A 389,195-nucleotide genomic window follows, 5' to 3' on the forward strand; every position below is an offset into this window, starting at 1 on the left:
TTGAATAGTTCGGTGGCATAGCACCAGGTCAGTTCCAATCCTCGCTCCGAGGGCTTGGCGTACAGCGTCAGGTCATAGTTAACATTGAACGGCGGACTGGCCTCGCCTTCCCTTCCCCCATCTTGGAGGCCGACGATATCACTGTCCGAATACACTAGGTTCAGCACCAACTGGAACAAAGGACTATAACTGCTGTTGCGTTCCGGGTTGAGCGTATGTACCAACACCTCGAACGGCATGTCGAAATGCGCCTGGTCTTCGAGGGTCTTCTTGCGTACCGCGACGAGATGCTCGAGGAAGGAGTGCTCACCACGAACCTCACTGCGTACCACGCCGGTGTCCACGAATGCGCCAATCAGATGGCGCGTATCGGGATGCTCGCGATTGGCAGTGGCTGTCCCCAGCACGATATCGCACTGCCCGGACCAGCGTGCAAGAAACGCCGAGAAGAGTGCTTGCAGACCGGCAAACAGTGTCGCCTTGTGATTGAGGAACAGCATAGACAACGGCTTGTGCTGTGCCGGGGCGATAAGTTGCCAGTGATAAGCGCCCGCTGAACTCGGGTTCGCCGGGCGTGGATAGTCCAGCGGCAACCCATGCACTAGCGGCAGCTCGTCGAGGCGCTGCATCCAGTATGCTTCCAGTGTCGGAAGCCTTTCCTGCAGGACCTGGCGTTGCCAGGCCGAATAATCGCGGTACTGGATCGGCAAAGAAGGCAACTCAATAGGCTGCCCTTGTGACAATGCCCGGCAGGCCGCCCGAACCTCCTCCGCCAACTGTTCGTTGGACCAGGCATCTGACACGATGTGATGCAGATTGACCAGCAGTTGACCGGAATCCGGCAGCTTGATCAGCGTAGCCCTGATGAGCGGGCCGTTGCCCAAGTCATGCTCCAGTTCATCCTCCGCCTCCAGCAGTGCATCCAGTCGTCGCGCTCGCTCTCTGCTGTCGTTGTCTCGCAGGTCTACCGTCTGCAATGGGCAGTGACCCTGCGCATGGACCAGCTGCCACAGGCCGTCGGCATATTCGAAGCTTGTCCGCAGTGCCTCGTGCCGCGCTACTACGTTGTCCAGCGCCTGCCTAACGACATCTTGGCTGTAATCAACGGGTAGCTCAATGCGCATCACGATATTGAATCGCTTTCCGCTCTCGCTCAGATTGTCAACCAGCCAGAATTTACTCTGGCTATAGGACGCGGGAAAGCGGGTCACGCCGTTCGATGCACGAGCATCCGCTGCCGGGACAGGCACGGATGTGATGCGAGAAACACTGTCGGGCACAAGGGGCGAACGGATCTGCTCGGCAATATCTCTGAAGCGCGAGTAATCAAGGATATCTCGCACCTGCAACATGCAACCGAACAACTCGTACAGCCGGCTGCGCAGCTGCATCGCGATCAGCGAATGACCGCCGAGTTCGAAAAAGCAGCTGTCTGCACCAATGGAATGCGCCGGCACGCCCAACAGCGATGACCAGACCTCGGCCAGCCTGAGTTCCACTTCGCCAACGGGGGCCCGATCTGCATCCGCGTCGGCGGCGGTCGCGTGTACAGGCAGATTCAGTAAGGATTTCCGGTCGAGTTTGCCATGGCGTGTCATCGGCCAGTTTCGGAGACTGTTGTAACGTGCCGGATGCATATAGGGCGGCAGCTGGTCCCGCAGTGCCTGCCTCACACTTTCTGCCAACGCCTCGGGCTCACCGCCGGAAGCATCCGCAGGCGGAATCAGATAGGCCAACAGTTGCTGGGTCTGGTGGCTGAATATCACCCGGACGTCATCGACCAGGCTGGTCGCCAGAATCGCCTGCTCTACTTCACCTGCCTCTACCCGATAGCCGCGCACCTTCACCTGACTGTCCCGGCGCCCCACGAATTGCAAACGCCCGTCGTCCAACCATCGCACGAAGTCGCCGGTACGATAGAGACGATTGCCCGTATGTGGTGGGAAGGGACTGTCGACGAAGGCTGCGCGAGTCTGGGCCTCTGCGCCAAGATAGCCGCGCGCAACGCAGTCGCCTCCTATGTAAAGTTCGCCCACGCTACCGTGCGGAAGCAGCGAACGCCTCTTCCCCAACACGTAGGCGGAACAGCCCGGCATTGGCTGGCCAATAGTGACCTGTCGTCCGTCAAGCAAGTCAAAAGCGCAGTTGACTGTTGTCTCGGTCGGCCCGTATGCATTGAGTACCTTACGGTTAAAGCGCGTGCAGTACTCGGTCAGTCGCTCCAGCGCTCGCGGGGAGGTATCGTCGCCGCCTATGATCAGATGTGGCGCATACTCGCCCTGCGATATACCTTCAATCAATGCTACAGCAAGCGGTGGCGTGGTCTTGAATATGCGCACCCGATGCTGCTCGATAAGGCGTTGGATTTCAGCCGGTTCCATCATCTGCTTCGCCGACAGAACCACAACTCGGGTACCGGAGCACAGCAACGCCAGGCCAATCAATACGGGGTCGAATGTGAACGCGTGGTTGATTAACCAGCTCTCCGGCATCTCTACTCCCAAGGCCTCGCACTGCCGCGCAAAGCCTGGCACGAAACCGGCGAACTGGCGATGCTCCACCATGACGCCCTTCGGGCAGCCCGTGGAGCCAGAGGTATAGACCACGTACATCAACTGGTCGGCGTGTGCGTCGCAGCCGATGTCCTCTTCTTCCGGCTCAAAGGCAAGAGCCTGCGCCAAGCCTAGCACCGTCAACTGGCCAGATTGCACGTGACCCCATACAGAGGGATCGGCACAAAGCAGCAACGCCGGCCTGGAATCTTCAAGAATCATGCGATTGCGCGCTAGCGATGCCTCGCCCTCCAGGCAGACGAAAGCGCTGGCGGTCTTCAGCACGCCCAGCATTGAGGCGATCGTCGAGATACTGCGCGGTCCGTGCAGGGCGACCAGAAACTCACCGTCGCCACGCATCCCAGGGCAGACCGCGTGGATTGCCGCCGCGATCCGCCGTACCCGCGCAGCCAACTCCGCGAAAGTTACCGACTCATACTCGTCCACTGCGGCAACCCGGTCCGGCGTGCGCCGGGCCTGTACATCAAACCGGGCAATCAACGACTGGAACTGCGTCGGCTCGGCAGCCTCGCCTTGCCCAAGTGCCAACAGCTTTGCCCCCTCAGCTGCACCGAGCATTGGCAATGCATAGATGTTCTGGTCCGGGTCGACAATAGCGGACTCAGCGAGCTGGAAAAGATGTCGCTGCAGGGTGGCGATCCAGGCGGCCTCGAACAGGTCGGCGTTGTAGTTGAAATGAAATTCGATGCTGTCGTCGCCGGTCTCGACCACGTATAGCGTCAAGTCGTATTTGGCCTGCTCGGACACCACCACCTCGAACCCGCCGCGGCCAGCGCCGCCATGTGTCGTACCGTCAATCATGTTGAGCATGATCTGGAAAAGTGGCGGGGCATGGCTGGCCCGCTCCTTGTGCAACTCGTTCACCAGCGAGATGAATGGGACATCGCCATTGATCATGGCTGCAATACTCGCTTCGCGGACTGCGGCTACGAGTTCGGTGAAACTCAAGTCTTCGTGGCAATCTATGCGCAATACCACAGGGTCTGCGAACTGCCCGACCAGACTTTCCAGTGCAGCACCACTGCCATCAGCGCTGGTACGTTTACCGAATGGTACGCCGATAACCACATCCGTGCTGTTGGCATGGCGGGCAATCAACACAGAAAACAGGGCATGGACGACATTGAACAGCGAAGTGCCAAACGATGCAGACAACGCCCTGAGTCGACACGACAGATCCCGGCGAAACACCGCGGAATGCATGCCGCCACGATGTCCCAGTCCTTTGCGTCGGGTGGCATTCACGGGGAGGCCGTGTACCGCGGGCAAGTCGTCTAGATGGTCACGCCAGTAATTCAACTGACACTGGAACTCCTGTCCCTTGATCTGCGATTCCTGTGCACGACAATAGTCAAAATAACTCATTGACAGTGGAGGAAGGCCGCAGGGGCGCTGCGCTGCAAACGCCTCGTAAAGCGCGTCGAACTCACGTTCAAACACTGTCATCGACTGTGCATCGAAACAGATATGGTGAACCGACAACACGAGCACGCTGCGTTGCTCACCCACCATGAGGTGTTCGATTCTGAGCATCGGTCCAGTGGCGAGATCGAAAGGATCCGTTTGCGCAAGGGACAGGCGTTCCGCGAGATGCAACTGCTGTTGTTCCGGATCCAGCTCGTCCAGCTTCAGTCGAACCCAGGGGACCACGACATCGGTGAGCAGATCCTGCTTCAGCACGCCTTCGACGATACGGAATCGTACCCTCAATGCGGTATGGCGGCGGACAATCTCGTCGACAGCTCTGCGTGCGGCTTCATCGTCGAGAGAATGCTCGAAATGGCGCGAATAGACCAGATTGTAGAGATCCTGCTCACCGTCCAACTGGCTGTGGATCCATATGCCATGCTGCTGAGCAGATGCGGTAATACCTGCGTCATCTTCGGTGGTGTCGGACGATTCTGATTTATGAAAAAGCGCAAACGGGTTTTCAAGCATATAGCTAAACATCCCTGTTATCCTGACGCATACGCGAACGCCGCCATTCCATTAAGACGAACTATTCCGTTGTCTCCCAGCGGCACTGGCCCACTGGACTATTTCAACAATAATGAAGAGGCATTACTGTCGAGGTCAGAAGCTTCGGCATTGAGACTGCTTGTCCGAACCTTCCCAATCGCATGGCAAATGTGTTCTGCAAATAAAGAGGATCGATAGCTTCGAGTTAACTTGAAGCCACAGGGAAGAGCTGTCCACTACTACCTATCACTGCAGTCACAGAAGTAACGGTTCAGTACATTGCAGAATATTCAACAGGTATTAAGCCCTGACCCATGACATGCTGAACACGAAACTCTCTTCCAAGGAATAGGGTTGGCTGTGTGCAGGCAGGTGGCGCCCAGCAATCGAAAGCTGGTTCGCGGTGTTAGAGGTGAGAATCGAGAGAAACCAACAAGCACAAAAAAAGAGACTGTGCGTGAAAAAAAATGCTGCGAATGCATGAATTCCCCAAACTTCAATATTATCAAAATTATTCGAGTAGACGAAATACCAAAACTCGCGCCTTCCTATCTGAGACATTAATGGATAATCAAACCACAAATCAAATGATATTTTTACTGTGACAAGATATAACGAGAAGAAATTCGCGCCAATTTTAGGCCATGAAGGAAACCACCCAAAGGTCCTTACCATTTTTCCTGTCATATATGGCGATGGCTCTATAAGCTGGCTGTAATCCCAGCGATACCTGCGACGGCAGCATCAAGAAAATACTACCAATTAATCCCGGCCATTTACCAACCCTCCTTGAGCTATGAAGTAAACATCCGCATTCTAAGAATGCGGATGTTTACTTAATTTTCAAGATAGTTTGACAATGCGACCGTTCTTGTCTGAGTATTTCGAATACTAATGCAGTATCAACAGATACGTGGCAGTTGCTCACCAGGAAGACGGTGGAGTATACGTTCCAATCCCAGGGTGGTTCGAAGCGTTACTTCTGGTATATTTGCGCTGCTAACAACACCAATGACCTGACTTGATTCACAACACTTGCTCCTCTTAAGCACAGCGACTGCGAGTTCAGCCTGCTGGGGTGCTACCAGAGCAATAAAACGCCCTTCACTGGCTACATACAGCGGATCAAGTCCCAGCAACTCACAGGCACCCCGCACCGGTTCGCAGACTGGAATTTTTGACTCCGATACCATGAATTTCATCTGTGCGTTTTCAGCCAGCTTTACCAGTGCGGTGGCTGAGCGGCATCCTCTCCTCCCCTTCCGGGAGGACCGCGATCATCGCCGCGGTGGTAATCATCAGCCCCGCGATCGAGGAGGCGTTCTGTAGTGCGGAGTGCGCCACCTTGGCAGGATCGATTATGCCCATTTCGATCAGGTTGCCGTATTGCTCTGTCTGTGCGTTATAGCCATAGTTTCCCTTGCGCTTTCGCCGAATCCCGGTGTCTTCACCGCCGCGGTATGCATGGTGCCGCGCATGGCATTGACCACCAATGTTGCCAGCGCTTCGCCCTCGATATCTTCGGCGATAAACAGCAGAGGCTACAGCGAGATCTATCCATAGGATTCATTCCCGAAACCACTGCCTTGAACCCCTCCTGCATGATGGCCTGGGCCAGCACCGTGGCGGTGGTGGTGCCATCACCGGCCACTTCGGAGGTCTTGGCAGCGACCTCCTTCAGCATCTGTGCGCCCATGCTCTGGAACTTGTCTTCCAGTTCGACCTCCCGGGCAATGGACACGCCGCCCTTGGTGATCACGGGAGCGCCGTAGCTCTTTTCGATGATGACATTGCGGCCCTTGGGGCCGAGGGTGGCCTTGACTGCGCCGGTGATAATCTTCGTGTGGGCGTCGGTTCCGAATCTGATTTCCCTGGCTGGCATGATCGCACTCTATGGATTTTGGCTGGCCATTGATCCGCAGGGTGCACCGGTAAGCATGCGCCGTGACGGTACCCCCTGTCCGGGCCGGGTAGTTGCCTGTGTCTTTACTGAATGGAAATCCGCTTGGGCTTGGAAACTTCGCGCTTGCCGATTGTCAGGGTCAGGACGCCATTCTCGCCTTTGGCGGAGATGTTTTCCGGGTCGGCGGTCTCTGGCAAATTAAAGCGACGATAGAACATGCCATGGGAGCATTCGCTACGCATATAGCCCTCTTTTTTCTCTTCCTTTTCCCACCTGCGTTCGCCTCGGATAACCAGGTTACCGTTATCCAAAGTGATATCGATGTCCTTTGGATCCACACCCGGAATGTCGGCCTTGACCAGGAACTGGTTATCTTCTTCGATCACATCGACAGATGGAGCCCACTCACGGCTCGCCATTTCGCCTTCCTCATCAAAAAGGGACGGCCATCGCTCGCCCATGCTGCGGGTCAACTGGTCGAAATCTTCCTGGAAACGGTGCCATAGGTCGGTAGGTCTTCTGGCTGGAACTTTCATACTTTCCTCTCATGATCGGTGACAGAATGCGCCGCAGATCGGCGCAAATGGACAGGAAAATTATAGCGGGATAATTGGAAATCTGACGATCCGACCTACGCCAGAATGGGCCTGTATTGTCTGAACTCTCACGCACTTTTGAATATCCATTGCACGCGATGGCATTTGCCGTCGTCGACCAGTGTAACGCGATCGCCTTCAATCGATTGACCATCTACCGTCAGTGTCTCGATTTCGCGGCAGCCCCCGCCGGAGTTGTACACCTCAATATCGTAGCGGCTGCTCCGGAAGCGCAGCGATAAACGGAACTCGCTCCAGGATTCCGGCAGACAGGGTTTTATCTCCAGGGCGTTACCATCGAGGATTCTCGCCCCCAGCAAGGCTTCGAGTGCCCCGCGATATAGCCATCCGGAAGCACCGGAATACCAGGTCCAACCGCCGCGGCCAACGTGAGGTGGCACGCCGTACACATCGCCGGCTAACACATAGGGTTCGGTGCGGTAGCGCTGTACACCGGCACCGGTCTCGGTGTGCGTGATCGGGTTCAACAGGTTGAACAGGTGCCATGCGCGTTCGTTGTGGCCCAAGCCGGCGGCCGCCCAGACTGCCCAGGTGGCGGCGTGGGTGTACTGGCCGCCGTTTTCGCGGATGCCCGGCGGGTAACCCTTGATGTAGCCGGGATCCTTCTTGGTCCGGTCGAAGGCTGGCTTCAACAGCAGTATCTGCCGGGCGTCTTCATTCACCAGATGTTCGTAGGCCGAGTGGATTGCCTCACGTGCCCTTTCGGTCGGCACCTGCTGGGACAAGACCGACCAGGTCTGTGCGATCAGATCAATCTGGCACTCATCGCTCTCCCGGGAACCGATCGGGGTACCGTCATCGTAGTAGGCGCGCCGATACCAGGCGCCGTCCCAACCATTTTTTTCCACCTGCTGGCGAAAGTTGTCCCCCAGTTCCCGATAGTAGTCGGCCAGCGCCCGATCACCGATGTAATCGCACAGCGGCGCCATGTCGCGGCATACGCGCAGCAGAAACCAGCCCATCCATACGCTTTCGCCGCGCCCGGTGGTACTGATGCGGTTGAAGCCATCGTTCCAGTCGCCGTTGCCGATCACCGGCAATCCGTGCGGCCCCACGGCGCTGGCGCGCTCGATCGCGCGGCAGCAGTGTTCGTAGAGAGAGCCGGATTCATCGGCGGTATCAAATTCCGCGTAGCGCTCGTGCTCATCCCGCGCCAGTGGCGCGCCCTGCAGGTAGCTAACCGGTTCGTTCAGGATGCCGTAGTCACCGGTGGTGCGGATATACTGTGCTGTGACCAAAGGCAGCCACAGCAAGTCATCGGAACATCGGGTGCGCACACCGCGCAGCGGTTCCTCGTGCCACCAGTGCAATACATCACCATCCTGAAACTGGCGCGAGGCCGCCCGCAGTATATGGTCGCGGGTCCATTCGGGATGAGTCCACAACAGTGCCTGTACGTCCTGCAACTGGTCGCGAAAGCCGAAGGCGCCGCTGGATTGGTAAAATCCGCTGCGGCCCCACAGGCGACAGGCCAACGTCTGGTATGGCAGCCAGCGGTTAACCAGGATTTCCGTCGCCTTGTCCGGTACCGCAATCTGCACGCTGCCGAGATAGTCTTCCCAGAACTGCTCGAAGATCTCGCGGGCCTGTTCGGCTTTTTCAGGGGCACGGAACTGCTTCGCCAGCTCCAGCGCCTGTGTGCGGTCACTGCCCTCGCCCATCACAAAATAGACCTGCTGGGTTTCACCGACACCCAGGTCGATATGAACCTGGTAAGCGGCACAGGGGTCGCCACCGCACTGCACCCGCCCGGACAGCCCGATGCGGAACAGGGCCTCGGGCGCGGCCAGACCGCCCGCCCTGCCGAGGAATTCGTGACGGTCGGTGGTCAGTCCGTGTGGCGGCAGACTGGCGGTCAGGAAGGCGACGCCGGGGTTGGCGTCGGGCACAAACGCGTTGCGAGCCAGCAAGGCATTGCTATCGGATTCGAATTCACACACCAGGTAGGGCCAACTGGCCGCGCGCACCAGCCCCTGGACCCACTCCACGTAGTAAGTGGCGGTGAGGCGCCGCGGTCTGTCCCAGCAGTTTTTCAGCGTCAGGCGCGCGATTTTTACCGGTGCCTCCCGGTCCGCATAAAAGCGCAACGCTTGCTCCAGACCATGGCTGTTGTGGCGAAATTCACTGTAGCCGGCGCCATGGCGTACCTGGCAGGCGGCCGCGGCCGGGCGCGGCGCCGGTGTCGGCGTCCAGACTTCGGCCGTCTCTTCGTCGCGCAGGTAAAGCACTTCGCCGCTGGGATCGCGCACCGGGTCGTTGTTCCAGGCCGTCAGCCGGTGCTCGCCGCTGTTGCCGCTCCAGGTACAGCAGGAACCGCCTTCGGAAACCAGGCAGCCGAAGCCCGGGTTGGCAATCACATTGACCCACGGGGCCGGCGGGCGCTGCCCCGGCTCCAGGTGCAGGATGTATTCGCGGCCATCCGCGGAGAAACCGCCGAGACCATTGTCGAACAGCAGATCCGCCGGGCGCTGCAGTTCCGGTGTCGACTGTGAGACGCCCTCGTCCGGGCGCACCGGTACAAACGGCGGCAGCGGCTGTAGCTGTGACTGCAGGCTGGCAGCGCCGCGCTCGAGCTGGGTCGCAACCGAGCCGGCATCGGAATCCAGTACCACCCGGGCCGCAGCCAGCAAGCGGATACGCTCGACCCCGGGCAGTTCCTGCCCCGGTACCATGATGACCGAGCCGGCCAGCTTGCGCAGCGTGCGGCCGCGGATATCGTCGATCATTTCCTGCAGGCGGTCGCGGGTCTGCTGGGCATAGCCGGCGGATTCCTCGTCGATGATTACCAGGTCCACCGGCAGACCGCGGCCGCACCAGAGTGTATGCGCCTGCAGGATCGGCTCGGCAAAGCCGATATCCTGCTCCTCGCGGATCTGCACCAGCAGTATCGGGTTGTCGCCGGAGATGCCGCGGCTCCAGAGACCGGGCTGGATATGACGGCTACGGGCGAGGACGCGGGAAGGCGCCCGCAGGCCGCTGACCGGTGCCAGCACTGCCGAAAGCAGGTCTGTCATCCAGCGCATGTCGCCGGCGGCAATATGCAGATTGCGCAACTCCTGCTCCGATTGCATCCGCGCCAGGTCAAACACCCAGTGGGCCTTGGGCCGCGAGTGGTAGTAGCGCAGCGTCGACAACAGTTCGCGCCGGGATTTACTCACACCGGTCAGGTAGAGGATTTCGATTTCCGATTGCGGCGCTACTGTCACCTCCAGGGCCGAGGCGATCACCGGGTCGAGCACCGGGCCGGTAGTACCGGTGAATCCGGCCAGGCCGTCCTGCAGCGCCTGCGGCCTCGCCGGGGATCCGCCGCGGCCCAGGAAGCGGCTGCGGTCGGTTTCCCAGGCCAGCTTATGCCAGATTCCCGGCTGTCCAACCACGCAGTGGGCAAGGTAAATGGGCTTTTCATTGCTGCCGCGGGGCCTGCGCCGATACAGCATCACCTGTTCTTCGGCCAGGTACTGGCTTTCCACAAACAGTTTGGCGAAAGCCGGGTGTCGCTGGTCTTCGCGCTCCGGTGCCAATACCACCTCGGCAAAATCGGCCAGCAGCAGATGGCGCTTCCGATCGCTCTCGTTCTTGATGACCAGGCGCCGTACCTGGACATCGTGTTGCGAACTGACCGCCGTGTGCAAACGGCAGAACAGGTCCGATTCGCGGCGCTGCAATTCCACCCCCTGGGGGGAAAAGTTCGCCTTGCAACGGCGGGCATCGCCGCCGCAAGGTGCCAGACCGACGGAGAAAAGTTCGCCACTCTCCAGGTCGCGCACATAACTCCAGTGGCCCCACTGGTGGCGGGTGGGATCCGGCTGCCAGCGGGTGACAGCAATATTGTCCCAATGGCAGCCACCGGCGCCATCGGCCGCCTGCACCAGGGTCAGATGACCGTTGGACAGCAGGTTGTATTGCGGGAAGGGACGCTGCAATTCGGCCCACCAACTCTCCAGTGCCACTTCCGCATGGAAGCTACGCATCACACCGGGGCGCTTCCACGGCCTGAGTGCGGGCGGTGCCGCGGGCAGGCGCTCATACAGCAGCGGTGACAGGCCCGCCACACGCACGTCGCTGTGAAAACGCCGCAACATGATATCGCCGTGCAGGAAATTGTTCAGGGCCAGCAGGATCATGCCCTGGTGGTGGCTCATATAGGAGCGCACCGTGCGCGCCCGGCGCGGGGCCGGTTTGGCAGTGCGACCGAAATCGATCGCCTCGTAGAGACCGAAACGGCCATAACCGCCGTGGGCACGCAACTGACGCAAATTTTCCATCACCGCGGAAGCCGCGAAAGGCAGTGCCATCATCGATGCGTAAGGGGCAACCACGATGCGATCACCCAGGTCGCGACGAAAACCGATTCCCGGAACCCCGAAGGCGCGGTATTGGTAGTGCAGGTGGCTGTCCAGTTCATAGTAGCCGGACTCGGCAATCCCCCAGGGCAGACCGAAACCGCCGGTAAATTCCCGGTGTACATCGATGGCATTGCGGCAGGCGCGGCCGATCAGGCTGTTGTGCGGCGTTTCCATCAGCAGCCGCGGCATCAGGTATTCGAACAGTGTTGCGCTCCAGGACATCAGCATTACCCGGTGATGCAACCGCCTGAAAGGGCGCTCCAGGTGGCGCCAATGGCGCGCGGGTATATCGCCCTTGGCAATGGCCAGGAAACCGGTCAGGCGGGATTCGGAGGCCAGCAGGTCGTAATAATTGGGATCCAGCGCCGCGTCGGTAACGTTGTAGCCGATATGGAACAGGTGGCGATCCGGGTCATAGAGAAAGGCGAAATCCATTTCCTCCACCCACTGGCGTGCGCGGGTCGCAAGCCGCATCAGCTCGCCACTATAGTCATCCGCCTTCCGGCGCGCCGTTTCGAGTGCATCGCCGAGTTTGTCATTCCAGGCCCGGGTGTCATCACGTTGGTCTTCCGGCACGGTATCGAGGGCACCCCGCAATTCTGAAAGCCTGCGCTCCGCCTGGGCGCAGGTCTCTTTCAGGGTCGCCAGTGTGACAGGTGCCCGCAGCAGTGCCACCAGGGACTGGAAGGCCTGCGCCAGCGGGGCCCGCTCCTGCAGATAAGCCGCGGGTGGGGATTGGATCAATCTCTGCCACGGTTCCAGGCTTTCCTGATAGCGGCGCGCTGCAACCGACTGCCGGTGCAGTTCATCGAGCCAGTGCCGCAGGCGCGCGAGTGCCTCGGCACTGAAATTCCTGTCATCCTGTTCAATCAGTTCCAGCACCTGCGCCTGAAGTGCCGGCACTTCCCGCTCAAAGAGCGCATCGATGAGCTCCCACCAGAGCCCCTGCTCCGCTTCCTGTTCGAGCCGCTGGCGCAGCTGTCGGATCGCGCCGATGACCGCAGCGGTTTCCGCCGGGGTTTCCGTCGGTTCCGGCGTGCCCAGGGTTGCCGCCACCACATCGAGGGTGTCAAAAATTCCCTGTACCAGTTGTCGGCCACTGAACGGCGTGACGCGCAGTGCTTCCAGTGCCTGCGCCAGCGTCAGCAGGCTGCCGGCCAGGTTACCGCTGTCAACGGTGGAGACATAGCGTGGATTGAGCGGATGCAGCTCACGGGTTTCGTACCAGTTGAGAAAGTGGCCACGATAGCGCTCCAGACCGCGCATGCGCTCGAGCGTATTATCCAGTCGAGCCAATAGCAGCGACAAGTCCAGATAACCAAAGTCGTAGGCGCTGACAATGGCCAGCAGGCCCAGGCCGATGTTGGTGGGAGAAGTGCGCCGCGCTAGTACTGCCAGGGGTTCCTCCTGGTAGTTGTCCGGCGGCAACCAGTGGTCATCCGGCCCCATGAAATGCTCAAAGAAGAACCAGGTTCGCCGAGCCAGCATCCTCAGTTCCCGGCGGTCCTCCTCGGTGAGCACGGGTTCCTCGACTGGCTTGGGGCGATTGATGTGGTGAATCAGTTGCGGTGCGAAAAGCCAGGCCAGCAACAAGGGAGCAGCGGCCAGCAGGTTCCCGGGGGCTGTGGCAAGCAATATCAGGGTCGCCAGCGCTGCCACCGCCGGCGAGACCCACAATTGTCGCCAGCTTCCGTAGGCGCTCAGGCCAGCGCCCACGGTGCGGTTTACATGGGCGGCCGAAGTCCACTCCAGCAGTCGTCGGTGTGAGATGGTCAGCCGGTAAAGGGTGCGCGCAACCGCGTCCAGTGCGTTGATTGCCTGACTCGGCAGTAGCGCCAATGTCAAAAGCCAGTGCAGGGAACGCTGTTTCAGCGCTGCCGGGCTGCCACGCAAGTGCCGGTGAGCGCGTCGCAGGTCGGCGATACTGCGCCACAGTAATGACAGCAGGTCCACCCACACCGGTGCTGCGGACAACAGCAGCAGCCCCAGTGTCCAGGCCCAGGCGCTGCCGGGCAGCCAACCGCTCCAGGCAAGCAGGAACAGCAACAACAGGCTGGGTGCTTCAAGACTGCGACGGAGATTATCGGCAATCTTCCAGCGGTGGATCGGCGGGAGCGGATTCAGTACCTTGCTACCCGCGGCTACTGGCACTCGCTTGCGCAACCAGGGGAGCAGTTGCCAGTCGCCGCGGATCCAGCGGTGATTGCGCCGCAAAAGGGCGAAAACATTGGGCGGGTACTGCTCGTAGAATATCGTATCCGATACCAGTGCCGCGCCGCCGATTGCGCCCTCCAGCAGGTCGTGGCTCAGGATGGCATTGTCCGGCAGTTGACCGGCCAACGTGCGGGAGAAGACCTCGGGATCGTAGATCCCCTTACCGGCAAAAATTGCCTCGCCGAACAGATCCTGATACGCGTCAGAGACCGCATGGGTATAGAGGTCCACGCTGCGGTCACCGGCGAAGATCTCGCTGAAGACAGTCTCTTCGGAAGACGACGGATCGGTTTCCAGGCGCGGTTGCAGAAAGCCGTAGCCGGAAACCACCCGTTCCCGATCTTCCCCGGATTCCGCGCGATTGAGCGGATGCGCAATGGTGCCGATCAAGCACCGAGCCGTCCCGGGGGGCATCTGGCTATCGGCATCCAGGGTAATGACGTAGCGGATATCATTCAGTAGTGTCCGATCACCGAAAGTGTGTACAAAGCCGGTCTCTTCGTCGCCTTCGAGCAGCCGGTTAAATTCGATCAACTTGCCACGCTTCCGCTCCCAACCCATCCAACAGTTTTCCGCCGGATTCCACAGGCGTTCCCGGTGCAGGAGCAGGAAAGGTGCCCTGCCCTCGCTGTCGGCATAGCGTCTGTTCAATGCCTCAATCGCGCCGCGCGTGTGGTGCAGCAGGCCTTTATCTACGGATAGACTGCGGGAATCGGCATCGGAAAAGTCACTCAACACTGCATAGATCAGGTTATCCTCATCGTTGTTGAGGAAGTTCATCTCCAGGGTTTCGAGAACCTTCTGTACGTCTTCCAGGTCGGCGAACAACACCGGCATAACGACTGCGGTGCGATACTCGCCCGGAATTCCCTGCTCCAAATCGAGTTTGGGAAGCTTGCGCGGTGGCAGACTGTGGGTGATCAGGCCGTTGACCAACGCCAATGCCATTCCCACGAGCGGCACAGCAGCAACAGCCACCACCAGCAGTGCGAGAGCGGGATTGGTGCCGCCTGCCAGCAGACACACAAGAAATGCAATCGCCAGTGGGACAGAAAATGCCGTCAACGCGGAAAAATAGACGCGCGATGCCCGTTGCAGTATCCATTTGTGGAGTCGTTCGGTGTTGCCCGGCCGATAGTGCAGCACCCCTTCAAGCGCCTGTTGTCCCTCGCCCACCAGGTAGTAGCCGACATGTCGCGCACGGTCGCCCCTCCCTTGTTGTTCGCTTAAGTCAATCGCATGCTGGGCCACCTGGTGTTCGCTGCAGTTGCTGCCACGTGCCAGCCTTTCGACAACCCCCCGGTACCAGTCCCGGGTTTCAAAGTCCATATTGCGGTAAGCACCCGCAGGATCCGTTTCCAGTATTGCCTGCACGTGGCTCAGGGACTCCACGAATCCTGGCCAGTCGTACGTACGCAGCTCGCGCAGGCTGATTATGATACTGGCAATGCCGACTCCGGCAGCTTCGTCGCTATCTTCCTCGCCCTCATGCTCTTCCCTTATCCGGGCAGCAAGCGCTTCTTCGGCCAGGTCTACCAGCCTCTCCAGCAAGCCCAGTCGCATCAGTGCGGGCAGAGCCCAGAGCTCGCCGGTGGTCAATGTGGTTTCGCTCTGGTATATGCCTACCAGATTCTGTACCGATTCCATATCCAGCGGCTGCATGACCCGACCGACAAGCACGTCCGCCAGACATCGGGATCGCAGATCCGTAGTGCCATTCTCGTCCACCACTTTGGGCAATTGCCGGAGATAACTCGGCGGCAGGGATTCCCGCACGAGCTCCAGCGCCTCCTGGACAACGTGGCGGTTGTCCAGAAGCCACTCTTCGCTACGATTGCCCTTTTCACCGGCCTCGACCCGCTCCGAGAGTCGTTGATAGACACCTTCGAAATAGTGTTCCAGCTGTCCAAGCTGTGAGCGGAGCGGGTATCGGGGCCGAGTGTTGAGGAAATGCCGGTGGCGTTGTGCGAGCGTGGCAATATCCCGCTGACGTTGTAGCTCGTCCCGGGTTGCGTCCGGATTGTCCGCTTCCAGCGTCACGCCCTGTGAGTGTTTTTTGCGACGCAAAAAACCGTGCCCGCGAATGCCCGGGAGCATTTTCCAACGTCGTAGTTTCATCGATGGGTAGAGTTATCTTCCGGCAGTGTGGGATGGCGTATCTGGCAGAATTCGGCCCCGGAGCGCAGAGCCTGTAACTGGCTTTCCGGCAGGTCCTGAAAGACCAGAACCGGCCTTTCGCTGTGACAGGTCACTGTGTGGCACAAGGTCCCGGTAAACTGTTCGGCGCCCGTCTGCCAATCGTGGGCACTCATTGCGATAAGGTCTACCTGTTCCCGATCCGCCGTCGCGTAGATTCGTTCAGCGACATTCTGGTCCACCATCAGAAGCGGCCGTATCTCAATTCCATTTCTCAGCTGGCGGGCCATCTCTTCCAGGTATGCCTCCGCGGCTCGCCGATTGCATTCGACAAACTTTTCCCGCGTGGCGTGCTCCTCTCGGGTAATGGGCATACGGCGCGGCATTTCAGGCACGGCAATTACCTGCAGTAGGATCAGTTCTGCGGCCTGCCCCCGCAACATGGAGGCGACTTGGCATGCCACCCACTCGGAGCGTGGCGAACCGTCCATTGACACCAGCACCCGCCGGTAGGCGGCCCCATTCGTAGCTGCCGATGCCTGACCGGGACGCACGACCATAAAGGAGCACCCAGCACCGCTGAAAACCTTGTGTGCAGTGCTGCCGAAGTCAAAGCGACTGGGCCCGCCCCGTCCGAAAGCGGTAAAAACAATCAGGTCAATATTGTGGTCTTCGCAGAATTCGACGATCTGTTCGGCCGGGCGCCCCTCGACGATTGACAGCGTTACCGGAATGTTCCGTTCGGAAATGCCTTCGGCCAGATGATTCAAGTAACTGCGCAACTCCGCGCGGCGCAACCGCCAATCCACAGGATCAATGCTGTGCCCGGCGGCATGGGCTTGCGACTTCTGTACATGTAGAAGATGAATTTCCGCGCCGCCCGCATGGGCAATTGCCTCCGCATGGGCAATGGCTTCCTCCGCGACGGTGGAGCCATCGAGAGGCAACAGGATATGTTTGAACGACATGCGTTAATCCCTGGCTGATCGGGTTGGCGCAAATCTGCAATTCTTGGCCGACAAGGACAGTGGTGCCTTATTTTATCGAACGCAGTCTCGCGTTTTCCTAATATTTCGAGACATTCAGTAACACGCGCATAGATTAGCTCAGCTATGGTCAAGAATACTAACGCGCGCTCCAGCTCAGGTTGAATGCAGAGTCAATTTTAGCGAGATCATACGCAATGGGTGACCGTCCCTATATTCACTGGCTCGAGGAAATAAGCCTGGATGATATCGCCGACGTCGGTGGAAAATCTGCATCTTTGGGTGAAATGTACCAGTCTCTGGTGCCCCGGGGAATCCGTATTCCCAAGGGATTTGCGGTTTCGGTCGAGGCCTACCGCGATCTTCTCGACCAGGCCAATGCGTGGAAGCCTCTGCGTGAATTACTGCGGTATTATGCCGGGTCAAGTGACGGCCAGGAGATCAGGGCTGCTGAAAAAGCGTGCACCCTCATCTACGAGGCGGAGCTACCGGACGAACTGGATAGAGAAATCGTCAGTTCCTACGTCGCGCTTTGTGAGCAGTATGGTCCACTGCTTCGCGTTGCGGTTCGAAGATCCGCCACAGCAGAGGACCTGCCCGATGCCATCTTTTCCGGTCAGTACGACAGGTTCCTCAATATCGGCGACAAGGAAGGTCTGCTCGATGCCTGTCGAAGTTGCTTCGCCTCCCTGTTCACGGAGCGGGCTATCAGCTACCGGGAACATCACGGACTCGATCATTTCAAGGTCTATCTGGCCATCGTGGTAATGAAGATGGTGCGCGCGGATCTGGCCGCCAGTGGTGTTATGTTTACGCTGGCATGGAAAACGGCTATCGCGACGTGATATTCATCAATTCTGCCTTCGGTCTGGGAGACAGCATTGTCCAGGGCGCGGGAATTCGGTATTCCCGCCGTAGTGGGTATTGGCGATCAGAGTCAACTGAAAGACGGCGAGACGGTGACCCTTCCAGCGAACTGACACAGCTTGTACTCGGTGTCGATCGGGATTCCGATATTGTCGCCTCTGATTTCGATGAACGGGACCCGGGCGTGCCCGAGATGTTGCGCCTGGCGGTCGAGGTCGTGCACAACCAGGGGATACCGGCGGGGATCTGTGGTGAGGCCCCATCGAATTATCCCGAGGCGGCCGAGTACCTGGTACAGCTCGGGATCGACTCCATCAACCTGAGCTCGGATGCGCTATTGCGAACGACTGAAAAGGTTTCCGCTATCGCGCGCGGCCGGCATCCGGGCATGAGAAACGGAACCATTGAGTATGACTATACAGCGGCCTGCTCCAGCGGCAGGCCGGCTGTATTGAGGGACATTATATGCATCCAACCACCTGGTATTCAAAACTGGCGAAATCCGCTGCACGCTTCTGCGGGCGCCCGCGGATATTTGTCGCAGCACTGGGAATCATCCTGCTATGGGCGGTTTCTGGCCCACTATTCTCCTTCAGCAATACCTGGCAGCTGATTATCAATACGGTTACCACCACAGTGACTTTCCTGATGGTATTTCTGATCCAAAACACTCAGAACCGGGATACCGAGGCGATCCAGATCAAACTGGACGAGCTGATTCGTGCCACGCGGGGGGCGCACAATGCGTTGCTCGATCTGGAGGAACTCGATGAAAACAATCTTCAGGAATTCCTGCTTCGCTACGAACGCCTGGCGACCGTGGCCAGGGACGAGCTCGCGCGCGGTCAGCAGGATACCGGAACACCAGAGCCCTGAGTCACTGGAGCAGGTTCGGGAAGAGCTCGGCACGGACTCCGCGGCAAGGCGGACGGACATCAGGTAAATGTAAATGGCGCTTCCTGTCGTTTTTGCTCGTGTCTGCGTCTGTGGCATCCGTTTACGCAACTTTTGGGTAACTGGCCCGGCAACACTAGGTGAAAACACCATGATTCGACCAGCAGAGCGTATTCCGGCATGCCCCCAGAGACGATTTCAAAGCCGACAGCGCGCGCCAGCCGCCATTGGCCCATACTTTAGCAAGAAATTCCGGAAACAGTGATTATTTTATGGGAAGGCTGCTGTGCGACAGCTAGATGGTGATTTTTTACTGGACGAAGTTGGTATCGAGCATTTCAAGGATGCTGCAGCATTCGGCGCCTTGACCGACGAGGCGATCACTTATCTTATAAAGAAAGGACGTATTCACGCCTTGCACAAAGGCGAAACATTGGTCAGGGCCGGAGAGCCCTCGGGTTCTTTTTTTATTGTTCTCAGAGGTTCACTGGGCTACTACCAGGCACTGAACAATCACGTCGAGCATATATACGACTTCCATTTCGGAGAGGCCATAGGTTTCGTCAGCATGATCGCGTTGACGCCCTGGCCCGGAACGACGATAGCAGCCAGCGAGAGCCATATACTGGAGGTGGATACCAACCTGTTTTATACCATGCATTGCGAGATGCCATTGGACTTTGGCGTACTGCTGATCAACTTGTCCCGGGAGCTGGCGCGAAGGATCCTGGATCTTATCCAGACGGTGGCGGAACAGAGAAGGAACAACCGCTGAGAGTGTCGGCCACAAAGATAGGTTTGGCCGTCGCTATTGGTCTTCAGCGCGCGACGCAGTGGTGGTAACCGGGCACAGCGAATCATGGCTACCGGGCCGTGCACTTCGGCGATGACTCCGATCGGTTCCACTGTGCCTTCGATGTTCGGGTTGCTTTGAGCCACGGATTTTTCCCGCAGGACCGGTAACTACAGCAATAGCCGCTCTAGCAGGTCCAGGCAGCGGCAGGCGTATCCGTACTCGTTGTCGTACCACACCTGAACCTTGGCCAGGTTTCCCTGACTGCGGGTAGAGAGACCGTGCACGATGCCTGAATGGGGATCGCCGATAATATCGGAAGAAACCAGCTCCTCCTCGCTATAGGCGAGGATACCGCGCATCTTGCCGTCGGCGGCGGCCTTGAGCACGGCATTGATCTGTGCCGCATCGGCACTGTTTTTCAGCTGCACGCAAATATCTGTCAGCGAGCCGTCCGCCACCGGTACCCGGACTGCCAGTGCACTGAGGCGATCCTTGAGTTGCGGCATCACGGTGATGGTGGCGGCATCGGCACCTGTGCCGGTGGGAATCATATTGATGGCCGCTGCGCGGCCGCGAATGTTCTTGCTCGCGGGCAGGTCCACCACGCTCTGGCTGGCCGTGTAGGCGTGAATGGTGGTGACATTGGCCTGCTCTATACCGAAATTGTCGTCCAGTACTTTCAGCGGCGGTGCCAGGGAGTTGGTGGTACAGGAGGCGTTGGAAATGACATGGTGCAGGTCCGGTTGAAAATCTGTCTCATTGACGCCCATTACCAGGGTGATGTCCGCGTCGGCGGCCGGCGCACTGATCAGTACACGACTGGCACCGGCTTGCAGATGTTTTGCTGCTTCGGCGCGTCTGGTGAAGCGTCCGCTGCAATCAACTACGAGATCAATACGCTCTTCATCCCAGGGCAGTTTCTCCGGGTTCATCTCGGAAAACAGTGAGAGTTCCAGGTTTTCGATGTAGAGACGACTCTGCTCGATAGAGATGTCACGATTTAACCTGCCATGTATCGAGTCGTATTTCAGTAGATAGAGCAGGTTTTCCGTCGACATCGGCTCGTTGGCCGCTACCAAAGTGAAGTGCTTGTACCCACCTTGTAGATAGCGGCGTAATAATAATCGGCCAATACGACCGAGCCCATTGATGGCTACGCGTTTCATGACTCTCGGTACCGTTAGTTTGCCTCTTTCAAGGATAGAAATTATGTAGCTATTTGCTGGGAACACCGGATCCAGATCGCGCCTTGAAAATTTTTCTCCAGTTTGTAGTCCAGCGTATACAAAAAGGGCGCCGTAGCGCCCTTGCGTCGATCCTCTCGACCAGGCTCACAAATTGAATTTGTAGCCTACACCGATATTGAAAGTCCAGGGATCGTAGCGGTAGTCACCGGAGTAATCCAGGATCCGGGTATCGCCGGTGCCATCCGGATCGGCAGTGACATTGAAGCCGATCTCGGTCTCGGAGTCGGTGTAAATGGCGGCGGCATTGACCAGCCAGTTACTGTCGCGCCCAAAGACCCAGTCCGCGCCTATCTGCCAGGTGTGGCCCCAGGAATAGCCGACGTTGAACCTCCCATCCAGTCCCAGCTCGTCCACAATGGCCTGGTCCTCCGGGCTCAGGTGGTTGAACAGGGTAAAGCGCTGTTTGCGATAGTCGGAGTAATTGATACCGACACCGATATACGGCTGGAACTGGCAAGTGGGATCCAGCGGATACCAGTTGACAGTGGCCGCGGAGATTTCCGGCTCGAAACGGCCGATGCGGACACCGGATACATCGAAGGGCGCAATCCGCTCGCGATGGCCGTGGCGAAGGCCGCGATGCTCGCTGCCGCGGGTATAGCTCAGTTCGAGGCCCCAGTGATCAATCGGCATCCACATGCCGGTGATATTCCAACCCCACTCGCTCTTCGGGTTGACCGTCGCACGGAAAGCATCCCCGTAGATGGGATCCACTGTCGAATTGGCGAGATCGGTAAAGCCGTTGGCCAGGGTAATCCGATCCGACATCGGATCGATGTAGGAGCCACCGATCCGGACGACGGCGGTGCCTGCACCATAGATCTTGTCGGGTGCTGCCGGCATCGGAGCGGGATATCCCGAGCCGCCGGCAAGAACGGCCATTGAACAACTGGACATGATGAGTCCGACGATAGTCCTAGATAATTTCACAACAAAAAACTCCCTTTCTGGACATCTTGACGGGATACCGGGCCGGGCCTTCCACTGGCAACTGGAGAGGTAGCCGTTGGATCAACTCCGACGATCGGCCAAACCGGGACACCTATACGACCGTGGCTTTCCAAGACAGATGTCGCCGAAATCAATGGAGAGTCATTTAGGTCTAAAAATCTGCGCTTCGGCAAGCCATCGACCTGTACAAAAAATGCACCGGTAACCAACAGTCTAGTAATGAATTGGTTTTTGTAAAAAAATACCGGCACGCTTCAAACACAAAAACCTCCCAATACCGGAACAGTGGGAACTGTTGCGCCAATGGAGGGAGGAGGAGGTAAGGCGACAGAGAAAGTGCCACCGGGAGATTGCCCCCCGGAGAATGGCGTCTGTTTTCAATGATCGTTCGCGGCCTGCAGGAAGTCCGGGATGCGTTTTTCAAGCCAGTATTCCGGGCGCCACAGGCTGCCGCTGATAAACCCCACGTGTCCACCGTGTTTGCTGACGGCCAGTTCCACGGCGGGACTGACTTCCGAGGGCGCGGGAATTGCCGAGGGGCAGATGAAAGGATCGTCCTCTGCGTGAATGATTAATGTCGGGCGCGCGATTTTCCCCAGAAGTGGCTTGCTGGATGCGCGCGTGTAGTAGTCATCCACATCGCGAAAGCCGTGCAGAGGGGCGGTGAAAGCGTTATCGAAATGCCGGAAACTGCTGAAGTTGCGCGGCTCGTTGAGGTTGGGCATTGCGTCGGCCAAAGCTACGTCGCGCGCCTTCTGCTGCAGGCTGGCCTTCAGGCTCTTCAGCAGGTGGCGCTGGTAGAAGCGCGACAGGCCGGTATTGATCCGGCGACTGCACGCGTGCAGGTCCATGGGAGCGGAAACCGCAACGGCAGCAGCGAGTGGACTGCTCTCACCGTCCTCGCCCAACCATTTGAGCAGTACATTACCGCCGAGGGAGTAGCCAACTGCCATCATCGGCGTGTTCGGCAACTGCCTCGCAAGTTCGCCCGCCAACCAGCGCGGATCGTCGCTGTCGCCGCTGTGGTAGGCGCGCAGCAGTTTATTCGGAATACCGCCACAGCCGCGGAAGTGCATTACCGCGACCTGGAAATGGCGTTGCATCAATATATCCATCAATCCCTGGGCATAGGGCGAGGTGACTGAACCCTCCAGCCCGTGCAGAATCAGTACCAGCGGGCGCTCGGGGTCGTCCTCCAGTGGCGCCGGCAGGTGCAGCCCCAGGCGGTCGCCATCGAGGGTGTAATACCACTGGCATTCCGTGGCAATCCAGGGCCTGGGGCGGTCGAAACGGGAGAAAATGGTCTGAAGGTGGCAGTTGCCCAGACCTATGGCGGGCGCGAACTTCTCGGTCATGCGTCGGATCCAGCTGGTTGAGCAGGCACCATACTGGCTTTGGCAGGAAAACTGAAGAGGCGCCCCTCCCACCCAGCCCCGAGCTTAGCCAACTATATCAATTGCGCCATCAGTCGTGCCGCTGCAGCAGCTACAGCGGCGCAACCAACCAGCAACATGATATCACTAAAGCGTATACAGATAGGCCACCAGGTCCTTTTTCTCCTGCTCGGTCAGCTGTGTACCCAGTACGATATTGAAGAATTCCACGGTATCGTCGAGGGTCATCAGGCGTCCGTCGTGCAGGTAGGGTGGCGAATCCTTGATGCCGCGCAGGGGAAAGGTCTTGATCGGTCCATCGGCACTGGCGAGGCGACCATTGATCATCTTCGGCTTGAAAAAGCGCTCGGCGCGCAGGTTGTGCATCAGGTTGTCGGTAAAATACGGCGGCGCGTGACATTCCGCGCACTGACCCTTACCAAAGAATACCTCCTCGCCACGCAGCTCCTGCTCGCTGGCCTTGCTCTTGTCGAGACGCCCGAGCAGGTTCAGCTTTGGTGCCGGGGGGAAATCGAACAGGGCCTGGACTTCACCCATAAAATGGACCTGGCTCCCCCGCTCCAGGATATTGACGCCCTTCTTGGTGGCAATCACCGGATCGCCGTCGAAATAGGCCGCGCGCTGTTCAAACTCGGTAAAGTCCTCGACACTTTTCAGGGCGCGCTGGGATCCGAACAGGCGCTGGATATTGACGCCGCGCAGCGTGGGCGTATCGATCCGGTGCCGGTGTTTCTGCGGGCGGATATCTCCCACCAGGTGGGTGGCCGCATTGGTATGGCCGTTGACGTGGCAGTCCAGGCAGGACACGCCCATGCTCGGTTTGAGCGAGCGCCGGTCCCAGGTGGCATTGAACTGCTGTTGGGGAAAAGGCGTCAGCAGCAGGCGCATTCCCTCCAGTTGTTTGGGGTTCAGTATGCCGTTGAACAGGTCGAAGAAATTCGTCAGCGTAACCACCTTGCCCTGGGAAACGTCCCCCAGGTCGGGTCGCGTGGTCAGGTAGATCGGGGGCGGGAACTCCGGCAGGAATGTGTCCGGCAGTACGAAATCCAGATCAAAGCGGGTCAGGTCGCGGTTTTCCTGTTCCTTGATGGCGTCGATATGAAACTGTGGGAACAGCATACCGCCTTCATTGTGGTTCGGGTGCGGCAGTGGATAGAAACCCTCCGGCCAGAGGCCCTTGCTCTTTATCTCGGCCGGGGACATGGCCGCCAGTGACTCCCAGCTGGCGTCGTCGGGCAATCTGACCCGAACACCTCCCTGCACCGCCTTGCCGCCACTCATGGTGACGCCTTTTATCGGCTTGTTGGACAGGTCGTAGCGCTCGTTCAACAGCGCTTCGTGGCGTTTCAGGATATCCGGCTTCTCGTTGCGCATCCTTTTCAGGGTGGTGTCGAAGCTCTCCCTATCCACCACCGGCATGTAACTGCTGGGTGGGGCGTTATCCTGTGCGAATACCGGTCCCGACAATATGAGAGATATACAAAGGGTGCGGGCCCAGGTTACAAATGTGGTATCTGCTGACATAGACTCCTCCACATGGCTGTTGTTGTTGAATCGGGCATCACAAGCGCAAGGAAAGGCGCTACAGCTGCGAGCGACTAGAACTTAATAGAACAGGCCGGTGGAGTTCGCCAATACAATCAGTCTCTGGCGGTAATAGATTCTGGCTAAGAGGAATACGGTGATAACCGCATTTTAAATAGTGATTCTGATGCTATTGCGATTCGGGTTTTTCGACTCGTGCGTAGAAGCGGTAATCGCCGCCACGCATCAACAGGTAGATATTGTAGGGTTTGAAATCCTTACCCTCGTACATACCGGGGCTTCCCTTCGGCATACCGGGAACCGTCAGGCCGTAGCTGCCCTCCGGCGGATTGCCGAGGTACTTGCGGATAAAGCGCGCGGGGACATGGCCCTCGAATACATATTTGCCATCGAGCACCGCGGTATGGCAGCTGTGCATTCCCTCGGGAATAGCCCACTGGCCCTTGATTTCACTCATGTTGGTGGCATTGTCGACTTCGGTCTCAATACCTTCGCGATTCAGGTGGGCGATCCATTTCTTGCAGCAGAAGCAGAAAGGCCCCTTGTGTACCAACAGAGGTTCAGCCAAGCCCGCTTCGCGACTCCCGCCGCTCCTGGCATTGGCGGGCTGCACCTCTTCCGCCCGGGAATGCAGGGAGCCCAGGGAGAGGATCAACGACAGCAGTAGCAGTAGATCAGTCGGCCTGCGCATAGTGAATCGCATAGTGCTGTTTTGCATCGCTCCAGTGGGTCAGCGGGGAAAACCCGGCGTCCCGGAGCAGGTCGGAGAAGCCGGCGAGGGAGTACTTGTGGCTGTTTTCCGTGTGTATGGTTTCCCCCTCGCGGAAGGCAATCCGCTGGCCAGCAATGTTCACCGCCTGTGCCCTGAGGCTGACCAGGTGCATTTCGACTCGCTGGCGCAGGGTATGGTAGAAGCTGCGGTGGGCGAAGAGCGCCAGATCGAAATTCGCATCCAGCTCCCGGTTGATCCGGACCAGCAGATTCTTGTTGAACCTCTCCGTGACATGGGCGCTGTCGTGGTACGCCCGCTCCAGTATCACGGAGTCCTTGACCAGGTCGGTACCAATCAACAGGCCGTCGCCGGGTTCCAATCGGGACCGGAAGCTGCACAACAGTGCCCGGGCCTGCTGTGGGTCGAAATTGCCAATGGTGGAGCCGGGGAAAAAGATCACCCGCCTGGCGCAGGGGAAGGCAGCGGTGGTCGGCCAGCAGTCCCCGCGGGTAAAATCGCCAATGGCGGCTTCGACCGACAGGCCTGGCAGCTGCTGCTCAATTTCGGCTTTGGCCGCGAGCAGTATCTCGGGTGAAATATCGATGGGAATATAGGCCGCCGGCTCTTGCAGCTGTGCCAAAAGGGGCCGGACTTTCTCGCAGTTTCCCGCCCCCGGTTCGATAATTGCCGCCCCCGGGCCGATATACCGGGCCATTTCCACCAGGTATTGCCCGAAAATGCCCGCCTCGGTCCGGGTCACATAGTAGTCATCCAGCTCGCAGATCTGCTCGAACAGTCGCGACCCGGTTTCGTCGTAGAGGTATTTACACGGCAGGCATTTCTGTTCCCGACGCAGGCCTTCCAATACGTCGTCGCGGAATGGCGTATCCGCAAATTTTTCCTCGCCAACCGGCGAAAGTGCCATATTCACACTGCGTCTCCTGCCAAACGGATTCCGGTAAACTGCCACGCCTGGTGCGGGTAGAAGAAATTGCGGTAGCTCATACGGATATGATCCGCCGGCGTCACACAGGAGCCACCGCGCAGAACCTTCTGGTTGCACATGAACTTGCCATTGTACTCACCCACTGCGTCGTCGCTGGCACGGAAGCCCGGATAGGGCTCGTAGGCGCTGGAAGTCCACTCCCAGAGATCGCCGAGAAACTGGGTTTCACCCGCCGCCGCGGCGGCGGGCCGAAAGAGGCGTTTTTCCAACAGGTTGGCACCGGCCAATTGATCGGGCCGGCGCAGCAGGCAGGCGGCCACTTCCCACTCGAATTCAGTGGCCAGCCGACGGCCGGCCCAGGTGGCAAAGGCATCGGCCTCATAGAAATTCAGGTGGCAGGCGGGTTCCGCTCCCCGCAGCGGCTGCAATCCGGCGAGCGTAAACTGGTACCAGTACCCTTCCCTTTCCCGCCAGTAGAGAGGATGCCGGGCTCCCGCTTTCTGCAGCCACGACCAGCCGTCGGAAAGCCAGAGCCGCGGTTCGCGGTAACCGCCGTCCTGGATAAACTCCAGGTATTCACTGTTGCTCACCAGGCGCGAGGCAATACGGAAATCCCCCAGCAACTGGCGATGAGCAGGACTTTCGTTGTCGAAATAAAAGTGCTCGCCTTCGCTGCCGATACTGTAGATACCGCCGGCGATATCCAGCCAGCGCATTTCTCCGGGGAAGGAATCCCCGTCGTCGGTATCGTCTTCGCTGTTGCAGTAAGCCGGTGCAATAGGGTTGATGGAGAAGGCGTGCTTGATGTCCGTCAGCAGCAATTCCTGGTGTTGCTGCTCGTGGTTGAGGCCCAGCGTCAGCAGGTATTCCAGCTCCGGCCTCCAGTGAGGTGCGGACAGGAGCTCCGCCATATGGCGATCGATACTGTCCCGGTAGGCGAATACGGTGTCCAGGTCCGGCCGGGACAGAAGCCCCCGCTGCGGCCTGCTGAAGGGCGTGCCGAGACTGTTGTAATAGGAGTTGAAGAGTTGCTGGAACGCCGGATCAAACTGCCGATAGCCGGTCAGGTGGGGGCGCAGCAGGAAGGTTTCAAAAAACCAGCTGGTGTGGGCCAGGTGCCACTTGCCGGGGCTGGCATCCGGCATCGACTGCAGCTGCAGGTCTTCCGCGGAAAGCGGGTCCACCAACTGCTCGGTCTCTCCCCGGATTCGCCTGTAGCGCGCGAGGAGTTCTGCACGGACTTCGGTGTCTACCTCTCCCGCCAGTAATACCATGGCACTTGCCGACTGCGTTGCATTTCAACTGATGATACGCAGTTTTGGTGGGATTCCCATGAAATTGCCAGTGGCCCGGGACTAATTGGCGGCAATTTTTCCTTCTTGGCAAGGCGGCCGGGTCTCTGTCCGGGGCCAGCCGAAGGATTCCGTCGGGAGCCGCGACCTGCATCACAAAAAGGGCCGACGGTGCCGACCCTTTTGTTGCCTGCTGTCGTAAACGACCTAGAAACGCACGGTAAAATCGGCACCGTACATGCGAGGCATGAAACGCCACGCGGGGCTGGCGCCGATGGCGGCACCGGTGCCGCCGTAACCACCGGCGATCTCCTCGTCGCTGGCATTCTGTACCCACAGGGCCGCGGAGTAGCGGTCGGAGGCACTGTTCCAGCCGGCGCGCAGGTTCAGCAACTGGTAGTCGTCGATGACGCGGGTCGGGTCGCTGATGGAGCCGATACGCTCGTCGGTCCAGTTGTAGTCCGCACGCAGTACAAAGTCCGAGCCGGAGTTCATCGGGATGGTGTACTCGGCCAGGATATTGAACTTGTTCTCCGGGGTGGAGACGCGCGGCTGGCCTACACGGGAGTCTTCCTCTTCCGTTTCACCGATCGCCTCGATGATCTGGTAGCGGGTGTACTCGGTATCCAGGTAGGAGTAGTTACCGGCGATAAACAGGTTGTCGGTGGCGGCCCACTGCAACTCGATTTCGGCACCCTGGCCTTCGGCATCGGCATTGCGCAGGTAGTAGTTGGGGATGGGCGCACCCACCAGGTCCAGCTGCTGCAGGTTGTCGTACTCGTAGCTGAAGACAGATGCGTTGAACTTCACGCGGTTGTCGAACAGGCTGCTTTTCAGGCCCAGCTCCAGGTTGACCACGTCTTCCTGGTCAAAGGACGGGTCGATGCCCGGCGCGGCGCTGAAACTGTTGAAGCCGCCGGCCTTGAAGCCGTCCGCCAGCGAGATGAAGGTCATTACGTCATCGTTCCAGCGGTAATCCAGCACGATACGGCCGGACACGTCACTCCAGGAGTCGTCGAGTTCCTGGTACAGATCGGCAATACCGTTATTGTTGAACGCCATGCCGAAACGCTGTGCTGGAATACAGACCGGGCTTTCGGTGCTCTCACAGGAGGCGACCGACGGCAGCGGCAATTGCGCAATAACGCTGCCATCTTCTCCGTAGACGTCGACCATTCCACCGGCCAGTGCGACGGGCAATGTATTCTGGTAGGAACTCTCGATGGTGAAGTCCTTCTCGTCGGCGGTGTAGCGTGCGCCGACGGTCAGGTCCATCTTATCGGTCAGGCTCCAGGTAACGTCGCCGTAAATGGCTGCGGAGCGGTAGTCACCGGTATTGGTTACCGTCTCGTTCCAGGGCGTATCGGCCATCACCCAAGGGGCGATGCCCGCCATCAGTTGCTGGATCATCTGGTCGCGATCCAGCATGCTGGCGTTGATAAAGTCCGGGGCCCCGAACATCGCCAGCAGTTGATCGGCCTGGCCGGACTGTACCATCAGGTCGTAAACAAATGACGCTACCGCGGAGCCTTCCGGCATGGTCGGGATGGCCCCGGCCGCCATGGCGGCCCGCAATTGGGCGGCCTGGTCTTCCTGCTCGGTGGTGGAGAGGTCGGCAAAGGCGGGGTTGGCTTTCACACCTTCGTAAACGGCAAACGACTCCAGCGAACCGGATGTGAAGTAGGCGTCGGTGTCATGCTCCAGTTCCTCGCGGGAATAGGAAGCGCCGACAGTCCACTTCAGGGTGTCACTGGCACCGTTCAGGCGGAATTCCTGCGAGAACTGGGTCTGGTCGTCGAAGTTCGCGGAACCGAACATATAGTTCGGGTTGGCGGTACCGTCCTCATCCTGCTGCAGGTGCGCATCGAAACCGCGGTAAGCGGTGATGGAGGTGAAAGTGAAGTCCTCGAAATCGCTGGTAACCGTCAGCGAGGATCCCCAGGAATCGCGGTCCTCAATGGTAGGCGTATCCAGGGCGTAGTCGCCGAAGACATCGGTGCCGCCGTCCATTTGCTGCAGGGTCGGGACGATCGAGGTGCGCAGCGCGCTGCCCTGGTCCATAACGCCGTAGTCGGCGCGCCAGAGAACCTCAGTATCGGCGCTGGGTTCCCACAGCAGCGAGGCGCGGTAGGTCTGGGTATCCTGGTTGCCGGCCTCGAAACCGCCGGCCAGGTTGTCCGCATAGGAGTCGCGGCGGTTGGTGGACGCGGTAAAACGGCCGTACAAATTTTCGGACAGCTGGCGGTTCAGTATCAGGTCTGACGACTGGCGGCCGTAATTGCCGGCGGTCAGGCTCAGTTCCGTGGTGTCGTCCGCCTGGGGTTTCCTGGAAATGATATGGATGGCGCCGCCGGTGGCATTGCGGCCAAACAGGGTGCCCTGCGGGCCTTTCAGCACCTCCACCCGCTCGATATCTGCCAGCGGCACCTCGGCGCCGGCGCCGCGGCCGGTGTAGACGCCGTCCACATAGACGGCCACTGCCGGGTCGGAGCCGACGGTGAAATCGCCGGTCTGGATACCGCGAATGCTGTAGGTCGGCTGCAGTGGCGTATCGTTGTTCATCTCGACGCCGGGGGTAAATTTACCCAGGTCGGTAAGGTTCTTTACGCCCATGGCCTTCATGTTGTCGCCGGTAAAGGCGGAGATGGCAATGGGGACATCCTGGAGGTTTTCCGAGCGTTTCTGCGCGGTTACCACCACCTCCTCGATTTCAGCCGCCGTGGTAGTCGTGGCACTGAGCGCTGTGGCAAAGGCAATGGCACCGGAGAGAATGGACAGGGTGAAATGCCGGGTTTTCCCGGTCTGATCGGCGTCGTGAATCATCGCGTCCTCGCGTTTGTTGTTATAGAAAAGCGTGATGTTCAATGGATTTATTTTTTGTTATTGGGCGCCATCTTACGATTCAACCGGCAGATTGGAAACCCTGTTATGACTTTTTTCCGATGACTGGTCAGTTCTAAGGGGCGTCTAATTCATTTTCGAGACTGTAATGGCATTCTGTTCCACTTAAAATCCAAATTTGTGACCAGAGCTTGTCCTCGGGTAACTATTTTGGTGCAAATCGACGCTGTTAAACTCACGATCTGTACCAATGACAATAATGACAAAGCGAAAATGACCATGTCCCGACAATCGTCCATTCCCCGCCTGATTTTACGCCTGTTGCCGGGGGCCGCGGCACTCGTGTTGATTGCGCTGGTGGCCGCCTGGATCTGGCTGCGCCAGAGTCTGCCGATTCTGGAAGGCGACCTGGAGACGGGCGTGTTACAGGTGCCGGCGACCATCCGCCGCGATACCCGGGGCGTGGCACTGATCGAATCGGAAAGCCGCGACAGCAGCGCCTTTGCGCTGGGCTTCCTGCACGCCCAGGAGCGCTTCTTCCAGATGGACCTGCTGCGGCGCAATTCCGCCGGGGAGCTTTCGGCGTTGGTGGGCAATGCGGCGTTGAAACACGATCGCCGCGTGCGGGTGCACCAGTTCCGGCAGCGGGCGGAGCGCAATGTGGCCGCCCTGCCCCGCGCCCAGCGGCAACTGCTGAGCCGGTATGTCGAGGGGGTGAACTACGGCCTAGAACAGCTCGGCGCAAAACCCTGGGAGTATGCCCTGCTCGGCACCGAACCACAGCCCTGGACCGCCGCGGACAGCATGCTGACCATCTTCAGTATGTACCTGACCCTGCAGAGTCCCAACGGCAAATATGAATTTCGGGACACCGCGCTGGCGGACCTGTTGCCGGAGGACCTCTACCATTTCTTCTTTCCCGCTGGCGGCAGCTGGGATGCACCGCTAATCGGGAAAGCCCGCGGTCCGGTGACCCTGCCACAGACGAATATCGCCTCACTGCTGGAGGCGGACCAGTCGCTCGCCTACCAACCCATGGCCAGTGAAGATCATATCGTCGGTAGCAATAACTGGGTTGTCGGCGGCGCCCTGACCGAACACGGTGCGGCCATAGTCGCCGATGATATGCACCTGGGCCTGAACGTACCCAACATCTGGTACCGGGCCGCCTGGAAAATCCCCGGAACCGAACGCTACCTGCGTGGCGCCACCCTGCCGGGCGGCCCCATCGCCGTGGTGGGCAGCAACGGCAAGGTAGCCTGGGGCTTCACCAACACCGGCGGCGACTGGAGCGACCTGATCCCGCTGGAATTGAACGAAGACGGTAGCCAGTACCGCACGCCCGACGGCTGGCGTGCATTTGAGAGCGCCGAGGAGACCATTGCGGTCAAGGGCGCCGCCCCGGAAACACTGGCGGTGCGCAAAACCATCTGGGGGCCGGTGGTCGCCGAAGATCACAACGGCAGGCCCCTGGCCTACCGCTGGGTCGCGCACGATGTCGAGGGCGGCAACCTGAATCTGCTGCGTATGGAAACAGTGGAGACCGCCAGGGAAGCGCTGGATCTCGGCCCGACACTGGGCATTCCGCACCAGAACCTGGTGGTGGGCGACAGCCGGGGCCATATCGGCTGGACCGTCGGCGGCGCCATTCCGCGACGGGTAGGGTTTGACGGCAGTCGTTCCGTTTCCTGGGCCGATGGCGACAACTACTGGGACGGCTATCTGTCGGTGGATGAGCAGCCCCGGGTATACGACCCGCCTTCCCACCGTATCTGGACGGCGAACGCCCGCACCATGGATGGGGAATTCCTGCGCATCATGGGCAACCAGGGCTACGCCCTGGGCGCACGCCAGCAGCAGATTCGCGACGACCTGTTCAGGCGCGACCAATTCAGCGAACAGGATCTGCTGGATATCCAGCTCGACGACCGCGCCGTCTTCCTGCAGCGTTGGCAGCAGCACCTGCTGGCATTACTTGCGGGCAGGGATTCCTATCGCGATATACGCGCTCAGGTCGAAAACTGGGGCGCGCGCGCCAACGCGGATTCTGTCGGCTACCGCATCGTGCGGAACTACCGCCTGAAATTCATGGAATACGCCACCGCGCCACTGCTGACCTATATGCGGGGCTTTGATAAGGACTTTTCGCTGGGCTCGGTGAACCGCCAGATCGAATACGCCATCTGGGAGATGGCCAGCCGCGAGCCCGAAAACCTGCGCAACCCGGAGTTCGAATCCTGGCAGTCCCTGAAATTGTCGGCGCTGGATGAAGTGCTGGCGAAGATGGCTGAGGGCGGCCTGCCACTGGCGGAGCAGACCTGGGGCGAACAGAATACCGCAGAGATTCGCCACCCCCTGGGCCGCGCGCTATCCGCGGTCAACTGGTTTACCGCAATGCCGGCAGAACCGCTTTCCGGCGATACCCATATGCCGCGTGTCCAGTCGCCGGACAGCGGCGCTTCCGAGCGCATGGTGGTGGCACCGGGTCGCGAGGAGAACGCCATCTTCCATATGGCCACCGGACAGAGCGCACACCCGCTGTCGCCCTTTTTCGGCAACGGCCATGAGGATTGGGTAAAGGGTAATCCCTCGCCGATGGCGGAGGGGGAGACCCGTTACGAAATCCAGCTCCGATAGCCCGGATATTGCATCAGGGGGCGCGATCATCGTGGCCCCTGGTGAAATATCCGGGCTAGAGGAAGAAGCCACCCGAGACTTCGATCCGTTGCCCGTTGAGCCAGCGACTATCTTCGGACAAGAGCGAGGTAATGAAAAGCCCGATGTCATCGGCCACGCCAGCTCTTCCCAGAGAGGTATTGGCGGTGACAAATTCCTGAACCTCCGGGACATCGCGCACCGCCCCGCCAAAGAAATCTGTGGCAACCGGACCTGGAGCGATCGTATTCACCGAAATACCACGCGGCCCAAGTTCCACTGCCATATAGCGCGTTAGCACTTCAAGGGCTCCCTTCATCGAGGCATAGGCGGCACTTCCAGCATTGGCGTGGCGTGTCATGCTGGTGGATACATTGACGATGCGGCCACCATCCTTGAGCAGCGGCAAGAGTTTTTGCGTAAGGAACAGGACGCTCTTGAAGTGAATATTCGAGAGGCGATCGAAGTCGGCTTCGGTGATTTCCCCGAACGGGGCCGGCGCATGGACCCCGGCATTGTTGACGAGAAAGTCGAACCGATCGGTATTCCAAGTCGTTGCGAGAGCCTGCTGCACGGCAGCGACGAATTCGTCTATCCCGGCAATGTGGTTGGCATCGTAGGGCAGTGCGACGGCGCGGCGATCAATTGAGTGGCACTCTTCGACGAGGGCCTGCGCCGCCGCTTCGCTCGTCTGGTAGGTCACGATGACATCGACGCCACGACGCGCCAGATGCAGTGCAGTGTTCCGGCCAAGCCCGCGGCTTCCGCCGGTGATGAGCGCAATTTTGGGATTGTTAGGCATGATTGCTGATCCGCTCAGTTGTTGGAGGAATGGGGATAATCCTACGAACCGGTGTCTGTCGCTTGTCGGTGAGTGCGATTTTTTTGCCAAATACTGCCAATTGCAAGAAGATGCGTTAAAGGAGGCGGAATGCTCACCGATCTGAAAAATGCCCTGAAGCGCTATCTGTCTCACCGGGATCAAGGTTTTGGCATCTTCCAAACGCCGGTTCCAGGCATGGTGATTGGCCGCGCAGCAGCGCAGAAATTGCCTGACTACGCCATCTATCGCCCCGCACTGGGTGTTGTCGTCGAGGGAGCCAAGCAGGTTTGGCTCGGCGAACAAGTGCTTGATTATGCCGAGGGCGAGGCGCTGCTGGTCAGCGTGTCTCTCCTCGCCAAGGGCGTGATTACGCGTGCCAGTGTCAAGCGGCCGTTCCTTGGTATTTCCGTCGAGCTGGACGTGGCGGTATTGCGCGAAGTGGCGGCCATGCTCGATCCCGTCGAGGAAAAGACCGCCTCTGCCAACACGGGATTATCTGTCCACGTGTTGGGACCGGAGATTATCGATTGCCTGACGCGGCTGGCGCGTTTGCTCGAGACGCCGGATTCGCTATCGGTCCTCTATCCGGGTCTGCTGCGGGAACTGAGCTTTTGGCTACTCAAGGGGGATACCGGGGCGGAACTTCGTGCTCTTGTCAGGCCAGACGGCGCTTCCAGCCGTATAGAGCGGGCTTTGGCAATTCTGCGCAGGGACTTTGCGACAGCCATGCGGGTGGAGGATCTGGCTGCGGCAGCCGGAATGAGCCTTACCTCGTTCCATCGTCACTTCAAGGCGCTGACGCGGGTCACGCCCATCCAGTACCAGAAGCAGTTGCGCCTCGTGGAGGCCAGACGAATTCTTGATGCCGGGGCCGACAATGTCACCGGCACAGCCTTTGCAGTGGGTTATGAAAGTGCGGCCCAGTTTTCCCGTGACTATGCGCGTTTCTATGGCCTACCCCCGAAACGGGACACTCTATCGAGGCGCCTTGGACTAACCTCGAAAAGGTCACACTAGTAGTCCATACGGAAAGTTGTGTAGCTGTTCGCTTCGCCAAAGCGTCCAGCTCTGCGTTGAGAAAGCCTAAAATAGAACCACTATTCCTACGCTTTCTCGCCTTGATCTGAACACTTTGGCTGTGTTCCTTAGTGACCGAACTTTCCGCATGGACCACTAGCCCGGATATTTCACCAGGCCGCTTAGTATTCAGCGTACGCCTGGTGAAATACCCGGATCAACCGGGTACCCATTGCTCGCGATCTCCTGTCGGCCCCGCGCTTCCCCCTCCACCACACCCGCCCTCCCGGCCGCTGCCCATTCCCGGCTCAAGGGTCGGCACGATTGTTTACAGATAGGCCAATGTAAATGATAATGCTTCGCCTTACGCTTAATTAAAAGGAAGTAATCCCGATGCAATGCCTGCTGAAACCCGCTACCTACCTCAGCCCCCTGGCCCTGACCACCGCTCTCGCTCCCGGCGGCGCCCTGGCCGAAACCGCTGAAAGGAAAGAAAACGAAGAACTGACGGAAGAAGTGGTCGTCATCGGTCAGCCGGTAGACAGCCTGCTCGACGCCGGGGACCTGAACCGCAGGCAGGCCAATGACCTGGACGATATTTTCTCTGGCGTGACATCGGTGCTAGTCGGCGGCTCTGTCGGCGCCGCGCAGAAAATCTACGTACGCAACCTGGGTGAGGACACATTGAATATCAGTGTGGACGGAGCCACCCAATCCGGTGTCACCTATCACCACACCGGCCGCATCACCATTGAGCCGGAGTTGCTGAAACAGGTACATGTCCAGGTCGGCGCCGGCGATGCCACCAGCGGCCCGGGCGCACTGGGCGGCGCAATCAAGTTCGAAACCAAGGACCCGGACGATCTGCTGGGCGATGAGAATCTGGGCGCACTGCTGAAAACCGGTTACTTCTCCAACAGCGAAGGGACCAAGAACAGTGCAACGGTGTACGGCCGCTTCAATGACACCTTTGGTGCCATGGGCAGCTTCGTGAATTCCGACCAGGACAATATGGAAGACGGCAACGGCGATGAGCTCACCGGCAGCAACTCGAAGCAGGAACTGTCATTCCTCAAGCTGGTGGGAGATTTCGAGAGTGGCCACAAGGCCAGCCTGAGCCACGAGAAGCTGGCCGAGGAAGGCCTGAAACTGCAACGCCCGGAATGGAGCGAAGGACCGCGCAACCCGCTGCGCCGTCTCGAATTCGATCGCGCGACCAGCACACTGAAATACGAGTGGGACAAACCGGACAGCGGCTTGGTCTCTGTCAGCACCAGCCTGTACCGGACCGATTTCGAAATCTACCGCCCCTCGGACAACTACATGAGCTCGGTGGAAACCACCGGCTTCACCATCGGCAATACCAGTGAAGTGGCGAGCCACACTGTCCAATACGGTATCGACTACCGCGATGACGAGGTCCTCGCCGGCGAGGCGGGCGCTGCCGACCCTTTCCTGGAAACCAGTGAAGTCCTGGGTTTCTTCGTGCAGGACGACTATCGGCCCACCGACAGGCTGCTGCTGACCTTCGGCACACGTTTCGATGACTTCGAGGCCGAGGACAAGGAGGGCAATCGCTTTGCCGAAGACGGTTTCAGCCCCAACCTGGGCTTTTCCTACAGCGCCACCAACAGCCTGACATTCAGCGGCGGCTATGCAGAATCGCTGCGCGGTGTGGAAACCAATGACGGGTTCAAGCTGTTCGGCACCACCAATGACCCGGATCTCGAAGCCGAGCGCGCAAAGAACTTCGAGCTGGGTGTGGATTACGAAATCGGTCGTTTCCTGCTTTCCGCCGGTCTGCACGATACCACCATCGAAGATGCCATCGGCAATGCGGTGCCCTGGTCCAGGCACTACGAAAACCTCGGCGACCTGGAATCCGAAGGTTACACACTCGGCTTCGCTTACCGGGGCGAGCGCCTTTTCTCCAAGTGGAGTTTTCTCGATACCAGCGCCGAGATCGACGGCGAGGAGCTGACCCGCTACTCCTATGGATATCTGGGTACTTCGACCGGGGATACGTTGAACATCGATACCTCCTATCGGCTGACGTCCACGCTGGATATCGGCTGGATCGCCACTGTCGTGCAGGACAGGAACGATATCTACGTGGAATCTGCCGGGGCGGCAATCGATAAGCCGGGCTACGATGTGCACGACATCTACGCGCACTGGCAACCGGGTGCGGTGGATGGGCTGAGCCTGACGCTGACGGTAAAGAACCTGCTGGACGACCAGTACCTGGATCACGGCAGTGTGGAGGATTTCCGCAGTGTCTACCCCGGCTCCGGCATCATCGGCTACCCGGCGCCCGGTCGGGATCTTCGCCTGAGTATCGGCATGCGCCTCTGAGCACCGGCGGTACCCGAAATCGATAGCGCGGTGGTCCCTGCCCCGCGCTTTTCCATTGCTTCCCGGGAGATACGCATGCCGGCCCGATTGCCGCATACGCCTTTACCGCTGGATATCATATCCCGCTGCCTGGCCGCGCTGGCGGGCGGCTACGCCCTCAGTATCGCCCTGCCCCTGTTGCTCGCCCTGCTGCTGGCAGTCGATCGCGCGCAGACTACCCTGGTGGCCCTGCTGTTCAGCTTCACTGTCTATACGGCTGCGTTCTTGTGGACCTTCTGCGCCCGGACGCACTGGCGGGCCTGGATTGGCCTGCTGCTCCCTGCCCTCGGCTGCGGCGCCATCGACGCGCTGATACTGTCGCTGCGAGCGGGAGGGCAGGTATGAAGACGAGGTTTCGCGCTGCCATGGCGCAGCTGCATCGCTGGGCCGGGATCCTGTTCAGCGCGATGATGTTCTTTATTTTCCTCACCGGAACCGTCGGCTACTTCCACTACGAAATCGACCGCTGGATGGAACCAGAGCGGCCACTGGCAATGGACCGCCAGGCCAGTGCGAGCGATCCGACACAAACGATTTTCAGCGCACCCTCTGCCGGCGGCCGTATCACCGTCACCCAGGCGGAGCTGGTGGAGCTGGGGTTCAGGCGCCTGCACGCACTGGCAATCCAGGATGCCATCTGGTGGGGCGTGATCCTGCCCACCGGGCGAAACGGCAATACCTGGATCGAATGGCAACCACCCCGGCGGCCCGATGGGCATCGACCGGAGCGGCGCGCGGAATACCTGTCGTTCGCGGACGGCGAGCCGCAATGGATCCGGCCCCGTCACACAGGCGGGGGCGAGGCACTCTATCGCCTTCACTGGAAACTGCACTACCTGCCGGAAACCGCGGCCTACTGGATTGTGGGGCTGTGCACCCTGCTGATGCTGGTGGGCCTGGTTAGCGGTGTCATCATTCACCGGAAAATCTTCCGCGATTTTTTCACACTGCGGCTGTTCAGGAGCTCCCGCTCCTGGCTCGACCTGCACAATATCACCAGCGTGATGTCACTGCCGTTTCAGCTGATGATCGTCTACAGCGGACTGATCTTTTTCGCTGTCACTTTTATGACCCCGATCGTAACCGCCCAGTATGGTGAAGACGGGGCCCGTACCTTTTACAGGGAAGCGTTTCCCGAGGCAGAAGCGGAGCCGAAAACCGGCACGCCGGCGCACATGGTCCCGGTGGTTCCGCTGCTGCATGCGGCACAGGCCGAGACCAAAACCAGTATCGGACAACTGTATCTGCTCTACCCCGGCGACAAAAATGCGCGCCTGTCTTTCTACCTGCCGGAGACCACGCCGGGTCACTATCGGGGCAAACCGCACAAGATCCTGTACCGAGCCAGCACCGGCGAACGGCTCGAGGGTGGCAACCAGCTCTACGGTGGCGCCGCGTCCGTGGAGAAAACGCTGATCGCCCTGCACGAGGGGCTGTTCGCCGATTGGCGACTGCGCTGGCTCTACATCTTCAGCGGTCTGCTCGGTGTCGGTATGATCGGCACCGGTGCCATCTACTGGCTCAGGAAGCGGCAGGCAAGAGACCGACAATCCTTCGCTGCCGTGGAGCGTTTCTACGCAGCGGTCCTTGTCGGGCTTCCCATCGGTATCGCGGCCTATTTCTGTGCAAATCGCCTGATTCCCGCCCACTGGTCCGAACGGGCCGACTGGGAGATGCACTGCCTGTTCCTGGCCTGGATGCTGACCTTTGCCTACACCTGGCTGCGCCCGCTGGAGAGAATCTGGCGGGGACTGCTCCTACTGGCGGCGACGGCCTGGAGTCTTGTGCCGTTGGTCAATGCCGTGACCAGCAACCGGCACCTGGGAATCAGCCTGGCCAATGGCGACCGGGTGCTGGCGGGTTTCGATCTGTCGGCAATCGCCGTCGCGATCGCCTTCGGCCTTTTGGCAATCTATGGCTACCGGCGAGCCTACCGCTCGAACGGAATCGGTAGTCGCGCCGTCGCGGCGGAGGGATAGGATGCTTTCGGTTTTTGTTTCCCTGTTGTTCGCCCAGTTGCTGCTGGCGCTCTCGATGGCGCGACACGCACCGCTGACCCAGCGGCTGGTGCAACCGGCGGCCCCTTACGAAAGGTTGAAAAGGGGGACGCGCTTGTCGGGATTCGGGCTGCTGCTGCTTTCCCTGGTAGTGGCGGTCCTCGATTCGGGCCCCGGCCTCGGCATTACCTGGTGGCTGGGGTTGTTTCCATTGAGCGGGATGATCGTTGTGATTCTTCTTGAGCACGGGCAGCCACGATCACGGGTCGTCGTTCCCGGCCGGGACAGCGAACCGGTATCAGGCCGTCTCGTCGAGGATTGCGAATGACAGGAAGGAAGTCAGCAGCCCCAGGGCGAGCACGACTGGTAGCAGCGGGAAACACAACATCAGTAGCGATGCGCCGATCCACAGGTTTTTGACCCAGCTTTTCTTTAGCCGGTAGTCCCGGGTGTAGCGACGCGTGTGGTCGTCTTGCGGATCCGGGATACAGATTTCATGTTCCTGCGGCTGAAATGCCCGCACCAACAAAGTGCAATAGAACCGGATCAACGCCAAAAACATGTCGTGCACCACTCGCAAACGTCTTTTGCAGTATAGATGCTTGCATGGGAGAGACCCGGGTGCAGGGTGGACAGCGGCGCCGGGAGTGCCGTTGACTGTGGAGTGGATCTCTACTGGCTGTCGCGATACCAGCTCAGCTTTGTGTGCAGGCTCACAACGCCGCCGATAATCGTCAATGCCGGCGCTTCGACTTTCTCGTCCACCGCCAGTTGCGGCAGGCTGGTCAGGTCGCCGACCACGACGCGCTGTTCGCGGGTGGTGCCCTTTTCCACCAGCGCCGCGGGTGTCCCGGGTGACAAGCCGTGCATCATCAATTGCGCGCAGATGGTCGACAGGCCGGTCAGGCCCATATAAAACACCAGCGTCTCACCCGGTACCGCCAGCTCTTTCCACGGCAACCGCAGTTCGCCCTCTTTCAGGTGGCCGGTAATGAAGCGCACCGACTGGGCGTAGTCGCGGTGGGTCAGTGGAATGCCGGCGTAGGTGGAGCAGCCGGAAGCGGCGGTGATGCCGGGCACCACCTGGAACGGGATGCCGGCCTCGGCGATGCGGTCTATCTCCTCGCCGCCGCGGCCGAAAATGAATGGATCGCCGCCCTTCAGGCGCAGCACCTTCTTGCCCTCCCGCGCCAGGTCCACCAGTAGCTGGTTGATATCGTCCTGGGGCACCGAGTGGAATTCCTTCTTCTTGCCCACGTAGATACGATCCGCGTCGCGACGGACCAGGTCCAGCACCTCGGTTGAAACCAGGCGGTCGTAGAGCACCACGTCTGCCTGCTGCATCAACCGCAAGGCGCGGAAGGTGAGCAGGTCCGGATCGCCGGGGCCGCCGCCGACCAGGTAGACCTCGCCTCCCGGTGCCGGGCTGCCCTGCCACTGCTCCAGTGCCTGCAGCAGCGCCTTTTCCCCCTCCCCGATTTTGCCGGCTTCCACCTTGCCGGCCACCGGGCCGTCGAATACCCACTGCCAGAAGTCCTTGCGCCGCGCTTCCGGCAACGCCTTCTTCACCCTGTCGCGCATCCGCGCGGCCAGTTCCGCCAGCGAGGCGATCCCGGGCGACAGCAGCACTTCGAGCTGCGCGCGGATCCGGCGCGCCAGCACCGGTGCCGCGCCGCCGCTGCTGATGCCGATGGAAATCGGCCCGCGCTCGACAATCGCCGGGAAGGTAAAGGTGCACAGCGCCGGGGAATCCACCACATTGACCGGCAGGCGCCGGGCCTTCGCATCGCGGGAAACCGCGGCGTTTACCTGCTCGTCCCCGGTGGCGGCTATTACCAGTTCGGCGCCATCGAGGAAGTCCTCGTGGTAGCGGGAACGGAAATACTCGCCGCTGCTGTCTTCCACCAGCTGGCGGAGTTCATCGGTAATTTCCGGGGAGATCACCAGCAGGCGCGCGCCGGCCCTGTGCAACAGGCGCGCCTTGCGGGTGGCGATGGCACCGCCGCCTATCAGCAGGCAGGGGCGGTCTTTGAGATCAAAGGCGAGTGGTAGGTAGCGCAAGGTTGGGGCTTATTGTTTCAGTAGTTTTTGTTTAAGGGGCAACTTCTCGCTCCTGCTGCCAGTAAGCGAGTTCCGAGACAACTATGCAGATTCGGGCGAGATCACTTCCTGACCGCGCATATAGGAACGCAATACTTCGGGCACTTCTATACTGCCGTCCTCGCGCTGGTAGTTTTCCAGAACCGCGATCAGGGTGCGGCCCACCGCCAGGCCGGAGCCGTTCAGGGTGTGCAACAGTTCCGGCTTGCCGGTTGCACGGTTGCGCCAGCGGGCCTTCATGCGGCGCGCCTGGAAGTCGCCCACCAGGGAGCAGGAAGAGATCTCCCGGTATTTGTCCTGGGACGGGATCCAGACCTCGATATCGTAGGTCTTGCGCGCGGCGAAACCGATATCGCCGCCGCACAGGGTGACGGTACGGTACGGCAGCTCCAGCTTCTGCAGGATGGTTTCGGCATTCTGTGTCAGGGTCTCCAGTGCCTCTTCGGATTGATCCGGGCGCGTCGCCCAGACCAGCTCCACTTTTTCAAACTGGTGCTGGCGAATCATACCGCGGGTGTCGCGGCCGTGGGAACCGGCCTCGGAACGGAAGCAGGTGGTGTGGGCGACGAATTTGTGAGGCAGTGAGTCCGCGTCCTCGACGATTTCGTCGCGATAGAAATTGGTCAGCGGCACTTCCGCGGTCGGGATCAGGTAGAAGCCGCGTTCGTCGGTGAGTTTGAACAGGTCTTCCTCGAACTTGGGCAGCTGCGAGGTGCCATAGAGGGAATCCACGTTGACGATCACCGGCACATTGGCCTCGCGATAGCCGTGCTCCTCGATATGGGTATCGAGCATAAACTGCGCCAGCGCGCGGTGCAGCTTCGCCAGCTGTCCGGTCATCACCGCAAAGCGCGAGCCGGTGAGCTTGGTGGCCATCTCGAAATCCAGGCCGCCGAGTTTCGCGCCCAGGTCCACATGGTCCTGGATGTCAAAATCGAACTGGCGCGGCTGGCCCCAGCGGCGCACTTCGACATTGTCGTCTTCGCTCTCGCCCTCGGGCACGGATTCGTCCGGCAGGTTGGGGAGCGCGTACAGGACCTCGTCCAGCTCCGCCTGCAGCTCGCCCAGTGCGTTTTTGGCCTTGTCCAGCTCGCCGCCCAGGGATTCGACTTCCTTCAACAGCGGCGCTATGTCTTCGCCCGCGGCCTTGGCGCGGCCGATATTCTTCGACTTGCTGTTGCGCTCGCTCTGCAGCGCCTCGGTGCGCACCTGCAGTTCCTTGCGGCGCTCCTCGAGTTTTTCGAGTTTCGCTGTGTCCAGTTCCACACCGCGCTTTTTCAGGGCCGCGGCTACCTGGTCCATTTGCGTACGAATCAGTTTGGGGTCGAGCATCTCGTTGTTCTTACTGCTGGGTCCTCCGCCTGGCGGAGTCCGGGTCGGTTAAAAAAACTTCATTAACAGCGCCACGGTGGTGGCGGTGGCGCCGAGGCACAGTACCAGGCTGAGAGCCACATAGGTCAGCGCCGTCAGGGGCTGGCCATTGTGCCACAAGATCAGGGTATCCAGCGAGAAGGTGGAAAAGGTGGTCAGCGCACCGCAGAGCCCGGTCATCAGCATCAGGCGGATTTCCTCACCCAGCATGGCGCGCTGGGCGATCAGCACATAGGCGATACCGATCAGGCAGGAGCCGACGACATTGACGATCAGGGTGCCCAGCGGGAACTTGCCGTTGAACACCGGGTGTGCCCAGAGGGTGACCAGGTGCCGAAGGATTGCCCCGACGGCGCCACCGAGCGCTATTGCCAACCATTGCATGCTGTTTCAATTACCAATGACTTATCAAAGACGGACCAATTGTGCCCGACTGAGACTCATTGTTCATCGAAAATTGCCTATCGATCATCGGATTCATAGCGCTGCCGGTCGCTCTCGCGATTGAGCTGGCGCAGCCGTTCCAGCTTTTCGCCGATCTTCAGTTCCAGGCCCCGGGGGACCGGCTGGTAGTAGCGACGCCCGGCGATTTCCTGCGGAAAGTAGTTCTCACCGGCGGCGAAGGCGTCCGGCTCGTCGTGGGCGTAGCGGTACTCGGCGCCGTGGGCCATGCTTTTCGCCAGCTTGGTGGGCGCGTTGCGCAGGTGGATGGGAACGTCGTAACTGGGGTCGCGGCGTACGTCCGCCAGTACCCGGTTGTAGGCGCTGTAGACAGCGTTGCTCTTGGCCGCCACCGCCAGGTAGGCGATCGCCTGGGCGATGGCGAGTTCACCCTCGGGGCTGCCCAGGCGCTCCTGCACGTCCCAGGCCTGCAGCGCCAGTTGCAGTGCGCGCGGATCGGCGTTGCCGATGTCCTCGCTGGCCATGCGCACCGCGCGGCGGGCGATATACAGCGGGTCGCAACCGCCGTCGAGCATGCGTGCGAACCAGTAGAGGGCCGCATCCGGATCCGAGCCGCGCACCGATTTGTGCATGGCGGAAATCTGGTCGTAGAAGTAGTCGCCGCCCTTGTCGAAGCGGCGCACGTCGGCGCTCAGCACCTCGGCCAGTACATCGTCGTCGATTACCAGCCGGTCGCCCTCTTCCCGGGACAGGTCACAGGCGATTTCCAGCAGGTTCAGCGCACCGCGGGCATCGCCGTCCGCGGCGCGGGCGATCTTGGCCAGCACACCGTCGGCGATATCGAACTGCCGCTGCCGGAGTTCGTCGTCGGTCTCCAGCGCACGCTCCAGCAGGCCCAGCAACTCTTCCTCGGACAGGCTGCGCAACAGGTAGACGCGGCAACGGGACAGCAGCGCGTTGTTGAGCTCGAAGGCCGGGTTTTCGGTGGTGGCGCCGACGAAGGTCACGGTGCCCTCTTCCACATACGGCAGGAAGGCATCCTGCTGCGCCTTGTTGAAACGGTGCACCTCATCCACGAACAGGATGGTGCCGCGGCCGGACTGGACGTTGTGCTGTTCCGCTTCCGCCACCGCCTGGCGAATTTCCTTTACCCCGGCGAGCACTGCAGACAGGGTTGCGAAGCGCGCATCGCACTCCTGCGCCAGCAGCCGCGCGAAGGTGGTCTTGCCCACGCCGGGCGGGCCCCAGAGCACCATCGAGTGCAACTGGCCGCGCTCCACCGCCTCGCGCAGCGGTTTTCCCGGGCCCAATAAATGCGTCTGGCCCATATACTGGGCCAGGGATTCGGGCCGCATGCGTGCGGCCAGCGGCTGGTGTGTCGGCGTGGACTGAAACAGGTCACTCATCTTTGATAACGTCGGTCCCGGCGGGCGGATCGAATTTGAACAGGGCGGCGGAGAGTTCCGGATTGGCCTTCATGCCACTGAACTCGATCTCGGTGGTCTGGCCCATGCTGTCGCGCACGGTCATCGTCGACGGCATACCGTCCTTGCCGAAGCGAATCTCCATGCGCTTGAACGGCGCCTTGGCGCGTTTCGGTGTCAGGTGAAAGGCGCCCTTCTCGCTGCTGACGTTGAACGAGCTGCGGATTTCCTCGACCTTGCCCCCCAACAGCAGCGCCGGGGTTTCCTTCATGCGGTCGTCCACCGGGCGGATGGTGACCTGCTCCAGGTCCGGGTCGTAGAGCCACAGTTGCCTGTTGTCGGTGACCAGCAGTTGCGGAAAAGGCTCGCCGGTCTTCCAGCGCAGTTTGCCCGGGCGCTGCACGGAAAAGTTGCCGCTGCTTTTCTGTAGCACTTCACCGCGCTCATCGGTGAGGGTCTGCTGGAAATCTCCGGACAGGGATTCCAGCGGTTGCAGCAGTTTGCTCAATTCATCGGTGGCATCGGCCCAGGTGGTGCCGGCCAGCACGCCCAGGGCCAGCAGTGCGGTGCGCAGGAGGTTTTTCATAACGGGATCCAGTCTGGGGGATTTCCTATAAGGCTAGCTGCGGCGCGGTGAACAGTCGCTGAACCGGGGCTGTTCCCGCTGCCTTCGCCCGCCCGCCTTGGTCAATGATCACGCGGGCGGCGGCGCCAGTACCTCGCGGTTGCCGTTGTGGCCGGCCGGGGACACGACGCCGGCGGCTTCCATGGCGTCGATAATACGCGCGGCGCGATTGTAGCCGATGCGCAACTGGCGCTGTACCGACGAGATGGAGGCCTTGCGGGACTTGGTGACAAAGGCCACCGCCTCGTCGTAGAGCGCGTCGGTTTCCGGATCGTCGCCGTCCTCGCCCTCGGTCTGCATGCCCGGTACCGGAATGCTGTTGTTGCTGTCGTCGACGATGCCATCGATATAGTCGGGCTCGCCGCGGCGGCTCCAGTCGGCCACCACCTTGTGCACCTCGTGGTCGTCGACAAAGGCGCCGTGCACCCGCACCGGCACGCCGCTGCCCGGCGGCAGGTAGAGCATGTCGCCGTGGCCCAGCAACTGCTCGGCACCGCCCTGGTCGAGAATCGTGCGCGAATCCACCTTGGAGGACACCTGGAAGGCGATCCGCGTCGGCACATTGGCCTTGATCAGGCCGGTGATCACATCCACGGACGGCCGCTGGGTGGCCAACAGCAGGTGGATGCCGGCGGCGCGGGCCTTCTGCGCGATTCGCGCGATCAATTGCTCGACCTTCTTGCCGACGATCATCATCATGTCGGCGAACTCGTCGATGACCACTACGATGGCCGGCAGCGGCTCCAGCTCCGACGCCGTCTGCTCCTCCTCCGGCACGCTGGACATCGGGTCCGGCTGCCACAGCGGGTCTTTCAATGGCTCGCCGGCGTCGCGGGCCTCGCGCACCTTGCGGTTGAAACCGGCCAGGTTGCGCACGCCCATGGCCGCCATCAACTTGTAGCGACGCTCCATTTCGCCCACGCACCAGCGCAGGCCGTTGGCGGCGTCGTTCATGTCCGTGATCACCGGCGTCAGCAGGTGCGGAATGCCCTCGTAGACCGACAGCTCCAGCATTTTCGGGTCCACCAGGATCAGGCGCACCTCTTCCGGCGTCGACTTGTACAGCAGCGACAGCAACATGACGTTGATGCCCACGGATTTACCCGAGCCGGTGGTGCCGGCCACCAGCAGGTGCGGCATCTTGGCCAGGTCGGCCACCATCGGCTGGCCGGAGATATCGTGGCCCAAGGCCAGGGTCAGGCGGGACTTGGCGTTGTCGTAGACGTCTGCATTGAGCACCTCGGTCAGGCGCACCATCTGCCGGTTTTCGTTGGGAATCTCGATACCCACCACGGACTTGCCCGGGATCACCTCCACCACACGCACGCTGATCACGGCCAGCGAGCGGGCCAGGTCCTTCGCCAGGTTGGTGATCTTGCTGACTTTCACCCCCGCTGCCGGCTGGATCTCGAAGCGGGTGACCACCGGGCCCGGCAGCACCGAAACCACTTCCGCGACCACACCGAAGTCCTTGAGCTTCAGCTCCAGCAGGCGGGACAGCGCCTCGAGCGACTCCCGCGAGAAGCCGTCCTTCTTGTTCTTGTCCGGCGGGTCCAGCAACTCCAACGGCGGCAGTGTGCCGGTCACCGGCCCCTTGAACAATTCGCCCTGCTTCTCCTTGGCGGCGCGCGGGCTCTGCTTGGGCTTGGGCGGCGCCGGCTCTATTTTGGGTGGCAGGCGCTTTGCGCTGCGCTGCTTTTCCTCTTCCACCGCGGCCTTGCGCACCACCACGGCTTCCCGCGCGGCGCGATTTTCCACACGCTGGTGGCGGGCCCGTTCCAGGCGGTTCCCCAGCCAGCCGAAGAAGCCGAGGATGTTGCGGCCAATGGCATCGGCCAGCTTGAGCCAGGAGAGGCCGGTAAACACGGTGATACCGATCGCAAACAGCGCCAGCAGCAGGATAGTGGCGCCGACATAACCGAGGCTGCCCTCGGTCGCCGAGGAGACCGCCGCGCCGATAATGCCGCCGTTGGAGAAAGGCAGCGGATCCGCGGCCTGGGCAAAACAGAGAGTGGCGATGGCGGCGCCGGTCACCAGCAGCAACGCCAGGCCGAATACGCGCAGTGCAAACAGCGGACCGTGAAAACGGGCGTTGCGGTCGCGCAGGATGCGGACGGCGCGCCAGCCGATCAGCAGCGGGAACACATAGGCCATCCAACCCAGCAGGGACAGGCAGACATCCGCCAGCCAGGCGCCGGTGGGGCCGATGGCATTGTGCACATCGCCACCCCGCCCGGTATGGGACCAGCCCGGATCGAGGGCGTCGTAGCTCATCAGGCTGATGGCGAGCAGCAGCGCACCCGCCAGCAGCGCGATCAGCATCCCCTCCCGCAACAGGCGCGCGATCAGGGATTCGGGCAGGCCGCCGGTTTCGTCGTCGGCATTGTCGGTTGCGCTATCGGCCTTCAATGGCTTACCTCGGTGTTCGTATTGCTGCTTATGTTGTTGCGGCGGGCCGCGGCAGCCGTCTGTGTACTACAGACCGGATGGAAATGCTACCAGCGGCGCCTTTCAGAGATCACTTTAACTGCTTATTAGTTCAATTAAATCAACAATATAGAACATTATTTTAATGCGGAATGAGAACTGGCTCGAAGTTTGTCGAACCCCGGCGGGAGATAGTGTCAAAAGACAAAATAGCAGGCCCCAATGGGAGAAATAGGCTCAGGCTATTTCGTAGCCCCCCTGCCATCGCCTATGATATCGGCCGACCTGATAGCCTCGACTGATCAAAAAATCGTCGAACGAGGCAACGGCCCCAGCGCTGGATACACTGTTTTCAATCATCTGTTTTAAGAGCGTTTCATGAGCAATAACCATCATCGACTGATTATCCTCGGCTCCGGCCCGGCCGGTTACACTGCAGCGATCTACGCCGCCCGCGCCAACCTCAACCCGGTGGTCATCACCGGTATGCAACAGGGCGGCCAGCTGACCACCACCACCGAAGTGGAAAACTGGCCCGGCGGCGTCTCGGACCTGCAGGGCCCGGACCTGATGGTGCAAATGCAGCAGCACGCCGAGCGCTTCGAAACACAGATCCTTTTCGACCACATCGACTCCGTGGACCTGAAGAACCGCCCCTTCACCCTGAAAGGCAACGAGACCTATACCTGCGACTCGCTGATCATCGCCACCGGCGCCTCCGCCCAGTACCTGGGCCTGCCCTCCGAGGAGGCCTTCCAGGGCCGCGGCGTCAGCGCCTGCGCGACTTGCGACGGCTTCTTCTACCGCGACCAGAAGGTGGCGGTTGTCGGCGGCGGCAACACGGCAGTGGAGGAAGCCCTGTACCTGTCCAATATCGCCAGCGAAGTCACCCTGATTCACCGTCGCGACACACTGCGCGCGGAGAAGATCCTGCAGGACCGGCTGATGGACAAGGTGGAAAACGGCAACATCAATGTCTGTTGGCATCACACCCTCGACGAGGTATTGGGCGATGACAACGGCGTCACCGGTGCGCGCCTGCGCAGCGTGCAGGACGACTCCACCCGGGAGCTGGATGTGTCCGGCGTATTCATCGCCATCGGCCACAAGCCCAACACCGATATCTTCCAGGGACAACTGGAGATGAACGGCGGCTACATCATCGTACAGAGCGGCCTGCACGGAAACGCCACCCAGACCTCTATTCCCGGCGTCTTTGCCGCCGGCGACGTGTCCGACCATATTTACCGCCAGGCGGTGACCTCCGCCGGAACCGGCTGTATGGCGGCGCTGGATGCGGAGCGTTTCCTGGACGCGCAGTGATTTCGGGACTCGGGACTCGGGACTCGGGACTCGGGACTCGGGACTCTAAGCAGGGTGCGCCGGTGCACATCGGTCCAGCCAGCGGTGCGCACGGCGCACCCTACGTCGCTGCTCGCAGATGGATAGAGAACGGGGCCCGATCCGTTCGCCTGCAAGCAGGCTCCTACGGCCCCGGCTCGGAAGAACACTGAAGCTCAATGTGAAGGTCCCGCTACCGATGGCATTCTGCGGGACCGTATGAGACAGGGATGTCGATTACGAGCGTACAAGGATGTATTCACAGCGTGTCCCGCAGAATGCCATCGATAGCGGGGCCGCCCCACAACCCGCTTATCAGCACGCCAACCCATGACCGGAACCAACGACGGCCACCTGACCCTCCTCGATCCGGAAACGGTCGAATTTCCGCCCACCCGGCTCGCCCTGAAGGAGCCCGACGGACTGCTGGCCATCGGCGGCGACCTGACGCCCGACTGGCTGCTGGCGGCCTACCGCCGCGGTATTTTCCCCTGGTACGCCGACGACCAGCCGATCCTCTGGTGGAGCCCCTCCCCCCGCTGCGTGGTACTGCCGGACCGGTTCCGTATCGGCCGCACCATGCGCAAGGTCCTGCGCAGGGGGGACTTCCGGGTCACTTTTGATCGCGCATTCGACCGTGTGATCGAAGCCTGCCGGGCGCCGAGGGACGAGCAGGAAGGCACCTGGATCACCGACGAGATGACCGACGCCTACCGGGAGATGCACCGCCTGGGCCACGCCCACTCGGTGGAGGTGTGGCAGCGGGAACAACTGGTCGGCGGCCTCTACGGCATCGCCATCGGGCGCGTCTTCTTCGGCGAATCCATGTTCCACCGCGTCACAGATGCGTCCAAAGTCGCTTTTGTGCATCTGGTCCGGCAGTTAGAATTGTGGGGCTGCCCGATGATCGACTGCCAGGTGACCAACCCCCACCTGAGCAGCCTGGGGGCGGTGGAGGTATCTCGCGAGGATTTCGAGCGCGAGCTCAGGGCCGGCGTGCGGATGCCGGCTTTTGCGAAGCCGTGGGAACTGACCTGGAGCTATGGGTAAATACTCTCAACTGGATTCGGTGCGCCTGCTGGCCACCCTGCCCCACCCCTGCGGCTACCTGCCGGACCGGGAGGCGACCACCGTATTCGTCGACCCGCAGACCCCCATAGACCAGCGCCTCTACAGCCGCCTGTCGGAGCTGGGCTTCCGCCGCAGCGGCAGCTACCTCTACCGGCCCCAGTGCGCCACCTGCAACGCCTGCGTGCCGGCGCGCATCCCGGTCGGCCTGTTCGTACCCGACCGGAATCAGCGCCGCTGCTGGCGGCGCAACCGGGACCTGGATATCTTCCACGTGGAAGACATCGATACCGACGAGCACTACGAGCTGTACGCCCGTTACATCGAGCGGCGCCATGCCGACGGCGAAATGTACCCGCCCAGCCGCGACCAGTACCGCAACTTCCTGAATGCCGCCTGGGGCAGCACCCGCTATATCGAATTCCGCGCGCGCGGCCGCCTGGTGGCCGTGGCGGTGACCGACCTGCTCACCGCCGGGCTGTCCGCGATCTATACTTTTTTCGATCCGGACGAGGACAGGCGGAGCCTCGGAAGCTACTGCATCCTCTACCAGATCGAATGGGCGCGCCGCCTGGGCCTGCCCAGCCTGTACCTGGGATACTGGATCGAGGCATGCCAGAAGATGGCCTACAAAACCCAGTTCAAGCCCACGGAGCTGTTGCAGGACAGCCGCTGGGCCCTGAAACGCCCCTGACCCGGGCCGCAACCGGCCCAAACTTTGCTCTCCTGTGGCTTTTCGTGCAAAATGCTCGCCCGTCGCGCCGCGGCCCCCACTTATTCGGGACGAGTGCCGGGCACTGAAGATCAGAACAAGTCACAAGTTATTTGAAGGTTACTGCCGCATGGCAAAAGACGATTACATTGAAATGGAAGGTGAGGTGATCGACACCCTGCCAAATACCACTTTCCGCGTAAAGCTGGAAAACGGACACGTGGTGATCGCGCATATCTCCGGAAAAATGCGCAAGAACTACATTCGCATCCTCACCGGCGACAAGGTCAAGGTAGAGCTGACTCCCTACGACCTGACCAAGGGCCGCATCACCTATCGCGCCCGCTAGCCAGGCCGGCGCCGGATGCCCGGCGCGCCGACGACCGCAGAACGAAAAAGGCCACCGCTGGGGTGGCCTTTTTCGTTTCCTTGTCCCGCGGCACTAAGCTGGCACGGCGGTTTTTATCGCCAGCTCGTCGTTCTCGATCGTGACCGCTACGCGGCCGCCCTCCTCCGCCAGGTCGCCGAACAGTACCGCCTCTGCCAGCGGCTTGCGCAGCTTGTCGCGGATCAGGCGCGCCATCGGGCGGGCTCCCATTTTCTCGTCGTAGCCGTGCACCGCCAGCCATTCGCGGGCCTCGCCGTCCACCTCCAGGGTTACGTGGGATTCGTCCAGCTGCGCCTGCAGCTCGACCACGAACTTGTCCACCACCGTTTTGACCACTTCCAGGTCCAGCGAGCCGAACTGGATGATACTGTCGAGACGGTTGCGGAACTCCGGGGTAAACATCTTCTTGATCTCCTCCATGCCGTCGCTGGAGTGATCCTGGGTCGTAAAGCCAATCGAGCGGCGGCTCATCAGCTCGGCGCCGGCATTGGTGGTCATGATCATGATCACGTTGCGGAAATCCGCCTTGCGGCCGTTGTTGTCGGTCAGGGTACCGTGATCCATGACCTGCAACAGCAGGTTGAAGACCTCCGGGTGCGCCTTCTCGATCTCATCGAGCAGCACCACGCTGTGGGGGTGCTTGGTGACCGAATCGGTCAGCAGGCCGCCCTGGTCGAAGCCCACGTAGCCCGGGGGCGCCCCGATCAGGCGCGATACCGTGTGGCGTTCCATGTACTCGGACATATCGAAGCGGATCAGCTCGATACCCATGACTTTCGCCAGCTGGCGACACAGCTCGGTCTTGCCGACGCCGGTGGGCCCGGCGAACAGGAAGGAGCCGATGGGCTTCTCCTCGGCGCCGAGACCGGCGCGGCTCAGCTTGATGGCCGTGCTCAGGGCGCCGATGGCGTCGTCCTGGCCAAAGACCACCATCTTCAGGTTGTCGTCGAGCCTCGCAAGCTGCTGCTTGTCGGAAGCGGACACACTCTTGGCCGGGATGCGGGCCATCTTGGCGATGACCGTCTCTATCTCGGTCACGCCGACAGTCTCCACGCGCTCCTCTTCCGGCAACAGTGCCTGGAAGGCGCCGGCCTCATCGATGACGTCGATGGCCTTGTCCGGCAGGAAGCGTTCGGTGATATGGCGACTGGCGAGCTGCGCTGCGGCCTCCAGGGCGGCATCGGTATAGCGGACCTTGTGGTGATCCTCGAAACAGCTCTTCAGCCCCTGCAGGATCTGCACCGTTTCCTCCACCGATGGCTCGTTGACGTCGATCTTCTGGAAACGACGCGACAAGGCCCGATCCTTCTCGAAAATACCGCGATATTCGGTAAATGTGGTGGAACCGATACAACGCAGCTGGCCGCTGGACAGCAGCGGCTTCAGCAGGTTGGAGGCGTCCATGACTCCGCCGGATGCGGCGCCGGCGCCGATGATGGTGTGGATCTCATCGATAAACAGCACCGCCTGTTCACGCTTCCGAAGCTCCGCCAGCAACGCCTTGAAGCGTTTCTCGAAATCGCCGCGGTACTTGGTGCCCGCCAGCAGCGAACCCAGGTCCAGCGAGTAGATGGTGCTGTTGCGCAGCGGCTCGGGCACCTCCTCGTCGACGATGCGCCGCGCCAGGCCCTCGGCGATGGCGGTTTTGCCCACACCGGACTCGCCCACCAGCAGCGGGTTGTTCTTGCGCCGGCGCGCCAGCACCTGGGTGACCCGCTCCACTTCCGGGGCGCGCCCCACCAATGGGTCGATGCGGCCCAGTATGGCCTCCTGGTTCAGGTTGGTCGCGTAGCTCTCGAGCGGATCCGAGCCGCCCGGTTCGGCGCCGGTACCGATATCCTCGTCCGTCTGTTCCGGCGCCGGCTCCGGATTGTGGTGGTGGTTGTTGCCGCTGGAGCCGACGCGGGAAATACCGTGGGTGATATAGTTGACTACGTCGATCCGGGCGACACTCTGCTGTTTCAGGTAGTAGACCGCCTGGCTCTCCTGCTCGCAGAAGATCGCTACCAGTACGTTGGCTCCGGTCACCTCTTTCTTGCCGGAGGACTGGACGTGGAATACGGCCCGTTGCAGCACACGCTGGAAACCCAGGGTCGGCTGGGTCTCCCGATCGGTGTCTGCCTCGGGAATCAGGGGGGTTGTGGAATCGACAAATTCCAGCAGTTCGCGGCGCAGCGCACTGAGATCCGCGCCACAGGCGTGCAGAACGTCCGCGGCGGACTCATTGTCCAGAAGCGCCAGCAACAGGTGCTCCACTGTCATGAATTCGTGACGTTTCGCGCGGGCACCCTTGAACGCCAGATTGAGCGTTACCTCTAAATCCTTGCTGAGCATCTAAACCTCAAAGCCTAAATCGCCAATTTCACCCGCCAATGCCACTGGTCGGCGCGCGCCGGAAGACGGCGTCTTTGACGTGCCTGAATCCTTTCAGACGACGGGACCCTTTTTACATGCAGCATCAATCATCTTCGCTTTCATCCGCTTCTATCTCACACAGCAAGGGGTGCTGGTGGTCCCTGGCGAACTGATTGACCTGAGCGGCCTTTGTCTCCGCTATATCTCGAGTATAGACACCGCAGATCGCTTTTCCCTGCGTGTGTACCTGTAACATCAGTTGGGTGGCGCGCTCTCGATTGACACCGAAAAACATCTCCAGCGTCTCCACGACAAAATCCATGGGCGTGTAGTCGTCATTGAGCATCACCACCTTGTACATCGGTGGGCGCTTCAGTTTCGGGCGGGCCTCCTCCAGGGCCAGGTCCCCATCCGCATCGTCCGGGTACAGCTGGTCATCCTCGATGCCGTTTGAGTGTAGTTTAATGGCCAATGAAATACCCATAGCGTTTATCAATGAGCTTATAGATTGTCAGGCGACACGGAAGCCGTGCCGCTCGTCGAGCGTTTTCACAAGCCGGCTATTGTAACCTTATTTGCCCGGCGGCACAGCGTGCGCCAGGGCCCCTTGACATCCGCGGGGCAGTTAGCTACAAGAGGAGGTGCCCGGCTCATCAAAAGCCAAATCGCATGCAGGAAAGCAGTCGATTAATTTGCACTAAAGCGCATATAACAATAAATATTCTGTAAGGCGGCCAGCAGTCGCCCCGGCAATTTTAGAGGGAGTTCGCCATGCCTACCGGTACCGTCAAGTGGTTTAATAACGCCAAGGGATATGGATTTATTCTTGCGGATGAAGGGGGTGAAGATCTGTTCGCGCACTATTCCGCGATTCAGATGGAAGGTTATCGGACATTGAAGGCCGGCCAGCAGGTCACCTTCGATATCATCAAGGGCGAGAAAGGCTATCACGCAGCCAACATCGTCGCCGGCAGCACGGTATCCGGATCTTCCGGCGCATCCAAACCTGCCCCGGAGCCCGGCAAGACCCAGTCGCAACGCGAGAAAGAAGCCGAAGCGCTGGATTAGTCGCCGCGACCGGCCGAGCACAGACTGGCGGGCCCAGGCAGCCGCCACCGCTGCCCTGCACCCGTTTCCATAAAACCCGGCTTCCACAAAAAAGCCCCGCATCGGGAAGATGCGGGGCTTTTTTGTGATGCCGGCATTCCGGCGGGCGGGCCGCCGGAACGCAAAACCGGGATCAGGCCATGTGCTTGATCACTTCGTCGCCGAACTCGGAGCAGGATTTCAGCTCCGCACCGTCCATCAGGCGCTCGAAATCATAGGTCACGGTCTTGGCTGCAATGGCACCTTCCATGCCCTTGATGACCAGATCCGCGGCATCGTTCCAGCCCAGGTGGCGCAGCATCATCTCGGCGGACAGGATCAGGGAACCCGGGTTGACCTTGTCCTGGCCGGCGTATTTCGGCGCGGTACCGTGGGTCGCCTCAAACAGGGCCACCTCGTCGGAGATGTTGGCGCCCGGGGCGATGCCGATACCACCCACCTGCGCCGCCAGGGCGTCGGACAGGTAGTCGCCGTTCAGGTTCAGGGTGGCAATCACGTCGTACTCCGCCGGGCGCAACAGCACCTGCTGCAGCATGGCGTCGGCAATCACGTCCTTGACGACAATTTCCTTGCCGGTGTTCGGGTTCTTGAATTTGTGCCAGGGGCCACCGTCCAGCGGCTCGGCGCCGAACTCATCGCGAGCCAGCTCGTAGCCCCAGTCGGCGAAAGCGCCTTCGGTGAACTTCATGATGTTGCCCTTGTGCACCAGGGTCACCGAGTCGCGATCCTGGTCAATGGCGTACTGGAACGCCTTGCGCACCAGGCGCTTGGTGCCCTCGGCGGAAACCGGCTTGACGCCGATGCCGCAGTGCTCCGGGAAGCGGATGTTCTTCACATCCATCTCTTCGCGCAGGAACTTGATCACCTTCTTGGCCTCGTCGGTGTCGGCCTTCCACTCGATACCCGCGTAGATATCCTCGGAGTTCTCGCGGAAGATCACCATGTCCACTTCATTGGGCTTCTTGACCGGGGTGGGTACACCGGTGAACCAGCGAACCGGGCGCTGGCAGACGTACAGGTCCAGCTGCTGGCGCAGGGCCACGTTCAGGGAGCGGAAACCGCCGCCTACCGGAGTGGTCAGCGGGCCCTTGATGCCCACCGCGTACTCTTTCAGGGCTTCCAGGGTCTCGGCCGGGAACCAGTCACCGGCGTAGGTTTCCGCAGCCTTCTCACCGCAGTAGATTTCCATCCAGGAGATGGCCTTCTCGCCGCCGGAGGCTTTCTCGACCGCGGCGTCGATAACCTTGCGCATGACCGGGGTGATATCCACGCCGATGCCATCACCCTCGATAAAGGGTACGATCGGGCGATTCGGAACATTCAGCGAACCGTCGGAGTTGACTGTAACTTTTTCGCCGTCTGCCGGCACTTGGATATGACCCATATTGCTTAAACTCCCAAAACTTTGTGACTATTTCGGTCGGGTGGTGAAAAATCGGCGGGATTATATCAGCATCGATCGACTTTTGTAGTTGGATTACACGTATCCATTTCAGTTATGCCCAGCATCATTCTCCTCAATAAACCTTACGGCGTCCTGAGCCAGTTTACCGACGACCGCGGCCGCCCCACCCTGGCGGACCATATTCGCTGCAAGGGTTTCTACGCCGCCGGGCGCCTGGATTCCGACTCCGAGGGCCTGTTACTGCTGACCGACGACGGCGCCCTGCAACACCAGATCAGCCATCCACGGCAGAAACTGCCAAAAACCTACTGGGTACAGGTGGAGGGCGAGATCGGCCCCGGGGCGCTGGCGAAACTGCGCCGGGGCGTATCATTGAAGGATGGCGTGACGGCGCCGGCCAGGGCCCGCTCCCTGCCCGCCCCCGACATCTGGCCGCGTGTGCCGCCGGTGCGCGAGCGCAAGTCGGTCGCCACCTCCTGGCTGGAGCTGACCATCCGCGAGGGACGCAATCGCCAGGTACGGCGCATGACGGCAGCGGTGGGCTTCCCCACACTGCGGCTGATTCGCACGGCGATCGGCAACTGGCGCCTCGGAGACCTGGCACCTGGAGAACAGCGGATCGAGGAGGTATTCGCGGCCCCGACCCGGACTGCTCGCAACCGCCGACGCCGTTGAGTGGTTGCCGGACGTTATCCAAACCCCTGCCCTGTTCGGCTCGGTGCGCACGGCGCACCCTACCGGCATGAAGGATGTAGGGGGCGCCGTGCGCACCGGCCAGGCGTCGCGACGACCCCCGCAGTACCATTCCGGGCCCCAAGCTCACTTAAGCTATAACGGAAGTCCGAACCGGTCTTGGTCCCCGGGGCCATTCGCGGGTAAAATTCGCCCCCATTTTATAACCTCGCAGTATCCGATTGCCTTCATCTATGTCCGAAACCAACAACAAACAGCCCCAGCGTGTCATCGTCGGCATGTCCGGCGGTGTCGACTCCTCCGTGGCCGCCCTGCTGCTGATGCAGCAGGGATACCGTGTAGAGGGCCTGTTCATGAAGAACTGGGACGAGGACGACGGTACCGAGTACTGTACGGCCAGGGCCGATCTGGCCGATGCCGAGGCGGTCTGCCGGAAGCTGGGCATCGAACTGCACACAGCCAACTTCGCCGCCGAATACTGGGATCACGTATTCGAGTATTTCCTGGCCGAGTACAGGGCCGGCCGCACACCCAACCCGGACATCCTCTGTAACCGCGAGATCAAGTTCAAAGTCTTTCTCGAGTATGCGGAGATCCTGGGCGCCGACGCCATCGCCACCGGTCACTACGCCCGCCGCGGGGATATCGACGGCCACACCCGCCTGCTGAAAGGGCTGGATGAGAACAAGGACCAGAGCTACTTCCTGCACGCCGTGGGCGAGGCGGAATTCGCCAAATCCCTGTTCCCGCTCGGGGAGCTGGAAAAACCGGAAGTGCGCCGCATCGCCGAAGAAAACGGGTTCATCACCCACGACAAGAAGGACAGCACCGGTATCTGCTTTATCGGCGAGCGCCGTTTCAAGGACTTCCTCGAGCAGTACCTGCCGGCCCAGCCCGGTGATATGGAGACGCCGGAAGGCAAAGTCATGGGCCGTCACGCGGGGCTGATGTACCACACTATCGGCCAGCGCCAGGGGCTGGGTATCGGCGGCGTCAAGGGCGCCGGCGACGACCCCTGGTATGTGGTGGGCAAGGACCTGGAACGCAATGTGCTGATCGTCGCCCAGGGCAAGCACCACCCGCTGCTGTATGCGACCGGGCTCGAAGCCTCGCAGACACACTGGATCAACGGCGCCGCGCCGGCCGACGCCCCGACAGAGCGCGGGCTGCGCTGCCGGGCCAAGACGCGCTATCGCCAGCCGGACCAGGATTGCACCCTGTGGCAGTCCCGAGACGGTGACCTGGTGGTGGAATTCGACCAGCCGCAGCGGGCCATTACACCGGGGCAATCCCTGGTGCTGTACGATGGCGACATCTGCCTGGGCGGCGCCGTGATCGAGCGCGCCACCGGCATCGGCACCGCAGTGCCGGAAAAACACCGTAAAAACTGATACCAGATTATCTAGGGAGTGACTTTGAGCAACTGGCGGGATCAGGCACTGGCGCTGGCGGGGATTTTCCAATCCGCGGTGGCGGTCGAACGCCTGGCCAAAACCGGCAACGCACCGGCGGAGCAGCTCGAGACCGGCGTCTACAGCCTGTTCCAGACGGACCCGGGGTCGGCCGACGATGTATTCGGTGGCGCTGACAAGCTGCTGCCCGGCCTCAAGGTTTCGCGCCAACTGCTGCAGAGCCGGCAGCACCCGGAGTACACCGACTGCCTGCGCTACGCGCTGTCGATTCTCTACCTGCAGCGCCAGCTCAGCAAGAAGAACGACCTGCTGTCGATTATCGGCAGCCGCCTGGAAAAGGCGAAAACCCAGGCCGAGCACTTCAGCTTTGGCCACGAGAATGTATTTTCCAACCTCGCCAGCATCTACAGCGATACCCTGAGCACCTTCCGCTTCCGCATCCAGGTGCTGGGGGATTTCAATTTCCTGCAGCAGCAGCGCATCGCCAACCAGATCCGCACCATGCTGTTCGCCGGCGTGCGCGCCGCCACCCTGTGGCGCCAGTTGGGCGGCCGGCGGTTGCACCTGCTGTTCCAGCGCAAGAAATTACTGGCTGCGACCGACCAACTGATCGCGCAAATCGAATCATCCAATATCTGAGTCCGGAGTATTGAACATGACAGTCGAGTTATCCGCACTGACCGCGGTTTCCCCCATCGATGGCCGCTACGAGAGCAAGACCGCACCGCTGCGGGATATTTTCAGCGAGTACGGCCTGATCCGAGCGCGGGTCGAGGTGGAAGTGCGCTGGCTGCAACAACTCTCCCGCCACCCGGAGATCACCGAGGTGCAGCTGTTCGACAACGATGCCAACCAGCTGCTCGACGATATCGTGGCCCGCTTCTCGGTGGAGGATGCGCAACGCATCAAGGAAATCGAGAGCACCACCAATCACGACGTGAAAGCAGTGGAGTATTTCCTCAAGGAGAAAATCTCCGGCAACCAGGCCCTGGCCAGCGTCAGCGAGTTCGTCCACTTCGCCTGCACCTCCGAGGACATCAACAACCTGTCCCACGCGCTGATGCTGCGCGCCGGGCGCGACCAGGTGCTGCTGCCGGCGATGAACCGGATCGTCAACGAAATTGCCGAGCTGGCGCAGAGTTTTTCCCAAGTGCCGATGCTGTCACGCACCCACGGCCAGACCGCCAGCCCCACCACCGTGGGCAAGGAATTCGCCAACGTGGTGGCACGCCTGCGCCGGCAGATCCGGCAGATTCACGACGTGGAGCTGCTGGGCAAGATCAACGGCGCCGTGGGCAACTACAATGCGCACCTGTCGGCCTACCCGGAGGTGGACTGGCAAAAAAACGCCGAGGAGTTCGTCGTCTCCCTGGGGCTGAGCTGGAATCCCTACACCACCCAGATCGAACCCCACGACTATATCGCCGAGCTGTTCGACGCCATCGCACGCTTCAACACCATACTGATCGATTTCGACCGCGATATCTGGGGCTATATCTCCCTGGGCTACTTCAAGCAGAAAGTCGTCGCCGGAGAGGTGGGTTCCTCCACCATGCCGCACAAGGTCAACCCGATCGACTTCGAAAACTCCGAGGGCAACCTGGGCATCGCCAACGCCATTTTCCAGCACCTGGCGGCCAAGCTGCCGATCTCCCGCTGGCAGCGCGACCTGACCGACTCCACCGTGCTGCGCAATATGGGCGTCGGCGCCGGCTACGCCACCATTGCCTACGCCGCCACCATGAAAGGCCTGGGCAAGCTGGAAATCAACGAGGCGCGCCTGGCGGAGGACCTGGACAACGCCTGGGAAGTGCTGGCGGAGCCGATCCAGACGGTGATGCGCCGCTACAACATCGAGGAGCCCTACGAGAAGCTGAAGGCGCTGACCCGCGGCCAGGGCATCAACCGGGAGACGCTGAAAATCTTCGTCGAGAAGCTGGAGATTCCCGAGGAGGCGAAGAAGTCCCTACTCGAGCTGACACCGGCGCGCTATATCGGCAATGCCGCGGAGCAGGCAAAGAAGATATAGTCCGTTTGTCGAGCCGGGCGCTTGCGCCCGGTTCCTCTGAAGGCGGTTGGGGCCCTGTGCCCGGCCGGGAGGGGCGCCATTTTTCGACTGTCTGCGAGAGGGACCTCGCGGACAAGCCTACAGGGATGTATTTACGGCGTGTCCCGAAAAGTGGCGCCCCTCCCGGTCAACACGTCTGTGACCCAGCATACATACTCCCATTCCAGTTCAGGTACTGCACTGTGGCACTCCCTCTGACACACCTCGGCGCCATGCCGGTGACCGAATTCCTGCGCGACTACTGGCAGCAGAAGCCCCTGCTGATCCGCAACGCTTTTCCCGATTTCGAATCGCCCATCTCCGGCGAGGAACTGGCTGGCATGGCCCTGGAGGAATCGGTGGAGTCGCGCCTGGTACTGGAAAACGGTGACGACGGCCCCTGGCAGCTGCGCAACGGCCCCTTTACCGAGGAGGATTTCCTGTCCCTGCCGCGCAGCCACTGGACGCTGCTGGTGCAGGCCGTGGACCAGTGGCTGTCGGAGGTGGCGGAGCTGAAGCAGTATTTCCGCTTCCTGCCCGACTGGCGGCTCGACGACGTCATGCTCAGCTACGCCGCCGACAAAGGCAGTGTGGGTCCGCATTTCGACTATTACGATGTGTTCCTGCTGCAGGCGGAAGGCAAACGCCGGTGGCACCAGGGTCCCAAAGTCGATGAAAGCAGCCCGCGGGTCGAAGGCACCCCGCTCAATATCCTGAAGGACTTCGAGACCGAAAACAGCTGGCTGCTGGAGCCGGGCGATATACTCTACCTGCCGCCGCAGTACAGCCACTGGGGCATTGCCGAGGGTGGCTGTACCACTATCTCGATCGGCTTCCGCGCGCCTTCGGCCCGCACCATCCTGGAGGACCTGGCGGCCGAGCTGGCCATGGGATTGCCGGAGCACCTCCGCTACAGCGACCCGGGCCTCCAGCCCGCCCAGTCGCCTGCGGAGATTGACGCCACCTCGGTGGAGCGACTGCGAACACAGATCGGCAGCTGGCTCCAGCAGCCACAGAATATCGCCCAGTGGTTTGGTGCCGTCATGACCGAAGCCAAGTACCCGGATACGGTGGCGCTGGATGCCGGCAGCGCGTCGGACTGGCGGCAGCAATTGGCGGAAGGCGGTCGGCTGGTGCTGAACCCGGCATCGCGCTGCGCCTTCTGTCGCGAGCCACAGACCCTGTTTGCCGACGGCGAATCCTTCCCGGCGCCCCTGCCCTTCGCGGAAAAATTCTGCGACACTCACGCCATCGCACAGTGCGATATCGAGCGGTTCCCCGAACTGGCGGGGCGCGACGGCCCCATCGAGCAACTCGTCGCCCAGGGAACCCTGATCTATCCACCGGAGGATTTCTGAGCGTGGCCCTGGAGATTCGAACGGCCGACTGGCATCGCGATCGGGAGGCCATTCGTCGCGTGCGGGATACCGTCTTCATCGGCGAACAGGGTGTCGACCCGGCGATAGAATGGGATGAGTCAGACGATACGGCACAGCACTTCCTGATTCTGCGCGACGGCGAGGCCGTGGCCACCGGCCGGCTGGCCACAAGTGGCAAGATCGGCCGCATGGCGGTACTGCAGGGCGAGCGCGGAAGCGGTCTCGGGCTGCGCCTGCTGGAGCGGATCTGCAGCCACGCGCGCGAGCGGGGTTTTGCCCGGGTCACCCTGCATGCCCAGCGCCATGCGGAGGGTTTCTACCGGCAGGCCGGCTTTGTCGCCGGGGGAGAACCGTTTGTGGAAGCCGGTATCGCGCATATCCGGATGGTGCGCGATTTTGACTGAGAACAGCCGCCAATCGACTGTGTTGAACAGTCTGCAAGACTTCCGTACCGCTTTAATCGAACTGGCATTCGAAAGTCACCGCGAACTCTGCGTTTTTTCCGAACAGCTGGCGCACCCCCTGTATCACGATCGGGACGTCGCCGAGGCTCTGTCCGCATTTGCGCGCAGCGGCCGCCAGGCGCAGATGCGCATCCTGGTGCGCGATACCGAACCCATGCTGCGCCGCTTTCACCGGCTGCGCGAGCTGGTGCAGAGACTCAGTTCCCGCATCGAACTGCGCCGTGTCCAGGCCACGGTGGACACACCAGACTGGGAGTTTGTCGTCTCCGACGGTCGCCGCGCCCTCTTCTGCGACGACCGGGACCAGTGGTTGGGCAGCTACGATGCGGACAACCCGGTCAGGGCCGCCAGGCTGGAGGAAGCCTTCCGGCAGGACTGGTCCCTGGGCGCGACCGATCCCAACCTGCGCCGCCTGCAGCTCTGACGTCTCATCGCGGCCGCCCGGGCTCAGGCGGCGGCCCTGAACCGATCATCCGGGAACACGCGGACGCCCTCGCTGCGCTCGATCACCTCGACCTCGATACCCCGCGTGTCTGCGGTGGCGATAAAATCCGCAATGAGCTCGCCCACATCGTGATTGATATAGACGCAGTTCCGCTTGTCCAGGATCACGTGGGCATTGTGCGGTATCTCGCTGAGCTCCTTGCGGATGGCACCCTTGTTGAGGAATGTCACTTCTTCCGCCAATTGCAGATTGATACGCGCGCGGTTGTCCGGCTCGGTATCCTGCTTTTTGTGCAGGAAGTGGGAATTGAGATAATTGCGGCGCAGCAGTGCAAAAATGGCCGCCGCCATGCCCAGCCCCACCCCGGTCAGCAGGTCGGCCAGCACCACACCGAGCACGGTGACAATAAACGGCAGGAACTGCTCCGGGCCGCTATCCCACATCTTCCGGAACAGCACCGGCTTGGCGAGCTTGTATCCGGTCAGTATCAGCACCGCGGCCAGCACACCCAGCGGGATCATATTCAACCAGCCGGGAAGCGTGGCGACACACACCAGCAGCAACACACCGTGGAAGATGGTGGACGCCTTCGAGCGCGCGCCGGTCTGCAGGTTGACCGAGCTGCGCACAATCACCTGGGTAACCGGCAGCCCGCCCACCAGCCCGGAAAAGGAGTTGCCGACGCCCTGCGCCACCAGTTCGCGGTTGGTGGGCGTGGTGCGTTTCAGCGGATCCATCTTGTCGATCGCCTCGACGCTGAGCAGCGTCTCCAGGCTCGCGACCACCGCGATGGTGACCGCGGTGGTCCACACGGCCGGGTTATCGATCTGGGAAAAATCCGGCAAAGTGAACAGGCCGATAAATTCGTCCAAACCGGATGCCACCGGCACGCTCACCAGCTGGCTTTCGAGCAGTCGCAGGTTATCAAACTGATTGAACAGGAACGCCAGCGCCACTGCCGAACCGACCGCGAGCACCGGCCCGGGGATGGCGGCAGCCCACTTCAAGCGCCTGACCAGCGGCGTCTCCCAGGCGATCAGCAGCCCCAGAGACAGCAGGAAAATCACCAGCACACCGGGGTGAATGTTCGACAGTATTTCCCCCGCACCCGCGGTATCGCCCAACCCGAGCGCATAGGGAATCTGCTTCAACACAATAATCAGGCCGATACCGGTCAGCATGCCGGTAATGACGGAGGAGGGAAAGAAATAGCCCAGGATGCCCGCCCTCAGCAATCCGAGCACAATCTGCAGCAGACCGCCGATCAGCACCGCCAGCAGGAACACGTCAAAGGCGCCGAGCCCCTCGATGGCGCTCAGGACGATCACCGTCAGGCCGGCGGCGGGGCCCGAAACCCCCAGCGCGGAACGGCTGACGGCCCCAACAACGACGCCACCGACAATACCCGCAATCAGGCCGGAAAACAGTGGCGCACCCGAGGCCAGTGCCACCCCGAGGCACAGTGGCAGGGCCACAAAAAACACCACGATACTCGCGGGTATATCTTTCTTGAGATCGTTCATGCTTATCAAGGACCAACTCCTGCAATACCGATTAGTCACGACAGTCCAGTCGACAGCTGTGGCCGGGGGCCACTCGCGCAGGCGGCGAGGTTACACAAGCAAACTTTCAGCAACCTTTCAGGCAGAAAATAAATGAATGCTTAAATTGTCAGGTATGTGTCAGCACGATGGTGTAGTCTTGCCCACCGAATTTCGCCGGTAAGTCATTCGCGGAGTCACATGAACCTACTGCTGGTTGAAGACGACCCACTGATCGCACAGGGCCTGGTTCAGGCATTGCAACAGTCCGGTTATACGGTCACGCACGCGACGTCGGGCCAATGTGCAGATGGCCTGCTTCGCGCCTACGATATGGACCTGGTGATTCTCGACCTGGGATTGCCGGATATCGACGGGCTGGAAGTGCTCCGCCGGCTGCGTTCGCGACGGCATCGCATTCCGGTACTGGTTCTGACGGCCCGGGACGGTATCGAACAGCAGGTCGCTGCCCTGGATCTCGGCGCCGATGACTATATGGAAAAGCCGTTCGATCTACGGGAACTCGAGGCGAGACTGCGGGCGCTGCTGCGGCGCAGCCACAACCTCAATTCCGACGAGATCGTGCTGGGGCCCCTGCGCCTGAGCCCGTTCCACCACACCGCATCGCTGGCAAGCAGCCGCATCGACCTGCCGGCGCGCGAATACGAGATGCTGGAGGCACTGGCGCTCAACGCCCCGCGGGTGGTGACCAAGGCGCGCCTCGCCCAGCGCCTGATCCGGCAGGGGGACGAGGTAGGCGACAACGCGGTGGAAGTCTACATTCACCGGCTGCGCCGCCGGCTGAAAGATTCCGGGCTCGCCATCCGCACGCTGCGCGGCGTCGGCTACCTGCTCGAGGAGACAGATTGAACGAGCGATACGGGCTCCGCACCCAACTGCTGTTGCTGGTTGGCGGCCCACTGTTTTTCCTGCTGCTGATCGAAATGCTGGTGTCCTACGGCATCGGCCTGCATGTCACCAACCAGGTTTTCGACCGCTGGCTGCTGGACTCCGCCTACTCGCTGGCCCAGGAGGTCAGGCGCGACGGCGATCGCCTGGTTTTCTACGCCGACGAAGCGGCCATCGAGGTGTTCGAATGGGATGAACTGGACGAAATCTATTTCCGCGTGGCCACACCGGATGGCGGGCTGCTGGGCGGCCGGACCGAGGCCTGGACCCAAAGCGACCTGGCGACCCTCCGGCAGGGCCCGGTTTTCAGCGATGTGAACCTGGGCGGCGAACGCGCGCGAAGTGTCACCGTGCTCGCCAATGCGGACTCGCCGCAGGATATCGCCATCGTCAGCGTCGCCGAGACGCTGCACAAGCGCATGCCCTATGCGCGAACACTGATGGTGGAAGTGCTGTTCTCCAAGATCGCCTTCTTTATCGTCGCGCTGCTGGTGATGGGAATGGCCCTGTCCAGGGGAATCCGCCCCCTGCTGCAACTGAGTCGCGAACTAAGCAACCGTCACTCCCGCGACCTGGCACCGATCGACACCCCGCCAGCGCCCAAGGAAGTCCGGACCCTGGTCGACAACACAAACCGGCTTCTGCGGCGCCTCGATACCGCCTTCAGCTCGCGGGAGCAGTTTATCGGCAACATCTCCCACCAGCTCAAGACGCCTCTGGCGGGAATCAAGCTGCAGGCGCAACTGGCGCTGCGCGAGCGGGATCTGGACGCGGTGCATGCGGCACTCGAGCGCATCTGCCACACCACCGATGCCATGTCTCACATGAACAGCCAGCTTCTGAAGCTGGCGCGGGCCGAAGCGGCCTCCGGCCGCGGCCTGAGGAAGGAGCCGGTGGCCCTGGATGCCATTGTGATCGAGGTGGTCGAGGACCTCGACAGTCTGTCCGCGGAGCGCGGCGTCAGTGTACGGCAACGGCTGGAGGGCGGCCCTTTCCAGGTCTCCGGCGAACCGGCGCTGCTGCGGGAGCTGGTGTGGAACCTGCTGGAGAACGCGGTACTGTACGTGGAATCGGGCGGTACCGTGTGGGTAGACGTCTCCCGGGATACCGGCGGGGCAACCCTGCTGACGGTCAGGGACAATGGCCCGGGCATTCCCCGGGAGCACTGGCCGCAGATTTTCGAGCGCTTTTTCCGCCCCCGACCGGGCGGCGACGGCTCCGGCCTGGGGCTCGCCATCGTGCGCGAAATCGCCCTGGCCCACGGCGCCAGTGTCGCACTGCACGAGTCACCCGATAGCAGCGGGGCCTGCTTTGTCACCCGCTTTCCCCCGCTGGAAAAGCACCCGGCCGGGGGCCGGTGACCGGCGGCCCAATCGGCACCGCACCGCTCTCCAGCACCTTCGAATCACAAGTCGGCGGATTGATACCCGCAAGTCATTCGGCATTTATTTGCTTGGCTAAGCAAATTACCCTAAAATACTTAGCATGCGAAACAAATCCATTTCCCGCACCGAGGGTCTCGGCCTGCGCCTGCGGCATGTGCACAGCCTGTGGCGCTCGGTGGTCGACCAGACGGTCCAGCCCCTGGGCCTGACCCAGTCCCGCTGGACGGTACTGATTACCCTGCGCTACCTCGGCGACGGCAGTACCCAGAAAATCCTCGCGGAAACCCTCGAGATCGAACTGCCCTCCCTCTCCCGCACCCTGGACCAACTGGCGCAGCAGGGCCTGGTGGAGCGGCGCACCTGCGCCACCGACCGCCGCGCGCGGGAAGTGTTTTTCACGCCGCGGGGCCGCGAGGTGCTGGCCGCACTCGAAACCCGTGCCAGCGAGGCCCGCGAGCAGATGGTGGCCGGTATTTCCGACGGCGATTTCGACGCCTTCGAACGGGTGCTGGCCGCCATTGAGAAAAACGCCGCCCGCGAACTGGGCGGTACCTGAGCCCCGCCCCAGGCCGCCGTATTTGGATGTACTGAGAGACAACTATGACTCCCGAACAACGTTTCGCCCGCTGGATACGCGTGGCGGCAGTGGGTTTCGCCCTGCTGTTTGCGTATTTTGTCGTGGCCGACCTGATGATACCGCTGACTCCCCAGGCGCGCGCCATGCGCGAAATCACCCAGGTGGCGCCGGAACTGGGCGGCCGGGTGGTGGAAGTGACGGTGGAAAACCACAGCCAGGTGAAAAAAGGCGACCTGCTGTTCCGCCTGGACCCGGAACCCTACCGCATCGCCGTGGAAAAGGCGCAACTGGCGCTGGAACAGGTGCAGCGCGATAACGCGCGCCTGGACGCCTCCCTGGCGGCGGCCCGCGCCGAGCTGCGCGCGGCCGGGGCCGACGCCCGCGAGCTGGCGCGGGAACGCGAGCGCCTGCAGGCCCTGATCGCCGGCCACACCGTGTCCCAGCAACTGCTCGACCAGACGGTAGCCGACTATGAAACCGCCACCGCGAAGGTGGAAGCGGCCCGCGCCAGCGTCGATGAACTGCGCGTGCAGCGGGGCGAGACAGGCCCGGACAACCTGCAGTTGCGCCGCGCGCGCAACAATCTGGCCGATGCCGAGCTGGACCTGGCGCGCACCGAGGTGCGCGCCGGGCGCGACGCCGTGGTATCCAACCTGCAGCTGGAGGCCGGCGACTACGCCGCCGCCGGCGGCCCGGTACTGGTACTGGTGGGCAACGAGCTGGATATCACTGCCGACTTTCGCGAGAAGAGCCTGCGCGACCTGCAGCCGGGCGACCTGGCCCTGGTCAGCTTCGACGCCAGTCCGGGCCGTATCTTCGCCGCGCGCGCCACCGGTATCGACGCCGGCGTGCGCGACGGCCAGTTGCCGGCGGATGGCCAGCTGGTGGACATTCCCACCAGTTCCCGCTGGGTGCGGGATGCCCAGCGGCTGCGCCTGCACCTGGCGCTGGAGACCACGCCCTTACGGATGCCGGCCAGTGGCGCCCGCGCCACGGTGCAGCTGATTCCTTCCGACCACCCGATCGCGGCCTTTTTCGCCCGCCTGCAGATACAGCTGATCAGCCTGCTGCACTATGTCTACTGAGTACTCCTGGGGCGAAATCCGTCAGCCGCTGCTGGCACTGCCCCCGCCGGGCTGGCTGGCTGAGCCGACGCCTGCCGCCGAACCGGCGGCCCGGCGGCGCTCCCTGCTCCACTGGTTCGGCGGCCGCCGGCGCCCGCTAGCTTCGCCGGGCCTGGATCACAACGGCCTGCGGCAATGCCTGCGTATTTCCGGCGGCGCCGCACTGGGGTTTGTCATCAGCCAGTTGCTGGACTCCAGCTACGGCGTCTTTTTCGTGGTCTTCCCGATGTTCCTGCTGGGCGTGATTCCGGCGGTGAACGCCCATGTGGCGCGGCAGTTTATCGGCACCACCGCCATCAACTGTGTCGAGCTCACGCTGGTGGTGGGATTCCTGAGCCACTGGCCCCCGGTCATGACGGCCGCCGTGTTTACACTGTTTGCCGGCCGTTTCGCACTGATGGCGCGCGGGCCCATGTTCCTGTTCGGCGCCCACGGCGTGGTCAGCCTCAGCATCATGCTGCACTACAGCAGCTACCCGGATACGGACCTGATGAACCTGATGGGGCAGAACCTGCTGGCATCGTTCGTGGCCGTGGCCGTGGCGCTGCTGATGCTGCAGTTGTTCCCGGATGTGGAACCGCGCAAGCCGCGGGCGCGACCGCAGAAATCCGCGGCGCGTATCCGGCACGAAACCCTGCTCGGCGCCACTGTGGCCACGCTGTCGTTCGCCGTTTTCCAGGTGGTCGAGCTGCGGGATTCCATGTCCGCACAGATCTCCACGGTGGTGATACTGTTTGCGCTGCACTACCCGGACACCATCCACACCGCGCACAAGCGCACATTCGGTACCCTGCTGGGCAGTGCGCTGGCGGTTGCGATGCAGCTGGTGCTCTACTCCCACGTGGACAACCTGCTGCTGGTGATGATCCCACTCTGGTGCGGCCTGATGTTGTTCGCCCGCGCCCACATACTTGAGGGTGGCGCCTCCGGTATCGGTTTCAGTGGCCTCACCACCATGGGAATCCTGTTCGGCCAGTATGTGGCGCCGGACCAGGACCTGCTATACAGCGCCTTCTACCGTATCTCCTCTGTGATGGTGGCGCTGGTCTGCGGCCTGGCGGTGACCGCGCTGGTGCACCGGCTGCTGAACCGCTTCGAACTGACCCGCACCGACGCCCCCTCCTGATCCGTCGCCAACAGTGAAGCGGTCGGCGACAGCTTTGCGCCGGAAGCCACAGTTTTGCAATCCCCTCCCCGCCAGCCGCCAATATGGCGGCAGAGTTCCTTTGTCTTCCGGGGCATTTCGTTAGCATGAAACATGAAAGGCAGCGCTGTCATCGGTGATCTGTTGCCGCCTTTCTGTAATAAATTCGATCATCGACGCCGGAGAACTCTCAGGGCCCGCGTCGACATCGGCATAAAAATCACAAGAAAAGAAGGAGAACGCATCATGCTGCGCAAAACCCTGCCGCTGATGACAGCGCTGTCTGCGCTGGTTTGGATGAACCAAGCTCTCGCCCACGGCACCATGTCGGTGCCGGAAAGCCGCGTCTACAACTGCTTCCTGAACAATCCGGAAAACCCCAGTGACCCGGCCTGTGCCGCCGCCAGGGAGGTGGCCGGTTCCCAGGCTTTCTACGACTGGAACGGCATCAACCAGGCCAGCGCCGCCGGTGACCACCGCGCCGTGGTCCCCGATGGCCAGCTGTGTGCCGGCGGCAATGCCAAGTTCGCCGGGCTCGACCTGGCCCGCAGTGACTGGCAGTCAACCCCGATCGCGCCCGGGCCGGACGGCACCTTCGATTTCGAGTTCTACGCCACCGCGCCGCACGCCACCCAGGACTGGGTTTTCTATGTCACCCGCCAGGGCTACACGCCGGACCAGCCACTGCAGTGGAGCGACCTGTTCGAATTCTGCCGACTGGGCGACGTCCCCCTCAGCGCCGACAACCGCTATATCCTGAATTGCCCGCTGCCCGCCGTGACCGGCAAGCACGTGATCTACACCACCTGGCAGCGCTCGGACAGCACCGAGGCGTTCTACACCTGCACCGACGTCATCCTCGGCGAGGGCGGCGGCAGCCCCTGGGCGGACGAGGGGCCGATGAATGCCCAGACAGATCTCGTTGCCGGCAGCACCGTGACCCTGCGCCTGTTCAACGGCAGCGGCAACGATATGGAGAGTGTCGAGTATGCGGTGACGGCCGATATGTCGGCCGCCGAGTGGGCCTATGGTTTCGCGCAGGTGGTCAACGGCCAGTCCCAGTACGCGCGTATCGGCCTGCTTGATCCGGACAGTGGGGATATCACCGCCCAGCAGAGCGCCAGCGGTAACCGCGTTTATACCCGGGCGGACCTGAACCTGAACCACGAAGTCGACATCCAGATTCCGGGTGGCAATAGCGCCCCGGTGGCCGCGGTCAGTGCCGACCCGGGCTCGGTGACCGGCGCCGGCACCGTCAACCTTTCCGCCGCTGGTTCCAGCGATGCGGACGGCGATCCGTTGACCTACAGCTGGAGCCTGCTCGCCGGCAGCGGTGCCAGCCTGGATGGCGCCACCGGCCAGGCGACCACACTGACACTGGCCGACCCGGCCCAGGACCAGACGATCACAGTGCAGGTCACCGTCAGCGATGGGGAACTCACCGACAGCGCGAGCGTGAATATCAACCACAGTGCCGACAGTGGCAGCGGCGGCGGTGACTACGACTACCTCTACCCGGACGGGGTCGGCAGCTACCTGCCCGGGGAAACCGTGGTACTCGGCAGCGATGGCAACCGCTACCAGTGCAAGCCCTTTCCCTACGGCGACTGGTGCAATGTGGACAGCCCCTTCCACTACGCGCCGGGCACCGGCGCCAACTGGCAGGATGCCTGGATAGCGCTGTAATCCCGGCAAGCGGATCCGGTAGCGCCGGCCGGCGCTGTCGGATCCGTACAGGCAAAAGTTGGCTGCCCCGGGATATCTGGCGATTTCCACACCATACCTGCGCCATGCCATTGAGGCACTGTCACGCTGTCACGACATTGGCTTCACTCCGCGAAAAGTCTTGCGAAAGCGGATTCGACCTGTGCGGACTCGGGCAGTTCGATGCCAAAGGTATCCAGCAACGTCCGTCGCAGTGCACCCGGCCCGGCCAGAACGGATTCCCGCTTTTCCCCGCCGGGCGGATAAAAGGTGAGCCTGTTGTTACTCAGCGTGTGCCGACCGCCCTCACCTCCCCGTGTGGCAATCAGCTCGCGAGTGAAATGCGAATCGGGATGGGTGGAGCAGTACCAGTTGAAAACCTTGTAATCACCGGCGGACTGCTGCTGCAGATCGAACCGGTAGATCGGCTTCCATTCGCCGCGCACGTCCGCCTGCACCAGGTATTCCTGCCCCGATCGCAAAATGCAGTAGTTTCCCTGGGGACTCGCCTGTGCCTCCGCGGTATCCAGCCGCAGTGGCGCGGTTGGAGTCTGGCTGCCGAAGCCCACATCCACCAGGTACGGAACTTCCCCGACCTGCGCGCGCAACATCATATGGGACTGGGGCGGCATCGCATCCTCCGGCGCCTGCCAGAGCACCCTTGCGGCCAGCGGTGTGACCTCGATACCGATCGACTCCAGCACCGCCCGCATCAGTGTATTCTGTTCGTAGCAATAACCACCGCGACGGCTGCGCACCAGCTTCTGCTCCACGGCGGGCAGGTCGATTTCCACCGGCCAGCCGAGAAACGGGTTCAGGTTTTCAAACGGAATGGCCCGCGTATGTCGCGCCACGAGTTTTCCGATGCTATCCAGGTCCGCTGCGGGCCTGCCGGAAAAATCGATGCGTTGCAGGTACGCATCGAGGTCGATCATTTCTCCCATGAGTTTCCCTCGCTCTGTAAAGGACGGAGCGCAGTTTGCAACCTCAAGTCAGGTTCAGGTCAAGGGCACGGCCAATAAAAAAGGCCCCGCAGGGCCTTTTGGATGACTACCGCTTCGAATCAGGCGCGCTTCGCCTTCAGTTGTTTTTCCTTGAACTGGCGGCGCCGGCGGTGCAACACCGGTTCGGTGTAGCCGTTGGGCTGCGCGCAGCCGTCGAACACCAGTTCACAGGCGGCCTGGAAGGCGATGCTGTCGTCGAAGTCCGGAGACATATCACGGTAACCGGAGTCGCCGGCGTTCTGGCGATCCACCACCGCAGCCATGCGCCGCATGGTTTCCTCCACCTGCTGGCGGGTCGCCACGCCCTGCTTCAGCCAGTTGGCGATATGCTGCGATGAAATCCGCAGCGTGGCGCGGTCTTCCATCAGGCCCACATCGTGGATATCCGGCACCTTGGAGCAGCCGACGCCCTGGTCGATCCAGCGCACCACATAGCCGAGGATGCCCTGGGCATTGTTGTCCAGTTCGCGCTGGATTTCTTCGGCACTCCAGTTGGCCTCTTCCGCCACCGGCACCGTGAGGATATCGTCCAGCCTTGCGTGCTCGCGCTCAGCCAGCTCCTGCTGGCGCTTGGCCACATCGACCTTGTGATAGTGGAGCGCATGCAGGGTCGCCGCGGTGGGCGACGGCACCCAGGCGGTACTGGCGCCGGCCATCGGGTGCGACAACTTGGCTTTCATCATGTCGGCCATCAGGTCGGGCATGGCCCACATTCCCTTGCCGATCTGCGCCCTGCCCCTGAGGCCGGTTTCCAGGCCGGTGTCCACATTCCAGTCCTCGTAGGCACTGATCCACTTGGACTGTTTCATGTCGCCCTTGCGGATCATGGCGCCGGCCAGCATCGACGTATGGATTTCGTCGCCGGTGCGGTCCAGGAAACCGGTATTGATAAAGGCCACCCGCTCTTTCGCCGCGGCGATACAGGCTTTCAGGTTGACGGTGGTGCGGCGCTCCTCGTCCATGATGCCCATCTTGAGGGTGTTGCGCGCGAGCCCCAGCGCGTCCTCGATGCGGCTGAACAAAGTATCGGCAAAGGCCACTTCCTCCGGGCCGTGCATTTTCGGCTTGACGATATAGACGCTGCCGGTGCGGGAGTTCTTCAGCTCGCCGGTGCCGCGCAGGTCGTGCAGTGCAATCAGGCTGGTGATCATGCCGTCGAGAATACCCTCGGGTATCTCGTTGCCGTCTTTATCCAGAATCGCGTCGTTGGTCATCAGGTGGCCGACATTGCGCACAAACATCAGGCTGCGCCCCGGCAGTGTCCGCGGGTTGCCGTTGGGGGAAATATACTCCCGGTCGGGATTGAGCCTACGCTGGAAAGTCTGGCCGCCCTTTTCGATGGTCTCTGCCAGGTCCCCTTTCATCAGACCGAGCCAGTTGCGGTAGACGACCACCTTGTCCTCCGCGTCCACGGCCGCGACCGAGTCCTCGCAGTCCATGATGGTGGTAATCGCGGATTCCACCAGCACGTCCTTGACGCCGGCGGCATCGGTCTTGCCGATCGGATGTTCGCGGTCGATCTGGATTTCGAAATGCAGGCCGTGCTGCCGGAGCAGTATGGCCTCGGGTTCGCCGGCGCTGCCGCGATAGCCGGCGAACTGCTTGCTGTTCTGCAGTGTCGCGACATCGCCATTGCCCAACACCGCCTCCAGCAGCGAGCCGTTGATACGGTACTCGGCAACGTCCCGGTGGCTGCCCCCGGTCAGCGGCGCGGACTGGTCCAGTACCTCGCGCGCATACTCGATGACCCTGGCACCGCGCACCGGGTTGTAGCCGCTGCCCTTTTCCGCGCCGTCGTCTTCCGGGATCACGTCGGTGCCGTAGAGGGCGTCGTAGAGGCTGCCCCAGCGGGCGTTGGCCGCGTTCAGCGAATAGCGGGCATTCATCACCGGCACGACCAACTGCGGCCCGGCCATGGTGGCGATTTCCGCATCGACGTTTTCCGTGGTCGCGGTGAAATCCGCGGGCTCTTCCACCAGGTAGCCGATCTCCCGCAGGAATTCCCTGTAGCGGTCGAGATCGCGATAGGCACCGGGATTGTCGGTGTACCACTGGTCGATCTGTGCCTGGATCCGGTCCCGCTTCTCGAGCAGCGAACGGTTCACCGGCGCCAGGTCGTCGAGGATATTTTTCAGCTCGGCCCAGAACACATCGGCATCCACGCCGGTCCCGGGAATTACTTCTTCGGTGACCAGTTTGTACAGTTCAGATGCGATTTGCAGTTCGCCGACTTGGACTCGTTCCGTCATATCCGGGCCTCTCGCTGATTGTTGGAGCTCAATTGTTAGAGTTGGGGCATTCTAAACAGCCGCTCGAGCATATAACTAATTTATAGGTGCAATTTTCACTATTCACAGATTCGATTTAACAGATCCTGAAAAGAATACGAAGGCCGATGCGAAGGTCCCGGTTACCGGGGTCGCCCCGAAGCAAGCTTACAGGCACCCTAGAGCTGCCGCCCGATATCCAGAATCAAGCGGCGCAGCCACCGGTGCGGCGCACTCTGCTGCAGCAGCGGGCTCCAGGCCATTTTCAGTTCCAGCGGCGGTATCTCCAGCGGCGGGTCGCGGCGCACCACGCGGGGATTGTCGGCCGCCAGTTGTGCCAGCCGCGTGGGCACCGTGACGATCAGGTCGCTCTGTTCCGCCAGCAGCATCGCCACCTGGTAGTGGCGGGTGAATACCGCGATCTCCCGCTTCTCGCCCTGGCGCCCGATGGCCTCGTCCACCCAGCCCAGCCGCTGCACGTCTTCCGGGTTGACCCCCACGCCGACGCCCATCCCCGTCTTGCTGACCCAGATATGCTGCGCCTGCAGGTAGCTCTGGAGATTGTAGTCCCCGAGGATCGGGTTATCGGCCCGCATGACGCAGGAGAAGCTGTCGCGCCACACCGTCGCCTGGTGGAAGCTCTGCGGCATGCTGTCGAAGCGGTTGATGACCATATCCACCTTGCCCTGCTCCACGTCCACGAAGCTCACGTCGCTCGGCGTCATGATATCGAGACTGATGCCCGGGGCCCGGTCGCGGAGCTGGATCAGGAGCGGCGGAATCAGCGTGGATTCGGCGTAGTCGCTCGCCATAATGCGGAAGGTACGGCGCGCATCGGCCGGTGCGAAATCCCGGTTGGGCTGTATCACCCGGTCGATCGAGGCCAGCGCCTCGCGGACCATCGGCTGCAGCTCCAGGGCGCGCTCGGTGGGCATCATGCCCTCGCGGGTGCGCACCAGCAGCGGGTCGTCAAACAGCTCCCGCAGGCGTTTGAGGCCATTGCTCATGGCGGGCTGGGACAGGCCCAGATAATTGGCGGCGCGGGTCACATTGCGCTCGCGCAGCAGTACATCCAGGTACACAAGCAGGTTGAGGTCGGCTCTTTCCAGATTCATATATTTGTCTGACTGATAGCGGAAATTAAGATAATAAATTAGGCAAATTATGCCAGAGCCACTAGGATTCTCAACACCCAATCGCAGTCACCTTTTGAGGATTCAAAGCCATGTCCACCTACGAGAAAGACATAGAAGCGGCAAGCAAGCTCTGTGACGCCCACGGCAGTTCCTGGGACGCCATCAACCCGGAATACGTGGCGCGCATGCGCGCCCAGAACCGGTTCAAGACCGGCCTGGACATCGCCAGGTACACCGCCGACATCATGCGTAAGGACATGGAGAACTACGACAACGACAGCTCCAAGTACACCCAGTCACTGGGCTGCTGGCACGGTTTTATCGGCCAGCAGAAAATGATTTCGATCAAGAAGCACTTCGAGGGCAATACCGATCGCCGCTACCTGTATCTGTCCGGCTGGATGGTCGCGGCGCTGCGCAGCGAGTTCGGCCCCCTGCCCGACCAGTCGATGCACGAGAAGACCGCGGTCGCCGGCCTGATCGAGGAGCTCTACACCTTCCTGCGCCAGGCGGATGCGCGCGAGCTGGGCGGCCTGTTCCGCGAGCTGGATGCGGCGCGGGACGCCGGTGACAAGGCTGCAGAGAAAGCGATCCAGGACAAGATCGACAACCACGTGACCCACGTCGTGCCGATCATCGCCGATATCGACGCCGGTTTCGGCAATGCCGAGGCCACCTACCTGCTGGCCAGGAAGATGATCGAGGCAGGCGCCTGCTGCATCCAGATCGAAAACCAGGTGTCCGACGAGAAGCAGTGCGGCCACCAGGACGGCAAGGTGACCGTTCCCCACGAGGAGTTCCTGGCCAAGATCCGCGCGGTTCGCTACGCCTTCCTCGAGCTGGGTGTCGACAACGGTGTAATCGTCGCCCGCACCGACTCCCTGGGTGCCGGCCTGACCAAGCAGATCGCCGTCACCCACGAACCGGGCGACCTGGGCGACCAGTACAACGCCTTCCTGGACTGCGAGGAAGTGAGCGATGCCGAGCTGGCCAACGGCGACGTGGTGATCAAGCGCGACGGCAAACTGCTGCGCCCGAAACGCCTGGCTTCCAACCTGTTCCAGTTCCGCAAGGGCACCGGCGAGGCGCGCTGCATCCTCGACAGCGTGACCTCACTGCAGAACGGCGCCGACCTGATCTGGATCGAAACCGAAAAACCCCATGTCCGCCAGATCGGCGCCATGATGGACGAGATCCGCAAGCAGGTGCCCGACGCGAAACTGGTGTACAACAACAGCCCGTCGTTCAACTGGACCCTGAATTTCCGCCAGCAGGTATTCGACGCCTGGAAAGAGGAAGGCAAAGACGTATCCGCGTACGACCGCGACAAGCTGATGAGCGCCGAGTACGACGATACCGAGCTGTCCGCTGCGGCGGACGCCAAGATCCGCACCTTCCAGGAGGACGCCTCCCGCGAGGCCGGTATCTTCCACCACCTGATCACCCTGCCGACCTATCACACCGCGGCCCTGTCCACCGACAACCTGGCCAAGGCGTACTTCGGTGACGAAGCCATGCTGGGTTACGTGAAGGGCGTACAGCGGAAAGAGATCCGGGAGGGTATCGCCTGCGTCAAACACCAGAATATGGCCGGTTCCGACATGGGCGACGACCACAAGGAATACTTTGCCGGTGAAGCGGCGCTGAAAGCGGCCGGTAAAGACAACACCATGAACCAGTTCGGTTGATCGGTTTTCCGGACTCGTCACCAGACTCTGTAGCCAGAGTAATATCCTTCACTCATTGCGGGCCGCTTTTGCGGCCCTTTTTTATTTCACGCTACTTATCGACTTTTATTGAATAACCCGGCAGGTTTTCCATTTCGGGCCCGATCATCGCGCAGTGACCCCGCCATTTCGTGACGCCATTCGAATTTTCGCCCTTCCCCGCTTTTCGGCGGTATCGCTACCACTGTCAAAAGTCATATATTTCCGACAAAACAATAATGACGAAGCATGCCTCGCACTGAATAACCAGCAACAGAGAGAAAAAGGGAGATCCTAACCATGCGATTATCGCATCAGTGTTTGTTGTTCAGTATGTGCCTTGTGGCGCCATCGGCCTTTGCCGCACAGGCAACCATGAATATCACCAACGACTGGGGGCAAGGTGCCCAGGCGGAAATCGTCGTACTCAATGACGATCCGGTACCGCTGTCCGACTGGACCGTGGAGTTCGACCTGGATGCCGAAATCACCCAGATCTGGAACGGCAATATCGTTTCCCATACGGGCAGCCACTACGTTGTCGGACCGGCCGGCTACAACGGCACCGTGGGTGTGGACGGCCAGGTCAGCATCGGCTTCCTGACCACACCGGGCGGTCTCTCCGCGGTGCCGGTCACCGTGCAGGGCGACGGCGGTGGCTCCTCCAGTTCGTCGTCGAGCAGCTCGTCTTCCAGCAGCTCGAGTTCCTCCAGCAGTTCTTCGAGCAGCAGTTCCAGTTCGTCCTCCAGCAGCTCCTCGTCTTCATCCAGTTCTTCCTCTTCCAGTAGCTCCAGCGGTGGCGACTACCTGGGCTACGAGACCAGCGGCTTTATCACCGTGGACCAGTTCGGCTACCTGCCGGACAGCGAGAAGGTGGCCGTGCTGCGCGATCCGCAACTGGGTTACGACAGCGCCGGCGAATACGTGCCCGACAGCGATATCAGGGTGGTGGACCTGGACTCCGGCGAAGTCGTCTACACGGCCCAGGCCAGCGCCTGGAACGGCGGCGCCACCGGGGACAACTCCGGCGACCGCGTCTGGCACCTGGATTTCTCCGCGGTGACCGCGCCCGGCGAATATATTCTTGCGGACGCACAGAGTGAACTGCGCTCCCCCGCCTTCCGTATCGGTGCCGATATCTACCGGCCGGTACTGGAACAGGCCGTGCGCACCTTCTACTACCAGCGCGCCGGCTTTGCCAAACAGTCTCCCTACGCCGACGCGCGCTGGGCGGACGGCGCCAGCCACCTGGGCACCAGCCAGGACCCCGAGGCGACCCTGTACAGCGACGCCGACAATGCGAATACCCAGCGCGACCTGCGCGGCGGCTGGTTCGATGCCGGCGACTACAACAAGTACACCAACTGGCACGCCGACTACCTGATCGCGCTGCTGCACAGCTACCGGGAAAATCCCGCCGTGTGGAGCGACGACTTCAATATCCCGGAATCCGGCAACGGTATCCCCGACCTGCTGGACGAGGTGATATGGGGCATGGACTGGCTGGTACGCATGCAGGAGGACAATGGTTCCGTGCTGTCGGTAATGGACCTGTCCCACGCCAGCCCGCCGTCTTCCGCCAGCGGCCCCAGCACCTATGGCCCCGCCACCACCGCCGCCAGCTACACCAGCGCCGCCGCATTCGCGCTGGGCAGCCATATTTTCGGGCAGATTGCCGGCCTCGAGAGCTATGCCGCAGACCTGCGGGACCGCGCAGAAGCCGCCTGGCAGTGGGCGCAGGCCAATCCCGCGGTGACCTTCTACAACGCCGATAACGGCGTCGCCGCCGGCGAGCAGGAGGTGGACGACTACGGTCGCTTTGCCAAGAGCCTGATCGCCGCCGTCCAGTTGTACGGAGCCACAGGTGCAGCCGAATATCGCGACTATGTCGAGGCCAACTACCAGGATGCCCACCTGATGCTGTGGAGCTGGGCCTCCATCTGGGAGGCGGAAATCCAGCACGCGCTGCTCTACTACAGCTCGCTCGACGGCGTTTCAGGCGAGGTGGCCTCGGCCATCCGCAGCACCTATGAAACCGCCATGAACGGCGACGCCAACTGGCCGGCGGTGACCGGCGATATCGACGCCTACCGGGCCAGCATCCCGGAGTACACCTGGGGCAGCAATCGCAGCCACTCCCACCAGGGCAACCTCTACCTGGACCAGCAGTTGTTCAATGCCGGCGGACCCGGCACCGCTGAGGCCCGCGACGCGGCACTGCGCCACCTGAACTACCTCCACGGCGTCAATCCGCGGGGTCAGGTCTACCTGTCCAATATGGGAGAATTCGGCGCGGAGCATTCTGTCGACAGCTTCTATCACACCTGGTTTGCCGACGGCAGCCCGCTGTGGGATTCGGTCGGGGAATCCTCCTACGGCCCGGCCCCGGGCTTCCTCGTCGGCGGTCCCAACCCCTCCTACGACTGGGACGCCTGCTGCCCGGGTAGTTGCGGCAGCCCGGAGAACAACGCTCTCTGCGGCGTGGCGCCACCGGAGCCGCCCTACGGCCAGCCGGCCCAGAAGTCCTTCCTGGACTTCAACACCAGCTGGCCGCTGAACTCCTGGGCGGTTACCGAAAACCACAACGCCTACCAGGTGGCCTATATCCGCCTGCTGTCCAAGTTTGTACCGGCCGACAGCGAGTAAATCCTCCTACTGACAGGGCCGCGTCGGCGGCCCTTTTTGTTCCCCCAGCCCGCTCTGCCGCCGAAAACCATACCGGATTCGACTAGCCTTAAGGGATAGGTCTGGCAACCGGCGGACACCATGAGCAGTTCCGGTCTTGTACTGATTTTCAATGCCGGCAGTTCCTCGCTGAAGTTTTCGGTCATCGACCCGGACTCCGGGCGCGAATCGCTCGATGGTATCGGCGATGCGCTGGGCAGTGAGCAGCCGGTACTCAAGTGGCAATACGACGGCCACAAGCACGCGCGGAAGCTGGACGCCGGCGCCGGTCACGGCGAAGTGATCGATTTCCTGGTGGGCGACCTGCTCGGAGAACTGCCGGCGCTGAAAAAACGCCTGATCGCCATCGGCCACCGAATCGTGCACGGCGGTGAACACTTTTCCCGATCGGTGCTGATCGACCGGAAGGTCATCGAGGCGATCGGGGAATGCGCGTCGCTGGCGCCGCTGCACAATCCCCCCGGCCTACTCGGTATCCGCGCTGCGCTCGAGGCATTCCCGCAGCTGCCGCAGGCGGCCGTGTTCGATACAGCCTTTCACCAGACACTGCCGGAACACGCCTACCTGTACGCGCTGCCCTATTCTCTCTACCGCGAGCACCGGCTGCGCCGCTACGGCATGCACGGCAGCAGCCACCGCTTTGTCAGCGAGCGCGCCGCCGATCTGCTGCAGAAGCCGTTGCGGGAGACGAATATCATTTCCGCCCACCTTGGCAACGGCGCCTCGGTGGCCGCAATCAAGGGCGGTACCAGTGTCGATACCAGTATGGGGCTGACGCCGCTGGAAGGGCTGGTCATGGGAACCCGCTGCGGCGATGTGGACGCGGGCCTGCTGATGCACCTGCAGGAATCCCTGGGCTATTCCCCCGAGCGTCTCAACCAATTGCTGAATCGCGAGAGCGGCCTGCTGGGTATTTCCGGGCTCAGCAACGACTGCCGCGAGCTGGAGCAGGCGGCCGCCGAAGGCCACCGCGGTGCCCGGCTGGCACTGGAGATATTCTGCTACCGGCTGGCCAAATATATCGCCGCCTATACAGTGCCGCTGCGGCGTGTCAACGCGGTGATTTTCACCGGCGGGATCGGCGAGAACTCAAGCTGGGTGCGGGAGCGGGTACTGCACTGGCTCGCCGCGCTGGACTACCGACTCGATACGGAAATGAATGAGCGCATGCGCTTTGGCGCGGAAGGCGCAATTACACCGGCGGGCAGCCCCACTGCAATGGTGATCCCCACCAACGAGGAGTGGGTGATTGCACGGGACGCCGCGGGACTCGTCGACGGGGAGAATGGCTGATGTCGCGTACCATCATGCTGGTGCCCCTCAGTGTCCGGGTTGGCATCACGTCCATCAGCCTGGGCATTGTGCGCGCACTGGAACGCAACGGTGTCGGGGTCAGTTTCTTCAAGCCGGTCACCGAACCGCCGGCGCGCGACGGCAGCAGCGAACGCTCCACTGAGATCCTGCGCAGGGCATCCAGCCTGGAAATCCTGGATTCCTTCAGCGCCCAGCACGCGGAATCCATGATCTCCAATGGCAAGCTGTCGGAGCTGCTGGAGGAGATCCTGGCGCGCTACCGGGAGGGCGGCAAAGAGGCCGACGTGATCCTCGTCGAGGGTGTACTGCCCGATGCCGACAGCCAGTTCGCCAACCAGCTCAATTACCAGATTGCCAAGACCCTGGACGCGGAAATCGTGCTGGTGGTGTGCCCGCACCGGGATTCCACCCAGCAGCTCAAGGAGCGGCTCGAATTCGCCACCGCAATTTTCGGCGGCCGCGAGTCCCACCAGGTGGTCGGCTGCATCATCAACAAAGTGGGCGCGCCCACGCAGGTGCCGGATGCACCGGGTGCGGATATTACCGGTGTATTCGATGAGTCGGGTGTGCGCCGCAGCGAACTGGATATTCTGTCGCTCTACGGCAAGAGTCCATTGCGTATTGTCGGCTGTGTTCCCTGGAACGCAGAACTGCTGGCACCCAGGGCGGTGGACCTGGCGCGGCATTTCAATGCGGAAATCATCAACCGCGGCGACCTGGATCACCGGCGCTTGCGCAGTATCACTTTCTGCTCGCGCTCCCTCGGCAATATGATCTACCGCTTTGTGCCCGGCGCCATGCTGGTGACCTCCGGTGACCGCCCGGATGTGATCGTCGCCGCCTGCCTGGCGGCCATGAACGGGGTCAAGATCGGTTGCCTGCTGCTGACTGGCGGATACCAGCTGGAACCGATGGTGCGCAAACTGTGCACTCCGGCACTGGAGACGGGCCTGCCGGTGCTGCTGGTCCAGAACAACACCTGGCAGACGGCGCTGCAACTGCAGCATTTCAATACCCGCACACCGACCGACGACCTCGAGCGGATCGACCGGGTCCAGGATTTTATTGCCGGCCACCTGGACCACCAGTGGATCCAGTCGTTGAGCGGCGAGTCGTCGCGCCCCAAGCGACTGTCTCCGCCCGCCTTCCGCTATCACCTGACAGAGCTGGCGCGCAAGGCCAACAGGCGCATCGTGCTGCCGGAGGGGGAAGAACCGCGCACGGTGCGCGCGGCAGTTATCTGCGCCGAGCGGGGCATCGCCCGACCGGTCCTGCTGGGCAATGCCAGGGATATCCACCGAACGGCGGAACAGCAGGGCGTCACGCTGGGCGACAAGGTCGAAATCATCGAACCGGAAAGTGTGCGGGACCAATACGTGGAGCCGATGGTCGCGCTGCGCAAGAACAAGGGGCTGACGGAAGTCGTTGCGCGGGAGCAACTGCAGGACAACGTGGTGCTGGGCACCATGATGCTGGCCGAGGGAGAAGTCGACGGACTGGTGTCCGGAGCTCTACACACGACCGCCAACACCATCCGCCCCGCCCTGCAACTGATCAAGACAGCCCCCGGGGCCAAGCTGGTTTCCTCCATATTTTTCATGCTGCTGCCGGAGCAGGTACTGGTCTACGGCGACTGCGCCATCAACCCGGACCCCAACGCCGAGGAACTGGCGGATATCGCCATACAGTCGGCGGACTCGGCGGAGGCGTTCGGCATAGAACCGCGAGTGGCGATGATCAGCTATTCCACGGGCAGTTCCGGTTCCGGTTCCGATGTGGAGAAAGTGCGCGAGGCGACAAAACTCGCCCAGGAGAAACGCCCGGACCTGGTGATCGACGGCCCGCTGCAGTACGACGCGGCAGTGATGGAAAACGTCGCCGAGACAAAAGCCCCCGACAGCCCGGTGGCCGGCCGCGCAACGGTGTTCATCTTCCCGGACCTGAACACCGGCAACACCACCTACAAGGCCGTGCAGCGCAGCGCCGAACTGGTGAGCATCGGCCCCATGCTGCAGGGCATGCGTAAACCCGTCAACGACCTGTCGCGCGGGGCACTGGTGGACGACATCATCTATACGATTGCGCTGACGGCGATTCAGGCGGATCAGTCCTAGTGGGCCGTACGGGAAGTTTGCGAACTTCCTGCACAGAAAAATAGTTACAGGCGAGTCTGGCGTTCCCTTGCATCAGGTCCCGGCATTCTGTCCCATGAGCGGTCGCTCTTCCGTCAATCCCAGCGCAGCGGCCGCTTCAGATCGATAAACCGCTTCAGCGCACCGGCCACCGCGTAACCCTCCAGCCGGTGCTCGTAGGTATCGGTGCCCTCGAATGCCATTCGTTCGAGGCAGCGGTGGATCCAGGCATTCTCTTCCGAGTGGTCTTTCCACATGCGGCGGCCGGTCAACACCAGCGGAACCATCTTCCACCATTTTTTGCTCTGCCGCTTGAGCTCTTTCAGGGCCACCGCCAGCAGCGCCTCCTCGTCGGTGAAGTCGGTGCCCAGCGGGAAGTGCGGCAACAGCCGCAGCGACTTTTCGTCGGCGAATACGGCGGCAATGCGCTCCGGGGTGTTCTCGGTGAATTCCAGCGGAATCGCGTAGTCCTTTTCCACCTTGACCGCACTCTTGGCTTTTTCCAGCAGCTCGCCCTGGAAGCGCGAGTCGCAGATGCAAAGCATGGCGGTGATGACATCCCGGTCGGTCTTGCCGCGCAGGTCCGCCACGCCGTACTCGGTGACGACGATATCGCGCAGGTGCCGCGGTATGGTGCAGTGGGGGTATTCCCAGACGATATTGCTTTTGATCTCGCCGTTGCTGCGGCGGGTGGCGGGGACGGCGATGATCGAGCGGCCACCCGGCAGTTCGTGGGCCTGGGCGACGAAGTTGTACTGTCCCCCTACCCCGCTCACCACCTGGCCGTTTTCCAGGCCGTCGGAAATCACGGCGCCGTTCAGGGTCACCATCATGGCCGAATTGACAAAGCGTGCGCTGCGGCGCTGTGCCACCTTCAGTTCGCGGTTTTCCTGCAGGTCGTTGATAAAATCGATCGCGGTCATATTGATGCCGGCGCGTTCATCGTCCGGCATTTCCCGCAGTTCCTCGTACATGGACGCGGGCCCCAGGTAGAAACCGCCGTGCAGCCAGGTGGCTCCCTTCAATGGTTCGTTCAGGCAGCGGCCCAGCAGGCGCCGGCGGCCGTGTTCGCTGTGCAGGTCGCACTCTTCCTCTTCGCCATCCGGGGTCATCAGCCGGTGGCCCCGCCAGCTGTAGCTGGGGTCCACGATACCCATCTTCTGCAGGAAAACCGTATCGCTCTCTGTCAGTGGGCAGCGGATGCGGCCGCTGTCCCGCAGTGCCAGCAATGTCTCCTCGTTGACGGTGGTGGTGATGACATCGTCGTCGAGCAGCCGCTGGATATCCGCATCGGGATAGACTTCGCGTTTCAGCACACCGGCGCGGCGCAGGTGCAGAAAGCCGGGCGGCACCATCTCGCTGGCGCCGTACAGGCCGTGGCTGAAAGGCTCCAGCATGGGCGGCAACTTCTGGCGCAGTTGCAGTGAATCGTCACAGGTCAGGTCCCGCACCACACAGCGGAACTGTTCGTTGTCGGTCTGGCGCAGACGCAATGCGTGGCAGACCGCATCGCCGAGCGCGCCGATCCCCACCTGCAGGGTACCGCCGTCGACCACCAGGCTGGCGATATGGAAAGCGAGGCCGTATTCGGTAAAGCTGACCGGCGGCGAGGGCGCCGGGAACAGCGGTACATCGAATGTATCGCCCTCGAGCAGAAAGTCGAACTCCGCCATATCCAGCAATGCATCGTTACCGAGAAATGGCAACTGTGGGTTGCTCTCGCCGAGCAGGAACAGCGGATAGTTTTCCAGTTCCCGGGCCATGCGCAGTACCGGCAGTGTCAGGTCGGTATTGCTGCTCAGGCTGAGTTGCTCGCCGTCCGCTGCGGGCGAGACCATCTGTGCGATCACGTTGACACCGCGGTCGATCAGGTCCCGCGCTACATGCGTGTAGTTGGAACTGACGTAGTCCTGTTGCACTGTTGGATTGCCGAGGAAGCTGCCCGGCTGCAGGAAGAATTCGCACACCTCGATATTGTCCGGCAGCATCCTCTTGCGCCGCGCTGGGGTATAGGCGAGATCCTGGTAGCGGTTGTAGAGACGGTCCAGCAGCGGCTGGATAAAACGCCGCTCTATCTCGCTGTGACCGAGCGGCCGCTCCAGCGTCAGTGCCGTAAAAATGGTCAGGGAGATCGACGGGTCGGCGGCGGCGCGGGCGTAGAGCGCATTGGCGAAATGATTGGCCTTGCCGATACCCAGCGGCAGGCCGAGCACGATACGCTTGCCGACCTTTTCCAGCACCGCATCCACACAGGTCTCGGCGCAGGAAAAGCGCTGCGGGTCTCGCTGGGGCATTTTTGCCATCGACGGCCCTTCCCGGATCCGCGGCTAGGATTTCTTCCCGGCCAGTTCGTCAAACTCGAAATGGTCGACCTGGATCGCCATGTCCACCGCATCGGCGGCATCGCGCAACCTGTCGGCCTCCTCGTCGCTGATCAGTTTTTTCTCCAGCGCCTCGTCGACCGTCTTGCGGCTGAACATGCGGATGCCGCCGCGCTTCATCTTGTCGCGGGCGTCTTCGGTCTCACAGACCTTGTTGAAGGCCTGCTCCACCAGGTCGACACCGTCGCCGGGGTTGCCGAGGAAGACCCCCTTTGTCAGGCGGTCGCGGGTGTCCGACGGTGTCATCAGCAGGTCGGCGCAGGCTTTCGCCTGGCGATCGGACGCGGTGTGCACGCTGTGGCCCCAGGGCATGGTCAGGAAATGCAGCAGCTGGCCCACGAAGCGATGGGGGAAGTTCTGGAACACCTCCAGCAGGCTCACCTCGATATTGTGCAGCCCGGCGCGCATGGCGAATTCGAGCAACGGCCGGTCCTCCCTGGGACTGCCGTCGTCCTTGAAGCGCTTCAGGGTACAGCTGAGCAGGTAGAGTTCGCTGAGTACATCACCGAGGCGGGCGGAGATCATCTCCTTGCGCTTCAGTTCGCCGCCCAGTGTCATCAGGGACACCTCGGTGGTCAGCGTCAGGATGGCCGAGTAGCGGTTCAATTGCCGGTAGTACTTGGCCGCCTTGCCCACGCCGCGGGGGCTGCTGGCAAAGAGCCCCACGGTCCAGCCGTGGAAGACGCCGCGCAGGAAGGTCTTGACCGAGAACCAGACATGTTTCGGCAGCAGCTTGTCGAGCTCTTCGACACCGGCTTCATCATCGTCGTTTTCCGCCGCCAGCATTTCGTCGAGCAGGTAGGGGTGGCAGCGGATGGCCCCCTGGCCGAAGATCATCAGGCTGCGGGTCAGGATATTGGCGCCCTCGACGGTAATCGCCACCGGCACGGCGCGGTAGACGTTGCCCAGGTAGTTCATGGGGCCGTCGATCACCGCCTTGCCGGCATGGATGTCCATGGCATCGTTGACCGACTGGCGCAGGCCGGTGGTGGCGTGGGCCTTCATGATCGCGGAGATCACCGCCGGCTTGAGCCCCTTGTCCAGGGCCCGGGTGGTGGTCTTGTGGGCGCTGTCGAGTACATAGGCGATACCGGCGATCTCCGCCAGCCGCCGCTGCACGCCCTCGAATTTGCCGATGGGAATACTGAACTGCTCGCGGATGCGGGCGTAGGCGCCGGTGGTGCGCGCCGCCATCTTGGCGCCGCCGGTGGACAGCGAGGGCAGCGAAATGCCGCGGCCGGCTGCCAGCGCGCTCATCAGCATATGCCAGCCCCTGCCGACATTCTCCCGCCCGCCGATGATCCAGTCCATGGGCACGAAGACGTCCTTGCCCCAATTGGGACCGTTCATGAACGCCTGAAGCGCCGGCAGGTGCCGCTGGCCGATGGTCACGCCCTCGGTATCCGTAGGCACCAGCGCCACGGTAATCCCCAGTTCCTCCTGGTCGCCGAGGATATGGTCCGGGTCGTAGAGTTTGAAGGCCAGCCCGAGGATGGTGGCCACCGGGCCCAGGGTGATATAGCGCTTGTGCCAGTTGACGCGCATACCCAGGGTCTTTTCCCCCTTGTACTCGCCGTAACAGACGACGCCCCTGTCGACCATCGAGGCGGCGTCGGAGCCGGCCTCGGGGCTGGTGAGGCCGAAACACGGAATCTCGCGGCCGTCCGCCAGCCGCGGCAGGTAGTAATCCTTCTGTTCGTCGGTGCCGTGGGCCATCAGCAGTTCGCCCGGACCCAGTGAGTTGGGCACCATGACCGTCACACCGACACTGGTACTGCGAGTCGAGATCTTGGTGACGATCTGTGCGTGTGCGGTCGGGGAAAACCCGAGGCCGCCGTATTCCTTGGGGATGATGATGCCGAAGAAGCGCTCCCTCTTGATGAACTCCCAGACCTCCTGCGGCAGGTCGTGGTCCTCGTAGCTGATCTGCCAGTCATCGACCATGCGGCACAGCTCTTCCACCGGGCCGTCCAGGAAGGCGCGCTCCTCTTCGGAGAGTTCCGGCGGGCCCATATTCAGCAGCTGTTCCCAGTCGGGTTTGCCCGACAACAGCTCCGCATCCCACCAGACCTCACCGGCCTCCATCGCCTCGCGCTCGGTATCCGAGATGGGCGGCAGTACTTTCCTGATCAAGTTCAATAGCGGGCGGGTAATCCACTTCTTGCGCAGGTCGCTCATTTTTGTACCTTCCAGATGGCTGTGCGTCGCGGGCCGCAAAACGGGGCGCCACATGCAGGGGACTGTGTCAGCTGACAATGATAGGCAAGGATCTCAAGCGAGTGCCAGCGCGCCGATACCGGCAAAGATAATCAGCGCCGCAATCATCCTTCGCGGGGAAAAACGCTCGTCCAGTGCATAGACCGAGATGACCGATGCAAACAGGATGCTGGTTTCACGCGTCGCTGCAACCGCCGCTACCGGCATGATCGACGTGGCCCAGAGTGCCACAGCAAAGCCGCCGCTGGCCAGCAGGCCGGAAGCGGAGCCGCGCAGCAGGTTGGCGCGGGCAAAGGTAAAGCCGCGCACCGGCTGCGTGCACAGCACGGCCAGCAGGATGCCCGATCCGGACAGTATCTCCAGCCAGGCAACAAAGCTCAGCGGATTGGCCACCGCCCGCACACCGGCGGCGCCCAGGGTGGTATAGCCGGTTATGGCAACGCCGGTGCCCAGCGACAGCAGGATGCCGCTGCGCGATACCCGCAGTTCCTTCATGATCAGCGCAAAGATGCCGCAGGTTACCAGCAGCACGCCGGTCAGCTGCAAGGGGCGCAGCGATTCATCCAGGAACAGCAATGCCGCGGTGGCCACCAGCAACGGGGTCACACCGCGGGCAACCGGGTAAGCGGTACCGTAATCCAGTACGCGGTAGCTCCGCGTCAGCAGGAAAAAGTAGAGATACTGGAAAAGCGCTCCGCCCGCGAGGTAGCCGAGTGCCGCGGGGTCCGGCGGTGGCAGGTGCAGCGCCAGGAAGGCGCCCAACAGCAGGCCCACACTGCGAATCATCGCCAGCTGCAGGAATGCTTCAGCGCTGTGTTTGACTACTGCGTTCCAGGTGGCGTGGGCCAGGGCGGAGAGCAGGACCAGTCCGTAGACAAGTGATTCCGGTACTACCAATTTGAACTCATTAACCTGTTCCGGCGCGGCCCGCGAGCCGCCGAAATCAGATCAGGGACCGGGGCGAGACGATGACGCCGTTGTTGTCTGCATAGAGGTATTCGCCAGGCGTGAAAGTGACACCACCAAAAGCGACCGGCAGATCGCGTTCGCCGATCCCTTTCTTTTCGGTTTTCATCGGGTGAGTGCCGAGAGCCTGTACTCCTAACTGTAGCCCAGAAATCTCGTCCACATCGCGGATGCAACCGTACATGACGATCCCCTCCCAGCCATTGGCGCAGGCTTTCTCGGCCAACTGGTCTCCCAGGCAGGCTCGCCGCATGGAGCCGCCGGCGTCCACCACCAGCACCCTGCCCTGGCCCTGTTCCGCCACCAGCTCGCGCACCAGGGAGTTATCCTCAAAGCACTTGATGGTGACTATCTGCCCACCAAACTGCTGGCGCCCGCCGTAGTTCACGAACATCGGCTCGACCACTTGCACGAGATCGGCGTACTCATCGCAGAGATCCGGTGTGGAAATCGACATAAAACCCCCAAAGTTATCCGTGGATTGTCACGCGCGATAATAGCGGCTCCCGGCGTTACCTGCAGATCAATAAAAAAATACCGGGTATTACCGCAATGGATAATACCCGGCAGGTCTCGAGCGATTCCGACTGGCGCTCTACCAGGTTACGCGTACCGGAGTCCCGACCCGCACGTGGCGGAAGAACTTCTGTGCCATCTGCGGGGGCATACGCACACAGCCGTGGGAAGCCGGGTAGTTGGGTACATGGCCGGACGCGTGCATGCCGATACCGCCGTTGAAACGGATATAGTTATTCATCTTGGCGCCGCGATAGTAGGTTCCCGCTGGACGGCGATCCTTGCGTGTATTGACGTTGGCCTTGACCACACGACCGGTGCGACGGTCCACGTAGCTGCCATAGATCGACGAGCGGTGACGGGGATGCTTGGACAGCACGCGGAAGTGTCCGGGGCTGGTGCCATACCCCTTTTTGCCAGACGAAACCTTGGATACGCCGACAAGCTTGCCACCTTTGTAGAGATAGGCCCGCTGTTCACTCAGGGAAATCCTTATCTTTGATGGCCCAGAGGCACTGGCTGCCGCGTGCTCGTCAAACCAGTTGCCACCGCGGGGATTTGCCCAGCCCGATGGCGCCACCAGCAATGCGCCCAGGAAGAGTATCAGACTGGCATAGAGTATCGGACTCCAGTTTCGTCTGCTTGAATGCATGGCTCACCTCACTCACTTGGTCTATTGGTACCGAATACACAGTTCGGCGCTCCGTGCCCCGTAACCCCGCGCCGGGAGATTGATCCGCTGTTTCCGGCTTCTCCGGCCAGCAGTGCGAAACAGCTTTCTCCTTTCGCGCGCAGATGTGGACTATTCGGATTTTATTGAGGAGGGTGCAATTGCTTAGATTGAATGCTTCTCTTCGGATAGCGCGTTATCGGGATGGGGATTGAACATAAGGTGCAGACAGCGGAGAGACCACGAAAATGGCAGGAAAAAATCGGTCAATAACCGCTCTTGAGTAAAACAAAAGACCAGTAAACCCGCATTATCCAACTGCAGTGAAGGGCATTAAAAAAGCGGCCTATCGGGCCGCTTTCAGGGAGGAAATCAGGCTTCTTCGTTGGCCAGGAATAGCCAGGTATCGACTGCCGTATCCGGGTTCAGTGAAACACTGTCTATGCCTTCATCCATCAACCAGCGGGCGAAATCCTTGTGATCCGAGGGTCCCTGGCCGCAGATACCCACATATTTTCCGGCTTGCTTACAGGCCTGGATGGCGCGGGACAGCAGCGCCTTCACCGCCGGGTTACGCTCGTCGAACAGATCGGCCACGAGCCCCGAATCCCGGTCCAGTCCCAGGGTCAACTGGGTCAGGTCGTTGGAGCCGATGGAGAAACCGTCGAAATGCTGCAGGAATTCCTCCGCCAGCAATGCATTCGACGGCAGCTCGCACATCATGATGACCTTCAGCCCGCCCTCGCCGCGCTTGAGGCCGTTGTCGGCCAGCAGCCCGACCACTTCCGCGGCCTCTTCCGGTGTGCGCACGAAGGGCACCATGATCTCGACATTGTCGAGGCCCATTTCGTCGCGCACTTTTTTCAGCGCGCGGCACTCCAGCGCAAAACACTGGCGGAAATCGGCGGAGCGGTAGCGGGACGCGCCGCGGAAACCGAGCATCGGGTTCTCTTCGCTGGGCTCGTACAACTGGCCACCCACCAGGTGCGCGTATTCGTTCGACTTGAAGTCCGACAGGCGCACGATTACCCGGTTGGGCGCAAAGGCCGCGGCCAGGGTGGAAATCCCCTCCACCAGCTTTTCGACGATAAAGTCCTCCGGCGATTCGTAGCCGCCGATGCGCTCGCGGATATTCTGCTGCAGTTCCTCCGGCAACTTGTCCAGCTCCAGCAGCGCCTTGGGGTGAATGCCGATCATCCGGTTGAGGATGAATTCCAGCCGCGCCAGGCCCACACCCTGGTTGGGGATATGGCTGAAGGCGAAGGCGCGGTCCGGGTTGCCGACGTTCAGCATGATCTTGAACGGCAACTCCGGCATATCGCTGACTTCGGTCTCCTCGCGCTCGAAGTTCAGTTCCCCGGCCATCACGGAACCGGTATCGCCCTCGGCGCAGGACACGGTCACCGGCGTACCGCTGTGCAGCAGCTCGGTGGCATTGCCACAACCCACCACCGCCGGGATGCCCAGCTCGCGGGCGATGATCGCCGCGTGGCAGGTGCGGCCGCCGCGGTTGGTGACGATGGCGCTGGCCTTCTTCAGAACCGGCTCCCAGTCCGGGTCGGTCATGTCGGTGACCAGCACCTCGCCATCCTGCATGGCTGCCATATCGTCGACGGATTCCAGTACGCGCACCTTGCCGGCGCCGATGCGCTGGCCGATGGCGCGCCCCTCACACAGCACCTCGCCCCTCTCGCGCAGGTGGAAGCGCTCGATGCTGGTACCGGCATCGCGGGAGCGCACGGTTTCCGGGCGCGCCTGGACGATAAACAGCTCGCCGGTATCTCCGTCCTTGGCCCACTCGATATCCATCGGGCGGCCGTAGTGTTCCTCGATCTTGCGCGCCTGGATCGCCAGGTTGGTCAGCTCGTCGTCATCCAGCGCGAAGCCCAGGCGATCCTCGTCCGGCACCGGCACCGTCTTGACCGAGCGGCCACAGTCTCCGCTCTGGTCGTAGACCATCTTGATCGCCTTGCTGCCGCGGTTGCGGCGCAGTATCGCCGGGCGGCCGGCATCCAGGGCCGGCTTGTAGAGATAGAACTCGTCCGGGTTGACCGCACCCTGCACGACGGTTTCCCCCAGGCCGAAGGCGGCGGTGATAAAGATGACATCGCGGAAACCGCTCTCGGTGTCCAGGGTGAACATAACCCCGGCGGCGCCGGTCTCGCTGCGCACCATGTGCTGGATACCGGCGGACAGGGCCACACCGGCGTGGGCGTAACCGGTGTGCACGCGGTAGGCGATGGCGCGGTCGTTGTACAGGGAGGCGAAGACTTCCTTCACCGCCTGCAGTGCGGCATCGATACCGCGGATATTCAGGAAGGTCTCCTGCTGGCCGGCAAAGGAAGCATCCGGCAGGTCCTCTGCGGTTGCGGAAGAGCGCACCGCCACGGCGGTCTCGCCGCCGCCCAGGGCCTCGTAGCCGTCGCGGATCTCCTGTTCCAGCCGCGGCGGGAAGGGTGTGTCCATGATCCAGCCGCGGATCTGCTTGCCGGCCTCGGCCAGCGCGATCACGTCGTCGATATCCAGCTCCAGCAGGCGATCGGCGATGCGCTGTTCCAGCTGCTCGTGGGCCAGGAAAGCGCGGAAGGCCTCGGCAGTGGTGGCAAATCCGCCGGGTACGCTGACGCCGGCACCGGCCAGGGACGAGATCATCTCGCCCAGCGATGCATTCTTACCGCCGACCTTGTCGACATCCCCCATGCCCAGTTGCGCGAATTCGATGGTGAAGTTCGTCAAGAGTAGGCCCTCAGCTAGCAGGTGTATGTTGGCGGTGGATTATAACGATGGGTTTTGTAAAAAATACCCCGAAAAACCCGCCGAAAATGTTGTAAATTTTCTACAAGATCCAGGGGCAGACCCGCGCGTCAAAACCGCTTAGCATAGAGCCCCCGAACGCTGTATGGATCAATCATGGCAAAAGACAAGCGCACCGCCTTCTTTATTTCCGACGGTACCGGCCTCACGGTGGAGGCCATCGGCCACAGCCTGCTGGCGCAGTTTCGCAGCGAGCATGTGGAACAGGTGACATTGCCCTACGTGGATTCCCCGGACAAGGTGGAGCGGGTGCTGCAGCGCATCGAAAAGGCGGCGCGAGAATCCGGCATGCAGCCGATCATCATCACCAGTATCGTATCGGATGAGATTCGCCGGCAATTGCACCAGAGTTCCGCGTTGATGCTGGACGTCTTCGAAAGCTACCTGACACCGCTGGCCAACCTGTTCGGCACGGACCCGGCCCAGTCCGTCAATATTTCCCACGGTATTGCCGACGACCGGCGCTACAGCGAACGTATCGACGCAGTGCACTTTGCGATGGACAACGACGACGGCCGCCGGGTGCGGGAGTTCGAGCGCGCCGACGTGATCCTGGTGGGTGTCTCCCGGTCCGGCAAGACCCCCACCTGCCTCTACCTGGCGCTACAGTTCGGCCTGCGCGCGGCCAATTACCCGATTACCGAGGAGGATATGGACAGCACTGCCCTGCCCAGGATACTGCGCCCTTTCCGCGACAAGCTGTTCGGCCTCACCATCGATCCCAAGCGCCTGATGAACATCCGCCAGGAGCGTCGCGCCAATAGCCGCTACGCTTCCATGGAGCAGTGCGAATTCGAGGTGCGCCAGGTGGAACAGATGCTGCGGCGGGCCCAGATTCCCTGTCTGGACGCCACCGAACTCTCGGTCGAGGAGCTGGCCACGCGGCTGATGTCGCAGGCCGGCATCGAGCGACGCGTCGATTGAGGGCCGGGGAATGTACGGCGAAAGGCGGCTGGCAGGCGCCGTGCGGAAATCTTTTCTTGTGCCGTGGATGGGTGTAGGGTGCGCCATCCTCTGTCACCTGGCCCGGTATTCAGCTCACTGAAATGCAAATCGTCTCCCTGCCCTATTCGATCAACACACCGGTGGCCTTCCAGGCGATCGCCGACCTGCCCGCCCCCGTATGGCTCGACAGCGGCCGACCGCTGGCACCCGGCGGGCGCTTCGATATCCTCAGCGCCGATCCCATCGAGACACTGCGCCTGGAGGCGGACAGCGCGGAACCTTTCGCCCAGCTGGACGACCTGGTGTGCGAACTCTGCCCCCAGGACAGCGATGCGCAACTGCCCTTCTGCGGCGGCGCAATCGGCTACGCCGGCTATGAACTGGGCGCAGCGGGCAATTTCCTGCAACCGGATACCCGGCCCACCGGGCTGCCGGCCGGCTTTTTCGGCCTCTACAGCTGGGCGCTGATCGTCGACCACCAGCTGCGCGCCAGCCACCTGGTGCTCCACCCGGCCTGTACCCGGGCACAGAAGAGCGACCTGGTTGCCCGCTTTACTGCCGTGCGCTGGCAGACGGAAGCCCGCCGCGGGGATTTTGCGTTGCGGGACACCTTTGCGCACGAGTTCGACGGCGCCGGTTACCGGGCGGCGGTCGACAGGGTGCTGGAATATATCCGCGCCGGCGATATCTACCAGGCCAATTTCACCCAGCGCTTCAGCGCCTCTTTTGAGGGCGATACGCTGGCGGCCTACCTGGCCTTGCGCGATCGCGCTGCAGGCCCCTTTTCCGCCTATATGCGCCTGCCGGAGGGGGATCTGTTGAGCCTGTCGCCGGAGCGGTTTGTGCGCGCCGATGGCGGCAGCCTGCAGGCGGAACCGATCAAGGGCACGGCGCCACGTTCGGGAGATCCGGTCAAAGATGCCCGCGCCGCGGCGGCGCTGCAGCGCAGCGACAAGGACCGCGCCGAGAACCTGATGATCGTAGACCTGCTGCGCAACGACCTTGGCAAGCTGTGCCGGCGCGGCAGCGTGCGGGTGCCAAAGCTGTTCGAACTGGCAAGTTTCGCCAATGTGCACCACCTGGTCAGCACCGTCACCGGCGAACTGCCGGCGGACTATGCGTTCACAGACCTGCTCGCCGCCTGCTTTCCCGGCGGTTCCATTACCGGCGCCCCCAAGCGGCGCGCGATGGAGATCATCCGCGAGCTGGAGCGCAGCCCGCGCGGTGTCTACTGCGGCAGTATCGGCTATATCAGCAGCTGCGGCCGCGCCGATACCAATATCGCCATCCGCACGCTGACCGCGGCAGGCGGCCGCATGACCTGCGCCGCCGGCGGCGGCATAGTGGCGGATTCGGTGCCGACCGCGGAACACGAGGAATGCCTGGGTAAGGTGCGGCTGTTGCTGGAGACTGTGGAAGCGTTTCTGGCCTGACCCAAGCACGTTGGACTTCGCAAAGCTCAGTCCAGCCTACACACTGATCGGGTCCCGAGTCCCGAGTCCCGAGTCCCGAGTCCCGAGTCCCGAGTCCCGAAGTTATAAGCCTATCCCCCATTGATATTTCAAAGTTATTAGCCGCTCTGCTAACTTCTGCGCCATTCACCCGTATTCCGGGTGTCGCAACTTTTCTGTGAAGGATGTCAGAGTGAAAATTACGCTGGTAAAGAAAGTGCTCGAGGACGGCTCCCCCTGCGCCAAATGTGGCGATGTGCAGGAAAAGCTGGAGCAGAAGGATCAGCTGCGCTTTATCGACGAGACGGTGATCGCCGACGTGCGCGATGACAACAGCCGCGGCATGCAGCTGGCGCGCCAATACAATGTCGACCGCGCGCCCTTCTTTATCGTTGAAGAGGAAGGCAGGGAACCGCAGGTCTATACGGTGTACTTCAAGTTTGCCAGGGAAGTACTCGGTCCAATGGCCGGGTAGCAGAAACCCACGGCTTGCGGGCCGTTATCAACGGCACAATTGCCCGGTACCTGTTTATCCCCGGGCCCGAATCAATAAACCGGCAGCTCCATCCCCGCGAACAGTTCGTCCACCTCCGCCCGCGATGCCGCATGGGCCGCCTGGTCCACCAGTTCCCGCGTCAGGTGCGGCGCGAACTGCTGGATGAATTCGTACATGAAACCGCGCAGGAAAATTCCCTTGCGGAAACCGATCTTGGTGACACTGGGCTCAAACAGTTCGCTCGCGTCCAGCGCCACCAGGTCATCGTCCTCTTCGTCCACCGCCATATCGGCGACGATCCCGATCCCCAGCCCCAGCCGCACATAGGTCTTGATCACATCCGCATCCGCCGCGGTGAATACGACCTTGGGTGACAGGCCCCTCTCCAGGAAAGCCTCGTCCAGCTTGGAGCGACCGGTAAAGCCGAACACGTAGGTCACGATCGGGTGCTTGGCTACCTCCTCCAGGCTCAGCTTGTCGAGCTCGCACAGGGGGTGGCTCTTCGGCACCAGGATACAGCGGTTCCAGCGGTATACCGGCATCATCACCAGGTCGCTGAACAACTCCAGCGCCTCGGTGGCGATGGCGAAATCGGCGGTGCCGTCGGCGGCCATTTCGGAGATCTGCATCGGCGTGCCCTGGTGCATATGCAGGGATACGTCGGGGTAGCGGCCGATAAACGACTTGATCACCGGCGGCAGTGCATAGCGCGCCTGGGTGTGGGTGGTGGCGAGGGACAGGCTGCCCTTTTTGTCGTTACTGAACTCCTGGGCGACCTGCTTGATATTCTCCACCTTGCGCATGATCTCGCCGGCGGTTTTCAGGATCGCCTCACCGGCCGGTGTCACACGGGTCAGGTGCTTGCCACTGCGCGCAAAGATCTCAACTCCCAGTTCATCCTCCAACAGGCGGATCTGCTTGCTGATGCCGGGCTGAGATGTATAGAGGCTCTGTGCTGTCGCAGAAACATTGAGGTCGTGATGAGCCACTTCCCAGATATAACGCAACTGCTGCAGCTTCATAGAATCTCCCTGACGTTGGGTGCCGCACAGTGACAGTGCCGACTGTGTCGTCCCTAGTTATAAAAACCGTCTAAGTTTATGCGAGAAAAGAATAGCAGTCATTGATCGGGGGAGCCAACTGCCGGTTCCCATTTTTTTGTCTACTGACGTCAACTGACAGTAGCGGCGCCTATGCTGGCGGCGTTGACACAAAACCAGAGACCCGGAAGCGATACAAGATGGAAAATGTCACCCCTTCGATAATGAGCCACGTGTCCATCGGCACCAACCGCTTCGCCGAGGCCGTGGCTTTCTACGATCGTGCCCTTGAGGTTCCGGGTGCCCGCCCGCGGTCCCAACACGACTGAATCACTGTCCCGATCGCCACCGCTCGGTTAAAGTCCGCTCCGGGAGGGAGTCTGTATTGATGAACAAATCCGAACGACTGCTGCAGCTTCTGAATCTGCTGCGCGTTCGCCGTACCGCGGTGACCGCCCGCGCGCTGGCGGAGCGGCTCGGCGTGTCCGAGCGTACCCTCTACCGCGATATCCAGTCGCTGGTGCTGTCGGGAATTCCGATCGAGGGCGAGGCGGGGGTCGGTTACCGGTTGCGCAAGGGCTCGTTTATTCCGCCGCTGATGTTCAGCGAAAACGAAATCGAGGCCCTGTTGCTGGGCGTGCGCATGGTGCAGGGCTGGGGCGACGAGGACATGGGCACCGCCGCTGACTCGGCGCTGCAGAAGATCCGCTCGGTGCTGCCCGAGCGCATGCTGCAGCAGCAGGATCTGCAGCGCTCGACCTTCCTGGTCCCGGATGTGCAGCGCCGGGAAAAGTCGCGTTTCGGCGGCAGTATCCGCCAGGCGATCAAGAGCCGTGAGACCGTCTGGCTCGACTACCGCGACGAACAGGGGAATCCCACCCAGCGCCGCGGCAATCCGCTCGCACTGATCTACTGGGGCGGCGCCTGGACACTGCTGGCCTGGTGTCAGTTGCGGGACGACCACCGCCTGTTCCGCCTCGACCGGATCCGGGACCTGCAACTCACCGGCGAGGTGTTCCGGATCGAGCCGCACCAGACACTGGAGACCTATATCCGCCAGTACGATCCGGAGTTTGTCGATCGGGCGTTTCCCTAGGGGCGACGGACACAAGGGGCAACGAACACAGGTTTGCCCCTACTCCTCCAGGTTCGCAACCCCGTGCGGCACATGGCCGGTGGCCACGTGCTCGGCCGCCGAGGCGCAGTGGTTGGGCTGGTCGTCGAAGAATACATCGGCACCGAAGGCCCGCAGGAATTCACCCTTCGGGAGGCCGCCGAGAAATACCGACTCGTCGATACGCACATGCCAGGCCCGCAGGGTACGGATGACCCGTTCGTGGGCCGGGGCGGAACGGGCGGTGACCAGGGCCGTGCGGATCGGGCAGCTGTCCGGGCCGAATTCCGCCTGCAGGCGCTGCAGGGCCTCCAGGAACCCCTTGAAGGGGCCGCCGCCCAGCGGCTTCTGTGCGGAGGCCCGCTCGGCGGCGGCGAAAGCGGCCAGTCCGTCGCGCTTGAAGATCTGCTCCGCTTCGTCGGAAAAGATCACCGCATCGCCGTCGAACGCGAAGCGCAGCGTGTCGTCGCGGCGCTCGCGCGCTCCGCCGGCGACCAGGGTCGCCGCCGCCACCCCCTGCTCCAGCGCGTGGCGCACATCCTGCCCGTCGGAGGACAGGAACAGGTGGCAGCCGAACGGCGCGATATAGCGGTAGGGGCTCTCGCCGTTGCAGAAGGCGGCGCGGGTGATGTCCAGGCCGTAGTGCTCGATGGAGTTGAATACCCGCAGGCCCGTATCGGCACTGTTGCGGGACAGCAGGATGACCTCGACCCGCGATTCGCCGCCCAGGCGCTCGTTGATCTGCAGGAATTTCTCCACCAGCGGGAAGGCGTCACCCTTTCGCAGCACGTCGTTTTCATGCTCCACCTGGTACTGGGAAAAGGCATCCAGGCCCTGCTCCTCGAATACCCGGTGGCTGTCCTGCAGGTCGAACAGGGCGCGCGACGAGATCGCGATCACCAGTTTGTCGGTGAGCTGTGGCATCAGGGCGCCTCCACATCGTCGAGACCGGCGGGGTGGCCCTCATCGCGATGGGCCTCGAGCATCGTCAGCAGCATCCGTTTCAGGTCCTCCCGTGTGCGGTCGGAGCGCACGCCCACCTGGTTGACGATGACCAGGAAAATAGCGTGACAGGTTTCCAGCGTCGTCCGCGCCAGGCGGTTGAGCTCGTTGGGTGGGCAGCGGAAACCCAGCCGCCGGAACATGTCCGTCAGGTGGCGGATGATCAGTTCGTCGTGACGGTCGTCCAGTTCGTGCAGCTCCGGAATACCCCACATCGCCTGTACCAGCGGCAGCAAACCGTGCTGTTCGCGGTAGACCGCCAGCAGGCGTTCGATCAACTCGCCGAGAAAGGCCTCCAGGGACATCTGCTCCAGCCCGGCGCCCTCCAGCTCTTCCAGCGCCGCCGTCATGCTGGCAAGCCACTGCTCCCCCATCGCGTAGAGAATGGCGTGCTTGTTGGGAAAATAGTGGTACAGGGAGCCCACGGAAACGCCCAGTTCCTTGGCGATCAGGATGGTGGTGAGGTCGTTGAGGCCCACTTCCTCCAGCAGGCGACCGGTGGTATCCAGGATCTGGCGGGTGCGCGCGCGGGCGCGCTCCTGCACGGGTTCCCGCCGGGGGCTCAGCTGGCTGCGGCGTTTCTTCTGCTCTGCGTTGGACAAGATCGTCTCCCCTCCCTCCATTCCGGGCAGTTTACCATCAATCCGGCGCCCGATTTCGAATGGAGAGCGTGGATCCCCACGTCCGGAAACAGAAAACCGGCGTCGGGGCGCCGGTTTTCTGTCCATCCTGTGAGAGATGAGGAAAGCGCAATCAGAAGCGGTAGTCCAGGTTGGCCCCCACCACGCGACCGCGCGACGGGTCCGTCCTGGTGGCCGGTAGGTTGTACAGGGCCTCGGCGTAACCCCAGTGGTAGTACTCCTCACCGGTCAGGTTCTCCGCGTAGAGACCCGCAGTCCAGCTGTCTTCCGGGGACGTCAGCGCGATGCGCAGGTTGAAGACATTGCGGCTGTCGAGTTTCACCGCATCGGTATTCTCCAGGTCGGACCACTGCTCGCCGGTAAAGGTGTACTCGCCGGAGAGCGAGATTTCGCCCAGGCCGGTCATATGGCGGTAGGTCAGCACCGTGGCGGAGGAAAACGCCGGGGAAAAGGCCATTTCGTTGCCGTTGCAGGCATCGCAGAATGCCTCCGGCGCGTCGGTGAATTCGGTATCCAGCCACGCCAGGCCGGTGTACAGGTCCAGGTTGTCGGTGATCAGCCAGCGGGCGTCCAACTCCAGGCCGCGGCCGGTGGTTTCGCCCACGTTGCGGGTAATCGCCGCCGCGCCCACCCAGAAGGCCTGCTGCAGGTCGTCGTAGGTGTACTGGAAGGCCGCCGCGTTCAGGGCCAGCCGGTTGTCCAGCAGGCGCGCCTTGACGCCCAGCTCGTAGGACAGCACCTTTTCCTCGTCGAAGCGGTAGGGTTCGGCGTTGTTCGCATTGACTTCGTAGCCCTGCTCGTCCAGCCAGGCGTACTGGCTGTCGGCATCAGTGCCGTAGGCCGGGTCGGTGATGCGGTAGGACAGGTAGTCGAAACCGCCGGACTTGTAGCCGGTGGCAACGCTGGCGTAGGCCGTCAGCTCGTCGCTGAATACCCGGGTCAGGGTCGCGCGGCCGGACAGGTTGTCCCAGGTGTGGTCGCCGGTGATCGGCCCGTCGGTGTACATCGGCTGGTAGTTCCAGGTACCGGTCCAGGTATCCGGCCAGGGAGAGTCCACTCGGTAGTTTTTCGAGTCCTCGGTGTAGCGCACACCGAGCCCCAGTGTGGTGGCCTCACCCAGGTCGTAGGTGGTGTTGGCGAACAGACCCCAGCCGCTGTAGTCGCCCAGGGTGTCGGCGGCCTCGATCGACAACTGGCCCGGGGCGTACTCCCAGGGCTCGCCCTCAAAGCCGAAGGCCTCGTCCAGTACGCCCTGCGGCAGAGCGTCGCAGCGCACGAAGCTGTCCAGCCCCTCTTCCCATTCGTCGGCATAGATGCCGTCGCAGATAAAGTCCTCGCTGTCGACACCGGCAAAGTAGGCGTCGATTTCTTCCTCATAGTAAGAGGCTCCCAGCACATAGTTGAAGGGGCCGCTGTTGTTGGAAGTCAGGCGGAACTCCTGGCTGAAGAAGTCACCGCCCTGGTCGCGCACGTAGGTGTCGATGGCTTCGGCGGTACCGTCGAAGTCCTCGACATAGGTGTAGTTGTGGGTCTTGTAGCCGGTGATGGAGGTAAAAGTGCTGCCACCGGCCAGCTCGTGTTCGACCGTCAGGATCACGTCGCCGATTTCGGCTTCATCCTTGCCCTGCACATCGTTGTAGACCTGGTCGTAATCCCCTTCCGGGATCGGGTAGTTGTAGCCGGTGTCGTTGTCGAAAGCGCGGTAGATGGTGCCGTCGCTGATGCGGTCTTCATACTGCGCCGTCAGGGTCACGGTGGTGTCCTGCAGGCCGTCGTAGACGGCGGTCATGCGCATGGCATTCAGCTCGCTGGCGCCCAGGTCGCGGCCGCCGGCCAGGTTTTCGACATGGCCGTCTTCCTGGAAGTGCTTGCCGGCAAAGCGCACGGAGAGGTCTTCGCCCAGCGGCATATCGAGGCCGCCCTCGACCTCGGTGCGCCCGTACTGGCCGGCGCCGATGGAAATATCGCCGGCGACGGTGTCACCGGGCTTGCGGGAGACCATGGAGATGGCACCGGAGGCAGTGTTGCGCCCGAACAGCGTGCCCTGGGGGCCCTTCACCACTTCCACACGCTGCATGTCGTACATGCTGGGGGTGGCACCGGCACGGCTCTGGTAGACGCCGTCGAGGAAAATCCCCAGCGCCGGGTCGCTGCCGCTGCCGAAGCTGTTGTTGTTGACGCCGCGCACCGATACCGAATCGAAGAAGGAATCGGTGGTTTCGCCGGAGACACCGGGCGTCAGGGAAAACAGGTCCTTGAAATCGCTCAGGTTACTGTTTTTGACGGTATCGCCGGTAAAGGCGCTGACCGCCATGGGTACATCCTTGAGGGATTCGGCACGCATCTGCGCGGTGACCGTCACCTCTTCAATTTCCGCCGCCGCGGCCCCGCTGCTGGCAGTCAGGACTGCCGCACCGATGGCCGACGCCAGGGTGTATTTGCTGGTTTTGAATGGTCTGTCCGAAACAGGCATGGTCGCCCCCGTCATTTTTTTTATATCAGGGTTGCACATCCGATACCGCCGATGGCTGTTACCCAACGAGTGAATGTTTGAATCTTGTTATCCCACAAACCGAATCATTATTCAAATTCGAAATACCCCTCCTATTTTGGTGCGCGGAGTGCACACTGCTGGGGCAAAATCAGCCGCCAAGCTTGTCCTTGAGGCTGTAGTAGAGCATACCCATCACCAGCCCCGGCCAGCGCAACAGGGTCCCACCCGGGAAAGTGGGAGTCGGAATGCGCGCCAGTACGTCAAAGCGCTCCTCGGTGCCCGCCACGACTTCTGCAATCAGCTTGCCGGCCAGTGTCGCCGTGGGCACGCCGTGGCCGGAGTAGCCCTGGCTGTAGAAGACGTTCGGTTCCAGCCGGCCCAGGTGCGGCATCCGGTTCATGGTGATTGCCAGGGTGCCGCCCCAGCCGAACTCGATCGGCGTATCCGCCAGTTGAGGATAGACCCGCAGCATGTATTTGCGCACGAACTGGCGGATGTCCTGCGGGAAGCGTGAGGAGTAGTTCTCACCGCCGCCGAAGATCAGGCGGTTGTCGCCGGAGAGTTTCCAGTAGTCGATCACGAACAGGGTGTCCTGCAGCGCGTGGTCGTTGGCGATCAGCTCCCGGGCGAGCGACTCCGGCAGGGGTTCCGTGGCCAGCACGAAATTGTTGATGGGCATGATCTTGCCGGCCATGCGCGGCTCCAGACCACCCAGGTAGCCGTTGCAGGCCAATACCACATTGCCGGCCTTCACCCGCCCCCGCTCGGTGTTCACGGTGCAGGGCGAGCCGCCGGTGTAGCGGGTCACACGGCTGTGCTCGAAGAAACGGACCCCGGCGGCCGCGGCGGCATCGGCCAGGCCCAGGGCATAGTTCAGCGGGTGCAGGTGCAGGGAGCCGCTGTCGACCTGGGCACCGAAGTAGCGCTCGGAACCGACCAGGGAGCGCGCCTCCGCCTCGTCGATATAGCGCATCTGCCCGTAGCCATAGCGCTCCCGCAACAGCTCCACTTCCTCTTTCAAGCCCTCGTTGTGGCTGCGCTTGGCCGCCAGGTGCATAATGCCGCGCTTCAGGTCGCAGCGGATGCCGTGCCGGGTGACCAGCTCCTCGACCAGTTGCACAGCCTCGACGCTCATATCCCACAGTTGCCTGGCAGTCTCTGCGCCGAGCATTTTCTCCAGGTCCTGCTGGCCGCGGCGCTGCCCCACGCCGACATGGCCACCGTTGCGCCCCGAGGCGCCCCAGCCAATGCGCTCCGCCTCCAGCACCACCACCCGATAGCCGCGCTCCGCCAGGTGCAGTGCGGAGGACAGGCCGGTGTAGCCGGCACCGATGACGCAGACGTCGGCATCCACCTCGCCCTCCAGTTGCGGATAAACCGGCGCCGGATTGGCGCTGGCGGCATAGTAGGAATCTGTGTGTCCCAGCAACTTGTTTACGGTGCCAGCGGCCGTCATAGAACGTCTCCCATCGGCGGAAATGGCCCGACGCCATAACCGAACAATAATTCAATTTATAATTGAATAATAATTCGGTTTGTTGTCATAATCAAAGCCTGTGATCGATACTCCCTTGCGATCACTTTCTGACCCGACCGGTCCGGCTGCAGGCTAGGCTGCCATTAACGCGCAAGTCTCAGTCGGTGACCCGGGCATATAATAATGCAGCCCAGTCCGGCGACTGGGATCGATCATTCCGATCAAGGTGCAACATGGACAAGATCAAGAAGTGGCTCGCAGAACACAACATTTCCGAAGTGGAGTGTCTGGTGCCCGACATGTCCGGCAACGCGCGGGGCAAATTTACCCCCACGGACAAATTCCTCACCCAGGACAGCCGCCTGCCGGAGAGTATTCTGGTGCAGACGGTCACCGGCGACTATGTCGACGAACACAACGAACTGGTGGACCCGGCGGATACCGATATGCTGCTGGTCCCGGATCCGGATTCCATCCGCCTGAACCCCTGGGCCAACGAGCCCACGGCGCAGATCATCCACGACTGCTACACCCGGGACGGCCAGCCGCATCCGATCAGCACACGCAACATCCTCAAGTTTGTGCTGGATAAATTTGCCGCGCGCGGCTGGAAACCGATCGTGGCGCCCGAGGTGGAATTCTACCTGATCAAGCGCAACCTGGATCCGGATGAAAAACTCTCCGCGCCGGTCGGGCGTTCGGGTCGCACCGAGAAAACCCGGCAGTCCTACAGCATCGATGCAGCCAACGAGTACGAGGCCATCATCGAGGACATGTACGATTTCTGCGAAGCCCAGGGGCTGGATGTGGACACGCTGATCCACGAATCGGGCACGGCGCAGATGGAAATCAACTTCCTGCACGGCGATCCGCTGAAGCTGGCCGACCAGGTCTTCACCTTCAAGCGCACGGTGCGCGAGACGGCGCTGCGTCACGGCATCTATGCCACCTTCATGGCCAAGCCGATGGAACACGAACCCGGCAGTGCACTGCACATTCACCAGAGCATCGTCGATGCGGACACCGGTAAAAATATCTTTGTCGACGACGAGGGGCGGGAAAACGAAACCTTCCACCACTTTATCGGTGGCATGCAGAAATACACCCCGGGCTTCATCAGTTTTTTTGCCCCCAACGTAAACTCCTACCGGCGCTTCACCCCGGAAATTGCCGCACCCACCAGCCTGCACTGGGGCTACGACAACCGCACCACCGGCCTGCGTGTACCGGACAGCTCGGCGCAGGCCAAACGCCTGGAAAACCGCTTCCCCGGGGCGGACTGCAACCCCTACCTGGCCATTGCCACCTCCCTCGCCTGCGGTTACCTGGGCATGGTCAACGGGATCAAACCGAGCGAACCCTACCAGGGCGACTGCTCGGAAGAGCCGATCTCCCTGCCCCGCACCCAGGAGCACGCGCTCAGCTTACTGCTGGAGTGCAAGGAGGCCGAGGAGATGTTCGGGGAAAAATTCGTGCGCGCCTGGAGTGCGATCAAGCGCGACGAATACGAGGAATTCAATCGCGTGATCAGTTCCTGGGAGAGAGAGTACCTGCTACTGAACGTCTGATGCATAAAAACAGTGCAGCGACCATTCAGGAAAGCCCCAGACCGGGGCTTTTTTTTGTGTACGGACACGGCTGTTCAAAATGATTCGCCCAGCACCGAGTGGTCATTCAGCTAAATTAGGATAGTCAGTTTGCCATTGTGATCAGTAACGCAAAGATAATCAAAAGAAGCAAAACAGAAAGTATCTCCATCATCACTTCATTGTCATATTGAGTACAGCGTGTACTCTGAAAGCCGTTCGGTGACACCGAACATTTCGGTCTGAGAAAGCGGAGCAGCGCCCCACCCTGGTGGGCCCACCTCTCCGGCCAGTCTTCTAGCAGTCTGACCTTCCACGTATCCGAACCCGACCGGCACAGCGCGCTCTTACAAGTTTCCCAGAGCGCTGCGCTGAGGCGATCCCTCGCGGTCGGAGCCCGGATTCAAAACCGCAAATAAGAAACAAGGAAAAGCAAGCAATGAAGCGTTTTGTAGGATTCAGTTGCACTCTTGCACTGGCAGTCGGCGCCCAGGCGGCGGACAGGATTCCGGCAACCCCGGACATGCTCTCCCCGCAGGCACTGGCGGCCACCAGTGGTACCGACATCGCCCTGGAAGAGGTGCGCTCCCGCACCCTGCCCAACGGCAAGACAGTTACCCGCTATCGCCAGACCCACAAGGGAATTCCGGTTTGGGGGCAGGCGGTGACCAGTTCCGGCCAGGGAGCCGCGGCACAGGTCGCCGGCGATGTGCTCGGCGGCCTGACACTGGAGGTTCCCGCGGTAACCCCCTCCATCAAAGCTGCCAATGCGCTCCAGCGGGCCATGGACCACACCATCAACCTGCGCGCCCAGCAGGGGCAGATCAGTGGCGCCCTGTCGGTGCCGGCGCTGCAGCTGGCCGCCAAGAACCGGCGCCAGCAGCTCTACATCCATATCGACGACCAGGACCGCGCGCGGCTGGCCTACCTGGTCAGTTGGGTGGAGTATGGCGATGAGCCCACGCGGCCCTTCTACTTCATCGACGCGCTCACCGGCGAAGTGCTCGAGCACTGGGATGGCCTCGCCCACGCCCAAGACGCCACCGGCCCGGGCGGCAACCAGAAAACCGGGATGTACGAATACGGTACCGACTACCCGGCGATGACGGTCGACGACAACTGTCGCATGGATACCACCAACGTCGAAACCGTCGACATGAATCACGGTACCAGCGGCGGCAGCGTGTTTTCGTTTACCTGCCCGTACAACGACTACAAGACCATCAATGGCGCCTATTCGCCGCTGAACGACGCCCACTTTTTCGGCGGAGTGGTCTTCGACCTGTACAGCGACTGGTACAACACCGCACCGCTGACCCAGAAATTGCGCATGCGGGTGCACTACAGCAACGGCTATGAAAACGCTTTCTGGGATGGCAGCCAGATGACCTTTGGCGATGGCGGCAGCACTTTCCACCCGCTGGTCAGCCTGGACGTCTCCGCCCACGAAGTCAGCCACGGCTTTACCGAGCAGAACTCCGGCCTGCAGTATTCGGCCCAGTCGGGCGGTATCAACGAGGCCTTCTCCGACATGGCCGGTGAAGCGGCCGAGTATTTCATGCGCGGCAGCAACGACTGGCTGGTGGGTGCGGATATCTTCAAGGCGAGCGGCGCCCTGCGCTATATGGAGGATCCCACCCTCGACGGCAGTTCCATCGGGCACGCGTCCGACTACTACTCCGGCATGGACGTGCACTATAGCTCCGGCGTTTACAACCGCGCTTTCTACCTGATCGCCAATACCAGCGGCTGGGATACGCGCCAGGCCTTCGATATCTTCGTGCTGGCCAACCAGATGTACTGGAGCCCGACCAGTGACTATATCGACGCCGCCTGCGGCGTGGTGTCGGCAACCGAAGATCTCGGTTACGACCTGGCCGCAGTGACTGCCGCCTTCGATACCGTGGGCGTATCCACCTCCAACTGCGGCGGCGGTGGCAATCCCGGTGGCGGCGAACTGGAGAACGGTGTGGCGGAAAGCAATCTCTCCGGTAGCACCGGTGAGGAGATCCACTACACACTCGAGGTGCCGGCCGGTGCCAGCAACCTGAGTTTCCAGACCTCCGGCGGCAGCGGTGACGCTGACCTGTATGTGCGCTTCGGTTCCGCCCCGACCACCTCCAGCTACGATTGCCGGCCCTACATCGGCGGCAACGCCGAGAGCTGCAATATCTCCAATGTCCAGGCCGGTACCTACTATGTCATGGTGCGCGCCTACAGCAGCTTCTCCGGCGTCAGCCTGGTCGGAAGTTTCGATGAAGACGGCAGTGGTGGCAGCGGCGACGGCTGGGTGGAAACCAACCTGTCCGGCAACCAGGGCTCCTGGCAGCACTTTACCCTGGACGTCTCCTCCGGCATGTCGTCACTGGATGTACAGATGTCCGGAGGCAGCGGCGACGGGGATCTCTATGTCCGTTACGGTGCACAACCCACCACCGGCAACTACGACTGCCGGCCCTACAGTGCGGGCAACAGCGAGAACTGTAATTTCAACAACCCACAATCGGGTACCTGGTATATCAGTATCCGCGGCTACAACGCCTATTCCGGGGTAACCCTCGAGGCCCAGGCCAGCCCCTGACATCCGATGGGGCAATAAAAAAGGGGCAGCCAGTTGGCTGCCCCTTTTTTTTACCGAATCACATTTATTTGTGGCTGGGATCTTTCCAGTAATCCTTCACGGTATCTTTCATTTCCCGGGCGAGGATACTGATACCAAACAGGTTCGGCAGTGTCATGATCACAATGGCCACCGCGGACAGGTTCCAGATCACGGTGGTGTCCTCGATCGCCGCCCAGAAGAACGCCACCACATAGACGAGGCGGTAGGGCATGACCGCCCTGGGCCCGAACAGGTAGATCATCGAGCGGTCGCCGTAATAGGACCAGGCGATGGCGGTGGAGAAGGCAAACAGCAGGATCCCCAGCGTGACAATCAGGCTGCCGTATTCACCGAAGAAGCCTTTCTGGAAGGCCACGTTGGTCAGCGCCACCGAGTGCAGCAGTGAGTTGCCCCAGACATCCACATTCGGGTTGACGAACTCTCCGTCGACCACGGTCAGCACACCGCTGAAGTTGTCCTCTCCCACACGGAACTCGACATCCTCCGCCACCGAGCGTGCATTGATGATGGTGAACTCATCACTGTTCAGCGCGCGACCATCGGCCACCACCACGGAGCCGCTGTAGGCCTGTACGTCGCTGTCGCCGTCGGTCAGGAAACCGAATAACTGCTGCACATTTTCCGGCTGGTCGTCGGTGTAGGTGCCGGCGACCACGGCCATATCGGCGCGCTCGAACCGGTTCATGTGTTTTTCCGTCCAGACGCCGGACGACAGGATCACCAACCCGGTCAGGGTACAGATGATGATGGTGTCGATAAACGGCTCCAGCAGCGAAACCATGCCCTCGGACACCGGCTCGTCGGCTCTTGCCGAGGCGTGCGCAATGGGTGCGGAGCCCTGCCCCGCCTCGTTGGAGAAGAGACCGCGGTTGACGCCGCGGTTGAAGGCGTAGGCAAAGGTTGCACCGAGGAAGCCGCCCGCTGCCGCAGTGCCGTTGAACGCATCCTTGAAGACTGCCACGAAGGACGGAATGATATTCTGGTAGTTGTAGGTGATTACCGCCAGGGCACCGATGATATACAGCACCGCCATGATCGGCACGATGGTGGAGGTCACCTTGGCGATGCGGGTAATACCGCCGATGATTACCATCCCCAGCAGGATGGCGAGAATGCCGCCGGTCAGCGCCTTGTTCAGGCCAAAGGTATCGTACATGGCCTGGGCGATATTGTTTACCTGCGGCAGGCTGCCGGTACCGAAGGAGCAGATCACCGTGGCGATGGCGAACAGCACCGCCAGCCACTTCATGTTCAGGCGTCGCTCCATGTAAAACATCGGCCCGCCGGCAAAGTAACCGTCCGCCGCCTTGATGCGGTATTTGTGCGAGAGGGTTACCTCGACAAATTTGGTGGTCATGCCGAGGAAGGCCGTGACCCACATCCAGAAAAGCGCGGCCGGGCCACCGAGGAAAATCGCCAGGCCCACACCGCCGATATTACCGGTACCTACCGTACCGGAGAGAGCCGTGGAGAGTGCCTGGAAGTGAGAGGTATCACCCGGGTCACCGGGCTTGTCATACTTGCCCTGGACAATCTTCACCGCATGGCGGAAATAGCGAATCTGCGGAAAGCCCAGGTACAGGGTAAAAAACAGACCGACCCCCAAAAGCACCCAGGGGAACCAGGGTGCGGAGCCGAGCAGGCCGTCCAGGGACAACAGCACATGATTGAAGGATTCCAAATCAGCCCCCACTACTCTTATTTAATTCTGATTGTTTTGTGTACAGCCGAAGCTGCCGATTGCAGCGCAGGTTAGCAGCTTCCGTCAAAGTAGAACAGTAAGCGGCCATTTTACAGAAGGAAGGAAAACTTTTCCCGGTGGGGAAACAGCCCGAACTGACCGCCGGTATGCACGAAAACCAGGTTTTCGCAATCCCGGTAGCGTCCCTTGCGCAGCTCCTGCAGCAGGCCGTGGAAGGCCTTGCCCGTATATACCGGGTCCAGTAACAGCCCCTCTTGCGCCGCCGCATCGGCAATCGTACGGTAAACCGGTTCGTCGGCCTCGGCATACCCCGGGCCGATATAATCCGCATTGACCGAGATATCCAGCTGCTCTTCGTCGATGTGGTTGCCGCTCAACTCGCTCCAGTGGCGCACATCCTCACGCACCTTGCGCCGGAAGTACTCGGCGTTGTCGCAGACGGCATAGCCGGTCACCAGCGCGCGGGCCCCATTCAGCTGGCAGCCCAGCGTCAGGCCCGCCTGGGTGCCGCCGCTGCCGGTGGCACAGACAATATGCTCCGGCTCAAAACCCGCCTCCCGGCAATCCTCCAGCAGCTCCGCAGCGCCGGCGATATAGCCCCAGATGCCGAGCCCGTCGCTGGCGCCGGTGGGAATACAGAATGCCCTGTGCCCGCGCTGTGCGTAGAAGTTTTTCCAGTGTTCGAACAACTGTGGCAGCTCCTCAAAGTACTGGCGGGCCGGGTAGCAGGCGGTCGACGCTCCCGCCAGCTCATCCAGGAGCAGGTTCCCGTCCACCGGCCCGCTGACTTCGCCGCGCAGGATAAGCTGCACACGAAACCCCAGCCTGGCCCCCACCAGTGCGGTGGTGCGGCAGTGGTTCGACTGTATCCCGCCGCAGGTGATCAGCGTATCGCAACCCCGCTCCCGCGCCGCACCGGCGATGAATTCCAGTTTGCGCAGTTTGTTACCGGACATGGCTGACTCGGTGAGATCGTCACGTTTCACCCACAGGCGCGGTCCGCCGAACGGCGTGGAGAACTTTTCAGTGATGCGGTCCAGTGGCTGCAGGGGGGTGGGCAGGTTGGCGAGGCGAACCCGCGCCGGAAAAGTAAGTTCCATGGTCTTTTCCCGCTTGTCCAGGAAGGGCACTGTCGGCCCGAATCAAAAAACCCGGCGAATGCCGGGTTCTTGTGCAGTGGATCAGAGACGCGGCTCAGATCTTCTTGATGGTGCCCTTGGGCAGAATCGCGTGAACGGCGACCTTCTGGAACTTGAGCGACATGTTGTCGGCCACTTCCAGTACGATGTAATCGTCGTCCACTTTTTCCACACGACCGAGCATACCGCTGGTCATTACCACCTCGTCACCCTTCTTCAGTGACGAAACCAGTTCCTGGTGTTCCTTCTGGCGTTTGCGCTGCGGGCGGATGATAAAAAACCACATAAACGCAAACAGGCCCGCGAACATCAACAGCGTGATCAGCGGATTACCCTGCGGCGACGGTGCCGCTTCCTGTGCCACAGCAGCGGGAATAAAAAAGCTCATGCAAATCCTCTAAGAGTCAGCTTGTCCAATTGCCGCCAACTCTAACGGGTTTGCACTGCAGAGGCAATCTGGTCGGGCCGGAATACAGGCCGGCCCTTATCGATGTTTTCAGAACCGCTGACGCACCTGGCGGCGATACCCGGTGGGTGACATACCCGTCCAGCGCTTGAAGGCACTGGTAAAGCTGGTTCTGTCGGAGAAATCCAGGATCCGGGAAATACCGTCTACGCTGAGCGCCGTATCCTTCAGGAAGTGGACCGCGTGGCGAAAACGCACGTGATCGCGAAGGGAGGCGAAGCTCAAACTGTGTTCCTGCAAACGGCGCTGGAGCGTGCGGGTAGACATACTGAGATCCGACGCCACCGGGCGAATGGCCAGGGAGGCCTTGCCGATGCGCTGTTCCAATACGTCGATCACACGCGCGGCGATACCGAAACTGGTGGCTTCCGGCGGTGCCAGAAGCTGGTCCAGAATATTGGGATCACCGGAGATCCTGGCCTGCTGCAGTGGTTTGTCTTCCGAAAGCGAGGTTTGATCTGGCTGAATATGGTTCATCGAGCTGCTCCTTTAAGTTCCGTGAGCCGCAGTTATTGTTCTATGCCCGCTTCCTGCGGAACCCCCTTTGCCTCAACCTGCCCCAAGATACTGATAGAGAGAGCGGGCTACTACCCGGGTGCGGGGATGCACCTGAAACAGGCACCGAATCTGTCACAGAGCTGTACAAAAATTAAACTTACTGCTCCGGTAACTTCCCTATTGGTTCAACTCCGGTACCGGCGCACCTTTCCTTCACACAACGCAGTATAGACCATGAAATCAGAATGCAAGGGGCGACAGCCATATTTTTTTGGTGCTGTCACAAATGACAGCTGAACACCAATAGGCACCACTGTACAAATTGGATCGATATCCCGTTGACTGGGATGCAGAAGTGGTACAGAGGAGCGAAAGGGAGCGGTTCCGGGGCCCGGAACCGCAGGCGTTCACACCAGATTGTCGTCGATCCACTCCAGCACGTCATCGTGGTGGGTCTTGGTTTTCACCTTGTCGATGATGTGCCGCAGGCGGCCGTTCTTGTCGATGATAAAGGTGGTGCGCAGCAGGCCCATATACTCCCTGCCCATAAACTTCTTGAGGCCCCAGCAACCGTACTTGTCGGCGATCTTGTGCTCATCGTCTGCCAACAGGTCGAAATTCAGCTCGTGTTTGTCGATGAACTTCTTCAGCTTCGCCTCCGGATCCGGGCTCACACCCAGTACCACCGTGTCACGCCTGGCAAACTCGCCGGCGCTGTCGCGGATACCGCAGGCCTGGGTGGTGCAGCCCGGTGTCAGGGCCTTGGGGTAGAAGTAGAGCACCACGTTGCTCCGGTCGCGAAAGTCCTTCAGTGCAACCTTTTCCCCATCCTGGTTGCGCAGGGTGAAGGCCGGAGCCAGGTTGCCGATCTTGGGAAATGCCATAAATACCCCCGTTTGAGAAGTGCTGGTAAAAACTGGCCGGGGATTATAACGAAAAGTGCGACCACCCTGCCCCCACTGATCCCGACGCTCAGAACTCCTGCACCTGGTAGCCCTTCTCTTTGCGGGCACAGATACCGCACTGCCCCAGCTTGCGGATCAGTTCCGCCCGCTCCGCGTCGGTGAGGAAGCCCCCCACCTCGAGGCAGCCCTCGGGCCCACTGAAACTGACGGATGCGGGCTCGGTAGCGCTGCCGCCCATGCGCACCAGCACGTCGAGACTGTCGCGGACGAATTCCCGATGGTAGACGCTCTGCTGGCGGTGGCCGCGGCAGCAGTCGAGCACCACCCGTTCGCCGTTGATGCGGATCACTTCCCGCTTGGTGCTCTCCGTATAGACATAGGCGAAGAGCGCCCCCAGCAGCAGCAACTCCAGGCCGGCGAACGGCAGTATCATCCAGGCGCCGGCGAGCGCGAATGCCAGGCTGATTCCCAGCGACACCGCGACCAGGGAGATAAACACCCAGAGATTGCCCGAGAGCGACAGGGACTGGTTGGGCTGTAGCAGGATACAGGCGCTGCGGGAGGAGGCGCGGCCGACTTCAGTGACCATGATATCGAGTCCGGATACTGCTTTTTTCCAGTGTAGCAGCCGGCGCCTTTTTCAACCTTGCCCGATCCCATCCGAAAAAAACCCGCACCTGGGTGCGGGTTTCTCGCTCGTCGAACCGCGGGGCGGCCGGCGATATCTTACGGCAGCAGGTGCGCTACGGCATCGCGCTCTTCCGCCAGTTCCTGCTCGGTGGCAGTCATCTTCTCGCGGGAGAAATCGTTGATGTCGACACCCTGGACAATTTCCCAGTCGCCGTTCTTGCAGGTACACGGGAAGGAGTAGATCAGTCCTTCCTGGATACCGTAGGAGCCGTCGCTGTAGATGCCCATGCTGGTCCAGTCGCCCTCGGCGGTGCCCAGGGCCCAGTCACGCATATGGTCGATGGCCGCGTTGGCAGCAGAGGCGGCGGAGGAGGCTCCGCGGGCCTTGATGATGGCGGCACCGCGCTGCTGCACGGTGGGGATGAAGTCGTCCTCGTACCAGCCCTGGTCCACCTTATCCATCGCGGACTCACCGGCCACTTTCACCTGGTGCAGGTCCGGGTACTGGGTGGAGGAGTGGTTGCCCCAGATGGTCATATGGGTGATGTCATTGACGCTGGAGTCGGTCTTGTTGGCCAGCTGCGACAGCGCGCGGTTGTGATCCAGGCGGGTCATGGCGGTGAAGTTGCGCGGATCCAGGTCCGGCGCATTGCGCTGTGCGATCAGCGCGTTGGTGTTGGCCGGGTTGCCGACTACCAGTACTTTCACATCGCGCGCCGCGACATCGTTCAGGGCCTTGCCCTGGGCGGAGAAGATGGCGGCGTTGGCTTCCAGCAGATCCTTGCGCTCCATACCCGGGCCGCGCGGGCGGGCGCCGACCAGCAGTGCGTACTGGGCGTCCTTGAAGGCGACATTGGCGTCGTCGGACTGGACAATACCGGCCAGCAGCGGGAAGGCACAGTCCTCGAGCTCCATGGCCACGCCCTTCAGCGCTTCCAGGGCCGGGGTGATTTCCAGCAGTTGCAGGATAACCGGTTGATCTTTACCCAGCATTTCGCCGGAGGCGATACGGAACAGCAGCGAATAGCTGATCTGACCGGCGGCGCCGGTAACAGCAACACGAACAGGTGCTTTCACGATAGTTCTCCCTCGTTTGTAAGCGGGCCGCATTATAGAGAATTGCGAATAAATTTCACCTCGGGGCACCGGTCCCCAACCCGGTATGCGGGTCGCAAACCCGCCAATTCGCCCGTAAACAGGCTCCTGTGGCCGGATTCAGCCGACCGCGGCAGTCTCTCGGTAGCGGGCCTGCAGGGCACTGTACAGCTGTTCACTGTAGTCGTCGGCACCGGTATCCAGGCCCGCGGCAATTTCGGCCAGGTGTTCGTTGTCCTCCCGGCCCCGCCAGTTTTTCACGTAACTGCCGTCCTTGTAGCCGTTGTCCTGGCGGAAGCGGTTGAGCACGTTTTTGCCCACATAGCGCTGGTAGAGTTCCTCAAAGTCCATATCGACATCCGCCAGCAACTGCGCGAAGCCAACCAGGTCGAACTGCCTGCTGGCCAGGGTATTGAGTGTGAATTTTTCCAGGTTTTCGCGGAAATCGCCGGCCGTGCGCTGCGCCGCGCCCAGTTCCGCCTGCATCCGCGCAGCCACCTGCTCCGGCGCTCCCTGCTGCAGTTCCAGGCTGAGCCCGAAATGCCAGATATCCACCAGCTCGAGCTTGACCTGGTCCAGTTCCGGCTGCTGTTTCTTCCACCATTTCCAGCCGTAGTGGTCGAGCAATTCGGCACTCTCGACCCAGATGGCGCGATACCAGGGAAAATTTTGCGCGCGCCAGTCGCTGTTGACCAGCGTATTGATCTCGTCCTGCAGCGCCAGCATGGCCTGCAGCTGTCTTTGCATCGCTTGGGACATCGGGGGAATTCCGTTATTGAAAGGGAAACCCGGACTCAGGCGGCCCGGGGAAACAGTCGGTAAAAGTTTTCGCTGGTGATTTCGGCCAGTTCTTCATAGGGGATGCCGCGCAACTCGGCGATGAACTCCGCAACCTCGCGCACATAGGCCGGGATATTCGGTTTGCCGCGGTAAGGTACCGGCGCCAGGTAGGGTGAATCGGTCTCCACCAGCAACCGTTCCAGCGGTATCCTGCGCGCGACATCGCGCAGTTCTTCGGCATTCTTGAAGGTCACGATGCCGGACAGCGAAATGTAGTAGTTCAGGTCCATGGCCGCCTTCGCCATTTCCCAACTCTCGGTAAAGCAGTGCAGGACACCGGCGTGCTCGGCGTCGCCGTGTTCGCGGATCAGGTCGATGGTGTCCTCGCGGGCGTCGCGGGTGTGGACGATGACCGGCAGCTGCGCGCGACCCGCGGCCTGCAGGTGCGCGGCGAAACTCTGTCGCTGGACCTCCTTCGTTTCCGTGCTGTAGTAGTAATCCAGGCCGGTTTCACCGAGGGCGACCACATTGGGCTTCTTCGACAGCTCGAGCAGCCTGTCGACATCGGCGAGTCCGGATTCCACATCGAGTGGATGCACACCCACGGAACAGACGATATCGTCGTTCTGTTGCGCGATATCGACAACGCTGTCGACATTGTCCAGGCTGATACCAACACACAGGAATTTGCTCACACCGCGGCTGCGGGCCAGGTCGAGGACCGCGTTCAGGTCGCCGCCGAACTTGTCCAGCTTCAGGCGATCGAGATGGCAGTGGCTGTCTACAAGCATGGTTCAACTATAGCGTGTGCGTGGGCCGGCTGGATTCCAGCGAACCGGCCAGGAACGTTTCGATTTTGTTCTGGGCGACATTGTCCTTGTCGCTGAACTGGACACCGATACCCGGTGTGCGGTTGCCCTGGGCACCGGCCGGTGTGATCCAGATGACCTTACCGGCCACGGGCACTTTCTCGGGTTCGTCCATCAGGCTCAGCAACAGGAACACCTCGTCGCCCAGGTCGTAGGACTTATCCGTACTGATAAACAGGCCGCCGTTTTTCACAAACGGCATATAGGCCGCGTAGAGTACGGATTTGTCCTGGATCTTCAATGAAAGGATGCCGTTGCGGGCACCGCCCCCCATGGCTTTCATAGCCGGACCTCGTTGTTATCGAATGGCTGTAACTTATCTGAGCGTACCGGTTGTGTCCAGAATTGCGGGACTCCAGCAGGAAGCACCGTGCACACTGGCCGGCTACTTGAACAACTTTGCCCAGCGGATCAGCAACTCCTCGATCAGCAGGCGTTTGTTCGGATTCGATCCGCCCACCAGCGACTGGCGGGCGCGCAGCAATTGATCGTTGAAACCGAACAGCGGGCGCAGGCTCTCGCTGCCGCTGCCCGGCAGGCGCTGCAGCAGGCCCATGATCTGCTCGTCGGCGGTCAGGTCGCAACTGCGCGCACGCAGCATCTGCGACACCCAGTGCTGCCAGAATTGCAGTAACTGGCCCAGGTCCGCCGCGTCTCCCGGCGCCTCCCAGCGGCCGGCCAGGGTCACGCTGCTGGCGCCCCCCTGTGCCAGGGCGGTCAGGTCCGCCATAAACTGCTCGCGCAGCTCCCGCGACTCCGGCTCCGCCAGCCGCGCCGCCAACAGCGGTGCGCCTCCCGCCAGCACCAGGGCCCGCCGCGCCGCGCGGTCGTCCAGTCCACCCTCGTGCAGCCAGCGCAGCGCCGGCTCCCCGGCCGGTGCCGGGAAAGCCACCGACTGGCAGCGGCTGCGGATCGTGGGCAGCAGCCCCGACGGCGAATCGGTCACCAGCAGGAAGATCACCGACGCCGAGGGCTCCTCCAGATTCTTCAGCAGCGCGTTGGCCGCATTGACGTTCATCGCCTCCGCCGGTGCCAGCCACACCACCCGGGCCCCTTCCCTGCCGCTTGTACGGCCGACAAAACCGCCCAACTGGCGGATCTGCTCGACTTTCAGCGGGCCGCCGGGTTTTTCCGGCTCGACCCGCAGAAAGTCCGGGTGCGAACCCGCCTGCCACAACCGGCAGCCACGGCAAGCGCCGCAGGCCAGGCCGTCGCGCGGCTGCTCGCACAGGGTGAGCGCGGCGAAAGCCTCGGCAAAGCGGCGCTTGCCGAGCCCCGGCTGGCCGCTGAACAGCAGCGCGTGTGGACAGCGGCCGGCGCGCCATTGGGCGCCGAGGCGCTGCCACTGCTCTGCCTGCCACGGCAGCGGGGACGGAATGGTTGGGGAGTCGGTCGCTTCGGATTGCACAGATTCAGTCATCAAACAGTTTTTCGAGTTCGTCGCCCAGCCGCTGCTGGACCTGCTCCAACGGCCGCGCCGCATCGATTACCGCGTAGCGCTCTGGCGCACTTTCGGCGCGCTCCAGATAGGCCGCGCGCACGCGCTGGAAGAACGCCAGTTGCTCGCTTTCGAAACGGTCGGCGGCGCCGGTGCTGGCGGCTCGCTGCAGACCGGTGCGGGGATCCAGGTCCAGCAGCAGCACCCGGTCGGGCCTGAGGCTGCCCTGCACCGTCTGCTCCAGCTGTGCGATCAGGGCCCTGTCCAGTTGCCGCCCCCCACCCTGGTAGGCGTAGGTGGCATCGGTGAAGCGGTCGCAGATGACCCACTCGCCGCGGGCCAGCGCCGGCTCGATGACCCGCGCCAGGTGCTGGGCCCGGGCCGCGAAAACCATCAACAGCTCGGCTGTCGGGTCCACCGCTTCCTCGCGATTGCTCAGCAGCAACTCCCGCAGCTCCTCGGCCAGCGGCGTTCCGCCCGGCTCGCGGGTCTGTAAATAGGCGACGCCGCGACTGTCCAGCCAGTCGGTGACAAACTGCAGGTTGGTGGATTTTCCGACGCCTTCGCCGCCCTCGAGTGTAATGAACCGGCCGCGCTTCAGCGTCATTCGGCCCCCTTCTCGGCCGGGCTGGAGCGGTAGTCGGCGCGCCGCTTCAACTGGTATTCGCGCACCGCGCGATTGTGCTCGGCCAGCGTGGACGAGAAGTGGTGGGAACCGTCGCCCTTGCCGACAAAATAGAGACTGTCGCCGGGTTCGGGGTTGAGCGCCGCGCGGATGGCCTCGCGGCCGGGCAGCGCGATCGGTGTCGGCGGCAGGCCGTCGATCACATAGGTGTTGTAGGGGGTCGACTGGCGCAGGTTGGCGCGGGTCAGGTTGCCATCGTAATCGTCACCCAGGCCGTAGATGACGGTCGGGTCCGTCTGCAGGCGCATTCCACGATCCAGGCGGCGCACGAAAACGCCGGCGATTTCGCTGCGCTCGGACGGCAGGCCGGTCTCTTTCTCGATCAGCGAGGCCATGATCAGCGCCTCGTAGGGCGAGCTGTAGGGGAGATCCCGCTCCCGCTGCTGCCACTCCTCATCGAGCACCTGCTCCATGCGCCGGCGCGCCTGGCGCAGGAGATCGACATCGCTGGTACCGGAGCGGTAGACATAGGTATCGGGGAATATCCAACCCTCGGGGCTGTCGCCCTCGAAGCCCAGCGCCCGCGCGGCACTCTCCGGGCTGGCGCCGGCCTCGGACTGGACGATATTGCGCCCCGCCCGCACCTGGGCCAGCGCCTGGCGAAAGGTCCAGCCCTCCACCAGGGTCACGCGATAGCGGGTCACATCGCCGCGGTTCAGGCGCGATACCAGGTCCATGGCGTTGCTGCCCTGGGGCAGCAGGTACTCGCCGGCGTGGATGCCGGTTTCGCCCTGCCAGTAGGCATAGGCAAGCACCAGGCGCGGCCACTTGAGAACGCCGCGCTGTTCCAGGTCCCGCAGTGCGCTGGACAGGTTGCCACCGCTCGCCACCTCGAAGCGCAGCCCCTCGTCCTCTACCGCCAGGGGCTGTACCAGAGCCTTCTGTACGGCCCACAGGGTGAAGACCGCGCCGACCAGCAGCACCAGGATGCCCCCGAGCAGATAGCGCCCCAGGGAGCGTCCGGTCTTGGGCTGTTTCTTGCTCTGTCGTTTTTTCACTACCACAACTCTTTCGCTATGAGCCGCTGCAGGCGGCGGATCTCGCCTCCCGGCAACCACTGCCGGTGTCCGATCAGTTCGCGCACCGGTAGAACGCCGCGCACACTGTTACACAGGGCGAGCTCTTGCGCATCCTCCAGGCGGCTCAGCCCGATATCGACTTCCTCCAGCGGAATACGCCGGCCCAGCCAGTCCCGCATCACGCCGCGCACGCCACAGCGCCCCAGATACGGGGTGACCCAGCGGCCATCGAGCAGTACCAGCAGGTTGCAGCGCAGGCTCTCGATCACCCTGCCCTCGACATCCAGTATCAGGCCATCGTCGGCCCCGGGGGGCAACTCCTCCCCGGCGCGATTATATCCCGCCCGCAGCAGGGATTTGCAGCCCGGGTTGGCAGATTCGACCAGTGGCAACCGCTCGCGACAGGGAAAGAGCCTGACGCCCCGCTGCGAGCCGGGGCCCTGCCCCAGCGCCCCCAGGGCGACATCCCAGTAGCGCTGGCCCTGCTGTCGGCCGATGCGGAGCCGGACCCTGGCAGCCGCCGGGGAAGCACTGGCGACGAAACGCTGCAAATGCAGGCCTATGACCTCCAGCTCGCCCTCGCCGACCGAGCCGCTGCGCATCAGGCGCTCGCGGTGCAGGGGCCAGAGTGGCAGGGCACCGCCCTGGCAGCGCATGGTTTCCAGCAGGCCGTCGCGGATCGCGTCGTCCGGCGGCAGCGCGGCAACGGGAATACCATTTTGCAGGAAGAGTGGAAGCTTTGGCATGAGAGCTGGCACCCGCCACAATGGCGGGCGCCGGACGGGTGATCAGGCGCGCCTGAAAATCAGCGAGCCGTTGGTGCCGCCGAAGCCGAAGGAGTTGGACAGCACTGCATCGATGTCCATTTTCTGGGCCTCGAACGGTACCAGGTTGATCCCCCTGCAATCCTCGTCGGGGTTGTCGAGGTTGATGGTGGGCGGCGCCACCTGCTCGCGGATCGCCTGCACCGAGAAGATCGCCTCGATGGCACCGGCGGCACCCAACAGGTGGCCGGTCATCGATTTTGTGGAACTGACCGCGAGACTGTCCGCAGCGTTGCCGAAGACCGAGTGCACGGCCTTGATCTCCGCCTTGTCTCCCAGCGGCGTCGAAGTGCCGTGGGCATTGATGTACTGCACATCCCCGGCGGAGAGGCCGGCGTCACCGAGGGCATTCTGCATCGACAGGGCCGCACCTGCGCCGTCTTCAGGCGGCGAGGTAATGTGGTGGGCGTCGCCGCTCATGCCGAAGCCGCTCAGTTCCGCATAGATCTTGGCACCCCGGGCCCTGGCCCGCTCGTACTCCTCCAGCACCAGCACACCGGCACCCTCACCCAGCACAAAACCGTCCCGGTCACTGTCCCAGGGGCGGCTGGCCCCCTGCGGATCGTCGTTGCGTGTGGACAGCGCACGGGCCGCGCAGAAGCCACCCAAACCCACCGGCGTGGTCACCATCTCGGCGCCGCCGCACACCATGACATCGGCATCGCCATACTGGATGGTACGCATACCCAGGCCGATGGCGTGGGTGCCCGTGGTACAGGCGGTGGTGGTGGAGAGATTGGGGCCTTTCATACCGTATTTGATCGACAGGTTGCCGGCCACCATATTGATGATGGCACCCGGCACAAAGAAAGGAGAGACGCGGCGCGGGCCCTTTTCGGCAATCAACATGGCATTGTTTTCGATCGCCTGGATACCGCCCATACCGGAACCGATACAGGCGCCGACCCTCGGTGCGTCGCTCTCGCTCATCTCCAGGCCGCTGTCTTCAATGGCCTGTATACCGGCCACCATGCCGTACTGCAGAAACATGTCCATTTTCCGCGCTTCTTTCGCCGGCATATAGGGCGTCGGATCAAAATCCTTCACCGTGGCGGCAAAGCGCGTGGAAAACGCCGAAACATCAAAAGTCTCGATCGGCGCGACACCACTGGTGCCGGCCAGTACGGCGGTCCAGTTTTCATCCAGGGTGTTGCCCAGCGGGCCCACCATGCCCATTCCGGTTACGACAACTCTTCTACGCGACACTCGTATTCCCCCGACATTCGATTCTGCACCAGCGACTGCCCCATCCGATGTCACACAATGTTTCGACGAAGTGACAGGCAGCGGTCACACTTGCTGGATGCCAATAAAAGGAGAGCCGTACTATGCGACATAGAACGGCTCTCGCGATGCTTTCATACTCGCTCGCGGCTACGGGTGCAGACGGCTACCCGCAGCCTGAACTACTCAGCGCAGATCAACCAAGGTTTTCCTTGATGTAATCGATGGCCAGCTGAACAGTTGTAATTTTTTCGGCTTCCTCGTCGGGAATCTCGGTTTCGAACTCCTCTTCCAGAGCCATCACCAACTCAACTGTGTCGAGGGAGTCAGCGCCCAGATCTTCAACAAATGAGGCTTCAGGCTTTACGTCTTCTTCCTTTACGCCCAGCTGTTCAGCAACGATCTTTTTAACGCGCTCTTCAATGCTGCTCATGATTCAATTTAACTCCTAGTGGATAAAAATCTGTTGTAGTCGTTGTTGTTCTTCACCGCATTGAGTTGCGGAGATAACGACCGGCTCACACAGCTTCTGGTTAATGCGAGGCGGCATTGTACCCCAACTTTTTCGGGATGTAATGCGCAGCCTTTCACAGCCATCAGCTACTATAAAAAATCTTTAGCAATCAGCAGGTTATGGCCATTTTTTGAGGAAAATCCTCAGGCCATATACATGCCGCCATTCACGTGAATTGTTTCCCCGGTGACGTAACCACCGGCATCACTGGCCAAAAATGCAACAACCGAAGCAATCTCTTCCGGCGCCCCCAGGCGGCCCAGCGGGATCTTGCTCTGCAGCGCCTCACGCTGCGCTTCCGGCAGCACCTTGGTCATGTCCGTATCGATAAAACCGGGGGCCACGGTATTGACGGTAATACCCCGGGAACCGACTTCGGCGGCCAGCGAGCGCGCAAAACCGGCGACGCCCGCCTTGGTCGCAGCGTAGTTGCTCTGGCCCGCGTTGCCCATACTTCCGACCACGGAACTGATATTGACGATACGCCCCCAGCGCGCCTTGGTCATGTCGCGCAGGCAGGCCTTCGTCACACGGTAGACGGCCGACAGATTGGTCTCGATGACCGACGCCCACTCTTCGTCCTTCATCCGCATCAGCAGGTTGTCCTTGGTGATGCCGGCATTGTTGACCAGAATGGTCGGCGCGCCAAATTCGCTTTTCACGGACTCCAGCAGTGCCGCCAGGCTGTCGGCACTGGTGACATCCAGCACCTTGCCGGCACCGGTAACACCTTTCTCGGCGAAACGCGCGTTGATTTTTTCCGCTCCCGCCTCACTGGTGGCGGTACCGATAACGGTCGCCCCCATGGCGCCGAGGGTATCCGCAATGGCCGCGCCAATACCGCGGCTGGCGCCGGTGACCAGGGCCACCTTGTCCTGCAGGGATGTTGTCAGTGTCATTATTACTCCTGAATCGATTCGCCCCGAAGTGCGATGATTTTTGTTCTAGTCGGCCGTCGCCAGTAACGCTTCGCTGAACTTCGCCGGCGCGTCGATGTTGTGGCTGCCGAGGCCGCGATCGATACGCTTGGCCAGGCCCGCCAGGACCTTGCCCGGACCGCACTCCAGCAGTTGCTCGATGCCGTCTGCGGCCATCGCCTGTACACAGGCGGTCCAGCGCACCGGGCTGTAGATCTGCTCGATCATCAGCTTCTTGATCGCCTCCGGCTCGGATTCCGGCCTGGCGTGTACATTGTGAATCACCTGAATTTCCGGTGCATGGAACACCGTGGACTCAACCTGCGGGGCCAGCTTTTCCGCAGCCGGGCGCATCAATTCGGTATGGAAAGGCGCACTCACCGGCAGCGGCATGGCGCGCTTGGCACCCGCGGCCTTGCAGGCCTCTATGGCGCGATCGACCGCCCCCTTGCTGCCGGCAATGACCACCTGGCCGGGGGAGTTGTAATTGACCGCAGCGACGACCTCTCCTTGCGCGGCATCGGCACAGGCCTTCTCAACCTCGGAGTCATCCAGGCCGATCACTGCGGCCATGGCGCCCTCGCCCGCCGGCACCGCCTCCTGCATCAGCCGGCCGCGCTCGCGCACCAGGCGCACCGCATCGGTAAACGCCAGGGAGCCGGCGCAGACCAGCGCCGACCACTCGCCCAGGCTGTGCCCGGCCATGCGCGCCGGGCGGACACCACCTTTCGCACACCAGGCGCGGTAGAGCGCCACACTGGCGGCCAGCAACAGTGGCTGGGTTCGCTCGGTAAGGTTGATATCGGCCTGCTCGCCGTTCTGGCACAGGTCCCAGAGGTCGTAGCCGAGAACGTCGGACGCCTCGCTGAAAGTAGAGTGAATTTCGGGGAGTTCAGCCGCGGCGTCCGCCAGCATGCCTATCTGCTGGGAACCCTGGCCGGGAAAGACGAATGCGAGCCTTGCATTGGTCATGGAACATCCTTAAACCTGGTTGGCGGTTATGGGTCAGGACTCGACCTGTACGCGCGCCATCGCGCGAGCCAGGCGGGCGGCCAGATCGGCCTCGGCACACTCCTTGGCGGTGATCATCGCCCGGTAGAATGCCTCACTGCTGGCACCGCCGTGACTTTTGATCACGTTGCCCTGCACCCCTAAAAAGCTGGCGCCATTATAGCGGGCAGGCTCTACCTGTGTACGCCATTTTCGCAACAGCTTTATGGCCATTTGGCCAAAAAGACGCTTAAACGGCCCCTTCTGCTCGATGGTAAACGCTTTTTGACCCATCAGTCGAATAACGCCTTCGGCGGACTTCATGGCCACGTTCCCCATCAGGCCATCGCAGACCACCACATCCACCACGCCGGTAAAAATATCGTGCCCCTCGACAAAGCCGGCGTAGTCTATATCGGGGGCCGCCTCAAACAGCTCCGCCGCCCGGCGGATCTCCTCGGTGCCTTTGTGCGCCTCGGCGCCGATATTGAGCAGCGCCACCCGCAGGTCCCGCCTGCCGATATGCACGCGCTGCGCCTCGAGCCCCATGCGCGCAAACTGCAGCAGGTCCTCGGCGCTGCAGCCGATATTGGCCCCCAGGTCGAGCAGGAAGCAGGAGCCGGACTCCGTGGGCAGGGATTTACCCAGCGCCGGCCGCCGCACACCTTCGAGGGTGCCGAGAATACTGCGGCTCAACGCAAACAGGGCCCCGGTGTTGCCGGAGGTCACCATCGCATCGGCGCCCCCCGCAGCAACCGCCTTCAGGGCCATGGCCATGGAGGAATCGCGCTTGTGCCGCAGCGCCTGCACGGGATTGCAGCTCTGGGTGACAACCTGCTCACAGGACGCGATCTGCAGGCGCTCACCGATATGCCGGTGTCGCCGTTCGCGGTCAATCAGGTCCTGGAGTTGGGTGCGGGGGCCGAAGAGCATCAGCTCCGCATGGGGAAAGCGCTGGAGGAATCTGGTACAGGCCGGAACGACAGAGCGGGGACCTAAGTCCCCGCCCATCGCATCCACGGCCAATCGCAATTGGCTGGACAAAGTTTACTCTTCTTCAGAGCCGCCGACTTCGATCACCTTGCGACCGCGGTAGAAACCGTCTTTGGTCACGTGGTGACGACGGTGCTTCTCACCGGTAGTCGGATCGACGGACAGGCTCGCTCCGGCGCCCAGGGCGTCGTGAGAGCGACGCATACCGCGACGGGACCGAGTCTTCTTGTTTTGCTGAACAGCCATGGCTTGCTCCTAAAATCAACAGATTACACTGGAACCGGGGCGCCTACCGGCGAGCCCAAACTCATCGAACAAACCCTCGATCAGGGCTTGTTCGACGAACCCTTCAACTGTTCCAGCACTTTAAAGGGGTTTTCCCGTTGCTCTTCCTCCCCCTCGGGCTCACCACCGGAATGGAATCTGTCGCGGGGGACACACTCCGCCTCGTGGTAGGCCACCATGGGCAGGTTGAGCAAAATCTCGTCTTCCAACACCTGGTACAGGTCCAGCTCGTCGCCGTCCTGTATCACCGGATCCAAATCCCGGGGCAACGCTCTGCCCTGCTCTTCGGACCACACGACACCCCAGTGGAATTCCGCCTCGACCGCCTCCGGCACCGGCTGCAGGCAACGCTGGCACTGCAGGTGCACATTGCAACTCAACTTGCCGCTGGCGGCCAGGTGGCCATTGAGATCCCGCGCAAACTCGACGTCGGCGCGAATATCCCCGTTGATCGACTCCACCGCCGCACTCAGGCGCTGCAGCTCTGCAGCCGGCAGTATGCCTGTCAGGCGCTGCTCGCGCTGTACCAGTTTGCGTGCATCCACGCTCCTGGGAAGCGCTGCTGTAGAGGGGGGTATCGACATAAGCGCGCAATTCTATGGACAAGCCCTACCCTTGTCAAAACAAATCAACCGCCCCAATATCGCGCCTCTCCGCCGAACCGAGACAGCGACAAAACGGACCCGCAAACCATGGACCGCCACCTGATTCTAGCCTCCGGATCACCCTACCGGCGCAAGCAGCTCGAACAGCTGCAACTGCCCTTCGAATGTATCCCGCCCCATATAGATGAAACAGCATTGGCGGGAGAAAGGCCCGCAGACCTGGCCCGGCGCCTGGCGGAAGAGAAAGCCCGCGCACTGGCCGACACCTGTCCCGATGCGCTGATCATAGGATCCGACCAGGTGGCCGAGTGCGGCGGCAGGGCACTCGGCAAGCCCGGCAACAGCGAGAGCGCCCTCGAGCAGCTCAAGCGCTGCAGCGGCCGACAGGTGCACTTCCATACCGGTATCAGCCTGCTGGACAGCCGCTCCGGGAGGCAGCGCACCGAGGTGGAAATATTCACGGTGCACTTCCGCCGACTGGGCGATGCGCAAATAAGGCACTACATCGCACTGGAAGAACCCTATGACTGTGCCGGTTCGTTCAAAGTGGAAGGCCTGGGCATCACTCTTTTCGAAAAAATGGAAGGATCAGATATAAATTCCCTGATCGGACTCCCATTAATTCGACTGATCGATTTGCTACAGGCCTTCGGGGTCGACCCGCTCACACATGCAGAAGCCCCCTTTCAGGGCACCAGCGGCGGCCAGCGGAGTAGTTCGGAGAAGTGATCGATGATGGCGCGGGGCCCACAGGTGGACAACCGCTCGGGGTGATGGACACCGTAGCTGACGCCAATGGATGCCATGCCGGCAGCCGCCGCCATCTCCAGGTCGTAGACCGTGTCCCCGACCATTACCGCCTCCCCGACTGGCACGCCGGTCTCCGACAGCAGCTCCCGCAACATCAGCGGATCCGGCTTGGAGGCGGTCTCGTCGGCACAGCGACTGGCCGCAAACAGGTGTCCGAGCCGATGCTCCTCGAACTCCCGACTGAGGCCGCGCCGGCTCTTGCCGGTAGCCACCGCCAGGCTGTGATTGGCGCCGAGCAGCCGATCCAGCGTTTCCAGCACCCCGTCGAACAGCGGCAGCGGCTCGCTGCGGGCCGCCAGCCACTCCTCGGCATAGCACTCGCGCAACCGCTGCCGCTGCTCACTGGGCGCCTCGGGGAACAGCTCGGCGATCGCCTCGGGCAGGCCGAGGCCGATGATATTGCCCACCGCTTCCGGCGCCAGCACCGGCAATCCCACACGCTCCGACGCACTCTGCATACAGGCAACGATACGGGCTTCGGAATTGCACACAGTGCCGTCCCAGTCGAGAATCACCAACATCGCCTACCGCCCTCCTCTTACTTCTTACGCAGTGCAGACAGCACCGATTCCAGCTCCGCCGACAGCGGCGCCTTCACGTCGACCTTCTCGCCACCGGGCAGCGTGCAGCGCACCCGTTGCGAATGCAGGAACAGCCGCTTCAGGCCCGACTGCCGGAACTCCCGGTTCAAATCATCCCCGGTGTACTTGACGTCACCCGCCAGCGGGCAGCCGACAAACTGCGCGTGCACCCGGATCTGGTGCGTGCGGCCCGTTACCGGCTCCGCCGCCACCAGCGTCGCATCGCGGAACCGCTCCAGCACCTGGAAGCGGGTTTCCGACGCCTTGCCGGACGGATCCACGGACACCATGCGCTCGCCACTCTTCAGCGTATTCTTGCGCAGCGGCGCCTCGACCAGTTTGCGACCGCGCGGCCACTTGCCGGTCGCCAGCGCCAGGTAGGACTTCCCCACCCGGCCGGCGCGCAGCTCCGCCTGCACGTGCTGCAGCACTGAGCGCTTGCGGGCCACCATGATGGCACCGCTGGTATCGCGGTCCAGCCGGTGCACCAGCTCGATAAAGCGACTCTGCGGATACATCTGCCGCAGCACCTCGATCAGGCCCAGACGCACGCCGCTGCCACCGTGCACCGCCAGGCCCGCCGGCTTGTCGATCACCAGCAGGCCGTTCGCATCATAAAGTATGGAAGCTTCTATCAACTGGCGCAGGGATTCTCCGGCCACCGGCGCCGGCGCCTGCTCCGCCGCCCGGATCGGCGGCACCCGCACCCGGTCGCCGGAACACAGCTTGTACTCGGCCTTCACCCGCCCTTTATTGACCCGCACCTCGCCCTTGCGCAGGATGCGATAGATGCGCGAGCGCGGCACGCCTTTCAGGCGCGCCTGCAGGAAATTGTCGATGCGCTGGCCCGCCAGCTCTTCGGGTACAGTCAGGAACTGCACACCGCCATTGGGGTTCCAGGAATCGGTGGGTGCCGACGCATCGGTCGGGCCGGAGGGGGGTGAACTTCGCATGGCGCGCATGATAGCGCCGCGACAGCCCCAATTGAAGCGCCCCGCGGCCCGTGCTATATTCGGCGGGCCTGAATTGGGCAGGTTTTCGGCCACGGGCGGCTCCCGACAAAGGGGTGACAGCCGTGGTTCCAGAGAAAATACCGCCAATCGGCCAGTGCGGGCCTCTTCAATTCAATAGAGATGGCCGCGTCATTGAAAAAACTTCGCCGACCAGGTCTGCCCCAAAGAAGATTCCCGGGCGCCTCGCCGGCTCCAAGGTCCCGCCCCCGGCGGGTATTTATCGCGAAGGTAAGACGGGCTGAAGCCCGCAGCGCTTGAATGGAAGACTCAGACACTTGCGTCCCGCTCTGTAGCAAGGCCAGCGACCGCACTGGCCCCCGGGCCGCTGAGCAGCAGCGAATCCGGCAACAACACATACAGAACCGAGGGGGATTGGCCAAAAGCCATCCAGACAGAGCCAGACAAAAGACGTAGACCTCGCCGCCCACCCAGTGAATGGCGGCGCCCCGGAACGGCCGCGGTATCCGCGCCAACGACACCGGGCAGTACTGAACATACCGTACTGAGGTAACAACGGGTGTTGTACCAGACTGTACACATCCGGAGTTTCAGCAGTGTAACAACCGGGTAGAAATCCGCCCCGGAGCGCCGCAGACAGCGGCAATCGCCGGCGTTACCCCACCCCGTTCCTGCTCGGCCGCGCGGCTGTTTCCGCACGGCGCCACAAAAAGCCTGCAGACTTCAGTGTCCTGCCTTTGCGCAACGCAAGGATAAAAGACACGCATGAAGAGAATGCTAATCAATGCAACTCAACCCGAAGAGTTGCGCGTAGCCCTGGTAGACGGCCAGTGGCTCTACGATCTCGATATTGAAAACCGTACCCGTCAGCAGAAAAAAGCCAATATCTACAAGGGCAAAATCACCCGTGTAGAACCCTCCCTCGAAGCCGCTTTCGTCGACTACGGCGAGGAGCGCCACGGCTTCCTGCCCCTGAAGGAAATCTCCCGCGAGTACTTCCTCAAACAGCCGAAGGAAATCGAGGGCCGCATCAAGATCAAGGATGTGGTCAAGGAGGGCATGGAAGTCATCGTGCAGGTGGACAAGGAAGAGCGCGGCAACAAAGGCGCTGCCCTGACCACCTTCATCAGCCTGGCCGGCCGCTACCTGGTACTGATGCCGAACAACCCCCGCGCCGGCGGCATCTCGCGCCGCATCGAGGGTGACGAACGCTCCGACCTGCGCGACGCCCTGTCCGCGGTGGAAGTCCCCTCCGGCATGGGGATCATCGTGCGCACCGCCGGCGTCGGCCGCAGCGGCGAAGAGCTGCAGTGGGACCTGAACTACCTGCTGCAACTGTGGGACGCGATCAAGACCGAAGCCGACGATTCCAAGGCACCGCACTTCCTGTTCCAGGAAAGCAACGTCATCATCCGCGCCATCCGCGATTACATGCGCGACGATATCGGCGAAGTCATCGTCGACGACAAGGGCGCCTACCAGTTGGCCGCAGAGTTCGCGCGCCAGGTGATGCCGCACCACACCAATAAGGTGAAATACTACGAAGACGCCATTCCGCTCTTCAACCGCTACCAGATTGAAAGCCAGATCGAGACCGCCTTCGAGCGCGAAGTGAAACTGCCCTCCGGCGGCTCCATCGTCATCGACGTCACCGAGGCCCTGATCTCCATCGACATCAACTCCTCCCGCGCCACCAAGGGCGGCGATATCGAGGAGACGGCCCGCTCCATCAACCTGGAAGCGGCCGACGAGATCGCACGCCAGCTGCGCCTGCGCGATATGGGCGGCCTGGTGGTGATCGACTTTATCGACATGCAGAGCAAGTCCAACCAGCGCGAAGTGGAAAAGCGCATGGAGAAGGCCCTCGGCATGGACCGCGCCCGCGTGCAGATCGGCCGCATCTCCCGCTTCGGCCTGCTGGAGATGTCCCGCCAGCGCCTGCGCCCGTCCCTGGGTGAAACCACTTTCCGCGTCTGCCCACGCTGCAGCGGCCAGGGCACCATCCGCGGCACCAAGTCCCTGGCGCTGTCCATCCTGCGCCTGGTGGAAGAGGAAGCGAAGAAGGAGCGCAGCGCCGAGATCCGCGCCATCTGCCCGGTCAACGTCGCCACCTACCTGCTGAACGAGAAGCGCAAGGCCATCTCCCAGATCGAGTCCCGCAACGACACCCGTGTGGTCGTGGTGCCGAACGCCGACATGGAGACCCCGCACTTCGAAGTACAGCGACTGCGCGACGACGACTCCGCCAACCTGGAGACGTCCTACAAGATCTCGGGCACCGTCGAGGAAATCGCAGACAAGGACGAAGAGCCGGTTCGCGCGCCTGCGCAGCCCGCCGTGCAGCAGATCCAGCACACCGCGCCGGCGCCGACTCCGGTGGAGAAGCCCGAACCGGGCCTGTTCAGCCGCCTGGTCAGCGCCATCAGCGCCCTCTTCTCCAGCGAAGAAGACACCACCAAGAAGCACAAGAAGGGCAAAGGACAAGGCAAGAGCTACCAGAAGCGCAACCGCAACCAGCGCAACAACCGCGGTGGCCGCAATCGCCCGCAACGCCGCCGCGACGACAGCGACAAGCGCGACGGCAAACGTGAGGACAAGCGGGAAGAGAGCCGCGAGGACAAACGCGTAGCCAAACGTGACGAAACCCGCGATGGCGACAGCGAGCGCCCGCAGCGCCGCAGGCGCCGTCGCCGGGGTGGCGAGGGCCGCCGTCGTCGCGAAGAGGGCCAGCCCCAGGTCGCCGCCAAGGAGAGCAAAGCCGAGCAGAAGACCGAGAGCCCCGAGCAACAGCCTTCTGCCGAGTCCGACCAGCAGCGTCCGGCCCGCCGCCCGAGCAATGTTCGCGGCCGCCCGCAGCCGCGCCGCCGCGGTCGCCGCGGGGAAAACGCCGCAGCTGCCGCCGTCGCCCAGAGCCAGGAAGAGCTGAATCGCGAGGTCAATGAAGCCATCGACGAGGCGGAAAGCGAGTCCCGCCAACCCGCTGCCAAGGCACAGGAAACCCGGCAGCCGCGAGGCGAAGCCAAGGCTAAGAAGGAAAAAGCACAGGGCCGCCGCAGCGACCAGCAACCGACAGCAACGGAGCGCCCTGAAACCGAGCGCCTTGAGAAGGAGCCGACTGAAGACAAGCGTCCCGTCCCGGCTGAAAGGGAAAAGGCCGGCACTGAAAAGGCACCGACGGCGGCCTCTGCCCCGCAGGAACAGAAGCCCGCAGCACAACTGCAGCCCTCTGCCACAGCAATCGAGCCGGCGCCGCAACAACCGGAGCGCCAGGCGGAGCAACCCGCAACAGCAACCGAAAAGCCGGCAACCAAACCGGAGGCTGCCGAAGCCCCCGCTGCACAGGTAGAAGACACGACAGCCGCCGCCCCCAGGAAAGTGGCTGAACCGGAGCAGGAGCAACAGCCCCGGGAAGTGACCCCGACCGAGGCTGCGCCCTCCAGCGAGAGCGCCGCAGTGGAAACACAAACCGCGCCCACCGCAGAGCGCAAACAGGAGATCGCACCGGAAGAAGTCGCCGTCGCAGAGGCCGAAGAAGCACCGGAAACTGAAGCGGCCGCAGAGGCCGCCCGGAAACCGGTAGCGGAAGCGAAACCGGCCGGCGGTCGCGCCGGCAACGATCCGCGGGTAAACCCGAGACCGCTGCAGGAACTCGCCATTGTCACGGAACACCGCGACACCGGTGAGCTGCGCCCGCTGAACACGGCACAGCCAGCGGCTATCGAGCACAAGCCGCGCGCCCTGACCCGCCCGGCCAACGACCCCCGCGTCGCCCGCCGCGTGGACGAGGCAAACGATGCTGCCGACGACTCCGCCGAGGCGAGCTGATCGACGTCCGGGGGCGGTGGCAACACCGCTCCCGGCTGTCGTCCGGCACTGTTCAATAAACCGGCTAAGCTATTGAATCAACTATAAAAAATTCGCGCGCACCCTTGTACCTGCCGAACTGGCCGGTATAATGCGCCGGACAATCTGGTGGGGTGGCTGAGTGGTCGAAAGCGGCGGTCTTGAAAACCGTTGACTGTAACAGGTCCCAGGGTTCGAATCCCTGCCCCACCGCCATATAGGAAGCCCGGCCTTTGCGCCGGGCTTTTTTGTTTGGCAGCGCCGCAGAACCGGATCGGAAACCCACTTCAGCAACTTATCCAGAATATCCAGATCCCCCGAACAGTGGGCGCCGGGCATCTCGCTCACCAACTCCTACTTCCTCTCCCCTCCTGCTCCAAAAGCAAGCTTCGCCCCCGTTGCTAGTAGCCAAAAATCAGCAACGTTTTATTCGTCCACGAACTCCCAGCTTATCCATCACCCGCCCGCGTTTGACCTACTCTTGAAAGCGGGCATATCGCCGCTGTCCATCTGCCCAAAAAAATCTCCGCTTTCAAACCCATCAACCTCGAGGAAGAATGCTGTGAGTCAACCCTACGTACGTCTCGACAAAAACGATGCCGCCGTGCTGATGGTGGACCACCAGGCCGGCCTGCTGTCACTGGTCAGGGATATCGCCCCGGACAAATTCAAGAACAATGTATTGGCACTGGCCGATTCCGCCGAGTACTTCAAGCTGCCGACCATACTGACCACAAGTTTCGAAGACGGCCCGAATGGCCCGCTGATCCCGGAGCTGAAAGAGACGTTTCCCGACGCCCCCTATATTGCGCGACCCGGGCAGATCAACGCCTGGGACAACGAGGACTTTGTAGCCGCTGTCAAGGCTACCGGCAGGAAACAGCTGATCATCGCGGGGGTGGTCACCGAGGTTTGTGTCGCTTTCCCCGCCCTGTCCGCGATCGAGGCGGGTTTCGAGGTGTTCGTGGTCACCGATGCCTCCGGCACTTTCGACGAACTGACCCGCCACTCCGCCTGGGGCCGCATGGCGGAAGCCGGCGCCCAGCTGATGACCTGGTTCGGCGTGGCCTGTGAGCTGCATCGCGACTGGCGCAACGATATCGAGGGGCTCGGCACACTGTTCAGCAACCATATCCCCGACTACCGGAACCTGATGACCAGTTACGCCGCGCTGACCGGGTCCAGGTAATCGAGGCACTCCGACTCCGGGTTACAGATGCTTTTGCAACTCCTCCAGACTCAACGCGGGAGTGATCCGTATCTCGGCATTCAACGCGGCAAACAGCGCCTCGTTGTACTCCATCAACTTGTCCTGCTGCGCTTCGTCAATCACGAACAGTGCCGCCCTTTTCCCTTCATTGAGGTAGAAGTAGGCGGCGGATGGCTCGGCCGACTCGACAAAACGATTGAATGCCGCGTCCATGGAGCCATCCAGCGCACTGGCATTGCCTTTTTCCACCGGTATCAGTACCTGCATCAACAGTCTCACAACCTTTCCCTCCGCCGGGTGCAATCGATGCAAAAACCATAGATGGATACACGGCCCGGGTGCGGAATCCGGAGACAATATCGACCCGATCGCAACGATGATTGGGACCTGGGCGGTGGTCGAGACTCAGAAACTGCGGGTGATACCGAAAACCAGTTCGCCGTCGCCCAATTTGGGGTTTGCGAGGAATGGATCTATGCCGTCCGTATCGTACCAGCGCAGATCGAAGTGGAAGTCGTTCCAGGTTTTACCGATTCCGATATCCCAGTAGGTGTAATTGAGGTAGTCGAAAGCCGATTCGAATGTCTGCTCGCCAACCCGGGCAGACACGGAAATATCCCGCTGGAAGTCGGCACTGACGGTGACCTCGTAAGCCAGTGACGAGACGCCGTCGAGAAAGTCGTCACCGAAATAGTTGTCGGCATACCAGAAGCTCGGTGAGATGGTAATGTTGTCGGCGCTGTAGCTCGGGGTGATATAGATCTCAGCATAATCGAGATCCGATGGGGATCCCGGGTAGAAATAGGACCAGTAGCCGATATCGTAGCTGAAACCGCTATCACCGATATCCCCGGCAATGCCGATATAGGGGTCCAGCTCCATGCTGTTGCCGGTTCCGCCGAAGTCGGTATTCGATGCCCAGAGACCGAGGTAGATACCTGTGTCGTGGGACCAGTTGAAATCGACGTTGACCTGCGGGCGGTTGTTGGAATTGGAGATGCTGCGGAACATATAATCGGAGGCAATCAGCGCACTGCCGGCAAATGTGCCGAAGGTATCGTCGTCCTCCTCTTCTGCGCCGTAACCAACGGTGCCGGACAATGCCAGGCAGAAGGCGGCACCGATGGCGGTCAAATCCGTTTTTTTCATTGGGCTTCCCTGTCCCGAAATTGAAACGTCTCTCCTGCTATAGACGCTGGCCATTTTTTTTCAAGCCGGGGCGCGGCAATTATCGATCGCGGAAAATAGCACGCCTCCGTTAATTACGGTGTCCGTGAAGCACTTCCCTGTGCCACCGATCGGGCCCGGATATCCGGGAGGGCCCGTCTCTCACAGTGCGCTACTACTGCCCGGTGAGGGCCTCGGCCACGCCGTCGAGGGCCGCCTTCTCTTCATAGGGGCCATTGGCGGGGCCGCTGAACAGCAGCGGCCAGTCGTCGGCGCCCTGGCGCTCGTCGAAGTCCAGCAACCAGCTGTCGCCATCCCACAAGCCCCAGACAGTAATGCCGCCGCGCAGGTGGGCCGGCACCACATCCAGGTAGGCTTCCACGATGGACTTGTAGCGGGCCTTCTGCAGCGCCGCCACCTCCGGGGTGTAGCTGGTGTGCTGCGGGAAGGGCGTGGATGCATAGGGATTGTTCACCGGTACATCGAGTTCAGTGAGCTTGACCTTCAGGCCGCGATCCACGATCGCCTGGAAGGCAGTCCGCATCTGCGAGGTCGACGGCCAGTCGATCTGCACGTGCATCTGGAAACCGACGCCATCGATGGGGGCATTGTTTGCCTGCAGGTCGTCGACGATCTGCAGCAGGCAGTCCAGCTTGTTGCTGTTGCCACCCTCGGTGTCGTAGTCGTTGTAGTACAGATCCGCATTGGGATCGGCCGCATCCGCCGCATTGAAGGCCTCGGCGATATAACTGCTGCCGAGACGCTGGTAGAACAGCGAATTGCGATAGCAGTTGGACTGGTTTTCATCGATGGCCTCGTTGACCACATCCCAGCTTTCCACGCGGCCGGCAAAGTGGTCGGCAATGGTGCTGACATGGTCGTTCATCATCGCCTGGAAATCGCCGCTGTAGCTGTTCATCCACGAGGGCACCTGATAGTCCGAGTGCCAGATGAAAGTGTGGCCGTGCACACCGATCCCGTTGGCGCTGGCCCAGTTGACCATCTCGTCCGCGTTGGCGAAATCATAGGTGTTCTCCGACGGGTGCAGATAACTCATCTTCATGATGTTGCCCGCGGTCAGCTGGCTGAAATGCCGGGCAATCGAATCCTGTTTCTCCGGGATGATCAGGAAACTGCGGCTCTCGTTGCCGGCGGAGACCGCAACCCCCACTGGGAAGGCCGCGAGGCTGTAGAGGTGCTCGGTGGAACCACCCGACGAGGAGCTGCTGCTGGAAGAGGAACTGGAAGACGAGCTGCTGGATGAGGAACTGCTCGACGAAGAGCTGCTGGAGCTGGAGGAAGAGCTGCTCGAATTACCGGAATCGCACAGCGCACCGCTGACTTCGGGCACTTCGGCGGTGCCGCTGGATGTGCCCTGGAACCCGAACACCACACTCTGCCCCGGCTGCAGGGTACCGTTCCACGGCGCATTGCCGGCCGTGTAGGGGTTGTTGCCGGAGATCTGCGAGCTCCAGTGATTGGTAATGCGGTTGTCGCCGCTGTACTGCCATTGGACCTGCCACCCATCGACCGTCGACGCGCTGTCGTTGGTCACCCGCACGGCGGCTACAAAGCCCGAGTTCCAGCTGTTGTCGATGCTGTATTCGCACTCCGCCAGCGCGCCCTGGGAAGCGCTGCCCAGCAGCGCGACGGCCAGCGCCCCCATATATCGGCGAAGACGCCGCGGTTCTGCCAGTGATGACAAGACTGTGAAGGTATCCATATTTTCTCTCTTATCGCTTTATCGGTTGTGGACTTCTCGGCAAAGGAAGCTCTTCCGCCAGCGACTTCGCCATCAGACTTCCCTGGCTGGGCCGAGACTGCATGCGGGCAAGAGCGATCGCGCAGCCAATGTGACTGCAAGGTCATGCTATCGGGGAGGCCAGAATATGGCCAAGCTGGATTTGGCGCGGATGTTGGAAAGTGTGAACCTGGTAGCGCTACCAGGCGGATGTTTCCGCAGATCGGATCCCCTCGCGGGCAGCTTCAAGGCACCGCTGCCGCCCCCGGCCGATCACGCGGTTCAGGCATCCGGGATGCAGCTGCCGCCGCCCGCGCTGGCGGTCCACACCACAGGGGCATCCGGTCTAGGCTATAAATTGGCAACGATCAATTCCACGCTTCACGGGGTGCTTACCAGCTCAATGACGGCCAAGTATTACCCTGTCTGGATCCTTCTGATCTGCATCCTCGGCGTCGGTGCGGGTATCGGCCTGCTGTTCTATTTCGACCTGGACGACCGCATCCTCCAGGTACTGCAGTGGCTGGACGCCCAGGGTTGGCAGGCGAGCCTGCTGTTTGTGCTGATCATGGCCGCCGCGATCGTACTGCTGCTGCCGGGCGTGGTTTTCACCATGGGGGCGGGTTTTGTGTTCGGTGTTATCGAGGGCACTCTGCTGGTGGTGGCCGGCACCGCCCTGGGATCGACACTGGCGTTCCTGATTGCGCGCTACCTGTTGCCCGAACGCCCGTCGCGCTGGCTGATGTCACACGTGCGCCCGGCACACCTCGGGGAAGTGATACGGGAGGAAGGCTGGCGCATGATCATGCTGACGAGGCTGGTGCCGCTGTTTCCGTTCAAACTGTCGAACTATTTTTTCGGCCTCACGCCGGTGCGCCTGTGGGACTTTGTACTCGGCAACCTGATTGGCATCATTCCACTGACGGTCAATAACGTCTACCTGGGCTCCATCGCCGCGGACCTGACGACCCTGGGGCAGATGGAATCCGGGCGCACACCGCTACAGTGGACTCTGTACGGCATCGGTTTTCTGCTGGCGGTGGTCGGCGTGGTGGGGCTTACCCGCATCGCGCGGCGTGCGCTGATCAGGAAAATTGAGAAAGAGGATCTCTGATGCCCTGGATGAAATGGCTTCCGTGGCGCTTCTTCGTGCGCCGATTCGCCACGGCACACGGCTTTCTCGACCCGCTGTCGGTCATGGCGCGCCTGCAGCGTTTTGCCGAGCCCTCGGAAGTGGCGGAGCCCATCGAGCTGCTGCGCGCCGGCGCCGTATTCCACGCGCGCGCGCTGATCAACAGCAAGGTCATCCAGCACAACCTGGACTGGGTCTGGCCCTACTGGATCGAGCGGCAGTTCGATCCGCTCGACGAATCCTTTATCCCGCGCGCCTTTTCCATCACCCACTGCAACCTGAGCCACCGCAACTGGACCGCCGTGGGCCTGCCGGATTGCGAGGAGATGCCGATCGTGGATCCCCGCGGCCTGCTGACTCCCCACTACGACGGCTGGTCCATCGATGCCTGGGTGCTCGGCGACGACGGGCAGCGGCTGCTGCCATCCAAGGCAAAAGATTGCAGCCAGCGGTTTGTGATGGACGAGAGTATCGCCGTGCGCACGGAGTCCGCCGGCGACGGCCTGCGCCTGAGCAATACCGCCAGGGTCGAGCGCGACAGCAATGACAGCCACTGCCTGCAGCAACTGCACGCCACCAGCGAAACCGGCGGCTGGCTGGTGGTGTCGCTGCGCCCCTGCAATCCCGAGGGGGTCAGCTTCGTGCACAAGGTCAGCCTCGACGAGGCCCGTCGCCACTGGCTGATCGAGGAAAAAGCGGCGGTGGAATTCGATCGGAAAGTCGATCGCCACCTGGCGTCGGACTACCGCAACGGGGACAGCTACCTGCACCTGGGTGACCGGGGTGGCCGCCTTCACGGCGAGTGCGAAGTGGGCATGGCCAGCGCCGCCGCCCTGTTCCGCCTGGAAGCCGGCCAGCCGCTCAATATCGATGTCAGGATCCCGCTGCACAGCGGCAGGCACAAGAGCCGCCTGTCACCGAGCTGGAAGGACAACCTCGACGGCCACTGTGCACTGTCGGTGCCGGATGAAAAATTCCAGTTTCTCTACGATGCGGCGGTGCGCACGCTGATCCTGCACTCGCCCGGGGATGTCTATCCGGGCCCCTATACCTACAAGCGCTTCTGGTTCCGGGACGCCGCCTTCATGATCCAGTCGCTGCTGTACGCCGGGCTGCTGGATCGCGCCGAACGGGCGCTGGACCAGTTTCCGCAGCGGCAGAAACGCGATGGATTCTTCCATTCCCAGGACGGCGAGTGGGACTCCAACGGCGAGGCGCTGTGGATCTTCAACCTGTTCTGTGAGATTGCCGACCGCAAGCTGAAACCCGCGTGGCGCGAGCCGGTACTACGCGGCACGCGCTGGATCGACGCCAAGCGGCAGCCGCCGGAGCGCGGCCGCTGCGGTGGCCTGCTGCCGGCCGGTTTCAGCGCCGAGCACCTGGGGCCCAACGACTGCTACTACTGGGACGATTTCTGGGGCGTCGCCGGCCAGCGCGCCGCCGTGGCCATCAGCGAGCGCGAGGATTTCGCCGAGCGCGATACCTTCGCCGCCCAGGCGGACGACTTCCAGCGCGCCATCGACGACAGCCTGGCCCAGTGTGCGGAGCGGCTCGGGCGCCCCGCCATGCCCGCGTCGCCCAACCGGCGCCTGGACGCCGGCGCCATCGGCTCCGTCGCCGCCGGCTATCCGCTGCAGCTGTACCCCGAGGACGACGAGCGGCTGACGGACCTGGCGGAATTCCTGATGGAAAACTGTTTTGTCAACGGCGGCTTTTTCCAGGACATGATCCACTCCGGCATCAACGCCTACCTGACACTGCATATCGCCCAGGTACTGCTGCGCGCCGGCGATGCACGCTGCCTGGAACTGATGCGCAGCGTCGCCGGGCTCGCCTCCCCCACCGGCCAGTGGCCGGAGGCCATACACCCGCATTCCCTCGGCGGCTGCATGGGCGACGGCCAGCACGCCTGGGCCGCGGCGGAGTGGCTGGCGATGCAGCGCAACTGCTTCGTGCGCGAAGAGGGCGACAGCCTGGTGCTGGCGTCCGGCCTGCCACCGGAATGGCTCGCGGACACGTCGGCCGACCGGCCAATCCGGTTCGGCCCGGCGCCGACCCGTTTCGGCACCGTTACCCTGGCCATCGAACCCGGCCCGGCGCCGCGTGTCACATGGGATGGCGACTGGCACCGGGAAGCACCGCCGATCCGGGTGCGCCCGCTGGGCTACAAAGCGGCCACGCCAACCCCCGGCAGCAACCATGTGGAGCTCTCACCGCAGTGAACATTGTCATGCTGACCAACACCTACCTGCCCCATGTGGGAGGTGTCGCCCGATCGGTCTCCGCCTTTACCGAGGAATACCGCAAACGCGGCCACAGGGTCATGATCGTGGCGCCGGAATTCTCCCAGCGCCTTCCCGACGAACAGGATGTGGTGCGCATTCACGCGCTGCAGAACTTCAACGGTAGCGATTTCTCCGTCGCCCTGCCCTTCTCCGGCGACCTCAGCGACAAGCTGAACGACTTCCGGCCGGATATCGTGCATTCGCACCACCCGTTCCTGCTGGGCATGACCGCGCTGCGGATCGCGCGCACACGCCAGCTGCCACTGGTCTTTACCCACCACACACTGTACGAACGCTACACCCACTATGTGCCGGCGGATTCCGACGCGCTCAAACGCTTCGTGATCGAGCTGGCCACCCGCTACGCCAACCTCGCCAGCCTGGTCTTCGCCCCCAGCCAGAGCATCGCCTCGCTACTGCGCGAACGCGGTGTAAAGACCCCCATCGCCGAGGTGCCGACCGGGGTCCAGTTGCAGGATTACACTGGCGGCGACGGCGCGCGCGCGCGGCGGGAACTGGGCATTCCGGCATCGGCCTTCCTGGCCGGTCACCTGGGCCGCCTGGCGGAGGAAAAGAACCTGGAGTTTCTCGCCGCTGCCGTCGCGGACTTCATGCAGCGCCATCCGCAGGTGCACTTCTTGCTGGTGGGCAGCGGCCCCATGGGCGAGCGGCTGCAGCGGCTCTTTGCCAGCCGCGGCCTGGCCGGGCGCCTGCATATGCCGGGCACCCTGCAGGGCGAGGCGCAGCGGGATGCCTACACGGCGATGGACGCCTTCGTGTTCGCCTCCACCAGCGAGACCCAGGGCATGGTACTGACCGAGGCCATGGCCGCCGGCACGCCGGTCATTGCGCTGGATGCCAACGGCAGCCGCGAAGTGGTGCGCGACGGAATCAACGGCCGCCTGCTGATGCGTGAGAACAGCGGCGATTTTGTCGCCGCGCTGCAGTGGCTGCTGGAATTGCCGGCACCACAGCGGGCAAAGCTGCGGCGGGAGGCCCTCGCTACCGCGGAGCAGTTTTCCATGGAGAATTGCGCCGGGCGCGCACTGCAGCTCTATGAACCACTGCTCGGCCAGCCCTGGTCGCTGGACGACTCCCTCTACGCCCAGTGGCAGCGGCTGCGCAATACCATCGGCGCCCAGTGGGACATTCTCGAGGGCGTGACCAGTGCCGCCGGCGCAGCCTTTAGTCATCCACCGTACCGACGCTGAGTCCGGAGTGCGATGTTAGATCGTATTACATCCCGCCTGCGCCGCTGGCGCCGACGTTTCAGCCGCAGCGAATGGATGACCCACCTGCTGGGTCTGCCCACCAGCGACTGCGCGCCCAGCGACCCCGGGCTGGTGCTGATCCAGATCGACGGCCTCGCCCACCCGCAACTGGAGCGGGCACTGGCCCGGGGGCGCATGCCGTTCCTGAAACGGCTGATCAGGAGGGAGCACTACCACCTGGAACACCTTTACCCGGGCGTGCCCTCCACCACCCCGGCGGTACAGGCGGAGCTGTTCTTCGGCGTGCGACAGGCGGTGCCGGCGTTCGGCTTCATGATGAAAGAGAGCCAGAAGCTGGTGCGGATGTACGATCCGGAAGTGGCCGCACGGGTGGAGGAAAAACTCAACGCCCGCTGTCGCGACCCGCTGCTTTCCGGTGGCAGCTGCTACCTGAGCCTGTTCCGTGCCGGCGCCGATCACGGCGAGGCCCACTTCTGCCCCGCCGACCAGGGCTGGGGACCGGCGCTGCGCGACGCCAGCCCCTGGAAAGTCTTCCTGATGCTGCTGACCAACGCCTGGAGCCTGGTGCGTACCGCCGCCCTGGTGGTGGTCGAATTCGTGCTGGCGATCGCCGACTGTGTGCGCGGCGTCCTCAAGGGCCAGGACCTGGTGCGCGAGCTGATGTTTATCCCCACCCGCGTCGCCGTCACCATCCTGATGCGCGAACTCTGCACCATCGGCGTCAAGATCGATATCGCCCGCGGCCTGCCGGTGATCTACATCAACCTGCTGGGCTACGACGAGCAGTCCCACCGCCGCGGCCCGCGCTCGGCCTTCGCCCACTGGGTGCTCAAGGGTATCGACGACGCCATCGCCCGCATCTGGCGCGCCGCGCACCGCTCCGACCGCCGCCACTACGACGTCTGGATCTTCTCCGACCACGGCCAGGAACAGACCCACCCCTACGAGGAGGAGTTCGGCCGCAGCCTGGGCCAGGCGTTGGCCGATGCGCTGTCGGACTTGCCGGGAAGCCCGGACAGGTATCCCTGCAAGAGCCGCCGCGGTATCGAGCTGGAACGCGCGCGATTGTTCGGCAGTGAGTGGATGGAAAAAATCACGCCCGGCGACGGTGGCGACGACCACGCGACGGACACCCCGCTCGCGCTGGCGGCACTGGGGCCGCTGGCGATGCTCTACAACCTGGAGCTGAACGGCACTCCCCGCGCCGAGGTCGCGCGGCTGATCGTCGAGAAGGCCCGGGTGCCATTGGTCCTGTATCGCTCGGATCCCGCCGACCCCGCCTCCGAAATACACGGCTGGTGGGCCGCGGGCCCGATCCGGATGCCGGAAGACGGCCCGCGGGTACTGGGCCACGACCACCCGTTTCCGCAGGAGGCGGCCGCCGATATGGCGCAACTCTGCCACCATCCGGACGCCGGCGATTTCATGATGTACGGCTGGTGCGCGGGCATGGACAGGCCGCTGACCTTCGCCATGGAAAACGGCAGCCACGGCGGCGCCGCACCCAACGAGACCCACGCCTTCGCGCTGATGCCGGAGGATATACCGCCGCCGAATCCGGAACGAGGCCACTGGCGTCCGGAGGAACTGCGCGCCACCGCCCGCGCCTACCTGCGCGGGGTCAAACCCATGGCCGGCCGGCGCCGGCGGGCAGCGGTGAAAACCCTGCGCGTCATGACCTACAACGTGCACAGCTGCCGCGGCATCGACGGCAAGCTGTCGCCGCAGCGCATCGCCCGCGTCATCGCGCGCTACCAGCCGGATGTGGTGGCGCTGCAGGAGCTGGACGTGCTGCGCGAGCGCAGCGGTGGCCTGGACCAGGCCGAGCGGCTGGCACGGCTGCTGGCCATGGACGTGCACTTCCAACCCGCCCTGCACCTGGAAGAAGAGCGCTACGGCGATGCCATCCTCACCCGCCTGCCCGTGCGCCTGGTCAGGAAAGACATACTGCCGGGCCCGCCCAACGGCAAAAGCAGCCTGTTCAATCCCGCCGCGGACGAGCCCCGCGGCGCCGTCTGGGTCGAGGTGGAGTACGAAGGGCAGAAACTGCAGGTCATCAACACCCACCTGGGACTGTCCAAGGCCGAGCGCCTGCGCCAGGTGGACGCACTGCTCGGCCCCGACTGGCTGTCACACCCCCGCTGCGAGGGCCCGAAGGTACTGATGGGGGATTTCAACGCGCTGCCCAACGCCGCCGAGATCAAGCGGCTGACTAACCAACTGCGCGACGCCCAGGTGGCGGCACCCGGCCACAAGCCCCGCGGCACCTTTTTCAGCGGTATGCCCAAGGCGCGGATCGATTATATTTACACCAGCCGGGATATCCGCGTGGAACGCATCGTGGTCCCGGCCACCGAGCTGACCCGGCAGGCCTCGGACCACCTGCCACTGATTGCCGATATCGAAATACCGGCCGGTGACGACTGATGGGTCGGCGGGGATTGAAACGGCGCCCATTGCCCCCATATCCATGTCCGGAAGCGGCGCCACCGGGGCACCGCAGGATGGCGCGAAAACCGATTCGCCGGCCCGCGATTGCGAATTGGCGGACTGACTTGATGGTCCCGATCGCTGGCTATATGATTCTCGTAATATTCAATAGCAGGAGTCGCTAATGCAGCCGCACGTTTACTCACAGTCCCGCGCAGTGGATCGCTCGGAAACGGCGAAGGTACTGCGCAATACCTATGCCCTGTTGGCCATGACCGTACTGTTCAGCGCCTTTACCGCCGGCGTCGCCATGGCGGTGGGCATGGGCCGCGGCATGGGCATCATCTGTTCACTGGTCGCACTGGGCCTGATCTGGTTCGTACTGCCGCGCACCGCCAATTCCGGCAAGGGTATCGGCGTGGTCTTCGCCTTTACCGGCCTGCTGGGCGCGTCACTGGGCCCGATCCTGAACTACTACATTTCCGCCGGCGCCGGCCAGGTCATCACCCAGGCGCTGGGTACCACCGCACTGATCTTCTTTGCGCTGTCCGCCTATGTGCTGACCACCCGCAAGGACTTCAGCTTCATGGGCGGCTTCCTGTTCGTGGGCCTGATCGCGGTACTGGTGTGCGCGCTGGGCATGATGATCGCCAGCTTCTTCGGCGTGTACATGCCACTGGCAAGCGTGGCCCTGAGTGGCGTGATCGCGCTGCTGTTCTCCGGCTTCATCCTGTATGACACCAGCCGCATCGTGAACGGTGGCGAGACCAACTACATCATGGCGACCACGTCCCTGTATATCTCCATCCTGAACCTGTTCACCAGCCTGCTGCACATCTTCGGCTTCGCCGCCGACGACTGATCCGCAGCCTGGAACGGCCGAACCCAATGCCCCGCTCCGCGGGGCATTTTGCTATGTGGCTACTATGAAATTTTCCCTGGTTATCTACGGCGCCCCGCACGCCTCCGAGTCCGCCGCTACCGCGTTGCGCTTCGCCCGCACACTGCTGGCCCAGGGCCACCAGCTGTACCGCGTCTTTTTCTATGGCGATGGCGTCCACAACGGCAGTGCCCTCAGCGCCCCGCCCCAGGACGAGACCGACACCGTCGGCGACTGGCAGGCACTGCAACGCGAGCACGGCCTGGACCTGGTGGTATGCATCGCCGCGGCCCAGCGCCGCGGGCTGCTGAGCGACAGCGAAGCCAGGCGGCTGGAGAAACCCGCCGCCAACCTCGCCGACGGCTTTGAGCTGGCCGGACTGGGGCAGTTGGCCGACGCCAGCGCCAATTCCGATCGCGTCGTCACATTCGGTTAGGGACACGATGATGACAACAAACACACTTGCCCTCTGTCGCCAGGCCCCCTACGGCGACGCCCTGGCCCGCGAAGGGCTGGAGGCGATACTGGCCGCCGCGGCCATGGATCAAGCGCCGGCGGTGCTGTTCCTGCGCGACGGCGTCTTCCAGCTGCTGCCGGAGCAGGCCCCGTCGGCAATCGGCCAGAAGAGCCTGCTGCGCAACCTGCAGGCGCTGCCGATGTTCGGCATCGAGACCATTCATGTCTGCGAGCGCAGCCTGCTCGAACGCGGTATCGACGCGAAGCAGCTGGCGATAGCCGGCGCGGAGATTGAACTGGTGGCCGATACCGGTGGGTTTATCGCCGGCTTCGATTCTGTCCTGAGTTTCTGAGGCAAGCACATGACCCTGCATATCGTCAGCAGATCCCCCTTCAGCTCCAACGCCCTCGCCGACTGCATCGGCACCTTCAGCGATGGCGATGCACTGCTGTTGATCGAGGACGGCACCTACGCCGCGAGCGGTTTTATGCCCGAGAATATTGCCGTGGGGCCCGTCTACTGCCTGAAGACCGATGCGGATGCCCGCGGCCTGCAGGTACCGGAGACATTCCAGGCTATCGACGACGCCCGCTGGGTGTCGCTGTGCGTCGAACACAAACCGATCGTCAGCTGGTTCAAGTGATGGGCAGTATGCAGATAGAGGGCCGCGAGATAGCACTGGATAAGGAGGGCTACCTCCGCGAGCTGGACGACTGGAACCCGGCGGTGGCTGAGGCGCTGGCGAAGGCCGAAGGTATCGAACTCACCGACGCGCACTGGGAAGTGATCCGGCTGCTGCAGGATTTCTACCGGGAATTCGAACTGTCGCCGGCCATGCGACCGCTGGTGAAATACGTCGGCCAGCAGTTGGGAGCGGACAAGGGCCGCAGCATTTACCTGATGCAGCTGTTTCCGCCGAGCCCGGCCAAGGTGGCCAGCAAGATAGCCGGGCTGCCGAAGCCGACCAACTGCCTCTAGATTTCCCGGGGGGAGGGGCCGGCTCAGATATGCACGATCACCTTCCGTTTTCCCCGGTGGTGCCGATGCTCCCACAGATATAGCCCCTGCCAGGTCCCCAGCATCAGTCGGCCATTTTTAACCGGAACCGAAAGGCTGGTCGCCGTCAGCGCCGCCTTGATATGCGCCGGCATATCGTCCGCCCCCTCCAGCGTGTGGGTATAGAGCGGGTCGTTCTCCGGCACCAGCCGGTTGAGCCAGTTCTCCAGGTCCACGCGCGCCGACGGATCGGCATTCTCCTGGATCAGCAGGCTGGCCGAGGTGTGCTGGATAAACAGGGTACAGAGCCCCTCGTCCACGCCCTGCCCGCCCAGCCAGTCCGCCACCTGGTCCGTGAACTCGTGCAGCCCCTGGCCACTCACCAGGATTCCAATCTCACTAATTGCCATAGAGATTCCTCAACCCTTTCCTTTACAATGCGCGCCCGCTCCACTGCAGATACCACCGCATTTTAATATGGCCATACACCGGGTTAACACCGACGACTACAACGATCAGCTGCAGCGCAAGGCCGAACGGCTGCGCCGGGCCTACCGTGAATACACCGACCTGGAGCCGGAGCTGTTCCCGTCGCCGCCGATCCACTACCGCCTGCGGGCCGAATTCAAGGTGTGGCAGGAAGACGGCCGCGCCCACTATGCCATGTACCGCCAGGGCGAATACAAGAAGCCGTTTATCATCGACGAGTTCACCGTCGGCTCGGAACTGATCAACCAACTGATGCCAAAGGTGCTGGAGGCGGTCAACCAGAGCGAGACACTGCGAAAGCGGCTGTTCTCCGCCGAGTTCCTGACCACGCTCGCCGGCGACGCACTGATCACACTGATCTACCACAAGAAGCTGGACGAACAGTGGGAAACGGAGGCCCGCGCACTGCAGGAAAAACTCGGCTTCCCGATCCTCGGCCGCTCGCGCAAACAGAAGCTGGTGCTGGAACGGGATTACGTGATCGAGAAATTGCCGATCGGCGGCAGGACTTACCAGTACAAACAGGTCGAGGGCAGTTTTACCCAGCCCAACGGCGAAATCTGCCGCTCGATGATCGGCTGGGCCGGGGATGCCTGCCGGGATGCGGGCGGCGACCTGCTGGAGCTCTACTGCGGCAACGGCAATTTCACCATTCCCCTGTGCGAGCATTTCGACAGGGTGCTGGCTACCGAGGTGTCCAAGGTATCGGTCAATGCCGCACAGGAAAATATCCGCGCGAACGGCGTCGACAACCTGGATATCGTGCGTCTATCAAGCGAGGAATTTACCCAGGCCATCGACAGGGTGCGCCCCTTCCGGCGCCTGAAGGATATCGACCTGGACAGCTACGATTTCTCCACCGTGCTGGTAGACCCGCCCCGGGCCGGGCTGGACGCGGACACCTGCGCAATGGTGGCACGCTTTCCGCGGATTCTGTACATCTCCTGCAATCCGGAGACGCAGCTGGACAACCTGAAGGAATTGAGCAAGACGCACCGGATCGAGCGCTTTGCACTGTTCGACCAGTTTCCGTATACGGATCACACCGAAACCGGCCTGTTGCTGGTGCGCGAGTAGGAGCCTGCCCTGCAGGCGAAACGGCAAGAGGGCCCGAGGGCCCCGGCTCTTTTCGCCTGCAGGGCAGGCTCCTACAGGGTAACCCCGGCGAACGGAACGCCATCAAAACTCCCGACCGAGGATCCTCTTCGCCGCATCCAGCGCAAAATCCTTGTACTCGCTCTCGACCTGCGCCATCTCCATTTCAAACTGGAACTGCTTTTTGCGCGGCAGTTTCTTCCATTCCTGCAGGATCGGAATATGGCTGGTCTTGTCGGCCACGGTGTAGAAGGCCACGAACTCGTCCTTGATCCCCTGCTCCACCTGCAACGCATCCAGCAGCACGCGAATCCGGATCGACGCCTCGGTAACACCGACACCATCGTCGAGCAGTGTGCGGGCTAAGATCTGGATACTGTCGTTGACCCGCTGGCGCTGGTCCGATGCGGCCTGTTCCAGCTCCGCCAGCTGCGCGGCCTGTTTTTTCTGCGCCAGGTTCAGCTTGCGCAGGTAATAGCCGGCCACCGCGGCGAGCGCGAAAATAATCAGCGCGGCGACAACCAGCAGCCAGGTGGGGAAAACCGTCATGGGAAGAAACCTCTCAGAACCAAATTTCTAGCAGCGCCAGCCCCAGGCTGGCGGTAACAATCGACAGCAGTGTACTCAGGGCGACGATATTGGCCGCCAGCTGGCTGTTGCCGCCCATGGCCCGCGCCATGATAAAGGACACGGTGGCGCTCGGCGTGGCCGCCAGCAGCAGCAATACGCCCATGGCCTGCGCCGGCAGCCGCAGCAGCCAGCCGCACGCCAACAGTACGGCCGGCACACCCAGCAGCTTGATCGCCGTGGCCCCGAAGGCCGCCAACGAGCTGCGCCGCAGCAGACTGAAATCCAGGCTGGCACCGATACACAACAGTGCCAGCGGCAGCGTGATCGAGGCCAGGTAGTCACCGGTCTGCAGCAGTATTTCCGGCAGCACCAGGCCGATCTCACGGCAGACCAGCGCCAGTACGATGGCGACGATCAGCGGGTTCTGGGCGATATCCTTCGCCAGCTTGCCCCAGCTGAAGCGTACCTCGCTGCTGTAGACCGCAAACAGCGTCACCGCGGCAATATTGTACAGGATGGTGACCCCCGCCATCAGCAGCGCCGCCTGCGCCAGGCCGCCGCTGCCGTAGGCATTGGCCGCCCAGGCCAGGCCGATGATGCCCAGGTTGCCGCGGAAGGCACCCTGGATAAAGGCGCTGCGGTCGCCATGCACCAGCGGCCGCGCCGCCAGCCAAGCCAGCGGGATGGTAATCACCGTGCCCAGCAGGCCCGCCGCCAGCAGCGGCAGCTCCTGGCCCAGCTCTGCATCGGCGGTAAAGATATTGATAAACAGCAGCACCGGCAGCGTGATCATAAAGACCAGCTTTGACGCATCGTCCACAAACGCATCGCGCAGCAGGCCGACGCGCGCCAGCCAGTAGCCGACGATCAGCGTCAGGAAAATGGGGCCGGTAACAGACAGCGCGAAGGCGAAAGTTTCCACGGGGCGCTATTCGCCGTCGCTTTCGGTTTCGGTCTCTTCTGTAGCCTCGACCTCCGGCTCCGGCAGGCCCTTGCGATCGCTACCCTCCGCCTCTTCGCGCAGGTCGGCACTGATCTGCTTGCGGGTCTTGGCGCCCAGCTTGCGCAGGCTGTCGATGCGCTTGACGGCGTTGCCGCGGCCGGTGGCCAGGCGCTTGTAGGTCTGCTGGTAGGCGTCGTCCGCCTGGCGCAGGCGCTCCCCGAGCGCGTCGAGGGATTCCAGCACCATCGCGAACTGGTCGTGCAGCTTGCCCGCCTCGGCGGCGATCTTCTCGGCGTTCTTGTTCTGCTTTTCGTAGCGCCAGATATTCTCCACCGTGCGCAACGTCGCCATCAGACTGGTGGGGCTGACCAGCACAATGTGTTTTTCGTAGGCGTCGCGGAACAGGTTCGGGTCGCCCTGCATCGCCAGCATATAGGCGGCCTCGATGGGCACGAAGATAAAGACGAAGTCCAGCGTGCGCACGCCCTCGAGCTGCTCGTAGGCCTTCTTGTTCAGGCCGGTGATATGGGCGCGCAGGGAGTTTACGTGCTGTTTCAGCGCCTGGGCGCGCTCGTCGTCGGTCTCCGCCGATGCGTAGCGCTCGTAGTCCACCAGAGAGACTTTCGAGTCGATGATCAGGTCCTTGCCCTCCGGCAGGCGCACGATCACGTCCGGCTGTTGGCGGCGGCCGTCGCTGGTGCCAGTCTTGAGAGAAACCTGGGTTTCATACTCGCGGCCCTTCTGCAGGCCGGACTGCTCCAGCAGCCGCTCCAGTACCACCTCGCCCCAGTTGCCCTGGATCTTGCGGTCGCCCTTCAGGGCCGACGTCAGGTTCAGGGCCTCATCACTGATGCGCTGGGTCTGCTCCCGCAGCGCCTTGATCTGGCCCACCAGGCTGCCGCGCTCGCGGTTCTCCTGGTCATAGACATGCTCGACGCGCTTGCGGAAATCCCCCAGTTGGCGCTCCAGCGGGTCCAGGCTCTTGCGCAGGCTGTCCTCGCTGCGGCGTGCGAAGGCCTGCTGCTTCTCCTCGAAGATGCGGTTGGCCAGGTTCTCGAACTGCTCCGTCATCGCCTTGCGGGTCTGTTCCAGCAGCTGGCGCTGCTCCGCCAGCGCGGCTTCGCCCTTCTCCACCAGCACCTGGCTGCGGGTCAGGCGCTGCAGTTTTTCCTCGAGCTCGGCGCGCAGTTTCTGTATCTCGGCCTGCAACTGCGACTCCCGCTCACGGCTGCCGTCGAGACGCGAGCCGGCGATTTTCAGTTCCGCGCCGGTGTCCTGCAGCTCTGCGAGCGCCTGTTCCAGCCGTCGCTGCACACCCGCCCTGCCCAGCCAGAACGCCAGGCCGGGCAGCAGCACCAGCAAAACGGTGGCGAGAATCGCGTGTTCGGCAGTCACTTGCAGCGGGAACAATTCCATAAAAAACTCTCGGATTTGCGGTATTCTTGTACGACTGAGTCAAGCAGTCGGGACGGTTTTGCAGGTCGATGGCGGAAGTCGCTTATTCTAACAGTTTGCCCCCCAGCGCGCTGATCTTCGATTCCGGCGTCGGCGCCATCAGCATCGCCCGCGAGATCCGCCGGCTGCTGCCGGGCCTGACGCTGCATTTCGGCATCGACAACGGCTTCTACCCCTACGGCAGCCGCAGCGAGGAGGCTCTGAGGCCGCGGATCGTCGAACAGGCCACTGCCATGATGACCGCCAGCGGCGCCGATATCCTCGTCGTCGGCTGCAACACCGCCAGCACCCTGGCTCTGCCCCAGTTGCGCGAAGTGCTGAGCCAACCGGTGGTGGGCGTGGTACCGGCGGTCAAACCGGCGGCCGCCGCCAGCCGCACCGGCACCATCGCCCTGATCGCCACTGAGGGAACGGTCAACCGTAACTATACCCGCGACCTGATCCAGCAGTTCGGCAACGGCTGCCGCGTGATCAACGTACCGGCGCCCGAACTGGTGCGCCTGGCCGAGGCCAAACTGCGCGGCGAGGCGATCTCCGCCCGCGACCTGGCGCCGGTGCTGGCGCGCATCTTCCACACCGCCGGCGGCGACAGCGTGGATATCGCCGTGCTGGCCTGCACCCATTTCCCGCTTCTGCGGGAGGAACTTGACCGCTATGCGCCGCGGCGTATTCAATGGCTGGATTCGGGTGCCGCCATTGCACGGCGCGTGGGCTGGTGGCTGGAGGAACTGAAACTTGCGCCGCCCGACAAGCCCGGGGCCAGCCAACTGCTGACCAGCGCCGTGGACGAAGACAAAAAGATCCGCGGGGCCTTTGCAGAGTTCGATCCCCTGAATACTGTGTAGGGTGCGCCGTGGCAGATAATTGCTCCATGCATTCTCTGCATGACCGCCATCCATGGCGGCCTCGCACCACTGCTGGATCAGTGCGTACGGCGCACCCTACGGGTTGACACCCCCGGACCCAAAAGGCGACCGTTAAGCCCACCCCTCCAAGAACTCGGACACCAGAAATCCATGCTGCAACCGGCGTTTCCCGCCCTGGAAATCCTCGCACAACTCCCCCCGGGAGGCCTGCTGCTGACCCCCAACAACCGCCTGCGCAACCGCTGTCAGCAGGTCTATGCGGCGCAGCAACCCGCAGGGGCCTGCTGGGCGCCACCGCCGGTGGAATCCCTCAGTGGCTGGCTGGAGAAAACCTGGTTCGGCCTGCAACAGCGGGGCTGGAAACCGGCGCTGAAACAGGTCTTGAACCGCGAACAGCGCCAGATCCTGTGGCAGCGGGCGCTGGATGAATCGTTGGAGCGCGAGCTGCTCAACAGCCAGCAGCTCTGCCGCGATGCCGACGGCGCCCTGGCGCAACTGCTGCAGTGGCGACTGATCGACGACCTCCAGCGGATAGACGAAGCCGTGGAACCGCTGCTGGAACAGTTCGCCCTGGGCCTGAACCGCGACGACTACCCAGTGTTCCGCATGATCCGTGCCTTCACCGGGCAGCTCGACCGACACAACGCCATCACCCCGGACCAGCGCGACCAACTGATACTGCGCGCCCTGAACGATGGCGCACTGGAAAAGCGGCCGCAGATCGACACCGCCGGCTTCGCGCAGATCTCGCCACTGGCCGAGGCGATTATCCAGGGCGCCGCGGACAAGGTGGTCCCCCGCCCGGCCACAGAACGCAAACCGCAAATCTACAGCGCCCCCTGCCGGGACCTGGAGCAGGAGCTCTACCAGGCCGCACGCTGGGCCGCACAAAAACTTGAACACGACAGCCGCGCCAGCGTCGGTATCGTCGTCAACAACCTGGGCCAGTGCCGCGCGCTGGTGGAATCGGTTTTCGCCCGCGTGCTGGAACCGCAATTCCTCGACCCGGGCCAGCACCGCTACACACTGCCGTTCAACTTCTCCGCCGGCACGCCGCTGGCCAGCACACCCATCGGCAGCGCCGCGCTGCAGCTGTTACAACTGCTGGAGGAAGACTGGGACTACTCGCAACTGCGCAACCTGCTGTTCTGCCCCTTCTGGGGCGACGACGGGGAAACAGGAGAAACAGGACTGCGCAGCGCCCTCTTCCGCCGCCTGCAAAAACTGGAACTGCGCCGTATCGACGGCGCAACCCTGCGCTACTGGGCCGAGCGCACCGCCGAAGGCCTCGGACTTGAAACGCCATTACTGCCGCGCCAGCTGGAACAGATCGGCGACCGCCGGCGCCGCTGGCAGCGCGCGCCGGCGGAAATCTGGGCCGCGCGCTTTTCGGACGTGCTGGCCACTCTCGGCTGGCCCGGCCAGCGCAATCCGGACAGCCAGGAATACCAGCAGTTGCTGCAGTGGGAGAGCGCGCTGGAAGGCCTGGCCGCGCTGTCCGCCGTCAGCGGCAGCCTGACACTGACCCAGGCCCAGCAGCAACTGCGCCAGATCGCCAGCCGCGCGCCCTTCCAGGCCGAGACCCGTGACGGCCCACTGCAGATTCTCGGCGTGCTCGAGGCCGGCGGCCTGGCCTTCGACCACCTGCGTCTTGTCGGCTTCGGCCAGCAACAGTGGCCCGCCGCGCCGGCCCCCAACCCGCTGCTGCCAATACAGTGGCAAAAACACTGGAAAATGCCCCGCGCCAGCGCCGAACGGGAACTGGAGCTGGCCCGCGAACTGAGCGACGACCTGCTGAACGCCAGTGGCGATATCGTCGTCAGCTACACCTGCGAGGAAGATGGCGTGCAGCAGGGTCTCAGCAACCTGTTTGGCAATCCAGAACCGGCCCAGCCGCTCGATGGCGATACGCTGCGGGAACACAACGCGCAACTGGCCGCCGGGCCGGCACTGGAAAAAGTCACCGACAGCCAGCTTCCCCCATTGACACCCGCCGACTGCGAACATGTCCGCGGCGGCGCCTCGGTCCTGAAGGCCCAGGCCCTGTGCCCACTGAACGCACAGCTGCGCTACCGCCTCGGCGCCAGCGATTTTATGGCCCCGGATATCGGCCTGTCCCCGGCCGAGCGCGGCAATATCGTCCACCAGGTGCTGGCGGAATTCTGGCAGCACTGCAGCGACGCCGCGCGGCTGCAGTCGATGGAAGAGGAGGCGCGCAAGCGCCGGATCGTTGAAGCCATCGACAACGCCCTGCGCAACGTGCGTAAAAAGTACGCCCACCTGCCGCCCGGCTTCTGGACCATGGAGCAGCAGCGCCTGCACAGGCTGATGGACCAGTGGCTGGCACTCGAAGCCGGGCGCCCCGCCTTCTCGGTGGAGAAAATCGAGTGGGAGCAGCAGGTGGCCATCGGCGGCCTGCAGTTCAACCTGCGCCTCGACCGCCTGGATCGTCTCGCCGGTGGCGAGGAACTGGTGATCGACTACAAGACCGGCCAGACCAGCATCAACGACTGGCTCCCGGAAAGAATCCGCGAACCCCAACTGCCGCTCTACGCCCTGGCCCAACCCAAAGCCCGCGCTATTGCCTTCGGCCAGGTGCGCTACGGAGACTGCAGGTGGAGCGGCTGCGGTGAACTGGAACAACCGGTCAAGGGGATCAAGGCTGTCGCCGACATCCAAAAGGATGCCCCCTATTCCACCTGGCAGGACCTGGGCGACCACTGGCAACAGGGCCTGGAAATGCTCGCCGGCGAATACCGCAACGGCGTCGCGACGCTCGTCTTCGACCGCCCGGCAGACAACAACCGCGACCTCTGGCCCCTGAACCGCTGGCCCGAACGCGAACAGGCCTGACCCGGACCGCCCCCGGGAGCGCGGAGCTCCAGCTCCGCTTGCGGGCCGAAGGCCCGCCCGGATCCCGGATCGTATTGTCATGCCGGACTCGATCCGGTACCGGGATAACGAGAGAACAACACAACAGAACTTCCAGATGACCGAAGTGCTAGAAAAAAACCCACAACCCGTAGACGCCCAAGCCCGCACCCAGGCCCTGGACATTACCCAGAGCTTCGCCGTCTCCGCCCCGGCCGGCTCCGGCAAAACCGGCCTGCTGACCCAGCGCGTGCTGAAACTGCTGGCCGCCTGCCAGCAGCCGGAAGAAGTCCTCGCCATCACCTTCACCCGCAAGGCTGCCGGCGAGATGCGCGAGCGTTTGATAGAAGCCCTGCAACAGGCCCGCGATACAGCGCGCCCCGAAAATCCGCACGAAGCCATCACCTGGGAGCTGGCCAGGAAACTGCTCGACCGGGACCGCGAGCTCAACTGGCAACTGCTGCAGATACCGCAGCGCCTGCGCATCCAGACCATCGACGGCCTCTGCCGCAGTCTCGCCAGCCAGCTGCCGATCGAAAGCGGCCTGGGCGCCCCCGGCGAACCGCTGGAGCAGACCCAGATCGCCTTCGAAATGGCCGTGGTCAACCTGCTCAAACACCTGGACGGCAAAACCCCGGACACGGCCCTGCAGCAACTGCTGCTGCACCTGGACAACGACCTGGGCCAACTGAACAAACTGCTGCAGATGCTGCTGGCAAAGCGCGACCAGTGGCTGGCGCCGCTGCTCAGTGTGGGCACGGCAGGCGCGCAGGATTATTTCCATTTCGTCATCGATGAACTGGTGGCGGAAAACCTGGCGCTGTTGGCACAGCGAATAAAAATCTACCAGGGGGAGATACTGGACCTCGCGGATTTCGCCGGCTGCTATCTGCGCGAACACAATCCGTCGCACTTACTGGCGAATTGCGCCGGCATCGAGGCACTGCCCGGCAGCGATGCCCAGGCCCTGCCCCGCTGGCTGGCGCTGATCAATATGCTGGTGACCGACAAAAACGGCCCCCGCAAGCGCGTCGACAAGCGCCACGGCTTTCCCACGGAAAAGGAAGTGCCGGGTGCCGACGAATACAAAAGCCGCCTCTATCAACTGTCTCTCGAGATCGGCGACAACACACAGCTGCTGGAGGCCTTCAACGAAACCCGCGCCCTGCCCACAGGCCTGCAACAGGAGCAGTGGGGGCTGCTGCAATCCCTTGCCCAGGTGCTGCCCAGACTGGTGGCCGAATTGAAACTGGTCTTCCAGCAACTGGGCGCCACCGATTACACCGAGGTGGCCCAGGCCGCACTGGTGGCCCTCGGCAGCAGCGACGAACCCACGGACCTGGCGCTGAAAATGGACGTGCAGACCAGGCACATCCTCGTGGACGAATTCCAGGACACCTCGCAGATGCAACTGCAACTGCTGGAAAAACTGACCGCCGGCTGGCAGCCCGACGATGGTCGCACACTGTTTATCGTCGGCGATGGCATGCAGTCCTGTTACGGTTTCCGCAACGCCAACGTGGGCATTTTCCTCGACGCCCGCAGTCGCGGTATCGGTGAAGTCGAGCTGACACCGCTGGACCTGCAGGTGAATTTCCGCTCCGAAGCCGCGGTGGTGGACTGGGTCAACGACACTTTTCATAAGGCGTTTCCGCCCGAGGACAATATCGGCCGCGGCGCCGTGCGCTACCTGCAATCCAACGCTTTCAAGGGCATCAAATGGCCGGGCCCGGCGGTTAATTTCTACGGCTGTATCGATGACGAGGCGCGCAGCCGCGAGGCCCGACAGACCGTCGAACTGGTGCGGGACTTGCAGCGGAAAGATCCCGATGGCCGTATCGCCATCCTGGTGCGCAAGAAAAAACACCTGGAGCGGATACTACCGGCGCTGGGCGCCGCCGGTATCGAATTCCAGGCGCCGGACCTGGCGCCGCTGGCCAGCAAGATGGTGGTGGTGGACCTGCTCAGCCTGACCCGCGCGCTGCTCGACCCCAGCGACCGCATCAGTTGGCTGGCACTGCTGCGTGCGCCCTGGTGCGGTCTGCAATTGCCGGACCTGTATACCCTGGCCAACTGGGGCAACGACGACACAGCGCCCACTGACACCAACGCCCGCCCGCTGCTGTTGGCCCTGCGGGAAATCGACCAGATCCCACTGCTGGGCGAAGACGCCCGCGCGCGCCTGCAGCGCGCCGCCGATCCCATCCTGCGGGCCTGGCAGCAGCGCGGCCGCAAACCGCTGCGCGCCTGGATCGAGGGCCTGTGGTTGGCCCTGGGTGGCCCCGCCACCGTCGCGCACAAAAACGAGCTGGACAATGTGCAGGACTTTTTCCAGCTTCTGGAACATTTCGACAGCGGCGGTCGCATCGAGGACTGGCAGCAATTCTACAACGCGCTGGAAAAACTCTTCGCCCGCCCCGGCGAGGATGCCCGCGTACAGGTGATGACCATCCACAAATCCAAGGGCCTGGAGTTCGAGCACGTGCTGATCCCGGGCCTGGACCAGGGCGGCAAACCCGGTGGCGACCAACTGCTGCGCTGGGCCGAATGGCTGAACCGCGACGGCGAACCCCGCTTCCTGCTCGCCCCCAAAAGCGCCCGCGGCGATTCCGACCCGGTGTTCGATTTCCTCAGGCACGACAACAGCGAACGCGAACGATTGGAAGGCACGCGCCTGCTCTACGTCGGCTGCACCCGCGCCATCCGCTCGCTGCACCTGCTGGCCGCAATCAAGCGCGACGAAAAGAAAGGCATCCTCAAAGCCCCCGGCAGCGCCGCCCTGCTGACCGGCATCTGGCCGTCCATCCCGAAAAGCGATGACAGCGACTGGTGTCACTGGCTCGAAGTGCCGGAAGAAGCCGCAGAGCAGGAGCACCGGCAGCGCGATCACGACTACCTGCTGCGCCTGCCACAGGACTGGCAACCACCGGCAATGCCGAAACAGGAGTGGCTGGCCGAATACCGCATGCCCGACTACCGGCCACCGGAACCCGAAGAGCCGGACTCTCCACCAAATATCCCCGAAATGGGCCAGGTTGCCCAGCGCTGGCTGCGCCACGCCGGCACCGTCGCCCACGAGACGCTGGCCACCATTGCCGAGACCGGCCTGCAGGACTGGAACGCGGAAAAGCGCTCCCGGCAACGCCCGCTGTGGCAACTGCGCCTGGCCCAGCTCGGCCTCTACGGTAGCGGGCTGGAAAAGGCAGGGGAAAAAGTCGAACAGGCGATCGCCAACACCCTGGCCTGCCAAACCGGCCGCTGGCTACTGGACGCGACACACCGGGATTCCGCCTGCGAACTGGAACTCCACAGCGGCGGCCGCCAGCTGCGCCGCTCCATCGTCGACCGAACATTCATCGATGCCGAAGGCACCCGCTGGATCGTCGACTACAAGACCGCCGAACCGACTGACGGCGAAGACCGCGAAACCTTTATCGCCGCGCAACTGGAAAAATACCGCGGCCAACTGGAGGCCTACCGCAAACTCTTCTACGCCAGGGACGAACGCAATATCCGCTGCGCCCTCTACTTCCCCCTGTTCCAACACCTGGCCGAACTCCAGTAACCCCGGGGACGCCCGCCGCCAGCTCCGCAAAAGCGGCGCAGCCGCTTTCTCCTGGATCCCGGATCAAGTCCGGCATGACGCTCCCTGGGCGCGCCGAGCTCCAGCTCGGCAAAGCGGGCCAAAGGCCAGCCAAACCCGACTCCCCATCCTCAACCCCCACCCAAAGCCCCCAGCCACCGCAAAATCCAACCAGAAACCCGAAAAACTTTAGGAAAAACCTTCCACCTCAACCCCAATCCCCCCAAAACCCTATTAGTTTCAAATGAAACCCTAGCCCCACCCCTGCTCCACAAGTAGGATAGATGCCCGCTTTGCCCCGGAAACAAAGCGATTCAGCGAATACAGGCAAGTAGTGAACGACATGACCACACAGCAGTTCGACGACCTCAACGTCGTCTCCCAGGACATCCTGATCAGCCCCGAAGCGCTCAAGGCCGAGCTGCCGGTAAGCGATGCCGCCGAAGCCACCGTGGCCTCCGGCCGCGCCGACGTGCGCAATATCCTCGACCGCAAGGACCACCGCCTGATGGTGGTGATCGGCCCCTGCTCCGTCCACGACGTGGACGCCGCCATCGATTATGCCAAGCGCCTGAAGAAAATCTCGGACCAGGTGTCCGACACCCTGCTGATTGTCATGCGTGTCTATTTCGAGAAGCCCCGCACCACCGTGGGCTGGAAAGGCCTGATCAACGACCCGCACCTGAACGACTCCTTCAAGATCGAGGAGGGCCTGCATATCGGGCGCAAACTGCTGCGCGATATCGCCGAACTGGGCCTGCCCACCGCCACCGAGGCGCTGGACCCGATTTCGCCCCAGTACCTGCAGGACCTGATCTCCTGGTCCGCCATCGGCGCGCGCACCACCGAATCCCAGACCCACCGCGAAATGGCCAGCGGCCTCTCCTCCGCCGTGGGCTTCAAGAACGGCACCGACGGCAGCCTGGACGTGGCCATCAACGCCCTCCAGTCCACCGCCAACCCGCACCGCTTCCTGGGTATCAACAAGGAAGGCCAGGTCGCCATCATCCACACCGCCGGCAACCGATACGGCCACGTGGTACTGCGCGGCGGCAACGACAAACCCAACTACGACTCCGTCAGCGTCGCCATGTGCGAACAGGAACTGCAGAAGGCCGGCATCCAGCCCAATATCATGGTCGACTGCAGCCATGCCAACTCCAACAAAAACCACGAGCTGCAGCCACTGGTGGTCGATAACGTCACCCACCAGATCCTGGACGGCAACAAGTCCATTATCGGCATCATGGTGGAAAGCAACCTGAAAGCCGGCAACCAGAAGATCCTCGAAGACCACAGCCAGATGGAATACGGGGTATCGGTAACGGACAAGTGTATCGACTGGGAGACCACTGAATCCCTGTTGCTGGGGATGGCGGAGCAGTTGCGGGAGCCGTTGAAGGTGCGCAATTCTTGACAAGCCAGAACAGGCAACCATCTACAAGGGTCGGCATTGCCGGCCCTTTTTCTTTCCCGCGCGAAGCGACTAAACAAAAAACAATCAATTTTGATAGAGCTGCCACTGCCTTTACCCTTCCTTCAGCGAACAAATGCACGTAAATATGGTCTCGGAGACTGTTATTTCTGCACATACAGAAAAGCGGCAATAAACAACGTAAAAACAGGGACTTGAGTGATGTTCGAAGAATCGAGACATGAATCTCGAAGACCGTTTTGCCCAGCTTGGAAGGACGCGTTAGACTCCTTCAGATCTGACACCTAATAGGTTAGCGCACTTTTATCCAAAGCGTACCAATTCAGATATGAGGCGGGGAGATATCGGTCGTTACGACCACGGTATTACCATTATGAATAGAGCATGATCCGAAGAATTTTACTCATTATATACATGGCTTTTGCGGCCTCAGCTTTTGGTAGTGGAGGCCCAGAAGAGGTAGAGCTGTCTCCAGACTTAGCTTCAAGGCTGGGATTCAAGATAGAAATTTCCCCTGAACACAACGGAACAGTGGTAGAAGTAGTTGGCCCGCCGGAGCTAAATAATGGTTGCCTTCCAGCAAGGAGCGGAAGTTTTTTGCTAGATAAAGCGGGCAATGAAATATCTGCCTACATCACGGAACTATCAAGGAGATCTGAAAGCCCGAAGACGGTTGGCTATTTAAGCAGCAGAAGCTCCAATATTATGGGTATTTTCATTGATTACTTTTGCTCTAAAGAACGGATATATGATAGTAAAAGGTACACTATTACTTCCATCAATGGGTGGAAATAATAATCAGGCCAGGCTGTACACTCCGGCGCTGCGCGCATAAACAGCACAGGCCGCCCGCAGCTGGTAACGTTAACTGTGCGGGAGTAACCGCGACGTATGATCCATTTACTACTCTTGGGACTCTTATACAGTTCGATTTGGTTTGTTCCGCTATCCATCAGCATCTACAGAAGGAAGAAAGGTCTAAATCCATACTGGATTCTATTTGTGCTCGTTCTAGGTCTAGAATTGTCCCTCGTCTACGGTTGCTTGTACTTAATCGGCATTATCGATGAAGTATTTGCGCTTGTATACATTCCACCAATGGTGGCTTCAGTCTGCGCGGGATTCATTTACACATTAATGGCAAGGCGGCTCGATGAAAGGCACAGTTAACAAGGGCGAGCAGTTCGTTCCCTTCGGTTGCCGGCGTTAATGCTTGTATGAATAGAAAATTTTCCTTGATTCTCAGCTTGGTATTCCTGGTTTCGGTCGGGGTCAATGTAAACTTGTACAGAGAGGTGCAGAGATTCAAAGAGGCTTGGGCAGAACAATTTATAACCACAAGTGAAATTGAAGGCATTCTTAACGAATCTGAGGCCGATACGTCTTTTGAAAATATACAGCGATTGGCTATAGCCAAGTTCGGCAGTGAAAGCGTTCGCATAGTGGAAGTTTCGGACATACATATCGACTGGGGTTCTGACAGAAAGGGCTTACAGGTGAATGGAACACTGCTTTTGTTTAAGGATGGCGACTTTCATGGTAGCAAGGCCGACCTGCCATTGCATTAACTCATACGAAAAGTGGGACGGTCCTTGCGGACATAAGAAAGAATTTGGCCTGTTCGCTTTATATCGAATTACTCCAGATTCCGTATCTTATGGAGAGTGTTCAAGTGGAATTCTTGTTTCCGGCTCGATTAAAACAGGATTTTCTTTCGTTCAACAAAAACATTAAATTGATAACTCAACAGGAATCGACATGAAAATCGAACTCGACGAAGCCTTAATGACCAAGATCGGTGTGGACGAACAGGAAGCACGCGAACTACTCGCCATCGCACTCTACAAGTACAAAGGTATCCACGGATCTCAAGCGGGTAAGCTGATCGGAAAGTCTGAATTCGACTTCCACAACCTGCTCGCAGAGAAAGGAGAAAACGTCAACTACGGTTTGGACGACCTGGTTGACGATATAAAAGACAACGATCTATAAGGACATGGAATGATGAACAGGATTGTCGTCAGCGATACAACTGCGATCACCCACCTCGCCAAAATTGGCGCTCTCAATATTCTTAAAAAGCTCTACGGCGAGATACTTATTCCTGAAGCCGTCCTATCGGAACTGGCCCAAGTCAAACGTACCCAGCCCGGTGCGCTTCAGGTTCTGAACTCACCCTGGATCAAAGTCGTCGAAATCAGGAATCAGGCGGTAGTCAGGAAACTGACCAGGTATCTGGACCTCGGCGAGTCCGAAGCCATTGCCCTCTCCCTGGAGCTGAACGCCGATGTACTGATTATCGACGAGATTGCGGGCCGAACAGTCGCGAAGAAGCTGTTGCGTAGCATTATCGGCATGGTTGGCGTTCTGTTGGAGGCGAAGAAGAAGGGCCATATGGCAGCGGTAAAACCGTATCTGGACAAGCTGCGCAGCACGGGCTTTCGACTGGGCGATGATATCTACCAGCTCGCATTGACCCGGGCGGGAGAAGCTCCAGCCAGAAAACATTGGTAAATGCCCGAAAAGCTCTCTGCAATAGGCTTTGAGGTCAAGGTTGTTACTGGAAAGCCACGGGGCACACACCACTGTATGCTATCTACAAGAGTCGGCATTGCCCGCCCTTTTCCTTGAATGACGAAATGAATTGATCAAATAGAAGTCACTTCTGACAACATATGGCAGCTTCTATTACTCAATCCCAAACCGTCCACGTAAAAGTGATCATAGATGATCGACATTTCAGCGTGCGCGGGAAATATGGCAATAAACACAATAAAAATATAGACTTGAGTAATATAAAGGCCATGAACTTCTCGCCTATCGGCGCCGGAAAGCCTGCAATCCATTCCGATTCCGACTACCGGTTATGGCAACGCTGTGCAACCAGGATGAACCAAGAATAATGACAAACAAAGAAATCATAGACGCAATTTTTCGATTATTCGAGTTGCTAACATCCTGGCCAGTAATATTCCTGGCCGCCGTATTGATTTTTTACAGAGAAATCAAAGATGCGATACCTGGCCTCATAAAGCGGCTCAGGAAAGCCCCGGGTGGCTGGGAATTTGATGAACTTCAAGAGGTAAAAGAGGAACTGTCGGAATTAGTAAACAAGAGGGAGATTGAAAGCGACAAGGAAAGCAAAGAGCTGAAGGTTGATCCTACTCTTATAACGTTGTCTCATACTAGCGAACCGGCAGATGCAAAATATTGGCGGGTAAAAGTTACGCTGGAAGCGCCTGATGGATTCGTCCAGCAAATTGAGAAAGTTGAATTTGAGCGTCACCAAACGTTTAAAAATAAGATAAAAATTGTGCATGCGCCGCCATTCGTTGACTCGTTTAAGTGTTGGGGAGCGTTTACAATAAAGGCCTCCATTTATCTGCGTGATGGCCAAATTTTAAGAAGGCAGAGATTCCTAACATTGGAAAATAACGACGATTAACAAAAAGGGCAGATCTATTTATGATCTGCCCCTCTCGCTAACAAAACAAGGCTCGCTTTGCGAGTAACCGGACAACCTCGACATTTTGTATTCGCACTATTAGCCCTATCCAGAATGGCCTTTTACCGGTTAACAAGATATTTAATGCCAGGAATGACAGTGGAAATCACCCAGACAGTCAACTATATCGGCTACACCGTTACAATATTTTTGAGCCTTTATATGGTCATCGCCGTAAACCGAACCCCAGGTGCTGAAACCATGACCTTCCAGCTCCCTGGCCACAGGATCAGATCTGAATCGGAAGTGGGAAACATCGAGCTTTGAACCTTGTCTTATTACCAGGAATGGACGGAACCGGCTCGCTGTTTGAGCCGTTTGTCGCCTGTGCACCAAGCGGATACGAAGTGACTCCATTGCCACTGAGGCAGGAACCTTACCTGAGCTATATGGATCAGGCAGAACATATACTCTCCGGGATCGGAAGCGAAGACATAATCATTGTTGCGGAATCCTATTCCGGTAGAATTGCCTACGAAATCGCCCGGAAACAGATCGCAAATATCCGGCATATCGTTTTCGCAGCCAGTTTCCTGAGCGGGCCATCGGCACTGGCCCGAATTGCCCCGCTTCTGCCACCACAGATTCTCAAAAGCCGGGTAATCCCCTCCCCCATTCTCGGAAAACTGGCATTTGGCCGCGCCAGATCCAAGGCGCTTACGGCGCTCCTCAAAGAGTCGTTAAACAAAGTGGACAACTCGGTTCTACATCACCGACTCAAGCAAATCTCAAAACTCCGCCTTCCGGATCGGAAGATCGATATTCCCTGCACCTATATTCGCCCCAGAAGCGACAGGCTTGTTTCGCCACGGGCAATAAAAACCTTCAAAAAGGTCTGCCCGGACCTGGCGATAAGGGAATTGGAGGGATGCCACTTTATCTTGCAGACCAATCCACATGAGTGCTGGAAAATTGTCCAGAAAATCGCGAGGCTACTTATATCTGGCCGCTGACATCAGGTTACAGCAATTATTGCCACTCGGAACCAGCCCTATACACGATATAATTATCAGGAACAATAATGAAAGCCATCCAGATAATCCACTACATCGGATACACGATTACACTTCTCTCAATTGTTTACCTGATCAGTGCCACAACCCGAAAAAAGTGGCATAGAACCTCCGCCAAGATAGAGGAAAGCAAGGTAGACAAGTATGTGTCCGAAGACCAGCATATCTATGTCGGCGAATATTTCTCATCCACCAGGACGGTCAAGTCCACCTCCTATCGTCCCATACTGAAATATACCTATACCGTAGACGGAAAGGTATATACCTCCACAAAGCTTTACTCAGTCAAGATCCTGCCAATAAGTACAAAAGATCTGCTGCCGATTATTTCCGGATCGACAAGAGATGCCTATTTCAACCCCAGAAATCCGTCAAAGTCATACCTGCAGCAGAGCGGCCTGTTTTCCCCGTGCCTCTTTTTGCTAATCGGCTTCGTCTTGACCTTTATCAATGCCGAGCAGCTAAATGAAATATGGAGCTGGTTCATACAATTTCCATCTGAGACGTTGAAATTATAACTCCTCAACCACTAATCGATTATATTCACCCAGAGAAAATGGCAGCCCCCGCGCCTCCCGAATTGCCCCTTCGAAAAATAACCAAGATAGCTAAACTTGCACTCAAAGAGGGAAAATCAATTACACACTGACTTACAATAAACATCTGTGATCCGGTAATATGGATATCGACGGCTTGATGCCAAGCAGCCTGCCTCCAATACTCATATTTTTTCGATAACTATAAATACCGCCATCACTCACGAATGACTTTCCGGGATAAAAACGTAGACTTTCTATACCGCATATTCTGCACACCAACTTCAGCAGATACCGAAAACCAGTGCAGTGATAGTAATTTGTGCTTTCAACCAACACCCACTCATCCACAAGGCAAGGACGGTCATAGATGACATCCAATAATAACCGCTGGAATTTCCTGATCATCACCACCGACGAGGAACGCTACCCCCCGGTCTACGAGGAGGAATCCATCCAGAAATTCCGCCAGGATCACCTGCACGGTGTCGCCGCCCTGCGCGAAAACAGCCTGGAGATGCACCGGCACTACGCTGCCAGTACCGCCTGCAGCCCGAGCCGGGCCTGCATCTATACCGGCCAGTACCCTTCCCTGCACGGTGTGAGCCAGACCTCGGGTATGGCCAAACAGTGGTATGACCCGGATATGTTCTACCTGGACCCCAACACCGTGCCGACCATGGGAGACTACTTCCGGGCCGGCGGTTACCGCACTTTCTACCGCGGCAAGTGGCACCTGTCGCACCCGGATATCATTCTGCCCGGCAGCGTCGATATCATGATGAGCACCGAGAGCGACGGCTCGCCGATACCGCGCGCCGTGGAGATGTACAAGGCCGCCAACAAGCTGCAGGACTTCGGTTTCGACGGCTGGATTGGCCCCGATCCGCACGGTGCCGCACAGGCCAATATGGGCATCAACCGGGACCCGGGCTTTGCCAGCCAGGTGATTCGCCTGCTGGACGACCTGGAGAACAACGACAGCGATCAACCCTGGCTGACGGTGGCCTCGTTTACCAATCCGCACGATATCGTATTTTTCGGCACGCCATGGCTGTCCTTTGGTTACGACTACCAGTTCCCCGATTACATCAAGGACCTGGAACTGCCGATGCCGCCGACGCGCTGCGAGGACCTGTCCACCAAACCCCGGGCGCAAAAGGACTATGTCGAAAAATACGGCGAAATGTTCTTCCGCAACCCGACCATTCCACAGTACTTCCAGCTGTACTATCACTTGCAGTGTGTGGTCGACCAGGAAATTCACAAGGTTTACCAGCGCCTGCGCAACAGCCGTTTCTTCGACAATACCATCGTGGTGTACACCTCCGACCACGGCGACATGCTGGGCGCACACGGCGGCATGCACCAGAAGTGGTACAACGCTTACGAAGAGACCCTGCACGTTCCGTTTATCATCTCCAATCCACAACTATTCAGCGGCCAGCAACACAGCCAGGCGCTGAGCAGCCATGTGGATATCGTTCCGACGCTGATGGGCCTGGCCGGCATCGACCAGGGCGAAGCCGCCGACAAGCTCAAACCCAGTCACTCCGAAGTGCATCCGCTGGTGGGCGCGGATCTTTCCGAGCTGATCCGCAGTGGCGGCGTGAGCGGCGACAGCAGCGAAGCGCTGTACTTCATGACCGATGACGAGGTCAGCGAGGGCCTGACCGACGTCAACCCCCGCGGCAACCCGTACACCCCGATCACCGAGCCCTGCCATGTGGAGACCGTTATCACGGACCTGCCGGACGAGAATGGAAACCTGCAGCACTGGAAATATTCCCGCTACTACAGCAATCCGAAGTTCTGGGGCGGTGCGAGCAATCCGGACCAGAGCACCCTGATGCAACCCGAAGGCGGTCCGGCCGAGTTTGAACTGTACAACCTGAGCGAAGATCCACTCGAAAGCATCAACCTGGCCGGCACCTGCGGCCAGAAACGCGCCCATGAAACCGTGATCAGGGCGCTGGAGGCCCTGTTGCTGCAACAGCGGGGCAAAAAACGTTTACACCCCAATGGGCAACCCGGCAATTGATATAGCGGCGGACAGATGTGGCTGAAAGACAGTGGAGCCGTACTCGCCGACTATTGAACAGTATTCGCACCTTGGTGTGCGTCATCCCGGCACAGGGTTCGGTATAACAGGACGATTCCGGGTCTGGTGCTCCTGCGACACTGGATTCCGGATCGAGTCCGGAATGACGACCAATGCGGTAAATACAGGAATATTCCGTTGCGAACGTGGCACGGATAGCTTCCTGGATTTCAAGTGATAACCGGAAAGCTTCGGCACTTTCAGATAGAATCTGGCATATGGAACCTGGGAAAATCAAAGCGTGTCTTGCATGAAAAACATTGCGACCAGAGCGAGATCTCTATTTATTGTATATTCACTTTGCGCCCTTCCCGCTTTTTCACAGGCGGCGCAGCTTGAGCTGCAGAGCGCGAAAGAAGTGGTCGTAGCCAGACAGCTGGAACTCCGCTCAGAGACTCTCGATCGAAACGTGTCCATCAATATCTCACTACCCGAGCACTACGGGCAAAGCTCAAAGGATCATCAATACCCGGTAGTATTTGCAAATGACATGCATGGCGAACGCTTCTTCGGCATCACAAGCCATGTCTACAACCATCTCGGCGATGTGGAACGGCTGCCCCAGAGTATCGTGGTGAGCCTGAATGGGGGCGGCGGCTACCCCGCTATCCACCATAACGGCATGTGGGGAGAAAGGCCGGCGGAGAAAATGCAACCATGGGGAAATCCAGCACTGTATCTCAAATTTTTTGAGAAAGAGTTGATACCCTACTTGCAGACTGAGTACCGGGCCAATGGCCATACAACGCTGATTGGCGTGTCGGGCAGCGCATTTTTTCCGCTCTGGGTTTTACACGAGAAGCCGCAACTGTTTGATTTTTATATCGTCCATGCTGCAGCGGATATTCTGGGAATGGGCCTGCGCAAAGATTCCCCTTTTTATGAATCCCTCCCCAGAAGATTGCAGAATTACAAGAACCCGAAGCCATTGAAGATCTATATTTCAACTGCCGATAGCGATATAGGGAAGGATTCGCGCTATAACTCCAACCTGCAAGCACTCCAACGCAATCTGGAAGAAATAGACAACCCGGATATTTCCTCAAAAATCGAAATTTTCGACAATGGGGAGCATTACGGGTCCTACATTCAATCTTTATTGGGTGCGACCGATTACTACTTCCCCTATAAAGACTGGTCTGCCCGCTACCGGGATATCGTCAAGAAACCGGGTAACGCCCTCAAAAACATCGACAACCACTTCGACAAGCTCAGCGGGAAAACCGGCTTCGAAATACTGCCAAGGGCGGATAGATGGCACAGTGTCAACCGGCTGGGATTTCTGGTTAAGGACCTGGCCAGGCAAGATCGGGCTGCAGAGGCTGTTCAGGTCGCAGAGCGTTATATTTCCTATCAGCCGGGGTCCCCGTTAGCGTACAAATCGTTGGCGGAGGCGCTTATTGCAGATCATGACTTTGAGCGGGCAAAGTCGGTTTTAGAACAGGCTTTATCTATCGATGACAATGTCGCCCCACAGCTGAAGACGCAGCTCAACGAACTTTTGAGAGAACTGACAGAAGATGAGCAGATAAAAAGGAAAATCTATCGGTAATGCGGCTTTCCCTCCGGGATCTGGCGACAGGCTCCGGACTCCGGCATACTGACGAGAACAGGGAAATACCCGACAGCGGCCGGGAAACAACCAATGGCCGTTTAAAGTTTGTACAACAAGGGAAGCCATGCACATCATTATCGGCATCATCACCGCCATCGCCGGCCTGCTCTGGGCCCTGAACAGCCTGCAGAACGCCGGCGTCAACCTGAATGCCTTCAATCCCTTCACCTGGGCGCGCCGCCGCAAGTGGGAAAAGAAACTCGGCACCAAGCCGATGCACGGCCTGACAGACTCCATGGATGCCGCGGCGCTGCTGGTTGTAGCGGTAGCCAAGGCTGACGGTGAGATCACCCGCGACACAAAACTGGAGGTACTCAGGCTGTTCGAGCAGGAGTTCGGTATCAGCCGCGGCCGCTCGCTGGAGCTGTTCTCGGCATCAACCTATATGCTCAGGGATGTGCTGGATATGTCCGCCGAAGTACGCCATGTGCTCGCGCCCAGCAAGGCCGATTATCGACAGAGCCATATCGACAAGCTGCTGGATATGATGCACAGGGTGGCGGACTTTGAGGCCGAGGCGACACAGGCGCAGCTCGGCCTTATCGATGCGGTCAAGCGGGAATTTGACCTCAATGCCGGGCAGGCGGCCAACTGGTAGCGCAGCGCCCTCTTCCCCGGGTTTTATTCAACGCCCGGCGTAAAGCGCGCGCGGCCGGATCAATCGCGGCTCCCTGTTGAACTCGTGGAAGTGTGAAATCCAACCGAACACCCGGCTGCAGGCAAACAGGGACGTGAAGTAACGCTCCGGAATGCCCAGCGCCAGGTAGACGGCGCCCTTGTAGAACTCCAGGTTCGCATGGATCTCCTTGCCCTTGGCACTGAAGACGTCCTGGCAGGTATCCTCCACCGCGACCAGGGTCTCCATCAGCGTCTGCCATTCAGTGCCCTCGCAGAACTGGCGCGCCATGGGTTTGAGGATGGCGGCGCGGGGGTCCAGGCGTTTGTATTCACGGTGGCCCATGCCCATGATCTTGACCTTGTTGGCCAGGGCATCGCGCACCCAGCCATCGGCTTTTTCCGGGCTGCCGATCTCGCGGGCCATCATCACCGCCGCCTCGTCGGCACCACCGTGCAATGGGCCGGACAACGCCCCCAGGCTGCCGGCAACGCTGGCAGCGAGGCTCGCGCCGGTACTGGCGATCACCCGGCCGGCGAAGGTGCCGGCATTGAAGCTGTGGTCCAGTTGCAGTATCTGCGTGGTGTTGATGGCCTGCAGGGCCCGCTGCTCCGGCGCCTCACCATTGAGGCCGTACAGCAGTTTTTCCAGGAAGCCCAGGCCGGCGGGCACGGCGAAGACGTCTCCGCGCTGGCTCAGGTTGTGCCATACGCGCACGGCGGCGTTGATGCGGGCCGCCAACACCATGCCGGGCACCCACTGTTCGCCCAGCCAGGCCGGTGCCTGCCGCACCGGCGCCAGGCTGGCGATAGGCGCCAGGGCCTGCAGCACCGCCATCGGATGGGTGTCGCGGGGCAGCTGCTCGAGTACCCGGCTCTCGACCGCGCTCAGCTCGGATTCGTCCGCCAGCCAGCGGTCCAGTTCCCGGCACTGCGCCGCATCCAGCCACTCGCCGGTCATCAGCCAGTTGAGCACGGCGGCAAAATCCCGCTGCACCAGGGTCTCGATCGATTCCCCGCGGTAGGTCAAGCGGCCGACTTCGCCCTCGACATTAGACAACTCCGTCGCGCCCACAACGACGCCTTCCAGACCGGCATTGATCTCCTCGGTCATAGCAACTTCCTCGCACTGTGCCTGTGATGGCGCTATTAAAAAGGCAGTGTCGCTGTTAATCTAATTAAACCTTATAAACGAATGATTAGCAGGGCTTATCATGCGCCTGGAAAGTGGCGAGATGCGCATCTTTCACTCCGTGGCCCGTTCCGGTGGCTTTCGCGCTGCGGCCCAGGAACTGCACCTGACCCAATCCGCGGTCAGCCAGGCCATCAAGCAACTGGAGCTGAAGCTGAACCAGCCGTTGTTGATCCGCGACCGGCCGGTGCGACTGACCCGCGCGGGCCGCCGCCTCTATCGTCATGTGGACGACCAGTTGCAGCAGGAACAGACGGTGCTGGCTGACCTGTCACGGCTGGCGCGGGGCCTGGACCAGCAGTTGAGTGTCGCCATCGACAGCACCAATAACCGCTTTGCCGGCGCGGACCTGATCCACACCTTTATCGGCCGCTGGCCGGAGGCGCGGCTGAAACTGGTGGAACAACCCTCCCGTGCCATTGTTCCGGCGGTGATGAGCGGCGAGGTGGAGATGGGCCTGGGGCCCTTCCAGACGCGGATGGACCGGTTCAGCACCGAGCCGCTGTACAACGAGCACCGCCTGCTGATGATCAGCCCGGCCCACCCGCTCTACCGCGCGCAGATGACCGCCGGCGACCTGCGGCGCATCCCGCTGGTGGTGTCGTCGCTGGACGAACCGGACCAGCGCCCCTACCAGGAAAAGCTGCGCGACAACTTCCAGATGATCTGGCAGATCAGCAGCCTGAACGTGCGCCTGAACCTGATCGACCGGGGCCTGGCCGTGGGCTACATCAGCACCGAGGTGACGCGGCAGCTGCCGCATATCCAGCACTTCCGCCCTCTGCAGGAATTCGATTTCGCGCGCATCGAGCGCCAGGTGGGGCTGTTTTACCGCCGGGATCGAAAACTGAGCTCGGTGGCCCGGGACTTTATCGAGGTGTGCCGGCGCTACTGGATTGAGGGCGCTTCAGTTCCCGATTAGCCCTGCCGTCATACCGTTGCCTTCTGGCTGAAACCGACATGGGGAAGTGTTGAACCCCGCCATGATCGTGCCTCACCGACCACCGATAACAAAAAATAATGGCGCGGTAACCAACGTTGCGATGCGGTGGCCGGTGGTAATCGACTGTAGTAATTACGGTATGCTGCGTTCGGTGAAGTGGCGCAGTCTCGGCGGCAGAGATCCGTCCCCGCAATACGTCGCAGGCGCTACAACCCGACCGTAAGTCTTAATAATAAACAGGAACTGTTGAATAGATTTTCTGGAAGAATGAATATATCAATCCCGCCACGCGTACGCTTGCACCCGGCGCTGCCGGCAAACTTCAAATTCCTTGTTTCCCGGTCTCGCGCCAGATGGCTTCCCAGCTTAAGCTTACTGCTGCTTGTCTTGTCCACACTAGCCGAAAGCGTCCTGGCCGCGGGTTTTAAACCTCTTGAAATTCCCGCGTCCAGCGGTGAGCCGGCAATAAAAGCCATGGTGTGGAGCCCCTGCGCGAACGCGCCGGATACATCAGAGATAGGTCCCTATATTGTGCAGGCCATACCGGATTGCGCCATTACGGACCAGTCACTGCCCCTGGTTGTCATTTCGCATGGATACGGGGGATCCCTCCTCGGGCATCACGATACCGCAACGGCCCTGGCCGATGCGGGCTTTGTCGTGCTGACGCTGAATCACCCCGGGGATTTTTATGACGACGACTCGGGGGCACATCAACTGGATATTTTCGAATCCCGGCCTCGCGACGTGAGCCGTGCCATTTCGTTTATGCAGGAAAGCTGGTCAATGCGTAAAAACCTGGATCCGGATGCGGTCGGTGTTATGGGCTTTTCCCGCGGTGGAACCACCGCCCTGATATTGTCCGGCGCCGTACCCAGTATCCCAGCCAGTGCCGAGCGCTTCTGCAGTGAATGGTGGTCGTTCGTACACTGGCAGTGTCGCCAGCTCAAAGCCGATGAAGCCCGGATTACTCCCCACGCAGACCCGCGTATTCGCGCAGCCGTGGTCATGGATCCCCTGAATCTGTTCGATGCCTCCGGCTTGCAGTCTGCACATACGCCCGTGCAGTTGTGGGCTTCCGAAAACGGGGGCGACGGGGTTGAATTCCAGCATGTAAAGGCAATACGGACATCTCTGCCACAGGTCCGGGATTACCGCGTCGCGCGAGGCGCTGGGCATTTTGCCTACCTGGCCCCCTGCACCCCCGCATTCAGGGAGTCCGCACCCGGTATCTGCGAAGATCCGGAAGGCTTCGACCGGGTCTCCTGGCACAGGGAAATGAACGCCGCGGTTGTCGATTTTTTCAAACGGCAATTACAAACTCAAAATCGAACTGGAGCCCAGAGGGGCGGATAACAGTCGGTCCGGCCATCGGGATAGTCGGCTGTTAGCGCCTCGAAGAGATGGTATTTCACCGGTTCTCAACAACCCCAGATCGATTTGGGCACCCACTTGTTCGTCGCAAAAAATTGATTGCATATCGCAAGCAAAACCGCACAATCTTTACACAGCCACCCCACTTTACCTATCCTGTCCCACTGACCAATCGCGACACCGGCGTGTCCGATATAAATTTCTACAGGCCAGAAAAATATGAGTATAAAGTTTCGCAATCTGACCATTGCGGCGCTGACTCTGCTGTCTGCACAGTCAGCGTTGGCAGCCGAAGATCCCTACCTGTGGCTCGAGAATGTCGAAGGCGAGAAAGCCATTGAATGGGTCAAGAAGCAGAATGCCCAAACCCAGGCCCACCTGGCTGAGAGCAAACTGTACCAATCCCTCTACAGCGATGCCCTGGCCGCGCTGAATGCGGAGGATCGCCTGCCGGAACTCACCCGCAAAGGCGACTGGCTGTACGAGAACCACCACAGCGAGGATCACCCGCGCGGCCTCTACCGCCGCATCGAGGTGGACGACTTCAATCGCGGCAGCGACGACTGGGAGACGGTATTGGACGTCGATGCCCTGTCCGTGGAGGAAGGCAAGAAATGGGTCTTCAAGGGCATGACCTGCCAGGACGATGCCCAGACCCGCTGTCTGCTGGCACTGTCCGAAGGCGGTGGCGACGCGGTGGAGTTGCGCGAGTTCAATGCCAAGCGCCGCAGGACCGTGATCGGCGGTTTCTATTCGCCGATCGCCAAACAATCTGCCGTGTGGGTGGACGCCGACACAGTGCTGCTGGCCAGCGCCAAGGGCGACAAGGCGGCGACCGACTCCGGTTACGCCCGCACTACCAGGCTCTGGCACCGCAGCCAGCCGTTGGAAGATGCCAAGATCGTCAAGCAAGTGGCGACGGATTCCGTCTGGCTGCGCCCGGTCGAAGTCGGCTCCGGGGATGAGCGCGCACTGCTGCTGAGCGAGGCGCTGGATTTCTGGCACAGCCGCACTTCCGTCTATCGCAACGGCGAGGTGCTGCCGCTGGACCTGCCCGAAAGCGCGGTGATCTATGGCGCGCAGGGCGATTCGCTGGTGGTCAAGTTGAACAAGGACTGGAAAACCGGCGACAGGACCTGGCCACTGGGCAGCCTGGTGCTGGTATCCCTGGATTCACTGGTCGCGGGCGATCCCCGGATTTCCAACCTGGTCACCCCAAGCAAAACCGAAGTGGTCAATTCGGTGGCGGTCTCCGAAGCCGGCGTGCTGGTGACCATGCTGGACGACGTCAAGGGCCGGGCCTATTTCTACACCCGCGGCGAACAGGGCTTTACCCGTACCCCGATTCCCTTCCCGGACAACGGCCAACTGGCGATTGCGACCTACGACGACACCACCGGCAATGCTTACTTGCGCTGGGAAAACTTTGTCACGCCGCCGACGCTGTACCACTACGATGCGGAGGCCGGCAAACTGGATCGAATCCTGGTGCAGTCACCGACCTTCGACGGCAGCAAGTTCAAGATCGAGCAGTACTTCGCAAAATCCGCCGACGGCACCAAGGTGCCCTACTTTGCAGTCATGGCAAAGGATATCGAGTTTGACGGCAACAACCCGACCCACATGTTTTCCTACGGCGGTTTCCGCAACGCGCTGCTGCCGTCCTACTCCGGCTCCTACGAGACATTGAACGGCGCCTACGGCAAGCTGTGGCTGGAGCGCGGCGGTGTCTTCGTGCTGGCGAATATCCGCGGCGGTAGCGAGTACGGCCCGGCCTGGCACGCGGCGGCGCTGCGCGAGAAACGGGTAAAATCCTTCGAGGACTTCGCCGCGGTGGCGGAAGACCTGATCGCACGCAAGATCACCAACCCGCACCGCCTCAGCATTGAGGGCCGCAGCAACGGCGGCCTGCTCGTCGGCGCGAGCATGACGCGCCGCCCGGATCTGTTCAATGCAGTGATCTGCGGCGTGCCGCTGCTGGATATGAAGCGTTACAACAAGCTGCTGGCCGGCGCCTCCTGGATGGGTGAATACGGCAACCCGGACACGGAGGACTGGCGCTTTATCAAGGAGTACTCGCCCTACCAGAACCTGGAGAAAGGCACCGATTACCCGGCGATTTTCTTCTTCACCTCCACCCGCGACGACCGCGTCCACCCGGGCCACGCGCGCAAGATGGCGGCGAAGATGGAAGCCATGAACCAGCGTGTGGATTACTACGAGAACCTCGAGGGCGGCCACAAGGGCAGCGCCACCAACGAGCAGCTGGCACACCGTGTGGCGCTGATGTATGCGCACTTGTGGGCGTCGCTGGACAACCAACAGTCCGGGGCGACAAGCGCCGCCGGGCAATAAGCTTCCCTCCAACTTCTGCCCGGCCCGGGCGTGTCGCGTCTGTCGTTCGCGATGTCCCCGGGCCAGGTTTCCCCCATTTTCCTCCCGGTTCACTCGCAGACGGCAAAAGAACGCGGTCGGCGCAATAATCAAACACCTGCTAATGGCATCCGCCTCTTCAGGGTTGCATCAGGGGAGGTACAGGAATGTCCGGATCAACTAACCGGTTTCCGCCAACGATGCTTTATAGGCCGCAATAGCCGGCTCGAGCGCCGCCAGCCGTTCCAGGCTCTCGCGGCGCCAGATATCCTCCCGTTCATAAAACACCGGGTAGGCCGGCATCGAGCCGGGAATCTCCACCCAGGGCTGTTTGGAACCGGTATAGATATGGACATCCGGCGGCAACCGTCCGGGATCGTCCAAGGTCCCGACCCGTACAAACTTCGTCAGGTGTCCACTGCCGGCATAATGGCTCCAGACCGCCACCAGGCATTTGGGGCAACGGGCGATGCGCTGCCCACGGCCACTCTCGGAAGGCGTCTGGAACAGTTGCGGTTCGCCGTTGAGGTTGGTCACCCGATCGGATTCGATCATCGCGTTGATCACAAAGGCGGTGCCGGTTTCCCGCTGACACCATCTGCAGTGGCAGCAGTGTACGACCAGCGGCGCGGTATTCATTCGGTAGCGGAGGTGGCCACAGCCACAACCGCCTTCCAGGGGATAATTCGCAGTCATTATTGTTGACTCCTCGATCATTTCGCGGAAAGAGTCCTCAGCAGTTACAGCAGCTTTCGAGGGTAGGCTCCTGTCACCGGAAGTCAACGGGCGAACGAACCGGTACGCGTATCACACGATAAAGAAGGCAGCCGAAACAATGGCTTTTCGCTCCATATTGATGTACACGCAAGACGGGAGACAGGACGGATTGACCAGATGGGGTAATTTCAACACGGCTTCGTTGTATCCGGAAGTTGCCCGGCGTACAGTTGGCGGACAACCTCAACATGAAACAGGAAGTGCCAAAGTGACACTGCATCTCGAGCTGCTCCCCATCCTCGCCATCATCGCCGGCATAGCGATACTGATCAAGCCGCGGCTATTGAACTATATCGTCGCCTTTTACCTGATCGCGATCGGCCTGATCCAGATATTCAATATCAATATCCAGCTCTGACCGCAGCGGCACGGCGCTCAATCGGATTCACGCTCGGCGTCCTGTCGCTTGGCCTGCTTGTGCTGGTCCTCACTGACACCCCGCTTCCAGTAGCTGGAAATATAGCGGTGCCGGTTGGACACGGTGCGCTCCTCGCGGAAGTACTGGCGCAGCAGCTGCATTTCCTGAAACTCGCTGGCGCACCATATTGACGGCTGCCCGTCGGGCCAGGGCAGGCCACTGATATGCGCGCGAATTGACGATTCCCCCTCCGCCGGCTGCGGCTCCACAATCCAGTGGATCTCCACTCCGGCCGGATGCTTCAGCGGCTGGATATCCGCTTCGTCCACCACCGTCAGCACGGCGTGGCCGCGGGCACTCTCCGGCAGCATCTCCAGGTTCACACTGATGGCCGGCAGCGCGGTCATATCCCCTGCCAGTAGAAACCAGTCCGCCTCCGGATTGATCAGCTTGCGGGCCCCGGGCCCGCCCACCATGATCCTGTCTCCCGGTTGCGCGCCCTGTGCCCAGGAAGAAGCGGGGCCGGCGTGATCGTGGATCACGAAGTCGATATCGATTTCATCCGCCCGTTGGTGGCGAATGGTGTAGGTGCGCATCAGCGGGCGCGCATCCCCGCCCTGCCGGAACAGGAGCTTGACGTAGGCGCTCTCCTGGTCGGGCGGGAAATCGTTCATTCCCGTTCCGCCGAGGGTTATCCGCAGCATATGCGGTGTCACGTAATCGGACCTGATGACTTCCATCAGTCTTGCGGGCGGTCTTGCCATGGTATCTCCCCTTTTGTCGATCCTTTCTGTTTTCCGGTCCGGCCTGTTTGCCGATCCGACGTCCGGTCGCGCGGGACCAGATAGTTGACATGATCAACAATACGCCCAATGGTTGACCTCGTCAACCAAATGGACAACGGATTGCGCGAGCGGATCGACGCCGTCACCCGCCGGCCCAAACCGGTATAATCCCACCATGCCTGATTTACCCATTCAAACCGCCCTGCCCGGGCTCCTCTCGGCCCTGGCGCAACACAGCAATGTCGTTCTGCAGGCCCCGCCCGGTGCCGGCAAGACCACCGCCGTGCCGCTGGCGCTGCTTGAATGCGACTGGCTCGGGAAGCGGAATATTATTGTGCTGGAGCCGCGCCGGCTGGCCGCGCGCAGTGCCGCGTCGCGGATGGCGGAACTGCTGGGCGAACCCGTCGGCGAGACGGTGGGTTACCAGATTCGCGCCGAGCGCAGGGCGGGCGCCCGCACCCGCATCCTGGTGGTGACCGAGGGCATCCTGACACGGCTGCTGCAGTCCGATCCGGAGCTGGCCGGGACCGCACTGGTAATCTTCGACGAATTCCACGAGCGCAATTTGCAGGGCGACCTGTCGCTGGCGCTGTGCCTGGAATCCCAGGAGTGCCTGCGCGACGATCTCAGGCTGCTGGTGATGTCCGCCACCCTGGAGACGGAAGGTGTGGCCGAACTGCTGGGCGGCGCACCGGTGGTCACTAGCGAGGGGCGCAGCTATCCGGTGCATGTGCACTACCTGCCGCGGCAACGCATCCCCGACGACACCCGGCAACTGCCGGGCGCAATGGCCCGCGAGATCGCCGCCTGGATGGATGAACACGCGGGCAGCCTGTTGGCTTTCCTGCCCGGCGTCGGCGAGATCAGGCGGGTCGAAACATTGCTGCGGGATAAACTCTCCGGCCGCGACGAAATCCTGCTGGCACCGCTGTACGGCGACCTGGACAAACAACAGCAGGATGCCGCCATCGCCCCCGCCCCACCGGGCAAACGCAAGATCGTGCTGGCCACCAACGTGGCCGAGACCAGCCTGACCATCGAGGGGATTTCCACGGTGGTGGACTCGGGCCTGATGCGCGAGTCCCGCTTCGATCCCAACACCGGCATGAATCGACTGGTGACCACCCGTATCTCGCGGGCCTCCGCCACCCAGCGCTGCGGCCGCGCCGGGCGCCTGAGCGAGGGCCACTGCCTGCGGCTGTGGAGCGAATCGCAACAACAGGCCCTGGCCGCAAAGAACACCCCGGAAATCCTGTCGAGCGACCTGGCGCCACTGATGCTGGAACTGGCCCAGTGGGGTGTGCGCGAACCCGAAGAGCTGCGTTGGATGGACCTGCCGCCGCCGGGCCCGGTGGCACAGGCACAGGACCTGCTGCAGCGGCTCGGCGCCCTCGACGGCGAGCGGCGCATTACCGAACACGGCGCGGCGATGCTGGCACTCGGCACCCACCCGCGTCTGGCACATATGATGCTCCACAGCCTCGACCTGGGGCTGGCCGAAGAGGCCTGCCTGCTGGCCGCACTGCTGTCCGAACGCGATCTGTTCCGCGGCGAAGCGCGCTGGGACCGGGATATCCAGAAACGCGCGGACCTGCTGCAGGGCAAGGGCGGGAATCCCGCGGTGGACCGCGGCGCCGTGCATCGCATTCGCCGGCAGGCCGGAAGCTGGCACCGGCAACTGGAGAAGATCCGCCCGGGCGCTGCACCGGTGAACGATAACGATGCACTGATCGATTCCTCCGATCGCACCGGTGTGCTGCTCGGCCTCGCCTACCCGGACCGTATCGCCAAGAGCCGGCGCGACCGCGGGCGCCGCTTCCTGCTGGCCAACGGACGCGGGGCCCACTTCTCACACGACGACGAACTGGCCCTGGCAGACTACCTGGTAATTGCCGAACTGGACGGCCAGGGCCGCGACGCGCGCATTCAACTGGCCGCGCGCATTTCCGAGCGCGCGCTGCGCGACTTTTTTTCCGCACAGATCGAGCGCGGGGAATCCGTGCGCTGGGATGACAGTGCCGGCCGCGCCGTTGCCAGCGAGCGCACCTGCCTCGGCCGCCTGGTGCTCGACGAACAGCCGGCCCGGAATATTTCGCCGGAACTGCTCAGCCGCGCGCTGCTGGATGCGATCCGGCAAAAGGGATTGCAACTGCTGCCCTGGAACCGGGAGGCGGAGGACCTGCGCGCGCGGGTCGCATTCCTGCGCCGCAACGCGGACCATTTCCCGGCGCCGGCCCAACTGCCGGACTGGAGCGACGCGGCGCTGCTCGACACACAGGAAGACTGGCTGCTGCCGCACCTGAACGGCGCCAGCCGACTCGACCAGTTGAAACAGCTCAACCTGCACTCGATCCTGCTGGCCCAGTTGGACTGGCTGACCCGACAACAGCTGGACGAACTGGCGCCGAGCCATATCCGGGTGCCCAGCGGCTCGCGTGTCCGTATCGACTACGCCGCGGAAGAACCGGTGCTCGCGGTGCGCCTGCAGGAGATGTTCGGGCAACCCCAGACCCCGGCAATCGTGAAGGGGCGCTACCCGCTGATGATTCACCTGCTCTCCCCCGCCCGCCGACCAGTCCAGGTCACCCGCGACCTGGCCAGCTTCTGGGCCAATACCTATGCGGAAGTAAAGAAGGAACTGCGGATCAAATACCAGAAACACTACTGGCCGGACGATCCATTGACGGCACAGGCAACGAGCAAGACCAGGAAACGGATGGAAAATCCCTGATATCGATCGCAGGGATGGAGGTACTATCGAGCTGGCAGCTGGTGTACTGTTTTGAAGATTTTGATGACTGGCAGGGCGTAGCCCGGATGGAGGCGCGCAGCGCCGGAATCCGGGATTATCGTGCCGGGCCACACCCTGTCCCGGATTCCGCTGCGCTCCATCCGGGCTACGCCTGTCAATCCGGAAGGTGGGCTTTGGTCAAAATAATTTTGAAATAACCAACAAAGTATCGTTGCAGTGATCCTGGTTAAAATAATTCGAATTCTGCACAAACAGAAAAGTTCCCCGCCAAATAACTTCTATCTCGAGTACCACTTTCCAATTCCACCCTGTTGTGGGTCGCCGCCGGGCGGCTTGCCGGTCGACAATCAGGGGTGAAATCCGCTTCGGAAGTTTGCAGGCGAGCATCCCAACAATAACGACACGGGGAAAGCGAAGATGAAACTTCTATCCACCCTGCTGCTGTCCACAGCCGCCGGCCTGGTTTCCACGCATGGGTTGGCAGTGGACTGCAGTGGCATGCCCGGCTACAGCGCCGGAACCAGTTACGCCCAGGACCAGGATGTGCAGAACAACGGCGAGGCCTATAACTGCGATATTCCCGGCTGGTGTTCTTCCACCGCGGCCTGGGCCTACGAGCCGGGCGCCGGCAGCGCCTGGGCCCAGGCCTGGACGGCGCTGGGGAATTGCGACGGCAGCAGCTCTTCCGGCGGATCCTCTTCCGGGGGCGGCGCCGGTGGCAGCGGCGACTACGGCGTGGAAGCCTACGGCTCCGCCGCCGCCCTTTTCTATGTCGAGACCGCGGACTGGGCGGATATCCACTACATCCTCAACACCCAGGGCCAGCAGAACTTCCGCATGTACACGGCCAACGGCCGCCAGGAGTGGCAGCTCGACGGGCTCGCCAACGGCGACCAGGTGCAGTATTCCTTCACCTACAACACGCCGCAGGGCGCCGTGGACACCCCCTGGCAGACCTATACCCACACCGGGGGCGGCGGCAGTTCCAGCAGTAGCAGCAGCTCCGGCGGCTCATCGGGCGGCGGCAGCTTCGATCCCGGCAACCCGTCCGCGGGCGGCAGCCATCCGCGCCTCACCATTCACAATGCCTGCCCGAGCGAGACCATGTGGGTTCACTGGCTGACGGTTCCCGATTTCCAGGGCGGCGTGCTGAACGCGCCCAATCACACCGCCGTGGCCAGCGGCCAGTCGATCAGCTACAACATTCCCGACAAGGGGCTGGCGGCGATGCGCTTCTGGCCGGCGTTCGGTTGCGACGGCGGCGGCATGAACTGCCGCATCGGCGCCAGTGGCGGCCCGCAGGAATTCGGCTTCACCTGCCCGCCCGAGGGCTGCGCGCCGCCGATCGATTCCAAGTTCGAGGCCACCTTTGGCTGCATCACCGGCATCGGCGAGTCACAGTGCCAGACCAATCCCTCCGGCGGCGGCGCACTGGGGCGATCCGACTGGTGGAACTCCAGTGCCGTGGACGGTTTTACCGCACCGATCAAAGTCGAGGTCAACGGCTACTGCCCGGAGGGGCCGGTGACCTCCGGGCCCTTCGCCGGCCCCGGCGGCCCCACCGACGGCACCATCGACTGTTCCGGCCTGCGCCTGGGCGACTGCCCGCGCAACGTGGACCTGAGCACCGACGGCCTCTTCCCGCACCTGTCCAATATGGACCTGCTGGCCAGCAATCCACAGACGGGCGCGGCCGGCGGCTGCTATTCCCCGGCGGGCAAGCTGACCTACGGCAACTGGGGCAACACGCCCACCTACGCGCCGGACGCGCCCGAGGCACAGATGTACACCTGCCCCACGCCTCCGGTCAGTGAGCCCGAGTGCCGCGCCGGCCCGGCCGACGGCAGCGCCTACCGCAACTACATCCACTCGGTGTGCGAGACCTACGCCTATGCCTACGACGACGGCTTCGGCCTGTCGAGCTGCCCGGCCTCCACACTGACCAGCTACGAGGTGACTTTTTACTGCCCGGAGTAATCCGAACACCTTCAGGCACTCGCAACAGTGCAACCCGGGGCCGGTGCACCAATCCCTGCAAGCGCCGGCCCCGGGGAGATTTGCGGGCGGGGAAGACCGCTCCCTGCCCGTCCATCCAACCCACTTGAATTTCGAGCCCAAAAAGGCCGAAACTGGCGCCCTGAATCCGGAATGCTCCCACGGAAGAGTGCCATGCCAACGATATCCTGTTCCCCCACTACACTTACCGCAATCGCAATGCTGACCGCGGTGCTGTTTACCAGCGGCTGCGGCAGTCGCAGTGACAGTGCGGCCCCACAGACACTGAAACCCCGACAGGAATCTTTCGAGCGGCAGGCAGCAGGCTGCGATAAAGAGGACGAATGCGCTACGGTCTCGGTCACCTACCAGCTGTTTGAAAACCGGCCCGCGCTGAACGACGCCATCCGCCGACAGCTTATTCAGCAGATGCAGGGTGTCGGGGAAAGCGGAAGCGATGCCGACAGCATCGCCGCCGCAGCCGAGGCATTTCTCAAGCAGGCGCGGGAACTACCCGACGACACCGGCAACCGCTGGATGGTGCAGGCGAACGGCAAGCTCCTCGGGCGCAGCGGCAACCTGGTTGCGGTAGAAATCAGCAGCTATGCGTATACCGGCGGTGCCCACGGCATGCCCGCCACAAGCTGGCTGAACTGGGACCTGGATGCCGACGCACCGGTGACGCTGGAACAACTGATCCAACCCGGGCAGGAAGACGCGTTCTGGGAGCTGGCGCGCAGGGCCCATCAGCGCTGGCTGCGGGAACAGACGGATATCGACGAGGAGTTTCGCCAACTCTGGCCCTTCGCCAAGACCGGCGATTTCCGGCTCGACGACACGGGGCTTACCCTGCTGTACGGCGTCTATACCCTCGGCCCCTATGCGATGGGACAAGTCGAGCTGAAGATTCCACGGGAACAACTGGACGGCGTGATCCGGCAGCAATACCTAGTGGACCGCTCGCAAAGTTAGGTAACAGTTCGCTTCGCCAAATCGTCCAGCTCTGCGTTGAGAAAGCTTGAAATAACGCTGCTATTCCAGCGCTTTCTCGCCTTGACCTGAACGATATAGAGCGGCTTGGTGAAATATCCGGGCTAGGCCGGTAATCCGGCGCCGGTCGATTGCCTGGCCCGCGGATACTTGCTAACGTCACCCACCATCGTTTTTCCGACACCGGAGAGGGATTTTGAAACGGCTTTACACTTTCCTGACACTCCCCTTAATACTTCAGGGCTGTGACTTCGACGACGTACCCAACTTCCTGCCGGAAGAGGGTTCCACCGACTACCGCCAGGAAATGCGCGATTTCGTGCGCGATATCGGCAGTTACGGTCGGGGGCTGGACTCCAATTTCATTGTAATCGCCTACGGCGGTATCGAACTCGTCAGCAGCTCCGGCAGCACTTCCGGCTCACCGGATACCAGCTATATCAATGCCCTGAACGGTATCGGGCAGGACGCCGTCTTCTACGGTTACGACGGCATCGACCAACCCACCTCCTCCGGCAGGCGGGAACGCTTGCGCAGCTACCTGGATATGGCGCGCGACAACGGCAATGTCGTCGCGATGGTGACGGATTTTGCCATCAGCCAGAGCAAGATCGACGATTCCTATGCATTGAACGAAGACGCCGGCTATATCTCCTTTGCCGCAGACAACAGCGAGCTGGACAATATTCCCGAATATCCGGATCAGCCATTCAACTACAATCGCGACGATATCGAAGACATCTTCGAGGTCAACAATTTCCTCGTGCTCACCAACACCCTGAACTACTCCACCCGCCAGGAACTGGTCGACGATATCAGCGATACCAATTACGACCTGGTCGTGATGGACCTCTTCTTTAAAAGCCAGGAGGCGTACACCGCGGAACAGATTCGGCAATTGCGTTTCAAAGCCGACGGCGGCGAGAGGCTGCTGATCGCGACGGTAAATATCGGTGAGGCCGAAAGCGATCGTTTCTACTGGCAGAGCCACTGGGTTTCCAATCCTCCGGAATGGCTGGGCGAGGCAACCGGTGGAGGAGATTATCGGGTAAATTACTGGCGCCAGGGCTGGCAGGACATCATCTACGGCAACAGCGATTCCTATATCTACCGGATAGAAAACGCCGGTTTCGACGGGGCCTACCTGCTGGGTGTGGATGCCTACGAGCCTTTCGAAGACGGGGAGTGACAGCTTTCCCCTTTCCCGGCGATCGTACGCATCCCATATACCACCGCCGGATACAAAAAGAGCGAACCGGATGGTTCGCTCTTTTGATCAGTAGTAGGCCTGCGATCTGTCCGTATGGTCGGTGACGTCCTTCACCCCGGCTAGTTCCGGCACCTTGTCCTTCAGGGTTTTCTCGACCCCTTCTTTCAGGGTCATATCCACCATACCGCAGCCCTGGCAGCCACCACCGAATTTCAGCACTGCATAGTGGTCGTCGGTGACTTCCACCAGGCTCACCTGGCCGCCGTGAGCGGCAAGGCCCGGGTTGACCTCGTTGTAGAGCACGTAGTTGATACGGTCCTCGATCGGGCTGTCGTCGGTAATCTTGGGCATGCGCGAGTTCGGTGCGCGGATGGTGAGCTGGCCGCCCATCTTGTCCGACGCGTAATCCACCCGAGCCTCGTCCAGGTACGGAATACTGCGGCCCTCGAAATAGGCCTTGAGGCCATCCATCTCCAGCATCACATCGCCTTCCTGCTCCTCGCCGGGGCGACAGTAGGCGATACAGGTCTCCGCATTGGGCGTGCCCGGGCTGGACACGAACATGCGGATGGCGATGCCCTCGCAGTCCTGCTTCGCCAGCAGCTCGCGCAGGTACTCCTGGGCGGATTCGGTGATGGTGACGTTCAGGTCTTGCGACTGTTCTGACATAGTAGACTTCTCAAATAACCGAGTTTTCTTGTCGGGTATTTTACTCCCAATGGGGCCGGAATTAAACCGGGCATCATCGTCGGGGCGACCCCGAGTTCTGCCTCGGTGGTTGGCCCTTTAACCAGCTCCGTGGCGGACCTGCTGCCGGCAGCTGTTTGCGGGAGACGCCGTGAATACATCCCTGTAGGCTTGTCTGCGAGGTCCCTCTTGCAGACACTCCCGCAAACAACTCCCGGCAGCAGATCCTTCGCATCGACGGAGGGAGTGCCATTCCCCTCAGGTGCGACTCAAGCTGCGCCATAGCCCCCGCCGCCCGGCGTCTCGATGGCAAAGACATCGCCGACCTCCATCTGCACCTCGGCGCGACCGTCCAGTTCCTCCCGGCCGCCGCCTGCCCTTTCCACCCAGTTCCGCCCCAGGGCTCCCGGTTCGCCGCCATTCAACCCAAATGGCGGCAGTTTTCGGTGGGAGGCGAGGATGGAGGCGGTCATCGGCTGCAGGAAGCGCAGCCGTCGCCGGGCGCCGTCACCGCCTTTGTGCTTCCCCGCTCCGCCGCTGCCGCGACGGACGCTGAACGCCTCCAGCAGGACCGGGAAGCGCCACTCCAGCACTTCCGGGTCCGTCAGGCGGGAGTTGGTCATATGGGTGTGCACGGCGTCGGTGCCATCGAAATCCGGGCCGGCGCCGGAACCGCCGCACAGGGTCTCGTAGTACTGGTAGCGACCGTCGCCGAAGGTGAAGTTGTTCATGGTGCCCTGGGCCGCGGCCATGGTCTCCAGCGCGCCGAACAGCGCATCGACGACATACTGGGAGGTCTCCACATTGCCCGCCACCACCGCCGCCGGATACTGGGGGTTCAACATGCAGCCCTCCGGAATGACGATATCCAGCGGCTTCAGGCAGCCGCCGTTCAGCGGGATATTCTCCCGCACCAGGCAGCGGAACACATACAGCACCGCGGCCTTGGTGACCGCCCGCGGCGCATTGTAGTTGCCCGGGTGCTGGCCGCTGGTGCCGGTAAAATCCACCGTCGCGCGGCGGTTTTCCCGGTCCAGCGTCACCGCCACCCGGATGACGCTGCCGTCGTCCATCTGATAGCGGAAGTCGCCGTCGTGCAGCGCCTCGAGCGTGCGGCGCACGGATTCCTCGGCGTTGCCCTGCACATGCTGCATATAGGCCCGCACCACCGACAGGCCGAAATGCGCCACCATCTTCTGCAGCTCGCGCACGCCCTTTTCGCAGGCGGCCAGTTGGGCGTGCAGGTCGGCGATATTCTGCGGGATATTGCGCGCGGGATATTTTCCGGAAGCGAGTTTTCTGCGGATGGTTTCGTCGCAGAAGGTGCCGGCATCCACCAGTTTCAGGTTGTCCAGCAGCACGCCCTCTTCCTCGACGCTCTTGCTGAACGGCGGCATGGAACCGGGCGTGATGCCGCCCACGTCCGCATGGTGGCCGCGGGTGGCAACGTAAAACAGCAACTCTTCGCCGCTATCGTCGCTACCTTCGCCAAAAACGGGCCGGATTACGGTGATATCCGGCAGGTGGGTGCCGCCGTTGTAGGGCGCATTCAATACAAAGGCGTCGCCGTCTTTCATATCGGACGCATTTTCGCGAATGACCGTCTTGATACTCTCGCTCATCGAACCCAGGTGCACCGGCATATGCGGCGCATTGGCAATCAGCTCGCCGTCGCGGTCGAAGAGTGCGCAGGAGAAATCCCGGCGCTCCTTGATATTGACCGAGGACGCGGTTTTCTCGAGCGCCGCCCCCATCTGTTCGGCGATAGACATAAACAGGTTATTGAAGATCTCCAGCATCACCGGGTCGACGCTGGTGCCGATCGCGGTGCGCTTCGGCAGTGCTTCGACGCGCTGCAGCAGAATGCCGGTGTCGGTGATTTCCGCGCGCCAGCCGGGCTCGACAACAATGGTGCTGTTGGGTTCGCTGATCACCGCCGGGCCGTCGATCTGCTCGCCGAGGCACAGTGCTTCGGCGCGGTAGATCGGCGTTTCGCGACGCTTCCCATCCATGGTGATTGGCGCCTTCGCGCCGGGCAAAGTCTCGCCACGCTCGCTGGATGCAACTTGTCGTAGGGTGCGCCGTGCGCACCGATCAAGGTCGGTGCGAGATTTTAGCCTTTCTTCCGTGGCCGCCCCGATTACCTCCACCTGCACCGCCTCGACGACCAAGGGCTTATCCCCGGCGACAAAACCGAACTGCTGGCGATAGTCCCGCTCGAATTCGGCCAGCACCCTGTCGTACCCGCCCATCGCCACTTCCAGCGCCGTATCCGTGCCCTCGTATTTCAAGTGCAGTTTGCGCAGGCAGTGAATCTGTTGTTCGGGTACGCCCTGGGCCAACATCTCGCGGCGCCCATCCGCTTCCAGTTCGTCAAAGATTCGATTCAATTCGGGCTCGTATTCGGCCGAGTAAATGTGCTCCAGGCTGCGCTCCCGCGTCAGGCGCAGGTCCGCCAGTCCGATGCCGTAGGCGGACAACACACCCGCGTAGCGGTGCAACAGTATCTTCGTCATGCCCAGCGCATCCGCCACCAGGCAGGCGTGCTGGCCGCCGGCGCCGCCGAAACTGTTGAGCAGGTATTTCGATACCTCGTAGCCGCGCTGCACCGAGATTTTCTTGATCGCGCTGGCCATGTTTTCCACCGCGATGGCCAGGAAGCCCTCGGCCACCTGTTCCGGCGTGCGTTCATCGCCGGTGGCCTTGCGGATTTTTTCCGCCAGTGCGCTGAACTTTGTCCGCACGATTTCCGCGTCCAGCGGCTGGTCCGCACCGGGACCGAACACCTGGGGAAAGAACTCGGGCTGCAGCTTGCCCAGCATCACATTGCAGTCGGTGACCGTCAGCGGCCCACCGCGGCGGTAGCAGGCCGGGCCGGGGTTGGCGCCGGCGGAATCCGGGCCCACCAGGTAGCGGCTGCCGTCGAAGTGCAGCACCGAGCCGCCGCCGGCGGCGACCGTGTGGATACGCATCATCGGCGCCCGCAGGCGCACACCGGCCACTTCGGACTCCAGGCTGCGCTCGTAGTCGCCGCTGTAGTGGCAGACATCGGTGGACGTGCCGCCCATATCGAAGCCGATCACCTGCTCGAAACCGGCCTCGGCGGCAGTGCGCGCGGCGCCCACCACGCCGCCGGCCGGACCGGACAGGATCGCGTCCTTGCCCTGGAAAAAGTGCGCGTCGGCGAGGCCGCCATTGGACTGCATAAACAGCAGCCGGCTGCCACCCAGTGCCCTGTCGACCCGATCCACATAGCGGCGCAGTACCGGCGACAGGTAGGCATCCACCACCGTGGTATCGCCGCGGCCCACCAGTTTGATCAGCGGGCTGACCCGGTGGCTGACGGAGACTTGGGTAAAGCCGATCTCGTCGGCGATGCGGGCGATTGCCCGCTCGTGTTCCGGGTAGCGGTAACCGTGCATCAACAGGATCGCCAGGCCGCGCAGGCCGCCGTCGTAGAGTCGCTGCAGGTTCGCCCGCACCCTGCCCCAATCCAGCGGCACCAGTACTTCGCCATTGGCCGTGACGCGCTCGCCCACCTCCACGACATCGCTGTAGAGCATTTGCGGCAGCCTGATCTGGAGGTCGAACAGGTTCGGGCGCGCCTGGTAGCCGATACGCAGGGCGTCGGCGAAGCCCTTGGTCGTGACCAGGGCCACCGGATCGCCCTTGCGCTCCAGCAATGCATTGGTGGCCACGGTAGTGCCCATCTTGACCGCCTCGATAGCTTCCGGCGGGATGGGGGCATCGACGTCCAAATCCAGCAGAGCGCGGATACCGGCCAGGGCGGCGTCCTCGTATTGCTCCGGATTCTCGGACAGCAGCTTGTGGCTGACCAGCCGCCCATCCGGGCGGCGGGCGACGATATCGGTAAAGGTGCCGCCGCGATCTATCCAGAAGCTCCAGCGGTTGTTGTCGGTTTCTTTATTCATAGGTCATCCCTCCATCCCTCTCCCGGGACCGCGGAGCTCCAGCTCCGCGCATCCGAGTCCCGAGTCCCGAGTCCCGAGTCCCGAGTCCCGAGTCCCGAGTCCCGAGTCCCGAGTCCCGAATATGCTAACATTGCCGCCCTCTTCGAGACCCGTTTAAAGGAAGTGCCCATGTCGCAACAGTCCCGCAGTCAACGCCTGGAACAGCTCCATGCCGCGCTGGAGAAGCGCATCCTGATCCTGGACGGCGCCATGGGGACCATGATCCAGCGGGCGAAGCTGAGCGAGGGCCAGTACCGCGGCGAGCGCTTTGCCGATTTCCACCGGGATGTGCAGGGCAACAACGACCTGCTGACGCTGACCCAACCGGACATGATCGAGCAGCTGCACCGGGACTATATGGAGGCCGGCGCAGACATTATCGAGACCAATACCTTCAACGCCACGCGCCTGTCCCAGGCGGATTACGATATGGAGGACCTGGTCCCGGAATTGAACCGCGCCGCCGCCGAGGTGGCGCGCCGCGCCGCCGACGCCATGGCCACGCCGGACAGGCCGCGCTGGGTGGCCGGCGTGATCGGGCCCACTTCGCGCACCGCCAGCATCTCGCCGGACGTCAACGACCCGGGCGCGCGCAACGTGACCTTCGAAAAGCTGGTGGAGAACTATGTCGAAGCCGGCCGCGCGCTGATCGAGGGCGGCTCGGACCTGATCCTGATCGAGACCATCTTCGATACCCTGAACGCCAAGGCGGCCATCTTCGCCCTGCACCAGCTGTTCGACGAGGTCGGTTTCGAGCTGCCGATCATGATCTCCGGCACCATCACCGATGCCTCCGGCCGCACTTTATCGGGACAGACCACCGAAGCCTTCTACAACTCCGTGGCCCACGCCAAGCCCCTGAGCGTGGGTCTCAACTGTGCCCTGGGCGCCACCGAGTTGCGCCCCTATGTGGAGGCGCTGTCCGGCGTCTGCGCGGAACATGTGTCCGCGCACCCCAACGCCGGCCTGCCGAACGAATTCGGCGAGTACGACGAGTTGCCGGAGGAGACCGCCAGCATCGTCGCCGAGTTCGCGCGCAGCGGCTTCCTCAATATCCTCGGCGGTTGCTGCGGCACCGCGCCGGAGCATATCCGCGCGATCGCGGACGCAGTGGCCGATATCCCGCCGCGCAAACTGCCGCAGATCAAACCGGCGCTGCGCCTGTCGGGCCTGGAGCCGTTCACCGTCGACGAAAATTCCCTGTTCGTGAATGTCGGCGAGCGCTGCAACGTGACCGGCTCGGCACGCTTCAAGCGCCTGATCATGGAGGAAGACTACGATACCGCCCTGCAGGTGGCCGCCGCGCAGGTCGAGGACGGCGCCCAGGTAATCGACTTCAATATGGATGAGGCAATGCTGGATTCGGTCGCCGCCATGCGCCGTTTCCTCAACCTGGCCGCCACCGAGCCGGATATCGCCAGGGTGCCGTTTATGGTGGATTCCTCCAAGTGGGAGGTGATCGAAGCCGGGCTGCAGTGCATCCAGGGCAAGCCCATCGTCAATTCCATCAGCCTCAAGGAAGGCGAACAGGACTTTACCGACAAGGCGCGCCTGTGCCTGCGCTACGGCGCCGCGGTGGTGGTGATGGCCTTCGACGAGGACGGCCAGGCGGACACCTTCGAGCGCAAGGCGGAAATCTGCAAGCGCAGTTACGACGTGCTGGTGGACAAGGTCGGCTTTGCGCCCAACGACATTATCTTCGACCCGAATATTTTCGCCGTCGCCACCGGTATCGAGGAGCACAATAACTACGCCGTCGACTTTATCCAGGCGGCCGAGTGGATTCGCGCAAACCTGCCCGGTGCCAGCATCTCCGGCGGTGTGTCCAATGTGTCCTTCTCCTTCCGCGGCAACAACCCGGTGCGCGAGGCCATCCACTCGGTGTTCCTGTACCACGCCATCAAGGCTGGCCTGAACATGGGCATCGTCAACGCCGGCCAGCTGGCGGTGTACGATGAACTGCCGGAAGAGCTGCGGGAAAAGGTCGAGGACGTGATCCTGAACCGCAACCCGGATGCCACCGAGGCACTACTCGATATCGCCGAGAAGTACCGCGGCGACGGCAGCGCTTCCGCGCGCAAGGAAGACCTGAGCTGGCGCGAGCTGCCGGTGAAAAAGCGTATCGAACACGCGCTGGTCAAGGGCATCAACAACTATATCGAGGAAGATACCGAAGAGGCCCGCGCGCAGGCGACCCGCCCGCTGGATGTGATCGAGGGCCCGCTGATGGACGGCATGAATGTGGTCGGCGACCTGTTCGGCGAGGGCAAGATGTTCCTGCCGCAAGTGGTCAAGTCCGCGCGGGTCATGAAGCAGGCGGTTGCCTACCTGCAGCCCTATATCGAGGCGGAAAAGACCGAGGACAGCAAACCCAACGGCCGCATCCTGATGGCGACGGTCAAGGGCGACGTACACGATATCGGCAAGAATATCGTCGGCGTGGTGCTGGCCTGCAACAACTACGAAGTGATCGACCTGGGTGTGATGGTGCCGGCGGAAACCATCCTGCAGACCGCGAAGGAAAAACAGTGCGATATTATCGGCCTGTCCGGCCTGATCACGCCGTCGCTGGATGAAATGGTGCACGTGGCCGCGGAAATGGAGCGCCAGGGCTTCGACATCCCGCTGCTGATCGGCGGCGCCACCACTTCCAAGGCGCACACTGCGGTAAAAATCGATCCGCAGTACCACCGCAACCAGACCGTTTACGTCGCCGACGCCTCCCGTGCCGTGGGCGTGGCCAGCAACCTGATTTCCGACGAGCTGCGCCCGGCCTACGTGAAAGGAATCCGGGAAGAGTACGACAAGGTGCGCGCCCGCACCGCCAACCGCAAGCGCAACGACAAGCGCCTCAGCTACGAGGATGCGCTGGCGGCCGCGCCACAGTTCGACTGGCAGAACTACACTCCCGCCGTGCCAAACCGGTTCGGCGTCACCGCCATCGACGATTTCCCGCTGGAACAACTGGTCGATACCATCGACTGGACGCCCTTCTTCATCTCCTGGGACCTGGCTGGCAAATACCCGGCGATCCTCGAAGATGAAATCGTCGGCGAGGCGGCCACGGACCTGTTCAACAACGCCCAGGCGATGCTGCGGGAGATTATCGACAACAAGCTGCTCAGGGCCCGCGCCGTATTCGGCCTGTGGCCGGCCAACAGCGCCGGCGACGATATCATCGTCTACAAGGACGAAAGCCGCGGCGAGGAACTGGCCCGCCTGCACCAGATGCGCCAGCAGGTACAGAAGCGTGGCGGCGACGGCCTGTGCCGCTCGCTGGCGGACTTCGTCGCGCCACTGGAGTCCGGCGTGATCGACTATGTGGGTGGTTTCGCCGTCACCACCGGCATCGGTGCCGACGAGCTGGCGGCGGAGTACGAGGCGAAGCACGACGATTACAATGCGATCATGGTCAAGGCGCTGGCGGATCGACTGGCCGAATCCCTGGCCGAATGCCTCCACCAGCAGGTGCGCAGGGAGTACTGGGGTTACGCCCCGGACGAGCAGCTCTCCAACGAGGAACTGATCCGGGAACGCTACCGCGGCATCCGCCCGGCGCCCGGCTATCCCGCCTGCCCCGACCACACGGAAAAGGCTACCCTGTTCCAACTCCTTGACGCCCCGGACAATGCCGGTGTCACCCTGACCGAGCACTTTGCCATGCTGCCCGCGGCCGCCGTCAGCGGCTGGTATTTTGCCCACCCGGAGGCAAAATACTTCAATGTCGGCAAGATCGGCCGCGACCAGCTGCAGGACCTGGCCGAGCGCAAGGGTATGACGGAGACGGAACTGGAGCGCTGGTTGCGGCCGAACCTCGACGACTGAACAGCCGGAACTCGGGATTCCAGTAGAGTGCGCCGTGGGCACCGGCCGTTCGATGGTGCGCACGACGCACCCTACTCAGTTGATGGAGCTGGAAGTGGAGAATAAAGAAGACAACAAAGAGGACAAGAGTCCTTCATTCGGCCAGGTGGTCCTCAGCACCCTGGCCGCTGCCATCGGCGTGCAGAGCAACAGGAACCGTGAGCGCGACTTCAAGGCTGGCAGTATCAAGACCTATATCGCCGCCGGCATCATCTTTACCGCACTGTTTGTGCTGACGCTGGTACTGGTGGTGAAGACGGTGCTCAGCAATATGGGCTGAACGGGTGGTGCGGAACAGGGAATGAGGCCCGGCACCGCTCTGCTCCGGGCGCTGGGGGGGGGGTACAGCGTTACTGCGAGGCGACCCAGAAAATGCAGGTAGCCACGAAGATCGCTACCAGGGCCACCGCGGCAAAGGCATCTGCCGCGTTATCACTCTCATTGGAAACAACTACTTCTTCACTCATCGAAAGACTCCGATCGCTGATTATTGTTATTCAGGGTAGCTGTGCCGCTCGGGAACGGTTGGTCAAGTAGATCAAATCCCCGTCTATGGCGCAAGCCGACAAATCCACACAATCTTTACGCGCTTATAACCGTTTGTTACTGAGGTAGCGAAAAAAATTGTTATTTTTTGCATAAGCGCGCTGGTATGTTATGCGCCATCGGAGAATGCGCGAATTTCTTACCCGCCTCTCCGCAAACACCTTAAAAAGTGTGCAAATGGCAATGGAATCAAGCTGTTATGTATCGATATGACGACCGGGACCGCGCCATCATCGGCGATCGCGTGGCCCAGTTCCGCGGCCAGACGGAACGCTATCTGGCCGGCCAGCTCAGCGAGGAGCAGTTCCTGCCGCTGCGCCTGCAGAACGGGCTCTATATCCAGCGACTGGCGCCGATGCTGCGCATCGCCGTGCCCTACGGCCTGCTGAACAGCGCCCAGCTCAAGCGCCTGGCCCGCATCAGCCGCGACTACGACAAGGGCTACGCCCACTTCACCACGCGCCAGAACCTGCAATACAACTGGCCGCAGCTCGAGGACGTGCCGAAGATCCTGGCCGAGCTGGCGGAAGTGGAGATGCACGCGGTGCAGACCAGCGGCAACTGCATCCGCAATACCACCTCGGACCCCTACGCCGGCGTGGCCCGCGACGAGATCGCCGACCCGCGCCCCTACTGCGAGTTGATCCGCCAGTGGTCCACCTTCCACCCGGAATTCGCCTTTCTGCCGCGCAAGTTCAAGATCGCCGTCAACGGTGCCCAGACCGACCGCGCCGCCATCCGCGTGCACGATATCGGCGTGCAGATCGTCGAGCGCGACGGCGAGATCGGCTACGAGGTCTATGTCGGCGGCGGCCAGGGCCGCACGCCGGTGATCGCCGAAAAAATCCGCGACTTCCTGCCGGAGCGGCACCTGCTGTCCTACCTGGAAGCGATCGTGCGCATCTACAACCAACTGGGCCGGCGCGACAACAAGTACAAGGCCCGTATCAAGATCCTGGTCAAGGCCATGGGGGCGGAGGAATTCGGCCGTCTCGTCGAAGCCGAGTGGGAACAGATCCGTGATGGTGCCGACGAGCTGACACCGGAAGCGCTGGCCTGGGCCAAGTCCTTCTTCACCGCGCCCGACTACCGCCAGGTCGACGGCGCTGACAGCGAAGCGGCACTGCAGTCGCAGGCGGCGGGCGACAAGGCCTTCGCCCGCTGGCTGGAGCGCAACACCTTCGCCCACCGGGTACCCGGCTACCGCGCCGTGCGCCTGTCCACCAAGCCCACCGGCGTGCCGCCGGGCGATGTCACCGACCGCCAGTTGGAGGCGATCGCCGGGCTGGCGGACCGCTTCAGCTTCGGCGAGGTGCGCGTCACCCACGACCAGAATGTGGTGCTGGCAGACGTGGAACAGGAAAAGCTGTTCGAACTCTGGCAGGCCGCGCGCACCAACGGCTTTGCCACACCCAATATCGGCACCCTGACCGATATGATCTGCTGCCCCGGCGGCGACTACTGCTCGCTGGCCAACGCCAAATCGATTCCGGTGGCCGAGGCCATCCAGCGCCGCTTCGACGACATGGACTACCTCTACGACCTGGGCGACCTGAACCTGAACATCTCCGGCTGCATGAACGCCTGCGGCCACCACCACGTGGGTCATATCGGCATTCTCGGCGTGGACAAGAAAGGCGAGGAGTTCTACCAGGTCCAACTGGGCGGCAGTTCGTCGGAAAATGCCAGCCTGGCGAAGGTGCTGGGCCCCAGCTTCTCCCGTGCGGAAGTACCGGACGTGATCGACACCATCCTCGACATCTACGTCAATGAACGCCGCGAGGACGAACTGTTTATCGACACCTACAACCGCATCGGCCTGCAGCCCTTCAAGGAAAAAGTCTATGCCAAAGCCAGTTAAGCTCGGTCCCCAACCGGAAAATCCTGCAGAGCTGATTGTCGACGGGCAAGTTGCCACCAATGACTGGCGACTGCTGCCGCAGGACGAGGACGATGCGGAGATCACTGCCGACGCCCTGGCGCCCGGGAAAATCATCCTGCCCTACCGGATCTGGAAAGCGCTGAAAGGTGACCTGGTCCAGCGCCGCGCGGAGATCGGCGTCTGGCTGAACAGCGACGAGTCCGCCGACCTGATCGGCGACGAGGCCGGGGACCTGCCGCTGATTGCGGTGCACTTCCCGGCCTTTGCCGACGGTCGCGGTTTCAGCACCGGCCGCCTGCTGCGCGAACGCTACGGCTATACCGGCGAACTGCGCGCGGTGGGCGCCTTCATGCGCGACCAGCTCACCTACCTGCGCCGCTGCGGCTTCGACGCCTTCGCCTACGAGGGTGAGCAGCCGCTGGCGAAACTGCTCGATTCGCTACACGACTTCAGCGACAGCTACCAGGCCGCGGTGGACGAAAAACTGCCGCTGTTCCGCCGCCGCGGGCTCGCCTGAGCCCTGCATATCTTCCCGACGGGCGGGCCATGTGCTCGCCCAGCCTGACCCGACAGGAATTCACCCCGCGCCGCCGGAACCGGCGGATTCCCGCATTCCCTGCTGCCAACCCGGCCAGATCTCTGCATCCGGAACAACCAATCCCGTCTCGCGACACTAGACTGCCACTAATTCCGGGCTTAAAGCGCAGCCTATGGCGATGTACGCGAGGGGAGCAGTCCATGCCCAAGCACTTCTTTGTCCTCGGGCTCGACCCGCTGCGACTCTCTTTCCTCAGGTGTGTACACGGGGCCGACAACTACCGCTTCCACCCGCTCTTCGATATATCGGAAGTGGTCAACCCGGCGACCTTCGACTACGACGCGATGCTGGACCAGGCGCGCCGCCAGCTCGAGGACTTCCCCGATCCCATCGCCGGCATTATCGGCCACTGGGATTTTCCCACCAGCGTACTGCTGGCCCATCTCAGCCAGGATCGCGGACTGCGCTCGGCCTCTCTCGAGGCGGTGCTCAAATGCGAGCATAAATACTGGTGCCGCCTCGAACAGCGCAGGGCGATGCCGGACTGGACTCCGGATTTCTGCCCGGTGGATCCGTTTGCCGAAACGCCGCTGGCACAATTGACCATCGATTACCCCTTCTGGCTGAAACCGATCAAGGCCCACTCCTCTTTCCTCGGTTTCCGCATCGAGAACGCCGGCCAGTTCGGGGAAGCACTGCGGAAGATCCGGGCCGGCATCCACAGTTTCGGCGACCCGTTCAACCAGGCCCTGGCACACGTTTCGGTTCCGGACGAAGTGGGCCCTGTGGACGGCAACTGGTGCATCGCCGAGGAGATCATCGGCGGCAAGCAGTGCGGGATAGAGGGCGCCCTGCTCGATGGTGACTACCGCGTGCACGGCATCGTCGATACGGTCAAAGACAATAAAAGGCAGAGTTTCACCCGCTACGAATACCCCTCCGTGTGGCCGCGACACGCGCAGGACAGGATCTGCGCCGCCGGGGAGAAGCTGTTGCGACATCTCGGCTTCGACAATTCCCCCTTTGGTATCGAGTTTTTCTGGGATGCGCAGAAGAACGCCTTCAAGGTACTGGAAGTCAATACACGGATCTCCCAGTCCCACAGCGACCAGTTCATCAAGGTGCACGGTGTATCCAATCACCAGATACCGGTCGACCTGGCCCTGGGGCGCATCACGGATCTGGGCGATTGCCGCGGCGACTACCGCACAGCCGCCAAGTTCATGCTGCGCCGCTACCGCGACGCCCTGCTGGAACAGGCGCCCGACGACGAAGAGATCAAACGGATCGAGCGGGAATTCCCCGACAGTAAAATCGTGATCACCGCCGACCGCGGCCGCCGCCTGTCCGAACAGTCGATGCAGGACAGCTACAGTTTCGAGATCGCCAACATCTGGCTGGGCGCCCAGAACCAGCGGGAACTCCTGGACAAGTACCACCGCCTCGCCGAGGCCCTGCACTTCAGGTTCTCGGACGGTGGCGAGCCCGAGCCCTTCCAGTTCAACCGCGTGCGCTACTGATGAAGGTAATCAGCGAATTCCCTTACCGGCTCGAGATGCGCGAGCATGTGGAGATCCCCATGCCCGACGGCTGCAGGCTCGCGGCGCGTATCTGGCTGCCGGAAAATGCCGAGCGCGAACCGGTACCGGCCATCTTCGAATATATCCCCTACCGCAAGCGGGATATGACGCGCCTGCGGGATTCCATCCTGCACCCCTACCTGGCCGGCCACGGTTACGCCTGCGTGCGCGTGGACCTGCGCGGCAGTGGCGAGTCCGAGGGCATCCTGCGCGACCAGTACCGGCAGCGCGAGCTGGACGATGGCGCCGCGGTAATCGCCTGGCTGGCGGAACAGCCCTGGTGCGATGGCAATGTGGGCATGATGGGCATCTCCTGGGGCGGCTTCAACGGACTGCAGGTGGCATCGCTGGCGCCACCGGCACTGAAAGCGGTGATTTCCGCCTGCTCCACCGACGACCTGTATCTCGACAACATGCACTACATGGGCGGCTGCCTGCTGACCGACAACCTGTCGGAGGCCACCACCATGTTCTCCGTCAACACCTGCCCGCCGGATCCGGCGCTGGTTGGCGAGCGCTGGCGCGAGATGTGGTTGCAGCGCCTCGCCGGCAGCGGCCTGTGGCTGGACACCTGGCTGCGCCACCAGCACCGGGATGACTACTGGAAACACGGCTCCGTCAGCGAGCACTACGAGGCCATCCGCAGCCCGGTGATGCTGGTGGGCGGCTGGGCCGACGGCTACACCAACGCGATCTTCCGGTTGCTGGAACACCTGCAGGTGCCGCGCCTGGGATTGATCGGCCCCTGGGGCCACAAATATCCCCACCAGGGCGCGCCGGGTCCGGCCATCGGCTTCCTGCAGGAGGCGCTGCGCTGGTGGGACCTGTGGCTGAAGGGGCGCGATACCGGCATCATGGCCGAACCCATGCTGCGCGCCTGGATGCAGGACAGCATGCCGCCCACGACCTATTACCGGGAGCGCCCGGGGCGCTGGGTTGGCGAGGACGTCTGGCCGGCGCCGCGCATCCGCGATGTGGCCTACAGGCTGGATCCCCACCGCATCCTGATGCCCGGCGAACCGTCCTGCGGTGGCGGCGAGAGCATGTATATCCAGTCGCCGCTGTCCGTCGGCCTGCTGGCCGGCAAGTGGTGCTCCTACACTTACGCCCCCGACCTGCCCCACGACCAGCGGCTGGAAGACGGCGGCTCCCTGGTATTCGAGAGCGCACCGCTGGATCGGGAGCTCGAAATCCTGGGGACACCGGTGGCGGAACTGGAGCTGGAATGCAACCAGCCGGTGGCGATGGTAGCCGCGCGGCTGTCCGATGTGGCACCGGACGGCAAGGCCACCCGCGTGACCTACGGCCTGTTCAACCTGACCCACCGCAAGAGCCACGCGGAGCCGGAACCCCTTGTCCCCGGCAAGACCTATCGCGTGCGCGTGCCACTGAACGCCATCGCCCAGAACTTTCCCGCCGGCCACCGGTTGCGGCTAAGCCTGTCCACTTCCTACTGGGCGCTGGCCTGGCCGTCTCCGCGACCGGTGCGCATGACGGTCTACCCGGCCGCCAGCCAGTTGATCCTGCCGCAGCGGGAGCCGAAACCCGAGGATGCCGAAATCCGCTTCCAGAAACCGGAAGTGGCCCCGCCCACGCCCGTCAGGACAGTCGAGCCGCCGGAGCACAACTGGCTGGTACACCGCGACCTGGCGCTCGACCAGTCAGTGCTGGAGGTGATCAAGGACGAGGGCCTGAAACGGCTGCGGGAAATCGACATGGAAGTGGCCAACCGCACCCGCAACTGGTACAGCTTCCGCGACGACGACTTCGAGAGCCTGCGTGGCGAAACCCGCACCGAGCGCATCTTCCGCCGCGGCAGCTGGTCAGTGCGCACCACCACCCGCACCGTCCTCACCGCAGACACCGAATACTTCTATATCCACGCGGAGCTGGACGCCTGGGAGGGGGACAGCCGCGTCTTCACCGAAAACTGGCAGCGCAAGATTCCCCGCGACCACCTCTGATTCTCCTTCTGGGGTACGCCGTGCACACCGCCCGGCCACCCGTGCGCACGGCACACCCTGCAGCCTCCACAACGGGGCTGGATTTTCACCCGCCAAAACGCCAATATGCGCGGCGTAACGCAACACCACGGGGCGCGGGCCGGAGCCCGCGTCCCCGGACAGAGAGACAAGAGCACATCCATGCAAGTTGAATCCGTAGATTCCCTGTTGAAGTCCTCCCACCGCGAGGGCAGCGAAGCCCGTATCCAGGGCTGGATCCGGACCCGCCGCGACTCCAAGGCGGGCCTCTCGTTCCTCGCCGTGCACGACGGCAGCTGCTTCGACCCCATCCAGGTGGTGGTCGAGGCCGACATCCACAACTACGAATCCGAAGTACTGCGCCTGACCACCGGCTGTGCGGTGGACATCACCGGTACCGTGAAGGCGTCCGAGGGCAAGGGCCAGGCGATTGAGCTGTTGGCCACCGAGGTACACGTAGTCGGCTGGGTCGAGGACCCGGACACCTACCCCATGTCGCCCAAGCGCCACACCATGGAACACCTGCGCGAACACGCCCACCTGCGTGCGCGCACCAATGTCGGTGGCGCCGTGGCGCGGGTGCGCAACTGTATCGCCCAGGCGCTGCACCGCTTCTTCCACGAAAACGGCTTTAACTGGATCCACACGCCCATCCTGACCGCCTCCGACTGCGAGGGCGCCGGCGAGCTGTTCCGCGTCAGCACCCTGGACCAGGCCAACCTGCCGCTGACCGACAGGGGCGAGGTGGATTACTCCAGGGACTTCTTCGGCGAGGAGAGCTTCCTGACCGTGTCCGGCCAGCTGAACGTGGAGAGCTACTGCCTGGCGCTGTCCAAGGTCTATACCTTCGGCCCCACTTTCCGCGCGGAAAATTCCAACACCACCCGCCACCTGGCGGAATTCTGGATGGTGGAACCGGAAATCGCCTTCGCCGACCTGGCGGATACCGCCGACCTGTCGGAGAAAATGCTCAAATACGTCTTCAAGGCGGTGCTCGAGGAGCGCGCCGACGATATGGCCTTCTTCGCCCAGCGCATCGACAAGGAGGCCATCTCACGGCTGGAAAACATCACCGGCAACGACTTCGCACGCATCAACTACAGCGAAGCGATCGAGATCCTGGAGAAGTGCAAGGAGAAATTCGAGTTCCCGGTTTCCTGGGGTATCGACCTGGCCTCCGAGCACGAGCGCTACCTGGCCGAGAAGCACTTCAGGAAGCCGGTGATCGTCATGAACTACCCGAAGGATATCAAGGCCTTCTATATGCGCATGAACGATGACGGCAAAACCGTCGCCGCCATGGATGTGCTGGCGCCGGGTATCGGCGAGATCATCGGCGGCTCCCAGCGCGAGGAACGCCTAGAGAAACTCGACGAGCGCATGGACGAGATGAATATTCCCAAAGAACATCTCTACTGGTACCGCGACCTGCGCCGCTACGGCACCGTCCCCCACGCCGGCTTCGGCCTGGGTTTCGATCGCATCGTGTCCTACGTCACCGGTATGGGCAATATCCGCGATGTGATTCCGTTTCCGCGGACGCCGAAGAATATTGCGTTTTAAAAATAAGCCCCCATTTGTGGCAATGCCGGTCAGTTAAGCAGGTAAAGCTTGGACGATGAGATGCGCAGGGCTTCAGCTGACATTGGGGCGGTCCTGCTACCGGGTGCAGCTTTGCGAGACACGCCGTGAATACGTCCCTGTAGGCTTGTCTGCGAGGTCCCTCTCGCAGACAGTCTCGCAAAGCTGCACCCGGCATCAGGACCTTTCGACGACGTGGCTTAACTAACCGTGCAGGCCTTTTTATCGGCCGCCACAGTCTCCGTAAGACCCCATTTTCATCGACCCAATAGCGGCGCAATGACGGGCTCCAGTTCTTCCGCCATCATCCTGTGCTGTGCCCCCGTCGGGTGCGCATCGCAGTCGTCGCCCGGGTGATATCGGGAAACCACCCGATGGACACGACCGTCCCCCACCCGCGCCACCGTATCGGCCAGGTAGCTTCTCAACACACTGCGCTGCGGTCTGCCCGGATCCGCCTCGTCATTGACGATGGCGCCCTCGGTGAGCGCAATTTCCGCTCCCGGATATACCGACAGCAAGCGCTCGACAAAATCGACATAGGTAGGCACGAATTCCTCCCGCTCCGGCAGCGGGCCGATGCCGAGGCTGAAATCGTTGGTGCCGAGTGAAACCAGGATGGCATCCGGTACAAACGCGGTCAGGTTTGCGGCCGGTCCGTCGCGCACCGGAATCGCCAGGTCGAAAAACTGCGGTGCCTGCAGCTCGTCGGTATTTCCGTTCCAGCTGCGGATCAGGCCGCGCCCACCGTAGCAGACCAGTTGGGTCTCCGCGCCCAGGGCCCGGCCGAGCAGCATGCCGTAGGAGTGGTCGGAATCCGGCCGGCGCGGATTGGTCTCACACTGGTAGTCGGCCGGCTGCTGGACGCCTTCGCCGCAGGTAACCGAATCGCCGACGACCAGCAGCCTGCGCCGGGCCGCGGGTGGTGGTGGCTGCAATTCCCCACCGTCGAGGCGAAACCCCTCAACCGTCACGATACCGCGCCAGGTTTCCGACAGGTGACTGAGCCGCACCCGGTGGGGCCTGCCATCGTTCTCTACCAGCGGATACCGTTTCGCTTCCCGGGTCAGGGTGAAACGCCGCGGTGGGCCATCGTCGATGGTCACCGCCAAGTGGCTGCCCGCCTTGCCGCTGTAGGCGGTTACACTGAGGTCGCCCCCTGAAATGGTGAGATTGGCACTGACGCTCGGATAGCCGAAACGCACGACGCCATCCTCCTCAACCACATGGCGCCCGCTCCAGCGCACCTGTTCGTCGCTGGCTTCGATGGTCGCGGCCGCTCCGAGGGCGGGCAAGACACACAATGCGGCCGGCAACAGGTATGCCGCTACCCTTTTCATATCGCTCCCTATTTTTCCAGTAAACCGGACAGTACCGGGCGCAGCTGTTTCGCCCAGAGCTTATAGCCGCGCTCGGTCGGGTGCAGATAGTCGGCCATGATAGCCTTGCCGATGCGGCCGTCATCCTGCAGGAATACCGACCCGAAATCGAAGTAATCCACCCGCGGGTTTTCCGCCAGGGCTTCTATCAGCGCATTGGTCGCCCGCACCCGCGCCCGCTCCGCGGTATCCGGCATTTCGCCGTAGGGAAAGATACCGTGCAAAACGATACGGGCATCGGGATAACCCTCCAGCGCCCGATCAACCACTGCCTGCACCCCGGCAAAAGTATCCCGCGCACTGGCGTCGTTGTGCAGGAAGTTATTGACCCCGATCAGGATCACCACGACTTCCGGGTCCAGCTTCTCGACGGCGCCGTGGTCCAGGCGCCACAGCAGGTTCTGAGTGAGATCCCCACCGATACCAAAATTGGCAGCGTCGTAGGGCGCAAACTCGCGCTTCCAGACCGACGGCGCCGTGGCCCAGCCCTCGGTAATGGAATCCCCCAAAAACAGCAACCGGGCGCTGCCCGCTTCCGCGACCTGGATGTCGTCGGCGTGTTTCCGGTACCAGGAGGACAGGCTCATCCAGGGAAACTGCTGGGTGCGGGGAACGGGTTGGATGGAAAGCGGATCGGCGGCGGAGTAACCGGTTACAGTCAATGCCAGGAATAATAAAAGCGAACTTGTTGTTTTCATCATCGTTATCTTTATCTGCTTTGATTATCGACCGGACGCAGCGCCTGCCCTCTCCGTGATCACGGCGAATGCAAAAGCCGGGAGAACCGGCGCAGCGCGTCCAGGCCGTGGATATCATCCGGCTGCAGGGGCAGATGTCGCCGGTCCAGGTCCGCGAAACGCTGCTCGATGTCCTGCAACAGGCGAAGCTCGCGCTCTTTTCGCGCGCGCAGAAAACCGCCCTCGCCCACCCCGTCCGGCAGCACCCGGTTGACCAACAGGCCGGCGACCGGGATCTTCGCCTCGCGCAGGTTTTCCACCGCCCGGGCGGTTTCCAGGATCGGCAGCCGCTCGGCGGTGAGCACGAAGATGAAACCGCTCCGCCGGTTGTCCTGCAGGCACCGCCGGGTGCGGCGGAAACGGCCCTGGCGCTCCAACAGCGGTTCCGCCAGCGCACGGCTGCGTTCGTCGCCGCCTGCGGTGGGACTGTCGAGGTCGCGACCGGGCGTCAGGTGGGCGAGCACCTCGCCGAGTTTCTCGCTGCGGCGGTTCTGTTGCAGCAGCCCCTCCATCCATACGCTCATGATTTCCGGCAGGCTGAGCAGCCTCAGTGTGTGGCCGGTGGGCGCGGTGTCGAAAATAAGCAGGTCGCGATCGCCGGGGTCATCGACAAGGGCGCTGATACGTTCCAGCAACGCCGCTTCCTGGGCGCCGGGGGACTCGCGGCTGAGTTTCAACTGCCGCTCCAGCGTATCCCGCTGCACCGGCGAAATATGGCGGGCCATCTGGCGGCGCACCCGCTCGAGATAGGCGTCGACCTCCGCATCCGGGTCGATCTCCAGGCCGGCGAGGTTTTCCGCCAGCGGTGTCTCGCGGTCGCCGATGCGGGCATCAAAGGCGTCCGCCAGGCTGTGGGCCGGATCGGTGGACACCAGCAGAACGCGCCGGCCCAGTTCGGACGCGCGCAGGGCCAGGGCCGAAGCCGCGGTGGTTTTGCCCACACCGCCCTTGCCGCCCACCATCAACAGGCTTTTCTCGGCCAGCAGTTTTTCAGTATCCAGCAGACTCATCGACAGCGCCGTTTCACAGGGACATCAACAGCAGCGGAACTGGTCGAGGGGCGATTTCTCCATCCCCATGCGCTGGTGCCAATCGTGAAAGCGGTCCAGCATCAGCGGCTGCAACTCCAGCGTGTACCAGGTGGCGGGGTTGGGAATACCCAGCGCCTCGCCGAACACCAGCAGCATGAACAGATCGTCCTCGTCGCGCTGTGCCCGCGCGATGGCCGCGCGGTAGGGGGCATTGTAATACTCGGCACCGAGCTCACCGGCGCGGCGACAGAGGCGCTTTATGTACTGCAGTTTTCCGGCAAGCTTCACGATTCGCCTTCCTCCGCCGTATAGCGACGGAGTTTCAGCGTGGCGATACATTCGAGGGTGACCATGACTGCCGCCACCAGCACCACCAGGTCGAGACTGAACAGGAACCAGTCATTTTTCACAAAAAACTCTTTGAGCTGCAGCAACAGCGCGGCCAGTGTCATCACCAGCAGGAAAACCAGCGGCCCCAGGGTAAAGATGGTCGGCCGGCCCAGGCGCACCAGCATGACCGTCACCACCAGCAGCGTCAGGCCGGCCAACAGCTGGTTGGTAGTGCCGAACAGCGGCCAGATCAACAGGCCACCGGAACCGTCCGCGCCGCCGGCGCCGAAGGCGAGCAGCACGCAGCTGGCCACCGCCAGCATGGTCGCCGGCATCGGTCGGTGCATCCAGTTGATTTTGTAGATCTCGCCCCACTCCTGGAAAATGTAGCGCTGCAGCCGCAGGCCGGTGTCCATGGTGGTGCCGGCAAACAGCGCCGCCATGACCGTCAGCATGGTGCCGGCGACTTCGGCATTGATGCCGGTGCCGGCGCTGAGAATCGCCGCGCCGCCGTCCACAAACGCCTGCACGCCGCCCTGGCCGAAACTGCTGTAGACCGCCTGCCAGTCCGCCAGCGAGGCGAAGCCGGCGGTCGCGGCGATGATCGCGCCCAGCGCCAGCGCGCCCTCCCCCACGGCGCCAAAGTAGCCGACAAAACGCGCATCCGTCTCTTTGTTCAACTGTTTGGAAGTGGTGCCGGAGGCCACCAGGCCGTGAAAGCCGGAAATGGCACCGCAGGCGATGGTCACGAACAGCAGCGGCAACAGCGGCGGCGTACCGGCGGGCACATCGCTGTTGATCATCGGTGCCACCACCGCCGGGTTGGCTACGATCACCGCGCCGTAGAGCAGGATCAGGCCGACGAACAGTTGCAGGCCGTTGATATAGTCCCGCGGCTGCAGCAGCACCCAGACCGGCAGCAGCGAGGCGACGGCCGCATAGGCGAACAGGATCAGGATCCAGGCCGCGTTGGAGGACAGGCCCATCACGGTTTCCGGCAGTGCCAGCGGCACCGAGGGCCCGGCGAAAATCAGGCCGTAGAGCGCCGCCACACCGATGACGGAAACCAGCCCCAGGCCGATGCGGAAGCGGTAGATCAACTGGCCGATCACCACGGCCACCGCAATGGCGCCCCAGATCGGCAGCACCGAGGCCGGATTGTTGATCAGCAGCCGCGCGATCACGACACCGAACACGGCGTTGACCATCAGCAGCACCAGGAAAATCACGATCATGAACACGCTGCGGGCGCGCTTGCCGACCGCATCGCCGGTCAGGGAGCCCACCGAGCGGCCGCGGTTGCGCACGCTGGCCCAGATGGCGCCACTGTCGTGCACGCCGGCGAAAAACACCGTGCCGAACACCACCCACAGGAACGCCGGCAGCCAGCCCCAGATAACCGCGATCGCCGGCCCCACGATCGGCGCCGCACCGGCAACCGAGGTAAAGTGGTGGCCCCAAAGTACAAAGCGGTTGGTGGGCACATAATCGATGCCGTCCTCGAACTGGTGCGCCGGTGTGCGGAAGTGCGGATCCAGCTCGTAGACCCGGTCGGCGATAAAGCGGGAATAGATGAAATAGCCCGCGGCCATACCACCGAGCCCCAGCACCAGAAGGAGTATTGCACTCATAAAGGAAGTTCCCTTGCCGTTGGGTGAGAGTCAGGGCCCGCCTGACGTAAACAGGCCCTAAAGAATTGCCTGTGCAGCGGCGCCTGTCAAACCTGGCCTCACCGGCCAAATACGGCCATGGCCACGATCAGCAGAATCCAGGTCAACAGCAATAGCCACTGTGCCAGGCTGCCGGTTTTCTGCGGGGCCTCTGCGCCACTGTGCTTTCTCACCCGTTGCAGGTCGAAAGTGTGCCGGGTCAGTTCCGGCCCCTGGTAGACAAGGCTCTCGCGCGCACCGGCGCCCAGTGCCAGTTCGCGAAAAGCCCGCACCTCCACATCCGTCAGTCCGCCCTGGGTTTTCTCCATCGGCTGCAACACCACCAGCGGCGATGGGCCCAGCAGCTTGTCGCCGAGCAACTTGCGGAAGATATACTGCAGCAGCTTTTCGCCCGCCGCGAAGTCCGCCAGCAGCGAGCGGGGATGGGAGAAGGGATTGATCACACGGGTATCCGCAGCGGGCAGCGACGACGCGCGATTGCCCGCGGCCACCACAACTTCCCGCCGCCCCTTTTCCCCCCGCCCCTTCTTCTGCACGGCCAGCAGCGGCGATTCGTCAAAGATTTTGCCGCTGCCGATATCCGTGACCCGGATGCGCTTCTCCCATATCTGCACATAGAGTGTTGTGCCGCGGTTGTCGAACGCTTTTCGAATCACATCGCCGCCCCGCTCTGGACGTTACAGGACTCCGGATTCCTTCAATTGCCGGATCTCCACATCACTTTTTCCCAGCATCTCGCGCAATACGGTTTCGGTATGCTCGCCGAGCACTGGCGGCGCCTGGGTGTACTCCAGTTCGGATTCGGAGAACACGACCGGATTGCGCACGGTTTTTACGCTGCCCGCACTGGGGTGCGACTGCTCCACGACCATGCCCCGGGCCTGTACCTGCGGATCGGCGAAGACCTGGTCCAGGGTATTGATGGGCCCGCAGGGCACATGGGCATCGCTCAGTTTTTCCAGCCACCAGTCGGACTCCCGTTCGCGCGTGGCCGCCTCGATCAATGGCACCAGCTGTTCGCGGGCCAGTACCCGGGCGGAGTTGGTGGCGTAGGCGGGCTGCTCCGCCAGCTCGTCGAGACCGGCGATATGGCAGAAGCGCTTGAACTGGTCGTCGTTGCCGACCGCGAGCATAAAGTAACCGTCCTTCGAGGGCACCGCCTGGTAGGGCACGATATTCGGGTGGCCGGAGCCCTGGCGCTGCGGATTCTTGCCGGAGGTCAGGAAATTCTGCGCCTGGTTGGCCAGCCAGGCCACCTGGGTATCCAGCAGCGCCAGGTCGATATGCTGCCCCGCGCCTGTCTCATTGCGGTGAATCACCGCCGCGAGTACCGCGGAAACCGCGTACATGCCGGTCATCAGGTCCGCCACGGCCACGCCGACCTTCTGCGGGCCGGCGCCGGGCTGGCCGTCCGGCACGCCGGTGATGCTCATCAGCCCGCCCATGCCCTGGATCATGGCATCGTAACCGGCGCGCCGGGCATAGGGACCGGTCTGGCCGAAACCGGTGATGGAGCAGTAGACGATACCGGGGTTGATCGCTTTGATGGATTCGTAGTCCAGGCCGTACTTCTGCAGGCCGCCGACCTTGTAGTTCTCCAGCAGCACATCGCAACGCGAGGCCAGCTCCCGCACCAGTTGCTGGCCGGCCCCGGTGGTAATATCCACGGTGATCGATTTCTTGCCGCGGTTGGCGGAGAGGTAGTAGGCGGCATCGGCGGTGTCTGCGCCCTGTTCGTCCTGCAGGTAGGGAGGGCCCCAGTGGCGGGTGTCGTCGCCACGCTGCGGGCGTTCGATTTTGATTACTTCAGCGCCAAAATCGGCGAAAACCTGGCTGGCCCAGGGGCCGGCCAGAATGCGGCTCAGGTCGAGCACTTTCAGGTGGGATAACGGACCTGCCATAACTTCCTCTTCTTCTGACCCTCATCAAAATCCGGATGGAGGGAACCTGCGCAGCCTACCAGATTCGTGACCGGCGCGCCGCTCTTGGAGAGCGTGCGCTTTGGCCGTAGACTGCCCACTGCTACCAATACAATAACAAGAGGCTCTGTCATGCCGGCCACATCCGCTGAGGAAACCGTGAGCGACAACAATGTGAGCGACAAGAAAAGGGAATTTCACTCCTTTCGCGATTTCTACCCCTTCTACCTCGAGGAGCACCGCAACCTCACCTGTCGGCGACTGCACTTTGCCGGCACCTCGCTGGTGCTTGCCCTGGTGGCCACCGCGCTGATCAGCGGCAACTACCTGTGGTTTGCCGCAGTGCCCTTTGCCGGTTACGGATTCGCCTGGGCGGGGCATTTCTTTTTCGAGCACAACCGCCCCGCCACTTTCAGGAATCCGTTCTACAGCCTGTGGGGAGACTTTGTGATGTTTAAGGATATGCTGCTCGGCCGCATAGAGCGGTAAGCGAAACCGGTCGCAGGTGCAGACTTGTCTATGCTCCTGCGGGCCTCCGTCATTCCGGACTTGATCTGGAATCCGGGATTGTGGTGCCGGGCCATACCCTATCCCGGGTTCCGCTGCGCTCCATCCGGGCTACGCCTGTCGATCCGGAAGCTCAAATTCCACAACTTGATTGCATACCCGCCGTCGACACCCCTCACTCTCCTCGCCCCAGGCCATACTTGCGCAGCTTATTGGCCACCGCGGTGTGGGAGATCCCCAGCCTTCTTGCCAGTGCGCGGGTCGAGCGCTGCTCCATCAATAACTCCCGCAGCAACGCCTCCTCGACCTTGTCCATGGCCTCCCGGTAACTGAGACCGCGGCTCCAGTCCCGCCAGGGCAGCACAGGCTCCGCATCCGGCACCGGCAGGTCCCGCATTTCGATCGTCGAGCTGCCGCGGCGACGGCAACGTGCTGCCGCAGCCAGCAGGTGCTCGGCAAAGCCGCTGAAGTTGTCCGGCCAGTCGCTGCGCCCCAACCGCTCACCCGCGGCTTCGCCCAACCGCAACGCTTCGACCCCGGCGCGCTGTTCCCGTAGGACGGCCTGCGCAAACCGCGCCACCGCCGGCCGCATACTGCGCAGCGGCGGCAATGTCACTGCCAGCTCGGAGAAAAGCTGGGCCAGCGCGGGGATCAACCCAGACGCCTGGTCACAGGTGGCGACGGCGCGCAGGTATACCGGCAGCCCTCGCAGGCGCCGCGCCAGTTGTCGCTGCTGTTCCGCCGACAATCGGTGCAGGTCATCCAGGATCAGTGTGCCGCTGCCCGGCCAGTTTTCGGGCAGTTCGGATTCCCCCAGGCGCAGGTACACACAGTCGCCCGTGGCCGCCAGCGGCGACAGGTAGTGCACCGCCGTGGCAAAGGTGCTCTTGCCGGAACCGGGCTCGCCGCGGATCAGCAGCGGCGCCTGCAGTGCGGCCATCTCCTGCAATTGCAGGCAGCTCTCGCGCCGCCGGTCGAAATCCCACAGAGCCACCGGCGCGGGCAGTTCCGGCGGCGCCTCGCCCGGATTCCGCAGCTGCAGCGTCAACACGGCGCCGGCCAGCGACTCCACATCGCCCGGCAGATCCGCCAGTGCGATCGGCGACCACTCCATGCGATAGCTGCGGCCGCGCACGGTCACCGGCACGCCGTAGCGGGGCACGGCAAAGTCACGCAACAATTCGGCCACCTGCAGCAGCGGCAGGAAACGCTGCAGTTGCAGCCCGGGCACCCGATTCAGGCTGACGCCGAAGGCCCGCGCCGCCGCCAGGTTGGCGGCGATCACCCGCCCCTCCCGGTCCACGGACAGCACCGGTTCCGCCACGTGGCGCAGCAGCGTGTCCAGCTCGAAGTGGCGGCGCTCGGACGGGATCAGCGCAATCCGCCGCACCCGCTTGACGCCGGGCACCCGCAACAGGGATTGCTCAATGGCGCGATACTGGGTGGTCAGCATCCCCGGTGCGGACAGGTAGACTTTGTCGCCGCTGTCACCGCCCAGTTCCCCGGAGGTAACATTTATTCGATAATCGCCGAATATCTGTGTTATTTCGTGAAGAATTCCGACTCGGTTGGCACAAGTGATCTCGACTCTCATCGCGGACCTGTAAACTATTGTTTACAAAAAGTGTATCCCCGGCGCAGCGCCAGCGCCAGAACTGCCGCCAATCCCCTCCCCTTCGAAGCCCTCTCCCACTAAAAATTGGAACCACAGGCAGATAACAACAAAACAGAGAGCGCGGGCACTCGCCGCCTGGCCGGCCCGCGCCGGGAGCAGAGATCATGAAAAGCGACAGCAAGACCTCCGGCAAAAAACCGGGCGCGCCCGCGGGCAAAGGAACCCGGTACATCGCCCGCGAGCCGGACGGGAACGGCGTCATTCACTACACGGATACCGAGCACGACACCTGGCGGCGGCTGATCGAGCGCCAGTTGGAGGTGGTGCCGGGCCGCGCCTGCGACGAATACCTGCACGGCCTGGAACTGCTGGACCTGCCGCGGGAGCGGATTCCACAACTGGAGGAAGTCAGCAGTGTCCTGCGCCGGGAGACCGGCTGGGAAGTGGCGCGGGTACCGGCACTGATCGGCTTCGAAACCTTTTTCGGCCTGCTCGCCGAGCGCAAATTCCCGGTGGCCACCTTTATCCGCACACCGGAGGAGTTCGACTACCTGCAGGAACCGGACATCTTCCACGAGATCTTCGGCCACTGCGCCATGCTGACCAACCCGGCCTTTGCCAATTTCACGCAGAAGTACGGGCAGCTGGGCCTGGCCGCATCGCCCAAGGAGCGCGCCTACCTGGCCCGTCTCTACTGGTTTACCGTGGAGTTCGGCCTGCTGCAGACGAAAGGCGGACTGCGCATCTACGGCGGCGGCATCCTGTCCTCGCCCAAAGAAACCCTGTATGCACTCGGCGACGAACCGGCCCGCTACGATTTCGACGTCCTGGACGCGCTGCGCACCCCCTATCGCATCGATATCGTGCAACCGGTCTACTATGTGCTGAATGACCTGCAGCAACTGCAGGAGCTCACCGAAATCGACCTGATGGCCCGGGCCCGCAAGGCGATCGAGCTGGGCCTGTTCGAGCCGCGCTTTCCGCCCAGGGACGCTGCGTAGCTTCCAGGGACTCGGGACTCTCAGTAGGGTGCGCCGTGCACACCGGCCGATCAATAGTGCGCGCGGCGCACCCTACGCTGCAAGGAGTGGCCTGAAAATCACCCCCCCCTCCCTTCTCTCAAAACCCAGAGGAAAATCCCACTACCGATCCAGATAATCGGAGCCTATCGTTACAGCAGTGAGAACAGTGTGAGCAGAAGTATCCCTCCGAAATCGGATGTCTCCGCTGGGCTCAAGCAGACAGGGGTATGTTGTTGCCAGTGATGGCCTGAAATCGTCGTTCAGGGAGTTACGACCCCGCGATTTAGGGAGCTTGGTAGAATCATGTCCTCACTCGACGCGATCGATCGACAACTTCTTGCCATCCTGCAATCAGATGTTAGCCTTTCCATCGAGGAACTGGCGGAGCGCGTGGGGCTGACCAAAACCCCCTGCTGGCGCCGGGTGCAGAAGCTCGAGAAAAGCGGCATCATTCGCCGCAAAGTGGCCCTGCTGAATGCCGAGACCCTGGGCCTGCCGGTGTCGGTTTTCGCCCAGGTGAAAACCGACCAGCACACACCCGAGTGGGCCGAGGCCTTTGCCCGGCGCATGGCGGAACTCCCCGAGGTGGTGGACTGCTACCGCATGGCCGGGGATTACGACTATCTGCTGCGCATCGTGGTCAGCGATATCGCCTCCTACGACCACTTCTACAAGGAACTGATCCGCCAGGTGGGCATCAGCGATATCGTCTCCAACTTTGCCATGGAGCAGATCAAGAGCACCACCGAACTGCCGATTCCTTCCGGCGAATAGGGGGCCGGTGAACGGGAAACGCAAAGAGCAGAGAGAAGAGAAAGGAAAAGGACAAACAGGAGCGGGCCACTGCCCTGTGCGCCCGGGCGCATTCCAGAATAACGAAAACAGTATTTATCGAGGTAACCATGTCCCGCAGTGAAACCCTGCTCGCCCGCATCCGCGACAACGTCATCGGCGAACGCCTGCCGCTGGCCACGCCGTTCGGCATCCGGCCGCTGATCTACGCCGACTACACCGCCTCCGGCCGCGGCCTGGCCTTTATCGAGGAGCAGATCCGCAATCGCGTGCTGCCCTGGTACGCCAACACCCATACCGAGACTTCCGCCACCGGCCGCCAGACCACCGCCTTCCGCGAACAGGCGCGCGCGGCGGTGCGCAGATCCGTCAACGCCGGCGACGAACACGCGGTGATTTTCTGCGGCGCCGGCGCCACCGCCGCGGTCAACCGTATGCTGGACTGCCTGGGCCTGCGCCGCGATCACTACGATCGCTTCGGCGCGGACGCCGGGCAGATCCCGCCGGCCGCGCGCCCGGTCGTTTTTATCGGCCCCTATGAGCACCACTCCAACGACCTTCCCTGGCGGGAATCCGTCGCCGATGTGGTCACCATTCCCCAGCACAGCAACGGGGGCGTGGACCTGCAGGCACTGGAACAGGCACTGCAACTCTACAACGACCGACCGCTGAAAATCGGCAGCTTCTCCGCCGCCTCCAATGTCACCGGTATCCGTACCGATGTGGACGCAGTCACCCGCCTGTTGCACAAGTTCGACGCCCTGTCGTTCTGGGATTACGCGGCGGCCGCCCCCTATGTCGCCATGGACGCAGAGGGCGATGGAGACAGCACGCGCAAAGACGCACTGTTTATCTCCCCGCACAAATTTGTCGGCGGGCCGGGCACACCCGGCATCCTGGTGGTCAAGAAATCCCTGTTGCCGGCGGAACAGCCGGCCGTGCCCGGTGGCGGCACCGTCTCCTGGGTGGGCCCGGAAGCCCACACCTACCTGCCCCCGGGCGAGCGCCGCGAGGAGGCCGGCACCCCGGCGATCGTGGAATCGGTGCGCGCCGGCCTGGTATTCGCGCTCAAGGACAAAGTGGGGGCGGAGGAAATCGAGGCGCGCGAGGCGCAGTGGCTGGAGCGCGCCTTCGCACGCTGGCGCGACAACGACAACATCGAGATTCTCGGCGGCACCGAACTGCCGCGGGTCAGTATCGTGTCGATGCATATTCTCAGGGACGGCCTGCCGTTGCACCACGGCTTTGTCGTGGCGCTGCTGAACGACCTGTTCGGCATCCAGGTGCGCGGCGGCTGCTCCTGCGCCGGTCCCTACGGCCACTCGCTGCTGCACCTGACACCGGAGCAGAGCCGCGCCCTGGAGCAGGTGGTCAGCGGCGGCGAGAGCCTGCTGAAACCCGGCTGGGTGCGGTTGAATTTCAACTATTTCCTCGATGAAGAGACCGTCGACTACCTGATCGAAGCCGTCGAGATCATCGCCGGGCTCGGTTATAAACTCCTGCCCTATTACCAGTACGATGCCGGTGCCGGTGTCTGGCGCTACCAGGGTCAGAGCGGCGAAGCGGTACTCGAGCTGTCGCTGGAGAACGGGCATGACGCCGTACCCGGGAAAGTGGAAACGGCACTCGCAGACTACCTGCAACAGGCCCGCGAAATCCTGCAAAACCCGAGCGGCAGGATCTGCGAACAGCCGATACTGTCGCCGGAAGCCGAGAACCTGCGCTGGTTCAATCTCTGATGTTCCAGATTACCTTGTAGCCAGCTCAGTGACGATCCTGCTACCGGTGGCTGTGTGCGGGACACGCCACCCGGCGCCCCGACCTGAACCCCGAAACTCGGGTTCCCATGCTTCCCGGTGCGATCGATACGAAAGAGAGGGCAACAGTTTTCGCCACCCCATCATCCATGGATAATGGCCCCATCAACCGGGTAACAAGGATGTCCAGTGGCAGAAATCAACCTGTTCCAGTCTTTCTTCCTGATTTTCAGTGGCGCGGCGATCGTGGCCTCACTGGCGCTGTTCGGGAGGCAGCCGCTACTGGTGGCCTATATCGCGCTCGGCGTTATGCTCGGGCCGTCCGGGTTCGGGGTGATCGACAATGTGCGGCTGCTGGCGGAGATGTCGAGCATCGGCATCATCTTCCTGCTGTTCCTGCTCGGCCTGGACATGCAGCCCAAGGCGCTGGTATCGGTGCTGCGGAAAGCCACCTTCGTCGGCATCGTCAGCTGCGCCCTGTTTCTCGGCCTGGGTTACGGCATCGGCCAACTGTTCGGCTACACCGCGATCGAATCCTGGGTCATCGGCATGGCGCTGATGTTCTCCAGTACCATTATCGGCATCAAGCTGCTGCCCACCACGGTACTGCACCACAAGCACCTGGGTGAGTTGATGGTGGGCCTGCTGTTGTTCCAGGACTTTGTCGCCATCACCTGCCTGATGATCCTGCTGTCCGGCAGCACCGGCGAGGTGGATATCGCCAGGTTGGGGCTCTCCTTCGCCGCGCTGCCCCTGCTGGTATTTTTTGCCTGGGTGGTGGTCAAATATCTGCTGATGCCGCTGTTCACCCGCTTCGACCGCTTTCACGAATACGTCTTCCTGCTGGCGCTGGGCTGGTGCATGGGCCTGGCGGAGCTGGCGGAAATCCTCGGCCTGTCCCGTGAAATCGGCGCCTTTATCGCCGGTATTACCCTGGCTACCAGCCCCATCTCGCAGTACATCGCGCTGAGCCTGAAACCGCTGCGGGATTTTTTCCTGATCCTGTTTTTCTTCAGCCTCGGCGCCCAGTTCAAACTGGCCATGCTGCCGGAAGTCGCCCTGCCCGCGCTGGTTACCGCCGCCGCGGTGCTGGCAGTCAAGCCGGTGGTGTTCCGCTACCTGCTGGGCAACCAGAGCGAACACAAGGTGCTGGCCTGGGATATCGGTTTCCGCCTGGGGCAGATCAGCGAGTTCTCGCTGCTGATCGCCCTCCTCGCCTTCAACCAGGAACTGATCGGCAGCGGCGCCTCGCACCTGATCCAGGCCACGGCGATCCTGACCTTCCTGGTTTCGTCGTATATCGTGGTACTGAATTTCCCCAACCCGATTGCGATCAAGGATCATTTGCGGCGGGACTGAGCCAGTGCCGTCCTTGGCGCTCGCCCGCTTTGTGGGCGTCTCCGGACCGGTCAAACTTGTGCCGGGGGGAAGAAACAAAATGACACCGGATTCTATTTTGGCGAAGCGAACTGTTACCTAACTTTGCGAGCGGCCCACTAGCTGCCCGTTTCTTCGCAACATCCCGAACACGGCGGGAATATCCTTTGCAAACATCAGGTACAGGCAGGGCACCAGCAGCAGCGAGATCGTCGTCGCCGCCAGGATTCCATAGCCTAGCGAAATCGCCATCGGGATCATAAAGCGTGCCTGTACCGAGGTCTCGAAAATCATCGGCATCAGGCCACAGAAAGTCGTCACCGTGGTCAGGATGATCGGGCGGAAACGCCGCGCCGCGGCCAGCTTTATCGCGTCGGTGATACCGGCCCCGTCGTCGCGCAGGCGGTTGCCGTACTCGATCATCACCAGGGTATCGTTGATCACCACCCCGGCCAGCGCCACCATGCCCAACAGGCTCACCATACTCAGGCCGTAACCCATCAGCAGGTGGCCGAGCACCGCGCCGATCACGCCGAACGGAATCGCCACCATCACCGTCAGCGGCTGGATATAGCTTTTCAACGGAATCGCCAGCAGCAGGTAGAGTGCCGCCAGGGTCAGCAGGAAAGTCATTCCCAGGGAGGCCAGGCCCTCGCGCTCCTCCGCCTGCCGGCCCTCGTAGGAAATACTCAGGCCGGCAAATTCGGCGCGCAACTGCGGGATCACCGTCCGGTTCAGCTCGTTGATCACCAGCGCCGCCTGGTCCGGCGGTTCGACGTTGGCGGTCACCGTCATCACCCGCCGGCCGGCGCGGCGGTTGATGCTGGCGTAGGCGCGGCCCTTGTCGATCTCCACCAGGTCCGGCAACGGCAGCCAGACGCCGCTGTCGGTGCGGATCATGATGCTGGAGACATCGTCCAGGGACACCCGCTCCTCCTCCGGCAGGCGCACCATCACTTTCACCTGGTCGCGGCCGCGCTGCTGGCGCATGGCCTCGGCGCCGTACAGGGAGGCGCGCAGCTGGCGGCCGATATCCTCGGCGGACAGCCCCAGGCTCTTGGCGGTCTCGGTCAGGGTGAGGTCCAGTTGCTGCTTGCCGATGGAAATACCCGGGTCGATATCGCTGACATCGGGGAACTGCTCCAGCTCCCTGGCCAGGCGCTTGGCGGCCCGCTCGAGCACTTCGGTATTCGTATGGCGCAATTCAACCGTGAGCGCGGCACCGGAACCGGGGCCGCCGCGGTCGGCGGCGAAGCTCGAGCTGATGGCCCCGGGCACCACGCCCACTTCCCCGCGCCATTTCTGCACGAATTCGCCGGTGGTGAAATCGCGCTCGTCCGCGGGCACCAGGTAGACGTCCGCCACCACGGAATTGTCGCCGATGCGCCCGCGCATCCCCAGGAAGACACTTTCCCGATCCACTGTATCCAGCACGCGATCGGCGGCGTCGAGGATATGCCGGCGCGCCGCGTTCAGTTGCTCCTCCGAGGCGCCCGGTGGGAAATTCACTTCCACGCGCCCGGAATCCCGTTCCACCCGCGGCATCAGGGTAAAGCCCATGCGGCCACTGGCGGCGTATCCGGTCACCACCACCAGCACCGACAGGGCGATGGAAATGGTCAGGTAGCGGTGGCGCACGCACAGGTCCAGCAGCGGCTTGAAGCGGTTTTCCACGAAGCGGTCGAGGCCGCGCGCAATCATTTTCTGGCGCGCGGCCAGGCGCCGCGCCCAGCCTTTTTTGTAACCGCGGCGGGAATAGGCCAGGTGCGCCGGCAGGATAAACAACGCCTCCACCCAGGAGATCACGAACACCGACCCCACCACGAACGGAATGATGCCGAAGATCTTGCCCATAAACCCGGGCAGTTCCATCAGCGGAATAAAGGCGACGACATTGGTGAGAATGGCGAAGGTCAGCGGCACCGCCACCTGGCGCGCACCGGCGATGGCCGCTTCCAGGTTCGAGTAGCCCAGGCGGCGCCACTCGTGGATATTTTCCCCGGCAATGATCGCATCGTCGACGACGATACCGAGCGCGATGATAAACGCGAACATGCTGACCATGTTCACGGAGATATCCAACGCCGGCAGGAACAGCAGCGCACCCATAAAGCTGGTGGGAATCCCCAGCGTCACCCAGAACGCCAGGCGCAGTTCCAGGAAAGCCCCCAGCACCACAAACACCAGCAGCAGGCCGACAAAACCGTTCTTCAGCAGCAGCGACAGGCGCTCCTTGAAGATCAGGGAATCGTCGTCGCGGATACTGATATGCACGCCGGGCGGCAGTGTGCTCTTGAGCTCCCCGAGCACCTCGTGGGTGGCGTCGCTGACGCTCATGGGCGTCTGGCTGCCGACGCGGTAGACATCGATGCCCACCGCCGGCTCGCCGTTGTAGATCATGTTGCGCGGCTCATCCACCAGCGCATCGCGCACCGAGGCGATATCCCGCAGGCGCACGGTGCCGCCGCCGGCCCCCTGCGCCACCACGATCTCACCGAACTCCCGCGCCCAGTCGCGCCGCTCGGTGACCCGGACGAGAATTTCGCCGGCGCGGGTTTTCACTCCGCCCGCGGGCACATCCACTGCAGCGTTGGCGATCAGCGAGGCCACGTCCGGCAGCGACAGGCCGTAGCGGCGCAGGTCGTCGCGGCTGATTTCCACCGCCACCTCGAAATCCCGCACACCGGACGTGGACAGCTGGGTGATGTCCGGGTGCGCCTCCAGCTCGTCGTAGATCTGCATGGCGACGTCGCGCAGCGTGCGATCGTCCAGGTCGCCGTGGATGACCAGGTCCATCACATCGTGCTGCGGATCCGCCAGACTCACCTGGGGCCGCTCGATATCCGACGGGAAGGTGGTCACCCGGTCGATGGCCTGCTGCACGTCCTGGTAGACCTGGTTGGCATTGGCGTCCTCTTCCAGTTCCAGGGTCAGCGACGCGCCGCCCTCGGACGCGGAACCGCGCATCTCCTTGATACCGTTGATGCCCTGCACAGCCTGCTCCGCGGCCACCAGCACACCCCGTTCCACTTCCGCCGGGCTGGCGCCCGGATAGGAGATGGAGACGGTGACGATATCCAGGTCGAAGTTGGGGAAGACCTCTTTCTTGACCGTCGTCGCGAACAGCAGGCCGCCGATGATAAACACCAGCATCAGCAGGTTGGCGGTGACATGGTTGTGGGTCATCCAGGCGATGGGGCCGCCGCGGGTTTCCACCGGCGGCCGTTTTGGCTGCCCCCCGCTCATCCGCGTTCTCCCCGTTGCGAGGCCCTTCGCGGTCCATCTCCAGCGGCGGTTTCGTCCCGCCGCGGGCCGGCATCGGTTTCAGCGCCGGCCACCTTGACCGGCATGCCCTCGGTTACGGTGGTCAGCCGCGTGGTGACCAGGGTCTCGCCGCCGCCGAGCCCCTCGGCGATCACTGCATAGTCGCCGCTGAGGTAATCGATTTTTACCGGCTGGATACGGATGCCGCCATCCTCGACGACCCATACCCGATCGCCGTCCTGGACCGCCGTCAGCGGTACCCGCACCCGCTCCTGCTCGGTGCGGCCGGTCAGCTCGACCCGCGCCAGGTCGTTCAGCAGCAACTGTGGCTGGCCCGGCTTGTCGCGGGACAGCGGATCCGGCAATTCCACCAGTACCCGCGCCAGGCGGCCCTGTTCCTCCAGCACCGGGATCACACGCACGAACTCGCCGCGGCGGAAAACGCCGTCGGGCCACTGGCTGCCGTGGATCTGCACTTCGGTGTCGCCCTGGTCGAGCCGCTGCAACTGGCCCGCGGGCACTTCCACTTCAATCTGGAAACGGTCGGCACCCGCCAGGGTATAGATGGCGGTCCCCGGGGCCACCCGGTCGCCCACATCCACACTGCGGCTCACCAGCAGGGCGTTGAAGGGCGCGCGGATTTCGGTCAGGCGCAGGTCCCGCCGGGCCAGCTTGACGTCCGCCTCTGCCGCATCCACCTGCGCCTGGGCGGCTGCCAGTTGCGGCTCGCGCAGTACCAGCGCGCGGTCCACCTCCGGCAGGCTGGTGCCCAGCAGTTCGTATTCCTCCCGCGCCACGGCGCGCTGACCCTGCTCCTGCTGCAGTCCGGCGCGACTCTCGGCCAGGGTGCTGCGGGCACCCTGCAGGGCCAGCTCGAAGGGCTCCTTCTCGATGCGCAGCAGCAGTTGGCCGCCGTCCAGGATCGAACCGGGCCCCAGGTCGTAGTCGAGCCACTCCACGCGGCCGTCCACCTGCGGCTGCAACTCCACGGATTCCCGCGCCTGCACCTGCCCCAGGGCGGTCACGGTCAGCGGAAACTGCCCGACTTCCGCCTCCGTCACGGTCACCGTGGGCGCCGGCGCGGTGTGGGGGCCGCGGTGCAGTGTGGGTTTTTCCCGCAACAACCAGCTGGAAACCAGCACCGCCAGTACAATCAACCCCACGGGCAGCGCAAAATTCCAGTTCAAGCGTTTCAAATTCAACGGTTACCCTCCCGGTACAACTCCAACTCCACCGGCTCGGCACTGGGCAGGTCCGCCATCGGCAGGCCGCCGGACAGTGCGCGGTAAAGTGTCACGCGATTCTCGATCAGTTCCCGCCGCGCCGTCAGCAACTGCTGCTCGAGGCTCTGCTGGCTGGTGGTGGCGGTGAGCACATTGAGGAAATCCACGGTGCCGCGGCTGTAGGAACGACGCTGGCGCACCACCAGTTGGTCCGCCAGGCGCGCGCGCTCGCGCAGGTGCACCAGCCGCTGGCGCACCGACTGCTCCTCGATCAGGGCCTGTTCCACCTCGGACAGCGCCTGCACCACGGTGTCGCGGTAGAGCGCCCAGCGCTCCTGCAGCACCGCGTCCTGCTGGTCCTGTGCGGAGGACAGCTGGCCGCCGTCAAAGATCACCCCTTCCAGCCCCGCGGTCACGGTCATCAGCCAGTCGTCGACGATATCGCCGATGGCGGTGCCGCCGCCACTGGCCACCGCGGCCAGGCTCAGGGTCGGCAGGCGGTCCGCCCAGGCCTGGTCCGCCAGATAGTAGCCCTGCAGCAACTCGCGCTGCGCCTGGCGCACGTCCGGGCGGCGCAACAGCAATTCCGAGGGCACGCCGGTGTCCGGCAGCGCTGGCAGCGCCGGCAGGCCGGACGCCATCTGCAGCTCACCGGCGAGGCGCTGGCTGCTGATTCCCAGCAGCGCCGCCAGCTGCACTTTCAGGGTCTCGATATTGTTCTCGATATCCTGCAGTTCCTGCTCCGACTCCTGGACCAGCTGCCGCTGCTGCAGTACGTCCGCGGCCGTGGTCACACCGCCGCCGAAGCGCAGTTCGAGCACCTTGAGCGTCTTGCGGTTGACCTCCAGCTGTTGTTGCAACAGTTCCCGCTGGCCCCACTGTTCGCGCAGCTGCAACCAGGTGGTCGAGACCTCCGCCGCCAGGCTCAGGGCCGCGGTCTGCAGGGCATCCTCCTGGGCCAGGCGGCCCGCCTCGGCGGCGCGGGCACCGGCGCGCACGCGGCCCCAGAGATCCACCTCGTAGCTGGCGGCCAGGCGGCCACTCCAGCTGTTGCCCTCGTTCTCACTGCCGGAGAAGTCGAAGCCACTGGAGTCGGCCCGGCGCTGCTCGGAGTTTTCCAGGCTGCCGGTGATCCGCGGCCAGAACCCGGAGCGGGCACCGCGGGCCGCGGCATCCGCCTGCTCCAGGCGCCACAGGGTGGCCTGCAGGTCCGGGTTGTCGCGCAGCGCGAGCTGCACCAGGCGGTCCATCTGCGGGTCGCCGAAGGTGCGCCACCAGCGCACATCGGCGCTGCCGCTGCCGGAGGCGCGGAAGCTGTCCGGCAGGCCCAGGGCCCGCTGCGGCAGGTCCGGCGGCAGCGTCTGCGCGGCACAGGCGGTCAGCAGCGGAAGACAGGAAATCGCGCAACGGCGCAGTGCGAGTAAAAAATTCACCAAAAGACTCTTAAAAGGCACCAGCTTGTAAAATTATTCGCGACTATTATGGGGGGCGACCTTGCCCCTGCAAGGAGATTTACCGTTGTTTACGCTCGCCCTGCCGGTCCGCTACAGGTGCCGCGCGACGCGGACTCCGGTATGATGCAACCCCATAAGACCGGCCGGACACACCGGCGGTAACGGGAAAACGGAAGAAGTAGACGAGATATTGCCATGAGTAAACATCAGCCACTCGCCCACTGGGATGACATCCTGCTGCTGGACCGCCAACTGACCGACGAAGAGCGCATGGTGCGCGACAGCGCGTACGAGTACTGCCAGAGCAAACTGATGCCGCGGGTCCTCGAAGCGAACCGCAACGAGATTTTCGACCGCGAGATCATGAACGAGATGGGCGAACTGGGCCTGCTGGGTTCCACCATTCACGGCTACGGTTGCGCCGGCCTCAACTACGTCTCCTACGGCCTGGTGGCCCGCGAGGTGGAACGCGTGGATTCCGGTTACCGCTCGGCGATGAGCGTGCAGTCCAGCCTGGTGATGTACCCCATCTCCGCCTACGGCAGCGAAGCCCAGAAAGAGAAGTACCTGCCCAAGCTGGCCACCGGAGAGTGGATCGGCTGCTTCGGCCTGACCGAGCCGGACGCCGGCTCCGATCCGGGCGGCATGAAGACCCGCGCCAGGAAAGTGGATGGCGGCTACCGCCTGACCGGATCCAAGATGTGGATCACCAACAGCCCCATCGCCGATGTATTCGTGGTCTGGGCCAAGGACGACGAGGATGTGATCCGCGGCTTCGTGCTGGACAAGGGCATGGAGGGCCTCTCGGCACCGAAGATCGAGGGCAAGTTCTCCCTGCGCGCCTCCATCACCGGCGAGATCGTCATGGACAACGTCTTCGTTCCGGAAGAGAACAAATTCCCCCACGTCGGCGGCCTGCGCGGCCCCTTCGGCTGCCTGAACCGCGCCCGCTATGGCATCTCCTGGGGCGCCATCGGCGCAGCGGAATTCTGCTGGCACGCCGCGCGCCAGTACGGCCTGGACCGCAAGCAGTTCGACAAGCCGCTGGCACAGACGCAGCTGTTCCAGAAAAAACTCGCCGACATGCAGACCGAAATCACCCTGGGCCTGCAGGCCTCCCTGCGCGTCGGCCGCCTGATGGACGAGAACGGGGACTTCGACCCGACCATGATCTCGCTGGTCAAACGCAACAACTGCGGCAAGTCCCTGGACATCGCCCGCGTGGCCCGCGACATGCACGGCGGTAACGGCATCGCCGACGAGTTCCACGTGATCCGCCACGTGATGAACCTGGAAGCGGTGAACACCTACGAGGGTACCCACGATGTGCACGCGCTGATCCTGGGTCGCGCGCAGACCGGGCTGCAGGCATTCTTCTGAGCTCGGGACCCGGGGCGGCGCCGCGCCGCCCCGGGGTCGATGGTGCGCACAGCGCACCCTACTCTTGCTCTTGAAACCGGACCCCGCCTCCGCCAATGGAACAACTACTGTACTGGTGCGACCTGTTCGGCATAGTCGTGTTCGCCTTTACCGGCGTACTCGCCGCGGGCCACAAACAGATGGACCTGTTCGGTGCAGTGGTCCTCGCCTGCGTCACCGCCACCGGCGGCGGCACCACCCGCGATATCATTCTCGATGTGCCGGTCTTCTGGCTGCAGGACAGCCACTACCTTTGGATCGCCACCGCGACCGGCGTGGTCAGCTTTTACCTGATCCGCTACCTGCAGGTGCCCATGCGCCTGCTGATGATTGCCGATGCCCTGGGCCTGTCGGTGTTCGTGGTCATCGGCACGCAGAAGGTGCTGGCGCTGGGACACTCGCCGGCCATCGCCATCGTCATGGGGGTGATGACCGGTACCTTCGGCGGCCTGATCCGCGACCTGCTGGCCGGCGACATCCCACTGCTGCTGCGCCGCGAGATCTATGCCACCGCCGCGCTCAGCGGCGCCGCGGTGCTGGTCCTGCTGGATGCCAGCGGGAAGGTGCCGGGCAGCCTGGTGGTCGCTACTGGTATACTGGTCACCCTGGCGATCCGGCTGGCGGCCCTGCGCTGGAATCTGTCGGCCCCGATCGCCCGCTTTGGGCCCTCAAACAGGTAGTAACGCCGTGTCAGTCTCCCTCCTCCGCAACGCTTTTCTGCTCGCCCTCGCCTGCTTCGCTCTCAGCGCCTGTGACCGCGGCACCTCGCAGCAGCAGGTGGAAAACCCCACCCGCCTGATTCCCAAGCCCTGCTGGTTCGAGACCGATCGCAACTGGCCGTTGACCCAGTGCTACATGATGGAAGTGCCGGAGAACTACGCAAAGCCCGCCGGGCGCAAGGTGCAGTTCCCGGTGGTGCGCTTCCGCGCGATCGAGCCAGACGGCGCCAAGCAGCCGCTGTTGCACCTGGGGGCCGGCGGCCCCGGCGCCAGCATGGGCCTGGAACCGGAGAACGCCAGCGACTGGCTGTGGCTGAACTACGCCGCCATGACCGTCGACGACGGCCGCGACCTGATCCTGATGGATCCCCGCGGCACCGGCATGTCCGAGCCGCGCCTGACCTGCAGCGAGTTTATCGAGGACGCCGACACCGCATTCCGGCGCAACCTGATGCCGGACGAGGAGAACCGCGTGTTCACCTACAGCATGGAACGCTGCTACAGCCGGCTGAGCAAAGAGGCGGACCTGGCCCAGTACAACAGCGCCGTGATCGCGCGCGACGTGGACGCCCTGCGCCGGCAACTGGAAGTGGAGAAATTCAATCTCTACGGCGTCTCCTACGCCTCCCGCTATGCACTGACCGTTGCCCGGGACTACCCCGAAGCCGTGCGCGCACTGGTGCTGAACAGCGCCGTCTTCCCGGACATCATCTACACCCAGCAACTGGCCCAGGACTCCCTCGATGCCTACCAGCGCGGCCTGCAGTACTGCCTCGACGACAAGCTCTGCCACAGCCGCTACCCGGACCTGAAACGGCGCCTGGAAAACCTGGTGCAGACACTGGACGAGGAACCGGTCACGGTACCGGTCGAGCACCTTTACTCCGAGGAGGAATACCCTTTCGTGCTGAACGGCCAGCGACTGCTTCGGGTACTGTTCCAGGCGCTCTACAACGAGAATTTCTACAGCGAACTGCCGGAAGTCATCGAGGGGCTGGAAGAAGGCAATGTGGAGCCGGTCAAAAAACCCGTCGCCGGTTTCATGAACATCCTGCTGGACCCCTACTTCGGCGATGCCGCCGGCATCAGCCATTTCTGCTATGAGGAGGCGCCGTTTGTCGATTTCGACAAGGCCCGGGCCAGCGCCGCCGACAGCGGTGTGCTCGGCGGCCCGGTGCGCACGGATCTCAGCCTGATGCAGGTACAGTGCCGCATCTGGGCCATTCCCAGCGCGCCGCTGCTGGAATCCCGGCCCATACAGCCCGCCAGCCCGGTCATGGTATTGCACGGCGGACTCGATCCGGTACTGGCGGCCGAGGATGCGGACGAGGCCAGGCGCAAACTACCCAACCACCAGTGGCTGCTGTTCCCGAAACTGGCCCACGATGTCATTTCCGCGAGCAACTGCGCCGAACAGGCGGCGGGACGCTTTCTCGACGACCCCGAGCAGCAACAGCGGGAGTCCGCCATGCGGTGCCGCCGCGAGGAACTGGCGGCGCAGCGGCAACCGGAGGGAGACGAGCAGCCGGCGCCGGAGGCCAGCACCGCCGGCGATACGGAACCGCCATCGTCGAGCTAGTCCGAAGTAATACAGCGGCTGGACAAACCGCGACTTTCCGCTTAATTTCTTCAGCATAACGATAAAAAACGACACGACCATGCGCGAAGATTCCGTTATCGAAGTCCGGCAGTTGGCGGATCTGCTATCACAGCCCGGCCAGCAGCCACTGCTGCTGGACTGCCGCTACGACCTCACCGCCCCCGACGCGGGCGAGCGCGCGTTCGCCGCGGCCCACATTCCCGGCGCCCGCTACGCGAGCCTGCACCGGGACCTGTCCGGTCCGCTGCAGCGCTACGGCGGCCGCCATCCCCTGCCCCCGGCAGACGAGTTCCAGCGTTTCGCCCGCGCGGCGGGTATCGGCCGCGACAACCCCGTGATCCTGTACGACGACAGCCGCATCGCCTTCGCCGCCCGCGCCTGGTGGCTGTTGCGCCATTTCGGTCACCGGCGTGTAGCAATCCTGAACGGCGGTTTTTCCGCCTGGCGCGATGCCGGCCTGCCGCTGGAAAGTGGCGCCGCACGGCCGCGGGCAGAGGGCAACTTCACCGCTGACCCCGACACCAGCTCGCTGGTGCAACACGGGGAAATCTACCGGCAACTGGACAACCCGCCGTGGCAACTGATCGATGCCCGCGACCCGCAACGTTTTGCCGGTGTGGAGGAACCCCTGGACCCGATCGCCGGGCATATCCCCACGGCCCTCAACAAGCCGTGGCAGGGCGTCACAAGGGAAGACGGCACCATCAAGGGCCGCAGTGAGTTACTGGAACACTGGCGGGATATACCGGCGGACGAGCAGCTGTTGAATTACTGCGGCTCGGGCGTGACAGCCTGCGTCAATCTCTTCTCCCTGCACCTGATCGGCCGCGGCGATGCCCTGCTCTACCCGGGCAGCTGGAGCGACTGGTGTGCGCATATGCTGTTTCCAGCGACCGGCGAGCCGCACGCTATCGGCAGTACATAGATACTCAGGTTTCGGAGTCCGGGATTGCAAATCGACAGGCGCAGCCGGATGGAGCGCAGCGGAATCCGGGAACAGGGAGCGGCCCTCTGGATCACAATCCCGGATTCTGGCGCTGCGCGCCTTCATCCGGGCTACACCGGCCAGTCACTGTGAGCCCCGAAACTTGAGATAGATAGAGAGCAACGGGCAATCATTGCCTATCGAATCAGGCAGGCTCCGGTCCCCGCCAGGCCACAATATCCCTGCGGATTCTTGGCCAGGTACTGCTGGTGATCCTCCTCGGCATAGTAGAAGGTGGGTGCCGGGGCTATTTCGGTGGTGATGCTACCGAGTCCCTGCCCTTCCAGTGCCTGCTGGAATTCCGCCTCGGTTTCCCGTGCGAGCTCCAGCTGTCCGTCGCCGTAACAGAAGATGCACGAGCGGTACTGGGTACCCAGGTCGTTGCCCTGGCGCATGCCCTGGGTCGGGTCGTGCTCCTCCCAGAAACGCCGCAGCAGCTCGCGGTAGGAGACCTTCTGCGGATCGAACACCACCAGCACCACTTCGGCGTGGCCGGTGCCGCCGCTGCAGACTTCGCGATAGTGGGGATTGGGAGTCACGCCGCCGGCGTAGCCGGCCGCAGTACTGTAGACGCCGTCGATTTCCCAGAAGAGCCGCTCGGCGCCCCAGAAGCACCCCATACCAAAAACGGCCTTTTCCATTCCAGCTGGAAACGGTTCCACCATGGTGTGGCCGGAGACATAGTGCTTGCCGCTGATCGGCATGGCTTCGTCGCGGCCGGGCAGCGCATCGGCTGCGCTGGGAATCTTCGACTTGTCGTACTGCATCTTGTTACCTCTTGCATAAGGAGCGCGTAAGTAAGAAGCATCACTGCTCGGCAATCATCAGGCAGCCGCTCGCTTTCATCGGCCGCCGGATCTCCCGCTCCTCGTAAGTCGCGCCCAGTTTGTCCTCGGCGCGTTCGGCCAGGCTCCGGAACGGCGGGCGCCCGGGATCTGCCAGCACCACCCGTTGCACGCCGGCCTGCAGGGCCCGGCGAGTGAGATTGTACAGCGGATTCTCCAGTTTATCCCAGAAGCAGATGTCGGTGCCGATCACCGCGTCGAAACCCGCCAGGTCCGCCCTGCTCACTTTCTCATAGCGGCAGCGCCAGGTATCGACGGACACCCTGTTGAGCCCGGCGTGGTAGTGCACAAACGGGAAGACACTGGGGTCCGCATCCAGGCCCGTCACCCTGGCGCCGAACCTCTTCGCACAGAAGATGCCGCCGAGCCCCCAGCCGCAACCGATATCGAGCACCCGCGCGCCTTTCTCCAGCGGTGTGCGCTGCAGGTAATCCATCATCAGGCAGGAGCTTTTCCAGAATTTGTTGCCGTGCAGTGCCGGCTCGCCCGCCTCGCGGCGCAGCTTGCGTATATCGGGGTGGGCGTTTTTTCTCACGGTCAAACCAAAGAGGCGCCGACTCAGATCATTGGAAGCCATTGCTAGCGACAATCTCCTTCTGGGGGTAGTGAAATCATCCGGAAAAAGGCAGTGAATGCCAAATCCCTGCCAGTTTATCGACAAATCCCCAAAGCTTCAGCCCGCTCGACTACATTTCATGGCGTCTCCTTGGATTTTTTGCATACCACAGGGAATTGTGTGAGCGCTAAATGTATAAGTATCTGCGTCGCGGCCTTGCGGCCCTGACTCTCGCTGTCACCGGCACAGCCCATTCCGTCCCCATCTACCAGTCCAACGAAGCCACCCTGTATATGTCCGGCTACTTCACCCTCCACCAGGTGAACAGCAGGGGCAATACGGCCCTGCAGGATGGCGCCTCGCGGATACGGTTCGGCCTGAATGTGCCGGCCTACGACGCCTGGGATGTGGGATTCAATCTCGAGTGGGGTATCACCACCGTCGGCGCCGGCCAGGACCTGGTTATCCAGGGCGACCAGCAGGCCTCCGCCGGCGATGTGGGGATGTCGCTGTTCCTGCGCCAGGGCCACGGCTTTGCCAACCATGAAAAATGGGGCGATATCGCCGTGGGCAAGCAGTGGGGGGTCTACTATGACGTCAGCCAGATTACCGACTGGTACAACGTATCGGGCGGGCTCGCCAGCGCCACCTACACCCTGGGCACCGACGGTGGCATCACCGGTACGGGTCGCGCCAACCGCGCCAGCACCTGGCGCAACCAGTGGGAGATAGGCCCGGGGGATTTTCAGGTGGGCCTGCAGTATATGGCGCACACCGCGGACCTGGATATCCAGGTGGAGGATGTCGCCGGCGAAGACACCCTGCTGGTCTGTCCGCCCGGGGACTGCGAGTACGGGCTGGGCCATGCCATTTCGCTGACTTACCACGCGGATATCGGCGACGGGCTTTTTATCGGCGCCGCCTACAACCGCATCAAGCTCGATATCCAGAGCGACCGCGGCGAAGTCTACGACATCACCGATCCGAGCGACCCGATCCTGATCCGCAACGACCGCCTGATCGCCGCCAGCAGCAACTCCTGGGCCACGGTCCTCGGTCTCTATTATGGCAAGGGCGCATTCGAGCAGGGCTTTTACGGCGCGCTGGTCTTCCAGCGTTCGCAGAACAGCGAACTGGCACCGGAAGGTGTGGTGATGGGCACTACCAATTTCTTCGACGCCAAGGGGTCCGAATCCTTCCTCAGCTACACCTGGGGGCGCGAGAACTGCTACTCCGTGTACGGAGGCTACAACATCCTCAAATCCGACGATGTGGGCTTCGAGCGGCGCCTGGTGGTCGGCGAGGAGTTTCGACTGGCCGAGTATTACCTCGGTGTACAGTATCGCTGGAACGAGCGCATTCGCCTCTACTGGGAAAACGGCTACGACGACAGCAACGAGGTGGCCGAATCCGTGATGGACAGCTTTATGGCCGTCGGTTTTCGCATCGACATCTGATACGCTGTCGGTCGGCAACTGACAGAGGCACAACTCCGTGGCCCGCATTATCCTGCTGATTGCGGTCGGTATTTTCGCTTACCTGGCGTGGCAGAAATTCCAGGCCAGCCCCCCGCGCCAGCGGCGCAAGTTGCTGCTGCAATGGACACTGGTCGCCGTGGCACTGGTGGCGGTGCTGCTGGCCATTTCCGGCCGCCTGCACTGGGTCGGCGCGGCCGTTGCCGTAGCGCTGCCCATACTCGGCAGGGCCCTCGGCTGGCTGGGCCGCCACCTGCCGTGGCTGGCACCGCTGATCGCCGGGCGGGCACAGGCCCGGCGCGAGCGGCAATCGACGGACTCCGCCGGCGCCGACAGATCCCCTACCCTGACCACCGAGGAGGCGCGCCGGCTGCTCGATGTCGGCGCCAATGCCAGCCGCGAGGAAATCGTCAACGCCCACCGCCGGCTGATCCAGAAACTGCACCCGGATCGCGGCGGCAACGACTACCTGGCCTCGCGAATCAATGCCGCCAAAGCGCTATTGTTGCGGGACCTGTAACCCACATTACCCCTCATCGGATTGATAGAACCGCGACATCTCCCGCAGTACCTCGCGCATCACATCGCCGGGAATCCGGGCTTTGCTGGCCGGTTGTAACGTGGTTGTATCGAGCAGCTCTACCGTGCCCGATGCGTGTTTGACCAGGTGGAATTCCGGCATCAACAGCGCGTAATCCATATAGCTGTGGGACATATTCCAGCCCAGGCGCCCCTCGTTGAACAGCCCGAAATCGGAGGAAAACTGTTTCGGCGGCGTCGCCTCGCAGCCGAGGCCATTGCGCACCAGGGCCGGCGCCACGTCGAAATGCTGGGTGCGATGTGAGTAGGTCCGCGGCTCCATCCCCGGCCAGTGGATCACCAGCGGCACCCGCAGCTGGTAGTCGCCGAAATTGCTGCCATGCCCCCAGTAGTTCATACCGTGCTCGTTGAACTCCTCGCCGTGGTCCGAAGTAAACACGACGATGGTATCGTCCATCAACTCACGCTGTCGCAGATCGTCCAGCACCCTGCGAATCTGGTCGTCTACATAATGGCCCGCTGTGCGGTAGGCGTTCATGAACGGCTCCGGGTCGAACTCGTTGTCGAGAGCAAAGCGGTTCACATTCCAGTAGGGCTCGAACTTCGGGTAGTCCTCCGGCACTTCAAACGAATGGGTCGTATCGTAGAACAGGAAACCGAAAAAGGGATCCGCATCGCCCCGCGCCTGCCGCCCGGCAGTGAAATCGAGCCAGTCCCGCGTGATGCGCGCATCGCGCTGCCAGGGTTTTTCACCGGGCGTCTCCAGCCGCAGATTCTCGATGGAGGAGAAGACATTGCGCTCGAACGCGGGGCTGACCAGTGTGGCCGACGCCAGCACCCGCGTGTCGTAACCGAGCGATTGCATCCGTTCGATCAGCACCGGCGGCTGCTGGGCGGCGGTAAAGGCATCCCAGTAACTGGCGGGTATACCGTAGAAGAGTGTGAACAGGCCCGGCTTGGTGGCGTTGCCGTTACTGAAATGGCGCTCGAACACCTGCGAGCTGGCCTTGAGCGCGGAAACCGCCGGCATGGTGCGCTCGGTCAACAGATCCCAGCGCACCGAGTCCGCGACAATGATCAGCAGGTTCTTCGGCTCCGCCGGTGCCGAACAGCGCATCGGCGCAGCCGGGTAATCGAGCCGGCCGCCGCGCGCGCTGACCAGCTTTTCCGCACTCTGGTTCTCCCGCACCGCCTGCGGATCCACCAGCCCCCGCGCTTGCATGAAACGCTTGGCAGTCGCGGCGTAATACAGCGGGATATGCCGGGTCACCGAGGTGATGCGGGAGTCGTAGTTGGCGTCGGCCCAGGCGTGCCAGCCGTGGGCTCCCAACTGGCTCGCGACCAGGATCGCGAACCCTGCGCCCAGCCAGCGCCCCCGCGGTCGCGTCCGGTTCAGCAGCGCCGCCAGCCCCAGCTCCGCCAGCAGTATTGCCAGCACCACGGCGACGGCAACGACTTTGGTCGCCGCCGACAGGGTAAAGGCCTGGCCACCCGCCCCCAGCGCCAGCTCCAGTACAAAACCGGACAGATGAAAACGGTACAGGGAGTACACCACGGTATCCACGGCCAGGATGCCGATACCCACCACCGCGGCGGCGACGGCCAGGGCCCGGGTAAGGCGCACTGGCAGCAACAGCGCCACCGGCAACAGCGGCAGGCCGAACAACCAGGCAATCAGGGCGAACTGCCCCGGATACAGGACAGCAACATAGGCAGCGGTGGTGACATCGGTGATATCGATCCACTGCACATAGCGCAGGCCCACCAGCATGGCAAACAGGCCGTTGGCAAAAGTGAACCAGGCAACCCAGCTGACTGCGTCGCGTTTTCCTGCAAGGGGGTTACTGCTGCCCATATGAATTGCCAGCTCCTGGATTCCCGGCATCCCTGCCCTATTCCATGTGCCCGAATCTGCCCGGGACGTGGGCGCGCAAGCCGGTTCGAGCACTACCGGAGACAGGGCGCACTAAATTGGGGCGCACTAAGTTGTGGGCGCATACTAATGGAGGGATGACGTGGAGTCGAACGTGACTGTCGTGCCATTCATGCGAACCGTCGCACATAAAAAGCGGGCACAGGGAGGGGCGAAAAACCGGCGCCGGGGACTCAGCGCCGGCACAGCAGATGGATATAGCGCGCCAGCTGCCGGTAGGGATCGACGCGCGAATAGGCCAGCTCCTTCTCGACCACGGCGGTGGCCGGCAGGCCCTCGCGGATCGGCGTCTCCATAAAATCGCTGAAGCAGCGGATACCGCTGTGGGCGACGACGGAAAGCCCAGCCTGGGCCAGCCAGTCCCCGACCCACTCGCGCAACAGCGGGTTCTGCGGTGTCAGGCTGCCGGGATGGCCGCCCCAGTGGCCGGAGTCAATGTTGCGGTCCAGTTGGCGGAAACTGCCCCGCTGCAACAGGCGGTATTCCAGCCCGCGCCGGTTGTAGAACGTCAGGGACAGGTAGCCGCCGGGCCGCAACAGGTCCCGCAGATACCCGACCGCAGTCCTCGGCTCCGCCAGCCACTCGAGCACCGCGTGGCACAACACCAGGTCCGCGCCGCCGACTTCCGGTAGCGCCGGCAGCTCCTGCAACGGGCGCTGCAGCAACGTGACCCGATCCTGTAGCTGCCGCTCGGCCACCAGTTCGCCCGCCTGGGCCAGCATTTCCGTCGAGATATCGGCGAGGAAGACCCGGTGTCCGGCGGCGGCCAGGTCCAGCGCGAATTGTCCCTGGCCGCCGCCGGCATCCACCACCTTGAGTGCGCGGCTCCCCTCCGCCAGCACCGGCGCCAGGTCGCGGTTCAATACCGCCAGGCGGATATCCCCTTTCAGGCCACCGTAGATGCGCTTGCGGAAACGGTGCGCCAGGTCGTCGAAATTGCGATCACCCATCGCCGCGTTCCGCCAGTTCGCAGCGGCGGCGGTTCTCGGCGACCTTGTCGGTCAGTGCCGCATCCAGGTCGACGCCGAGGGTGTCGGCCAGCTTCACCAGGTACATCTGCACATCCGCCAGTTCCGCTGCCACTTCGGGCGCCCTGTCGCCCGCCATCAGTTGCGCTATTTCCGCGTCATCCCGCCATTGCAAATGGCGGTTGAGCTCGGCCACCTCCACCGACAGCGCCATCGCCAGGTTCTTCGGCGTGTGCAGCGGCGCCCAGCCGCGGCGGCGGGCGATTTCGTCAAAGGCGGCGAGCAGGGCCTGGCGCTCCATTCTATTTTTCCCGTTTCTGGTCCAGCGAGCGCCCCTCGGCCGCCAGGATCGACTGCAGCGTGCGGGAGCGGAACTCGCGCAGGTAGAGGACCCAGACCACCAGCGCGTAGCTGACAATAAATACCAGCGGATGAATAAACCACCCCATGACCGCCATGGCGAAGTAGTAGGAACGCAGGCCGTAGTTGTAACTGTGCCCAGCCTGGTCGATGACCTTGGCGGTACTGATGGCAAAGCGGCGCTGCATTTCCACGGTCATGTCTTCCGAATCCGGCGGCGGCGCGGCGCCGAGCAGTACGTTGGCAAAAGAGTACTGGCGCATCGACCAGGTAAAATTGAAAAAGGCGAAAATGAAAATCAGGATCAGCAGCAGGATTTTGAGCTCGTACTGGGCCGCCGACGCCGGTTCCGCCAGTGGCAGGGTGCTGAGCACCTCGATGGCCGCATCGGTGGCGGTCAGCGCCGTAACCAGGCCGGCCAGGATCAGGATACTGGTGGAGGCAAAGAAACCGATCACCCGCTCCAGATTGCCGAGGATGGCCGCGTCGGGCATGCGCATATCCCGTTCCAGCATGCGCAGCATCCATTCCACCCGGTACCACTGCAGCGATGAAGAGAGCGACCAGGTCACCTTGGCTTTGCGCCGCGCAAACACCGTATATCCCGCCCAGGTGAGCAAAAAGCCAGTTACGCTGGCGACATCCAACCAGGTCAACGCCGATCTCCGTGTTCGTCTACATTTATGCCCATTGCAGGGCTATTGAAGTGTTCGACCTCGCGGCGCGAGTGTCAACACTGTTTTTACGCTGCGCGCAGGCGGTAGAATAGCGCCCCACCAGCGGCCGCGTCGCCCACGGCGCACCGGCCCACAACACGCCTACAACGGATGGAGCTGTCTTTTGAACAACGCACACCCCGCCTTCGAACTGGCGACCAGCGCGGAAATCGAATCCCTCGGCGTGCGCGTGGAGGAGTACCGGCACAAAGTCACCGGCGCCCAACACCTGCATATCGCCGCCGACAACCGGGAGAACGTCTTCCTGGTGGCGCTGCGCACCGTGCCCCAGGACTCCACCGGCGTCGCGCATATTCTCGAGCACACGGCGCTCTGCGGCAGCGACAAATACCCGGTGCGCGATCCCTTCTTCATGATGATCCGGCGCTCCCTGAACACCTTCATGAACGCCTTCACCAGCTCCGACTGGACCGCCTATCCGTTCGCCAGCCAGAACCGCAAGGATTTCGACAACCTGCTGGATGTCTACCTGGACGCGGTGTTCTTCGCCAAACTGGACCCGCTGGACTTTGCCCAGGAGGGGCACCGCCTCGAGTTTGCCGAAACCGACAACCCGAACAGCGAGCTGGTCTACAAGGGCGTGGTCTACAACGAAATGAAAGGCGCCATGAGCTCGGTCAGCTCGCAGCTGTGGCAGACCCTGAGCAAATACCTGTTCCCGACCACCACCTACCACCACAACTCCGGCGGTGAACCGGCGGACATTCCCAAGCTGAGCTACGAACAGCTGCAGGCGTTCTACCGCACCCACTACCACCCCAGCAACGCCATCTTCATGACCTTCGGCGATATCCCCGCCGCCGAGCACCAGGCGGTGTTCGAGGAAAAGGCGCTGCACAAATTCGAATCGCTGAACAAGACCATCGCCGTCGGCCGCGAGGACTACTACCTGGCGCCGGTGTCGGTGGAGGAACACTACCCCCTCAGCGGCGAGGAAGACCTGAAGGAAAAGACCCACATCGTACTGGGCTGGCTGCTGGGCGATGTCACCGACCTGGAAGACGTGTTGACCGCCCACCTGCTGGCCGGCGTGCTGCTGGACAACAGCGCCTCGCCGCTGATGAAGTTGCTGGAAACCACCGGCCTGGGCACCTCCCCCTCGCCGCTGATCGGCCTGGACGACTCCCAGCGCGAACTGGTGTTCGTGTGCGGCATCGAGGGCAGCGAGCGCGACCGCGCCGACGAACTGGAAAAACAGATCCTGGCGGTACTGGAAGAAGTGGCGGAGAAAGGCGTGCCCTACGAACAGGTGGCCGCCGCCCTGCACCAACTGGAACTGCACCAGCGCGAGATCACCGGCGACGGCTTCCCCTACGGCCTGCAGCTGATCATGACCGCGCTCACCGGCGCCACCCACCGCGGCGACGCCATCGGCCTGCTGAATATCGACGCCACACTGGAAAAACTGCGCAAGCAGATCGAGGATCCGCGCTTTATCGCCGACAAGACCCGCAGCCTGCTGCTGGAAAACCAGCACCGGGTGCGCCTGGTGCTGAGCCCGGATGACAAGCTGGCCGAGCGCCGCGAGCAGGCGGAAAAAGCGCGCCTGGCGGAGATCCGGGCCGGGCTCGACGACGGCCAGAAGCAGCAGATCATCCAGACCGCCCACGCGCTGCTGGAGCGCCAGCAGCGCGAGGACGACGCCTCGATACTGCCCAAGGTGGGCGTCGAGGACATCCCGCCGGAGCTGCCCAAGGTCGAAGGGGAAGAGACCGAACTGCGCCGGCAGAAACTGACCCGCTATGGCGCCGGCACCAACGGCATCGTCTACCAGCAGATGGTCTGCGCGCTGCCGGAATTCACCGAGGAAGAAAAACAGCTGCTGCCCTATTACTGCCAGGTGCTGAGCGAAGTCGGCCTCGACGACAAAGACTACCTCGAGGTACAGCAGTGGCAGGCGAGCGTCGCCGGGGCCCTGCACAGCTTTACCAGCAGCCGCACCCATATCGACGACCTGCAGCGGATCCAGGGCCATTTCGTCCTGTCCGGCAAGGCGCTGGCCGCCAACCAGCCGGCGCTGACGGAACTGATGCAGGCCACCCTGGAACAGGTGCGCTTCGATGAACTGCCGCGTATCAAGGAGCTGTTACTGCAGACCCTGGCGCGCCGCGAACAGGGCGTGGTCGGCAACGGCCACGCGCTGGCCATGGCCGCCGCCGCGGCCGGCTACAACCGCGCCGCCTTCGAGACGCACGCCAGCGGCGGCCTGCTGGGGCTGCGCCACCTGAAGGCACTGGTGCGCGGTTTCGACAGCGACGCGGGCCTGGAGAAACTCGTCAATCACTTCGAGATTATCCACCGCAAGATCCTCGGCGCCGAGCGCCAGTTCCTGCTGGTGGGCGAAGAGGACCGGCTGCGGGAATTCACCGGCGCCCTGGCGCCGCTGGCCAGCGACGCCATCGGCACCGCGCCCGCCGGCACTGCCCCCTTCGACCCGCACCGGGTCGAACAGCTGTGGATCGCCAACAGCCAGGTCAACTTCTGCGCCAAGGCCTATGCCACCGTGCCCATGACCCACCCGGACGCGGCGCCGCTGTCGGTGCTGGGCGGTTTCCTGCGCAACGGCTTCCTGCACCGCGCCATCCGCGAACAGGGCGGCGCCTACGGCGGCGGCGCCAGCCATGACAGCAATACCGGGGTGTTCCGCTTCTTCTCCTACCGCGACCCGCGCATGGGCGAGACGCTGCAGGATTTCGACGCCTCGCTGGAGTGGCTCGCCGGCGGCGGCCACCGGGAAGAACAGGTGGAGGAAGCCATCCTCGGCGTGGTCGGCGGCCTGGACAAACCCGGCTCCCCCGCCGGCGAGGCCAAGAAGGCCTTCCACTCCAATCTCTACGGCCGCACCCACGCCGTGCGCCAGGAGTTCCGCCGCCGTGTGACCGAAGTGCGCCTGGAAGACCTGCAGCGGGTCGGCGCCGCCTACCTGAAACCGGCAGACGCCAGCACCGCGGTCGTCACCGGCAGCCAGGGCCGCGAGGCGGGGCTGAAACTCGACCTGCAGGAAGAGAAGCTGTAAGGGGTGTATCCATGCGGGATGCCGGATGGGGCGTGCGGAACACCCGCAACCCCATTCCGTATGCCGCAATCCATACCATGAACAAACGCGACAATATCTACGCCAATCCCCTGGGCGACGTGGCCGGCTTCCAGTTCGACCAGTCGGTGGTGGACGTCTTCCCGGATATGATCCAGCGCTCGGTGCCGGGCTACACCACCATCGTGGCGATGATCGGCACCCTGGCCGAGCGCTACGCGCAGGCCGGCAGCCGCTGCTACGACCTGGGCAGCTCCCTGTGCGCCGCCACCCTGTCCATGCGCCACCGGATACCGGCGGCGGACTGCGAAATCGTCGCGGTGGACAACTCCCGCGCGATGATCGACCGCGCGCGCACCGTTCTCGACGCCGACAGCGGCCAGATCCCGGTGCAGCTGGTCTGCGACAACGTGCAGAACGTCGCCATCGAAAACGCCTCGGTGGTGGTGCTGAATTTCACCCTGCAGTTTATCCCCGTACAGGAACGCGCGGAGATACTGCGCAGGATTCACGACGGCCTGCTGCCCGGCGGCGTACTGATCCTGTCGGAAAAAGTGGCCTTCGAGGACCGGGATCACCAGGAACTGATGATCGAACTGCACCACTCCTTCAAGCGCGCCAACGGCTACAGCGAGATGGAAGTGGCACAGAAGCGCGCGGCGATCGAGAATGTGCTGATTCCCGAAACGCTGGCCCAACACCGCGAGCGCATGAAGTCCGTCGGCTTCGGCAGTGTCGATGTCTGGTTCCAGTGCTTCAATTTTGCCTCGATGATCGCGATCAAGGCCGGCCCCGGGACGCAGCCGGCATGATCGACTACACCAACCTCTACGCCGGCCTGCAACATATCCCCGCGTTGCGTCCGTGGTTGCCGCAACTGCCGCAACAGGTGGCGGCCGGCCTGAGCCCGCACCGCTGGGGCGACCTGCCCGACTGGCGCGCGGCGCTGGAGTCGCTGCCGGATATCGCGCCGTCCGGTGTCGAGCTGACGGAAACAGTGCGCGCCGGCGTCGCCGCCGATGCATCGGGCGAACAGCTGGTGGAACTGGAAACACAGCTGCGCCAACTGCATCCGTGGCGCAAGGGTCCCTGGGAAATTTTCGACCTGTTCATCGATACCGAGTGGCGTTCGGACTGGAAGTGGGAGCGCCTGCTGCCGCACATCGAACCGCTGCACAGGCGGCTGTTGCTCGATGTCGGCTGCGGCAACGGCTATCACTGCTGGCGACAGTTCGGCGCCGGTGCCCGGCGCGTGATCGGCATCGACCCGTCGGCCAAGTTCGTCGCCCAGTTCTACGCGCTGAAAAAATACCTGGGGACCGAACAACCGGTGGACATACTGCCGCTGGGTATCGAGGATATTCCGGCCAACCTGCAGGCCTTCGACACCACCTTTTCCATGGGTGTGCTCTACCACCGCCGCTCGCCCATGGACCACCTGCGCGAACTGCGCGGCACCCTGCGCCCGGGGGGCGAGCTGGTACTGGAAACCCTGGTGATCGACGGCGGCCCCGGCGACTGCCTGGTGCCCGAGGGGCGCTATGCCAAGATGCGCAACGTCTGGTTCCTGCCGAGCTGCGCCACACTGGAGAGCTGGCTGCGCAAGTGCGGTTTCCGCAACCCCCGTACCGTCGATGTCGACACCACCAACCTCGGCGAACAGCGCCGCACCGAGTGGATGCGCTTCGAGTCCCTGGCCGACTTCCTGGACCCGGAGTCACCGGACAAAACCCTCGAGGGTCACCCCGCGCCCAAAAGGGCCGTTCTGGTCGCAAAAGCGCCATGAGGATCGGGACTCGGAATGAGTCTGCGATATTTCTGCCTATTTTCCTGCTTTCGTGGAATTCTGTAGGCACAAAGACTGTAAACACAGAGTTTTCTATCCTTTCACTATCTCTACCTTGATCGCCGGCGAACTGATGGCAAAGTGCGCCCCAAGGTAGTGCAAAACTCGAGTCCCGAGTCCCGAGTCCCGAGTCCCGAGTCCCGAGTCCCGAGTCCCGAGTCCCGAGTCCCGAGTCCCGAGTCCCGAACATTATGAGCATCAGTGTATTCGAGCTTTTCAAAATCGGCGTCGGTCCGTCCAGCTCCCACACCGTGGGCCCGATGGTTGCCGCGCGGCAGTTCGTGCAGGACCTGCAGACCCGGAAGCAGCTGCAACAGACCGACCGGGTCGAGGTGCACCTGTACGGATCCCTGGCCCTGACCGGGATCGGCCACGGTACCGACATGGCGGTACTGATGGGATTGCTGGGCGAGGCGCCGGACACCATCGACGTGGACACCATCGACGACAAGCTGGCGCAGATCGAACGGGATCGCGCCCTGCGGCTGAACGAAGATCACAGAGTCGGTTTCATCCGCGAGCGCGACCTGCTGTTCCACAACGACGAATTCCTGCCACAGCACGCCAACGGCATGACCTGCAAGGCCTGGTGCGGCGACGAACTGCTGTTCGAGTGCAGCTACTTTTCCATCGGCGGCGGCTTTGTGCTGTCGGAGGAAGACTTCGCCCACAAGGACCAGATCGCCACCCTGCTGCCCTACGATTTCAGTTCCGCCAGGCAGCTGATGGAACTGTGCGAAAAACACGACTGGAGCATTGCCGAACTGGCGATGGTCAACGAAAAGGCCTTCCGCAGCGAAACCGAAATCCGCGACCAGCTCTGGCATATCTGGGAAGTGATGGACGCCTCCATCAAACGCGGCTGCGAGCAGACCGGCGTCCTGCCCGGCGGGCTCAATGTGCGCCGACGCGCGGCGGAACTCTTTCGCGAGCTGAGCAAACAGAGCGAAGAGGAACGCAACCACGGGCTTTCCATCCTCGACTGGGTCAGCCTGTTCGCACTGGCCGTCAACGAGGAGAACGCGGCCCGCGGCCGTATCGTCACCTCCCCCACCAACGGTGCCGCCGGTGTGATCCCGGCGGTCATCGCCTATTACGTGCAGTTCGTGCACGACCCGAAGGCGCACGGCGAGCTGAAGGACCAGGTGGTGAAATTCCTGCTGACCGCCGGCGCCATCGGCATGCTGTTCAAGAAAAACGCCTCCATCTCCGCGGCGGAGGTCGGCTGCCAGGGCGAGATCGGCGTGGCCTGCTCCATGGCCTCCGCCGGCCTCGCCGCCGTCCAGGGCGGCAGCAACCAGCAGATAGAAAACGCCGCGGAAATCGGTATGGAACACAATCTGGGCCTGACCTGCGATCCCATAGGGGGCCTGGTGCAGGTACCCTGTATCGAGCGCAACACCATGGGCGCGGTCAAGGCCATCAACGCCGCCCGCCTGGCCCTGCGCGGCGACGGCGCCCATATCGTGCCGCTGGACAGCGTCATCGAAACCATGCGCCAGACCGGGGTCGACATGCAGAGCAAGTACAAGGAAACCTCACAGGGCGGGCTGGCGGTGAACGCGGTCAATTGCTAGTGGGCTGCTTGTAAAGCTCCTTTGTCACCTGACTTTGCGAGCGGCCCACTAGTGTGGCTATCGGCCAATCCCGTGTTTTGTATAGATATCAAACCGTCCCGATTTGCCCTCCAGGCTGAGGGACGGCTTTCGGCCGGCGAGGTGGGGAGCCGCTTTCGGGCGCTTGACCACGGTGCGGTAGTAGCAGGCGCTGAAGGCCGGCTCCAGTAGTGCATCGGCATCCCCGTCGCTGCCCACCAACAGGTGGAAGGCGGCCATCTCCTTTTTGACCCTGGCACTCTTGCCGCGCTCGGGGAACATCGGGTCCAGGTAGACCACCGGTTGCGATTCCGGCGGCTGCCTCGAGAGCCACTCCGATGCCGGCAGGCCACTCTCCTCCAGGCGCAGGCGCGCCGCTATCGCGGCCAGTTCCGCATCGGCTTGCGCCGCCTGGTGCAGGCGTCGCAGGCCGTCTTCCAGCAGCGCGCGCACCACCGGGTTGCGCTCCAGCATCAACACTTCACAGCCGAGGGATGCCAGGACGAAGGCGTCGCGCCCCAGCCCGGCGGTGGCATCGGTAATCCGCGGATAAAAGCCGCTGCGAAGCCCGGCCGCCCGGGCGATCTGCTGACCCTTTCCACCGCCGAACATGCGCCGGTGCGCGGAGGCGCCGCCGACGAAATCCACCGATACCGGCCCCGGCGCCTTGCGTCCGGTTGCGCTGAGCTGCAGTCGCTCACCCCATTCCAGAACCTGGCCGGGGGCATCGATACTTTCGGGGGAAACACAATCGAGGCAGGGAATATCGAGCCGGTCGGCCAGGGCGCGCGCCTCCGCCAACCACTCCTCACTGCGGGCGACGACCGCCAAGGTATCCTTCACATCCGATCCATCTATCCGCTAAAACCAGCGCCGGATGCTAACCCGCTTCACACAGCCAATCCAGCGCCCGGCTTCTGTCCGCACACATAAATGGCCGCACTTCGGCGCCGACAAAGTGGTCCACCAGGCGCGGCATGAATCCCAGCAGTGTCTGGTCCGAGACGACGGCGACCTTGTGGATTCGGGTGTGGTGATCGCGAATAAAACGGAAGTGGGAGATCAGCGCGGTGAAATCCTCCCAGCCCGGGAAGTCCGCCGCCTCGATCAGCACGCCGGCAAGGTGGCCGCGCCCGGCGATAACCGGGTCGACCTGGCCCGCAAGCGCCAGAAAATCCTCTTTCTGCAGCGGGCCCCTGGGGCACACCTGCAGAACCCGGTGTTCGCAAAACCAGTTGTGCTCGATCATGGTGTTGGCAACGGCGGCAGTCGCGGTGCTCCAGCCGCGGCTGCCAGACGGCCGTATTCAGCCCTGCGGCTCTTCGCCGGTACTGTCGGAATCCTTATCCTTGTTCCGCAGCTCGTCGAGCTTCCTGTCCATGCTCTCTACGGCATCCTCCGCGGCATCCTTGGTTTTCTCGCCGGCATCTTCCAGTGCCCGGCCGGCCTTGTCGGCCGCACCTTCGACGGCCTCGCCGACATCGTCCGCGGTATCCCGCGCGGCATCCCCGACATCGTCGGCGGCGTCCTCGGCCCGGTTCATCATATCGCCGGAGGTATCGTCGCCGGGCGGCGTGCTGCCGGGCTCCTCGGGCATATCGCGGTCCGGTGTCGTGTCCATGCCATCCGGCGGTGGTTCAGTGCCGTCGGGTGTTGTATCCATATCCCGCTCCGGCTGCATTTCCGTGTCGGGCTTGTCGAGCGAGTCATAGGCGTCTTTGGCCTCGTGATCGCCGCCGCGCGACATGAAGTACCCGATAATCAGCAGCAAAATTATCAGTGGAAGCAGTAGCTTTTTCATAAACCCACCTTTGACCCCTAGCTGTTGCGTAATTGGTGACTGCACTGGAAAACCACTCGCCCGGATTGCACCGTGGCGAAGCGGGCCCCATCGGCGGCACTGTGTCCACCCCAGTCGGCTGGCGCCCGGCTCCCGGCACGCTGTTAGGCTGTGCGGAAGAAGTTGACGCCAATATTGATAAGAATAACTCGCCAGAGGGGTTCTTCAAGGAACATTGTTCCTCGACTTAAGGCTGGATTGCTGTAAGGGGAGGTGATGTTAAAACCGGGGGTTTTATCGGCAATGCGTGTAACCGCTACCCCGGCTTCGCATATTCCTTCAATTGTGCCAGCAGGGCGCCGGCCTCGGCTTCGGGCACGGCGGCCTCGCAATTGCGCAGCTGCAGCCGGCCATAGCTGTCGGGGCTGGCGAAAATCAGGTAAGTGCCGCCCTTCTCCAGCTTCCGGTCACAGGCATCGAGCCCCAGCCGGAAAGCAATCAGGCGGTTGGCCTGCCCCTTCCATACCTGGCGGGAGACGGCGGAGTAGACATAGCCGAGCACAGCCGTCATCCCCGGCTCGGAGAGGGCGTTATCGACATCGCGGTGGATGCCCGCAATCTGGACCTGGGCGACCAGTTCCGCCTCGGTGAAACGCTGCCGCAGCTCTCCATCCACAGCCTTGCCCGACTGCTGGTTTTCCCCCAGCGCGGACTGTGTCGAGAGGAAACCCAGGCCAACGGCAAACACCAGGCCGAAAATGGAACGGCATCCCGGGATACTGAAACTGTTATCTGCCACGCTGAGCCTCCACCTGCTCCCTGTGTCCGGCATCCGCAGGGCTGGCTGCGAATCCTGCTCACCAATAAAAAAGGGCACCGAAGTGCCCTTCATCTCATATTATTTGAGCGGTAGCAACTCCAATTCCACCCGGCGGTTTGCCTGGCGGCCCGCGTTGGTGTCGTTGCCCGCCAGCGGGTAGCGCTCGCCGTAACCCACCGCCTGCACGCGACCGCTGGCAACACCGCGGCCAGTGAAGAAGCTGGCGACAGAGTTGGCGCGGCGCTCACTCAGGGTCTGGTTGTAGACGTCGGAACCGGTGCTGTCGGTGTGACCACTGACGCGAATCGCCGTCTGGTCGAACTCTTTCAGGACGATGATCACGGAATCCAGGGTATCGTAGAAGTCGGTGCGGATATCGGAGCGATCGGTGGCAAAGGTGATGTTGCCGGGCATGATCAGGCGAATATTGTCGCCCTCGCGCTGGACACGCACGCCAGTACCTTCCAGGCGCTGGCGCAGGGCCATTTCCTGGCGGTCCATATAGTAGCCGATACCGCCGCCGATGGCCGCACCGCCCACGGCGCCGGTAATGGCACCCTTCTTGCGATCGCTCTTGCTGGAGGTCGCCGCACCGATGATCGCCCCGGCGATGGCCCCGGCCCCGGCGCCCTTGGCCGCATTACTGGTTTTACTCTCCCCTGTGTAGGGATCCAGGGTGGTACAACCTACCAGTGAGCCCAGTGCGAGAATTGCTACCCATTTTTTCATTAAGCTTCTCCTAACGCTTTAATCGATGAAAGGGTGTCGGGGCGGTGAACCCGCCTTTTACGGATTGAAAGTATCGCCGCGTACAGCTGACTGACAGCTGAACCGGTCGCTGTTTTTCGGTATCGAAGACTAGGGATAAATACCAATCAGGTCCAGTGCACTGGTTCACACTCCCCGCCTTATGGACGGGTCCGCCGAACCAAAGAGGCGACGGAAGTGAGACGCCCTTCACTGGCGGAGAGTTCCCCCTGGATTACTCCACACTTTCTGTGGATAACTCTGTGCATGACAGGCTTCCACAGAGCGCTAAACGGCACGTTTTCTCGCCTTCAGCATTTTGTACATTTTTTGCCCTGGCTTATTTTTTCTTTATAAAACAATAAGTTGCAAACTCGCTGTACATCCAGGCAGCAGTTATCCAAGCGTTATCCGCTGTAAGCAGCGCTCGGCAAATTTAATGTGGAAAAAAGATTGTCAATACTTGACTGACGAGAAAGGATGAGTTTCTAAGAAAAAATTCTCATTAACAGCGATGCCCGGCCGGACATCGCCGCATTAGTGTACATCCGTACCACGATAGCGCTCCCATATCGGTGGCAGGGAGCGACAACAGGAAGCGGTCAGTAATGTGGCGGCCTTTCCTCCCCCGGCCCCCGCAGCTCGTAGTTCAAATCGCGGTATTTGTCGCCGAGCTCCCTGAGACGCGCAACCAGGGTGCGAATCTGCGCATCCTGGTCGGCGACAACCCGATTGAGCTCCGCCAGGGTGTCCTCCTGGAAAGCCACGCGGCTCTCCAGTTCCTCCACCCTCGCCTCCAGTTCCTGCGCCTGTCGATCCACCGTCATTGCCTCCCCGCTCACAGCAACTTGTACAGCTGTTCGACCAGGTTGACCGAACGGCGATCCATGAACAGGCTCTGCCCCAGCCGCGTGGTGACATAGCCACAGCCGATTTCCCGCTCCGGATCGGCAAAACCCACGCTGCCGCCGGCACCGGGGTGCCCGAAGCCGCGCGGCCCACCAAAGCGCAGGTCTGCGGCCCGGCCACTGCGGATGACACCGCAGCCGAAGCTGATTTCCGCCTGCAGGATGGCGTCCCGGTCGCGGCTCTGTTCGCGGGACATTTCGGCGACCAGCTCCGGGGTCAGGAGCTGTGGCTCTTCCTGTGCCAGGGCGCCGTACACCGTGGCCAGGTCGCGCGCGCTGAAATGGCCATTGGCAGCGGGGATCACCGCGCTGCGCCACTCCTCGCTGTTGGTGCCCATCATCAGGCTGACCGGGTTGGTGAAGGCCATACCCACGGGCCCCTTGCGGTCTTCCTTGATAGCGCGGCCGACGGCATTCTCGCGCAACTCGGGCAGCGGTTGCTTCAACGGGCCGACATCCGCAATGCGGCTGGCCCTGTGCCCCCGGGCGCCGAAACCGCCGTCCAGCACCAGCGGCTCCGCCAGGTCGGCGCGGTAGAGTGCCGGCAGGCTCTTGCCGCTGGCGCGCTCCAGCAAGCCGCCCAGGGACCAACCGTAGAGGAAGGGGGCGTACCCCTGCCGCGAGCCCGGCGGCCACCAGGGCTCGGCGGCGGCAACCCGGTCACAGGCCGCCGGCCAGTCGTAGATCAACGAATCCGGGACCCGCTCGCGGAAGGCGACCAGGCCGGCGCGGTGGCAGAGCAGCTGGCGCGCGGTGACCCTCTCCTTGCCCTGTGCGGCAAACTCGGGCCAGTAGTCGGCCACCGGGCGATCCAGCTCCAGGTTTCCGGCCGCCACCTGCCGCAGCGCCAGCACGGCCAGGATCCCCTTGGAGGAGGAGAACACATTGGCGAGCGTGTCCTCGGTGTAGGGCGTCTGCTCGTCGCGATCGGCACTCCCGGCCCACAGCGACACGATCAGCTCGCCGTGCCGGCGCACCGCAAAAGCGGCGCCGCTGTCGCCGTTGTGGCGGAAGTTGGTGGCGAAAGTGTCGTACAGCGACTCCAGACCAGGAGCGCAATAGCCGTAGATCTCCATGGGGTACCTGTGCAGCAATCAAAACGAGGCGGAAGAGTAGTGACTTCCGGCAGTGGGCGCAAATCCTGCAGTGCTGCCCTTAACTGGCCGCCCTACTCCGCCGCCCGCTCCCCGTGCAGGTCGTGGAGCTCGGCCAGCTTGTAGCCGCAGTGCTTGCAGTATTCGGCATCGGGGTCGTGATCGGCGCGGCTGCAGTTGTCGCAGCGATGCAGGGTGCGTTCGTGTCGCATCTCCGAGGCAAGCTCGGCGGTCACCAGCCCGGTGGGCACAGCGATGATCGAATAACCGATCAATGTGGTCAGCGCGGCTATCGCCTGGCCCAACGGCGTCTGCGGCACGATGTCGCCGTAACCGACGGTGGTGATGGTGACGATCGCCCAGTAGATACTCTTGGGGATACTGGTAAAACCGTGGCGGGGCCCCTCGACCACGAACATCATGGCGCCGAAGATGATGCACAACACCAGCATACCGGCGTAGAACACCAGGATCTTGCGCCGCGCCTGCCACAGCGAGCGCACCAGCAGGTTGGCATCGCGCAGATAACGCACGAGTTTGAGGACACGAAAGATACGCAATACGCGCAGCAGGCGTATCACCAACAGGTAACTGGCGCCGGTGTAGAGCAGTGCCAGGTAGCTGGGCAGTATGGCCAGCAGGTCGACGATACCGTAGAAACTGAAAACATAGGAGCGTCGATCCACCGCGCAGTAGATACGCAGCAGGTATTCAACGGTAAACAACGCCGTAAAAATCCACTCCAGGATGAAAAACAACTCGCCGTAACGGCCGGCCATACTCTCCACCGACACCAGCAATACCAGCCCCACGCTGGCCAGGATGGTCCAGATCAGCGCGACATCGAATGCCTTCCCGGCGGGTGTATCGGTACCGAAGATGACTTCGTTGAGCCATTTGCGGTTTCCTGTCAGTGGCATAAATTCCTCCCAGAAAGCCGAACTATAGCGCCACACCACAGCCTTAGCCACGTCGCTTAACAAATTGCCCCGGCAGGCGTTACCCTCTGCGCATTGTCGAAATCACCGAGACCCGCAGTAATGAAGAAAGAAAACCGCCTCGTCTACTCCACCGATCACGGCCGCATCCCGGAAGAACCCAAAACAGAGAAACGCCGCGAGGGCGATGGCATCGTGCGCATACAGCGTGAGACCAAGGGCCGCAAGGGCAAGGGGGTCACCTGTGTGCGCGGGCTGCCCGGCACCGACGCGGAGCTGAAACTGTTGCTGGCGGAGTTGAAGAAACGCTGCGGATGCGGCGGTGCCCTGAAGGATGGGGTAATCGAGATACAGGGAGACAAGCGCGCGGAGATCAAGGCGCTGCTGGAGGCCAGGGATTTCCAGGTCAAGCTGGCCGGCGGCTAGTGGACCGCTCGCAAAGTTAGGTAACAGTTCGCGAACTTCCCGCAAAGCACACCAGGCGACGGGCCGCGCCCACCGCCGGATTCCTACCCGTATACCTGTGCCAGCCGCAGCGGGCGGATATTCATCTGCGCCTCCCGCTGCAGGCAGCGCTGTAACAGTTGCGCCAATTGAATGCGGTAGTGTTCACCGATCGCCGCGCCGGCATTTTTGCAGCGCAGCTCCATCACCTGCAATGCGTCCAGCTGCCCCTGCCGCTCGGCGGGGAGGTCCGGAATCTCGGCGCCGCCAACCCGCTGCTGTAATGCCTCGGCCAGTCCCAGTTCGCGCAGTGTCGTCGATTGTTCGACCGCGGCGGCCACAAGCTGTAGTTCCTTCGCCGCCAGGCCATAGAATTTCTGTACCGGTTCCCACTGGGCCGCATCCAGGTTGAGGTTGTCGATCATCAGGGTGCAGACAGTGGCGTAGTGATCCAGCCTGTCCAGGTGCGCCGCCAGCGGCCGGTAGGCCTCCAGTTGCTGCAGCGACCGCTGCGCGGACGGCCGGTCGCCGGCGGGCATCGATTCCACTGCGCGCTGGACGCGCAGGTAGAACACCCGGAACACCTGCTCCAGCTGTGACTCGGCCTCTTCCCGGCGCGCGCGGTTGTCCTTCAGGCTTTCGTCCGCGGCGGCGGGGGTTCCGCCACTGAGGAAAAAATCCCGCGGTTCGATCTTCACCTGGGCACGGATCAGGCCGGCCCCCAGTTGAATGGCAGCGCTGCGTCCCCGCAGGTCTTCCACCCGCAGTTGCAGGTCCCGCACCTCCACCAGCTTGCCCCGCAGCCAGTCGACGGCCGCCTGCAGGTCCATTGCCGCCAGTTCCTCACTGGCGGGCTGCTGGTCGGGCAACAATCCCTGCAGGGGCACCCGGTTGAAATATTCTCCCAGCACCTGCAGCGATTGCTCGGCCTCCCGGCTGGCCTGCAGGAGCTGCCGGTTGTCCACCGGCCGGCTCGCGGCGTCGGCGATGGCCGCGCTTGTGCGCTTGCGCCATTCGGGCAACTGCCCGACCAGCTTCTGCACAGAAAATTCCCGCTCGACCAGCGCCGGCAATTGCAGGTCCTCCACCCGCGCAATACGTTCATTGTCGGCCGCCTGGGCGCTGTCCCAGGCATCCGAGGTCTGTGCCATCGCCAGTTCGATATTGGAGCGGGTCTCGTCATCGAGCGATTGCAGCGTCCAGTGCACCGCTTCGGGATAATCCGCCAGTCGCTGGCCGGCGATCGCGGCCTCGCGGTTGATTTCGGCAACCACCAGCTCCGCGTGCACCAGCTGGTGCCACTTTTCGGCGAAGCGCACGAATCCGTCGCTGCCCAGTACCCGGGCCGCGCACGCATCGCCGCGGTATTCCAGCTGCCGCGCCAGCGGTGCCGTCACGGAACAGTGCAGGTCCAGCAATCGCTCCACCACCGGAACCAGCACACTGCCGCAGGCACCCAACGCCCGGTGCAACGGCCGCAGGGGCGCCGCTGGCCCGCCGTCCGGCGCCGCGATAGTGCGTCCGTTTTCCAGTGCCCACTGCATCCACTGCAGGCGGCGCGCGGTGCCCAGCGCCAGCAGTGCCGCCACGCCCCGCAGGCGGCCGGAGTAGACACCGGCGGCACGGGCCACCAGCGCGGCAAACTCGCTTCCGGACAGGGAACTGACGGCCGCCAGACCCAGGTCGAGATTCAACCGCCGCGCAAACAGGTCTTTCAGCCGCAGCGGTCGTGCCTTCACTTCAGCGCCGGCGTGCAGGGACAATTGTGCCGGTACCGGCAATCCGGTTTTTTCCGCCAGCACCTCCAGCAGCAGGTACAGGCCCCGGGCATCGCTGCGCGCCAGCGGCAGGCCGCCCCGCCCTTCCGTATCGAACCGGCTGGCGGCGCACAGCGGCCACAACAGCAGTGCGGCGACAAAGCCGATCAGCGACAGGCTGACGATACAGCCGACGACGACCCACGGGCCGAACTCCCCCGCCAGAATTGATTGCGGCAGACGCCACAGTGAACGCAGGGCGCTGTAGCTACAGAGTAACGCCAGGCAGGCAAAGAGCGACGGTACCAGTGCCGCCGCCAAGGCACCGAACAGCAATTGCAGCCGACCGGCCAGGGACTCACCGCTTCTCGCTTCCTCATCTGCGAACAGCTCCTGCACCTGGGCCCTGGCCCGCGCCGTATTCTCGTTCACACTCGATCCGGAAGCCGCCGGCCTGTCGCTGGTGGTGTCTCCAGGTTTCCTTTTCGCGGCTTGGGGTGCCGTCGCCGCCGGCGCTTTTTCGGCAACTGCGCCAGCCGGTGTGGCGCTGCGCGCGCGGCGTTTCTGTGCAAACTCGAGCTTGGCCACCAGGCCGCCGTTGTCGAACCTGCCCGCCGGGAAAACATCGACCCGCAGGCCGATTTTCTGCAGGCGGGTCTGGTATTCCACGACCTGCTTCGAGGTGAGTCCGTCCTTGATCACCCAGCCTTTCAATAGCAGGCGTTTCGCCTGGGCGGCGGGAATGGAGAAACTTCTGACCGCCTCCTGCACCACCTCCAGCGGCGGTTTGGATCGCAGGGTTTTTCCCGCGGAAACGACTTGATACATTTCCTGGCCAGACATAATCGAGCTCCGGTAGAGATGGCGGCGACACATCCCGTGTCTATGGTCCGCGGAGCCTAAAAGATTCCCCCGGTGCGCGGTGCGCACTGGTTCTCAACGACACCGGCCACCCATCGGCGCCGATCCAGAAAAGCGGCAACCCGCACAGCCGGAGCGTGAAGCAGATCGTTATTGGCGCGACGATTATCCGTTGGCGACAGGATCAACCGGCCGGGGCGAACAGCTGCAGCACCCGGTCGGCCAGCTCCGGCAGCGACAGGCCCCGGCTGCGGGGCTTGAACCAGGTATGGGTGTGGGTCAGCGCGCCCAGCAGCAGGCGCCGGGCCAGGGCCGGGTCTTCGCAGGGGTTGCCGGCAGCGGCGATGACATCCCGCCAGAGTTGCTCGTAGTCATCCCTCAGCCGCAATACCCGCTTCTGGCTCTGCGGCGACAGGCTGCGCCACTCCACCACCAGGATCGAGAAACCTGGCACGGCGAGACCGTGAATCGCCTCCAGCTCGCAGACGATACAGGCCCGCAGCTGCTGCCGCGGCGTGCCGGCCCGCGCCACCGCCTGTTCCATCCGCGCGCGGGCGAAGACGGTGACTTCCCGCATGACGCCGCAGAGAATCTCTTCCTTGCTGGCGAAATGGTGGAAGATACTGCCGGACAGGATCCCCACCTCGGCGGCAATATCCCGCACTGTCGTGCGCGCAAAACCCTTCTGCTCAAACAGCCGCGCGGCCGCATTCAGCAGCCGCCCCCGGGGCGAATCCGGATCGGTCAGCAGGCCGTCGGCAACCAGCGCGCTGACGAGCTGGCGCGGCGAGGGCACCCCCTGCGATTTCCCGGCCCCACCGCCACTTTGCTGCACACTGTTCGACATCATCACTCCACTGCGGGTATAAACCGATTGAATACCAAGCGCTTGCTTGGTAGCGTTAAGCCATTCTGCGGTTTCACCCCGGCGGGTGCAAGGGCCGGACAGCCGCGACCACGGAGAATAACAATGCCCCATCGCAGCCCCTTCAATGGTCCTGGCCGCGCCACAGGATCACAGGTAACCGGGAACCTCAAAGCGGAGGGCAACCCCTGATGCAACCCATCGACTCCGCGCTGGACACCAGCTCTGCCGAATTCAATGACAACCGCGCGGCGATGCTCGAGGCCATCGAGCGGTTTCGCGCAGCGGAACGAAAGCCGGTAGAGGCGGAGTTGCAGAAAGCGGAGCGCTACCGCGAACGCGGCTGGCTGCTGCCGAGGGAACGCCTGAACCGGCTGCTGGATCCCGGCGCGCCCTTTATCGAACTGTGCGCACTGGCCGGCTACAGGCTCTACGACGACCGCGACGGCAGCGGTGCCGGCGGTGGCGCCATCTGCGGTATCGGCAGCGTCGGTGGCCGGCGCTGCCTGGTGCGGGTGGACAACTACGCGGTCAAGGGCGGCACCATTTCGCCGGCCGGTATGGACAAGGCGCTGCGCATGCAGCAGATAGCGCGGGAAAACTGCCTGCCGATCGTGACCCTGGCCCAGAGCGGCGGCGCCAACCTGACGTATGCAACCGAGACTTTCGCCCCCGGCGGCCGCGGTTTCGCCAACCAGGCGCGGCTGTCGGCCGCAGGCATTGTGCAGGTCACCGTGGTGCACGGCGGCGCCACTGCCGGCGGCGCCTACCAGCCCGGGCTGTCGGATTACGTGGTGATGGTGCGCGACCAGGCGGGCATGTACCTGGCCGGCCCGCCGCTACTGAAAGCCGCCACCGGCGAAATTGCCGACGGCGAGACGCTCGGCGGTGCGGAAATGCACTGCCAACAGTCCGGCAGCGGCGACTACCTGGCGGAAAACGACGAGGACGGCATCCGCCTGGCGCGGGAAATCGTCGCCAGCCTGCCCCACCCCACTTCCGCGCCACTACCGACAGAGTGGCGGCAGCCCCGCTATCCGATCGACGAATTGCTGGGCCTGGTTCCGGCGGACAGCAGGAAACCCTACGACGTGCGCGAAGTCCTCGCCCGCATCGCCGACGATTCCGCCCTGCTGGATTTCAAGCCCGAATTCGACCGCCAGACTTTCTGCGGCCATATCCGCATCGAGGGGCACCCGATCGGTGTCATCGGCAACAACGGTCCGATCACGCCCGCGGGTGCCAACAAGGCGGCGCAGTTTATCCAGCTGTGCGAGCAGAGCGGCACGCCGCTGCTGTTCCTGCACAATACCACCGGTTTTATGGTCGGTACCGACGTCGAGCAGCAGGGCATCATCAAGCACGGATCGAAAATGATCCAGGCGGTGGCCAACACCAGTGTGCCCAGGATCAGTATCGTGGTCGGCGGCTCCTACGGCGCCGGCAACTACGCCATGTGCGGACGCGGTTTCGACCCGCGCTTTATCTTCGCCTGGCCGAATTCCCGCACCGCGGTTATGGGCGCAGCCCAGGCGGGCAAGGTGTTGCGCATCGTCAGCGAACAGAAGATGCAACGCAGTGGACAGGTGGATAAGACGGCACTGGATAAACTGGAAACCGATACCGCCGCGTTTATGCAAGCCGGCTCCGACGCCCTGGCCTGCAGCGCGCGCCTGTGGGACGACGGCATTATCGATCCGCGGGATACGCGCAAGCTGCTGGGTATGTTGCTGGAGATCTGCCGCGAGGCGGAGCTGTCGCAAGCGAGAAAAAACACTTTCGGCGTGGCCAGGTTCTAACAGCAGAGCCCACCTGGGTGCGCCGGGCTCCGGCTCGGCATCGCGACCAACTGCCACTCCCGGCCGGACCACTCCTACAAACTCAAGTTTCGGAGTTGAGAAACCTTGAAAATTGGCACAGAGCCGGGTGGCCGGGAAGCGGAAGAAACAACGGGATAAAATAATGAGACTCACCGACGAACACCGCGAACTGCAGCGCACCGTACGCAACTTCGTGCAGCGGGAAATCAATCCCCACGTCCCCGAATGGGAACAGGCTGGCGCCTTCCCGATCTGCGAACTGTTCCGGCAACTGGGCAAGCTGGGGCTGCTGGGTATCGGCAAGTCCACGGATTACGGCGGCCTCGGTCTCGATTTCAGTTACGAAATGGTCTTCCTGGAAGAGTTGGGTGCGGCCCATTGCGGCGGTGTGCCGCTGTCCATCGCCGTGCAGACCGCCATGTCCACGCCGGCACTAGCCAACTTCGCCAACGATACGCTAAAGGGGGAATTCCTGGGCCCGGCGATCCGCGGCGAGATGGTGGGCGCCATCGCTGTTTCCGAACCCGGCGCCGGCTCCGATGTGGCCGGTGTCAAGACCACCGCGGTGGCCGACGGCGACGACTATATCGTCAACGGCAGCAAGATGTGGATCACCAACGCCCCCTGCGCGGATTTTTTCTGCACCCTGGTCAACACCGGCGAAGGCAAGCCCCATCGCAACAAGTCGCTGCTGATCATCCCGGCCGCGACAGCCGGCGTGCGCGTGGGCGAAAAACTGGACAAACTCGGTATGCGCTCCTCGGAAACCGCGCCGGTATTTTTCGACGATGTGCGCGTACCGCAACGCTACCGCATCGGCGACGAGGGCGCGGGCTTCCTGCTGCAGATGCTGCAGTTCCAGGAGGAGCGGCTGGCCGGTGCGGCGCTGAGTATCAGGGGGCTGGAAAACTGTGTCGGCAGCACCATCGACCAGGTGCGCGAACGCCGCGTCTTCGGCGCACCGCTGCTGGATAACCAAACGGTCCACTTTGCCCTCGCCGAAATGCAGACGGAGGTGGAGTGCCTGCGCGCACTCACCTGGCGGGCGGCGGAGGCCTATGTCGCCGGCGAGGATGTCACCACCCTGGCGTCGATGGCGAAACTGAAGGCCGGACGCCTGTCGCGCAGCATTCCCGACCAGTGCCTGCAGTTCTGGGGCGGCATGGGTTATATGCAGGAAACACCGATCAACCGCGCCTACCGCGACAGCCGCCTGACCGCCATCGGCGGTGGCGCCGACGAGGTGATGCTCGGCATCATCTGCAAACTGATGGGCATACTGCCCGGCCGGCGCAAGCGCGATGCGGATGGAGAGTGAGGCGGAAATGGAAACACTGCTGATCGCCAACCGCGGCGAAATCGCCGTGCGCATCGCGCGCACGGCCCGCGCCGAGGGCTACCGCACCGCCGCCATCTACAGCGACGCGGATCGCGATGCGCTGCATGTGCGGGCCTGTGATACCGCTATTGCCATCGGCGGCAATACGGCGGCGGATTCCTACCTGCGCATCGATAAAATCCTGGCGGCCGCCAGCCGTGCCGGCGCCACTGCGATACACCCGGGCTATGGCTTCCTGGCCGAGAATGCCGATTTCGCCCGCGCCTGCGCCGATAAAAACCTGCGCTTTGTCGGCCCGTCCGCCGATACCATCGAACTGATGGGCAACAAGCGGCGCGCGAAAGACTTTGTCGAGGCCGCCGGCGTGCCCTGCATTCCCGGCTACCGCGGCGGGCAGGACGACGACACACTGGTGGCGCGGGCCCGCGAGATCGGTTTGCCACTGATGATCAAGGCCGCCGCCGGTGGCGGCGGGCGCGGCATGCGCCTGGTAAAGGACGACAGCGAACTGGCGGCGCAACTGCGCTCCGCGCGCAGCGAAGCCCGCAGCGCTTTCGGCAGCGACGAACTGATCCTGGAAAAGGCACTGCTCGGCGCCCGCCATATCGAGATCCAGGTATTCGCCGACAGCCGCGGCAACACCATTCATCTGGGTGAGCGGGACTGCTCGATCCAGCGCCGCCACCAGAAAATCCTCGAGGAATCGCCGTCGCCGGCCGTCGATCCGCCGCTGCGCGAGCGCATGGGCGCAGCGGCCGTGGCCGCCGCGCGCGCCTGCCGGTACCTGGGGGCGGGCACGGTGGAATTCCTGCTGGATCGCAATGGCGATTTCTATTTCCTGGAAATGAACACCCGCCTGCAGGTGGAGCACCCGGTTACCGAAATGGTGACCGGTTTCGACCTGGTCGCCTGGCAACTGGCCGTTGCCCGCGGCGAGTTGCTGCCGGTGACGCAGGACCGGGTTCCACAGCGCGGCCACGCGATCGAAGCGCGCCTGTACGCCGAGGATCCGCTGAACGGATTCCTGCCCCAGAGTGGCCGCATACTATACTGGCGCGAGCCGGCGGCCACCGGCATCCGGTTGGATCACGGTATCCGCGAGCATACCAAAATCTCCCCCTACTACGACCCGATGCTCGGCAAGCTGATCGCCTGTGGCGACAGTCGCGGGCAGGCGCTCCGGCGATTGCGCGCGGCGCTGACGCAACTGCAATTGATCGGGCCGAAAAACAATATCCCCTTCCTGCTGGCCGTTCTCGATGATGCGGGCTTTGCCGCGGGCGAGTCCGATACCGGCTTCCTCGATACTTTCCATTACGGCGAGCAAGCGGACAACCCGGAGCCGGAAATTTTTGCCATCGCCGCCGTACTCAACCACCACCGCCGGCTGTCGCCGCGGGACCGGCACAGCGGGCGCGCCAACTGGTGCAGCGGCGACAACAGCCTGCCGTTGGCCTACCGGCTGCAGGCGGAATCCGGGCAGCGGACCTGCGCGCTCCGCTGCAGCGGCACGGATCGCTACCGGGTTCTTGTCGACGAGCGGGAGGCGTTCGAGGTACGGGTTCACTCGATGGAGGAGACAACGGCCAGTCTCTCGGTCGATGAAGTGCGACAGCAGTGCACCTGGCTGCATCGCGACAATCGCCTGCATCTTTTGCGGGCGGGGCGGCAGTGGCAACTGGCAGATATCACCTGCTCCCCCGCTTCCGCCACACAGGGCCCGGGCAGCGGCAGGATCACCGCGCCGATGGATGGCTGTATCGTGGAAATGATGGCGGAGCTGCAACATCCGGTGCGCCGCGGCGACACCCTGGCGGTCATGGAAGCGATGAAGATGGAGCACCCGCTGAAAGCGGATCGCGACGGCACCGTTACCGCCGTGTCAGCGGCCCCCGGCGAGCAGGTGCGCGGCGGCCAGCTGTTGATCGAGATTGCCGAAAAATGAAAGCGGATAAACCTGCCGGAAACAGACGTCCCTACCCCTGCCCATTCCACACATCGTGTTCGACCCCCTCGATATTGTATTTGCGCGCATCGAAAACCGGTTCGAGCACACCCTGCGCCCGCTGCGCCTCGTAATCGCCCAGCACCCGGAAGGCGACACCGGACAGCAACAGGATCGCCAGCAGGTTGGCGGAGGCCATAAAGCCCATGGACATATCGGCCATATTCCACAACAGGGCAAAATTCTCCGATTTGCCGCTGTAGGCCACCCAGGCACCGAACAGGATAAACACGATATAAAGCGCGCGATAACAGAATATGGCAGTGCGCGTGTGCCAGAGGAAGAAGATATTGGTCTCGGCGTAGTAGTAATTGGCGATAATGGAAGTGAAGGCAAAAAACAGCAGCGCAATGGCGACGAAACTGCCTCCAAGAGGGCCTATTTCACTGGCCAGCGAATCCTGGGTCAGGGTCACGCCCTCCATGGTGCCGACCATATAGACATCCGACAGCAGAATAATCGCCGCCGTTGCCGTGCAGATAACGATGGTGTCGAGAAAGACCGACGCCATCTGCACATAGCCCTGCACCACCGGATGCTTGACGTCCGCGGCGGCCCCAACGTTCGGCGATGAGCCCATACCCGCCTCATTGGAGAAGAGCCCCCGCTTGATACCGCTGGCGACCACGGCCCCGAAAGCCCCGGCGCCCGCTTCCTGGAAACCGAAGGCGTTGGCAAAGATCCGGGCCATTGCCGCCGGCAGCGCCTCCAGGTTGATCGCGATGACAAAGAGCGCGATCGCGATATAGGCCAGTGCCATAAACGGCACTACGATACTGGCAAAGCGACCGATGGTGTGGATACCGCCGAACACGATAATCGCCGCGACCAGCGCCACGATCGCGCCGACCAACAGCGGGTTTACACCCCAGGCACCGTAAATCGCCGACGCCATGGCATTGGACTGCACCGCATTGAAAAAGAACCCGAAACAGATCACCAGGAAGATGGAAAACAGCACCGACAGCCACTTCCATTTTCTGCCCAGCCCTTTCTCGATATAGTAGGCCGGGCCGCCGCGGAAGGTCCCGTGCTCCTCGCCGCGCTCCTTGTAGGTCTGCGCCAGGGTGTTCTCGATAAAACTGGTGGCCATGCCCACCCAGGCCACGATCCACATCCAGAACACCGCCCCCGGGCCGCCGGCGGTAATCGCCACTGCCACGCCGGCGATATTGCCAGTGCCGACGCGCGCGGCGGCGCTGGTGGCAAACGCCTGGAAGGAGGTGACCGAGTCCGCGTGCTCCTTCCTGAAGCTGCGCTTCATGACCCCGATCATATGGCCGAAAGAGCGAAACTGGATAAAACGGCTGTGCCAGGTGAAGTAGAGCCCCGCCGGCAGCAACGCAGCAATCAGGATCCCCAACCACCAGACGCCGCCGATACCGCCCCAGGTGACCGCACTGCCCCAGCCGATGAAAGTCGACAGCCAGTCCAGAAAAGCCTGCATGCCACGCTCCCGCCGACGCCAGCCCCACACGAGGACTGTCGCAAAAATTTACGCCATGGGATAAGCCTAGCCCGGATATTTCATCAGGGGCCACGATGATCGCGCCGAGATCTGTGCGCTCAGTGCGTTTTGGATGAAAAACATCCTTGTTTTTCACCCTGCGGGCGCCCTGGTGGGCGTCCAAATCCTATCCTGTAGGATTTGTGCGGCGTACATGCATGCTTATTGCACGTATTAGCCGCAAAAATGTGCTGAGCGTGCAGAGATCAAGCGAGGGCGTGGCCAGCGTTGGCCGGTGACAATCTGCCCCCGGGGGAAATCCCCGAAAACATTAACGAAGACATAGAGTTACGCTAAATACTAAGCGGCCTGGTGAAATATCCGGGCTAGCAGGAGAATATTTTCCGCAAAGCGATGCGGGGAAAAGGGCCGATGTCCCGGCAGTCAGCGGCCGCCGCGGACGCGGCATTCACAGAAAGATTTCACGCGCCCGCTGTGGAGAGACCACCGTGCGGCCACATTCCTCCGCCACCGTGACCAGCGCCTCGATCAACTGGCCGTTGCCGGAGGTGCGCCCGCCACCGGGCAGGTAAAAAGTGTCCTCGACACCGCTGCGCAGGTGGCCGCCCAGTTCCGCCGTCCTCCGGTGCAGCGGCCAGATCTCCTCGCGGCCGATAGCGGTGCTCTGCCAGAGCGCGCCGGGTTTCATATACTTCGGTATCAATTGCAGCAATTCGGGATCGGTGGGCATGCCGGAGGCGACGCCCATGACCAGGTTGTAGTTGGGACGCTCCACCATGCCGACATCGCTGTACATGCCCACCGAGCGCACGATCCCCAGGTCGAAACATTCGAACTCCGGCCGCGTGCCGGTTTCGCGGCAGACCGCCAGCAGCTCCTCGATCTTGTCTACCGGATTCTCGAATACCATCGGCGGCCAGGCCCAGGTGCCGTTGGAGCGGACCTTCAGGTAATTCAGGCTGCCGGCATTGCAGGCGGCAATCTCCGGCCGGCCGGCGCGGATACAATCCAGCGCGCCCCGCTGGTCGCGGCCGATGGTACCGGTGGTGAAATTCAGGATCACGCCCGGACAGGCGTCGCGGATGGCATCGGCAATCGCCAGCGCCACCTGCGGGTCCCAGCTGGGCAGGTGTCCCTTGCCCGACTCCTGGGCGCGGAAATGGATATGCATTACCGAGGCGCCGGCATCGTAGGCCTCGCGGGCCGACCGCGCCATCTGTGCCGGAGTGACCGGTACCGGGTGCTGTTCCGGGTTGGTCAGTACGCCGGTCAGGGCGCAGGTGATCACCACTTCGTCCGACATGGCGGGCTCCTGTGTTTTTTCATTTATCGTTATTGTTCCGGCCGGGCGTGTTGCACCTGTAACAGCGAGCCGGCCTGCAACCGGGGTTTAACAGCAACTGCCTGTCACCAAAACATCACCAGGCCGGAACCAAGCACTTGCTTGGTTTTTTGAGCCTAGCACAGCCCGGCGGGCGACAAAAGTTGTGCCGCGGCAGCGGGCTCGGCAAAATGCGGCGCAAATCGAGACAAGGAATCCGGATCATGAGTGTGCAGACAGCCCCCTACGGCAGTTGGAAATCCACCATCGACGCCGACCTGCTGGTCCGGGGCAGCGTGCGCCTCGGCGAGGCCAGCCTGGTGGATGGCCGCTGCTACTGGCTGGAATCGCGGCCGGCGGAAAAGGGCCGCTCGGTGCTGGTACAGCACTGCCCGCAAAAAGGCCGCCGCGATGTGGTACCGGCGCCGCTCAGCGTGCGCTCCAAGGCCCACGAGTACGGCGGCGCCAGCTACCTGGTGGACGGCAACACCGTCTACTTCGTGCTGGCGGAAGACCAGCGCCTGTACCGCATGGATATGGACCGGCAGGTACCGGAGCCGCTGACCGCCGAGGGCCCCTACCGCTACGCCGACCTGCAACTGGATCGCAGGCGCGGCCGCCTGCTGTGCGTGCAGGAGGACTTTTCCGGCGAAGGTGAAGCGAGAGCCCGCATCCTGGCGATCGATCTGGAACAGCCCCTCGAGCGCGCGCCGCAGGTGCTGGTCGAGGGCGCCGATTTCTATTCCAACCCGGCGCTGAACCCGACCGGCGACCGGCTGGCCTTCCTGCGCTGGCAGCACCCGGATATGCCCTGGGACGGCACCGAACTGTGCCTGGCGGAGATCGCCGCAAGCGGCGCCCCGGAAAATATCCGCCCGGTCGCCGGCGGCACGAGCGAATCCATTTTCCAGCCACAGTGGTCCCCGGAGGGCGAGCTGTTCTATGTATCCGACCGCAGCAACTGGTGGAATATCTACCGCCTGGGCGAAGACGAGCCGCTGTGGCGCAAGGACGCGGAGTTCGCCACCCCCCAATGGGTGTTCGGTATGTCTACCTACGGCTTCCTGAACTCCGACGAAATCCTCTGCACCTATACCAGCGAAGGCCGCTGGCACCTGGCCAGGATCGATATTCACGACCGCAGCCACAAGGCGATCGAGCAGCCCTACTGCGATATCGAGAGCCTGCGTTGCGAAAGCCATCGCGCGGTCATGATCGCCGCCGGCCCCAGCCGCTTCCCGGCGGTGGTCGGCTTCGACAACCACTCCGGCGACTTCACCACCATCGCCAGCAGCAACAGCAGTTCACTTCCCGAGGCACTCTTCTCCCGCGCCCAGGAAATCGAGTTCCCGGCCGGGGAGCGGCAGGTATACGGTTTCTACTATGCACCGCACAACCCCGATTTCGAAGCCCCCGCAGGCGACCTGCCACCGCTGATCGTATTCAGCCACGGCGGCCCCACCGGCGCGACCTCCGCCGGCCTCAACCTGAAGATCCAGTACTGGACCAGCCGCGGCTTCGCCATCCTCGACGTCAACTACTCCGGCAGCACCGGCTACGGCCGCGACTACCGCGAGCGCCTGAAGGACAACTGGGGCATCCTCGATGTGGAGGACGTCTGCGCCGGGGCCGAATACCTGGTGGCAAAGGGGCTGGCGGACCCGCAGCGTCTGCTGATCAAGGGCGGTTCCGCCGGCGGCTACACGGTGCTGGCCGCGCTGACCTTCCACGACACCTTCAAGGCCGGCGCCAGCCACTACGGCATCGGCGACCTGACCACGCTGGCGCGGGACACACACAAATTCGAATCCCGCTACCTGGACAAGCTGGTGGGCCCCTGGCCGCAGGCCGAAACTGTTTACCGCGAGCGCTCACCGATCGAACACGTCGGGCAACTGAATTGCCCGGTGATTTTCTTCCAGGGGCTGGAGGACAAGGTGGTGCCACCCAACCAGGCGGAGACCATGGTGAATGCATTGAAACAGCAGGGCATTCCGGTGGCCTATATCACCTTCGACAACGAAGGCCACGGCTTCCGCGGCGGCGACAGCATCAAGATGGCGCTGGAGGGCGAGCTGGAATTCTACAGCCGCGTATTCGACTTCCCGCTGCCGCAGCCGGGCCCGGGCATCACCATCGAGAACCTGGAATAACAGTATGGGCAGATGGAGACCACCGCGCCGGCGCGGTTCCCGCTATATCACCCCCGAGGGCGCAAAACGTATGCGCGAGGAGGCCAGGTTCCTGTGGGAGGAGGAGCGCCCGCGCGTGACCCAGGCGGTAAGCGATGCGGCCAAACAGGGCGACCGCTCGGAAAACGCCGACTATATCTACGGCAAGAAACGCCTGCGGGAAATCGACAGCCGCGTGCGCTTCCTGACCAAACGCCTGGAAGAGATCACCGTGGTGGACCAGATCCCGGAGGAGCGGGAAAAGATCTTCTTCGGCGCCTGGGTAACACTGGAGGACGACGACGGCAATACCCTGACCTACCGCATCGTCGGTCCGGACGAATTCAATGTGCGAGAGGGATTGATCTCGATGGATTCGCCGGTGGCGCGATCATTGCTCGGGCGGCGGCTGGACGACGAGGTGGAGCTGCGTATCGACGAACGCTGGGTGACCCACTATGTGGTGGAGATTCACTATCAGGAGCCGTAAACAAAATCCGCGCTTGCCGGGACTATGGTATCGACCGTTCCGGCGATCGGCTGCGTCCCAGCTCCCTCCTCCCGGGCGGTAAACGGAGTAAAAGAATCACCAGAGCACGAAATCGGACGACGGCGCCACATTCATCGCGATAAAACGGTGAAAAATCGATAACGAGGAAGTCCGATGAGAGTTATCTCCCTGCTCGCCCTGTTTTTTGCCGCCACCACCACCGCCGCGGAAGACCTGCGCCTGAACGACAGGGGCTACTTTTCCAAGCCCGGCCTGGATGTCACCGTATTCGCCGATATCTACCCGGACGGCCACCAGACCGGTGTCACCGTGATCCAGCACGGCGTGCGCACCGCCGCCAACGGCGACCTGCGGCTGGAGGCGTCACCGGGCCAGTGGTCGCCGGTCCCCAAGGGCGTGGGCGAAGCGGACATCGATCGCAAGCGACAGCGGATTACACAGGCGCTCGCCTACCCGGATGAAAGCAAGGACCGCAAGGGGTTCAACCCGATCGAATACCCGGACCTGAAATTCGACTACCGCGTGGCGGTGGAGGCGCTGGACGGCGACCGCTTCAGGATCAGTGTGGACCTGGAGGAACCCCTGCCGGATGCCTGGATCGGCAAAGTGGGCTTCAACCTTGAGCTTTTCCCGGGCGAGTTGTTCGGCAAGTCCTACCTGATGGACGAGGAGGCCGGCCTCTTCCCGGTCCAGCCCAACGGACCCGTCGGCGATCACGGCGGCGACTGGCTCACCGAGCCGCTGGCGCGCGGGGACTCGCTGGTGGTGGCGCCGGAGGAAAACCTGCAGCGCATGGTGGTCCGCCGCGTCAAAGGCGGCGAGCTGGAACTCTGGGACGGCCGCGGCAACCACAACAACGGCTGGTTTATCGTGCGCGCCGCGGTGCCGGGCGGGGCGGCGGAGAACGCCATCGAATGGATTGTGGAAGCACACACGGTCGACGACTGGCAATACCAGCCGGTCATCCAGGTGTCCCAGCTCGGCTATACACCGGAACAGCCCAAACGGGCCGTGATCGAGCAGGACAGGCGCGATACCGATGCGTCCCCGGTGGAACTGCTCAGGCTCACCGAGAACGGCGCCGAGGTCGCCAGGCGCGGCGAGCCGCAACCCTGGGGCAATTTCCTGCGCTACCACTACCTGCAGTTCGATTTCTCGGATATCCGCGAGCCGGGCATGTACCAGCTGCGCTACCGCGACCGGAAATCCCGCCCCTTCCGCATCGGCGACGAGGTCTTCGCCCGGCACGCCTGGCAGCCGACGTTGGAGTACTACCTGCCGGTGCAGATGTGCCATATGCGGGTGAACGAGAAATACCGCGTCTGGCACGACAAATGCCACCACGACGACGCCCTGATGTCACCGGTCGATTACAACCACATCGACGGCTATGTTGCCGGTTCCTCCACCCTCACCGATTTCAAACCCGGCCAGCCGGTACCGGGGCTCAACCGCGGCGGTTGGCACGACGCCGGCGACTACGACCTGCGGGTGGAGTCCCAGATCGGCACCGTCTGGCTGCTGGCGATGATGGTGGAGGAATTCGGGCTCGACTACGACGCCACCACCATCGACCAGAAAAAACAGCAGGTGGAGATCCACCGCCCGGACGGCCGCAACGATGCGCTGCAGCAGATAGAACACGGCCTGCTGACGGTGCTGGGCGGATACCACAGCCTCGGTCGGCTCTACCGCGGTATCATCGTGCCTTCGATCCGCCAGTATGTGATGCTCGGCGACGCCGCTTCCCAGACCGACAACCGCGTGCAGCCACGGGGGGTGGAAACACCCGATGGCGTGCCCGCCGAGGCGCCGGCGGACTCCGACGACCGCTGGGTGTTCACCGAGCAGAATCCCGAGCGCGAGCTGGACACCGTCGCCGGCCTGGCCGCCGCCTCGCGGGTCATGCGCGACTACGACCCGCAACTGGCGTCGGAGGCCCTGGACGCCGCGGAAACCCTGTTCAGCCGCGCCTTCGGGCACACCGAGAACACCGCCGTGCGCGCCTTCGCCCTGGCCGAGCTGATCCTGGCTACCGACGACGACCGCTATAAGGAACAGCTGGTCTCGCTGCGCCGGGAGCTGGTCGCGGATATCGACAACACTGCCTGGGCCATCGGCCGCGCCCTACCCCACATCGAAGACCCGGCATTTGTGCAGGCCATCGGTGAGGCTGTCGTCGGGCAACAGAGGCGGGTACAGCAGCGGGCGCAGGCCACGCCCTACGGCGTACCCTACGAACCGCATATCTGGGGCGCCGGCTGGGGTATCCAGGAGTTCGGCGTCAAACAGTACTTCGTGCACAAGAGCTGGCCCCGGATCGCCGATCGCAATATCTACCTCAATGCACTCAATTTCGTGCTCGGCGTGCACCCGGGCAGCAACAGCAAATCCTTCGCCTCCGGCGTGGGCTCGGATTCGGCACTGGTGGCCTACGGGGTCAACCGGGCCGACTGGTCCTATATTCCCGGCGGGGTAATTTCCGGCACCGCGCTGATCCGCCCGGACCTGCCGGAACTGAAGACCTGGCCCTTTTTCTGGCAGCAGACCGAATACGTCATGGGCGGTGGCGCGACGAACTATATGTTCCTGGCGCTGGCGGCGAACGCGCTGTCAGATAGTGAGCGCTGAGAGCAATGGCAGCGGCCGCCACGCTCCCACAAGCCGGTATAAAGCGGACTCCGCCCCTCGTGCAACACCCGGGGTTGCAGTTTCTATACTGTTCAGGACAGTGAAAAATCCCCGGCGCCGTTTAGCCGCCCAGTATCAGCCAGTGCCGCAAACAGTATGATTCGAGCCTCAGCCCTGATGGGCTATTTCGACCTGGTCAATCACCTCGGCGGTGACGCAGACGCCTTGCTCGCCGAGTTCGACCTGGACCGGGCGACGACCCGCAATCCGGATGCGGTGCTGCCACTGTCGACCGTTGCCGGGCTGATCGAGGAGGGGCGTCACCAGACCGGTTGCGATGACTTCGCCCTGCGCCTGGCCGCCCGGCAGGACCTGATGGTGCTCGGTCAACTCGCGGTAATGGCGCTCAGCTGCCCCACGGTCGGCCGGGCCCTGGACAAAATCCTCGAATATATCCACTACTACAACACCAGCCTGCAGATTGATCTCGAGCGGGAGTTCGAGCCCGGCAGCGCCAGGATCGGGCTGACCCTGAAAGGCGAATTTACCAACCCGCGCTACGCCTACGAACTGGCACTGGGTACCGTCAACAACTGTGTCCGTGCCCTGTACGGGGAGAACTTCCGGCCCCGGGAGGTCCAGATGCAGTTCGATTCACCGCTTTCACAGCAGTGCTACTGGCGCTTCTTCAAGGCCCCGGTCCGCCTGGAGCAGGAGCACAATGCACTGATCCTCAGTTCCAGCCAGCTGGAAAAACCGGTCGATCCATTCAGCCCCCAGTTGCGGGAACAGATAGCCCGCAGAATCGACGATGTCGACGGCGCGTCCAGCGAGACTCTGAGCGCCGGGGTCGAGCGGATCATTCGACGGGAACTGGCGAACCAGCGCTGTACCCCCAAATCCATTGCACGGGAGCTGGGCATGGATCTCCCCGGTTTCGAAGCGCGGCTGGCTGCGGAGGGCGTGGATTTCGATGCGGTACTCGACAGGATCCGCCTGCACAGGGCCGACAGATACCTGGAGACCGAGGATATCCCGATCAGCGAAGTGGCATTGCGTCTGGGATTCCGCAACAAGGAAGAACTGGCGGCCGCCTGTCGCCGCTGGTTTGGGGTTTCGCCATTGGAGCGCCGCGACCGGTTGCAAAGGGGCCACTGATACCACCCCGCTCCCGGCGAACGCCGCGACAGCCCCCGGGGAACGATTCTTCACTAGAATTACGGTGATCATCGACACCGACCAATCAAACGCAGCAGATGGCAGATCAGAATAATTCCACGACCGGCGAAGATACCATTCCCGACCCGGTACAGGTCTTTATCGACTCGGAAAGCATCATCGCCTTCGGTATTGCCCTGGGACTCGGCCTGTTGATCGGCCTGCAGCGGGAGCGCACCACCGACCGTCTCGGTGGTATCCGCACTTTTCCTCTGATCGGAATTTTCGGTGCCCTCACCGCCCATATCGCCCAGATGCACGCTTCCGCCTGGATGTTACCGGCCGGCCTGGTCTGCATGACGGTATTGATATTGCTCGGCAACCTCGAGCGGCTGCGCGGCGACCGGGAAAGTACCGGCATCACCACGGAAGTGACCGCGCTGCTGATGTACCTGCTGGGCGCCTACCTGATCCTCGGCGAGATGACCGTCGCCGTTGCCGTCGGCGGCACCATCGCGGTGCTACTGCACCTGAAACCCAGTATGCACGCATTTGCCAAGCGCCTGTCGGAGCGGGACCTGCGCTCGATCATGCAGTTCGCGCTGATCTCGCTGATCATCCTGCCGGTGCTACCCAACCGCACCTTCGGCCCCTACGATGTCCTCAATCCGTTCAAGATCTGGCTGCTGGTAGTGCTGATTGTCGGCATCGGCCTCGGCGGGTACGGCGCCTACAAGCTGATCGGCGCCCGCGCCGGCACCCTGCTGAGCGGCCTGATCGGCGGCCTGATCTCCTCCACGGCCACCACCGTCAGCTACGCCCGCCGGGCGAAGAGTGAAGCCGCCATTGTCGACCTGGCAGCGCTGGTCATCCTGATCGCCTCCACCAGCATGTTTATCCGCATGTTCGTGGAGATATCGGTGGTCGCGCCGAGAATACTGCTGCAGCTGATGCCGCCCCTGGCGGCACTGCTGCTGGTAAGCCTGGTCGTCTGCGCCATCGGCTACCGCCACGTGGGCCAGCGGGAGAGCGAGATGCCGGAACAGAGCAACCCGGCAGAGCTGACCCCGGCGCTGATCTTCGGCGCCCTCTACGCACTGGTCATCCTCGCCATCGCCGCCGCCAAGGAGTACTTCGGCAACCGCGGTATCTATGTGGTGGCCCTGATCTCGGGCTTTACCGATGTGGACGCCATCACCCTGTCCACCGCCAATCTGGCCGGCGCCGGCCAGATCGAAACCGACACCGCCTGGCGGGCGATGGTCATCGCGACATTGACCAATATGATTTTCAAGGCGGGCGCCGCGGGGATGCTGGGCGGCCTCGCCCTGCTCAAGCGCGTGTTGCTGCTATTCTGTATCCCGTTTTCCGCCGGGCTGGCTGTGTTGATTTTCTGGCCGGGAAGCTGATACGGGAAGCTGAAGATATTGCCGCATCTCCCGCCTCCCAGAACGCTCAATGGGATATCTCTGCTGTTTCCAGCTCGTCCTCCCGCACTTCCTGCGCTGATGCGACCAGGGAATAAGTCAGCGTTTCCTGCTGGCCCTCGACGTTGCGAAGGACCTTGAATGCGGCACCGCTGCCCGGACCCAGGTCCAGCAGGCCGATATTGCAGTAGCCCTGGATGACCAGTTCGGAGTCCTCTGCAACGGGCAGGTAATGGGTTTCCTCGCGGTCCCAGCAATCTCCCCGTTCCAGCCTGTCGCTGAGACAGTAAAACCATTTGCCGCCCACCGGCACATTGCAACTCGGGCTGCTGGTCAGCTGCCACCAGTTCTGCCACCGGCCATTCACCTGTACCCCGCTCTCGCCACGCGCAAATGAATAGTGCACATCGCCGGAGAGGGTATAGATTTCAGTGAAATGATGGCGACCGATGATGTCGCGCAGGGTCCCCAGTGCATCCTCGTTCGCAATCCAGGGTTCCTTGTCGAACTTGCAGGCCAGGTCACCGCCCGTTCGCAACTGCAGCCGCTCCACCAGGTTGAAACCGAACACCGGTGTGGGAGATACCAGTACCAGGGCATTATTGCCTCTGTCGACAGTGGCGAGCTGGCATTCCATTTGCGCAAATGCCCTCTCATCCATCAGGGCGAGTCCATTCCCGGGAAAGGACCGGTGTGTGCGTGTGTCCAGTACCAGTATCGGCGGCGTGGTGGGTACGGCATAACCGAAGTACAGCCGTTCCGGCCGGGTGAAATAGGGTTCCAGCTTGTGCCAGAGATCGAATCCCAGCTGGCCATATACCTGCTGGATATTCTCCATGACCTCCACGCCGAACTGATCGGGGCAATTGCCCCAGTGCTGGAATACCGTATAGGCACTCAACGCATTGACCAGGACGTTTCTCGACAGCACACTCCCGCCGGTCATCTGCCTGAAATGCTGCTCCGTCAGGTTCCAGTCATCCGTTACATCGTGATCGTCGAAAATCATGTAGGTGGGGATATTGGCCATCAGCCTGGCGACTTGGCGGGCGCCGGTGAGGAATTGCTCGACCAGCCCGCTGTCGCGATTCCAGTTGTATTCGGCGGTACTCACCGGTTTTTCGCCGTTGTGAAGCCGGTGCCTGACCTGTCCGAAACCGGGGATATCCCGCTCCACGTTGCCGCCCCAGACCAGCAGGTACATCGCCAGGTATTCCCCATAGGTGACCAGGTGACTGGCCTTCTGGTCGCTGGTAAACCCCTGCTTCGCGCGCAGGAAATGATGGCGCTCGTCCAGCTTTCTGTCCGACGGCTTCAGCGGGCCCTTGCGCCAGCTCTCGATCACGTGCTCGCGCTTGCCCATGATCCGTTCGGCATTCCGCTCACACAGGGCCAGCAACGGCGGCGCGACGTCATCGGCGTAGATCTGGTCGCCGGTCAGGACCAGTCGGCTGGGCCGTTCGGCGCTGTCGAGGCTCCCTGCCAGCATTCGATCCACCTGTAGCAACTGGTCGGGAGCCGGGTTGCCCCCGACACTGGCGTGGGGTTTCCGGCACGAGGCCGTCACCGTCCTGCGGTGGTATTCGGGCAGGTAGAAGCCCGGGCGGCGGGCCGGGGTGTAACCCAATGGCAGTTCCCCGTCCAACAGGCCGCGGGCCGCGAGATCGGTACCATCGACAGAGATGTTGTACTGGTAGTGGCCGCAGGAGAATTCGCCACTGGCGGGAAAGGCGCGCAGCATCAGCGCATAGAGGTTTGGCGCCACCTGGTAGATGGCCTTTCGCCAGTCCCCACTCTCGCCGGCCACGCTATCGGATGCATCGTAGACCACCGCCTTGGCATCCGCCGGCATGGCGTCTAACGCGAGAAAGATATTGACCTGATCATTGGAGACATGGCGCAGGAAAGGTCCCGCGAGGATTGCAGTCATGGAAGTGATTCCTTTTTTATTTTTTTCCGGGAGATTGGAGCAGCTCCCGGGTCCCTGATACCGGCCAGTTTGCGACTTCTGTCGAGACCGGTGTGGAAAGACTATCACAGCAGTTATTCGAGCTGCAGCACGCCCCGGTTCGGTGCAAGGAAAGCGCCAGCGGCTGTAAGGCACCCGGAGCCGACCCGCGAGTCCAGCCGGCGCAAGTCGCAAAAGCACCAGATTCAGCATTTAATGCTGCAATTCTTTAATTTTTCGCCCAATAATTCCAGCCCGAAAAAGTTGCAACCATGCCACCGCAATCCCGGCATTTGACCGAAATAACGAACTTAAACCGACATTTTCCGTATTATCCCGTGTAATTGACGGCGCTTGAATCCACCGGGCAGTGCGATAATATCTTGTACGATTCACTGGCTGCCGCTTCCGGCGGGGCCAATCCGAGAACAGTCAATATTCTGCAACCGACGGCGATTCCCGCAGCACAGCGCCCGCCAAACCGACGCCTGGACCCATCGATGCGTATTTGCGCAGGCCGGATTCCCGTTGTCGCCCCGGCGTGGCCTTCCCGAAATTCCGCTGCAGATCGCCACCACCCGGAGATAATATGCGTAAATCCCTGATCGCGACCGCCATTGGCGCCAGCCTGGTACTCGCCGCCTGTTCTGACGAGGAGATGGCGGGCCAGCAACTCACTGCCACCAGCGCGGCGCAGGCAAGCAGCTCCCAGGCCATGGATACGAAAAACGCTACCAGCGACAATCCCCTGCTCAAGCCGAGCCCCCTGCAGTACGAGGCCCCGCAGTTCGACAAGGTTGGGATCGACGACTACCGCCCTGCACTGGAGGCCGGTTTCAAGGCACACCTCAAAGAGATCGATGTGATTGCCAGCAGCAGCGCGGCCCCCACCTTCGACAACACCATTGTGGCGATGGAAAAGAGCGGGCAGCTGCTGTCACGCGCCGCCGGCTTCTTTTCCAATATGACGGCCCTGATGTCGAACAAGGAAATCCAGGCTATCCAGTCGGAATTCGCCCCCAAGCTGGCAGCGCACAACGACAATATTTACCTGAATCCGGAACTCTTCGCGCGGGTTGAAAAAATCCACCGGGACAAATCCCGCCTCAACGCCGAGGACCAGCGGCTGGTCGACTTCTACTACGACAAGTTTGTCCGCGCCGGCGCCAAGCTGTCGAAGGCGGACAAGGCCCAGGTACGCGAAATCAACGGAGAGCTGGCAAAGCTGTCCACCGACTTCTCCAACAACATTCTCGGTTCGTTCAAAAACGATGTAATCCTGGTAGAGGACAAGAGCGAGCTGGAAGGCCTGTCGGATGAGCAGATTGTCTCTCTCGCCGCCGCGGCTGAAGACGCGGGCAAAGAGGGCTATATGATCACGCTGGTCAACACCACCCGCCAGCCGATCCTGTCCAGCCTGGACAACCGCGCCCTGCGCAGGAAAATCTGGGAGACCTCCGCACACCGCGCCGCGGATACCAATGGCCCGCTGCTGGTCCGCATGGCGGAGCTGCGCGCCGACAAGGCCAAGCTGCTGGGCTACCCGAACTGGGCGTCCTATGTCACCGCGGACCAGATGGCCAAGACCCCCGATGCGGTATTCGACATCCTCGATGACCTGGCTCCCAAGGCGGTCGCCAAGGCCAAAACAGAGGCCGCGGATATCCAGGCAATCATCGATAGCGAAGGCGGTGATTTCAAGCTGCAGCCCTGGGACTGGGCCTACTACGCGGAAAAAGTACGGGCCGAGAAGTACGACCTGGATGAAAGCGAGGTGAAACCCTACTTCGAGTTCAACCGCGTATTGAACGACGGCCTCTTCTACGCCATGAAACGCCTCTACGGCATCACCTTCACGCCGCGCAACGACCTGCCGGTATGGACCCCGAACGTCAAGGCCTACGAGATCTTCAACGAAGATGGCAGCTCAGTGGGCCTCTTCTACCTGGACCCCTATGCCCGCGAGGGCAAGAACGGCGGCGCCTGGATGAATGAGTTCGTGACCCAGAGTGACCTGCTGGATCGCAAGCCGGTGGTCTACAACGCGCTCAATATTCCCAAGCCGGCGGAAGGCCAGCCGACGCTGATGACCTTCGACGAAGTCAGCACCATGTTCCACGAATTCGGCCACGCCGTGCACGGCCTATTCTCGCAGGTGAAATACCCGAGCCTGGCCGGTACCGCGACCGCGCGGGACTTCGTCGAGTTCCCCTCGCAGTTCAACGAGGACTGGAATATCAACCCGGACGTGATCGCCAATTACGCCAAGCACTACCAGACCGGCGAGCCGATTCCGCAGGCACTGCTGGACAAGGTACTGAAGGCGCACAAGTTCAACCAGGGCTTCGACACCACCGAATACCTGGCGGCGGCACTGCTGGATATGGAATGGCACAGTATTCCGGCGGGCACGGAAATCGAGGACTTCAACGCGTTTGAGCAGAAGGCGCTGGCAAAACACGGGATCGATTACGCCCCGGTTCCGCCGCGTTACAAATCCGCCTACTTCAGCCACGTATTTTCCGGCGGCTACTCCTCCGGTTATTACGCCTACCTGTGGACCGAGGTCTTTGCAGCGGACGCCTTCGCCTACCTGCAGAGAGAGGGCGGCCTGACGCGCGAGAACGGCGACAGCTACCGCGAAAACATTCTCTCCAAGGGCAACAGCCAGGACCTGATGCAGGACTACATCAACTTCCGCGGCGAGAAGCCCAGCACCGATGCGTTGCTGAAGCGGCGCGGGCTGGTGAGTCAGTAAACCCGCCCCCCGCGCTCACCGATATGTGCATGAAGAGCCGGATATGAAATCCCGGACCGCACAAGGCATGGATGCCGGTTGAGAGTGTACAGGGATGTATACACAGGGTGTCCCGGGAGATGGATCCTCTTGGCTTCAGACCCGGTAGCGCACAAACTCCTTTGCAACGGCGGTCCGCCCCGACAGGGCGGACCGCCTGTCCAACCTACGTTCCCCCCGCGGCGGGGGGGAACGGGATCAGAAAGCCCGCCGGCGATAGCGGCGGTAATTCGGGGTCCAGAAATTGCGATCGATCGACCGCTCGAGCTTTTCCTCGTCCACGACCGGCGCCACGCCATCCTGCTGGGCCTGCCTGCCCACCGCCAGGGCAATGCTCTTGCTCAGCTCGCGGATTTCCGACAGCGGCGGCAATAGCGCCCCCTTGCCATTTTTTACCGCCGGCGCATTCTCGGCCAGCGACTCGGAAGCGGCCATCAGCATATTGTCGGTCACGCGGTTGGCCCCGGCGGCCACCACGCCCAGGCCCACACCCGGGAAGATATACACGTTGTTGCACTGGGCAATCGGGTAGTTCTTGCCATCCAGCTCCACCGGCGCAAAGGGGCTGCCTGTGGCTACAAGCGCCTCGCCGTTGGTCCAGCCGAGGATTTCCTGTGGCGTGGCCTCGGCGCGGGAAGTGGGGTTGGACAGCGGCATCACCAGCGGACGCGGGCAACCTTTGTGCAGGGCCTCGATCACCTCCTGGGTAAAGAGACCGCCCTGCCCCGATACGCCGATCATGATGCCGGGTTTCACTTTTTGGATCAGTTGCAGCAGGTCCCAGTCGCTGACGCCGTCGAACTTCTCCGGATCCTGCGCCAGGCGCGCCTGGAAGTCGTGCAGTCCCTTCATATCCGAAGTCACTAGGCCATAGCGGTCGAACATGAAAATCTGTTCGCGCGCCTTCTTCTCACTGAGGCCCTCGCCCACCATCGCCTTGACCACCTGCTCGGCGATACCGCAACCGGCGGACCCTGCTCCCACGACCAGCACCTTCTGCTTGCGCAGTTCTTCCCCGCGCGCCTTGCAGGCCGCCAGGATTGTGCCCAGCGCAACGGAGGCCGTGCCCTGGATGTCGTCGTTGAAGCAGCAGAGCTCGTCGCGGTAGCGCTCCAGCAGCGGCATGGCATTGGTCTGGGCGAAGTCCTCGAACTGCACCAGGACCTTGGGCCAGCGGCGCTTCACGGCGGCGATAAACCCGGCCACGAACTCGTCGTACTCTTCCTGGGAGATCCGTTCGTGGCGCCAGCCCATGTACATCGGATCGTTCAGCAGGGTGCGGTTGTTGGTGCCCACATCCAGTGTCACCGGCAGCGTATAGGCGGGGCTGATACCACCGCAGGCAGTGTAGAGCGACAGCTTGCCGATGGGAATGCCCATACCGCCGATGCCCTGGTCGCCGAGGCCGAGAATGCGTTCGCCGTCGGTGACCACGATCACCTTGACGTTTTCCTTGGTGGCACTGCGCAGGATATCGTCCATATGCTCGCGGTCCGGATAGGACACGAACAGCCCACGGTGGTTGCGGTAGATATTGGAAAACTCCTCACAGGCATCGCCGACCGTGGGGGTATAGATGATCGGCAGCATCTCCTCGATATGCTGTTCGATCAGGCGGAAGAACAGGGTTTCGTTGTCGTCCTGGATGGCGCGCAGGTAAATATGCCGCTCCAGGTCCGAGCGACACTGCTGGTACTGGTGATAGGCGCGCCGCACCTGCTCCCGGATGGTCTCGACATTGTTCGGCAGCAGGCCGACCAGGTTGAATTCGATGCGTTCCTTCAGCGTGAAGGCACTGCCCTTGTTGAGCAGCGGCATTTCCAGCAGCGACGGGCCGGCGTGAGGAATATAGAGGGGGCGTTTCTGTTTGTCAGTCATGGTTCCGCATTATCCAAACCGCAGGAGAGGGGGCGCCGGCAGCGGTCACAGCACGGTTACCGGCGGAGGCCGGAAGCCTAGCGGCTGGGCATCGCGATAACAAGAGCCCGGGCATCGTTGCGGCCGGGCTGTGCCCTCCATTCACCGCCCTCTCCCGCCCGCGGGAATCCGGGGCCCCGGGATCGATCGCACCGCCAGCAGGCCGGTTCACGGGCCCTTATTGCAGTATTCCCGCCGCAATGCTCAATAGTTGTGCAGTCAGCAGCGGCCGGAGATCTCCTCTCCGCCCCGGGAATGCGCGGGCAGGCCGACCGCCACGGCTGTCCAGAATCCCCGCCCTTATGGCCGGTCCCCTGCCCGTGTTTCCGGTGCCACACCCCGCCGGGTTACCAGCAAAGCGCGGCACCGGGTGGTAACCTTGGAATCGAGTGCAGTTCCCAGACCCGGGCCTTCGGGCCTCCCGTCGATAACAAAAAACAATTGGGAGAATGCGATGAACCTGGACAGTGCACTGGTGCCACTGCACCGGCACCCGCTCGGCTTTATCGAGGCCTTCTGCAATCTCGGCGCCCGGCAGCAGGACCTCCTCGACGGCACCGGCATATCCCCCGCCATGTTCGGAATGCAGCGGGCCTGCATCAGCTATCGCCAGCTGCAGCGACTCTTTCACAACGGTATCCACCTCTGCCCGCAGCCCGACCTGGGCCTCGCCGTGGGTATGCAGTTCGACTGGTCCTTCTGGGGGCCGGTGGGGTTCACAGTCTATTGCAGCCCCAGCCTGCGGCACGCCGGAGAAGCTTTCCGCCGCTATATGGTGACGGCACAGCCCTACTTTGCCACACACGCCGCGGAACCCAACAGTTATCTCGACGCGGACAATCGTGTGGTGGAGCCGATCGACTACACCACCGGCAGCGATGAAGAGCCGGTGCTGCGCGATTTCATCCGCGAGTTCAGGCTCGCAATCACACTGCGCATCTGGGACCTGTGCGGCAACAAATCGGTTGCCGATCCGTCGGTCCGCGTGCGCATCGCCGCGCCGTCCCCCGCCGAGTACAGCTACTACGACGCGCTGCCCTGCGACAGCCTCACTTTCGGGTGCGATAGCAACAGTATCTCCGCCCACGCCGATTATGTATTCCAACCATTCCGCCCGCTGCGCCGGCGTACCTTTGACAGCATCCTGAGACTCTGCGAGCGGGAGCTGGCCCGCGTGCCCGCCGCGGTGACTTTCGCCGACCGGGTCCGCTGGCATATCCGCGCCCACTTCCGGCCCGACCTGGACCTGAAGGCGGTGGCGGCGCAGCTGCAGCTGACCCCGCGCAGCCTCAGCCGGCGGCTGGCGCGGGAGGAGGAATCCTTTCGCGACCTGCTGCACCGGGTGCGCATGGAGATTGCCAGCCACCACCTGTGCCACTCGCAGTTGCCGGTGGAACAGGTGGCCGAAATCGCCGGCTTTTCCTGTGCCTCCAGCCTGCGGCGCGCGGTGAAAAACTGGTCCGGGCTGACTATCGGCCAGATACGGGATTCAGCAGACGCGGTCTGAACCAGCCCGACCACATTCCTGTTCAGGCTTCCAGCTTTTCAGGACAGATCCTGCGCCCGGTCCAGCTGCGACTCCGCCGCAATCCCCTCCACTTCCACCGTCAGGTGAAACACCTGCGGACAGCGCGCCTTGAGCTCCGCTTCCAATTCGTCGATCACACGCTCGGTGCGTTCCAGTGTGGCCTGGATCACCGCCCGGGTTTCGGCGTACTCGCGCACCCGCTCGTTCATGCGTTCCTCCGGCACCCGCGCCAACAGCGCGCGCTCGTGGGCGTCGATACGTGCGCGCATATCGCCAACCAGCCGCTCTTCGCGCAACTCCACCTCCGCCACCACCACCGTGTGGGTTTCGTCGACGATGATCGAGCGCACGTCGTGGAAGCGCTCTATCTCCGGGTGGGACCGGCAGATCTCCTCGAAAGCGTTTTCCGCGCGCTGGTCGCGGATGCTGGTCAGGAACCGCATATTGATCATGCCGAGGAAAATTGCCGCCACACCCAGCATCGCCGCAATGACGGCGGAAAAACCGATATCCCACAATTTATTGCCAGTCACCTGAGTCATCGCAATACCGGTAGCCGCCAGCAACACCCCGGTCACGGCAATAGTGTCCTCCAGCAATACCGCCAGCAACGTGGGGTCGTCCGACTCGCGCAGGTAGCGAAACGGATTGCGGACACCCGCCGCGCGCATACGCGAGATAAATTCCTTTCCCGCCACCATCAATACGTAGCCCTCGAGCACCAGCGCGATAAACAGCACTACCGCGGAAATCCAGATGGGCGCGATTTCCAATCCAAGGATGGAAACCGACTCCGGCCTGTCGACGATATGCAGCCGGTGCCAGGCATGCCAGGCGTGGGCCAGGCCCAGGCCGCAACCGATGGAGAAGAGCCCGATCGCACTCCAGAGGTTCCACAGGTACTTTTTCTGGCCGTGCCCGAAGGCGTAGGTCTGGTCCGCCGGCTGGCCGCCGCGGCGCAGGCCGATCAGCAGGAACACCTGGTTGAGCGTATCCATCAGGCTGTGCACAGCCTCGTTGGTCATCGCCGCCGAGTGTGTCGCCAGTGCCGCCAGCCCCTTGAGAACCGTAATGATCGCATTGACAAGAATGGCGGAGACAACCGCTTTCCTGGATCCCTGTGCCATGGCGCCCCCAACATTATTTCCGTTGAACTGTTTCCGGTCGAAGCAGCATAGCGCGAATCTGCGCGCTATTTCACGTATATCCCACAGTCGCCCGCCGCCGCTCTCGAGTTGGCGCAGTCCTGATCCCCGCCAGGCATCGATTCCCCGCGATCCTGCTATTAATTGATACACGACGGCCTTGTGTAAAACCGAGAGACAGATTGCGATGCGCGCTCCCTACCTACCCCTCCTGCTCATCCTGTTGCTGGGCGCCTGCGGCGACGGCGGCGAAGCGGCAAAAGACACGACAGAGAAGAGCGACAGTGAGGGCGGGCAGATAATCGGCGAGGAATTCGGCAGCGCCGATCCCGATCCGGAACCCGCCACCAGCGGACCCAATCCCTACTCCGCCACGGAGAGCACGGCCAGCCGCCGCGCCCGCCCCGCCAGGCGCGGCTCTGCGGACTACCCCACCAATGCCTACTTCGGCGACACGCATGTACATACCGGCTGGTCCGCAGACGCGGGCATGGATGGCGCCGTCAAGACACCGGAAGATGCCTACCGGCTGGCCATGGGCGAGGTGGTCGAGTCCAACACGGGGCTCAAGGCCCGGCTGCACCGCCCCTACGACTGGTTCATGATTACCGATCACTCCGACGGCATGGGCGTCATCAATGAGCTGGTGGCCGGCAACCCGGAGATGATGGCGGACGAAACCCTCAAACGCTGGCACGATGCCCTCGCCTCCGGTGACGAAAAAGCCGCGGCCGATGCCAAGAGCGAACTGATCGTGATGCAGTCGCAGGGCAAATTGCCCAAACTGGTCATGGACCCCAAGTGGATGAAATCCGCCTGGCAGAAAACCGTGGACGCGGCAGAGAAATACTACAAGCCCGGCGAGTTCAGCACCTTCATCGCCTTCGAGTGGACCGTCAATGCCGACGGCGGCGACAACCTGCACCGCAATGTCATTTTCCGCGATGGCGCCGACAAGACCCGCGACCTGCTTCCGCTGACCACCTTCCAGACCCAGGATCCGGAGAAACTCTGGGCCTGGATGCAGGCCTACGAGGAAAAAACCGGCGGCCGTGTGCTGGCCATCCCCCACAACGGCAACCTGTCCAACGGCCGCATGTTCGAGGAACAGCGCTTCGACGATTCGCCGATGACCGGCGAATACGCGCGGATGCGGGCAAAGTACGAGCCGCTGTTCGAGGTGACCCAGATCAAGGGTCAGAGCGAGGCCCACCCGACCCTGTCCCCGGAGGACAATTTCGCCAACTGGGATCTCTGGGACAGGGGCAACCTGATTCTCGAGCCGAAGCCCAAGGGCGCCCTGCAGTACGAGTACTGGCGCGAGGCGCTGAAAAACGGCATGCGGCTGCAGGAGGAGCTGGGCACCAACCCCTTCCAGTACGGCGCCAACGGCGGCAGTGACACCCATACCGGTCTCTCCACCACCGAGGAAGACAATTTCTTCGGCAAATTCAAGACCCTGGAGCCGAACAACCGGGAGCGCTGGAAGTTCCCACTGCTGACCGGACCCGGCGGCGAATACCTGGGCTGGGAACAGTCCGCCGCCGCGATCACCGGTGTCTGGGCCAGGGAAAATACCCGCGAGGCCATCTGGGACGCGATGATGCGCAAGGAAACCTTCGCCACCACAGGCCCGCGGATAACGCTGCGCTTCTTCGGCGGTTTCGGTTTTACAGAAGAAGATACCCAGGAAGACCTGGCCGCCGCCGGCTATCGCAAGGGCGTGCCGATGGGGGGCGCATTCAGCGGCGGGAAAAGCGGCCAGCGCGCCACCTTCCTGGTCGCAGCCATGAAGGATCCGGACGGCGCGAACCTGGACCGCATACAGATCATCAAAGGCTGGGTGGATGGCAATGGCGAAACCCACGAAAAAGTCTACAACGTCGAGTGGTCCGGCAATCGCAAAATGGATGGCATGGGCAGGATCCAGCATGTGGGCAGTACCGTCGACCGGAAAACCGCCGAGTACTCCAATGACATCGGCGCGCCGCAACTGATCGGCTATTTCAAGGACGAGGAATTCAACCCCCTGCATAAGGCCGTCTACTACGTGCGCGTGCTGGAGATCCCCACCCCCCGTTGGACGCTGTACGACAAGGTGCGACTCGGTGTCGATATGGACAGGAAGGTGCCGATGACACTGCAGGAACGCGCCTTTTCCAGCCCGATCTGGTATACGCCGCAATAGCAGTATCACTCGCCGATGTTGAACTATGCTCAAACGATTGCGTCGCCATGCCGGGCATTCTCACTTTCAACACTGCAGGTGGTGCCGCGACAAGAGATATCAAATCCAAGGATGTAAACCATGCGATTTCTATCCGCACTAGTTTTTTGCACTTTCCTGACAGCCTGTGGCGCCAGTGATGACGCCGCCGCCAGGAAGCAGGACAACCCGACAGGTAGCGAAACACCGCCGGTGGAACAATCGCAGCAAACCACCGAGGCAGTTTCCCAGCCCGGCTCACCCGAGACGCCACCGCAGACAGGCAGGGTTCCGGAAGATATTGCCGGCTCCAGGCCCAACATCCTGCTAATCGTCTCCGACGACACCGGCTACGGTGACCTGGGCCCCTACGGCGGCGGTGTCGGGCGCGGTATGCCGACGCCCAACATCGACCGCATGGCCGCCGACGGCATGACATTTTTCTCCTTCTACGCACAGCCGAGCTGCACCCCCGGGCGCGCGGCCATCCAGACAGGACGCATTCCCAATCGCAGTGGCATGACAACCGTGGCATTCCAGGGCCAGGGCGGCGGCCTGCCCAAGGCGGAGTGGACCCTGGGATCTGTTCTCAAGAAAGCGGGTTACAAAACCTACTTCACCGGCAAGTGGCACCTGGGTGAATCCGACTACGCGCTGCCCAACGCCCAGGGTTACGACGTCATGGAGCACGCCTTCCTGTATCACGCCAATGCCTACACCTACGGCGACCCGGAATGGTTCCCGGATATGGATCCAAAACTGCGGGAGATGTTCGCGAGGGTGACCAAGGGCTCGCTCTCCGGCAACGCCGGCGAAGAAGCCAAAGAGGACTGGAAGGTCAATGGCCAGTATGTCAACACGCCCGAAAAAGGGGTTGTGGGCCTGCCCTACCTGGACAGCTATATCGAACGCTCCGGCCTCAAGTTCCTCGAGGAAGCCGCCAAGAATCCCGACACGCCATTTTTTATCAATATCAATTTCATGAAGGTCCACCAGCCAAACCTGCCGGCGCCGGACTTCAAGCACAAATCCTTGTCCAAGACCAAGTACGCCGACTCCCTGGTGGAGCTGGACACCCATATCGGCAGTGTGATGAACAAGCTGCGCGAGTTGGGCCTGGACAAAAACACGCTGGTCTTTTACACCACCGACAACGGCGCCTGGCAGGATGTCTACCCGGACGCCGGCTATACGCCGCTGCGCGGCACCAAGGGAACGGTACGCGAAGGCGGCAACCGGGTACCGGCCATTGCCGTCTGGCCCGGGAAGATCGAGGGCAACGTGCGCAACCACGATATCCTCGGCGGCCTGGACCTGATGGCCACCTTTGCCACACTCGCCGGAGTGGAGCTCCCCGAGAATGATCGCGCCGGGGAACCGATTTATTTCGATAGTTACGATATGTCACCGGTACTGTTCGGCTCCGGCAAGAGCGAGCGAAATTCCTGGTTCTATTTCACCGAAAACGAATTGACCCCGGGCGCTGCGCGGGTGGGCAACTACAAGGCGGTGTTCAACCTGCGCGGCGACGACGGTGCCCAGACAGGCGGGCTGGCCGTGGACACCAACCTGGGCTGGAAGGGGCCGGAAAAATACGCGGCCATGGTGCCACAGATTTTCGATCTCTGGCAGGATCCGCAGGAACGCTACGATGTTTTCATGAACAACTACACCGAACATACCTGGACATTGGTGGTATTCAACGAGGCCATCTCCGAGTTGATGAAGACCTACGTCAAATATCCTCCGCGCAAGATGCAGGGTGAGGGTTACAATGGCCCGATTACCCTGACCGAATATCAACGCTTCAAATATATCCGGGAGTCTCTGAAGAAAGAGGGCTTCAATATCCCCATGCCGACCGGCAATTAGACCGACAACACAGAGCCCGGGCACCCAAAGCCCGGGCTTTCTCCAAAGGGTGATTCAGATATCATCGCTCCGGATAGATTACGCTCCAGTCATCCTTCATATCCACGACCACCCAGCCCTTCTTCTGCGCCGCATCCAGGGCTTTGTCGAGCCTGCCGAAGGTGGACTTGCGGTCATAGGCCCACTCCCGCTCACCGTCCGTGTGGTGCACCAGCATCCCGAAACGCGCGCCGTCGGCGCTGGTGGTCCACTCGAGCATCTGGAAATCGCCATCCGAGTTGCCCGCGGCGAATACCGGGCGCCTGCCAATATACTGGTAGATGCCCACCGGTTTACCCTCTTTGTCATCCACCAGGTTTATCTCGGGTTCCTTCACGATTGCAGGTTTCCCATCACGCATTTCATACCTGGCCTTGAGGCTGCTGCCAACCACCTGCTCCGGGGGGATTCCGTAGGTTTTCTCGGCAAACACCCGCATGAAATCCACACCGCCACCGGAGACGATAAACGTCTTGAAGCCGTTTTCACGCAGGTATTGCAACAATTCCAGCATCGGCTGGTAGACCATTTCCGTAAAAGGCCTGCCGGTCTCTGGATGCCGCGCGCTGGTCAGCCATTCCTGCACCGAAGCGGCGAACTCCTCCGATGTCATGCCCGAATGAGTGGCCGCCAGCAACTTCATCAGCCCCGGCTTGCCACTGGCCGCTGCGCCATTCAGGTCGCCTTTCAACACCGATGCAAAGGGCTCCTCGTTCTTCCATTCCGGGTGCTGGGGCGCCAGGGCCTTAACCCGATCCACCAGGTAGAACAACTGGAAATAGGCCGGCTGCTCCGACCACAGGGTGCCGTCGTTGTCGAAGGTAGCGATGCGCTTGTCCGGTGGCACATAATCGGGTGCCCCTTCTTCCGTCACCTTTTCGACGAATTCGATAATCGCCTGCCTGCTGTCACCATCCCGCCACGACGGCAGCGGGTCCGCCGCCATGGCCGGGGGTACAGCCAGGCAGCAGGCCACAAAGATCATTGCAACCAGGCCACACCGCAACTTCTCTCCAGCCATAAGCACTCTCCGGTACCCGGTTAAATTTCGCGCCTCGATTAAAACAATAGACCACCGACCGCCATTGACACGGAAAACGTCAATGGAACCACCCGGTCAGAAGAAAAAACACGACTATACTGAAAGGCTGGATTCATCGGTCGACAAAAAACCATTCGAGAATAAGGAAACGGATCTCCGGGACACCATGCCTATCGCCGCACGCCTGTTGTTAACCGCCCTGGTGTTGCTGTCCGGATGTGACAGGAGCAGTGCTCCCCCTGCCCGTGAAACCGCCGCGGCTATAACCCGGCATTCCACCGCAAGCGGCCGCCAGCGGGCCACCTATACCGGGTCGCACCAGTGTGCCGGGTGTCACAGGGCCGAGTTCGAGAGCTGGCGCGGCTCCCACCACGACCTGGCGATGCAGGAAGCGAATGGCGAAACCGTACTCGGTGATTTCAATAACAGCCGGTTCGAGCACTTCGGTATCGAGTCGCGTTTCCATACCAGGGATGGTCGCTATTTTGTACATACCGATGGCCCCGACGGCCAGATGCACGACTACCCCATTGCCTATACCTTCGGTGTGCAGCCGCTCCAGCAATACCTGGTGGAATTTCCCGGCGGCAGGCTGCAGGCCCTCAGTATCGCCTGGGACTCGCGCCCCGCCTCGGAGGGCGGCCAGCGCTGGTTTCACCTGAATCCCGAGGAGCCCGTCAGGGCCGGGGACGCGCTGCACTGGACCGGTCTCAACTACAACTGGAACTTCATGTGCGCCGACTGCCACTCCACCAACCTGCAGAAAAACTACGACCTGGCCGACAACACCTTCGATACCCGATGGTCGGAAATCAACGTCGGTTGCGAGGCCTGCCACGGCCCGGGGTCACGTCACGCCGAATGGGCCCGACAGGGAGGGCGCGGAAACGACCGGGGACTGACCGTCGATTTCAGCAAGCGCAAACGGGCATCGTGGATCATGGATACCGACACCGGTATCGCCCACCGCGAACCGGCGGGCGACCGGGCTGTGGAAATCAATACCTGCGCCCGGTGCCACTCGCGGCGCGCCACCCGCTTCCCCGACAGCGGCGCACACGGGGACTTCCTCGACAGCTTCCACCCCGCCCTGCTGAGTGAGGAGCTCTACCACGCCGACGGCCAGATTGATGGCGAGGTCTATGTCTACGGTTCCTTCCTGCAGAGCCGCATGCACGCCGCCGGCGTCACCTGCAGTGACTGCCACCAGCCACACAGCATGCAACTGCACGCCGAGGGCAATGCGCTCTGCGCCCAGTGCCACCTGCCGGCGCGGTTCGACACCGCCGGGCACCATTTCCACCCTCCGGGCAGCACAGGTGCCGAGTGCGTCAATTGCCATATGCCGGCCAAAAACTATATGCAGGTGGACGCGCGGCGCGACCACAGCTTCCGCATCCCGCGCCCGGACCTGTCGGCCAAACTGGGCACCCCCGATGCCTGCACCGGCTGTCACACCGATCGGGGGAACGCCTGGGCCGCCTCGGTACTGAAAGATCACTTTGGCGCGCCACCCGCCGGCCACTATGGCGAGGCGATCCACGCGGGTCGCACCGCGGCACCCGGCGCACCGGCGCTGCTGGCCCGACTGGTCGCCGACCGGTCACAACCGGAAATCGCGCGCGCCACGGCCGTGTCCCTGCTGGCCCGCTACCCGTCCGCCGAGAGCCTGCAGATATTGCAGGCGGTCTCCCGGGGCGATGCGTCGCTGATGAACCTGGGACTCGCCGGCGCCCTGGAATCCGTACCGCAACAGGTAAGGCCCGCCCTGGCCATTCCACTGCTATACGACCAATCCCGCGTGACGGCATCGCTGGCGGCCGGGGCCATGGCAGGGTTGCCGGTCGAGGACTACCCGCAGCAGGTAAGGCAGCGCTATGCCCAAGCTCTGGACGATTACCTGCAATCGGAACAATTCAATGCCGACCGCCCCGAATCGCTGCTCAATATCGCGCGCCAACACCTGCAGCGCGGCAACCCGCACCAGGCCGGGGTGTTTTACCGCCGGGCGCTGCAGCTGGCCCCTTACTTTACGCCCGCCTACATCAACCTTGCCGAGCTCTACCGCAACAGCGGGCGGGAACGGGAGGCCGAATCCCTGCTGCGCGACGCGCTCGGGCGCGCCGGGGACAAAAGTACGATAGAGCACGCGCTGGGGCTCTCACTGGTGCGGCAACAGCGCAAAACGGAGGCACTGGAACACCTGCGCAGGGCTGCCGAGGGTGCCGGCGACAGCAGCCGCTATATCTATGTGTATGCCATTGCCCTCAATTCCGCCGGCAAAACGGAAGCGGCGCTGGAGGTGCTGAGCGGAGCCCTGCAACGCTTCCCCGGGAATACCCGCATACTACAGGCACTGATTTCCATCCATCGCGAAGCCGGCAATACCGGGGAGAGCCGTCGCTATCGGCAACTGCTGCAGGGCCGCCAACAGGTGCGTGCCCGCCCTCCCGGTGGCTGACAGGCGCTGGTTACCCTGCAACGCCACAATCTCGCCCCCGCGTTCAGCACGTCGCCTTTCCCGGGCATGACCTACCATTAAAAGGTCATGAGTAAACTGATCCGCACCACCTCCCTGATGGGCTATATCGATCTGGTCAAAGAGCTCGGTGGCGATCCCGGGTTTTTCCTGCGCCAGCAGCTGCTCGACCCGGAAAAGGTGCGAAAACTCGAGGGAGTCATATCTCACAGCGCCATGGTCTACCTGCTGGAGGCCACCGCCAAAGCCCTCGACTGCCCGGATTTCGGCCTGAAGCTTTCCAGCCGGCAGGACCTGATGATCTTGGGACCACTGGCAGTCATCGCACTCAACTCACCAACGGTGGGGGAAGCCCTCGACCAGATAGCGAAATACATGCACTATTTCGCGCCCGGAGTCCGCGTGACGGTAGAGCGGGAGGTGGAACCGGGTCTCTCGCGAATGTCATTCGAGCAGAATATCCAGATGCAACAGAATATGGACCTGACGCTCGGTGTGGCACTCAATGCGGTGAGAATGCTGTACCGGAAAAGTTTCCGCCCGGAGAAGGTCCTGTTCAAGGGAAACCCGCCACTCAGCGACACCTGTTACCAGGAGCACTTCAGCGCCCCCATCTGCCGACACTCCAGGTACTATGCGCTGATCCTGCCAACGCAGATTCTCGATGCGCCAATCGACAAATGCGACCCGAAAATTCATGACATGCTGGAAGAATTCGTTCAGGATGCGCTGGAAAACGAGCCGCTGACGATACCCGCACAGGTGGAGAGCCTGATCGTGCAGCTTCTGCCCACCCACTGCTGTGACCTGAAGAATGTCGCCTCCCGGCTCGGCCTGCAACCGCGCACACTGCAGCGCCAGCTCGCCGGGGAATCGGAATCATTTGAACAGATGCTGGACCGCATCCGGCGACACCACGCAAACAAATACCTGGCCGAAAGCAAAATGCGAATGGCGCAGATCGCCAGCCTGCTGGGATACCGGGACCAGAGCGCTTTCAACCGTGCCTGCCGTCGCTGGTTCGACACCAATCCTGCCGGCCGTCGCAAACAATTGCTACACGCGTCATAGCCTCTCCCAACCGGGAAAATCCAGCAAAATTTTTTGCAACAACGAAGGCTAACACTAATAAAAAAGCGGTATTACCCGCCGATTTTTCGCTGTTGCAACTCTCCCCGCCTCGATCCCGTGGACAGCCAGAGACTCTGTCTATGATAAAAAAATCATGACCGCTTTTGTCAGAACCACAACCCTGATCGGATACCGTGACCTGGTCGCCCGCCTGCATGGTGACCCGGATCCGCTGCTGCTCAAATATGGTATCGATGTGGAGAAGGCCATACGACACGAGGGTGTCATACTATTGCGTGCTGAAATCCGGTTGCTGGAGGAGACCGCACGCAGGCTCGACTGCCAGGACTTCGGACTGCAGATGTCTGAATACCAGGATATGTCGGTACTCGGGCCACTGGCAGTAGCAGCCATCGAGCAACCAACCGTAGGGGAGGCACTCAGGAAAATCCTCGACTACCTGCATTTCTTCTCATCCGGTCTGGTAATGCGCCTGGATCCGGAGGTGACTCCGGACACTGCCCGGATCACATTCGACTGGACGGTAAAACTGCCCCATCGACGCCAGATAATTGAACTGACCCTGGCAGTGACACGGGATATCCTGGAAATGCTTTGCGCGGACAGCTTCCAACTGGAAGGCGTATGGCTCGAGTGTGCGACACCACTTTCACCCGATCACTACCACCAGTTCTTCGGCGCCCCGGTGCGCATCGAAAGCGGCTGCAATGGGCTGACATTCCCCAACCACCAGCTGCAACGAAAAATCGATATCGATGCCGGCCATCTCCACGATATCATTGATGAATTCGTCCGGGAGGTGGTCCGCAACGACACCGGGGGATTGAGGGCCCAGATCGAAAGCCTGGTCAACTACCTGCTGCCCACGCAGCATTGCACCCTGAAACTGATAGCGGAGAAGTTGCATCTGCACCCGCGCAGCCTGCAGCGCCGCCTGTCGAACGATTCATTGGCTTTCGAGCAACTGATCGACAAGGTGCGACGACAGTGTGCCGATGAATACCTGGCGGTAGCGGAGATGCCCATCTCCCAGGTCGCCGGCCTGGTGGGCTACAGCGACCAGAGTTCCTTCAATCGCGCCTGCCGCCGCTGGTTCGGCACAACCCCCCTGCTGCGGCGCCGGCAACTTGCCAGTGCGACTGCCATTCCGCGACAAGCCGGCTGAACCGGCGAGCGCCCAAGTCCAACAGGCTGCTAAACTGTCTGCAGATTTCCATAACGCGTGCGGCGCGGTCCTCAACCCGGGAAGCGGGCCCAGCGATGGCACGATTACCATCGGCCCATTGGGCAACCCAGCAATGCAGCAGATGAAGCTTTTCAAAACCAGGGTCTACAGTCTCTTCGCCGAAGCCGGTCATTGAATTCCCATGTCCACGACAGTCCCCTCCCCGAACAACCCAATTCCCCCGGCCAGCAACTCGCGCCTGGCGTGGGGAATCGACCGGGAAGCACAGGGCCACCCTGCGGACCAGTCCGGTTTCTACCTGTTGCAGGAGGGGCTGTCGGCATTTGTCGCGCGGGCGGTGCTGATCGAGGAAGCCGCCGTATCCCTGGACCTGAAATACTATATCTACAACGACGACACCTCCGGACGCATCATCACCGGCCTGCTGTTGCGGGCCGCGGATCGCGGTGTCCGCGTACGCCTGCTGGTGGACGATCTCGGCACCCGCGTGGTCAATCCCTGGGTCCTCACGCTGAACAACCACCCCAATATGGAAATCCGCGTGTTCAATCCGGTGGAGGGCCGCAGCGGCATTCGCCGCGGCATCGAACAGGCCCTGAACTTCGGCCGCATCAATCATCGCATGCACAACAAGTTATTGGTGGCCGACGGCCTGGCCATCCTGACCGGCGGGCGCAATATTGCCGACGGCTATTTTTCCAAGTCCGAGGTGGAATTTCTCGATGTGGACGTCATGGCCATCGGCGCGGTGGTAAGCGATGCCGCAGACACCTTTGGAAAATACTGGCAGAGCCCGGTTGCGGTGCCGGTCAGCGAATTGCTCACCGAGCCCGATGAGGATCACTCCCTTGAGCGGCTGCGCGAACTGGTGGAGAAATACCTGCAGGGCGAACGTCAGTCGGAGTTCAGTGATGCATTGAAAAAGTCCCGGCTCGCCGAAAAGCTGGGCGGCGGCCATATTCCTTTCGAATGGGGCCGCGCCACCCTGCTCGCCGATCCGCCCGAGAAGGCCACGGACCACGAGCGTGTGCCAGTGCGGAAATATCCCGGCTATCGCCTGGAAAAGATGATCGGCGAGTGCCGGCAGCGACTGCAGATCAGCAATCCCTACCTGATCCCGGGCAATCACGGTGTCCGCCTGTTCGGCCGCCTGCAGGCGCAGGGGGTGCAGGTGGACATCCTGACCAACGGACTGGCCACCAACGATGTGGCGGCGGTGCACGGCGCCTACTCCCGCTACCGGAAGCCGCTGCTGCAAGCGGGTGTACGCCTGTGGGAATTACGCCCGATGGCAGAGCAGAAACAGCGCATGCACTGGTTCAAGGGCGAATCCCGGGCCAGCCTGCACGCCAAGACATTCGTACTGGACTACAACCGGGGATTTGTCGGCTCCATCAATCTGGACAGCCGCTCGATCATTTACAATACCGAGATCGGCCTGCTGATCGAAAACCCCACCATCAACCGACAGCTGCACGAGCTGTTCCAGTCCTGGGTCGCACCGGATGCGGCCTGGCGGCTGGGGCTCGACAGCCGGGACCATATCAATTGGCACGCCGACGACGAAAACGGCGGTGCGACCGTCGATACCACGGATCCGGAGACGCGTCTCTGGCACCGGCTGCTGGCACGGCTGCTGTCGCGAATGCCAATCGAGTCGCAGATTTGAGCGTGATACGCGACCGGTGTTTCCACCTCAGGAAGCTCCGCCGGCGGAGGACAGCCGTGTCCGGACCTTGATTTCAGAAGTGAGAGTGCGATGCACCGGGCAGCGGTTGGCGATATCCAGCAGCTTTTCCCGCTGCTCACCGGTCAGATCGCCCTCCAGGGTAATTTCGCGCACAATCTCGTCGATCTTGCCCTCTTTCGTCTCACAGTCCTCGCAATCCTTCGCGTGGACCTTCTGGTGGGACAGGATCACCCGGATCCGTTCCAGGGGAATTTCCCTGCGGTCGGCATACATGCGGACGGTCATACTGGTGCAGGCACCCAGCCCCATAAGAATATATTCGTAGGGGCCGGGCCCCAGGTTATCGCCACCGGCATCTTCCGGCTCATCGGCGACCAGCTGGTGCGGCCCCGATTGTAACGACTGGGTAAACTTCCCGTCGCCGCTCTCTTCGACGGTAACGACTGTCGGTGTGGGTCCGCTCATGGATTCCGCCTGTTCATCGTCTGTCAGTTTTTCACCGGCGGATTGGGGGTAACCATATTCCACCAGAACTCGAAGCTGTCCAGCAGCGACAGCAGTGTATCGAACTGTGTTTTATCACCGCTGACCTTGGCCGAGCCGTCCTTGATCTTGTCCTTCATGCTGGCCGTGCCCATGATGACATCGTTCAGGTCGCTGCGGTTGATGGTTACACTGGCCGGGGGATTGTCCACCGGGGGGCCGTAATTGAGCACGCCGTTCTCCACCACCAGGGAATAGTTTTCCTTCACATCCGGCAGTGACACATTGACCACGATATTCTTGCCGGCCGCCTTGGGACCGTTCAGGCGGATACCGAGGAAATCGAAAAACATTTCTGTCGGCATGCTGCGAATGGTGTCGGGACTGGCAGTAACCGGCACCGGCAATTTCTTGACCCCTTCGCGCAGTTCCTTGGCGCCGCTGAGGAAGAAGTTGCGCCATGGACCGTTTTCCTGCTGGTACCCGAGCTGCTCCAGCGCATCGGCCAGCAGGTTGCGCGCGGCCTTGTTGTCCGGCTGCGCGGACACCAGGTTGTCCAGCACCTGGGCGACCCAGCGGTAGTTGCCGGCATCGTAGTCTTTCTTGGCCTGCTTCAGCAGGTTATCGGCACCGCCCATGTACTCGACATATTTTTTCCCGGCCTCCGCTGGCGGCAGCGGGTAAAGCCGCGCCGGGTTGCCGTCGAAGAAGCCGAGATAGTAGTTCCACACCGCGCGGGTATCGTGATTGACACTGCCGTAGTAGCCGCGGTTGGCCCAGTAATCCGCCAGCTCCGGCGGCAACTCCATCATCTCCGCGGTCTCGACCATGTTGTAGCCGTGGTTGGCATAGCGCAGTGTCTGGTCGTTCAGGTACTTGTACAGGTCGCGCTGTTTCTTCAGGTGCTCGACCACGTTTTCATTACCCCAGGTGGGCCAGTGGTGCGGCGCGTAGAGCACTTCGACGTCGTCTCCCCAGCGCCGGATGGTATCGTTGAGGTAGCCGGACCAGGCCTTGGCATTGCGCACCTTGGCGCCGCGCAGTGTATACAGGTTGTGCAGTGTATGGGTCGCGTTTTCCGCGGCGGTGACCGCCTTCAGTTCGGGGATATAGAAATGCATTTCCGCGGGCGCTTCCGAGCCGGGGGCCAGCATGAACTCGAAGGTCAGGCCGTCGACCTCGATCTTCTGTCCATTCTCGGTAATGGTATCGGTCGGCTCGATCAGCGTGACCGTGCCGGGCGAGGTACCCAGCCCCAGGCCCGTCCCCAGCGTGCCTTTGGGCCCCTTGGGCAACAGGTTGCCGTACATGTAGCTGGCTCGCCGCGACATGGTGTTGCCGGCAAAGACATTCTCGCTGACGGCTTCCTCGACAAACCCTTCCGGGGCAATGATCTTCACTTTCCCGGATTTTACATCCTCCTCGTCGACGACACCGCGCACACCGCCGTAGTGGTCCACGTGGCTGTGGGTATAGATCACAGCGACCACCGGCTTGTTACCGCGGTGCTTGCGATACAGGTCCAGGGAGGCCTTGGCGGTTTCGGCGGAGATCAGCGGGTCCATGACGATGACACCCTTATCCCCCTCGATAAAGGTGATATTGGAGAGATCGGCGCTGCGCACCTGGTAAATCCGCGGCGTGACTTCGTAGAGCCCGCCTTCGGACAACAGCTGAAGCTGCCGCCACAGGCTGGGGTTGACCGAATCCGGCGCCTCCTTGCCCTGGGCAAAACCGTAGGCACCCAGGTCCCAGACCGGCTGCCCCTTGTCGTTCTTGATCACACCGCCATCCGGCAGCGGCGCAATAAAGCCGCGCTTGACGTCTTCGAAGTCCTGTTTGTTGTTGAAGGGCAATTCTTTCTCAACGGCCGCATTGGCCCTTTTCGTGGTGTCCGTGGCCGGATTCGGCCCCTGCGCGGAAGCCGCCCCGGCGAGCAACAACAAGCAAGTGACAAAAACGGCGTAGAAGTGCTTGTAACCATTTTTCACTAAATTCATATCCAACTCCTGAGTTGGGAACGCTTGGAAAACCAACCTGATAGTCCACTAACCCGAGTTTCGGAATCCGAGAGTCCGAATCGACAGGGTGCGGCCCGGACAAGAATCCCGGATTACGGCGCTGCGCGCCTCCATCCGGGCTACGCCCTGCCAATCACTGTGAACTCCGAAAATTGAGTCACTAAAGCTCGAACTGCACCGAGCCGCCAAAGAAATGCAGTGCGGTGTCCTCGTAACTGCCCTGCAACCGCGGGCTGAATGGCGGCCGGCCGCGCTGGTCGATGTCGATATCGCCGGACCAGACCAGCGTATAGCCCAGATCCAGGTGCACGCCGGGACACAATTCCTTTCCGGCACCGAGGCCAAAGCGCCAGGCTTTGCCGCTGGGCGTGTCCGCCGTTACGGTCGCATCCGTGGTCATGGAGTTGTCGTAGGCGAAACCGGTGGAAAGCGACCAGTCCCGCAGGTAACCGCGGGAGAACCGGTGGCGCACACCCAGGGCGAAATGGCCGGTATCCTTGTAGCCGCGATCGACCTTGACCGAAGTCTGGCTGGGGTTGTCGATTTCCAGGGAAACGCCGGCGTATTCCGTCCAGTCCTGCCAGGCCAGGTTCGCGTACAAGGTGGTTGCCGCGGTCAGCTTCTGCTGCAGGCTGGCTGTGACTGTTGCCGGCACATTCATGTCAATCCGTGTGCGGCGCCCATCGAGGCGGTCTGTCAGCGGCTGGAACAGGGGGCCGAAATTGTCCAGCTCAAGCCGGTCATTGAACCTGGCCTCGACCTTGGAGGTGTAGGTCAGGCCGAAAGTCGTCGCCGGTACGGGCCGATAGATAACCCCCAAGTTGCCGCCGTAACCGACATCCGTATCCCGGTATTTCAGTCGCGCATTGCCGGGCACCAGCCCGGCCCTGGGCGCGGAGCGATACTTGAAATAGAAACCCATCACATTGACGCCGGCGCCGATGGAAAGGCAGGGATTGACCTTCCAGCTCAGCGACGGGACCAGGCTCATGCCCAGCAGGTCTACATCCTGCACGAATCGCCGCCCCGTCCACTCATTCCGGTAGTCCAGCCCCAGGCCGAAATTCCCCGCCATGGCCAGGCCCCAGCCCAGCTCTTCGGTCAGCTTCCCGGCCGCAAAGGCGCCGGCCCCCGGAAACCATTCGATCGGGTTGCCGCCGTCGTTGCCCGGTACATTACTGAGGCCGCCGTTACTGAAACCGACATCGCCATACATCATCTGGCCCGCGGCGCGTATCTCGGTCTCCTCGCGCCAGGCGGTGCCGGCCGGGTTGGTAAAGGCGGTAGCGGCATCCTCCGGCATGGCCGCCCAGCCGGCACTGGCGGTACCCAGCGTCGGCGTGCCGATTTCCCACAACATGATGCCGCCGGCATTGGCCGCGGGCGCGCCTATCGCCAGTGACAACGCCGCAAAAACTGTTCCACACTGAAAGGCTGCCGATTTACACATTTCCAGATCCTTTGGTAACTGGCCCCGGTGGGAGCCTGCCTTGCGGGCGATTGCTATAGCTTTGGCATCGATACCTTTTTCGCCTGCAAGGCAGGCTCCCACAAGGGCTCCGTTTTACTGCGGAAACTGCATATTGAAGCCCATGAATACCTGCCACTCGGGCTGGCCCGGGCCCTCATCCGCCACGGACCACTGCGGCTCGACAAACAGGTTGTAGACCGTTTTCTTCGTCTTGATCACCTTGCCAACACCGACTCCCAGCGGCACGCTGTAATCATCGTTCTCGAAGTTGTAGACCCAGATGGGCGCGCTGCGCAGGTACCAGCCCTTCCCCATTTGATAGAACGCGAACGGCTGCAATGCGCCTGTATTGACATCGGTGCGATTGCTGTTGCCGGCGAACCGGTGTTGCCACGTCAGCAGGTATCCGTACTGGAATTTCGGAGAGCTGGCATTGAACAGCACATTGGCAAACCCCGCAGACCACTGCTCACTGCCCAGCCCGGTATCCGTGGCAGTGGGCGCCGTGATTTGCGGGCCGATACCGAAACTGACCGCCGGATTACCGGTGTCGATCAGGTAGGCGGCAAATACGTTCAGGTCCCCCAACCCGGTGTTCTGGCTCAGGTTGGGACCGGTGGGAAAGGTCACCAGTGGCAGCGATGCCCGCATGATCCAGTTGCTGTCCTTGATCGAGAATGGTTTGGCATAGCGAAGCCAGAACTGGTTGGCGTGCTTGTCGATCTCCGTGAGATCACCGATATAGTAGTTCTGCAGGTTGAAGGCCGTCATGTTGGCCAGGGGGTTGTTGGCCTGCGCGGCGGCACCACCTCCGTCCTGGGCCGACACCAAGGGAGCCACGATCCCCGCGAGCAGGCAAAAAACGGCGATGCAGCATCGTCTTGCCCAGTATCTGTGTACAGAGATTTTCACCATCCACACTTCCTTCGGATTGATCGCAGAATATTTTCCGGAGCGGGCAGCAATTCACGACCTGCCGGGCCGCTCCCGGAAGGATATCTGGTAAAGCATAGAAAGAGATTCGGGCATCAATGGTAGATTTGCTGCCTTTGGCGGTTGTTGTGCTCGACGGGGCCGTAAAAGATCAATTGTGCGCTATTCCCGTGCAGGGACAGGATCTGCCGAATCGACGCGTTAATAGTGGCCGATTTTTTTGGAGAGGGGTCTTGGAGAGGGGTCTTGGAGAGGGCCTTTGGGGAGACGGCAAGGATGAGAGAGCCGTCGAGGAAGCGGCAGCAGGGGTGATGGCAGCGGAATGGAGCCCGCTGCCGACAGCCGAATCAGTGAACCCCGTCCAGCAGGTGTCGCGCGATAATCAGCCGCTGGATCTCACTGGTCCCTTCGTAGATAGTGGTAATACGCACGTCCCGCGCCATTCTTTCCAGAGGGTATTCGCGGGTGTAACCGACGCCGCCGTGCATCTGCAAGGCGACATAACAGGCTTCGTTGGCCTTTTCCGTGGCAAACAGCTTGGCCATGGAGGCGGCCGGGCCAAACGGCATGCCGTTGTCCTTCTGCCAGGCGGCCTGCATCAGCAGCAGGCGCGCGGCCTCCATTTCGGTATACCGGTCGGCCAGCTGCCACTGCAGGCCCTGGAAATGCGCCAGCGGTTTGCCGAACTGCTCGCGCTCCTGCAAATAGGCGCGCGCGCAGTCCAGCGCCTCAAGGCCGATTCCCAGTGCCAGCGAGCCGATACCGATGCGCCCACCGGCCAGTTCGCCGGCGGCGATGCGGAAGCCCTTGTTCTCTTCACCCAGCAGGTTGGCGGCGGGAATACGGCAGTTGTCGAAGGCGACCTCGTTGGTCACCGAGGCCTTCTGCCCCATCTTTTCCTCGGCCCTGCCGATGACCAGGCCCGGGGTTCCGGCCTCCACCAGGAAACAGGAAATGCCCTTGCCCTTCGGCGCGTCCGGATCGGTCACCGCCCAGACTACAAAGATACCGGCAAACTCGGCGCTGCTGATAAACAGCTTGCTGCCGTTCAGCACATACTCGTCGCCCTCTTTCAGCGCACGGGTGCGCATCGCCGCGGCGTCGGAACCGGAACCGGGCTCGGTCAGGCAGAAGGAACCGGCGGCATATTCACCGCTGCAGAGTTTTGGCAGGTACTTGTTTTTGTGCTCGTCGCTGCCCACTGCCTGTATCACTTCCGCAACCATATTGGTCACCGATGTGGTGGTGGCCGTGGAGGCACAACCGCGGGCGAGTTCGGTGATTGCCAGGCTGAACGCCAGGGTGCCGGCGCCGGTGCCGCCGAAGTCGGGGTCGATATTGATGCCCATAAAGCCGAGTTCGGCCAACTGCTTCAGCTTGCCCAGCAGCAGTTCGCGGTTGCCGGTCTTGTCCAGCTCGGCGGCGGCGGGTTTCAGTTCGCTGTCGGCAAACTGGCGCGCGGCCTCCCGGATCATCTGTTGTTCGTCTGTGAGAGAAAAATCCATCGTATACCTTCTTTATATTTATCTCGGAGCCTTCAGTCCCCCTCTCGTCGGGGAGGGTTGCGCGTAGCCTCCATCCGGGCTACGCAACTTGCTCCTGCAGAGCCGCGATCAGAGTCGCGGTCTGTTTATCGCCGGTAGATCCAGCGGCGCAAAATACCCTGCTGGATCGAAACCCCGAGCATAATCAAAACCAGGCCGACAATGGTTGCCATTTGAATCTTTTCGCCCACCAAAATCGCAATCAATACCAAGGATAGCGGCGGCGAGAGATAAATCAGGTTACTGATGCGCGCGGTGTTGTCGCAGGCCATCAGCGCCGCCTGCCACAGCAGGAAGGCAATGCCCATCTCGAACAGCCCCACATAGATGGCGCCCAGCCAACCGGCCAGCGGTGGCCACTGCCAGCCGCCCTGCACCATCAGCGCCGCCGCCAGCCAGGGCAGGCCGCAGAGAAAGCTGAGCAGCAGGTTGACCGGCGCACTGCCGCCGATACGGGTATTCAGCAGCCAGAAGCAGCACCAGACCAGGGTGCTGAACAGCGCCAGCGCCACGCCCAGGGGATCGGCGAACTGCAGGTGCAGCGGGTTGCCGCCGGTGGCGATCACCAGTACACCACAGTAGCAGACCAGGGCCGCCACCAGGTCCTGCAGGCGCAGTTGCTGCTTCAATACCGGTACCGACAGCAGCGCCAGCAGTACACCCCAGGTGTAGTTCAGCGGCAACACTTCCTGCGCGGGCAACCTGTCGTAGGCATTGAACAGCACCAGGTAATAGAGGAAGGGATTGCAGAACCCCAACGCCAGGTACCGGTACCAGCCGCGTCGCCAGGCAGTGCGAAACTCGACCCAGCGCCCTTGCCGGGTCACGACGATGGCCATGACCAGTGTCGATACCAGCGCCGCTATCGATACCAGTTGCAGCGGCGACAGATATTGCAGGGACAGCTTGAAGGCGCTGGCCACGGTAGACCAGCAGAGCACTGCGGCCAGGGCCAACAGGTAGGCGCGGCGGTTGTCGACGGAGCGGGCGTCAGTCATCGGCGGGTACTTCTGTGTTCGATTGGGGCGGGGGCGCCGCGAGTCGGGCGGACACACAGCTCGCCCTGCGTGGGCCGCGGGGCCAAACCTCGCATTCAGCCCCTGAACCTGTTCAGCGCTTGCCTTTGGCCTTGGGCTCCGGATCCGGGACCGCCACGGCGGTATCGGTTTTCACTTCCTGGATCACCACATAGGTATGGGTCTCGCGCACTCCCGGGATGGAGGCCAGTTTCTCGCCGAGGAATCGGCGGTAGCCGAGCATATCCTTGATACGGATCTTGATCAGGTAGTCGAAACCGCCGGCAACCATATGGCACTCCTGCACTTCCTCCAGGCTGGAGACGTGCTCGTTGAAGGCCTCCAGCGCCGAGGTAGCGGTATCGGTCAGCGTGACCTGGATATAGACGACCAGGCCGGCGTGCACCTTGAGCGGATCCAGCAGCGCCACATAGTCGCGGATAAAGCCCTCGCGCTCCAGGCGCTTGACCCGCTCCAGGCACGGTGTGGGGCTCAGGTTGACCCGGCGGGCCAGTTCCACATTCGGCAGGCGCCCGGCGCGCTGCAGGATGCGCAGTATCTGTCGGTCGATTCGGTCCAGATCTTCCAACTGTCGAGACATGGCAACATACCCTACTGGTGATTCGGCTTATGACCACGATATTTAACCACAACTGGCGGCAATATGGCGATTAATCCTGAGAGATTTCGCACATAATCCGGTTTTTTATCCTGGTCCTAAACACAGTTTTTGGGAGACAATATGTCGACACAATTCGCCGGCCAACTCACCAAAGAGTTGCACAGCGCCCGCCAGCGGGCCCGCCAGTATCTACATGCCGACGAAAACCAGTGCGTCAGCGAACTGCTGACAGCCCCGCGCCCCAGTGACTCACTGCGCCAGAAGATTCTCAAAACCTCCCGCGAGCTGGTGCAGCACTCGCGCCAGCACCGCAGCCAGCGGGGCACCCTGGACGCCTTCCTGCAACAGTTCGGCCTGTCCAACAAGGAAGGCGTGGCGTTGATGTGCCTGGCGGAATCCCTGCTGCGCGTACCGGATGCGGATACTGCCGACAAACTGATCGCCGAAAAAGTGCATTCCGGCAACTGGGCCAGCCATCGTGGCCAGTCCGACTCGCTGTTCGTCAACGCCTCCACCTGGGGCCTGATGCTGACCGGCAATATCGTCGAACTGGACCCGGATATCACCGAGAAACCCTCCCACTTGATGAGGCGCCTGGTCAGCCGCGTGGGCGAGCCGATGGTGCGCACCTCCATGCTGCAGGCGATGAAGATCATGGGCGGCCAGTATGTCCTGGGCCGCACCATCGGGGAGGCCCTGAAACGCGGCCCGGCGGAGAACCAGCCCGGCACCCGCTTCTCCTTCGACATGCTGGGCGAAGGCGCCCGCACCATGGCGGATGCCGAGCGCTACTTCGAAGCCTATATGAGCGCGATCGAGGCCATCGGCAGGCATAACGACAAGCGCGACGTGGTGGAAGCCAACGGCATCTCCATCAAACTGTCCGCCCTGCACCCCCGCTACAGCGCCCTGCAGCACGACCGGGTCATGAACGAACTGCTGCCCCAGGCCAAGCGCCTGTGCGCGGCCGCGGCCAAATACGATATGGCGCTCAATATCGACGCCGAAGAGGCCGAGCGCCTGGATGTCTCCATGGACATCTTCGAAGCCCTGGCGCGCGATCCGGAACTGAAAGACTGGCAGGGTCTCGGCTTCGTGCTGCAGGCCTACCAGAAACGCGCCCCACACGTGGCGGACTGGCTGGTTGCCCTGGGCCGCGACACCGACCGCAAGATCATGGTGCGCCTGGTCAAAGGCGCCTACTGGGATACCGAGATCAAACTCGCCCAGCAGTTCGGCCTGAGCGATTACCCGGTCTACACGCGCAAGTGCCACACCGACCTCTCCTACCAGGTCTGCACCAAAAAACTGCTGGATAACCGCGACGCCATCTACCCGCAATTCGCCACCCACAATGCCTACACCGTGGGCCTGGTACTCGAGCTGGCCGGCGACAGTGACGGCTACGAATTCCAGCGCCTGCACGGCATGGGGCATCTCCTTTACGCTCAAGTGGAGGCGGTGCACGGCAAGCGCGTGCCGCTGCGCGTTTACGCCCCCGTGGGCGCGCACAAGGACCTGCTGCCCTACCTGGTGCGCCGCCTGCTCGAAAACGGTGCCAACAGCTCGTTCGTCAACCGCTTCATGGACGAGAAAACCCCCATCGACGAACTGGTGCAGGACACCCTCGAACAGAGCGAGGCCTGCAATCCCTATCGCCATCCACAAATCCCGGTACCGGAGGACATCTACATGGGTAAAGAGGCGCTGCCACGGAAAAACTCACACGGCATCGAACTGACCGACCCGATTGCGGTGGCACCGCTGCTGGCCTCGGTGGAAAAGATGCGCGGCAAGGAGTTTCACGGCGGCCCGATTATCGATGGCGTCATGGGCGAGACCGACCAGCCCGTCTACAACCCGGCCACCGGCGAACGGATTGGCTATACCGCCGACGCCAGCAAAGCACAGATCGACACCGCCTATGCCCTCGCCACCGAGGCCCAGGTGGCCTGGGACCGCCTGGGCGGCAATGCGCGCGCAAAGATTCTCGACAAAGTCGCCGACCTGTACGAGGAACACCTGAACGACCTGACCGCACTGATCGCACTGGAAGCCGGCCGCACCCTGAACGATGGCATCAGCGAGGTGCGCGAGGCGGTGGACTTCTGCCGCTACTACGCCAACGGCGCGCGCAAGCATTTCAGCGCTCCCGAGGAGCTGCCCGGCCCCACCGGCGAGAGCAACGAACTGGTGCTGACCGGCCGCGGCGTCTTTACCGCCATCTGCCCCTGGAACTTCCCGCTGGCCATCTTCACTGGCCAAGTGGTCGCCGGCCTGGCATCGGGCAACGCGGTGCTGGCCAAGCCCGCCGAACAGACCCCACTGATCGCCGCCCGCGCCATCGAACTGATGCACAAAGCCGGCGTCCCTACCAAAGTGCTGCACCTGATTACCGGCACCGGCGCCGCCGTGGGCGCACCGCTGATCGAAGACCCGCGCCTGTCCGGCGTGGCCTTTACCGGCTCCACCGAAACCGCACGCCTGATCAACAAACAGCTGGCCGACAAAGACGGCCCCATCACCCCGCTGATTGCCGAAACCGGTGGCCAGAATGTGATGATCGTCGACTCCACTGCCCTGCCAGAGCAAGTGGTGGACGACGTGATCCAGTCCGCTTTCCTGAGCGCCGGCCAGCGCTGCTCCGCACTGCGCATCCTGTGCGTGCAGGACGTGATTGCCGACAACCTGCTGGAAATGCTGAAAGGCGCCTGCGAGGAACTGACCCTGGGCGACCCCTCCAGACTGGAGACCGATATCGGCCCGGTGATCGACGACAAGGCACTGAAAATCCTCGAGGCGCACCGCGAGCGCATGCAGCGTGAAGCCAAGCCGCTGTTCGCCTTCGACGAACAGAAAAAGCCCGCTACCGGTACCTTCTTCGGCCCGCAGGTGGTGGAAATCGAGGATCTGGACATACTGAAACGCGAAGTCTTCGGCCCCTTCCTGCACGTGGTGCGCTTCAAGGCCGGCGAACTGGAAGACGTTATCCGCCGCATCAACGCCACCGGCTACGGCCTGACCTTCGGCCTGCACTCCCGCATCGAAGGTCGCGCCGGCGCCGTATTCAAGCGCGTGAATGTGGGCAACACCTACGTCAACCGCGATATGGTCGGCGCCGTGGTCGGCGTCAACCCGTTCGGCGGCCAGGGCCTCTCCGGCACCGGCCCCAAAGCCGGCGGCCCCCACTACCTGTTCCGCTTCGCCAACGAAAAGACCAAGACCATCAACACCGTGGCCACCGGCGGCAACACCGAGCTGTTTACCCTGGGCGAGTAAGCCGCGGTATCGCCGCGCAATAGCGCGGCAAACACAAAAAGAGCGAGCCCATCGGCTCGCTCTTTTTGTTTGTGCGGGCCAGGTACAACAACGATTGAGCCACGCAGATCAAAAAACAGACAAACCCCAAAAGTGACCAAATCCCAACCGACATTTCGGCCCCGGCGACCGATATTTTTACCAGCCGCCAAACTCCGGCATAATCTTCCACCAGATCAGTAACCTGGAAGGCCGTGGAAAATAGTGGATATCAGTCGCTGCGACCGAATACGCCATTTGGTACATGTGAACCAAATTTGTGGGAAGCTTGACCCCGCGAGGGATTGCGGCGATTGTGTCGTCGAATATATCCGGGAATATGTTTCAAAGTGCTGTCGGTCGTGAGGACTGCGATATAACTGTTATGCTGAGAAGAGAGATTTACGATGAAAACCGAATTAGAAAATATTGATGGGGCAATTTCTGATAGCCAGAAGATTGCTGCGGATCACTCTACTTCTGCAAGCAGAATACTCAGCGTGGTAATGATGCTTACCGTCACATTGATAATGATACTAGTTTCCGCATTTCTCTTGCCGCTTCTTTCGATAAAAAGCGAGTCAACGTTAAATATTCCGGACGCATTTTTGTATGTCTTTCTAGCCATCTATACACTTACATTCAGTATTTTGATGGCGATTTACAGGCTGCATATTAATGAAAAGTCAAAAATAGAACATTTTGTAGTGGGATTTATGCGGATTCGTGTCGCCGGTAGTAATAACACTCCTGGATACCAGTCTGAAGTTCGGGAGTCACTTACTGATGGTGCCTTCCAGTTCCCTGAAAAATCAACTAAAAAAGATAAAATAGAAAGCCCAATCCCTGGGCATCCCGGTAGTGATTTTTCTACTGCAATTCTCAATAAAATTATTAATAGTGTGGATATCAAGCTTTCAAAAAAAGGTGATACAGATTCTAAACCATCAGCATCTAAGACCGCCGAACCCGCTGTATAGCATAACAAACAGCGGCAGAGCGACAGCCAACGCTACGCACCTTTTGTGTTACTCGCTGGCGCTCAAACATTAACACAAAATGCGCTCCGCGCTGGCTGCGCCTGCGCTGGGCGTTAACTGTTATGCGAAATATTGGGGATAAGGTTCTACGAAATGCCACCTAAAGACCATGATGCAATTCTGATCGACACATCCATATTTGAAAGTCACGGATTGCGACTTGACTCTGGAATATTGGGAACGCTTAAGCAATTTAAGGATAGCCCGGTAGCCATTCTTATCCCTGATGTCATCAAAAACGAACTCCTCTCGCATTTGGAGAAAAGAATTCGGACATCACAAAGCACATTGAGCAAAGCTGTTAATGATGCAGGTAAGTATGTCTTTGCAAGTGATGAAGAGCTAGCTGACGTGAACAAAATCGTCGATGGGTTCGCTGACCCCAAGGTGCTAGCCGAAGCTCGATATTCTCAGTTCGTCTCTGATGTACGGGCCACAGAAATACAGTGCGATGACTTTATTTCAATTAATGACGTACTAAAAAGGTATTTTGACAATGAGCCACCTTTCTCTGAATATGGGAAAAAGAAAAATGAATTTCCGGATGCGATTGTACTGTTAGCAGTAGAGGCATGGGCTGATGCAAAAGAGGTGAAGGTTCTCGCTGTTTCGGCTGACAGCGATTGGAGACTTTTTTGTGAGCAGTCACTTCGCATTGATTGCGAGGAAAAGCTGGCATCGGGATTGGATAAGTTCAATCACACCAAAGCCGCTATTTCGTTTATCGATGAATTAGAGACTCTATTTAAGGACGGAACAGAAGCAGAATTTGTAGAGAAGGTTGCAGACGCCCTTAATACGGCATTAGATGGGTTTACCCCAAATCAGTACGCGGAGTCCCAATTCTATTGGGAGCCAGAGGGGGCCCACGGCTGGTTTGAAAACATTGATTTCCTCGATGAAAAATTCCGAATAGTTGAAGTTACTCATGAATGGATCGTGACAGAGGCTGTTGCGGAAATTACTGTTGGGGCTGAAGGGGAGTTCAGTTTGTCAGTTCTCGATTCCGTGGATAAAGACTATGTAAGCTTGGATTCCGTCACTGCAGAGGCATCAGAGACGTTTGTGTCCTCCCTACTCATTACTATTTCTGGATACCTTGATAATGTCGCGAACATAGTTGTTGAAGAGGTAGAAGTATTAGATCCAATAAAAAGTATTAATTTCGGCACGTTGGAGCTGAGCGATAGCTTTTACGAGTGAGATTTCGCATAATCGGGTAAGGACGGGTATTTAGCCCGCCCTCCCCACAACACCCTGCATGCGGGTCCGCACAGGGCGTTTCAATCAGAGTAGTGAAGCTTGATCCATCCGTCGCGCAGTGTCGCCAACCCGGCCTTCTTCAGGTAGTCATTTGACAATGCCTGATTGATTCCGGGTGTTTTTGAACTGCGCCACGGGCCTTTACTTGTAATACCGCACGCCACCGCAGCTTGGACATGCACACCCAGCCTCATTAGATTACGCACCTTGGTTCGCGGCTTACGCCACCGGCGGCAAGCTGACCGACGTTATCTTGCCAAGTTCAGGTTGTCCACTTAATTGTTATCAATGACGGAGCTTTACAGTCGGGTCCAATGGCCTTTGAGGGGCTTGAGCCGTATGCGAGGAAACCCGCACGTACGGTTCTTAGAGGACTGGGATTCGGTGATGGCTTCTAGCTACTCGGCACGCACTTTATTGAGAAACAAATGAACAGTATCGATCTACAACCAGTCTTGAAAGGGAATACTATTTACCTTCGCCCCTTGGATCTGGGTGATTTTGAAGCGCTCTATCAAGTAGCATCTGATCCTAAAATTTGGGAACTGCATCCTGATTCGGAGCGATATAAGCGCGAAATATTCCGAGCCCGCTTTTTCGAAAGCGCGCTGGCTAGCGGTGGTGCATTGGCAATAGAAGAGAACGATACCGGCCGTATCATCGGTTCCAGCCGATACTATGAGTGGAAGCCGGACACAAAGGAAGTCTCAATTGGCTACACCTTTATCGAGCGACAGCACTGGGGAACAGGCACCAATCGGGAATTGAAAGATCTTATGCTTAGGCATATCTATAAATGGGCTGCGGCAGTTTGGTTTCATGTCGCTAAAACTAATATTCGATCTCGCCGCTCAGTCGAGAATCTTGGCGCAATACTATCTCACGAAAAAGAACGAGAGCTAAATGGCAATCCATTTACACAGCTTTATTACAAGCTTGAGGCGCCAGAGTATCGCGTCTAACAATACCAGGTAGGGCGGCGCCAAGAAGCGGCGCGTCTGTTGGTGGCATTAAGCACCCAAGCTTCAAAAAAGTAAAAATCTCGCTAAAAATAAGCGCCTATCATAAAAAGGGTTATTCATGAAGCTGATATTATTCCTTATCGCCACGATCTACTCCACAGTATGCGGATCAAGCTCGGCAAATATTTTTTGTAACCGAACTTTCCAAGGAAGCATTTATATTGAAACATACCGATTATGGAACAAATATTGGACTGTTAAAAACCACAAGGGGAATTGTTTTAATAGATCCTATGCCGGGGAATGAAAACCTGGATGTTTTAAATAATGCTGTAAAAGACCTGGTTGATGGACCCGTTAAATTTATATTAAATACGCACGAACACAGTGATCATTCAGGCGGGAATGCTTACTTTATCAAAAAAGGAAGCACACTTCTTTATGACGTGACAAAAATCAAAGAAATTCACGGCTTTCTGGTAGAATCTCATACCACTGAGGATAAAGTTTTTTTCCATCAGAAAAGTAACAGCATCTTTGTTGGTGATATTTATGACACCAGCTGGCATCCAACGTTTTATTCCGGAGGATTATCCGGTTTCAGAAAGGCAATTGAAGCAATCCTGAAGCTCGGAAATGACGACAGCATCATTGTCCCTGGACACGGTAAACCGACGAGAAAATCCGAACTCCGAGCATTTCGGAAAAACACTTTGGACTGGGTGTCAAGAGTAAGAAAGTTGAAAAATGACGGCATGACGGCAATCGAGATTAAGAATGATGCACAAATAAACATTATTTTGGATAAGTTTAACCTGGAAGACAAAGCCGACTTCATACCAGAGAAAGCATTTATCTGGTTTATTGAAAGAACTCTAACAGTGATTGATAAGGATGTTTAACACCGTGTTTATTGAGGGTTTCATAATTGTATTGACAGTTATCCATAATTCTTCAATAGCTTTAAACACTACATTCACTCGCTTGAGTCGTCATTCCGGACTCGATCCGGAATCCAAAGCGCCGGAACACCTTCGCTGGATCCCGGATCGAGTCTGGGATGACGACTACGACAAGTAGTTTTGGTCAAAAAATTTTGAGACAACTAATAATTGTACTGTAATTTCGCCAAGTACCGCCGTTGGCACGGCGGTGAATCCAATGTGCAAAAAACCGCTGATTAACGAACGATACCGACACATTTCCGCTCCCTGAATTGGTGATACAAACATGAGTAAACACATCCCGGAAAAAGCATCGCCCAAAGTTGATGCCTTTATCGAAAATGCCAAGAGTTGGCAGAAAGAGTATGAATCGCTACGGCGGATCGCGCTCGACTCTCCACTTTCAGAGCACCTGAAGTGGGGCAAGCCCTGCTACTCCCTCGACGGTAAGAATGTATTTCTGATGCACGGTTTCAAGGACTACTGTGCACTGTTGTTTATGAAGGGGGCACTCTTGGAGGATCCCGATGGTATCCTGGTGGCACAGACAGAAAATACGCAGTCTGCACGGCAGATACGGTTTACCAGCTCTCGGCAAATCGAGAAGATGGCGCCCGCCCTCAAGAGCTATATCAACCAGGCAATCCAGGTAGAGAAGTCCGGCCTTACAGTAGACTTCAAGAAGACGGAGGATTTCAATGTTCCCGAGGAGTTTCAAAAGAAGATGAAGGAGGATCCGGAACTGAAGTCCGCCTTTGAGGCATTGACACCCGGGCGCCAACGGGGCTACCTGCTACATTTTTCCGCGGCTAAACAATCCAGTACCCGCACTTCTCGGGTTGAAAAGTGCCGACAGAAAATTCTCGATGGAAAAGGGTTGAATGATCGGTAGTTGTGAGCTACTGCACCCGGCACACGATTCAGGCTACCGACGCGACGCCAGTGGGCGAGCACAAAGCCCGCTCCTGACAACAGCTCTCCCGCCCAAAAAAAGAGCCGGGCGATTGCCCGGCTCAAGCCAAGTCCTGTGAGATTGCCGAATATCAACAGGTCGGTTGATTCTTTGACCCCAGCGATCGGAAAAAGATCAATTTAGTACGCGATATCCGCGACCACGCAGACAGTTTCTGGTGATACGGCCCGCTTCGGAGTGTGCGCTGGTCACACCGGAAACACCGCCCAGCACGGCGCCGGCACCGGCGCCCGCGGCGGCGGCGCTGCTGGTATCGCCGATAATCGCACCCAGCGCACCGCCCAGCAGTGCACCGCCGGCAGCGCGGGTCACACCGCGGCGCCCTTCATCGGAGCGGGCCGCGTAGGACAGGCCCTTGCAATCCGTCAGGTCCCGCTGGTATTGGGTCAGGTTGACGCCGTAGGTGTCGATTACGATTCCGCCCGCTCCGGGCACCTGCTCCTGCTGCGTCGCGCAGCCAAACAGCATGGTGGCGCTCAGGCCCACAGCGGCCGCTATTGCTGATTTCATCTGCAGCACCTCTTTGCTCTGATTACCGAGAGGTCCCCATCTGCCGCAGCGTCTCACTGCGAAAATGTCGCCTCGTTCCTCATTAGGTTTAGCTGCTCGTAGAGTTACGTGCCAGTCGTGACAAGGGAAAATTGTGACTGATTGGTATTATTGGGCGGGAGGGCGCAGTTGGCGCCAGGCGTGTCAGGGATAGCGATAGCGAATACGCAACGTCTGGTTGTCGCCGCGATCATCCAGCAGATTGACGACGCCTTCGAAAACCTGCAGGCGCCGGGTCCCCAGGCTATAGACCAGGTTGAGTTCGCCGGCAAACAGGCGCAGCAGGGCCGCGGCCGGTTCCACTCTCAGGCAGAGTGCGTCGGATTGCCCTTGCGGACATGGAGATTGTTGCGCCCGCAGGGTAATCGCGCGACCGTGCACGGGGGAGGCAAAATCAAAACGCACCGGTTCGCCGGCAACGAGATCGCCCCAGTGCTCACGCACGAAGTGATCGAAGCCCGCATCGGCAACCTCCAGTTCCCGCAACGGCAACCGCTCGCTCTCCAGGGCAGCCTTCCCTGACTCCCGGTATTGCAGGCTCAGTTGCGTGCCGACACGCGTGATCTTCCTCTGTTCGCCGTGCCGGAAATCGTTCTGTTTCACTTCCGGCAGCGAAGAGTCAATACCTCGCAGCGTCTTTTCGGCGATACGGTGCCCGGCCGCGCTGTAGTAGAGCACTCGCCGCCCATCGTCCGCTGCGGGCAGGTGATACTCGCAGTAGACCAACTCGCCGCTAGCGGGGTCGACCGCCCTGCCCTCGGCGTACACCGCGCCTTCGTAACCGCAGCCGGCACCACTGAAGGCCAGCGCCACCATCAATTCAAGCATGTTGACTCACCTTGCCAAACCAATCGCCCCGTGCGAGGTATGCCAGGAATGGTAAAAGCGTCGCCCAGATCAGCGACAGTATTGGCAGAGACAGGAACAGGGGCTGCGCCAACTGCACGTTCCCGTTTAGCAGTGCGCCGGTAAAATAGCTGGATGGCCCGGCAAAGGCCCCCAGTGCGCCCGCCAGCAACAGGTTTTTCTGCAGGAATGCGAAGCAGTAGCGCAGAGCCATCGCAAAGTTCAACCACAGGCACAACAGCCAGCCGGGCGGCCAGGACGACCCATCGGCATTGACAAGCAGGCCGCTCTGAAAGGCCACCGTATCGAGCAGTATCCCGCTGCCGGTCACCAGTAGTAGCCAGGATGACTCCCGCGGTAGAATCGCGATAAATCGCAGATGCACAAACAGATTTGCGGCCGTGTATGCCAGCACAATGGCCAGGCTACCGGCCAACACACACACCAGCCAGGCTGCCTGGAACAATACGCCGCTGACGATCGCCCGCGCCATTTCAGAATTCGGCACTGAGGCAGCGGGGCTTGGCGAATACGAACTGGGCAGTACTGATGACGCGTTCCAGGAATCCCCCCTCGCAATAGCAGAGATAGAAATCCCACATATTGATAAAACGGTCGTCAAACCCCTGCTCTCGCACCACTTCGATATTGGCGAAGAATGCCCGTCGCCAGGCGTTCAGGGTACGGGCGTAGTGGCGGGTGATATCCTCCAGGCCGACCACCTGCATATCGGTATTTTCCGCAATATGATCGGCAATCACCTGGTTGGATGGCAGGCAACCGCCGGGAAAAATATGCCGTTGGATAAAGTCCACCTGCCTGCGGTAACTGTGGTAGCGCTGATCCTGAATGGTGATGGCCTGCATGACCATCAGGCCATCTTCCTTCAGTAACCCACTGCAGCGGGAGAAAAACTCGCGGTGATATTCGTGGCCCACTGCCTCGATCATTTCGATGGAGACGAGCTTGTCGTACTCACCTTCCAGGTCTCGGTAATCCTTCAGCAGCAGTGTGATCCTGTCCTGCAGGCCCTCGCGCTCCACCCAGGCACGGGCGTGTTCATACTGTTCGCGGGAGATGGTGGTGGTGGTCACGCGGCAGCCGTAATTCCTGGCCGCGTGGATCGCCAACGCGCCCCAGCCGGTGCCGATTTCCAACAGGTGATCGGTCGGTTTCAGTTGCAGCCTGCTGCAGATCTTCTCCAGCTTGTGCAAAGATGCGTCGTACAGGCTGGCGTCCGGGCGCGGAAATACCGCGGCCGAGTACAGCATGGTGTCATCCAGGAACAGGCGGAAAAAGTCGTTGCCGAGATCGTAGTGTGCGGCGATATTCCGCCGGGAACCGCTGCGGCTGTTGGCGTTCATCCGGTGCAGCAATCGCAGCACTGCCTTGCCGGCGGTACTCCAGCGGGAATCCATATTCTCCAGCAGCGCCATGTTGCCGACCATCAGGCGAACGACACTGACCAGGTCCGGCGAACTCCAGGCGCCCTGCATATAGGCCTCCCCGGAACCGATAGTCCCGTTCAACAGCACCTGTACATAGGTGCTGTAGTCGTGCACACGGATATGGGCACAGACATCGGCGCTCTCCTCCGGCTCACCGAAGGTGAAGTACTGGTCCGGCTCCTGCACCACCAGGTGACCGCGTTCGATCGCCTCGAGCTTGCCCAGGACCAACCGGCGGGCCAGGCGATAAAACCAACCCTGTGGCTTTTCCTGCGACGGTTCCGACAGAGTCGGCAGTGAAAGGTTTTCGTCGATCGATTTCATCGGCGCTGTTCTCCTGCATCGGCTCCGCTGCCAGTCGGCCCCGGATGGGAAAATACCGGTACGCGCTTGAGCCACAACTTGAATGCCTGCCAATAGATGGCTGTGATGATTTTTACGGTCATCAGCGGATAGCGGATCAATATCACGTTGAGAGTGGCGGCACTGAGCTCCCTGCGCCGCAGGCTCAGGGTGGCGTCGAATACCCGCCGACCGCCTTCGAGGTTCTGCAACAAGGCCGTCAGTCGGACGCCCGGCTCGGTACTGCGCCAGCGATAGTGCTGCTGCATGGGCATAAACGGCGAGACATGGAAATCCTTGCCGAAATCGGCACGCTGTACCCGCGCCGCGCCGCGGCAATCCAGCAGGTAGCCGTGTCGTTCATTCCAGGGCGTATTGTGCACGTCGAGCAGTATCCAGCGCACCCGCTCTCCACTGTCGTCGAAACAGTAATAGAGGCTGATGGGATTCATGTTGATTCCGAAGTAACGCCAGTTGGCGAGCATGCGAATGGGGCCCGTCGGGCGCTCGCCGCCCTGCTCCGCCACACGGCGGCGCACGGCTTCATCGAGGCTGAGCGCCGGATCTCCAAAGAAATCCTCGCGGCGAAAGCGCGCAGGAGCCCAGCGGCTGCGCGACCAGAACGGCGTCAGCGCCAGAACCCGATCCAGCTCCGCCAGATCCAGGTACACCATGAATACCCGGTAGCGAAAAGCGTGGTCGCGGGGTGCCCGGCGGCGGTGCTGGACCCAGCCGCTATAGATGGCGCTGTGCAGCGGCAAGGCCGACCTCCTTCACTGCTCCCCTGTCAGAGGCGTCTCCGGTAGCGCCATCGCGGTCCAGCTGGAAGCCGTTCAGCGGTACCCCGAATTCCCGCGCTACACGCAGCGCGCTGTTGACGCCATCTTCGTGAAAGCCGTTGGCCCAGTAGGCACCGCAATACCAGGTGCGGTTGACACCGTTGACGGTATGCCAGCGTTGCTGGGCCCGCATGCCCTCGACAGAGAATTGCGGGTGGGCGTACTCGAAACGCTGCAGTATCTTGTCCGGATCAATGGCACCGTCGGCGTTGAGCGTGACGCAGTAGGTTTTCTCACACTCGAGCCGCTGCAGGATATTCATGTTGTAGGTGAGCACCGGTTGCCGATCGCCGTCGTCAATGTCCTGCAGGCGATAGTTCCAACTGGCCCAGCTCCGCCGGCGGCGCGGCAGCAGCCGCGTATCGGTGTGCAACACTACCGAGTTGCCGGCATACGGAATCGCGCCGAGGACGTCGTTCTCGGCATCACTGGGATCCGACAGGCAACGCAGCGCCTGGTCCGAGTGACAGGCGAACACGACCGCATCGAAAGTCAGCTCGCGGCCCGATGCGGTGCGCACTGTCGCCCCGTCCGCACTGCGCGACACCCGCTCGACCGGTGTCGACAGGTGAATACGGTCGGCGAAGCGCTCCACCAATGGACCGATATATTCCCGCGAGCCGCCGCGGATCACCCGCCACTGCGGCTGGTTGGTGATATTCAGCAAACCGTGGTTGAAGAAAAAGCGGACGAAAAAGCCCACAGAGAAATTCTTCATCTGCCGTGCACTGGCAGACCAGATGGCCGAGCCCATGGGAACGAGATAACGATCCGCAAACTCTTGCGAATAGCCGTTCTGCTGCAGGTATTGGCCCAGGGTAACGCGGTCGTCCAGGCGGCCACTGTGCCAGTCGTCCACTGCACTGCGGTTGAAACGGACGATGTCCCGCAACATGCGCCAGTGGCCGACACTGAACAGGTTGCTGCGACAGGCAAACAGGCTGTTGAGGTTATTGCCGGCATACTCGGAGGCATCCCGGTCGGAACAGACGCTGAATCCCATGTCCGTGGGTTGGGACTGTACCCCCAGTCTTCGCATCAGTTCGATGAAGTTGGGATAGGTCCAGTCATTGAAGACGATAAAGCCGGTGTCCACAGCCAGTTGCCGGCCTTCTTCCTCCACGTCCACGGTGGCGGTATGGCCACCGAGACGATCGCGCGCTTCGAACAGGGTGATCTCGTGTTGCCTGTTCAGCAGGTAGGCGGCGGTGAGCCCGGCTATGCCACTACCGACAATGGCGATGCGCATCAGCGATTCCTCAATGAATGGATACGGGTCAGCCGTGGCGCGCAGAGGCGGAACCACAGCGGGCGGAAGAAGGCGAGCAACCGCAGCGGCCAACTCAGCCGGCGGGGAAAATCGATGGTGTGATGCCGCCGCGCGAGGCCGCGCTCGATCCGCTCGGCGGCCTGCTCCGGCGACATAAGGAACGGCATGGCAAAGTCGTTGCTTTCGGTCAGCGGCGTATCGATAAAGCCGGGCCGGATATGGGCTACCTGCAACGCTACCTGTGACGTATCCGCCCGCACCGCGTCGAGAAAATAGGCCAGCGCAGCCTTGGAAGCGCCGTAGGCCTCGGCGCGGGGAAAACCCACCACCGAAGACAGGCTGCCCACCGCCGCAAACTGTGGCGCCCTGCTGCCGGCCAGCAGCGGCAGTGCACAGCGCAGAGTGTTGACCGCGCCGAAGAAGTTCACATCGAAGACCCGCCGGTAGCTGGCAGTGTCCAGTTGCAGGTCATCGTCATATTCGCAGACGCCGGCGCCGGCGATCACCAGGTCCAGCTGGTCGGTCAGCCCCGCCAGCTCGCGGGCGGCGCGCGCCATGTCCTCGCTGTCCCCCACATCGCAGTCCAGCACCCGGATCCGCTGCGGGGCGATTTTCTGTAACTCCAGCAGTTTGCCCCGACTGCGACTGCTGATGACGATAAAGTTATTGCGCGCCGCCAGGCGGCACACGAGCGCGCGACCGATACCCGAGCTGGCGCCGGTAATCCAGATGGATTTGTCCCGGATTTCATCCATACCTCAGCCCCCCTGCCCCGCCAAACGCGACTTGACACCCCGTACCAACGCGCCGAGCAATGGCACCTGTTCATAGACCATGGCGCCGAGATCGTAGAAGTCCTCATGGTAGTGAATACGCTGGTTGAAGCGCAGCAGGCTGCAACCGCGCAGGCTGAGGGGGCGACCGCCGTTCAGGGCCCGGTGGGCGTAGTGCATCTGCCAGGGCAGGCAGGCGCTGTCGGCGGCCACCGTTACCAGCCCGAACTCGAACTGGCAGCGCAGGAGGCCGTCGCGCATGCTGGCAAAGTACTGCTTCGCGGTATCCAGGCCCTCGATCCTGTGCAAGGGGTCGGCGAAGACCAGGTCGCGGTGGTAGAAATCGTCCAGCCGCGACAGATCCCCGGTGAGAAAATCGCTGTAGTACTGCTGCAGATCTGTTATCAGCGCATTCATAGGGCCCCTAGATACCTCGTACACGATATGAAAATCGTCTGTTGATACGCCACACACAGATTTCCGGATCAACCGCCCAGCCGATCAATATCAACCGTCGGAATGATCCGGATGCCTGGTATCACCGTACAAAGCTTCAACAGTTATCCGCAGATGGTTAATATGGCGCTGACAGTACAGAGCGACAGGAATACCGTGCAGGCACCCGAGAACCGCAATGACGACTGGAGCGCACTGCTCACCCGCGTTGGTGCCGAGCGCGATCGGGCGGCGTTTGAGCGCCTGTTCCGTCACTTTGCCCCGCTCATCAAAGGCTTTCACCACAGCCGCAATACCCAGGTCCTGTGTGCCGAGGCGGCGGACGAGCTGGTGCAGGAAGTCATGTTCCGGGTCTGGCGCCGGGCGCCCAGCTTCGACTCGCGCAAGGCGTCTGCCAGCACCTGGATCTACACCATCATGCGCAACTGCCGCATCGACCTGCTGCGACGCAACAGTCGCCATCAGGGGGCAGACAACGATATCGACGTGGACGATATCTGGGACGAATCGGCAGACGACCAGCCGCTGGTATTCCTGCAGCAGCGGCGCAATGAGCGCGACGTGACTGAGGGGCTCCGCAGCCTGCCGGCAGACCAGAGCCACGTGCTGAAAAAAGCCTATATGGAAGGTAAGTCCCACAGCGAAATTTCCGCGGAACTGGGTCTGCCCCTGGGTACGGTCAAATCCCGCGTGCGCCTGGCGTTGAAGAAACTGCAGGCCAGCCTGGGCAAACCGGTTTGAGTAGTGAGGTCCGTATGATTCGCCACCATCCCGACAACGACATACTGCTGGAGTACTCCGCCGGCACCCTGCCCTGGGCGGTCAGCCTGGCGGTATCCGCACACCTGCAGCTGTGTCCCCAGTGTCGCCAGCAGCATCAGCAACACAACCACCTGGGTGGTGAACTGCTTGATGACAGCGACCCCCAGCAGGTGAGCAGCGATGCACTGCAGCACCTGATGGCACGCATCGACAGCAGCGACGAGCGGCCGGAGCCGGCGGGAAAGCCACAGGAACAACCACCTAAAGTACGCTGCAGCGATCCCGCCCTGCGGCGTCTGCCGCGAATCGTGCGCAAGCTGGTGGACGACAACTGGCCACTGAGATGGAACCGGGTATCGCCGGCCCTGAAAATGTCGCGCCTGCAGAGCGGACAGGACCACTATGAAGTGGCCTTCCACCGTATCTGCCGCGGCGGCAAGACCGCGGAACACGACCACCGCGGCCAGGAGGTGGTGCTGGTGCTGTACGGCAGCTTCTCGGACGCAGACGGTGTCTATGCGCCCGGGGACTTCCTGGTGCGCGAGCCCGGCGAAGTGCACCGCCCCATCGCCACCCAGGACCGGGAGTGCCTGTGCCTCTCCGTGGTCGAGGCGCCGGTGGCGGTGACCGGTCTGCTGGGCTGGCTGGTCAATCCGTTTCTCTCCTTCAAGCCGGGGTGATTACCCGGCTTTGGGGGAGCAATAGCGACGCCCAACCGCTCCGGCGTCGTTCCAACACAGCTTTAGTGGCGAATCTGGTATCGGAGCGCGGGTGACTCGGCGCTGGATACCGGATCAAGTCCGGTATGACGATTCGCGACATCCGGAATGACGATTCGCGAGCAATGCTCAGGCCTCGACGGCCAGCGGTGTCTCCGCATCGCCACCGCTAAACCGTGCCAGCAGTTGATTCCAGCGATCGTGTACCTGTGAGAATTTCTGCTCGCGTACATGGCCGTAGCCGCGCACCTGTTGTGGAAGTTCGAGCAGTTCGCGCGCTTCTGCCAGCGTGTCGGTGGAAAGCCGGGCTGCCACCGCGACTACGGCACTGGAGACCTGCCGCGCCCACTGGCGTTCGGCGCGGCGCTCGCGGCTATAGCCGAAGAGATCGAACACGCTGCCGCGCAGGACCTTGCCTTTCGCCAGCAGCGGCATCAGCCTGCCCATCCAGGGGCCGAATTCCATCTTTTTCACCCTGCCGCCGGCATCCGGGCGCGCCACCACAGGCGGCGCCATATGGAATTTCAGCCGGTAGTCACCGGTAAAGGTTTCGCGCAGCTGGCGCTGGAAGTCCTCGCCACTGTAGAGTCGCGCCACCTCGTACTCGTCCTTGTAGGCCATGGCCTTGTAGAGGCTCTGTGCGGCGATGCGGGTCAGTTCGCCGTCGAAACGCCCCAGGGTTTTTTCCGCCTTGTGCAGCCGCTCGATGGTGCGGGCAAAGTGGCTCGCATAGGCAGTGCTCTGGTAATCGGTCAGCTCGGAGGCCAGCCGCGCAACCAGTTGCTCCACAGTTTCCTGCGGCTCGGCCATTTTGACCGGCTGCGCCGGCACCGCCAGCTGCTCCACGGCTTTCGGGTTTTCCGCCAGCAGGCGGCCCGCGCGAAATGCGCGCAGGTTGTTTTCCACCGCCACCCCGTTCAGCTCGATGGCGCGCTCCAGCGCCGCCTCGCCGATCGGCAGCAGGCCTTTCTGGCAGGCGTAGCCCATGATCATCAGGTTGCTGGAAACGGTGTCACCGAACAGCGCCTGTGCGTATTTGTTGGCGTCGAAGGCGAAGTATTCGGCGCTCAGGGACTCGATGCTCTGCTCTGTGGCATCCGCGGGGAAAGCCAGTTCGTTGTCGCGGATAAAGGCCGCCACCGGTACCTCGGCGGTATTCACCAGCGAGCGGATTCTGCCCTGAGCAAATTTGGGGCGCTGGCCGGCGGCGGTAACCATATCGCAGCCCAGCAGCAGTTCCGCCGAGCCGTCGCGAATGCGCGCGGTCGCAATATTTTCCGGGCGCTGCGCGACCTTTACGTGCGCCACCACGGCGCCGTTCTTCTGCGCCAGGCCGGTAAAGTACAGTGTGGTACTGCCCTTCTCTTCCAGGTGTGCGGCCATGCCCAGCAGCGCGGCCACGGTCAGCACGCCGCTGCCGCCGATACCGGCGACGAGGATGCTGAGCGGCTTGTCGAGCTCCGCCTCCGGCGCGGCCGGCAGGCCCGCGATGGCCACGTCGAGCGCGTCGGCCAGGGAATTCACCGGCGGCTTCTTCAGTTCGCCGCCCTCGACGGTAACGAAGCTCGGGCAGAAACCGTCCGCACAACGCATATCCTTGTTGCAGCTGGACTGGTTGACCTGGCGCTTGCGGCCGTAACGGGTTTCCAGCGGCTCGATGGCAATACAGCTGGACTGCACACTGCAGTCGCCACAGCCCTCGCAGACGCGGTGGTTGATCAGCAGGCGCCGGGCCGGATCCTCCATCTGCTTTTTCTTGCGCCGGCGGCGCTTTTCCGCCGCGCAGACCTGCTCGTAGATAATCGCCGTGACACCCGGGGTTTCGCGCAGGCGACGCTGCACGGCTTCGAGTTCCGAACGCGGCAGAATCCTGACCTCGGTCGGCAGTTGCGCGCGCCGGCGCAGCCAGTAGCCGGGGTTTTCACTCAGCAGCACCACTTCACCCACACCCTCGGCCAGCAACTGCGCAGCCAGCGTGGGGGCGGACACCTCGCCGTCGGCGGGCTGGCCGCCGGTCATGGCGACAGCGTCGTTGAGCAGGATCTTGTAGGTGATATTGACCTTGCTCGCCACCGCCTGGCGAATGGCCAGCAGGCCGGAGTGGTTGTAGGTGCCGTCGCCCATATTCTGGAAAATATGCCCGGCACTGGAGAACCGGTGCAGGCCCACCCACTGCACACCCTCGCCGCCCATATGGGAATAGGTGTCGGTGCGCAGGCCCTTGCCCAGGGCCATGATATGGCAGCCGATACCGGCGCTGCCGAGGCTGCCCTCTGGCAGTTTGGTGGAGGTGTTGTGGGGACAGCCCGCGCAAAAAACGGGTTCGCGCGCAAGCAGGCCGGTAGCCTTGCCCGGCACACCGCCGCCGAGCTTTTCCGCCAACGGTGCGATGCGTGTGCCCACCTCGGTATCCGCCAGCCAGCGGGCAATGGCCTGCGCCACCCTGTCCGGGCCAAAACCCCAGATGGCCGGCAGCAGGTCGCGCCCATCCAGGTCTTTTTTGCCCACCACTTTCGGCCGCCGGTCGTCGGACCAGCCGTAGAGCAGGTTCTTGAGCTGGTCTTCCACCAGCGGGCGCTTTTCCTCGACTACCAGCAAGCGCTCCATTCCCCCGGCGAATTCACGCATGCCGACCGGTTCCAGAGGCCAGCTCATGGCGACTTTGTAGATGGAGATACCCGCGGCCTCGAGATCGCGCTCGGTCAATTCCAGCAGTTCCAGCGCTTCCAGCAAGTCGCCGTGGGCCTTGCCGACAGTGACGATACCGAACCGTTTCTGCGGTGCCGCCAGCACGGTTTTGTCGAGGCGGTTGGCACGGGCAAAGGCCCTGGCGGCGGGCAGCCGCTCTTCCAGCATGCGGCGTTCGTATTCGAGGCGCTCGGCGGGCCAGTTCAGGTGCGGGTCGTAGTTGAGGCCGTGGGCCGGCATGGGGAAATCTTCCGGCCGCGCAAACTGCGGCAGGTCCGGCACCACGATGGAGGCGCCCGCCTCGACGGTTTCGGTAATCGCCTTGAAACCCACCCAGAGACCGGAAAACCGCGACATGGCGATACCGGCCAGGCCCAGCGTCAGGTACTCGTCGATGCTGGCCGGGAACAGCAACGGCATCATCACCGACTCGAAAATCTGGTCGGTGTTGTGGGAGAACATGGAGGATTCGGCGGTGTGGTCGTCACCGCACAGGGCCAGCACGCCGCCCAGTTTGGAGGTGCCCTGTACATTGGCCTGGCGGAATACGTCGGCGCTGCGGTCCACGCCATGGCCCTTGCCGTACCAGATGGAGAAAACACCGTCGCGGGTGGCCTGCTGGCGATAGTGATCCAGCAGTTGGGTACCCCAGATATTGGTGGCACCGAGGTCTTCGTTGATACCCGGCTCGAAGTGGATATCCCGTTCGGCCAGCAGCTTCTTGTGGCGCCACAGGGCCTGGTCGTAACCGCCGAGCGGCGAGCCCCGGTAGCCGGAGATAAAGCCGGCCGTGTTGAGCCCGGCGCGCTCGTCCAGCTGCTTCTGCATCAGCGGCAGCCGCACCAGGGCATCGATACCGGTGAGGAAGACGCGCCCCTCGTCGCGGGTGAATGCGGCCTTGAGGGAATAATCGCGATCGAAGCCCAGTTCCCGATCCGTTTCGACCATCGCCATGGGTAACACCTACTCTGCTTGTCGCTGTGAGGTATCTGCTGGAATCTGCGCGCCCGCCCGGAGGCGTCCGCCCGCCACGATTTACAGAGATGCCTCATCGTTATTGTTAAGCGACAAATTACCATCGCTTATCGAAGCAGGTCATACCAAATTAGGCGTGAATACGGCATAATGCAGCCATAACTCACTAACTGCGGATAATAAACCGCAAGAATTCACTCAAATTCAACCCTTTTGAGCTAGCTGGGGAACTGGTCATCTGGCGCCAGATTCCCTTTATAGCCCGATCACTGGCGCCGACCGGGGCGGGCTCTTATAGTCATCAATCGGGTGCAATCAAGACGAGAGCTGGGTACCACTATGGCCTACTTACTGGATGCCATCGACAAGAAGATCCTGGAGATCCTTCAGGAAGATGCCACCATCCCCAATATCGAACTGGCGGAAAAAGTCTGCCTGTCGCCCTCTCCGTGCTCCCGTCGCGTCAAGAACCTGCACGAGCAGGGCTTTATCAAGCGCGCGGTGACGCTACTGGAGCCGGAGAAGGTGGGGTTGCCGGTGAGCGTGTTTATCCAGGTGACACTGAACCACCAGGTAAAGAAGGAGCTGATGGATTTCGAGTCAGTGATCGGCCAGTGGCCGGAGGTCATGGAGTGCTACCTGATGACCGGCGACTTCGACTACCTGCTGCGGGTGGTGGTACCCAATCTGCAGGCCTACCAGGAATTCCTCGACAAGAAACTCACCGAACTGCCGGGCATCGACCACATCAAGAGCAGCTTCTCACTGAAACAGGTGCGCTACCGCACCGAGCTGCCGCTGGAACAGCTGCTGGAAAAGGGCTGATCAGCGACGAAAGACGGCCAGGATCACGCTGAGCAGGATGCTCAGCAGGATCATCGAGGTGATGGGAATAAACACCTTGCTGCGCTCGTTGTCGATACGGATATCGCCGGGCAGTTTGCCGAACCAGGTGAACAGCCAGGGCGCGAAATGGTAGAGCACGCCTGTGGCGATCAGGATACAGCCGAGTGCGATGAGCCATTTTTCCATTACCACCCCCTTTGCTTCCGTTGCGGCTTTTTAGCTTAGCAACGGGTTGGGGAAGGACGCCAGTACGACAGCGCGAAAATCGGGACGCCATTCAGCGATCCCGCTCACGCACCGGTTGCAGGCCGGGATCTCCGAGAATCCAATTGAGCGGGCGCAGCGTATGTAAGAATAAATTCATACCGGGAAGCGCCCATGTATTGCCTCAACAAAATCCAGCTACCACTGCTCTCGGCCCTACTGCTATTAAACGGTTGCTCCAGTCCGGGCGTCAGTCATTACCGCGACAAAACACCCGCGCTGATACCCGAAGAGTTTCTCAACGGCCCACTGACTGCGCACGGCATCATCAAGAACCGTTCCGGCGAAGTCACCCGCACCTTCAATGCGACGTTACTGGGGCGCTGGCAGAACGGCCGCGGCCTGCTGGCGGAAGACTTTATCTTTGACGACGGTGAAACCCAGCAGCGCGACTGGCAGTTGATTCCCACCGGCGGCGCCCCACAAGCCGGCGTACGGGCCTATATCGGGCGCGCCGGCGACGTAATCGGCGACGCCCGGATAAGCGCTGCCGGCAATGCGATGTTTATCCGCTATACGCTGGAAGTCCCCTACAAGGGACGGAAACTCGAAGTGGCCGTGGACGACCGCATGTACCTTGTCTCCGATCGCGTGCTGATCGGGAAATCGGCGTTAAGCAAGTTTGGCTTGAATGTCGGAGAGATTGTGCTGACGATCATCCGGGAAGACTAGTGGGAAGGGCCCGCTGAATCTCGGGCCCTAACGCAAAAAAGGCCGCGATGCTTGCGCATCGCGGCCTTTTAATGGCAACCGGAATCAGTCTTTCGCTGCCACGGTGCTATCCTTCCCGTCCCGTACCGGGAAACCGCGATCGCGCATCAGCGCGTCGATCCCGGCATCGCGGCCGCGGAAGGCGCGGTAGGCATCGGCCGGGTCGATGGCGTTGCGCGGCGCGAACAGGTATTTCACCAGCTTGCCGGCCACTTCCTCGTCGTAGAAACCACCGTCCGCCTCGGCGAAGGCTTCCGCCGCGTCCGAGGTCAGGACATCCGCCCACATGTAGCCGTAGTAACCGGCCGAGTAGCCTTCGCCGGAGAAAATATGGCCGAAGTGCGGCGAGCGGTGGCGCATGACCAGCTCATCGGGCATACCCAACTCTTCCAGCGTCTTGCGCTCGAAGGCATCCGGATTGATATTCTCCGGATCGGTGGTGTGGAACTTCATATCCACAAGCGCGGACGCCAGGTACTCGGTGGTGGCAAAGCCCTGGTTGAAGGTGGCGGCCTTCTTGATCTTGGCCACCAGCTCCGCCGGGATAGGCTCGCCGGTCTTGTAGTGCACCAGGTAGTTGTCGATCACCGGATCGGTGGACAGCCAGCGCTCCAGCAGTTGCGACTGGAACTCGGTGTAGTCGCGCACGCCGCTGTTCAGCGTCGGGTAGGTGACATTGGAAGACAGGAAGTGCAGCGCGTGGCCGAACTCGTGGAAGAAGGTCTCGGCATCGTCCCAGCTCACCAGCACCGGTTCGCCCGGAGTGCCCTTGATAAAGTTGGAGTTGTTGGAAGCCAGTACCGTCTTCTTGCCGTCGAAGGTGGTGTGGTCGCGGTACATGGTGGCCCAGGCGCCGGAACGCTTGCCGGCGCGCGCGAACGGGTCCAGGTACCACAGGCCGATATGCTCGCCGGAGTCCCTGTCGGTCACCTCCCAGACTTTCACATCCTGATGGAAGACCGGCACACTGCCCTCTTTCACCGGTGTGAACTCAAAGTTGAACAGCTCGCCGGCAACGTAGAACATCGCCTCGCGCAGCTTATCGAGCTGCAGGTACTGTTTGACTTCGTCGGAGTTCAGGTCGTACTTGGCCTTGCGGACTTTCTCGGCGTAGTAGCGGTAGTCCCAGGGCTCAATGGTGATGTCCGCACCCGCTTCGTCGGCCACCGCCTGCATATCGGCGACCTCTTCCTTCACACGCGCAACCGCCGCCGGCCAGACCGCTTCCATCAGGTTCATGGCGTTTTCGGGGGTTTTCGCCATGCGGTCCTGCAGGCGCCACTCGGCGTAGTTGTCGAAGCCCAGCAGGCCGACGCGCTCGTCGCGCAGTTGCAGGATCTCGGCGATGATGGCGTTGTTGTCGTGCTCGTCGCCGTTGTCGCCGCGGCTGTAGTAGTTATTCCATACCTGTTCGCGCAGTTCGCGGTTGTCGGAATAGGTCAGGAAGGGGTCCATTGAGGAGCGCGTATTGGTAATCGCGTATTTACCCTTCTGGCCTTTCTCTTCCGCCAGTGCCGCCGCAGCGGCGACGAAGGACCCGGGCAGGCCACCCAGTTGGTCTTTCGTCAGGAAGATGTCGTAGCCCTCTTCGTCCGCCAGTACGTTGTTGGCAAACTCGGTGTGCAGCTGTGCCAGGCGCTGGTTGATCTCGGCGTAGCGCGACTTGGCCTCGCCTTTCAGGGTGGCGCCATTGTTGGCGAACTGGTTGTAGATCAGCTCGACCACGCGCTTCTGCTCGCTGTCCAGGTCGGAATCATTGCGCGCGTCGTAAACGGACTTGACACGCTGGAACAGGGCGTCGTTCTGAATGATGGTGGACTCGAAATCCGCCAGTTTGGGGGCCATCTCCTGCTGCACCTTGCGGAACTCCGGAGAGGACATGTTGGAACTCCAGATGCCGTAGTAGGCGGAGACACGGTCCAGCTCGGAACCGCTACGCTCCAGGGCGGCAATAGTGTTCTCGAAGGTCGGCTCCGCGGCGCTGGCGGCAATTGCGTCGACCTCCGCCAGGTTGTCTTCCATGGCCTTTTCCAGCGCCGGCTTCAGGTCCTCGACCTTCATCTTGTCGAAGGCCGGCACGCCCCCGTAGGGACCGGTCCACTCCGCCAGCAGCGGATTGCCCGCAACCGCAGCACTGTTTGCCTCGGCTACTTTCGCCGCCGGCTCCTGGGCGGACTGGGCCTGCCCGGCCTCTTTGCTGCAACCGGCCGCAGCTGCCAGCGCGGCAGCAACCGATAGCGCGATCATTGTCTGACGCATCGGGGTTCTCCTCTTTATGTAGTCATTGTCATTTTGTAATCGCCGGAGTTTAACCGGACAGTCCCCTGTGCCGCCATGCTCAGCGCGGGCATGGCGGAGCTATGACGGGAAATCGACAGCCTCGCCCTATAAACGTCTCCCCCGCCCCTGGTTGACCGGAGATTCTGCGACAGGGCTGGACCATGGGTAGCTGGCAATTCATTTGATAACGACTTATTAAGTGTATTCTTTTAAAATGAACAGAGTCCGGGAAGACGCGGTAACAACATGGGTTGCTCAGAAATAGATCCGATCGATCGGTGTCGAAGGTGATTCAGGCGTACGGGAGGGAGGCTGGCCAGATGGTACAGAGTGGATTCGGGCTGCCAGCGGGCCTTGCGGCCATTCTATCGTCACGCCGGCGGGAGAGACGCTACCGGTCAAATCCGGTAAGACGCTCTCCCGCCGGCATGGCGAACCAGAGACCCAGGTCGAGAGCTGCCCGGTCTCAAGTGTCTTCGGTCAGGCGGGCTCCCGACGGAGGTCTTCCACGATCGTACCGGCACGCAGCAGCTCCTCCTCGTGGCCCGGTTCGCGCCAGGTTTCCCGCAGCGCCGCCTCGATCCACTCCGCCATCGCCGGCAGCGCCAGGATGCGCTCGATATAGGCGGTCGCTTCCGCACTCATGCGCAGGCCGAAGTTGGTCGCGCGTATGGCCACCGGGGCAAAGAAGGCATCTACCGCGCTGAATTCAGAACCGGCCAGGAAGGGCCCGCCGAAGCGCGCCAGGCCCTCGCGCCACAGCTCATCGATACGGTCGATATTCTTCTGCAGCGCCGGCGGGATCTCACTGAGCTTCACCTTTACGCCGCAGTTCATCGAGCAGATATCCCGCAACGCGCCGAAGCCGGAGTGCATTTCCGCCGCGGCGCTGCGCGCCCAGGCGCGGGCGCCCTTCCCTTCCGGCCAGATCTGCGGATAGTCTTCGGCCAGATACTCGACGATCGCCAGTGAATCCCAGACCCGGGTGTCGCCGTCCACCAGGCAGGGCACCAGGCCGTTGGGTGCGAACTCGCGGAATTTGTGCCAGCTCCCGCCCTCCTCGAAGGTGACCAACTGCTCGTCGAAGGGGATCTGAAGCTGGCGCATCAGCAGCCAGGGGCGCAGGGACCAGGAGGAGTAGTTTTTGTTGGCGATATAGAGTTGATACATAAGCACTCCCTGGGGTTATTTATTGAAATACAGGTGAACAGACTCTCTTGCCGCGGAGCAGCGGTCGCCCCCGCCGGGGCGATTGCGGAGCTGGAGCCCCGCGTCCCCGAAATCAGCTGCGGCCGGCGCGGAGCCACTCGGCGACGTTGAAGGCCAGCTCCAGTACCTGGTCGGCGTTCAGGCGCGGGTCGCACTGGGTGCGGTAGCAGCTGGCCAGGTCCGCCTCGGAAATATCCCAGGCGCCGCCGGTGCACTCGGTGACATGCTGGCCGGTCATCTCCAGGTGGATGCCGCCCGGGTGGCTGCCCTCGGCGCGGTGTACGGCAAAAAAGTCGCGGATCTCGCGCAGTATCTTGTCGAAATTGCGGGTCTTGTAGCCGCTGCTGGCCTTGACGGTGTTGCCGTGCATCGGGTCGGTGCTCCAGACCACACTGCGCCCCTCCCGCTGTACCGCCCGCACCAGCGGCGGCAGTTTGTCACCCAGGGTCTCGGCCCCCATGCGGGTGATCAGCGTCAGGCGGCCGGCTTCGTCGTTCGGATTCAGCTTGTCGATCAGGCGCAGCAGTTCATCCGGCTGCATGCCCGGCCCCACCTTGACGCCGATCGGGTTCCAGACGCCGGACAGGAATTCCACGTGGGCGCCGTCCAGTTGGCGGGTGCGCTCGCCGATCCACAGCATATGGGCCGAGCAGTCGTACCATTTGCCAGTCAGGCTGTCGGTGCGGGTCAGCGCCTGTTCGTAATTGAGCAGTAGCGCCTCGTGTGAGGTATAGAGTTCCGTCTCGCGAATTGCCGGGGTATTTTCGGAAGTCACGCCGCAGACGGCCATGAATTCCAGCGCATCCTGCAGCCGCTCGGCCAGCTGCGAGTATTTCTCCCGCTGCGGGTTGTTTTCCAGGAAGCTCAGGTTCCAGCGATGCACTTCGTGCAGGTCGGCGAGGCCGCCCTGGGCGAAGGCGCGCAGCAGGTTGAGCGTGGCCGCGGACTGGTTGTAGGCGGTCAGCATCCGTTGCGGATCCGGTACGCGCGCATCGGCGGTGAAGTCGATACCGTTGATGATATCGCCGCGGTAGCTGGGCAACTCCACGCCGCCGATGGTTTCCGTGTCCGACGAGCGCGGCTTGGCGTACTGGCCGGCCATACGCGCCACCTTGACCACCGGCAGGTTGCCGGCAAAGGTCAGCACCACGGCCATCTGCAGCAGCACCTTGAAAGTGTCGCGGATCTTGTTGGCGTTGAAGTCGGCGAAGGATTCCGCGCAGTCGCCCCCCTGCAGCAGGAACGCCCTGCCCTCGGCCACCTGCGCCAGTTGCCGGCGCAGCTCGCGCGCCTCGGCGGCGAATACCAGCGGCGGGTAGCCGGACAGTTCGCCGGTCACGCTGTCAACCTGTTCGGGGGAGCGGTAGCTGGGCTGCTGCCTGGCCTCGAAATGGTGCCAGCTCTGAGGGGTCCAGGTTTTGGAGGGGGAATCGGACACGGGGGTGTTTACCTCAACTTCCATTTTCGGTTGTTTCGATTTTCGGCTGTTTCGATTGCGGCAACAGCTCGCCGGCAGCGGGCACCGGGCCCGCTGCCGGGGTCCGGGATCAGAGTATGCTGGCAACCGCCTTGCTGAAATACTCCATATTGCCCTGGCTCAGGCCGGCGATGCTGATGCGGCTGGAGTCTACCATGTAAATGGAAAATTCCTTCTGCAGCCTCTGCACCTGTTCGGCGTTGATACCCAGGAAGGAGAACATGCCTTTCTGGCGCTGGATAAAGCCGAAGTCCCCGGCGGCACCCGCGGCGGCCAGGCTCTCGACCACACCGGCGCGCAGGCCGTTGATACGCTCGCGCATTTCCGTCAGCTCCGCCTCCCAGTTGGCGCGCAGGCTGGCGTCGGTCAGGATCGACTCGACGATGGCCGCGCCGTGGGACGGTGGCATGGAGTAGTTGCCGCGGATCGCGTTCAGCATCTGGCTCTGGCCCCTGTCCGCCGCGGCGACATCGTTGTAGATCGCCATCGCCAGGCCCACGCGCTCGCGGTAGAGACCGAAGTTCTTGGAGCAGGACGCGGCCACCAGCATTTCCGGCACGGATTCCGCCATCAGCCGCAGGCCCCAGGCATCGTCGTCGAGGCCGTCGCCGAAGCCCTGGTAGGCCATGTCGATGTAGGGTGTGAATCCCTGCTTCTGGGCCATTTCCACGATCACTTTCCACTGCTCGCGGGACAGGTCGGCGCCACAGGGGTTGTGGCAACAGGCGTGCAGCAACACCAGGTCGCCCTCGCCCACGTTTTGCAGCGTGTCCACCATCTGGTCGAACTGCAGCGTGGCACTGGCGCGGTCGTAATAGGGGTAGCTCTTGATCTCGAGGCCGGCGTTGCCGAGCAGCGGCACATGGTTGGCCCAGGTGGGGTCGCTGACCCAGATGGTGGCACCGGGCCTGGCGCGATTGACGAATTCCGCCAGCACGCGCAGGGCGCCGCAACCGCCGGGAGTCTGGGCAGAACGCACGCGGCCAGCCAGCAGCGCCGGGTGTTCCGCCCCCAGTACCAGCTCCTGCATCGCGGTGTTGAAACCGGGCGCACCGGCCGGGCCGATATAGGCCTTGGTTTCCTCGCTCTGCAGCAGGCGCGTCTCCGCCTCTTTTACCGCCTGCAGCACCGGCGTGTGGCCGGACTCATCCTTGTAGACACCCACCCCCAGGTCGATCTTGTTCGGGTTGTCGTCGGTGCGGTAGGTGGCCAGCAGGCCCAGGATCGGATCCGGCGGCAGGCTGCTCAGTTGCTCAAACATGCGGTAACTCCTGTGAATTCTCTTCCACTCATCAATTCAGTCGATCAGGCCGCGCTCGGCCCAGGCCTGGGCGCGCCCCATGAGTTTTTCGATAATGCTGTCCAGCTGTTGGCGCTCTTCGGGGCTCAGCGACGACATCAGGTCGTTCTCGTATTGCTGCGCCAGCGGCACGATGCGCTCGTAGACCTCGCGCCCCAGTTCCGTCAGGTTCAGCACCTGGCGGCGGCGGTCGGACGGGTCCTCGCTGCGGGAGATATAGTCATTCTTGAACAGGGACGAAACCGCGCGGCTGATGGCCACCTTGTCCATCGCCGTCTGTTCCACCAGGTCGGCGGCCGACAGGTCCGGGAAGCGCCCCAGGATCGCCATGACGCGCCAGGCGGGAATCGTCAGTTCAAAGCGGGTGCCGTAAGCCTGGGCAATCGCATTGCTCACCCGGTTCGACAGCACCGACAGGCGATAGGGCAAAAACTTCTCCAGGAGCAGATCGTCCCGGGGCACCGTTTCCTGCGCAAAGTGGTTATCAGTTGTCATGCGGCTTACTCACCTGCTGGCCAGTGGGTTGTATCAGGTTACAAATGTAACTAAAATTGGTTTCAAATGTAACCACTGCAGCCGGAAAAATTCGGCAACCCGCCCGGGCAAAGGGCCGGGACCTGACAAAATCGGTCGCGCATTATACGGCTTTACGCGCCATCTTTGGTATCAAAAAGCCGGCGCGACGCAAAATATTTGCGCGGGTGGCCGCAGTGCAGAACAACAAACCGGAAGCGCCGAACGGTGGCCAGCCGTCGGGCCAAGCGCTACAGTCACTTATCGGTGTATGGGCCCGGCGCCCGTATCTGTTCAAAGCGAGATTGCCGCATGAAAAACTGGATCAACTTTCCGCGCGTGGAAGGTGACACCAGCCGCCAGGCACACGCGGATTTTCCCGACGACACTTTCGAGCGCGAAATGGGCAAGGAGGGTTTCTTCGGCCCCGCCACCCACTTCTACCACCGCCACCCGCCCACTGGCTGGACTGATTTCCAGGGCCCCCTGCGCCCCCACGCCTTCGACAGCACCAGGATGGCCCACAGCGGCAACAGCCCCTGGGACCACAAGCCGATCCTCAAGAACTGCGACAGCCTGGTGGCCCTGTGGACCTGCCGGGAAGCGATGGACCACCTGGTGCGCAACGCCGACGGCGACCAGCTGCTGTTCGTCCACAACGGCCGCGGCCACCTGTTCTGTGATTTCGGCCACCTGGAAATCCGCGACGGCGACTACATCGTGCTACCCCGCGGCACCCTGTGGCGCCTAGAGCCGGAGGAACCGCTGGAGCTGTTGATGATGGAGGCCACCGGCAGCCACTTCCAGTTGCCGGACAAGGGCCTGGTGGGCCCCCATGCGATCTTCGACCCGGCGATGCTGGATGTGCCGGCGATGGATGAGCCGTTCCGCGCGCAACAGACCGACGACGCGTGGCAAGTGAAGGTGAAGGCGCGCCAGCAGATCTCCACCATCACCTATCCGTTCAACCCGCTGGACGCGGTGGGCTGGAAGGGCGACAACCTGGCCTGCCGCATCAACTGGCGCGACATACGGCCGCTGATGAGCCACCGCTATCACCTGCCGCCGTCGGCGCACACCACCTTCGTGGCCCGCGGCTTTGTCGTCTGCACCTTCGCACCGCGACCGATCGAGAGCGACCCCGGTGCCCTCAAGGTGCCCTTCTTCCACAACAACGACGATTTCGACGAGCTGATCTTCTACCATCGCGGCGACTTCTTCAGCCGCGACAATATCCACCCGGGCATGCTGACGCTGCACCCGATGGGCTTTACCCACGGGCCGCACCCCAAGGCCTTTGCCGCCGGTGCCGGGCACGCAAAAAAGAAGACCGACGAAGTGGCAGTCATGCTCGACAGCCGCACGCCCTGGGATATTCTGCCGGATGCGCACGCGGTGGAACTGCCCGGGTACGTGGACTCCTGGAAGACAGAATAAACCTGCACCGCCCGCACAACTGAAACCAAAAGGATAATCTATGGAACTGCACGGCTACTTCCGTTCCTCCGCCAGCTACCGTGTGCGCATCGGCCTGAACCTGAAGGGGCTGCAGTACGACTACCGGCCGGTGAACCTGCTCAAGGGCGAGCAGCGCGGGGAGGACTACCGCAAACTGAATCCGCAGGGGCTGGTACCGGCGCTGGTGGACGGCGACAGGGTGTTGACCCAGTCGCTGGCGATTCTGGAATGGCTGGAGGAAACCCATCCCGCCCCCGCACTGCTGCCGGAAGACGCCGTCGAACGCGCCCGTATCCGCGCCCTGGCCTACAGCGTCGCCAGCGATATCCAGCCGATCCAGAACCTGCGGGTGCTGCGCTACCTGCAGTCCGAATACCACCTCAGCAACGAACAGAAACAGGGCTGGATACAGCACTGGATCCACGAGGGTTTCTGCGCGCTGGAACAGCAGCTGGATCCAGGGCCCTTCGCCGCCGGTGAAGAACCCGGCCTGTTCGAGTGCTGCCTGATCCCGCAAATCTACAGCGCCGAGCGCTTCGGACTCGATATCAGCGGTTACCCGGCCATCCATCGTATCTCACAGGCCTGTGCGGAAATCCCGGCGTTCGCGGAGGCGCGGCCGGAGAAACAGCCGGACAGTACACTCTGAACCCGGCGCGGCTCCTGCAGGGGGGCGATTTTACTCCGTTTCCCCCTGTACCCGCAGGGCCTCCTTGAAGGTCAAAGTGCGGTAGGGGAACGGAATCTCGATACCGGCCTCGTCCAGCGCCTTCTTGATCGCAGTGATGACCTCCCCCTTCGATTCGCGGATCGCAAAAGGCGTCGAGCCGGTCCACCAGGTGACTTCGATATTGATACTGCTGTCACCGAACTCCTCGGGGAAAACCTGCACCTGTTCATCGTCGCGTACGGTTTTGCAGGCCTCGACCGCGCGCTTGATGATCTGCACCGATTCGGAGACGTCCTCACCATAGGCGACCCCGGCGGTGATACTGACGCGACGTTTGACGCGGTCCGTGAGGATTTCGCAGGGATTCTTGAACAGGAAAAGGTTGGGCACCACGACCAGTTCACCGGTGGTTCGGCGGATGGTGGTGTTGCGTACTTCCACGGATTCCACCCGGCCGACCACCCCCTCGCATTCGATCACATCCCCCTCCTCGAACGGAAAGCGCCACAGGATCAGGATGCCGGCAAAGAAGTTCTCGAAAATATCCTTGAACGCCAGGCCGATGGCCACCGACAGCAGGCCCACGGCACCCAGCGCCTTGGCGGGCGTCAACCCGGGGAAAAGCACCATGGCCGCAAACAGCAGCCCCAGAACCCAGGTGACGATCGTCAGCAGGCGTACGAACAGATCCCGCAGGGATTTCCGCGAGGTGGTGCGGCGGAACAGATGGCTGCCAAAGCGCCGCAGCAGGAATACGATCACGAAGGTGAATAACAGCACCATCAGGCTCGCGATCATATAGGGGGTGTGTGCGAGGAAAGCGCTCCAGATCCGGTCCAGCGAGCCCACCACCGTATCCGCCGCCTCGGTCACTGTCTCCGGCGCAATCTCCTTGAGCGCCGATTCTTCCTCTCCCTCCTGTTGCGCCCACAGGGGAAACAGAACGACGCTGGTGAACGAGTCGACAGGCACGGGATTTCGCCACTCCATTCGCGGGAAGATCCCTGTTATATAGCCGATCACGGCCGCCCCGACGAGGCGGCACCCATGGCGGTGACGCGGATTGCGTCAGGAGGCGGGCAGTTGGGCGAGGAAGAAGTCCCTCAGGTTTTCCCCCATCACCCGCCGGATCTCCTGCTCGGTGAATCCCTGGCGCAACATCTCGTCGGTAAGCAACCCCAGCTCGCTGGCATCGAACGCGACCGCGACACTGCCGTCGTAATCCGAGCCCAGCGCCACATGCTCCACGCCCAGCAGGTCGATGGCGTAGCGGATGGTCTCGACGATATGCCGCGGGCTGTCGTCGCAGACCGCGCCCTTCCAGTAGCCGACACCGATCAGCCCCCCTTTGGCCGCGATCTCCTTCATCAGCTCGTCACTGATATTGCGCGGTGAGTCACACATGCCTTTAAGACCGGTGTGGGACAGGATCAGCGGCCGCTCGACCAGCGCCAGTACATCCCGCACCACCTGCTCCGAACTGTGCGCCACATCGATGACAATGGCGCGCCGCTCCATCTCCTGCACCGCGGCGCGGCCGAATGCACTCAGGCCGGCGCCGTTCTCGCCGTGCAGCGAGCCGCCCAGCTCGTTATCGAAGAAATGCTGCAGCCCCATTACCCGGAAGCCGGCGTCGTAAAGTACCCCGATATTTTCCAGTTCTCCCTCCAGCGGATGGGCGCCTTCGATACCGAGAATCGCCGCCAGCTGTTCGCTGCCACCGGCGCGGCGCTTGAGCACCCGGCGCAGATCCGCGGCGCTGCGCACCACGGCAATCTGTTCCGGCGCCCGATCCTCCAACCCGGCAACCCGCCCGGCGTGGTAGAGCGCGCGCTGCAACAGGCTGTTCCAGGTGCGCGGCGGCCAGGCCTGGGCCACGGCCAGCAGGGTGATATTGTCGCCGGCCGCACTGGAGTTCTGTTCGTAATTCTGGCCCCGCGGGGACTTGGTAACCGCGGTGAATACCTGGATCGCGAGGTTGCCCCGCCGCGCCCGCGGCAGGTCGACATGGCCGTAGTCGGCTTCCCGCTCCAGGTCCCGTGCCCACAGGAAACTATCTGCATGCAGATCGCCGACCAGCAGGCCCCGGTGAAGCTGTGCCGCCGCAGCGGAGACAGGGGGATACTCATCGGGGCCGCTGCGGCTATTGCGGGCTTTTTCCACACCCGGCAGCAACAGCCATTTCCAGCCGGCGAACAATATTGCCGCGACAATGGTCAATAGAGGGAGGAACTTCTTCATCGTTGGGACCGCAAGTTATTATTGTCGAAAATACAGGCAGATTACCCGCGCCCGGGAAGCTCCGGCAATAACGGATCGTAAAAATAGCGAGGACTATTTGTGACAGGCTTTTTTCACTCTCTCCCCTCCACCCCACTGCGGGCAACACTGCTGACCCTGGTGCTCGCGCTGATCGGCGGCTGCGCCGCACTGTCGCCGAACTACCAGGAACCCGAGGTGGAGGTCACCTCCATCGAGCCGCTGCCCGCCGGCACCGGCAACAACCTGCGTTTCCGCATCCACCTGCGGGTGTTCAACCCCAACGATACCCAACTGGCACTGTCCGGCCTCTACTACACCCTGAGCCTGGCTGGCCACAAGGTGGTCACCGGCACTTCCAGTGACCTGCCACCGATCCCGGCCTACGGGCAGGACGACATCGCAGTCGACGCGACGGCCAGCCTGGTGGGATCGCTGTTCGCGGCCGCGGACCTGATCGGCAGCGGGAGAAATACCGTACCCTACGAACTGGAGGCGAAACTGGGGCTGCGCCGGTCGATACTGCCGTCGATCACCGTGCGCAGGGCGGGGGAAATCCGGCTCGACCAACAGATGTAGAGGCGGGAGCACTCGCCGGTTGGTGCACCGGCGCAGAGGCAGCCTGCCCCTATTGCGAACTGCTTCACAGCAACTGGCACGCAGTGTCACCCCGGCACCGTCCTGGTTTCTATACTGGGGCTACCGATCGATTGACAGGGAGGTAGGCCAAGGATGGCGACGATCAGTTGGTTTTGTACTGAGTGCGGAAACGAAGTCAGGACCCCCTACCCGGAGGGCGTACCCGCCATGTCGCCACAGGCGGCAACGGAGCAGTTACAGCTGGTCTACGAGGCCGGCGGAACGGAGCAGTTCTGCGGCCGGGGCGGCTGTGGTGCCAGAATGTACCCGGAGCAGGTCAGCGCCAGGCGCTACCTGCGGGCTGTCGCGGCATCGGGGTGATCAAACCCTATCCGGGCGAAAGGGAGATGGGGGCTTGCCGCCCGGTCAGCGCCGCGCGGCCAGGATACCGCCAGTCATGGCCGCCAGGGAGGAGAGAACGCCGATCCCCACCAGGCTGTAGAGACTGATGGACTGCTGCAGTGCCTCCATCCAGACCCTGTCGAAGGGGAACTGCCAGGCGACGATGGTGGACGCAGCCACCACCGCACCGTACTGGAAGCGCACGGCGCGGCGCTCGGAACGCCGGGACGGCGCCGGCAACTGTTCCATCACCCGCTCGCAGAAGCCGTCGTTGTCCAGGTAGGGCTCGCTGAACTGCAACTGCTGGCCCAGCCAGGCGTCGAAGTCCGGATCCCTGCCCTCGAATGCTGTATCACTCAAGGCATTCACCCTGTTGTCCCGCCGATCGCGGTATTGATCAAAGCTAGCCACTGACTACCTCCTCGCGCCACGCCTGCAGAAGCGTCTGCAATTTGGCCCGCGCGCGATTGACATGGGATTTTACCGTACCCAGGGGCAGCTTCATAATACTCGCCGCCTCCTCGTGGGAAAAGCCGCGCTGCATGCACAGGTGCACCGCCTGGCGCTGGGCTTCGCTAAGCTCTTTCATGGCCGAGTCCAGGTCCCGCGCCATGCCCAACTGCTGGGCCTCCTCCACACTCTCTTCTGCCCGGGCGCGATCTACCGCCTCCTGGTCGACATCCGGTGCCTTCTTGCGCTTGTGACTCATGACGAGATTGTAGGCGATACGGTACAGCCAGGTGCTGAAGCGCGCATCGCCCCGGAATGCCGGCAGCGCCTTGTAGGCCTTGATAAAGGCCTCCTGCGCCATATCGTCGGCCAGGCCCTGGTCGCCACCACACAGCTGACGGAGCGAGAATCGCAGCTGTGACTGATAGCGCCGGACCAGCTGGGCATAGGCCCGCTGGTCCCCGTCGTCGACGATGCGCCGGATCAAGTCCTCGTCATTGAGGTCCATAAACCGCGTCCCTAGCCCGGATTCTGAGTCAGAGGACGCGATAACCGCGTCGGGATCTGTATGCCGGGCGCGCAGAGATCTGGCGAGAGCGCGGCCAGCGGTGGTCGTTTGTCGTATATCCCCATCGGAGAACCCCAAAAGCTGTAACAAGGCTCAATGAGCTGAACTTATTATCGGGTGGCCCGGCACAATATCCGGGCTACATCTGTTTCTGATCCAGTTTCCAGTTGACGAAGCGGGCCAGGCCGATAAACAGCGGTATCAGGCCCAGGCTGCCGACATCGATACCGGCGGTGATGGTGAGCCAGATAAACAGCGCCAGGCCGACCGCAATCAGGGTGAAGCCGCGATCCTTCATATTCCTGGGGGACTCACCCTCCATCGCATCGAGCAGTTCCGGCGGGATATCGCGGCCCTCGGCCACCATGCGATTGACGTTGTCCATCAACAGCTGCCGCTTGCGGTAGCTGTTGCGAGTCACCAGCCAAACGATCAGGATCGGCGTGCCGAACACTGCCAGGATGGCGACTATGGGAACCAGGATCTCCTCCGCATCAAAGGGAAAATCGTTTTCCCGGTGACCCCGGTGGCCGAAATCCGATTCGAAATCGCCGGAGATACCGATACTGATATTCCTCGGCACACTGTCCATCGCCTCCTCGACCACCAGGCCCTGCTCGTCGAGAATGCCCTTCCGCTCCAACTGCTGGTAGATCTCGCCGGCCAGCTTGCCGCCAAACTCTTCGCCCAGGTTCACCTCGACATCGGTGCGCTCGCCGTTCTCGTCCCGGGCGCGGATACGCAGGGTGCCGTCTTCACCGCGGGTGATCCGCACCTGCTTTTCCGCCTTCGGGGGTTTCGGTGCCTCCGCCGGGGCCGGCGGCTCGGGCATCGCCGATGTCTCGCCGCCACTGTCCTGGGCCCAGCCGGCGCTCAGGCTGAGTGCCGCCAGCAGGCCGACCAGCCAGCGGGCGGCAGTGCCTTGTGGGTTATTGTTTCTCGCTCTCATTGTTTTGCTCTCTAGTGTGTTGCAAATTCACTTACTTCACGGCGCCGCCAGCAGTGTGCCGGCATACAGGCCGGAAAGACCGCTGGCGGGCTCGCTTGCGGCTATCCGCACCGGGTAGCGGGGACCACTGCGCTCGTCCCCGCTCTCCGGCTCGCGATCGTCCCGGCACTCGTCGAGTTTGCGGGAGAAATTCTCCTCCGCCTTGCGGGCCAGTTGCTGCTGGACCTCGTCGATGGGAATCGAGAGTTCCGCCGCCCCCGCCTGCAGCGCCGAGGCCACCAGGGCCACAGCCAGGCAAAATTGTACCTTTTTCAAACATCCTGTATCAGGGGTTACCATTGTCGCCTCCAGATCGATTTCCTTGTACGCTTCTATGACGGCGCGGGATCCGCATCTGGATGCAGTGACCGGACAATTAATCGGGATTCCACCATGATCCAGGCCGCCGACGTACTGAAATTCTGGTTTGGCAGCGCCCAGTTGGACGCGCCCGTCGACCCACCCCACCGCCAGCGCTGGTTTGCCCGCAGCGACACCTTCGACCAACGCATCGAGGACGACTTCGGCCCGCTGGTGGAAGCCGCCCTGGCCGGCGAACTGGAGGACTGGCGCACCACCCCCGGGGGCAAGCTGGCACTGATCCTGCTCTGCGACCAATTCACACGCAATATCTATCGCGACAGCGAGCGCGCCTATGCCGGCGATCCCCTGGCGCGGGCACTGGCGCTGGCGGCGATCGACAGCGGCGAGGACCGGGAAATGGGTCTCTTCCAGCGCGCCTTTCTCGGCATGCCGCTGGAACACGGCGAGAGCGCGGCGATACAGGCGCGCTCGGTGGCATACTTCGACCGGCTGCGCCGCGACTACCTGGATGGCGCCGGGGGCGCCGCCGAGGCGGAGAGTTTCTACCAGTACGCACTGGCGCACCGGGACGTGATCGAGGAATTCGGCCGCTACCCGCACCGCAACGCCGCCCTGGGGCGGACCTCCACGGACGAGGAGCAGAAGTGGCTGGAACAGGGAGGCGGCTTCTGATGGAACTGCTGGCCTGGCTGTCACTGGCCGGAATCTGTGCCCTGGGGGCCATGTCCCCGGGACCCAGCCTGCTGATCGTACTGCGCAGCGCGGCGTCCGGCCCGCGCCAGGGGCTCGCCGCCGCAGTTGCCCACGGCGCCGGCATCGCCATCTACGCCGGGCTGACCGCCTTCGGTCTCGCCGTGCTGATCACCCGCTCGCCGCTATTGTTCAGCGCGCTGCAGTGGGTCGGCGCGGCCATGCTGATCTACCTGGGCTGGAAGGCGCTGCGTGCACCGGCCCCGGATCCCGCCGCAGCGGGGGTTCCGGCACCGCAACAAAGCGCGGGACGCGCCGCCCTGCAGGGATTCGGCGTGGCATTTTTCAACCCCAAGGTGGCGGTATTCTTTACCGCCCTGTTCAGCCAGTTCGTCACCGAACAGCAGGCGCTTTCCACCAAGCTGGGGATGGCGGCAATGGCCGCGGGTATCGACGCCGGCTGGTACTGCCTCGTCGCGCTGGCGGTCTACGCCGGCCGCAACCGCAGCTGGATCAGCAACCGCGCCGGGCATCGCCTGCAGCAGCTATTCGGCATCCTGCTGCTGGGGCTGGCCGCACGGCTGCTGCTGACCATCTGAAGCGATCGCACCAAAACAGAATATTATCGAATAAAAAAAGGCCCGTCATACGGGCCTGAACGTCTTACTGCGGGGTTGGAGCTGACTGTCTTTGTTTGGGGTAGGAGGGAAAGACAGCCAACTGCCACGATTATTATGACAGCTGCCGTTTCCCCCCGCCGGCAGGCCAACGCACGCCCGGCTCCACTTGTCGCACACCGCCAACTTTTCTCATACCGGTTGACACTGCATGGACATACAGATACTGTACATGCATCCATGGCTGATTCAATAAAAGAACCGGAGGCACAAAATGGCCGTTGTAGCTGTATGGAAATGCGATAGAGACGGAGCAATGTTCGACAACAAAAAAGATGCCGAAGAACACGACAAAATGCTGGAACTCGCCGCCAATATCACCTCGCTGATCGAGCGCCATATTGATGGTATTTCCGAAGACGCGGGCGAGGAAATCGGCCTGCTGCTGGCCAAGCGCCGCGAAGTACTGGCCAAGGCCTGCAAGGGCAAACCGGAAATGCTGCTGGACGAAGACGAAGCCCCCGCAGAGCAGCCACAGGCGGGCGAAAGCCAGGGCGAAAACGAAGCCGACGACCGCGTAACGCCACTGGCCGCCAACCAGTAAATCCGCCGTTCGCGGTGGACCCAGAACACCATCCCTGTGTGCCCGGCCCAGCCGGGCTTTTTTATGGGGCTGCCGCCGCGCTGCGCAGCCTTTCCCGAATCAATTTCAACACACGTCCGGCACGGCGGGCCGTCAGCCCACAGAACCGAAAGCCATACCGATATTGATTCCGGCTAGCAGGATAATCACCACCCAGCTCAGCGCCGTGCCGATAAAACGCCCCGGGTGATAACCGCCCTTGCCCGCGGTGAGACCGTAGGCATGTGCCAGGCGGGCGAGTACGAAAGCACCGCCCAACAGGTGCAGCCAGGTGGCCGCCAGCCCGTTGAGTTCCGCCATCAACAACAGCAACAGCGCGATGGGCACATACTCGATGGCATTGGCGTGGGCGCGAATCAATACCTGTGCATGGTGTTTACCGCCGCTGCCCAGGCCGACCTTTTCCGAGCGGCGGAACCTGACGATGCGAAACGCCAGCGCAACGATCAGCAGTGCGCAGAGGCCGGCGTAGAGAGAAGTGATGCTGGCCATGGGGCCCTCCAGTATAACGCGGGGCTGCGCCCCGCCGGTTTGTTGTCTGCGATCAGAACCGGTACCAGTTCCCGTGCCCCTGCTCCGGCTTCAGGTAGCGGTCGCGCAGGCGTGTGGAACGGTTCACCAGTGACTGCGGCTCGCCGCCGATCAGCAGCTGTTCCGGGTAGCTGGTAACCTCCAGCGGATCGCCGCTCCAGATGGCGATATCCGCCACCGCGCCGGGTTCGATTACCCCGCCCTCGATACCGAAAATATCGGCCACGTTGGCACTGATGGCCCTGAGCCCCGCTTCATACGGCAGGCCATAAGCCACCGCATTGCCGGCCGACTGGCGCGACAGGTAGACATTGTGCGTGCCGGCGTAGCCCGGCCCGGAGATGGCCACCTTGACACCCGCCCGGTGCAGCAGCGCCGCGTTGTCAAAACGCGCGCCGAGACTGGAAAAGGAGATCGGCAGGTTGTCGATCGCATCGATCACCACCGGCACAGCCGCCGCGGCGAGCTGGTCCGCCACCATCCAGCCCTCGGCAGCGCCCTGCACGATCAACCGCAGGTTGAACTCCCCGGCGAGATCGATCGCGGCGAGAATATCGCTGGCGCGATTGGCGGTAACCATCAGCGGCTGCCGGCCGGCGACCACCGGCTGCAGGGCCTCCAGGTCGGCGAGGGAATGGTTGAGCTGGCGCCAGTCGCCGCGGCGGATGGCCTCCCGGTGATCGCGGTACTCCGCCGCCTCGCGCAGCGCGCTCTTGACCTTGGCAAAGGCGCTGGCGCGGCTGCCACCGGCCAGCTTGCCGCCGGGCTCACCCAGGTACGCCTTCTGCGCCAGGTCGGTGGCGACGACACTGTCGAAATCGCCGTTCAGTTCGATCGCGAAGCTGCGCCCGGCGAAGACCCGCTGCGGGTCGCCGACGCTGTCGCCCCACAGGCTGATCCCCGGGAACACCAGCGCGCGCGTGACACCACCGGCGCGGTTGAACGGGATCAGGGTGGATTTCGGATTGTAGGCCGGCACCGGATCGAAGGCACTGCCGATACTCTCGCCGGTCACCGCGTAATCGTTGGTGGCGCTGGCGGCACCGATTTCGGTCAGGCCCAGCTCGCTGACCGGGGCGATCACGCCGGGTGTTACCACCTTGCCGGCGGCATCGATGGTTCTGTCCGCGGCCGCATCCAGCGCCGGCGCCACCGCCACCACGCGGCCGTCGCGCAACAGGATGTCCGCCGATTCCAGGCTGCCGGCCTCGCCCAGGGTGTGCACCCTGCCGCCCTTGATCATCAGGGTCTCGGCCTGCAGTTGCGGCGCCGCGGCGCCCAGGGCCATGGCGCAGGCCAGGGCGATGTTTACAATGCTATTTTTCACAGCCGCTCCCCCTCGGCATCCAGGATGCCCAATTCGAAATCCGTGCGCGGCTGGCGGTCCGGATCGTCCCGGTCGTACATCAGCTCGCCGTCGATAAACACCTTCTCCGCCCTGGTGTAAACACTGAACGGGTTGCCGGACCAGACCACCACATCGGCCATCTTGCCCGCTTCCAGGCTGCCGGTCTGATCGGCAATCCCCAGGGCCCGGGCGGGATTCAGGGTCATCCAGGCGACCGCGTGCTGCGGCTGGATATCAAAGCCGGCGCGCCGACCGGCGGCCATCGCCTTGGCGGTTTCCTGGTTCAGGTGCTGGATGCCGACAGCGGAGTCCGAGTGGATCATGGCACAGGCCCCGGCCCGATCGAGAATCGCCAGGTTGGCCTGGGTCATATCGAAAGCCTCGTGTTTGAATCCCCACCAGTCGGCCCATACCGCCGCGCAGACATTGTTCTTCGCCAGCAGGTCCGCCACCTTGTAGGCCTCGACCGCATGGTGGAAAGTGGAGACCCGGAAGCCGAACTCCCCGGCGATGTCCATCATCACCGCCATTTCCTCACCGCGGTAACAGTGGTTGTGCACCAGGATCTCACCGTCGAGTACACCGGTCAGGGTTTCCAGCTGCAGGTCGCGTTCCGGCCTGTCGCCGCCGTTCTTTTTGTAGTCCCGCCACTTTTCCCTGTAGTTGGACGCCGCGATCCAGGCTTCGCGATAGCCGGCCACATTCCCCATGCGGGTGGAGGGCGCCACCCCCTTGCCGCCGTAGACGCGCTTGGGATTTTCCCCGCAGGCCATCTTCAGGCCATAGGGCGCACCCGGGAATTTCATGTCCTGCACGCGTCGCGCGGGCACGTTTTTCAGGGTCACACTGCGGCCGCCGAACAGGTTGGCCGAGCCCGGCAGTATCTGCAGGGTGGTGACGCCGCCGGCCAGAGCCAGGGGAAATTGCGGATCCTGGGTCCAGACGGAGTGCTCCGCCCATACTTCCGCGGTATTGGGCGATGTCATTTCGTTGCCGTCCTGGGAGGATTCGATCGCGGGTGCCGGGTAGTCGCCCAGGTGCGAGTGCACATCGATGATCCCCGGGGTCACCCATTTGCCGCTGCCGTCGATTTCCAGTACATCTTCGGGAGCTTTCAGATCCGGGCCGATACGGGCAATCTTGCCGCCGGACAGCAACAGGTCGGCATCGTCGAGCTTTTTATCGGTGCCGGTGAGCAGGGTCGCGCCGCGGATCAACACCGGTCGAGACTGGGTTACGGAATAGGTGGAGGGAAACGCATCCTGGCGGGCGAAAGTCACGGACTCGCCTTCCTGCCCCGATTTCCCTTCCTGTCCACACCCGCTCAGCAGTAGCGCGGCACCGAGTGCGGCTACCAGCCAGCGAGCGCACGGGGAGCACAGAGAGTACAAAGGGTACAAAGGGTACAGCTGCATATTGGTCTTCCAATTTTTTTGATTTTTAGGTTATCGGCAAACGATGCTATCAGGTGACGGTCGGCAGACCAGTACCAAAACTTCCAATGGTCACCGACATTCACTCCGCAGCCGGCTCCGGGCGGCGCGCGGACGAAGCCCGGCGACGTTCCCCGACGGCGCCCCCGCTGCGGGCCTCCGCCACCAGCCCGGCGAAAAACGCCCCGAGTCTGTCGGCGCAGCCCAGGGATTCGAGCAGCTGCAGCAACGCTGCCAGGTTGCAGCCCGCCCCCCGCTCGAGCCTTTTCAGGGTACTCAGCCCCACCCCCGATGCCGCCGCCAGTTCTTCCTGGGAAATATTCGCGGCCAGGCGCAGCTGGCGAATATGGTTGCCGATCTCCACCGACAGGCTGCCCTGTTGCGTCTCTACCCGTTCCGTCATACCGCATCCACGCAAAGGGAAAAATTGTAGCCCATTACTGGACGGTTAAAAATCGGAATTCATTCTCAAAAGGCGAGCGATCCGGTGGACATTCAGAAGTCTTCGTGTTGGAATCTTTGATGAAAAAGTGTCCAGGATGGATTGATGGCAAAACACTGTACCCGCGCTGTTCCGCCCTATCCGCAGGATTCAGTCCATATCTACGAAGCGCTGCGCAAAAGCGAAGAGCGCTATCGCGAACTGGTCGAGCATGCCAATTCCATTATCCTGCGCTGGGACAAAAACGGCATCATTACTTTCTTCAATGAATACGCCCAGCGCTTCTTCGGTTATGGCGAAGAGGAAATCATCGGCCAGCACGTGGTCGGCACCATTGTCCCCGCCAGCGAAAGTACCGGTCGCGACCTGCGGCCACTGATGGACCATATCTGCAACAACCCGGAAGAGCACCACTACAACATCAACGAAAATATCACCCGCAGCGGCGCGCGGGTGTGGGTAGCCTGGACCAACAAACTCCTGACCAATGACGACGGCGAGACCATCGGCGTCCTCAGCATCGGTTCGGATATCACCAAGCAGAGATTGCTGGAAGAGGAATTGCGGCAAGCGCAGAAAATGCAGGCCATCGGCGAACTGGCCGGTGGCATCGCGCACGATTTCAACAATATGATCCACGGCATCACAGGCTACGCCGAAGTGATCCAGCAGATTACCTGCGATGCGCGTGTGGCCGAGTACATCAACCATATACTGACCACGGCCCAGCACGCCGCCGAACTCACCAGGCAACTGCTCACCTTTGCCCGCAAGGGCAACTACCAGCTGACCGAGTGCAATACCCACGAGATTATCCGCGATGTCTGCGCCATGCTGGAGCGGACCATCGACCGCCGCATCCATGTCGCCAGGCAACTGGATGCCGGCCGCCCGCATGTGATGGGCGACCCGACACAGTTGAAAAGTGCCCTTCTCAACCTGGGAATCAATGCCAAGGATGCAATGCCCTCCGGCGGCGCGCTGCAGTTCCAAACCAGCAACATCACCATCAGCACCCCGATCAAGATTTCCGATTTCGAAATCGAGCGGGGGGAATACCTGCTGATCAATATTTCCGACAGCGGCACCGGCATGCCGGCGGAAATACGCCGGCGCATTTTCGAGCCTTTTTTTACCACCAAGGAGAGCGGCCGTGGTGCGGGCCTGGGGCTGGCGGCCGTCTATGGCACCACCCACCTGCATAAGGGGGCCATCCGCTGCCGCAGTCGCGAGGGCGAGGGAAGCAGTTTCGACCTCTACCTGCCGATCATCAGGGACTGCACCAAGCTAACCCGCCAGCGGCAGCGAACACCGGCGCCACAGCAACAGATCCGCATCATGGTGGTGGACGACGAAGCCATAGTCCGGCAGTACTCCAAGACGCTGTTCGAAATGCATGGCCACGAGGTGGAGACCTTCTCCTGCGCGGAGGAAGCGATCAATTTCTATCGGGAAAACTACGAGAATATCGACCTGGTGCTGCTCGACATGATCATGCCGCGCATGGACGGCCAGCAGCTGTTCGCTTTCCTGAAACGCATCAACCCCGATATCAGGGCGATGCTGTCTACCGGTTACAGCGTCGACAGCAAGGTACAGGAGATCCTCGCGGACGGCATACTGGACTGCATCCCGAAGCCGTTCACCTACGAGCAGTTGCAGGAGAAAATCGAGGCGCTGATACAGGACGGGCAACTCAAGCCCGACTGACAGGGCCCTGCGCTCCCGCCCCGGCACGGATTGCAGATGTGTGGAGTACGGCTGTCAGACAATCGCGTGCGGCAGGTAGCGGCTCAGGTCCTGGGTAATCATGCTGTCGTCTTCCCGCAACGACATGCCCGCGGCTTCATCGTCCACCAGCCAGCTGCCGATCAGGGTGTGGTTGCGCCCGAACTGCGGCAACGCATGCAGCGCCTGGTAGACAAACCCCTCCTCACCGTATGGACCGTCGGACAGCGACTGGATATCGCCGCCGCGCACGATCGAGATATTGGCCCCTTCGCGGGAGAAGATCGGTTTTTTCACCAGCGCCTCGAACGCCCCCGCCCGATCCAGCTCGTCCTCGAAAAAGGCCGGCAGCAGGTTCGGGTGATCCGGGAACAGTTTCCACAACATCGGCAACAGCGCCTTGTTGGACAGGATCGCCTTCCACGGCGGCTCCAGCCAGCGGATATTGTTGCGACCCAGGTACTCGCCGTACGCCTCGCGGAACATGAATTCCCAGGGATACAGCTTGAACATCCAGGTGATGACACGGTCATCGAGGTCGGTAAAACGCCCCTCGGCGTCGCGGCCGATATCCTCGATATAGACAAACTGGCAATCCAGCTCCGCCTCGCGCGCGCAGTCTTCCAGGTACTGCACGGTACCGCGGTCCTCTTCAGTATCCTTGCAGCAGGCGAAGTGTAAAACGCGGCCGGGCGTCAGGAACTGCAGGTCGCGGAAGCGGTTGACCAACTTCTCCTGCAGACTGTTGAACTGGTCCGCCTGCAGCGGCAACGCGCGCCGGTCCACATTGTCCTGCAGCCAGAGCCACTGCCAGAAGCCGGTCTCGTACAGGCTGGTGGGCGTATCGGCGTTGTTTTCGTAGAGCTTGGCCGGGCCCTTGCCCGAGTAGGCGAAATCCAGGCGCGAGTAGAGGCTGGGGTCCCCGTTTTCCCAGGAAGTGCGCACGAAATCCCAATGGGATTCCGGGATACGGAAGCGGCGCATCAGTTCGTCGTCCGCGACCACCCGCGCGACCACCTCCAGGCACATCTGGTGGATTTCCCCGGTGGGGTCCTCGATATCCCGCTCCACCTGCTCCAGGGAAAACTGGTAGTAGGCGCTTTCATCCCAGTAGGGCTCGCCGTACATGGTGTGAAAGCCGAAGCCGAATTCCCGCGCCCGGGCCTGCCAGCCCGGGCGCTCCCCTATGGGTATGCGCAGCACCTGTCAGCCTCCCCAGCCCCCGGAGCGGCCACCGCCCCAGCTGGATTTGGCGGAGGCGACGGAACCGAAGCCACCGCGGGACACGGTGCGCGACACCGTGGGCTTGGGCCGGGTGCTGGAACGGTCGACGGTGTAGGACGTTTTGCCATAACGGCCGATCACATCGCCGTCGGCGGTCATCAGCCGGTTGTAGTAGTTGGAATGCGGCTTCGAATAGCGGTAGACCGGATTGTAGTAGCCGTAGTGGCGATCGCGGTCGTCCAGCATGGAAGCGACCATGAAGCCGGTCATCAGCGGCATCCACATGCCGCCGCCGGTCTCGCGACAGTTGCCGAATTCCGATTCACAGAGGTGTTCGGAGCGGTATTTGGGCCCGGTGCGCTCGGCCTCGGCCAGCGCCTTCTTGTAGGCAGCCTCACACTGCTGCTCGTCCATGCGGGTGCTGTCGACGCAGTCGTCGACGGAAGAGACCACCTTCACCTCTTCCCGCGGCGCGCAGCCAACCAGCGCGGCGGCGACACCCAGGGCCAGGGGACGCAGGATAAAGCGGCTGCCGGCCGCCTTGCGCATACGGTCGAGATTGATATGTCTGGTACGTTTCATGCCTCCCCCCGATCAGTAAGTCATGCAGGCGGCGTTCAGCACGCCCACGGAAATCGCACTGGCGGCCAGCATGACACCTGCGCTGATCTCACCCTCTTCGATACGGGCGACGATGCGCGGCATAAAGCCGAAACGGATAATGGCAAAGGCCAGCAGCTGCGCAACCAGTGCGATCAGCGCCCAGGTGGCAAAGTCCAGCAGCGACACGGAGTTGCTGGCGGCACCGCCCAGGGCGATGGCAAAGCCCAATACCGCGCCGCCAAAGCCGATGGCGGCGGCGGTGTTCTTCTCTTCACGGATCAGTTTCCACTCGTCGTGGGGCGTCACCAGTGCGTAGAGGAACTTGAACGCAATCAGCAATACCAGTGACAGGCCGAAATAGGCCGCAAAATGCACGATACCAGTCAGTAAATCGTAAGGCTGGTCCATGTAGGTTTCTCCTTTTTGTATGAACGTGGGTTATCCGTGAATGGTCAATTGTGAAGGGGTCAGGGTGATGCCGGTGCTGAGCACCAGGCAGCGACTCAGGTAGTTGCCCTCTTCCAGTTTTTCCTCCGCAGAGAGGAACAGGGATTCGGTGCGCTGGTCCGACAGCTCGCGCTCGAACAGCATCGTGAACTGGTCGGTGCTGGAGTGATCGCCGTCCTCATCGTAGGTTTTCTCGGCCATGTGCACCGGGTTGTGGTAGTCCCCGGCCGCAGTCCAGACACGGCGGTAGCTGCGCCCGTCCAGCTCGTAGGTGGGGCCGCCGATCTGCTCCCTCAGCAGGCTATTCCAGGCCTGTTCGGAGGCGATATCGCGGGTGTCGTAGAAGTGGAACAGCTTCACATCCACCACGTGTTCATCGCGATTGCCGCCTTCGGCCACCACCTGCAGCCAGGCGTCGTCGTCCGTATAGAACCGGTACACCCAGGTACCGTCCAGGTCCGCCACACCGGCGGCGCGGATGATCTGCGTGGAGGAGAAGGATTCGATGGCCAGTTCCTCGAGCACCAGCCGGATGGCCAGCGGATCCACCTCGAAGCTGGCACCCAGCCGCAATCCCATGATGGAGGGAGTCTCCCGGCGGGGCTCCCCTTTTCCGAATTTGTTGATCAGCTTGGCAAACATTCGCCGAGGTCTTCCCTGTCGGTGATTTTGATATCGAAGCAGCGATCATCGTCCAGCCGCTCGGCGGAGATGTAGTAGAGCGTGTCGCCGCGGGCCACATTCTGATCCAGGCCGGGATTGATATCAATCTTCTGCTCACCATCGCGGCGCACGCCGATCAGCGTCGCGGAAAGTCCGTGCTTGAAGTGATCGAACAGCGCCCCGATCGGCAGCGGGGTATCGCCTGCGTAGCAGACGCTGTACTGGGTCATACCGTAGGTGCTGTCCAGCAACTGCCGGTGCAGGCGCGCCGAGCCCGGGTCAAGGGAAGACTTTGCCAGCAACTCCACCGCCACCGAAGGAATGCACTCGATCTTCGGGCAGTGGGAGCGCAGCAGCTCACCCACGTTCTCGTCCTGGAAATAGGCGGTCTTGTGGCTGTCCGGGCTGACCTTGTCACAGAAAAGCGCCGTGGTCAGGGTCACATCGTCGAGCGGGTTGTCGATAATGATCCGCGCCGCCCTGTCCAGCCCCGCCCGCTGCATCGTCTCGACGTGGGAGAAGGACTCCACGCGCACAAAATCGATACGGTCCGGCATCGGGTTCTCGATATCCGCCTCCACGCAGAGCACGATCTCGGAGGCATCGCCATTGGTCTTGGACAGCAGCAGCTCAATCAGCCGCAGGGTGCGCGTGCCGTTCCAGCCAATGATAACTGTATGGTTTTCGTGATTCATTGTGCGCAAACCTTTCTTGCCCCGCTGGGCGAATTCCGAAACCGCGAAGCCCACACGGGTAATCACCATCGCAAACAGGCTCAGGCCCAGTGGGATCACCCACAGGCTCACTGCGAGTTTGCCGGTGGCCGTGGTCGGGGAAAAATCGCCGTAGCCGACGGTGGAGGCCGTCACCACCAGCCAGTAGAAGAAATTCTCCACTGCGACGATGTCCGACTCGCCGGCGGCGCTCAGCAGCAGGTAGCTGCCGGCAACGTAAACCGCCACGGCCAGCGCGACCGTGGAGGTATTGGCCCTGATAAAAAGCGACGCCAGGAGGCGTCGCACTTTATACAGCAGCACGGATCAGGCCTTTTCGCGCTTGGCCAGCAGTTGCGCCAGTTTGTCGCTGCCGCTGACCTGGCCGCCCGGGGCAATGCCAGCGGCTTTCAGCTTGGAGTCCAGGCTGGAGCCGCTCTCGTCCGCGGCCAGCTCCTCCGCCGCCTCCAGTTCCGCGGAGCGCTGTTGCTGCTTGCTCTTGATGCGGTCGAGGCTGTCGAGCGCGGTCTTCACCTTGCTGTTGGCTCCCATATGCCGGGTGGACACCGCCACCTGCGCCTTCTGTACGGACTCGGTCGCCTTGACCTGGTCGATCTGCTGCTCCATGCGGCGCACGTTGGCCTTGGCCTTGGCAATATTGCTTTTCAGCGTGCGCTCGGAATTCAGGAAGCCGTCCAGCAACCCCTGCTCCACTTCCAGCTGGGACTCCAGCTCAGCGACGCGCTCGGCACATTCGATCGCCAGTGCGTCATCGCCCTTTTCATTGGCGGCCAGGGCGTGGTTGCTGTAGTTGTCGATGTCCGCCTGCAGGGAGTTGGCCTTGTTCTCGGCCAGCTTGCGCTTGGCCATGATCTTGGTCAGGTTTTCGTCACAGGCTTTCAGCTCGTTCTTGGCATCGCGCAGTTCCTGGTCGAGGATGCGCAGGGACTGGCTGTCGACTACCGCCTCGGTTCCCTCATTGACCGCGCCGCGCAGGGCGGTCCAGATTTTTCTCAGGCTCATGCCACACCCTCCATTTCAAAGTGTTCCGCGTACAGATCCAGGAAGTCGCCGACATTGGCGAACAGGGTTTCCACCTCCTCGATCACAACCTCGTCCTTGCTGGACACCGACAGCGCGCCAAAGGCGACATAGTAGTTCTCGCCGTTGATGCTCTTGATGGCGATGGTGGTCAGCGGCACCAGTTGGTGCGTCTGCAGGATCAGCCGGTTGAGTGCCGCCTCGTCCTCCACCTGGTCGACGGGAAACAGGATGGTCTCGACCACGATCTGTTTCTCGCCCACATAGACAAAGGCATCGACCCCCTCGTCGTTGGACACACTGAGGCAATCGCCCTCAGCCTCGACCACCCAGTCCGGGTGTTGCTGGGCCAGTTGCCGCAGGTTTTCGTTGTTCCAGGTCATTTCAACTCCCTTTCACATGTGGAATATCAGTCACAAATATAACAGTAAAAATTAGGCCGTCAATAGTTCATGCCACACTTTTGTTGCAAATGAACCACATAAGGCTATCATTGGTCACATCTACAAGAGGATGAGCATGGACCACAAACAAAGTCTGGAAAACCAGCGCGCACTGGCCCCCTACAAGCAGGCGATCGCCCGCCAGGTGCGCGCTTCGATGGCCCTCAAGGGCGTGCGCTACAGCGATCTCGCCAGTTCACTGGCCGAGCGCGGCATCTCGGTGACGACGGAAAACCTGCGCAGCAAGGTCAGCAAGTGCATGTTCTCCGCCGACCTGCTGGCGGCCATCATCGACGTACTCGGTGTGGAGGACAGCGCCATGCGCGATATTCTCAAACAGGCGCGGGAACTGCAAAGCGAGTCGACGCAAAAATAGCGGGAATGATCGGACGCGGGCCGTCCGCGGCGGGAATCAGTGGGCGACGCTGCCTAATAGTGATGCAACTTGATCACCGGCTCGCCATTGTCGCACTCGCCGATCACCTCCGGCTCCGAGATCTTGGCCCCGGCCTGGATGATCTTGTTCGAGGGGTAGGATACAAAGCAGGCAAAGTTGAAGTTGACCGCCCAGTTGCATTTCAACCGGCCGTCATCCTCTTCGTAGAACCGCTGCTGGCAGAAGCTCAGTGTGGGGCTCTGCCCCCCATCCGTCTGCGGGCCGGTCGTATCGTCGACGGCCAGCACCAACGCGGAGACCGGCAACACAAGCCCGGCAACCAGAAAACGCAGCCACATAAGCGCACCCGAAACTCTTCTGCACCCGCCACTACTCAAGCATAGCAGCTTTGGCGCCGCCCTCCTCTTCGTCTTCCGCCGCCCGCCCGGGCAACAGGCGCAGCAACCGCTCCCGGCAGCCGTCTCTGTCCCGCTGCCAGTTGCGATACGGCAGCGGCACCACGTGGATGCCGGCGCGGTACAGGGCGTGGTAGGTCTGCACGCTGAAATGCTCGACGAACTCGCCCGGATAGCCGATCAGGTCGACACCGACCAGGCTGCCGTGCCGCTCGCAAACCACGTCGATCTCCTGGCCGGCGACGGTGAAACCGATCCAGCTGTCAACGCGGTCCGCGGCCAGGGCCTCGCTCACTTCGGTGGCAAAGCGGCAGACAAAGTCCCGCTGCCCATCCGCGCCGCCCGCACCGTGCCCGAACGACAGGTAGCGCTCCAGCAGGTTGCCCGGCGGCAGGTCGCCACCGTCGATGGAGTGGATCACCACCTGCCGCTCCCTGGCCCGGGTCACGGCCACATTGAACATATCCGGCCGGTTCAGGTAACCCGCCGCGCGAATCGAATCCCGGTCGATCGACAGGGACAGCAGCATCAGGTCGCGCTCCTCGCCCTGGAAGCCGTAGGGCGTGGCCACGCGCACGCAGAAATCGGCCAGCTCCTGCGACGAAAACGCCTTGCGTATCGCCCCCTCGAGATACTCCGCCTGGTCGCGATAGGGCGACAGCACTCCCACCGAGGGCTTTACAGGCGACCTGCAGTAGCGGTCGATATGGCGCCGCAACGCCTCCAGCACCGCATCCCGCTCCACCGCGTTGCGGCCGCTGGCGCTCCTGCGCCCGTCGACGCGGCGGAACTCCAGCGCCGCGCTGTCGGAGGCGCCCGGCCTGGCCTGCATCACTTTCAGGCGCCCGTCGTAGAAATGCCGGTTGCTGAACGCGATCAGTTCCGGCCGGCTGCGATAGTGTTCATCCAGCAGCGTCACCGCGCGCTGGCTGCCGATGGCATCGGACACCAGGTCCAGCAGCGACTGGTCGCGGTAGCTGTAGCGCGACGGCACCTCGCCGTCCAGGTCGCAGTTGCGCCACAGCGCCTGCTGTCTTTTTGCAGACAGGAAAGAGACATGCCGCAGCTGCTTTCCGTCGCCCACCACCACGGCGCGCCTGGCTCGCTGCAGCGCCGGCAGTGCGCTGGCGATATCGCACTGGGTGGACTCGTCAAAAATCACCAGGTCGAACATCTGGCGCCCGAAGGGGAATACCTGGCTGACCTCGTCCAGCCCCACCAGCCAGATCGGGTAAGCCTGCAGTATCGCGTCGAAGTCCGTCTGCCCGAAACGCTCCGCCTGGCGGCGGGAGGTCCGCGCCCGCAGGGCCTGGTTGAACAGCGACAGGTTGCCCCGCTCGCGCTCCAGCAGCGCGGCCAGGCGCTCGAGCCGATAGGCATTGAGGTAACTGGCGGCGCGCTGCTCGAAGCGCTGGCGCAGCGTGCCGATGGAATCCTGAAATCCCCACAGGCTGTCGGTTTCCAGCAGCGGCCGGTAGAGCGCGCCGAGTATCCCCGCCAGCCAGGCGGGCAGCCGGTCCGACCCCAGCCGCCTGGCGGCGCGCAGCGCGCGGGTAAAGCGCCGCTCGGCACGGCCCAGCTGGCGGCGGATCTGCTTCAGTTCCGCACGCAATTCAGCGGCCGGCTCGCGCGGCCGCGGCACGCCCTCTTTCAGCAGGCTGTCCAGATGGGCCTTGAGGCTGTGCAGGAAACCGCGCTCACCGGCGTGTACATAGCCGGCATCGAGACCGTAATCCGTTTTGAGCTTACCGCTGACAACATCGATGGCCTGCGGCGTCCTGGATACCACCAATACGGATTCGCCGTGCAACATGCGATCGATGGCCATGGCGGCAATGGTGAAACTCTTGCCGGTACCGGGCGGGCCGGATACCAGGCTGAGAGGCTGCCGGGCGGCATTGTGCAGCGCCCGCACCTGCGCCTCGCTGAGCGACTCCGGCAGCATTTCCGGCGCACTCGCGCCGGCTCCGGGGCCGCCGCTGGCCCGTCCCAGCAGCAGGCCGAGGGGCGCGGAATAATTTTCGTCCTCCGCCAGCCGGGAGAGTTCATGCAGCACACCGCGAACACTCTTCGAGCGGTCCGCGAGCACCAGGCTGCAGGCCGAGGTGAGTCGCAACCCCTGCGCGCGGGCCCGCCCGGCAACGGCTTCCGCACCCTGCAGCCGCGGCCAGCGCCCCAGTTCCTCGATTTCCTGCAACTGCGTGTACTGCTGCAGCCATTGCCCCATGGCGGTGATCTGGCTGGAGCCCAGCGGCCACTGGGGTGTCGGGAAACTGTCCACCACCGAGGAGTCCATATCCGGTTTCAACAGCAGGCGCAGCAGCGGCAGGTTCGCGCGCACATCGGAGGCATCGACCTCGAGGAAAATATCGTCGTCGCGATAGAGGGTCGCGGGAGCGTAGATCAACGGCGCACAGAGTTTGCGCTGCCCGCCGAAGCCGCTGCCGGCCACCCGGCCGGTGACGATAAAACAGCCGTATACCAGGCGCTTCTCCCGACGGTAGCTGTCGGCCTGCTCCAGCAGCTCGGCGGCGGGGGCATCGACCAGGGGGATGCGCGGCAGGCTGCCGCTGGCCAGCGCATCCTCGCCGGCGATAAACAGGCGGCGGTCGCTGCGGATCTTTTCGATATTGGAGATCGACAGATCGTAGCTGTCCGCCCGGTAGCAACGGCGGAAATACTCGATCAACGTGCTTGGCTTCATGCTGGCGCCCCCTCGAAAACTGCGGCCGCAGTCTATACGGATTCAGGTGGCCGCAACAGTCAGGAACCGGCGGCAAGCGCCTCGAAACGGCTGGCTTCCGCCAGCGATGGCCGCAGGCCGTACTTCTGCACGATGGCCATAAAGCGCTGCACGTAAATACGGGAGGCCGGCGCGTAGGGCGGCATCCACTGGTCCGGGCCGCGCTGGCCCTTGCTCTGGTTGCGGCCGTCGTCCACCAGCCAGAGGTTGTCCGGGTCTTCGGCGAACTGCCGCTTGCGCTCGCGGCTCCAGTGGGCACCGCCGCGCTCGTGGGCCCATTTGAGCGGCACGATATGCTCCACGTCCAGGTCCGAGGCGCTGGTAAAGAAATGCCCGGTGTAGGGATCCAGCCACAGGCCGGTGTCCACACGGCAACTGTCGGCGCGGGTGTAGGTCACCGGTGCGAGGGAATAGCGGATCAGCAGTTCGTGGCGGGTGTCCTGGCAATCGCCGTCGGCATCGGACCAGCGCGGCAACCACTCGGAGCGATCGTATGACAGCGCGGGTGTGGAAACCACAGCGAGTGGGGACAGGAAGAAAAGAGCGGCGAGAAAAGAAATTGATCGAAAACACATACAACGACTACCAATCAATAATTGGCGCAATCGTACACGACTTTTAATTCATTGAAATATCGATCAGGTCACCCGTGTTGGAATTCCCCGGGGCATCGATCCGCATATGAGTCCGCACAGCCCTGTTCCCGGATTCAGCTGCACTTCATCCGGGCTACCAACAGAGTTTTGCCGGCAGTAGCCCGGATGGAGCGCAGCGGAATCCGGGAAAAAGAACCCTCCCCGAAATCGGAAATCAACCGCGATCGGGCGCCGCCAGGGATCCCAATTCGATCAGGTGGCCATCGAGTACCGCCACGCCGATGCCATCTTCGTCGCGCAGCAGGAAAGTCGCATTGCGGCGGCGCTGGGGGATTTGCCGCTGCGGGCGCTCGGGGTTGATGACCACCGGCCAGTCCGTGTCGATACGGACCGCGTCGCCGTCGCCGACAAAATAGCCGTACCCCTGCCGCAATAGCTGCAGATAGCGTCGGTCGTCCAGCACCAGCTTTTCGCCCGCCTCCAGCACATAGGGTCTCGGCGCCACATATTCCCAACCGCTGGCGTCGAAAGTATAGGCACCGTGTCGGTTGGACAGATCCCCGGCCTCGATGACCGAAGCCGTCTCCCCGCGCCGGTTGATGGCCAGGTCGGTCAGGTATCCGGCATCGCCATCCCGCGCCGCCAGGCCGCGGATTTTGACATCGACAATCGCATCGTCGCGGTTGAGTGGAATCTGTCGATAGATGGATTCGGAAACCTCGCGATAGCTGCCGCCGGCGATACTGTCGATGGCGGCCACCAGCATTTCAAAATTCATGCGGCGCGCCACCTGGCGATTGGGATCGTCCGGGTGGGCACCGGACTCGATCAGGATGGTGCTGATTCCCATTTCGGAAAAGGTATCGCCGAAGGCGCGGTAGGCATAGGTGTCGTCATACCTGCCCAGGTGGCCGCCGATCGCGGGCTCCACCACACCGGCCAGCAGGCCGATCAACTGTATCGCCCGCCGGCGGCTGTCATTGATATCCCGCGCCGCATTGAAAGGCGGCGCCAGCACCGAGATGGTGGCCATCCTGCCACTGTCGCCGACGGCGTAGTGCCGGTTCTGGTCGTGCAGGTTAAAACCGAAATGCGGCTTGAATGCCCGCGCCTGCGCCATCAGCGCGCGCCCCTCCGGCGACTGCAGCGCCTTGGCATCGCGGTTCACGTCAAAGCTCTGGGCGTTGTAGCGGATATCCCGCTCGGCGCCGTCCGGGTTCAGCATCGGCACGATCACCAGCGACAGTTTGTCTATCCAGCCGGCACGCCAGTTCGCCTGCTCCGGCGCTGTGATGTAATTCAGCAGATCGAACAGGGCCGCGGTGGCCGTGGGCTCATCACCGTGCATCTGCGACCAGAGCATGATCCGGGTATCGCCGCGGCCGATCCCGATACGGTAGATCGGCCGCCCCTCGTAGGAGCGGGCGATTTCACGCACATCGAGCAATGGCGAAGACGCCAGGCGGTCGATCAGCGGCAGGATATCCGCCTGCCTGATGGCCGGCTTGTCCAGGCCCGGCTGCCGGTAGTCGGCGTAGGTCTGGGGCTTGGCCATGGCGAGCGCGTCGCCGACCAGCAGGAACAGGAAGAACGGGAAAAGGGAGGAAAAGGAGACGGGTGCGATTCTTCGTTGGTGCATGATTGATCAGATTATGGTTGTTGCATCAGCCACGAAAGGCGCGAGAATAAAATATTCAATCATTGGCAAAAATAATGCAATGATAAATTCCTCGATGCGACAACCGGCTCCCGCCGTCCCGGGGCTCCCGGCAGATGCCGGCACTCAGGCCGGCTCCGGCTGCTCCCGACGGGCCTCTTCCCGCTCATCATCCGTACGACCGTTCGCGACCTCGCCCTGCCCCACCCGGTGGAACATCGCGTAGAACACCGGCACCGCGATCAGTGTCAGCACCGTGGCGAAGCCGAGGCCGCCCATGATGGTTACTGCCATATCCGCAAAGAAGGCGTCGAACAACAGCGGCGACATCCCCAGTATCGTCGTCACCGCAGCCAGGAATACCGGCCGCAGGCGGCTGACGCTGGCGCGCTGGATGGCGCTCAGGCGCGGCAGGCCGGCCTGGGTCTGGATCTCGATCTCATCCACCAGCACCACGGCGTTCTTGATCAACATCCCCGACAGGCTGAGCACCCCCAGCAGCGACATAAAACCGAATGGCAGGCCCGAAACCAGCAGGCCCACCACCACGCCCACCAGGGACATGGGCACCACCAGCCAGATGATGACCGGCTCGCGCAGGGTGCCGAACAGCAGCACCGAGACCAGCACCATGATCAGGAAGCCCACCGGCAGGCCCTTGCCGAGAGACTGCTGCGCATCCGAGGAACGCTCGTATTCGCCGCCGAACTCCAGCCGGTAGCCCGGCGGCAGCGACAGCGCCTCGGCCTCTGCGCGAATACGCCCGAATGCCGCCATGGCGGTCACGCCCTGCGGCGCATCGCCGCTGATGGTGATCGTGGGAACGCGGTTGCGCCGCTGCACCAGCCCCTCTTCCGCCGTGGTTTCAAATTCCTTCACCAGCTGCCCGGCGGGAATATAGCCGCGCTCATTCGGGCTCCACACCAGGCGGTCCTCCAGCGATCCCAGTTGGTTGCGATCGCCCTCCGGCAGGCGCGCAACAATCGGGATGATGCGATCGCCGCTTTCGAAATCGCCGACGCGGTAGCCGGCGGTGGCAAACTGGATGGTGCGGCTGACATCGGCCGCCGTCACTCCGGCGACCCGCGCCCGTTCGTCATCGAGCCGTACGCGGACGGTCGGCTGGCGCCCGCGCCAGTCGTGGCGGACTTCCTGCAGCCCCTTTTCGCGGAACAGCTGCTCCACTTCAGCGGCCCTGGCGCGCAGGGTGTTGAAGTCCGGGCCGGATATCCGCACCTCCACATCGGCGCCGCCGCCGGGGCCGAATACCAGTCGCTTGAAGGTGATCAACGCCTCCGGCTGCGCATTGCGCAGCGACGATTTCGCTTTGTCGATCAGCGCCGGGATCTGTTCGCGGGATTCCGTGCGCACGATCAGTTGGCCGTAGGACGGGTTCGGCGGTTCCGGCGCATAGGTGAGCATAAAGCGGTCGGCGCCGCGGCCGGCCACCGATGTTACCGACACCACCGCATCCTGCTGCTGCAGGAATTCGGTCGCCTGCTGCAGTGCCGCCTCGGTGCGATTGATATCGCTGCCCTGGGGCAAAAAGTAATTCACATAGAACAGCGGCGCATTGGAATTCGGGAAGAAGCCCTGTTTTACAAACCCGAAGCCGAAATAACTCACCAGTGTAACCGCCACCAGCGCGGCCACCGTGCGGCCGCGATGTTTCAGGGCGCCGGCCAGTGCGCGGGAGTAGAGGCGGTAAAAACGCCCGCCGTAGGGATCCTCCGAATCCGCCGACCCCGGCTTGAACAGGTGATAGCCGAGGTAGGGCGTCACGGTAATCGCCAGCACCCAGCTCAGCAGCAGGGAAATACCGATCACCGCAAACAGGGAGAACAGGAATTCACCAGTGGCATCCTGGGACAGGCCGATACCGGAAAACGCCATGATGCCGATCACCGTGGCGCCCAGCAGCGGCCAGAAAGTCTGGCGCACCACCCGCCCGGCCGCGCGCTGTGGCGACTCCCGGTTCTGCACACCCATCAGCATGCCCTCGGCCACCACGATCGCATTGTCCACCAGCATACCCATGGCAATGATCAGGGCACCGAGGGAAATCCGCTGCAGGTTCAGGCCCATCAGGTTCATGATCAGTACCGTGCCCAGCACGGTCAGCGCCAGTACGACACCGACCACCACACCGGAGCGCCAGCCCATGAACAGGCACAACACCAGGCTGACGATCACCACCGAGGACACCAGGTTGAACAGGAATCCGTCGACACTGTGCTCCACCACGCGGTGCTGCTCGTACACCGGGTGCACTTCGATACCCAGCGGCAGGCCCTGCTCCAGTTGCGCCAGCTTGGCTTCTACGGCCTTGCCCACATCCACGATATTGGTGTTCTGCGCCCCCGCCACACCGATCAGCACGGCGGGCTCGCCGTTGAAGCGGGCGATAAAATCCGGGTTTTCATCGTAGCCCAGGGACACATCGGCGATATCCCGCACCGCCAGCATCGACGTGGAGCCCGGCACCCCCATCAGGATATTGCCCACGGCTTCCTCGTTGCCGGCCGGATCGTCCACCACGATCCTCGTGCGCAGGTCGCGCCCTTCGAGCTCACCCACCGGTTGGGTGGCGCTCTCGGATTGGAGCACCTGCGCCAGATCGTCCAGTGAATACCCCAGCTGCGCCAGGCGCGACTCGTCGATATCCAGGTAGGCCACTTCGTCGATCACGCCGGAGCGGGAGACTTTCGCCACTCCGTCCACGGTCAGCAGCTCGCGGCGGATCACCTTGGTGATCTCGCGCATTTCCGACAGCGAAAAGCCCTTGCCGGTCACCGCGTAGTAAATCCCGAACACCTCGCCGAAATCGTCGTTGACCACCGGCGCCGCAGCGCCACTCGGCAGTTGCCCCTGGACATCCCGCACCTTGCGGCGCAGTTCATCCCAGACCTGGGCCAGCTCCTCGGCGGCGTACTGGTCGCGGATCTCCACACGGATTTCGGACATGCCCGGGCGGGATGTGGAGCTCAGGCGCTTCAGCTGGCCCATCTGCTGGATCGCCACCTCCAGTTTTTCGGTCACCTCCTCTTCCACCTGCCGCGCGCTGGCGCCGGGAAAGGCGGTAAACACCCGCGCTTCCTTGATCGTGAAAGCCGGGTCCTCCAGGCGGCCGATATCCGCCAGCCCCCACAGGCCGCCGACCAGGCAGATCGCCATCAGCAACCAGCTGTATACCGGCCGCTGGATAAATACATCAGAAATTTTCAAGGCACTTCCCCAATTGCTGCCGGGTCGGATTTTACGGTGCGGACTGCTGCGTATAATTGCGCACCCTGGCGCCCTCGTGGAGATGCTGGCCACCGGCGGCAACCAGTTTCATGGACGGCTCCACACCCGCCGACACGCGCACCCGCTCGCCGTCGGTGCGCCCGAGGGTGACCGGCACACTGGAGACGGAATGATCCTCGTTGATCTGCCAGACAAACGGCGAGCCGTCGGCACTGGTCTGTACGGCGGCGAGCGGGATCCAGGTATCGCGGCGGCTGTCGTCGAGTTTCAGGTTCACCCGCGCCGTCATGCCCGGGAGTATCTGCACCTCTTCCGGGCGTGGCATGCCCAGCTCGACGATATAGGTCTGTGTCACACTGTCCGCCTCCGCCTGGTGCTCGCGGTACTCCAGCGGGAACTCGCGGCCCGGCAGGAATTCGAAACTGGCGGTGATGGATTTCACCCATTCCCGGTTGACCGTGGCCAGCAGCTTTTCGGGGACCGAGATCTGGATCCGCACCTCGGAAACATTCTGCAGTCGCACCACGCCCTGCCCGGCCTGCACATTGGTGTAGTTCTCCACCAACTGCCGCGTGACCAGCGCATCGAAGGGCACGCTCAGGTGGGTATAGGCGAGATCCTGCTCGGCGTTTTCCAGCGTGACCTCAGCCAGGTCGTAGTTGGTCTGCGTCTCATCCAGTTGCTGTTGCGAAATGACATTGCGCCCGGCCAGCGAGCGCTGCCGCCCGAGTGTCTTCTCCAGCAGTTGCAGGTTGACCCGCGCCTCCTTGACCCGGCGGCGGAAATCGCGGTCGTCCAGCGCGGCGATCAACTGCCCCTTGGGTATGACCTCGCCTTCGCGGAACTTCAACTGGTCCAGTTTCCCGCCCACCTGGAAAGACAGGTCCACCGTCTGTACCGCTGTCACCCGGCCGGCGAACTGGCGCTGGCTAATGCCGTCGGCGCCGGAAACCCGCGCGACCTTGACCGGCCACTGGCGCGCCTCCTGCTGCTGTCGATCCGCGCCGGGCTCGGAGCAGCCGGCAATCAGCGCCACGGCCGCCAACAGCGGGGCCAGCGATATACGGGCAGTGCCGAACAGTTTCATAGGCAGATTCCAAAAATATTGACCAGGGGATGAGATGAGGTGGAGCGAATCAGTCGATCTCGGCGCAGAGTTTCGACAGGCGCGCGTGCAGGCGTTCGTAAACCGGGTCGTCCGCCTGCATGACACCGAAAACGCGCCCCAGGAACAGGCCGCGCGCGGCGCACAGCAGTAGCAGGGCCAGCTCCGGGTCGCTGGAGGACTCGCACACCTCGCGGCGAATTCGCGCCTCCTTGGCCTTGATCGGCTCCAGCAGCGCCGGGTCTTCCGCCACGGCGGCGATCAGTGAGCGCGGCAGGCTCTCGTCGTCGGCCATCAGGGCGAACAGGGATTCGATCCGGGCGGAGAGCGTGCCGCCATCACCGCAGCCGGCGGCGGCAAACTCCGCAGTCAGTTCCGATTCCCGCGCCGTGGCGGCTTCGAGCATGGCCTTCAGCAGGGACTGCTTGGTGCGGAAGTGATGCAGCAGCCCGCCCTTGCTCAGGCCGCACTGCTCGGCCACTGCGTCCAGGGTGAGCCTGCGGGCCCCGCGCTCACGCACCACGTCTTCCGCCGCGCGGATGATGCCGTCTTTATCGACCTTGGACATGCGACCCTCCAACCTGAAACAGTCAAAACCGACCAACTGGACGGTATGTTAGCAGCGTGTCGCCAAAGGTCAAGCCAGCGGCGGCGTACACTCCCGTGGTTCATGCGGTTACACTCTGCAGCGGAATCTACCCACCCATCACCGGCGAGCCTGCGAGCGGAGACGAGATGCCACAATCCCCCTGCCCCTGCGGTTCGGGCAAACCCATGGACGAATGCTGCGGCCTCTACCTGTCCGGCCGGGCCTATCCCGGGACCGCCGAGGCACTGATGCGCAGCCGCTTCTGCGCCTTTATCCGCGGCGATGTGTCCTACCTGCGCAAGACCTGGCATCCGGACAACTGCCCGGAGCTGAACCTGGCCGATATGGAGACACAGTGGACCCGCCTGGAAATCATCAGGAGCAAACAGGGGCTGAAGAAGTCGCTGGTGGAATTCAGGGCGTGGTATCTGGAGAACGATACCGAGCATTCGATGCACGAGATATCGCTGTTCAAACTGTACAAAAAGCGCTGGGTCTATGTAGAGCCGCTGCCCGGCTGGCACTAGCCTGATTTAAGGAATTATTAGTTGTCTCAAAATTGTTTTAACCCAAGCCACCCGTCGCAGTCGTCATCCCGGACTCGATCCGGGATCCAGCGAAGAGGCCCCGTCGTCCCGGATTCCGGATCGAGTCCGGAATGACAACTCAAGGAAGTGAATACAGGGTTTGCCGGTTGTTAAAAGGATTCTGAATAAATGCGGGGAAAAAGCCGGAAGTAGAGAAAAGATTAGAAGCAGAAGAAAAAAGAGTCGCGGGAGCCTTTCCACTCCCGCGCCGCTTTCAACATTTGCTGCTTATCGGCAAACCGCCTGCCGGACCTGGCCCGCACATGGGCGCCGCCCTTGCGCAGCAGCGGATTCATCGCAACTTGGTTGCGGGGTTTTGATTTTTTCATCTCTCGCTTCCTTTAGTTGGCTCGCAGGGCCAGCGACTTCCGCTCAGCCCTTGATACAGATCACCTGGCGCAGTGTGTGCACCGTTTCCACCAGGTCGGCCTGGTTGGCCATCACCCGGTCGATATCCTTGTAAGCGGCCGGAATCTCATCGATCACGCCCTTGTCCTTGCGGCACTGGATACCGCGGGTCTGCTCTTCCAGGTCGCTGCGCCTGAAGCGCTTGCGGGCGGCACTGCGGCTCATGCTGCGGCCGGCGCCGTGGGCGCAGGAGCAGAAGGATTCCGCATTGCCGAGCCCCCGCACTATGTACGACCGGGCACCCATGGACCCCGGAATAATACCGAGCTGGTCCCGCTGCGCGCTGATGGCACCCTTGCGGGTGACATACACATCGCGACCGAAGTGCTGCTCCCGCACCACATAATTGTGGTGGCAGTTGATCGCCTCGGAGGTCAGCGTGAAGGCCGGCAGTTGCTCGCGCAGACAGCCCAGCACCAACTTCATCATCTCCTGGCGATTGACCCGAGCGTACTCCTGCGCCCAGTTGAGCGCCTCGATATAATCATCGAAGTGACCGCAGCCTTCCGTAAAGTAGGCCAGGTCCCTGTCCGGCAGATTGTGCATATGACCCGCCATATCCTTTTTGGCCAGTTGGATAAAATGCTGGCCGATGGCGTTGCCGATACCGCGGCTACCGGAGTGCAGCATCACCCAGACGGCGCCGTCCTCATCGAGGCAGATCTCGATGAAGTGATTGCCGCCGCCCAGGGTGCCCAGCTGGGTGACCCAAGTCTGCTGTGGCCGGCGCAGCTTTTTCAGCAGTGCCGGATGCCTGCCGAACAGGCGATCCGCTCCCGGAGCCAGCTGCCTGCAGGCTGACTCGCGCGCGCTGATCAGCTTGTGGCGGCCGAGGCCCACCGGCACCCTCGCCTCGATTGCACTGCGCAGCGGCTTCAGGTTGTCCGGCAGCTGGTGGGCGTGCAGCGAAGTCCGTACCGCATTCATACCGCAGCCGATATCCACGCCCACGGCCGCCGGGACAATGGCGTTCACCGTGGGAATAACCGATCCCACAGTGGCACCCTTGCCGAGATGGACATCCGGCATGGCCGCCACGTGCGAGTGTACGATGGGCAAACGGGCAATATTTTTCAGTTGTTGCAATGCCGCATGTTCCACTTCATCGGTGTAGATCTTTACCGGCACGGTGCCGGGCGGTGCATTGCCGTTCAATACCATTTTTACAGGCATAACGAATCCCTGGATTTCTCCACGTTTATATAAATCAGCCTTCCAAGGAGCAAAAAAAAAGCCCCGGCATCAGCCAGGGCTTTTGGGGACTCTGGCTTGAAAGGCACCATCACCTTTCAAGCGCAAGCACATGAAAGGTGTATCAGGTAAAACGACTTGTCAGGTTTTGATACCGCATTTCATATGCTCCTTTTTCAGGTCCCGGCGCGGCGCGGACCGCGAGAACGGGAGGTTGTCTGGAAAGTGGGGCGAGTCTAACCAGCCGAAGTAAAATGTCAATATAAAAATGGCAATTGGCGATTGTCCGACGGTACACACCGGTAGGTCCCTGTACGTATTTTTGGCGGCGCCGGTGCGCACAGCGCACCCTACCCGGCTATAATAGTGCTCCCCAACCGCTCTTCGCCGACAAGCCCAAGCATGTACCCAGAAATCATTTTTGAAGACGCCTATCTCGTCGCCGCCTTCAAACCCGAAGGCTGGCTGGTGCACCGCTCCGGCATAGACCGCCACGAGACGCAGATACTGCTGCAGTACCTGCGCGACCGGGCCGGCTGCCACCTCTACCCCGTTCACCGGCTGGACAAACCCACGTCCGGCGCAATCATCTTCGGCAAATCCGGCGAAGTCGCCGCCCGGCTGCAGGCGCAGATGGAAAGCGACGAAACCGTAAAGAAATATATCGCCGTCTGCCGGGGCTACTGCCCGGAACAGGACACAATCGACCACCCATTGCCGCCGGTTGCCGATTTCAAGCACCAGCGTAAACACCCCAGGGCCGACCTGCCGCGCCAACCGGCCGTTACCCTCTTCCGCCGACTTGCGACCATCGAGCTGCCCCACGCCGTGGACCGCTACCCGACCAGCCGCTACTCCCTGGTGGAGATACAGCTGAAAACCGGGCGCCGGCACCAGATCCGCCGGCACTTCAAGCATATCCACCACCCGCTGATCGGCTGCCCCAAATACGGCAAGTCGGTACACAATCGTTTTTTCGCCCGGCAATATGGCTGCGACCGGCTGTTGCTGCACGCGCTGCGACTGCAACTGGAGCACCCGGTGACCGGCGAACACCTGGAACTGACCGCGCCGCCGCAGGGTGCATTCCTGTCGCTGATCCGGGCTTTCGGCTGGCCGGTTCCGCGTTAGAATTCCCTTTGGGTAACGGACCGGACTAAGGGAAAGCCTCGACAAGCGACGCCCCTGCCGCCGCTCCGAGCCACAGACCATTCACCACCATTACGGACTCGCAACAATGAGCAATCACCCGCTGCACCCCATTTCGACCGGCCTGCTGTTGCTGTGGATACTGTCCATCGCCGCCTGTGTCAGAAGCGACGACAATACACAGGTACAGATCATCCTGCCGGAAGATATCCCCGGCTACCGACAGCAGATGGCAAATTATGCCCAGGCGGGCGGCGAGAATCCCTTCCCGTCAGTCACGATGACAAAGCGACCGTTCCACAATCCCGGGCAGCAGCCCGTTGCCGCGGCCCTGGCACAGCAGGTCGCTGCCGCCGTGCTGGAGAACCGGCCACAGGCGGCAAAACTGGTCTACTTCCGGCAGGTCGACAATACCGCCCACGTGGTGCTGGCCATGGATGAAAACGCCTGGGCCGGCATCTCCGCCACCATTGCCGCAGTCAGGCCACTGATCGAACTGAACCTGACACGGCTTCCGGGTATCGACCGGGTCGTATTCGGACGCCCCGGCACCGAAAGCGGCACGGCCAACCTGTGAATGGCACCGATCTAGGAAAAACCATGGACGATCCCCACAATCTCGAGCGTTTTGTCACCGCCCAGGGCAACAGCTATGAATCTGCCCTGGCGGAACTCGCCGCGGGCCAGAAGCGTTCGCACTGGATGTGGTACATCTTTCCCCAGATCGCCGGGCTCGGCCGCAGCGCCACAGCCAGGCACTACGCCATCAGCGGCCTGGAGGAAGCCCGGGCCTATCTGGATCACCCACGGCTCGGCCCCAGGCTGAAGGCCTGTTGCGAGCAACTGCTGCAACTGGAGGGGCGAACGGCACACGAAATTTTCGGCAGCCCGGACGACCTCAAACTCCGCTCATCAATGACCCTGTTCTCTGTCGCCGGAGACGGCGAGGACCCATTCGAACAGGTGCTGGACAAGTATTACGACGGCGAGGTTGATTCGCGCACCCGACAGATACTGGAGAACCAATTCCAATAGCTATCAAGCGCGACATGAAGGCACAGGCTCCGCATAAAGGAAAAACGCCGATCAACACCAATATCCCCCAACGACAACTTCGCCCGGGATATTCCCCACCTTACGGGGCGCCACTCCTCTGGCGGCCGGCGCCAAACCGCGCTTACATACAGCGGGAAATCCTGTAAATTGTGCCGCTTGATGCGAAAGCGCAACACGTTGACAGTTACTGGAAAACCCACCCGCCATGTTGAAAATCGCCCAATCCCTGCGCCCGGTCTTGCGCAACCACTACCTGATCGCCGCCACCCTGCTGGCTCCGCTATCGGCCCACGCTGACCCGGTGCAGGCGCCGCTGCCCGAGCTGCTTCCCTGGAGCGGCTCTTCCGAGGCGCTGGTTGTCACACAGGGAGACTGGGTGACACCCGCCGAGGCCAGCGGCTTTAGCACCACCCCGGACTACCGGCAGACCCGCGCCTTCATCGACCGCCTGGCCACCGCCAGCCCGGATATCAAGGCCCGGGATATCGGCACTTCCGCCGGCGGCCGGCAGGTGCAGCTGGTCACCCTGACGGCGGGTGGCAGCGACCCCAGGACAAACGGCAAACCGAGCCTGCTGGCCCAGGCCAGTATTCACTCCGGTGAGATCGATGGTAAGGATGCCGGGCTGATGTTGCTGCGGGACTATGTCAACGGCGACGAGGAACTACGGCGGCTGATCGAGCGCGTCAACCTGCTGTTTATCCCGATGCTAAATGTGGATGGCCACGAGCGCACCGGCCTGTATACACGCATGAACCAGCGCGGCCCGGACAATGCCGGCTGGCGCACCAACAGCAACAATCTGAACCTGAATCGCGACTACACCAAGCTCGACACTCCGGAGCAGCGCGCGGTGATGGACCTGATCAACGACTACCAGCCAAGTCTCTACCTGGATATCCACGTTACCGACGGCGAGGACTACCAATACGATATCACCTACGCTTACAACGGCGCCTTCGCCAGCGATTCGCCGGCCATTACCAACTGGCTGGAAACCAGCCTGCAGAAAGACCTGGACCGCACCCTGTCGGACGCCGGCCATATTCCCGGCCCATTGATCTTCGGCGTGAACCCGAAGGAGTTTGCGGACGGCATCAGCCACTGGACGGCACCGCCGCGCTTCTCCAACGGGCTGGGCGACCTGCGCCACCTGCCCACAGTGCTGTGGAAAACCACCCCCTGAAACCCTACCGCCAGCGGGTGCTGGGCACCTACGTACTGATCCAGGCCGCCCTGCAGGCGCTGGCGGAGGACGTCGAGGCGCTCGGCCGGGCCATCGCCAGCGATCGACAGCGCCGCCCGGAAACCCAGGTGCTGGAATGGCGTCGTAACGACGAACCGGACCTGTCCAGATATGCGGAAGAGCCATGCAAGGGCATCGCCTACAAAAAGGAACGGAACACCATCACCGGTAACGAGCAGGTAGTCTGGCTCGATCGGGCCAAGGACTACCCCTCCCTGCCAGTCTATGTGGGCAACGTCAAAGGCACCGAGGTGCGGGTACCAACAGCTTTCTACCTGCCGAAACACGAGACACTGGTACTGGAACACCTGCATGCCCACGGTATTGAAATCGGCGAGCCGCAGCGGGACAACGCCAGGCTCACCCGCTTCAAGATCGACAAATACCAGTTCGCAGACCAGCCGTTCGAGGGCCATTTCCGGGTTGAGGCAGAATTCTCGGAAGAAGGCGCCGACATCTCACTCGGCGGTTACGCCAGGGTCAGCACCGACCAGCCACTTGGCGGGCCTGGCCGTCGCACTGCTGGACCCGCGAGGGCCGGACTCCCTTTTCCAATGGGGCTTCTTCAACTAGGTCTTCCAGCGCACCGAGTACTACGAGCCCTATGCGCCGGTGCCGCTGGCAGAAAAGATGCTGAAAGAGGATCCGGAACTCAAGAAAGCGTTTGAAGCGCGACTTCAGGACAAGGCATTTGCCGAAGACCCGCGGGCACGGATGGACTTTTTCTACCAGCACAGCGCCTATTACGACCAGGCGTATCGAACATATCCGGTATTGATGGAATATTGAGCGGAGCCAAAGCGTTGCCATTTCAAAATGAGTATTGACGCGAGCGTGACGATTCTCTAAAGTTCGCCGCCTCGACGCGCTCGTAGCTCAGCTGGATAGAGTACCTGGCTACGAACCAGGCGGTCGGAGGTTCGAATCCTCCCGAGCGCGCCACCTAAAAGACCCCTCCAGAAGGAGCAGGCTTTTTATGCCCGGATTCTTCGGCGGAAAAGCTCCCCGGCGTCTTGAATCCATACCCTCCCTTAAAGCAGCGTCACGCCAATCTTGAGATGCCGCCTTTCAGGCTCCCGACTTACTGCACCGCATGACAGCTAACCCTCCTGCCGAGCGTACACTGCCTGCCTCTCTTTCAAAGACCTTCTCAACAACCAGCATGACGGGTATCCCCCTCTCCCCCCGCTAGGCTAACGCCTCCCCAGACTGCGGACACTGGCTGATATTGGCCAAATCCCGAGTGGGCATGAAAAGTGGATGTTTCGTTGTCCAACCCCGGCTTCGCGACATACCAAACCTCCGCAATGCGCTCCTGCGAGCCCTCAGAGACCCAATAGAGCTCATGATCCGATACGCCAGTACCACTATTGACCAACAGCAAACCCCGCCAGAGAACAGTGAAACGGCTATCCATATCGTAGATTTATCCAAAACTCTGCGGCCGCGCGCTACAATGGGGCCTCCTGAACGAATGCAAACTCCAGTAGTACTCAGCCTCAATCACTTTGACGGAATGTTCAGGCCAGTTTGCAACCCTCTCACCAGATGGCCGCCGCAGTATTTTAAATATTGGCTCGGAGGACTCGGCAACCACTACGCTGCAAGTTATCAGCCAAAGTATTAAACCTGGATCCATGATTTTCATCATGGTTCTGCCGAATAAGTCCATATTGGGAACAATACTTTCTATTTAAGGTCACACAGCTGACCAATAACACCAAAAGGATTGGAAAATGAAAAAAATCGCCGCGATATTGGCAATACTGCCCTCCCTGGCCTTATCAGACACTGGTCCCCAATTTGGGGTGGGGCTCGGCACTCAGTACGGAGGACTGGCAGGGTTTAAATTCTCGCTCAATATGGACTCCAGTAAAGTTTATGCTGGTGCCGGGCTTGCGGAGACTGGTGGCTCTTTAGGCAATGAATACGGATTCTCGGTCGGCTGGGAAAAAGAGCTGAATGACAACCATGCTCTGGGGCTGGTTGCGCGCACAAAGCGTCCGGAGGACAATGAAGTCACATGGTCCCCAGCTCCAGGTGGAGTATACAAAATACGCTATGAGAGCTTTATCGGCGTAAATTATACCTATTATTTCAACGGCACCGATGAACACGGCTTCCTTACAGGCCTTACCGCTGGAAAATCCTACATCAACTCCAATTACGAGCAGGAGTTCCAGTCAGGAATGGATTACGGTGTTCACTTTGGGTATCAGTTTTAACTGACTTTCCTGACAAATGAGCCAGCCTTTCGCTGGCCCAGCGCTCGAATCAGGAGTGGTGGCTGCTCCTACCACTCTTTCTTTTCAGGGATAGGGATGCCCCAACCAAAACATCGCAGGGCTGGTCAGGCCCATTTATTTACCTGCAGATGACTTCGCCCCCAACTTCAGATAAATGACGAAGCCCCCAAGAGCCAAGTATCGTCGCAATTGAAAGTAGGCGTAAAGTACAGCTTTTAATCAGCCTATGCGCCGGTAACAGTCATACCGCTATCCAAGAACTGGTATAGTGCGCATCTCCTAGCCCCCCAAATACAAGAAGTAGCTCCGGTGATCACTTCGGCGACGCCATCAACTGGGCCCCCGACTGTTCACCATACTGGAAAACCGCATCATCACACACCCGGAACGGACCCTGTCGATCCCCGGTAAGGAAGTACTGATGGGCCTCTATTCAGTGCAGGACATCCATCAACAGGATCAAGAACTGCTGCAGGCCAATCAGCAGAAGCCCATCCCGCCCGATCAATCAGGCTCCAGCGCCGACAAATACTGCTCGTCACTGACCTTCTCCAGCCAATCCACTGGAGAACCGTCCTGGGCCTCCTGAATCGCGATGTGACTCATGGCGGTAGTGTCGGTAGCTCCGTGCCAGTGTTTCTTGCCGCAATTGCAGAACACGACATCGCCCGCCCGAATCTCTTTCTTTGGCCCACCCCAGCATTGGGTCCAGCCTACGCCTGCAGTGACAACCAGATGCTGTCCGAGTGGGTGAGTGTGCCACGCCGACCTGGCGCCGGGTTCAAATGTCACCAGTGCCGCCGAGGTGCGGGCCGGCTCGGACGGGTTGAATAGCGGATCGATGCGCACCCGGCCGGTAAAGCACTCTTCGGGACCGGGCACAGACGGCTGTGAACCGGCGCGGTAAATTTTCATATCCATAGTCAAACTCCTCAGTTTTTCGCAGCGCCACTTGCTGCACCATACCATTGCGCCTGCCAGCCATTTAATCACTACGTTTGGCAAAGACTTCCTTGACCACAGGCAGGGCCGAAAAAACATTGGGCCAGCCGGCATAAAAAGCCAGGTGTGAGAGCACTTCGGACGCTTCTGTCCGGGACAGCCCGTTGTCCATGGCACGGTTCAGATGGAAGGGAACCTGCTCCACCTGACCGTTGGCAATCAGCGCGCTGACGGTCACAAGACTGCGATCCCTGGGAGCGAGACCGGGCCGCAACCACAGGTCGCGAAACAGGAAGCGGGTGGTGTCCTCAACCAGGCTGGAGGAAACCGCACCGAAGCTTTCGTCGACAAAACTCGCGCGCTGGGCTTCAGCCTCCTCATCGAGCGGCAACAGGTCTCCGCCGGCAGCGGGCAGCGTATCCGCCCGCACGCCCAACGCCTCGAATATGGGCTTGGCAACCACAACAGCGGACGTGGCATTGGCCCAGCCACTGTAAAAAGCCAGGTGGGTGATAATCTCGGAAATTTCACCGGGCTTGACGCCATTGTCCAATGCGAGATTGATATGAAATGGCAGCTCCACTGTCTGGTTACGCGCGATCAGCGCAGCCAGGGTAACAATGCTCCGATCGCGTGGGAGCAGATCGGGGCGCTTCCACACCTCATCCAGCAGTCCCTGTGTCGTATAGCGCTCTAACGCTGGTGAAACAGCGCGGACATCCTCCAGACTGGGAACCCGTACCGGAGATCTGGCCATACCTTCCTCCTCCTTGTCAGCGCATGCAGTTAAAAACAGTACCGTCGATGCCACCAGCAGTATAAGCCCCCTCACACGCAAAAACGCCTTGCCGTGCATATGATTCGCCTCCCTCTGTCTTTCGGTTATTCGGGGTTGTACTGTTTGTCGGTAACCTGTTCTTTCCAGATGACATTCTGGCCATCTTTCATATAGGAAACCGCTATATGGCTCATACCATTATTGGCGGTCGCACCATGCCAGTGCCTGGTGTTGGCTGGAATCCAGATCACATCACCGGGATTGATAACCTGGCGCGCCTGCCCGTCCTGCTGCACCCACCCCTTGCCAGACTGGACGATCAGCAGCTGACCGGCCGGATGGGTATGCCACGCCGTGCGTGCTCCCGGGGCAAAGGTCACCAGGCCGGTAGTGGCACCTGTCTGTGCCGTGGCCGGATACAGCGGATCGACCACAACACGGCCGGTAAAATACTCCTTTCCTCCCGGGATTGATGGCGTCGATGCATTGCGCGTAATTTCAATAGTCTGCGCATAACCAGAGGCTGAGCCCAGAAACGCAATCAAAAGGGCGACTGCAAAAAGTTTTTTCATGAATAGCTCCCCAAGTCTTCCAGTAAATCAATATCCAACTGACATCCACATGTAAACGTCCACCAAAATTTTTACGAAAGACTTTTTCGGAAAAAGGCGGTTATTTTTTCCCACGGAATCAGATCCACCCGATCGTAAAGATCAACGTGCCCGGCCCCCGGAATCCATACGAGCTCCTTGGGCTCTGCGGCGCGCCGATAGGCATCTTCGCTGAACTCTTTCGAGTGTGCCCGGTCGCCGCTGACAAACAACATAGGGCGCGGGGAAATCGTCTCGATATCCTTAAACGGATAGAAATTCATGAACTTCATATTGCTGGTCAGTGTCGGATGGGTCGTCAGCTCGGGGGAGCTTCCCTCGGGCGTGAACTCTCCGCGCGGCGTGCGATAGAAATCATAGAATTCGCGCTGGATTGGATGTGTATCCTCCGTCAGCTCGTGCACCGTGCCACTGGTGTACTCCATTTTTCCACCGGTAAACTCCACATAGCGTTGCTGGGCAGCAGCGGCAATGATCTCGCTGCGCTGTTCCAGTGTCTGCGAATGATTGAGGGCATTCCGGTTCGCTGCGCCCATGTTATACATGCTGACAGTGGCAATCGCCTTCATGCGCGGGTCGATTTTGGCGGCGCTGATCACGAAGCTGCCGCTACCACAGATCCCAATGGCGCCAATACGCTCCCGGTCAACACTCTTGTGGGTGCCCAGAAAGTCTACTGCGGCGCTGAATGCCTCGGAATAGAGGTCCGGCGAGACCGCATTGCGGGGCTGGCCTTCACTCTCTCCCCAGAATGGCAAGTCAATGGATAGCGCGGCAAAGCCCTGTTCCGCCATTTTTGTGGCGTAGAGATTTGCGCTCTGTTCCTTGACCGCACCCATCGGGTGGCCGACGACAATCGCCGGCAGCGCACCTCCGCGCTCTCGATTCCCGGGAATAAAGAGATTCCCGACGACACGCATCTGGTATTGATCTTTAAAAGTGACCTTCTCTTTTGTCACCAGATCACTAGTATAGAAATTGTCGGCACCATTGGACATATTCCGGGCCCTCGCCAAAGGAACTTGGGTAATCGATATCAGGCCAAACGCAGCGGCGCTCGAACCGATAAACTTCAGGACCCTGCGACGATCGCTATTCGGCCCCAATGTATCGGAACTTGGTTTCCCTGCTTCTTTCATCGTTGAAAAACTCCTGCACCGGTGGACTCTTCCGCTCATACATGAATTGCAATATTGCACGTGTACTGAAGCAGAAAGGTAGTTTGATCCGGAGGATTTCTTGCCCGATCCTCAGAAAACCGTCAGCGCGATTCAGGCAATGCTGGCGGATTGCGCGGTGCAGGCGCACAGCGGCGTCGATGCCATGCTGAACAAAACAGGGGGATGCCCAGATCCTCGCTGGAAAAGCTGCATATCGATGGTCGACGAGAGTATCAAGGGGAGATGCGCGGCACCGCGCTGCCGGTTGGCCTGTCAGCCCTGAAGCCGCTCGCCGCTTGCCAGGCCCCGCAGCCGTTCGATATCACGCCTGGGCGGAGCGCCGAAGAGACGGCTGTACTCGCGGCTGAACTGCGAGGGGCTTTCGTAGCCCACCTGGAAAGCGGCGCTGGCCGCGTCCAGGTGTTCGTTCAGCATCAGTCGCTTCGCCTCGTTCAGGCGCAGCCATTTCTGGTACTGCAGCGGGCTCATCGCCGTGAGCTGGCGGAAGTGTTGGTAAAATGTCGGCGCACTCATCTGCACACGGGCAGCCAATTCCTCGATACGCAACGGCGAGGCAAAATTCAATTTCAGCCATTCGATCGCTTTGGCAACCCGGTGGCCGTGACTGTCTACCGACGCAATCTGCCGCACCAGTGCCGCCTGGTCGCTCATCAACAGGCGAAAATGAATCTCGCGCTCGATCAATGGCGCCAGCACTCCGATTGCCTCGGGTTCATCGAGGAGATTCAGCAGGCGATTGAACGGTTCCAGGATCCCGGGCGTGACCGCCCCGAGCCCGACGCTGCTGCCGGTGGCCTTATCCTTCGGCGGGGCCAGGCTGCCCTGGGCAATCAGTTCCGCCAGCATGCGCAAATCCAGCTTCAGCACCAAGCCGAGGCACGGTTTCTCCTGGCTGCCAGTGATCACCTGGGACGTGGCCGGCAGATCCAGCGAGGTCACTAGGAAGTTCGAGGTATCGTAGGGATACGCCTCACCGCCAATAACCATTCGCTTGTCGCCTTGCACGACCAGCACCACACTCGGCTCGATCAGGCAAAAATCCGGATCCGAAGGCCGCTCGCGCCGGAAAAAGCCGAGATTCGGGACTGGCGTTACATAGTCGCCCTCCCCGCTGGTGTACCGGGAAATGACCTCGGCCAGTGCCCGCTGCGACACAGCCACCTGTCGGTCACGATCCTGCCGGGTGTGGTTTCGATTTGCCATAAGGTGCAAAATCCTCCTCGGCGCAACTCTACTCCCGCCTACCCCCGATCACCACCAAAACAACGTCCAGCGATAGGATCGGGCAAGAAAACCAGGCGAATAATCTATTGATACGCGGAGCGGGCCATGGAAGTACCATTCGGCGGCGTCCCCATTGACTGTAACCGCGCCCGACGCGGGCCTGTATTGCCAGTCGACCTTGCTGGTAATATAGTATTACAAATATAAGCATAATAATGGCCGGCAATGGCATCCCACCTCGCCCGGGAAAGCGTGTCCGAGCTTCGGGACAGGTCGCCCGCAGCCCTACGCCGGCAGTGCAGAAGATCACCAACGTCCACAGGAATCCAGTGCGCGCAATTCTGTAACAGAGAGAGAATTATGATAAGAAAACTAATGATGCTCTTAGCGATGAGTTTAACGACCATACCCGCCATGGCAGCAGACAGACTGATCGTCAATACCGACAGCCGGGAATCCGTCTCCCTGAACGGCACCTGGCACTATATCCTCGATCCCTACGAAACCGGCTTTTACAACTACCGCTACAAGGAGCGCAGCGAGGGCGATCCGGAGGCCTACTGGAACCGGCCGGTGACCAAGCACAGATCCGAACGCCGCGAACACGGCTACCGCGCGCCTTATACCCTGGAAGTCCCCGGTGACTGGAATTCCCAGGATGATACCTTCACCTACTACGAGGGCACCGTCTGGTACCAACGGGATTTCGATCGCCCCCAGCTCGGGAAAAACCAACGGGTTTTCCTCTATTTCGGCGCAGTCAACTACGAAGCGCATGTCTACCTGAATGGCAAGAAGCTCGGCATGCACAAAGGCGGCTTTACCCCGTTCAACTTCGAAGTCCCCCGCGACCTGCTGAAGGAAAAAGACAACTTCCTGGTGGTCAAGGTGGATAACAAGCGCCACCCGGACGAGATCCCCACCATCAATACCGACTGGTGGAACTACGGCGGTATCACCCGCGATATCAAGCTGGTGATGACGCCGGACAATTTTATTCAACAGTACGAGATAGAGCTGGATCCCGCGCAGGATATCCTCACCGCGAAACAGGAAAACCGTTTCCGGATTTCCGGCAATGTGACCCTGGACAAGGCTGCCAGCAGCGGCGCAGTCACGCTGGCAATTCCGGAGCTGGGTGTTGAACAGCGCTATCCGGTGACCGGCAGCCGGCTGGAATTTGATCTGGAACTGGAAGATCTGCAGCTGTGGTCCCCGAAGACCCCAAAGCTGTACAACGTCAGCCTGACCTACAACAGCGAGGAACTGGCGGACAATATCGGCTTTCGCAAGATCGAGACGTCCGGCAAAAAGATTCTGCTAAACGGCGAACCGGTCTTCCTGCGCGGCATCGCCATTCATGAAGAGATACCGCAGGGCGTGCGCCGCGCGCACAGCGAGGCCGATGCCGAACAGCTGCTGGGCTGGGCGAAGGACCTGAACGCCAATATGGTGCGTCTCGCCCACTACCCGCACAACGAGCAGATGACCCGCCTGGCGGATAAAATGGGCCTGCTGGTGTGGTCGGAAATCCCGGTGTACTGGACCATCGACTTCGGCAACGATGCGGTACTGGACAAGGCCAAGGCCCAACTGAAAGAGATGATTGCCCGCGACCACAATCGCGCCTCGATTGTCATCTGGTCCGTCGGCAACGAGACTCCGGTCAGCCCGGTGCGCACCGGCTTTATGAAATCCCTGATCGATACGGCCCGATCCCTCGACGACAGCCGCCTGATTTCCGCCGCCCTGGAAGTGCACTACAACCCGGAAACCAACCGCGTCGACGACCCGCTGGGCGCCTATACCGATATCGTCTCGGTCAACGAGTACCTGGGCTGGTACGGCGGCACCCCGGATATGTGCCGCACCGCCAACTGGGAAGTGGCCTACGATAAACCGCTGTTTATCAGCGAGACTGGCGCCGGCGCCAAGAGCGGCTTCCACGCCGACCGCGAGACCCGCTGGAGCGAGGAGTACCAGCAGTGGTACTACGAAGAGCAGATCAAAATGCTCAAGCGCATGCCGGACAATTACAGTGGCGTGGCCCCATGGATTCTCGCTGACTTCCGCTCACCGAAACGCAACCACCCGCTCTACCAGCAGGGCTGGAACCGCAAGGGATTGATCGACGAGCAGGGCCACAAGAAGAAGGCATTTGATGTGTTGAAGGCCTACTACGGCGAGATAGAGAAAGACGCCGATCAATAACGGCCTGCCCTTTTGCGCAGAGTCTGGATTGTGTCAGACAAGTTCAGATCGCGGTTCCCCGGCTTTCATGTAACGACGCTTCGACAAGGTCCGGCGACCATTCGGGAGGAACAAAGCAGCGCATATAGAGCTGACGCTGAAATCTTGCCCCGCTCCGGACCCTGCCCCATCGGGCCTACCCCCTTGCAGAGAGCGCAGCCCCGCGCGACTTTCGAGCAACCCGAGAGCTGACCATTTTTTGACCAGCCCGTAAGCCGGAACGAGTCATACAGCCGTCCAAGAACTGGTATAGTGCGCATCTCTCACCCCCGAAATACAGGTGGCTAGCAGAAGGAGACCCCCCGGTGATCACTCAGGCCAAACGCACTCTGCGGCACGTTGCCAATGGCCTACCGGTACGCCTTCTCCAGCTGCTGCCCCGCCGCATCCCGATTGCGTTCAAACTGGCGGTGGCCATGACCCTGCTGCTGGTACTGGGGATGGCGAGCCTGGGGCTGTTTATCAGCGACAACCAGAACCGCATGATTCGCACACAGCTGCACGATTTCGGCAATACCATGGCCATGCAGCTGGCCAAACTGGCCAGTGAACCGATCCTGTCGGAAAACAGCCTGAACCTGCGCATGCTGACCACCAATCTGGGCCAGGACGAGAAGATCCTCGGCGCGGCGATTTACACGCTCGACGGCGAGCTGCTGTCGGCGACCGGTGTCCAGCCGGATCTGACCGATGATCCACTCGATGCCACCGGGGTCGCCCCCCGACCCTGGTTCCACCGCACGGCTGGCGGCCCCCCGGAGCGGCTGATCAGCTTTGTCGCCCCGGCGACCTACCAGGGTGTCCGGGTTGGCTCGGCGGTGGTGACCCTGTCGGCATCGCAGATGGACAAGGCCGCCACCAGCGCCCGCAATGCCATCATCTACGCCACCCTGGCCATGACGGTGCTGGCCTCCCTGCTGGCCTATTGGCTGAGCCGCCGCCTGTCGCTACCGATCCACCAACTGATGCAGGCCACCCGCGCCATCGGCCGCGGCGATCTGTCGACCCGGATCGACCAGCAGCGCAACGACGAACTCGGCGACCTGTTCGAGGGGTTCAACAGCATGGCGGCCGGGCTGCTGAAAAAATCGCAGGTCGAACAGGTCTTTTCCCGCTATGTGTCGAAAAACGTTGCCGACAGGGTACTGGCCAACCTGGGGGAGGTCCGGCTGGTCGACCGACCGATCGAGGCGACGGTCGTGTTCGCCGACATCACCGGCTTTACCGCCATGTCGGAAAAGCTGCAGCCGAGCCAGGTCTCCGCACTGTTGAACGAGTATTTCTCCTATATTTCCCGCGCCTGCACCCTGTATGGAGGTGTGGTCGACAAATTTATCGGCGACTGTGCGATGCTGGTGTTCGGGGCACTGGAAGAGGATTCCGACCACGCGTTCAGCGCTGTCAGTTGTGCGGTGCTGATCCAACAGCTGGCCGCGCAGCTGAACGAACAGCGCCGCGCCGATGGCCGGCCCGAGGTGCACTTCCGCATCGGCATCAACAGCGGCGCCATGCTGGCCGGCAACCTGGGCTCCGACGAGCGGATGGAATACACCGTGGTCGGCGACGCCGTCAACCTGGCATCCCGACTGTGCAGCGAGGCCCGGCCGGACCAGACCATCATCCGCAAACAACTGTTCACCATGCTGGAGGACCGCATCATCGCACATCCGGAACGGACCCTCTCGATCCGCGGCAAGGCAGTACCGGTGGGACTCTATTCCGTGCAGGACATCCATCAGCAGGACCAGGAACTGCTGCAGGCCAACCTGCAGAAGCTACTGAGCACCCGCGCCCAGCAACAGACCCCACAGGCAGTCGAGCATGCGTAATTGCCGCTTAGCACTCCTGTGGTTTTTGCTGTTACCGCTGTTGCCAGCCTGCAGCCTGATGCCGACACAACAACAGCTACCGGAAGCCTTTCCGGCCGAGGCACTGCAGCAGGCGCGCCGGCAGTCAGCCGAACTCCACCGCCTGCGGAAACTCGATACCCCGACACCGGCCCAGCAACAACAGATCAAACAGCTGCACAGCGGCCTGCGGCAGTTTGAACAAAACACAATCCGCACCGCCAGCCGCCTGGAAAAACAGAACGACTGGCACGGCGCCGGCCAGGTTCTGAAGGCCGCCACAGGCGTACTGCCGGACAATCAGGCTCTGCACAGCGCACAGCAACAGTTCTCACAACGGCGCAAGCTGCGCGAAGAACAGGTCCGCATGGAACTGGCGATCCATCGCGGCGAGCAGCTGCTGCAGGACGCCGAGGCCTACCAGCGCCTGCGGCAGCTGCAGGGACCCAGCGTGATGACCTGGCTGGAACTGAAGAATTTTCAGCGCCAATGCGGTAGCTCAGTACAGGCACTACAGGACCATGGGCAAAAGGCGCTACAGCGCGAGCACTATGCCCTGGCCCAGCGCGCCCTGAAAGTGGCGCGCAGACTGTACAACCACGATCCACAGCAGGACGACGAACAGCGCAAAGCCATCGACCACGATCTGGCCCTGGCCAACCACCGGCTCCGCCATTCAGCGCCCAGAACCGTCAGGCGGCCCCCGAAGAAAAAAGACAACAAGCGCCACGTCGCGGAACTGCAGCAGGCACTGGATGCCGGAGACCTGCAGAGCGCACGGCAGCACCTGAGCCGACTGCGGCAGGAGTCCCCGGAAAGTCCGCAACTGCAACCCCTGCAATCGCAGTTTCAGGCGCAGCTGGATATCCGGGTCGAGAACGCGATCAAGCGGGGAAATGACCTGTACAGCCAGGGCGAAATCGAGCGAGCCGTGACGGTCTGGCGTGATGCCAAAGCCCTGGATCCGGGCAATGCGGAACTGACGACCAATATTGCCCGGGCTGAGAAGCTGCTGGAAAATCTGAGAGCGTTGTCGGCAGAACCTGGCACCAGGCGCTAGTAAATTAACGCGCTGTAAACTTGTTTTGCCCTATCTATACGCCCTCAGAAAACTTTTATGAGTCCCTGAATAACACCTGATCACTTTTTACCTTACACCGAGACTCAAGTCATTGGATAACCTCTTGTCCTTCAGGATATATCCGGCACACACACTGCATCCAACCTGGCTCTCATCTGCTGCGTCAGGCGTCCTATTCCAAGTGCCCGACAGAACTCAACGAACTGGCCATTGTCGTTACAAACACGGAGGATCTGGGTTAGTTCCTCTGCGCAGATATAATCCAGCTTTTTAGTCTCTTCATCCCTTCCCTCTGTGCGAGCAAATCGCGCAGTGGAACTACCATCCGGCTCCGGCCAGTAGAAGCTGCCCACATCTTCTTGCGTACACTTCCGGTTACCCTCAGCAGCCTGTATAACCCTGTCCCGGATCTGTCGACCAGCGCGCTGAAAACCGTGTTCACGGGCTATTCTTCGCACCAGAACCTCTTCATGTATCGGCCCTTCGCTATCAATCACGTGCAGCACAATGTCTTTAAGCAAGACATCATAGCCAGGCTGATAGAACTGCTCGGGGTCGATGGAAAAGCCTGACAAGTTTGCTTGGGAATACCGGGTGACGACGCCGTCTTCATTGACACTGAGCTCTTCTCTAATGAATCCTTCGGGCTCGGTTTCAGGAGCCGTATGCTCTACAGCTTCCTTCGCTAACAGAGCCTTCTGAGCTTCGTGTTCCCGCACCTTTTCCAGATGTTGGTCCAAAGCGGCATGGAGTTCCTCGAGCGCTTTGGCACGGTTAATCCACCAATCCGTGGACCACACCCGGAACAGCGTCCATCCCAGGCCTTCGAGAACCGCCTGGCGGATTTTGTCCCGCTCGCGTGCGTAGACGGAGCTGTGGTACATGGCGCCGTCGCACTCGATGCCCGCGAGATAGAGACCGGGCGCATCCGGGTGCACAATGCCCAGGTCGATGCGGTAGGCGGACACGCCGATCTGGGGATGGACGATCCAGCCCTTGTCCTGCAGCGCCCGTGCCACCGCCACTTCAAACGGAGATTCGAAGTCCCCCATGGAGCCGTGCACGGCGGCCCCCAGCGCCGAAGCGCCCCGCTCCGCGTACTCCAGGAAGTGCTTGAGATCGGCGACGGCCCGGGCCTGCGTCCTGGCCAGGTCGATACGTTCCGGCGGCATGGTGGAAAACACCATCATCTCTGACCGCGCGCGGGTCATGGCCACATTCAGGCGGCGTTCGCCGCCGTTTCGGTTGAGCGGGCCGAAGTTCATGGTGACGTGGCCGGCCTCGTCGGGGCCATAGGTGATGCTGAACAGAATTACATCCCGCTCATCGCCCTGCACCGTCTCCAGGTTCTTGACGAATACCGGTTCCAGGATCGATTCTTCGGAGAATGCCCATTCAATGGAGGGATCATCCGAACGGGCTTTATCCAGCAAATCCTCGATCAGGGTCTGCTGTTCCGTATTGAAAGTCACCACACCGATCGATTGATCGCGCATCGCCGGATCAGGCGAGGTCAGGCGCCGCACTATCTCGGCCACTATGGCCTTGGCCTCGCCCTGATTGTGACGCGCCTTGCCGCGGGCATAGAAGCCCTCCGGACGCACCAGCGATACGCCCTTGTCGGGATGGACTGGTGCCGGGAAGGTGATCAGCGAACTGTCATAGTAGCGGCTGTTGGAGAAAGCGATCAGGCTCTCCCGGCGCGAGCGATAATGCAGGTTCAGCACCCGCTGGGGAATACTGGCCCCGATCAGCTCGTCCAGAATGCTCTCCAGATCGCCCTCTCCGTCTATATCGCCATCCGGATCATCATCCGAGCGGGCAAAGAAATTGGTGGGCGGCATCTGCTTGGGATCGCCGGCGACGATCACCTGCCTGCCCCGCGCCAGGGAACCCACCGCGTCCCAGACGGTAATCTGGGATGCCTCGTCGAAGATCACCACATCAAACAGCGCCTGCCCCGCGGACAGGAACTGGGCGATCGACAGCGGCGACATCATCAGACAGGGGGCAAGATTGGTGACGACTTCCGGAATCGTCCCCATCATTTCCCGAACGGGTTTATGTCGGGTCTTCTTCTGCAGCTCATGGCGCAACACGCCCCAGGAGGAGCTGCGCTTGATATCTTCGGGGTTCGGGATCTGTCCCGCGAGTTTGGCCGCGATGTACCGCGCCGTCAGGTCACTGAATTGCGTATCCAACTCCCTGAAGTGCTGGATCGCCGATTCATGTTCGGGCGAGGAGAATGTTCTCAGCACCTCGTCCTCCCCGATCACCACCGACGACCACCAGGCGCAATAAGCGGCTTCGAAAACATCGCTCACCTCATCGGGCTCGACACCGCCGCTTTCAATCGCCTCGACCAGGGGCCCCAACTGGCAGCCCAACGCTTCGGAACGCCTGCGCACCCAGGCGCACCAGTCCTTCAGGGAGGCATGGTGTTCCACAATCTCCCGGCAAAGGCTGCCGATGGCGCCGAGCGCCGGGATATCATCGGGTAAATGGGCCCCGGGCAAATGGGTATCCAGCGAACTGCCGACCAGGCTCTCAAATTTCTCCTTGATCGCATTGAAGCGCTTCAATGATTCCAGGAACTCTGTTATCACCCGGCCAACGGATGCGTCCGGCGCGAGGAGATCGTTGGCATCGTAAAGCAGCGTCCTGATTCTGGAGCGCATCTCGGCCAGCGATGCCGCATCGTCCGCCAGCTTGCCCACGGCATTGCGGGCACGGGAGCCCAGCAATTTGAGAGAGGCCATAGCCTGGGGATCGGAGTCATAGGAATTCCAGCCGCGCAGCCCCTGCAATACGCCGTCCAAGCGGTCAATATTGCCGCCGATATCCCGCAGCTGCTTCAGTACGGCAATATCGTTATCGGGATCGGGTTCGCCCTGGGCGCCGTTCTGGCGCATCTGCTTCAGCAGCTTGCGTTTGGCGAAGAAACTCCTGGGCCACCAGGTCCGGTTGGCCTCGCCCCACTCCCGCTCGAGATTGTCGGCATCGAGTTTCTGCCAGGCCAGGGCCTCGTAGCTGCAACTGAGGCGGGCCTGCTGGCCGATATAGGCTTTCAGCTGGGCAACGGCTTCTTCCAATGCGTCCAGGCGATCCGGCGCATCCGGCTCCAGCGCAAAAGCGGCCGGTTTGCGGTAGGAGTCCAGCAATACCTGGCCGAACTCCGCGACAGCCCCGAGCCTGGCCAGCCCGACATTTCCCAGGCTCAGCCCGGCGGCCTTTTCCAGTGCCGCCAGATTTCCGGCGACCTGATCCGTACTCGCCTTCAAGAGTCCGGCGGCCTTCACTACCGTTTCCTGCCACTGCGGCCGCCAGTCATGATTGGCAACGATTTTCAGCGGATGATCGACAAGGTCACCCACCGCCCTGGCCTGCACACTCAACAGTTCGGCCGTTTCCCGCAACCTTTGCAGCTGCCGCTCGTCATGATAATCGGCATTGGGCCAGCTCAGCTTCACCTTGGCCGCCAGGTCGCCGTCGCGCACCTTGACGCCGATGGCATGGTGGGCGGTCATGCCGTTGCGGCGGCGTTTGTGCAGGACGTTGACGACCCGGTTCAGTCGGTCCCGCAGTGTTTTCAGGCGCTCCGCCTCCGCCTGCCAGTCACTCACCCGGGACTGCGAGAAGCTGTTCCAAGAGGTCCGCAACTGCTCCAGCACATCGGCCTTTTTCGCCTTGTTGGAATGCAACTCCAGGCAGAAGTTGCCCAAGCCGATATCCTTCAGGCGGCGGTGCACCACCTCCAGCGCCGCGGTTTTCTCGGATACGAACAGCACCTTCTTGCCCCTGCCCATCATATGGGCAATCAGGTTGCCGATAGTCTGACTTTTGCCGGTGCCCGGCGGGCCGATAATCACAAAATCCTTGCCGCGGTCCGCGGTGGCGATGGCGGACATCTGCGAGGAATCCGCCGGCAGGGGCGTCAGCAGGTCTGCGGGCGTGTACTCCCGGTCGATATCACCGGGATCGACAAAGCGGATATCGCTCTCGTAGGGCTCCCTGGGGGTCTCCAGCAGGTGTTTCACCACCGGATTTTCTTTCAGCGCCTCGGCCCTATCCACCAGATCCTTCCACATCAGGTACTTGGCGAAAGAGAAATGGCCCAGTACCACCTCCTCGACCACCTCGAAACCCGGCACCTCCTTGATCGCCTGCCGGACCCGGCTCCAGATCCCCGCAACATCCACACCGCTGTGGTCCTGGGGCAATTCGCCGTACAGGCCCTTGATGTCGATGCCGAAGTCTTTCTTCAGCATCTCCAGCAGGGTGGTGTTGAACCTGGGCTCATCGTCACTGGCGACCATCTTCACGCCACTGCGCACCGATTTCCGCTCCACGGACACCGGCAGCAGGATCAGCGGCGCGCGATAGCGGCGGTCGTCCTTTTCCCGCTGCTTCCAGAACAGAAAACCGACCGCCAGGAACAGGGTGTTGGAGCCGCCCTCCTTCAGGGACGTCTGCGCCTTGCGATAGATTTCGACGGCGCGTTTCTCCAGCTCCTCCCGGGTAAGGTCCACCAGCACCTGCTTTTTCGACAGGGCATCCCGCGCATATTCTTCCTTCAGGTCCTGCCCCGTGCGCTGGCGATAGATCTCTTCGTCCTGATCCTGTGTCTGGAGTTTGGGAAAGGGTGCAATGGATATCCGCGCCCCAGTTGCCAGCACGTCTTCAAACGCGCCGGGATCGCCACAGACAAGGGTTAGGTTGGTTTTGCCGGGCTTGTGGTTGAGCAGCGGATTGCGGGCCGACAGGTCCAGCAATTTGCGCTGCCAGCGCTCTAGGCGACCGTCTGGTGTACTCTCGGCTATGTCTCCTTCCTCGATCACGGTATTCGAGGGCAGCTGCGGCGCGTCCTCCAGACCCGGCTCGACAGCCTCCCCTTCATTTTCGCTTCCAATGGTACTGGTTGAGAGAGATTTGAGACTGATCGGGTTGATGCGATGCCCGCGCGCCCGGCGAATATCAATCGCCGCGACAAACTCGTGGTCTTTATCCAGGGATACAACCTGGGCGCCGACCTGTATCGCCTTGGAGAAGGGCACCGCCGGATGCGATGTGGCCAGCGTCGTCTCGATCAGGATCAGCTCGTTCAGGGGAATGCGCTGTCGGAGAATCTCCGCCTCCTCCACCACCACGCTGGACAGGTCCTCCGGCTGCAGCCAGAGCCCCACCAGCGCGTGCCCCTCGGTGATCACCACCAGGGGATTGAGCCCCGCCTGCTCAAACGCGGCCGCGAACAGCAGCGTGGTATCCAGGCAGGTGGCCACCTTTCCGGTTTCAATCTGGTTGGGCAGGCGGATCTTCTGGCCGTTGCGCTCAAAACTGGAGGGCGGCAGGGCGTAGCCCAGCTGCATCCTGACAACGGCGGAGTAGACCGCGGACGCCATTAGCCATACCCGCTCCCGGCTGTTGGACTTGTAACCGTCGATGGCATCCGGCTTGCCCGCCTTCCGCAATATCTGGCTGGCCTGCCCCAGCAGCCGATCCACCGCCGGATCATTGGGCGTGCAAAAAGCGGCCAGCAGCTCGGGCATATATCCAGCACCGCCCCACTCGTTGCAGGCCAGCAGCTCCACCTCGATCACCCGCTCCACCAGGGCTTCGCCGGCACGGCTTACGCGAATCGTCACCGCACCGCGCATGGACTCCGTCAGCCCAAACAGAAAACCGCCGTCCAGCTCGAGATCGCGGTCCTTCAGGGAAAGCAGACCACCCGCGGCGAGCCGGTCCACCGTCCAGGTCTTCGGTTTCAGAAATGCCGGCGAGGCCTCCAGGGTCACTGAAAGATCGGACAGGTCCTGCTCTTCATCCAGATTCTCGATCTTCAGCTCCCGCAGCACGGCGAAGGCGCTCTGGTGGCAGGCGAAGTTGATCTTTTCCACGAAGGTGGTGTGGATCTTGATTGTCGGTGCTTCCTGGTCAGACATTTTTTGTCCTCCGTAACGGAAAATTCTGTCTAAGCGACGCTCAACTCTTCAAACTCAAGGCCGCTGAATGCCACGCTCATTGAACGAAAACCTTTTCGCATAACTGTTTACGGACTATCTTCTATCAGAAATACTCTGCCACTGATCTTCAAATCCGTTTTTCAGCATATAGCCGTAAACTTTATTGAAAAGTTTATGCATCCAGAATTCAATATCAGAAATCCCTTCGATGGATTTATCATTGTGGTTATCTTCAATTGCCAGGTCGGTCATCTCCCAGAACCCGTTGATTACGGCAGCGGCCTCCTCCTGAGTGACCACCTCTTTTGAAGAAGACATAAAATCAATCAGCAACTGATTCCCCAACTTTTTTGCATAATAAATGGCCAGTTTTGCGCGTTCTTGGTGTTTTCATTAAATTCAAGCATCTTTATGTGCCGCCAAAGTTCACCTTTTCGAACAGCGCTTCAACTTCCAAAGGATTAACGGCATCGTTGACTTTCTGATTCGACAATTCGTATGACTTCTCAAGTTTTTCGATTTTCTCTTTCATAGGGAAATATAATCTATATCGTCTATTCCAAGCTGACGGATTTCTTGCAATGCAGTATTCGCCTCCGCGATAGCGCCCTGAACGGCCTGCCTGGCCGCCTCTTTGGCATCGACCAAAGTTTTGTAGGAACCTGGCGTGCCTTTCCGGACCTCGCGGATAAGAGGCCTGCATGGGTTGAGAGTAACGACAAGGTAACCCACATCAGTCTCCGAATAGGGATCTTCGACGATCCGTACCGCTGCTGTAGACCTCAAGACATCGTCAATGGCTTTTTCTACCATTTTTTCCGCGCTCTTTAATAAAGGGCTGCCGGGTTCCGGTGTCTCCTGGTCAGACATTTTCTGTTCTCCGTAACGGGAAATTCTGTCTAAGCGACGTCCAACTCTTCGAACTCAAGACCGCTGAAATTGTGGCTCTCGATCAGCTCTCGAAAAGTATCGGTGCAGTAGATACCGGTAAAGTTGTCTTCCTGCAGCTTGAACACCGCGTTTTCGGCCACTTTAGCCGCGCTGAAGACCGGGTTTGCCACTCCGCCGAAATCGTTGAAGACGCTACGTTCTTTGTCGAGGGCGCCGGGCACATTGGTGATATTCCACAGCCACAGGGTTCTGGTGCCGTATTGCAACGGCAGCAGCTGGCCGTACTGTTCCGCAACCTCCCTGAGCGCTGTGTGTGCACCCTCGGTCAGTACCAGCGAACCAATAGTAAGCAGCCCGATATCCGCTTCCGGAATGCCGGTATCCTCTTCATCAGCGACGATTTCCAGGGGGGCGGGCCAATCGAGCGGCTGACTTTTGCAGCGTGCGGAACCGTATTGCGCGCGGGCTTTTTCCTCTTCTTTTACCAGGTAGCCTTTGTATTCGTCGTATCTGGGCAGGATTGCGTAAACTTTCATCATTACACCCCCTTTGCAAACATCATGACTTCTTTTATTCGTAAGAGGGGTGCCATATTTCAAGACTGGCCTCTCAATCCTCGCCGTGTTCACGTCCTTTTCTCTTATACACCTTGAAGCGCTCACGGCGCTCTTCCGGGGTGTGCTCCTCCGGCTCGCCAGGAAAAAGCTCGGCGTCGCTCTTATCAAGACTGTCGGCATCGCCACATATTGCCCCACCCGTCTCGAAATCAGCCGGTTCATGGTTTTCACCGAAAATGTCGTCGACATGGCGTTTTGACTTCTTCTTCAGCCATTCCTTGAACTCCGGAGAGTCTATCGGCGGTTTCCTGTCGTCGCTCATATCAGAGATCCCTATAGCAGAAGTTGCCAGGCTCATTGAACGAGAATCCAGGCTTGCTCAGATAGTGGTCTCTCACAGCTGCATTCACCGGATTCATGATTCGGAGCTGGGTAGCACCGATGGCATTGGCGTACACAACGCCGGCTGCAACACTTATATCGGTCACCAGTCCATCCAGTGGGGTGCCCATGGGATGAGACTCGATATAGTCCAGCCTCAACTTCCCACCGCTCCACGTTGGACGGCCTATGCTCGCACCGCTCAACTCCAGGTCCTTGAACCAAATGGATAATTCAAAACGTTTGGGGTGAGTACGATAGCTTTTTGTAATCTCTTCCCAGTCCCAAGCCACCCGCCGCAAGCCGGATCTTTCCCAGCTCTTGAGTTTTCTCTGTGCTTCAAAAGTGAATCCGTCAAGGCCAATACTTCCTCTCAGGATGGCTTGACCTAACCTGTTCTTCAGAACCGGGGACAGCTGCTCATACGCTGCTTCGCGAGAAATCTGACGAACCATTTCAAACTTCTCCTTTACTTCCTTGTACGATGGTTTCAGTTGAGCGGACACGCTATCCTCCTTGTTTCATTTATGTAGCCGGAAACTCTAAAGTTCCCTCGCCATTCAACTTTCAGAAAGTTGCTCCAGAAATATTCTGAGAACTTCCGAGGTTTTTAAATGCCACATTCATCCGCTGTGGATTTTTCCTACAAATATGGTTTGTTGCACATTCCCGCGTCTGAGTAAATAAATCGTGACACCCAAAGTCCACCAAGCTGCTTGAGGGTGAAATCAATCGACTCCGACCCCGTTGATCCCGAAAACTTAGCACTCTCAGCTATGCAGAGATATGCATTCTTTCTAACAGTTCAATTCTGCCACAGATCGTTCGCATCATCCCTTCTCCGTCCCAACCGTCTTCACGAGCGGCAATAGCACGTATTCGTTCGGCCACGCTATATCGCTTATCATCATTGGAATACTTGTCCCTAATTTCGCACCAAAAGCGAAACAGCTCATCTTTATAATCCGACTCGTTAAAAGCTCCCACCATGACTCCAGCAACAACGGGAAATTCTTTCGAAAACACTCCATCCTTAAAATCACGACCAAGCAAAAACATGATTACTTCGTTTACGCACTGCGGATCAGCACGAAACTTCTCATATAGACCTGAATTTTTTTCACGCAAAAAAAGCAGTGCCACCAATATCTGAGGATTAAAAGAGTGTCTCTCGGGAATGGAACGGATAATTAACCTCAGGCGCAACATCAACTGATTAATCCCCCGAAGCTGATAGCTAAATCGCTCGCTAAGCCATACGAAGGTTTCAAATAGCCGCTTATATTCCGCCGTTAAGGATTGATGCCCTTCGAAACGCTTCCGAATATCGGGTTGTGCAAGCAGCCCCCCAATATACCCACTAACATCCGGAACTCTTAATTGGTAGTCAAAATCTACGAATCGCTTTAGATAACTTTCGCCATCAAAATTGGGGCCATAAACGCCTTGTAGACTCTTCCCTAGCTGCTCTCGATTTACAGCAAGCACAAAGACGAGCCGTTCTATATCAAAAAGGTGTTTTATTCTTTCAAGTAACTCGATGGCGTAACTTGGGCGACAACGGTCAAGTTCATCAATGAAGATAATCAGGTTAGACTGATTATCTGGGAGTGCCTCCAACGCTTTTGAGAGTAACTCTTTAAAGCGTTTCAGAGAATTAACCTTACTTTTGAATGAATCAACGATGTTCCCAGCGACTTCGCCGGCCGACGAAGAAATTGCGCCTTCCACCGCCTTGTCTAGATCCAGCGCACCTAATGTCCCCGCTTTTACAGCGGCTACTGCGCTTGCTTTGAGTAGTCCTGGCGCCAATGTTTTGGCCTTTTTCCAGGCTTTACCGGCGCCGCCTTCTTCACGCTGCTCAGACAACCAGTCATCCAGGACTGAAAGCAATGGCAGCAAAGGGTCATCACAAAAATCTCCCTCCCATGCATTCAAATTCAGCGAAACATGGCCATTATATGTAAGAAACTGCCGCCACAGTCTAATAAATGTGCTTTTACCACCTCCCCAAGGTGCCTCTAGTGCTAGAACCAGTGGTGCTTGAGCATTAAGTAATACGGGAGTTAGATTCTCAATCTCTGATCGACGATCCAATTTATCGTTAGGATTAGGCCAATTGCCGTCCTCTATCGCGAGCTTTGGCAAGCGCAGCGCTATTTCTTGCCGGGAGGCCGAAGAGGCTTCCATTTCTTCAGACATATAGCCCCCTAAAGTCGATCAGAAAAGGCGTTCTGGCCAAGAGCGCCGAGAAGTTCAGCATCTTCGGTGGAAGATTCGGAGAGCCCCCCCATTAACGAAGAAACTTTTTCTTTAACTGCAACAAAAGCTACCTGAAGATCTAGGGGAACTAGGGGGAATGGCATATCTTTGATAATCCCCATATTCAAACCATCCATAATTGCTCCCTTCGTTGTCTTGGACAAATAAGAGCGCGCCATCGGGTGATACAAATAATAAGAATGTAGAAACTCAGGTAGAGCCTTTTCTTCATCCAAGGTTATACAGCAAAGGTGTTTGGTATTTATTGCAGTGGGCACATTCTCGGGAACGACTGCGCACCTACCACAGGTACCCATAATTGTAATAAGCACATCACCAGGGTGGACAGTATATCGGCTCAGTTGTTCATATTTCTCTCTAGTGATAAACCTTGACTTTCCCCACCGGAACCGGTTATCAACGGCATTATCTATACCGAGAACAGAAATACCTGAATCTACGAATTCACTATGAAGCAACTGACTGCCAAAGGGGCCAGTGCGTATGCTTCCCTTCTCATTTTTTGCTATTGATTCTATAGTCTCAACAGCCCAGCCATCACCCCCAACATCACCAAACATATCCAGAAACACCGCGCGCAGGAATTCGTCGGCGAGGGCGATGGCCTGTTGGCGTTTGCGGCGGATCGCGTCGGCCTTGTCGAGGATGGTGGCGATGCGTTGTTGTTCTTTTAGGTGTGGTAGCGGAATCTCATAGTCTCTAAGGAAATCCGCAGAAACTCGCTTTTGGCCCGCTGCGCCTGACATGGATTTCTCACCAAAGAACCTAAATCTATCGCTCCATACCATGTAAAACAGATACTTGGCATCTAACTTGCCTTCATCCACCCTTACCACATGAAACTCGGTAGAGCCAAAACCTATTTCCCTGCTAATTTTCCCTGACCTCAGGCACTTGCCGTTTTCAAAACAAGGGGTAATCTTCGCGAGAAGTACATCGCCCCGTTCAAAGTACGTAAACCCCTTTTTCACGTCGGCCAAAATCCTGGGCTCTTCATTAAGAAGCTGCCCTTCTTCTGACACGGATGCCATGCCAAGAAAAGACACCTCTTGCATAGGGTCTATATCTTTCGGAAGCCTGGGATTAATAGTTGCAACAGCGCCAATCTTTACGTGCGGCCAACTCACAACATCCCCTCCAACGCCTTCAACTCGGTAATAATCTCGTCCTCCAGCCTGAGCAGCCGCTCCAGAATCTCCTTGGGCGGATCGTACTGCTCCTCCTCATACACAACCTCCTTGTAGCGGTTGATGGACAGGTCGTACTTGTTGGCGGCGATATCCCGCGCGTCCACCACAAACGCCTTCTGCGTTTTGTCTCCGAACTGCTTTTCAATCTTTTTCGCGCTGGCATTGGCCAGCACCAGCTCGCGGTAGGCCTGCCACTGCGCCAGCGCATCCGGCAGGTCGTTGTCCTTGATCGGGCTGCGCTTGTCATCCAGGGAGTAGCCGTCCGCCTGCAGGTCGTAGAACCAGACTCGCTCGGTGCTGCCGCCCTTGGTAAACAGCAGCACGGCGGTGGAGACGCCGGCGTAGGGTTTGAACACACCGGACGGCAGGCTGACGATACCCTCCAACTGGTTGTTTTCCAGCAGTTCCTTTCTCAGTTGCTGGTGGGCCTTGGAAGAACCGAACAGCACGCCGTCCGGCACGATCACCGCGGCGAAGCCGCCGGGCTTGAGGGCGCGCAGGATATGGGCGACGAACAGCAGCTCGGTCTTCTTGGTCTTGACCATGCCCAGCAGGTCTGGGTTGGTATTGCTCTCGTCCAGGCTGCCCTTGAACGGCGGGTTGGCGAGGATCGCATCGAAGAAGTCCTGTTCCTGGCGAGGGAAGTTCTCCCGGACGGATTTGTTGAGGCTGTCCTGGTAGTGGATATTGGCCCCGGCTACGCCGTGCAGCAGCATGTTCATGCTGGACACGCGCAGCATGGTGGTGTCGAAGTCGAAGCCCCAGAACATATCACTGTTGATATGGTCGCGGTAGGGCTCCAGCAGGTCGCCGCTGTAGTGGGGGTTGCCGTCCTCGTCGGTAAAGGTGCCGGCCGGGCTTGAGTGCACCCGGTTCAGGTACTCCATGGTGCGGGCGAGGAAGCCGGCGGTGCCGCAGGCGGGGTCGCAGATCACCGCGTCCGGCTGCGGGTCGGCCATGGCGATCATGGTGTCGATGATATGGCGCGGGGTGCGGAACTGGCCGTTGATGCCGGCGGTGGTGAGTTTGCTGAGCAGGTACTCGTAGATATCGCCCTTGACGTCGGACTCGGTCAGCGGCAGCTTGTCGATCATCTCCACCGCGGCCACTAGTACGGATTCGTTCTTGATTTCGATATCCGCGTCCTGCATATATTCGCCGATGCCGGCCAGAGCGTGCGTGGTGGTGCCATCTTCGCCGACTTCCTCGCGGCCCAGGCTGGCGAAGAAGGGAAAGACCTTCTGCTTCAGGTGCGCGAGCATCTGCGGGCCGGCCATGTTCTTGAAGTTCTTCCAGCGCAGCAGCTGGCCTTTGTAATCCTCCGGGAAAAGGCGTTCCGCCTGTTTGCCGGTTTTTGCGGCCTTGCGCTCGGCCACCTCTTCCTGCATATCGAGCATGCGCGCGAACATCAGGTAGGAGATCTGCTCGATCACCGTTAGGGGGTTGGCGATACCGCCGGTCCAGAATTTCTCCCAGAGTTTGTCGATATCGTTGCGGATTTGTCCGGTTAGCATGGGTAACTCTTTCTATTGACGCGGTTATAAGTTGTTCAGCAGCAGTCTGGCCAGGTCGGCCTCCAACTGCGCCATGGTGATCTGTGGGTGAACTTTGCCGCACTGGTACAGGTGCAGCAGTTGTTGGTAGTGAACGCTGGTCCCTTCACGCTCACAAAAGGCCTTGAAGGTCTCGGGAGCGAGGGAATGTTTGAGCAATATGGCCGTGGCCTGCACCAGTGATTGCGTATCCCGCCAGTGAATAAACGCGGCGAGGCGATCCTTGACTACATCCTCCGCCCGTAAAATCGGTATTCGGCCTTCCGGTAGCTCGGCAGTAGTGGTTTGCTGAATCAGCTCATTGCCTACCGACAGGGGGGCAGACGGGAACTCCACGGTGATGTCGGTACTGGCATTGACGAATACCCGCCCCTGCTTGGTAAAACCGAGCTGCGCCATGGCATCGCGTAGCTGCGCGGGTGTCTGGTAGCTGGTATTGACCATGTCGATGTCTTTGGTGAGGTAGAGGTTCTCGCTGTAGATCTCTACGGCCAGGCCGCCGACCAGCACCACCTCGATATCCTGGTTGTGCAGGTGTTCGGCAACCCGGGCGGCGAGTTCGGTAATGGTCGCGCGGCTGAAATCCATTATTCGCCTTTATCCTTTTCCCCACCCTTGCCTTCCGCTTCCCGCACCGCCACCAGGGGCTTGCCCGCCTGGCGCGGGCGGGTGCGCTGCACCAGCAGGCGGTTGCGCAGCTCTGGCGGATAGGCGGCCACGGCGGCCTTCAGCAGGGCCTTGAGCGGCTCCATAAACGGGTAGCGGGGATTCAGCTCGTAGTTCCTGACCTTGCCGATCAGCTGGCTGACCACCACGCCATCCTCCTCCAGCCGGGCCAGTTGCTTTTGCACCGGGTTGGTGGGAATACCGTAGAACTCGGCGATTGCCTTGCCGTAGCCCGCCCCCCTTAACAGCAGATACAGCAGCGCCTTTTCCTGGCTCTCTGCGCGGAGTATGCCTTTGAGTACGAACATGGCGGCCTCTATGTACCAAATATTGGTTAATATAAACCATTTTATGGTTCATTAAAACCAGCCAGCGGGGTGAAGCCATTTCTGGAAAATCACCGAACCCCCTGCATGCCGTAAATCTTTCTAACCATCTGTTTTTCCATGACTTTTCAATAAAATTGAAGCCTCATTTTGTCAGGAAAAAGGCAGCGTTTTCCTGACATGGCAATATCAGCATTCGGTGCGCACGGCGCACCCTACAGCCTTACGCATCCAATAGTTCGGGGCGCAGGAAAGGTTTCAACACGGCGACCAGATCGTCCACATCATCCGGCTGGAAAACGCCATCCACCCCCTCGTGGGAAACACTGGTAAACGGCGCATCGTAGAGTTTTTCCACGGTGATGGTGCCGTACTGGGCAATATGGTTCTTGAGCAGGTTCATAAAGCGCACCTGCTTGTGGGTGAGCTGCGGATGGGCGTGGAGGAAGCCGGCGAAGTGGGCCTCCACCGCCAGCGGGTCCATGCCCACCAGCTCGCGCAGGGTGAGCTGCAGTTCGCCGGCGGTGCGGCCGTAGAACTGGTTCAGGGCTTCCAGGCTGACGCCCGGGTGTTCAGTGAGAATGCTGGAGGCGAGGTTTTTCAGCTCGTCGTCCACGATGGGCTCGCCTTTGCGCAGTTTCTGCAATACCGGGTTGCGCTCCAGCATCTGGTCGAGGATGGCTTTGACCCGGCGACGATAGAGGGTGGCCTCATTGGCGCCGATGGTGACTTTGCGCTCCTTCTCCTTGATGCCGCCGTCGCTGGTGCTTGTGCCGGGCAGCATATAGCCGCCCCCGCCGCCGGACTGGCGGTATTTCATGATGCCGCGCAGTTCGCGGCGGGCGTGCTCCAGGCGTTCGACGCTGGGGTTCTGCCAGAAGTCGGCGCTGCGCACCTCGTCGATCAGCCTGTCTTTCTGGCGCACGGCCTGGATATTGATGGCCAAGCCATCCAGCTCTTGCAGCAGTTGGTCGCGGCCGTCGTCGAAACAGCTGGCCTGCTCTACCAGGCAGCGCTGGATATTGGCAATCAGGCGGTCGAGGGCTATGGCGAATTTGTCCGGCAGCACCCGCGCGCCCATCAGCGGCGCGATGGTGGTCTTGAGGATATGCTGGGTATTGCCGTTCATGTGCTGCAGGGCGTCGGTCTGCTGCAGCTGGTGTACGGTGCGCAGTTCCCGGCGCACGGCGATGCTGTCTTCCGGCAGGTCGTTGATGTCCGCCTTGAGCAGTGCCAGGGCGGCGTCGAAGCCCTCGCGGTGATTTTGCTTGAGGCTGGCCAGGGCCAGTTCCAGGCGCGCCTCGAACAGAGTCTGCAACAGGGATTTGCCGCCCACGTCCTCGGCCTCCCGGTACTCCTCCTCGAAGAAGTCGAAGTTACCGTAGTGATCGAAGATCAGGAATTCAGTCTTATGTTTGCCGGGGCCGAACAGGTTTTCCCGCAAGCGGGTGCCACGGCCGATCATCTGCCAGAACTTGACCCAGGATTTCACCGGGCGCGCGAACACCAGGTTGACCACTTCCGGCACGTCGATGCCGGTGTCCATCATGTCCACGGAGATGGCAATGCGGAAGTCGTTATCGGACTTCTTAAAATCGCCGATCAGGCTCTCGGCTTTGGGCACGGCATTGTGGATGACCTTGCAGACGCGGGTGCCGTACTGGGGGTAGAGCTTGCAGAAGAGTTTTTCCAGATGCTCAGCGTGCTTCTGGTTCTGCGCGAACACGATGCTCTTGCCCACCAGGGAGCCGGTTTCGTCCTGGATGCCGTTGTCGACCAGGTTTTCCAGGATGATGCGGTCGGTGTCTTCGCTGTAGATCTTGCGGCCGATATCCTTGCCGGCGAACTCCGCCCGCTTCGCCTCTTCCTCGCCGAGGTCCTCTTCCAGTTGGCGGCGCTGCTCCTCGCTCAAATCCTGGTAGTGGATGCCCTCGCGCAGGAATTCGGTGGTGAGGTCCTTTACGCGGAAGGGCGTCAGGTACGGCGGTTCGTTGTTGATGGCATCATCCAGGCCGAACTCGAAGGTGGGATCGGTGCTCTCGCAGCCGAACAGTTCGAAGGTGTTGCGGCTGATAAATTTCACCGGGGTGGCGGTGAGGCCCAGCTGCAGCGCATCGAAGTAGTCGAACAGGTCGCGGTATTTGTTGTAGATGCTGCGGTGGGATTCGTCGGCGATGACCAGGTCGAAAAAGCCCACGTCCAGCTGTGCGAAGCGGTTCATCATGCTGGGATAGGTGGCGACGTAGATGCGCGCGGACTGGTCGATCTTGCTGGTCTCGCCGATCACGCAGCGGGGTTCGCTGGGCAGGTAGTCCTTGAAGGCGTTGTTGGCCTGTGTGCGCAGTTCCTTGCGGTCGCACAGGAAGAGTACGCGCTTGCCCCAGTTGGCGCTCAGCAGCAGTTCGCTGAGGGCGATGGCCACGCGGGTTTTGCCGGTGCCGGTGGCCTGCACGATCAGGGCGCTGCGGCGCTGCTCCTGGAAGCGGTTGGCCACGGCCTTGATGGCCTCGATCTGGTAGGGGCGGCCGGCGATATCGGTTTTGGGGTTGAACTGCTCCGGGTGCGGCTGGCGGTACTGGCGCTGGTAAATCAAGTACTCGAGGCTGTCCTTGCTGTAGAAGCCGTACACCGGGCGGTAAGTGTTGTACTGGGCATCGTCCCAGATGAAGGTCTCGTAGCCGTTGGTGTAGAAGATCACCGGGCGGCGGTAGCCCATCTTCTCAAGGCCATCGGCATAGATGCGGGCCTGCTCGCGGCCGGCCTGCAGGTTTTGTTCGCCGGACTTCTTGGCTTCGATCACCGCCAGGGGCTGGCCGTCGTCTCCCCAGAGCACGTAGTCTGTTTTGCCCTTGGCACTTTTGTTGGAGGGCTCCGGCACTTCGAATTCGAGGGTGACCTGCTCGGGGTCGTTTAGATCCCAATCGGCCTTGGCGAGCAGGGTATCGATCAGCAAGCGGCGGGTTTTGGCTTCGTCCCACTGCAGGGAATCCGCCACCTGGTGGCTCTGGGCCTGCTTGCGCTCCGCATCGCGGGGATGGGGCGCTTCGATGTTGGCGCTGTTGCGGGTACGCTCTTTTTCCAGCTGCTCGATCACTTCCTCAAGCCGGGCGGCCTGCGCTTTGACTTCCGCCTGGTATTTGCTGACGGATTTTTTCAGCTGGCTCAGTTGCGCGGTGGGATCTGCTACATCCTTGAACGGCGCTATGTCTGACTTGGTTTTGCCGTAGTACTTGAGCGCCATATACAGGGCGAGCTGGTGGGCGGTGCCCAGGGCCATCTGCGCGCTGCGCAATTCCCCCTTGGCGCCGTGGGCGGTTTCGTTGCCCTGTACGCGCAGGAAGTTGACCTGGTGGGTCAGGGAGCGGTCGACACAGTCTTCGAATACGCGGCTTTTTACCAGCTCGTAGAAGCTGGCCTGGGGCAACCGCGGCAGGTACTCCTCCTTGTAGATACTCTTGGTGACCTCTTCGGCGAAGCCGCGCAGGCGCGTGAGGGCGCTACCCGGGTCTACATGGAGCACCGCCTCGGCCAGGCCGGCGAGGTTGGCCAGGGTTTCGTTTTCCGGGCGGAGGAATTCGAAGTTCTGCGATTTCATAAATAAAATTCTGCCCATGTCTGGCTCATTGCGAAGAGCGTGCCAGCTTTCACTTGAGACCGAGTTTTTCCATCAGGTTGGTCAGCGTCTGGTAGTTGTTGAGCCCCAGCAGCCCCGCGGCGCGGGTCTTGTTGCCGTGGGTTGCATCCAGGGCACGGAGGATATAGTGGCGCCAGATATCGTCGCAAAGTCCTTGTACATCAATGCCTTTGGACAGATCCCGCCCCAGCAGGTCGCCCTCCTTTTCCGGCATTTGGAATAGAGCCTGACGCAGGTCCGCAGCGTCTATGGAGTCGGTCTGGCTCCACAGGGCAGCGCGCAGCAGGGTCGAATGCAGTTCCCGCATATTGCCCGGCCAGGAGTGACGCAGGATAAGATTTCTTGCCTCAACAGAAATTTTCTTATCTTTCAGATGGGCGTCGTGAGCGGCGACGTTCGCCATTATGCGGTCGGTGAGAAGGTTGAGATCCCCTTCCCGCTCGCGCAGTGGCGGCAGGTATAATACGCCCACCGCCACGCGGTAGAAGAGATCCTCGCGGAAGCTGCCCTCGGCCACCAATTGCATCAGGTCGCGGTTGGTGGCAGTGACAAGGCGCACATCCACCCGGCACTCCCTGCCACCACCAACCGGCGTGAAGCTGCCGTCCTGCAGCACCCGCAACAGCCGCACCTGAACCGCAGGCTCCAACTCGCCAAATTCATCCAGGAACAGGGTTCCGCCATCGGCCTGCTGAAACACACCTTCCCTATCGCTGCTGGCGCCGGTGAAAGCGCCCTTCCTGTGGCCGAACAGAATAGAGTCGATCAGATCTGCGGGAAAAGCGCCGCAGTTCACCGCGACAAATGGACGATCCGATCTTTCGCTGGCGTTGTGGATTGCGCGCGCAAACAGCTCCTTGCCGGTACCCGATTCGCCGTAAATCAATACCGGCACATCCCGCGCAGCGAGGATACTGGCCTGGGACTTGAGGCGCTGCATCGTGGGGTTTTGTGTGACTATGTCATCAAAGGCGGCATCCGCAGGCGGAGCGGATGCCGACAGCTGGGTCATGGAGCGGGATGAGACTTTATCCGCGGCGGGCACATATTCGGCGGCGATATCAAAGGGTATCTGCGTTTGCTGAACCCCTTCCTCGCGCGAGACCTGCCAGAAAGTGGCGGGATGACGGGTCTTGCCCAGCAGTATCCATACCGCCTGCATGGCCGGTGTCCCCGGGCTCAGCAATAGGTGTATTTCAGCTTCCGGGTTTTGCCCGCGCAGATCGAGCAGTACCTGATGGGCGGCTTGATAGATTTCTCCGAAATTGACTGGAGAAGATAAGGTGATTTGGTGGCCGGTTACCGGAATCGCGGTGCGTTGCCGCAACCAGTCGATATAAGGGGCAATGTCAGAGGATGGATAATTGTAGAGCAGCTCGACGCTGTTGAACCTTTCCTGTTCAAGAGCCCCCGCAACGGGTCCCAACTGGGGGTTCGCCGGCTGGTACGCAGCGAGATCCTGGCCCCCGACCCAACTGATTAAAATCCGTTCCACAAAGCGCTCTCTTGCTTGTTTTTCATTAGGCGCCAATCAACACTCCATCCGAAAAGTGATGTTAATCACATTCATTTGGAATGGATACCCCCCTGGCGCGACAAGCAATTCGAGAACTCAACGGCACAAAGAAGAGACTTGGGACTCAGCCAGACTTGGATGGAATGGATAGAGGATAGAGGATAGAGGATAGAGGATAGAGGATAGAGGATAGAGGATAGAG

The 389,195-nt window shown here is 61.7% G+C and carries 317 protein-coding genes, 2 tRNA genes and 2 pseudogenes; 146 read left to right on the top strand and 175 right to left on the bottom strand.

What is annotated here, in order from left to right; translation table 11 throughout:
• The 6 genes and pseudogenes from MWN76_RS07555 to MWN76_RS07575 form a co-directional block, all read right to left on the bottom strand.
• Positions 1-4,523: non-ribosomal peptide synthetase (locus MWN76_RS07555; RefSeq protein WP_250460733.1), on the bottom strand; the 4,523-nt coding region annotated here is incomplete at its 3' end.
• Positions 4,524-5,434: 911 nt separating this feature from the next.
• The gene (locus MWN76_RS21270) at positions 5,435-5,761 is read right to left on the bottom strand and encodes an AIR synthase-related protein (RefSeq protein WP_425606608.1); all 327 of its coding nucleotides are present in this window, start codon (positions 5,759-5,761) and stop codon (positions 5,435-5,437) included.
• A gap of 317 nt (positions 5,762-6,078) precedes the next feature.
• A pseudogene (locus MWN76_RS21275) lies at positions 6,079-6,414 on the bottom strand (TCP-1/cpn60 chaperonin family protein); the annotation flags it as partial.
• A 104-nt stretch (positions 6,415-6,518) separates the two neighbouring features.
• Positions 6,519-6,971 (bottom strand): Hsp20/alpha crystallin family protein, encoded by a 453-nt coding sequence (locus tag MWN76_RS07565; protein WP_250460735.1) that lies wholly within the window; start codon positions 6,969-6,971, stop codon positions 6,519-6,521.
• A 128-nt stretch (positions 6,972-7,099) separates the two neighbouring features.
• On the bottom strand, positions 7,100-15,679 hold the full coding sequence (locus tag MWN76_RS07570; protein WP_250460738.1) for a GH36-type glycosyl hydrolase domain-containing protein: 8,580 nt from the start codon (positions 15,677-15,679) through the stop codon (positions 7,100-7,102).
• Between the two features lie 47 nt (positions 15,680-15,726).
• A complete protein-coding gene (locus MWN76_RS07575; RefSeq protein ID WP_250460740.1) occupies positions 15,727-16,716 on the bottom strand; it encodes a universal stress protein in 990 nt (329 codons plus the stop codon).
• A 215-nt stretch (positions 16,717-16,931) separates the two neighbouring features.
• Here MWN76_RS07575 and MWN76_RS07580 point away from each other — a divergent pair, with 215 nt between their 5' ends.
• From MWN76_RS07580 to MWN76_RS07590, 5 genes and pseudogenes are all read left to right on the top strand, one after another.
• Positions 16,932-17,579: a PEP/pyruvate-binding domain-containing protein gene (locus MWN76_RS07580; protein WP_250460742.1), complete on the top strand. Its 648-nt coding sequence runs from the start codon at positions 16,932-16,934 to the stop codon at positions 17,577-17,579.
• Between the two features lie 36 nt (positions 17,580-17,615).
• Positions 17,616-17,714 (top strand): PEP-utilizing enzyme, encoded by a 99-nt coding sequence (locus MWN76_RS21280; RefSeq protein ID WP_425606606.1) that lies wholly within the window; start codon positions 17,616-17,618, stop codon positions 17,712-17,714.
• Positions 17,711-17,956: pseudogene (locus MWN76_RS21285) on the top strand (putative PEP-binding protein); the annotation flags it as partial. The gene MWN76_RS21280 and the pseudogene MWN76_RS21285, both read left to right, overlap by 4 nt.
• A 110-nt stretch (positions 17,957-18,066) precedes the next feature.
• Entirely contained in the window at positions 18,067-18,477 is a 411-nt protein-coding gene (locus tag MWN76_RS07585) for a low affinity iron permease family protein (RefSeq protein WP_250460744.1), read from the top strand.
• Positions 18,478-18,781: 304 nt separating this feature from the next.
• Positions 18,782-19,270, top strand: coding sequence for a Crp/Fnr family transcriptional regulator (locus MWN76_RS07590; protein WP_250460746.1), 489 nt, complete (start codon positions 18,782-18,784; stop codon positions 19,268-19,270).
• A gap of 188 nt (positions 19,271-19,458) precedes the next feature.
• On the opposite strand, the gene gap is transcribed toward MWN76_RS07590, so the two are convergent.
• From gap to MWN76_RS07630, 8 genes are all read right to left on the bottom strand, one after another.
• Positions 19,459-20,457, bottom strand: a complete 999-nt coding sequence (gap, locus tag MWN76_RS07595) for a type I glyceraldehyde-3-phosphate dehydrogenase (protein ID WP_250460748.1) — start codon at positions 20,455-20,457, stop codon at positions 19,459-19,461.
• Positions 20,458-20,622: 165 nt separating this feature from the next.
• Complete coding sequence (locus MWN76_RS07600; RefSeq protein ID WP_250460750.1) at positions 20,623-21,381, bottom strand: OmpW/AlkL family protein; 759 nt, start codon at positions 21,379-21,381, stop codon at positions 20,623-20,625.
• A 485-nt stretch (positions 21,382-21,866) separates the two neighbouring features.
• On the bottom strand, positions 21,867-22,844 hold the full coding sequence (locus MWN76_RS07605) for a hydrolase (RefSeq protein WP_250460752.1): 978 nt from the start codon (positions 22,842-22,844) through the stop codon (positions 21,867-21,869).
• Positions 22,845-23,009: 165 nt separating this feature from the next.
• On the bottom strand, positions 23,010-24,302 hold the full coding sequence (locus MWN76_RS07610) for a hypothetical protein (protein WP_250460753.1): 1,293 nt from the start codon (positions 24,300-24,302) through the stop codon (positions 23,010-23,012).
• A 295-nt stretch (positions 24,303-24,597) separates the two neighbouring features.
• Complete coding sequence (locus MWN76_RS07615) at positions 24,598-25,119, bottom strand: DUF411 domain-containing protein (protein WP_250460754.1); 522 nt, start codon at positions 25,117-25,119, stop codon at positions 24,598-24,600.
• Complete coding sequence (egtD, locus tag MWN76_RS07620; protein WP_250461095.1) at positions 25,103-26,065, bottom strand: L-histidine N(alpha)-methyltransferase; 963 nt, start codon at positions 26,063-26,065, stop codon at positions 25,103-25,105. Before egtD ends, MWN76_RS07615 begins: the two co-directional genes overlap by 17 nt.
• 2 nt (positions 26,066-26,067) lie before the next feature.
• Positions 26,068-27,360 carry an ergothioneine biosynthesis protein EgtB gene (egtB, locus tag MWN76_RS07625; RefSeq protein WP_250460755.1) on the bottom strand — a complete coding sequence of 431 codons (1,293 nt, stop codon included), beginning with the start codon at positions 27,358-27,360 and terminating at the stop codon, positions 26,068-26,070.
• Between the two features lie 225 nt (positions 27,361-27,585).
• Positions 27,586-30,243, bottom strand: coding sequence for a TonB-dependent receptor (locus tag MWN76_RS07630; protein ID WP_250460756.1), 2,658 nt, complete (start codon positions 30,241-30,243; stop codon positions 27,586-27,588).
• A gap of 255 nt (positions 30,244-30,498) precedes the next feature.
• Between MWN76_RS07630 and MWN76_RS07635 the strand changes: the two genes are divergently transcribed.
• Positions 30,499-32,856 carry a penicillin acylase family protein gene (locus tag MWN76_RS07635; protein ID WP_250460757.1) on the top strand — a complete coding sequence of 786 codons (2,358 nt, stop codon included), beginning with the start codon at positions 30,499-30,501 and terminating at the stop codon, positions 32,854-32,856.
• 55 nt (positions 32,857-32,911) lie between these two features.
• Here the strand turns inward: MWN76_RS07635 and MWN76_RS07640 are convergent, their stop codons facing one another.
• Positions 32,912-33,676: an SDR family NAD(P)-dependent oxidoreductase gene (locus MWN76_RS07640; RefSeq protein WP_250460758.1), complete on the bottom strand. Its 765-nt coding sequence runs from the start codon at positions 33,674-33,676 to the stop codon at positions 32,912-32,914.
• Between the two features lie 129 nt (positions 33,677-33,805).
• On the opposite strand from MWN76_RS07640, the gene MWN76_RS07645 reads away from it, so the two are divergent.
• From MWN76_RS07645 to MWN76_RS07665, 5 genes are all read left to right on the top strand, one after another.
• Positions 33,806-34,714, top strand: a complete 909-nt coding sequence (locus MWN76_RS07645; RefSeq protein WP_250460759.1) for an AraC family transcriptional regulator — start codon at positions 33,806-33,808, stop codon at positions 34,712-34,714.
• Between the two features lie 393 nt (positions 34,715-35,107).
• Complete coding sequence (locus MWN76_RS07650; protein ID WP_250460760.1) at positions 35,108-37,069, top strand: TonB-dependent receptor domain-containing protein; 1,962 nt, start codon at positions 35,108-35,110, stop codon at positions 37,067-37,069.
• A 75-nt stretch (positions 37,070-37,144) separates the two neighbouring features.
• Entirely contained in the window at positions 37,145-37,453 is a 309-nt protein-coding gene (locus MWN76_RS07655; protein WP_250460762.1) for a DUF3649 domain-containing protein, read from the top strand.
• A complete protein-coding gene (locus MWN76_RS07660) occupies positions 37,450-39,087 on the top strand; it encodes a PepSY-associated TM helix domain-containing protein (RefSeq protein WP_250460763.1) in 1,638 nt (545 codons plus the stop codon). Before MWN76_RS07655 ends, MWN76_RS07660 begins: the two co-directional genes overlap by 4 nt.
• Before the next feature lies 1 nt (position 39,088).
• Positions 39,089-39,433, top strand: a complete 345-nt coding sequence (locus tag MWN76_RS07665) for a DUF3325 family protein (protein ID WP_250460765.1) — start codon at positions 39,089-39,091, stop codon at positions 39,431-39,433.
• Here the strand turns inward: MWN76_RS07665 and MWN76_RS07670 are convergent.
• The 7 genes from MWN76_RS07670 to MWN76_RS07700 all read right to left on the bottom strand — a co-directional run bounded on the left by MWN76_RS07670 (position 39,404) and on the right by MWN76_RS07700 (position 47,436).
• On the bottom strand, positions 39,404-39,628 hold the full coding sequence (locus tag MWN76_RS07670; RefSeq protein ID WP_250460767.1) for a hypothetical protein: 225 nt from the start codon (positions 39,626-39,628) through the stop codon (positions 39,404-39,406). The genes MWN76_RS07665 and MWN76_RS07670 overlap by 30 nt on opposite strands.
• Positions 39,629-39,777: 149 nt before the next feature.
• Positions 39,778-41,166 carry a siroheme synthase CysG gene (gene cysG, locus MWN76_RS07675; RefSeq protein ID WP_250460769.1) on the bottom strand — a complete coding sequence of 463 codons (1,389 nt, stop codon included), beginning with the start codon at positions 41,164-41,166 and terminating at the stop codon, positions 39,778-39,780.
• An 81-nt stretch (positions 41,167-41,247) separates the two neighbouring features.
• Complete coding sequence (gene serS / locus MWN76_RS07680; protein ID WP_250460771.1) at positions 41,248-42,537, bottom strand: serine--tRNA ligase; 1,290 nt, start codon at positions 42,535-42,537, stop codon at positions 41,248-41,250.
• A 48-nt stretch (positions 42,538-42,585) separates the two neighbouring features.
• Entirely contained in the window at positions 42,586-42,960 is a 375-nt protein-coding gene (gene crcB / locus MWN76_RS07685) for a fluoride efflux transporter CrcB (protein WP_250460773.1), read from the bottom strand.
• Between the two features lie 77 nt (positions 42,961-43,037).
• On the bottom strand, positions 43,038-44,384 hold the full coding sequence (locus MWN76_RS07690) for a replication-associated recombination protein A (RefSeq protein ID WP_250460775.1): 1,347 nt from the start codon (positions 44,382-44,384) through the stop codon (positions 43,038-43,040).
• Complete coding sequence (lolA, locus tag MWN76_RS07695; RefSeq protein ID WP_250460777.1) at positions 44,377-44,988, bottom strand: outer membrane lipoprotein periplasmic chaperone LolA; 612 nt, start codon at positions 44,986-44,988, stop codon at positions 44,377-44,379. The genes MWN76_RS07690 and lolA overlap by 8 nt, the downstream gene beginning before the upstream one ends.
• 108 nt (positions 44,989-45,096) lie before the next feature.
• Positions 45,097-47,436 carry a DNA translocase FtsK gene (locus MWN76_RS07700; protein ID WP_284500270.1) on the bottom strand — a complete coding sequence of 780 codons (2,340 nt, stop codon included), beginning with the start codon at positions 47,434-47,436 and terminating at the stop codon, positions 45,097-45,099.
• 396 nt (positions 47,437-47,832) lie between these two features.
• On the opposite strand from MWN76_RS07700, the gene trxB reads away from it, so the two are divergent.
• The 4 genes from trxB (at position 47,833) to infA (ending at position 50,924) form a co-directional block, all read left to right on the top strand.
• Positions 47,833-48,777: a thioredoxin-disulfide reductase gene (trxB, locus tag MWN76_RS07705; RefSeq protein WP_250460779.1), complete on the top strand. Its 945-nt coding sequence runs from the start codon at positions 47,833-47,835 to the stop codon at positions 48,775-48,777.
• A gap of 348 nt (positions 48,778-49,125) precedes the next feature.
• Positions 49,126-49,845 (top strand): leucyl/phenylalanyl-tRNA--protein transferase, encoded by a 720-nt coding sequence (gene aat, locus MWN76_RS07710; protein WP_250460780.1) that lies wholly within the window; start codon positions 49,126-49,128, stop codon positions 49,843-49,845.
• Positions 49,838-50,557, top strand: a complete 720-nt coding sequence (locus MWN76_RS07715) for an arginyltransferase (RefSeq protein ID WP_250460782.1) — start codon at positions 49,838-49,840, stop codon at positions 50,555-50,557. The genes aat and MWN76_RS07715 overlap by 8 nt, the downstream gene beginning before the upstream one ends.
• Before the next feature lie 148 nt (positions 50,558-50,705).
• Positions 50,706-50,924 carry a translation initiation factor IF-1 gene (infA, locus tag MWN76_RS07720; protein ID WP_067081888.1) on the top strand — a complete coding sequence of 73 codons (219 nt, stop codon included), beginning with the start codon at positions 50,706-50,708 and terminating at the stop codon, positions 50,922-50,924.
• A 93-nt stretch (positions 50,925-51,017) separates the two neighbouring features.
• Here infA and clpA read toward each other — a convergent pair whose 3' ends face one another.
• Positions 51,018-53,297 carry an ATP-dependent Clp protease ATP-binding subunit ClpA gene (gene clpA / locus MWN76_RS07725; protein ID WP_250460784.1) on the bottom strand — a complete coding sequence of 760 codons (2,280 nt, stop codon included), beginning with the start codon at positions 53,295-53,297 and terminating at the stop codon, positions 51,018-51,020.
• A gap of 124 nt (positions 53,298-53,421) precedes the next feature.
• Entirely contained in the window at positions 53,422-53,802 is a 381-nt protein-coding gene (clpS, locus tag MWN76_RS07730; protein ID WP_250460786.1) for an ATP-dependent Clp protease adapter ClpS, read from the bottom strand.
• 287 nt (positions 53,803-54,089) lie between these two features.
• Here clpS and cspD point away from each other — a divergent pair, with 287 nt between their 5' ends.
• Entirely contained in the window at positions 54,090-54,386 is a 297-nt protein-coding gene (gene cspD / locus MWN76_RS07735) for a cold shock domain-containing protein CspD (RefSeq protein ID WP_284500273.1), read from the top strand.
• Positions 54,387-54,558: 172 nt separating this feature from the next.
• Here the strand turns inward: cspD and icd are convergent, their stop codons facing one another.
• Complete coding sequence (icd, locus tag MWN76_RS07740; RefSeq protein ID WP_250460788.1) at positions 54,559-55,809, bottom strand: NADP-dependent isocitrate dehydrogenase; 1,251 nt, start codon at positions 55,807-55,809, stop codon at positions 54,559-54,561.
• 114 nt (positions 55,810-55,923) lie between these two features.
• Between icd and MWN76_RS07745 the strand changes: the two genes are divergently transcribed.
• The 7 genes from MWN76_RS07745 to MWN76_RS07775 all read left to right on the top strand — a co-directional run bounded on the left by MWN76_RS07745 (position 55,924) and on the right by MWN76_RS07775 (position 62,249).
• On the top strand, positions 55,924-56,505 hold the full coding sequence (locus MWN76_RS07745; protein WP_250460790.1) for a pseudouridine synthase: 582 nt from the start codon (positions 55,924-55,926) through the stop codon (positions 56,503-56,505).
• A gap of 251 nt (positions 56,506-56,756) precedes the next feature.
• Positions 56,757-57,914 (top strand): tRNA 2-thiouridine(34) synthase MnmA, encoded by a 1,158-nt coding sequence (gene mnmA / locus MWN76_RS07750; RefSeq protein WP_250460792.1) that lies wholly within the window; start codon positions 56,757-56,759, stop codon positions 57,912-57,914.
• Positions 57,915-57,938: 24 nt separating this feature from the next.
• Positions 57,939-58,574, top strand: a complete 636-nt coding sequence (hflD, locus tag MWN76_RS07755) for a high frequency lysogenization protein HflD (protein ID WP_250460794.1) — start codon at positions 57,939-57,941, stop codon at positions 58,572-58,574.
• A gap of 16 nt (positions 58,575-58,590) precedes the next feature.
• Complete coding sequence (gene purB, locus MWN76_RS07760; RefSeq protein ID WP_250460796.1) at positions 58,591-59,964, top strand: adenylosuccinate lyase; 1,374 nt, start codon at positions 58,591-58,593, stop codon at positions 59,962-59,964.
• Between the two features lie 221 nt (positions 59,965-60,185).
• Positions 60,186-61,340: a JmjC domain-containing protein gene (locus tag MWN76_RS07765; protein ID WP_250460799.1), complete on the top strand. Its 1,155-nt coding sequence runs from the start codon at positions 60,186-60,188 to the stop codon at positions 61,338-61,340.
• Positions 61,341-61,342: 2 nt separating this feature from the next.
• A complete protein-coding gene (locus MWN76_RS07770; RefSeq protein WP_250460801.1) occupies positions 61,343-61,765 on the top strand; it encodes a GNAT family N-acetyltransferase in 423 nt (140 codons plus the stop codon).
• A gap of 22 nt (positions 61,766-61,787) precedes the next feature.
• A complete protein-coding gene (locus MWN76_RS07775) occupies positions 61,788-62,249 on the top strand; it encodes a DUF7931 domain-containing protein (protein WP_250460803.1) in 462 nt (153 codons plus the stop codon).
• Positions 62,250-62,272: 23 nt separating this feature from the next.
• Here MWN76_RS07775 and MWN76_RS07780 read toward each other — a convergent pair whose 3' ends face one another.
• Positions 62,273-63,793 (bottom strand): SulP family inorganic anion transporter, encoded by a 1,521-nt coding sequence (locus MWN76_RS07780; RefSeq protein ID WP_250461097.1) that lies wholly within the window; start codon positions 63,791-63,793, stop codon positions 62,273-62,275.
• 219 nt (positions 63,794-64,012) lie between these two features.
• Between MWN76_RS07780 and MWN76_RS07785 the strand changes: the two genes are divergently transcribed.
• The 6 genes from MWN76_RS07785 to MWN76_RS07810 all read left to right on the top strand — a co-directional run bounded on the left by MWN76_RS07785 (position 64,013) and on the right by MWN76_RS07810 (position 70,636).
• A complete protein-coding gene (locus MWN76_RS07785; protein ID WP_250460805.1) occupies positions 64,013-64,681 on the top strand; it encodes a response regulator in 669 nt (222 codons plus the stop codon).
• The gene (locus MWN76_RS07790) at positions 64,678-66,081 is read left to right on the top strand and encodes a sensor histidine kinase (RefSeq protein WP_250460807.1); all 1,404 of its coding nucleotides are present in this window, start codon (positions 64,678-64,680) and stop codon (positions 66,079-66,081) included. Before MWN76_RS07785 ends, MWN76_RS07790 begins: the two co-directional genes overlap by 4 nt.
• A gap of 124 nt (positions 66,082-66,205) precedes the next feature.
• Entirely contained in the window at positions 66,206-66,661 is a 456-nt protein-coding gene (locus MWN76_RS07795; RefSeq protein WP_250460808.1) for a MarR family transcriptional regulator, read from the top strand.
• Between the two features lie 44 nt (positions 66,662-66,705).
• Positions 66,706-67,767: an HlyD family secretion protein gene (locus tag MWN76_RS07800; RefSeq protein WP_250460810.1), complete on the top strand. Its 1,062-nt coding sequence runs from the start codon at positions 66,706-66,708 to the stop codon at positions 67,765-67,767.
• Positions 67,757-68,932, top strand: a complete 1,176-nt coding sequence (locus MWN76_RS07805) for a DUF2955 domain-containing protein (RefSeq protein ID WP_250460812.1) — start codon at positions 67,757-67,759, stop codon at positions 68,930-68,932. Before MWN76_RS07800 ends, MWN76_RS07805 begins: the two co-directional genes overlap by 11 nt.
• 264 nt (positions 68,933-69,196) lie before the next feature.
• The gene (locus MWN76_RS07810; protein WP_250460814.1) at positions 69,197-70,636 is read left to right on the top strand and encodes a lytic polysaccharide monooxygenase auxiliary activity family 9 protein; all 1,440 of its coding nucleotides are present in this window, start codon (positions 69,197-69,199) and stop codon (positions 70,634-70,636) included.
• Between the two features lie 143 nt (positions 70,637-70,779).
• Here MWN76_RS07810 and MWN76_RS07815 read toward each other — a convergent pair whose 3' ends face one another.
• The 3 genes from MWN76_RS07815 to MWN76_RS07825 all read right to left on the bottom strand — a co-directional run bounded on the left by MWN76_RS07815 (position 70,780) and on the right by MWN76_RS07825 (position 75,040).
• A complete protein-coding gene (locus MWN76_RS07815; RefSeq protein ID WP_250460816.1) occupies positions 70,780-71,598 on the bottom strand; it encodes an arylamine N-acetyltransferase family protein in 819 nt (272 codons plus the stop codon).
• A gap of 119 nt (positions 71,599-71,717) precedes the next feature.
• Positions 71,718-73,907 (bottom strand): malate synthase G, encoded by a 2,190-nt coding sequence (locus tag MWN76_RS07820; protein ID WP_250460817.1) that lies wholly within the window; start codon positions 73,905-73,907, stop codon positions 71,718-71,720.
• A 197-nt stretch (positions 73,908-74,104) separates the two neighbouring features.
• Positions 74,105-75,040 carry a LysR family transcriptional regulator gene (locus tag MWN76_RS07825; protein WP_250460819.1) on the bottom strand — a complete coding sequence of 312 codons (936 nt, stop codon included), beginning with the start codon at positions 75,038-75,040 and terminating at the stop codon, positions 74,105-74,107.
• Between the two features lie 110 nt (positions 75,041-75,150).
• Between MWN76_RS07825 and MWN76_RS07830 the strand changes: the two genes are divergently transcribed.
• The 4 genes from MWN76_RS07830 to pta all read left to right on the top strand — a co-directional run bounded on the left by MWN76_RS07830 (position 75,151) and on the right by pta (position 82,880).
• Positions 75,151-76,749, top strand: coding sequence for an isocitrate lyase (locus tag MWN76_RS07830; RefSeq protein ID WP_250460821.1), 1,599 nt, complete (start codon positions 75,151-75,153; stop codon positions 76,747-76,749).
• A gap of 393 nt (positions 76,750-77,142) precedes the next feature.
• Positions 77,143-79,413: a glycoside hydrolase family 9 protein gene (locus tag MWN76_RS07835; protein WP_250460823.1), complete on the top strand. Its 2,271-nt coding sequence runs from the start codon at positions 77,143-77,145 to the stop codon at positions 79,411-79,413.
• 120 nt (positions 79,414-79,533) lie between these two features.
• A complete protein-coding gene (locus MWN76_RS07840) occupies positions 79,534-80,745 on the top strand; it encodes an acetate kinase (protein ID WP_250460825.1) in 1,212 nt (403 codons plus the stop codon).
• A complete protein-coding gene (gene pta, locus MWN76_RS07845) occupies positions 80,745-82,880 on the top strand; it encodes a phosphate acetyltransferase (protein ID WP_250460827.1) in 2,136 nt (711 codons plus the stop codon). The genes MWN76_RS07840 and pta overlap by 1 nt, the downstream gene beginning before the upstream one ends.
• A 113-nt stretch (positions 82,881-82,993) precedes the next feature.
• On the opposite strand, the gene MWN76_RS07850 is transcribed toward pta, so the two are convergent.
• The 6 genes from MWN76_RS07850 to ppsA form a co-directional block, all read right to left on the bottom strand.
• Positions 82,994-85,201, bottom strand: coding sequence for an acetyl-CoA hydrolase/transferase C-terminal domain-containing protein (locus MWN76_RS07850; RefSeq protein WP_250460829.1), 2,208 nt, complete (start codon positions 85,199-85,201; stop codon positions 82,994-82,996).
• Between the two features lie 24 nt (positions 85,202-85,225).
• The gene (locus tag MWN76_RS07855; protein ID WP_250460831.1) at positions 85,226-87,457 is read right to left on the bottom strand and encodes an acyl-CoA dehydrogenase; all 2,232 of its coding nucleotides are present in this window, start codon (positions 87,455-87,457) and stop codon (positions 85,226-85,228) included.
• A gap of 93 nt (positions 87,458-87,550) precedes the next feature.
• The gene (locus MWN76_RS07860; RefSeq protein WP_250460833.1) at positions 87,551-88,393 is read right to left on the bottom strand and encodes a DMT family transporter; all 843 of its coding nucleotides are present in this window, start codon (positions 88,391-88,393) and stop codon (positions 87,551-87,553) included.
• Between the two features lie 46 nt (positions 88,394-88,439).
• On the bottom strand, positions 88,440-88,919 hold the full coding sequence (gene rraA, locus MWN76_RS07865) for a ribonuclease E activity regulator RraA (protein WP_250460835.1): 480 nt from the start codon (positions 88,917-88,919) through the stop codon (positions 88,440-88,442).
• A 138-nt stretch (positions 88,920-89,057) separates the two neighbouring features.
• Positions 89,058-89,630, bottom strand: coding sequence for a L,D-transpeptidase family protein (locus tag MWN76_RS07870; RefSeq protein ID WP_250460836.1), 573 nt, complete (start codon positions 89,628-89,630; stop codon positions 89,058-89,060).
• A gap of 390 nt (positions 89,631-90,020) precedes the next feature.
• A complete protein-coding gene (ppsA, locus tag MWN76_RS07875; protein ID WP_250460839.1) occupies positions 90,021-92,384 on the bottom strand; it encodes a phosphoenolpyruvate synthase in 2,364 nt (787 codons plus the stop codon).
• A 174-nt stretch (positions 92,385-92,558) separates the two neighbouring features.
• On the opposite strand from ppsA, the gene ppsR reads away from it, so the two are divergent.
• From ppsR to MWN76_RS07890, 3 genes are all read left to right on the top strand, one after another.
• A complete protein-coding gene (gene ppsR / locus MWN76_RS07880; protein ID WP_250460841.1) occupies positions 92,559-93,386 on the top strand; it encodes a posphoenolpyruvate synthetase regulatory kinase/phosphorylase PpsR in 828 nt (275 codons plus the stop codon).
• Between the two features lie 122 nt (positions 93,387-93,508).
• The gene (pabB, locus tag MWN76_RS07885; protein ID WP_250460844.1) at positions 93,509-94,840 is read left to right on the top strand and encodes an aminodeoxychorismate synthase component I; all 1,332 of its coding nucleotides are present in this window, start codon (positions 93,509-93,511) and stop codon (positions 94,838-94,840) included.
• Positions 94,841-95,051: 211 nt separating this feature from the next.
• The gene (locus MWN76_RS07890; protein ID WP_250460845.1) at positions 95,052-95,333 is read left to right on the top strand and encodes a hypothetical protein; all 282 of its coding nucleotides are present in this window, start codon (positions 95,052-95,054) and stop codon (positions 95,331-95,333) included.
• 71 nt (positions 95,334-95,404) lie between these two features.
• On the opposite strand, the gene cysB is transcribed toward MWN76_RS07890, so the two are convergent.
• The gene (gene cysB / locus MWN76_RS07895; RefSeq protein ID WP_250460848.1) at positions 95,405-96,376 is read right to left on the bottom strand and encodes an HTH-type transcriptional regulator CysB; all 972 of its coding nucleotides are present in this window, start codon (positions 96,374-96,376) and stop codon (positions 95,405-95,407) included.
• Between the two features lie 406 nt (positions 96,377-96,782).
• On the opposite strand from cysB, the gene MWN76_RS07900 reads away from it, so the two are divergent.
• Positions 96,783-97,490, top strand: coding sequence for a helix-turn-helix transcriptional regulator (locus tag MWN76_RS07900; RefSeq protein WP_250460850.1), 708 nt, complete (start codon positions 96,783-96,785; stop codon positions 97,488-97,490).
• A gap of 39 nt (positions 97,491-97,529) precedes the next feature.
• Here the strand turns inward: MWN76_RS07900 and MWN76_RS07905 are convergent, their stop codons facing one another.
• The 4 genes from MWN76_RS07905 to MWN76_RS07920 all read right to left on the bottom strand — a co-directional run bounded on the left by MWN76_RS07905 (position 97,530) and on the right by MWN76_RS07920 (position 103,101).
• Positions 97,530-98,432 (bottom strand): 5'-nucleotidase, encoded by a 903-nt coding sequence (locus MWN76_RS07905; protein WP_250460852.1) that lies wholly within the window; start codon positions 98,430-98,432, stop codon positions 97,530-97,532.
• Positions 98,432-99,112, bottom strand: coding sequence for a TetR/AcrR family transcriptional regulator (locus MWN76_RS07910; RefSeq protein WP_250460853.1), 681 nt, complete (start codon positions 99,110-99,112; stop codon positions 98,432-98,434). Before MWN76_RS07910 ends, MWN76_RS07905 begins: the two co-directional genes overlap by 1 nt.
• A 151-nt stretch (positions 99,113-99,263) precedes the next feature.
• On the bottom strand, positions 99,264-101,624 hold the full coding sequence (locus tag MWN76_RS07915; RefSeq protein WP_250460855.1) for a TonB-dependent receptor: 2,361 nt from the start codon (positions 101,622-101,624) through the stop codon (positions 99,264-99,266).
• A gap of 169 nt (positions 101,625-101,793) precedes the next feature.
• Complete coding sequence (locus MWN76_RS07920) at positions 101,794-103,101, bottom strand: NAD(P)/FAD-dependent oxidoreductase (protein WP_250460857.1); 1,308 nt, start codon at positions 103,099-103,101, stop codon at positions 101,794-101,796.
• Between the two features lie 254 nt (positions 103,102-103,355).
• Here MWN76_RS07920 and MWN76_RS07925 point away from each other — a divergent pair, with 254 nt between their 5' ends.
• Positions 103,356-104,690 (top strand): glutamine synthetase family protein, encoded by a 1,335-nt coding sequence (locus tag MWN76_RS07925; protein WP_250460858.1) that lies wholly within the window; start codon positions 103,356-103,358, stop codon positions 104,688-104,690.
• Between the two features lie 457 nt (positions 104,691-105,147).
• The gene (locus MWN76_RS07930; protein ID WP_250460859.1) at positions 105,148-107,289 is read left to right on the top strand and encodes a M4 family metallopeptidase; all 2,142 of its coding nucleotides are present in this window, start codon (positions 105,148-105,150) and stop codon (positions 107,287-107,289) included.
• 64 nt (positions 107,290-107,353) lie between these two features.
• Here MWN76_RS07930 and MWN76_RS07935 read toward each other — a convergent pair whose 3' ends face one another.
• The 21 genes from MWN76_RS07935 to MWN76_RS08035 all read right to left on the bottom strand — a co-directional run bounded on the left by MWN76_RS07935 (position 107,354) and on the right by MWN76_RS08035 (position 124,849).
• Positions 107,354-109,012 (bottom strand): alanine/glycine:cation symporter family protein, encoded by a 1,659-nt coding sequence (locus MWN76_RS07935; protein ID WP_250460860.1) that lies wholly within the window; start codon positions 109,010-109,012, stop codon positions 107,354-107,356.
• A 110-nt stretch (positions 109,013-109,122) separates the two neighbouring features.
• Positions 109,123-110,133: a D-cysteine desulfhydrase family protein gene (locus MWN76_RS07940; protein ID WP_250460861.1), complete on the bottom strand. Its 1,011-nt coding sequence runs from the start codon at positions 110,131-110,133 to the stop codon at positions 109,123-109,125.
• A gap of 94 nt (positions 110,134-110,227) precedes the next feature.
• Complete coding sequence (gene yajC, locus MWN76_RS07945) at positions 110,228-110,560, bottom strand: preprotein translocase subunit YajC (protein ID WP_250460862.1); 333 nt, start codon at positions 110,558-110,560, stop codon at positions 110,228-110,230.
• 108 nt (positions 110,561-110,668) lie between these two features.
• Positions 110,669-111,115, bottom strand: a complete 447-nt coding sequence (locus tag MWN76_RS07950) for a helix-turn-helix domain-containing protein (RefSeq protein WP_250460863.1) — start codon at positions 111,113-111,115, stop codon at positions 110,669-110,671.
• A 428-nt stretch (positions 111,116-111,543) separates the two neighbouring features.
• Complete coding sequence (gene bcp / locus MWN76_RS07955) at positions 111,544-112,020, bottom strand: thioredoxin-dependent thiol peroxidase (protein ID WP_250460864.1); 477 nt, start codon at positions 112,018-112,020, stop codon at positions 111,544-111,546.
• A gap of 88 nt (positions 112,021-112,108) precedes the next feature.
• Positions 112,109-112,630 carry a DUF2244 domain-containing protein gene (locus MWN76_RS07960; protein WP_250460865.1) on the bottom strand — a complete coding sequence of 174 codons (522 nt, stop codon included), beginning with the start codon at positions 112,628-112,630 and terminating at the stop codon, positions 112,109-112,111.
• Between the two features lie 137 nt (positions 112,631-112,767).
• Complete coding sequence (locus MWN76_RS07965; protein ID WP_250460866.1) at positions 112,768-113,748, bottom strand: malate dehydrogenase; 981 nt, start codon at positions 113,746-113,748, stop codon at positions 112,768-112,770.
• 138 nt (positions 113,749-113,886) lie between these two features.
• Entirely contained in the window at positions 113,887-114,525 is a 639-nt protein-coding gene (locus MWN76_RS07970) for a dUTP diphosphatase (RefSeq protein WP_250460867.1), read from the bottom strand.
• A gap of 35 nt (positions 114,526-114,560) precedes the next feature.
• Entirely contained in the window at positions 114,561-115,337 is a 777-nt protein-coding gene (locus tag MWN76_RS07975; protein ID WP_250460868.1) for a TatD family hydrolase, read from the bottom strand.
• A gap of 7 nt (positions 115,338-115,344) precedes the next feature.
• A complete protein-coding gene (locus MWN76_RS07980; RefSeq protein ID WP_250460869.1) occupies positions 115,345-115,698 on the bottom strand; it encodes a PilZ domain-containing protein in 354 nt (117 codons plus the stop codon).
• Positions 115,699-115,800: 102 nt separating this feature from the next.
• A complete protein-coding gene (locus tag MWN76_RS07985; protein WP_250460870.1) occupies positions 115,801-116,835 on the bottom strand; it encodes a DNA polymerase III subunit delta' in 1,035 nt (344 codons plus the stop codon).
• Positions 116,828-117,460, bottom strand: coding sequence for a dTMP kinase (gene tmk / locus MWN76_RS07990; protein ID WP_250460871.1), 633 nt, complete (start codon positions 117,458-117,460; stop codon positions 116,828-116,830). The genes MWN76_RS07985 and tmk overlap by 8 nt, the downstream gene beginning before the upstream one ends.
• A complete protein-coding gene (mltG, locus tag MWN76_RS07995) occupies positions 117,457-118,536 on the bottom strand; it encodes an endolytic transglycosylase MltG (protein WP_250460872.1) in 1,080 nt (359 codons plus the stop codon). Before mltG ends, tmk begins: the two co-directional genes overlap by 4 nt.
• Complete coding sequence (locus MWN76_RS08000) at positions 118,536-119,303, bottom strand: aminotransferase class IV (RefSeq protein WP_250460873.1); 768 nt, start codon at positions 119,301-119,303, stop codon at positions 118,536-118,538. Before MWN76_RS08000 ends, mltG begins: the two co-directional genes overlap by 1 nt.
• A gap of 42 nt (positions 119,304-119,345) precedes the next feature.
• Positions 119,346-120,587: a beta-ketoacyl-ACP synthase II gene (fabF, locus tag MWN76_RS08005; RefSeq protein WP_250460874.1), complete on the bottom strand. Its 1,242-nt coding sequence runs from the start codon at positions 120,585-120,587 to the stop codon at positions 119,346-119,348.
• 214 nt (positions 120,588-120,801) lie between these two features.
• The gene (acpP, locus tag MWN76_RS08010; RefSeq protein WP_067080870.1) at positions 120,802-121,038 is read right to left on the bottom strand and encodes an acyl carrier protein; all 237 of its coding nucleotides are present in this window, start codon (positions 121,036-121,038) and stop codon (positions 120,802-120,804) included.
• Between the two features lie 224 nt (positions 121,039-121,262).
• Positions 121,263-122,018, bottom strand: a complete 756-nt coding sequence (fabG, locus tag MWN76_RS08015; RefSeq protein ID WP_250460875.1) for a 3-oxoacyl-ACP reductase FabG — start codon at positions 122,016-122,018, stop codon at positions 121,263-121,265.
• A gap of 45 nt (positions 122,019-122,063) precedes the next feature.
• Positions 122,064-123,008: an ACP S-malonyltransferase gene (gene fabD, locus MWN76_RS08020; protein ID WP_250460876.1), complete on the bottom strand. Its 945-nt coding sequence runs from the start codon at positions 123,006-123,008 to the stop codon at positions 122,064-122,066.
• 33 nt (positions 123,009-123,041) lie between these two features.
• Positions 123,042-124,046 carry a phosphate acyltransferase PlsX gene (gene plsX, locus MWN76_RS08025; protein WP_345780062.1) on the bottom strand — a complete coding sequence of 335 codons (1,005 nt, stop codon included), beginning with the start codon at positions 124,044-124,046 and terminating at the stop codon, positions 123,042-123,044.
• A gap of 27 nt (positions 124,047-124,073) precedes the next feature.
• Positions 124,074-124,265, bottom strand: a complete 192-nt coding sequence (gene rpmF / locus MWN76_RS08030) for a 50S ribosomal protein L32 (RefSeq protein ID WP_250460877.1) — start codon at positions 124,263-124,265, stop codon at positions 124,074-124,076.
• 80 nt (positions 124,266-124,345) lie between these two features.
• Positions 124,346-124,849, bottom strand: a complete 504-nt coding sequence (locus MWN76_RS08035; RefSeq protein ID WP_250460878.1) for a YceD family protein — start codon at positions 124,847-124,849, stop codon at positions 124,346-124,348.
• 147 nt (positions 124,850-124,996) lie between these two features.
• On the opposite strand from MWN76_RS08035, the gene MWN76_RS08040 reads away from it, so the two are divergent.
• Positions 124,997-125,638, top strand: a complete 642-nt coding sequence (locus tag MWN76_RS08040; protein WP_250460879.1) for a Maf family protein — start codon at positions 124,997-124,999, stop codon at positions 125,636-125,638.
• On the opposite strand, the gene MWN76_RS08045 is transcribed toward MWN76_RS08040, so the two are convergent.
• Both MWN76_RS08045 and rluC read right to left on the bottom strand, forming a co-directional pair.
• Positions 125,596-126,240 carry an HAD-IA family hydrolase gene (locus MWN76_RS08045; RefSeq protein ID WP_250460880.1) on the bottom strand — a complete coding sequence of 215 codons (645 nt, stop codon included), beginning with the start codon at positions 126,238-126,240 and terminating at the stop codon, positions 125,596-125,598. The two genes, MWN76_RS08040 and MWN76_RS08045, sit on opposite strands and share 43 nt — an antisense overlap.
• Positions 126,241-126,257: 17 nt before the next feature.
• Positions 126,258-127,253 (bottom strand): 23S rRNA pseudouridine(955/2504/2580) synthase RluC, encoded by a 996-nt coding sequence (gene rluC / locus MWN76_RS08050; RefSeq protein WP_250460881.1) that lies wholly within the window; start codon positions 127,251-127,253, stop codon positions 126,258-126,260.
• 783 nt (positions 127,254-128,036) lie between these two features.
• On the opposite strand from rluC, the gene MWN76_RS08055 reads away from it, so the two are divergent.
• The 3 genes from MWN76_RS08055 (at position 128,037) to ycaC (ending at position 132,303) form a co-directional block, all read left to right on the top strand.
• Positions 128,037-131,096, top strand: coding sequence for an Rne/Rng family ribonuclease (locus tag MWN76_RS08055; RefSeq protein WP_250460882.1), 3,060 nt, complete (start codon positions 128,037-128,039; stop codon positions 131,094-131,096).
• A gap of 146 nt (positions 131,097-131,242) precedes the next feature.
• Positions 131,243-131,330: transfer RNA gene (locus tag MWN76_RS08060), tRNA-Ser, on the top strand.
• Positions 131,331-131,676: 346 nt separating this feature from the next.
• Positions 131,677-132,303, top strand: coding sequence for an isochorismate family cysteine hydrolase YcaC (gene ycaC / locus MWN76_RS08065; RefSeq protein ID WP_250460883.1), 627 nt, complete (start codon positions 131,677-131,679; stop codon positions 132,301-132,303).
• A gap of 21 nt (positions 132,304-132,324) precedes the next feature.
• Here the strand turns inward: ycaC and MWN76_RS08070 are convergent, their stop codons facing one another.
• The 3 genes from MWN76_RS08070 to MWN76_RS08080 form a co-directional block, all read right to left on the bottom strand.
• Complete coding sequence (locus MWN76_RS08070; RefSeq protein ID WP_250460884.1) at positions 132,325-132,603, bottom strand: hypothetical protein; 279 nt, start codon at positions 132,601-132,603, stop codon at positions 132,325-132,327.
• Between the two features lie 126 nt (positions 132,604-132,729).
• Entirely contained in the window at positions 132,730-133,473 is a 744-nt protein-coding gene (locus MWN76_RS08075; protein ID WP_250460885.1) for a TorF family putative porin, read from the bottom strand.
• Between the two features lie 193 nt (positions 133,474-133,666).
• Positions 133,667-135,214: an endo-1,4-beta-xylanase gene (locus tag MWN76_RS08080; RefSeq protein ID WP_250460886.1), complete on the bottom strand. Its 1,548-nt coding sequence runs from the start codon at positions 135,212-135,214 to the stop codon at positions 133,667-133,669.
• A gap of 421 nt (positions 135,215-135,635) precedes the next feature.
• On the opposite strand from MWN76_RS08080, the gene MWN76_RS08085 reads away from it, so the two are divergent.
• From MWN76_RS08085 to MWN76_RS08125, 9 genes are all read left to right on the top strand, one after another.
• Complete coding sequence (locus MWN76_RS08085) at positions 135,636-136,346, top strand: TVP38/TMEM64 family protein (RefSeq protein WP_250460887.1); 711 nt, start codon at positions 135,636-135,638, stop codon at positions 136,344-136,346.
• The gene (locus MWN76_RS08090) at positions 136,346-138,586 is read left to right on the top strand and encodes a hypothetical protein (protein ID WP_250460888.1); all 2,241 of its coding nucleotides are present in this window, start codon (positions 136,346-136,348) and stop codon (positions 138,584-138,586) included. Before MWN76_RS08085 ends, MWN76_RS08090 begins: the two co-directional genes overlap by 1 nt.
• A complete protein-coding gene (locus MWN76_RS08095) occupies positions 138,583-139,860 on the top strand; it encodes a glycosyltransferase (protein ID WP_250460889.1) in 1,278 nt (425 codons plus the stop codon). Before MWN76_RS08090 ends, MWN76_RS08095 begins: the two co-directional genes overlap by 4 nt.
• A gap of 12 nt (positions 139,861-139,872) precedes the next feature.
• A complete protein-coding gene (locus tag MWN76_RS08100; protein WP_250460890.1) occupies positions 139,873-142,308 on the top strand; it encodes an endonuclease/exonuclease/phosphatase family protein in 2,436 nt (811 codons plus the stop codon).
• Between the two features lie 187 nt (positions 142,309-142,495).
• Complete coding sequence (locus tag MWN76_RS08105) at positions 142,496-143,173, top strand: Bax inhibitor-1/YccA family protein (protein WP_250460891.1); 678 nt, start codon at positions 142,496-142,498, stop codon at positions 143,171-143,173.
• A gap of 64 nt (positions 143,174-143,237) precedes the next feature.
• Entirely contained in the window at positions 143,238-143,627 is a 390-nt protein-coding gene (gene tusD / locus MWN76_RS08110; protein WP_250460892.1) for a sulfurtransferase complex subunit TusD, read from the top strand.
• Between the two features lie 10 nt (positions 143,628-143,637).
• The gene (gene tusC, locus MWN76_RS08115) at positions 143,638-144,000 is read left to right on the top strand and encodes a sulfurtransferase complex subunit TusC (protein ID WP_250460893.1); all 363 of its coding nucleotides are present in this window, start codon (positions 143,638-143,640) and stop codon (positions 143,998-144,000) included.
• Between the two features lie 9 nt (positions 144,001-144,009).
• Positions 144,010-144,291 (top strand): sulfurtransferase complex subunit TusB, encoded by a 282-nt coding sequence (gene tusB / locus MWN76_RS08120; protein WP_250460894.1) that lies wholly within the window; start codon positions 144,010-144,012, stop codon positions 144,289-144,291.
• Positions 144,291-144,626, top strand: a complete 336-nt coding sequence (locus MWN76_RS08125) for a TusE/DsrC/DsvC family sulfur relay protein (RefSeq protein WP_250461099.1) — start codon at positions 144,291-144,293, stop codon at positions 144,624-144,626. Before tusB ends, MWN76_RS08125 begins: the two co-directional genes overlap by 1 nt.
• 23 nt (positions 144,627-144,649) lie before the next feature.
• On the opposite strand, the gene MWN76_RS08130 is transcribed toward MWN76_RS08125, so the two are convergent.
• Positions 144,650-145,054, bottom strand: a complete 405-nt coding sequence (locus MWN76_RS08130) for a secondary thiamine-phosphate synthase enzyme YjbQ (protein WP_250460895.1) — start codon at positions 145,052-145,054, stop codon at positions 144,650-144,652.
• Between the two features lie 67 nt (positions 145,055-145,121).
• Between MWN76_RS08130 and trmA the strand changes: the two genes are divergently transcribed.
• A complete protein-coding gene (gene trmA, locus MWN76_RS08135; RefSeq protein WP_250460896.1) occupies positions 145,122-146,210 on the top strand; it encodes a tRNA (uridine(54)-C5)-methyltransferase TrmA in 1,089 nt (362 codons plus the stop codon).
• A gap of 102 nt (positions 146,211-146,312) precedes the next feature.
• On the opposite strand, the gene MWN76_RS08140 is transcribed toward trmA, so the two are convergent.
• Genes MWN76_RS08140 through MWN76_RS08150 form a run of 3 tightly spaced genes read right to left on the bottom strand, consistent with a single transcriptional unit; the run spans position 146,313 to position 149,157 of the window.
• Complete coding sequence (locus MWN76_RS08140; protein ID WP_250460897.1) at positions 146,313-146,777, bottom strand: DUF2489 domain-containing protein; 465 nt, start codon at positions 146,775-146,777, stop codon at positions 146,313-146,315.
• A gap of 13 nt (positions 146,778-146,790) precedes the next feature.
• The gene (locus MWN76_RS08145; protein WP_250460898.1) at positions 146,791-147,720 is read right to left on the bottom strand and encodes an AEC family transporter; all 930 of its coding nucleotides are present in this window, start codon (positions 147,718-147,720) and stop codon (positions 146,791-146,793) included.
• 6 nt (positions 147,721-147,726) lie between these two features.
• On the bottom strand, positions 147,727-149,157 hold the full coding sequence (locus MWN76_RS08150; protein WP_250460899.1) for a DNA recombination protein RmuC: 1,431 nt from the start codon (positions 149,155-149,157) through the stop codon (positions 147,727-147,729).
• A gap of 68 nt (positions 149,158-149,225) precedes the next feature.
• Between MWN76_RS08150 and murI the strand changes: the two genes are divergently transcribed.
• The 15 genes from murI to MWN76_RS08225 all read left to right on the top strand — a co-directional run bounded on the left by murI (position 149,226) and on the right by MWN76_RS08225 (position 167,319).
• Positions 149,226-150,041, top strand: coding sequence for a glutamate racemase (gene murI / locus MWN76_RS08155; protein WP_250460900.1), 816 nt, complete (start codon positions 149,226-149,228; stop codon positions 150,039-150,041).
• Positions 150,042-150,212: 171 nt separating this feature from the next.
• Positions 150,213-152,915 (top strand): PD-(D/E)XK nuclease family protein, encoded by a 2,703-nt coding sequence (locus MWN76_RS08160; RefSeq protein ID WP_250460901.1) that lies wholly within the window; start codon positions 150,213-150,215, stop codon positions 152,913-152,915.
• A gap of 136 nt (positions 152,916-153,051) precedes the next feature.
• Positions 153,052-156,498: a UvrD-helicase domain-containing protein gene (locus tag MWN76_RS08165; protein WP_250460902.1), complete on the top strand. Its 3,447-nt coding sequence runs from the start codon at positions 153,052-153,054 to the stop codon at positions 156,496-156,498.
• Positions 156,499-156,859: 361 nt separating this feature from the next.
• On the top strand, positions 156,860-157,933 hold the full coding sequence (locus tag MWN76_RS08170) for a 3-deoxy-7-phosphoheptulonate synthase (RefSeq protein ID WP_250460903.1): 1,074 nt from the start codon (positions 156,860-156,862) through the stop codon (positions 157,931-157,933).
• Between the two features lie 402 nt (positions 157,934-158,335).
• Positions 158,336-158,746: a hypothetical protein gene (locus tag MWN76_RS08175; RefSeq protein ID WP_250460904.1), complete on the top strand. Its 411-nt coding sequence runs from the start codon at positions 158,336-158,338 to the stop codon at positions 158,744-158,746.
• Positions 158,747-159,168: 422 nt separating this feature from the next.
• Positions 159,169-159,519 (top strand): hypothetical protein, encoded by a 351-nt coding sequence (locus tag MWN76_RS08180; protein WP_250460905.1) that lies wholly within the window; start codon positions 159,169-159,171, stop codon positions 159,517-159,519.
• Positions 159,520-159,709: 190 nt separating this feature from the next.
• Positions 159,710-159,943: a UPF0175 family protein gene (locus tag MWN76_RS08185; protein WP_250460906.1), complete on the top strand. Its 234-nt coding sequence runs from the start codon at positions 159,710-159,712 to the stop codon at positions 159,941-159,943.
• Positions 159,944-159,952: 9 nt separating this feature from the next.
• Positions 159,953-160,465, top strand: coding sequence for a PIN domain-containing protein (locus tag MWN76_RS08190; protein WP_250460907.1), 513 nt, complete (start codon positions 159,953-159,955; stop codon positions 160,463-160,465).
• 388 nt (positions 160,466-160,853) lie between these two features.
• Positions 160,854-161,396, top strand: coding sequence for a pYEATS domain-containing protein (locus MWN76_RS08195; protein WP_250460908.1), 543 nt, complete (start codon positions 160,854-160,856; stop codon positions 161,394-161,396).
• A gap of 159 nt (positions 161,397-161,555) precedes the next feature.
• Entirely contained in the window at positions 161,556-161,723 is a 168-nt protein-coding gene (locus MWN76_RS08200) for a hypothetical protein (protein ID WP_250460909.1), read from the top strand.
• Positions 161,720-162,409 carry an alpha/beta fold hydrolase gene (locus MWN76_RS08205; protein ID WP_250460910.1) on the top strand — a complete coding sequence of 230 codons (690 nt, stop codon included), beginning with the start codon at positions 161,720-161,722 and terminating at the stop codon, positions 162,407-162,409. Before MWN76_RS08200 ends, MWN76_RS08205 begins: the two co-directional genes overlap by 4 nt.
• Before the next feature lie 68 nt (positions 162,410-162,477).
• Entirely contained in the window at positions 162,478-162,987 is a 510-nt protein-coding gene (locus MWN76_RS08210) for a DUF3592 domain-containing protein (RefSeq protein WP_250460911.1), read from the top strand.
• A gap of 388 nt (positions 162,988-163,375) precedes the next feature.
• Positions 163,376-165,046 (top strand): sulfatase family protein, encoded by a 1,671-nt coding sequence (locus tag MWN76_RS08215; RefSeq protein WP_250460912.1) that lies wholly within the window; start codon positions 163,376-163,378, stop codon positions 165,044-165,046.
• Positions 165,047-165,356: 310 nt separating this feature from the next.
• Entirely contained in the window at positions 165,357-166,658 is a 1,302-nt protein-coding gene (locus MWN76_RS08220) for an alpha/beta hydrolase-fold protein (RefSeq protein ID WP_250460913.1), read from the top strand.
• Between the two features lie 127 nt (positions 166,659-166,785).
• Positions 166,786-167,319 (top strand): hypothetical protein, encoded by a 534-nt coding sequence (locus MWN76_RS08225; RefSeq protein ID WP_250460914.1) that lies wholly within the window; start codon positions 166,786-166,788, stop codon positions 167,317-167,319.
• Positions 167,320-167,346: 27 nt separating this feature from the next.
• Here the strand turns inward: MWN76_RS08225 and MWN76_RS08230 are convergent, their stop codons facing one another.
• Entirely contained in the window at positions 167,347-168,450 is a 1,104-nt protein-coding gene (locus tag MWN76_RS08230) for a citrate/2-methylcitrate synthase (protein WP_250460915.1), read from the bottom strand.
• 100 nt (positions 168,451-168,550) lie between these two features.
• Here MWN76_RS08230 and MWN76_RS08235 point away from each other — a divergent pair, with 100 nt between their 5' ends.
• The 3 genes from MWN76_RS08235 to MWN76_RS08245 all read left to right on the top strand — a co-directional run bounded on the left by MWN76_RS08235 (position 168,551) and on the right by MWN76_RS08245 (position 173,200).
• Complete coding sequence (locus tag MWN76_RS08235; RefSeq protein ID WP_250460916.1) at positions 168,551-169,450, top strand: LysR family transcriptional regulator; 900 nt, start codon at positions 168,551-168,553, stop codon at positions 169,448-169,450.
• A gap of 408 nt (positions 169,451-169,858) precedes the next feature.
• Positions 169,859-170,827: an alpha/beta hydrolase family protein gene (locus MWN76_RS08240; RefSeq protein ID WP_250460917.1), complete on the top strand. Its 969-nt coding sequence runs from the start codon at positions 169,859-169,861 to the stop codon at positions 170,825-170,827.
• 237 nt (positions 170,828-171,064) lie between these two features.
• Positions 171,065-173,200 (top strand): prolyl oligopeptidase family serine peptidase, encoded by a 2,136-nt coding sequence (locus MWN76_RS08245; protein ID WP_250460918.1) that lies wholly within the window; start codon positions 171,065-171,067, stop codon positions 173,198-173,200.
• Between the two features lie 198 nt (positions 173,201-173,398).
• Here MWN76_RS08245 and MWN76_RS08250 read toward each other — a convergent pair whose 3' ends face one another.
• Entirely contained in the window at positions 173,399-173,914 is a 516-nt protein-coding gene (locus tag MWN76_RS08250; protein WP_250460919.1) for a GFA family protein, read from the bottom strand.
• A 289-nt stretch (positions 173,915-174,203) separates the two neighbouring features.
• Here MWN76_RS08250 and MWN76_RS08255 point away from each other — a divergent pair, with 289 nt between their 5' ends.
• A complete protein-coding gene (locus tag MWN76_RS08255; protein WP_250460920.1) occupies positions 174,204-174,353 on the top strand; it encodes a DUF3096 domain-containing protein in 150 nt (49 codons plus the stop codon).
• A gap of 17 nt (positions 174,354-174,370) precedes the next feature.
• On the opposite strand, the gene MWN76_RS08260 is transcribed toward MWN76_RS08255, so the two are convergent.
• Positions 174,371-175,117, bottom strand: coding sequence for a siderophore-interacting protein (locus MWN76_RS08260; protein ID WP_250460921.1), 747 nt, complete (start codon positions 175,115-175,117; stop codon positions 174,371-174,373).
• Positions 175,118-175,313: 196 nt separating this feature from the next.
• On the opposite strand from MWN76_RS08260, the gene hrpB reads away from it, so the two are divergent.
• From hrpB to MWN76_RS08280, 4 genes are all read left to right on the top strand, one after another.
• Complete coding sequence (gene hrpB, locus MWN76_RS08265; protein ID WP_250460922.1) at positions 175,314-177,869, top strand: ATP-dependent helicase HrpB; 2,556 nt, start codon at positions 175,314-175,316, stop codon at positions 177,867-177,869.
• A gap of 438 nt (positions 177,870-178,307) precedes the next feature.
• Complete coding sequence (locus MWN76_RS08270; protein ID WP_250460923.1) at positions 178,308-179,867, top strand: glycoside hydrolase 64/thaumatin family protein; 1,560 nt, start codon at positions 178,308-178,310, stop codon at positions 179,865-179,867.
• 237 nt (positions 179,868-180,104) lie between these two features.
• A complete protein-coding gene (locus tag MWN76_RS08275; protein WP_250460924.1) occupies positions 180,105-180,857 on the top strand; it encodes a DUF3298 and DUF4163 domain-containing protein in 753 nt (250 codons plus the stop codon).
• A 214-nt stretch (positions 180,858-181,071) separates the two neighbouring features.
• Entirely contained in the window at positions 181,072-182,064 is a 993-nt protein-coding gene (locus tag MWN76_RS08280) for a hypothetical protein (protein ID WP_250460925.1), read from the top strand.
• A gap of 87 nt (positions 182,065-182,151) precedes the next feature.
• On the opposite strand, the gene nfuA is transcribed toward MWN76_RS08280, so the two are convergent.
• Complete coding sequence (nfuA, locus tag MWN76_RS08285; RefSeq protein WP_250460926.1) at positions 182,152-182,754, bottom strand: Fe-S biogenesis protein NfuA; 603 nt, start codon at positions 182,752-182,754, stop codon at positions 182,152-182,154.
• Positions 182,755-183,041: 287 nt separating this feature from the next.
• Positions 183,042-186,704, bottom strand: a complete 3,663-nt coding sequence (locus MWN76_RS08290) for a hydantoinase B/oxoprolinase family protein (RefSeq protein ID WP_250460927.1) — start codon at positions 186,702-186,704, stop codon at positions 183,042-183,044.
• A 168-nt stretch (positions 186,705-186,872) separates the two neighbouring features.
• Here MWN76_RS08290 and metH point away from each other — a divergent pair, with 168 nt between their 5' ends.
• The 7 genes from metH (at position 186,873) to asnS (ending at position 198,698) form a co-directional block, all read left to right on the top strand.
• Positions 186,873-190,568 (top strand): methionine synthase, encoded by a 3,696-nt coding sequence (gene metH, locus MWN76_RS08295; protein WP_250460928.1) that lies wholly within the window; start codon positions 186,873-186,875, stop codon positions 190,566-190,568.
• Between the two features lie 94 nt (positions 190,569-190,662).
• A complete protein-coding gene (locus MWN76_RS08300) occupies positions 190,663-190,887 on the top strand; it encodes a DUF2970 domain-containing protein (protein WP_345780061.1) in 225 nt (74 codons plus the stop codon).
• A gap of 465 nt (positions 190,888-191,352) precedes the next feature.
• Positions 191,353-193,014: a nitrite/sulfite reductase gene (locus tag MWN76_RS08305; RefSeq protein WP_250460929.1), complete on the top strand. Its 1,662-nt coding sequence runs from the start codon at positions 191,353-191,355 to the stop codon at positions 193,012-193,014.
• Entirely contained in the window at positions 192,998-193,552 is a 555-nt protein-coding gene (locus MWN76_RS08310; RefSeq protein WP_250460930.1) for a DUF934 domain-containing protein, read from the top strand. Before MWN76_RS08305 ends, MWN76_RS08310 begins: the two co-directional genes overlap by 17 nt.
• A gap of 221 nt (positions 193,553-193,773) precedes the next feature.
• Positions 193,774-195,093 carry an ATP-grasp domain-containing protein gene (locus MWN76_RS08315; RefSeq protein WP_250460931.1) on the top strand — a complete coding sequence of 440 codons (1,320 nt, stop codon included), beginning with the start codon at positions 193,774-193,776 and terminating at the stop codon, positions 195,091-195,093.
• A complete protein-coding gene (locus MWN76_RS08320; protein ID WP_250460932.1) occupies positions 195,093-197,117 on the top strand; it encodes a CocE/NonD family hydrolase in 2,025 nt (674 codons plus the stop codon). The genes MWN76_RS08315 and MWN76_RS08320 overlap by 1 nt, the downstream gene beginning before the upstream one ends.
• A gap of 180 nt (positions 197,118-197,297) precedes the next feature.
• Entirely contained in the window at positions 197,298-198,698 is a 1,401-nt protein-coding gene (gene asnS, locus MWN76_RS08325; RefSeq protein ID WP_250460933.1) for an asparagine--tRNA ligase, read from the top strand.
• A gap of 275 nt (positions 198,699-198,973) precedes the next feature.
• Here asnS and MWN76_RS08330 read toward each other — a convergent pair whose 3' ends face one another.
• The 7 genes from MWN76_RS08330 to MWN76_RS08360 all read right to left on the bottom strand — a co-directional run bounded on the left by MWN76_RS08330 (position 198,974) and on the right by MWN76_RS08360 (position 205,764).
• Positions 198,974-200,056, bottom strand: coding sequence for an SGNH/GDSL hydrolase family protein (locus tag MWN76_RS08330; protein WP_250460934.1), 1,083 nt, complete (start codon positions 200,054-200,056; stop codon positions 198,974-198,976).
• Between the two features lie 8 nt (positions 200,057-200,064).
• The gene (locus tag MWN76_RS08335; protein WP_250460935.1) at positions 200,065-200,793 is read right to left on the bottom strand and encodes a GDSL-type esterase/lipase family protein; all 729 of its coding nucleotides are present in this window, start codon (positions 200,791-200,793) and stop codon (positions 200,065-200,067) included.
• Between the two features lie 59 nt (positions 200,794-200,852).
• Entirely contained in the window at positions 200,853-201,842 is a 990-nt protein-coding gene (locus tag MWN76_RS08340) for an ArsA family ATPase (protein WP_250460936.1), read from the bottom strand.
• A 24-nt stretch (positions 201,843-201,866) separates the two neighbouring features.
• On the bottom strand, positions 201,867-202,151 hold the full coding sequence (locus tag MWN76_RS08345; protein WP_250460937.1) for a cory-CC-star protein: 285 nt from the start codon (positions 202,149-202,151) through the stop codon (positions 201,867-201,869).
• Complete coding sequence (locus tag MWN76_RS08350) at positions 202,148-203,824, bottom strand: carbon starvation CstA family protein (RefSeq protein ID WP_250460938.1); 1,677 nt, start codon at positions 203,822-203,824, stop codon at positions 202,148-202,150. The genes MWN76_RS08345 and MWN76_RS08350 overlap by 4 nt, the downstream gene beginning before the upstream one ends.
• A 98-nt stretch (positions 203,825-203,922) precedes the next feature.
• On the bottom strand, positions 203,923-204,519 hold the full coding sequence (locus MWN76_RS08355) for a rod shape-determining protein (RefSeq protein ID WP_250460939.1): 597 nt from the start codon (positions 204,517-204,519) through the stop codon (positions 203,923-203,925).
• A gap of 21 nt (positions 204,520-204,540) precedes the next feature.
• The gene (locus MWN76_RS08360; protein WP_250460940.1) at positions 204,541-205,764 is read right to left on the bottom strand and encodes a CaiB/BaiF CoA transferase family protein; all 1,224 of its coding nucleotides are present in this window, start codon (positions 205,762-205,764) and stop codon (positions 204,541-204,543) included.
• 150 nt (positions 205,765-205,914) lie between these two features.
• Here MWN76_RS08360 and MWN76_RS08365 point away from each other — a divergent pair, with 150 nt between their 5' ends.
• Complete coding sequence (locus tag MWN76_RS08365) at positions 205,915-206,271, top strand: Mpo1-like protein (protein WP_250460941.1); 357 nt, start codon at positions 205,915-205,917, stop codon at positions 206,269-206,271.
• A gap of 193 nt (positions 206,272-206,464) precedes the next feature.
• On the opposite strand, the gene MWN76_RS08370 is transcribed toward MWN76_RS08365, so the two are convergent.
• Positions 206,465-207,883, bottom strand: coding sequence for a TyrR/PhhR family helix-turn-helix DNA-binding protein (locus MWN76_RS08370; protein ID WP_250460942.1), 1,419 nt, complete (start codon positions 207,881-207,883; stop codon positions 206,465-206,467).
• A 185-nt stretch (positions 207,884-208,068) separates the two neighbouring features.
• On the opposite strand from MWN76_RS08370, the gene phhA reads away from it, so the two are divergent.
• The 4 genes from phhA (at position 208,069) to MWN76_RS08390 (ending at position 212,834) form a co-directional block, all read left to right on the top strand.
• Positions 208,069-208,905, top strand: a complete 837-nt coding sequence (gene phhA / locus MWN76_RS08375; RefSeq protein ID WP_250460943.1) for a phenylalanine 4-monooxygenase — start codon at positions 208,069-208,071, stop codon at positions 208,903-208,905.
• Between the two features lie 324 nt (positions 208,906-209,229).
• Positions 209,230-209,700: an Lrp/AsnC family transcriptional regulator gene (locus MWN76_RS08380; protein ID WP_250460944.1), complete on the top strand. Its 471-nt coding sequence runs from the start codon at positions 209,230-209,232 to the stop codon at positions 209,698-209,700.
• 128 nt (positions 209,701-209,828) lie between these two features.
• Positions 209,829-211,457: an aminotransferase class V-fold PLP-dependent enzyme gene (locus MWN76_RS08385; protein ID WP_250460945.1), complete on the top strand. Its 1,629-nt coding sequence runs from the start codon at positions 209,829-209,831 to the stop codon at positions 211,455-211,457.
• A 207-nt stretch (positions 211,458-211,664) separates the two neighbouring features.
• Positions 211,665-212,834: a cation:proton antiporter domain-containing protein gene (locus tag MWN76_RS08390; RefSeq protein WP_250460946.1), complete on the top strand. Its 1,170-nt coding sequence runs from the start codon at positions 211,665-211,667 to the stop codon at positions 212,832-212,834.
• Positions 212,835-212,951: 117 nt separating this feature from the next.
• Here MWN76_RS08390 and MWN76_RS08395 read toward each other — a convergent pair whose 3' ends face one another.
• From MWN76_RS08395 to MWN76_RS08405, 3 genes are read right to left on the bottom strand one after another with little or no spacing between them, the layout of a single operon-like run.
• Positions 212,952-216,098: an efflux RND transporter permease subunit gene (locus MWN76_RS08395; protein WP_250460947.1), complete on the bottom strand. Its 3,147-nt coding sequence runs from the start codon at positions 216,096-216,098 to the stop codon at positions 212,952-212,954.
• Positions 216,095-217,318: an efflux RND transporter periplasmic adaptor subunit gene (locus MWN76_RS08400; RefSeq protein ID WP_250460948.1), complete on the bottom strand. Its 1,224-nt coding sequence runs from the start codon at positions 217,316-217,318 to the stop codon at positions 216,095-216,097. The genes MWN76_RS08395 and MWN76_RS08400 overlap by 4 nt, the downstream gene beginning before the upstream one ends.
• Entirely contained in the window at positions 217,315-218,772 is a 1,458-nt protein-coding gene (locus MWN76_RS08405; RefSeq protein ID WP_250460949.1) for an efflux transporter outer membrane subunit, read from the bottom strand. Before MWN76_RS08405 ends, MWN76_RS08400 begins: the two co-directional genes overlap by 4 nt.
• A 216-nt stretch (positions 218,773-218,988) precedes the next feature.
• On the opposite strand from MWN76_RS08405, the gene MWN76_RS08410 reads away from it, so the two are divergent.
• From MWN76_RS08410 to MWN76_RS08425, 4 genes are all read left to right on the top strand, one after another.
• On the top strand, positions 218,989-220,173 hold the full coding sequence (locus MWN76_RS08410; protein WP_250460950.1) for an acyl-CoA dehydrogenase: 1,185 nt from the start codon (positions 218,989-218,991) through the stop codon (positions 220,171-220,173).
• A gap of 95 nt (positions 220,174-220,268) precedes the next feature.
• Positions 220,269-220,892 carry a trimeric intracellular cation channel family protein gene (locus MWN76_RS08415; protein ID WP_250460951.1) on the top strand — a complete coding sequence of 208 codons (624 nt, stop codon included), beginning with the start codon at positions 220,269-220,271 and terminating at the stop codon, positions 220,890-220,892.
• A gap of 7 nt (positions 220,893-220,899) precedes the next feature.
• Positions 220,900-222,510 (top strand): alpha/beta fold hydrolase, encoded by a 1,611-nt coding sequence (locus MWN76_RS08420; RefSeq protein WP_250460952.1) that lies wholly within the window; start codon positions 220,900-220,902, stop codon positions 222,508-222,510.
• Positions 222,511-222,589: 79 nt separating this feature from the next.
• Positions 222,590-223,456, top strand: coding sequence for a sulfurtransferase (locus MWN76_RS08425; protein ID WP_250460953.1), 867 nt, complete (start codon positions 222,590-222,592; stop codon positions 223,454-223,456).
• A gap of 197 nt (positions 223,457-223,653) precedes the next feature.
• On the opposite strand, the gene msrA is transcribed toward MWN76_RS08425, so the two are convergent.
• Both msrA and MWN76_RS08435 read right to left on the bottom strand, forming a co-directional pair.
• Positions 223,654-224,283 carry a peptide-methionine (S)-S-oxide reductase MsrA gene (msrA, locus tag MWN76_RS08430; protein ID WP_250460954.1) on the bottom strand — a complete coding sequence of 210 codons (630 nt, stop codon included), beginning with the start codon at positions 224,281-224,283 and terminating at the stop codon, positions 223,654-223,656.
• A 40-nt stretch (positions 224,284-224,323) separates the two neighbouring features.
• Positions 224,324-224,896, bottom strand: a complete 573-nt coding sequence (locus MWN76_RS08435; protein ID WP_250460955.1) for a class I SAM-dependent methyltransferase — start codon at positions 224,894-224,896, stop codon at positions 224,324-224,326.
• 212 nt (positions 224,897-225,108) lie between these two features.
• On the opposite strand from MWN76_RS08435, the gene MWN76_RS08440 reads away from it, so the two are divergent.
• Together MWN76_RS08440 and MWN76_RS08445 are read left to right on the top strand one after the other, a co-directional pair.
• On the top strand, positions 225,109-226,374 hold the full coding sequence (locus MWN76_RS08440) for a porin (protein WP_250460956.1): 1,266 nt from the start codon (positions 225,109-225,111) through the stop codon (positions 226,372-226,374).
• 37 nt (positions 226,375-226,411) lie between these two features.
• The gene (locus MWN76_RS08445) at positions 226,412-226,912 is read left to right on the top strand and encodes a J domain-containing protein (protein ID WP_250460957.1); all 501 of its coding nucleotides are present in this window, start codon (positions 226,412-226,414) and stop codon (positions 226,910-226,912) included.
• A 6-nt stretch (positions 226,913-226,918) separates the two neighbouring features.
• Here MWN76_RS08445 and MWN76_RS08450 read toward each other — a convergent pair whose 3' ends face one another.
• The 4 genes from MWN76_RS08450 to MWN76_RS08465 form a co-directional block, all read right to left on the bottom strand.
• On the bottom strand, positions 226,919-228,817 hold the full coding sequence (locus MWN76_RS08450; protein ID WP_250460958.1) for a DUF3413 domain-containing protein: 1,899 nt from the start codon (positions 228,815-228,817) through the stop codon (positions 226,919-226,921).
• A gap of 221 nt (positions 228,818-229,038) precedes the next feature.
• A complete protein-coding gene (locus MWN76_RS08455; protein WP_250460959.1) occupies positions 229,039-229,815 on the bottom strand; it encodes a methyltransferase domain-containing protein in 777 nt (258 codons plus the stop codon).
• Positions 229,808-230,134 (bottom strand): nucleotide pyrophosphohydrolase, encoded by a 327-nt coding sequence (locus MWN76_RS08460; RefSeq protein WP_250460960.1) that lies wholly within the window; start codon positions 230,132-230,134, stop codon positions 229,808-229,810. The genes MWN76_RS08455 and MWN76_RS08460 overlap by 8 nt, the downstream gene beginning before the upstream one ends.
• 1 nt (position 230,135) lies before the next feature.
• Positions 230,136-230,849, bottom strand: coding sequence for a DUF599 domain-containing protein (locus MWN76_RS08465; protein WP_250460961.1), 714 nt, complete (start codon positions 230,847-230,849; stop codon positions 230,136-230,138).
• A 184-nt stretch (positions 230,850-231,033) separates the two neighbouring features.
• Here MWN76_RS08465 and MWN76_RS08470 point away from each other — a divergent pair, with 184 nt between their 5' ends.
• From MWN76_RS08470 to MWN76_RS08485, 4 genes are all read left to right on the top strand, one after another.
• A complete protein-coding gene (locus MWN76_RS08470) occupies positions 231,034-233,946 on the top strand; it encodes an insulinase family protein (protein ID WP_250460962.1) in 2,913 nt (970 codons plus the stop codon).
• 77 nt (positions 233,947-234,023) lie between these two features.
• Positions 234,024-234,776, top strand: a complete 753-nt coding sequence (gene cmoA, locus MWN76_RS08475; RefSeq protein WP_250460963.1) for a carboxy-S-adenosyl-L-methionine synthase CmoA — start codon at positions 234,024-234,026, stop codon at positions 234,774-234,776.
• Positions 234,773-235,750, top strand: coding sequence for a tRNA 5-methoxyuridine(34)/uridine 5-oxyacetic acid(34) synthase CmoB (cmoB, locus tag MWN76_RS08480; RefSeq protein WP_250460964.1), 978 nt, complete (start codon positions 234,773-234,775; stop codon positions 235,748-235,750). Before cmoA ends, cmoB begins: the two co-directional genes overlap by 4 nt.
• A gap of 251 nt (positions 235,751-236,001) precedes the next feature.
• Entirely contained in the window at positions 236,002-237,387 is a 1,386-nt protein-coding gene (locus MWN76_RS08485; RefSeq protein WP_250460965.1) for an L-serine ammonia-lyase, read from the top strand.
• Positions 237,388-237,444: 57 nt separating this feature from the next.
• Here the strand turns inward: MWN76_RS08485 and MWN76_RS08490 are convergent, their stop codons facing one another.
• The 8 genes from MWN76_RS08490 to MWN76_RS08525 form a co-directional block, all read right to left on the bottom strand.
• Positions 237,445-238,248: a class I SAM-dependent methyltransferase gene (locus MWN76_RS08490; protein ID WP_250460966.1), complete on the bottom strand. Its 804-nt coding sequence runs from the start codon at positions 238,246-238,248 to the stop codon at positions 237,445-237,447.
• A gap of 37 nt (positions 238,249-238,285) precedes the next feature.
• Positions 238,286-238,654 (bottom strand): SpoIIAA family protein, encoded by a 369-nt coding sequence (locus tag MWN76_RS08495; protein ID WP_250460967.1) that lies wholly within the window; start codon positions 238,652-238,654, stop codon positions 238,286-238,288.
• A gap of 57 nt (positions 238,655-238,711) precedes the next feature.
• Positions 238,712-239,206, bottom strand: coding sequence for a hypothetical protein (locus MWN76_RS08500; RefSeq protein ID WP_250460968.1), 495 nt, complete (start codon positions 239,204-239,206; stop codon positions 238,712-238,714).
• Between the two features lie 295 nt (positions 239,207-239,501).
• The gene (locus tag MWN76_RS08505; RefSeq protein WP_250460969.1) at positions 239,502-239,984 is read right to left on the bottom strand and encodes a hypothetical protein; all 483 of its coding nucleotides are present in this window, start codon (positions 239,982-239,984) and stop codon (positions 239,502-239,504) included.
• Positions 239,985-240,083: 99 nt separating this feature from the next.
• Positions 240,084-240,734, bottom strand: coding sequence for a YiaD family glycine zipper/OmpA-like lipoprotein (locus MWN76_RS08510; protein ID WP_250460970.1), 651 nt, complete (start codon positions 240,732-240,734; stop codon positions 240,084-240,086).
• A gap of 620 nt (positions 240,735-241,354) precedes the next feature.
• Entirely contained in the window at positions 241,355-241,579 is a 225-nt protein-coding gene (locus tag MWN76_RS08515; protein WP_250460971.1) for a SlyX family protein, read from the bottom strand.
• An 11-nt stretch (positions 241,580-241,590) separates the two neighbouring features.
• A complete protein-coding gene (locus MWN76_RS08520) occupies positions 241,591-242,736 on the bottom strand; it encodes a serine hydrolase domain-containing protein (RefSeq protein WP_250460972.1) in 1,146 nt (381 codons plus the stop codon).
• A 92-nt stretch (positions 242,737-242,828) separates the two neighbouring features.
• Positions 242,829-243,674, bottom strand: coding sequence for an ion transporter (locus MWN76_RS08525; protein WP_250460973.1), 846 nt, complete (start codon positions 243,672-243,674; stop codon positions 242,829-242,831).
• A gap of 120 nt (positions 243,675-243,794) precedes the next feature.
• Here MWN76_RS08525 and yciH point away from each other — a divergent pair, with 120 nt between their 5' ends.
• A complete protein-coding gene (gene yciH, locus MWN76_RS08530; RefSeq protein WP_250460974.1) occupies positions 243,795-244,118 on the top strand; it encodes a stress response translation initiation inhibitor YciH in 324 nt (107 codons plus the stop codon).
• Positions 244,119-244,201: 83 nt separating this feature from the next.
• Here the strand turns inward: yciH and MWN76_RS08535 are convergent, their stop codons facing one another.
• A complete protein-coding gene (locus tag MWN76_RS08535) occupies positions 244,202-246,736 on the bottom strand; it encodes a hypothetical protein (protein WP_250460975.1) in 2,535 nt (844 codons plus the stop codon).
• 202 nt (positions 246,737-246,938) lie between these two features.
• Complete coding sequence (locus MWN76_RS08540; RefSeq protein WP_250460976.1) at positions 246,939-247,601, bottom strand: TetR/AcrR family transcriptional regulator; 663 nt, start codon at positions 247,599-247,601, stop codon at positions 246,939-246,941.
• A 209-nt stretch (positions 247,602-247,810) separates the two neighbouring features.
• Between MWN76_RS08540 and MWN76_RS08545 the strand changes: the two genes are divergently transcribed.
• From MWN76_RS08545 to MWN76_RS08555, 3 genes are all read left to right on the top strand, one after another.
• Complete coding sequence (locus tag MWN76_RS08545; protein ID WP_250460977.1) at positions 247,811-249,418, top strand: acyl-CoA carboxylase subunit beta; 1,608 nt, start codon at positions 247,811-247,813, stop codon at positions 249,416-249,418.
• Between the two features lie 163 nt (positions 249,419-249,581).
• Positions 249,582-250,757 carry an acyl-CoA dehydrogenase family protein gene (locus MWN76_RS08550; RefSeq protein WP_250460978.1) on the top strand — a complete coding sequence of 392 codons (1,176 nt, stop codon included), beginning with the start codon at positions 249,582-249,584 and terminating at the stop codon, positions 250,755-250,757.
• A gap of 7 nt (positions 250,758-250,764) precedes the next feature.
• On the top strand, positions 250,765-252,723 hold the full coding sequence (locus tag MWN76_RS08555) for an acetyl/propionyl/methylcrotonyl-CoA carboxylase subunit alpha (RefSeq protein ID WP_250460979.1): 1,959 nt from the start codon (positions 250,765-250,767) through the stop codon (positions 252,721-252,723).
• 31 nt (positions 252,724-252,754) lie between these two features.
• Here MWN76_RS08555 and MWN76_RS08560 read toward each other — a convergent pair whose 3' ends face one another.
• Positions 252,755-254,230 (bottom strand): alanine/glycine:cation symporter family protein, encoded by a 1,476-nt coding sequence (locus MWN76_RS08560; protein WP_250460980.1) that lies wholly within the window; start codon positions 254,228-254,230, stop codon positions 252,755-252,757.
• Positions 254,231-254,699: 469 nt separating this feature from the next.
• Positions 254,700-255,554: a beta-keto acid cleavage family enzyme gene (locus MWN76_RS08565; protein ID WP_250460981.1), complete on the bottom strand. Its 855-nt coding sequence runs from the start codon at positions 255,552-255,554 to the stop codon at positions 254,700-254,702.
• A 242-nt stretch (positions 255,555-255,796) separates the two neighbouring features.
• Between MWN76_RS08565 and MWN76_RS08570 the strand changes: the two genes are divergently transcribed.
• The 5 genes from MWN76_RS08570 to MWN76_RS08590 all read left to right on the top strand — a co-directional run bounded on the left by MWN76_RS08570 (position 255,797) and on the right by MWN76_RS08590 (position 263,452).
• On the top strand, positions 255,797-257,725 hold the full coding sequence (locus MWN76_RS08570) for a S9 family peptidase (protein ID WP_250460982.1): 1,929 nt from the start codon (positions 255,797-255,799) through the stop codon (positions 257,723-257,725).
• 4 nt (positions 257,726-257,729) lie between these two features.
• Positions 257,730-258,233: a transcription elongation factor GreB gene (greB, locus tag MWN76_RS08575; protein ID WP_250460983.1), complete on the top strand. Its 504-nt coding sequence runs from the start codon at positions 257,730-257,732 to the stop codon at positions 258,231-258,233.
• Between the two features lie 174 nt (positions 258,234-258,407).
• Positions 258,408-260,885: a glycoside hydrolase family 9 protein gene (locus tag MWN76_RS08580; protein WP_250460984.1), complete on the top strand. Its 2,478-nt coding sequence runs from the start codon at positions 258,408-258,410 to the stop codon at positions 260,883-260,885.
• A gap of 156 nt (positions 260,886-261,041) precedes the next feature.
• Complete coding sequence (locus MWN76_RS08585) at positions 261,042-262,043, top strand: AraC family transcriptional regulator (RefSeq protein ID WP_250460985.1); 1,002 nt, start codon at positions 261,042-261,044, stop codon at positions 262,041-262,043.
• Between the two features lie 98 nt (positions 262,044-262,141).
• Complete coding sequence (locus MWN76_RS08590) at positions 262,142-263,452, top strand: MgtC/SapB family protein (protein WP_250460986.1); 1,311 nt, start codon at positions 262,142-262,144, stop codon at positions 263,450-263,452.
• A gap of 46 nt (positions 263,453-263,498) precedes the next feature.
• Here MWN76_RS08590 and MWN76_RS08595 read toward each other — a convergent pair whose 3' ends face one another.
• The gene (locus MWN76_RS08595; protein WP_250460987.1) at positions 263,499-265,400 is read right to left on the bottom strand and encodes a metallophosphoesterase family protein; all 1,902 of its coding nucleotides are present in this window, start codon (positions 265,398-265,400) and stop codon (positions 263,499-263,501) included.
• Between the two features lie 607 nt (positions 265,401-266,007).
• Here MWN76_RS08595 and MWN76_RS08600 point away from each other — a divergent pair.
• Positions 266,008-268,176 carry a M3 family metallopeptidase gene (locus MWN76_RS08600; protein WP_250460988.1) on the top strand — a complete coding sequence of 723 codons (2,169 nt, stop codon included), beginning with the start codon at positions 266,008-266,010 and terminating at the stop codon, positions 268,174-268,176.
• Positions 268,177-268,413: 237 nt separating this feature from the next.
• On the opposite strand, the gene MWN76_RS08605 is transcribed toward MWN76_RS08600, so the two are convergent.
• Entirely contained in the window at positions 268,414-270,093 is a 1,680-nt protein-coding gene (locus tag MWN76_RS08605; RefSeq protein ID WP_250460989.1) for an NAD-dependent malic enzyme, read from the bottom strand.
• A 493-nt stretch (positions 270,094-270,586) separates the two neighbouring features.
• On the opposite strand from MWN76_RS08605, the gene MWN76_RS08610 reads away from it, so the two are divergent.
• A complete protein-coding gene (locus tag MWN76_RS08610; RefSeq protein WP_250460990.1) occupies positions 270,587-271,639 on the top strand; it encodes an AraC family transcriptional regulator in 1,053 nt (350 codons plus the stop codon).
• 38 nt (positions 271,640-271,677) lie between these two features.
• Here the strand turns inward: MWN76_RS08610 and MWN76_RS08615 are convergent, their stop codons facing one another.
• Complete coding sequence (locus MWN76_RS08615; protein WP_250460991.1) at positions 271,678-272,787, bottom strand: cation diffusion facilitator family transporter; 1,110 nt, start codon at positions 272,785-272,787, stop codon at positions 271,678-271,680.
• A 205-nt stretch (positions 272,788-272,992) separates the two neighbouring features.
• Here MWN76_RS08615 and MWN76_RS08620 point away from each other — a divergent pair, with 205 nt between their 5' ends.
• On the top strand, positions 272,993-274,993 hold the full coding sequence (locus tag MWN76_RS08620) for a DUF3604 domain-containing protein (protein ID WP_250460992.1): 2,001 nt from the start codon (positions 272,993-272,995) through the stop codon (positions 274,991-274,993).
• A 120-nt stretch (positions 274,994-275,113) separates the two neighbouring features.
• Positions 275,114-276,883 (top strand): arylsulfatase, encoded by a 1,770-nt coding sequence (locus tag MWN76_RS08625; RefSeq protein ID WP_250460993.1) that lies wholly within the window; start codon positions 275,114-275,116, stop codon positions 276,881-276,883.
• A 61-nt stretch (positions 276,884-276,944) separates the two neighbouring features.
• On the opposite strand, the gene MWN76_RS08630 is transcribed toward MWN76_RS08625, so the two are convergent.
• A complete protein-coding gene (locus tag MWN76_RS08630) occupies positions 276,945-277,943 on the bottom strand; it encodes an HAD family hydrolase (RefSeq protein WP_250460994.1) in 999 nt (332 codons plus the stop codon).
• Between the two features lie 82 nt (positions 277,944-278,025).
• On the opposite strand from MWN76_RS08630, the gene MWN76_RS08635 reads away from it, so the two are divergent.
• The 4 genes from MWN76_RS08635 to MWN76_RS08650 all read left to right on the top strand — a co-directional run bounded on the left by MWN76_RS08635 (position 278,026) and on the right by MWN76_RS08650 (position 284,390).
• The gene (locus MWN76_RS08635; RefSeq protein ID WP_250460995.1) at positions 278,026-280,425 is read left to right on the top strand and encodes a tetratricopeptide repeat protein; all 2,400 of its coding nucleotides are present in this window, start codon (positions 278,026-278,028) and stop codon (positions 280,423-280,425) included.
• 87 nt (positions 280,426-280,512) lie between these two features.
• Positions 280,513-281,514 carry an AraC family transcriptional regulator gene (locus MWN76_RS08640; RefSeq protein WP_250460996.1) on the top strand — a complete coding sequence of 334 codons (1,002 nt, stop codon included), beginning with the start codon at positions 280,513-280,515 and terminating at the stop codon, positions 281,512-281,514.
• A 154-nt stretch (positions 281,515-281,668) separates the two neighbouring features.
• Positions 281,669-282,700 (top strand): AraC family transcriptional regulator, encoded by a 1,032-nt coding sequence (locus tag MWN76_RS08645; protein ID WP_250460997.1) that lies wholly within the window; start codon positions 281,669-281,671, stop codon positions 282,698-282,700.
• Positions 282,701-282,902: 202 nt separating this feature from the next.
• On the top strand, positions 282,903-284,390 hold the full coding sequence (locus MWN76_RS08650; RefSeq protein WP_250460998.1) for a phospholipase D family protein: 1,488 nt from the start codon (positions 282,903-282,905) through the stop codon (positions 284,388-284,390).
• 27 nt (positions 284,391-284,417) lie between these two features.
• Here MWN76_RS08650 and MWN76_RS08655 read toward each other — a convergent pair whose 3' ends face one another.
• The 7 genes from MWN76_RS08655 to MWN76_RS08685 form a co-directional block, all read right to left on the bottom strand.
• Positions 284,418-284,939, bottom strand: a complete 522-nt coding sequence (locus MWN76_RS08655) for an OsmC family protein (RefSeq protein WP_250460999.1) — start codon at positions 284,937-284,939, stop codon at positions 284,418-284,420.
• Entirely contained in the window at positions 284,900-286,894 is a 1,995-nt protein-coding gene (locus MWN76_RS08660) for an alkyl/aryl-sulfatase (RefSeq protein WP_250461000.1), read from the bottom strand. The genes MWN76_RS08655 and MWN76_RS08660 overlap by 40 nt, the downstream gene beginning before the upstream one ends.
• A 181-nt stretch (positions 286,895-287,075) precedes the next feature.
• A complete protein-coding gene (locus tag MWN76_RS08665; RefSeq protein ID WP_250461001.1) occupies positions 287,076-288,320 on the bottom strand; it encodes an OmpP1/FadL family transporter in 1,245 nt (414 codons plus the stop codon).
• A 159-nt stretch (positions 288,321-288,479) separates the two neighbouring features.
• Positions 288,480-289,226 carry a hypothetical protein gene (locus tag MWN76_RS08670; protein WP_250461002.1) on the bottom strand — a complete coding sequence of 249 codons (747 nt, stop codon included), beginning with the start codon at positions 289,224-289,226 and terminating at the stop codon, positions 288,480-288,482.
• A 440-nt stretch (positions 289,227-289,666) separates the two neighbouring features.
• Positions 289,667-290,824, bottom strand: coding sequence for an acyl-CoA dehydrogenase family protein (locus MWN76_RS08675; RefSeq protein ID WP_250461003.1), 1,158 nt, complete (start codon positions 290,822-290,824; stop codon positions 289,667-289,669).
• Positions 290,825-290,949: 125 nt separating this feature from the next.
• On the bottom strand, positions 290,950-291,861 hold the full coding sequence (locus tag MWN76_RS08680) for a DMT family transporter (RefSeq protein ID WP_250461004.1): 912 nt from the start codon (positions 291,859-291,861) through the stop codon (positions 290,950-290,952).
• A 112-nt stretch (positions 291,862-291,973) separates the two neighbouring features.
• Positions 291,974-292,480: an Lrp/AsnC ligand binding domain-containing protein gene (locus MWN76_RS08685; RefSeq protein WP_250461005.1), complete on the bottom strand. Its 507-nt coding sequence runs from the start codon at positions 292,478-292,480 to the stop codon at positions 291,974-291,976.
• A 141-nt stretch (positions 292,481-292,621) separates the two neighbouring features.
• On the opposite strand from MWN76_RS08685, the gene putA reads away from it, so the two are divergent.
• The 6 genes from putA (at position 292,622) to MWN76_RS08715 (ending at position 300,899) form a co-directional block, all read left to right on the top strand.
• Entirely contained in the window at positions 292,622-295,780 is a 3,159-nt protein-coding gene (gene putA, locus MWN76_RS08690; RefSeq protein ID WP_250461006.1) for a bifunctional proline dehydrogenase/L-glutamate gamma-semialdehyde dehydrogenase PutA, read from the top strand.
• Positions 295,781-296,205: 425 nt separating this feature from the next.
• Positions 296,206-296,778 carry a hypothetical protein gene (locus MWN76_RS08695; RefSeq protein ID WP_250461007.1) on the top strand — a complete coding sequence of 191 codons (573 nt, stop codon included), beginning with the start codon at positions 296,206-296,208 and terminating at the stop codon, positions 296,776-296,778.
• A gap of 153 nt (positions 296,779-296,931) precedes the next feature.
• Positions 296,932-298,041: a PIN domain-containing protein gene (locus MWN76_RS08700; RefSeq protein WP_250461008.1), complete on the top strand. Its 1,110-nt coding sequence runs from the start codon at positions 296,932-296,934 to the stop codon at positions 298,039-298,041.
• 488 nt (positions 298,042-298,529) lie between these two features.
• Positions 298,530-299,063: a GNAT family N-acetyltransferase gene (locus MWN76_RS08705; protein WP_250461009.1), complete on the top strand. Its 534-nt coding sequence runs from the start codon at positions 298,530-298,532 to the stop codon at positions 299,061-299,063.
• A gap of 221 nt (positions 299,064-299,284) precedes the next feature.
• A complete protein-coding gene (locus tag MWN76_RS08710) occupies positions 299,285-299,965 on the top strand; it encodes an MBL fold metallo-hydrolase (RefSeq protein ID WP_250461010.1) in 681 nt (226 codons plus the stop codon).
• A gap of 328 nt (positions 299,966-300,293) precedes the next feature.
• Positions 300,294-300,899, top strand: a complete 606-nt coding sequence (locus MWN76_RS08715; RefSeq protein WP_250461011.1) for a YdeI/OmpD-associated family protein — start codon at positions 300,294-300,296, stop codon at positions 300,897-300,899.
• 195 nt (positions 300,900-301,094) lie between these two features.
• On the opposite strand, the gene MWN76_RS08720 is transcribed toward MWN76_RS08715, so the two are convergent.
• The 8 genes from MWN76_RS08720 to MWN76_RS08755 all read right to left on the bottom strand — a co-directional run bounded on the left by MWN76_RS08720 (position 301,095) and on the right by MWN76_RS08755 (position 307,464).
• The gene (locus MWN76_RS08720; protein ID WP_250461012.1) at positions 301,095-301,490 is read right to left on the bottom strand and encodes a glycine zipper family protein; all 396 of its coding nucleotides are present in this window, start codon (positions 301,488-301,490) and stop codon (positions 301,095-301,097) included.
• Between the two features lie 183 nt (positions 301,491-301,673).
• Complete coding sequence (locus MWN76_RS08725) at positions 301,674-302,357, bottom strand: hypothetical protein (RefSeq protein ID WP_250461013.1); 684 nt, start codon at positions 302,355-302,357, stop codon at positions 301,674-301,676.
• Positions 302,350-302,868 (bottom strand): DUF2878 domain-containing protein, encoded by a 519-nt coding sequence (locus MWN76_RS08730; RefSeq protein WP_250461014.1) that lies wholly within the window; start codon positions 302,866-302,868, stop codon positions 302,350-302,352. The genes MWN76_RS08725 and MWN76_RS08730 overlap by 8 nt, the downstream gene beginning before the upstream one ends.
• 1 nt (position 302,869) lies before the next feature.
• Positions 302,870-304,147 carry an SAM-dependent methyltransferase gene (locus tag MWN76_RS08735; protein ID WP_250461015.1) on the bottom strand — a complete coding sequence of 426 codons (1,278 nt, stop codon included), beginning with the start codon at positions 304,145-304,147 and terminating at the stop codon, positions 302,870-302,872.
• On the bottom strand, positions 304,144-304,926 hold the full coding sequence (locus MWN76_RS08740) for a DUF1365 domain-containing protein (protein ID WP_250461016.1): 783 nt from the start codon (positions 304,924-304,926) through the stop codon (positions 304,144-304,146). Before MWN76_RS08740 ends, MWN76_RS08735 begins: the two co-directional genes overlap by 4 nt.
• On the bottom strand, positions 304,901-306,253 hold the full coding sequence (locus tag MWN76_RS08745; RefSeq protein ID WP_250461017.1) for an NAD(P)/FAD-dependent oxidoreductase: 1,353 nt from the start codon (positions 306,251-306,253) through the stop codon (positions 304,901-304,903). Before MWN76_RS08745 ends, MWN76_RS08740 begins: the two co-directional genes overlap by 26 nt.
• Entirely contained in the window at positions 306,253-307,029 is a 777-nt protein-coding gene (locus MWN76_RS08750) for an SDR family NAD(P)-dependent oxidoreductase (RefSeq protein ID WP_250461018.1), read from the bottom strand. Before MWN76_RS08750 ends, MWN76_RS08745 begins: the two co-directional genes overlap by 1 nt.
• Positions 307,030-307,032: 3 nt before the next feature.
• The gene (locus tag MWN76_RS08755; protein ID WP_250461019.1) at positions 307,033-307,464 is read right to left on the bottom strand and encodes a nuclear transport factor 2 family protein; all 432 of its coding nucleotides are present in this window, start codon (positions 307,462-307,464) and stop codon (positions 307,033-307,035) included.
• A gap of 111 nt (positions 307,465-307,575) precedes the next feature.
• Here MWN76_RS08755 and MWN76_RS08760 point away from each other — a divergent pair, with 111 nt between their 5' ends.
• Together MWN76_RS08760 and MWN76_RS08765 are read left to right on the top strand one after the other, a co-directional pair.
• Positions 307,576-308,244 carry a sigma-70 family RNA polymerase sigma factor gene (locus MWN76_RS08760; protein WP_250461020.1) on the top strand — a complete coding sequence of 223 codons (669 nt, stop codon included), beginning with the start codon at positions 307,576-307,578 and terminating at the stop codon, positions 308,242-308,244.
• Between the two features lie 14 nt (positions 308,245-308,258).
• On the top strand, positions 308,259-308,945 hold the full coding sequence (locus MWN76_RS08765) for a ChrR family anti-sigma-E factor (RefSeq protein WP_250461021.1): 687 nt from the start codon (positions 308,259-308,261) through the stop codon (positions 308,943-308,945).
• A 168-nt stretch (positions 308,946-309,113) separates the two neighbouring features.
• Here MWN76_RS08765 and MWN76_RS08770 read toward each other — a convergent pair whose 3' ends face one another.
• The gene (locus tag MWN76_RS08770) at positions 309,114-312,626 is read right to left on the bottom strand and encodes an indolepyruvate ferredoxin oxidoreductase family protein (RefSeq protein WP_250461022.1); all 3,513 of its coding nucleotides are present in this window, start codon (positions 312,624-312,626) and stop codon (positions 309,114-309,116) included.
• A gap of 360 nt (positions 312,627-312,986) precedes the next feature.
• On the opposite strand from MWN76_RS08770, the gene MWN76_RS08775 reads away from it, so the two are divergent.
• On the top strand, positions 312,987-313,472 hold the full coding sequence (locus tag MWN76_RS08775; protein ID WP_250461023.1) for an Lrp/AsnC family transcriptional regulator: 486 nt from the start codon (positions 312,987-312,989) through the stop codon (positions 313,470-313,472).
• On the opposite strand, the gene MWN76_RS08780 is transcribed toward MWN76_RS08775, so the two are convergent.
• Entirely contained in the window at positions 313,473-313,679 is a 207-nt protein-coding gene (locus MWN76_RS08780; RefSeq protein WP_250461024.1) for a DUF2905 domain-containing protein, read from the bottom strand.
• A gap of 192 nt (positions 313,680-313,871) precedes the next feature.
• Between MWN76_RS08780 and MWN76_RS08785 the strand changes: the two genes are divergently transcribed.
• Complete coding sequence (locus tag MWN76_RS08785) at positions 313,872-314,429, top strand: DUF3833 domain-containing protein (protein WP_250461025.1); 558 nt, start codon at positions 313,872-313,874, stop codon at positions 314,427-314,429.
• 84 nt (positions 314,430-314,513) lie between these two features.
• On the opposite strand, the gene MWN76_RS08790 is transcribed toward MWN76_RS08785, so the two are convergent.
• The 5 genes from MWN76_RS08790 to MWN76_RS08810 form a co-directional block, all read right to left on the bottom strand.
• Positions 314,514-316,727 carry a M3 family metallopeptidase gene (locus MWN76_RS08790; protein ID WP_250461026.1) on the bottom strand — a complete coding sequence of 738 codons (2,214 nt, stop codon included), beginning with the start codon at positions 316,725-316,727 and terminating at the stop codon, positions 314,514-314,516.
• Positions 316,728-317,228: 501 nt separating this feature from the next.
• On the bottom strand, positions 317,229-317,918 hold the full coding sequence (locus MWN76_RS08795; protein ID WP_250461027.1) for a glutathione S-transferase family protein: 690 nt from the start codon (positions 317,916-317,918) through the stop codon (positions 317,229-317,231).
• Between the two features lie 112 nt (positions 317,919-318,030).
• Positions 318,031-319,395 (bottom strand): class II 3-deoxy-7-phosphoheptulonate synthase, encoded by a 1,365-nt coding sequence (locus tag MWN76_RS08800; protein ID WP_250461028.1) that lies wholly within the window; start codon positions 319,393-319,395, stop codon positions 318,031-318,033.
• Between the two features lie 109 nt (positions 319,396-319,504).
• Complete coding sequence (locus tag MWN76_RS08805; RefSeq protein WP_250461029.1) at positions 319,505-320,695, bottom strand: amino acid aminotransferase; 1,191 nt, start codon at positions 320,693-320,695, stop codon at positions 319,505-319,507.
• A gap of 36 nt (positions 320,696-320,731) precedes the next feature.
• Entirely contained in the window at positions 320,732-321,229 is a 498-nt protein-coding gene (locus MWN76_RS08810; protein ID WP_250461030.1) for a MarR family winged helix-turn-helix transcriptional regulator, read from the bottom strand.
• Positions 321,230-321,559: 330 nt separating this feature from the next.
• Here MWN76_RS08810 and MWN76_RS08815 point away from each other — a divergent pair, with 330 nt between their 5' ends.
• Positions 321,560-322,684 (top strand): homogentisate 1,2-dioxygenase, encoded by a 1,125-nt coding sequence (locus tag MWN76_RS08815; RefSeq protein ID WP_250461031.1) that lies wholly within the window; start codon positions 321,560-321,562, stop codon positions 322,682-322,684.
• Positions 322,685-322,724: 40 nt separating this feature from the next.
• Positions 322,725-323,354 carry a maleylacetoacetate isomerase gene (maiA, locus tag MWN76_RS08820; protein WP_250461032.1) on the top strand — a complete coding sequence of 210 codons (630 nt, stop codon included), beginning with the start codon at positions 322,725-322,727 and terminating at the stop codon, positions 323,352-323,354.
• 30 nt (positions 323,355-323,384) lie between these two features.
• Here the strand turns inward: maiA and MWN76_RS08825 are convergent, their stop codons facing one another.
• Positions 323,385-324,365 (bottom strand): mechanosensitive ion channel family protein, encoded by a 981-nt coding sequence (locus MWN76_RS08825; protein ID WP_250461033.1) that lies wholly within the window; start codon positions 324,363-324,365, stop codon positions 323,385-323,387.
• Between the two features lie 78 nt (positions 324,366-324,443).
• Complete coding sequence (locus MWN76_RS08830) at positions 324,444-325,616, bottom strand: dipeptidase (protein WP_250461034.1); 1,173 nt, start codon at positions 325,614-325,616, stop codon at positions 324,444-324,446.
• Positions 325,617-325,715: 99 nt separating this feature from the next.
• Here MWN76_RS08830 and MWN76_RS21145 point away from each other — a divergent pair, with 99 nt between their 5' ends.
• Complete coding sequence (locus MWN76_RS21145) at positions 325,716-326,213, top strand: LEA/WHy family protein (RefSeq protein WP_250461035.1); 498 nt, start codon at positions 325,716-325,718, stop codon at positions 326,211-326,213.
• A gap of 153 nt (positions 326,214-326,366) precedes the next feature.
• The gene (locus MWN76_RS08840) at positions 326,367-326,594 is read left to right on the top strand and encodes a hypothetical protein (protein WP_250461036.1); all 228 of its coding nucleotides are present in this window, start codon (positions 326,367-326,369) and stop codon (positions 326,592-326,594) included.
• Positions 326,595-326,639: 45 nt separating this feature from the next.
• Here the strand turns inward: MWN76_RS08840 and MWN76_RS08845 are convergent, their stop codons facing one another.
• The 4 genes from MWN76_RS08845 to MWN76_RS08860 all read right to left on the bottom strand — a co-directional run bounded on the left by MWN76_RS08845 (position 326,640) and on the right by MWN76_RS08860 (position 328,897).
• Entirely contained in the window at positions 326,640-326,975 is a 336-nt protein-coding gene (locus MWN76_RS08845) for a hypothetical protein (protein ID WP_250461037.1), read from the bottom strand.
• A gap of 43 nt (positions 326,976-327,018) precedes the next feature.
• The gene (locus MWN76_RS08850) at positions 327,019-327,573 is read right to left on the bottom strand and encodes a sigma-70 family RNA polymerase sigma factor (protein ID WP_250461038.1); all 555 of its coding nucleotides are present in this window, start codon (positions 327,571-327,573) and stop codon (positions 327,019-327,021) included.
• A gap of 199 nt (positions 327,574-327,772) precedes the next feature.
• Entirely contained in the window at positions 327,773-328,582 is an 810-nt protein-coding gene (locus tag MWN76_RS08855; RefSeq protein ID WP_250461039.1) for a DUF6249 domain-containing protein, read from the bottom strand.
• A gap of 36 nt (positions 328,583-328,618) precedes the next feature.
• Entirely contained in the window at positions 328,619-328,897 is a 279-nt protein-coding gene (locus tag MWN76_RS08860) for a hypothetical protein (protein ID WP_250461040.1), read from the bottom strand.
• A 117-nt stretch (positions 328,898-329,014) separates the two neighbouring features.
• Here MWN76_RS08860 and MWN76_RS08865 point away from each other — a divergent pair, with 117 nt between their 5' ends.
• The 3 genes from MWN76_RS08865 (at position 329,015) to MWN76_RS08875 (ending at position 330,856) form a co-directional block, all read left to right on the top strand.
• Entirely contained in the window at positions 329,015-329,617 is a 603-nt protein-coding gene (locus MWN76_RS08865) for a DUF924 family protein (RefSeq protein ID WP_250461041.1), read from the top strand.
• Complete coding sequence (locus MWN76_RS08870) at positions 329,617-330,234, top strand: LysE family translocator (RefSeq protein WP_250461042.1); 618 nt, start codon at positions 329,617-329,619, stop codon at positions 330,232-330,234. Before MWN76_RS08865 ends, MWN76_RS08870 begins: the two co-directional genes overlap by 1 nt.
• 292 nt (positions 330,235-330,526) lie before the next feature.
• Positions 330,527-330,856 carry a YebG family protein gene (locus MWN76_RS08875; protein WP_250461043.1) on the top strand — a complete coding sequence of 110 codons (330 nt, stop codon included), beginning with the start codon at positions 330,527-330,529 and terminating at the stop codon, positions 330,854-330,856.
• A gap of 132 nt (positions 330,857-330,988) precedes the next feature.
• Here MWN76_RS08875 and MWN76_RS08880 read toward each other — a convergent pair whose 3' ends face one another.
• From MWN76_RS08880 to MWN76_RS08895, 4 genes are all read right to left on the bottom strand, one after another.
• Complete coding sequence (locus tag MWN76_RS08880; protein WP_250461044.1) at positions 330,989-331,387, bottom strand: MAPEG family protein; 399 nt, start codon at positions 331,385-331,387, stop codon at positions 330,989-330,991.
• Between the two features lie 52 nt (positions 331,388-331,439).
• The gene (locus MWN76_RS08885) at positions 331,440-332,753 is read right to left on the bottom strand and encodes an amidohydrolase family protein (RefSeq protein ID WP_250461045.1); all 1,314 of its coding nucleotides are present in this window, start codon (positions 332,751-332,753) and stop codon (positions 331,440-331,442) included.
• Positions 332,750-334,054: an amidohydrolase gene (locus tag MWN76_RS08890; protein WP_250461046.1), complete on the bottom strand. Its 1,305-nt coding sequence runs from the start codon at positions 334,052-334,054 to the stop codon at positions 332,750-332,752. The genes MWN76_RS08885 and MWN76_RS08890 overlap by 4 nt, the downstream gene beginning before the upstream one ends.
• A 235-nt stretch (positions 334,055-334,289) precedes the next feature.
• Positions 334,290-334,610: a helix-turn-helix domain-containing protein gene (locus tag MWN76_RS08895; protein ID WP_250461047.1), complete on the bottom strand. Its 321-nt coding sequence runs from the start codon at positions 334,608-334,610 to the stop codon at positions 334,290-334,292.
• Positions 334,611-334,754: 144 nt separating this feature from the next.
• On the opposite strand from MWN76_RS08895, the gene MWN76_RS08900 reads away from it, so the two are divergent.
• On the top strand, positions 334,755-336,359 hold the full coding sequence (locus MWN76_RS08900; protein ID WP_250461048.1) for a hybrid sensor histidine kinase/response regulator: 1,605 nt from the start codon (positions 334,755-334,757) through the stop codon (positions 336,357-336,359).
• 54 nt (positions 336,360-336,413) lie between these two features.
• Here the strand turns inward: MWN76_RS08900 and MWN76_RS08905 are convergent, their stop codons facing one another.
• Genes MWN76_RS08905 through MWN76_RS08935 form a run of 7 tightly spaced genes read right to left on the bottom strand, consistent with a single transcriptional unit; the run spans position 336,414 to position 341,451 of the window.
• Positions 336,414-337,580 (bottom strand): glutathionylspermidine synthase family protein, encoded by a 1,167-nt coding sequence (locus tag MWN76_RS08905; protein ID WP_250461049.1) that lies wholly within the window; start codon positions 337,578-337,580, stop codon positions 336,414-336,416.
• A gap of 3 nt (positions 337,581-337,583) precedes the next feature.
• Positions 337,584-338,183 carry a DUF1190 domain-containing protein gene (locus MWN76_RS08910; RefSeq protein ID WP_250461050.1) on the bottom strand — a complete coding sequence of 200 codons (600 nt, stop codon included), beginning with the start codon at positions 338,181-338,183 and terminating at the stop codon, positions 337,584-337,586.
• Between the two features lie 12 nt (positions 338,184-338,195).
• Complete coding sequence (locus MWN76_RS08915; RefSeq protein WP_250461051.1) at positions 338,196-338,612, bottom strand: DUF350 domain-containing protein; 417 nt, start codon at positions 338,610-338,612, stop codon at positions 338,196-338,198.
• 30 nt (positions 338,613-338,642) lie between these two features.
• Complete coding sequence (locus MWN76_RS08920) at positions 338,643-339,293, bottom strand: YjfK family protein (protein WP_250461052.1); 651 nt, start codon at positions 339,291-339,293, stop codon at positions 338,643-338,645.
• On the bottom strand, positions 339,278-340,336 hold the full coding sequence (locus MWN76_RS08925; protein WP_250461053.1) for an ion channel: 1,059 nt from the start codon (positions 340,334-340,336) through the stop codon (positions 339,278-339,280). Before MWN76_RS08925 ends, MWN76_RS08920 begins: the two co-directional genes overlap by 16 nt.
• An 18-nt stretch (positions 340,337-340,354) precedes the next feature.
• Complete coding sequence (locus tag MWN76_RS08930; protein ID WP_250461054.1) at positions 340,355-341,050, bottom strand: PspA/IM30 family protein; 696 nt, start codon at positions 341,048-341,050, stop codon at positions 340,355-340,357.
• Complete coding sequence (locus MWN76_RS08935) at positions 341,047-341,451, bottom strand: DUF2170 family protein (protein WP_250461055.1); 405 nt, start codon at positions 341,449-341,451, stop codon at positions 341,047-341,049. The genes MWN76_RS08930 and MWN76_RS08935 overlap by 4 nt, the downstream gene beginning before the upstream one ends.
• Before the next feature lie 136 nt (positions 341,452-341,587).
• Here MWN76_RS08935 and MWN76_RS08940 point away from each other — a divergent pair, with 136 nt between their 5' ends.
• Positions 341,588-341,887, top strand: a complete 300-nt coding sequence (locus MWN76_RS08940) for a DUF6471 domain-containing protein (protein ID WP_250461056.1) — start codon at positions 341,588-341,590, stop codon at positions 341,885-341,887.
• 53 nt (positions 341,888-341,940) lie between these two features.
• Here the strand turns inward: MWN76_RS08940 and MWN76_RS08945 are convergent, their stop codons facing one another.
• From MWN76_RS08945 to MWN76_RS08975, 7 genes are all read right to left on the bottom strand, one after another.
• Positions 341,941-342,246, bottom strand: a complete 306-nt coding sequence (locus MWN76_RS08945; RefSeq protein WP_250461057.1) for a hypothetical protein — start codon at positions 342,244-342,246, stop codon at positions 341,941-341,943.
• 31 nt (positions 342,247-342,277) lie between these two features.
• A complete protein-coding gene (locus tag MWN76_RS08950) occupies positions 342,278-345,007 on the bottom strand; it encodes a DEAD/DEAH box helicase (RefSeq protein WP_250461058.1) in 2,730 nt (909 codons plus the stop codon).
• Positions 345,008-345,066: 59 nt separating this feature from the next.
• Positions 345,067-345,564, bottom strand: coding sequence for a GmrSD restriction endonuclease domain-containing protein (locus tag MWN76_RS08955; RefSeq protein WP_250461059.1), 498 nt, complete (start codon positions 345,562-345,564; stop codon positions 345,067-345,069).
• Between the two features lie 292 nt (positions 345,565-345,856).
• Complete coding sequence (locus tag MWN76_RS08960) at positions 345,857-347,281, bottom strand: M14 family metallopeptidase (protein ID WP_250461060.1); 1,425 nt, start codon at positions 347,279-347,281, stop codon at positions 345,857-345,859.
• A gap of 144 nt (positions 347,282-347,425) precedes the next feature.
• Positions 347,426-350,524, bottom strand: coding sequence for an efflux RND transporter permease subunit (locus MWN76_RS08965; RefSeq protein ID WP_250461061.1), 3,099 nt, complete (start codon positions 350,522-350,524; stop codon positions 347,426-347,428).
• A gap of 31 nt (positions 350,525-350,555) precedes the next feature.
• On the bottom strand, positions 350,556-351,632 hold the full coding sequence (locus MWN76_RS08970) for an efflux RND transporter periplasmic adaptor subunit (RefSeq protein WP_250461062.1): 1,077 nt from the start codon (positions 351,630-351,632) through the stop codon (positions 350,556-350,558).
• 49 nt (positions 351,633-351,681) lie between these two features.
• On the bottom strand, positions 351,682-352,218 hold the full coding sequence (locus MWN76_RS08975; RefSeq protein WP_250461063.1) for a TetR/AcrR family transcriptional regulator: 537 nt from the start codon (positions 352,216-352,218) through the stop codon (positions 351,682-351,684).
• Positions 352,219-352,385: 167 nt separating this feature from the next.
• On the opposite strand from MWN76_RS08975, the gene MWN76_RS08980 reads away from it, so the two are divergent.
• Positions 352,386-352,766, top strand: a complete 381-nt coding sequence (locus MWN76_RS08980; protein ID WP_250461064.1) for a YchJ family protein — start codon at positions 352,386-352,388, stop codon at positions 352,764-352,766.
• A gap of 221 nt (positions 352,767-352,987) precedes the next feature.
• Here the strand turns inward: MWN76_RS08980 and MWN76_RS08985 are convergent, their stop codons facing one another.
• Positions 352,988-353,155 (bottom strand): hypothetical protein, encoded by a 168-nt coding sequence (locus MWN76_RS08985; protein ID WP_250461065.1) that lies wholly within the window; start codon positions 353,153-353,155, stop codon positions 352,988-352,990.
• A gap of 43 nt (positions 353,156-353,198) precedes the next feature.
• The gene (locus MWN76_RS08990) at positions 353,199-354,407 is read right to left on the bottom strand and encodes an RtcB family protein (protein ID WP_250461066.1); all 1,209 of its coding nucleotides are present in this window, start codon (positions 354,405-354,407) and stop codon (positions 353,199-353,201) included.
• Positions 354,408-354,827: 420 nt separating this feature from the next.
• Between MWN76_RS08990 and MWN76_RS08995 the strand changes: the two genes are divergently transcribed.
• The 8 genes from MWN76_RS08995 to MWN76_RS09030 all read left to right on the top strand — a co-directional run bounded on the left by MWN76_RS08995 (position 354,828) and on the right by MWN76_RS09030 (position 360,101).
• Positions 354,828-355,556, top strand: coding sequence for a pseudouridine synthase (locus MWN76_RS08995; RefSeq protein ID WP_250461067.1), 729 nt, complete (start codon positions 354,828-354,830; stop codon positions 355,554-355,556).
• A gap of 106 nt (positions 355,557-355,662) precedes the next feature.
• Positions 355,663-356,151, top strand: a complete 489-nt coding sequence (locus MWN76_RS09000; protein WP_250461068.1) for a hypothetical protein — start codon at positions 355,663-355,665, stop codon at positions 356,149-356,151.
• A gap of 23 nt (positions 356,152-356,174) precedes the next feature.
• Positions 356,175-356,609 (top strand): DUF1810 domain-containing protein, encoded by a 435-nt coding sequence (locus MWN76_RS09005; RefSeq protein WP_250461069.1) that lies wholly within the window; start codon positions 356,175-356,177, stop codon positions 356,607-356,609.
• A 226-nt stretch (positions 356,610-356,835) separates the two neighbouring features.
• Positions 356,836-357,816, top strand: a complete 981-nt coding sequence (locus tag MWN76_RS09010) for a M14 family zinc carboxypeptidase (protein WP_250461070.1) — start codon at positions 356,836-356,838, stop codon at positions 357,814-357,816.
• Positions 357,798-358,544 carry a hypothetical protein gene (locus tag MWN76_RS09015; protein ID WP_250461071.1) on the top strand — a complete coding sequence of 249 codons (747 nt, stop codon included), beginning with the start codon at positions 357,798-357,800 and terminating at the stop codon, positions 358,542-358,544. The genes MWN76_RS09010 and MWN76_RS09015 overlap by 19 nt, the downstream gene beginning before the upstream one ends.
• Positions 358,507-358,665, top strand: coding sequence for a hypothetical protein (locus MWN76_RS09020; RefSeq protein WP_250461072.1), 159 nt, complete (start codon positions 358,507-358,509; stop codon positions 358,663-358,665). Before MWN76_RS09015 ends, MWN76_RS09020 begins: the two co-directional genes overlap by 38 nt.
• A 76-nt stretch (positions 358,666-358,741) precedes the next feature.
• Positions 358,742-358,818 (top strand) — tRNA-Arg (locus tag MWN76_RS09025).
• A gap of 794 nt (positions 358,819-359,612) precedes the next feature.
• Positions 359,613-360,101, top strand: a complete 489-nt coding sequence (locus tag MWN76_RS09030) for a hypothetical protein (RefSeq protein ID WP_250461073.1) — start codon at positions 359,613-359,615, stop codon at positions 360,099-360,101.
• 525 nt (positions 360,102-360,626) lie between these two features.
• Here MWN76_RS09030 and MWN76_RS09035 read toward each other — a convergent pair.
• The 5 genes from MWN76_RS09035 to MWN76_RS09055 all read right to left on the bottom strand — a co-directional run bounded on the left by MWN76_RS09035 (position 360,627) and on the right by MWN76_RS09055 (position 364,837).
• Positions 360,627-361,043 (bottom strand): (R)-mandelonitrile lyase, encoded by a 417-nt coding sequence (locus MWN76_RS09035; RefSeq protein WP_250461074.1) that lies wholly within the window; start codon positions 361,041-361,043, stop codon positions 360,627-360,629.
• A 64-nt stretch (positions 361,044-361,107) separates the two neighbouring features.
• Entirely contained in the window at positions 361,108-361,920 is an 813-nt protein-coding gene (locus tag MWN76_RS09040) for a carboxymuconolactone decarboxylase family protein (RefSeq protein ID WP_250461075.1), read from the bottom strand.
• 26 nt (positions 361,921-361,946) lie between these two features.
• A complete protein-coding gene (locus MWN76_RS09045) occupies positions 361,947-362,414 on the bottom strand; it encodes a (R)-mandelonitrile lyase (protein WP_250461076.1) in 468 nt (155 codons plus the stop codon).
• 71 nt (positions 362,415-362,485) lie between these two features.
• Complete coding sequence (locus MWN76_RS09050) at positions 362,486-363,592, bottom strand: alpha/beta hydrolase (protein ID WP_250461077.1); 1,107 nt, start codon at positions 363,590-363,592, stop codon at positions 362,486-362,488.
• A 294-nt stretch (positions 363,593-363,886) separates the two neighbouring features.
• Positions 363,887-364,837: an AraC family transcriptional regulator gene (locus MWN76_RS09055; protein ID WP_250461078.1), complete on the bottom strand. Its 951-nt coding sequence runs from the start codon at positions 364,835-364,837 to the stop codon at positions 363,887-363,889.
• A gap of 435 nt (positions 364,838-365,272) precedes the next feature.
• Here MWN76_RS09055 and MWN76_RS09060 point away from each other — a divergent pair, with 435 nt between their 5' ends.
• The 3 genes from MWN76_RS09060 (at position 365,273) to MWN76_RS09070 (ending at position 370,015) form a co-directional block, all read left to right on the top strand.
• Positions 365,273-367,069: a glycoside hydrolase family 2 protein gene (locus MWN76_RS09060; protein WP_250461079.1), complete on the top strand. Its 1,797-nt coding sequence runs from the start codon at positions 365,273-365,275 to the stop codon at positions 367,067-367,069.
• Positions 367,070-367,413: 344 nt separating this feature from the next.
• Positions 367,414-368,937, top strand: a complete 1,524-nt coding sequence (locus MWN76_RS09065; RefSeq protein ID WP_250461080.1) for an adenylate/guanylate cyclase domain-containing protein — start codon at positions 367,414-367,416, stop codon at positions 368,935-368,937.
• A 58-nt stretch (positions 368,938-368,995) separates the two neighbouring features.
• A complete protein-coding gene (locus MWN76_RS09070; RefSeq protein ID WP_250461081.1) occupies positions 368,996-370,015 on the top strand; it encodes a tetratricopeptide repeat protein in 1,020 nt (339 codons plus the stop codon).
• Positions 370,016-370,146: 131 nt separating this feature from the next.
• Here the strand turns inward: MWN76_RS09070 and proA are convergent, their stop codons facing one another.
• The 14 genes from proA to MWN76_RS09135 form a co-directional block, all read right to left on the bottom strand.
• A complete protein-coding gene (gene proA, locus MWN76_RS09075) occupies positions 370,147-375,975 on the bottom strand; it encodes an anti-phage protein ProA (RefSeq protein WP_250461082.1) in 5,829 nt (1,942 codons plus the stop codon).
• A gap of 114 nt (positions 375,976-376,089) precedes the next feature.
• On the bottom strand, positions 376,090-376,329 hold the full coding sequence (locus tag MWN76_RS09080) for a hypothetical protein (protein WP_250461083.1): 240 nt from the start codon (positions 376,327-376,329) through the stop codon (positions 376,090-376,092).
• Between the two features lie 76 nt (positions 376,330-376,405).
• The gene (locus MWN76_RS20950; protein ID WP_284500306.1) at positions 376,406-376,528 is read right to left on the bottom strand and encodes a hypothetical protein; all 123 of its coding nucleotides are present in this window, start codon (positions 376,526-376,528) and stop codon (positions 376,406-376,408) included.
• Positions 376,525-376,866, bottom strand: coding sequence for a hypothetical protein (locus MWN76_RS09085; RefSeq protein ID WP_250461084.1), 342 nt, complete (start codon positions 376,864-376,866; stop codon positions 376,525-376,527). The genes MWN76_RS20950 and MWN76_RS09085 overlap by 4 nt, the downstream gene beginning before the upstream one ends.
• A gap of 29 nt (positions 376,867-376,895) precedes the next feature.
• A complete protein-coding gene (locus MWN76_RS09090) occupies positions 376,896-377,426 on the bottom strand; it encodes an imm11 family protein (protein ID WP_250461085.1) in 531 nt (176 codons plus the stop codon).
• Positions 377,427-377,496: 70 nt separating this feature from the next.
• Positions 377,497-377,766, bottom strand: a complete 270-nt coding sequence (locus MWN76_RS09095) for a hypothetical protein (protein ID WP_250461086.1) — start codon at positions 377,764-377,766, stop codon at positions 377,497-377,499.
• Between the two features lies 1 nt (position 377,767).
• Positions 377,768-378,331 (bottom strand): hypothetical protein, encoded by a 564-nt coding sequence (locus MWN76_RS09100; RefSeq protein WP_250461087.1) that lies wholly within the window; start codon positions 378,329-378,331, stop codon positions 377,768-377,770.
• 268 nt (positions 378,332-378,599) lie between these two features.
• Entirely contained in the window at positions 378,600-380,027 is a 1,428-nt protein-coding gene (locus MWN76_RS09105; RefSeq protein ID WP_250461088.1) for a KAP family P-loop NTPase fold protein, read from the bottom strand.
• An 8-nt stretch (positions 380,028-380,035) separates the two neighbouring features.
• Complete coding sequence (locus MWN76_RS21150) at positions 380,036-381,235, bottom strand: restriction endonuclease subunit S (RefSeq protein ID WP_250461089.1); 1,200 nt, start codon at positions 381,233-381,235, stop codon at positions 380,036-380,038.
• Complete coding sequence (locus MWN76_RS09115) at positions 381,232-382,812, bottom strand: type I restriction-modification system subunit M (RefSeq protein WP_250461090.1); 1,581 nt, start codon at positions 382,810-382,812, stop codon at positions 381,232-381,234. Before MWN76_RS09115 ends, MWN76_RS21150 begins: the two co-directional genes overlap by 4 nt.
• Before the next feature lie 24 nt (positions 382,813-382,836).
• A complete protein-coding gene (locus MWN76_RS09120; protein ID WP_250461091.1) occupies positions 382,837-383,439 on the bottom strand; it encodes a DUF6036 family nucleotidyltransferase in 603 nt (200 codons plus the stop codon).
• Positions 383,439-383,825, bottom strand: a complete 387-nt coding sequence (locus MWN76_RS09125) for a winged helix-turn-helix domain-containing protein (RefSeq protein ID WP_250461092.1) — start codon at positions 383,823-383,825, stop codon at positions 383,439-383,441. Before MWN76_RS09125 ends, MWN76_RS09120 begins: the two co-directional genes overlap by 1 nt.
• Before the next feature lie 241 nt (positions 383,826-384,066).
• The gene (locus MWN76_RS09130; RefSeq protein WP_250461093.1) at positions 384,067-387,438 is read right to left on the bottom strand and encodes a type I restriction endonuclease subunit R; all 3,372 of its coding nucleotides are present in this window, start codon (positions 387,436-387,438) and stop codon (positions 384,067-384,069) included.
• Positions 387,439-387,487: 49 nt separating this feature from the next.
• Positions 387,488-389,008 carry a sigma-54 interaction domain-containing protein gene (locus MWN76_RS09135; protein ID WP_250461094.1) on the bottom strand — a complete coding sequence of 507 codons (1,521 nt, stop codon included), beginning with the start codon at positions 389,006-389,008 and terminating at the stop codon, positions 387,488-387,490.
• Positions 389,009-389,195: the final 187 nt, after the last annotated feature.

The organism is Microbulbifer litoralis (genome assembly GCF_023634065.1).
Lineage (GTDB): Bacteria > Pseudomonadota > Gammaproteobacteria > Pseudomonadales > Cellvibrionaceae > Microbulbifer > Microbulbifer litoralis.

What these genes read in the sequence shown, in the direction of transcription:
- MWN76_RS08990 (WP_250461066.1), bottom strand. Translation starts at nt 354,407, where the DNA reads ATGCCTGTAAAAATGGTATTGAACGGCAATGCACCGCCCGGCACCGTG.
- MWN76_RS08170 (WP_250460903.1), top strand. Translation starts at nt 156,860, where the DNA reads ATGACCACACAGCAGTTCGACGACCTCAACGTCGTCTCCCAGGACATC.
- MWN76_RS08780 (WP_250461024.1), bottom strand. Translation starts at nt 313,679, where the DNA reads ATGGAAAAATGGCTCATCGCACTCGGCTGTATCCTGATCGCCACAGGC.
- maiA (WP_250461032.1), top strand. Translation starts at nt 322,725, where the DNA reads ATGGAACTGCACGGCTACTTCCGTTCCTCCGCCAGCTACCGTGTGCGC.
- MWN76_RS08930 (WP_250461054.1), bottom strand. Translation starts at nt 341,050, where the DNA reads ATGAGCCTGAGAAAAATCTGGACCGCCCTGCGCGGCGCGGTCAATGAG.
- cmoA (WP_250460963.1), top strand. Translation starts at nt 234,024, where the DNA reads ATGAACAAACGCGACAATATCTACGCCAATCCCCTGGGCGACGTGGCC.
- fabG (WP_250460875.1), bottom strand. Translation starts at nt 122,018, where the DNA reads ATGACACTGACAACATCCCTGCAGGACAAGGTGGCCCTGGTCACCGGC.
- MWN76_RS08185 (WP_250460906.1), top strand. Translation starts at nt 159,710, where the DNA reads ATGAAAATCGAACTCGACGAAGCCTTAATGACCAAGATCGGTGTGGAC.
- MWN76_RS08850 (WP_250461038.1), bottom strand. Translation starts at nt 327,573, where the DNA reads ATGGACCTCAATGACGAGGACTTGATCCGGCGCATCGTCGACGACGGG.
- MWN76_RS07985 (WP_250460870.1), bottom strand. Translation starts at nt 116,835, where the DNA reads ATGACTGAATCTGTGCAATCCGAAGCGACCGACTCCCCAACCATTCCG.
- MWN76_RS08270 (WP_250460923.1), top strand. Translation starts at nt 178,308, where the DNA reads ATGAAACTTCTATCCACCCTGCTGCTGTCCACAGCCGCCGGCCTGGTT.
- MWN76_RS08210 (WP_250460911.1), top strand. Translation starts at nt 162,478, where the DNA reads ATGAAAGCCATCCAGATAATCCACTACATCGGATACACGATTACACTT.
- MWN76_RS08725 (WP_250461013.1), bottom strand. Translation starts at nt 302,357, where the DNA reads ATGCTTGAATTGATGGTGGCGCTGGCCTTCAGTGGTGCCGGCTGCGGT.
- MWN76_RS07745 (WP_250460790.1), top strand. Translation starts at nt 55,924, where the DNA reads ATGCCCAGCATCATTCTCCTCAATAAACCTTACGGCGTCCTGAGCCAG.
- MWN76_RS08125 (WP_250461099.1), top strand. Translation starts at nt 144,291, where the DNA reads ATGGGCAGTATGCAGATAGAGGGCCGCGAGATAGCACTGGATAAGGAG.
- MWN76_RS08395 (WP_250460947.1), bottom strand. Translation starts at nt 216,098, where the DNA reads ATGAGCGGGGGGCAGCCAAAACGGCCGCCGGTGGAAACCCGCGGCGGC.
- MWN76_RS07785 (WP_250460805.1), top strand. Translation starts at nt 64,013, where the DNA reads ATGAACCTACTGCTGGTTGAAGACGACCCACTGATCGCACAGGGCCTG.
- MWN76_RS07615 (WP_250460754.1), bottom strand. Translation starts at nt 25,119, where the DNA reads ATGCGCAGGCCGACTGATCTACTGCTACTGCTGTCGTTGATCCTCTCC.
- MWN76_RS07905 (WP_250460852.1), bottom strand. Translation starts at nt 98,432, where the DNA reads ATGCCACAGCTCACCGACAAACTGGTGATCGCGATCTCGTCGCGCGCC.
- putA (WP_250461006.1), top strand. Translation starts at nt 292,622, where the DNA reads ATGTCGACACAATTCGCCGGCCAACTCACCAAAGAGTTGCACAGCGCC.
- MWN76_RS08415 (WP_250460951.1), top strand. Translation starts at nt 220,269, where the DNA reads ATGGAACAACTACTGTACTGGTGCGACCTGTTCGGCATAGTCGTGTTC.
- ppsR (WP_250460841.1), top strand. Translation starts at nt 92,559, where the DNA reads ATGGCAAAAGACAAGCGCACCGCCTTCTTTATTTCCGACGGTACCGGC.
- MWN76_RS08075 (WP_250460885.1), bottom strand. Translation starts at nt 133,473, where the DNA reads ATGAAAAAAACGGATTTGACCGCCATCGGTGCCGCCTTCTGCCTGGCA.
- MWN76_RS08790 (WP_250461026.1), bottom strand. Translation starts at nt 316,727, where the DNA reads ATGCGTCAGACAATGATCGCGCTATCGGTTGCTGCCGCGCTGGCAGCT.
- MWN76_RS08250 (WP_250460919.1), bottom strand. Translation starts at nt 173,914, where the DNA reads ATGACTGCGAATTATCCCCTGGAAGGCGGTTGTGGCTGTGGCCACCTC.
- MWN76_RS08160 (WP_250460901.1), top strand. Translation starts at nt 150,213, where the DNA reads ATGCTGCAACCGGCGTTTCCCGCCCTGGAAATCCTCGCACAACTCCCC.
- MWN76_RS08760 (WP_250461020.1), top strand. Translation starts at nt 307,576, where the DNA reads ATGCCTGGTATCACCGTACAAAGCTTCAACAGTTATCCGCAGATGGTT.
- MWN76_RS07810 (WP_250460814.1), top strand. Translation starts at nt 69,197, where the DNA reads ATGCTGCGCAAAACCCTGCCGCTGATGACAGCGCTGTCTGCGCTGGTT.
- MWN76_RS07825 (WP_250460819.1), bottom strand. Translation starts at nt 75,040, where the DNA reads ATGAATCTGGAAAGAGCCGACCTCAACCTGCTTGTGTACCTGGATGTA.
- MWN76_RS08735 (WP_250461015.1), bottom strand. Translation starts at nt 304,147, where the DNA reads ATGAAATCGATCGACGAAAACCTTTCACTGCCGACTCTGTCGGAACCG.
- MWN76_RS08455 (WP_250460959.1), bottom strand. Translation starts at nt 229,815, where the DNA reads ATGGGTGATCGCAATTTCGACGACCTGGCGCACCGTTTCCGCAAGCGC.
- MWN76_RS08535 (WP_250460975.1), bottom strand. Translation starts at nt 246,736, where the DNA reads ATGTCTGGCCAGGAAATGTATCAAGTCGTTTCCGCGGGAAAAACCCTG.
- MWN76_RS08260 (WP_250460921.1), bottom strand. Translation starts at nt 175,117, where the DNA reads ATGGCAAGACCGCCCGCAAGACTGATGGAAGTCATCAGGTCCGATTAC.
- MWN76_RS08565 (WP_250460981.1), bottom strand. Translation starts at nt 255,554, where the DNA reads ATGTCGGACGAAGTGGTGATCACCTGCGCCCTGACCGGCGTACTGACC.
- MWN76_RS07975 (WP_250460868.1), bottom strand. Translation starts at nt 115,337, where the DNA reads ATGCTTGTAGACAGCCACTGCCATCTCGATCGCCTGAAGCTGGACAAG.
- trxB (WP_250460779.1), top strand. Translation starts at nt 47,833, where the DNA reads ATGAGCAATAACCATCATCGACTGATTATCCTCGGCTCCGGCCCGGCC.
- MWN76_RS08650 (WP_250460998.1), top strand. Translation starts at nt 282,903, where the DNA reads ATGTCCACGACAGTCCCCTCCCCGAACAACCCAATTCCCCCGGCCAGC.
- MWN76_RS08440 (WP_250460956.1), top strand. Translation starts at nt 225,109, where the DNA reads ATGTATAAGTATCTGCGTCGCGGCCTTGCGGCCCTGACTCTCGCTGTC.
- MWN76_RS08510 (WP_250460970.1), bottom strand. Translation starts at nt 240,734, where the DNA reads ATGAAAAAATGGGTAGCAATTCTCGCACTGGGCTCACTGGTAGGTTGT.
- phhA (WP_250460943.1), top strand. Translation starts at nt 208,069, where the DNA reads ATGAAAAGCGACAGCAAGACCTCCGGCAAAAAACCGGGCGCGCCCGCG.
- aat (WP_250460780.1), top strand. Translation starts at nt 49,126, where the DNA reads ATGACCGGAACCAACGACGGCCACCTGACCCTCCTCGATCCGGAAACG.
- MWN76_RS08765 (WP_250461021.1), top strand. Translation starts at nt 308,259, where the DNA reads ATGATTCGCCACCATCCCGACAACGACATACTGCTGGAGTACTCCGCC.
- MWN76_RS08770 (WP_250461022.1), bottom strand. Translation starts at nt 312,626, where the DNA reads ATGGCGATGGTCGAAACGGATCGGGAACTGGGCTTCGATCGCGATTAT.
- MWN76_RS08875 (WP_250461043.1), top strand. Translation starts at nt 330,527, where the DNA reads ATGGCCGTTGTAGCTGTATGGAAATGCGATAGAGACGGAGCAATGTTC.
- tusB (WP_250460894.1), top strand. Translation starts at nt 144,010, where the DNA reads ATGACCCTGCATATCGTCAGCAGATCCCCCTTCAGCTCCAACGCCCTC.
- MWN76_RS08590 (WP_250460986.1), top strand. Translation starts at nt 262,142, where the DNA reads ATGGCAGATCAGAATAATTCCACGACCGGCGAAGATACCATTCCCGAC.
- MWN76_RS08775 (WP_250461023.1), top strand. Translation starts at nt 312,987, where the DNA reads ATGGCCTACTTACTGGATGCCATCGACAAGAAGATCCTGGAGATCCTT.
- MWN76_RS08225 (WP_250460914.1), top strand. Translation starts at nt 166,786, where the DNA reads ATGCACATCATTATCGGCATCATCACCGCCATCGCCGGCCTGCTCTGG.
- greB (WP_250460983.1), top strand. Translation starts at nt 257,730, where the DNA reads ATGGGCAGATGGAGACCACCGCGCCGGCGCGGTTCCCGCTATATCACC.
- MWN76_RS07565 (WP_250460735.1), bottom strand. Translation starts at nt 6,971, where the DNA reads ATGAAAGTTCCAGCCAGAAGACCTACCGACCTATGGCACCGTTTCCAG.
- MWN76_RS09120 (WP_250461091.1), bottom strand. Translation starts at nt 383,439, where the DNA reads ATGGATTTCAGCCGCGCGACCATTACCGAACTCGCCGCCCGGGTTGCC.
- MWN76_RS08100 (WP_250460890.1), top strand. Translation starts at nt 139,873, where the DNA reads ATGTTAGATCGTATTACATCCCGCCTGCGCCGCTGGCGCCGACGTTTC.
- cspD (WP_284500273.1), top strand. Translation starts at nt 54,090, where the DNA reads ATGCCTACCGGTACCGTCAAGTGGTTTAATAACGCCAAGGGATATGGA.
- MWN76_RS08945 (WP_250461057.1), bottom strand. Translation starts at nt 342,246, where the DNA reads ATGTGGCTGCGTTTTCTGGTTGCCGGGCTTGTGTTGCCGGTCTCCGCG.
- MWN76_RS08755 (WP_250461019.1), bottom strand. Translation starts at nt 307,464, where the DNA reads ATGAATGCGCTGATAACAGATCTGCAGCAGTACTACAGCGATTTTCTC.
- murI (WP_250460900.1), top strand. Translation starts at nt 149,226, where the DNA reads ATGGCGGAAGTCGCTTATTCTAACAGTTTGCCCCCCAGCGCGCTGATC.
- MWN76_RS08610 (WP_250460990.1), top strand. Translation starts at nt 270,587, where the DNA reads ATGAACCTGGACAGTGCACTGGTGCCACTGCACCGGCACCCGCTCGGC.
- MWN76_RS08870 (WP_250461042.1), top strand. Translation starts at nt 329,617, where the DNA reads ATGGAACTGCTGGCCTGGCTGTCACTGGCCGGAATCTGTGCCCTGGGG.
- trmA (WP_250460896.1), top strand. Translation starts at nt 145,122, where the DNA reads ATGGCCATACACCGGGTTAACACCGACGACTACAACGATCAGCTGCAG.
- MWN76_RS08805 (WP_250461029.1), bottom strand. Translation starts at nt 320,695, where the DNA reads ATGTTTGAGCAACTGAGCAGCCTGCCGCCGGATCCGATCCTGGGCCTG.
- egtB (WP_250460755.1), bottom strand. Translation starts at nt 27,360, where the DNA reads ATGGTATTACTGGCGGGAGAGGTAGACACCGAAGTCCGTGCAGAACTC.
- MWN76_RS08555 (WP_250460979.1), top strand. Translation starts at nt 250,765, where the DNA reads ATGGAAACACTGCTGATCGCCAACCGCGGCGAAATCGCCGTGCGCATC.
- clpS (WP_250460786.1), bottom strand. Translation starts at nt 53,802, where the DNA reads ATGGGTATTTCATTGGCCATTAAACTACACTCAAACGGCATCGAGGAT.
- MWN76_RS07605 (WP_250460752.1), bottom strand. Translation starts at nt 22,844, where the DNA reads ATGACCGAGAAGTTCGCGCCCGCCATAGGTCTGGGCAACTGCCACCTT.
- MWN76_RS08660 (WP_250461000.1), bottom strand. Translation starts at nt 286,894, where the DNA reads ATGAATTTAGTGAAAAATGGTTACAAGCACTTCTACGCCGTTTTTGTC.
- MWN76_RS07820 (WP_250460817.1), bottom strand. Translation starts at nt 73,907, where the DNA reads ATGACGGAACGAGTCCAAGTCGGCGAACTGCAAATCGCATCTGAACTG.
- MWN76_RS09060 (WP_250461079.1), top strand. Translation starts at nt 365,273, where the DNA reads ATGGCAGCAGACAGACTGATCGTCAATACCGACAGCCGGGAATCCGTC.
- MWN76_RS08310 (WP_250460930.1), top strand. Translation starts at nt 192,998, where the DNA reads ATGCCAAAGCCAGTTAAGCTCGGTCCCCAACCGGAAAATCCTGCAGAG.
- MWN76_RS08520 (WP_250460972.1), bottom strand. Translation starts at nt 242,736, where the DNA reads ATGGAGATCTACGGCTATTGCGCTCCTGGTCTGGAGTCGCTGTACGAC.
- MWN76_RS08640 (WP_250460996.1), top strand. Translation starts at nt 280,513, where the DNA reads ATGAGTAAACTGATCCGCACCACCTCCCTGATGGGCTATATCGATCTG.
- MWN76_RS09105 (WP_250461088.1), bottom strand. Translation starts at nt 380,027, where the DNA reads ATGTCTGAAGAAATGGAAGCCTCTTCGGCCTCCCGGCAAGAAATAGCG.
- MWN76_RS08680 (WP_250461004.1), bottom strand. Translation starts at nt 291,861, where the DNA reads ATGACTGACGCCCGCTCCGTCGACAACCGCCGCGCCTACCTGTTGGCC.
- MWN76_RS07835 (WP_250460823.1), top strand. Translation starts at nt 77,143, where the DNA reads ATGAATATCACCAACGACTGGGGGCAAGGTGCCCAGGCGGAAATCGTC.
- MWN76_RS07920 (WP_250460857.1), bottom strand. Translation starts at nt 103,101, where the DNA reads ATGACGGCCGCTGGCACCGTAAACAAGTTGCTGGGACACACAGATTCC.
- MWN76_RS08685 (WP_250461005.1), bottom strand. Translation starts at nt 292,480, where the DNA reads ATGTCTCGACAGTTGGAAGATCTGGACCGAATCGACCGACAGATACTG.
- purB (WP_250460796.1), top strand. Translation starts at nt 58,591, where the DNA reads ATGACAGTCGAGTTATCCGCACTGACCGCGGTTTCCCCCATCGATGGC.
- rluC (WP_250460881.1), bottom strand. Translation starts at nt 127,253, where the DNA reads ATGCGAAGTTCACCCCCCTCCGGCCCGACCGATGCGTCGGCACCCACC.
- MWN76_RS08085 (WP_250460887.1), top strand. Translation starts at nt 135,636, where the DNA reads ATGACGGCCAAGTATTACCCTGTCTGGATCCTTCTGATCTGCATCCTC.
- fabD (WP_250460876.1), bottom strand. Translation starts at nt 123,008, where the DNA reads ATGACCAATGCAAGGCTCGCATTCGTCTTTCCCGGCCAGGGTTCCCAG.
- metH (WP_250460928.1), top strand. Translation starts at nt 186,873, where the DNA reads ATGTCGCAACAGTCCCGCAGTCAACGCCTGGAACAGCTCCATGCCGCG.
- serS (WP_250460771.1), bottom strand. Translation starts at nt 42,537, where the DNA reads ATGCTCGACCCCAAACTGATTCGTACGCAAATGGACCAGGTAGCCGCG.
- MWN76_RS07600 (WP_250460750.1), bottom strand. Translation starts at nt 21,381, where the DNA reads ATGCCGGCAGCACCCGACAAGATCTATGGTGCAGGCACCGCCGTCGTC.
- MWN76_RS07585 (WP_250460744.1), top strand. Translation starts at nt 18,067, where the DNA reads ATGCATCCAACCACCTGGTATTCAAAACTGGCGAAATCCGCTGCACGC.
- MWN76_RS08340 (WP_250460936.1), bottom strand. Translation starts at nt 201,842, where the DNA reads ATGAGTCTGCTGGATACTGAAAAACTGCTGGCCGAGAAAAGCCTGTTG.
- MWN76_RS08150 (WP_250460899.1), bottom strand. Translation starts at nt 149,157, where the DNA reads ATGGAATTGTTCCCGCTGCAAGTGACTGCCGAACACGCGATTCTCGCC.
- MWN76_RS08970 (WP_250461062.1), bottom strand. Translation starts at nt 351,632, where the DNA reads ATGAAACTGTTCGGCACTGCCCGTATATCGCTGGCCCCGCTGTTGGCG.
- MWN76_RS08935 (WP_250461055.1), bottom strand. Translation starts at nt 341,451, where the DNA reads ATGACCTGGAACAACGAAAACCTGCGGCAACTGGCCCAGCAACACCCG.
- MWN76_RS08090 (WP_250460888.1), top strand. Translation starts at nt 136,346, where the DNA reads ATGCCCTGGATGAAATGGCTTCCGTGGCGCTTCTTCGTGCGCCGATTC.
- rraA (WP_250460835.1), bottom strand. Translation starts at nt 88,919, where the DNA reads ATGTCGATTTCCACACCGGATCTCTGCGATGAGTACGCCGATCTCGTG.
- MWN76_RS08585 (WP_250460985.1), top strand. Translation starts at nt 261,042, where the DNA reads ATGATTCGAGCCTCAGCCCTGATGGGCTATTTCGACCTGGTCAATCAC.
- MWN76_RS08825 (WP_250461033.1), bottom strand. Translation starts at nt 324,365, where the DNA reads ATGGAGTGGCGAAATCCCGTGCCTGTCGACTCGTTCACCAGCGTCGTT.
- tusC (WP_250460893.1), top strand. Translation starts at nt 143,638, where the DNA reads ATGACAACAAACACACTTGCCCTCTGTCGCCAGGCCCCCTACGGCGAC.
- MWN76_RS07635 (WP_250460757.1), top strand. Translation starts at nt 30,499, where the DNA reads ATGTCCCGACAATCGTCCATTCCCCGCCTGATTTTACGCCTGTTGCCG.
- MWN76_RS08220 (WP_250460913.1), top strand. Translation starts at nt 165,357, where the DNA reads ATGAAAAACATTGCGACCAGAGCGAGATCTCTATTTATTGTATATTCA.
- MWN76_RS09095 (WP_250461086.1), bottom strand. Translation starts at nt 377,766, where the DNA reads ATGAGCGACGACAGGAAACCGCCGATAGACTCTCCGGAGTTCAAGGAA.
- MWN76_RS08550 (WP_250460978.1), top strand. Translation starts at nt 249,582, where the DNA reads ATGAGACTCACCGACGAACACCGCGAACTGCAGCGCACCGTACGCAAC.
- MWN76_RS09045 (WP_250461076.1), bottom strand. Translation starts at nt 362,414, where the DNA reads ATGAAAAAACTTTTTGCAGTCGCCCTTTTGATTGCGTTTCTGGGCTCA.
- MWN76_RS08485 (WP_250460965.1), top strand. Translation starts at nt 236,002, where the DNA reads ATGAGCATCAGTGTATTCGAGCTTTTCAAAATCGGCGTCGGTCCGTCC.
- MWN76_RS09090 (WP_250461085.1), bottom strand. Translation starts at nt 377,426, where the DNA reads ATGATGAAAGTTTACGCAATCCTGCCCAGATACGACGAATACAAAGGC.
- MWN76_RS07840 (WP_250460825.1), top strand. Translation starts at nt 79,534, where the DNA reads ATGAGCAGTTCCGGTCTTGTACTGATTTTCAATGCCGGCAGTTCCTCG.
- MWN76_RS09035 (WP_250461074.1), bottom strand. Translation starts at nt 361,043, where the DNA reads ATGGATATGAAAATTTACCGCGCCGGTTCACAGCCGTCTGTGCCCGGT.
- MWN76_RS08055 (WP_250460882.1), top strand. Translation starts at nt 128,037, where the DNA reads ATGAAGAGAATGCTAATCAATGCAACTCAACCCGAAGAGTTGCGCGTA.
- MWN76_RS08600 (WP_250460988.1), top strand. Translation starts at nt 266,008, where the DNA reads ATGCGTAAATCCCTGATCGCGACCGCCATTGGCGCCAGCCTGGTACTC.
- MWN76_RS08165 (WP_250460902.1), top strand. Translation starts at nt 153,052, where the DNA reads ATGACCGAAGTGCTAGAAAAAAACCCACAACCCGTAGACGCCCAAGCC.
- MWN76_RS08785 (WP_250461025.1), top strand. Translation starts at nt 313,872, where the DNA reads ATGTATTGCCTCAACAAAATCCAGCTACCACTGCTCTCGGCCCTACTG.
- MWN76_RS08540 (WP_250460976.1), bottom strand. Translation starts at nt 247,601, where the DNA reads ATGTCGAACAGTGTGCAGCAAAGTGGCGGTGGGGCCGGGAAATCGCAG.
- MWN76_RS07610 (WP_250460753.1), bottom strand. Translation starts at nt 24,302, where the DNA reads ATGCCGGTGGTGGATAGGGAGAGCTTCGACACCACCCTGAAAAGGATG.
- MWN76_RS08380 (WP_250460944.1), top strand. Translation starts at nt 209,230, where the DNA reads ATGTCCTCACTCGACGCGATCGATCGACAACTTCTTGCCATCCTGCAA.
- MWN76_RS08425 (WP_250460953.1), top strand. Translation starts at nt 222,590, where the DNA reads ATGCGCGAAGATTCCGTTATCGAAGTCCGGCAGTTGGCGGATCTGCTA.
- MWN76_RS08450 (WP_250460958.1), bottom strand. Translation starts at nt 228,817, where the DNA reads ATGCCGGGAATCCAGGAGCTGGCAATTCATATGGGCAGCAGTAACCCC.
- MWN76_RS07925 (WP_250460858.1), top strand. Translation starts at nt 103,356, where the DNA reads ATGGACAAGATCAAGAAGTGGCTCGCAGAACACAACATTTCCGAAGTG.
- MWN76_RS08975 (WP_250461063.1), bottom strand. Translation starts at nt 352,218, where the DNA reads ATGTCCAAGGTCGATAAAGACGGCATCATCCGCGCGGCGGAAGACGTG.
- MWN76_RS07800 (WP_250460810.1), top strand. Translation starts at nt 66,706, where the DNA reads ATGACTCCCGAACAACGTTTCGCCCGCTGGATACGCGTGGCGGCAGTG.
- MWN76_RS09040 (WP_250461075.1), bottom strand. Translation starts at nt 361,920, where the DNA reads ATGCACGGCAAGGCGTTTTTGCGTGTGAGGGGGCTTATACTGCTGGTG.
- MWN76_RS08605 (WP_250460989.1), bottom strand. Translation starts at nt 270,093, where the DNA reads ATGACTGACAAACAGAAACGCCCCCTCTATATTCCTCACGCCGGCCCG.
- cmoB (WP_250460964.1), top strand. Translation starts at nt 234,773, where the DNA reads ATGATCGACTACACCAACCTCTACGCCGGCCTGCAACATATCCCCGCG.
- MWN76_RS08595 (WP_250460987.1), bottom strand. Translation starts at nt 265,400, where the DNA reads ATGACTGCAATCCTCGCGGGACCTTTCCTGCGCCATGTCTCCAATGAT.
- MWN76_RS08695 (WP_250461007.1), top strand. Translation starts at nt 296,206, where the DNA reads ATGAAAACCGAATTAGAAAATATTGATGGGGCAATTTCTGATAGCCAG.
- MWN76_RS07950 (WP_250460863.1), bottom strand. Translation starts at nt 111,115, where the DNA reads ATGAACCATATTCAGCCAGATCAAACCTCGCTTTCGGAAGACAAACCA.
- MWN76_RS08080 (WP_250460886.1), bottom strand. Translation starts at nt 135,214, where the DNA reads ATGGATACCTTCACAGTCTTGTCATCACTGGCAGAACCGCGGCGTCTT.
- MWN76_RS07815 (WP_250460816.1), bottom strand. Translation starts at nt 71,598, where the DNA reads ATGGGAGAAATGATCGACCTCGATGCGTACCTGCAACGCATCGATTTT.
- MWN76_RS08915 (WP_250461051.1), bottom strand. Translation starts at nt 338,612, where the DNA reads ATGGACCAGCCTTACGATTTACTGACTGGTATCGTGCATTTTGCGGCC.
- acpP (WP_067080870.1), bottom strand. Translation starts at nt 121,038, where the DNA reads ATGAGCAGCATTGAAGAGCGCGTTAAAAAGATCGTTGCTGAACAGCTG.
- MWN76_RS08105 (WP_250460891.1), top strand. Translation starts at nt 142,496, where the DNA reads ATGCAGCCGCACGTTTACTCACAGTCCCGCGCAGTGGATCGCTCGGAA.
- MWN76_RS07900 (WP_250460850.1), top strand. Translation starts at nt 96,783, where the DNA reads ATGAACAAATCCGAACGACTGCTGCAGCTTCTGAATCTGCTGCGCGTT.
- MWN76_RS07980 (WP_250460869.1), bottom strand. Translation starts at nt 115,698, where the DNA reads ATGAAAGCCATGGGGGGCGGTGCCCGCAACGGCATCCTTTCATTGAAG.
- MWN76_RS08630 (WP_250460994.1), bottom strand. Translation starts at nt 277,943, where the DNA reads ATGGCTGGAGAGAAGTTGCGGTGTGGCCTGGTTGCAATGATCTTTGTG.
- MWN76_RS08720 (WP_250461012.1), bottom strand. Translation starts at nt 301,490, where the DNA reads ATGAAATCAGCAATAGCGGCCGCTGTGGGCCTGAGCGCCACCATGCTG.
- MWN76_RS07870 (WP_250460836.1), bottom strand. Translation starts at nt 89,630, where the DNA reads ATGCATTCAAGCAGACGAAACTGGAGTCCGATACTCTATGCCAGTCTG.
- MWN76_RS07780 (WP_250461097.1), bottom strand. Translation starts at nt 63,793, where the DNA reads ATGAACGATCTCAAGAAAGATATACCCGCGAGTATCGTGGTGTTTTTT.
- MWN76_RS08645 (WP_250460997.1), top strand. Translation starts at nt 281,669, where the DNA reads ATGACCGCTTTTGTCAGAACCACAACCCTGATCGGATACCGTGACCTG.
- MWN76_RS09055 (WP_250461078.1), bottom strand. Translation starts at nt 364,837, where the DNA reads ATGGCAAATCGAAACCACACCCGGCAGGATCGTGACCGACAGGTGGCT.
- MWN76_RS08365 (WP_250460941.1), top strand. Translation starts at nt 205,915, where the DNA reads ATGCCGGCCACATCCGCTGAGGAAACCGTGAGCGACAACAATGTGAGC.
- asnS (WP_250460933.1), top strand. Translation starts at nt 197,298, where the DNA reads ATGCAAGTTGAATCCGTAGATTCCCTGTTGAAGTCCTCCCACCGCGAG.
- MWN76_RS09050 (WP_250461077.1), bottom strand. Translation starts at nt 363,592, where the DNA reads ATGAAAGAAGCAGGGAAACCAAGTTCCGATACATTGGGGCCGAATAGC.
- MWN76_RS07575 (WP_250460740.1), bottom strand. Translation starts at nt 16,716, where the DNA reads ATGTCGTTCAAACATATCCTGTTGCCTCTCGATGGCTCCACCGTCGCG.
- MWN76_RS08245 (WP_250460918.1), top strand. Translation starts at nt 171,065, where the DNA reads ATGAGTATAAAGTTTCGCAATCTGACCATTGCGGCGCTGACTCTGCTG.
- MWN76_RS07830 (WP_250460821.1), top strand. Translation starts at nt 75,151, where the DNA reads ATGTCCACCTACGAGAAAGACATAGAAGCGGCAAGCAAGCTCTGTGAC.
- MWN76_RS08130 (WP_250460895.1), bottom strand. Translation starts at nt 145,054, where the DNA reads ATGGCAATTAGTGAGATTGGAATCCTGGTGAGTGGCCAGGGGCTGCAC.
- tmk (WP_250460871.1), bottom strand. Translation starts at nt 117,460, where the DNA reads ATGACGCTGAAGCGCGGCCGGTTCATTACACTCGAGGGCGGCGAAGGC.
- MWN76_RS08615 (WP_250460991.1), bottom strand. Translation starts at nt 272,787, where the DNA reads ATGGCACAGGGATCCAGGAAAGCGGTTGTCTCCGCCATTCTTGTCAAT.
- yciH (WP_250460974.1), top strand. Translation starts at nt 243,795, where the DNA reads ATGAAGAAAGAAAACCGCCTCGTCTACTCCACCGATCACGGCCGCATC.
- MWN76_RS07690 (WP_250460775.1), bottom strand. Translation starts at nt 44,384, where the DNA reads ATGAGTGACCTGTTTCAGTCCACGCCGACACACCAGCCGCTGGCCGCA.
- MWN76_RS08880 (WP_250461044.1), bottom strand. Translation starts at nt 331,387, where the DNA reads ATGGCCAGCATCACTTCTCTCTACGCCGGCCTCTGCGCACTGCTGATC.
- proA (WP_250461082.1), bottom strand. Translation starts at nt 375,975, where the DNA reads ATGTCTGACCAGGAAGCACCGACAATCAAGATCCACACCACCTTCGTG.
- MWN76_RS09005 (WP_250461069.1), top strand. Translation starts at nt 356,175, where the DNA reads ATGGACGATCCCCACAATCTCGAGCGTTTTGTCACCGCCCAGGGCAAC.
- MWN76_RS08305 (WP_250460929.1), top strand. Translation starts at nt 191,353, where the DNA reads ATGTATCGATATGACGACCGGGACCGCGCCATCATCGGCGATCGCGTG.
- MWN76_RS08190 (WP_250460907.1), top strand. Translation starts at nt 159,953, where the DNA reads ATGATGAACAGGATTGTCGTCAGCGATACAACTGCGATCACCCACCTC.
- MWN76_RS08715 (WP_250461011.1), top strand. Translation starts at nt 300,294, where the DNA reads ATGAGTAAACACATCCCGGAAAAAGCATCGCCCAAAGTTGATGCCTTT.
- MWN76_RS08000 (WP_250460873.1), bottom strand. Translation starts at nt 119,303, where the DNA reads ATGCCAAAGCTTCCACTCTTCCTGCAAAATGGTATTCCCGTTGCCGCG.
- MWN76_RS07855 (WP_250460831.1), bottom strand. Translation starts at nt 87,457, where the DNA reads ATGAGCGACCTGCGCAAGAAGTGGATTACCCGCCCGCTATTGAACTTG.
- MWN76_RS07940 (WP_250460861.1), bottom strand. Translation starts at nt 110,133, where the DNA reads ATGGAACTTACTTTTCCGGCGCGGGTTCGCCTCGCCAACCTGCCCACC.
- egtD (WP_250461095.1), bottom strand. Translation starts at nt 26,065, where the DNA reads ATGGCACTTTCGCCGGTTGGCGAGGAAAAATTTGCGGATACGCCATTC.
- MWN76_RS07665 (WP_250460765.1), top strand. Translation starts at nt 39,089, where the DNA reads ATGCTTTCGGTTTTTGTTTCCCTGTTGTTCGCCCAGTTGCTGCTGGCG.
- MWN76_RS07805 (WP_250460812.1), top strand. Translation starts at nt 67,757, where the DNA reads ATGTCTACTGAGTACTCCTGGGGCGAAATCCGTCAGCCGCTGCTGGCA.
- MWN76_RS09030 (WP_250461073.1), top strand. Translation starts at nt 359,613, where the DNA reads ATGAAAAAAATCGCCGCGATATTGGCAATACTGCCCTCCCTGGCCTTA.
- MWN76_RS08995 (WP_250461067.1), top strand. Translation starts at nt 354,828, where the DNA reads ATGTACCCAGAAATCATTTTTGAAGACGCCTATCTCGTCGCCGCCTTC.
- MWN76_RS08865 (WP_250461041.1), top strand. Translation starts at nt 329,015, where the DNA reads ATGATCCAGGCCGCCGACGTACTGAAATTCTGGTTTGGCAGCGCCCAG.
- MWN76_RS07930 (WP_250460859.1), top strand. Translation starts at nt 105,148, where the DNA reads ATGAAGCGTTTTGTAGGATTCAGTTGCACTCTTGCACTGGCAGTCGGC.
- MWN76_RS08545 (WP_250460977.1), top strand. Translation starts at nt 247,811, where the DNA reads ATGCAACCCATCGACTCCGCGCTGGACACCAGCTCTGCCGAATTCAAT.
- MWN76_RS08840 (WP_250461036.1), top strand. Translation starts at nt 326,367, where the DNA reads ATGGCGACGATCAGTTGGTTTTGTACTGAGTGCGGAAACGAAGTCAGG.
- MWN76_RS09115 (WP_250461090.1), bottom strand. Translation starts at nt 382,812, where the DNA reads ATGCTAACCGGACAAATCCGCAACGATATCGACAAACTCTGGGAGAAA.
- MWN76_RS08940 (WP_250461056.1), top strand. Translation starts at nt 341,588, where the DNA reads ATGGACCACAAACAAAGTCTGGAAAACCAGCGCGCACTGGCCCCCTAC.
- MWN76_RS08335 (WP_250460935.1), bottom strand. Translation starts at nt 200,793, where the DNA reads ATGAAAACAACAAGTTCGCTTTTATTATTCCTGGCATTGACTGTAACC.
- MWN76_RS08795 (WP_250461027.1), bottom strand. Translation starts at nt 317,918, where the DNA reads ATGTATCAACTCTATATCGCCAACAAAAACTACTCCTCCTGGTCCCTG.
- lolA (WP_250460777.1), bottom strand. Translation starts at nt 44,988, where the DNA reads ATGAAAAACCTCCTGCGCACCGCACTGCTGGCCCTGGGCGTGCTGGCC.
- MWN76_RS08810 (WP_250461030.1), bottom strand. Translation starts at nt 321,229, where the DNA reads ATGACAACTGATAACCACTTTGCGCAGGAAACGGTGCCCCGGGACGAT.
- MWN76_RS07580 (WP_250460742.1), top strand. Translation starts at nt 16,932, where the DNA reads ATGGGTGACCGTCCCTATATTCACTGGCTCGAGGAAATAAGCCTGGAT.
- MWN76_RS07660 (WP_250460763.1), top strand. Translation starts at nt 37,450, where the DNA reads ATGAAGACGAGGTTTCGCGCTGCCATGGCGCAGCTGCATCGCTGGGCC.
- MWN76_RS07640 (WP_250460758.1), bottom strand. Translation starts at nt 33,676, where the DNA reads ATGCCTAACAATCCCAAAATTGCGCTCATCACCGGCGGAAGCCGCGGG.
- MWN76_RS08215 (WP_250460912.1), top strand. Translation starts at nt 163,376, where the DNA reads ATGACATCCAATAATAACCGCTGGAATTTCCTGATCATCACCACCGAC.
- MWN76_RS08815 (WP_250461031.1), top strand. Translation starts at nt 321,560, where the DNA reads ATGAAAAACTGGATCAACTTTCCGCGCGTGGAAGGTGACACCAGCCGC.
- MWN76_RS08495 (WP_250460967.1), bottom strand. Translation starts at nt 238,654, where the DNA reads ATGATCGAGCACAACTGGTTTTGCGAACACCGGGTTCTGCAGGTGTGC.
- MWN76_RS08040 (WP_250460879.1), top strand. Translation starts at nt 124,997, where the DNA reads ATGGACCGCCACCTGATTCTAGCCTCCGGATCACCCTACCGGCGCAAG.
- MWN76_RS08635 (WP_250460995.1), top strand. Translation starts at nt 278,026, where the DNA reads ATGGAACCACCCGGTCAGAAGAAAAAACACGACTATACTGAAAGGCTG.
- MWN76_RS08140 (WP_250460897.1), bottom strand. Translation starts at nt 146,777, where the DNA reads ATGACGGTTTTCCCCACCTGGCTGCTGGTTGTCGCCGCGCTGATTATT.
- MWN76_RS08175 (WP_250460904.1), top strand. Translation starts at nt 158,336, where the DNA reads ATGATCCGAAGAATTTTACTCATTATATACATGGCTTTTGCGGCCTCA.
- icd (WP_250460788.1), bottom strand. Translation starts at nt 55,809, where the DNA reads ATGGGTCATATCCAAGTGCCGGCAGACGGCGAAAAAGTTACAGTCAAC.
- MWN76_RS09130 (WP_250461093.1), bottom strand. Translation starts at nt 387,438, where the DNA reads ATGAAATCGCAGAACTTCGAATTCCTCCGCCCGGAAAACGAAACCCTG.
- cysB (WP_250460848.1), bottom strand. Translation starts at nt 96,376, where the DNA reads ATGAAGCTGCAGCAGTTGCGTTATATCTGGGAAGTGGCTCATCACGAC.
- MWN76_RS07655 (WP_250460762.1), top strand. Translation starts at nt 37,145, where the DNA reads ATGCCGGCCCGATTGCCGCATACGCCTTTACCGCTGGATATCATATCC.
- MWN76_RS08500 (WP_250460968.1), bottom strand. Translation starts at nt 239,206, where the DNA reads ATGAAAAAGCTACTGCTTCCACTGATAATTTTGCTGCTGATTATCGGG.
- MWN76_RS07850 (WP_250460829.1), bottom strand. Translation starts at nt 85,201, where the DNA reads ATGGCAAAAATGCCCCAGCGAGACCCGCAGCGCTTTTCCTGCGCCGAG.
- MWN76_RS08730 (WP_250461014.1), bottom strand. Translation starts at nt 302,868, where the DNA reads ATGGCGCGGGCGATCGTCAGCGGCGTATTGTTCCAGGCAGCCTGGCTG.
- nfuA (WP_250460926.1), bottom strand. Translation starts at nt 182,754, where the DNA reads ATGTCAGAACAGTCGCAAGACCTGAACGTCACCATCACCGAATCCGCC.
- MWN76_RS08330 (WP_250460934.1), bottom strand. Translation starts at nt 200,056, where the DNA reads ATGAAAAGGGTAGCGGCATACCTGTTGCCGGCCGCATTGTGTGTCTTG.
- MWN76_RS08895 (WP_250461047.1), bottom strand. Translation starts at nt 334,610, where the DNA reads ATGACGGAACGGGTAGAGACGCAACAGGGCAGCCTGTCGGTGGAGATC.
- MWN76_RS07795 (WP_250460808.1), top strand. Translation starts at nt 66,206, where the DNA reads ATGCGAAACAAATCCATTTCCCGCACCGAGGGTCTCGGCCTGCGCCTG.
- MWN76_RS08315 (WP_250460931.1), top strand. Translation starts at nt 193,774, where the DNA reads ATGCCCAAGCACTTCTTTGTCCTCGGGCTCGACCCGCTGCGACTCTCT.
- MWN76_RS08745 (WP_250461017.1), bottom strand. Translation starts at nt 306,253, where the DNA reads ATGCGCATCGCCATTGTCGGTAGTGGCATAGCCGGGCTCACCGCCGCC.
- MWN76_RS08985 (WP_250461065.1), bottom strand. Translation starts at nt 353,155, where the DNA reads ATGAAAAAATCAAAACCCCGCAACCAAGTTGCGATGAATCCGCTGCTG.
- MWN76_RS08705 (WP_250461009.1), top strand. Translation starts at nt 298,530, where the DNA reads ATGAACAGTATCGATCTACAACCAGTCTTGAAAGGGAATACTATTTAC.
- MWN76_RS08320 (WP_250460932.1), top strand. Translation starts at nt 195,093, where the DNA reads ATGAAGGTAATCAGCGAATTCCCTTACCGGCTCGAGATGCGCGAGCAT.
- MWN76_RS08700 (WP_250461008.1), top strand. Translation starts at nt 296,932, where the DNA reads ATGCCACCTAAAGACCATGATGCAATTCTGATCGACACATCCATATTT.
- bcp (WP_250460864.1), bottom strand. Translation starts at nt 112,020, where the DNA reads ATGGCATTTCCCAAGATCGGCAACCTGGCTCCGGCCTTCACCCTGCGC.
- MWN76_RS09020 (WP_250461072.1), top strand. Translation starts at nt 358,507, where the DNA reads ATGCTGAAAGAGGATCCGGAACTCAAGAAAGCGTTTGAAGCGCGACTT.
- MWN76_RS20950 (WP_284500306.1), bottom strand. Translation starts at nt 376,528, where the DNA reads ATGAAAGAGAAAATCGAAAAACTTGAGAAGTCATACGAATTGTCGAAT.
- MWN76_RS08960 (WP_250461060.1), bottom strand. Translation starts at nt 347,281, where the DNA reads ATGCACCAACGAAGAATCGCACCCGTCTCCTTTTCCTCCCTTTTCCCG.
- MWN76_RS08570 (WP_250460982.1), top strand. Translation starts at nt 255,797, where the DNA reads ATGAGTGTGCAGACAGCCCCCTACGGCAGTTGGAAATCCACCATCGAC.
- crcB (WP_250460773.1), bottom strand. Translation starts at nt 42,960, where the DNA reads ATGCAATGGTTGGCAATAGCGCTCGGTGGCGCCGTCGGGGCAATCCTT.
- MWN76_RS07645 (WP_250460759.1), top strand. Translation starts at nt 33,806, where the DNA reads ATGCTCACCGATCTGAAAAATGCCCTGAAGCGCTATCTGTCTCACCGG.
- MWN76_RS08580 (WP_250460984.1), top strand. Translation starts at nt 258,408, where the DNA reads ATGAGAGTTATCTCCCTGCTCGCCCTGTTTTTTGCCGCCACCACCACC.
- MWN76_RS09010 (WP_250461070.1), top strand. Translation starts at nt 356,836, where the DNA reads ATGTTGAAAATCGCCCAATCCCTGCGCCCGGTCTTGCGCAACCACTAC.
- MWN76_RS08370 (WP_250460942.1), bottom strand. Translation starts at nt 207,883, where the DNA reads ATGAGAGTCGAGATCACTTGTGCCAACCGAGTCGGAATTCTTCACGAA.
- MWN76_RS08910 (WP_250461050.1), bottom strand. Translation starts at nt 338,183, where the DNA reads ATGAAACGTACCAGACATATCAATCTCGACCGTATGCGCAAGGCGGCC.
- MWN76_RS09085 (WP_250461084.1), bottom strand. Translation starts at nt 376,866, where the DNA reads ATGTCTGACCAGGAGACACCGGAACCCGGCAGCCCTTTATTAAAGAGC.
- MWN76_RS08525 (WP_250460973.1), bottom strand. Translation starts at nt 243,674, where the DNA reads ATGCCACTGACAGGAAACCGCAAATGGCTCAACGAAGTCATCTTCGGT.
- msrA (WP_250460954.1), bottom strand. Translation starts at nt 224,283, where the DNA reads ATGCAGTACGACAAGTCGAAGATTCCCAGCGCAGCCGATGCGCTGCCC.
- hrpB (WP_250460922.1), top strand. Translation starts at nt 175,314, where the DNA reads ATGCCTGATTTACCCATTCAAACCGCCCTGCCCGGGCTCCTCTCGGCC.
- tusD (WP_250460892.1), top strand. Translation starts at nt 143,238, where the DNA reads ATGAAATTTTCCCTGGTTATCTACGGCGCCCCGCACGCCTCCGAGTCC.
- MWN76_RS07970 (WP_250460867.1), bottom strand. Translation starts at nt 114,525, where the DNA reads ATGTCCCAAGCGATGCAAAGACAGCTGCAGGCCATGCTGGCGCTGCAG.
- yajC (WP_250460862.1), bottom strand. Translation starts at nt 110,560, where the DNA reads ATGAGCTTTTTTATTCCCGCTGCTGTGGCACAGGAAGCGGCACCGTCG.
- gap (WP_250460748.1), bottom strand. Translation starts at nt 20,457, where the DNA reads ATGAAACGCGTAGCCATCAATGGGCTCGGTCGTATTGGCCGATTATTA.
- MWN76_RS08950 (WP_250461058.1), bottom strand. Translation starts at nt 345,007, where the DNA reads ATGAAGCCAAGCACGTTGATCGAGTATTTCCGCCGTTGCTACCGGGCG.
- MWN76_RS07715 (WP_250460782.1), top strand. Translation starts at nt 49,838, where the DNA reads ATGGGTAAATACTCTCAACTGGATTCGGTGCGCCTGCTGGCCACCCTG.
- mnmA (WP_250460792.1), top strand. Translation starts at nt 56,757, where the DNA reads ATGTCCGAAACCAACAACAAACAGCCCCAGCGTGTCATCGTCGGCATG.
- pta (WP_250460827.1), top strand. Translation starts at nt 80,745, where the DNA reads ATGTCGCGTACCATCATGCTGGTGCCCCTCAGTGTCCGGGTTGGCATC.
- MWN76_RS08410 (WP_250460950.1), top strand. Translation starts at nt 218,989, where the DNA reads ATGAGTAAACATCAGCCACTCGCCCACTGGGATGACATCCTGCTGCTG.
- MWN76_RS08235 (WP_250460916.1), top strand. Translation starts at nt 168,551, where the DNA reads ATGCGCCTGGAAAGTGGCGAGATGCGCATCTTTCACTCCGTGGCCCGT.
- MWN76_RS08920 (WP_250461052.1), bottom strand. Translation starts at nt 339,293, where the DNA reads ATGTTTGCCAAGCTGATCAACAAATTCGGAAAAGGGGAGCCCCGCCGG.
- MWN76_RS08275 (WP_250460924.1), top strand. Translation starts at nt 180,105, where the DNA reads ATGCTGACCGCGGTGCTGTTTACCAGCGGCTGCGGCAGTCGCAGTGAC.
- MWN76_RS08195 (WP_250460908.1), top strand. Translation starts at nt 160,854, where the DNA reads ATGACAAACAAAGAAATCATAGACGCAATTTTTCGATTATTCGAGTTG.
- MWN76_RS08045 (WP_250460880.1), bottom strand. Translation starts at nt 126,240, where the DNA reads ATGTTGGTGATTCTCGACTGGGACGGCACTGTGTGCAATTCCGAAGCC.
- MWN76_RS08460 (WP_250460960.1), bottom strand. Translation starts at nt 230,134, where the DNA reads ATGGAGCGCCAGGCCCTGCTCGCCGCCTTTGACGAAATCGCCCGCCGC.
- MWN76_RS08625 (WP_250460993.1), top strand. Translation starts at nt 275,114, where the DNA reads ATGCGATTTCTATCCGCACTAGTTTTTTGCACTTTCCTGACAGCCTGT.
- MWN76_RS08855 (WP_250461039.1), bottom strand. Translation starts at nt 328,582, where the DNA reads ATGAGAGCGAGAAACAATAACCCACAAGGCACTGCCGCCCGCTGGCTG.
- MWN76_RS08515 (WP_250460971.1), bottom strand. Translation starts at nt 241,579, where the DNA reads ATGACGGTGGATCGACAGGCGCAGGAACTGGAGGCGAGGGTGGAGGAA.
- infA (WP_067081888.1), top strand. Translation starts at nt 50,706, where the DNA reads ATGGCAAAAGACGATTACATTGAAATGGAAGGTGAGGTGATCGACACC.
- MWN76_RS08980 (WP_250461064.1), top strand. Translation starts at nt 352,386, where the DNA reads ATGCCACAATCCCCCTGCCCCTGCGGTTCGGGCAAACCCATGGACGAA.
- MWN76_RS07650 (WP_250460760.1), top strand. Translation starts at nt 35,108, where the DNA reads ATGCAATGCCTGCTGAAACCCGCTACCTACCTCAGCCCCCTGGCCCTG.
- MWN76_RS09125 (WP_250461092.1), bottom strand. Translation starts at nt 383,825, where the DNA reads ATGTTCGTACTCAAAGGCATACTCCGCGCAGAGAGCCAGGAAAAGGCG.
- MWN76_RS08230 (WP_250460915.1), bottom strand. Translation starts at nt 168,450, where the DNA reads ATGACCGAGGAGATCAATGCCGGTCTGGAAGGCGTCGTTGTGGGCGCG.
- MWN76_RS07960 (WP_250460865.1), bottom strand. Translation starts at nt 112,630, where the DNA reads ATGGTCACTGAAGTCGGCCGCGCCTCCTCCCGCAGCGCCTGTATCCTG.
- MWN76_RS08350 (WP_250460938.1), bottom strand. Translation starts at nt 203,824, where the DNA reads ATGAGTGCAATACTCCTTCTGGTGCTGGGGCTCGGTGGTATGGCCGCG.
- pabB (WP_250460844.1), top strand. Translation starts at nt 93,509, where the DNA reads ATGCAAATCGTCTCCCTGCCCTATTCGATCAACACACCGGTGGCCTTC.
- MWN76_RS08675 (WP_250461003.1), bottom strand. Translation starts at nt 290,824, where the DNA reads ATGGATTTTTCTCTCACAGACGAACAACAGATGATCCGGGAGGCCGCG.
- MWN76_RS08620 (WP_250460992.1), top strand. Translation starts at nt 272,993, where the DNA reads ATGCGCGCTCCCTACCTACCCCTCCTGCTCATCCTGTTGCTGGGCGCC.
- MWN76_RS08900 (WP_250461048.1), top strand. Translation starts at nt 334,755, where the DNA reads ATGGCAAAACACTGTACCCGCGCTGTTCCGCCCTATCCGCAGGATTCA.
- MWN76_RS08750 (WP_250461018.1), bottom strand. Translation starts at nt 307,029, where the DNA reads ATGGATGAAATCCGGGACAAATCCATCTGGATTACCGGCGCCAGCTCG.
- MWN76_RS08360 (WP_250460940.1), bottom strand. Translation starts at nt 205,764, where the DNA reads ATGGCAGGTCCGTTATCCCACCTGAAAGTGCTCGACCTGAGCCGCATT.
- MWN76_RS08385 (WP_250460945.1), top strand. Translation starts at nt 209,829, where the DNA reads ATGTCCCGCAGTGAAACCCTGCTCGCCCGCATCCGCGACAACGTCATC.
- MWN76_RS09070 (WP_250461081.1), top strand. Translation starts at nt 368,996, where the DNA reads ATGCCGACACAACAACAGCTACCGGAAGCCTTTCCGGCCGAGGCACTG.
- MWN76_RS07915 (WP_250460855.1), bottom strand. Translation starts at nt 101,624, where the DNA reads ATGCCTGTTTCGGACAGACCATTCAAAACCAGCAAATACACCCTGGCG.
- rpmF (WP_250460877.1), bottom strand. Translation starts at nt 124,265, where the DNA reads ATGGCTGTTCAGCAAAACAAGAAGACTCGGTCCCGTCGCGGTATGCGT.
- clpA (WP_250460784.1), bottom strand. Translation starts at nt 53,297, where the DNA reads ATGCTCAGCAAGGATTTAGAGGTAACGCTCAATCTGGCGTTCAAGGGT.
- MWN76_RS08560 (WP_250460980.1), bottom strand. Translation starts at nt 254,230, where the DNA reads ATGCAGGCTTTTCTGGACTGGCTGTCGACTTTCATCGGCTGGGGCAGT.
- MWN76_RS09000 (WP_250461068.1), top strand. Translation starts at nt 355,663, where the DNA reads ATGAGCAATCACCCGCTGCACCCCATTTCGACCGGCCTGCTGTTGCTG.
- MWN76_RS08290 (WP_250460927.1), bottom strand. Translation starts at nt 186,704, where the DNA reads ATGAATAAAGAAACCGACAACAACCGCTGGAGCTTCTGGATAGATCGC.
- MWN76_RS08830 (WP_250461034.1), bottom strand. Translation starts at nt 325,616, where the DNA reads ATGAAGAAGTTCCTCCCTCTATTGACCATTGTCGCGGCAATATTGTTC.
- MWN76_RS08180 (WP_250460905.1), top strand. Translation starts at nt 159,169, where the DNA reads ATGAATAGAAAATTTTCCTTGATTCTCAGCTTGGTATTCCTGGTTTCG.